At 34.8% G+C, this 461,373-nt stretch carries 406 protein-coding genes, 2 tRNA genes, 1 other RNA gene, 13 pseudogenes, 1 riboswitch and 3 other annotated features (2 of these 426 cut by a window edge); of the genes and pseudogenes, 89 read left to right on the top strand and 333 right to left on the bottom strand.

From position 1 onward, the window contains the following. A protein-coding gene (locus A5880_RS15730; protein ID WP_086329996.1) for a PD-(D/E)XK nuclease family protein crosses the window boundary here: on the bottom strand, positions 1–1,752 show its beginning. Its footprint begins 1,824 nt before the window's first position; the window shows 1,752 of its 3,576 coding nt (coding positions 1–1,752); the start codon lies at positions 1,750–1,752; its stop codon lies beyond the left edge, outside the window. 127 nt (positions 1,753–1,879) lie between these two features. Continuing rightward, positions 1,880–2,425, bottom strand: coding sequence for a signal peptidase I (lepB, locus tag A5880_RS15725; protein WP_086329995.1), 546 nt, complete (start codon positions 2,423–2,425; stop codon positions 1,880–1,882). Between the two features lie 311 nt (positions 2,426–2,736). Here lepB (A5880_RS15725) and A5880_RS15720 point away from each other — a divergent pair, with 311 nt between their 5' ends. Both A5880_RS15720 and A5880_RS15715 read left to right on the top strand, forming a co-directional pair. After that, the gene (locus A5880_RS15720) at positions 2,737–3,048 is read left to right on the top strand and encodes a hypothetical protein (protein ID WP_086329994.1); all 312 of its coding nucleotides are present in this window, start codon (positions 2,737–2,739) and stop codon (positions 3,046–3,048) included. Positions 3,049–3,325: 277 nt separating this feature from the next. Beyond that, a complete protein-coding gene (locus A5880_RS15715) occupies positions 3,326–4,795 on the top strand; it encodes a helix-turn-helix domain-containing protein (RefSeq protein WP_336577239.1) in 1,470 nt (489 codons plus the stop codon). A gap of 716 nt (positions 4,796–5,511) precedes the next feature. Here A5880_RS15715 and A5880_RS15710 read toward each other — a convergent pair. Together A5880_RS15710 and gdhA are read right to left on the bottom strand one after the other, a co-directional pair. Further along, the gene (locus tag A5880_RS15710) at positions 5,512–6,861 is read right to left on the bottom strand and encodes a glucose-6-phosphate isomerase (RefSeq protein WP_086332019.1); all 1,350 of its coding nucleotides are present in this window, start codon (positions 6,859–6,861) and stop codon (positions 5,512–5,514) included. A gap of 295 nt (positions 6,862–7,156) precedes the next feature. Continuing rightward, positions 7,157–8,503 carry an NADP-specific glutamate dehydrogenase gene (gene gdhA, locus A5880_RS15705; protein WP_086332018.1) on the bottom strand — a complete coding sequence of 449 codons (1,347 nt, stop codon included), beginning with the start codon at positions 8,501–8,503 and terminating at the stop codon, positions 7,157–7,159. A 138-nt stretch (positions 8,504–8,641) separates the two neighbouring features. Between gdhA and A5880_RS15700 the strand changes: the two genes are divergently transcribed. Beyond that, a complete protein-coding gene (locus A5880_RS15700; protein ID WP_086332017.1) occupies positions 8,642–9,937 on the top strand; it encodes a BaiN/RdsA family NAD(P)/FAD-dependent oxidoreductase in 1,296 nt (431 codons plus the stop codon). A gap of 151 nt (positions 9,938–10,088) precedes the next feature. Here the strand turns inward: A5880_RS15700 and A5880_RS15695 are convergent, their stop codons facing one another. The 9 genes from A5880_RS15695 to A5880_RS15655 all read right to left on the bottom strand — a co-directional run bounded on the left by A5880_RS15695 (position 10,089) and on the right by A5880_RS15655 (position 20,458). Then, entirely contained in the window at positions 10,089–10,763 is a 675-nt protein-coding gene (locus tag A5880_RS15695) for a winged helix-turn-helix transcriptional regulator (RefSeq protein WP_086332020.1), read from the bottom strand. A 144-nt stretch (positions 10,764–10,907) separates the two neighbouring features. Then, positions 10,908–11,963, bottom strand: coding sequence for a WxLIP family cell surface protein (locus tag A5880_RS15690; protein ID WP_336577238.1), 1,056 nt, complete (start codon positions 11,961–11,963; stop codon positions 10,908–10,910). A gap of 125 nt (positions 11,964–12,088) precedes the next feature. Further along, positions 12,089–12,844 (bottom strand): WxL domain-containing protein, encoded by a 756-nt coding sequence (locus A5880_RS15685; protein ID WP_086329991.1) that lies wholly within the window; start codon positions 12,842–12,844, stop codon positions 12,089–12,091. Between the two features lie 61 nt (positions 12,845–12,905). Beyond that, positions 12,906–13,679, bottom strand: coding sequence for a WxL domain-containing protein (locus A5880_RS15680; RefSeq protein WP_086329990.1), 774 nt, complete (start codon positions 13,677–13,679; stop codon positions 12,906–12,908). A gap of 23 nt (positions 13,680–13,702) precedes the next feature. After that, entirely contained in the window at positions 13,703–14,437 is a 735-nt protein-coding gene (locus tag A5880_RS15675; RefSeq protein WP_086329989.1) for a WxL domain-containing protein, read from the bottom strand. Positions 14,438–14,633: 196 nt separating this feature from the next. After that, positions 14,634–14,864 (bottom strand): hypothetical protein, encoded by a 231-nt coding sequence (locus A5880_RS15670; protein ID WP_336577237.1) that lies wholly within the window; start codon positions 14,862–14,864, stop codon positions 14,634–14,636. A 39-nt stretch (positions 14,865–14,903) separates the two neighbouring features. Further along, on the bottom strand, positions 14,904–15,236 hold the full coding sequence (locus tag A5880_RS15665; RefSeq protein WP_336577236.1) for an LPXTG cell wall anchor domain-containing protein: 333 nt from the start codon (positions 15,234–15,236) through the stop codon (positions 14,904–14,906). Positions 15,237–15,468: 232 nt separating this feature from the next. Continuing rightward, positions 15,469–17,832 (bottom strand): toxin Cry1Ac domain D-VI-related protein, encoded by a 2,364-nt coding sequence (locus tag A5880_RS15660; RefSeq protein ID WP_086329988.1) that lies wholly within the window; start codon positions 17,830–17,832, stop codon positions 15,469–15,471. A 295-nt stretch (positions 17,833–18,127) separates the two neighbouring features. Next, on the bottom strand, positions 18,128–20,458 hold the full coding sequence (locus A5880_RS15655; RefSeq protein WP_336577235.1) for a toxin Cry1Ac domain D-VI-related protein: 2,331 nt from the start codon (positions 20,456–20,458) through the stop codon (positions 18,128–18,130). Positions 20,459–20,833: 375 nt separating this feature from the next. Between A5880_RS15655 and A5880_RS15650 the strand changes: the two genes are divergently transcribed. After that, a complete protein-coding gene (locus A5880_RS15650; protein ID WP_336577234.1) occupies positions 20,834–22,306 on the top strand; it encodes a helix-turn-helix domain-containing protein in 1,473 nt (490 codons plus the stop codon). A gap of 91 nt (positions 22,307–22,397) precedes the next feature. Here the strand turns inward: A5880_RS15650 and A5880_RS15645 are convergent, their stop codons facing one another. After that, positions 22,398–23,792 (bottom strand): 6-phospho-beta-glucosidase, encoded by a 1,395-nt coding sequence (locus tag A5880_RS15645; protein WP_086329986.1) that lies wholly within the window; start codon positions 23,790–23,792, stop codon positions 22,398–22,400. Positions 23,793–23,972: 180 nt separating this feature from the next. Between A5880_RS15645 and A5880_RS15640 the strand changes: the two genes are divergently transcribed. Further along, complete coding sequence (locus A5880_RS15640; protein WP_086329985.1) at positions 23,973–24,953, top strand: LacI family DNA-binding transcriptional regulator; 981 nt, start codon at positions 23,973–23,975, stop codon at positions 24,951–24,953. A 129-nt stretch (positions 24,954–25,082) separates the two neighbouring features. Here the strand turns inward: A5880_RS15640 and A5880_RS15635 are convergent, their stop codons facing one another. The 22 genes from A5880_RS15635 to A5880_RS15530 all read right to left on the bottom strand — a co-directional run bounded on the left by A5880_RS15635 (position 25,083) and on the right by A5880_RS15530 (position 56,479). Continuing rightward, entirely contained in the window at positions 25,083–26,342 is a 1,260-nt protein-coding gene (locus A5880_RS15635; RefSeq protein WP_086329984.1) for an ABC transporter permease, read from the bottom strand. Further along, complete coding sequence (locus A5880_RS15630; protein WP_086329983.1) at positions 26,335–27,234, bottom strand: ABC transporter ATP-binding protein; 900 nt, start codon at positions 27,232–27,234, stop codon at positions 26,335–26,337. The genes A5880_RS15635 and A5880_RS15630 overlap by 8 nt, the downstream gene beginning before the upstream one ends. Before the next feature lie 348 nt (positions 27,235–27,582). After that, positions 27,583–29,385: an excinuclease ABC subunit UvrC gene (gene uvrC / locus A5880_RS15625; protein ID WP_086329982.1), complete on the bottom strand. Its 1,803-nt coding sequence runs from the start codon at positions 29,383–29,385 to the stop codon at positions 27,583–27,585. Between the two features lie 165 nt (positions 29,386–29,550). Beyond that, positions 29,551–29,865: a thioredoxin gene (gene trxA / locus A5880_RS15620; protein ID WP_086329981.1), complete on the bottom strand. Its 315-nt coding sequence runs from the start codon at positions 29,863–29,865 to the stop codon at positions 29,551–29,553. 89 nt (positions 29,866–29,954) lie between these two features. Beyond that, the gene (locus A5880_RS15615) at positions 29,955–32,321 is read right to left on the bottom strand and encodes an endonuclease MutS2 (RefSeq protein ID WP_086329980.1); all 2,367 of its coding nucleotides are present in this window, start codon (positions 32,319–32,321) and stop codon (positions 29,955–29,957) included. A gap of 53 nt (positions 32,322–32,374) precedes the next feature. Continuing rightward, positions 32,375–32,923, bottom strand: coding sequence for a CvpA family protein (locus A5880_RS15610; protein WP_086329979.1), 549 nt, complete (start codon positions 32,921–32,923; stop codon positions 32,375–32,377). Between the two features lie 17 nt (positions 32,924–32,940). Beyond that, positions 32,941–33,384 (bottom strand): cell division protein ZapA, encoded by a 444-nt coding sequence (zapA, locus tag A5880_RS15605; protein ID WP_086329978.1) that lies wholly within the window; start codon positions 33,382–33,384, stop codon positions 32,941–32,943. Between the two features lie 328 nt (positions 33,385–33,712). Further along, entirely contained in the window at positions 33,713–36,721 is a 3,009-nt protein-coding gene (locus tag A5880_RS15600) for a hypothetical protein (RefSeq protein ID WP_086329977.1), read from the bottom strand. 457 nt (positions 36,722–37,178) lie between these two features. Continuing rightward, complete coding sequence (locus tag A5880_RS15595) at positions 37,179–41,531, bottom strand: PolC-type DNA polymerase III (protein ID WP_086329976.1); 4,353 nt, start codon at positions 41,529–41,531, stop codon at positions 37,179–37,181. 338 nt (positions 41,532–41,869) lie between these two features. Next, positions 41,870–43,582 (bottom strand): proline--tRNA ligase, encoded by a 1,713-nt coding sequence (locus tag A5880_RS15590; protein ID WP_086329975.1) that lies wholly within the window; start codon positions 43,580–43,582, stop codon positions 41,870–41,872. A gap of 74 nt (positions 43,583–43,656) precedes the next feature. After that, on the bottom strand, positions 43,657–44,925 hold the full coding sequence (rseP, locus tag A5880_RS15585) for an RIP metalloprotease RseP (protein ID WP_086329974.1): 1,269 nt from the start codon (positions 44,923–44,925) through the stop codon (positions 43,657–43,659). Continuing rightward, the gene (locus A5880_RS15580) at positions 44,922–46,082 is read right to left on the bottom strand and encodes a 1-deoxy-D-xylulose-5-phosphate reductoisomerase (RefSeq protein ID WP_179190368.1); all 1,161 of its coding nucleotides are present in this window, start codon (positions 46,080–46,082) and stop codon (positions 44,922–44,924) included. Before A5880_RS15580 ends, rseP begins: the two co-directional genes overlap by 4 nt. A gap of 59 nt (positions 46,083–46,141) precedes the next feature. Continuing rightward, positions 46,142–46,942, bottom strand: a complete 801-nt coding sequence (locus tag A5880_RS15575; RefSeq protein WP_086329972.1) for a phosphatidate cytidylyltransferase — start codon at positions 46,940–46,942, stop codon at positions 46,142–46,144. Further along, the gene (locus A5880_RS15570; protein ID WP_086329971.1) at positions 46,939–47,742 is read right to left on the bottom strand and encodes an isoprenyl transferase; all 804 of its coding nucleotides are present in this window, start codon (positions 47,740–47,742) and stop codon (positions 46,939–46,941) included. The genes A5880_RS15575 and A5880_RS15570 overlap by 4 nt, the downstream gene beginning before the upstream one ends. Positions 47,743–48,026: 284 nt before the next feature. After that, a complete protein-coding gene (locus A5880_RS15565; RefSeq protein ID WP_086329970.1) occupies positions 48,027–49,619 on the bottom strand; it encodes a PASTA domain-containing protein in 1,593 nt (530 codons plus the stop codon). After that, positions 49,612–50,286 carry an ABC transporter ATP-binding protein gene (locus tag A5880_RS15560; RefSeq protein ID WP_086329969.1) on the bottom strand — a complete coding sequence of 225 codons (675 nt, stop codon included), beginning with the start codon at positions 50,284–50,286 and terminating at the stop codon, positions 49,612–49,614. The genes A5880_RS15565 and A5880_RS15560 overlap by 8 nt, the downstream gene beginning before the upstream one ends. A 12-nt stretch (positions 50,287–50,298) precedes the next feature. Next, the gene (locus tag A5880_RS15555) at positions 50,299–51,771 is read right to left on the bottom strand and encodes an ABC transporter permease (RefSeq protein WP_086329968.1); all 1,473 of its coding nucleotides are present in this window, start codon (positions 51,769–51,771) and stop codon (positions 50,299–50,301) included. 252 nt (positions 51,772–52,023) lie between these two features. Next, positions 52,024–52,581: a ribosome recycling factor gene (gene frr, locus A5880_RS15550; protein WP_086329967.1), complete on the bottom strand. Its 558-nt coding sequence runs from the start codon at positions 52,579–52,581 to the stop codon at positions 52,024–52,026. Between the two features lie 3 nt (positions 52,582–52,584). Further along, positions 52,585–53,307, bottom strand: coding sequence for a UMP kinase (gene pyrH, locus A5880_RS15545; protein WP_086329966.1), 723 nt, complete (start codon positions 53,305–53,307; stop codon positions 52,585–52,587). A gap of 137 nt (positions 53,308–53,444) precedes the next feature. Next, the gene (tsf, locus tag A5880_RS15540) at positions 53,445–54,326 is read right to left on the bottom strand and encodes a translation elongation factor Ts (protein ID WP_086329965.1); all 882 of its coding nucleotides are present in this window, start codon (positions 54,324–54,326) and stop codon (positions 53,445–53,447) included. 338 nt (positions 54,327–54,664) lie between these two features. After that, complete coding sequence (gene rpsB / locus A5880_RS15535; protein WP_010772651.1) at positions 54,665–55,453, bottom strand: 30S ribosomal protein S2; 789 nt, start codon at positions 55,451–55,453, stop codon at positions 54,665–54,667. Between the two features lie 258 nt (positions 55,454–55,711). Next, the gene (locus A5880_RS15530; protein WP_086329964.1) at positions 55,712–56,479 is read right to left on the bottom strand and encodes a TrmH family RNA methyltransferase; all 768 of its coding nucleotides are present in this window, start codon (positions 56,477–56,479) and stop codon (positions 55,712–55,714) included. Positions 56,480–56,598: 119 nt separating this feature from the next. On the opposite strand from A5880_RS15530, the gene A5880_RS15525 reads away from it, so the two are divergent. Next, the gene (locus A5880_RS15525; RefSeq protein ID WP_086329963.1) at positions 56,599–56,874 is read left to right on the top strand and encodes an acylphosphatase; all 276 of its coding nucleotides are present in this window, start codon (positions 56,599–56,601) and stop codon (positions 56,872–56,874) included. A 121-nt stretch (positions 56,875–56,995) separates the two neighbouring features. After that, complete coding sequence (gene yidC / locus A5880_RS15520; RefSeq protein WP_086329962.1) at positions 56,996–57,922, top strand: membrane protein insertase YidC; 927 nt, start codon at positions 56,996–56,998, stop codon at positions 57,920–57,922. 115 nt (positions 57,923–58,037) lie between these two features. Here yidC and A5880_RS15515 read toward each other — a convergent pair whose 3' ends face one another. From A5880_RS15515 to A5880_RS15435, 17 genes and pseudogenes are all read right to left on the bottom strand, one after another. Continuing rightward, entirely contained in the window at positions 58,038–58,610 is a 573-nt protein-coding gene (locus tag A5880_RS15515) for a TetR/AcrR family transcriptional regulator (RefSeq protein WP_086329961.1), read from the bottom strand. Between the two features lie 62 nt (positions 58,611–58,672). Next, a complete protein-coding gene (locus A5880_RS15510; RefSeq protein WP_086329960.1) occupies positions 58,673–59,479 on the bottom strand; it encodes a TspO/MBR family protein in 807 nt (268 codons plus the stop codon). 14 nt (positions 59,480–59,493) lie between these two features. Further along, the gene (locus A5880_RS15505; RefSeq protein ID WP_086329959.1) at positions 59,494–60,267 is read right to left on the bottom strand and encodes a DUF1295 domain-containing protein; all 774 of its coding nucleotides are present in this window, start codon (positions 60,265–60,267) and stop codon (positions 59,494–59,496) included. Positions 60,268–60,269: 2 nt separating this feature from the next. After that, positions 60,270–62,087 (bottom strand): DegV family protein, encoded by a 1,818-nt coding sequence (locus A5880_RS15500; protein WP_086329958.1) that lies wholly within the window; start codon positions 62,085–62,087, stop codon positions 60,270–60,272. Positions 62,088–62,094: 7 nt separating this feature from the next. Beyond that, positions 62,095–62,499 carry a DUF2177 family protein gene (locus A5880_RS15495; RefSeq protein WP_086329957.1) on the bottom strand — a complete coding sequence of 135 codons (405 nt, stop codon included), beginning with the start codon at positions 62,497–62,499 and terminating at the stop codon, positions 62,095–62,097. A 132-nt stretch (positions 62,500–62,631) separates the two neighbouring features. Beyond that, positions 62,632–64,713, bottom strand: a complete 2,082-nt coding sequence (gene glyS / locus A5880_RS15490; protein ID WP_086329956.1) for a glycine--tRNA ligase subunit beta — start codon at positions 64,711–64,713, stop codon at positions 62,632–62,634. A 1-nt stretch (position 64,714) separates the two neighbouring features. Further along, positions 64,715–65,623, bottom strand: coding sequence for a glycine--tRNA ligase subunit alpha (gene glyQ / locus A5880_RS15485; RefSeq protein WP_086329955.1), 909 nt, complete (start codon positions 65,621–65,623; stop codon positions 64,715–64,717). A gap of 53 nt (positions 65,624–65,676) precedes the next feature. Further along, complete coding sequence (locus A5880_RS15480) at positions 65,677–65,919, bottom strand: hypothetical protein (RefSeq protein ID WP_086329954.1); 243 nt, start codon at positions 65,917–65,919, stop codon at positions 65,677–65,679. 296 nt (positions 65,920–66,215) lie between these two features. Further along, positions 66,216–67,004, bottom strand: a complete 789-nt coding sequence (gene recO, locus A5880_RS15475; RefSeq protein WP_086329953.1) for a DNA repair protein RecO — start codon at positions 67,002–67,004, stop codon at positions 66,216–66,218. Between the two features lie 95 nt (positions 67,005–67,099). Next, entirely contained in the window at positions 67,100–68,002 is a 903-nt protein-coding gene (gene era / locus A5880_RS15470; RefSeq protein WP_086329952.1) for a GTPase Era, read from the bottom strand. A gap of 12 nt (positions 68,003–68,014) precedes the next feature. After that, positions 68,015–68,416, bottom strand: coding sequence for a diacylglycerol kinase family protein (locus A5880_RS15465; RefSeq protein WP_306298345.1), 402 nt, complete (start codon positions 68,414–68,416; stop codon positions 68,015–68,017). Continuing rightward, entirely contained in the window at positions 68,400–68,876 is a 477-nt protein-coding gene (gene ybeY / locus A5880_RS15460) for an rRNA maturation RNase YbeY (RefSeq protein WP_086329950.1), read from the bottom strand. Before ybeY ends, A5880_RS15465 begins: the two co-directional genes overlap by 17 nt. Beyond that, complete coding sequence (locus A5880_RS15455; RefSeq protein ID WP_086329949.1) at positions 68,876–71,074, bottom strand: HD family phosphohydrolase; 2,199 nt, start codon at positions 71,072–71,074, stop codon at positions 68,876–68,878. Before A5880_RS15455 ends, ybeY begins: the two co-directional genes overlap by 1 nt. A 27-nt stretch (positions 71,075–71,101) precedes the next feature. After that, on the bottom strand, positions 71,102–72,103 hold the full coding sequence (locus tag A5880_RS15450) for a PhoH family protein (RefSeq protein WP_419469617.1): 1,002 nt from the start codon (positions 72,101–72,103) through the stop codon (positions 71,102–71,104). A gap of 105 nt (positions 72,104–72,208) precedes the next feature. Continuing rightward, positions 72,209–72,658, bottom strand: a complete 450-nt coding sequence (locus tag A5880_RS15445; RefSeq protein WP_086329948.1) for a GatB/YqeY domain-containing protein — start codon at positions 72,656–72,658, stop codon at positions 72,209–72,211. 25 nt (positions 72,659–72,683) lie between these two features. After that, positions 72,684–72,860 carry a 30S ribosomal protein S21 gene (rpsU, locus tag A5880_RS15440; protein ID WP_002356740.1) on the bottom strand — a complete coding sequence of 59 codons (177 nt, stop codon included), beginning with the start codon at positions 72,858–72,860 and terminating at the stop codon, positions 72,684–72,686. A gap of 207 nt (positions 72,861–73,067) precedes the next feature. Then, positions 73,068–73,488, bottom strand: a pseudogene (locus A5880_RS15435) (Fur family transcriptional regulator). Between the two features lie 97 nt (positions 73,489–73,585). Between A5880_RS15435 and A5880_RS15430 the strand changes: the two are divergent. Continuing rightward, the gene (locus A5880_RS15430; RefSeq protein ID WP_086329946.1) at positions 73,586–74,443 is read left to right on the top strand and encodes a pyruvate, water dikinase regulatory protein; all 858 of its coding nucleotides are present in this window, start codon (positions 73,586–73,588) and stop codon (positions 74,441–74,443) included. 82 nt (positions 74,444–74,525) lie between these two features. On the opposite strand, the gene thrB is transcribed toward A5880_RS15430, so the two are convergent. From thrB to A5880_RS15390, 8 genes are all read right to left on the bottom strand, one after another. Then, positions 74,526–75,389, bottom strand: a complete 864-nt coding sequence (gene thrB, locus A5880_RS15425) for a homoserine kinase (RefSeq protein WP_086329945.1) — start codon at positions 75,387–75,389, stop codon at positions 74,526–74,528. Next, entirely contained in the window at positions 75,386–76,444 is a 1,059-nt protein-coding gene (thrC, locus tag A5880_RS15420; RefSeq protein ID WP_086329944.1) for a threonine synthase, read from the bottom strand. The genes thrB and thrC overlap by 4 nt, the downstream gene beginning before the upstream one ends. 3 nt (positions 76,445–76,447) lie before the next feature. Further along, positions 76,448–77,737, bottom strand: a complete 1,290-nt coding sequence (locus tag A5880_RS15415) for a homoserine dehydrogenase (RefSeq protein ID WP_086329943.1) — start codon at positions 77,735–77,737, stop codon at positions 76,448–76,450. 133 nt (positions 77,738–77,870) lie between these two features. After that, positions 77,871–78,158, bottom strand: a complete 288-nt coding sequence (locus A5880_RS15410; protein WP_086329942.1) for an ArsR/SmtB family transcription factor — start codon at positions 78,156–78,158, stop codon at positions 77,871–77,873. Positions 78,159–78,279: 121 nt separating this feature from the next. After that, positions 78,280–79,056, bottom strand: a complete 777-nt coding sequence (gene proC, locus A5880_RS15405; protein ID WP_086329941.1) for a pyrroline-5-carboxylate reductase — start codon at positions 79,054–79,056, stop codon at positions 78,280–78,282. Between the two features lie 76 nt (positions 79,057–79,132). Then, a complete protein-coding gene (locus A5880_RS15400; RefSeq protein ID WP_086329940.1) occupies positions 79,133–80,857 on the bottom strand; it encodes a phospho-sugar mutase in 1,725 nt (574 codons plus the stop codon). Positions 80,858–80,973: 116 nt separating this feature from the next. Then, complete coding sequence (locus A5880_RS15395) at positions 80,974–81,699, bottom strand: nitroreductase family protein (RefSeq protein WP_086329939.1); 726 nt, start codon at positions 81,697–81,699, stop codon at positions 80,974–80,976. 30 nt (positions 81,700–81,729) lie between these two features. Then, positions 81,730–83,172, bottom strand: a complete 1,443-nt coding sequence (locus A5880_RS15390) for an aminotransferase-like domain-containing protein (RefSeq protein ID WP_086329938.1) — start codon at positions 83,170–83,172, stop codon at positions 81,730–81,732. A 417-nt stretch (positions 83,173–83,589) separates the two neighbouring features. On the opposite strand from A5880_RS15390, the gene thiD reads away from it, so the two are divergent. Continuing rightward, on the top strand, positions 83,590–84,414 hold the full coding sequence (gene thiD, locus A5880_RS15385) for a bifunctional hydroxymethylpyrimidine kinase/phosphomethylpyrimidine kinase (RefSeq protein WP_086329937.1): 825 nt from the start codon (positions 83,590–83,592) through the stop codon (positions 84,412–84,414). A 15-nt stretch (positions 84,415–84,429) separates the two neighbouring features. After that, a complete protein-coding gene (locus A5880_RS15380; RefSeq protein ID WP_086330321.1) occupies positions 84,430–84,978 on the top strand; it encodes an ECF transporter S component in 549 nt (182 codons plus the stop codon). 199 nt (positions 84,979–85,177) lie between these two features. On the opposite strand, the gene A5880_RS15375 is transcribed toward A5880_RS15380, so the two are convergent. From A5880_RS15375 to guaD, 5 genes are all read right to left on the bottom strand, one after another. Continuing rightward, entirely contained in the window at positions 85,178–86,152 is a 975-nt protein-coding gene (locus A5880_RS15375) for a permease prefix domain 1-containing protein (RefSeq protein ID WP_086329936.1), read from the bottom strand. A 43-nt stretch (positions 86,153–86,195) separates the two neighbouring features. After that, entirely contained in the window at positions 86,196–86,516 is a 321-nt protein-coding gene (locus A5880_RS15370) for a PadR family transcriptional regulator (protein ID WP_086329935.1), read from the bottom strand. A gap of 195 nt (positions 86,517–86,711) precedes the next feature. After that, complete coding sequence (gene guaC / locus A5880_RS15365) at positions 86,712–87,689, bottom strand: GMP reductase (protein WP_086329934.1); 978 nt, start codon at positions 87,687–87,689, stop codon at positions 86,712–86,714. Positions 87,690–87,872: 183 nt separating this feature from the next. Then, entirely contained in the window at positions 87,873–89,249 is a 1,377-nt protein-coding gene (locus A5880_RS15360) for a uracil-xanthine permease family protein (RefSeq protein ID WP_086329933.1), read from the bottom strand. A 1-nt stretch (position 89,250) separates the two neighbouring features. Further along, positions 89,251–90,627, bottom strand: coding sequence for a guanine deaminase (gene guaD / locus A5880_RS15355; RefSeq protein WP_179190367.1), 1,377 nt, complete (start codon positions 90,625–90,627; stop codon positions 89,251–89,253). A gap of 302 nt (positions 90,628–90,929) precedes the next feature. Between guaD and A5880_RS15350 the strand changes: the two genes are divergently transcribed. Together A5880_RS15350 and A5880_RS15345 are read left to right on the top strand one after the other, a co-directional pair. Continuing rightward, positions 90,930–91,556: an MBL fold metallo-hydrolase gene (locus tag A5880_RS15350; protein ID WP_086329931.1), complete on the top strand. Its 627-nt coding sequence runs from the start codon at positions 90,930–90,932 to the stop codon at positions 91,554–91,556. A gap of 26 nt (positions 91,557–91,582) precedes the next feature. After that, positions 91,583–92,272 carry a histidine phosphatase family protein gene (locus A5880_RS15345; protein WP_086329930.1) on the top strand — a complete coding sequence of 230 codons (690 nt, stop codon included), beginning with the start codon at positions 91,583–91,585 and terminating at the stop codon, positions 92,270–92,272. 131 nt (positions 92,273–92,403) lie between these two features. Here the strand turns inward: A5880_RS15345 and A5880_RS15340 are convergent, their stop codons facing one another. Continuing rightward, on the bottom strand, positions 92,404–92,907 hold the full coding sequence (locus A5880_RS15340) for a PTS sugar transporter subunit IIA (protein WP_086329929.1): 504 nt from the start codon (positions 92,905–92,907) through the stop codon (positions 92,404–92,406). Between the two features lie 179 nt (positions 92,908–93,086). Between A5880_RS15340 and A5880_RS15335 the strand changes: the two genes are divergently transcribed. The 3 genes and pseudogenes from A5880_RS15335 to rpsT all read left to right on the top strand — a co-directional run bounded on the left by A5880_RS15335 (position 93,087) and on the right by rpsT (position 96,731). After that, positions 93,087–93,917 (top strand): undecaprenyl-diphosphate phosphatase, encoded by an 831-nt coding sequence (locus A5880_RS15335; RefSeq protein ID WP_086329928.1) that lies wholly within the window; start codon positions 93,087–93,089, stop codon positions 93,915–93,917. A gap of 283 nt (positions 93,918–94,200) precedes the next feature. After that, positions 94,201–96,117: pseudogene (locus tag A5880_RS15330) on the top strand (heavy metal translocating P-type ATPase). Between the two features lie 359 nt (positions 96,118–96,476). After that, positions 96,477–96,731 carry a 30S ribosomal protein S20 gene (gene rpsT, locus A5880_RS15325; protein ID WP_086312889.1) on the top strand — a complete coding sequence of 85 codons (255 nt, stop codon included), beginning with the start codon at positions 96,477–96,479 and terminating at the stop codon, positions 96,729–96,731. Positions 96,732–96,835: 104 nt separating this feature from the next. On the opposite strand, the gene A5880_RS15320 is transcribed toward rpsT, so the two are convergent. From A5880_RS15320 to A5880_RS15290, 7 genes are all read right to left on the bottom strand, one after another. Beyond that, positions 96,836–97,228 (bottom strand): ester cyclase, encoded by a 393-nt coding sequence (locus tag A5880_RS15320; protein WP_218776210.1) that lies wholly within the window; start codon positions 97,226–97,228, stop codon positions 96,836–96,838. Positions 97,229–97,268: 40 nt separating this feature from the next. Then, positions 97,269–98,303, bottom strand: a complete 1,035-nt coding sequence (gene holA / locus A5880_RS15315; RefSeq protein WP_086329927.1) for a DNA polymerase III subunit delta — start codon at positions 98,301–98,303, stop codon at positions 97,269–97,271. Between the two features lie 49 nt (positions 98,304–98,352). Then, positions 98,353–99,504 (bottom strand): DNA internalization-related competence protein ComEC/Rec2, encoded by a 1,152-nt coding sequence (locus A5880_RS15310; protein WP_336577217.1) that lies wholly within the window; start codon positions 99,502–99,504, stop codon positions 98,353–98,355. Beyond that, positions 99,501–99,971: a ComEC/Rec2 family competence protein gene (locus A5880_RS15305; RefSeq protein ID WP_336577247.1), complete on the bottom strand. Its 471-nt coding sequence runs from the start codon at positions 99,969–99,971 to the stop codon at positions 99,501–99,503. The genes A5880_RS15310 and A5880_RS15305 overlap by 4 nt, the downstream gene beginning before the upstream one ends. Before the next feature lie 342 nt (positions 99,972–100,313). Beyond that, positions 100,314–100,502 carry a hypothetical protein gene (locus tag A5880_RS15300; protein ID WP_256924789.1) on the bottom strand — a complete coding sequence of 63 codons (189 nt, stop codon included), beginning with the start codon at positions 100,500–100,502 and terminating at the stop codon, positions 100,314–100,316. Between the two features lie 154 nt (positions 100,503–100,656). Further along, positions 100,657–101,163 carry a ComE operon protein 2 gene (locus tag A5880_RS15295; protein WP_086329926.1) on the bottom strand — a complete coding sequence of 169 codons (507 nt, stop codon included), beginning with the start codon at positions 101,161–101,163 and terminating at the stop codon, positions 100,657–100,659. A gap of 167 nt (positions 101,164–101,330) precedes the next feature. Beyond that, positions 101,331–101,951, bottom strand: coding sequence for a helix-hairpin-helix domain-containing protein (locus A5880_RS15290; protein ID WP_086329925.1), 621 nt, complete (start codon positions 101,949–101,951; stop codon positions 101,331–101,333). 101 nt (positions 101,952–102,052) lie between these two features. Between A5880_RS15290 and A5880_RS15285 the strand changes: the two genes are divergently transcribed. Continuing rightward, positions 102,053–102,580, top strand: coding sequence for a sigma-70 family RNA polymerase sigma factor (locus A5880_RS15285; protein WP_086329924.1), 528 nt, complete (start codon positions 102,053–102,055; stop codon positions 102,578–102,580). 1 nt (position 102,581) lies between these two features. Continuing rightward, positions 102,582–103,346, top strand: coding sequence for a PH domain-containing protein (locus A5880_RS15280; protein WP_086329923.1), 765 nt, complete (start codon positions 102,582–102,584; stop codon positions 103,344–103,346). 96 nt (positions 103,347–103,442) lie between these two features. On the opposite strand, the gene A5880_RS15275 is transcribed toward A5880_RS15280, so the two are convergent. The 15 genes and pseudogenes from A5880_RS15275 to A5880_RS15205 all read right to left on the bottom strand — a co-directional run bounded on the left by A5880_RS15275 (position 103,443) and on the right by A5880_RS15205 (position 119,912). Beyond that, the gene (locus A5880_RS15275) at positions 103,443–104,501 is read right to left on the bottom strand and encodes a SepM family pheromone-processing serine protease (protein ID WP_086329922.1); all 1,059 of its coding nucleotides are present in this window, start codon (positions 104,499–104,501) and stop codon (positions 103,443–103,445) included. Continuing rightward, entirely contained in the window at positions 104,494–104,994 is a 501-nt protein-coding gene (coaD, locus tag A5880_RS15270; protein WP_086329921.1) for a pantetheine-phosphate adenylyltransferase, read from the bottom strand. The genes A5880_RS15275 and coaD overlap by 8 nt, the downstream gene beginning before the upstream one ends. 10 nt (positions 104,995–105,004) lie before the next feature. Next, positions 105,005–105,553: pseudogene (gene rsmD, locus A5880_RS15265) on the bottom strand (16S rRNA (guanine(966)-N(2))-methyltransferase RsmD); the annotation flags it as partial. A gap of 110 nt (positions 105,554–105,663) precedes the next feature. Further along, positions 105,664–106,014 (bottom strand): YlbG family protein, encoded by a 351-nt coding sequence (locus A5880_RS15260; protein WP_086329919.1) that lies wholly within the window; start codon positions 106,012–106,014, stop codon positions 105,664–105,666. After that, complete coding sequence (locus A5880_RS15255) at positions 106,004–106,435, bottom strand: YlbF/YmcA family competence regulator (RefSeq protein ID WP_086329918.1); 432 nt, start codon at positions 106,433–106,435, stop codon at positions 106,004–106,006. Before A5880_RS15255 ends, A5880_RS15260 begins: the two co-directional genes overlap by 11 nt. A 2-nt stretch (positions 106,436–106,437) precedes the next feature. Next, positions 106,438–107,562, bottom strand: a complete 1,125-nt coding sequence (locus A5880_RS15250; RefSeq protein WP_086329917.1) for a CAP-associated domain-containing protein — start codon at positions 107,560–107,562, stop codon at positions 106,438–106,440. A gap of 19 nt (positions 107,563–107,581) precedes the next feature. After that, a complete protein-coding gene (locus tag A5880_RS15245; RefSeq protein WP_086329916.1) occupies positions 107,582–111,010 on the bottom strand; it encodes a pyruvate carboxylase in 3,429 nt (1,142 codons plus the stop codon). Positions 111,011–111,139: 129 nt separating this feature from the next. Further along, positions 111,140–112,330, bottom strand: a complete 1,191-nt coding sequence (locus tag A5880_RS15240) for an FtsW/RodA/SpoVE family cell cycle protein (protein ID WP_086329915.1) — start codon at positions 112,328–112,330, stop codon at positions 111,140–111,142. A gap of 3 nt (positions 112,331–112,333) precedes the next feature. Beyond that, positions 112,334–112,636: an Fpa/YlaN family protein gene (locus A5880_RS15235; protein ID WP_086329914.1), complete on the bottom strand. Its 303-nt coding sequence runs from the start codon at positions 112,634–112,636 to the stop codon at positions 112,334–112,336. A 191-nt stretch (positions 112,637–112,827) separates the two neighbouring features. After that, positions 112,828–112,983, bottom strand: coding sequence for a hypothetical protein (locus A5880_RS15230; protein WP_179190366.1), 156 nt, complete (start codon positions 112,981–112,983; stop codon positions 112,828–112,830). A 396-nt stretch (positions 112,984–113,379) separates the two neighbouring features. Next, positions 113,380–115,155 carry a DNA helicase RecQ gene (gene recQ, locus A5880_RS15225; protein ID WP_086329913.1) on the bottom strand — a complete coding sequence of 592 codons (1,776 nt, stop codon included), beginning with the start codon at positions 115,153–115,155 and terminating at the stop codon, positions 113,380–113,382. 365 nt (positions 115,156–115,520) lie between these two features. Further along, positions 115,521–117,356 carry a translational GTPase TypA gene (gene typA / locus A5880_RS15220; RefSeq protein WP_086329912.1) on the bottom strand — a complete coding sequence of 612 codons (1,836 nt, stop codon included), beginning with the start codon at positions 117,354–117,356 and terminating at the stop codon, positions 115,521–115,523. A 180-nt stretch (positions 117,357–117,536) separates the two neighbouring features. Next, complete coding sequence (locus tag A5880_RS15215) at positions 117,537–118,310, bottom strand: inositol monophosphatase family protein (protein ID WP_086329911.1); 774 nt, start codon at positions 118,308–118,310, stop codon at positions 117,537–117,539. Between the two features lies 1 nt (position 118,311). After that, on the bottom strand, positions 118,312–118,590 hold the full coding sequence (locus A5880_RS15210; protein WP_086329910.1) for a UPF0223 family protein: 279 nt from the start codon (positions 118,588–118,590) through the stop codon (positions 118,312–118,314). A gap of 45 nt (positions 118,591–118,635) precedes the next feature. Next, a pseudogene (locus A5880_RS15205) lies at positions 118,636–119,912 on the bottom strand (voltage-gated chloride channel family protein). 264 nt (positions 119,913–120,176) lie between these two features. Here A5880_RS15205 and A5880_RS15200 point away from each other — a divergent pair. Continuing rightward, positions 120,177–121,520, top strand: coding sequence for an MATE family efflux transporter (locus tag A5880_RS15200; protein WP_086329908.1), 1,344 nt, complete (start codon positions 120,177–120,179; stop codon positions 121,518–121,520). 125 nt (positions 121,521–121,645) lie between these two features. Here A5880_RS15200 and A5880_RS15195 read toward each other — a convergent pair whose 3' ends face one another. The 7 genes and pseudogenes from A5880_RS15195 to pbp4 form a co-directional block, all read right to left on the bottom strand. Beyond that, a complete protein-coding gene (locus A5880_RS15195; RefSeq protein ID WP_086330319.1) occupies positions 121,646–122,149 on the bottom strand; it encodes an HD domain-containing protein in 504 nt (167 codons plus the stop codon). Positions 122,150–122,414: 265 nt separating this feature from the next. Continuing rightward, positions 122,415–124,106 (bottom strand): arginine--tRNA ligase, encoded by a 1,692-nt coding sequence (gene argS / locus A5880_RS15190; protein WP_086329907.1) that lies wholly within the window; start codon positions 124,104–124,106, stop codon positions 122,415–122,417. A gap of 90 nt (positions 124,107–124,196) precedes the next feature. Next, positions 124,197–124,396, bottom strand: a binding site (T-box leader). A gap of 54 nt (positions 124,397–124,450) precedes the next feature. Next, positions 124,451–125,485, bottom strand: coding sequence for a tRNA (adenosine(37)-N6)-threonylcarbamoyltransferase complex transferase subunit TsaD (gene tsaD / locus A5880_RS15185; protein WP_086329906.1), 1,035 nt, complete (start codon positions 125,483–125,485; stop codon positions 124,451–124,453). Next, positions 125,482–125,946 (bottom strand): ribosomal protein S18-alanine N-acetyltransferase, encoded by a 465-nt coding sequence (rimI, locus tag A5880_RS15180; RefSeq protein WP_086329905.1) that lies wholly within the window; start codon positions 125,944–125,946, stop codon positions 125,482–125,484. Before rimI (A5880_RS15180) ends, tsaD begins: the two co-directional genes overlap by 4 nt. Before the next feature lie 4 nt (positions 125,947–125,950). Continuing rightward, the gene (gene rimI, locus A5880_RS15175; protein WP_086329904.1) at positions 125,951–126,499 is read right to left on the bottom strand and encodes a ribosomal protein S18-alanine N-acetyltransferase; all 549 of its coding nucleotides are present in this window, start codon (positions 126,497–126,499) and stop codon (positions 125,951–125,953) included. Continuing rightward, positions 126,483–127,201, bottom strand: a pseudogene (gene tsaB, locus A5880_RS15170) (tRNA (adenosine(37)-N6)-threonylcarbamoyltransferase complex dimerization subunit type 1 TsaB). The gene rimI (A5880_RS15175) and the pseudogene tsaB overlap by 17 nt, the downstream one beginning before the upstream one ends. 97 nt (positions 127,202–127,298) lie before the next feature. Beyond that, on the bottom strand, positions 127,299–129,335 hold the full coding sequence (gene pbp4, locus A5880_RS15165; RefSeq protein WP_086329902.1) for a penicillin-binding protein PBP4(5): 2,037 nt from the start codon (positions 129,333–129,335) through the stop codon (positions 127,299–127,301). A gap of 223 nt (positions 129,336–129,558) precedes the next feature. On the opposite strand from pbp4, the gene A5880_RS15160 reads away from it, so the two are divergent. From A5880_RS15160 to A5880_RS15135, 6 genes and pseudogenes are all read left to right on the top strand, one after another. Continuing rightward, complete coding sequence (locus tag A5880_RS15160) at positions 129,559–130,791, top strand: SPFH domain-containing protein (protein ID WP_086329901.1); 1,233 nt, start codon at positions 129,559–129,561, stop codon at positions 130,789–130,791. Between the two features lie 229 nt (positions 130,792–131,020). Then, entirely contained in the window at positions 131,021–132,121 is a 1,101-nt protein-coding gene (locus A5880_RS15155) for a TFIIB-type zinc ribbon-containing protein (protein ID WP_086329900.1), read from the top strand. Continuing rightward, a complete protein-coding gene (locus A5880_RS15150; RefSeq protein ID WP_086329899.1) occupies positions 132,118–132,918 on the top strand; it encodes a TPM domain-containing protein in 801 nt (266 codons plus the stop codon). The genes A5880_RS15155 and A5880_RS15150 overlap by 4 nt, the downstream gene beginning before the upstream one ends. 202 nt (positions 132,919–133,120) lie before the next feature. Beyond that, the gene (locus tag A5880_RS15145) at positions 133,121–133,675 is read left to right on the top strand and encodes a DUF5067 domain-containing protein (RefSeq protein WP_086329898.1); all 555 of its coding nucleotides are present in this window, start codon (positions 133,121–133,123) and stop codon (positions 133,673–133,675) included. Between the two features lie 150 nt (positions 133,676–133,825). Then, complete coding sequence (locus A5880_RS15140) at positions 133,826–134,158, top strand: hypothetical protein (RefSeq protein ID WP_086329897.1); 333 nt, start codon at positions 133,826–133,828, stop codon at positions 134,156–134,158. A gap of 11 nt (positions 134,159–134,169) precedes the next feature. Continuing rightward, positions 134,170–134,304 (top strand): annotated as a pseudogene (locus A5880_RS15135) (DUF3788 family protein); the annotation flags it as partial. 179 nt (positions 134,305–134,483) lie between these two features. On the opposite strand, the gene ffs reads toward A5880_RS15135, so the two are convergent. Together ffs and tadA are read right to left on the bottom strand one after the other, a co-directional pair. Further along, positions 134,484–134,568, bottom strand: an RNA gene (ffs, locus tag A5880_RS15130) — signal recognition particle sRNA small type. A 40-nt stretch (positions 134,569–134,608) separates the two neighbouring features. Then, a complete protein-coding gene (tadA, locus tag A5880_RS15125; RefSeq protein ID WP_086329896.1) occupies positions 134,609–135,121 on the bottom strand; it encodes a tRNA adenosine(34) deaminase TadA in 513 nt (170 codons plus the stop codon). Between the two features lie 79 nt (positions 135,122–135,200). On the opposite strand from tadA, the gene A5880_RS15120 reads away from it, so the two are divergent. Then, positions 135,201–136,058, top strand: a complete 858-nt coding sequence (locus A5880_RS15120; protein WP_086329895.1) for a helix-turn-helix domain-containing protein — start codon at positions 135,201–135,203, stop codon at positions 136,056–136,058. Between the two features lie 101 nt (positions 136,059–136,159). Here A5880_RS15120 and A5880_RS15115 read toward each other — a convergent pair whose 3' ends face one another. Continuing rightward, positions 136,160–136,495: a hypothetical protein gene (locus tag A5880_RS15115; protein WP_086329894.1), complete on the bottom strand. Its 336-nt coding sequence runs from the start codon at positions 136,493–136,495 to the stop codon at positions 136,160–136,162. Positions 136,496–136,576: 81 nt separating this feature from the next. Further along, complete coding sequence (locus A5880_RS15110; protein ID WP_086329893.1) at positions 136,577–137,281, bottom strand: zinc metallopeptidase; 705 nt, start codon at positions 137,279–137,281, stop codon at positions 136,577–136,579. A gap of 182 nt (positions 137,282–137,463) precedes the next feature. Here A5880_RS15110 and A5880_RS15105 point away from each other — a divergent pair, with 182 nt between their 5' ends. Next, on the top strand, positions 137,464–137,820 hold the full coding sequence (locus A5880_RS15105) for a YxeA family protein (protein ID WP_086329892.1): 357 nt from the start codon (positions 137,464–137,466) through the stop codon (positions 137,818–137,820). A 61-nt stretch (positions 137,821–137,881) separates the two neighbouring features. On the opposite strand, the gene A5880_RS15100 is transcribed toward A5880_RS15105, so the two are convergent. Both A5880_RS15100 and treP read right to left on the bottom strand, forming a co-directional pair. Continuing rightward, a complete protein-coding gene (locus A5880_RS15100; RefSeq protein ID WP_086329891.1) occupies positions 137,882–138,886 on the bottom strand; it encodes a nucleoid-associated protein in 1,005 nt (334 codons plus the stop codon). A gap of 253 nt (positions 138,887–139,139) precedes the next feature. Next, positions 139,140–140,615 carry a PTS system trehalose-specific EIIBC component gene (treP, locus tag A5880_RS15095; protein WP_086329890.1) on the bottom strand — a complete coding sequence of 492 codons (1,476 nt, stop codon included), beginning with the start codon at positions 140,613–140,615 and terminating at the stop codon, positions 139,140–139,142. 261 nt (positions 140,616–140,876) lie between these two features. Between treP and A5880_RS15090 the strand changes: the two genes are divergently transcribed. Beyond that, the gene (locus A5880_RS15090; RefSeq protein WP_086330318.1) at positions 140,877–142,241 is read left to right on the top strand and encodes a TrkH family potassium uptake protein; all 1,365 of its coding nucleotides are present in this window, start codon (positions 140,877–140,879) and stop codon (positions 142,239–142,241) included. A gap of 649 nt (positions 142,242–142,890) precedes the next feature. Here A5880_RS15090 and A5880_RS15085 read toward each other — a convergent pair. The 10 genes from A5880_RS15085 to lepA all read right to left on the bottom strand — a co-directional run bounded on the left by A5880_RS15085 (position 142,891) and on the right by lepA (position 152,884). Further along, positions 142,891–143,091 (bottom strand): cold-shock protein, encoded by a 201-nt coding sequence (locus A5880_RS15085; protein ID WP_010761095.1) that lies wholly within the window; start codon positions 143,089–143,091, stop codon positions 142,891–142,893. 608 nt (positions 143,092–143,699) lie between these two features. Further along, positions 143,700–144,386 (bottom strand): alpha/beta hydrolase, encoded by a 687-nt coding sequence (locus A5880_RS15080; protein WP_336577215.1) that lies wholly within the window; start codon positions 144,384–144,386, stop codon positions 143,700–143,702. 228 nt (positions 144,387–144,614) lie between these two features. Further along, a complete protein-coding gene (locus tag A5880_RS15075) occupies positions 144,615–144,929 on the bottom strand; it encodes a carboxymuconolactone decarboxylase family protein (protein ID WP_086329889.1) in 315 nt (104 codons plus the stop codon). A 19-nt stretch (positions 144,930–144,948) separates the two neighbouring features. Beyond that, positions 144,949–145,365, bottom strand: coding sequence for a cupin domain-containing protein (locus tag A5880_RS15070; RefSeq protein WP_086329888.1), 417 nt, complete (start codon positions 145,363–145,365; stop codon positions 144,949–144,951). Between the two features lie 35 nt (positions 145,366–145,400). Continuing rightward, complete coding sequence (locus tag A5880_RS15065) at positions 145,401–146,384, bottom strand: aldo/keto reductase (RefSeq protein ID WP_086330317.1); 984 nt, start codon at positions 146,382–146,384, stop codon at positions 145,401–145,403. A 115-nt stretch (positions 146,385–146,499) separates the two neighbouring features. Further along, positions 146,500–146,913 (bottom strand): MerR family transcriptional regulator, encoded by a 414-nt coding sequence (locus A5880_RS15060; RefSeq protein WP_086329887.1) that lies wholly within the window; start codon positions 146,911–146,913, stop codon positions 146,500–146,502. Between the two features lie 309 nt (positions 146,914–147,222). Beyond that, entirely contained in the window at positions 147,223–148,434 is a 1,212-nt protein-coding gene (locus A5880_RS15055; protein ID WP_086329886.1) for an ABC transporter permease, read from the bottom strand. Then, the gene (locus A5880_RS15050) at positions 148,424–149,110 is read right to left on the bottom strand and encodes an ABC transporter ATP-binding protein (RefSeq protein ID WP_086329885.1); all 687 of its coding nucleotides are present in this window, start codon (positions 149,108–149,110) and stop codon (positions 148,424–148,426) included. The genes A5880_RS15055 and A5880_RS15050 overlap by 11 nt, the downstream gene beginning before the upstream one ends. Then, entirely contained in the window at positions 149,107–149,955 is an 849-nt protein-coding gene (locus A5880_RS15045) for an efflux RND transporter periplasmic adaptor subunit (protein ID WP_086329884.1), read from the bottom strand. The genes A5880_RS15050 and A5880_RS15045 overlap by 4 nt, the downstream gene beginning before the upstream one ends. 1,093 nt (positions 149,956–151,048) lie before the next feature. Next, on the bottom strand, positions 151,049–152,884 hold the full coding sequence (gene lepA, locus A5880_RS15040; RefSeq protein ID WP_086329881.1) for a translation elongation factor 4: 1,836 nt from the start codon (positions 152,882–152,884) through the stop codon (positions 151,049–151,051). A 284-nt stretch (positions 152,885–153,168) separates the two neighbouring features. On the opposite strand from lepA, the gene A5880_RS15035 reads away from it, so the two are divergent. Genes A5880_RS15035 through A5880_RS15025 form a run of 3 tightly spaced genes read left to right on the top strand, consistent with a single transcriptional unit; the run spans position 153,169 to position 155,645 of the window. Then, on the top strand, positions 153,169–154,389 hold the full coding sequence (locus A5880_RS15035) for a GNAT family N-acetyltransferase (RefSeq protein ID WP_086329880.1): 1,221 nt from the start codon (positions 153,169–153,171) through the stop codon (positions 154,387–154,389). Positions 154,390–154,441: 52 nt separating this feature from the next. Then, positions 154,442–154,921, top strand: a complete 480-nt coding sequence (locus A5880_RS15030) for a nucleoside 2-deoxyribosyltransferase (RefSeq protein WP_086329879.1) — start codon at positions 154,442–154,444, stop codon at positions 154,919–154,921. Between the two features lie 49 nt (positions 154,922–154,970). Continuing rightward, positions 154,971–155,645 carry a DUF2238 domain-containing protein gene (locus A5880_RS15025; protein ID WP_086329878.1) on the top strand — a complete coding sequence of 225 codons (675 nt, stop codon included), beginning with the start codon at positions 154,971–154,973 and terminating at the stop codon, positions 155,643–155,645. A 51-nt stretch (positions 155,646–155,696) separates the two neighbouring features. Here A5880_RS15025 and A5880_RS15020 read toward each other — a convergent pair whose 3' ends face one another. The 6 genes from A5880_RS15020 to A5880_RS14995 all read right to left on the bottom strand — a co-directional run bounded on the left by A5880_RS15020 (position 155,697) and on the right by A5880_RS14995 (position 160,861). Continuing rightward, positions 155,697–156,101 (bottom strand): organic hydroperoxide resistance protein, encoded by a 405-nt coding sequence (locus A5880_RS15020; RefSeq protein ID WP_086329877.1) that lies wholly within the window; start codon positions 156,099–156,101, stop codon positions 155,697–155,699. Between the two features lie 169 nt (positions 156,102–156,270). After that, positions 156,271–156,711, bottom strand: coding sequence for a MarR family winged helix-turn-helix transcriptional regulator (locus A5880_RS15015; RefSeq protein WP_086329876.1), 441 nt, complete (start codon positions 156,709–156,711; stop codon positions 156,271–156,273). Between the two features lie 120 nt (positions 156,712–156,831). Continuing rightward, on the bottom strand, positions 156,832–157,665 hold the full coding sequence (locus A5880_RS15010) for a TIGR03943 family putative permease subunit (protein WP_086329875.1): 834 nt from the start codon (positions 157,663–157,665) through the stop codon (positions 156,832–156,834). 14 nt (positions 157,666–157,679) lie between these two features. Beyond that, a complete protein-coding gene (locus A5880_RS15005; protein WP_086329874.1) occupies positions 157,680–158,585 on the bottom strand; it encodes a permease in 906 nt (301 codons plus the stop codon). A gap of 198 nt (positions 158,586–158,783) precedes the next feature. Then, a complete protein-coding gene (nagA, locus tag A5880_RS15000) occupies positions 158,784–159,932 on the bottom strand; it encodes an N-acetylglucosamine-6-phosphate deacetylase (protein WP_086329873.1) in 1,149 nt (382 codons plus the stop codon). Positions 159,933–160,033: 101 nt separating this feature from the next. Continuing rightward, the gene (locus A5880_RS14995; protein WP_086329872.1) at positions 160,034–160,861 is read right to left on the bottom strand and encodes a helix-turn-helix domain-containing protein; all 828 of its coding nucleotides are present in this window, start codon (positions 160,859–160,861) and stop codon (positions 160,034–160,036) included. 187 nt (positions 160,862–161,048) lie between these two features. Here A5880_RS14995 and A5880_RS14990 point away from each other — a divergent pair, with 187 nt between their 5' ends. After that, the gene (locus tag A5880_RS14990; protein ID WP_086329871.1) at positions 161,049–161,225 is read left to right on the top strand and encodes a hypothetical protein; all 177 of its coding nucleotides are present in this window, start codon (positions 161,049–161,051) and stop codon (positions 161,223–161,225) included. 136 nt (positions 161,226–161,361) lie between these two features. On the opposite strand, the gene A5880_RS14985 is transcribed toward A5880_RS14990, so the two are convergent. Then, the gene (locus A5880_RS14985) at positions 161,362–162,579 is read right to left on the bottom strand and encodes a pyridoxal phosphate-dependent aminotransferase (RefSeq protein WP_086329870.1); all 1,218 of its coding nucleotides are present in this window, start codon (positions 162,577–162,579) and stop codon (positions 161,362–161,364) included. A 181-nt stretch (positions 162,580–162,760) separates the two neighbouring features. Here A5880_RS14985 and A5880_RS14980 point away from each other — a divergent pair, with 181 nt between their 5' ends. After that, the gene (locus A5880_RS14980) at positions 162,761–163,282 is read left to right on the top strand and encodes an STM3941 family protein (RefSeq protein ID WP_086329869.1); all 522 of its coding nucleotides are present in this window, start codon (positions 162,761–162,763) and stop codon (positions 163,280–163,282) included. 51 nt (positions 163,283–163,333) lie between these two features. Here the strand turns inward: A5880_RS14980 and A5880_RS14975 are convergent, their stop codons facing one another. Beyond that, the gene (locus A5880_RS14975; RefSeq protein ID WP_086329868.1) at positions 163,334–164,986 is read right to left on the bottom strand and encodes a glycoside hydrolase family 13 protein; all 1,653 of its coding nucleotides are present in this window, start codon (positions 164,984–164,986) and stop codon (positions 163,334–163,336) included. A gap of 196 nt (positions 164,987–165,182) precedes the next feature. Between A5880_RS14975 and A5880_RS14970 the strand changes: the two genes are divergently transcribed. Beyond that, positions 165,183–165,584 (top strand): DUF2871 domain-containing protein, encoded by a 402-nt coding sequence (locus tag A5880_RS14970; RefSeq protein WP_086329867.1) that lies wholly within the window; start codon positions 165,183–165,185, stop codon positions 165,582–165,584. A gap of 215 nt (positions 165,585–165,799) precedes the next feature. Here the strand turns inward: A5880_RS14970 and A5880_RS14965 are convergent, their stop codons facing one another. The 6 genes from A5880_RS14965 to A5880_RS14940 all read right to left on the bottom strand — a co-directional run bounded on the left by A5880_RS14965 (position 165,800) and on the right by A5880_RS14940 (position 170,870). Next, complete coding sequence (locus A5880_RS14965; protein WP_086329866.1) at positions 165,800–166,141, bottom strand: hypothetical protein; 342 nt, start codon at positions 166,139–166,141, stop codon at positions 165,800–165,802. A gap of 229 nt (positions 166,142–166,370) precedes the next feature. Beyond that, positions 166,371–166,453, bottom strand: a tRNA-Leu gene (locus A5880_RS14960). A 114-nt stretch (positions 166,454–166,567) separates the two neighbouring features. Continuing rightward, positions 166,568–167,293, bottom strand: a complete 726-nt coding sequence (locus A5880_RS14955) for a YdcF family protein (protein WP_086329865.1) — start codon at positions 167,291–167,293, stop codon at positions 166,568–166,570. Positions 167,294–167,376: 83 nt separating this feature from the next. Continuing rightward, entirely contained in the window at positions 167,377–167,862 is a 486-nt protein-coding gene (locus A5880_RS14950; protein ID WP_086329864.1) for a SprT family protein, read from the bottom strand. Between the two features lie 2 nt (positions 167,863–167,864). Then, positions 167,865–170,057 (bottom strand): Tex family protein, encoded by a 2,193-nt coding sequence (locus tag A5880_RS14945; protein WP_086329863.1) that lies wholly within the window; start codon positions 170,055–170,057, stop codon positions 167,865–167,867. Between the two features lie 78 nt (positions 170,058–170,135). Next, on the bottom strand, positions 170,136–170,870 hold the full coding sequence (locus tag A5880_RS14940; protein WP_086330316.1) for a metallophosphoesterase: 735 nt from the start codon (positions 170,868–170,870) through the stop codon (positions 170,136–170,138). A 165-nt stretch (positions 170,871–171,035) separates the two neighbouring features. On the opposite strand from A5880_RS14940, the gene A5880_RS14935 reads away from it, so the two are divergent. The 3 genes from A5880_RS14935 to A5880_RS14925 are packed head-to-tail and all read left to right on the top strand — an operon-like array spanning position 171,036 to position 173,840. Next, entirely contained in the window at positions 171,036–171,896 is an 861-nt protein-coding gene (locus A5880_RS14935) for an efflux RND transporter periplasmic adaptor subunit (RefSeq protein ID WP_086329862.1), read from the top strand. Positions 171,897–171,908: 12 nt separating this feature from the next. Continuing rightward, complete coding sequence (locus A5880_RS14930) at positions 171,909–172,601, top strand: ABC transporter ATP-binding protein (protein WP_086329861.1); 693 nt, start codon at positions 171,909–171,911, stop codon at positions 172,599–172,601. Positions 172,602–172,616: 15 nt separating this feature from the next. After that, a complete protein-coding gene (locus A5880_RS14925; protein ID WP_086329860.1) occupies positions 172,617–173,840 on the top strand; it encodes an ABC transporter permease in 1,224 nt (407 codons plus the stop codon). Positions 173,841–174,040: 200 nt separating this feature from the next. On the opposite strand, the gene A5880_RS14920 is transcribed toward A5880_RS14925, so the two are convergent. From A5880_RS14920 to A5880_RS14895, 6 genes are all read right to left on the bottom strand, one after another. Then, entirely contained in the window at positions 174,041–174,448 is a 408-nt protein-coding gene (locus tag A5880_RS14920) for an EVE domain-containing protein (protein WP_086329859.1), read from the bottom strand. A gap of 25 nt (positions 174,449–174,473) precedes the next feature. After that, positions 174,474–174,893: a pyridoxamine 5'-phosphate oxidase family protein gene (locus A5880_RS14915; protein WP_086329858.1), complete on the bottom strand. Its 420-nt coding sequence runs from the start codon at positions 174,891–174,893 to the stop codon at positions 174,474–174,476. Positions 174,894–175,003: 110 nt separating this feature from the next. Then, on the bottom strand, positions 175,004–175,387 hold the full coding sequence (locus A5880_RS14910) for a DUF4430 domain-containing protein (RefSeq protein ID WP_086329857.1): 384 nt from the start codon (positions 175,385–175,387) through the stop codon (positions 175,004–175,006). Between the two features lie 22 nt (positions 175,388–175,409). After that, positions 175,410–176,099 carry an ECF transporter S component gene (locus tag A5880_RS14905; protein WP_086329856.1) on the bottom strand — a complete coding sequence of 230 codons (690 nt, stop codon included), beginning with the start codon at positions 176,097–176,099 and terminating at the stop codon, positions 175,410–175,412. Next, entirely contained in the window at positions 176,092–177,759 is a 1,668-nt protein-coding gene (locus A5880_RS14900) for an ABC transporter ATP-binding protein (protein ID WP_086329855.1), read from the bottom strand. The genes A5880_RS14905 and A5880_RS14900 overlap by 8 nt, the downstream gene beginning before the upstream one ends. Continuing rightward, positions 177,732–178,619 (bottom strand): energy-coupling factor transporter transmembrane component T, encoded by an 888-nt coding sequence (locus A5880_RS14895; protein ID WP_086329854.1) that lies wholly within the window; start codon positions 178,617–178,619, stop codon positions 177,732–177,734. Before A5880_RS14895 ends, A5880_RS14900 begins: the two co-directional genes overlap by 28 nt. 221 nt (positions 178,620–178,840) lie before the next feature. On the opposite strand from A5880_RS14895, the gene A5880_RS14890 reads away from it, so the two are divergent. Beyond that, complete coding sequence (locus A5880_RS14890; RefSeq protein WP_086329853.1) at positions 178,841–179,779, top strand: helix-turn-helix transcriptional regulator; 939 nt, start codon at positions 178,841–178,843, stop codon at positions 179,777–179,779. Between the two features lie 59 nt (positions 179,780–179,838). Here the strand turns inward: A5880_RS14890 and dnaJ are convergent, their stop codons facing one another. From dnaJ to A5880_RS14810, 16 genes are all read right to left on the bottom strand, one after another. After that, positions 179,839–181,005: a molecular chaperone DnaJ gene (gene dnaJ, locus A5880_RS14885; RefSeq protein ID WP_086329852.1), complete on the bottom strand. Its 1,167-nt coding sequence runs from the start codon at positions 181,003–181,005 to the stop codon at positions 179,839–179,841. A 197-nt stretch (positions 181,006–181,202) separates the two neighbouring features. Then, a complete protein-coding gene (dnaK, locus tag A5880_RS14880; protein WP_086329851.1) occupies positions 181,203–183,032 on the bottom strand; it encodes a molecular chaperone DnaK in 1,830 nt (609 codons plus the stop codon). Between the two features lie 73 nt (positions 183,033–183,105). Next, positions 183,106–183,648: a nucleotide exchange factor GrpE gene (grpE, locus tag A5880_RS14875; RefSeq protein ID WP_086329850.1), complete on the bottom strand. Its 543-nt coding sequence runs from the start codon at positions 183,646–183,648 to the stop codon at positions 183,106–183,108. Between the two features lie 60 nt (positions 183,649–183,708). Continuing rightward, positions 183,709–184,752, bottom strand: coding sequence for a heat-inducible transcriptional repressor HrcA (hrcA, locus tag A5880_RS14870; RefSeq protein ID WP_086329849.1), 1,044 nt, complete (start codon positions 184,750–184,752; stop codon positions 183,709–183,711). Between the two features lie 267 nt (positions 184,753–185,019). Continuing rightward, positions 185,020–186,159: a radical SAM family heme chaperone HemW gene (gene hemW / locus A5880_RS14865; RefSeq protein ID WP_086329848.1), complete on the bottom strand. Its 1,140-nt coding sequence runs from the start codon at positions 186,157–186,159 to the stop codon at positions 185,020–185,022. A gap of 1 nt (position 186,160) precedes the next feature. Further along, entirely contained in the window at positions 186,161–187,108 is a 948-nt protein-coding gene (ribF, locus tag A5880_RS14860) for a riboflavin biosynthesis protein RibF (RefSeq protein WP_086329847.1), read from the bottom strand. 17 nt (positions 187,109–187,125) lie between these two features. Then, on the bottom strand, positions 187,126–188,046 hold the full coding sequence (gene truB / locus A5880_RS14855) for a tRNA pseudouridine(55) synthase TruB (protein WP_086329846.1): 921 nt from the start codon (positions 188,044–188,046) through the stop codon (positions 187,126–187,128). Between the two features lie 222 nt (positions 188,047–188,268). Continuing rightward, the gene (locus A5880_RS14850; protein WP_336577213.1) at positions 188,269–190,080 is read right to left on the bottom strand and encodes a MucBP domain-containing protein; all 1,812 of its coding nucleotides are present in this window, start codon (positions 190,078–190,080) and stop codon (positions 188,269–188,271) included. Between the two features lie 439 nt (positions 190,081–190,519). Continuing rightward, complete coding sequence (locus A5880_RS14845) at positions 190,520–191,785, bottom strand: coiled-coil domain-containing protein (protein ID WP_086330315.1); 1,266 nt, start codon at positions 191,783–191,785, stop codon at positions 190,520–190,522. 365 nt (positions 191,786–192,150) lie between these two features. Next, positions 192,151–192,501, bottom strand: coding sequence for a 30S ribosome-binding factor RbfA (gene rbfA, locus A5880_RS14840; RefSeq protein ID WP_086329844.1), 351 nt, complete (start codon positions 192,499–192,501; stop codon positions 192,151–192,153). Between the two features lie 32 nt (positions 192,502–192,533). Continuing rightward, the gene (gene infB, locus A5880_RS14835; RefSeq protein WP_086329843.1) at positions 192,534–195,035 is read right to left on the bottom strand and encodes a translation initiation factor IF-2; all 2,502 of its coding nucleotides are present in this window, start codon (positions 195,033–195,035) and stop codon (positions 192,534–192,536) included. A gap of 12 nt (positions 195,036–195,047) precedes the next feature. Further along, positions 195,048–195,350 (bottom strand): YlxQ-related RNA-binding protein, encoded by a 303-nt coding sequence (locus A5880_RS14830; protein WP_086329842.1) that lies wholly within the window; start codon positions 195,348–195,350, stop codon positions 195,048–195,050. After that, on the bottom strand, positions 195,343–195,639 hold the full coding sequence (gene rnpM, locus A5880_RS14825) for an RNase P modulator RnpM (RefSeq protein ID WP_086329840.1): 297 nt from the start codon (positions 195,637–195,639) through the stop codon (positions 195,343–195,345). Before rnpM ends, A5880_RS14830 begins: the two co-directional genes overlap by 8 nt. 18 nt (positions 195,640–195,657) lie before the next feature. Next, positions 195,658–196,836: a transcription termination factor NusA gene (gene nusA, locus A5880_RS14820; protein ID WP_086329839.1), complete on the bottom strand. Its 1,179-nt coding sequence runs from the start codon at positions 196,834–196,836 to the stop codon at positions 195,658–195,660. Between the two features lie 77 nt (positions 196,837–196,913). After that, complete coding sequence (gene rimP / locus A5880_RS14815) at positions 196,914–197,387, bottom strand: ribosome maturation factor RimP (RefSeq protein ID WP_086329838.1); 474 nt, start codon at positions 197,385–197,387, stop codon at positions 196,914–196,916. Between the two features lie 523 nt (positions 197,388–197,910). Further along, on the bottom strand, positions 197,911–198,741 hold the full coding sequence (locus tag A5880_RS14810) for a CPBP family intramembrane glutamic endopeptidase (RefSeq protein ID WP_086329836.1): 831 nt from the start codon (positions 198,739–198,741) through the stop codon (positions 197,911–197,913). Positions 198,742–199,104: 363 nt separating this feature from the next. On the opposite strand from A5880_RS14810, the gene rnhC reads away from it, so the two are divergent. Next, positions 199,105–200,037: a ribonuclease HIII gene (gene rnhC / locus A5880_RS14805; protein WP_086329835.1), complete on the top strand. Its 933-nt coding sequence runs from the start codon at positions 199,105–199,107 to the stop codon at positions 200,035–200,037. Positions 200,038–200,271: 234 nt separating this feature from the next. On the opposite strand, the pseudogene A5880_RS14800 reads toward rnhC, so the two are convergent. The 5 genes and pseudogenes from A5880_RS14800 to A5880_RS14780 all read right to left on the bottom strand — a co-directional run bounded on the left by A5880_RS14800 (position 200,272) and on the right by A5880_RS14780 (position 203,677). Next, positions 200,272–200,499 (bottom strand): annotated as a pseudogene (locus A5880_RS14800) (acetolactate decarboxylase). Positions 200,500–201,110: 611 nt separating this feature from the next. Continuing rightward, positions 201,111–202,235 (bottom strand): lysozyme, encoded by a 1,125-nt coding sequence (locus A5880_RS14795; protein WP_086329833.1) that lies wholly within the window; start codon positions 202,233–202,235, stop codon positions 201,111–201,113. A gap of 402 nt (positions 202,236–202,637) precedes the next feature. Next, complete coding sequence (locus A5880_RS14790) at positions 202,638–202,940, bottom strand: DUF1292 domain-containing protein (RefSeq protein WP_086329832.1); 303 nt, start codon at positions 202,938–202,940, stop codon at positions 202,638–202,640. A 42-nt stretch (positions 202,941–202,982) separates the two neighbouring features. Continuing rightward, positions 202,983–203,411: a Holliday junction resolvase RuvX gene (gene ruvX / locus A5880_RS14785; RefSeq protein WP_086329831.1), complete on the bottom strand. Its 429-nt coding sequence runs from the start codon at positions 203,409–203,411 to the stop codon at positions 202,983–202,985. After that, a complete protein-coding gene (locus A5880_RS14780) occupies positions 203,408–203,677 on the bottom strand; it encodes an IreB family regulatory phosphoprotein (protein ID WP_086329829.1) in 270 nt (89 codons plus the stop codon). Before A5880_RS14780 ends, ruvX begins: the two co-directional genes overlap by 4 nt. A gap of 247 nt (positions 203,678–203,924) precedes the next feature. Between A5880_RS14780 and A5880_RS14775 the strand changes: the two genes are divergently transcribed. After that, complete coding sequence (locus tag A5880_RS14775; protein ID WP_086329827.1) at positions 203,925–204,548, top strand: class I SAM-dependent methyltransferase; 624 nt, start codon at positions 203,925–203,927, stop codon at positions 204,546–204,548. Positions 204,549–204,615: 67 nt separating this feature from the next. Here the strand turns inward: A5880_RS14775 and argF are convergent, their stop codons facing one another. From argF to A5880_RS14745, 6 genes and pseudogenes are all read right to left on the bottom strand, one after another. Continuing rightward, on the bottom strand, positions 204,616–205,548 hold the full coding sequence (argF, locus tag A5880_RS14770) for an ornithine carbamoyltransferase (RefSeq protein ID WP_086329826.1): 933 nt from the start codon (positions 205,546–205,548) through the stop codon (positions 204,616–204,618). After that, a complete protein-coding gene (locus tag A5880_RS14765; RefSeq protein ID WP_086329824.1) occupies positions 205,545–206,699 on the bottom strand; it encodes an acetylornithine transaminase in 1,155 nt (384 codons plus the stop codon). Before A5880_RS14765 ends, argF begins: the two co-directional genes overlap by 4 nt. After that, positions 206,696–207,448, bottom strand: coding sequence for an acetylglutamate kinase (gene argB / locus A5880_RS14760; protein WP_086329822.1), 753 nt, complete (start codon positions 207,446–207,448; stop codon positions 206,696–206,698). The genes A5880_RS14765 and argB overlap by 4 nt, the downstream gene beginning before the upstream one ends. A gap of 55 nt (positions 207,449–207,503) precedes the next feature. Continuing rightward, positions 207,504–208,534, bottom strand: a pseudogene (argC, locus tag A5880_RS14755) (N-acetyl-gamma-glutamyl-phosphate reductase). A 227-nt stretch (positions 208,535–208,761) separates the two neighbouring features. Next, positions 208,762–209,151, bottom strand: coding sequence for a GyrI-like domain-containing protein (locus tag A5880_RS14750; protein WP_086329818.1), 390 nt, complete (start codon positions 209,149–209,151; stop codon positions 208,762–208,764). A 92-nt stretch (positions 209,152–209,243) separates the two neighbouring features. Continuing rightward, complete coding sequence (locus tag A5880_RS14745) at positions 209,244–209,942, bottom strand: DUF554 domain-containing protein (protein WP_086329817.1); 699 nt, start codon at positions 209,940–209,942, stop codon at positions 209,244–209,246. 209 nt (positions 209,943–210,151) lie between these two features. Here A5880_RS14745 and A5880_RS14740 point away from each other — a divergent pair, with 209 nt between their 5' ends. The 3 genes from A5880_RS14740 (at position 210,152) to A5880_RS14730 (ending at position 212,006) form a co-directional block, all read left to right on the top strand. Further along, positions 210,152–210,904, top strand: coding sequence for a threonine/serine exporter family protein (locus A5880_RS14740; protein WP_086329815.1), 753 nt, complete (start codon positions 210,152–210,154; stop codon positions 210,902–210,904). Positions 210,905–211,017: 113 nt separating this feature from the next. Then, positions 211,018–211,494 carry a threonine/serine exporter family protein gene (locus A5880_RS14735; protein WP_086329813.1) on the top strand — a complete coding sequence of 159 codons (477 nt, stop codon included), beginning with the start codon at positions 211,018–211,020 and terminating at the stop codon, positions 211,492–211,494. A gap of 83 nt (positions 211,495–211,577) precedes the next feature. Then, positions 211,578–212,006: an N-acetyltransferase gene (locus tag A5880_RS14730; RefSeq protein WP_086329812.1), complete on the top strand. Its 429-nt coding sequence runs from the start codon at positions 211,578–211,580 to the stop codon at positions 212,004–212,006. 93 nt (positions 212,007–212,099) lie between these two features. On the opposite strand, the gene clpB is transcribed toward A5880_RS14730, so the two are convergent. The 11 genes from clpB to A5880_RS14675 form a co-directional block, all read right to left on the bottom strand. After that, on the bottom strand, positions 212,100–214,706 hold the full coding sequence (gene clpB, locus A5880_RS14725) for an ATP-dependent chaperone ClpB (RefSeq protein WP_086329811.1): 2,607 nt from the start codon (positions 214,704–214,706) through the stop codon (positions 212,100–212,102). Between the two features lie 385 nt (positions 214,707–215,091). Then, positions 215,092–215,562: a hypothetical protein gene (locus A5880_RS14720; protein ID WP_086329809.1), complete on the bottom strand. Its 471-nt coding sequence runs from the start codon at positions 215,560–215,562 to the stop codon at positions 215,092–215,094. A 267-nt stretch (positions 215,563–215,829) separates the two neighbouring features. Beyond that, the gene (gene dnaI, locus A5880_RS14715) at positions 215,830–216,759 is read right to left on the bottom strand and encodes a primosomal protein DnaI (RefSeq protein WP_179190363.1); all 930 of its coding nucleotides are present in this window, start codon (positions 216,757–216,759) and stop codon (positions 215,830–215,832) included. 2 nt (positions 216,760–216,761) lie between these two features. Next, complete coding sequence (locus A5880_RS14710; protein ID WP_086329805.1) at positions 216,762–218,165, bottom strand: replication initiation and membrane attachment family protein; 1,404 nt, start codon at positions 218,163–218,165, stop codon at positions 216,762–216,764. A gap of 14 nt (positions 218,166–218,179) precedes the next feature. Beyond that, positions 218,180–218,653, bottom strand: a complete 474-nt coding sequence (gene nrdR / locus A5880_RS14705) for a transcriptional regulator NrdR (protein ID WP_086329804.1) — start codon at positions 218,651–218,653, stop codon at positions 218,180–218,182. Positions 218,654–218,890: 237 nt separating this feature from the next. Beyond that, entirely contained in the window at positions 218,891–219,490 is a 600-nt protein-coding gene (gene coaE, locus A5880_RS14700; RefSeq protein WP_086329803.1) for a dephospho-CoA kinase, read from the bottom strand. A gap of 3 nt (positions 219,491–219,493) precedes the next feature. Beyond that, positions 219,494–220,330 (bottom strand): DNA-formamidopyrimidine glycosylase, encoded by an 837-nt coding sequence (gene mutM / locus A5880_RS14695; protein ID WP_086329801.1) that lies wholly within the window; start codon positions 220,328–220,330, stop codon positions 219,494–219,496. 91 nt (positions 220,331–220,421) lie between these two features. Next, positions 220,422–223,067 carry a DNA polymerase I gene (gene polA / locus A5880_RS14690; RefSeq protein ID WP_086329799.1) on the bottom strand — a complete coding sequence of 882 codons (2,646 nt, stop codon included), beginning with the start codon at positions 223,065–223,067 and terminating at the stop codon, positions 220,422–220,424. Positions 223,068–223,502: 435 nt separating this feature from the next. After that, on the bottom strand, positions 223,503–224,414 hold the full coding sequence (locus A5880_RS14685; RefSeq protein WP_086329798.1) for an aldo/keto reductase: 912 nt from the start codon (positions 224,412–224,414) through the stop codon (positions 223,503–223,505). Between the two features lie 58 nt (positions 224,415–224,472). Next, a complete protein-coding gene (locus A5880_RS14680) occupies positions 224,473–225,951 on the bottom strand; it encodes an AcpB/EbpR/MafR family transcriptional regulator (protein WP_086330314.1) in 1,479 nt (492 codons plus the stop codon). 529 nt (positions 225,952–226,480) lie between these two features. Continuing rightward, complete coding sequence (locus tag A5880_RS14675) at positions 226,481–227,044, bottom strand: hypothetical protein (protein ID WP_336577209.1); 564 nt, start codon at positions 227,042–227,044, stop codon at positions 226,481–226,483. Positions 227,045–227,320: 276 nt separating this feature from the next. Between A5880_RS14675 and A5880_RS14670 the strand changes: the two genes are divergently transcribed. The 3 genes from A5880_RS14670 (at position 227,321) to A5880_RS14660 (ending at position 230,327) form a co-directional block, all read left to right on the top strand. Then, complete coding sequence (locus A5880_RS14670) at positions 227,321–228,139, top strand: helix-turn-helix domain-containing protein (RefSeq protein WP_336577208.1); 819 nt, start codon at positions 227,321–227,323, stop codon at positions 228,137–228,139. Between the two features lie 236 nt (positions 228,140–228,375). After that, positions 228,376–229,671 carry a murein hydrolase activator EnvC family protein gene (locus tag A5880_RS14665; protein ID WP_086329796.1) on the top strand — a complete coding sequence of 432 codons (1,296 nt, stop codon included), beginning with the start codon at positions 228,376–228,378 and terminating at the stop codon, positions 229,669–229,671. Positions 229,672–229,892: 221 nt separating this feature from the next. Continuing rightward, on the top strand, positions 229,893–230,327 hold the full coding sequence (locus A5880_RS14660) for a universal stress protein (protein ID WP_086329794.1): 435 nt from the start codon (positions 229,893–229,895) through the stop codon (positions 230,325–230,327). Positions 230,328–230,434: 107 nt separating this feature from the next. Here the strand turns inward: A5880_RS14660 and A5880_RS14655 are convergent, their stop codons facing one another. The 24 genes and pseudogenes from A5880_RS14655 to A5880_RS14545 all read right to left on the bottom strand — a co-directional run bounded on the left by A5880_RS14655 (position 230,435) and on the right by A5880_RS14545 (position 254,448). Next, a complete protein-coding gene (locus tag A5880_RS14655) occupies positions 230,435–231,193 on the bottom strand; it encodes a class I SAM-dependent methyltransferase (protein WP_086329793.1) in 759 nt (252 codons plus the stop codon). Between the two features lie 310 nt (positions 231,194–231,503). Then, complete coding sequence (locus tag A5880_RS14650) at positions 231,504–232,616, bottom strand: tyrosine-type recombinase/integrase (RefSeq protein ID WP_336577207.1); 1,113 nt, start codon at positions 232,614–232,616, stop codon at positions 231,504–231,506. Positions 232,617–232,950: 334 nt separating this feature from the next. Further along, positions 232,951–233,301 (bottom strand): hypothetical protein, encoded by a 351-nt coding sequence (locus A5880_RS14645; protein WP_086329791.1) that lies wholly within the window; start codon positions 233,299–233,301, stop codon positions 232,951–232,953. 238 nt (positions 233,302–233,539) lie between these two features. After that, a complete protein-coding gene (lepB, locus tag A5880_RS14640) occupies positions 233,540–234,268 on the bottom strand; it encodes a signal peptidase I (protein ID WP_086329787.1) in 729 nt (242 codons plus the stop codon). Positions 234,269–234,293: 25 nt separating this feature from the next. Then, positions 234,294–234,956: a hypothetical protein gene (locus A5880_RS14635; protein ID WP_086329786.1), complete on the bottom strand. Its 663-nt coding sequence runs from the start codon at positions 234,954–234,956 to the stop codon at positions 234,294–234,296. Between the two features lie 23 nt (positions 234,957–234,979). Beyond that, entirely contained in the window at positions 234,980–236,026 is a 1,047-nt protein-coding gene (locus tag A5880_RS14630) for a WxLIP family cell surface protein (protein ID WP_256924788.1), read from the bottom strand. 130 nt (positions 236,027–236,156) lie between these two features. Next, the gene (locus tag A5880_RS14625) at positions 236,157–236,981 is read right to left on the bottom strand and encodes a WxL domain-containing protein (protein WP_086329784.1); all 825 of its coding nucleotides are present in this window, start codon (positions 236,979–236,981) and stop codon (positions 236,157–236,159) included. 31 nt (positions 236,982–237,012) lie between these two features. Further along, on the bottom strand, positions 237,013–237,804 hold the full coding sequence (locus tag A5880_RS14620; RefSeq protein WP_256924787.1) for a WxL domain-containing protein: 792 nt from the start codon (positions 237,802–237,804) through the stop codon (positions 237,013–237,015). Continuing rightward, positions 237,801–238,133 carry an LPXTG cell wall anchor domain-containing protein gene (locus A5880_RS14615; protein ID WP_086329780.1) on the bottom strand — a complete coding sequence of 111 codons (333 nt, stop codon included), beginning with the start codon at positions 238,131–238,133 and terminating at the stop codon, positions 237,801–237,803. Before A5880_RS14615 ends, A5880_RS14620 begins: the two co-directional genes overlap by 4 nt. Before the next feature lie 16 nt (positions 238,134–238,149). After that, a complete protein-coding gene (locus A5880_RS14610) occupies positions 238,150–240,567 on the bottom strand; it encodes a WxL domain-containing protein (RefSeq protein WP_086329779.1) in 2,418 nt (805 codons plus the stop codon). Positions 240,568–240,667: 100 nt separating this feature from the next. Continuing rightward, a complete protein-coding gene (locus tag A5880_RS14605; protein ID WP_086329777.1) occupies positions 240,668–241,387 on the bottom strand; it encodes a winged helix-turn-helix domain-containing protein in 720 nt (239 codons plus the stop codon). A gap of 361 nt (positions 241,388–241,748) precedes the next feature. Continuing rightward, positions 241,749–242,864 carry a tyrosine-type recombinase/integrase gene (locus A5880_RS14600; protein WP_086329775.1) on the bottom strand — a complete coding sequence of 372 codons (1,116 nt, stop codon included), beginning with the start codon at positions 242,862–242,864 and terminating at the stop codon, positions 241,749–241,751. 482 nt (positions 242,865–243,346) lie between these two features. After that, positions 243,347–243,607: pseudogene (locus A5880_RS16220) on the bottom strand (IS3 family transposase); the annotation flags it as partial. Beyond that, positions 243,598–243,966, bottom strand: coding sequence for a transposase (locus tag A5880_RS16215; protein ID WP_419469616.1), 369 nt, complete (start codon positions 243,964–243,966; stop codon positions 243,598–243,600). The pseudogene A5880_RS16220 and the gene A5880_RS16215, both read right to left, overlap by 10 nt. A 153-nt stretch (positions 243,967–244,119) precedes the next feature. Beyond that, a protein-coding gene (locus A5880_RS14590; RefSeq protein WP_143353623.1) for an IS3 family transposase occupies positions 244,120–245,483 on the bottom strand; the annotation gives its coding sequence in 2 pieces (ribosomal slippage) (positions 244,120–245,030 and positions 245,030–245,483; 1,365 coding nt in all). A gap of 119 nt (positions 245,484–245,602) precedes the next feature. Further along, on the bottom strand, positions 245,603–245,938 hold the full coding sequence (locus A5880_RS14585) for an antibiotic biosynthesis monooxygenase (RefSeq protein WP_086329774.1): 336 nt from the start codon (positions 245,936–245,938) through the stop codon (positions 245,603–245,605). Positions 245,939–245,950: 12 nt separating this feature from the next. Then, complete coding sequence (locus A5880_RS14580; protein WP_336577246.1) at positions 245,951–246,496, bottom strand: ATP-binding cassette domain-containing protein; 546 nt, start codon at positions 246,494–246,496, stop codon at positions 245,951–245,953. A gap of 44 nt (positions 246,497–246,540) precedes the next feature. Then, the gene (locus tag A5880_RS14575; protein ID WP_336577206.1) at positions 246,541–247,377 is read right to left on the bottom strand and encodes an ABC transporter ATP-binding protein; all 837 of its coding nucleotides are present in this window, start codon (positions 247,375–247,377) and stop codon (positions 246,541–246,543) included. Next, a complete protein-coding gene (locus A5880_RS14570) occupies positions 247,377–248,072 on the bottom strand; it encodes an energy-coupling factor transporter transmembrane component T (protein ID WP_086329771.1) in 696 nt (231 codons plus the stop codon). The genes A5880_RS14575 and A5880_RS14570 overlap by 1 nt, the downstream gene beginning before the upstream one ends. Next, positions 248,047–248,664, bottom strand: a complete 618-nt coding sequence (locus A5880_RS14565) for an MptD family putative ECF transporter S component (protein WP_086329770.1) — start codon at positions 248,662–248,664, stop codon at positions 248,047–248,049. Before A5880_RS14565 ends, A5880_RS14570 begins: the two co-directional genes overlap by 26 nt. Further along, the gene (locus A5880_RS14560) at positions 248,664–249,833 is read right to left on the bottom strand and encodes a hypothetical protein (protein ID WP_086329768.1); all 1,170 of its coding nucleotides are present in this window, start codon (positions 249,831–249,833) and stop codon (positions 248,664–248,666) included. The genes A5880_RS14565 and A5880_RS14560 overlap by 1 nt, the downstream gene beginning before the upstream one ends. A 154-nt stretch (positions 249,834–249,987) precedes the next feature. Further along, positions 249,988–250,629 (bottom strand): pyroglutamyl-peptidase I, encoded by a 642-nt coding sequence (gene pcp, locus A5880_RS14555; RefSeq protein ID WP_086329766.1) that lies wholly within the window; start codon positions 250,627–250,629, stop codon positions 249,988–249,990. Positions 250,630–250,656: 27 nt separating this feature from the next. Beyond that, positions 250,657–252,783, bottom strand: coding sequence for a hypothetical protein (locus tag A5880_RS14550; RefSeq protein ID WP_086329765.1), 2,127 nt, complete (start codon positions 252,781–252,783; stop codon positions 250,657–250,659). A 150-nt stretch (positions 252,784–252,933) separates the two neighbouring features. After that, entirely contained in the window at positions 252,934–254,448 is a 1,515-nt protein-coding gene (locus A5880_RS14545) for an Lsa family ABC-F type ribosomal protection protein (RefSeq protein ID WP_086329763.1), read from the bottom strand. A gap of 439 nt (positions 254,449–254,887) precedes the next feature. Here A5880_RS14545 and A5880_RS14540 point away from each other — a divergent pair, with 439 nt between their 5' ends. The 3 genes from A5880_RS14540 (at position 254,888) to A5880_RS14530 (ending at position 257,080) form a co-directional block, all read left to right on the top strand. Next, positions 254,888–255,271: a VOC family protein gene (locus tag A5880_RS14540; RefSeq protein ID WP_086329762.1), complete on the top strand. Its 384-nt coding sequence runs from the start codon at positions 254,888–254,890 to the stop codon at positions 255,269–255,271. Positions 255,272–255,295: 24 nt separating this feature from the next. Next, on the top strand, positions 255,296–256,135 hold the full coding sequence (locus tag A5880_RS14535; RefSeq protein ID WP_086329761.1) for a Cof-type HAD-IIB family hydrolase: 840 nt from the start codon (positions 255,296–255,298) through the stop codon (positions 256,133–256,135). A gap of 93 nt (positions 256,136–256,228) precedes the next feature. Further along, entirely contained in the window at positions 256,229–257,080 is an 852-nt protein-coding gene (locus tag A5880_RS14530; RefSeq protein WP_086329759.1) for a MurR/RpiR family transcriptional regulator, read from the top strand. A 202-nt stretch (positions 257,081–257,282) separates the two neighbouring features. On the opposite strand, the gene A5880_RS14525 is transcribed toward A5880_RS14530, so the two are convergent. Then, positions 257,283–258,476, bottom strand: coding sequence for a glycoside hydrolase family 3 protein (locus tag A5880_RS14525; RefSeq protein WP_086330313.1), 1,194 nt, complete (start codon positions 258,474–258,476; stop codon positions 257,283–257,285). Positions 258,477–258,668: 192 nt separating this feature from the next. On the opposite strand from A5880_RS14525, the gene A5880_RS14520 reads away from it, so the two are divergent. Next, positions 258,669–259,067 carry a VOC family protein gene (locus tag A5880_RS14520; RefSeq protein WP_086329758.1) on the top strand — a complete coding sequence of 133 codons (399 nt, stop codon included), beginning with the start codon at positions 258,669–258,671 and terminating at the stop codon, positions 259,065–259,067. A gap of 112 nt (positions 259,068–259,179) precedes the next feature. Here A5880_RS14520 and A5880_RS14515 read toward each other — a convergent pair whose 3' ends face one another. From A5880_RS14515 to A5880_RS14500, 4 genes are all read right to left on the bottom strand, one after another. Then, positions 259,180–259,998, bottom strand: coding sequence for a ZIP family metal transporter (locus A5880_RS14515; RefSeq protein WP_086330312.1), 819 nt, complete (start codon positions 259,996–259,998; stop codon positions 259,180–259,182). A gap of 163 nt (positions 259,999–260,161) precedes the next feature. After that, positions 260,162–260,416 carry a YtxH domain-containing protein gene (locus A5880_RS14510; RefSeq protein ID WP_086329756.1) on the bottom strand — a complete coding sequence of 85 codons (255 nt, stop codon included), beginning with the start codon at positions 260,414–260,416 and terminating at the stop codon, positions 260,162–260,164. 97 nt (positions 260,417–260,513) lie between these two features. Then, positions 260,514–261,113: an alpha/beta hydrolase gene (locus A5880_RS14505; RefSeq protein WP_086329755.1), complete on the bottom strand. Its 600-nt coding sequence runs from the start codon at positions 261,111–261,113 to the stop codon at positions 260,514–260,516. A 116-nt stretch (positions 261,114–261,229) separates the two neighbouring features. Then, positions 261,230–262,171: a helix-turn-helix transcriptional regulator gene (locus A5880_RS14500; RefSeq protein ID WP_086329753.1), complete on the bottom strand. Its 942-nt coding sequence runs from the start codon at positions 262,169–262,171 to the stop codon at positions 261,230–261,232. 86 nt (positions 262,172–262,257) lie between these two features. On the opposite strand from A5880_RS14500, the gene A5880_RS14495 reads away from it, so the two are divergent. Continuing rightward, complete coding sequence (locus A5880_RS14495; protein WP_218776209.1) at positions 262,258–262,698, top strand: VOC family protein; 441 nt, start codon at positions 262,258–262,260, stop codon at positions 262,696–262,698. 73 nt (positions 262,699–262,771) lie between these two features. On the opposite strand, the gene A5880_RS14490 is transcribed toward A5880_RS14495, so the two are convergent. The 22 genes from A5880_RS14490 to A5880_RS14385 all read right to left on the bottom strand — a co-directional run bounded on the left by A5880_RS14490 (position 262,772) and on the right by A5880_RS14385 (position 285,658). Next, a complete protein-coding gene (locus A5880_RS14490) occupies positions 262,772–263,821 on the bottom strand; it encodes an aldose epimerase family protein (RefSeq protein WP_179190361.1) in 1,050 nt (349 codons plus the stop codon). Positions 263,822–264,005: 184 nt separating this feature from the next. Then, positions 264,006–264,275 (bottom strand): type B 50S ribosomal protein L31, encoded by a 270-nt coding sequence (locus A5880_RS14485; RefSeq protein WP_086329750.1) that lies wholly within the window; start codon positions 264,273–264,275, stop codon positions 264,006–264,008. A gap of 98 nt (positions 264,276–264,373) precedes the next feature. Beyond that, positions 264,374–265,666 (bottom strand): transcription termination factor Rho, encoded by a 1,293-nt coding sequence (rho, locus tag A5880_RS14480; protein WP_086329749.1) that lies wholly within the window; start codon positions 265,664–265,666, stop codon positions 264,374–264,376. Continuing rightward, positions 265,663–266,943 carry a UDP-N-acetylglucosamine 1-carboxyvinyltransferase gene (locus A5880_RS14475; protein ID WP_086329747.1) on the bottom strand — a complete coding sequence of 427 codons (1,281 nt, stop codon included), beginning with the start codon at positions 266,941–266,943 and terminating at the stop codon, positions 265,663–265,665. The genes rho and A5880_RS14475 overlap by 4 nt, the downstream gene beginning before the upstream one ends. 281 nt (positions 266,944–267,224) lie before the next feature. Further along, a complete protein-coding gene (locus A5880_RS14470; RefSeq protein WP_086329746.1) occupies positions 267,225–267,725 on the bottom strand; it encodes a restriction endonuclease in 501 nt (166 codons plus the stop codon). A gap of 104 nt (positions 267,726–267,829) precedes the next feature. Then, positions 267,830–269,527, bottom strand: coding sequence for a metallophosphoesterase (locus A5880_RS14465; protein WP_086329745.1), 1,698 nt, complete (start codon positions 269,525–269,527; stop codon positions 267,830–267,832). Positions 269,528–269,752: 225 nt separating this feature from the next. Then, positions 269,753–270,964, bottom strand: coding sequence for a phosphopentomutase (locus A5880_RS14460; RefSeq protein ID WP_086329744.1), 1,212 nt, complete (start codon positions 270,962–270,964; stop codon positions 269,753–269,755). 3 nt (positions 270,965–270,967) lie between these two features. Further along, positions 270,968–272,119, bottom strand: a complete 1,152-nt coding sequence (locus A5880_RS14455) for a YhfX family PLP-dependent enzyme (protein WP_086329742.1) — start codon at positions 272,117–272,119, stop codon at positions 270,968–270,970. A gap of 13 nt (positions 272,120–272,132) precedes the next feature. Further along, entirely contained in the window at positions 272,133–272,486 is a 354-nt protein-coding gene (locus A5880_RS14450; protein ID WP_086329740.1) for a PRD domain-containing protein, read from the bottom strand. Between the two features lie 13 nt (positions 272,487–272,499). Beyond that, positions 272,500–273,423 carry a GntR family transcriptional regulator YhfZ gene (gene yhfZ / locus A5880_RS14445; RefSeq protein WP_086329738.1) on the bottom strand — a complete coding sequence of 308 codons (924 nt, stop codon included), beginning with the start codon at positions 273,421–273,423 and terminating at the stop codon, positions 272,500–272,502. 5 nt (positions 273,424–273,428) lie between these two features. Then, positions 273,429–274,523, bottom strand: a complete 1,095-nt coding sequence (locus tag A5880_RS14440) for an aminotransferase class V-fold PLP-dependent enzyme (protein WP_086329737.1) — start codon at positions 274,521–274,523, stop codon at positions 273,429–273,431. A gap of 2 nt (positions 274,524–274,525) precedes the next feature. Then, positions 274,526–275,413, bottom strand: coding sequence for a phosphotriesterase family protein (locus A5880_RS14435; protein WP_086329735.1), 888 nt, complete (start codon positions 275,411–275,413; stop codon positions 274,526–274,528). Positions 275,414–275,436: 23 nt separating this feature from the next. Beyond that, the gene (locus A5880_RS14430) at positions 275,437–276,744 is read right to left on the bottom strand and encodes a YhfT family protein (RefSeq protein ID WP_086329733.1); all 1,308 of its coding nucleotides are present in this window, start codon (positions 276,742–276,744) and stop codon (positions 275,437–275,439) included. Positions 276,745–276,748: 4 nt separating this feature from the next. Then, positions 276,749–277,117, bottom strand: a complete 369-nt coding sequence (locus A5880_RS14425) for a DUF2620 domain-containing protein (protein ID WP_086329731.1) — start codon at positions 277,115–277,117, stop codon at positions 276,749–276,751. Between the two features lie 170 nt (positions 277,118–277,287). Continuing rightward, positions 277,288–278,244 carry an alpha/beta fold hydrolase gene (locus A5880_RS14420; protein WP_086329729.1) on the bottom strand — a complete coding sequence of 319 codons (957 nt, stop codon included), beginning with the start codon at positions 278,242–278,244 and terminating at the stop codon, positions 277,288–277,290. After that, positions 278,222–278,890, bottom strand: coding sequence for a TetR/AcrR family transcriptional regulator (locus A5880_RS14415; RefSeq protein WP_086329728.1), 669 nt, complete (start codon positions 278,888–278,890; stop codon positions 278,222–278,224). The genes A5880_RS14420 and A5880_RS14415 overlap by 23 nt, the downstream gene beginning before the upstream one ends. 323 nt (positions 278,891–279,213) lie before the next feature. Then, on the bottom strand, positions 279,214–279,591 hold the full coding sequence (locus A5880_RS14410; protein WP_143353622.1) for a DUF6287 domain-containing protein: 378 nt from the start codon (positions 279,589–279,591) through the stop codon (positions 279,214–279,216). A 16-nt stretch (positions 279,592–279,607) separates the two neighbouring features. Then, complete coding sequence (locus A5880_RS14405) at positions 279,608–280,054, bottom strand: hypothetical protein (protein WP_086329725.1); 447 nt, start codon at positions 280,052–280,054, stop codon at positions 279,608–279,610. A gap of 77 nt (positions 280,055–280,131) precedes the next feature. Then, entirely contained in the window at positions 280,132–282,261 is a 2,130-nt protein-coding gene (locus A5880_RS14400) for a DEAD/DEAH box helicase (RefSeq protein ID WP_086329724.1), read from the bottom strand. A gap of 6 nt (positions 282,262–282,267) precedes the next feature. Continuing rightward, positions 282,268–283,578: an ATP-binding protein gene (locus tag A5880_RS14395; protein WP_086329722.1), complete on the bottom strand. Its 1,311-nt coding sequence runs from the start codon at positions 283,576–283,578 to the stop codon at positions 282,268–282,270. Continuing rightward, a complete protein-coding gene (locus A5880_RS14390) occupies positions 283,575–284,435 on the bottom strand; it encodes a tellurite resistance TerB C-terminal domain-containing protein (protein ID WP_086329721.1) in 861 nt (286 codons plus the stop codon). Before A5880_RS14390 ends, A5880_RS14395 begins: the two co-directional genes overlap by 4 nt. Before the next feature lie 74 nt (positions 284,436–284,509). Beyond that, the gene (locus A5880_RS14385) at positions 284,510–285,658 is read right to left on the bottom strand and encodes a TerB N-terminal domain-containing protein (RefSeq protein ID WP_336577205.1); all 1,149 of its coding nucleotides are present in this window, start codon (positions 285,656–285,658) and stop codon (positions 284,510–284,512) included. Between the two features lie 172 nt (positions 285,659–285,830). On the opposite strand from A5880_RS14385, the gene A5880_RS14380 reads away from it, so the two are divergent. Beyond that, complete coding sequence (locus A5880_RS14380) at positions 285,831–286,757, top strand: exonuclease domain-containing protein (protein ID WP_086329720.1); 927 nt, start codon at positions 285,831–285,833, stop codon at positions 286,755–286,757. Positions 286,758–287,031: 274 nt separating this feature from the next. Here A5880_RS14380 and A5880_RS14375 read toward each other — a convergent pair. The 7 genes and pseudogenes from A5880_RS14375 to A5880_RS14345 form a co-directional block, all read right to left on the bottom strand. Next, a pseudogene (locus A5880_RS14375) lies at positions 287,032–287,302 on the bottom strand (type II toxin-antitoxin system RelE/ParE family toxin). Further along, positions 287,295–287,561: a type II toxin-antitoxin system RelB/DinJ family antitoxin gene (locus tag A5880_RS14370; RefSeq protein WP_086329719.1), complete on the bottom strand. Its 267-nt coding sequence runs from the start codon at positions 287,559–287,561 to the stop codon at positions 287,295–287,297. Before A5880_RS14370 ends, A5880_RS14375 begins: the two are co-directional and overlap by 8 nt. Before the next feature lie 874 nt (positions 287,562–288,435). After that, complete coding sequence (locus tag A5880_RS14365; RefSeq protein ID WP_336577204.1) at positions 288,436–289,662, bottom strand: Wadjet anti-phage system protein JetD domain-containing protein; 1,227 nt, start codon at positions 289,660–289,662, stop codon at positions 288,436–288,438. Next, the gene (locus tag A5880_RS14360) at positions 289,652–292,978 is read right to left on the bottom strand and encodes an SbcC/MukB-like Walker B domain-containing protein (RefSeq protein ID WP_086329717.1); all 3,327 of its coding nucleotides are present in this window, start codon (positions 292,976–292,978) and stop codon (positions 289,652–289,654) included. The genes A5880_RS14365 and A5880_RS14360 overlap by 11 nt, the downstream gene beginning before the upstream one ends. A gap of 3 nt (positions 292,979–292,981) precedes the next feature. Beyond that, positions 292,982–293,578 (bottom strand): DUF4194 domain-containing protein, encoded by a 597-nt coding sequence (locus A5880_RS14355; RefSeq protein ID WP_086329715.1) that lies wholly within the window; start codon positions 293,576–293,578, stop codon positions 292,982–292,984. A 21-nt stretch (positions 293,579–293,599) separates the two neighbouring features. Then, positions 293,600–294,976 (bottom strand): Wadjet anti-phage system protein JetA family protein, encoded by a 1,377-nt coding sequence (locus A5880_RS14350; protein WP_336577202.1) that lies wholly within the window; start codon positions 294,974–294,976, stop codon positions 293,600–293,602. A 293-nt stretch (positions 294,977–295,269) separates the two neighbouring features. Beyond that, the gene (locus A5880_RS14345) at positions 295,270–295,425 is read right to left on the bottom strand and encodes a hypothetical protein (protein WP_218776208.1); all 156 of its coding nucleotides are present in this window, start codon (positions 295,423–295,425) and stop codon (positions 295,270–295,272) included. A 1,100-nt stretch (positions 295,426–296,525) separates the two neighbouring features. Here A5880_RS14345 and A5880_RS14340 point away from each other — a divergent pair. Then, positions 296,526–296,792: a hypothetical protein gene (locus A5880_RS14340; protein ID WP_086329712.1), complete on the top strand. Its 267-nt coding sequence runs from the start codon at positions 296,526–296,528 to the stop codon at positions 296,790–296,792. Between the two features lie 226 nt (positions 296,793–297,018). Here the strand turns inward: A5880_RS14340 and A5880_RS14335 are convergent, their stop codons facing one another. From A5880_RS14335 to A5880_RS16210, 13 genes are all read right to left on the bottom strand, one after another. Next, entirely contained in the window at positions 297,019–298,266 is a 1,248-nt protein-coding gene (locus A5880_RS14335) for an IS256 family transposase (protein ID WP_419469615.1), read from the bottom strand. A gap of 102 nt (positions 298,267–298,368) precedes the next feature. Next, a complete protein-coding gene (locus A5880_RS14330; RefSeq protein ID WP_086329708.1) occupies positions 298,369–299,280 on the bottom strand; it encodes a DUF5655 domain-containing protein in 912 nt (303 codons plus the stop codon). 29 nt (positions 299,281–299,309) lie between these two features. Next, positions 299,310–300,728 (bottom strand): restriction endonuclease subunit S, encoded by a 1,419-nt coding sequence (locus A5880_RS14325; RefSeq protein ID WP_336577200.1) that lies wholly within the window; start codon positions 300,726–300,728, stop codon positions 299,310–299,312. Continuing rightward, positions 300,725–302,170 carry a class I SAM-dependent DNA methyltransferase gene (locus A5880_RS14320; RefSeq protein ID WP_086329707.1) on the bottom strand — a complete coding sequence of 482 codons (1,446 nt, stop codon included), beginning with the start codon at positions 302,168–302,170 and terminating at the stop codon, positions 300,725–300,727. The genes A5880_RS14325 and A5880_RS14320 overlap by 4 nt, the downstream gene beginning before the upstream one ends. 57 nt (positions 302,171–302,227) lie before the next feature. Beyond that, positions 302,228–305,437, bottom strand: a complete 3,210-nt coding sequence (hsdR, locus tag A5880_RS14315; protein ID WP_086329706.1) for a type I restriction-modification system endonuclease — start codon at positions 305,435–305,437, stop codon at positions 302,228–302,230. Between the two features lie 67 nt (positions 305,438–305,504). After that, on the bottom strand, positions 305,505–306,077 hold the full coding sequence (locus A5880_RS14310) for a hypothetical protein (RefSeq protein WP_143353621.1): 573 nt from the start codon (positions 306,075–306,077) through the stop codon (positions 305,505–305,507). A 484-nt stretch (positions 306,078–306,561) separates the two neighbouring features. After that, positions 306,562–308,145: a P-loop NTPase fold protein gene (locus tag A5880_RS14305; protein ID WP_336577199.1), complete on the bottom strand. Its 1,584-nt coding sequence runs from the start codon at positions 308,143–308,145 to the stop codon at positions 306,562–306,564. A gap of 1,531 nt (positions 308,146–309,676) precedes the next feature. Continuing rightward, positions 309,677–312,097, bottom strand: a complete 2,421-nt coding sequence (locus tag A5880_RS14300; RefSeq protein ID WP_086329702.1) for an ABC transporter permease — start codon at positions 312,095–312,097, stop codon at positions 309,677–309,679. Beyond that, the gene (locus tag A5880_RS14295; RefSeq protein WP_086329700.1) at positions 312,091–312,795 is read right to left on the bottom strand and encodes an ABC transporter ATP-binding protein; all 705 of its coding nucleotides are present in this window, start codon (positions 312,793–312,795) and stop codon (positions 312,091–312,093) included. The genes A5880_RS14300 and A5880_RS14295 overlap by 7 nt, the downstream gene beginning before the upstream one ends. A 30-nt stretch (positions 312,796–312,825) precedes the next feature. After that, positions 312,826–315,993, bottom strand: coding sequence for a non-ribosomal peptide synthetase (locus A5880_RS14290; RefSeq protein ID WP_256924786.1), 3,168 nt, complete (start codon positions 315,991–315,993; stop codon positions 312,826–312,828). Next, positions 315,974–317,800, bottom strand: coding sequence for a condensation domain-containing protein (locus A5880_RS14285; RefSeq protein ID WP_086329697.1), 1,827 nt, complete (start codon positions 317,798–317,800; stop codon positions 315,974–315,976). Before A5880_RS14285 ends, A5880_RS14290 begins: the two co-directional genes overlap by 20 nt. Positions 317,801–317,827: 27 nt before the next feature. Continuing rightward, positions 317,828–320,944: an amino acid adenylation domain-containing protein gene (locus tag A5880_RS14280; protein WP_086329695.1), complete on the bottom strand. Its 3,117-nt coding sequence runs from the start codon at positions 320,942–320,944 to the stop codon at positions 317,828–317,830. A gap of 422 nt (positions 320,945–321,366) precedes the next feature. After that, entirely contained in the window at positions 321,367–321,480 is a 114-nt protein-coding gene (locus A5880_RS16210) for a hypothetical protein (protein ID WP_143353620.1), read from the bottom strand. 123 nt (positions 321,481–321,603) lie between these two features. On the opposite strand from A5880_RS16210, the pseudogene A5880_RS14275 reads away from it, so the two are divergent. Continuing rightward, positions 321,604–322,747: pseudogene (locus tag A5880_RS14275) on the top strand (IS256 family transposase). A gap of 556 nt (positions 322,748–323,303) precedes the next feature. Here A5880_RS14275 and A5880_RS14270 read toward each other — a convergent pair. Beyond that, positions 323,304–323,786: an Rrf2 family transcriptional regulator gene (locus A5880_RS14270; RefSeq protein WP_336577198.1), complete on the bottom strand. Its 483-nt coding sequence runs from the start codon at positions 323,784–323,786 to the stop codon at positions 323,304–323,306. Between the two features lie 542 nt (positions 323,787–324,328). Here A5880_RS14270 and A5880_RS14265 point away from each other — a divergent pair. Further along, positions 324,329–324,736: a hypothetical protein gene (locus A5880_RS14265; RefSeq protein ID WP_336577197.1), complete on the top strand. Its 408-nt coding sequence runs from the start codon at positions 324,329–324,331 to the stop codon at positions 324,734–324,736. 50 nt (positions 324,737–324,786) lie between these two features. Here A5880_RS14265 and A5880_RS14260 read toward each other — a convergent pair whose 3' ends face one another. The 12 genes from A5880_RS14260 to A5880_RS14205 form a co-directional block, all read right to left on the bottom strand. Continuing rightward, positions 324,787–325,482 carry a 4'-phosphopantetheinyl transferase family protein gene (locus tag A5880_RS14260; protein WP_086329693.1) on the bottom strand — a complete coding sequence of 232 codons (696 nt, stop codon included), beginning with the start codon at positions 325,480–325,482 and terminating at the stop codon, positions 324,787–324,789. 357 nt (positions 325,483–325,839) lie between these two features. Beyond that, positions 325,840–327,234: a Fe-S cluster assembly protein SufB gene (gene sufB / locus A5880_RS14255; protein ID WP_010772886.1), complete on the bottom strand. Its 1,395-nt coding sequence runs from the start codon at positions 327,232–327,234 to the stop codon at positions 325,840–325,842. Between the two features lie 387 nt (positions 327,235–327,621). Continuing rightward, on the bottom strand, positions 327,622–328,089 hold the full coding sequence (gene sufU, locus A5880_RS14250; protein ID WP_086329691.1) for a Fe-S cluster assembly sulfur transfer protein SufU: 468 nt from the start codon (positions 328,087–328,089) through the stop codon (positions 327,622–327,624). Next, the gene (locus A5880_RS14245) at positions 328,076–329,311 is read right to left on the bottom strand and encodes a cysteine desulfurase (protein WP_086329690.1); all 1,236 of its coding nucleotides are present in this window, start codon (positions 329,309–329,311) and stop codon (positions 328,076–328,078) included. The genes sufU and A5880_RS14245 overlap by 14 nt, the downstream gene beginning before the upstream one ends. Further along, positions 329,308–330,594 (bottom strand): Fe-S cluster assembly protein SufD, encoded by a 1,287-nt coding sequence (gene sufD / locus A5880_RS14240; protein ID WP_086329689.1) that lies wholly within the window; start codon positions 330,592–330,594, stop codon positions 329,308–329,310. Before sufD ends, A5880_RS14245 begins: the two co-directional genes overlap by 4 nt. A 14-nt stretch (positions 330,595–330,608) precedes the next feature. Continuing rightward, a complete protein-coding gene (gene sufC, locus A5880_RS14235; protein WP_086329687.1) occupies positions 330,609–331,379 on the bottom strand; it encodes a Fe-S cluster assembly ATPase SufC in 771 nt (256 codons plus the stop codon). Positions 331,380–331,920: 541 nt separating this feature from the next. Further along, positions 331,921–332,772 (bottom strand): MetQ/NlpA family ABC transporter substrate-binding protein, encoded by an 852-nt coding sequence (locus A5880_RS14230; RefSeq protein ID WP_086329686.1) that lies wholly within the window; start codon positions 332,770–332,772, stop codon positions 331,921–331,923. A gap of 35 nt (positions 332,773–332,807) precedes the next feature. Next, positions 332,808–333,437, bottom strand: a complete 630-nt coding sequence (locus tag A5880_RS14225) for a methionine ABC transporter permease (RefSeq protein ID WP_179190394.1) — start codon at positions 333,435–333,437, stop codon at positions 332,808–332,810. Positions 333,438–333,486: 49 nt separating this feature from the next. Beyond that, positions 333,487–334,524 (bottom strand): methionine ABC transporter ATP-binding protein, encoded by a 1,038-nt coding sequence (locus tag A5880_RS14220; protein WP_086329682.1) that lies wholly within the window; start codon positions 334,522–334,524, stop codon positions 333,487–333,489. Between the two features lie 246 nt (positions 334,525–334,770). Beyond that, positions 334,771–335,015: a binding site (T-box leader), on the bottom strand. Between the two features lie 53 nt (positions 335,016–335,068). Beyond that, positions 335,069–335,404: a glycine cleavage system H family protein gene (locus A5880_RS14215; protein ID WP_086329680.1), complete on the bottom strand. Its 336-nt coding sequence runs from the start codon at positions 335,402–335,404 to the stop codon at positions 335,069–335,071. Beyond that, entirely contained in the window at positions 335,404–335,760 is a 357-nt protein-coding gene (locus A5880_RS14210; RefSeq protein WP_086329679.1) for an arsenate reductase family protein, read from the bottom strand. Before A5880_RS14210 ends, A5880_RS14215 begins: the two co-directional genes overlap by 1 nt. 18 nt (positions 335,761–335,778) lie before the next feature. Continuing rightward, positions 335,779–336,963, bottom strand: a complete 1,185-nt coding sequence (locus tag A5880_RS14205; protein ID WP_086329677.1) for an FtsW/RodA/SpoVE family cell cycle protein — start codon at positions 336,961–336,963, stop codon at positions 335,779–335,781. A 1,259-nt stretch (positions 336,964–338,222) separates the two neighbouring features. On the opposite strand from A5880_RS14205, the gene A5880_RS14200 reads away from it, so the two are divergent. Together A5880_RS14200 and A5880_RS14195 are read left to right on the top strand one after the other, a co-directional pair. Then, the gene (locus A5880_RS14200; RefSeq protein ID WP_086329676.1) at positions 338,223–338,399 is read left to right on the top strand and encodes a hypothetical protein; all 177 of its coding nucleotides are present in this window, start codon (positions 338,223–338,225) and stop codon (positions 338,397–338,399) included. A 96-nt stretch (positions 338,400–338,495) separates the two neighbouring features. Next, complete coding sequence (locus A5880_RS14195) at positions 338,496–339,230, top strand: GDSL-type esterase/lipase family protein (RefSeq protein WP_086329674.1); 735 nt, start codon at positions 338,496–338,498, stop codon at positions 339,228–339,230. A 54-nt stretch (positions 339,231–339,284) separates the two neighbouring features. Here the strand turns inward: A5880_RS14195 and A5880_RS14190 are convergent, their stop codons facing one another. Further along, a complete protein-coding gene (locus A5880_RS14190) occupies positions 339,285–339,383 on the bottom strand; it encodes a hypothetical protein (protein ID WP_256924804.1) in 99 nt (32 codons plus the stop codon). Further along, a tRNA-Thr gene (locus A5880_RS14185) sits at positions 339,365–339,434 on the bottom strand. The genes A5880_RS14190 and A5880_RS14185 overlap by 19 nt, the downstream gene beginning before the upstream one ends. A 137-nt stretch (positions 339,435–339,571) precedes the next feature. Between A5880_RS14185 and A5880_RS14180 the strand changes: the two genes are divergently transcribed. Beyond that, positions 339,572–339,808, top strand: a complete 237-nt coding sequence (locus A5880_RS14180; RefSeq protein WP_086329672.1) for a hypothetical protein — start codon at positions 339,572–339,574, stop codon at positions 339,806–339,808. A 148-nt stretch (positions 339,809–339,956) separates the two neighbouring features. Here A5880_RS14180 and upp read toward each other — a convergent pair whose 3' ends face one another. The 11 genes from upp to A5880_RS14125 all read right to left on the bottom strand — a co-directional run bounded on the left by upp (position 339,957) and on the right by A5880_RS14125 (position 350,014). Next, on the bottom strand, positions 339,957–340,586 hold the full coding sequence (upp, locus tag A5880_RS14175) for a uracil phosphoribosyltransferase (RefSeq protein ID WP_069645130.1): 630 nt from the start codon (positions 340,584–340,586) through the stop codon (positions 339,957–339,959). A gap of 79 nt (positions 340,587–340,665) precedes the next feature. Further along, positions 340,666–341,904: a serine hydroxymethyltransferase gene (gene glyA / locus A5880_RS14170; protein ID WP_086329671.1), complete on the bottom strand. Its 1,239-nt coding sequence runs from the start codon at positions 341,902–341,904 to the stop codon at positions 340,666–340,668. A gap of 55 nt (positions 341,905–341,959) precedes the next feature. After that, the gene (locus tag A5880_RS14165) at positions 341,960–342,997 is read right to left on the bottom strand and encodes an L-threonylcarbamoyladenylate synthase (protein ID WP_086329670.1); all 1,038 of its coding nucleotides are present in this window, start codon (positions 342,995–342,997) and stop codon (positions 341,960–341,962) included. Positions 342,998–342,999: 2 nt separating this feature from the next. Next, positions 343,000–343,851 carry a peptide chain release factor N(5)-glutamine methyltransferase gene (prmC, locus tag A5880_RS14160; protein WP_086329668.1) on the bottom strand — a complete coding sequence of 284 codons (852 nt, stop codon included), beginning with the start codon at positions 343,849–343,851 and terminating at the stop codon, positions 343,000–343,002. After that, positions 343,844–344,917 (bottom strand): peptide chain release factor 1, encoded by a 1,074-nt coding sequence (gene prfA, locus A5880_RS14155; RefSeq protein ID WP_086329666.1) that lies wholly within the window; start codon positions 344,915–344,917, stop codon positions 343,844–343,846. The genes prmC and prfA overlap by 8 nt, the downstream gene beginning before the upstream one ends. Positions 344,918–344,952: 35 nt before the next feature. Further along, complete coding sequence (locus A5880_RS14150; protein WP_086329665.1) at positions 344,953–345,549, bottom strand: thymidine kinase; 597 nt, start codon at positions 345,547–345,549, stop codon at positions 344,953–344,955. Positions 345,550–345,794: 245 nt separating this feature from the next. After that, positions 345,795–346,061 carry a hypothetical protein gene (locus tag A5880_RS14145; RefSeq protein ID WP_086329663.1) on the bottom strand — a complete coding sequence of 89 codons (267 nt, stop codon included), beginning with the start codon at positions 346,059–346,061 and terminating at the stop codon, positions 345,795–345,797. Continuing rightward, entirely contained in the window at positions 346,062–346,427 is a 366-nt protein-coding gene (locus A5880_RS14140; protein WP_086329662.1) for a hypothetical protein, read from the bottom strand. It abuts the gene before it with no gap. Further along, positions 346,427–347,659 (bottom strand): hypothetical protein, encoded by a 1,233-nt coding sequence (locus A5880_RS14135; RefSeq protein WP_086329660.1) that lies wholly within the window; start codon positions 347,657–347,659, stop codon positions 346,427–346,429. The genes A5880_RS14140 and A5880_RS14135 overlap by 1 nt, the downstream gene beginning before the upstream one ends. Beyond that, positions 347,660–348,043, bottom strand: a complete 384-nt coding sequence (locus A5880_RS14130) for a DUF1310 family protein (protein WP_086329658.1) — start codon at positions 348,041–348,043, stop codon at positions 347,660–347,662. Positions 348,044–348,496: 453 nt separating this feature from the next. Continuing rightward, the gene (locus A5880_RS14125; RefSeq protein ID WP_086329656.1) at positions 348,497–350,014 is read right to left on the bottom strand and encodes a flavocytochrome c; all 1,518 of its coding nucleotides are present in this window, start codon (positions 350,012–350,014) and stop codon (positions 348,497–348,499) included. A gap of 276 nt (positions 350,015–350,290) precedes the next feature. On the opposite strand from A5880_RS14125, the gene A5880_RS14120 reads away from it, so the two are divergent. Continuing rightward, on the top strand, positions 350,291–351,691 hold the full coding sequence (locus A5880_RS14120; RefSeq protein ID WP_086329655.1) for a TrkH family potassium uptake protein: 1,401 nt from the start codon (positions 350,291–350,293) through the stop codon (positions 351,689–351,691). 120 nt (positions 351,692–351,811) lie between these two features. On the opposite strand, the gene A5880_RS14115 is transcribed toward A5880_RS14120, so the two are convergent. The 5 genes from A5880_RS14115 to A5880_RS14095 all read right to left on the bottom strand — a co-directional run bounded on the left by A5880_RS14115 (position 351,812) and on the right by A5880_RS14095 (position 356,824). Next, on the bottom strand, positions 351,812–353,086 hold the full coding sequence (locus A5880_RS14115) for an NCS2 family permease (RefSeq protein WP_086329653.1): 1,275 nt from the start codon (positions 353,084–353,086) through the stop codon (positions 351,812–351,814). Between the two features lie 235 nt (positions 353,087–353,321). After that, entirely contained in the window at positions 353,322–354,026 is a 705-nt protein-coding gene (locus A5880_RS14110) for an ABC transporter permease (protein WP_086329651.1), read from the bottom strand. Next, positions 354,023–354,943, bottom strand: a complete 921-nt coding sequence (locus A5880_RS14105; RefSeq protein ID WP_086329650.1) for an ABC transporter ATP-binding protein — start codon at positions 354,941–354,943, stop codon at positions 354,023–354,025. Before A5880_RS14105 ends, A5880_RS14110 begins: the two co-directional genes overlap by 4 nt. A gap of 235 nt (positions 354,944–355,178) precedes the next feature. Beyond that, a complete protein-coding gene (locus A5880_RS14100; RefSeq protein ID WP_086329649.1) occupies positions 355,179–356,114 on the bottom strand; it encodes a sensor histidine kinase in 936 nt (311 codons plus the stop codon). A 2-nt stretch (positions 356,115–356,116) separates the two neighbouring features. Beyond that, the gene (locus tag A5880_RS14095; RefSeq protein WP_086329648.1) at positions 356,117–356,824 is read right to left on the bottom strand and encodes a response regulator transcription factor; all 708 of its coding nucleotides are present in this window, start codon (positions 356,822–356,824) and stop codon (positions 356,117–356,119) included. Positions 356,825–357,093: 269 nt separating this feature from the next. Between A5880_RS14095 and A5880_RS14090 the strand changes: the two genes are divergently transcribed. Together A5880_RS14090 and A5880_RS14085 are read left to right on the top strand one after the other, a co-directional pair. Continuing rightward, positions 357,094–358,431, top strand: a complete 1,338-nt coding sequence (locus A5880_RS14090; protein ID WP_086329647.1) for a Mur ligase family protein — start codon at positions 357,094–357,096, stop codon at positions 358,429–358,431. A gap of 22 nt (positions 358,432–358,453) precedes the next feature. Further along, the gene (locus tag A5880_RS14085; RefSeq protein WP_086329646.1) at positions 358,454–359,152 is read left to right on the top strand and encodes a type 1 glutamine amidotransferase; all 699 of its coding nucleotides are present in this window, start codon (positions 358,454–358,456) and stop codon (positions 359,150–359,152) included. A gap of 68 nt (positions 359,153–359,220) precedes the next feature. Here A5880_RS14085 and manA read toward each other — a convergent pair whose 3' ends face one another. From manA to licT, 11 genes are all read right to left on the bottom strand, one after another. After that, positions 359,221–360,195, bottom strand: coding sequence for a mannose-6-phosphate isomerase, class I (manA, locus tag A5880_RS14080; RefSeq protein WP_086329645.1), 975 nt, complete (start codon positions 360,193–360,195; stop codon positions 359,221–359,223). Positions 360,196–360,240: 45 nt separating this feature from the next. Continuing rightward, on the bottom strand, positions 360,241–361,278 hold the full coding sequence (locus tag A5880_RS14075) for a serine hydrolase domain-containing protein (RefSeq protein WP_086329644.1): 1,038 nt from the start codon (positions 361,276–361,278) through the stop codon (positions 360,241–360,243). 40 nt (positions 361,279–361,318) lie between these two features. Next, entirely contained in the window at positions 361,319–361,438 is a 120-nt protein-coding gene (locus A5880_RS14070) for a CppA C-terminal domain-containing protein (RefSeq protein WP_336577194.1), read from the bottom strand. 14 nt (positions 361,439–361,452) lie between these two features. Beyond that, positions 361,453–362,145: a VOC family protein gene (locus A5880_RS14065; protein ID WP_336577193.1), complete on the bottom strand. Its 693-nt coding sequence runs from the start codon at positions 362,143–362,145 to the stop codon at positions 361,453–361,455. Between the two features lie 281 nt (positions 362,146–362,426). Beyond that, positions 362,427–363,662, bottom strand: coding sequence for an ABC transporter permease (locus A5880_RS14060; protein ID WP_086329642.1), 1,236 nt, complete (start codon positions 363,660–363,662; stop codon positions 362,427–362,429). After that, positions 363,659–364,369, bottom strand: coding sequence for an ABC transporter ATP-binding protein (locus A5880_RS14055; RefSeq protein ID WP_086329641.1), 711 nt, complete (start codon positions 364,367–364,369; stop codon positions 363,659–363,661). Before A5880_RS14055 ends, A5880_RS14060 begins: the two co-directional genes overlap by 4 nt. A 12-nt stretch (positions 364,370–364,381) precedes the next feature. Continuing rightward, positions 364,382–365,548 (bottom strand): efflux RND transporter periplasmic adaptor subunit, encoded by a 1,167-nt coding sequence (locus A5880_RS14050; RefSeq protein WP_086329640.1) that lies wholly within the window; start codon positions 365,546–365,548, stop codon positions 364,382–364,384. A gap of 333 nt (positions 365,549–365,881) precedes the next feature. Beyond that, the gene (locus A5880_RS14045) at positions 365,882–366,463 is read right to left on the bottom strand and encodes a guanylate kinase (RefSeq protein ID WP_086329639.1); all 582 of its coding nucleotides are present in this window, start codon (positions 366,461–366,463) and stop codon (positions 365,882–365,884) included. A gap of 159 nt (positions 366,464–366,622) precedes the next feature. Further along, on the bottom strand, positions 366,623–368,071 hold the full coding sequence (locus A5880_RS14040; protein WP_086329638.1) for a glycoside hydrolase family 1 protein: 1,449 nt from the start codon (positions 368,069–368,071) through the stop codon (positions 366,623–366,625). Between the two features lie 40 nt (positions 368,072–368,111). Further along, positions 368,112–369,989 carry a beta-glucoside-specific PTS transporter subunit IIABC gene (locus A5880_RS14035; RefSeq protein ID WP_086329637.1) on the bottom strand — a complete coding sequence of 626 codons (1,878 nt, stop codon included), beginning with the start codon at positions 369,987–369,989 and terminating at the stop codon, positions 368,112–368,114. 181 nt (positions 369,990–370,170) lie between these two features. Further along, positions 370,171–371,013: a BglG family transcription antiterminator LicT gene (licT, locus tag A5880_RS14030; RefSeq protein WP_086329636.1), complete on the bottom strand. Its 843-nt coding sequence runs from the start codon at positions 371,011–371,013 to the stop codon at positions 370,171–370,173. A gap of 342 nt (positions 371,014–371,355) precedes the next feature. Between licT and A5880_RS14025 the strand changes: the two genes are divergently transcribed. Further along, positions 371,356–371,976, top strand: coding sequence for an FMN-dependent NADH-azoreductase (locus A5880_RS14025; RefSeq protein WP_086329635.1), 621 nt, complete (start codon positions 371,356–371,358; stop codon positions 371,974–371,976). A gap of 98 nt (positions 371,977–372,074) precedes the next feature. On the opposite strand, the gene A5880_RS14020 is transcribed toward A5880_RS14025, so the two are convergent. Next, positions 372,075–374,051 (bottom strand): oxidoreductase, encoded by a 1,977-nt coding sequence (locus A5880_RS14020; protein ID WP_086329634.1) that lies wholly within the window; start codon positions 374,049–374,051, stop codon positions 372,075–372,077. Between the two features lie 159 nt (positions 374,052–374,210). Here A5880_RS14020 and A5880_RS14015 point away from each other — a divergent pair, with 159 nt between their 5' ends. Continuing rightward, complete coding sequence (locus A5880_RS14015; RefSeq protein ID WP_086329633.1) at positions 374,211–374,786, top strand: TetR/AcrR family transcriptional regulator; 576 nt, start codon at positions 374,211–374,213, stop codon at positions 374,784–374,786. Positions 374,787–375,535: 749 nt separating this feature from the next. Continuing rightward, positions 375,536–376,591 carry an AI-2E family transporter gene (locus tag A5880_RS14010; protein WP_086329632.1) on the top strand — a complete coding sequence of 352 codons (1,056 nt, stop codon included), beginning with the start codon at positions 375,536–375,538 and terminating at the stop codon, positions 376,589–376,591. Positions 376,592–376,658: 67 nt separating this feature from the next. On the opposite strand, the gene nhaC is transcribed toward A5880_RS14010, so the two are convergent. The 3 genes from nhaC to tyrP form a co-directional block, all read right to left on the bottom strand. Then, a complete protein-coding gene (gene nhaC, locus A5880_RS14005) occupies positions 376,659–378,023 on the bottom strand; it encodes a Na+/H+ antiporter NhaC (protein ID WP_086329631.1) in 1,365 nt (454 codons plus the stop codon). Between the two features lie 238 nt (positions 378,024–378,261). After that, positions 378,262–380,115, bottom strand: coding sequence for a tyrosine decarboxylase (tdc, locus tag A5880_RS14000; RefSeq protein WP_086329630.1), 1,854 nt, complete (start codon positions 380,113–380,115; stop codon positions 378,262–378,264). 57 nt (positions 380,116–380,172) lie between these two features. After that, positions 380,173–381,579 (bottom strand): tyrosine-tyramine antiporter, encoded by a 1,407-nt coding sequence (tyrP, locus tag A5880_RS13995; RefSeq protein WP_086329629.1) that lies wholly within the window; start codon positions 381,577–381,579, stop codon positions 380,173–380,175. Positions 381,580–381,962: 383 nt separating this feature from the next. Further along, positions 381,963–382,166, top strand: a binding site (T-box leader). 51 nt (positions 382,167–382,217) lie between these two features. Here tyrP and tyrS point away from each other — a divergent pair. The 3 genes from tyrS (at position 382,218) to A5880_RS13980 (ending at position 386,057) form a co-directional block, all read left to right on the top strand. Continuing rightward, a complete protein-coding gene (gene tyrS / locus A5880_RS13990; RefSeq protein WP_086329628.1) occupies positions 382,218–383,486 on the top strand; it encodes a tyrosine--tRNA ligase in 1,269 nt (422 codons plus the stop codon). Positions 383,487–384,018: 532 nt separating this feature from the next. Then, positions 384,019–384,333 carry a YerC/YecD family TrpR-related protein gene (locus A5880_RS13985; protein WP_086329627.1) on the top strand — a complete coding sequence of 105 codons (315 nt, stop codon included), beginning with the start codon at positions 384,019–384,021 and terminating at the stop codon, positions 384,331–384,333. A 173-nt stretch (positions 384,334–384,506) separates the two neighbouring features. Continuing rightward, entirely contained in the window at positions 384,507–386,057 is a 1,551-nt protein-coding gene (locus A5880_RS13980) for a glycosyltransferase family 39 protein (protein ID WP_086329626.1), read from the top strand. Positions 386,058–386,267: 210 nt separating this feature from the next. On the opposite strand, the gene A5880_RS13975 is transcribed toward A5880_RS13980, so the two are convergent. The 11 genes from A5880_RS13975 to A5880_RS13925 form a co-directional block, all read right to left on the bottom strand. Beyond that, positions 386,268–386,726, bottom strand: a complete 459-nt coding sequence (locus A5880_RS13975; RefSeq protein WP_086329625.1) for a hypothetical protein — start codon at positions 386,724–386,726, stop codon at positions 386,268–386,270. A gap of 36 nt (positions 386,727–386,762) precedes the next feature. After that, complete coding sequence (locus tag A5880_RS13970; protein WP_086329624.1) at positions 386,763–387,188, bottom strand: hypothetical protein; 426 nt, start codon at positions 387,186–387,188, stop codon at positions 386,763–386,765. An 82-nt stretch (positions 387,189–387,270) separates the two neighbouring features. Beyond that, positions 387,271–387,828 (bottom strand): TlpA family protein disulfide reductase, encoded by a 558-nt coding sequence (locus A5880_RS13965; protein WP_086329623.1) that lies wholly within the window; start codon positions 387,826–387,828, stop codon positions 387,271–387,273. A gap of 12 nt (positions 387,829–387,840) precedes the next feature. After that, a complete protein-coding gene (locus A5880_RS13960) occupies positions 387,841–388,515 on the bottom strand; it encodes a cytochrome c biogenesis CcdA family protein (RefSeq protein ID WP_086329622.1) in 675 nt (224 codons plus the stop codon). Positions 388,516–388,835: 320 nt separating this feature from the next. Continuing rightward, a complete protein-coding gene (gene lpdA, locus A5880_RS13955; RefSeq protein ID WP_086329621.1) occupies positions 388,836–390,242 on the bottom strand; it encodes a dihydrolipoyl dehydrogenase in 1,407 nt (468 codons plus the stop codon). A 7-nt stretch (positions 390,243–390,249) separates the two neighbouring features. Further along, positions 390,250–391,893 (bottom strand): dihydrolipoyllysine-residue acetyltransferase, encoded by a 1,644-nt coding sequence (locus A5880_RS13950; protein WP_086329620.1) that lies wholly within the window; start codon positions 391,891–391,893, stop codon positions 390,250–390,252. 138 nt (positions 391,894–392,031) lie between these two features. Next, on the bottom strand, positions 392,032–393,009 hold the full coding sequence (locus A5880_RS13945) for an alpha-ketoacid dehydrogenase subunit beta (RefSeq protein WP_086329619.1): 978 nt from the start codon (positions 393,007–393,009) through the stop codon (positions 392,032–392,034). 2 nt (positions 393,010–393,011) lie between these two features. Then, complete coding sequence (gene pdhA, locus A5880_RS13940; protein ID WP_086329618.1) at positions 393,012–394,127, bottom strand: pyruvate dehydrogenase (acetyl-transferring) E1 component subunit alpha; 1,116 nt, start codon at positions 394,125–394,127, stop codon at positions 393,012–393,014. A gap of 551 nt (positions 394,128–394,678) precedes the next feature. Beyond that, on the bottom strand, positions 394,679–397,291 hold the full coding sequence (gene mgtA / locus A5880_RS13935) for a magnesium-translocating P-type ATPase (RefSeq protein ID WP_086329617.1): 2,613 nt from the start codon (positions 397,289–397,291) through the stop codon (positions 394,679–394,681). A 220-nt stretch (positions 397,292–397,511) separates the two neighbouring features. Continuing rightward, positions 397,512–397,706, bottom strand: a complete 195-nt coding sequence (locus A5880_RS13930) for a hypothetical protein (protein ID WP_086329616.1) — start codon at positions 397,704–397,706, stop codon at positions 397,512–397,514. A gap of 46 nt (positions 397,707–397,752) precedes the next feature. Further along, positions 397,753–397,921: riboswitch (M-box (ykoK) riboswitch) on the bottom strand. Between the two features lie 206 nt (positions 397,922–398,127). After that, positions 398,128–398,769 (bottom strand): hypothetical protein, encoded by a 642-nt coding sequence (locus A5880_RS13925; protein ID WP_086329615.1) that lies wholly within the window; start codon positions 398,767–398,769, stop codon positions 398,128–398,130. Between the two features lie 176 nt (positions 398,770–398,945). On the opposite strand from A5880_RS13925, the gene A5880_RS13920 reads away from it, so the two are divergent. Beyond that, positions 398,946–399,695: a TraX family protein gene (locus tag A5880_RS13920; RefSeq protein ID WP_086329614.1), complete on the top strand. Its 750-nt coding sequence runs from the start codon at positions 398,946–398,948 to the stop codon at positions 399,693–399,695. Positions 399,696–399,919: 224 nt separating this feature from the next. Here A5880_RS13920 and A5880_RS13915 read toward each other — a convergent pair whose 3' ends face one another. Both A5880_RS13915 and A5880_RS13910 read right to left on the bottom strand, forming a co-directional pair. Then, complete coding sequence (locus A5880_RS13915) at positions 399,920–400,687, bottom strand: hypothetical protein (protein WP_086329613.1); 768 nt, start codon at positions 400,685–400,687, stop codon at positions 399,920–399,922. Further along, entirely contained in the window at positions 400,677–401,225 is a 549-nt protein-coding gene (locus A5880_RS13910; RefSeq protein WP_179190351.1) for a sigma-70 family RNA polymerase sigma factor, read from the bottom strand. Before A5880_RS13910 ends, A5880_RS13915 begins: the two co-directional genes overlap by 11 nt. Before the next feature lie 463 nt (positions 401,226–401,688). On the opposite strand from A5880_RS13910, the gene A5880_RS13905 reads away from it, so the two are divergent. The 3 genes from A5880_RS13905 (at position 401,689) to A5880_RS13895 (ending at position 403,468) form a co-directional block, all read left to right on the top strand. Continuing rightward, positions 401,689–402,285, top strand: coding sequence for an Ig domain-containing protein (locus A5880_RS13905; RefSeq protein ID WP_086329611.1), 597 nt, complete (start codon positions 401,689–401,691; stop codon positions 402,283–402,285). Positions 402,286–402,683: 398 nt separating this feature from the next. Then, complete coding sequence (locus A5880_RS13900) at positions 402,684–403,238, top strand: hypothetical protein (RefSeq protein ID WP_086329610.1); 555 nt, start codon at positions 402,684–402,686, stop codon at positions 403,236–403,238. A gap of 23 nt (positions 403,239–403,261) precedes the next feature. Next, positions 403,262–403,468, top strand: a complete 207-nt coding sequence (locus A5880_RS13895; protein ID WP_086329609.1) for a hypothetical protein — start codon at positions 403,262–403,264, stop codon at positions 403,466–403,468. Here the strand turns inward: A5880_RS13895 and A5880_RS13890 are convergent. The 3 genes and pseudogenes from A5880_RS13890 to groES form a co-directional block, all read right to left on the bottom strand. Then, positions 403,436–404,575 (bottom strand): annotated as a pseudogene (locus tag A5880_RS13890) (transposase). The gene A5880_RS13895 and the pseudogene A5880_RS13890 overlap by 33 nt on opposite strands. 188 nt (positions 404,576–404,763) lie before the next feature. Beyond that, the gene (groL, locus tag A5880_RS13885; protein ID WP_086329608.1) at positions 404,764–406,392 is read right to left on the bottom strand and encodes a chaperonin GroEL; all 1,629 of its coding nucleotides are present in this window, start codon (positions 406,390–406,392) and stop codon (positions 404,764–404,766) included. A 62-nt stretch (positions 406,393–406,454) separates the two neighbouring features. Then, the gene (gene groES / locus A5880_RS13880; protein WP_086329607.1) at positions 406,455–406,739 is read right to left on the bottom strand and encodes a co-chaperone GroES; all 285 of its coding nucleotides are present in this window, start codon (positions 406,737–406,739) and stop codon (positions 406,455–406,457) included. A gap of 244 nt (positions 406,740–406,983) precedes the next feature. Between groES and A5880_RS13875 the strand changes: the two genes are divergently transcribed. Then, positions 406,984–407,166 (top strand): hypothetical protein, encoded by a 183-nt coding sequence (locus tag A5880_RS13875; protein WP_086329606.1) that lies wholly within the window; start codon positions 406,984–406,986, stop codon positions 407,164–407,166. 108 nt (positions 407,167–407,274) lie between these two features. Further along, positions 407,275–407,943: a CPBP family intramembrane glutamic endopeptidase gene (locus A5880_RS13870; protein WP_218776216.1), complete on the top strand. Its 669-nt coding sequence runs from the start codon at positions 407,275–407,277 to the stop codon at positions 407,941–407,943. A 128-nt stretch (positions 407,944–408,071) separates the two neighbouring features. Here the strand turns inward: A5880_RS13870 and A5880_RS13865 are convergent, their stop codons facing one another. Then, positions 408,072–408,740 (bottom strand): redox-sensing transcriptional repressor Rex, encoded by a 669-nt coding sequence (locus tag A5880_RS13865; RefSeq protein ID WP_086329604.1) that lies wholly within the window; start codon positions 408,738–408,740, stop codon positions 408,072–408,074. Positions 408,741–408,955: 215 nt separating this feature from the next. Here A5880_RS13865 and A5880_RS13860 point away from each other — a divergent pair, with 215 nt between their 5' ends. The 4 genes from A5880_RS13860 (at position 408,956) to A5880_RS13845 (ending at position 414,956) form a co-directional block, all read left to right on the top strand. Further along, positions 408,956–410,902 (top strand): ABC-F family ATP-binding cassette domain-containing protein, encoded by a 1,947-nt coding sequence (locus tag A5880_RS13860; protein WP_086329603.1) that lies wholly within the window; start codon positions 408,956–408,958, stop codon positions 410,900–410,902. A 13-nt stretch (positions 410,903–410,915) separates the two neighbouring features. Next, a complete protein-coding gene (locus A5880_RS13855; protein WP_086329602.1) occupies positions 410,916–411,551 on the top strand; it encodes a GntR family transcriptional regulator in 636 nt (211 codons plus the stop codon). A gap of 506 nt (positions 411,552–412,057) precedes the next feature. After that, on the top strand, positions 412,058–413,248 hold the full coding sequence (locus A5880_RS13850) for a quaternary amine ABC transporter ATP-binding protein (RefSeq protein WP_218776207.1): 1,191 nt from the start codon (positions 412,058–412,060) through the stop codon (positions 413,246–413,248). Further along, on the top strand, positions 413,241–414,956 hold the full coding sequence (locus A5880_RS13845) for an ABC transporter permease/substrate binding protein (RefSeq protein WP_086329601.1): 1,716 nt from the start codon (positions 413,241–413,243) through the stop codon (positions 414,954–414,956). Before A5880_RS13850 ends, A5880_RS13845 begins: the two co-directional genes overlap by 8 nt. 353 nt (positions 414,957–415,309) lie before the next feature. Here the strand turns inward: A5880_RS13845 and A5880_RS13840 are convergent, their stop codons facing one another. From A5880_RS13840 to A5880_RS13810, 7 genes are all read right to left on the bottom strand, one after another. Continuing rightward, on the bottom strand, positions 415,310–416,623 hold the full coding sequence (locus A5880_RS13840; RefSeq protein ID WP_086329600.1) for a glucosaminidase domain-containing protein: 1,314 nt from the start codon (positions 416,621–416,623) through the stop codon (positions 415,310–415,312). A 339-nt stretch (positions 416,624–416,962) separates the two neighbouring features. After that, on the bottom strand, positions 416,963–418,036 hold the full coding sequence (locus A5880_RS13835; RefSeq protein WP_086329599.1) for an ABC transporter substrate-binding protein: 1,074 nt from the start codon (positions 418,034–418,036) through the stop codon (positions 416,963–416,965). Continuing rightward, the gene (locus A5880_RS13830; RefSeq protein ID WP_336577190.1) at positions 418,033–418,875 is read right to left on the bottom strand and encodes an ABC transporter permease; all 843 of its coding nucleotides are present in this window, start codon (positions 418,873–418,875) and stop codon (positions 418,033–418,035) included. Before A5880_RS13830 ends, A5880_RS13835 begins: the two co-directional genes overlap by 4 nt. Next, positions 418,865–419,674: an ABC transporter permease gene (locus A5880_RS13825; RefSeq protein ID WP_086329597.1), complete on the bottom strand. Its 810-nt coding sequence runs from the start codon at positions 419,672–419,674 to the stop codon at positions 418,865–418,867. Before A5880_RS13825 ends, A5880_RS13830 begins: the two co-directional genes overlap by 11 nt. A 10-nt stretch (positions 419,675–419,684) precedes the next feature. Beyond that, positions 419,685–420,770 carry an ABC transporter ATP-binding protein gene (locus A5880_RS13820; protein WP_086329596.1) on the bottom strand — a complete coding sequence of 362 codons (1,086 nt, stop codon included), beginning with the start codon at positions 420,768–420,770 and terminating at the stop codon, positions 419,685–419,687. A gap of 62 nt (positions 420,771–420,832) precedes the next feature. Then, positions 420,833–421,375, bottom strand: coding sequence for a helix-turn-helix domain-containing protein (locus tag A5880_RS13815; protein WP_086329595.1), 543 nt, complete (start codon positions 421,373–421,375; stop codon positions 420,833–420,835). A 194-nt stretch (positions 421,376–421,569) separates the two neighbouring features. Next, entirely contained in the window at positions 421,570–422,139 is a 570-nt protein-coding gene (locus A5880_RS13810; RefSeq protein WP_179190350.1) for an FUSC family protein, read from the bottom strand. A 233-nt stretch (positions 422,140–422,372) separates the two neighbouring features. Here A5880_RS13810 and A5880_RS13805 point away from each other — a divergent pair, with 233 nt between their 5' ends. From A5880_RS13805 to A5880_RS13790, 4 genes and pseudogenes are all read left to right on the top strand, one after another. Then, the gene (locus A5880_RS13805; protein WP_086329594.1) at positions 422,373–423,380 is read left to right on the top strand and encodes an oxidoreductase; all 1,008 of its coding nucleotides are present in this window, start codon (positions 422,373–422,375) and stop codon (positions 423,378–423,380) included. Further along, positions 423,381–424,153, top strand: a pseudogene (gene coaB, locus A5880_RS13800) (phosphopantothenate--cysteine ligase). It abuts the gene before it with no gap. After that, positions 424,150–424,692 carry a phosphopantothenoylcysteine decarboxylase gene (gene coaC, locus A5880_RS13795; RefSeq protein WP_086329592.1) on the top strand — a complete coding sequence of 181 codons (543 nt, stop codon included), beginning with the start codon at positions 424,150–424,152 and terminating at the stop codon, positions 424,690–424,692. The pseudogene coaB and the gene coaC overlap by 4 nt, the downstream one beginning before the upstream one ends. Positions 424,693–424,708: 16 nt before the next feature. Continuing rightward, positions 424,709–425,353, top strand: a complete 645-nt coding sequence (locus A5880_RS13790) for an ECF transporter S component (protein WP_086329591.1) — start codon at positions 424,709–424,711, stop codon at positions 425,351–425,353. A gap of 55 nt (positions 425,354–425,408) precedes the next feature. Here A5880_RS13790 and A5880_RS13785 read toward each other — a convergent pair whose 3' ends face one another. Beyond that, positions 425,409–426,614 (bottom strand): aminoacyltransferase, encoded by a 1,206-nt coding sequence (locus A5880_RS13785; protein WP_086329590.1) that lies wholly within the window; start codon positions 426,612–426,614, stop codon positions 425,409–425,411. Between the two features lie 166 nt (positions 426,615–426,780). Beyond that, positions 426,781–427,287 carry a QueT transporter family protein gene (locus A5880_RS13780; RefSeq protein ID WP_086329589.1) on the bottom strand — a complete coding sequence of 169 codons (507 nt, stop codon included), beginning with the start codon at positions 427,285–427,287 and terminating at the stop codon, positions 426,781–426,783. A 231-nt stretch (positions 427,288–427,518) separates the two neighbouring features. Between A5880_RS13780 and A5880_RS13775 the strand changes: the two genes are divergently transcribed. Then, complete coding sequence (locus tag A5880_RS13775; RefSeq protein ID WP_086329588.1) at positions 427,519–428,478, top strand: diacylglycerol/lipid kinase family protein; 960 nt, start codon at positions 427,519–427,521, stop codon at positions 428,476–428,478. A 114-nt stretch (positions 428,479–428,592) separates the two neighbouring features. Here the strand turns inward: A5880_RS13775 and A5880_RS13770 are convergent, their stop codons facing one another. The 3 genes from A5880_RS13770 to A5880_RS13760 form a co-directional block, all read right to left on the bottom strand. Continuing rightward, on the bottom strand, positions 428,593–429,708 hold the full coding sequence (locus A5880_RS13770; RefSeq protein ID WP_086329587.1) for a PLP-dependent transferase: 1,116 nt from the start codon (positions 429,706–429,708) through the stop codon (positions 428,593–428,595). Between the two features lie 167 nt (positions 429,709–429,875). Beyond that, complete coding sequence (recD2, locus tag A5880_RS13765) at positions 429,876–432,458, bottom strand: SF1B family DNA helicase RecD2 (protein ID WP_086329586.1); 2,583 nt, start codon at positions 432,456–432,458, stop codon at positions 429,876–429,878. A 32-nt stretch (positions 432,459–432,490) separates the two neighbouring features. Then, entirely contained in the window at positions 432,491–433,120 is a 630-nt protein-coding gene (locus A5880_RS13760; RefSeq protein WP_086329585.1) for a histidine phosphatase family protein, read from the bottom strand. A 192-nt stretch (positions 433,121–433,312) separates the two neighbouring features. Between A5880_RS13760 and gloA2 the strand changes: the two genes are divergently transcribed. After that, the gene (gloA2, locus tag A5880_RS13755; RefSeq protein WP_086329584.1) at positions 433,313–433,693 is read left to right on the top strand and encodes an SMU1112c/YaeR family gloxylase I-like metalloprotein; all 381 of its coding nucleotides are present in this window, start codon (positions 433,313–433,315) and stop codon (positions 433,691–433,693) included. A gap of 143 nt (positions 433,694–433,836) precedes the next feature. Here the strand turns inward: gloA2 and trmL are convergent, their stop codons facing one another. After that, on the bottom strand, positions 433,837–434,343 hold the full coding sequence (gene trmL, locus A5880_RS13750; RefSeq protein WP_086329583.1) for a tRNA (uridine(34)/cytosine(34)/5-carboxymethylaminomethyluridine(34)-2'-O)-methyltransferase TrmL: 507 nt from the start codon (positions 434,341–434,343) through the stop codon (positions 433,837–433,839). A 242-nt stretch (positions 434,344–434,585) separates the two neighbouring features. Continuing rightward, on the bottom strand, positions 434,586–435,431 hold the full coding sequence (locus A5880_RS13745) for a methyltransferase domain-containing protein (RefSeq protein ID WP_086329582.1): 846 nt from the start codon (positions 435,429–435,431) through the stop codon (positions 434,586–434,588). Positions 435,432–435,558: 127 nt separating this feature from the next. On the opposite strand from A5880_RS13745, the gene A5880_RS13740 reads away from it, so the two are divergent. Next, positions 435,559–436,191, top strand: coding sequence for a copper homeostasis protein CutC (locus A5880_RS13740; protein WP_086329581.1), 633 nt, complete (start codon positions 435,559–435,561; stop codon positions 436,189–436,191). 76 nt (positions 436,192–436,267) lie between these two features. Here A5880_RS13740 and A5880_RS13735 read toward each other — a convergent pair whose 3' ends face one another. The 6 genes from A5880_RS13735 to yjbM all read right to left on the bottom strand — a co-directional run bounded on the left by A5880_RS13735 (position 436,268) and on the right by yjbM (position 441,177). Next, complete coding sequence (locus A5880_RS13735) at positions 436,268–436,516, bottom strand: hypothetical protein (RefSeq protein ID WP_086329580.1); 249 nt, start codon at positions 436,514–436,516, stop codon at positions 436,268–436,270. A gap of 82 nt (positions 436,517–436,598) precedes the next feature. Next, positions 436,599–437,237: a TetR/AcrR family transcriptional regulator gene (locus A5880_RS13730; protein WP_179190349.1), complete on the bottom strand. Its 639-nt coding sequence runs from the start codon at positions 437,235–437,237 to the stop codon at positions 436,599–436,601. Positions 437,238–437,406: 169 nt separating this feature from the next. Continuing rightward, a complete protein-coding gene (gene mgtE, locus A5880_RS13725; RefSeq protein WP_086329578.1) occupies positions 437,407–438,768 on the bottom strand; it encodes a magnesium transporter in 1,362 nt (453 codons plus the stop codon). A 19-nt stretch (positions 438,769–438,787) separates the two neighbouring features. Further along, positions 438,788–439,681 carry an RluA family pseudouridine synthase gene (locus tag A5880_RS13720; protein ID WP_086329577.1) on the bottom strand — a complete coding sequence of 298 codons (894 nt, stop codon included), beginning with the start codon at positions 439,679–439,681 and terminating at the stop codon, positions 438,788–438,790. Positions 439,682–439,688: 7 nt separating this feature from the next. After that, positions 439,689–440,486 carry an NAD kinase gene (locus A5880_RS13715; protein WP_086329576.1) on the bottom strand — a complete coding sequence of 266 codons (798 nt, stop codon included), beginning with the start codon at positions 440,484–440,486 and terminating at the stop codon, positions 439,689–439,691. Between the two features lies 1 nt (position 440,487). Continuing rightward, on the bottom strand, positions 440,488–441,177 hold the full coding sequence (gene yjbM, locus A5880_RS13710) for a GTP diphosphokinase (RefSeq protein WP_086329575.1): 690 nt from the start codon (positions 441,175–441,177) through the stop codon (positions 440,488–440,490). A gap of 195 nt (positions 441,178–441,372) precedes the next feature. Here yjbM and A5880_RS13705 point away from each other — a divergent pair, with 195 nt between their 5' ends. Together A5880_RS13705 and A5880_RS13700 are read left to right on the top strand one after the other, a co-directional pair. Next, positions 441,373–441,957: a CYTH domain-containing protein gene (locus A5880_RS13705; RefSeq protein ID WP_086329574.1), complete on the top strand. Its 585-nt coding sequence runs from the start codon at positions 441,373–441,375 to the stop codon at positions 441,955–441,957. Between the two features lie 117 nt (positions 441,958–442,074). Beyond that, the gene (locus A5880_RS13700) at positions 442,075–442,725 is read left to right on the top strand and encodes a ClpXP adapter SpxH family protein (RefSeq protein ID WP_086329573.1); all 651 of its coding nucleotides are present in this window, start codon (positions 442,075–442,077) and stop codon (positions 442,723–442,725) included. A gap of 57 nt (positions 442,726–442,782) precedes the next feature. On the opposite strand, the gene pepF is transcribed toward A5880_RS13700, so the two are convergent. From pepF to spxA, 4 genes are all read right to left on the bottom strand, one after another. After that, on the bottom strand, positions 442,783–444,600 hold the full coding sequence (pepF, locus tag A5880_RS13695) for an oligoendopeptidase F (protein WP_086329572.1): 1,818 nt from the start codon (positions 444,598–444,600) through the stop codon (positions 442,783–442,785). A 36-nt stretch (positions 444,601–444,636) separates the two neighbouring features. Then, entirely contained in the window at positions 444,637–445,788 is a 1,152-nt protein-coding gene (locus A5880_RS13690; protein ID WP_473700992.1) for a competence protein CoiA, read from the bottom strand. Positions 445,789–445,933: 145 nt separating this feature from the next. After that, positions 445,934–446,584: an adaptor protein MecA gene (locus tag A5880_RS13685; protein ID WP_086329570.1), complete on the bottom strand. Its 651-nt coding sequence runs from the start codon at positions 446,582–446,584 to the stop codon at positions 445,934–445,936. A gap of 247 nt (positions 446,585–446,831) precedes the next feature. Next, positions 446,832–447,230, bottom strand: a complete 399-nt coding sequence (gene spxA / locus A5880_RS13680; protein ID WP_010760718.1) for a transcriptional regulator SpxA — start codon at positions 447,228–447,230, stop codon at positions 446,832–446,834. Between the two features lie 362 nt (positions 447,231–447,592). Between spxA and trpS the strand changes: the two genes are divergently transcribed. After that, on the top strand, positions 447,593–448,603 hold the full coding sequence (gene trpS / locus A5880_RS13675) for a tryptophan--tRNA ligase (RefSeq protein ID WP_086329569.1): 1,011 nt from the start codon (positions 447,593–447,595) through the stop codon (positions 448,601–448,603). A gap of 164 nt (positions 448,604–448,767) precedes the next feature. On the opposite strand, the gene A5880_RS13670 is transcribed toward trpS, so the two are convergent. Then, a complete protein-coding gene (locus A5880_RS13670) occupies positions 448,768–450,483 on the bottom strand; it encodes an ABC transporter ATP-binding protein (protein ID WP_086329568.1) in 1,716 nt (571 codons plus the stop codon). Between the two features lie 254 nt (positions 450,484–450,737). On the opposite strand from A5880_RS13670, the gene A5880_RS13665 reads away from it, so the two are divergent. From A5880_RS13665 to A5880_RS13655, 3 genes are all read left to right on the top strand, one after another. After that, a complete protein-coding gene (locus A5880_RS13665; RefSeq protein ID WP_086329567.1) occupies positions 450,738–451,100 on the top strand; it encodes a hypothetical protein in 363 nt (120 codons plus the stop codon). 469 nt (positions 451,101–451,569) lie between these two features. Next, positions 451,570–452,052 (top strand): hypothetical protein, encoded by a 483-nt coding sequence (locus tag A5880_RS13660; RefSeq protein WP_086329566.1) that lies wholly within the window; start codon positions 451,570–451,572, stop codon positions 452,050–452,052. Between the two features lie 316 nt (positions 452,053–452,368). Beyond that, positions 452,369–453,076: an HAD family hydrolase gene (locus A5880_RS13655; RefSeq protein WP_086329565.1), complete on the top strand. Its 708-nt coding sequence runs from the start codon at positions 452,369–452,371 to the stop codon at positions 453,074–453,076. Positions 453,077–453,304: 228 nt separating this feature from the next. Here the strand turns inward: A5880_RS13655 and A5880_RS13650 are convergent, their stop codons facing one another. From A5880_RS13650 to A5880_RS13635, 4 genes are all read right to left on the bottom strand, one after another. After that, complete coding sequence (locus tag A5880_RS13650) at positions 453,305–456,502, bottom strand: DEAD/DEAH box helicase (RefSeq protein WP_086329564.1); 3,198 nt, start codon at positions 456,500–456,502, stop codon at positions 453,305–453,307. 20 nt (positions 456,503–456,522) lie between these two features. Then, entirely contained in the window at positions 456,523–459,666 is a 3,144-nt protein-coding gene (locus A5880_RS13645; protein ID WP_086329563.1) for an AAA family ATPase, read from the bottom strand. A 1-nt stretch (position 459,667) separates the two neighbouring features. Then, entirely contained in the window at positions 459,668–460,807 is a 1,140-nt protein-coding gene (locus A5880_RS13640) for an exonuclease SbcCD subunit D (RefSeq protein WP_086329562.1), read from the bottom strand. A 176-nt stretch (positions 460,808–460,983) separates the two neighbouring features. Continuing rightward, on the bottom strand, positions 460,984–461,373 hold the 3' portion of the coding sequence (locus A5880_RS13635) for a lysophospholipid acyltransferase family protein (RefSeq protein WP_086329561.1). It continues 231 nt past the right edge of the window; 390 of the gene's 621 nt are visible here — the last part of the coding sequence; the start codon falls outside the window, past its right edge; it ends in the stop codon at positions 460,984–460,986.

Here is a 461,373-nt window from a genome sequence, read left to right as displayed (position 1 = left end):
AGAAAAGACCTCTTCAAATGTTGCTAAATCAAAGGAATCCTCTCCATAAATCGTTACGAATTCATCAAATAAAGTCATTAAGGCTTCCCACGTTTGTTCATGATTTCTCGCATCTTCCAGCTGACCACTTTCAATTGCTTGGTTTCGCCACATCATTAATTGCTTTTCTACACCGTTATTGACTAAAAAATGGTAAAAATACTCTGCTGCTTCTATGCCATTTTTAGCTTTTTCGATTTTTTTGAAAAATGTTGGAACTGTTTGCTGAATCATTTTACGTACATCGTTCGATTCTTTTTCAATCAATTCAGTATCATCTTGTTCCTCTGTTTCAAAGTCATAGCGGATAAAACGCCAATCCGCTTTTTTTTCCCAATGATAGCCTTCGTACCCATAAGCCAAAACAACATTTTCAGTCACATCAATTTTTTTGCGCCATTCATTTCGCTGGATACACCATTCTTCAACTGAAGTTGGATCGTCCATTGGGAAAAAGAGTTCTGTTCTCAAAAAGCGCAAGACATCACGATAGCGGTAGTGATAGGCATGGATCGAAAATAACGATTGGATAAACTCAACTAAAGGATGCTGCTCCATCGCCATATCTCGGTCCAAATAAACAGGAATTTCATGTAATGAAAACAAAGGGGCAATCAAAGTTTCATAACTATCCAGCTCTCTTGTTAACAACTGAATATCTTGATAACGATAGTGCTCTTCAACAACCAATCTTCTGATTTCTTTAGCGATTTGATTGATTTCTTCTTTCGGATTTTCTGCACACCAAAATTGAAGACCCTCATTTTCTAAAAGAGGCTGTTGTTTTGGTCGGTTTTCTTGTGCTTTTGCCCAGTATGTTTCAAGTGTTTGAAGAGCAGCATTTGTCGTTAAGTAGTTTGCCTTTTCTATATGATCCGGTAATATTGCAACAGCTGACTTTCTTGCCAGTTGATAAACCTGATAGTACGTGGCACCCGTTTCATAAAATAAATTCATCGTTGATGGTTGTTCATTCGGATACTTTTTATCCAAAACTAGCGAAATTTTTACTTCTCCGCCACGTCTCATCAAAACATCAAGCAATTTTAGCTCTCTAGCAGTGAATTGATGGTAGCCATTGATCACAAATAGCACATTACTTAAATCTTTGGTCTCTAAATATTCTGTTAAATACTGAATGATTTCAGCTGACTTAATACCATATTGACTCATTTTCTGTTCAAACTCTGAAAAAATTAATTGAATATCTTTAATTTTCAACTGTAAATCTTGCTCTTTACTTTCTGACTGCTCTTGTGATAAAAACGTGGCTAGCTCATTTATATCAATATTTCCAGCTTTCATTTCTTGATAAAGATCAAATAGTTGCTGAATAAACCCTGCCTTATTGATCTCGCCACGGAAAACGTTTAACGCTTCTTCTTTTTCTGATAAAATTTTTCTAAACACCATCGCAGCGCCAGCATCTGTCAATGCTTCTGAGCTATAATATTGAGTATGTTGCAAATAATACCAAGCTAGACGATAAAAACTGAACACCTGGATTCGCATTGTAGCAATCGATTCAGTATCATTTTTTTGCATCTCCTTAATCCGTTTAAGAACACTGACCTCTTGCTCAAACTTTATATGGTTAGGCACTAAATAAAACACTTCGTTCTTGTCATCTTTTTGAAGCCATTTCATAGATGCTTGTAAAAGTTCTACTTCTAAATCCATCTCTGCAGTACCGCGAATAAATTGTACACTCATTTCGTCACTTCCTTTAAACCATCTCGTGTCTTTAGTTTATCATAAATTGTATGTAAGGATCCCTTTGACTTACCTAACAAAAAAAGCCTCTTACTTAAAAGAGAGCTTTCTTGAATGTTTACTTCATTTAAATCGTTCCAAAACGATTTAGCGGCCATAAAACAAATTTAACATCACCTAAAATTTTCTCTTTAGGGATAAATCCAATCATTCGTCCATCTTTTGAATTCCGGCGATTATCTCCCATTACAAAGTATTCACCTTTGGGGACCTTTTTTTGTCCAGTCACTTCAGTCAATGTAAAATTATACGTCAATGGTTCATCATCCGTTAACGCCCCTTTAAACTCATCCAAGTAGGGTTCTTTGACTTCTTTACCATTAATATATAGATGATCTTCTTTATACTCAATAGTGTCTCCAGGTAACCCAATGACACGCTTGATGTAATTTTTCTTTGGTTCATCCGGTGCTGGGAATGTTACGATGTCAAAACGTTGGATCTCGGTATTTTTTAATGCAATTACTCGCTCACCATCAGCTAATGTTGGATCCATTGAATGACCTTTAACGATAACTGGTGTAAAAACAAATTGTCTCAATAAAAATAGTACTGTCGCTAAGCCGATGAAAAACAAAACTGTATGTAATAACTCTTTAGATTTCAAACTCATTCCTCCAAAAAACTTACTTCCCATATTTTACCACAAACAATGTAATTCATACAGGATTCTTTTCCTTTTATCCAAATTTTAATGTATATCTTAATAATAGTCTATTTAATCGTTTCATAAAACTATAAAAAATCTAAGCACCCACCATCTTTGTGATTTCATATAACTTAATAAAGCATTTCTCCTAAAATATCCTTTTCTAGATGGTACTATAGTCAATTAATTTCTAATGTAAAAGAAAAGTAGATGACTGTATAAGTAACATTTGATAAACTAAGGTATAATATGTTTGTAAGAGGAGGTTTCCTATCATGTTTATAACATTTGGCATGTTTATTGGTTTAATTATATTAACCCTAATTATGATCGCTTTAATTATCTATTTGACCTTTACGGGTACTGGCGGCAATCGCCAGAATAAAACACAGCAAGCAGAATTAGCAGCAAAAGAACGGTTAGCGCAACATCAGACTGATTCTACGAATACATTTGCTGATCAGGATGATTTTCAACAAAATTATGACCACGACCACACTAATCAGTCTACTTCAACTGACACATTCAACACCGAGGATGAAACATTCCATGTTCTTCCGTATCCTAAAGATGATCATTTTAAATAACAGTCTCTGCCATTTTAACTACAAAAAGATCAAACTTTTCAAGAACTTCATAAACCCACACAATGAATGAATCGTTATTGTGTGGGTTTTAATCTAGAGCACGCTTGTCCGTCCGCATTTAAAAACATTATTTTTGTATATAACCTTAGAAATTAATATTTTTTTTGTATTAAAAAAATAAATAATGATTGTTATATGTGATACTGTCCAAATAGTTTGACTTTAAATCATTCTGTTCCTATAATTTGAAAAAAGATAGAAAAAAAGGAACGATGAAATGGAAAAATTATTAAATGAAAAAAGCAAAAAGAAAATACAACTTTTTACCGAATTATTATATAGAGAAAACGAAGAAATTTCTTTCTCTTATTTACAAAATTTCCTGAACATTTCTTTGAGCACCTTGAAAAGATATCTAGAAGAGCTAGCAACTGACATTAAAAAAAATAACTATCTACAACATGTCATCTTAATAAAAAGAACTGGTGGCTGTTTGATCCAAAATCATTCGGATCATGATATGGACTATTTAATCATTCGTCTACGCCTTAGCTATTTCGAAGAATCACTCTTATTTAAAATTATTTTGGAACTTCTTTTGAATCACTATGATTCTGTTGAAGATTTGGCGGAAAAATTATATGTAAGTCCCCCACATTTATATAAAAATATTACTATTATAAATGAAGAATTAAAAATATTTCCTTTAAAAATAATTTTCCACCCAACTACTAATTTCCAAGGAAAAGAAAAATTCATACGAATGTTCAACTTTTACTTCTTTTGGAGTGTATACAGAGGAATTGCGTGGCCTTATAATTTTCAAAATATGAAACACTTTTCAGCGAGTGTTGATTTTGCAACATTAAAGAAAAATTATTCTGACTCTGTTATTAAACGTTTAGAATTTATGGTAGGCTTGTTTATGGTAAGACAATCAGCTCATCCAATCCGTTTGCCTAAAAAAATCAAAGAGCTATCAAAAAGCTTTGCAACAACGAATGATGTGTCTAAACTTGTTGAACCCTTTCTATCATCTGAAGATGAAATTCTGTTTTTTAATTTAATTGCTAGGTGCTATATTTCTGAAATTGATACTTTACAGGATAAAATCAGACTTTATGACTCATTTCCGAGAGATTTACCTCTAATCAAAGCCTGTGATCTCCTAACAAACGAGTATGAAAAGAAATTTTATCCCAATTCATCTATTGAAAAAAAACAAAAAGCAATCATCTTTTACTACCTATTGATTGGCTTGATTCAATCTACTTATTTTTCAATGAGTCCTGTTCAATTTTTTAGAGCATCTTTCAATAAAGAAAAATCAAACCAGCTTTCAATAAAAGAAAACCGTGAAATCAATGCATTTTATGAAACGTTTCGTAAAGAACATCCGGATTTTCCTGTTCCAATTTCAGCAGATTTTGGATTACGCGTTTTGTTAACTGTTTTAACGGAAACTTTCTCTCCCCCATCTTTATCCGTTTATATACAATACTCTAAAAATAACATCGGTACAGTATATATAGAAAACAAACTAATGACAATCTTTAATCCGAAAACGATTCGTTTTACTGAATGTCTAGAAGACGCTGACCTTGTCATAATAGACTGTTTCGAACCAAGGGAGGAACGGACAAAACAAAAAGTTTTTTACATTTCTGATGTCTATGATGAACAAACATGGTATGAATTATTTTCTTGTATCCAGATGATTTTATTTAAGTTAAAACAAGGAACCTAGAACCACTTCTATATAAATAAAAATGCCTTTGAGCGGTATCAAACTCGATATCTCCTTCAAAAGCATTTTTTTCTAGCTATTACTATCCTTAAAAAAATGGATACTCACGACTCTATGGTTCGATCTTAGCTTACGTAAGTATTCTCAACGTAGTCACTACATTTTTCTAAGAAAACTTTTGTCGATTTAGTTTTTTCATTAAGCCTTTCTTAGAAATTCTTGTTTTGCTCAATACGATTAGTCTAGTACAATTTATTGACTAAATAAGAAATATCTTTCCAATATCGTTTTCCTCAGAGAATGCTTTCTCTAAAGCTTCCTTATCTTTTTTGCTAGTCTTCTTGAAAAAAACAGCAATCCAATGAGAATAACTATTCCTATAGACCATTGATAAAAACTGTAGATCTGATCAAGATGACTTAATACTAATTTAGTTTCTTCTAATATATTATACAGTCCTTTTACTACGTTATATCTAAAGGATAAAAAATTATTTTCTCAATTCCTTGTTCCCTACTGAGTATACTATTAAATGTTTAGATTTTAGAAGTTAAAATAAACGCTTTTGGGAAAATGAATTATCTAGAAAGCAAAAAAGAAACGCTCTAGATAAAGAGAGTTCCTTTTTTTTGTACCATCAAAAGTACCACTATTCCGTTTTTAGTGCATACATGTTTGTACCACTAGAATACCTAATTTGCTATTAAAAACCTATATTACAGACGCGCATTCAATTCTTTTGCTAAGTCTTCAAAGCCTGGTTTACCAAGAAGAGCGAACATGTTTTTCTTATACGCTTCAACACCTTCTTGGTCAAATGGATTTACACCATTTAAATAACCAGAAATTCCAACTGCGATTTCAAAGAAGTACATTACATACCCTAATGAATAAGCATCCATCGCAGGAATTTTAACGATCATGTTTGGCACGCCGCCATCTGTATGAGCAAGTAAGGTTCCTTCAAATGCTTTTGTATTTACAAAATCAATTTCTTTCCCTTGTAAATAACCTAAACCATCTAAATCTTCTGCTAATTCAGGAATTGATACTACATGTCTTGGCGTTTCAACTTTTACTACTGTTTCAAATAAGTTACGCATACCATCTTGAACGTATTGTCCCATAGAATGTAAGTCAGTTGAGAAATCTGCCGCTGCTGGGAAGATTCCTTTTTGGTCTTTTCCTTCTGATTCACCGAAAAGTTGTTTCCACCATTCAGAAAAATAATGCATGCCTGGTTCATAGTTAATCAACATCTCAGTTGTTTTACCTTTACGATATAAGATATTTCTAAGCGCAGCATATTGATATGCTTGGTTTTTACTTAAGTCAGTTGTCGTTGCATATTCTTTGCGTGCATCGTTCGCACCAGTCATTAAGGCATCGATATCGCCTCCACTCACTGCGATTGGCAGTAAACCTACAGGTGTCAATACAGTGAAGCGTCCACCAACATCATCAGGAATCACAAATGTTTCCCAGCCTTCAGCGTCTGCTTCAACTTTAACCGCACCTTTCGCACGATCAGTTGTTGCGTAAATCCGTTTGTTCGCTTCTTCTTTACCATATTTTTTAATCAACAATTCTTTAAAAACTCTAAATGCGATTGCAGGTTCTGTTGTTGTACCTGATTTTGAAATCACATTGACAGAGAAGTCACGATCACCAATAACATTGATCAAATCAGCTAAGTATGTTGAACTAATACTATTTCCAGCAAAAAATACTTGTGGTGCTTTTCTTTCTTCAGCTGGTAATAAATTATTAAATGAATGATGCAAAAATTCAATTGCTGCTCTGGCACCTAGGTAAGAACCACCGATACCGATTACAACTAAAACTTCTGAATCAGATTGAATTTTTTTAGCCGCTTTTTTGATACGGTCAAATTCGTTTTTATCATAATTTTCCGGCAAATCAATCCAGCCAGTAAAATCACTTCCAGCTCCAGTTCCTTCTCTTAATGCTTTGTCCACTGCAGTCACTTGTGTCTGCATGTATTCCAATTCATGATCAGCAACAAATGATGTTAAATTGGAATAATCAAATTGAATGTGTGACATTCCTTCTCCTCCTTGAAATTAAAGTTAATACAGTATCTACTTTACGTTCTTTTTAAGCATTTTTCAAGCAAATTATGAGTGTCTGTACCAATTTTATTTTAATTCATTTAAAAAGACTGCTATTTCAGTGTAGGATAAATGAATTGTTTAGCTTTTAAGCTTAACTAGATTTGTCATTCGTGCTAGAAAAAATGAAGAACAATCATGACGATTTACATCATTTTTATTCTTCATTATTCTATATATAGATATTCAAAAACTAGGATCTAAACAACTATTTCCCTTTGGTTCTCAACTAGACCAAACCTTGACTTAGCATTGCTTGAGCCACTTTTTCAAACCCAGCAATATTTGCACCTAAAACAAAGTTATTTGGCGCATTATATTTATTGGCTGTATCACGACATGTTTGATAAATATTCTGCATAATATCATCCAGCATACTATCGACTTTTTCAAATGACCAAGACAAACGCTCAGAGTTTTGGCTCATTTCTAATGCAGAGACTGCTACACCTCCTGCATTAGCTGCTTTACCTGGACAATATAGCACCCCTGCTTTATCTAGCACGGCCACTGCATCTAATGTACATGGCATGTTTGCCCCTTCTGCTACCACTTTACCACCATTTTTGACTAAGAGGTCCGCTTGTTTCTCATTGATCTCATTTTGAGTCGCACAAGGCAAAGCAATGTCATACGCGATTTCAAAATCCCAAACTGATTGACCATCATAATACGTAGCCTCTTTGTGAGTAGTAACATACTTAGAAATACGTTCTCGATTTTTCTCTTTTAATTCTTTTACTAATTCAACATCAATGCCATTAGGATCATAAATAAACCCGTTAGAATCAGAACAGGTAAGAACTGTCCCACCTAATTCTTTTACTTTTTCCATTGCGTAAATCGCAACATTTCCACTACCTGAAACAACAACTTTTTTTCCTTTAAATGACTCATTTAAATCGTTTAATAGGTGTTTTACAAAATATACGCAGCCATAACCTGTAGCTTCTGTTCTCGCTTCACTGCCCCAATACCCTAATGGTTTCCCTGTAAGAACACCGGCATCATAATTTCTCAAACGTTTATACATTCCGAATAAATAGCCAATTTCTCTTGCCCCAACACCAATGTCACCAGCAGGTACATCTGTACTTGGCCCAATGTGCTTTTGTAGTTCAGTCATGAAACTTTGGCAAAAGCGCATCACTTCTCCGTCTGATTTCCCTTTAGGATCAAAATCGCTTCCGCCTTTACCGCCGCCAATCGGTAGGCCAGTCAAGCTATTTTTAAAAATTTGTTCGAAGGCTAAAAATTTCATTACACTTAAATTCACGCTAGGATGGAAACGTAAGCCGCCTTTATAAGGCCCAATCGCAGAATTATATTGCACTCGGTATCCACGGTTTACTTGCCAGTTGCCTTGATCATCTTGCCAAGGCACTCTAAATTGCAGCATTCTCTCTGGTTCAATCAAAATACCCAAAATATTCGCATCAATAAATGCTGGATTTTCTTTTAAAAAAACCTCGACCGTTGGTAAAAATTCATCGATTGCCTGCAAGTATTCCACTTGTCCTCGATCGTTTGCATGAATCTTTTTTTGAATCTCTTCCACGTACTGTTTTGCTTCCATTTAATCACCCTCTCATCGTTATAATCCTATTTTAACCTAAATTCTGAAAATTTCCACAATTTTTTACTCTGAATTGCAAAAAAAGTAGAAAAAGTTTTGAAAATTGTGTTAAACTACCATTGAATCGGAGGAGAATTTATGAAATTATTTGATGTCATTGTAGTTGGAGCTGGAACTAGCGGAATGATGGCTGCTATCGCTTCAGCAAAAGCTGGCAGTAAAACGTTACTAGTAGAAAAAAATAAACGTGTTGGAAAAAAACTTCTATTAACAGGTGGTGGTCGCTGCAACGTTACTAATAATCGTCCAGCAGATGAAATTATTGCCCATATACCAGGGAATGGAAAATTTTTATATAGTGCTTTTTCTCAGTTTAATAACTACGATATAATGGACTTTTTTGAATCGAATGGCACACATTTAAAAGAAGAGGATCACGGGCGGATGTTCCCTGTTACGGATCGTTCAAAAACAATTGTGGAAACACTATTCAATCAGCTAAATGAACTTGACGTAACCATATACACAGAAGCAAAAGTTGAAAAGGTGTTGCGTAAGGAAAATCAAATAATCGGCGTTGCGTTAGAACATGAAAAAATCTATGCTCCTTGCGTTATTTTAACGACGGGTGGTAGAACCTATCCTTCTACGGGATCGACGGGTGATGGCTATAAATTAGCCAAGAAATTAGGTCATACAATTAGTCCTTTATATGCAACTGAGTCTCCAATCATTTCAAATGATCTTTTTATAAAGAATAAAACGTTGCAAGGTCTTTCTTTACAAGATGTTTCGCTCTCAGTCTTAAATAGTAAAGGGAAAATAGTTGTCGAACATCAAATGGATCTCTTATTTACCCATTTTGGTATTTCTGGTCCTGCCGCGCTAAGGTGTTCTAGCTTCGTAAATCAGGAACTTCAAAAAAACAATGAGCAACCTGTTATATTATCGCTTGATATTTTCCCTGAAAAAGAAAAATCAACAATCCTCCTTGAAATAGAAGCTAAACTGAAAGAACATCCTGAAAAATCATTAAAAAATGCTTTAAAAAACTTTATACCAGAACGCTTCTTAGATTTTTTATTAGAACAGTCTCAATTGGCTCAAGTCTCAGCAAAACAAGCTACCCCTCAACAATTAGATCAATTTGTCCATTTAACAAAAAATTTCCTGATGACTGCTGACAAGACCTTACCTATAGAAAAATCTTTTGTCACTGGGGGAGGAATCTCTTTAAAAGAAGTAAACCCTAAAACAATGGAAAGCAAGTTAATTAATGGCTTATTTTTTGCAGGTGAACTATTGGATGTCAACGGCTACACAGGTGGGTATAATGTAACTGCTGCTTTCGTCACAGGACACGTAGCAGGCAGTCATGCCGCTGAAATTGCGGGATATACCTATTTACCAATAGATGAAATTTCAGCCAACTGATTTTCAAAATCAGACTGTGCGTTCTTAGTTAAATAGGTTGTTTTCACTAAGAAATGGATTCGTTTTTCATTACTAAAAATAAAAAATGGAGCAAAAGTAATCCTTTCGGAAAATAAGCTTTTGCTCCACTTTTTTTATTTAATCGTCTAGTTTAGACTTCTAAAATATAACCAATTGAACGGACTGTTTTCACACGAACAGGAGAATTCAATTGTTTTGATAATTTTTTTCGAACATGGGAAACCAGATTACAGACACGATTTTTTTCTACTTTTTCCGAATTATTGTTCCAAACGCAATTATATATATCTTCATAAGTAACTGTTTGGTTTTTATTTTTATACAGAATGCTAAGTGCCGTGAATTCTTGTCTCGTTAGATCGATTTCCTTTTGTTTATTAATCAAAGCGCAAGACTTTTCTGGAATCATTTCAAAAGAATTATTATCTTCAGTTGGTTCAACCATTTTATTCTTGATACGCTTCAAAATATTTTTCAAAATCAGATCAAATTCTTCTAGATCTTCTGTAAACACACCATCTGCACCAAGTTTTAAATAAACCATGCGTGATGTATATATTGTATGGTTTAGATCAGATAATATTAATAAATAAATATCTGAACTTTTTCTTACTTCTAATAGACATTCGCATATTTTGGTGAAATTTAGTTCTTCACTCTCCTCTAATATCAAAACGTCCATGCTATTTACCTGACTTAAATCAAGATCTTCTACTAATTTTAAAGAACACGATTGATCCGTTTCTAATTGTTTAAAGTACTCGTTTTGAGGTGTATTTAATGAAACATAGCCTATATTGTACATACTCATTTCTCCTATTAATCTAAATTTATGATCTATACCTCATCAACAATTATGAAACATTCTTCCATTCTACTTTTTTCATTTCTCTTTATCTCTTTCCACTTTTTTTCTTTCTTGAGCTATTTGGTCGTGTATTATTTGGAGCTACTTTTTTCTTTTATTATTTTTTTTCTTCTTTTTACGTTTTTTTTGTTTTCTTCTATTCATATATTGACCTAAGGCATACGTTATTATAAGTAATAGCAGAACACCTGCTACAGCTCCTAGGATATACCATTTTGTATAATCTTTTTTCAGCTCAACCGCTTGCTCGTTTAACTTCTTAGCTTCTTCTCCAGTTATTTCAAAATCTTTTGACCACTTCCATTTATGTGAAGCATTTGTAGCAGTCATGTGTAACGTGTATTTTCCTGCTTTAAACTCTTTGTTTTCCCAATAAATACTATAATCAAAATTTGAATTTGGAGCCATTCTCATTGAGTCTTTATTTGTTTCGAACAACGTTGCTTTTTTCCCTTTTTGGGTTACTCGAGCTTTTACATTTAGATCATGCATAATAACTGGTTCTGTATTTTGTAGATTGGCTTTTACTACGTTTCTATAATTTATTTGAGAGGCTGCGATCTTTCCTAATTTCATATCGGGATTCACATCTGTATCTGTCTCTTTTAAAAGCACACCGATAGCAAAAGCAAAGCGATTTTCAATCTGCACGCCCGCTTTCTTTTTATTTTCCTTGTTTTCATCTTCTTTTTCAGTAAAATGAAGCCCACCTAAAATAACACCATCAAACTTTTCTTTTGGCATAGTTACTTTAATTTTAACTTTTTTGCTGCTTTTTGGAGGAACGATTGTTTCTTTTTCCATCTCTGTAATTTCTGAAAATGGCGCTTTTAAGGTTGAATCTAATTTGGGCTTATTGATACTATAATCAACAATTCCATTATCGTTAGTGATTGCCGTATTGGCATAACCAACTACAGTAACTTCCTTATCAAATGGATTGTTTAACATCACTTCTAACTCTTGAACTTGTCCTGGTTTCATTAGTAGTTCAAAATACGATTTTGATTTATCTATTTGATTCTCTGGAAGAACAGCATTAACTGAAAAATTCATTGATCCATCATCGGCCAAAGCAGATAACGGCATACTTCCTAAAGTAATAATTGTGACTAATAGTGTTAATATACGTTTCATAATCTTCTCCTAATATGTTTTTGATATCTATGTGTTTTACGTTAAAAATCAGCTTATGTACGAATTAGATAGACGAGAAAGAATATACTCGCTCGCCTATCAAATAATTCATCGAATAATGGAAATTAGTTAACCGCTGGTGCAGCTGAGATTGTCCAAGTAATTGTTGAACTGTATGCTTTCGCATATTTTTTTGATTTAGCTGCTACTGCTAAAGTAACGTTTGGGTTTACATCGGTTGCTTCAGTTCCTGCTTCACTACCAAATGAAGTTACCCAAGAACCCATTCCTTTATCTTTTGCTGCTGTCATAACGTTAGATGGCGTATTAGAGATCTCTACAGATTGTGGGATTGCTGGAATTAAAGTTAAATCTGCATCTTTGTTTCCTTTAACTACGCCATTAGTAAGTGTTAAAGTAGCACCTAGAATTTCATCACCTTCATCAGGTGTTTTGAAATCTGTACGTGAAGCTGTTACGCTCCATCCTTCGTTTGTTCCTCTATTATCTGTTACTTGCACATAGTGAGGTACATATTTTTTATCCGTTGTTTGTACGCCATCAACTACTTTAAACGTTGAAACCATTAATGGGTGATATGATTTATCTCCACCAGATATTTTTTGTTCTCCGAAAGAAAAATTCGGAACAAAATCAAATCTTAATGGGCCTGTTGTTGAGCTTCCTTCTCCAGGTCCAGGTACAATACCGCCACCTTCAGGATCGGTCGGATCCGTACTACTACCGTCACCTAAATCGTCCGCTTTAAATGATACCGTCGCGTTTGTGTCTGTTGTTGGATCTGCAGCAAAAGCTTGAGTAGCTCCAAGTACCGCTGTACTTACTAATAATGCTGCTGTCGTTAACGTAATTTTTTTCATGTTTTTTCCCCTATTTCATAGTTTTCTATTGTGTATGTTTTTTTGTGTTTATTTTGTAAATTTATGCTGGGCTATCAACTAACGTCCAAGTTAATTGCGTTGAGTATGCTCCTGCTACTTTTGCTAAATCTCCAGGAACACTTAGAGAAATACTTGTTTTTCCTTCTTCAACGTTGCCACCTAATGTGTAGAACCATGTTCCCATTCCTTCGTTTTGGCTGGCTGTTACTACATCGTGGTTTACTGGTGTATCTGCATCACCATCAAATTTGACAGGTTTAATTGATGAAGGAATTTTAGTTGATAATGAAGCAGATTTCATTGTTGGATTCAAAAATGATAATGTTGCTCCAGTAAGTTTTGTAATTTTGCCGTCTTTTTCATCTTTGTGTTCAAATTGTTTGTCTTGTTTTACTTGTAATTTCCAACCAGCATTTGATCCGCGGTTATCTGTCACTTGGACAAAGTTTGCTTTCTCTACTGTTTGTTCTTTACCAACATATTTTACTGTATCTAGTTTTGCAAAATATGTTTCATTATTCCCTGAAAGCTTTTGGTTTTCAAATTTGATTTTTGAAATATAATCAATTGTTAATGGACCAACCATGCCAGTTCCGCCATCGATTTCTTCACCAGTACCTGGGTCTGTTGGTTTATTTGGATCCGTTTCATTTTGGAAAAATGAAATCTCTGCTTGTTGTTTTTGTGGGTCAGCAATTGTTGGCGGCGCTGTATTTTCTAATGGCTCCTCAGCAAATGTTGTTGTTGCTCCTAACATTAGACCTGCAAATGTTGTCAGACCTAAAGCAAACAGTCTTGTGTGTGTGTTGTTCATTTTGTTTCCCCCTATGATTTTGTTTATATTGGTGAATCCACTAACTCCCAAGTTAAAGAAGTTGTGTATTTCCCTCTCTTTTTGTCAGTATCCCCTGGTACTTTAATTTGAATACTTTTTTTGCTCTCCGACAGATTACTTCCAAACATGATAATCCATGTACCTTTCCCTGTTTTTTCATCCGACTTTGACACTTCTATCGGTTGACTTGCAACAGGATCAAGTAGAATATCTTTAGTATAAATTGGTTTTTTGTTGTCATTTGGAGAGATGAGCGTAACATTTTTTAACATCATTTCGGCACCTACTAATATATGGTCACCGTTTCTTAGTTGTCCATTTTGCTTAACTGTTAATTTCCAACCATTATCTTTTCCCCGATTATCGGTTATTTGAATATAGTTAGGAACTTCGTCTACAGTATCGTCACTTTTTTTTCTGACTTTTGTTAGCTGTGCATAGTAGACATCGTCTTCTTCTGAAGCTTCTTGCTCTCCAAAAACTACATTAGGAGCAAAATCAACACTTAAAGGTCCCTCTGTCCCTGGTTTAATAGGAAGATCTGAAATAACTTCCACATGTTCATTTGGATCTTTTGGGTTTAGAGGTGGTGTTGGATCTTTATTTTCAGTAAAAAAAACTTCTACCTCTGATGGAACCCCAGTATTTGCTTCTGCAATAGTCATTGTTTGAGTAATGATCAAGCTCCCTACTACTAAAATGATACTGTAAAAAAGCTTGTTTATAGTTTTAATCATGCTTTCTTCCCCCGTATTATGGTCCATTTTCAAGTGTCCATAGTATTTGAGCGGAATAAACTATATCTGATCGAACACTTCCTGGTATTACTTTAAGAACCAATTCTTTTTACGTTTCTTTTTAAGAAATCTAATTGTAGTAATCGATTACTACCTAATTTACTATCATGCCACTCGCTTTTTGCCCAGTCATTCTCTATAACGTTTCTAATCGTCTAGTCAAAGTCTGGATGCAATGCTTTAAAAACAGCTCCATCTTAACGAATAAACGAAATGGCCGTCCAGCTCTTAACGTTCCATTAGCTGGTGTCAAAGTAGGTATTCTATCACCAGCATCAGCTCGAATCTTGATTGTTTCAGTAAATACGTATGAACTGAATGAAGTTATCATTACTATTAAAACAGAATTAACTACTGGGTATTTCATTTTTCTTATGTCATTCACCTCCCGAAACCATAAAATAATCTATCTTTTTTTAGATATATGACGAAATCTAAAAATTAATAACGTTATACTAACTAGTGCTACAATCAAACCTATAATTACGAAGAGTGTATTAACCACAGATCCTGTTTTAGGAAAAAAACCGCTAGCTGTATTTGGATAACTCTTCTCTTCATTCTTTTTGTTTGTTTCATTTGTTTTACTAGTTGTGTTGCTGGTTTTACTTTTTCCTTTGACATCCTCTTTAAATTGTAAGGCTATTTCTGAATCATAATTCACAGCTTCAGTACGCTCGCCCCAAAAAAGAGCACCACACAAGATTACAAGTAGAATAGAAACAACTTTTTTTTTCATAGTACTCCTTTCTCCCGTCCCTTTATAATGAAAAATAAATAAAAAATAAATTTAATATCGAATGCTTCTTTTTTTAATCACTATTTAATAATAAAATATAAAACGAATAAAACAAAATCCAAAACTGACCACTTTTCAACTCTATTTTGGATAAAAATATAAAAATTATATTCGTTAGGCTCTATAATTTAGTTTTAGCAAATTAGATTAAAGATCCTTTACAGGTGCTCCATCACGGCCCATTTTCAATCGTCCATAGTATTTTAGTAGAGTACTCTACATTGGAGCGGACACTTCCTGGCTGAACTTTAAGAATTAATTCTTGCTGTTTCTCTTTTGAAAAATCTAACTGTACCAATCGATCTTGAGCATTTTTTGACTCATAAATAAGTGTTGAACCTAACTCATTTATGGACGTATCCTTACAATTATTGTTTATATCATATGACCTATAAGCTAATGTCATCCCCGATTCAATCCCTGTTTCTGTGGTAAATGGTTGATTCGTTCGAGCTAATAATCGCCATTTCTCCGTTTTAAAACGTTGATCATTAATTACCAATCTTATGACATCTTGAGCCTCAATTTCTTGTTTTTCAGCAATTATAGAGTGCTCCCCAAAATGAACAGCTTGAGGTGTTTCTTGAAATACAATACTCCCTTCTAGAAGAGTAAGATTAATTTTTTTGGAAAGATTACCAATTTTAGCCGTAATTTCATAATTCCCCGGCTGTTTAGTAAGTGTTCCATAGTCAATGATAATATCGTCATTCACTAATTTCCCATTCTTTAAGTCCCATGCATTGATTGGTGCATGCTCAAAAATGAACTCTCGCTGTTTTTCTTTCGTATCAGGAAGATCAATTGCCAATGCTGTTAAATCAGATGCCTGTAGTAAGTATGTGTCATCTATCAAGGTTTCTGGATTTTTTACAACGATAGGGACTTTTACAACCGTGAAATTCCTTGCTTTATCTGTTATAGTTACTTCTGCTTCTTTATATCCAACCTGTTTGATATCTGGTTCTTTTGTCAATTTAATTGTTAAATTATCCGAACCGCTTCCTGCATTATCATAAATATTCTTTACTAGCTGCTCTACTAGAGGGAAAGCAGCTCCTACATCTATTATCTGTTGAACTGGATCAGCTTTAGGCGGTGTGGTATCAGCTACTTCTTGGGACTCAGAAGATACACTAACATTCCCTGCTGTATCTGTTGCTGTGACAAAATATTTCTTATAAGGAATAAGGGGCTGCTTTAGTGAAGGAATGCTAATGTTAAACTGACCATTCCCGCTAACTGTTCCTTTTAGAAATTCACTGTTTGTTTCAGCATCATACATTTTAATGGTTGTACCCGCCTCCGCACTCCCTGTAATACTTTGATTGGTATCTTTAATAGCATTTAAAATCGGTTTATCTGGCGGTGTTGTATCTTTAACTATTTTATTTTGAGATGTGCTCTTTCCATTGAGCATGCCGTAAATATTAATTGTTGTTCCTTTTTTAAAGAATTCTCCTTTTGGCAATGAGTAACTAAAATTCCCTCTAGCATCTGCTCGAAGATGATATTTTTTTGAATCCCCGTCTATTCCTGTAGTTAATTGTCCATTCCCTATAGACGATGTTCCAGAAAAGCTAAGAAACGCTTTTGGATAAGTTTTCCCTGTAATTGTATGAGACTCAGTACCTGCCGGATTATCTCCTAATTCAGACACCGTTAAAGTCATTGCAATTTTATTTAACAAACTTTGTGCTTTATCAACTTCAGCCATTAACGTTTTTAAAGTATCACCAGTTGTAAACCCCTCGACAATTTTCTTCACATCAGTTATCTTTGCTTGTGTCACCGATGATTTTAATTCCGTATGTGTATAGTCAGTAAACAGGTCATCGACATAAGGTTTGATTTGATCCATCGTTACAACCCCTAAATCATACAATCTAAGGTTTTGAAATAAGGTCTCATACTTGTTGTAAAGATTCACAGTCTCTTCATATAGATTAAAATCAACATAGTTATACTTATTATCCTTATCCGCTTTAAAAATTGTGTCCACATGGGTGTATTCGGTCGTTGGCGGAAGGACGTCTGGTGTCCCAATCGGTACTCCAACCTTCTGAATACCCACTTGATGTTTTTTATTTGTATTAAGAAGCCCTCCTGGGTAAACATCTACCACCACTCTATAATAATGATCTTTTATTTGTTCAAAATAGCCCTTAACTTTCATCTTGCTAGGCTTTATCTTGCCAGGCTGATGAGAGTTGACTATTTGAAAATTTAGTTCACTTCTAGTTATATCATACCAGTTACTAGTAAGATTAAAGTCATTACCATATCTATAATCAAACTGCTGTACGCCATTAGCATTATCTTGGTACATAAAGAACGACCAAGATTTAAAAGGAATAGGAGTTCCTTCCAGAATGTTCAGATCAATAGATCGTCCATTTTTTTCACGCGCCTTATCCCCAACAACATCCGCTTGAATTTTATTTCCATCCAAAAAATGAAATAAAAACAAGAAACTAACTAAACCTGTTACCGTAATAATAATAATGAAATAAAATTTTATTTTTTTTATACTCATCCTGTCCCTCCAAAAACGAATTACTATTGGTTTTCAACAGTTCCAATAATATATTTTCACTATTACTTTTACTGTTATACAAGTTGTTTAGCAGTAAAGATCACTTATTCAACCAAATTCATTTCTTTTTTCTATCTTTTATTCATAATAAAGTATGAAATGAATAAAATAAAATCCAAATCTGACCACTTTTTAAATCTATTTTGGATAATAAGACAAATATTACATTCTTTCGGGATATATATTTTACTTTAAAAAATTTAATTACAAATAGTTTACGGAAAAAAACGCTTAATTATGGGCCATTTTCTATTGTCCATAGTACTTTAGCGGAGTACTCTATATTCGAGCGGACACTTCCTGGCTGAACCTTAAGAATTAATTCTTGCTGCCTCTCTTTTGTAAAATCTAGCTGAATCAATCGATCTTGATTATTTTTCGACTCATAAATAAGTGCGGTGTCCAACTCATTTATAGACGTATCCGTATAATGATTGTTTGTATCATACGTCCTATACGCTAATGTCATCCCTGATTCAATCCCTGTAGCTGTTGTAAATGGTTGATTCGTCCGAGCTAATAATCGCCATCTTTCTCTTTGAAAACGTTGATCATTGATTACCAATCTTATCGCATTTTTTGCTTCAATTTCTTGGTTTTTAGCTATTATAGATTGCTCCCCAAAATAAATATCTCTAGGGGACTCTTGGAAGAAAATACTCCCTTCCAGAAGAGTAAGATTGATTTTTTTTGAAAGATTACCGATTGTAACGGTAATTTCGTAACTTCCTGGCTGTTTTGTAAACGTTCCATAGTCAAAGATGATATCATCATTCACTAATTTTCCAGTTCTCAAGTCCCATGCATTGATTGGCGCACGCTCCAACATAAATTCTCGTTGTTTTTCTTTCGTATCAGGAAGATCAATTGCCAGTGCCGTTAAATCAGATGCCTGTAGTAAGTATCTATCATCTATCAAAGTTTCTGGATTTTTTACAACTATAGGGACTTTTACAACCGTGAAATTCCCAGCTTTATCCGTTAGAGTCACTTCTGCTTCTTTATATCCAACTTGTCTGGTATCAGGTTCTTTTGTCAATTTAATTGTTAAATTATCCGAACCACTTCCTGCATTATCATAAATATTCTTTATTAGTTGTTCCATTGGAGGCAATTTAGTTCCCACATCTATTATCTGTTGAACTGGATCAGCTTTAGGTGGTGTGGTATCAGCTACTTCTTGAGAGTCTGAAGACACACTAACATTTCCCGCTGCATCTGTTGTTGTGACAAAATATTTTTTATAAGGAACAAGGGGCTGCTTTGTTGAGGGAATGCTAATGTTAAACTGCCCTTGTGCCCCAACTGTTCCCGTGAGAAATTCATTGTTTGTTTCAACATCATACATTTTAATTGTTGTACCCGCTTCTGCACTACCTGTAATACTTTGACTGGTATCTTTAATAGCATTTAAAATCGGTTTTTCTGGCGGCGTTGTATCTTTAACTATTTTATTTTGAGAAATACTCTTTCCATTAAGCATACCGTAAATATTGATCGTTGCTCCTGCTTTAAAGAATTCTCCTTCTGGCAATGAATAGCTAAAATTCCCCGCTGCATCTGCTCGAAGATGGTATTGGATTGAATCCCCATCTATCCCAGTAGTTAATTGCCCATTTTCTATTGAAGGGGTTCCAGAAAAACGGAGAAACGCCTTTGGATAAGTTTTTCCTGTAATTGTATGAGAATTACTCTCCAAAGGATTATCCACTAAATCAGATACAGTTAAGGTCATCCGAATTTTATTTAATAAATTTTGTGCTTTAGTCACTTCGGCCTTTAAAGCAGTCGAAGTAGCTCCTGCAGTAAAGGACTCTACCATTCTTTTCGCTTCATCTATCTTTGCTTGCGTTACAGAAGTTTTTAGCTCTGTATGTGTAGAGTCAGTAAATAAGTCAGTAACGTAAGTGTTGACTTGATCACTCGTTACAGGTCCTAAATCATACAATTTAATATTTTTAATTAAGGTCTGATACTTATACGTCAAATTAATAGATGGTTCTGCTATATTGATTACAATAGGACCAGCAAAATTTTCGTATTCTCCTTTAAAAATAAAGTCGACATGTGCATATTCAGTTGTTAGCACCTCTGGCGAACCATTTCTTGCAATTTGGACTTTAGGTTTTATACTCGCACCATTAATCCCTCCTGGGTAAACATCCATCACCACTCTATAATAATTTGTACTTTTTTCATTGAATCGTGCAAAAGCAGAAATTGAGGTAGGGGTCGTGCTACCAGGGATATGGGAATGAATTATAGATATCTCTGAATCATTTTTTGTCGTCTCAAACCATGACGTCTTAGTATTAAACTTATCACCCCTACCTACGTAAAAGAGGTCTTGCCCAGTCTGTGTTATGTTATAAAAACTCCATGTGGTGAATGAAACAAGTGGTCCCTCTAAACTGATTCCCGATTTCTCAGATTTTACATTTTTTTGTTCAGCATTAGTGTCTACGATATCCGCTTGAATTTTATTTCCATTCCTCAAAAAGATAACAGCTATACTTACCATGATAATAATAATAAAATAATAGTATTTGACTTTTATTCTCCCCATATTCATTTCAACTCCATAAATTGTTCAAATCAATCTTTTATATTTCGAATATATTTTAAATATATATTTTTCCAACTCTAGTTTTTTCAATAAATAAAAATCACTTAATTTAACCAAATTTATTTCTTTTTTTCATCACTTACTCATGATAAATTACAAAATAAATAAATGGAAATCCAAAACTGACCATTTTTCTATTCTGTTTTAGATAAAATAACAAATATACATACGATAAAAACTTCTTTAGAAGATATTAATAGACACTATTAATAACAAAAAAAAATGAAATATTGCTATTTCAATCGCTCGTGTCGTTGACTTTGTGTCCTATATAATCTATAATTCCACGGAAATCGATTGCAAAGGACGACTAGAATGGAATTTTTTTTAACAGACAAAAATAAAAAGAAATTAGAACTTTTCAAAGAATTAGTTTTCAAGGAAGGAGAAGCGGTCTCCTTTACTTATTTACAAGATTTTTTAGACATTTCGTTAAGTACATTAAAACGTTATTTCAATGAATTAGAAGGAGATATTAAAAAAAATGAAGAATTAAAAAATATCTATTTTAAAAAAAACACTGGAAGTTATCAATTAGTTAATCATTCTAATTTTGATATAGATTATTTATTTATTCATTTACGAATTTACTACTTAAAAGATTCACTGCAATTTAAAATTATCTCTGAAATACTTGATAAAAATTACGCTACAGCAGACGAATTAGCTGACAAATTGTTCGTAAGTGTCCCTTATCTTTACAAACAAATAACAACTTTAAATGACCAATTAAGTCAATTTCACTTAAAAATAGTCTTCCACTCAAAAGAAAATTTATGTGGTGACGAAAAACACTTAAGAATGTTTTTCTTTTATTTTTATTGGAATACTTCAAGAGGTATCGCATTTCCTATCGAACTAAAATTATCTAATTTTTTATCAAATTCTATTATGACTCAAGAATTAGAAATGAAATACAGCCCCTCCACTATCAAACGTCTGAAGTTAATTTTGGGAATAGCGACTCTGAGGCAATTTAAATTTCCAATTCATTTATCTGATAAAGAAAAAGAAGTACTAAAGCCCTTCAAATTATCAGGTGGTTTATTTGGTATAGGAGAAAAGCATCTCCGTTCAGAGGATGAACAATTATTTTTTGAATTGATGGTTCGAAGTTTTATTTCGGATATTGACACTTCAGAGGAAAAATTGCTTCTATACAAGTCTTTTTCACGAACAAACTCAATCGTTCACTCATGTGATTTATTGGTTTTGGAATATGAGAAACATTTCTTTGCACGTAACCCTATTAACCAAAATGCAAGGGTAAATATTTTTTATCATTTACTTATTACCTTGCTTCATTGCTCGATGTTTTCAATAAATCCATTACTTTACCTTCATTCAGAATTGCCTTATGATCCAAATGAATTTGATTCAATGAAAGAGCACACACCCGACCTTTCAAATGTTAGTCATTTTTATAAAGATTTTAGTATACAAAATCCCGAATTCGATTTAGCTCCTTCTTTTAATTTAGGAATATGCATGCTACTAACTATTTTGACGGATATGTTTGTCGTTCCAACTATGACAATATACATCGAATATAGCGGGAACAATCTTGGTTCCAATTTTATAAAAAATAGACTTCTAATGTTGTTCAATCCTCAAACGATTCGATTTACAACGAATATAATGGATGCTCAGATTGTCATAACAGATTATTTTGAAGTTCATGGTTTTAGGGATAATCAAAAATTCTTTTTTATGGATAGCTTTTTAGATAAACGAACTTGGTATGACTTGACTTTATTTATTCATAGTACTCTTTTTTCGAATGATTAAATTGTTTCAGTTGATTGATCTAAACATAGAAAAATAGAAGACTGTTAGAATTAACTTTACATGTTAATTCTAACAGTCTTCTATTTTTGTTCTAGTTACTCTTCATTAGCTCTGTTACATACTCTACTGTTTCAGGCTGTTCCTTTTCAATTTTACTAATAGCTTGTGAAAAATTAGGCAAATGATCTTTGTGGGCAATCAATAATTCATCCAGTAATGTCTTGGTCATTGAACCTCCTGGAACTAATGGATTGATCGTAAATGCATGTAGCGCCGCTCCGTAATCTCCATCAATCGCTGCACGAATCACAGTTTCCTCCATGCCTTTCATCACTTGGATAATACCGCGTGCAGCAGGTGGAAATGCACCCCAGTTATACGGTTCGTGACCGTGAGCTGTAACAGGACCAGAAACTTCAACTACACAATCGTATGGTAAATCTGTAATCGTTCCATTATTTTCTGTAGAAACAACCATGTCTGTGCGTTTATCATTATAAATTGATGCAATCAATTCACAAGCCGCATCACTATAATGCGTTCCCCCACGTTGTTCTAGTTCTTTTGGCTTATAATCTAGATTAGGATCTTTGTATAATTCAAACAAACGAGCTTCCGTTTCTTTAACTACTTGCGCTCTTGTTTCTCCTTTTTCAAATTCCTCAATCGAATGTTTTAGCATTTCATCTTCGATATAATAATACCGATGATAGCCACATGGCAGCATACCTAAATCTTTGATTTGTTCATAGTGGAATGGTGCATTGTGAATGTTTTTCAAGTGGCTTTCAGAATCTTCTTGCGGTCCATAAATCAACTCAATAAGTTCTTGTGTCCGTTCATTTCCTTCTTTATCCCATACACGATGCCAATGGAAATGATTGATTCCTGCAAATTTGAAGAATAAATCCTCTTCTGGGATACCTAATTTTTCAGCCGCTTGTTTTCTGTGACCAATCGGTACATTACATAACCCAGCAGTTTTTTTCCAACCGCCATGTTTGATTGCAGCTTCTGTGACCATCCCAGCTGGATTCGTAAAGTTTACTAACCAAGCATTCGGACATAACTCTTTCATGTCTTCAATAATTCCCAGAATTACAGGAATCGTCCGGAAAGCTTTAAACATACCACCGGCTCCATTTGTTTCTTGTCCCAAGACTCCATGAGATAAAGGAATTCGTTCGTCTTTGATTCTAGCATCTAATAGCCCAACTCGAAACTGCGTAGATACAAAATCAGCGTCTTTTAATGCCGCACGACGATCTAGTGTTAAATGAACTTCCCAATCTAGACCTGCAGCTTTCACCATCCGTTTGGCCATAGCACCAACGGTTTCTAACTTTTCTTTTCCTTCTTCAATATCTACGAGCCAAATTTCTTTAATTGGCAACTCATCTTTTCTTTTAATGTATCCTTCAATCAGTTCTGGTGTGTAGCTTGATCCTCCACCAATTGTTGCAATTTTTAATGCTCCTCTTGTCATATGATTCCCTCCTGATTTTTTGTTCAGAGTACGTTCTGACATCGTTTACATTTTTATGATACTATGTGGGAATGTTCCCATGTCAAGCGCTTTTTTCAATTCTTTTATGCTATACTTAATAAGTAACAAACGTTGTTCAGCTTTTGAACAACAGAGATTATTAATAAGCGAGGCGTTCTTATGACAACAATCATCGATGTAGCAAAACAAGCTCAAGTGTCAAAATCCACTGTTTCTAGAGTCATTTCAGGAAATGGTTATGTTAGTCAAGAAAGTCGAAAAAAAGTACTCGATGCAATGGAAGCGCTGGCATATTCTCCAAATTTGATTGCACGTAATCTTCAAAGTGGAGAAACAAAGACAATTGGTTTTCTTGCACACGGATTTTTTGATCCGTTAGGTGTTTTTCTGCAAAGTTTCATTTCGATTGCTAAAACATACAACTATTATGTCACATTATATTTTACAGATGGTGATAAGAAAAAAGAGATTGATGCATTAAACCAGATGAAATATAAACAATTAGACGGTATTTTTATTCTAACTCGAGCGAATAAATGGGAAGTTATCGAACCTTATAGTATTTACGGACCTATTGCTACTTGGCATCGTATTGATTCCGATCGAATTTATTCTTCTTATGTTGATCATTATTCTGGTTACTTACGTTCATTGAATTATCTTTTCCAGCGTGGCTATCGGTCTATTGGTCACGTTCTAGGAAATTCTGAAAATCTAAATACGAAAGCCAGATTACGAGCAATCGATGATTTTCACAAGGATAAGCAGATTCCAATAAAGAAAGAATGGATCTTTCATGACAACAACAGAATTGACAATGGTCGAAATATTGCGCAAACATGGCACGAAATGGCAAACAAGACTGACGCAATGGCTTTTTACACAGATTCCGTTGCAGCTGGCTTTATTTCTGAGCTCCAAACCTTGGGCTACACCATCCCCGACGATGTCGCTGTAATTGGATTTGATAATAGTGAAATTAGTCGCTTGATGCATATCACAACTGTTGATTATTCCATTAAACATCAAGCGGAAAATTCTTTTATCTATATTCATAATCAATTAAATGATCAGACGATTTCAGAGCGTGAAATCAGCGTAAAACTTATCGAAAGAACGACGATTCCTTTAAAACAATAAACATAGGATTAGGTCTAGGACATAACGATTCGAGTTATCCCTTGACCTAATCCTATATATTTTGGCTGATTATTCGGGGGCAAAATATATGCAGCAGAGCAGATTAAATTGTTTCCCCGTCAACTTTTTTTATTTTTCCCGCTCATTTCTTAAAATCGAAATGGACTGCTTCAATGATTTCCAGACGCCGCCTTCACTATAAACCAATACGTTTGATTTATATAGTTTTGCTGAAAACATCGTTAACAACAAGCCGAAAACAACAAGAATTACTACAGAGGTAACCGCACCAGCAACCGTAACTGTCTCACTTGCCAAACGAATCGGCATAATAAACGATGAAATCAGTGGAATATAAGAGGTTACTTTAATCACGATATTTTGAGGATCAGTTATTCCCAATGAAATACCGATAAAATATCCAATCATCGCAAGATAAATAATTGGTTGAACTGCTTTAGCTGTATCTTCGGGTTTTGACACTAAAGATCCGCACAAAGCAGCAAGTACTGAGTAAACTAATATTCCTAACATAAAGAATATCAGTGTAAAAATTAAAAAGTTTCCAAATATATTCGCTGTTGTTAATCCTGATAGGATATTTTTGACCATATCTAAATTCTTTAATTGATTAATACCGACTCCTATTGTAACCGCATAAATAGCAATTTGAGTAAGGGCTACTAAAATAACACCCGTTAATTTTCCATAAAAATGAGTTTGGGCTTTGGTACTTGATAAAATGACTTCCATGATTCGAGTGCCTTTTTCAGAAGCAATCTCTTGAGCAATAATAGAGGCATATGTCACAATAAACATCCACAAAATAATAGTAATCACGAAGGATAATGCCGACTGAATAGCTGTATTGTCTTGACCCGTCTTCATTTTTCCATTTTCATCAAAGCTGACTTTGGTCTTCTCAAAACTGGCCGGTTGGCTTAAGCTTTCTACTTGTTTTTCCGTCAAATTCAATTTGCTTGCATTTAATGATGATTGCACGCCATCAATTAGTTGATTTATCATTAATTCTGTTTTTGTTCCTAATGAAGATTCTGCATATAGATTCCCTTGAATCTGTTCTGTTTTCGTATTTATGACAAGAAAGGCTTCAATGTCTTTATCTTTTAATTGTTTTTCCGCCTCTTTTTGATTTTTTATTACTTTAAACGTATAATCTTCCGTTTTTGATTTCTCAAGTTGTGTGGCTAATGCTTGATTATCAGACACAAGACCAACTTTAGTTTCTTCAGAAAATCCACCTGCTAATGAACCTGCTAGATAAATAACGCCTATAAGTAAAACAGGAACTAACATCATAATGATAAAAGAAATAGATTTGATATTCTTTTTATAGACATCACTTGCTATAATCCAAAATTTACTCATTTGGTTCACCTGCTTTCATCTTGAATATTTCTTCTAACGTTGGTGGTTGTTGATTAAACATCGGAATATAGCCAAATTGTGTGGCTTTAGTAAATATTTCTTCTCCAGCTTTTGGATCATCAAGTGTGATTTCAACAACGCCATCTGTACGCTTGATTGCTGATTTTACACCATCAATTGGTAAGACATCATTTGGAGTTAAGGACGATTCTAAAAAGACTTTAGTTCGTCCAAAGCTTTCACGTATTTCATGAACTTTGCCATTTAATACCATTTTACCACTTCGTAACATCACTAAATGATCACAAATTTTTTCAACATTATCCATATTGTGACTAGAGAAAATAACGCATGAGCCTTTTTCTTTTAAGGCAATAATTCCATCTTTTAAAAGTTCGGCATTCACAGGGTCTAAGCCGCTAAATGGTTCATCTAGAATGACCAATTTAGGCTCATGAATCAGTGTTGCTATTAATTGGACTTTCTGCTGATTTCCTTTAGAAAGTGACTTTACCTTGTCCGTCTTCTTGCCTTTGACTTTGAATTTTTCCATCCATTCATCAATTTTAGGCTCAATTTCTTTTTTCGTTTTGCCTCTTAATTCAGCAAAATAAATAAGCTGATCTTGAATTGATACTTTTGGATATAACCCTCGTTCTTCTGGTAAGTAGCCAATATCATTGTAATCTTTCCCACTTAACTGATGACCATTCCACAATACAGTTCCACTATCTTGTGTTAAAAAATCCAAAATTAACCGGAACGTTGTCGTTTTACCAGCTCCGTTTTGTCCAATCAATCCAAGAATTTTTCCATCTGGAATTTCAAAAGATATATTATCCACTGCTGTATAGTCCCCAAACGTTTTAACCAAATTCTTTACTTCTAACATTTCCCATCCTCCTAGTTAAAAATCTAAATTTCCGCTTTATTCTATCCTTTCTGTCAATTTAATCTTTACTTGTCCATCACTATTTTATCATATATTTGCAGCAAGTTTATTTTACTAAATATTCAGACAATTATCCTTATCTTACATTTCTATAGGATCAACTTAATGACCACTTAGTAGCTTACAACGAACGTTAGTTAAATTCAATAACGAACGTTCTTTTAAATTATAATACTAGAGTATCCTTACAGACTTTCTATGTCAAACATTTTTTTACTCTCCACTAGATAATAAAATGAAAATAAAAACTAAAATCAACGAAATAACTTTAGTTTTTATTTCCCAAAATCATTGTGAATCATTTCTCATATCAGATTCACTTTGATGTAAATGGTCATACACATTTTTAGCCACATTTTTTGGCAACCCAGATGCATTTAATTCTTCTATAGAAGCCGCTGTGATGTTTTTTAAGGATTTAAATTGTTTTAATAGTTCTTTTTTCCGTTTTGGACCTAAGCCTTCTATATCATCTAAGCGAGAGGCAAAACTATTTTTACTTCGTAATTGGCGGTGAAATGTAATGGCAAATCGATGAACTTCATCTTGAATCCGCTGCAGTAAAAAGAATTCTTGTGAATTTCTTTCTAAAGGAATAACCTCTAAATTAGGTCCAAAAAGAAGTTCGCTTGTTTTATGCTTATCATTTTTGGCTAATCCTGCAATTGGGATATCTAATCCTAGCTGATTATCCAACACTTCTTTGGCTGCATCGATTTGTCCTTTCCCCCCATCAATTACAATCAAGTCAGGAAATGGTAAATTTTCCTTTAATACGCGAGAATATCGACGGTAAATAACTTCTCTCATTGATGCATAATCATCTGGTCCTTTTACAGTCTTTATCTTATATTTTCGATATTCTTTCTTATCTGGTCGTCCATCAATAAAAACAACCATTGCTGAAACAGGATCTGTTCCCATAATATTGGAGTTATCAAATGCTTCAATTCTTATAGGAGCTGGAATATTCATCGCATTTCCTAATTTTTCAACTGCTCCAATTGTTCGTTCTTGTTTACGTACAATTAAATCAAATTTCTCTTGTAAAGCAACTGTTGCATTTTTACCAGCAAGCTTGACTAATTTCTTTTTCTCTCCTCTTTGGGGTTGTAAGACTTTCGTTTCCAACATCGCTTCTACACTTGCAATATCTATGTTATCCGGAATTAAGACCTCTTTTGGAATAAAATGCTCGTTTTCTTGATAAAATTGACCAATAAACGTTAGGAAATCTTCTTCTTCTTCATTGTAAATCGGAAAAATGGAGACATCTCGTTCAATCAGTTTCCCTTGGCGAACAAAGAATACTTGTACACACATCCAGCCTTTATCAACTGCATAACCAAAAACATCTCGATCGACTAAATCAGCATTTGTCATTTTCTGACGCGTCATGACTGTCTCAATCGCTTTAATCTGATCCCGGTATTCAGCCGCTTTCTCAAACTCCATATTTTCTGCAGCATCCGCCATTTTTTTCTCTAATTCTTCTTGAATAACTGGATGACCACCGTTGAGAAATCGTTTAATTTCTCCCACCATTTCTTTGTATGTTGCTTTAGGAATATCGAATACACAAGGAGCTAAACACTGACCCATGTGATAATACAAACAAACTTCTTTAGGCAATACTCGGCATTTTCTTAATGGAAAAAGTCGATCAAGTAAACGCTTTGTTTCGTTGGCTGCACCAACATCTGGATACGGTCCAAAATATAACGCTTTGTCTTTCACAACTTTACGAGTAATCAATAAGCGAGGATAATCTTCATTTGTAATTTTGATAAATGGGTAACTTTTATCATCTTTCAACATGATATTATATTTAGGATCATTTTTGTGAATCAAATTGATTTCTAAAAGGAGTGCCTCAATATTTGATTCTGTTACAATATATTCAAAATCCTCAATTTCACTAACAAGCCGTTCTGTTTTAGTATCATGACTGCCAGTAAAATAAGAGCGTACGCGGTTTTTTAGCACTTTGGCTTTCCCAACATAAATGATTGTTCCATTTTTGTCTTTCATCAAGTAACAGCCTGGTTGATCAGGAAGCAATGCTAATTTATTTTTGATTTTTTCGTTCATAATACTTCCTTTCTTTGCTTGATACGGTATATTATACCATTTTCTCTCCTTTTAAACATAAAAAATAGGATTGAGACATGACTCATAAAGTCATATCCCAATCACATAAATTTTAGATAAATCAACGTATCAATTAGTTTCTGCTACTTGAGTTTCATCCATTTTTTACAAATGTTTGTCGATCAATGCACGTAATTGCTCTTTTGAATGAACTCCGACGGCTTTTTCTACAACTTCTCCGTCTTTTTTCAACAATAACGTTGGAATACTCATAATACCAAATGAAGCTGGCGTTGCTGGATTTTCATCTACATCCATTTTTGCGATTTTTACTTCATTTTCATCATATTCTTCGCTCAATTGTTCTAGAATTGGTGCTTGCATGCGGCAAGGACCACACCATGTTGCCCAAAAATCGATCAAAACAAGCCCATTATCTGTTTCTTGTGCAAAGTCTTTATCTGTAATTACTTGTGTCATACCGTAAACCTCCTACTTATTTGAACCTAAAGTTATTATAGCACTCGTCTGTTCACACGACTAGTTATCTGCTTACTAAAGGTAAGCATCTATTTGAATTTTACAATTGTTGCGCCGTTCCCACCTTGATTTCCAGGGGCAAACTCATAACTGCTGACACTACGATGATTTTTTAAATAATCTGTAATCCCCGTTCTAAGTGCGCCAGTTCCTTTCCCATGGACAATCGTCACTTGAGGATACCCTGCCAAAATAGCAGCATCCAAATATTGATCTACTTCTGCCAATGCTTCTTCATAACGCTTTCCTCGTAAATCCAATTGGTTTGCCACATGACTACTCTCACTTGAACGAACGGATGTCACACGTTGTTTCGGCTCTTTTGCTGGAGCAACTGGTGTCATATCACTTTCATCTACAGTCATTTTTAAAATACCTAACTGAACTTGCCATTCATGTTCTCCAGATTTGCGTAGTAGGGTGCCTCTTTGTCCATAAGTATTGACGAGTACTTCATCGCCTACTTTTAGTTTCTTTTGCTCTTTTGCTTTTTTCAAGACTTTATTTTTTTCTAAACTGGCTTCTGCTTGATGAAGATTAGATAATTTTGATTTTGCATCAATTAGCTGATGTTCTTTCACTCCACCTTGAGCACCATTACTTAGCTGCATTTTACGGATATCCGAAATAATACTCCCAGCTTCTTCTTCGGCTTGAGCCACAAGTTCATTTGCTTTTTGACGGGCTTTAGCCATTTCTTTTTCCCGTTCATCGAAAAAGTAGCTATAAGCTTCCTTCAATTCATTATACAAACGTTCTGACTCATCTACATAATGTCGTACTTCTAAATATTCTGTTTCTGCCATTTTCCGGCGATTTTCCAAATCAGCAATCATTTCATTTAAGTCTTGGCTTTCTCCGTCCATGATTTGCTTTGCTTCATTGATAATCGTATTGTCTAACCCTAAACGTTTCGAAATTTCAAAGGCATTGCTTCGGCCAGGAACACCGATTAATAAACGATAGGTTGGGCTTAAAGTATCAACATCAAATTCCATACTCGCATTAATCGTACCTGAACGATTATACCCATAAACTTTTAATTCTGGATAATGGGTTGTAGCCATTACATAAGCACTTTTACTGCCTAACGCATCCAAAATGGAAATCGCTAAAGCAGCTCCTTCTTGCGGATCAGTTCCAGCACCTAGTTCGTCAAATAATACGAGACTATGACTATCAACTTTGTTTAAAACATCAACAATATTTGTCATATGAGAAGAAAATGTACTTAGACTTTGTTCAATTGACTGCTCATCACCAATATCAGCGAATATCTCATCAAAAATCCCCATCTGACTTTCTTCTCCAGCAGGGATAGGTAAACCTGATTGTCCCATCAATTGAAGTAATCCTAAAGTTTTTAAGGTAATTGTTTTTCCCCCAGTATTAGGACCTGTAATGACTATCGCTTGATAGTCTTTGCCAATGGTAATATCATTGGCAACAGCTTTCTCTTGATCTAACAATGGATGTCTTGCCTGTTTAAAGTATATGTGGTTTTCTTCGTTTAGTTCAGGTACAATTGCTTTTAATTCTTTTCCAAAACGAGCCTTGGCATTGACGAAATCTAACTTGCCAATAACATAAGCATTATGCAAAATATCATTTCTGTGAGGAACTAATTCAGCAGATAACTCAGATAGTATCCGTTCTATTTCATTGCGTTCTGAGATTTGATGTTGTCTTAGTCGATTGTTCAGTTCAACAATTTGTTTTGGTTCGACAAACAATGTTTGCCCTGAAGCACTTTGATCATGCACAACGCCACCGAAAACACTTTTGTATTCTTGTTTGACTGGAATTACGTATCGTTCATTTCGCATTGTGACGATCGCATCGCTTAAATATTTAGCATTTTTTCCTCGAACGATACCATCTAATTGCTCACGGATTGTTTGTTCACTTCTACGAATATTATTGCGAATGATTTTTAATTCTGGAGATGCTTCATCGGTCACTCGGCCATCTTCGTCGATCGATTCTTTTAGACGACGATTCAATTCAGGTAAAACGATCAATTGTTCAATCCAAGAAAAAAGTCGCAATAATTCTATTTCGCTATCTTTTAAATCATTAAAAAATCGAATGACTTCAGATGTTGTTGACAGAACTCGTCCCACTTGTGCCAATTCAACCCCATTTAAATCAGCTCCGATTTCGATACGTTTCATATGGGGACGGATGTTTTCTAATTTAGGAATTGGGATTCCGCCACGTAATCGTTGAATTTTCAATCCATCTTCTGTCTCTTTTAACCAAGATTGAATACTTGTTCTATCGTTTGTGGGTGCTAGTATTTCAACTTCTTCCAATCCTTGGGCTGTAACCACATACTGAGCGATTAGTTGTTTGACTGTATCAAATCCCAATGTAGTTAAAATTCTTGTATTCATTTTTTCACCTTCTGTTCTTGTGATACTGGAAACGAGCAACGCACGAATCGATTTTATTTAATCATTTGTTCAATCCATAAATGATAGATTTGTTTTGAAAAAATTGGTGTATCTTGGACAATAAAACGAGCAAAGCCGCTGTTTTTAAACTGATTTTGAATAGCGTCCACCGGCAACATGGACAGTGTACTTAATACTAAAAATATTCCAATATAAATAACCAAAAAACTAATGAATCCACCGGCTAGCCAATTTGCTTGCTTTAACACTGGCACAAAAACTAAGCCATGGGCAAAAATAGCTAATAAGCGCACAATTAACCAACCTGCTATTAAAATCAGTAAGAACGCTACTGCGCCATAAAAAGCCTGATCTAAATCTAGTGTCAGTTCTTGCTTGAAAAAAACTAATTTCGTTTCCGCAGTAGGTGAAGGATACGGAATATATAATTCTAGATGAGAGGCTAAACTTTTATAGTAGTTCTTGGCTACCAAATAAGAGCAAAGATAGCCAAATGTGTACAATGCTTGCAAAATCAATCCCCGTCTAGCGCCTGTATAAAAACCGATGGCTAATAATAGTAAAATCAGTAATGTTAGCATCTTGTCATCCTCTCGGGTTATTGTTCTTGCGTACTTTTATTTTGTATCTGTTGTTTGCGGTTTTCGTTTAAGATTTGTTGTGCTTCCATGTGATTATGAATTTCAACATCTTCTTGACCATTTTTTTTCAAAACACCTCGTGCTTCTTCTTCAATCGCTTCAATCCGTTTAATACGATTTTCCAGCTCCGCTAATCTAATTGTTTTTTTCTTAAATTCAGCGACTTCTTGTTCTAAATGAAGTAATTTTTCTTGTTTTTTTAATTGATCAGAAATGGCATTGATTGCTAATAAAACAGATGCCTGTTCATTATTTGTTTGTGGAGAAATATGTTTAATTTCTGCTAATTGTTCATTGACTAATTTTGTTACTAAATCCATATGTTGTTTGCTTTCTTGCCCAATAATCGTATACGTATGATCGGCAATCACAGCTTTATATCTTGTTTTTTCTTTAACCATGGTAGTGTTCCCTCCTGTAGTAATCCATTACATGCTATTGTACCATGAAACTCATCCTTGTGTGTTTTCAAATAACCATTTCCTATTATATGCTACTAAACAAAAAAATTAAAGGTCTAGTGTTATTATTACAGTCCTCATTACTATTTTTATAAACAATTCTTATTATTAGAGGTTTTCTACTATTTTCATTCGTTGAAAAATAAATTTATTTTTTACCTAAATGTTAGAAAATGCCAAAAAAATCGACTTACACCTATTCTCGTCACTTTGGTAGGACGAAATATTAGGCTTAGATCGATTTTTTCTATTTAATGGCATATTTAAACTACGGTCCAACACTTAATAAAAACTCTACATTCGTTTGGTAGGAAAGATCTTTTTGCATGACGCTTGGCGGTACACTTAAATAAAAGCCATCTAAATCCTTCCATTGAATGAGATTATTCATTTCAGGACGGTTGGTTATATAAATGTTTTGCATTGTTTGATTCAAAGGAATCTTTGTTCCTTTGTCTTTTAATTTTATAAAAGCGCCTTTAAGCTCTTTCGTGGTATCTCCAACCGTCGCTTGAAGCGGCTGGGTCACGCGTGCCTGGATTTCCCAAGAAGTTTTTGTTAGACGATTATCCAAGACCTTAAGTTGCCACTCTGGATTGGCTTGTTTTATTTCTTGTCGATAAGCTCTAATTCCTGGAGTACCAAAGTCTAGCGTTTGAGGCTTTTCAACATTGAAGTCTGGACCATATCCTGTAAAACTTAGTTCATAAGGATACTTCAAGTATTTATTACTCGCTTCACTTAACTGCTCTGCTACATACACCTGACCTTTGGCATCTTCGGTTACTGCTAAATACTGTTTTGGATAGGTTTTAAATCCATTTCCGACTATCTTCGCATAGTGATGGTTCGCCGATGGAATACTGAAATATTGATCTATTCCCGCTTGATCGTAATGGGCATTATAGCTTTCTGATGACTCGGTTTCTTTTGTTGTGATACTAACATTTTTACGCTCTAAATGATCTAAATACAACGGAACAAATCCTGTTTTAGTGATTCTATAAAAAATGCTCTTTTGATTAGGTAATCCTTTTAAAGGAACTGAAGGTCCTTGATTATTCATATACAACGCTTGTTGGTCTTGTGGAGTTACGTAGATACCGATCACATCGTCGTAATGAACAGACAATCGCCCATTCATACCAGGTGTTTTTTGCTTGAACTGCGCCAACATGTTAAATGGCGTTGATTGATTTGACGCACTTAGGAGTACATCGGTCGGCGCTTGTGGTTTATTAGAAACTTCAGTTGCCCCATTAATGCCAGATGCCTTCTTACTCATATCTAAATAGGTTACTTGGTAATAAGGTGTGTCGGATTGATTGTTTCCATCCAAGGGCGTAGTTCTATCAACTGAAATATTTCCGTAGCTTCCAGCTATATAGGGCATCTGATTCTCATCTTCATGGAGGCTTAAGGCTAATGTTGATTCACCTATCGTTGTCCCACTTCCACCTAATGCTATAGAATTCCCCCAAGTTACATCTACCGAAACATCAAAATGTGTCTCTAAATGTTTTCCATCTAAATCAGTCGTAAGTTTAATCGTCATAGCTGAAGTCACTGTATCATTCGTAAGAACAGAGGTATCTGCTGCTTTTACAACACCGAGTTCATAACTAGTCAATTCATTTGTCCCATATTTGGCAGAGTCAATTAAATTCTTTAATTGGGTTGGAGTAAATGTTGTTGTGTCCATGCCTAAAGGGGCAACTGCTCTTTTTGACTGTATCGTAAGTTTCCCATAAAGAAAAGATACCTCTTCTTGACTATACTTAATCACTTGGTCTCCAACATTGGTTGGTGATGCAGATAAGTATGCATATCCAGGAACAATTCCTCCTTCTTTTAGCGGATAGGGATGCGTAAGTAAACTAGTCATTTCTGTTTTTATCGTATCTGGTAAATTGGGAATCGGTTGATTTATTTTTTGATCTAAATAGTGATAAGTAACCGTCGCTAGAAAATTAATATTGGTCTTAAATGTTGTTTTTAAATCAGATTTATCATCGACATGCATCGTGACTGTTCCTTTAGTATCAAGGTATTTCCCACTCTCTCGCTCTTTCAGCAACGTTTCATCAATTGGTGTTTTCGAGAGACTAACTTTTCTTTTAAAATAGAAGTAATGACCATATAAAGCCACTTGGGATTTATCCTTAGGTTTGATCGTTGTTTTTCCATTGGTAGTCGTGATAGAAAACAGCGCCGTACTATTTGTTCCTTCTTCATTGGTTACTTCCCAATCCCCTACTACTAATGAATCAGCTATCGGAGCATCAATTTCCCAGCTTAGCTCTTGTGTTCTCGCTTTTTCAGATTGATACGGTAAATACTGACTAAACTCCTGATCAATTGCACTATCTTTTGAAATTGACTTTACAATTTTTTCTCTACCTGCTGGTGCTGGATATTCTACTTTGCGAACGACATCAATATCAGAAGTATAGCCCAAAATAATATAAGGGTTAGAGGATGTTTCAGCCACCGTGAAATCTATTTTACTTCTATTATTGTATGTTATTACAGCTTGGGATTGAACGGAATTTTTCTCACCAACTAAAGACGCTCTTCTTTCAGTACCACCCATCGTAATAGTTCCAGCATTTTCGTCAACTTTGATAACAACTGGTCGAAGGATATTTTTTTCTGTATATGATCGGCTAACACTATATATTTTTTCTACCCAACTTTTATTGATTGTATATTTATTACCACTATGGGCATCTTTAAATACCCAATGCCCAGAGACGTTGACTGGATGATCTTGATCATCAAAAAATTCGTATGTAAGTGCCGCTGACTCAACATTTATATGAGCGTAAACCGACCCAAAATTACTTTTTATACTCACTGTATTATTAAATTCACTGTCCATAGACGAGCCAAGACTATTCATAGATGGCTTAGCTGTTTTAATCGTTATTTTCATATTTATAGTAGAGTTATTGTAATAGCCTACATTAGATATCTTTATCCATTCTGCTTTTTTTGTTCCAAATGGAATATATCCACTGTATGGAAATAACTTCCCTTGCCCCTCTTTATTTACAAACATTCCATCTGAATAACCAATGATTTTGCTTTTATTTGTCCACATAGGAGTAAAAGTATTCTCTTTCGGTATTTCATTTTCAAGCGAATCTAACCAATAGGGCGACTCTGGTAACCAAACTTCCGCAGCTTCAACAAAGGTTGAAAGCGTTGTATTTATACACCATACGATACTTAAAAACATCACTATACGAATACAGAGCTTTCTTTTTTTTTTCATTAAACAATCTTCTCCTTGTTTCCTCTACTTGATTGTGCTATTTTCATCATAACAAATAGAATGGACATACCAAAATCCAAAACTGAATCAATTAGTGCTCAGGATAGGATAATATTTTCTCTATATCTACTTGGAACAGATTAGATAAACTCCCTTATCGAAATCTACACATTAAAGACTGGTATGAGTCCGGTTTAATACCGAATCCATACCAGCCAATTGCTAGGTTAATTACATGTAAGCGTTGGAATGTACTTCATTTGCCATAAACTAATTTTTTGTTTTATTTCAGTGTCGAGGACGAGAAAAAAGTGTTTAGCTTATTTCCGAAGCCTTCAACGCTTAGTACTTAGAAGTTGATGTGATCGTAATAGCTACTTTTTCTCGCCGTTTATTCAATTTTTTTGTGGCTGAAATATAACTTGAAGAGTTATGTGCCAGATCTTAACCTATTTTTTTATAACATATCAAACAATGATAATTGATTTTCATCTGGTAAATCTTTTAACACACCATTTTCATTCATATATTCGATCAATGTTTTTGAGACTTTTCCTCGACTAGCGAGGTCTTCTTTTGATAAAAACGGCTCACTTCTAGCTTCAACAATCGATTTCGCTACGTTAAGCCCTAAACTTGGAACAGCTCTAAATGGTGCAATCAGTGTATCACCATCAATCACAAAATTTTCAGCATCTGATTTGTATAAATCAATCATTCCAAATTTAAATCCACGCTCAATCATTTCATTTGCTAGTTCCAAGACAGTCAATAGATTTTTTTCTTTGGTAGAAGCTTCTAAACCTTTATCTTGGATTTCTTTCATTCGCGCTTTAACGGCTTCTTTACCTTGGGACATAGCCACTAAATCAAAATCGTCTGCTCGGACTGAGAAATAAGCGCAATAATACAGAATCGGAAAGTATACCTTAAAGTAAGCAACCCGTAATGCCATTAAAACATAGGCAGCCGCGTGAGCTTTGGGAAACATATACTTGATTTTTGAACAAGAATCAATATACCAATCAGGCACATTATTTTCTTTCATCGCCGCTAGATATTCATTTCTTAACTCATCAGGAATTTTGTTCCACAAACCTTTACGCACCGTTTCCATGATTTTAAAGGCCATCCCACTATCTAAGCCTGCATGAATCAAATACACCATAATATCGTCACGACAACCAATCACTTCTGCTAAGTTGGCTTCCCCGCGGCGAATCAATTCTTCAGCATTACCTAACCATACATCTGTCCCATGGGATAGTCCGGAAATTTGCAATAACTCAGCAAAGGTCGATGGATGTGTTTCTTCTAACATCCCACGAACAAAACGAGTACCAAACTCTGGAATCCCTAAAGTACCTGTTTTAGAATAGATTTGTTCTGGTGTTACCCCAAGAACTTCAGGACCCGCAAAAATCCGCATCATTTCAGCATCATCTGTAGGAATCGTTTTAGGATCAATCCCTGATAAATCTTGAAGCATTCGAATCACGGTAGGATCATCGTGTCCTAATATATCAAGCTTCAAAATATTATCATGAATGGAATGGAAATCAAAGTGTGTCGTTTTCCATTCAGAATTTTGATCGTCTGCCGGATATTGAATCGGCGTAAAATCATAAACATCCATATAATCTGGGATAACAATAATCCCCCCTGGATGCTGTCCTGTTGTTCGCTTAACACCCGTGGATCCTTTGGCTAGGCGATCAATTTCCGCCCCTCTAAAATGGAGATTGTGATCGCGTTCGTAGCCCTTTACAAAACCATAAGCAGTCTTATCTGCGACGGTACCAATCGTTCCCGCACGGTAAACATATTCTTCACCGAATAAAACTTTCGTGTAATTGTGTGCTTCTGCTTGATAGTCACCAGAAAAGTTCAAATCAATATCGGGTACTTTATCTCCATGGAACCCTAGGAATGTTTCAAATGGAATATCATGACCATCTTTAAACAAGCGCTCCCCACAGTTCGGGCAATTTTTCTCTGGCATATCGAATCCTGAACCATATGAACCATCTTCAAAAAATTCCGAATGCTGACAGTTCATACAATGATAATGAGGGGCTAAAGGGTTCACTTCCGTAATACCTGTCATTGTTGCGACAAAACTTGAACCAACAGAGCCACGAGAACCAACTAAATAGCCGTCCTCCATACTCTTATGCACTAATTTTTGTGAAATTAAATAGATCACTGAAAAGCCATTACCAATAATACTATCAAGCTCTTTTTTCAATCGTTTTTCAACAATATCTGGCAATGGGTCACCATATAATTCTTTTGCTCGTGTATAACTCAAATTTCTAATTTCATCTTCAGAACCAGGGATTTTCGGCGTATATAGATCATCTTTTACTGGTGTGATCTCCTCACACATGTCTGCAATTGCATTAGGATTTTCAACAACTAGTCGATGAGCAGTTTCTTCTCCTAAAAATTGAAAAGCGGTCAGCATCTCATCTGTTGTTCTGAAATGCACTGCTGGTAAACTATGACGGTTCAACGGATTGGCTCCACCCATTGAGCCAACCAGAATTTTACGATAAATACTATCTTCTTCATTAAGGTAATGAACATTTCCTGTCGCAACAACGGGTTTATCTAGTTCATCTCCAATTTTAACTAAATTTGCAATGATTTCTTCTAAATCCGCTTCACTTTTGACTAATTCTTGCTCAAGTAACGGCGCGTAGACTTCTTTTGGCATTACTTCAATATAATCGTAAAATTTTGCTCGGTTTTTAGCTTCCTCTACCCCTTTTTGCATCATGGCTTCAAAAATTTCACCACTAGAACAAGCTGACCCGATAATTAATCCTTCTCGTAGTTTATTTAATTGTGAACGAGGAATACGAGGGATTCGGAAAAAGTAGTTGACATTAGACATTGAAATTAGTTTGAAAAGATTTTTCAAACCTGCTTGGGTAGTCGCTAAAATAGTTGCATGAAAAGGTCTAGCACGTTTATATGAATCCCCTTCACCAATGTGGGTATTTAATTCATCATGATAATGCATGTTATGATTTTCTTTTGCATCTTTTAGAAAGATCCAACATAAATGCCCCGTTGATTCAGAATCATAGATTGCTCGGTGATGCTGTTCTAAGTTTACACCGAACTTTTTAGACAACGTGTTCAAGCGGTGACTTTTAAATGTCGGATGTAAAAAACGTGATAATTCCAATGTATCAATAACTGGATTTTCAGCTTCTGGAATATCATATTTACCATAGCTGGTATTTAAGAATCCCATATCAAAGGATGCATTGTGGGCAACTAAAATTGTGTCTTCTGAAAATTCTCTAAACAGACGTAAGACTTCCTCTTCTGATTTAGAACCACGCACCATTTCATCTGTAATCCCAGTTAAATTAATCGTTGTTTGTGACAATGGATGTCCTGGATCGATAAACTGCTCAAACGTATCAATAATGTTTCCTTTGTGCATTTTTACAGCAGCTAATTCAATAATCGTATCGTAAACAGCAGATAACCCTGTTGTTTCCACGTCAAATACGACATATGTGGCTTCGCTTAATTCAATATGAGCTTCATTATAAGCAATCGGTACACCATCATCTACAACATTCGCTTCAACGCCGTATAATATTTTAACCCCGGCTTTTTTCCCCGCACTATGGGCATCAGGAAACCCTTGTGCCCCACCATGATCAGTGATTGCAATTGCTTTATGTCCCCATTTTCCTGCTTGAGCAACATAGTCGGCTACATTATTTGTTGCATCCATTGTACTCATATTACTATGCAGGTGAAGTTCCACTCGCTTATCCCCTTCTGGTGCGTAATCTTTACGTGGGGCATGTTTGACTTCCATTAAATCCTGACAGTTCATTACTAAATCCCGCATAAACGTATCTTCTTGAATACTTCCACGTACGCGAACCCAACTATGCTTTTGAATCGCATCAAAAATTTGTTCGTCTTTTTCTCCATTAGAGAATTTTTTGACAATAAATGATGAGGTATAGTCAGTAATTTTTAAAATTAAAATTTTTCGTTTGGAACGTAATTCCCGCACTTCTACATCAAAAACAAATCCTTCAATAGTGACGCGGCGCTCTTCTTCTAAAATATTTCCCATTGGTACAATTGGTTCATCGTTAGGAATATTTCGACCTAATCGAATAGGTCCTTCAAGAGCTGGTCCTTGTTGTTGCTGCTGTTTTTTCTTTTGTTCATGCTTAATTAGTGATTCAGCTGCTTGTTGTTGAAAAGCGGCGTCTTGTTCTTGTTTGCGTTCCTCAAATAATGCCAACACCCGTTTGGCTTGTTGCTCATCCATTTTCGGTTCGATATGAAATTTTTGAAAACCATAATGATTATAGCGTTCTTCAATAATTGGTAAATATTGTTGCTTCAAATAGGGAATGACCGCTTCATTATCAACAGGTAAAATAATTTTTTTATCTTCTATAATCGGTGTTTGTGTTTTTATCACCCGTTGCACAAGTGGCGTGTCACACTGACTATTTAATAATGCTAACTGCCAATAATCAGTCAATTGCTCTGCTGTAAAGTCACTATTCTCCGTAGAAATATTAACCGAAACACTAGCAATTTGCTGAAAAGCCAGTTCTAATTGCTGCATAAATGACTGATACAACATCACTGGTAAAATCTCATTAAATCTTAGATGAAATTCCCATAAACGACTGTGTTGATGCACAGACACCTTGTCGATTTTGCCTTGTTGAATGAGAGGATGCTGTCTTTCTTCTTCACTTAATTGAATTTGATCAACTAATTTTGCGAATAATTCTTGCGCATTTTCTGCCACCAAACAAACCTCCTTCTGTTAAAACGAACTCAGATCACTAATTTTGGCACTATTTTCCTAAAATTAGTTTTTGATTATAAACCTTGATACGAAAGAGGCCCTTAGACATTTCTGCCAAGTGCCTCACCACGCTTAAGTATACTATTTTTCTTTATGAAATACAATCTATCTAGAAATGAATTGATGCATACAGTTGTAAATTTATAGAAAAAATGAACCTCGGACAAATCAAAACTAAAAATCAGTTTTATTTTGTCCGAAGCTCTAAATGGGAATAAACGTTGGTTCCTGAAGAAATCTTTTCAGAAACAATTGCTTCTTCTCTTGCGAACCGTTTTTTAGTCTTTATCGGTATTTAACAAAATAGACAAAGTGCTTTCAAGTTCTTCTTTACGAACTTCAACCATTTCGCCAGTTCGTTTAATTTTGACTTCTACAACGCCATCAACCGCTTTTTTGCCCACAGTAATGCGAATTGGACAACCGATTAAATCGGCATCTGCAAATTTGACACCCGCACGTTCATTCCGATCATCTACTAGAACTTCGTAGCCAGAAAGAGTCATCATTTCTTCTACTTCTTGGGCTAATTTCGTTTGGTATTCATCTTTTACATTCATTTGCACAACATGTAGATCGAATGGAGAAATGCCAGCAGGCCAGTTAATACCATTTTCGTCTATATTTTGTTCAACGATTGCAGACAACAAGCGACTTACGCCAATGCCGTAACAGCCCATGATTACATGTTTTTCTCTGCCATTTTCATCTAAAACTGTAGCACCCATAGACTCACTATAACGTGTTCCTAGTTTGAAGATATGACCGATTTCAATACCTTTGGTAAATTCTAACACACCACGACCATCTGGCGAAGGATCGCCTTCTTGTACGACGCGTAAGTCTTCATAACTGATCGGTGTAAAGTCTCTTCCAGGATTTACGTTTGTTAAATGGAAACCTGATTCATTCGCTCCAACAATTGCATTGGCTAAATCTTGAACGTGTAAATCAGCGTATAATTTTACTTCTTCTGCTACGTTGACAGGACCCACTGAGCCAAAGTCAGCACCTAAATATTTACGCGCATCTTCTTCTGTCGCTTCATCTAAGAAATCTACACCTAAAAAGTTTTTCAATTTAACATCATTTACTTCATGATCTCCGCGAACTAAAACCAATACAGGTTCTTCATCAGCCATAAATAATACGGATTTGATGATACGTTGCGCTTCTACCTTGAAAAATGCCGCTACTTGCTCAATTGAAGTTACTTCTGGAGTTGCTATTTTTTCAACATCCAATTGTGTTTCATGAGATTTTTTAGGTGTATAAAGGCTTGTTGCCATCTCTAAATTCGCTGCGTAATCACCTTCTGTTGAAAAACAAATGGTATCTTCGCCAATATCAGAAATCGCCATGAATTCTTTTGAGTCTTTTCCACCCATAGCACCGCCATCTCCAATGATTGCACGGAAATTTAATCCACAACGTTCAAAAATAGCTGAATAAGCTTTCTCATAATCACGATAGGATTGATCCAAACTTTCTTCATCGGCATGGAAAGAGTATCCGTCTTTCATGATAAATTCACGACCTCTTAGTAAACCAAAACGTGGACGTTTTTCATCACGATATTTTGTTTGAATTTGGTATAAATTTAACGGAAGACGCTTGTATGAATTGATTTCATCACGAATCAATTCCGTAAATGTTTCTTCGTGTGTTGGCCCAAGGATATAATCACGATCGTTGCGATCGTTTAAACGATACAGATTTGGACCATACGTTTCATAACGACCAGACTCTTTCCAAAGTTCTGCTGGAAGTAGTGCAGGCATAAGCATTTCGATTGCATCAATTTTATCAAATTCTTCACGCATGATTGTTTTAAGTTTCTCAAGTACTCGGTTAGCCAGTGGTAAATAAGAATAGATACCCGCTGAGACTTGGCGAATATAGCCTGCTCGTAACAACATTTGATGACTTAAAACCTCGGCATCATTTGGTACTTCACGTAAAGTAGGGATTAACATTTTTGACTGTTTCATTAGAACTCTCCTTTGGTTAAACGAATGCTTAAAAACTCCTCAAGTGATTCGTCATAAAGTCGTTTTGTAATTAATTAAAAGAAAAAACGTTGAATATCATTCCAAGTAACTAACACCATCAATACCATAATAAACCCAAAGCCGACAAGTGTTATCAGACCTTCTTTTTCTTGACTTAGTGGCTTGCCTCTAAGTCCTTCTAAGATATTCAATACGAGCTTTCCGCCATCTAGAGCCGGGATAGGTAATAAGTTAATGATCCCTAAATTGACCGATAACACAGCCATTAACAAGATTACTGTATTCACGCCCGCTTTTGATGCTTCTGCTGACATTTGGAACATCATTACTGGACCACCCAATTTATCTAAACTAAAGCCAGTGAATAATGATTTTAATGCTTTGAATATCTGCATTGAATTAGCAACAGTTTCTTGGGCTCCGCCAATTAGTTTATCTTTAAAACCAGTTTTCTTTGGCGGTAAAATCCCAATAATCCCGATTTCTTTATCACCCGATTTTTGTGCTTTTGGTGTAATATCGACTTCTCTAGTTTTTCCAGCAGATTCCACCATTAGATTTAATTCTTTATTTGGATTAGCTTGGATGATTTTTGTAAAATCATTCCAAGTAGAAACGGATTTGCCATCAATTGATAAAATTTTATCATCCGCTTTTAAATTAGCTGTTTCAGCTGGGCTGTCTGCTTGAACGCCTCCGATTAGGTTCGTATTCGTATAAGCGACCCCACCTTGCATAAAGACATAAATGGTGAATAAGATAAATGCTAAAATAAAATTATTCATCGGTCCAGCAAAATTTGTCAACATTCGTTGCCATAATTTTGCTGATTGGAATTGAACATCGATTGGGGCAATTCTTACTTCTGTTCCATCCTGTTCAATGATCGTTGCATCATGATTCACTTGATACGTGATTTCTTTTGACTCATCACCATTGACATATCCTTTTATGAATAACTCTTTTTCCAAATCTGCTTCCAACATCTCCATTGGAATACTGTTGGTTAACTGAACCTTTTTACTTGTATTGATTTTTATAATTTCTTCCTGCTCATTTAGCTCAACAGAAAGGGTCATACCAGGAGCAAGCTCTGTCTCGTCTTCTCCCATACCAGCCATTCTTACATAACCGCCAATAGGCAAAATACGTATTGTATAGGCTGTACCGTCTTTTCCTTGATGAGCAAAAATCTTTGGCCCCATGCCAATCGCAAATTCTCGTACTAAAATACCTGCACGTTTTGCGAAGAAGAAATGCCCAAATTCATGTACAAGGACCAAAATCCCAAAGACAATAATAAATGTAATGATTGTTTTCATAAACGACCTTCTTCCTTAATCCATCTTTCTACGATAGTTCTAGTTTGTTTATCGATTGCGATCACTTCTTCTAAAGTGACTTCGTTAGTTTCACTATAGTTCTGTACTGCTTTTTCTACAAAGTACTCAATTTGCAGATAGGAAATTTTCCCATCAATAAAGGCTGCTGCTGCAATTTCATTCGCCGCATTATAAACAGTAGGATATGCCCCACCTTTTTGACCTACATCAAATGCTAAGGCCAACATCGGAAAACGTTTAAAGTCCATCACGTCAAAATTCAATTGACTGATTTGTGTTAAATCAAACGGTTTTTCATTTTTAATTGGTCGTCTCTCAGGATAAGTCAATGCATATTGTATTGGCTCACGCATATCACTAGGTCCAAGCTGAGCCAAGTAAGCTCCATCTTTTAAGACAATCATTGAGTGTACAATACTTTCTTTATGTAAAACAACTTTTATTTTATCATAATCTACGCCAAATAACCAATGGGCTTCAATAACTTCTAACCCTTTATTCATCATTGTTGAAGAATCTATTGTAATTTTTTTTCCCATTGACCAATTTGGATGTTTCAATGCTTGTTCCAACGTAACTGATTTTAATTCTTCACGACTCAACTCTCGAAAACTTCCACCAGAGGCTGTTATGACTAATTCTTTTAAATTCCCTGATTTTTGCCCTTCTAAACATTGGAAAATAGCGGAGTGCTCACTGTCTACGGGTAAAATACTGACATTCTTTTTCTTTGCCGCTTCCATGACCCATTTTCCTGCCATAACCAATGTTTCCTTATTGGCTAAAGCAATATCCTTACCTGCTTCAATTGCTGCCATAGTTGGTTTCAGTCCTACACTTCCTGATACGGCTGTTAGTACAACATCGACACTTTCAAACGTTGCTGCCTCAACCAACCCTTCTTGTCCAACACCAAACATAACTTCTGGAAATCGTTGAGACAATTCTTCTTTGATTGCCTCTGAACCTACACCTACATATTTAGGTTTTAATTGTTCAATCAAGGCTGCTCCTTTTTCACTGTTCATATGAAAAGTAAGTGAAATGATTTGAAACAACTCTGGATAAGCTAAGGCAACATCGACTGTGTTAGTGCCAATCGAACCTGTAGCGCCTAATAATGCAATTTTTTTCATAGTAAAAAGAAAAACCCTGAACATTCAGAGTTTTTCCACCTTCCCTTCTTGTTTAGAAATTAAAATAATCCGAATAAATGCATGATTGGAAAAACAAAAAGTAAGCTGTCAAAACGATCTAAAATGCCGCCATGACCTGGCAATATATTTCCAGAATCTTTCACTTCATAATGACGTTTGATGGATGATTCAACTAAATCACCAAATTGTCCCACAATTGAAAATACTACAGTTATTAGTAACATGATTGGTAAATTATAAATGAATAATTCTTTATTTGGCGTAAGTAATAAAAATATTAATGACACTACAACCGCAGAAAGAATGCCGCCTAAAGATCCTTCAATCGTTTTGTTTGGTGACACTTCTGGCCAAAGTTTTCGTTTGCCAAAGCGTTTGCCAATAAAGTAAGCACCGATGTCTGTAGACCACACAACAAGCAAAGCATACAGTAAAACCACAAATCCAGTGTGCCTAGCACTTACAAAGTTTTGAAAGCCTACACCAACATATAAACTAGTAATCACTGGAAAGCCAGCTTGAGAGATCGTGTACATATTTTTTGAAGCAACTAAACCGCCTAACAAAATCATAACGGTTAGATAAAATAAAATAAAATTATCCGCTTTTTCTGGTAAAAAGAAAAACCACCGATCTTTTGGTAAAACTAAAAATACTGCTCCTAACGCAGAAAGAACGCCTTCAAAACTAGCAATTTCTAACCCTTTCATTCTAAATAGTTCATAAACGCCAACCACCGCAAGCAAAGCTGCCGCTAACTCAATTACAAAACCACCGTACCAAATAATCGGTATAAAAACAACTAATGCTACGGCCGCTGTAATAACGCGCTGTCTCATTTGTCTTCCTCCTCTGTTTCTTTCAAACCGCCAAAACGACGATTTCTATTTTGAAACGATGCCAGTGCACTTTCCAACAATTGATCGTTAAAATCAGGCCACAAAGCATCTGTGAAAAATAACTCACTATAAGCAATTTGCCAAAGTAAGAAATTGCTGATTCGCTCTTCCCCACTCGTACGAATCAATAATTCAGGATCTCTTAAATCCTCTGGTAAAAAACCAGTCATCAAATGATTAGCAATTGTTTCTTCTGTAATCTCTTCTGGTGTAAACTGTTTATCTATTGTTTTTTCGGCAATTTCTTTTACAGCTGTAATAATCTCTGCTCTTGATCCATAGTTTAAAGCAAAATTTAAAATCATTCCAGTATTGTTTTTTGTTTGTTCCATCGCACGTTCTACTGCATCTTGTGTGTGCGCTGGTAAAAATTCTTTATAGCCCATAACATGCACTTTTACGTTTTCTTTGATCAATTCCGGAACAAACGTATCAAAAAAATCAACGGGCAATTGCATTAAAAAGCTTACTTCATCAGAAGGTCGTTTCCAATTTTCAGTAGAAAATGCATACAATGTTAGAACTTTAATTCCTAGTTTATTTGCATGTTTCGTGACTTTTTTTACAGTATTCATTCCTTCTTTATGACCAGCTATTCTTGGTAAACGACGGTTTTGTGCCCATCGTCCATTGCCATCCATAATAACTGCAACATGTTTAGGAATTGCACCTTCAGAATCAAAAGTAAAGGCACTCTCTTGTTGTATATATTTATTCTTCTGTGGAAAAAAACGTAACATATTTTTCCCTCCAATCCAAAATCTGTCTAGACTATTATAGCAATATCTTCCTGAAATGCCTATGCAAATAGAACTATTTTCTAGATTATTTAATAATTTTGCTAAAAATCATAAACGTTTAGCTTGATTTCAACGCTTAGTCTACTTATAGAAAAACCAAATATAATAAGAAAAAGTGGGGCAAACTTAAAAAAGTAGTTTGCTCCACACTTTAAATTTGAGTATATAGTTGAACAATAGTCGTTTAATTCTTCAAAAGTAAAGACTCAGCTTTATTTATCTGGTTACTCTGCTTTTTCAGTATTTTTATTATCTTCTGGTTTTAAGTTCCCTTTGCTAATGCCAATTTGAACAACAGAATCAACTGGAACAAATTCATTGTATTTACTCATCTTAACAACGGTTCCTTTAGTGACTGTTGAATCAACATAGTACACTTGATAGGTAATGTTTGCTCCTTTAGATTGGTATTCATCATAAAAGATTTTTTGAAGGTCACCTTCTAGAGTATTGTCACGTAAGTCCTTAATATAAGGCTTGCCAGATGAATAAACAACCTGAATCACTGGTTTCTCATCTTTTTCTGTATATTTTTTCCCAACTTCAACAGATTGACTGATAAAATGTCCATAAGGAACTGTGTCATTGAATACTTGTTTCACCTGAAGTTGCAGACCATTTGCTTTTGATTCAGCTTCTTCTGAAGTAAATTGAGAAAAATCTGGCACCACAATTGCTTTTCCTGTTGAAACAGTAATACTCATAGAGTCTTTTTTAGCTACTTTTGTATCTTTGCCCACACTTTGAGAAATCACTTTGCCATTTTCAACTTTATCTGAATCAGACTCCTCTACTTTTAATGAAATTTCATTTTTCTTAGCCCATTCTGTGGCTTCTTCTTTTGATTTCCCTGCAAAGTCAGGCATAGATATATCTTTTTGGAAAACTTCTTTTCCTTTAGAAAAATAGACTTTTGCTTTGTCTTTGCGTTTGTAACTTTCAATTTTGACGTCTTTGTTTGTCATTTCAAATTTAATGAAATCACTTGCTGCTACGGTATCACTGTATTCTTCAATAATCGCTAAATTGTCAGCTTTGTGTTCCGTCACCCATTTTTTTGCATCGTTTAGTTTCATGCTTTTAAATTCTGGCAAAGCAACGATCTCTTGTGGATCAGGCCCCATGCTCGCATCAACAACTAATTCTTTTCCTTTTTTGATTTTTTGATTTTTTACTGATTGGTGAATAATCAAATTAGCCGTTCTCTTAAAGTCATATTTTTGGTCAACTTGTAGTTTCACACCATTTTCAGTTGTCCATTCACGCACTTCAGACAATTCTTTTCCTTCAAAATCAGGTACTTTTACATGAGTCATTTGAAAATAACCAAAATAAAGTAATAGCACTGATGCTAGAGTTCCTAAACCAATCAATACAAATTTCCTTCGTTGTTTCTTTTTATACGTTGGATCAGTCTCAATAAATTCATCGGGATTTTTTTGCTGTACATCCGTCGCTGTCTCATTTGGCTGGTTAAGTTTTGGCAGCTCTTGTTTTGGCTCATATTTTTTCTTTTTTGTTCGTTTCTTTGTGTAAATCAATTCTTCTGGATTGTCTGTTTCAATATCAGCAGGAACTTTTTCTGACGCGATCTTCTCATTTTCGCTAACAGATTTTGGATTGTTCTTTGGTCCAAATATCCCATTACTGATGTTTGTTTTTTGATTTTCCGTTGATTGTTTTTGTTCTACCGCATTTTTTTCTGATTTGTTTTTCAGATCTTTGGTTTTCTGGTTGGTTTGTTCTTTTAATTCATTCTTTTTCTGACGCGTTTTATTATAGTTATCTCCACTAAAATTTGATAAAAAATCACTCATATTTTTTTAACACACCTTTTTTCAGATAATATGTCTCATCGGACTGTTCGGCAATGTCATTCGAATGAGTTACCACAATTACACATTTATTATGAACTTTAGCAAGATTATGAAAAATATCAACAATTTCTTGCTCCATTCCTTCATCTAAGTTTCCTGTTGGCTCATCTGCTAAAATCACATCTACATTGGTTGCTAATGCTCGAGCTATTGCCACACGTTGTTGCTCACCACCAGAAAGTTGATTAACCAGACGATCCGCTTTTTCACTAGTAATACCAATATAATCTAGCAAATTATAAGCCACTTCTTTTTGATTCGGCGGCAATTCATTATCTGTGATTGACATTGCGACTAAAACATTTTCTAGTGCCGTTAAATAGGGAACTAAATTATAACTTTGAAAAATGATACTTATTTCATCACGGCGATATTTTTCATAACCAATTGTTTTAATGTCTTTTCCCTTCAAAAGCACTTGTCCCTCTTTAGGAGTATCCAAAGCACTGATCAAAGAAAGAAATGTTGTTTTTCCAGAACCTGATTGACCTAAAATAGTATAAAATTTTCCTTGCTCAAAAGAAACGCTGGTATCTTTCAGGATGAATCGACGTTTATCGCCATCTTGATAAAAATAGCTTAGATTTTTAGTCTCTAAAATTGACATTTCTCTTCCCTCCTACATCATGATTTTCTTTGGATTTAATCGAACAATATACACTAATGGTAAAATTGCTGCCAACATAACTGTACCTAGACCGACAACTAGATATGTCACAATATATCCTAGTGAGAATTTCACTTCATAAGCATTCATGATATCATCCGCTGTAATTTCTGTAGTACTTAAAGTATCCATTCCCATAAACATATCCGTTGAATTGTTTGCTGAATTGAGCATATCACTATTCAGTAGTGATTTTGAAACTACGTCCCCTAAAATATTCCCTGTTACTAACGAAATAATCAATGCAATACCGCTAATAATCAGCATTTCAATAATAATTTGCCCCATTACGTGTCCTCGTTTATCCCCAAGTGATAAATAGATTCCCAACTCATGTTTACGATCTCTCATAAAGAGTAAAACGACCAATGAAATGATTAGTAAAGTTGCTATTACAGCTATTAATACAACGTAGCCAGATATTTGAGACATTTTCTTCATACTTCCACCAATTTTTTCATATTGATCAGTAGAGGCTTTTACTGCATACAATTTAGGTAACAGCGGTTGAACTTCTTGTTTAAACGCTTCTACATCATCTGGACTTTTTAAAACATAAATCGGCGTATAATATTCATTTGTTTCATCTCCAGTGAATCCTTCTAAAGACGGATTATCGGGATCTTCTTTTTTCAGTCTTTCAAAATAATTTTTGTTCATTTCAAGAACCGCTTTATTTGGTAGATAAACGGTGTTGATCTCTTGCATGGACATCATTTGCTGATTTACTTTTTGCTGATCATTTTTTCCTTGATCCTTCTCTTTCATTTCAACTGTTGTTGGTTCAAAAATCCCAATAATCTGAATAGGAGTATCGATCTTAAAAACTTCTTTACTTTCTCCAGAATCCATAAATGTATTTCCGCGAACATCCATTATCATCTGATCTCCAACAGATAAACCATTTTCATCAGCAACTTTAGAAGAGATCAAACCAACATTTTTCCCATTGTCTATTTCATCTTGCGTGAAGACTTTTCCATCAACCAATTTGATTCTATTTTCTTCTGCATCTAAAATCTTTGCATAGTTAGAGCCTTTTAAGGTAAAACCTTCCATACCGCCAAACTCATCTGAATCAATAGAAGCACTTTTTAAATCCTTTGTTTGCACCCATCCGTTAGCATTATAATCATAATATTTCACATAAGGTGATTCACCTACTTTTTTGATTAAATCTACTTTGAGTGCTTCCAAGTCACTGCCAGCCTCCATAACCTCTTCTTGATTATTCTCATAATCAATTTCAATCGTTGCCGTCGCTCCCAGTTGTTTTTTGATGTTTTTTTCAACATTTTGTGTTGACTGTTGAATCGCAATTGATCCGGCGATAACATTTCCTAATACAAAAATAACTGCAAATAAAATAAATGACTTCCCTTTTTTTCTAGTGACACTACATAAAGCTCTTTTTATAAAATTCACTTTCTCATCTCCTTTTAAGAAAAAATATAGATAGTTCTATTATTCCATAACACTTCATCTTTAACAAGGTCTTTTTGACTCTCCTTAAAAATTGATCATCCTCGACTTAAAAACAAATTAAATCCATCATTTCATCTTTTAATTGGGCTTCTCATTCAATAAAATTAAATAACGATTTTTTTCAAAAACAAAAAACAACAAATTTCTACATATTATTTTAAGTAGAAATTTGTTGTTTTTTTTAATTTTAGATTAAACTTCTAAAAGTTCTTTTTCTTTTTCAGCAGTGATAGAATCAATATTTTTCACGCTATCATCTGTCAGTTTTTGAGCTTCTTTTTCTAAGTTACGTAACTCATCTTCAGTTATTTCATTATTTTTTTGTTGTTTTTTTAAATCATCAATCGCATCACGACGAATATTACGAACGGCGATTTTGGCATTTTCTGCTGCTTTTTTCACATCTTTTGCCAACTCTTTACGACGCTCTTCCGTTAGTTGTGGAATAACTAAACGAATAACTGTTCCGTCGTTTGTTGGACTAATCCCAATATCACTTGCTTGAATTGCTTTTTCGATGTCTTCAAGTGAATTTTTATCAAAAGGTGTAATCATTAATACACGAGCTTCTGGAATATTGATTCCCGCCAATTGATTCACTGGCGTCGGCGCTCCGTAATAATCTACTTGGATTCGGTCAAGTAAGCTTGCATTGGCACGTCCTGCACGAATTTGCCCAAGTTCTCGTTGTAAACTTTGTTCTGCTTTACTCATTTTTTCCTTTGCTGTTGCTAATACAGTTCCAGTCATTTTTTATTTCCCCCTTACGGTTGTTCCAATATTTTCACCTAGACAAGCGCGGCGAATATTTCCTGATTCATTTAAATTAAAGACAACTAAAGGTATGTCATTGTCCATGCTTAAAGAACTTGCTGTCGAATCCATTACTTGCAATCCTTTTGAAATAACGTCTAAATGCGTTAATTCTTCAAATTTAACTGCATTTTCATCTAATTTAGGATCTGCTGAGTAGACACCATCTACATTGTTTTTAGCCATTAAAATGACATCTGCATCTATTTCAGCAGCTCTTAATGCTGCTGTTGTGTCAGTTGAAAAATATGGATTTCCTGTTCCGCCAGCAAAAATAACGATACGTCCTTTTTCTAAATGACGTTCGGCACGACGACGGATGTATGGTTCTGCGATTTGACGCATCTCGATAGATGTTTGAACACGTGTTGGAACTCCTAGATTTTCTAACGTATCTTGCAAGGCTAAAGCGTTCATTACGGTTGCTAACATACCCATGTAATCTGCTTGAGCACGTTCCATACCCATCTGAGCACCGATTTGTCCACGCCAGATATTTCCACCGCCAACAACAATCGCCATTTCGATTCCTAATTCATGGACTTCTTTAATCTCTTCTACAATCTCTTTGATTGTTGGAGGTTTAATTCCAAACCCTTCTTCTCCGGCCAAAGCTTCGCCACTTAACTTTAATACAACACGTTGATATTTAGGTTTTACCATTTTTTTATTTCCCTCCACCGTTTGTCTAAGAACATTTTAACATACTCTAGGCATTCTGCCAGTCTATTTCTTTTGTTTTGCCTAAAAAAAGGGAGCGCATCTCAATGCGTTCCCAACTGTTACCATAAGTAACAGATTTATTTTTTAATTTGGCTCATTACTTCATCAGCAAAGTTATCTTCACGTTTTTGAATTCCTTCGCCCACTTCAAAGCGGATGAATGATTTAACAGTTGCCCCTTTAGACGCAACATATTTTTCAACTGTCATATCTGGATCTTTAACGAATGGCTGATCCACTAATGAGATTTCAGCTTTAAATTTGTTTAAGCGTCCAACAACCATTTTATCAACGATATTAGCTGGTTTGCCTTCGTTTAATGCTTGTTCAGAAAGAATCGCTTTTTCGTGCTCTAATTCTTCTTGAGGAATTTGAGATTCGTTAACATAACGAGGGTTGATAGCTGCTACATGCATAGCAACATCTTTAGCAACTTCTTCGTCAGTTGTTCCATCTAATACAGTTAATACTGCGATACGTCCGCCCATGTGTAAATAAGCACCAAATGCAGCATTGTCATCTTTTTCTACTAATTCAAAACGACGGAAGCTGATTTTTTCACCAATAACGGTTGTTGCTTCGATTAACTCAGTTTCTAAAGTTCCTTTATCTGTTTTAAGAGCTAAAGCTTCTTCCATGTTTGCTGGTTTATTCGTAGCAATCTCTGTAGCAATTTTTTTAACTAAGTCTTGGAACATTTCGTTTTTAGAAACGAAGTCAGTTTCAGAGTTTACTTCAACGATTGCCGCAAAATTACCATTTGACGCAACGTTTGCTAAACCTTCAGCTGCTACACGATCATTTTTCTTAGCCGCTTTAGCCATACCTTTTTCACGCAGGTAATCCACTGCAGCTTCGATATTACCTTCTACTTCTACTAACGCTCTTTTTGCATCCATCATACCGACACCAGTCATGTCGCGTAGTTCTTTAACTAATTTTGCTGAAATATCTGCCATTTTTTGTTCCTCCTAAGTTTTAAAAGCTGAATGAGCTCGATTAAACTCGACTGAAAAATAAGGAAATATGATTGCGATGCTTTTGGTCGCATACAGATTTCATCTTTTTTCTGAGAGTTTAGCTCATGAAGCTAGATAATTTTAAAAGCTGAATGAGCTCGATTAAACTCGACTGAAAAATAGGGAAATATGGTTGTGATGCTTTTAGTCACAGACAGATTTCATCTTTTTTCCGAGAGTCTAGCTCATGAAGCTGGATAATTAATTTTAAAAAAGCTATCTCAAAGGAGAATCAGGCTTTTTTCGCCTAGCCTTCGAGACAGCTCCGTCATTTTAAATTATTCTGCTGAATCGTTAGAACCTTCAACAACATCAACGATTTCTTCGATTGAAGTTGCAGCTTCTGGAGCTTCTTCAACAAAGATTTCTTCAACAGCTTGATCTTCACCTTGGTTTCCTTCGATGAAGGCATCAGCCATTTTAGCAGTGATCAATTTAACCGCACGAATCGCATCATCATTTGATGGGATTACTACATCGATTTCGTCTGGATCACAGTTTGTATCAACCATCGCTACGATTGGGATGTTCAATTTTTGAGCTTCTTGAACAGCAATACGTTCTTTACGAGGGTCAACAATGTACATTACATCTGGAATTCTAGGCATATCAGCGATACCGCCTAAGAATTTTTCAAGACGTTCACGTTGTTTGTTTAAACCAACAACTTCTTTTTTAGGAAGAACTTCGAATGTTCCGTCTTCTTCCATTTTATTGATATCTTTCAAACGTTTGATACGTTTTTGGATAGTATCCCAGTTAGTTAATGTTCCACCTAACCAACGGTGGTTAACAAAGTATTGACCTGAACGAATCGCTTCGTCTTTGATCGCTTCTTGTGCTTGTTTTTTAGTTCCTACGAATAATGCAACGCCGCCATCTTCAGCAACATTTTTCATGTAATCGTAAGCAGCATCTACTAATTTAACTGTTTTTTGTAAGTCAATGATGTAGATTCCGTTTCTTTCTGTGAAGATGTATTTCTTCATTTTTGGGTTCCAGCGACGAGTTTGGTGTCCAAAGTGTACGCCGGCTTCTAGTAATTGTTTCATAGAAATTACTGCCATGGGTTGTTTCCTCCAATTTGGTTTTTATTTGTTCCCTCTTCCCAGTTTTAAACTCTCTTAATGAACTGTAATTCTACAGCACCTCACAAGAAATATACTGAAAATGTGGATTTGATATTACATTCAGTATGTCTGAAAATAACACCTTTGTTAGTATACAACAGAATTCCAACAATTTCAACCAATTTTCGATCCTTTACTTATGCAAAATTAAATACCTTGCTACTTTAATTTATTTGACCGCTAATTTTACTGACTTCACTTTTGTAGATGATACATCAAAATTCCTGCTGCAATCGCTACATTTAATGACTCCGCATTGCCTTTGATTGGAATATAGATATTTTGGTCCGTCTTCTCCAAAATTTCAGATGACACTCCTTGTCCTTCATTTCCCATAATCAACGCATAGTCATTTACCTTGGTTATGTTCTCGTAGGATACAGCATCTGGATTTAACTCTGTCCCATATATAGGAATTTTCATTTCTTTGAAACGCTCTATACTATCAGTTAGTGATTTACGTAACACGGGTAAATGATAGTTACTTCCCTGCATCGCTCTTAATACTTTTGTACTATAAATATCTGAACTGCCTTCACCTAATACAACACCGGATAAACCAGCAGCATCCGCAGTTCGGATCATCGTTCCTACATTTCCTGGGTCTTGTACATTATCTAAAAGCAACCAACCACCAGACAAATCTATCTCGTGTTCATAACTAGGCATTTTAACAATTGCGATTATCCCCTGTGGTGTTGGTAGTTCTGAGAGTGATTCTAACACTTCATCTGAAACCCGAATCAAACAGTCTTGAGGTTGTTCAGCTAACCAACCACCCCACTCATTTCCCCCTCGTGAATTGCAAAGTATCCAATCGATCTGTACTTTTGCCTTGACCGCTTCTTCAATCAAATGAAAGCCTTCAATAATATATTGTTGTTTTTCTTCTCGATACTTCTTTTTATGTAATTTCTTAAATTCTTTGATCATTGTATTCTTCGTTGATAAAATTTCTTTCATTTTTACACCTCGCTAGGCTATTATACCATGATTTTTTCTAATCAAACAGCTACTACTTCACTTGCAAGATAAACAAAAAATCGCTATCATTGATTTAACTAAAAGCGAGGTGTAAAACGATGAGAAAAGTACGCATGAATGTCCAAGGACGAGTGCAAGGTGTAGGATTTCGTTATATGACCAAAATGGTGGCAGATGAATTAGGCATCAAAGGAACCGTTCGTAATGAAGAGGATGGCTCTGTTTCGATTGAATCTTTTGGCGAAGATGAAGCAATCAATCGTTTTATAAAAAAAGTGAAAGACTCTCCTAGTCCTGCTGGTCATGTTACTTACGTAGATATTCAAGATGATCCTATGATGGAAGAATATTCTAGCTTCAACGTAACTAATTGATTGATTTATAAGAAGAATCTCACTCAGACTTGAGGCGGATTCTTCTTATTTTTATTGAAAAAAAACGCTTTTTCAAGTATAGTTAATCTTGTGCAAATTTTTTAGAAAAGGAAAGAATAAAATGCGAAAATTAAATAAGTGGCTACTAGGTTCTGGTCTATTCACTTTGGCGCTTTTTTTGTCAGGCTGTGTAAAAACAGGATCAGATGGGCAACCAACTGGTGAAGGGATCATCTATAATGTTTTAGTCAAACCAATGAGTAATGCAATCACTTATCTTGTTGATAATTTCGATTGGAATTATGGCTGGGCAATCATTTTTATTACGGTCATTGTTCGAATCATCATTATGCCATTGGGGTTAAGTCAATCCAAGAAAAGTATGATCCAAACAGAAAAAATGCAAGCCATAAAACCTCAAATTGATGCAGCTCAAGCAAAATTAAAAGAAGCAACTTCTCGTGAAGAACAAATGCAAGCTCAAGCTGAATTGCAACAAGTCTATAAAGAAAATAATATGAGCATGATGGGCGGCATTGGTTGTCTGCCATTACTGATCCAAATGCCGATTTTTTCTGCTTTATTCTTTGCGGCTCGTTATACAAAAGGTATTGCTGATGCTAGCTTCTTAGGTGTTAACTTAGGAACACCAAGTATTATCTTCGTTGTTTTAGCTGGTATAGCTTATTTGATCCAAGGGTACATTTCCACTATCGGAATCCCCGAAGAACAAAAGAAAACAATGAAGTCAATGCTGATTGTCTCTCCATTGATGATTGTCTTTATGTCAATTAGCTCGCCTGCTGGTGTAACCCTATATTGGGTCGTTGGTGGTATCTTTACTTGTATCCAAACATTTATCACAAACATCTTATTAAAACCAAGAATCAAAGCTCAAGTGGCTGAAGAATTAAAACAAAATCCTCCGAAACAAGTTGTCACACCGCGTAAAGATGTCACACCGGCGGATGAAAAAACTACACAAGCTAACATACAAAAAAACACAACAAATTCAGGGCGTAATGCTGGAAAACAGAATAGAAAATAATTTAAAATGAAAAAAGCCTTACAATGCATTTGGGTATGCTTCCCACTGCAGAACACGTTTATATACTAGTGTCCTGTGGTAGGAAGCGCACCATTTTCTGCATTGTGTGGCTTTTTCATTGTTCTTCAGCTGATATACCATTGATAAATAAGTCTACAACTTGAGCAATGGTAAGGTACGTATAGTTTTGCTTTACTTTAATATATGGTGACAGTGTGTTTAAAAAATGAGTAGCTGCTATTTCAGGTGTCAACTTGTTGCGAATAGCAAAATCACTTTCTTCAAAAAGTTGCAATAATGGCGCTTTGTATGATTGATTCCAAAGCTGGAACAACTTAAATTGAGTTTCTTTCGTTAATTTCGTTTTAAAATCATGCATCATTAGGTCGAAATCAAATGGATGTTTCGTTTTAAGACAATCCGCAAATCTCGTTAATTTCCTCACTGTGTTCAATTTTTGGTCATCAACAATTTTTACTAATTCTTCATTCACATCACTTAATAGATTTTCAATCACTCCGACATAAACCGCTTCTTTATTTTTGAAGTGATGGTATAAATTCGGTTGGGTTACATCTGCTAATTCAGCAATTTGTCTCGTTGATGTGCTCTGATAACCGTTATCCATAAATAAACGTGTCGCCACTTGAATAATTGTATCCCTAGTATTTTTTATTTCTTTGCCCATTGCTTAGCCACCTATAGTTCATTTCTTTCCTATTTTAACAGATGCAGACAAATAAAAATACATTAAATAGCCTTCTTTTTATGTTTCAATTGAAAAACTAATTCATAGACACAAACCAGCGCAATAACGACTAAACAAATTAGCACCGTCATAATAATCGCTGGATACTGATTATTCCATCCGTCTACCGATTGGTGTTTCACTAAAATACCATAATAAGCCCATAAAGTAGCCAATCCATAGGCAATATTTCGATTACGAATAATTGTTGCACCGATAATCACTAGTCCAACAATCAGTATAGAAATTGTCCAAAATTCTTGGTTATTTTGAAGAAAAGCAATTTTTTTATCTACAAAAAATGCAGTAATATTAGCAATCGTAGCAATCGTGATCCAACCGAAATAGACGCTAAAAGGTAACCTTATAAAGATAAAATCTTTTTTAGTCAATATTTCTTTAGATAACAATTGATTGATATAAATCAACACGATCAGCAATCCTAGCATAATAACGACTGAAAGATCAATTTGAAGATACTGCCAAGCAAATAGCCATACACTATTTAAAACAGAAGAAACAATAAACACCCTTCTTATCTTGTTCCTTTCTTTCTGATTACTTAAAATAGATTGATTACTAGGCTGTATCCATTGGTAAACAACAAAGCCGCCTAATAGTAAATAAATGACTGACCAAATTGAAAATGTTAATCCCGCAGGTGCAAATAAATTAGGATATGAATCTGAAACTTCCTGCGTTGTCAGCCCATTCAGTGGCAATAAGACAGCTGCAGCATTTGTCCCAATCATGAGAAAATAGATTATTGTTACTACCCATTTTGACATTATTGATTGATTTTTATCCATTGTCCTTCTCCCTCCTATAAGCCTTTTTTACCAATAAACGGAACGAACTTTGATGTTTTCTTAGCATATGCGATAAAATCTGGACGATCTTTATATTTTTTCTCAAGCAAAGGTACACCTGAAACAAATAAAAGCAATAAGGTAATCGTAATCGGTCCAATAATGCCCCACATGTTTCTTGTTGTGTTCAAGCTGATAAGAAAAATTCCCCACCAACTTAACGCTTCACCAAAATAATTAGGATGCCTTGTTATTGACCATAAGCCAGTTGTTAACAGTTTCCCTTTATTTCTACTATCTTTTTTAAATTGTGTTAATTCATAATCCCCAATCGTTTCAAAAACAAAACCAAGTAACCAAATAATAATCCCTAATCCGTTCCACCAATAAAAATCATTCACTGAGCTTGTTACAACAAAAAGAATTGGCATCGAAACGATTAGAAGCAAAACACCTTGCAAAACAAAAACATTTAAATACGTTTTTAATTTCACCCAATGCGTGCCCCAACGCTTTCTCATGTTTACATAACGATAATCTTCTGGTTTTCCGATATTTCTTTTGGCCAAGTGTAAAAATAGACGAACACCCCAAATCGCCACTAAAATAACAATAATCGTACTGATGGTCGTTTTTTGCGGCATTGTTATATACCCTGTTAAAGCGACTATTACAAAGCCAAGTCCCCAAGCCAAATCTACAATTGAATTATTATGAAGTGCCTGGGCCCAAAAAAATAATCCTGTAAAATAGATAAAAATCACACAAAAAATGATCCACATTGTCATCTCTAATCCTTCCTTTCTTCCACTTCAATCGCCACAGCTACACTACCTTGTCCAGCACTCATCGCAACCACCGTTGAGATATCCATAACATAACTTGGCGTAAAGCCAAGTTGCTTTATTAACTCTCTTTCCCAGCTTCGGACTCGTTCAATTGTATTTGCATGAATCACTGCATAACGTGTAATCTTACTTTTCTTATTTATTTCCTTTAACTGATTCAGAATTTTCTTTTCATTTGCATCTAAGCTAAAGGTAAAATTACTTAGTTTTCCTTCTCCTTCATCGTTCAAACTGACAATTGGCTTTAAATTGATTTTTTTGGCCAACTTTCCAGCAAATTGCGGAATTCTTCCTGATGAAATCATTGGATTTAAGTCATCTACGCTGACTAAAATTTTAACTTGCCTTCTTTTATCTTTTGTTTTTTGTACCACTTCATCAAAAGAAAGTCCTGCTTGGATCCATTCGTTTGCACTCATTACTAATAATCCTTGTGCCGCTGAATTTTGTTTTGAATCAATCACTTCTATTTTTGTATTTTTAGAAGCCGCTCTGTCAGCTGCTTTTTTAACCGTTTGAAATGTCCCGCTTAACTTTTCAGCTACCGTAATCACTAAAATGGATTCATATTTCGTTTCCAAGAAAGAAAAAAGATTTTCTACTGTTTTTAATGTGGGCTGAGAACTGGTTGCACGTTCGTTTTGCTTTTTAGTTAATTCAAAAAATTGATTGCTTTGTATGGTTATCTTATCTAAATAGTTTGTATCACCAATTAAAATATTCATTGGCAATACGTGAATTTGATTGTTTAGTACATAATCTGCCGGTAAATCAGCGATCGAATCTGTTACTAAAGCAATCGAGGCCTTTTTGTGTTTATTCACTTGATATTGTAACAACATATCATCTGCCTTTTGTTGAATCGGCTGACCGATACTACTTAAATAACTTAATACCTGAGCCGGTTGATTGGAATGGATATGAATCCTTGCTTTCCCTCGATTCACAGCAATAATCAGTGAATCACCATAAGCACTTAATTTTTTCTGAATTTCATTTTTTGATTGAGTAACATTATCCAATAACACTTCTGTACAATATCGAAAGGTAGGTTCTGAAGCTTCCATATGGACAGATTCAGCGATCTCTAATTTTATAGAATCATCTGAATATTCATTTGAGCTTCTCGCTACTTTTTTATTTACAAAAGCCTGAGTGAACCCCTCTATAAATACATAAAATCCTTTTGCTCCTGCATCAACAACTTGATTTTTCTGCAAAATTTTTAATTGTTTTGTAGTGCCTTCTAATGCTTGTTTTGCTTGAAGCAGCGCATTTGGTAAAAGCTTTTCTAAACTCTGAATCTGATCATTATCATTAAGCGCTTCTGCCCATGATCGAATAACAGTAATAATTGTTCCTTCAACTGGATTTTCAATCGCTTGATATGCTTCACTGATTGCAGATTTTAAACTTTTTACAAAACTTGAAACGGAATTTTTTTCTTCCATCAACAATAAATTATTGTAAATCCCATTAAAATATTGAGCAACTATTATGCCAGAGTTCCCTCTTGCCCCTACTAAAGAAGCTTCTGCGACTTTTTCAAGAACTTCTATAACCGAAGCTGACTCGCCTTTTGTTTCTTCAAGTATCGTCTGCATCAAGGAAGCTAAATTGCTTCCTGTATCTCCATCAGGAACAGGGAAAACATTGATTTGATTCAACGTTTGTTTCTCATTAATTAATTGGATCGCTCCTTGTTGAAAAGCAAATAATAATTCTTCATAATCAATAGCCTGAGTGTCACTAGGTGTCATTGTTCGTTTACCTCCAATTGAAATGTTGCGCTATATAAAACGTAATTCCACTAGTCACAGCAGTAACGAACGCGCCCCAAATTAAATCAATGCTTGTAACTAGAATCGGCCAATCCTTAATTGTTGCAAGATTCGTCAGGTCATAGGTTGCATAGCATAATAAGCCTAAAAATGCTCCTGCAGATAACGCATAGATCAAACTATCTTTTTCAAGTGCAGGATAGACAACAAAAAAGAGGAGCCCTAGAAGATATAGTCCATAAAATAAAACAGCCGGTATTATTCTTGTCTGTCCTAATAAACTACCTAAGTATTCTTGATACATTTTTTTCGCCACTACAAGTAGCCAAACAAAATCCAATACCAGAAATGAAAGTGTTGCAACGCTAAACAATCTTATAAAATGATTCATTTTATCTCCTCCTAATAAAAACATGGTACGATCCCCTTATCAATCGATAAGGTAATCGTACCATGTTAGAATTATTTATGAAAAAATTTTGCTCGGAAATTCGATTTACAATTCCTTTTAAACGTAATTGTTTTATTTTACAATCAACAAATCCAAACTTGCTAACGATAAGGACATTTTAGCAATTCGATTCAATTCATTCAATCGATTTGCTTTCACTTTTTCATCTTCTACCATAACCATTGTTTGCTCAAAGTATCGTTCAATTAACGGACGTAAATTCACTAACGCTTGGTAGTTTTCAGACATTGTATTTTCTTTGAACGTTTTTTCAATCGCATCAACTGCCTGATGCAACGCTTTTTCAGCATCATTTTCAAATAAAGTTACATCAACCGATTTTTCTTTATTTAACAATTCACGCCCTTTTTTGGCTAAATTGATCACTCGCGTCAATGCTTCCATTGAAGGTTTGAACTCTTTATCTAATAAATGTTTTTTTAGAATGGTTGCTGACGAAAATAGTTTCGCTAAATCTTTTTGTTCCGCTGAAATAACCGCATCAATGACATCATGACGAACATCTTTTGTCGTCAGTAATTGACGTAAGCGAGCTTTCACAAAATCGATCACTTCTTCTTGTCCACTCGTTAATTGAATACCATATTTTTGACTATCAGCATTGACAGCTGCATCAATATCCATTTGTAATTGGACTAATGGGAATTGCCATCCTTTATTTTCGATAATTCGGATTACGCCATAGGTTTGACGACGTAAGGCATACGGATCATTCGAGCCACTTGGAACCATTCCAACAGCAAAGAATGAAAACACACTATCTAATTTATCTGCAATCGCCAAAACAGCACCGATTGAAGAAACAGGAAGTTCACCTTCACTTGATGTTGGTAAATAATGTTCGCGAATGGCTTGGGCTACCGTCGCTTTTTCACCTTGCATCAACGCATATTTTTCACCCATGATTCCTTGTAATTCTGGAAATTCTCCAACCATATTGGTGACTAGGTCAAATTTATAAATTTCAGAGGCACGTTTTAAATCAGTTAACTCCTCTTCTGACAAGCCAATCTCTTTACCAATAATTTGTCCAATAACACCAACACGTTGCATTTTTTCGTAGATTGTACCGATTTTTTCATGGAACGTGACTTGTTTCAACTTATTGACGCACTCTTCAATCGTTAATTTTTTATCTTCATTGTAGAAAAATTCCGCATCCTCTAAACGAGCAATCAAGACTTTTTCGTTCCCTTTTATGACATTTTCAAGATGAACATTATTGCCATTTCGAACTGAAATAAAATGTGGGAGTAATAACCCTTGATCATTTCGTACCTCAAAATAACGTTGATGCTCTTTCATTGAAGTAACCAATACTTCATCTGGAACTGAAAGATATTTTTCATCAAAAGCACCAATAAAAGCCGTTGGGTACTCGACCAAATTATTTACCTCTTCTAGCAAATCCTCGTCTAAGGATAACGTCCAATGATTTTTTTCGGCTAGTTGATTTGCTTGCTCAACAATCATCGTTTGTCTTATTTTAGGATCAACAATGACAAATTGCTCTGACATCTTTTCTTCGTATTCTCTTGAATGGGTAAACGTAACATCATCCCCTAAGAAACGATGTCCACGTGAACGATTACCTGTCGTAACATCTAAAACAGAAAATGGAATCACTTCATCATCTAACAAAGCAACAATCCAATGAATTGGACGAATATACTCAAAGTCATAATTTGCCCAATGCATTGTAACTGGGAACGTTAAGCTTGTGATTACTTCTTTTAAGCCCACTAAAACATCGATTGTTTTCTTTCCTTTGTTATGCTTGGTCACATAAACATATTCTACGCCATTTAGTTCTTTAAACGTAATGGCATCTGTGGTCAATCCTTGGCCTCTGACAAAACCTTCTGCGGCTTTACTCCAATTCCCTTGGTCATCTTGAGCAATTTTTTTTGCTGGCCCTTTCACTTCTTCTTGTGTATCTTCTTGTTGTTCTGGTAAATTCGTTACACGAATAGCTAAACGACGAGGGGTTGAAAAGCTCTGAACTGTTTCATAAGATAATTTATTTTCATCTAAAAACGACACTATTTTTTGCTCTAATTGTAAGCGACTTGGACTGACAATATGAGCAGGCATTTCTTCTAATCCGATTTCTAATAATAGATCTTTTGCCATGTTATTTTGCCTCCTTCGTTGCTTCATTTTCTTTATTTAAGAGTGGAAAACCTAATTTTTCACGTTCTGCCACGAAAATTTTTGCTACCGCACGCGCCATATTTCTAATACGAGCTAAATAACCTGCTCGTTCAGTCACAGATACAGCACCACGGGCATCTAATAAGTTGAATGTATGGCTGCATTTTAAAATATAATCATAAGCTGGATGAACTAAACTTTCATCAATACAGCGTTTCGCTTCTTGTTCAAATTTATCAAAATTCTCTAATAACATTTCTTGATTGCTAATTTCAAACGAATATTTTGAGTGCTCATATTCAGGTTGATTGAAGATTTCACCGTATTTCACACCTTGTGTCCATTCTAAATCATACACACTCTCTACTTCTTGGATGTAAGAAGCTAAGCGTTCGATACCGTAAGTAATCTCTGATGTCACAGGATGACAAGCTAGACCACCCACTTGCTGGAAATAGGTAAATTGAGTGATTTCCATTCCATCAAGCCAAACCTCCCAACCTAAACCAGCACATCCCATAGAAGGGTTTTCCCAGTTATCTTCTACAAAACGAATATCGTGGGCTAAGGGATCAATTCCAAGTAGTTCTAGACTTTCTAAATATAATTCTTGAATGTTTTCAGGTGAAGGCTTCATTACCACTTGAAATTGATGGTGTTGATACAAACGATTAGGATTCTCACCATAGCGACCATCCGCTGGGCGACGAGAGGGTTCAACATAGGCCGCATTCCATGGCTCAGGACCAATTGCTCGTAAGAAAGTATAAGGACTCATCGTCCCTGCTCCTTTTTCCGTATCATAAGACTGCATCAGCATACATCCGTTTGATGACCAAAATTTTTGTAAAGTTAATATCATTTCTTGCACAGTAAGTTTCTTTTCCATTGTGATCCTCCTCGTAAAGTTAAAAGATAAATAAGCTATTGACCAATAGATGTTTATAGTGCTGTTACAACTGGATAAAATTCAATTGTTTCATCTGGAACAAGCGTTACTTCTACTTTCATTGTTGGCGCTAACTCCGTTTTAATGGTATATATTTTTTCGCTAGGATCTGTTTGAAATTCTTCAATTTTTGTACCGTCAGTTTCTTTCACCTGAACAAGTAGCTTTACTAAAGATAAGACTTTCAACTTATTTTCTGTAAAATCAGTAGGCAAAAATGTTGTATTGAAATACATGCTGCACCTCCTTTTAGAAATTTTAAAAATAGCAAAAAGTCCCTATGCCTCAAGAGACATAGGGACGAATAATCGCGGTTCCACCCTACTTCCGATAATAACTATCGGCAGCTTCGTTCAGTCATACTCAAAAGCGCCCTTCAAAAGTTGTTTGTACCTGGCTCTCACTTTCCCAGACTCGCTATAACATCCATTCTTTTTACTCTTCTTTTTCAACGTATGTATTTCATTCTTCTTTATGATAATCTTTGACGCTTAAGATGTCAAATTTTTTTTAATCAAACAATCTTGTCAGTTTATTCCTCTTTTTTTTCACGTATTGGTCGTTTCAATGTATCTTCCCAGCTTTTCATTTGGTCAATAAATTTTTTACTCTTTAGATGAATCCCGACGTATTCATCATACAATTCATCAATCGTTTGTCTGATTGTGGTCTTTGTCTCTGGCTTTAGATTAATCTCTTGCACCTTGTCATAAGAAATAATAGAGAACAGACGGATAAAATGAATCGCTCTAGGATCAGCATGATATCGATGTTCATCTAAATGCCAATGCTGTTCACAAAGAACGCCGCTGTACTTTGAAGAATAATCAAATTTCCCTTGATTTTCTTCGCACACTGCACAATGCCGCCATTCAGGAGTAATACCAAAACGACTCAACAGTTGAATCTCAAAAATATTAGTGATAATTTCAGCATCTTTGTTTTCATTCAGTAAGCGCAATGCTTGCTGAACAAAAGAATACAAATTGGGATCATATGTCCGATCTTCGATTGCCACATCAACTAAATTTAAAATATAAGTCGCATAAGCATTCACAAATATATCCTCTTGAATCACTCGAAACGAAGAAATTTCTTTACTTCCATTTAGAAAAGACAGTCCATCTTCTCTAAAATCACCAATGTATGTAGCTTCAGTAAAAGGCAAAATTGCTGGACTAATCGGATTATTCTTGCGATGCGCTCCTTTTACAAAAAACATCAATTTACCAAATGATTCTGTAAAGATTTTGACTAACTTGTCTTTTTCTTTATAATCTTTTGTAAATAAAATAATTCCTTTGGTCTCACCTAACGTCATCTTTTTGCCTCCTTTTCCAGTTTGATTTATTTTAGCAGAGATAGAAGGAAAAGAACAATTCCACTGTAAGGCAGAACTGTTCCGTCATTTTAATATTAATAGTCATCTTTACGATAGCCAAAATCTTGTAAATGGACTTTTTTATCGCGCCAATCTTTTTGAACTTTTACCCATAACTCTAAATAAACTTTGTCATCCAATAAATATTCAATATCTTGTCTAGCTTTTGTCCCGATCTGTTTTAACATTTTGCCGCCTTTGCCAATGATGATTCCCTTTTGACTATCACGCTCAACGATAATTGTTGCTAGAATTCTCACTTTATCATTTTCATCACGCTTCATGGAATCCACCACAACCGCAACAGAATGAGGAATTTCATCACGCGTCAGTAATAGCACTTTTTCCCGAACCAATTCTGAAACAATAAAATACTCTGGATGATCAGTAATTTGATCGTCTGGGAAATATTGAGGACCTTCTGGTATTTGGTCAACTAATATATCCATCAATCGTTCTACATTGTTTCCTTCAGTCGCAGAAATTGGCACAACTTCTGCAAATTCCATCTGACTTGAGTAATCTTCAATAATTCCTAATAATTGATCAGGATGTACGGTATCTATTTTATTGATAACTAAATACACAGGGCTATTCATTGCCTTAAGACGTTCAATGATAAAATCATCACCTTTGCCTCTTTTTTGATCGGCACTGATCATAAATAACGTAGCATCTACTTCACGCAATGCACTGTAAGCAGTCTCCACCATAAAATCACCTAAACGATGCTTTGGCTTATGAATGCCTGGTGTGTCAATAAAAACGATTTGAGCTTCTGGAACAGTATAAATTCCTTGGATTTTATTTCTAGTTGTTTGCGCTTTATCACTCATAATCGCAATTTTTTGTCCGACAATTCGATTTAACAATGTAGACTTACCAACATTTGGTCTTCCCACAATTGCTACGAAACCGGATTTATGTGCATCTGTCATTATTTCTCTCCTCTATAAAAAATCTAATAGTAATTGCCAAACTTTTGGAACAAATAACAGCAATCCAACGATTACAGCAAAGCCTGTCGTTAAAAGTACCGCACCTGCAGCCATGTCTTTGATTTTTTTTCCGATTGGATGAAAATGAAAATCAGTAACCATGTCTACTACATTTTCAAACGCCGTATTAATGATCTCTACAACTAACACAAGAAAAATAGCTAAAAAAAGCCACAGCCACTCTGATATAGCTAGTTTAAAAATAAAACCAATTCCAATGGCTATCCCACCCATGATTACATGGGTGCGCATATTGCGTTCTTCTTTAAAAACTGTGCGAATTCCTTGAAGTGCAAACTCTAAGGAAGTGATAAAGTGCTTGTTTTTTTCGGTGCGCTTATCTTTTGAGTCCATAGGCATTTAAAATCTCTTTCTGTAATCCAAACATTTCCTTCTCATCTTCAGGTTCCATATGATCGTAACCATTTAAATGCAAAAAACCATGGACAGCCAAAAAGCCTAATTCACGTTCAAAAGAATGACCATAGTCTATCGCTTGCTCGTTGGCTCTTTCAATTGAAATCATAATATCGCCCAAATTTCTTGGGAAAAGTTCCGCTTCATCTTCAAAAATGATCGGTAACTCTTCTTCCCCTTCTTCTTCCAAGGCAAAACTGATAACGTCAGTCGGTTGGTCTTTTCCTCGATAATCTCTGTTTATCACCTGAATACCTTTGTTATCCATAAAGGTCACAGACATTTCTGTATCTTCCGATATTTCCAGAAAACCAGCTGCAAATTGCAGCAGGTTTTCTACTTCGTTTACATTTTCTTTTGATACTTTGTTGGTTTCATCAATGAACGTAATATCCATTAGTCATCTCTCTTTTCTTGTTCATCTTTCATTTTTTCAGCTTCTGATTTCATTTTTGGATATTTGATTCTTGAATGGAATGTACTACATAGTCCACTCACTAAAGATTTTTCAACCATTCGAATTTCCTTCATCGTCAAACCACATTCATCCAATTGGCCATCTGAAATTCGATCTTCGATCACGTTATGAACAAATGATTGAATCTTATCATTTGTTGGATGATCCATCGCACGAACAGCGGCTTCACATGTGTCAGCGATACTAACAATTCCAGCCTCTCTTGTTTGAGGTTTGGGTCCTGGATATCGAAAATCTTCTTCCAGGATTTCTGAATTACGCTCTTTCGCTTTGAAATAGAAAAATTTCATCAGTGTTGTCCCGTGGTGCTGGCGACAAATATCAATCACCATTTCTGGCATATGATGCTCTTCCAATATTTTCGCACCATCAGCGACATGACCAAAAATAATTTGTTTACTATCTTCTGGCAATAAGAAATTGTGTGGATTTTCAGCCCCTGCCGGTAAATTTTCTACAAAGAAATTAGCATGTTTGATTTTACCAATATCGTGATAGTAACATGCCACTCGTGTCAGTAATGAACGTCCACCAATTTCAGCTACGGCATTTGCACTTAAACTAGCCACCATCATACTATGATGGTATGTTCCCGGCGCTTCTTCCAATAATTGTTTTAACAACGGATGATTTGGATTACTCAATTCATTCAAAACAATCATGCTGTCGTCTGTTACCAGCAGTTCAACATATGGATGAAGTCCCATCGTTGCTAAGAATGATAAGACGGCACCTGCTAACGCACAAATCAACATAATCCAAGACTTACTGTCTAATAAACTCATCCCTTGATAGACCATTAAAATAAAGTCCATGCAAACAGGAAATATAATCACCCAAAATACAGCAACTACTCCTTGCTCGCTAATTCTTGTCCGTTTAACTACAGTTGCAAACAGACCTGAAAACAAATAGCTGACTAAAATAATCGTTAGTGAGTTCGTTCCAATAGAGTGATAGAACACAAACAGTGCAAAAACTACTTGAAAAACGGCAGCGAGCACACCTGCTCTACGGTTAACAAAATAATTCAAAACCAACGGCGTAAATGCTGCTGGAAAGAATAGCGAAATGTACATCATTTGTTCAGTTTGGAAGATTTGGAAAAACTTCATTAATAAAATACTTAGTGACATTGCCCCTACATAAAATAAAATGAAGTGGCGACGTTTTCCTTCTTCTGTAACTTGTTTAGTAAAGAATAAAAGAACAATTACTTGTAAAACAATCGCCAAGGTTAACGCAACCATTGGGAAGATAGAGGTGTTTTGATTGGTCATACCAAGTAGTTCTAGTTTTTCCATTGCTTTACTGTCAATCTGTGTCCCTTCACGAACAATGATCTCTCCTTGATAAATCATTGCTGGCGGAACTGCATCCATCGCATTTTGACGCAATTCTTTGGTTTTTTTGTCGTTTGGAAAATCATTTGCCACTATACCTTGATTTACAACATAGCGAATTTCCTGCTGCATTGTAGGCGAAACATCCAAAAATTGAATTTTTTCAATGGCGTCTTGCCGAATATTTCCTAATTCATTTTCTCTAACATGGTCTTTCATCTTTTCGTCAACAATTTTCAGACTTTCAGCTTTTACTTGTCCAATCTGATCTGGGTTTAAGGCAAAAATGTTTTGATAAAATGAATTTGGAAATTTTTGATAAAAGGTTACTTCCTCTTGATCCAACGATTCAAATTGTGCTTTTAAACTAGCAACTCTTTCTTCTACGGTTGGTTTGGGGATTGTTTCATCTTTTTTAGCTTTTGCCTGTTTGTCTTGATAATCTTTGTCAATTTTTTCATTCACAGCAGTAATCAGCTTAAACAATTTTTCGATTCGTTTATGTTGAATGTCTGCTGTCTCTTCTTGATAAGTGTATTCAGGCGTGATCGCTTCAGCAGCTAACTTTTTCTTGGCTGCAGTTTCATAAGTATTCTCAACATTTTTTGTCGCTCGAATAGTATTTTCAGCAAGTTGGCCTTCTTTTATTTCTACCTTTTTCTGATGGACACTGCCAAACATAATGATAAACAGGAAACATGAAAAAATAAGTAACAGTATAGGAATATAAGCCTTTCCCAATTTATCGCGTAATTTTAGTAAAGAGTATTTCAACGGAATTCTCACTCCTTTTCCGTAGATTTATGAATCTTTTTGATGTTCATTTTCATACGCTCTAATGATCTGAGCAACAACCGGATGTCTCACTACGTCTCCAGCATCAAAATGAACAAAGGCAATTTTATTAATTGATTGAAGTGTCTTTTCAGCATTAACCAAGCCACTTGTAACTCCTTTTGGTAGGTCAATTTGACTGGTATCTCCATTAACGATCATTTTAGAACTGAATCCCAATCTCGTCAAAAACATTTTCATTTGGGCAACGGTTGTATTTTGTGCTTCATCTAAAATCACGAAAGCATCATCCAATGTTCGTCCTCTCATGTAGGCTAGTGGTGCGATTTCAATCACCCCGCGTTCCATTAACCGGTTCGTATGTTCCATACCGAAAACTTGGTACAACGCATCATAAACAGGGCGAAGATAAGGATCAACTTTCTCTTTCAAATCACCAGGTAAAAAACCTAAACTTTCACCAGCTTCTACAGCAGGTCGGGTTAAAATGATTTTTTGTACTTCTCCTTTTTTTAAGGCGGAAATCGCCATGACTACAGCTAAAAATGTTTTCCCTGTTCCAGCAGGACCAATACCAAAAATGATATCATGCTTTTTAACCGCATCAATGTATTTTTTTTGTCCTACATTTTTGATCCGAATGGCTTTTCCTCTGTAATCTTTAAGGATCTCTTCTTCATACATTGTAACAAAGCGGTCTAGTTCTCCACTTCTAGCCATTTTAAGTGCTGAAACAACATCCGGCGTACTAATTTTTATGCCGCGCTGAATCAGAACTTGTAATGTACGTATAACCGAAGCAATCAATTGAACTTCTGTTTCTTCACCAATCAACTGAATCGTCTCGCCTCTGCTATTAATGGTCACAGATGCATTTTCTTCTAAAAATTTTATATGTTTATCATGGGTTCCCAAAAGCATACTCACATCATCAGAATCATTTACTTTCAATTCTAAAGATATTGACTTATTTTCTGTCAAAAAACGCCCATCTCCTTTATTTGTCATTCTCTACAATCATACCATATTATTTATTTATTAAAAAGAAGTCATTACTTTTCTATGTAAATTTGAACAAAAAAACCAACGGATTTCCGTTGGTTTTTTTATTGACTAATTCTCTTGTAGTAATTCTTTTACAATTGCATTGACCTGATTACCGTCTGCTTTACCTTTTACTGCTGGCATCACAGCGCCCATCACTTTACCAAATTCTTTTGGTGAAGTCGCTCCGGTCTGATCAATTGCCGTCTGAACAATCTGACGAATTTCTTCTTCTGAAAGTTGTTTTGGCATATATTTTTCAACAATTGCGATTTCGATTTTTACTTTGTCAGCAAGATCGTCACGTCCCGCTTTTTCAAACTCTGATAAAGAGTCTCTTCTTTGTTTCATCTCGCGAGATAAAACTGTCAACTCTTCTTCTCCGTCCAAATCACGGCTCGTTTTAATCTGCTCATTTTGAATGGCTGCCTTCAGCATTCGAAGTACAGATAAAGTATCTTTATCTTTAGACTTCATTGCTGTTTTGATATCGTCATTCAATGTTGTTAGTAATGACATACAACCAGCTCCAATTCATCGAAAACTAGAATTTTTTACGTTTTCTAGCTGCTTCAGATTTTTTCTTACGCTTTACACTTGGTTTTTCGTAGAATTCACGTTTACGAGATTCTTGTAAAGTACCCGCTTTTGAAACGGAACGTTTGAAGCGACGAAGAGCATCGTCAAGAGATTCGTTTTTACGAACGACAGTTTTTGACATGTTAATTCCCTCCCTCCGAGCTTAAAAAGTAACCGTTTTTTATATATATGAGTTATTCAACATAAATAAAATACCGTTCTTTCTACATTATATCGAATGGTTATTTTAACGTCAACCTCTGTAATGAAAAAATGCATAAAAAAGTACCAAAATGAGTAAAGTTTTACACTCTCATGCATTATTTAGGTTTATTTTTAGAAAAAAAGGTTATTTACATTCTTCACAACGACCAAAAATCTCAAATCGGTGCCCTTCTATGTCACATCCACTTAATTGTTCCTTGAAAAAATCCATTGGACACATATGGATTTCTTTTGTTTTTCCGCAAACTGTACAAATAAAATGATGATGATGACCAACTTCTTGACAACAATGGAAGCGAAACTTTTTCTCCCCATTTAAATCTGTGGTTTCAAGTAGTTCTAATGTTTCAAAATCATGCAAATTACGATAAATCGTATCATAACTTACTCCTTTAAACTCTTGGTTCATAAATTCATAGACTTCTCGTGCTGATATACCTATTTCTTCGAATAAGATATGTAATCATTGCTTCTCTTTTTTTCGTGTATTTTAATCCATGTTCTTTCATTACTGAAAGAGATTGTTCCACTTTTGATTGTGCCATCCTTTTGCCTCCACACTTAAATCAGAATCATTACGAATAAGATTTATGAAGGTATGGTATAATAAATTTATAAAAAAAGCAAGAGGGGAATCACATTATGACGAAAAATGAACAAAAAAAATGCGTAACGATCTTTGTTATCTCAGACTCGGCCGGTGAAACAGCATCAAAATTAGCTGCTGCTTCTATGGCGCAATACCCTACAGTTGATTTTTCATTATTTAGACGAACATTTGCAAAAGAAGAAGACAAACTAAGGCGTGCCTTAGAAGATGCTCGACGTGAAAATGCGATGGTTTTGCATACTATTGTGAATGAACGACTTGTCAAAATTGCCAATGATTTTTTCGAAGAACATGGATTATATCATTTTGATATTTTGACACCTCCGGTCGCTGAGATTGAACGACTAACTGGTATCGCTCCAACAAGAGAGCCAGGTGCTTTACATCACTTGAATGAAAATTATTTCAAACGAATTGAAGCAATGGAGTTCGCTGTAAAATATGATGATGGCAAAGATGCACGAGGTTTTTTAGAAGCTGACGTCCTTTTATTAGGTGTTTCCAGAACATCCAAAACGCCTTTGAGTTTATTTTTAGCTAATAAAAATCTGAAAGTAGCTAATTTGCCGTTGATTCCAGAAGCTCATTTACCAAAACAATTATGGGAAACCAATCCCAAAAAAATTGTTGGTTTAACGAATGACCCCGATATATTGAATGGCATTAGAAAAGAACGAATGAAAACTTATGGACTACCCGCTGATACTTCTTATTCAGATATTGAAAAAATTAGAAAAGAGCTGGCTTTTGCCAACGATTTATATGAAAAATTAGGATGCGTTGTTATTAATGTAGCCTCCCTATCTATTGAAGAAACAGCTTCGATGATTTTAAATGCATTGAATTTAGAAGATCATAGTTATTATTCAACTGAAAGTCCAGAGGCTTAAACCAAAAAATGAGGATACGACAAAACTAAAAAATGGTTTTGTCGTATCCTCTAAATTTAAACACGGGAAAAAATCTCACCCTTTAAAACACCTGAATTCCTTCTTGATCAATTGATAAAATATTGATATCAGCCGAAATAGGCAGTTTTTCTAATGCTTGTACCATCTTTTCTGTCTTATCTTCTGGCGATAAAACTAAAACAGTCGGACCAGCACCACTTAAAAATGCACCATACATTCCAAACTCATGCCCTAAATCTCGTATTTGATCTAAATGAGGGACTAATTGCTTCCGATACGACTCATGCCAACGATCTTTTTCCATCATTACACCAGCTAAAGGTAAATTACCATTTAAAATAGCTGCAATCATCACATTCGCAATGGCACTCGCTTGAACCGCTTCTTTATAAGCTATTGATTCCGGGAGAACACTGCGACTTTCAGATGTCAGTAATTGAACCTTAGGAATAAATGCAATCACATCACACATCGGAAAATGATGTTTCACATAATGAACTTCATCATCTACATAACTTGCTACGACAAAATCACCGCAAATAGCCGGTGCTACATTATCTGGATGTCCTTCAATCTCCGTAGCAATTTGTAATTTTTCTTTTTGTGTTAAGTTCAAATTACCCAACCGATTAGCAAGCTCAATTCCTCCAACAATTACGCTAGAGCTACTACCTAAGCCTCTAGCCAGAGGAATATCCGAATTCATTTTCAACACTTTAGGCGCTAAATTTGGCGCTACCTTCAACGCTGTTTGAATGAGCAAATTGGTTTTATCATCAGGTATATCTTCGCCTAAAGAATGAATAATTTTCCAATCATTCGCATTCTCTAGCACTTCGATATAGAGATAATGAGAAAGAGCGATGCCGCATGAGTCAAACCCTGGCCCCAGATTCGCACTGGTTGCGGGAATTCTTATTTTCATAGTTCCGACACTCCATTACGTAAGTGCATTCTCATCTCTTCTAAATCGCTCATTTTTGAAATTTTTACATCAGTAGCATTGATTGCAGTGTCTGGATCTTTCAGTCCATTCCCTGTAAAGACTGTAACAACCGTTTCACCTTGCTTGATTTTGCCATTTTTCACATGTTGGATAACACCTGCAAGAGAGGCAGCTGAACCTGGTTCAACAAATACACCATCTTGGGCAGCAACTTTACGATACGCTTCAAGAATTTCTTCGTCTGTTACGGAATCAATATAGCCATTTGATTCGTCACGTGCTGCTTCTGCTAATTTCCAGCTAGCAGGATTCCCAATACGAATAGCCGTTGCAATCGTTTCTGGCTGCTCAATCACTTCGCCTTTGACAATCGCTGCAGCTCCTTCTGCTTCAAATCCATGCATTCTAGGTAAAAGCGTACCTTCTTTGTCATGCCACTCTTTAAACCCTTTCCAGTAAGCTGAAATATTCCCTGCATTTCCTACGGGAATCGCTAATACATCTGGCGCTTTTCCAAGTTGTTCGCACACTTCAAAAGCTGCTGTTTTTTGTCCTTCCAAACGATACGGATTCACTGAATTCACTAAAGCTACTGCTTCTGTTTTTGCAATATCACGAACGGCTTTTAAGGCTTCATCAAAATTGCCTGGTATCGAAATGATATCTGCACCATAAATAATTGCTTGGGCCAATTTCCCCATCGCAATTTTACCATCTGGTATTACTACATACGCTTTAACACCCGCTCTTGTCGCATAAGCTGCCGCCGCTGCACTCGTGTTTCCTGTAGAAGCACAGACGATGGCTTTTGCTCCTTCTTCAACTGCTTTAGCTACAGCCATTACCATGCCGCGATCTTTAAATGAGCCTGTTGGGTTTAAGCCTTCATATTTTCCATATAAGTTAATTCCTAATTCCTTTGATAAACTATGCAAAGGAATTAGCGGTGTATTTCCTTCAGCTAGTGAAATCATTGGTGTTTTATCTGTAATCGGTAGATACTCTTTATATTGTTTTAATAATCCTTCGTACATCTTCTAGTCCCCCAATACTTTAAATGTATTTAATAGTTCAAATTCATCGACTAATTCGATTTTCTTTATGACTTGTTTCATTTGTTCTTTGGTAATTGTATGCGTGATTGCAACAATTCTAGCCCTTGTACCATCAGACTTTTGTTGAACCAGTTGATCGAAACTGACGTTTGCTTCCGTCATGATTTGCGTTAATTTTAGAATTTGTCCACGTTTATCTGGCACTTCAATAGAAAAATAGTATTTTCCTGAGATGTTAGAATCCGCTGTTATTTTTGTATCATGTTGATAGGCATTGAACATGTGTCCGGTTGTACCTAAACGAATATTTTTAGCAATCGTGATAATGTCGCTGACTACACTTGTTGCTGTGGGTTTAGCCCCAGCTCCAGGACCATAATACATGGATTCTCCTACACCTGAGCTTTCAATAAACACTGCATTAAATTCATTTCTAACCGATGCAATCGGATGAGCCTTTGCCACTAACATCGGTCCCACCTCAACAGCAATACTGCCTTTCGTATTTTCAGAAGAACCAATCAATTTGATTTCATAACCTAATTGAGCGGCCATCTCAACATCATCAAGTGATAATCCGCGAATTCCTCTAGTATCGACCTGATCCAAAGTAATGTTCATTCCAAACGCAAACTGGCTTAAAATTACCATTTTATAAGCGGCATCAATCCCATCAACATCATTGGTGGGATCTGATTCAGCAAATCCTAATTCTTGAGCCTCTTTTAGTGCTTGCTCATAGGATTTTTTTTCTGATACCATTTGAGTCAGCATATAATTAGTCGTACCGTTAACAATGCCTAGCACTTTTTGGATGTTGTCTGCTGCTAGACTATTGGCAATCGTCCGCAAAATAGGGATTCCTCCAGCAACACTTGCTTCATAATATAAATCACAATGATTCTTTTGAGCTAATGCAACAAGTTCACTTCCATGTTGAGCTAAAAGATCTTTATTAGCCGTTACGATATGCTTTCCATTTTCCAACGCTTGGGTAATGAAGGTTTTGGCAGGTTCTACTTTTCCAATCAATTCAACAACAATATTGATTTCATCATCTTTGATAATGTCATCAATGGTGGTTGTGAGTTGAATATCAAATTTCTCCGCTAGGCGTCTTTTTTCTTGTTCATCACGCACTAATGCCTTTGTAATAGTGATTTCCATGCCCGTCACTTGAGAAATTTTTTCCTGATGTTCTTGCAAAATCGTGGGTACACCAGATCCCACGGTTCCTAACCCCAGTAAACCGACCTTCAATTTTTCCTTCATTCTTATTCCTCCAACTTTAAGATTAGAAATATTTCATCTTCCTCTAATAAATATGATTCTAGTATACCCAACTGACGAAAAAAAAACTACCCTTTTCTTTGAATTTCCAAAGGTAATCATCGAAAAGGGTGTTTTATTGGTGTTTAATATGTTCAAATGTTTGGTTGAGAATATCAATTACATGATGGTCATCCAATGTATAATAAATTGTTTTTCCCTCACGTCTAGATTTTACTACATGACTATCTCTCAATAATTTTAGTTGATGTGAAACTGCAGATTGCTCCATTTCAAGTTTGGCGCTAATTGCGGTTACATTCAATTCTCCCTGTTTTAGTAATAATAAAATTCGTAGTCTTGTTGGATCACTTAACACTTTATAAAGTTGACTTACTTTTTGAATTTCTTCATTTTCTTTCATCCTTTTGTTTCCTTTCAACCATTCTTCCCTGTTACTATAGTAACTTTTTTAAGATGGAACGGAAATAGCCACTTTTATTTCAGAAAGGTCTATTTTCGTCCCATCATTCATTTGCATTCACTTAACTATTCGCTTGCTTAACAGCATCTATTACGGCATATCTGAAGCCATTTTTTTCTAATGCGGCGACACCTTTAATTGTACTTCCTCCAGGTGAAGTAACCCCATCTTTTAGTTCCCCAGGATGTTTATTTGTTTCAATGGCTAATTTTGCTGTACCAAGAACCATTTGAGCGATGACTTCATACGAAAGGGCACGTGGCATTCCTTCAAAAACTGCTCCATCAGCTAATGCTTCCATAAAAATATCCACAAAGGCAGGGCTACAACCTGCTACCGTTCCAAAAGTTCCTAATAAGTGTTCATCAACTTCCTTCACTTGCCCAAGGTCCGTTAAAACAGAGAATGCTTGCTCTTTTCTTTCAGAAGGCATATTATCAGCGAAAACTGCTCCGGTCATTCCTTCATTAACGCTTACAGGTGTATTGGGAATAGCATGAACGACATAAATACCCTCGCCAACTGCAGCTTGCGCTTGATCCACTGTATGTCCAGTTGCTACTGAAATCAAAATGGTATTTTTAGACATATATGGAGCTGCTTGTTTTAAAACATCTAATACGATTTTAGCACCTGTGGCAATAAAAATAACTTGGCATTTTTCAAATGCATCATATTCTTTAATTAGCTGAAACTTTAATTTTTGTTGCAAGGCTTCTGCTGTACCGCTAGAACCACCTTTTACATATAAATTTTCTGGTGTAACTGTTTTAGCTCTCAAAAGTCCTTCAATCATTGCACTGCCCATATGACCGGCTCCGATAAATCCGATGTTCATAGCTATCACTCCTTAAAAATTGTAAAACGAAAGGACTGAAACAAAGGTCTTATCTTGTTTATCAGTCCCACTCGTTTTATTCAGTTAATGCATTAACTGCTTGCTCAAAATCCTTGATTTTTTGATTCGCTTCAACTTGTGAAGAGGCTTTAGTCGCAAGATAAAACTTAATTTTAGGTTCCGTTCCAGATGGGCGAATCGCAATCCAGCTACCATCTTCCAAAAAGTATTTTAACACATCTGAAGGTGGAGTCGTTAATGCTTCGACTTGCCCTTTAGAAGATGTTCTAGTTAATTGCTGGAAGTCTTCTGTCTCTATTACTTTGATATCCGCAAATGAAGCAGGTGCTTCTTCACGGAATTTTTTCATTAGAGATTTGATTTTTTCGCTTCCTTCAATCCCACTTAAGGTTACAGAAATCGTTTTTTCTTCATAGTAACCATACTCTTCAAAAATATCTTGTAACCCGTCATATAAGGTTTTTCCTTGTTTTTTATAAAAAGCCGCAACTTCTGCTAGTAATACTAGCGCTTGGATTGCATCTTTATCACGAACAAAAGATTTTACCAAATAACCATAACTTTCTTCAAAACCAAACATGAATGTTTGAGAGTGGTCTTCTTCATATTGTTGAATTTTTTCTGCAATGAATTTAAATCCAGTTAAAACATTGACCATTTTCGTGTTGTATTTGCTAGCAACTGCCGTAGCTAATTCACTAGATACAATTGATTTAAGAACGACTGCGTTTTTAGGTAACGTTCCCGCTTGTTTATGGGCTTGTAAGATATATTGAATCATAATTGCACCTAATTGGTTACCTGTCAACACTTGATACGTGCCGTTTGGCAGACGAACTGCTGCACCCAATCGATCCGCATCAGGATCAGTTGCAATCAATAAATCAGCACCTTCTTTTTCACCTAGACGAATAGCATATTCAAACGCTGAGTGTTCTTCTGGGTTAGGTGATTTCACTGTAGTAAAATCTGGGTCTGCAATTGCTTGTTCTGGAACTAGCATAAATTTCTCAAAACCTGCCTGTTTTAATGCTCTTTCTCCTAGCATTTTCCCTGTTCCATGTAAAGGTGTATAAACAAGTTTTAGCTCTTTGCCAAGCTCATTAATCAATTCTTGATTGATCGTAACTGTTTTTACTTCTTCTAAATAGGCATTATCCACTTCTTCGCCAATGATTGTTATTAAATCACTGTCTTTGGTTTTATCATCTGATAAAACCTCAATTTTCAATGGATTTTCAACTTCGCGAACGTATTTTGTTAATGCATCTGCGTCTGCTGGCGGCATTTGTCCACCATCTTCACCATATACTTTATATCCATTATATGATGCTGGATTATGCGACGCCGTAATCATAATTCCAGAAAAAGCATTTAAGTAACGGACAGCGAATGATAATTCCGGTGTTGGTCGTAAACTTTCAAATACATACGCAGGAATCCCGTGATGTGCCAAAGTTTTAGCTGCTTCCATCGAAAACTCTGGTGACATATGACGAGAATCATAAGCGATTGCAACACCACGTCGTTTAGTTTCAGCGCCTTGTGCATTCATAAAACGAGCCAAGCCTTCCGTTGCTTGACGAATAGTAAATATATTCATTCGGTTAATACCAGCACCTAAAATACCACGCATACCGGCAGTTCCAAATTCTAAAGGTGCATAAAAAGCATCCTCGCATTTTTCTGGATCTTCTTTTAAATCCTTCAATTCTGATTTTAAATTTTCTGGTAGGTTTTCTTCATTTACCCACTGTTCATAGACTTGTTGCCAAGACATATTTCGCACCTCTTTTATCTTTTGTTTTCTTACCCACTCATAAGTATATCATTCTCCCTCGCTAGAAGAAAGTGAAGTAATGCAGAAATACGCAATGAGTGAAGTTATTTTTCCTTTTATTTCAATAATCCTTGGATTTTAAAAAATTGATCTGTGATGAGCGTCGGTTTTTCAGAAAAGTAATCGGCAAACTTTTTACTCCAACGTTTTGTTTCTCTGACTTCACCAAAAGCTTCCATTATTTCATTGTATTGTTCAATTAATTGATACGTATAAGGATGATAGGTATCATAATGAACCACTGCCGACTCAGGTAATCGTGGTTTTACGTTCATTTCCACAACTGGTTTACCTATACTTAAACCGAATAAAGGAAATGTATTCTCAGGCAAATTTACCAGCTCAGCTATTTCTTTTCCGTGTTTTCGGATACTTCCCACAACAACAGAACCAAGGCCTAAACTTTCTGCAGCAATAACAGCATTTTCTAATGCTAATGCGGCATCTGTTGTTGCTAATAAAACAGGTTCGATACTTTCATCAATAAGATAGGCACTTTTACTAACCTCACTAACCATCTTAGTTCTATAAAGATCCCCAACAAAGAGTAAAAAAACTGAACTATTCAATATATGTGGATTTCCCGGATTCCACTGAACTAATTGTTCGCGAATCTGCTGATCTTTAAGTACGATAATACTGTAAAACTGACCATTCATCCAACTAGGTGCTTGACGTGCAGCATCTAGTATCAATTGTAATTCTTCTTGCGGCAGCGTATACTCCTGATCAAAATCACGATAACTACGTCGATTCTTTAACAATTTAATTGTTTCATTCATAAAAATCCCCTCCATTTTATGCTTATTTTATCATAATGTTGATGAATCTAAGAGAATTTTTTGTGTAATTCTTTTCAACTTATCTGCAAATAACTGTATATTTTTTTCATCTACCCTTGAAAAATTAATCCGAATGCCATCTCGATATTCGCTAAAAAAGAAGCTTGGAGCAACAAGTAAGCCTTCTTGTAAAAAAATACTCCAGTCTTTTTGTTTAAGTGCTCCTCTCCTCCATTTTGCCCATAAATAAAAACCGCCCTTTGGCATTTGAACGTCCCATTCATCCATCTGATCCAGCACATTGAATACAGCTTTTCCTCTTTGTTCTACAGTATTTTTTAAACAGTCAATTTTTTTTGAAAAGTCTTGGTCTGTTAAAGCCAAATTAGCTAATAATTGCGGAAAAATACTCAATGAAAAGTCCATCATTTTTCTAGCCTCCGCAAGTTGCTGATTAACCGATGTCGGAGCACTCAACCAACCAATTTTTGTTGTTGAGCCTAAAATTTTTGAAAGTGAACCAATATATAGAACATTTTCTGGGTCTAGTTTTTTTAGAGGAGGAACCTGATCAGAAGAAACAAAGTTTAACTTAGCAAAAACATCGTCTTCTAAAATGGGAACTTGATGTTTTTGACATAAATCAACTAGTGCTTTTCTCCGTTTCAATGACATCGTTTTGCCAGTAGGATTTTGAAAAGAGGGGTTCACCATAATCATCTTGACACGATGGACTCGGATTACCTTCTCAAGAGACGTTAAATCAATCCCTTCTTTATCCATTTCCACTCCATATAATCGAATTCCAGCAGCTTGAAAAATTGGCAAGGTATAAAGAAATGATGGATCTTCAATTGCTACGCTATCACCTGGTTGTAACAGCACTTGAAGAATCAAAAATAGAGCTTGTTGCGCGCCTGATGTAATCAACAGGCTTTCAGGAGGCAGTAAAATGCCAGATTCTTTTTCGGTTTCACGGCTAATCGCCTGTCTTAATGGGTAGTACCCCAGATCATCTTGTTGCTCTTCTTCTAAAAAATGTTTCCATGTTAAGGGTGGAAAAGAAAAACTAGGAATCAAGTCCAGCGGCAGTTCCCCTGTGTAAACATCTAAGATATCTCTGTGTTGTTGCTTTAGCAATGCCTCAATTTGCTCTATAAAAGGATCCGTTTTAGCAAAAGCATTTTGTTCTAAATATCGTCGCCAATCTGTTCTTGGTGTTGTACTGATTCCCCATTTTCCTTCATTAACAATCGTTCCACTACCTTGTTTTCTGACAATCCATCCTAGAGCAACAAGTTCGTCTAATGCGTGCACCACTGTTGAACGGTTCACATGAAACAATTCAGCTAACTTTCGTTCAGCAGGCAGCCGTTCACCAGGTAAAAGATGGCCATTTTTTATATGTGCTAAAATCAATTCAACAATGCTTACGTACACTGGAACTCCTTTTTCTTTTTTTAATGTCCACATTTTTATCCCCCCTTTAAAGAATAAGCTGAAGACGTTCTCAGTTTATTCTTTATTAAAAAATCGCTCATTATTCTATTGATGTTGTTTCTATTTGCTTTTGTTCATGTTTACTTATTTATTTTTTCTGATACTGCTCATCATCAAATCACTTCGCTCTTCGTGATTCAAACTTCGGTCACAACGCTCCTTTTTGTCGCCTTGTACTGCTCATCATCGAATCGCCTCGCTCTTCGTGATTCAAACTTCGGTCACAACGCTCCTTTTTATCGCCTTGTACTGCTCATCATCGAATCGCTTTGCTCTTCGTGATTCGCAGCAATTGGATGACTTGAAAATAACCCAATTGGCTGTTTTTGTCAAATAAGGTTTCGTTTATACTACTTATATTAAAAATTTTATGAATAGGGGTTGTATAATATGATCAAAAAAGTATTAACAGTGGCTGGTTCAGATTCTAGTGGGGGCGCTGGGATTCAAGCTGACTTGAAAACTTTTGAAGAATATGGAACATTTGGCTTTTCAGCTTTGACAAGTATTGTAACGATGGATCCTGATGAAGGATGGAGCCACCTTGTTACACCTATTGAACCTCAGCTAGTAGAAAAACAATTAAAAACAATTTTTGCTGGTGGTGCTCTTGATGCGATGAAAACAGGGATGCTGGGCACTATCGAGGCAATTGAAATTACACGCAATTATATTGATTTATTTGATATGCAAAATATTGTTATTGATCCAGTAATGGCTTGTAAAGGGACCAGTGAACTTTTACAGCCGGAAAATGTCGCTGCAATGACTCGTTTATTGCTGCCTAAAGCAACTATAACAACCCCTAATTTAGTAGAAGCAGGAATTTTGTCTGAGATGGGTGAGTTGACTTCTATCAATCAAATGAAAGAAGCGGCTAAAAAGATCCTAACTCTGGGTCCTAAAAATGTTGTTATCAAAGGCGGACATCGGTTGAATTCAGACAAAGCGATTGATATTTTTTATGATGGTCATGACTTTACTATTTTTGAAGAAGACTTGATCGCTTCTGATTATAATCATGGTGCTGGATGTACCTTTGCTGCTGCTGTAACAGCTGGTTTAGCAAAAGGTTATTCTGTAGTTGATTCAGTATCACTAGCAAAAAAATTCGTTGCCGCAGCCATTAAAAATGGACAAAAAATTAATCCTTTTCTTGGTCATGTTTGGCATGGAGCATACAACCATGCTGAAGAACGAATGAAAAAGAATTAAGAGGTTATGCATATGATGACGAAAAAGAATTCAACAACCTCTATTGTTCTAATCGCTCTTTTTACCGCCTTGACTGTTTTAGGTACAATGATTAAAATTCCACTACCAACAGGCGCTTTCGTTCATTTGGGCAATGCAGTATTATTGCTAGCTGTTTTATTGATTGGTTACAAAAAAGGAGCTTTAGCTGGTGGTTTAGGATTTGCCATTTTTGATGTTATGAATGGATTTGCGGCAGAAGCACCCTATTTCATTATAGAAAGTTTTATTGTTGGCGGAGCGGCTGCTTTGATGATTCTCTTTTTCAAAAAGAAAATCGATGGCATTTGGAAAATTATCGTTATTGCAAGTGCAACTGGTATTGCCAAAATTATTATGACCCAAATAAAAAACACCGTGATCGGCGTACTTGCTGGAGCTGATATTCCAATAGCCTTCACTAGTGCATTATCTAAACTTCCTGCCACATTAGTAAATGTTACCACTACAATCATAATTGTAACCCTTGTCTACTTCCCATTGAAAAAAGCAATGGATACCATTTTTAACAGAAATTCATTTTAAACTATAAAAGAAGGGGTTCAAGATATAACTCTAAAAGTTATATCTTGAACCCCTAAAAACCGAATAAACGGCGGGAGCATAAGCAACCCTTTCGGAAATAAGAATACACTCACAAAAATTTGACGAACAATTTTCGTGAATGTATTCTTACTTCTCGAGGCTAAACGCATTCTGTCCCAGCCCCTTCTTTAGTTTAATTCTAGTCTTCTCCACTAAAAATACTTTCGATTATCCAAAACAAAATACCTGCCACAGGGAAAATCGTCCAATTCGTTCCCCAATTACCAAGTAAAAGACCTTGAATTAAAAATATCCCTACAACAATTGGCCAATAAATTTTTTCTACAATCTGAAACCAGACAGGCACTTTTTTAGCACGTTCAGCTTTTGCTCTTGGTCCTAATTCATCTTCATCAGAGATAAAATATGTGCGATCAATTATTTCAGAAAAACTGCCCATAATCATCCCCCCGAAAATGAAAAAGAAAACGCCTACTGAAGCCAAAAGGAGCAAACAAGCTATCCCAATATTTTCTTCACCATATACTTCTTCAAAAAATACAGCGGGAATAATCGATAGGATACAAAGCACAACCCCTGTTACAATACAGAAAAGAAATGAACGTTGAAATGCTTGCTTTCTTGTTTTCACTTCATTTTTTACTTGAATTGGAATAAAGCGGTCATCCAATTGTTTATTCGTATTAGAAATACTCATCCCTGCAATAATAAATAGCGGAACCCCTATTGCAGCGCCTAATAAAATAAATAAAAAACCAAATCCTTCTGCAATTCCTTCTCCAAATAAGGCCATACTACCAAAAAAAGTTGCAATTCCCAACATAATAATCATAACACCTGAACCGATCAGCGTTGCCCCACGACGACGGATTCGTAGAAACTCAACAGCTTCTGCAACAGTGATTCCATCCAATTCATAACCTCGTTCATCCATGAAATCTTGCTTTATATTCATCTCATTCAACAACTCATCAATTGACCCGAATTCTGCAATTACTCCTCCAATTGCTTCATTTTCAGATTTCCCTTGGCTTTTTAAATCTTCATATCGATCCTCAGCACTTGCTAACAAATCTCCCTTTAGTTGTTTTGTTTGTTCTGTTTCAACAACATTTAAAAATAAACTTTCGATATACTCCCTAATCGTTTTCACATATACTCCCCCTTAATGATCGTTTTCTTACCTTCTTAGTTTCCTAAGAAATAAAACATTCTACGACTTTTTTGATTAATACCCATTCCGCTTTTTTTTCTTCTAAGTACTCTTTCCCTGAATCAGTGATTCTATAATAGGTTCTTTTTTTCCCGTGAGTAATTTGTCCTGGAAATGAGTCAATAAATCCATTTTTTTCTAGTCGATTAAACGCTGAATACAACGTCGTTTCTTTGATTGAATAATTATTTTCAGATATTTCCGTTATCCTTTTAGAAATGGCATAACCATACGAATCACCTTCTGATAAAACGGATAATATAAATGTATCATTGTATCCTCTTATCGCATCACTGCCGATCATCGGAACACCTCCAATTACTCCACCTAACGTACTACGACTATCGTTGTAATTTAGTATATCATGATTACTACGACAGGTAAAGTAAATATAATAAAAAAAGTGACTAAGATAAAACTCTTCGAGTCCTATCCTAGTCATATAAATTTAAATAAGTAGTAAGATTTTTTTTTGAGAGGAATCTCTCTTATTAGCTACTTAAATTGTGTCCCCATTGAAAATAGAATTTTTAACGATTACATAATCTACTTTACGAATAGCTTCAAGATCGCGGCCACCAGCGTAAGAAATTGATGATTGTAAATCCTGTTGCATCTCCACTAAAGTTTCCGCTAGACTTCCTTTATGTTGCAGCCAAATTTTCTTTCCTTCAACATTTTTCTTTTCACCTTTTTGGAATTCAGAAGCACTACCAAAATATTCTTTATAGACCACACCGTCTTCTACTTTTGTTTCTCCAGGAGATTCTTCATGTCCGGCAAACAATGAACCAATCATAACCATTGTTGCACCAAAACGAACTGATTTTGCAACGTCTCCATGTGTACGGATACCGCCATCTGCAATAATTGGTTTACGAGCTGCTTTTGCACACCAACGCAATGCAGCTAATTGCCAGCCTCCAGTACCAAAACCTGTTTTAATTTTTGTAATACACACTTTCCCAGGTCCAATACCGACTTTTGTTGCATCTGCTCCAGCATTTTCAAGTTCACGAACCGCTTCTGGTGTCCCTACATTTCCAGCGATAACAAAGGTATCCGGCAAATGTTTTTTCAAATGCTGAATCATATTGATCACTGCATTTGAATGTCCATGGGCAATATCGATTGTTACATAATCAGGTACTAAATTACGCTCCGCCAATTCTTCCACAAAGCGATATTCCCCTTCTTTGACACCAACGCTAATTGATGTAATCAATCCTTTAGCATTCATTTTTTCCATAAATGGAATTCGAGCACTTTCATCAAAGCGATGCATAATATAAAAATAATCATTTTTCGCTAAAAACTCTGCAATTTCTTCATCAATGATCGTCTGCATGTTTGCAGGTACGACCGGCATTTTAAAGGTATGTTTCCCTAATTTTACTACTGTATCACATTCAGAACGGCTGTTCACGATACATTTATTGGGAATCAACTGGACATCTTCGTAATCAAAAACTTTCATACTCTATTGCCTCCTAGCAAGTTCTATTAAAAATACGCAAAAACACGAACATTAAACTTGAGATCGTTCGTATTTTCGAACGCCTATGCTAATCTACACCATTTTCAGAAGAAAGTCAAAGGTCAATAACGAAAAATAGTTAATTTCATCACTGATTGTTCGTCTTTTGGCAACTTAATCATCTTAAACTGCATTTAATTCTTTTTTCTCTACTTTTATTTTTTCATCTGCTTGTTTTTCAACAGGTAATATACGATTTAAAAGAATCGCTGCAATGGATGCAGTTGCAACTGATGAACCAAACAAATAGTTTAAAAAAGGAGGAAGCGCTTGAATAAACTCTTTTGGTATCAACGTTAAAGCTAATGTTACGATCATTGGAATCGCAATCACGTACATCTCTTTTTCGCCAATCTCAACTTCTTTGATTACTTTGATTCCACTAATCGAAATGATTCCGCAGACGATTACAAACACACCCCCAATGACGGGAGATGGAATCGAAGAAATCAATGTAGATAGTTTACCAGACAAACCAAAAACAATAAACCAAGCCCCAGCGGCCGCAAATACTTTTTTACTCGCAACACCAGTAATCGAAATAATTCCTGCATTCGTTGAGTATCCAGTCACAGGAGTTGAACCAAGTAATGATGCAATCAAGCAGCCGATTCCTTCGCCAATTACTCCTTTATTGATCTTTTCATCCGATAAGGGTTGCTCACAAACATTGCTGACTGCAAACCACGTCCCTGTCGTTTCAGCCATTAATACAATATAAATAATCACCATCGTCAATATAGAAGATAGATCAAATGAAAACCGAAAATCAACAAACGGTACTTGAGGAATACTGAACATCTGAGCTTTTGATACAGCAGATAAATCAAGGATTCCCATAAATTGAGCAGCAAAACAGCCAATAATTAAGGCTAAAATGACTGACGAGATTCGAAAGATTCTTCCTTTTCCAGGAAAACGCGAGCCAATCATTGCAAAAATGACTAGTGATCCAGCCGCAATAATAGCCAAAATAATATTTTGTCCTAAATCACCCGAAGCTGTAAAAACATTATCATTCAGCGCCACAGGCATTAAAGATAAGCCTACAATAAAAATAATTGTCCCGCCAACAATCGGAGGTACAAATGCTTGAATTAGACGATTAAAAATACCTGTTACCCCTAAAATAATCACTAAAATCGCACCAATCAAACTAGCACCCAAAACAGTTCCCCAACCGTTACCATTTTGGTTGTTAGCAAAATAAACTCCTGCAATCGCTCCAATTGGGATAAATGAAGGCCCTTGGGCAACTGGTAGCTTCATACAAAAATACGACTGAATAATTGTGGCGATCCCAGCCGCAATAAATGTGGATTGGATCAATGCCGAAGATTCTTTTGTTGTCAAACCAATAATCGATGCAATAATAAAAGGCACAACATAAACATCCATTGCTAAAACATGCTGAATCCCCAACAAGGCAGATTGACCAATTGACAAATCATCATTAGGTCCTACGGTTAATTTTGATTTTTTTGTTTGATTTTCTGACATATCAATCTTCCACCCCTTGTTTTCCCATAGTTTTATTGTAAACATTTCGTCCTTGGATCCATACTTCTTCGATATTTTCTGGACGCGCTAGATAGAGAATCTTTTGGAAAATATCCATCAAAGGTTCCTCTTTCTCAAAAATAGGCAACTCTTTTGTGTCAATAATTTGAATGTCCCACGCATAATCAGGGGCTAATTTACCGATAGGCAAACTAAGGGACTCACCTCCACCTGCTGTTGCTAGAAAAAAAGCTTCATTCAATGTAATACTTGAATTAGGAACGCCTCTTTTTTGGCTGCAACAGTCTTTGTCCACCCCATCTTCCAACATTCTAGAAGAAATCACTGCTTGCCTAATATTATCAAACAAGCTTGGCGAAAAACCACCGGAAATATCACTCCCTAAGCCAACCTCTACCCTGTACTCATGCAGCAATTTTGCAACAGGAGTAACCGCATTGCCAAAATACGCGTTAGAAATCGGACAATGAGCAACTGCTGTTCCCTTTTCAGCGAATAAGGTCATATCTTCATCCGAAAGAAAACCACAATGAGCCATCACTGCCTTTTCAGTTAACAAACCAAAATCATTTAAGGCAAAGGCATCACTTTTACCAAAACGTTCCTTTACAAAGGAATGGGCCCAGTCACTTTCACTACAATGAGATTGAATGTGTACATCATATTTAGCAGCTAATTCACCTAATCCTCGCAAAGATTCATCCGAACAGCTTGGAATAAATCTAGGCGTTACAACTGGATAAACTCCCTGAGGCGTTGTTTCATTTAATACCAATACATCTTTAATAAATAATTCTGTCTCTTGAATAGCACTCTCAGATGATAAGTCACGATAATAAGCAGGATTTTGTTCTTGATCATCCATCACGACTTTTCCAACTAATCCTCTTTGCCCTTTTTTACTACAAATTTCCGCTAATCGAACACTTGCTTTTCGATGAACTGTGGCAAAATACAAAGCAGTTGTTGTGCCATTTTTTATTAATTGATCCACTAAACTACCATAAACTTTTTCCGCAAATTGTTCATCAGAAAATTTTGCCTCAAGTGGAAAGGTATACGCATTCAGCCACTCGTATAAAGGTAAATCCAACGCAGTTCCTGCTTGTGCCCATTGTGGCGCATGAATGTGGAGGTCAATAAATCCAGGTAAAATATATTGCCCGTGTGTCAAGACTTTCAATTTATTTTTATGCGAATACTCATGAATTATCTCTGAATACTCCTTTTCATCTGAAGAAACAATTTTTGCAATAATACCTGAATCTGAGATACAAAACAAAGAATTTTCGAACACTTTTACATTTTTTTGATCAACGCTTGAAAATGCAGTTCCTTTAATGACATATTTAAACAAAATATATGCTCCTCTCATAACAATACAAAAATATTATATACAATCTTTCGTCTTTATTCCATATTTTTCTTTAAAAACTTAAGGAACCACCCATGAAAACATCTAAAAAGCGAACGTTAGTAAAAGATAGTCTACTTTTTAACTGAAAGATTCAAATAGCAAAAACGAAATTTCTTTAAAAGACTACTTTTTCTTAAACTCGTTTAACATTTTATCTCAGAAGAAATGCGAATGCCTTTTGAATCTTTCACCAATTGAGTTATACTTATAACAGAGTCATATTTACTAGGAGGTCAATCGTTATGCTAAAAATTGAACGAATCCAAACAGGAGAAATCCAAGAGAATTGTTACTTAATTTATAATGAAAACAATCTTTTGATTATTGATCCTGGAGCTGAAGCAGGGAAAATAATCGCTTTAATTGAAAAAACTGAAAAAAAGCCACTTGCTATTCTTTTAACACATACGCATTATGATCATATTGGTGCCGTAGAAGATATTCGCCATCATTACAATATTCCTGTGTACGTCAGCCCATTAGAGCAAGAATGGCTGTCAAACCCTATCTTTAATCTATCTGGTTTAGGTCGCCATGATGATATCGCCGACATTATCGTTCAGCCCGCAGAGAAAGAATTTGAACTAACTGATTATGATTTAGGCGGAATTAAATTTTCTGTTGTTCCCACCCCTGGACATTCGATTGGCAGCTTAAGTTTTATTTTTGAGGATTTTGTTGTGACAGGTGACGCTCTTTTTAAAGGCAGCATTGGTCGAACTGATTTGCATACTGGTGATATGCAGCAGTTGCTACACAGCATCCAAACCTATCTTTTCACGCTACCTGGTGAATTTCCAGCTTACCCTGGACATGGTGATGCTACAACAATAGAACACGAAAAGAAAACCAATCCTTTTTTCAACTAATTTAAATCACTTTGGGAGGTAAGACGATGAACGAACCGACTGTACTCTATATTATTCGACACGGTAAGACGATGTTTAACACAATTGGACGAACACAAGGTTGGTCAGATACACCTTTAACTAAAGAAGGCGAAGAAGTTATCCGATATCTAGGCATCGGTTTAAAAGATATTGTGTTTAAGGAAGCTTTTTCAAGTGATAGCGGACGTGCTATGCAGACAGCTCGGATAATTTTACAAGAGCATTGCATGGGTGCTGAGATTCCGTATACAACAGATAGTCGTATTCGTGAATGGTGTTTTGGTTCTTTAGATGGAGGATACGATGGAGAACTTTGGGGTGTCGTGCCTCGCATATTAGCATTTAAAAATTATGAAGATATGATGACCAATCGAATTAGCTATAAAGACTTAGCTGACGCGATTATCGCAGCAGATACTGCAAATTGGGCGGAACCATATGAGAAAATCAAGGAACGGGTCTGGAGTGGTTTTGAAGATATTGCCTATCAACGTGAAAAAAATGGCGGTGGCAATGTAATGATTGTTTCCCATGGTTTAACGATTTCATTCCTACTATCATTGATTGATCCTACACTACCAATGCAGATTGGTTTAGAAAATGGCAGCGTTACTAAACTGATTTATGAAAATGGTCAATTTATAATTGATAGTGTTAATGATACACATTATATTGATGCTGGTAGAAAAAGTTGATTCTTTAAAATTTTGCACTAAAAAGGAACTGGTTAGCCGATCGATCACTTCGTCAGGCTAACCAGTTCTTTCTAGTTCTTATTTATACTTTAAGGGGGCATTAAATTCAAAAAACATACAAGTCTCTTACATTATAGTGTCATTTGCGCTTGGGCAACTCCTATTTCATCCCCAGCAATAACACTGCCTGTTTTGACAAGATCAAACTGTTTCAATGCATCCATATTCGTTATAACGACAACCATATCCACTGGTTTTCCCGCCATAGCGATTTGTTCTATATCAACATTTGCAATTAATGTATGTTTTGTTACTTTCATCCCTTCGCTTACCTTTATATCAAACGGAGTCCCGTTAAGCTCTACAGTATCAATACCCATATGAAGTAATATTTCTAAGCCATTGTCCATCTTCAATCCAACAGCATGTTTTGTTTGAAAAACACTAAGGATTTTCCCTTCAATTGGTGAATAGATTTCTTTTTTTGAAGGAATGATTGCAAATCCATCGCCCATCATTTTTTTTGAAAAAACAGGGTCATTGACTTCGCTGATTGGCACTAAATTTCCTGTAGCCACAGCATACAACGTTTCATTTAATCGCCCCGTTTTGTTTTTTTTCAAAAATCCAAACATTTCTTTTCCCTCCATTTACAACGAATAGTAACAGTATAGAAAATTCTCAGAATAATTACAAGAATGTACATGCAGCTTTCTAACTTTTTCTAATCTAAAACAAAAGATTGTTGGTTTTTTTGACATGAAAAGGTATACTGTTATTGATTTAATATTATAAGCTAGAAAGGATTGAACCTATGCTTTTATCAAATTTATGGAAAGCAATTTTTCTTGGCATTATTGAAGGAGTAACTGAATGGCTTCCGATTAGTAGTACCGGTCATTTAATCTTAGTTGATGAATTCATTAAGATGAACCTGAGTAAAGACTTTATGGAAATGTTTAATGTGGTTATTCAACTGGGCGCAATCATGGCCGTTGTTGTACTTTATTTTCATAAGTTAAACCCTTTCTCACCGCAAAAAAATGAGGTTGAGAAAAAAGATACTTGGATACTCTGGTCAAAAGTTGTGGTTGCAGTTGCACCCGCTGCGATTATTGGTATTCCCCTAGACGACTGGTTAGAAGCAAAGTTCCATAACTTCTTTACCGTTTCATTAATGTTAATTGTTTATGGGATTGCATTTGTTGTCATTGAAAAAAGAAATCGAACTCGTGAACCTAAATGTACTGATTTAAATAATTTCACTTATAAGGCTGCCGCTATTGTTGGTTTCTTCCAAGTGCTGTCATTAATTCCTGGTACATCTCGTTCAGGGGCAACGATTCTAGGTGCTATTATCATTGGTGCTTCACGTTTTGTCGCAACAGAATTTTCATTTTTCCTTGGAATACCTGTGATGTTCGGCGCAAGTTTTTTAAAAATTGTAAAGTTCATCATGAAAGGAAATTCATTTGGCTTTAGTGAAACTTTTATTCTATTGACTGGTTCACTTGTGGCCTTTGTCGTTTCTATTATCGTCATCAAATTCTTGTTGAATTATTTAAAACGAAACGATTTCACTGCGTTTGGTTGGTATCGTATCATACTTGGCGTCTTACTTATTAGTTACTGGTTATTCTCGTAATTGTTGGTGGGCCAAGATTGAACTTTCCTTTATTTTATATTTTTATTTAAAAGGTCTGAAACAGTATGTTTCAGGCCTTTTTTAATAACGATGATACTGTTTTTTTCAATCCATTTATTGATAATGATTATCAATATTAATTAGAATTAATCTATTTAAAAAAATAGATAAACACTTATAATACAATCATCTATCAATTGATAACTACTATCATTCTCATTTAGAATATTCTATTATCAATTAGAATCAATTTGTGTTATGCTCTTTATGAGGAGTGATATGTATGAAATTTTCAGATGAAAAAAAAGCTATTCTATCTACTATTTTCTGTTTGTTATTTATGATTATCGGTTTTATTTTAGAAAAATCAGGCATAAGATTTTATCCCATCAGCTTCACATTGGCCATTTTCTTTGGAGGATTTAAGCAAACCAAAGATGGACTGCTTGAGACCTTAAAAAATCGACATCTCAATGTTGATTTATTGATGGCTTTAGCCGCAATCGGCGCTTGTATGATTGGTCATTGGTTTGAAGGTGCTATGTTAACTTTTATTTTTTGCCTTAGCGGTGCATTGGAAGAATATACAACAAATAAAAGTAAAAAAGAGATCGCCAGCCTAATGAATATGCAACCAGAAACAGCTCTTTTACTTAATTCAAATGGTAAAACTACTGAAGTGCCTGTCAATCAATTACAGATTGGAGATTCACTACTTGTTCCTAAAGGGGCTAGTATCCCTATTGATGGCAAACTTATGCTTGGCTCTTCTACGATTGACGAAGCTGCCATCACTGGTGAATCTGTCCCAGTTGAGAAACAAGAAGATGATACTTTATTTGGCTGAACAATTAATTTAGGCGAAGCAATTACAATGACTGTGACTAAGGCTAGCAATGATACTTTATTTGCTAAAATCATTCGCTTAGTTGAAGAAGCACAAAGTACACCGTCAAAAACCGCAAGCTTTATCGAAACATTAGAAAATATCTACGTAAAAATTATACTAATTGCTATTCCATTGATGATTTTGATCCCTTATCTATTTTTAGGTTGGTCTTTTACTGAAAGCTTTTATAGAGGAATGGTTTTATTAGTTGTTGCATCCCCCTGTGCACTCGTAGCTTCAGCTACACCAGCAACATTAGCAGCTATTTCTAATGGCGCTAGAAATGGTGTATTATTCAAAGGAGGCGTCTATTTAGAAAATTTAGCATCGTTAAAAGCAATTGCCTTTGATAAAACGGGGACCTTAACTCGTGGTGTTCCAGTTGTTACTGATGCTGAATTTTTAACAGATAAACAAGAAGCGCTAAACATTCTTGTAGCGATGGAAAGACACTCTACTCATCCCTTAGCTCAAGCGATCGTTTCCCGTTTTGACGATGAAAGCACTGAAAAATATAGTCAGATTAACATAAAAAACATCGTTGGCTTTGGAATGGAAACATTAGTGAACTCAACCACTTGGCGAGTGGGAAAAAAAACATTCAACGATCAAGTAATAATCTCTACAGAGTTACAAAATAAAGTAGAACAACTTCAAGAAAATGGAAAAACTGTTATTTACTTATTTAGAAATCAAGATGTCGTAGCTTATTTTGGACTACTAGATACTCCTAAACCAGAGGCAAAAAAAGCCATCTACTATTTTAAAAAAGCCGGTATCCATACTACAATGATTACTGGAGATCATGAAAAAACAGCCAATGCCGTTGCTTCTTCTCTCGAAATTGATGATGTTTATGCAAATTGTTTACCTGAAGATAAAACAAACTTGATTAAAGAACAAAAAGAAACATACGGTATAAATGCAATGGTTGGTGATGGAATTAACGATGCGCCTGCTTTAGCAAATGCAGCTATTGGCGTCGCAATGGGTAAAGGTACGGACATCGCAATGGATATTGCTGATATGGTATTGATGCAAAATGATTTAGAGAAATTACAAATGAGTCATTTATTGTCTAAAAAATTAAAAAGAATCGTTACACAAAATATCGTTTTTTCATCAGTTGTGATTTTCGTACTGATTTTATCTAATTTTTTCCAGATCATTAACCTTCCATTAGGGGTAATTGGACATGAAGGCAGTACGATTTTAGTGATCTTAAACGGATTAAGAATGCTTCGAACAATTCCTATACAAGAAACATCATCTATAAAAAAAGTCCATTCACAAATGGCAAAATCAGCCTGATTACTGGGGTTGGGAGAACAGCCTACTAAAGATTAGAGAGTAAAGTCATCGATGGATGAATTTACTCTCTATTTTCTTTTTTTTAAATTTATACTAGCCTATTTTTTGCCTCTAATTGCTGATTATAAATCTTTTCCCTCCAAATCAATGAATAATATTCCTTTATGACGACAACTCATATTACCAATATAGTACTATTTCTCTTCCATTAATTGAAGTAAGAATCAATAATTTTACTGTTAAGGAAAAAAACTTGTCATCTTTTATTGCAATGCCTGTGTGGATTAGGTATAATGATTAGTGTTGAATTACATATGGAATTTCCTGTGTAAGACCTTAATTTATCGGAGGTGAAAGAAATGCCGAATATTGAATCTGCAATTAAACGTGTACGTACTAACGCTAATAAGAATGCTCAAAATTCATCTCAAAAAAATGCTATGCGTACAGCTATCAAGAAATTTGAAGATGCTGTAGCTGCTGGTGCTGACAATGTGGATGCGTTATATAAAGAAGCTGCTAAAGCTGTTGATATGGCTGAAACAAAAGGACTAATCCATAAAAACAAAGCAAGCCGCGACAAATCTCGCCTAAGCAAAAAATTAGCAAAATAATGATTTAATGGAAGTTAACATTTTTGTTAGCTTCTTTTTTTATAAAAAAATACGAATAAAAAACGTACTAGTTTTTTATCCGCATTATAATTCCACCAACAGTATTATTCCAAACTACTTTGTATTTCAAGCCCTTTTCGATCGATTTGAATCCAATATTCAGAAATTTTTTGCTCTTTTACTAGATAAACAGCGCTGGCAAGTTGGATGATCTTTTTGTCATCCTTTGTCCGTCCTGTTTGTTTCCAACGGACATATACTTTATTACACTCTGCAATCATCTCTTGTATATTTAATTCAAACTGACCGTAATGCTCTTTCATTTCTTTAACATGCTCAATATAATCTTGCGGGGATCGCATTATTGTATATTCGTTTTCAGATTGAACTTGGTGAGCAATTACTTCTTCATGCATATAATCATATGCTGCAGGAAGATTCTTTCCTGAACGAACTTCTTTAAAAAACGATTCTATAATCATTTTTGACTCATTCAAAAATAGACACTCCTTCCCTAGGAATCGTTCCTTTAACGAATTATCCTGCTGCTGCTTGTCTTGAAAGTTTCAAAATAAATAATTCAAAAAGTAATTCTTTATCCATTTTACCTGTTTTCATGCCAAAATCATTTTCGACTAATTCGTCATAAATTGTCTCTAAACGATCCAACTCAAATCGTCGTACTTGTTGCAAAGCTAACTTCACACGATAAGGATGAATTTTTAAGGTCTCAGCAATATTTGCTTGCTGATAACCTAGTTTTGCTAAAATTTTTGTTTGGAGAAATAAACGAATCTGATTGAGTAAAATTGCGTTTAACTTGATTGTCTCTTCTCCTTGCAGCAATAAGTCTTCGTACAATTGGATTGCTTTTTCGGCATTCCCAGACAATACATCATTGGTCAAATCAAATACATTATGCTCTAAAGATTTTGGGACTAATTCTTTAACACTATTTAATGTAATGACTTTATTTTCTGAAGCAAATAAAAATAATTTTTGTAGCTCCCCCATCACTTTAGATAAATTTAAATCTGTTAACTGCAATAATAAATCAAAGGCTTCTGGTCGAATCTCATAACCTTCACTTTGGATTGTTTGCTCTACATATTGACGTACTTCACGTTCCCCCATTGGGTTGACATCGACAATATTTGCTTTCTTTTTCAACGCTTTAGTCACTTTTTTACGCTCATCCAATTTTTCAACATTTGCAATAAAGACTAAAATTGTTGTAGGTGATGGTTGCTCCAAATAAGCTAGTAGACTATCTATATCATGCTCAATCCCATTCGTTTTTCGCTCGGCTGTCAAAAAATACGGGTGCTCAATAAACACTAAACGGTAATCACCAAAGAAAGGAATCGTTTCAGCTTCTTCCATTGCTACAGACAATGGAACTTCTTCCATATCAAACGTAGAATAATTGAATTGATCATCTTCTGTTTTAATTAACTGACTCATGAGTTCTGTTTTAAAAAGTTCACTTAAATAACCTTCTGTTCCTTGTATTAAATAGACAGAAGAAAATTGCTGTTGCCTTACCTGTTTTAATGCTTCTTGTAAGTTCATAATTCCCCTCTTTTCTCTTTTCAATCCTATCATGACCACCACAAAAATGCTAGTTTTCTTGGATGATTTTTTTAGCGGATAATCTATTGGAAAACGGTGTCCATTCATAGTAAATCATCCCATTTTGATCTGTTCTATAGATCTTCACGTTCTCCTTTTTCAATGTATGAAGTGTTTCTTCATGTGGGTGTTTGAATCGATTATTCCTACCACAAGAAATGATTGCCTCTACGGGGTTAATTTTTTTTATAAATGAAGCATCTGTAGATGTTTTACTTCCATGATGCCCCACTTTTAAAACATCAATGTTTAGAGCTGAAAACTGCTTCATTAATTGTTGCTCTCCCTCTTTTTCTAAATCTCCTGTAAATAAAAAGCGTCGTCCTCCAATTTTTGTATAAAGTACCATAGAATCCTTATTTTCACCCGTTCCAGTATTTTGGGGCGCAAGAATTTGTAAAGGAATCGAAGAATCAAGATTCGTATTCGCCAAAACACCGACACATTTTGTTCCTGTTTGTTTCAACTTTTTGAGCATTTTACGAAATATCGGTTTCTTTTCTGTCCCCTTCGGAAAATAAAGATATCGAATCGGTATTTTCTCATTGATCGTCAGTAAATCTCCACAATGATCTACGTCCCCATGGCTAATCAAGACTTTATCCAAGTATTTAACTCCTTTACTCTTTAAAAAGGGAATCACAGAGAATTCTGCATTGCTTTTTTGGTTTGCCTTTACTGTCCAATGTTCTTTTTCAAAGCCAACTTTACCACCTGTATCAATCAAAATATTTTCTTGATGAAAAGGCGTTTGAATAAAGATACTATCTCCTTGTCCGACATCAATAAAAGCCAACATCCCCGTTGGTAAAAAGTATTTATTTTGTATCATTAAAAAAAAGATAACACTAATTATATAGTTCTTTTTCGACTTAATATAAATCAAGTGTAATAATAACAATAGACACAGACTTATTATCAGAAAAAATATTGGAGAAAAAGCTCCAGTCACCAAGGTAAATGTACTGTATTGGCTAAGCCATTGAAATAACCCTTGCTGCATAAGAAAATAAGCTTCTAGGCCATGAATTAATATATTTGATTTGAATACAAAAGAAATGAGTAGACTAGTACTTAAAAGAGGTAAAATGAGCTGCTCAAAGACGGGTAATAATAAAAATGTAAATAAACTACTAGTCACTTGCCATTCAAAAAAGTAAGACCGACCAACGGGATTATTGAGATATTTAGAAGAAACGAAAAATAATACATTTGTAAATAACGATTTTTGACTCTATTTGCTATAGGATAAACATAGAGAATGAAAAAAGACAGACCATAACTTAATTGTCCACCTACTGAAAATAACAAGTACGGTTTTATCACCAGAGCTATCAGTAAAGTAAGACTCCAACAATCCAGAGCTGACAATCGCCACTTAAATTGTTTATTACTTAAAGAAATCATACTTTGTATTAATGCCCGAACGACACTGACTGAAAATCCTGTTAATCCTGCATAAATAATTGAAAACAAGAACTGTAATCCAAATAATCGCTCAACACTTACTCCACTTCTCAAAATAAAGTACCTAAAACACCCCACAAAAAACGTAACATGCATTCCTGAAAGACTAAATAAATGCAATATACCTAAGTCGGCTAACATTGCTTCCTTTTGCGAAAATTCGCTTGACCTAAAACCAAAAAGGAGTGTTTTAAGATGCAATGATGTTTCTTTGAGAAAATTTTCTGTACAATAATCAACTGCTTTTTTGCGGAAAAAACTTAGCCAAGAGGATAGTTCATAGATTTTAGGTGTCCTAATTTTGACTTTGCTTATTCGACTTATTTTAAGCGTTTGATAGATATTTTTATGTTTTAAAAATTTTTGATAGTCAAAACCATTAAGATTTGTTTGAGTAAGAGGTGTTTCAACATTACCTAAAAGCTGGATATTAATTATGTTATTTTCTCCTTGCCATTGTCGTTTCTCCTGTTCCGATGAAAATTAGTAAAAAGCCATGACTTTCCGCGTCTTATTTTCTGCGTATAAAAAATGGCCTTCCATTTGTAAACGGTCACCGTCAATCTCAATCTTATCAGGTAACACAGTTAACTCGCCAGCAATGTCAACGAGTTCTGGAAGTTTCGATTGCTTTTCTTTATTTAATGTTACACAACATGAACTTGCTACCATACTTAAACCTATTAAACTACTAAGAATAACAGGATTATTCCTTGTGCAAAGAACCCTAACCAGAAAACAAAAACACACGATGCCCGTTAGCCAGCTAGGTTCTAAAATCAAAAAAACTGTTCCTATTGATAACAATACTGGAAAGATCCAGTAATTACTGATCTGCTTGAGATACTTCTTCACTCGAAGCAGGCTCTTCTCCTAATTGTAATTCAGCAAAATATTTCTTTGATAACGTTACTTGATCTACGGTCGCACCGACCTCTTTGATCAACGCAAGTGCATATTCATTATTTCGGTAATCCTTTAAATAATGAATTTTTTTAATGCCAGCTTGCAAAATCATTTTTGTGCACTGTAAACATGGAAAATGGGTCACGTATATCTCGGCTCCTTCTGTAGGAATGCCAAATTTTGCACACTGTAAAATCGCATTCATTTCTGCATGAATCGTCCTCACACAATGCCCATCAACCATATAACAGCCATCATCGATACAATGAACGTCACCACTAACTGATCCATTATATCCACCGGCAATGATCCGCTTATCTCTTACAACGGTTGCCCCTACTTCTAATCTCGTACACGTACTTCTTAAAGATAATAAAACACTTTGAGCCATAAAATATTGGTCCCACGGGATTCGTTCTAATGTCATTTGTTTACTCCTTCTTTATAAGTGCTTATTTATTTTTATTTTTGCTGATGATTAAATTAATACTAGGTATACAAATAGTAAATTATAGGAAAAGTCTCGTCAAGAACTTACACAAGAATTTATTGAAAATAGCGAGTTTATCGATCCTATAGCAACATTCAACTCTTTTATGAGGAGATCACGTCTTTTAATTTTTCAAATGTTTTATCCCCAAATCCTGAAATATTTTTTATCTCTTCAATGCCTTTAAAACCGCCATTTTCTTCACGATAGCGAATAATTTCTTGCGCCTTTTTTTGGCCAACACCGGGTAACGCTTGTAATTCTGATTCGTTTGCCTGATTGATATTAATTTTTTCCGTGTCTTTGCTTGATTTATCCTGACTATCTGCTGGTTTCTGATCATCTGAAATGACTTCTCCAATCAAAGGAACATAAATAACCATCTGATCAGATATTCTTTTAGAAAAATTCACTTGTTTTGTGTCCGCATCTTCACGCACTCCACCTGCAAGCATGATGGCATCCCAAACACGCATATTCCCTGTTCCTTCATACATACCGGGCTTTTTTACAGCTCCTTTGATATCCACATAAATTTCATTAGGCTGGCTCTCACTTTGACTTGTATAAGAAGCTGTCGTCGAAGATATCGCAAAATCTTCATCCGTCGAATGATCAGGCTTAAAGAACATGAAACTAACCACTGCACAAATAAAGAGTATTACAATTGCACATCCTAGCAAAATAAAGTATCGATACTTTTGTATAAACGCTTGATAATCCATTTCTTTCCCTCCTTCATAATAAAGATACGCAATCTATTTTCTTTTCAATGATAGAAAAAAAGAAAGTTCATCGTATAATATAGTAAGAAGGTGATCATAAGGTGGAAAAGGAAATTATTGACTTATTAATCAAAAAAGATTTTTTGGGGTTGGAAAAATTGATTGATCTTTTAGGGACAGATATTGTCAAATGTATTCGAGCTGTTTTAAATCATTCAAATGAAAAAGCCTATCACAAAGAGGTTGAAAATGAGGTGTTTTATCGGATTTGGCAAAAAATTGATTCGTTCGATGAAAATAAAAGTAGTTTAAAAACATGGAGTTTAACTATCACGCGTAATAGTTGTCTTGATAAAAAAAGGAGGATTATTCGTGAACAAAGAATGATACCAATGGAACAGTTGCCAGAAAGTACTTTCGACAGCAAGTATTTTGAAAAAGAAAACTTTTTGGATTTATTGATTTTTTTATCTAAAGAAGATCAATTAATCTTTTTAAAATATTATTACTATCAAGACACGCCAAATGAAATCGCAAAAGAATTGAAAATGGACGTTTCTCAAGTCTATAATCATCTTTCTCGAGGTAGAAAAAAGCTGAAGCAACTATTAGAAAAAGGAGGATTTTAAGATGTCCAATCCATTTAAAGTGATCATTCATCAAATCAATAAAGAAATCACTGGTACCTCAAAAAAAGAATTAAATATCCACCAAAAAAAAGCCTTGTTTAATCAAACGAAAATGTATATTTTTCTACAAGACTTTATTCAAAAACTAGAACCTTATTTAGAAATGGATGAACAAATTAAAGCCTATCTACCACTAACAACTGATGGTCAAAATGTCTCTGCTGTCGGTTTGGGTCTACTTGGAATGTATCATCCTGAATCTGAAGAAGCAAAAGCATATGTAAAAAATTTTAACGATCTTAGAGGAAACCGACTCTTGATTTTTACAAATCAACGAATGATTTTTACAACAATCATTGAATTTTTAGATAAAAAAACATTTTTCAGTTATCCGTATAGAACAATCAAAGCAATCACTTTAAAGCAAAATAAAATGACCTATTTTGATTGGGATGATTCGTTCCCTCCAAAACGTGTGCCTATTTATACGTATACCTTTGATTTTGAATCAGAAAATCATATTTTTTCTGAATTGCTTGGTCAGCGAGATGTTGATATTTTGAAAAGACAACTAGATGAAATTCCTGCACTAAAAAAAATTATTGTCATACAAGAAATATATCGCCAAAAACGGTTTGATCGGATTGTAAATAACCCTATATTTGCTTATAGATTTAGTTATTATGTCTTTAATCTTTTAGCAATCATTGTATTGCTACTCTTTGCTTTAGGCATTTTTTTCCATATAGGACCTTTTAAAGTCTAGTTTAATTTTTCTCTCTTTATAACTTTAAGTTGTCTTTTAAACTAATATGAGGCTGTGACAGAAGTAACTTTTCTGCCACAGCCTCATCAATGATTGTTATTTTTCTTTCAATGTCTCAAGGTAATCCAGTGCTTCTTGAACATTTTTCACTGGTATGATTTTCATTTTTGTTCCAATTTTTTCAGCGGCAGATTTTGCCTCTTCATAATTGGTTTTGATGCCTGGTTCAGCTTTTTTCATGTCTTTTGTAATCTCATCATCTGGTGCAAAAAATAGTTCAACATTATTTTTACTAGCTGTTACCACTTTTTTATCAATGCCCCCAATGCGACCGACAATTCCTTCACTGTTGATCGTTCCTGTACCAGCTATTTTATGCCCTTTACGTATCTCTTTTTGTGTTAATTGTTCATAAGTTTCTAAGGTAAACATTAAGCCTGCTGAAGGACCTCCTATATCTCCTGCGTCGATTTCAACTGGAATTGATGCATCGATCTCAGTATGATCGGTCAGACCGATTCCTATTCCTGCTTTTTTATCAGTTGGTAATTCAATTAAGTTCCCTGTTGCTTTTTTAGCTTTACCATCTTGTATATAGCTAACTGTTACTTCTTGTCCAACTTTTTGATTTTTAACGTAATCAACAAATTCTTCGCTACTTTTAAATGTTTTTCCATCAATACCTGTAACAGTATCTCCTACTGAAATTTTCCCTTTAAAGCTTGAGTTATCTTCAATGGCCAAAACGTAAACACCTTTAAAGCTCATTTTATAGGGAACCTCTGCAAGTTTTAATGCTTGCTCAATTGCAGCGTTTTTTGAAGAATCCATATAATACTGTTGAATTCGTTCATATTCACTATTAGTGCTTGTTCCCATCAGTTCCTTTTTACTAATCAACTCTTCAAAAGACGATAATTTAGCCTTTAATGCTGATCCCAGCGTGGCTTTGCGTACCCCGACTGTCGTCAGATAAAAGGCTCCGGGTGCTGAGTCTTTTTTGTTATTAACAGTAACAAATTCCTTTAGGTTTTCTGTAGTCCCAGGTCCTTCTATGTAATAAGGAATTGGGAAAAGCAGAATAATAATCAAACTAATCACCAGTATAAAAGGCAACATTGATTTTATTGATAACTTTTCTTCTTCATTATTCATTGGCTCTCATCTCACGATTCTTTTGATTTAATGATTCTTTGACAACATCAGGTAAATAAGTAGAGACATCTCCGCCAAATTTTAGCACTTCTTTTAATAAACTTGAACTGATATGCGCATACTTTTCATCTGCTAACAAAAAAACCGTTTCTAATTCAGAAGCTAGATGATGATTCATTGCTGCTATGTCTTTTTCATATTCATAATCTTTTACATTTCTAATGCCGCGTATCAAAAACTCCGCGCCTAACTCTTGGGCACTTTCCACAGTGAGTTTATTTGGTTGAGCAATAACTTCAACATTCTCAAACTTTTTTGTTGCTTCTTTTATCATTATTATTTTTTCTTCTAATGTAAAAAGAGACAATTTGCTCGTATTAATAAAAACACCAATAATCACCTTATCGAACAATTTTGCGCTCCGTGCAATAAGATTCAAATGACCGTTTGTTAAAGGATCGAAGCTTCCTGGAAAAAGAGCAATTCTACCCATTTTTCTCCTCCTATTTATATATAGAAATTTGTGTAATGCCATAAATTGTTTCTCGATACTTTGTCAAATTGCGAATCTCTTCAGGTAGATCAACAGATTTGTCCGTCTCGCACACAATCATTGCATCTTCATTTAACAAGTTTAAATCAAGCATTTGATTGATTTGTTTTTCTATTTCTTGCTTCGCATAAGGTGGATCTAATAAGACTAAATCAATTTTTGTCCCTGCATCTTTTAAATACTCAATGGCTTTAGTAGCATCCATTTTTCTGACAAGAAATTTTTCTGGTTCTTTTGTAATCGAAATATTTTCATTAATGACTTTAATCGCTGCAAAATTTTTTTCAATACATATACCTAAATCCATCCCTCTAGAAACCGCCTCAATCGCTAGTCCACCACTTCCAGCATATAAATCTAACGCGGTTCCTCCATCAAAGTAAGGACCAATCATATTAAATATTGATTCTTTAACTTTATCAGTTGTTGGACGGGTGTTATCTCCGTCTAGAGCTTTTAGCCGTCTGCCGCCATATTCTCCAGATATCACTCTCATCTTGTTTCTCTCCTTTTGCTTCTAGTCTTTCATAGCTACCTACATAGTATATCAAATATACAGAAAAAAGATGAAAAATGTTTGAACTTCTTACACATTTTCCATCTCATTGATTACACATTTTCAGCTAGTCGAATTTGAGTATTTAATTCTTCTACTTCGAATCCTTCTTCTTTTTCATATTGATACGCAGCTTTTGTTCCAATTTTTTCTGCAAAATTCATTTCAACATCTGGACGATAAGAACGTTCAACTTTGCGGACAAAATGCAATCCATTGATTTTTGCTTCCGAAGCTTCAATATCTTCTTCGTTCATATAAATAACAACATATTTCATACGCCGAGACACATAGTGAATCAGTCCGTACCTCTTTAGCGTTTTTAATTGTTTTAAACTATAAACCCAAACGACTAAACAGCGCCGTTTTTGAATAGTTAAACCTTTACCTTCATTAACTTGCATGACAACTACCTCCACACCCCGAATGTTTACCTTTTTCAAAGAAAGGATTTCCAGCATCTACTTTAATATCTTCTGAAATTGTTTGCGCCACAGCCATACCAATTAAATCCAGGATTGTTTGTACCGCCGTTTCAGAAAAACGAAATTCAGCTACTTCTTCACTCATATCTAATGCTCGTTTTGCTTGACGCACAGCTCTTTGTTTCGTACGAAAATCCGGTGCATGATTGCCATACGCTTCAATTCGTTCAAAAGAATCTTTTGCATCTAAAAACGCTTTTTGTTTTTCTCTAACATCACCCGAATGATACATCGCTTGGCGATTTGTTTTATACGACTCAATCGTTTCACTCATCAGAATAGCTTGGACAAGTTTTTCGGTTTGATCTTCTATTTCAAAAAGTTTTTCCGTCACAATCATTTTTATTCACTATCCTCTGTTTGAGATATTTCTTTTTCCGTTTCTTGTAATAAGACTAACATACTTTCTTTAGAGAAAGCAACGCCAATGTGTTCATTTGCTTGATGGGCAAAACGAGAATGGTACAATGAGTCAGAAAACCAAGACAAAACGGTGAAAGAAGCATCGTAAACAGGTTCTGTATACATCCCTGTTGCTTTTTTTGTATCTACTTGCCCAATTTTAAGGAGTTTTTGGTATTCATTATTGGACAAAGTAAAAATTGATGAAGCGGTCATTTGTTCTTTACTAAATTGCCAGATTTCAGCCCGTTCTGGTGTAAGAATATTCTTTTGATTCTTACCAAGTGATTCAAAAAGCTTTTGAGCATTTTTTTGGCTTTCGGTGTTCACATGATAAGTTGGCAATCCTTCTTTAACTCTCAACAAGTTAATCATTCGGATCATTTGATTACTCTTAACAGGATCAAATCCTGTTAATTGATTCATGACAGGAAGCGGTAAAGCCTCTCCTTCTGTTAGCTGATACGGCATCAATGTCAATAGTGCTTCTTTATTTAAATAGACCACAGCAGATAATTTACCATTTCCTTGGTTAAAAAACAAAATAGCAAATGTTTTATTATCAAACGCAACCAACGGACGATAGTTCATATCCTCTTCCATTAACTCAACGTTATACTTGTTATCTTTATATGTAAAAGCAAAATCTGAGTAGATCGTCATTAACTCTGAAACGTCTGATAAATTCATACCGATCGAAAAAGGGGCAATATTATCAGAATCATTGAAGGCTTTTATGGACAAAATTTTATTTTCTTGTATATTTAATTCTAAATAACCAGCATCTTTCTCACCATAAATCCATAGCTCATAATCCATTCCAGTTTTTTGCTTTTCAATTGGTTCCCCAAAATCTATGACAAAATCGTCTGTTTTCTTTCCTATGTATGTAGCATAACCATTTGTTTTCATTTCTTCATAAGGTAAAGCAGTATGAGAAGAGATGTTTGACTTGCTCTCCTCAACTGCCAATTGATTTTTTTCAGCGGGAAAAAAGACAGGCTGCAAGTAGCCGATCGTCAGTACTATAAGGAAAATTCCTAAGAAAGCTAAAAATCGTTTCATCTTTTCCCCCACTTTTCGTTTATTTTTCTTGTACTTCTATTAAAAGATCTCCAGAGCTGATAGCTTCACCTTCAACAACATAAATATGATCTACAACACCATCATAACGAGCTTCAATCGTTGTTTCCATCTTCATCGCTTCCGTTACCATAAGGGCATCACCTTTTTTCACTTGATCTCCCTTATTCACTAAAACTTGGAGAACAGAACCTGACATAGTTGCTCCGATTTGTTCTTTGTTGGTTGGTTCTGCTTTACGTTTCGCTTGTACAGCTGATTTAATAGATGAATCTTTAATCACCACTTCACGACGTTGCCCATTTAAGTTAAAGAATAATACTCTATTTCCTTCAATATCTGGATCACCGATTTCGTCTAATCGAATGATCAATGTTTTACCTTTTTCAATTTGAACTTCTACAGATTCACCTTGACGAATACCTTGGAAAAATGTCGGCGTATCTAATAACGTAACATCACCAAAATTTTGGTATGAAGTACGGTAACTTAAAAATACTTCAGGATACATTAAATAACTTAAGATTTCTTCTAACTTTGGTTCATAGCCAATTTTTTCAGCAAGTTCTGCTTTTACTTTGTCGAATTTTACTGGTGCCGCTAAACTTCCAGGTCTTTCAGTAAATGCAGGACGTCCTTTCAAAATAATTCTTTGTAAGTCTTTAGGGAACCCACCTACAGGTTGACCAAGATCACCTTGGAAGAAAGTAACAACAGATTCAGGGAAACTTAATTCTTCTCCGTTGGCATAGATCTCTTCTTCCGTCAAATTATTTTGAACCATAAATAATGCCATGTCTCCAACAACTTTAGAAGATGGTGTTACTTTAACAATGTCACCAAACATTATATTAACTATATGATACATTTTTTTGATATCGTCCCATTTATGACCTAACCCAACTGCTTTTGCTTGTTGTTGTAAGTTTGAATACTGACCCCCAGGCATTTCATGCATATAAACTTCTGTTTGCGGTGCATTCAGACCATTTTCAAATGGTTGATAATACATACGCACATCTTCCCAATAATGGTTAAGTTTTTGGGTATTATCAATATTTATATCAGGTGTACGATCCCCATTAACTAATGCATAGTATAAACTGCTCATACTTGGTTGACTTGTTGCCCCACTCATAGCACTTGTTGCTACATCAACAATATCCACGCCAGCTTTAGTCGCTGCTGAGTATGTGATAATACCATTTCCACTTGTATCATGCGTATGCAAATGTATTGGCAAATCGGTTGTATCTTTTAGTTCACTTATTAAGCGATAAGCTGCTTGAGGTTTTAGTAAGCCGGCCATATCTTTGATTGCAATGATGTGAGCACCCATTTTCTCAAGTTCTTTAGCCATATTTTTATAATAATCAACATTATATTTCGCTCTTGATGGATCATTGATATCTCCAGTATAACAAATAGCTGCTTCTGCAATTTTTCCTGTATCTCTGACGACTTGAATACTTTTTTCCATTTGCGGTAACCAGTTTAAACTGTCAAAAATACGGAAAACGTCTATTCCTTGTCTTGCCGATTCTTTGATAAATTCTTCAATAACATTATCTGAATAATTTTGATATCCAACAGCATTTGATCCTCTAAATAACATTTGTAGCAATGTGTTTGGCATCAACTTACGGATTTTACGTAGTCTTTCCCATGGATCTTCATTTAAGAAACGATAAGCAACGTCAAAAGTTGCTCCCCCCCACATTTCACTAGAAAATAGTTCTGGTAACCCTTCGCCTGTTAATCGGGCAATTTCTTTAAAATCTTGTGTTCTTACTCGTGTGGCTAATAAACTTTGGTGGGCATCACGGAAGGTTGTGTCAGTAAGTAAAACATTTTCCTGTTTCTTAATCCAATCAATCACGCCTTGTGCGCCATTTTTTTCTAAAATATTCTTCGCTGTTACATAATCCTCACGTAATTCTAAATCTTGAGGAACACGTGGCGCATCATAATATTTTTTCGTTGTTTTTTCAATCCCAGGAAAACCATTAACCGTTACTTCCCCGATGTATTTCATCGTTTTGTTCCCTCGGTCTCTTAACTTAGGAAATTCAAATAATTGAGGTGTATTGTCAATAAATGTTGTTTTAGCTTCACCTGATTGAAACTCAGGATGGCCAATTACTTTGTGTAAAAATGGAATATTCGTCTTCACACCACGAATTCTAAATTCTCTTAAACAACGTTCCATTTTTTGAATCGCTTTTTCAAACGTGAAACCATGGGTACAAACTTTTACTAATAACGAATCAAAATAAGGCGTAACAACTGCACCTGAATAGGCATTACCAACATCAAGTCTCACTCCAAAACCGCCTGGAGAGCGATACGTATCTATTTTCCCTGTATCAGGCATAAAACCATTCAAAGGATCTTCTGTCGTAATACGACATTGAATTGCAGCACCATTCAATTTGATTTCTTCTTGTTGAGGAATCTTCATGTCTTTATGCAAATCAAGACCTTGAGCAATTTGTAACTGAGATACAACAATATCAATATCTGTAATCATCTCAGTGATTGTATGTTCTACTTGTACACGAGGATTTACTTCAATAAAGTAAAAATGATCACCTTCTACAAGAAACTCAACTGTTCCGGCATTAACGTAGTTAACATGTTTCATCAACTGAACGGCAGCGTCACAAATTTCTTTACGCTGTGTTTCATTCATTGACACACATGGGGCTACTTCTACTACTTTTTGATGACGACGCTGAACAGAACAGTCACGTTCAAATAAATGAATCACATTTCCATGAGCATCACCTAGAATTTGAACTTCTATATGTTTAGGATTCGAGATATATTTTTCAACATATACTTCATCTGAACCAAAAGCTGCTTTCGCTTCACTTTTTGCTCGCTCATATCCTTCTCTAGCCTCTTTTTCATCGTGCGCTACACGCATCCCACGACCGCCGCCGCCAAGCGCTGCTTTAATCATAATTGGGAAACCATGTGTCTGCCCAAACTCTAATACGCCTTCAACAGTATCAACTGGACCATCTGAGCCTGGAATTGAAGCAATCCCTGCTGCAACAGCTGCTTCTTTTGCCTTGATTTTATCTCCAAAAATATCTAGATGATGTAATGAAGGTCCTACAAAAATAAGCCCTTCTTCTTTACAGCGACGAGCAAATTCTAGGTTCTCAGAAAGAAATCCGTAACCAGGGTGAATTGCGTCTGCTCCAGATTTTTTAGCGATTCGGATGATATCTTCCATATCCAAATAAGCTTCAATCGGTTTTTTCCCTTTACCAACTAAATAAGCTTCATCTGCTTTAAAGCGATGAACTGAATATTCGTCCTCTGCTGCATAGATTGCTACAGTCCCGATGTGCATCTCTGTACAGGCTCTAAAAATTCGAATTGCAATTTCTCCACGATTTGCTACTAAAACTTTTTTCATTTTTTCACTCCTACCTGTTTATTGAGGTGAAAACAAAAAAGAAGATCTCTAAGAAATACAAAAGGGTCAAAAACTCCCCTTCTTCTTACAAGAATTTCTTACGTTTCACCATGTATTTTCCTTCATTTATTAATTACCAAGTATTTGGTATTCTTGGTCCATTTTTTGTTTTTTCTCATCCGCGCTAATATTTAATACGAAGGCCACAGCAATAGAGATAATCAAAACACTATTTCCTCCATGGCTGAGAAATGGGAAGGTAATACCCGTTAAAGGAATTATCCCTGTAATACCGCCTAAGTTGATAAAAACTTGTAATAACAGCATTGAACCGATACCAATACACATCAATGAATTGAACGGTTTTTTCGATCTTACACCGACTAAAATAATACGAGTAATCATAAACATTAAAATGGCTAAGATGATCAACGAAACAACTAAGCCTAATTCTTCAATTGTGATAGCAAAAATAAAATCTGAATGCGCTTCTGGCAAAAAACCTTTTTTCTGAATGCTATTGCCTAAGCCTTTACCAAACCAACCACCATTATTAATAGCATAATACGAATTCGCTAATTGGTGTCCATAATTCCGTTCATCCTTAAAAGGATTTAGATAAATGGCAAAACGTTGATACACGTATTGATATCTTGCAGGAATGAAACTCCCTTTACTTAAGATTAATGCTTGAATAACGGCAATACTACCTAGAATCCCAGCGCCACCAACAAGGTATGTATACATGTAATTTACCCCACTGGCAAGTAACATGATAATCACCAAAAGTGTCAAAATAGCTGCATTTCCTAAATCGGGTTGAATTGCAACCAGAAAAATTAAAAATCCAACTAAAAGCATTGGTCGAAATACCGCTTTTTTAAACTCTTTATCAATGTACTTCTGTCTTCTTCCTAAAATATAAGCAAGATACCAAATCACCATGATTTTTAAATATTCAGCTGGCTGCATGGAAAATGAACCAATCTTTATCCAACCAGAAGCACCATTTATATTTTTTCCTAATGGTGTAAATTTAACTGCTAAAAGCAGAAATGAAATCACTGAAATCGCAAACATGATGAATCCTTTGTTCTGAAAAACAGCTGTTTTCATTTTGTAAATAAAAAACATTCCTACTAAACTCAAAATCCAAAATTGTAACTGAGAGATAACCATTCCTGTTGGCGGCTCTCCTTTTGATACTAATAAAGAAGAAGTTGAGCTGTAAACCATAATCAAACCAATCGCACTGAGAAGTAAATAGGGGATCAAAATACTATAATCCAACAGATGTCTCTTTTTTATCTTTTTCGGCAAAGTTTAAACCTCCTTGCCAATCTCTTTTTTTTCTAAGGTTTCTTCATAAACGTCGCTATATAATTGATTGAGTTCTTTTTCTAAATCGCTCAATAATTGGTGCCCTTGCTTTGTACTTAAAATCCCCAAACGGATAGCATATGTCACTTGACGAGAGAAGCCATACATTTGTGTATCTACGACCTCTTCAAATGCTTTACATTGGGAAATACAGAGACTATTTTTTTGATTGCGAATCAGCATCAGGATTCTTTGTGCATCTTCGTTTAACAGTTGAACAGCAAAATCTTTTGAAATGGATTCCATCTGTACTCAACCTCCCATCTTAATTATGTAATTATAGCATAATTTGCTCTATTTTTAACAGAAATTTTCTGAAAACACGCTATTAAAAAAATTAATTTTTCGTAATGATGGATAAATAAAAGTAGCAAATTTTAGTTTTCCCAACTAATTTGAACAAGCACACGACATTTTATTATCAATACTTACATTTTTTAATTGAGTCCATAGACAATAGCATAATAAATAACGTAAAACCAACTTAAACAACCATGAAAAACAGCCCACAATATACTATGCCAATTCACATAAGAAATAACCATAGCTAGAGCACATCCGAAAGAAATCCCAGCTTTTGCTCCATCTTTCATCTACGTTCCTCCTCACTCGTTTTCCATCGAAAACAGACTACTAACTATTTGGAATTTGATAGTCAGACTATTACTATAGTAACAGAATCTATTTTAAGATGCTATCAAAGTACTAGCTAGAACATTGAATGTTTAGGCAAAATTAGATATTAAAATCAAAGAAAACGAAATAATAGTGCTCAGCTTATTTCCGAAGCCTTGAACGCCTAGCACTTTGGCACTAAGATTGTACAGGAAGCACAGCCTAGTAGCTGGTTTTTTCTAGCCGTTTATTTGGATTTAAAGAGCGAGACAAACAAAACTGATTTTTCGTTTGTCCCGCTCTTTTCTGAATTTAAGTACCCTTTAAGTAAAAAGACTGTTTGGTTATTTTTCAATGATTGATATTTTTGTCTTTTATTCTTTATCCATCGTCTGTTCAAACTTGTCAATCGCTTCTAAAAATTGTTGTCCGTATTTGTCTAGTTTGTTCTGACCCACACCTTTTACTTGCAGCAAGTGTATGGAACTTTTAGGCAATTTTTCACACATTTCCTTTAATGTACTATCAGAAAAAATCAAGTACGGAGGTACTCCCGCTTCTTGAGCCAAATCCATACGTAATGCTCTCAAATGTTCAAAAAGACCATCATTTACAACAACTTTACGCACACGTTGGTCTTCTTTTCGAAATACTGATTGTTTCCCTAAGAGAACTTGAACACCTGTTTGAGAAACTGAAAGCAACGGATATTGTCCGTCTGAAGGATGTAAGTATCGTTCTGCAGTGAGATAATCAATCAATTGGTTGACTTCTTTTTGGGTCCGATCTTTTAATAAGCCATACGTGGGTAAACGGTCGAAATGCCATTGGTCAATTTTTTGATCCTTTGACCCAGTCAACACTTTTCCTACTAAGCCTTTACCGAATTTTTCTCCCATTCGTTTTACACAAGATAGCACTTTTTGAACATCTACTGTAATATCCACTAATTCCCGTTCATCTAAGCAATTTGAACAGCGCCCGCAATCTGAACCTTTTTCACCAAAGTATCTTAAAATAAACTTTTGCAGACACATCTGTGCATTCGCATACTGAGACATTTCTCTTAACTTCATATACTCTTTTTGTTTATAGTCAATGATCATCTCTGATTGATCAATAAAGAATTGTTGGATTTGTAAATCCTGAGGCGCATATAGTAAAATAGCATCACTTGGCAAACCATCTCTGCCTGCTCGACCTGCTTCTTGATAATAAGATTCAATGTTCCCAGGGATTTGAGCGTGAATCACAAAACGAACATTACTTTTATTAATCCCCATTCCAAATGCATTCGTAGCAACCATTACTTGCAATTGATCGAATAAAAATTGTTCTTGATTGTCATTACGACTCTTTTCACTCATCCCTCCATGATACATGCCCACTGATATTTTTTTACTTTTTAGTAAATGATAAATTCGTTCAACTTCTTTTCTGGTACTTGCATAAACAATGCCAGATTGATCTTTATTCAATTTTAAATATTCTAATAGAAATACATCTCGATTTTGATCTTTGATCACTTGAAATGCCAAGTTTTCACGAGCAAACCCTGTTTGAACTTGATTGCTTGTCGGAATATGTAATTGTTGAATAATGTCCTCTGCTACTTGAGGTGTTGCCGTTGCTGTCAGTGCAATTACAGCAGGTTGCTGCTGGAATTGTTCGATAATCTCAGCTAATCGTAAATAACTTGGTCGAAAATCGTGCCCCCACTGTGAAATACAATGCGCCTCATCTACTGCTAATAAATCAATTGGCACATGTAACAACAGCTGTTGAAAATCAAATGATTCTAAGCGTTCAGGTGCTACATATAAAAGTTTTACTTCACGATTAACAGCCATTTGCACGCGCTTATTCATTTCTTGTTGTGAAATTGTACTATTAATAAATGTTGCAGGAATTCCCATCATATTCAACGCATCAACTTGATCTTTCATTAACGAAATCAACGGAGAAATAACCAAGGTCAAATTTTCCAATATCAGTGCTGGCAATTGATAACAGATCGATTTTCCCCCGCCAGTCGGCATAATTCCCAAAACGTTCTCTTTGTTTAACACATGATTGATAATCTCTTCTTGCCCATGGCGAAATTCATCGTATCCAAATTTTTCTTTTAATAAATTCTTTATGTCAATCATGAAGTCCGCTCCATTCTTTGTGTCTGGTTGCTATTTTAGCATGCACTATAAGCCAATTCAAGAGGGGGCAAGGTTTAGCGTGAAACAATTCACTTCGTGTGAAACTTTTTCTTTTTCCCATTCAGAACCAAAATCCTTTTAAATTAAGCCTTCTAATAATAAACTACGCATTTTTATCCATAATTCATCAGTAGTTATCCACAAAAAGAGTGAAACAAAACTAAAAATCAGTTTTGTTTCACTCTCTCAAGTCGAATAAACGATGAGAAAAAAGTAACTTCTTCGAAAATCAGCACTTTTTCTCAACCTCTCTTCAACCATTTTCATCAACAAAATAAAATCGCTTGAACGTTTAAATGGTTTGTTTATTCAGCTACTTTTTTCTTTTTACTTGCTTTTTCACGTTCGTTTTTGTTAAGAATTTGTTTTCTTAAACGAATGCTTTCTGGTGTTACTTCACAATATTCATCTTCATTCAAGAATTCTAATGATTCTTCTAATGTAAGGATTTTTGCTTTTTTGATTACAGATGTTTGGTCTTTATTAGCAGAACGAACGTTAGTCATTTGTTTTGCTCTTGTAATGTTTACAGTCAAGTCATTATCACGGTTGTTTTCACCGATAATCATTCCTTCGTAAACATCTGTTGTAGGCTCTACAAAGACGGTGCCACGTTCTTCAATACTCATAATACTGTAAGTAGTTGCTTTACCAGTATCGATTGAAACCAACGCGCCTTGATGACGTCCGCCAATTGTTCCTTGAATCATTGGTAAATATTGGTCGAATGTGTGGTGCATGATTCCGTATCCACGAGTCATTGATAAAAACTCAGTCGTATAACCAATCAAACCACGAGCTGGTGCTAAGAAAATCAAGCGAATTTGACCATTTCCAGTATGAATCATATCTTGCATTTCACCTTTACGTTGGCTTAATGACTCAATTACACTACCCATATACTCTTCTGGCGTGTCAATTTGAACACGTTCAAACGGTTCGCATTTTACACCTTCAATTTCACGTTCAATAACTTCTGGACGTGATACTTGCAACTCATATCCTTCACGACGCATATTCTCAATTAAGATAGATAAATGAAGTTCTCCACGACCGGATACTGTCCAACAATCTGGCCCAATTGGTTCTACAAGTAATGATACGTCTGTTTGTAATTCTGCCATTAAACGTTCTTCAATTTTACGAGCTGTCACGAATTTACCTTCACGACCAGCAAATGGAGAGTTATTCACTAAAAATGTCATTTGTAATGTTGGTTCATCAATATGCAAGATTGGCAAAGCTTCTTGGTGTGCTACGTCAGCAACTGTCTCACCAACAAAGATGTCTTCCATACCAGAAACGGCAATTAAATCACCAGCTTTTGCTTCATTGATTTCAACACGTTGCAACCCAAAGAAACCAAAGATTTTTGTAACACGGAAATTTTTCACGCTGCCATCTAATTTCATTAAAGCAACTTGATCGCCAACTTTCATTGTTCCGCGGAAAACACGACCAATACCAATACGTCCTACGTAATCATTGTAGTCTAACAATGATACTTGGAATTGTAAGGGTTCGTCTGAATTATCAATTGGTGCTGGCACGTGTTTAATAATTTGATCAAAGATTGGTGCCATTGTTGGTTCTTGATCTTCTGGATTATCCGAATCACTTGACGTACCATTTAAAGCTGATGCATAAACAACAGGGAAATCCAATTGATCATCATCTGCACCTAATTCGATGAATAATTCTAAGACCTCATCAACCACGTGCTCAGGACGTGCTGATGGTTTGTCAATTTTGTTTACCACAACGATTGGTGTTACTTTTTGTTCCAATGCTTTTTTCAATACAAAACGTGTTTGAGGCATTGTTCCTTCATAGGCATCAACAACTAAAACTACGCCGTCTACCATTTTCATGATACGTTCTACTTCACCACCGAAGTCCGCGTGTCCAGGTGTATCTAAAATATTAATACGAGTGCCGTTGTAATCAACCGCTGTATTTTTGGCCAAGATCGTGATTCCGCGTTCGCTTTCAATAGCGTTTGAATCCATCGCACGTTCTTGTAATTGTGTGTGTCCGTCTAAAGTATCTGATTGTTTTAAAAGTTCATCCACTAATGTTGTTTTCCCATGGTCAACGTGGGCGATAATTGCTACGTTTCTAATATCTTCTCTGTATTTCAATGTAATTGCTCCTTATCCTTTTGCCTTACGTCACTTGTTCATATAAAATCCGACTGTTTATTATAACAAACTTTTTTCATGAAATATAGTCTAAAGCTTGCAAAAATCATGAAAATTTCATATTTTTTTGCTATTTTTTGAAAATCTAACATACTTAAACTGATAAAGCAACTTTTTTATCTATTTTAAAATAAATCTTTCTTGAATCTCTTTATACGCATGAGGAGTTGCTGCTAAAAAATATTCTCTTCCAGAAAATGAAAGCGGACTTCCTTCTATAGTAGAATACTTAAAATTGCATTCATCTAGTAAAACCAAGCCAGCCGCATAATCCCATGGACTCAAATTAGAAACATAACCAATATGATTTCCTTTTAGCATGGCAATCAATTCAATACCTGCACACCCGCTAATCCTAACACCCATGCTTGCGTGTCCGATCTCTTTTGCTGAGTAAATATTTTCACCATACATATAGGCATTCATTCCAATAAGACCCTCGGATAAACGTGCATCTTTAGGGGGATCTACCTTTTCGTCATTGCACATTACACCTAGATGCTTACCACCCCAATACAACTCGTCCTGCATCACATCATAAATAAAGCCTAATTGCCCCTGTCCTTCTTCAAACACAGCAATCATAATACAAAAATTCTCTTGTTCCATGACAAAATTCATTGTCCCATCAATGGGATCAATAATCCAGACACGTCCTGCTAGAGAATCAATCTTGTTAAACCCTTTCTCTTCTGCCAAAATCCGATCATTCGGATAGTGCTCTTTAATTTTCTTGATAAAAAAAGCTTGGGTCTCTTCATCGATATTTGTTACTAAATCTGTTCGTCCAGATTTTTGTGAAATACTTAATTCATTTGTCAAGCTTACCTTTATATAACCTGCTGCTTCTTTTAGCCATTCTTTGATTTCAATGATCATTTTTTCCGTTGTCATTTTAATCAGCTCCCAGTTTTAATCTACCCGACTCTTGCTTTTTCGCTTGTTGAACCGTTCGATACAGTGAGTAACCTGATGCTTTTTGAAATTCATTTCCTAAACGTTTTTCTTCACCGATACTTTTCACTACAGTTTTAAATTGTTTGTATTTAGCCAAAAAAACAGTTGTATCGATACCAGTCTCATTGGCTTCTTCCACCGCTGACCACATGTTTGTAACAATCACCATTTCGTCAGTTGTCCAGTCTAAATCTAAAGGATATTGATAATCTTTCATGCCTTCACCTCATTTACTAGTCTACCACAGCCTAAGAAGATAATTCTATAGCTTAGGTTCTCTATTTTTATTTTTCCAATTCATCCAAATCGGCAAGAATAAATCCCCTTTTTCTACTTCTATTTTTTGTGCAGAATAAATGCCTGCGTTTCCCGAACACATATAACTAATCAAACAAATCATAAATAAATATAAAGCCGCTTCACTACCAAATAACTCAATTCCCATAATAAAACAAGCAATCGGGGTATTCGTTGCTCCTGAAAAAACACCAATAAAACCTAAACCAGCTAAAAATGGAATCGAAAGATGGAGAAGCACTGCTAAACTACTCCCTAACGTCGCGCCTATTTCAAATAAAGGAGTGACTTCTCCTCCTTGAAACCCTGCGCCTAAAGACAACACTGTAAAAAAGAGCTTACCAAGAAAATCAAACCAAAAAGCCTCTCCACTAAAAGCATCTTTTAATAATGGTAAACTTAAGCCTAAATAACGCTGTGTTTGCAAAATAAAAACAGCGGCCACCACAATCACTCCACCTACAAAATTACGCAAAACAACATTGTCAATCCACTGTGCGTAAATCTTTTTTAAATAGACAATTGAGCGACTAAATAACCAACCTGCAAGCCCAAAACAAATACCAGCAATGATAAGTTTAACAAATAAAATCAAAGACCAGCTTGGAATCCCCCCCATATTATAATGTGTATGGGTCACACCAAAAGATTCGGTCACCATATTTGCAAAAAATGCAGCAAAAAAACTCGGAAAAAGAGCATCCGATCTCAATCGACCAATCACCAACACCTCTAAACCAAAAATAGTTCCGGCTAAAGGTGTTCCAAATACAGAACTAAAACCAGCACTTATTCCACTAATAATCACGATTTCTCTTTCTAGCTTACTCAACCGAAACAGTCTACCTACTGCATCTGCCACGGTTCCTCCCATCTGTACAGCTGTTCCTTCTCGTCCAACAGAACCGCCAAATAGATGGGTTGTAATTGTGCCAAATAAAGTCAACGGAATCATCCTTAACGGAATATGTTCTTGCTCTCCATTGGCTTGGTCTATGACAAGGTTATTTCCTTTTATAGCATTTTTACCGAATGTTTGATATAAGAATGCAAAAATAGCTCCACTTATCGGTAGTAAAAATAATAGCCAAGGATTATCTAAACGTATTTGCGTTACGCTATCTAAACTTTTCAAAAAAATGCTGACAAGCTTCCCATTAATACGCCAATCACTGATGCGATTATTAGCCATTTAATCATATATAGGCCTATTTTGATTGGTTTAAATCGCTCACTTTTCATTCTCTCAACTCCTCTTAAAATCAATCAATGATTCTATCATACCACTTCTTAAATCTATGATGATCAATTATAACAATTTTTATGAAAAGAAACGAGAAAGAACTGACTCACACGATAATTTTTTTCTTCTTTTCCTCTCCCTCTAATCTTTCTAATAAAGCACTTGCAAATCATCAAAATTGTGCTACTATGAATAGGAAATTTTTATACTATTATTTAACATTTACTGGTCGATTCTTGTTTTTTTATGAAAGGATGTTTTCCTTGAAAGATTTAACACATGGCAATCCTGCAAAGCTTATTTTTCTTTTCACCATCCCTTTATTGATTGGCAATATCTTTCAACAATTTTATAATATGGCTGATATGATTATTGTAGGACAAACATTAGGAAAAGATGCATTAGCAGCTGTTGGTTCTACTGGAAGTATTACTTTTTTAATTATTGGATTTGCGCAAGGTTTAACGGCTGGGCTTTCAATTTTAACCTCCCAACGTTTTGGTGCGCAAGATTATCGAGGCGTGAAAAAAAGTTTTGCAACAGGAATTATCATCAGCGGTATTGTAACCGTCTTTTTAACTATCCTTAGTTTGCTTTTTGTTCATCCAATGCTGGAACTAATGCAAACGCCAAAAGAAATTATTGACGATGCACAAGTATTTATATCGATTATTTTCCTAGGGATTTTTGCTGCAATGGCGTTTAATTTACTTTCCAACGTGATTCGAGCTTTAGGAGATAGTCGAACACCTCTTCTTTTTCTAATCATTGCAAGCATCATCAATGTTGTTTTAGATCTAATTTTGATCATCAATTTCCATATGGGCGTGGCTGGTGCTGGTATTGCAACCGTAACCGCTCAAGTTATTTCAAGTATTTTATGTGTCATTTATATTCGATGGAAAATTCCTAATCTTCAGTTGCGTAAAAAAGATTTTTCTATCGATCGACACGAATTTAAATCACATTTAAACATTTCATTACCGATGGCCTTCCAATCGTCTATTATCGCTATCGGGGCAATTATTTTGCAAGCAGCATTGAATAGTCTCGGCACAGATGTTGTTGCGGCACAAGCAGCCTCTGGAAAAATTGAACAATTTGCAACACAGCCAATGATGTCTTTTGGCATTGCCATGGCAACCTTTACCGCTCAAAACTATGGGGCAAAAAAATACAAACGTATCTTACAAGGTGTTAATCAGTGTTTGATTATGAGTATTGGGTTTAGTTTATTAGCTGGTGGAATTGTTGTGTTATTTGGACAAAATTTAGTCACTCTTTTTGTTAGTGCAAAAGAAACACAAGTACTAAACCTCTCTCAAATTTATTTTAATGTCAATGGCAGTATGTACTGGCTATTAGCAATTTTATTTATTATACGGTACACACTTCAAGGTCTTGGTCAAAGTGCGATTCCTACATTAGCTGGCTTAATGGAGCTAGTAATGCGTTCGTTTGCCGCAGTTACATTGACTGCCTCACTTGGTTTTCTCGGAGCTGCTTTAGCCTCTCCACTTGCTTGGGCAGGTTCAGTTATCGTTTTACTTGCTTCTTATTTCAAAGCGGTTAAGCGACTGAAACAGTTAGAAACTACCACTTCCTAAATAATAAAAAAGGGAACTGAGAAATAACTCTAAAAAGTTATCTCTCAGTTCCCTAAAAATTTATGGGAGTAAAAGCGACTCCTAGTTATTTCTTAGAGTTACTTTTACATTAGTCTTTGCATTTTTTATATAGATTGTTTTTTGCCAAAGTATTGGCGCCATTTTGTTTTTAATGATGTAGTCATTGGTTCAGATGCTTCTTTTACTGCACAATATTTGTCTACCATCGTAACAATATAACTTTCTTTGTATTTCGGCGGTGCAATAGTTGCTCCCCACATATGCTTAATGATAATATCTCGTTCTAAATCAGAAAGCTCAGTTAATTTCTCCGCGTTTTTGACTGCGATTCTTGGATGCATATATGCATGCGTACCTTCATCAAACTTAGTTGTGCGCCAATCATAGTAAAATAAATCATGTAAAAGCCCTGCACGAGCAGTAGCTCTAGCGTCACCATTCCATTTTTTAGCTAGTTTATAACTGTAATAAGAAACGCTAATTGAATGATCTAAACGAGTCGAATGAACATGCTGTGTATAGTTACCTAAACGTTGTACTTCCTCAGTTGCCAATAAATCTTCCACATACGACATATATTCTTGATCTTCACGCCATTTTTCAGTCATTAATTCTGGTTCCACCTTTTTCATATAGCTAAACAGATCCGTCAATATTTCTTCCTTTGACTCAAAGAGCTATGTAATTTTGTCTATGTATATTTCCTTTTTAAACGTCTTTTTGACTTGATGAAAGTATAGCACTCAGTCTTTCTAAATACTAGGATTTTTGAATTCCGTAAACAAACTTTAATATTTGCTTTAAAAATATATTACTTTATTTTTTATAAAAAATAAGCCCAGAACGATTCGTTCCAGACTTATTTCTCTTTTTTTACATTTCTTCTGGTGCGTGTAAACCTAACAAACGTAAATCTTCTTTGATAATTGTAGCCATTGAATAAACAAGAGCTAGACGTGATTCTTTTTGTTCGTCATCCGCTAAGATTTTTACATGGGCGTAATATTTGTTAAATGCTTGAGCAACTTGGATTGCATGTTTCGCAATGACTGATGGCTCATATTTTTCTGCCGCTTGTAATACGATTTCAGGGAATTTTTGTAGAAGTTTAACCACTTCCCAACTCTCTTTATCGTTTAACTCATAATTTTTTGTTTCATCAATTGTAAATTCTGCTTTTCTAAGAATACTCATCGCACGAGCATGCGTATATTGAACGTAAGGTCCTGTCTCTCCTTCGAAACGAACAACTTCTTCTAACACAAAATCAAAATTATTCAAACGATCATTTTTCAGGTCATGGAAAATAACAGAGCCGATTCCTACTTGTCTTGCTACTTCTTCACGGTTTGGCAAATCAGGATTTTTTTCCATGATTTGTTTATTTGCCAATTCAACGGCTTCATTCAGCACTTCTTCTAACAGAACAATTTTACCTTTACGAGTAGATAATTTTTTGCCGCCTTGTGTAATCAAACCAAAAGGAATATGGTGCATATCTTCTGACCAATCAAAACCAAGTTCTTTCAATACTGCTTTCAATTGTTTGAAATGATTACTTTGTTCGTTTCCTACAACATAAAGTGATTTTGCAAAGTCATATGTGCGTTTACGGTACAACGCTGCTGCTAAATCACGTGTGATATAAAGCGTTGCCCCATCTGATTTTTTGATTAAAGCTGGATTTAAGTCATATGCAGATAAATCAACGATTTCTGCCCCTTCGTTTTCTTGCAACAAATGTTTTTCTTCAAGCATTGTCACAATTTCATCCATTTTATCATTATAAAAGGCTTCACCATTATAAGAATCAAACGAAACTTCAAGCATTGAATAAATTTTGTCAAACTCTTTTAATGATTCTGTACGGAACCACTGCCATAATTCTGTCGCTTCTTGATCGCCTTCTTCTAGCTTTTTAAACCACGCGCGTGCTTCATCTTCTAACTCAGGCTGAGTTTCGGCTTCTTCATGAAAATGGACATATAAACGCAGCAATTCATTGATTGGCGCATTTTTAACCGATTCTTCAGAGCCCCATTTTTTATAAGCAACAATCAGTTTCCCAAATTGCGTTCCCCAATCCCCCAAATGATTGATACGAACTGGCGCATAGCCAATTTTTTCTAAAATAAATGCAATGGAATTTCCAATAACTGTAGAACGAAGGTGCCCCATTGAAATTGGTTTGGCGATATTCGGTGAAGACATATCAATTGGTACCTTTCCATTACCTCCAATTGTGCTATCTCCGTAATGCCCTTTTTGTTTAGCAATTTGACCAATCACTGCTTGGCTAATCATTTTTTTATTCATAAAGAAATTTAAATATGGACCGACAACTTCAATCTTTTCAAAATTTTGTCCATCCATTTTCTCAGCTAACTCTGCTGCAATTTGCTGTGGTGCTTTACGGTAAACTTTAGCTAGTGAAAAAGCTGGAAAAGCCACATCCCCATGTTCAACTGATTTTGGATTCTCTAACAGTTGTGTCACTTGCTCCAATGATAAATCCTCTGCTACTGCATCATGAATCGCTTTTGCGACGATTTCTTTATTGTTCATAGTGTATCCTCCTATAAAATAATAGTTTGTTCGTTCATTATAATTAACCTATTTTTACGAAAAAACAAAAAATCCCTAGTGTTAAAAAACACCAGAGACGAGATTTTCCCGCGGTACCACTCTACTTGTCCATAAAAATATGAACCCACTTAATCTGATAACGGTAGATTGCCGTCTGCATCTGCAGATTCTCCAAAGTGCGCTTCCTTCATTTCATTATTTTCGGCTCTCACCCTCCCGAAATCGCTTTGTTAATTAAAATGAAGTACTCTCTTTTTCACTGAATCCTTCTTAAACTCGATTTATTATAGCAAATTTTTTTCTATCTGCATAGTCTCATCTGCTTAAATTGCAGAGAAAGCAAGACTGGGCTCAGCATTTAAAGAATAATCAGCAAAATGCCCTTTTTCTGCTTCTACAAAAGCGGCTGCACCAATCATCGCTGCGTTATCCCCGCACAATCTAAGCGGCGGAACGATAAAAGTCACATCGGGGAGTTCTTTTTTCACCTCAGCACTTAATCTCGTACGCAATCCTTGATTTGCAGCGACACCGCCTGCCATGACTAATTGTTTAATTGGGTATTCCTTGCATGCTCGGATTGTTTTATCTACTAAAACATCAATCACGCTTGCTTGAAAGCTTGCAGCTAAATCTTCCGTCGATAGCTCTAGACCTCTCTGTTCAGCATTATGAACGGTATTAATAAACGAACTTTTCAACCCGCTAAAGCTAAAGTCATAATTGTCTTCTTTAATCATCGCTCTAGGAAAATGATAGCTATCTACCCCTTTATGAGCCAACTCATCAATTTCTTTTCCACTAGGGTAAGCTAACCCTAAAACTCTACCTACTTTATCATAGGCTTCGCCAGCCGCATCATCTCTTGTTTCACCAATGATTTCAAACGATCCGGTTTCTTTCATATACACTAATTCTGTATGTCCACCACTCACCAGCAATGCCATTAAAGGGAATTGTAGTGGTTCTTCAAAGTGAGCAGCATAAATATGTCCAGCCATGTGATTGACAGGAATCAACGGTAAATCATGCGCCCAAGCAAATGCCTTCCCAGCAGATAACCCGATTAATAATGCCCCGACTAATCCTGGTCCATACGTTACAGCTACGCCGCTTAATTCCTCAGGCTCCACGTTTGCTTCAGCCAACGCATCATCAATGCATAATGTAATTTCTTCTACATGATGACGACTAGCAACTTCTGGAACAACCCCGCCAAATCTTTGGTGACTTTTTACTTGCGAGGCCACAATATTCGCTAAAATTTTATCGCCATCTTCAATAACCGCAACGCTTGTTTCGTCACAACTACTTTCGATTGCTAGTATCAATTTTCTTTCTTTACTAAAAAAAGTCATAGACTCACTTCCTTAACATTTAAACACATAACGAACCCATCTTCTTTAGGATGGCTATAATAATTTTTACGACGACGGATCATTTTAAATCCTATTTTTTCGTACAGCCTTTGCGCAGGTACATTAGAGCTGCGAACTTCTAAAAAAATTTGAAGAATGTCTTTTTTTACAAACTCCTGAACAGCTTTTCTTAGAAGTTCAGAGCCGTAACCTTGCTTTTGATACGTTTGGTGAATCGCTACATGCGTGATTTCAACTTCATCTAAAATCAGCTGATAACTAACAAATCCAATCCAGCATTCTTTGTCCACTAAAACGAGATATTCACTTGTTTCATTAGCTAAATCCAGCTTAAACTGTTCTTTTGACCATGGAGATCCGTGATCATAAGAGGCTTCACTTAAATGCCAAATCTTATCTGCACCTTGTTCAGTTGCTACTTCTTTTTTTGTATAATACATTCGTTCACACTTCTTTTAAAAATAAAATCATCTCCAACGCATCTTCTTTATCTTGTTCATAATAATCTGGTTTGATTGTATTGGAAATGAAACCAAGTTGCCGATACACACGTTGAGCATTTTTATTACTTAATCTGACTTCTAAAGAAATTTTATCGCAATGATTCATCGTCGCAAATTGCTGGATTTCTCGAATTAAAAAACTACCAATCCCTTTGCCTTGATACCTTGTCATTACAGCGACATTTGTGATGTGCGCCTCTTTTCCAAAGATGCGACAACCAATAAATCCAATCGTTTGCTCGTCTTTTTGAATAAGTAAGTATAAATGAGGATCAGAGGATTGTAACTCCATTAAGAAAGCCGTTTTTGTCCAAGGAAGTTCTCCTGCATAGACTTCTCGTTCAATAGATAGTAAATCTTTAATATCCTCTAATACAATACCACGAACAAAATAGGTTTCATTAGAAATTTCGACTTCTTTTTCGTCATAAGGTCTGTTTTTGAAAAAAAATCCTAAAATATTATGAATGAGATTAAATTTTTTCGACATAATTTTCTACCTCTGGCGTATGTTCTTTTAACCAATTTTCTTCTGCTTCCACTCGTTTTAAATAGTCTGGTAAAAACTGATGAATATTTTTTTCAGGCGTAGCTAGTCTGCCTAATTCTGAAAGCGTCGCTCCATTTGGAATTTGCCAATTGGGAATATCACAAATTTCAGCAGTAGGTAATGCTTCTTCAATTTGATTGCGAAAGTTTTCAACATCGCTACCGACAAAGTAAACATTAGGAAATTCAGCTAATTTTTCCAACCATGAATCCAAAGAAATATGTCGATCATAGAGCACAGTCTCTAGCGTACCATTTATATACTCATAGCCTCCTGTATAAACATTGTTTCTTCTTGCATCAAATATAGGGACTATCATCCCTTCAATACCAACACAATTTGCGGCAACTGTTTTTAAACTAGAAATTCCAACTAATTCTTTTTTTAGCGTATACGCCAGTGTTTTTGCAGTGGTCACTCCGATTCGTAACCCTGTATATGAACCTGGACCTTGAGCGACAACGATTCGATCAAGATCTTTGGGTGTTAAACCAACTTCTTTTACTACTTGTGTAATTGCCGGCATTAATGTTAGGCTATGATTTTTTTTACAGTAATAGTATGTTGTCCTAATAATTTTCGCTCTTCACAAACGGCAATCGTTAATGTTTGATTAGAGGTATCTATTGCTAAAATCCGCACATAAATCCCTTTCTTTCCTTATTATAGTTGTTTTATTGTAGCATATTTTTATTTCTCCGTAAAAAAATGAATGTACGACACCAAAACATTATTTTTCTTATTTATAATTTGCTTCTAAATAATCAATCAGAGGTTTACTAATATTTGTGGCTGTATCATTTTTTCTGGAGTCCTCAACCATAATCATTGCTGAAAACTTGTTGCTGCTTCTATCCATCGCTAACAGAAAACTATTTTCTTTACCAACAGTATCTTGTTTATCTTTGATTTCAGCCGTGCCTGTTTTAGCAGCTAGTGAAAAATCAGGATTATACATATTATGGACATAGCCTGTTTCATCTTCCACACTTCCAAGCAAATCAGTTGCAATCGTGTTCGCTGCATTCGAGCTTATTAAGTTTTCTTTCACCTTTGTTTCTTTATTTAGCTCAATTTTAGGGTAAACTAATTTCCCTTCATTTTGAAATACAGTATACATTGCTGATTGTTGAATTGGCGAAACTAATAATTGACCTTGTCCATAGCCTGTATCAGCGAGTAAAATCTCTGATTTAAATGTGTCCTCATTAGAAATCTGAGCTGGGTTCATTGGAATCGCTAAGTCTAGCTTCTCACCAAAAATAAATTTATCAAGCCCTTTTCTAAACGTATCTTCCCCCATACGTAATGTTTGTTCTGCAAAATAAATGTTATCAGAATTAACTAGAGCTGTTCGTAAATTAACTGGACTCGCTTCTTTAACACGTGTGACAAAATAATCTCCCCAAGAGGCATCTTTTTGCCATTTTAATCCATTAATAGCTATTTCTTCTTCTGGCTTCAACGTTCCAGCATCCAACCCAATGGCACCGGTAATCGTTTTAAAGGTTGAACCTGGTGCATAGCCTGTCGCAAAACGTGCGGTAAATGGCAAGTTTTCATTATTAGCGTATGCATCATACTCTGCTTGAGAAATACCATTTGCCATCTTATTTGGATCAAAGGATGGTGAGCTGACAGTCGCTAATAAATCGCCTTGTTGAGGATTCATGACTACTGCACTACCTGGTCGGTTCACAAAAATATCATAAGCTTGAGATTGTACATTTTTATCAATCGTCAGCTTAATAGTCAGACCATCTTTTTTACCAACCTTTTGGACACTCTCTTTCACTGCTCCATGTTCATCAGTGATATCGATACTTCCACCATCTTGCCCTCTAAGTTCTTTATCATATGCTTGTTCTAAACCGACTTTACCAATCACACCTGAACTGCTCAACTTCGGATTTTTTTCAATATCTTCAGCAGTAATGTTTCCCACATAACCAACCAATTGAGCTGCGGCTTCTTTTAATGGATAATACCGAACGATTTTATCTTGAGATGCCGCACCTTTAGTAAGAGTGGTAATCGGATCAAAAGACATTTTCAGTGGAACAAACGAATCAGGTTTCACCCAATTTTGTTTTAATTTTTGTTCGATATCTTCCACAGAAATACTAAATTGCTCACTAAAATCCTTGATATTCTTTGCTCTTTCTTCCCCTTCACCAAGCTTACCGGGAACAAGCCCCACTTGATCGAACGCTGCATTCACAGCAAGACCTTCACCATTTCGATCAACGATTTCCCCTCTGGCTGCCTGTTCCACATTTATTGATACTTTGTCTTGACCAGACATTTTTGGAAAAATCAAATTAGGAGCCCAAACGATTTTATACTCTTCCCCCGACTTTTTGAGCGTCGCTTTATAAGATAAATTCTCTAATTTCCCTAAAGGGGTTGTCATCTCTAATTTGTAGGTAAACGTATATTGATCATTTTTTCCACGAACTACTTTTACATCTTTACTTTTGATTCCTTGCGCTTGGATTCCTGAAAAAATTGTTTGATATTTTTCAACAAGCTGGGTATTGGTATATCCACTATCTTTCACAGATGCTTCATTCACTACGTCTGAAATTTTGTCAAATTTTTGTTTAGAGAGAGAGGCTAAAAAAACATTTGCTGATTTCTCTGCTTGTTTTAACTCTTTTTCATTTTGCCAAGTACTATAAGCAAAATAGCCCCCAACTGCTAGTATAATGATTCCCACACCGCTAACAATTAAAACGACTGGCTTTTTCGACTGTTTTCTATTACTTCTTTGCACGTTCTGATCCCCCAAACCTTTTATCTAAATACTTTTATCTATTATACCTTACTAAATCAATAGTATGTACAAAAACAATTTTTTTAGGAAAAATATTAACAAAATAGATTCAGTCATTTTCCTCAACAATTTATTTTGCTGCCCCTATCAGGCTTTAGAGGTATTTACGTTTATTTTGCCTATGGTATAATATTTTTACTTACTACTTTTAGGAGGAATTTTAATGGGAATTATTAAGGCGGCAACAAGCGCAATTAGCGGAGGCTTAGCGGATCAATGGGTTGAAGTAATCGAACCTGCTACTATGAGTGATACTACAGTAATGACAAAAGGTGTCTTCGTTCGAAAAAACGACCGACGTGGGGCAAACCGTAAAGGAACTGAAGATGTTATTACCGATGGATCAGTAGTTCATGTTTATCCAAATATGATGATGATTTTAGTTGATGGCGGAAAAATCATCGACTACACAGCAGAAGAAGGCTACTATACAGTCAAAAACGATTCTGCTCCTTCTGCCTTTAACGGCTCTTTGAAAGAAGCTGTTTCTGAAACATTTGATCGTTTAAAATTTGGTGGTGTGACACCGCAAAAACAACAAGTATTTTATATTAATTTACAAGAAATCAAAGGAATCAAATTTGGCACATCTTCGCCAATCAATTATTTCGATAATTTCTATAATGCAGAACTTTTTTTACGTGCACATGGTAATTATTCAATCAAAATTACAGATCCTTTATTATTCTTTACCAATGCTATTCCTAGAAATAAAAGCCAAGTGGAAATCGATGATATTAACGAGCAATATTTAGCTGAGTTTCTAACCGCTCTTCAATCAGCGATCAATAAAATGTCTGCTGATGGGGAACGAATTTCTTATGTTCCTTCTAAGAGCTTGGAACTAAGCAACTATATGAGCCAGGTGCTAGATGATCAATGGCGTGAATTGCGTGGAATGGAAATTGTTTCAGTTGCCGTAGCTAGCATTTCTTATACAGATGATTCTACGAAATTAATCAATATGCGTAATCAAGGAGCTATGCTTGGTGATCCTAGCGTTCGCGAAGGCTATGTTCAAGGAGCAATGGCACGCGGGATGGAGGCTGCTGGAAGTAATGAAGGTGGTGCAATGAACGGCTTTATGGGCGTTGGAATGGGCATGAACACAAGCGGTAATTATTTTGCTCAAGCGTCTCAATCCAATCAACAACAAATGCAAGAAAAACAAAATCAACAACAAGTTCAAGGAGCATCAGAAACATGGGCATGCCCACAATGCGGTACTGAAAATACTGGCAAATTTTGTTCAAATTGCGGCACACCTAAACCAACCGATGATAAACCAAAATTGGAAATGAAATGCAATGATTGCGGAGGCGTTGTCGACTTATCAAATGGCATTCCCAAATTTTGTCCACATTGCGGCAAGCCATTCCAAGGTGTTCCATTATAACAACAAATACTAAAGGAACAAAAGCTTATTTCCTAAGGAGTTGCTTTTGGCTCCCATCGTTTATTTGATTTTCAAGTGGCTGGGGTATGACTCATAGAGTTATGTCCCAGCCACTCTCTAAATCCAATAATCAGCATCTAATGAATAACGTTGGCAAAATCGAACAATTTCTCTGTTCAATTAACCAGTGTTTTTAAGTTTATATATTACTAATAAGAAAGGAATTATCATGACAGACACCTTTACACATAAATGCCCAAATTGCGGTGGTCCTTTGTTATTCGATCCCAAAGACCAAAAATTCCATTGTGAATACTGTTTAAGTGCATTTACAGAAACTGAGGTTACAGCTTACGAAGAAGCCCAACAAGAAGCGCATTTAGAAAATAATGTCGACTCTATTCAAGAAGAATCCTCTTCCTCTAAAACAACCGACGATATAAATGAAGAGGCAATGGAGTTATTTAACTGTCCAAGTTGTGGTGCCCAAATCGTTACCGAAGCAACCACAGCTGCAACTTATTGTTATTACTGTCACAATCCGGTTGTTTTATCCGGCCGTTTAAGCGGACAATTTCTTCCAGAAAAAGTCTTACCCTTTGCCATCGAAAAAGATGAAGCGGTAGAAAAGTTTTTAACTTGGACGAAGAAAAAGTGGTTTATCCCAAAAGACTTTTTCAATAAAGAACAAATTGACAAAATGACCGGTGTCTACTTCCCTTACTGGGTTGTCGATGCTGAGGTTAATGGGCAAATGAATGCCATGGGAACGACTATTCGAATTTGGCGAGTTGGAGACATTGAATACACCGAGACAAAACAATTTGATATTGAACGCCAAGGGAACATTTCATTTAAAGAATTAATTAAAAATGCCCTTTCCAAAAATGTACAGCAAAAAATGGTCGAAGCTGTTCAACCGTTTTTACTTGATAAAGCTGTTTCTTTTAAGAGCCAATACCTTGCTGGATTCCAAGCAGAAAAACGTGATATTGAATATGAAGGAATTAAGCAAGCTGTAGAGGAAGAATTAAAAGAGTACTCTGAGTCTTTACTAAGAGACACAGCATCTGGTTACACTACATTAAATAAATTACGAACAGATATTTCATTAAACAACCAAGAAAACCACTATATGCTTTTACCAATCTGGGTTGTAACCTACCGAAGTAATGATAAATCAGATAAAGTATATTATTACGCTATGAATGGGCAAACCGGGAAAGTCAGTGGTATTCTCCCTATCAGCTATAAACGCTTAGGTGTATTCACTTTTGGTATTTTTGCTACATTATTAGCTGTCTTCTTGATTGGAGGTTGGTTTATATGAAAAAACTTATTTTTACACTCCTATCGTTAGTATGCTTACTCTTCAGCTTCTCTATGTCCGTTCAAGCAGCAAGTGACTCAATCGATGATCAAGCGTCACTTTTTACACCAGAAGAAACGATAGAATTAAAACAAATGATTACTCCTTTCGAAACAAAATCAAAAGCACGTGTTTTTATTGTTACTAATACTGATAATGATATGGATCCAAAACGATTTGCGGATTACTATCTGTTAGATCGAATTGGTAAAGATCAAAACGGTATCACGTTTTATATTGATATGAACAAAAGAAAATTTATCATCTCTACTTCCGGCAATATGATCGACTATATGGATGACAAAAGAATTAATCAAACATTGGATGAACTCTCTGCAAGTATGGAAAGTGGTCATTATTTTCAAGCAGCAAAAAGTTTTTTGAAAAATACAGCCCACTATTTTGAGCAAGGTGTTCCTGGTGGTCATTATCGAATAGATAGTGAAACAGGAAAAATCACACGCTATAAATCACTGACAAAAACTGAAATTATGATTGCCTTGATCGTCGCAATCCTGTTAAGCGGACTCTTTTTTGTAGCAAGCATCTCTAAATACCAATTAAAATTTGGAACATACAAATACCCATTTAGAGAAAAGTCTCACCTTAATTTGACGAAACGAAGCGATACATTGATGCATTCATTTATTACTACTCGTCGCATCCCCAAAAATAATTCTGGCGGCGGTTCTGGTGGTGGAAGCAGCACTCATTCAACTGGGGGTGGAACATTTGGTGGCGGTGGTCGTAGTTTTTAACCGTTAAAATAACAGCATTAAAAAAACGGAGAGAAAAAATTAGATTCCGTTAGGAACATGAGGATAGGCATTTTATTTCTAGCGGAGTTCTTTTATCACTCTCTTCTAAACCTTTAGTCATCACTGAATGTTTTGCGACATTAAAAGTACGTTTATTATATAATAGGTTATACCCCTATTCGACTAAAAGAGAGGACAAATAATGAACAAATTACTAAGCTTAGTGATCTTTTCTATCTTTAGTTTATCGTTAACTGCTTGCAGTGCCGATAACAAAATCAATACTGAAAAAAAAGACTCTCACACAACTGTTACTCCTCCAAATTCAAAAAAACAAAGGACTGTTTATTTTAAAAATGATACCTTAAAAATCAATACCGCTACACTAAAACTATTGTCAATTGAAGTTTTACCTGCTAATAAAAGCTTACTAAGAGAAAAACCCCAACTAGCTATTATTTATGAAGTAAAAAATCATAGTAAAAAGAAACTTTCTGCTCAGACAGTTTGGATGTCTAGTATCGAACTAACCCAAGAAAGTGAAAATAAACGCACTAAATTACTTGTTGGATTAATTCCACAAGATGACAAATTCGCCCCATTTACTAGTCAAAAAGCAGACAATATAAAAACAAATAGCACGGCAAAAGCTGTTATCACCTATGATTTGGATGATACTACTACACCAATCAAACTCACAGCAACACAAGGTATGACAGGAAAAAAACTAGGCGAGAAAATAATTAACTTAAAGTAATTGAAAAAAATACGGACAAATAAGGATAGATCACCATACCAACAAGACCCGTTCAGACGCATCCTGTAATTATCACGTCGTAGAAAACTCATGCACATAATGTTATAATCATAGTGTTACAATTAACGTATTTAGGAATGGGGAGTTATTTTGAAAGAGTTAAAAACTATTTTAGTTGCATTGCTTTTAGTTGTTGTATTGGTAGGTTGCGGTTCAAAAAAAGAAGCTGAACCAGACTACACTGAAGCTCAAGCAGAAAAAGCTTTGAATGCTGGCGATGATTTAGAAGGTAAAACGGTGAAAATTAAAGTATTGGAGTATGTTCCAAACGGTCCATTAGGCTATACTATCCAAGCTGGAGAACACCTTAATTTCATTTCTTCTGATAATCCTAAAGTAAAAAAGGGAGATGAATTAGTGGTGAAAATCAAAAAAGTTGAAAGTGCACTTGGCTCGTTCATTATCTCTTATGATAAAGCGTAATCTATTAAACAAAAAGATCGGAACAGAAGCGTTTAGCCCCGAGAGATAAGAAGGAATTCACGAAAATGGTTCTTCAAATTTTTGTGAATTTCAGCTTATTTCCGAAAGGGTTCCTTCTGCCCTTTGTTTGCTTTTTAGGAATCTGAGCTATAACTTTTAGAATTATGTCCCGCACTCTTATATTATAACTAAAAAACTTACTAATCGAGCGTCAGAATTCAGAATAATGTATGTGGATAAGATGAATACTATTATCCTTTAAAGGATATAGTACTTACACTTTTTTAAGCAAAAAAAACAGACCTAAAAGTCCGTTGTTAAGCTATTTTATTCAGACACATGGCGGCACTCACTTAGTGCTGCTTCCTTCCGGATCTGACACGCTTCGCAAGCCCACCATTGTCCTAGCCTTTCGGCAAGATTTAGTATACCGCATTTTTGAGCGCTTGGCTAGTCCTTATTTTGATTTTTTAAAAGTTTCTTTTTTTCACGTAATAATCTAAAAAAATTAGACAATAATTCTCCACATTCCTTTTCTAAAATGCCAGACTCTACGTATGCTACATGGTTAAATCGGTTATCATCAAGTAAATTCATCAACGTTCCCGCTGTGCCTCCTTTAGGATCTTTAGCGCCATAATAAACTTCGTCCACCCTTGATAACAACATCGCCCCACTACACATCGGACAAGGTTCTAACGTTACAAATAATTGTGCTCTCTCTAAACGCCAATTATGCAACGATTGACACGCTTGTTTGATTGCGAACATTTCTGCATGTGCAGTTGCATCTTGACTGTCTTCTCTAAGATTATGTCCTCTCCCAATAATTTTTCCATCTAACACAACAACGGCACCAATTGGAACCTCTTGAATCCCTTCTGCTTTTTTTGCTTCTTTGATTGCTTCTTGCATGAACGTTTCTTTTTCTTCTATCGTTAAGTTGGACGTTTTTTCACTCAAATTATTACCGCCTTTCAATTTAGTAATCAGTAAACTTTTTTATCCTATTCATGGTACAATAAATCCGTGAGGTGTGTCTATGACTATTGAAGAATTAGTTGAATTATATCCTAGTGGCAAAATCAAAAAACACAAACCAACTACTACTAATGATCTTTCACTATTAGTTGGCGATCAATACTTTATTATTCCAAAAGAATTACTTAAAGCATCAGAAATTCGTTTATTAAAAAAATTATTCCCTTCCAAACTACGTACGGTCGACTCAGCCAAACATCCTTGGTATGGGTATCTTTTTGAGCAAATCATCGTTGAGCGAAAAGGAACATTCCGTATTTTACAATTTAAACTAAAAAAAACAAAAGACTTTCTACAAGTCGAATGGGAAAATAGTATTAAAGATATCTTTGAACACCAAGTCGATTTCTTTTTCACGACAGACAACCAGGGAATCATTGTCGAAAAATATGCACCTGGTTATTATACGAATGACGAATTGCAAAGTATTTTTTTAACGCTTGACGCTGATTTCGATACCTCAACAACTGTGTTTATCGGTAATTTTTATACAAATCATCCTTCTTTTTTTGAAGTCTTTCAAGAAGAACAACAAATTTTTGCTGAAGAATCAGCTATATTGAAAGGAAAAAACACCTTTTCATTAACTGATGTTGCCCTTCATTATTTTACAAAAAAAGCCATGGAGCAAAGTCAAATCGTTCAAAGCTTCCGTAATCAACTGACTTTAACAAGTGAACTGCAGCAGATTATTTTTTCTTTATGGCGTAATCAAGGGAATATTAGTTCCGCAGCGAAAGATTTATACATGCACAGAAATACACTCCACTACCGTGTTGAAAAATTCTATGAACAGACAGGGCTTTCGTTAAAAAAAATGGATGACCTCGTTTTTTGTTACTTACTGATTACAAAATAAAAAAATCGGGATTCACAAAAATTTTTGAAGCAATTTTCGTGGATTCCGACTTTTCTCTAAGCGTTAAATGTTTTTTCGTCCTCTTAAACTTCAATTTGTAATTAAATCATTTCTTCGACAAAACGGACAAGACGATCTTTTATATTTTCTGTATTATCTTTTAGCGACTCGCCATAAGCAGAAATTTTATTTCTACCTTCTTTGACCTTGCCCAATACATTCATCATAGAATCTAATTCATCGTCAGATAAATCATCTACAATTCCTAAAAGTTTTTCATTGCCGCCAAATGTATCGTTCACAAATTTCTTCGCTTTAAAACGATTTGATACATGATAAACTTTTTTCACAATTTTCTCTGATGCAATCACTGCTACAGAAACACTAGCAATTGCAGCAACACTTAAACCCAGACCAATTTTTGTTGAAGTTTTCATTTTATCAGCTCCCTCACATTATCTATTATAATGATAACACACTCTTAAAAATAGGGGTAATAAAACAAAAGCATCCTTTGTTTAATCTCTACGATTATTCCCACCAAACAATATAATTAGACGCAGTAATTGTAAAAAGGTAGCCAACGCAGCTGCCACATAGGTCAATGCCGCAGCAAACAAAACTTTCCTAGCCATTGGCACTTCTTCTTCAGTTAAAATACTGCCTTCTGACAAAATTTTCAACGCTCTACGCGAAGCATTAAACTCAACGGGTAACGTCACTAATTGGAAAAGTAATGCTAAAGAAAAAGCAATAATACCAATATTAATCAATGTCTGATTCCAGCTAAGCAAAACTCCTACTAAAATAAGCGGAAATGAGATTGTTGAACCAATATTCGCTACTGGCACAATCGCAGCTCGAATTTTTAAGGGGCTATAACCTGTATGATCTTGTACAGCATGCCCACATTCGTGTGCAGCCACACCTATAGCCGCAACTGAAGTCGATTGAGCTGTTGCCTCTGACAAACTCAATATTTTATTACCGGAATTATAGTTATCTGTCAAATCCCCTGAAATTTGTTGAACACCGACATTATTAATATGTTCTTTTTCTAAAATGTACTGTGCAGCTTTTGTGCCAGTCACATTATTTCTACTTTGTACTTTATCATATTTTTTAAAGGTACTATTTACGTAAGCAGAAGCTGCCATCGAAATAAGCAGTCCAATAATCACCAAAAAATATGTTGGATCAAAAATACCATAAAACGGCATCATGTTTCATCCCTTCCTTTCATTTTCTTTATTGTATCATGAGATTCTAAAAAAAGTATAACTATATCTTGACTAAATAATGAAACAATTTGATGATCTGCTAACAAAATTGTCACATTAATTTAAGCCAATTCAATGGCACTTTCAACAAAAAAAAGTCATACTGTAACCAAGAGGTGAAAAACTTGAAAAAACTATTATTTTTTTTCCTACCATTTGTACTTTTAGTTGGGATCTCTTGGTTTGGCTATGATTATTATTTTGGCGGAAGAGCGTATTATACTCAGATCGAAACACCTGGAGAAGTTAAAAGCGGAAAATTTTCAAATGGGGAAAAATATACCGAATACAATTACACACAAAAGGCCTTTAATGGTAGCGGGGAAAAAACCGTTCAAAAATTGAGAGAAATCAGAGATCAACCTTTACGCATTAACGCCTATTTAAAATTAAAAGTAAATCCTCGTAAAGGGGTCATTAGTTGGGAAGAAGTATCAGAAAAAGACGTCCCCAAAAAAGCACTCGAACAACTGGAAAATTAATCAAGCACTGCCCCCTTCGCTTTTCTTTATTAGACAACGAGGAGGTAGTGCTTATACATTTTTATAACTGATTACTGATTTTTTCGATATTTTTTAAAACGATAGACACTGTTCCATCTGGATTATTAACAAATTCAATCAAGTCACCGTTCCTATACACATCTATTGGTACAATTAATTCGATTCCATTACTCATTTTTAACTTTTGTTTTCCAAACTTTTTTTCTGAGATTTCTCTAGCTTCTCTCACAGGTGGCGTTTTGTCAACAAATTTTGATTCATTCACTTCATCTTGATAGGCCATTCTTGCAGAGATGTTTTCCTTAAATACAAGCTCAGCTACTTGTTCATTATCAATAGTACCGGTTTCTTCGATACTTTCATAAACAGCTTCTTTTACAGATGCGATTAACTCAAATTCATCTTCATTAAATTTTTTACCAATTCGCTTTACGGCTTTTTTGATTTCTTTCATATTTTCTTCAATAGAAGGTGCAGGCTGAGATTCAATCACTTTTTCTGAAAAATACCAAACTTTCTCACCTGAAAATTCATATCGTTTTTCTAATAATTCATAGGCTAACGAATCAAGATTAACCGTCATTCCCTCATCTGGTTTTTGCGATTTTGATGGCAATATTGCTCTGTTAATAATCAGCTTGTTGTAAACCGCTTCATCTTCATAATCCACATAATGCGTGTAGCTCTCTTTATAGTTCAATTTAATCATTGCTAAATGCATCACTGTATCTAATTCATATAAAATAAAAAGTACATCTGCACTTGGAGCATCCTCACTACCTGAATAAACATCATACCAATGTTGAGCAAGTTGCTGACTTTTTTGAATAAAATCATTGGGAATCCCCCGCATCTTATCAACAAACGCACTTTCTTCCGCTAAAATTCCTGTTTTGGTTTGCGCTGTTGAAAGCTTCGTTATCTTACTCGTTAGATAAACGCGAATATATTCTGTCGTTAAATCTAATTCTTTTGCTGAAAACACCGGAGTTCCAGTCTCACGATCAATAATGTGTAAAATTGCACTTTTTAAATAAATATCCATCTGTCATTCTCCCTTTTTTTTAGCCTTATTTAGTCTACCTGAAAGAACAAAAAAAGCCAACTATTTTAATAAAAAATAGTGGCTGATTTTTCTACATAAAAAGAAATTGTGAAAGAAGGAATTGCTTTTACTTCCAGCCTGTACTCGATTTTCAGGTGGCTGAGATATGAATTGTAGAGTTATGTCTCTCTCATCCTTTTAGGACAAATGAATATTGAGAATAAAGTATTAAAAAAATCGCACTAATTCCTCTCTATAATCCTTGATTTTCTTCTGTAAATAATTTCCCTGTCACTTCATCAACAGGATCAAGTTTATTAAAAATACCTTTCATTCTAAAAATATACGTTAAAATAAACGGCACAACAACAGCGATTAACATTGCTCCGAAAAAGGCTAGGTAATACTTAGGAACAATTGATAAAATTCCAGGTAAACCACCTACGCCAATACTAATGGCTTTAACATCAAATAATGTAGAAAAGAGTCCAGCACATGCAGAGCCAATCATACCAGCTACAAAAGGATATACATATTTTAAATTAATCCCAAACATTGCTGGTTCTGTTACACCTAGATAACATGAAATCATTGCAGGAATAGATACTTGTTCCTCTTCTTTATTCCCTCTATGCATAAATACCACTGCCAATACCGCTGAACCTTGAGCAATATTTGATAAAGCAATCATCGGCCACAAGTTCGTTGACTGAAAATCTGCGATTAGCTGTAAATCAATGGCATTCGTCATATGATGCAAACCAGTAATGACTAAAGGAGCGTACATAAAACCAAAAACAGCGCCGAACAACCAATTCACAGAGGATGTTAGTCCAGCATTAACAATATCAGAAATCCAGCTACCTACAGCCCAACCAATTGGACCTAAAATAACGTGTGCAGCTAAAACTGTCGGAACTAATGCAAATAAAGGAACAAAAATCATCGAAACCGCTTGCGGTATAATTTTTCTGAAAAATATTTCTAGGTATGCAAGTAAAAATCCTGCTAACATCGCTGGAATTACTTGTGCCTGATAACCAATCATATTAACCTGTGCGAATCCAAAATCCCAAAACTGAATATCAGCGGCAGCAGTACTTGCTACAGAATAAGCATTTAATAATTGCGGAGATACTAATGTAATTCCCAAGACAATACCAAGAATTTGTGTGGTTCCCATTTTTTTAGTGATACTCCAAGTAATTCCCACTGGTAAAAACTGGAAAATCGCTTCCCCTATCAACCATAAAAATGAATTCACGCCACTCCAAAATTGTGAAACTTCAACTATTTTTTGTCCATCTAAAAAGCCAAAAGGAATTCCCTCTAATACATTACGAAATCCTAAAATAAGTCCGCCAATAACCAATGCTGGAATCAACGGTGTGAAAATTTCTGCTAAAACCGATATCGCTCGTTGAACAGGATTTAAATTTTGTTTTGCAACAGCTTTCCCTTGATCTTTAGAAACACCTTCAACTCCTGAAATAGCAGAAAAATCATTGTAAAACTGCGCAACCTCATTACCAATAATCACTTGAAACTGTCCTGCGTTAGTGAACGTTCCTTTAACCGAAGGAAACTTCTCGATCGCTGCTGTATCGGCCTTATTCGGATCATTTAACACAAAACGCATCCGAGTTGCACAATGTGAAACAGCAGCAATATTCTCTTTGCCTCCAACCTCCTCTAACAATTTTTTTGCTTCTTCTTGAAACTTGCCCATGTTCTTGCTCCTCTCTTCTAACTTGTACATACAAGTTGTTTGTATTTGTATAATACTCTATTATTTATTTTTTTACAAGCGTTTTCTTTTTATAAATAAAACTTTTTTCCCTTTCTAATTTATTCAACGGCTAAATAACAACGTGCTATTCACTTAACCACGTTCTCAAATTACTGGAATTTATTCCATAAAATGGTACACTTAGTTTTATCAAATGAAATCGAACCATTGTCTAAAAATAATCGTTCAGTCGAGGTGAAAATGAAAAAGAAGACATTTACTCAAAAAATAAAAAAGCGGCTGTCCGCCGTTCAAATTATCGCTTTAGGTTTTATTCTCTTAATTTTTCTCGGAGGAACACTTTTGACATTACCTGTGTTTTCCCGTAGCGGACAAGCAACTCCCTTTATTGATGCTTTATTCACAGCTGTATCTGCTGTCTGTGTAACAGGCTTAACCACGCTTAACACCGCATTACACTGGAATGCATATGGACAGATAGTGATTATGATTTTAATTGAAATAGGCGGCTTAGGTTTTATGACAATGCCTGTGATGCTCTATTTCATTTTGAGGAAAAAAATCACATTGAGCACTCGAATATTACTCCGTGAGGCTCTTAATCTAGATGATATGTCAGGCGCCTTTCGCCTGATGATGTATGTTGTTAAATTAGCAACAATTATCCAGTTAATCGGTGCCATCTTACTATCAATTCAGTTCGTTCCAGAATTTGGATGGAAAAAGGGATTATTTTTTGGACTATTCCACTCCATTTCAAGTTTTTGTAATGCTGGTTTTGATTTGCTTGGTGACAGTTTGACCCCTTATCAATCCAACCCTTTTGTTTTACTTGTTGTAGCAGCATTGATTATTTCAGGTGGGCTTGGTTTTATTGTCTGGCAAGATTTATTGCATTACAAAGAAAGACGAAAATTCTCTTTGCATACTAAAATCGCTTTGATGACCACCGTTTCTTTATTGGTTGGCGGCTTCATTATTTTTTATTTAACAGAACATAATGCAGCCAATTTAACAACTGGAACCAACTTTATTGACCGTGTGGCAAACACTTTTTTTATGTCTGTAACGCCAAGAACTGCTGGTTACTACTCGATTGATTATATGCAAATGACGAATGCAGGACTTATTACAACAATCTTTTTAATGTATATTGGAGGAACTTCCGGTTCCACAGCTGGCGGACTGAAAACCACAACTTTCGCCGTATTAGTAATTCAAATCGTTTCAATTTTTAAAGGGCGTACACGAGCTGAATTCCAAGGACGCACGATTCGAAATAGTACCGTATTTCGTGCCCTGACATTATTTTTTATCACTTTGACGCTTTGCGTCCTTTCAATTATGCTTTTAACCGTTACTGAAAATATTCCAGAATCTTCCGGAATTGAATATGTTGCTTTTGAAGTTTTTTCAGCTTTTGGCACGGTAGGCTTAACAATGGGATTAACTCCTGAACTTACTTCTATAGGAAAAGTGATCATTATGTTGATGATGTATATTGGTAGAGTAGGCATTTATACTGTGGGCTTTTCACTTTTGACTAAAGGACAAAAGCAGCAAGCAAAATACAAGTATCCAGATGAGAGTGTTATGATTGGATAATGATTATATTGAAAAGGGAACATAAAACCTAATCCGTTTTATGCTCCCTTTTATTTATTCTATTGAAATATAAATATTAATTACATATTTTCACTTTTTTAAAAACTAAAACATAAAAATCCCATCTTCTATTGAAGATGGGAAAAGGAGTTTTACTCTAAAGAGTAAAATGAAAAAATAAAAAGGGTTGTTGTTGGTATGAATTTATAATACTATTTTTCAAAATAAATATCAACTAATAAGCCTTGACTATTTTTTTATTAAAATGTAAATAAACTAAATATTAACAAGTATTCATTTAACTTTTAGTTCGTGTAACATTCTAAATTTATCAATAATAAAAAATCCCATCTTCTATTGAAGATGGGAAAAGGAGTTTTACTCTAAAAGAGTAAAATGAAAAAATAAAAAGGGTTGTTGTTGGTATGAATTTATAATACTATTTTTTAAAATAAATATCAACTAATAAGCCTCTGAAATTTACATTTTTTTAAAAAAATATAAAAAGAATTTCATTACTTAAAAATACAAAATTTTCTATTCCAAATAATAATTTAAAAAGATATTCTCTTACATAATTAATTGGTGCTTTCCATCACTCTGTAAAATAAAAAACGACCCCGAAATGGGATCGTTATAAACATTCAAATTAGTTTTTTACGATATTTACTGCTTGTGGTCCACGTTGACCTTCTTCAATATCAAATGATACGCTTTGACCTTCGTCTAAAGATTTAAATCCATCACCTTGAATTGCTGAAAAATGAGCAAATAAATCAGTTCCGTTATCTTGAGTAATAAAGCCAAAACCTTTGTCTGCGTTAAACCATTTCACTGTACCTGTATTCATAAATGTGTTCCTCCTAGTGCTTTTGCACGATTAATTTGCAATACCTTTGTGATAAAAAAAAGAGGAATTAAACCACCCTTACGAATGAAATGACCTATTAATTTAATATTACAATTATACTACATTTATGATTATACGTCTCAACTATGTAGAAGTAAACACTTTTATCCTTTTATGAGAAAATACTAATATTCATACATTTCCCTAATTAAGTTCTCTCTAAAAAACAATATAAAAGCCCACTTCAATAGAAGTGGGACAAGGATAGTTATTTGTAAAGGTATTGATTTTTCAGACCTACTCATCTTACTATATAAATGCCATCCATGCAATACTTTTTATTATATGTTTGAGAAAAATAAGAAGCAAACCCGCAAGTTATACCTGCACATGCTTAATTTTTTGCTGTCACAACACCTAAAATCTGGTTACATTTAGTTCCTTTTCTGCAAATTCGCAGAAATGCAATGAATTCTCTTCGTCTAGTTGATTAGGAAAAACATTATTTTTTTACCATTACTTAATATCTCGCTTCCATCGTTATAGCAAGATACATAAATTCCATCTAAAAACGATTTAAATGAACCTGAAAGTTTCGTACCTCGTGTTTATTTAAAAATGAATTTTTTGATATCTTCCACAGCCATATTTTTATTTTCACCCAAAAATAACTGATGTCTTCCATTCTCATACATTTTTAAAGTTACATTTGTACTACCAGCTTTCGCTAAATAGTATGCACTTTTAAAATGAGTCGTTTCATCTTTTCTATTTTGTAAAATCAATATTTTTTTGTCACTCAAGAATTGTGTATTGTTTTTCAATTTTTTCTTTGTTTTTTGAAGTAACGACAAAAATTGAAAGCAAGAACGAATAGACGTTGTTTGAGCTGAACGAAAATAGTAAGCCAATTGCTCTTGTTTTTTGTATAACACGCCTTCTATAATATCTTGTATAATTACTTTAGCGTTATACAAATAGATTGGTGTACTGCATAAAATTAGTTGATCTACTGATTTTCTTTGGGAGAGTTGAATGGCCAATAATCCCCCCATTGAAAAACCAATACATGTAATCGCTGTATACGTTTTTTCAAGTTCATTTAATTTACTTGTAACATCCGCTATCCATTGATCAGCAGTCGCTTTTGAAAAATTTTGTTTATTTCCATCATGCCCAGTTAATCGTATCCAAAAAGATGCGAGGTTGTTTTTCTTTAAGTATTCATGTAAATATAAAATTTCTTTCTCATTTCCCCCGAACCCATGAATAATCAAGATCGCTCGTTTTCTCATAATAACCTACTTTCTTAGTAATAAAATAAACTTAACATACATAGAATTGTCTATTAAGCCACATGATTTTGTCCTGCTTACTATTTTACCCTGCTTCCCCCTGACTATTCTTCACTTTAGAATAAAATTTAACAAAAAAGAAAAGATCTAAACGTAGTCTATTCTGAAAATACAAAAAAGAACTGGCGAAATAACATTTCAACCACTTCTTTTTTGAATAGCTATTTTCTAGTCACTATAAATCTCTTCTGCAAAAGCAAATGCTGACCATGCTTTTGGCCATCCTGCATAAAAAGCTAAATGAGTAATCACCTCTACTATTTCTTCTTTCGTCACACCATTTTGCTTTGCTATTTTTATATGGGCTTCTAATTGCGCTGCCCCTTGTGTTAGTAAACTAGCACAAGTGATCAAACTACGATCCCTTGCTGAAAGTTGCCCTTCTCTGGACCAGATTTCACCAAATAAGACATCATCATTCATTTCCGCAAACTTAGGCGCAAATGCTCCTAAACAATCTCTACCAGCAGTTTGTTTTTTCATTAAGTAGGACTCCCATCTTTTATTCATTTTTTAACACATCATACACTTCATCTGAAACAGGCTCTAACCATTCGGGTGTTCCAGCAGTAATGGCTATATGCTCAAACCAACTATCTTTTGTCGCACCATGCCAATGTTTTACACCATCATACGTAACAATAACATCTCCAGCGGTTAAAAATTGGGCAGTTTCCCCCTCTTCTTGATACCAGCCTTCGCCTCCCGTTACTAATAAAAGTTGAAATCCGTCATGATGGATATGCCAATTATTACGACAACCTGGTTCAAAGGTCACATTGCCTACACCAACATTGATCTTAGGATCTGTAACCAAGTTTTTTAAGTAGCTTTGACCAATAAAATAGCGTGCATAGGTTTCATTTTTTTCTCCCGCAGGAAAAATCACACCGTTTTTTACTGCTTCGAATTTTGCCATCGTTTCTTCCTCCACCCATGATAAAATATATACGTTTATTTATGTCCAACAATTACATGTGGTACATAAGGTTCTTCTAGAAATGCCACTTCTTCTTCAGTTAACATTAAATCCAAAGCTGGAATAGCATTCGTTAAATGACTTTCTTTTGTTGCGCCAATAATCGGTGCGACTACTGGTTCTTTTTGAAGTAACCAAGCAAGAGCTACTTGCACCCGTTCAACACCGCGTTTTTCCGCAATTTCAGCAACTCGTTCCACAATGATGCGATCTTGATCTGCTGTTGTATCATATTTTGACTGCGCCATTTTATCTGTTTCAAAACGCTTTGTTTGTGCACTCCAATCACGAGTCAAACGTCCAGATGCTAATGGGCTATATGGTGTAACTGCAATTTTTTGATCCTGACATAAAGGCAGCATTTCTCTTTCTTCTTCTCGATACAAAAGATTTAAGTGGTTTTGCATGGAAACAAATTTAGTCCAACCATTTTTTTCTGCGACCGCCTGAGCCTTGGCAAACTGCCATGCAAACATGGCAGAAGCACCAATGTAGCGGACCTTGCCAGATTTCACGACATCATGTAAAGCTTCCATCGTTTCTTCAATGGGTGTGTTGTAATCCCAACGATGAATAATATATAAATCAACATAGTCCATCCCCAAACGCTCTAAGCTAGCATCGATTTGATGGAAGATTTCTTTTCGAGAAAGTCCGCCGCTGTTTGGTACATTTTTCTTCATTGTAGTAAACAGCTTTGTAGCAACCACTATTTCATCTCGATTGGCATATTCGTTTAGTGCTTTACCAAGAATTCGTTCACTTGCACCATATGAGTATACATTCGCTGTATCAAAGAAATTAATTCCTAACTCCAGAGCTTTTTTGATTACTTTTTTACTCTCTTCTTCCTCCAAGACCCACTCATGAAATCCGCTATTTGGATCGCCAAAGCCCATTGCACCTAGACAAATTCTTGACACTTCCATACCTGTATTTCCAAATTTTACATAGTTCATAGCATTTCCTCCTTGTGGTGATTCTTTTTTACCACTAATCATAGTCTAACTCTTTAAGTGAACTCTAAGTCAAGAGGTTTATCCGAAAAATAAAAAAACTTCTAAACCAAATCGGTTAGAAGCTGTTTATCTTTTGTTGTCTATTTTGATTAAAGTCTCTTAAGGTATTTTCAACTGGAATCATGTGCTCATCATAATTAACCAATTTAAATTCCAATCGTTCAATCGCTGTGTTTAATTCTAATGCCTTCTCCTTTAATTCCTTGATTTGATCAGCAATGATTTCTTTCCGTGCAGGAACTGTTTCACTTCCTGCTTGAAATAACGTCAAATAATCCACCAAAGATTCAATAGATAATCCGGCTTTTCTCATTTGACGACTAAATACAATCCAACGCAAATCCTCTTCGTCAAAATCACGAATCCCATTAGCACTACGTTTTACAGGTGGAATCAATCCAATTCGTTCATAGTATCGGATAGTATCTGCAGTAACACCACTTAATTCACTTGCTTTTTTTATGTTCATGTCTGCTACCTCCTTTACACTATTTTTAAAACATCTCGTCTATTTTATTATAAAACAATTGTCTCTTACTTGACAAACTTTCTTAATGACTTGGAGTTTACTCCAATAGATCAGTATCTCTACGATTCTTACTTCTATCTTTAGAAAAGAATATGTTTGTCTGCTTAATGAAAAAAGTCAGAACCGTCTTTTTCAGCACGTTTCTGACTTCTTTTTTGCAGGTCATGTGACCATTAATAATATTCCGCACCTTTACGCGATGTATTTAAAAGAAATTCGCTCCTCTTAATTTCAACTGCATTTTCCTCTTTAACGAATCAATGAAACGATATCTTTTTTAGAAGCGCTTTTTGCTGGAAGCCAGCTAAAGAGTAAACCAATTCCTACTGATAAAGCTAATGCGAGCATAGCTGTAAAAAGATCCGGAACAATAGTAAATGGTGTGACTGCTCCAACTAAATAACCAATCAACAGACCAACTACATATCCAATTATTCCACCTATCAAAGTTAATGTGATTCCTTCTAAAAGGAATTGCATCATAATATTATTTTTAGTTCCGCCCATGGCACGGCGTACGCCAATTTCCTTCGTTCGTTCAGAGACTGAAATATAAATCATGTTCATTACCCCGATCCCAGAAATAAATAACGAAATACCACCAATAACTGAAACCAAAACAGTAATGCCAGTCAAAATTGTTCTAAGTTGCTTTACTTGTCCTGCTAAATCTTGGCTTTTATAAGCCCCCATACTTCTAACAGAGCCATATTTATCCAGTATTTTCTCAATATCTTTTGTTACTGATTTTGGGTCTGCGTTCGTAGCCAATCGAATTAAAATCGAATCTTTAGGATTATCAAAATACTCTTCATAACTTGCCTGAGGAACTTCTACCACAACGTAATTATCTTGTGTTGTGATAAAACCTGAGTTATCTCTATCTTCCATAATACCGACAACTTCAAATAATTGACCTTGAATCGTTAAACTTTTTCCAACAAGTGATTCTGGATTATCTTTTTTTATTGCTTTGGCAATACTTTCATTAATAACCATCACTTTATTTTGATTCACATTATCTGTTTCATTTATATTTCGTCCATAAATTACTTCCGTTCCTTTAGATGTTAGTAATTTAAACGAACCTTCTGAAGAAGCGCTGCTAGCTTCATCAATTTTTTGTGCATAATACTTGGCACCTTTTTCTTCATTGTCATAGTATTCCACACCTTTGACTCCATCAACACTTTCAATTCGCTCAAGGTCATTTTCAGAAAAGGAAGGTAAATTCGTATCATAAAAAGATTGATCAGTTGGAGAAAAGTTGAAATATATACTTGAATCATAATTATCCAATCCTATAAAATCAGCCGCATATCGCTCAAACCCACGACCAATAGAAAAAATAGTAATCACAGAGGATACACCGATAATTAAACCAATCATAGTCAAAAAACTACGCCTTTTATTTTTTAAGATTGATTTTAAAGAGGTTTTCCAAATTTCACTAAAACGCATAGCCAACCCCTCCTTCAATAATCTCACCATCTCTTACAGTAATCACACGTTTACAATATTGTGCTGCCTCACTATCATGAGTGACCATCAAGATCGTTACCTTTTCTTCTTCGTTCAATCGTTGAAACAACTCCATAATATCAGCAGATGTATGTGTGTCTAAAGCGCCTGTTGGTTCATCAGCTACAATAAAACTCGGATTACTGACAAGAGCTCGAGCAATCGCAACCCTTTGTTGTTGTCCACCAGATAATTGTTTAGGTAATTTGTTATATTTATCTGCAATGCCGACTTTTTCTAAGGCGTTTAACACTAATTCTTTCGTATTTCCAGATTTCATTCCGCCATATAATAAGGGTAAAGCGACATTTTCAAAAACAGTATTGTTTTCAATCAGCTGAAAAGATTGAAAAACAAAGCCAACAGATTTATTCCTAATCTGAGAAAGTTTATTGTCATTATAATGATAGGCATTTTCACCATTAAATAGATAACTGCCTTCAAAATTACCATCTAAAAAACTAATCGTATTCATTAATGTAGACTTTCCTGAACCTGATGGTCCCATAATAGCAACAAATTCATGTTCTTGAATGGTTAAATTAATATCTTTTAGAACATGAATTTTTTCTTGGTCTAATGAATAATATTTATTAACATGCTCCATTTTGATCATTGAACTGCCACTTCCGTTCCATCCTTGATTCCCTTCACATTTTTAATGATTTTACTACCTTCATCTATCCCTTTTTCTAACACGTAATAACCATCTTCTTCTTTAAGTGTCACTTCTTTTGGTTCTGCTTTTTTATCCTTCACTGTATAAACATAGAATTTTCCATCTTTTTCTTGCACACTTTTTGTAGGTAAATGAATCTCATTACGTGGAATTAAGATTTCCACGCTATATCCTAAAGGAATGTTCTCATTTGGTTGAGCAGTAAAATCATAATTGACAATAGTCACCGAACCATTACTTGCCCCACCAGTTGCAGAATTCGTATCTGACGTAGTATTTACTTCTGAGATTGTCGTAATTTTTCCTGAGACTGATTTATTTTGATTAACATAGTCAATGGTAACCGCCATATCCTTACTTAACTTCTCTTTATCATACTCAGTAACAGTTCCTTTAATTTCGGTTTCTGCACTTTTTAAGACCATTAAAGGTTTGCTTGTATCATTTTTTGCATCTGGATTCAATGACGCAACAATACTCTCTCTTTCTGCTTTGATTTTTTCTCCCCATTCGTAAGTGACTAAAACTGCATCTTTTGCAACACGATCACCTAAATTATAATGAATTGTTTTGACTGGTCCTTTTTCTGCATTTAATAGTACAGATTGCGTTAATTTTGCTTGTACTTGTCCTTTAAGGTGCAAAGGCGTTTGTTTTTCTACTTCATACAGGTTCACACTTTTAGCTGTTTCTGCCTCTGTTTGTTGCGTATTTTGGTACATAAAAAAAACGGCTCCCGCAACGACTACTACACCTAACCCGATCAACAGTTTCTTTTTCATTTTTACTCTCCTCTACTTTCTTCAATTAGTTTACTCATTCATTATAAATAACATTCGTTGTCATTTCTTCCGACTATAGTCGGATTTCACTTTGGACTTTAGAACCAGAACCCTGTAGTATAATGGTTACCGTTAGAAAAATGATTTAGTTACTATTTTTGAACAAAAAAAGCCACGAGCATAAGGTTCGTGGCAACATTACCTTCTTTATTACCTACTTGCTAGCGCTTTTTAACGTCATCAAAAGTTATGTCAATCATTGGTTTTCCATGATTAAAGATAGTTAGTTGTCTGCCGCTAAACATTGCAGGATTTCTTAAAATAAAGTTGTACATATTTATTATATGTTTATAGTGTCTTATCACTGTTGGTTGTGACCCTTTTCTGGTGACGTGCCATTCAACTTTACTCATCTACTCCACCTCTTCTATGTTATAATCACACCATGAAGGAGTTGATGTATTTGTTAACTAAATTTCTAAATATTTCATTATTAACTATTAATCTTATGTTCTGCGTAGTCTCTTTGTATTCAGGAATTTACCTCTTTACTTTTGGATTGGTAATGGGAGCATTAATTTGGCTACTAAGTCTCTATACTTTGTTAAAATATAATCAATTTTTCTTTCTTGCTATTTTATTTATATTTTTAATTATTTTATCGGTACCTCTATTTTTATTGTTCCTTATGATGTATGTTTTCAACGGTATCCCAGATTCTTCTCGTCTATTCCAAACTGCGCTTATATCAGTCATAGGTATGAGTTATTGCTTTTTAAATCCTTTATTCTCCCTGATTATTATTAGCCGTAGTCATGCAGATAAGCTTTTAAAGCAAGCTGAGTAACTATATTCACTCCACTAGATATTATAGAAATGAATTTATAAATAAAGGAAAGACTTGTGATGTTAAAATACATCTACGGACACATATGCTCATGTTACCAAAAAAATGAAAACTGAAACTGTTGATATTTTTGAACAAATGCTAAAAGATACAGCCTTTTAAAAAAAATCCCACGAGTTTATGCGCTCGTGGGATAAATGTGGGAAAATCCTATTCATAATTTAAAATAAAACGCTCAAACCCTTGCTATTTCTTCGGTTCATCTTCATCCATTTTCAAAACTGCCATGAAGGCTTCTTGCGGCACTTCCACAGATCCAACTTGTTTCATCCGTTTCTTACCATCTTTTTGTTTCTCTAACAATTTACGTTTACGAGAAATATCTCCACCGTAACACTTGGCCAAAACATTTTTACGTAAGGCTTTGATCGTAGAACGGGCCGTAATTTTTTGACCGATAGCAGCTTGAACTGGCACTTCAAATTGTTGTCTAGGGATTAATTTTTTCAGTTTCTCAACAATTACTTTTCCTCGTTCAAAAGCAAAATCTTTATGCACAATAAAACTCAAAGCATCGACTTTTTCTGAGTTTAACAGAATGTCCATCTTAGATAAATTACTCTTACGATAGCCAATCATTTCATAATCCAATGAAGCATACCCTTTTGTTCCTGATTTTAGACGGTCAAAGAAATCATAAACGATCTCTGATAATGGCATATCGTAAATAACATTTACTCGGTACTCATCCAAGTAATCCATTGTGACAAATTCTCCACGTTTCCGTTGTGAAATCTCCATCACTGCACCAACGTATTCATTTGGCACCATAATTGTTGCTTTAACATAAGGTTCTTCAACAAAATCAACTGTACTTTGATCTGGAAATTCTGCAGGATTGTCAACAACGATTTTCGTACCATCTGTCTTTGTTACATGATAAATTACTGATGGAGCCGTTGTAATCAAATCTAGATTAAATTCACGCTCTAAACGCTCTTGAATAACATCCATATGCAGTAGACCTAAAAATCCGCAACGATACCCAAAGCCTAACGCTTGGGAAGATTCTGCTTCAAACTGTAAGGCAGCATCATTTAATTGTAGTTTTTCTAATGCTTCACGTAACTCAACATAGCGAGAATTATCAATTGGATACAACCCACAATAAACCATTGGATTCATCTTGCGATAGCCTTCTAAGGCCTCTGTTGCAGGATTATCCGCCAATGTTACCGTGTCCCCTACTTGAGTATCACGGACGGTCTTAATTGCTGCCGTAATATACCCTACATCACCAACCATTAAGAAGTCACGGCTGATCGGTTTTGGTGAGAAAATACCTACATCTGTTACTTCAAAGGTTTTATTATTATTCATCATCATGATTTTATCGCCAGGTTTTACAACACCGTCCATAATTCGGACATTTAAAATAACGCCACGATAACTATCATACACGGAATCAAAAATCAATGCTTTTAATGGTGCTTCAAGATCGCCTGATGGCGCAGGAACTAGTTCAACAATTTGTTCCAAAATCTCTTCAATCCCAATTCCTGCTTTGGCACTGGCTAAAACAGCTTCACTGGCATCAATCCCAATCACATCTTCGATTTCTGTGCGTACACGCTCTGGATCAGCTGCTGGCAAATCGATTTTATTAATAACAGGAATAATTTCTAAATCATTATCTATGGCTAGGTACACATTGGCTAACGTTTGCGCTTCGATTCCTTGCGCTGCATCAACAACTAAAATCGCTCCTTCACACGCTGCTAAACTTCTTGATACTTCATAAGTGAAATCCACATGTCCCGGAGTATCGATTAAATGAAAAATATATTCTTCCCCATCTTTTGCCGTATAAGATAACTCAACAGCATTCAATTTGATAGTAATCCCACGTTCACGCTCTAAATCCATTGCATCCAGTAACTGATCTTGCATTTCACGATCAGATACTGTTTCCGTTTTTTGTAAAATACGGTCTGCTAGCGTAGATTTTCCATGGTCGATATGAGCAATAATGGAAAAGTTACGGATTTTTTCTTGTCGTTTCTTCATTTCATTTATATTCATTAATAGTCCTCATTTCTTTTATGAAAAGCTGAATGAGCTTGTATTTGCACGAATTACTATCGCCAACTCATCGCTCAGATCATTTTCAATCAGCACTTCCCATTATAACAAGATTTCCAGTAGAATTAAAGAACTTTCCTATGTTTCCTCACTTATACTCCTATACTAACTAGGATATATTTTAATATGTTAGCCTTATTTGCTTTTCTTAGCAATCAAATACTCTATCTTATTCACACTTTTTTGATATACTAGTAGATAGAAAAACAATTGGAGATGGAAAAATGGACCAAAAAGAGTTCAAAGAAAGTTTAGAATTAAAAGTAGTTGATGAAAAATATGTCGATCAGTTTAATGAATTGTTAAGCTATGTTTTTCAATTTACAGAAGCTGATTTAGATGAAAGTGGCTACGAAAGTAAAAAAGAATTAATCAAATCCAAACAACCGATTTTAGAACAATCTAAAGTATTCGGTTGGTTTCACGGAAATCAATTGATCTCACAAATTGCCATTTATCCATGTGAGGTAAATATCCATGGGACACTCTTTAAAATGGGTGGAGTCACTGGCGTTGGAACGTATCCTGAATACGCCAATCATGGATTAATGCAAGATCTCATTCACCTAGCACTTAAAAATATGCGTGAAGATAAACAATGGATTTCCTACCTTTATCCTTATAGTATTCCTTATTACCGCAGAAAAGGCTGGGAAATTATGTCGGATAAATTATCCTTTAACATTCGTGATACCCAATTGCCAAAGACGGTTGATGTTCCTGGAATGGTTGAGCGTGTGAGTGTTAATCATGAAGATGTGTTTACCGTATATGCTAAATTTGCTCGCCAAAATCATGGTGCTTTGATACGCAGTGAATTCAATTGGGAAGAATATTGGCGTTTTGAAAATGAGGATGAGCGAACGGCTGCTGTATACTACGGAGCCAATCAAGAACCTTTAGGCGTGCTTTTTTATTGGGTTGCTGAAGAAGTATTTCATATAAAAGAAATGTTCTATATTAATCAAGAAGCCCGAAATGGTCTTTGGAACTTTATTTCTGCACATTTCTCCATGGTTTATTGGGTTAAAGGGGATATTTATAAAAATGAACCATTAGCTTTTTTACTTGATGATAGTCAAATTAAAGAAACTATCGAACCTTATTTTATGGCTAGAATCGTCGATGTAAAAGAAATGCTGGCTGCCTATCCCTATGCAAGTACGGCAAAACCATTCCATTTTGTAGTAAGTGATCCAGTCGCAGAGTGGAATAATGGCATATTTAGTTTATTATGGGATGAAGATGATCAAGTTACTGTGACAGATGAACCATTAGGACAACCTGTTCAAATAGATATTCAGACGTTAACTTGTTTATTGATGAATTATCGTCGTCCGACTTATTTACATCAAATTGAACGATTAGATACGGATAAAGAAACTCTGAAATCATTGGAAAGAATATTCCCTGATCAAGAAGCCTACTTTAGCGATTACTTTTGATTAGAGCCTATTTTTTAGTATATGACAGAATCATCAAATTGGAGGAATTACATTGAAAATATATTTTGCCGGACCTATGTTTGCAAGCGCCGACTTGCGTTATAACGAACACTTAGTTAAAAACATTCGTGCACTGGACGAATCAATCGAAGTGTATCTACCACAAGAAAACGGTGCGATTAATGACAAAACAGCTTACGCCGACAGCAAAATGATTGCACTAGCTGATACTGAAAAAGTACTTGAAAGTGATCTGTTAGTTGCTGTTTTAGATGGCATTACAATAGATGCTGGCGTCGCTTCTGAGATTGGTGTGGCCTACGCTAAACAAATTCCAATCATCGGTTTATATACCGACACTCGTCAACAAGGTGCCGACAATCAAAAAAAATTATCCGCTTTGGCTGATACTGCAGAAAATCAATTTCATTATTTAAATTTATATACTGTAGGATTAGTCAAATTAAACGGCACTATTGTTAATACAGAAGAAGCATTTCTAGACTTGATTGAAAAACAGGCAAAAAAATAGTTGATTATAGAAAGTATTTTCTTTAACAACAAGTATGGGAGGTTTTTTTATGAAGTTAGACTTTGAGGATAAGCAAGAAAAAAAGCTGTTTAATCTTTTACTTGTGTTTGGTTTTATAACATTGGTTGTTAACATTGTTAAGATATTTGTAACAAAACCAACGGAACAATATGTACTATTGACTGTAGAAATGATCGCAGGAATCGCTGTTATTTTTGTTCCGTTTATTTTCACAAAATTTACTGGATTAGTTTTTCCTAAAATGGTTCGCCTCTATTATTGGTTTTTCATTTGGATTTCAGTATTTTTAGGAACAGGGTTACGTTTGATAATTGTTGTGCCTTTTTGGGACAAAATTCTTCATGCCGTCAGTCCAATTTTATTAGTGGCTGTAGGTTATGCGATTATTGGGTATTGTTTACGCGAGTCTGATTTTTCTAAAATCAGCCCTTGGTTGTTCATTATTATGGGCTTTGCTTTTGCTGGATTATGCGGCGTATTCTGGGAGTTCTGGGAATTCATTTGTGATTCGCTTGGGAATATGAATTTACAACGTTATATGACAGAAGCCGGACAACCTTATATTGGTCGTTCAGCTTTAATGGATACAATGGGTGATTTATTTACGAATACGATTGGCGCATTGATTTTGACAGTTTACAGCTTTACTCAACGACATAAGCCTGAATATTTTAAAGCTTATGCATTTAGAAAACTCAAATAAAAAAAGGAGCAATTTTGACTGTTTACCGTTCAAAATTGCTCTTTTTATTGTTTACTCTACTTCTAATTCAACAGAAATATTCCCTCTTGTTGCTTTTGAATATGGACAAACTTCATGAGCGGCTTTGACCAGTTCCTCTGCCTTATCCTGATCTACATCATCAATTTTAACGGATAAAACTACACCAACTTGAAAGCCAGACTGCTCATCACTAAATAGTGAAACGGTTGCTTTTACAGTGCTTTTTGAAGTGATTTTTTGTTTTGCCATCACCAGTTCCAAAGCACTGTTAAAACAAGAGCTGTATGCCGCGGCAAATAGCTGTTCTGGATTTGTTTTGTTTTCTTGATGAGGACCAGGGGATGTTACTTGATAGCTAAAGGATTTATCTGGTGAAAAAACTTCCCCTTCTCTTCCGCCTGTATTAATAATAGTTGTTGAATAAATCTTTTTCATGTTTCATTCCTCCAATTCTTCTCGTTTTAAACATATCGTGCAATTAAATTGTACACAATATTTATAAAAAAGTATATTCCTTTGCTTCGTAAAAATGTATTAAGTATTATGATGAGCCCAAAACAAAACTATTTTTTCGTTTTGTTTTGGGCTCATCAAAGCCATTATCTTAATGGTCAATCTCATCAATTTCCTTACTTAATGAATTAAGATTCTTAATCAGCGAAAAATAGTCCTTTTCCTTAAATGTCAGCTGCACCAAACAGCCCTCTACTTGATTATATATCTCCTCTTCCAACTGAATAGCTTTTTCTGAAAGTGAGATGATTACGATTCGTTCATCTTCTGGTAATCTATTTCGATGGATATAACCGTTTGTTTCCATTCTTTTTAGCATAGGCGTAAGCGTTCCAGTATCCAACTCCAATTTATCGCCAATATCAGATACTCGTTGATCAGAAAATTCCCACAAAACCAGTAAAACCAAATATTGTGGATACGTTAAATGAAATGGTTTCAAGGCTTTAGCATACATTCTATTAAAATGTTTTGATACTGTTTGTAATGAAAAACATAATTGTTCTTCTAATCGTCTATTCTTTTTTTCCACTATCTTCCTCTTCTGACATGTTATTATTTTATTAGATTTTACATAATATGCCTTTTAAAATCAAAGGTTTACACTTGTCAGTAAGCCTTTGATCATGCAATTAAAATCCTCTGTATTTGTTTAAAAGGACCGATAAACATATTGATTTTTCGGTTCATCTACTTGTTTTACTTTTACCACGTCTACTACGGGAATCTCCCGTTTAAAAGGAGCATAATATTGAGAATGAATCGTCCCTGTAAGCTCTACCCAATCATTGTTTTCAAAAGTTTGATCATCTGGCATATGGGTTAGTAATCCAAAAACACCTGAATCAGCTACACAATGAATAATTCCAAATCGAAAGACAAAAAGATCTGTCCTTTCTTTTTCTGGTGATTTAAAAGCAAAGCCTTTATAAGAGATGGTCTTACCAATAAACTCACTTGGGTAATTATAAATAAGCTCCATCACTTCTAAATAATTCTCATCAGTTACTTTTACTTGATTATTTTTTATATATCTACTTAATGCTTGTTTCATCTGCTTATCGTAATCCGTTTTATCAAAATAAATGCTAGTATCTGGTTTTAAATACTGCGTCTCAACATCAGGATCACCCACAGACTCCTTGCTTAAAGGAAAATTAAAACCTTTTGCTTCAACAATGGATGTATCTAAGCTAACTGTAGGAAACAAAAATCCTACCATCAGTGGCAACACTAACAATAGATAGGCCATTCCTCGTTGATAAGGTTTGTCCAAGCCATGATCATGATCGTGATGATTATGGTCACTTTTATCCTCTTCTTTATTCCATAAAATAAGTTGAACAATCGCTAAAACAAATGAAAGTACCATAGATAAAATAGCTAAATAGCGATAATGAACATTTATATATTGATTCAATCGACCGGAGACTTGCAAATACATCATCAACGTAGTATAACCAACTAAAATCAAAAATCGTATCATTTATTTTCCCCTCTCTAGATCGCTAATGCGTACAGACTGACTACCACTGTCACGATACCCACAAATTTCAACATAAATGATGTTTTAAAATAACGTTTCATCATCAATAAATTCTTAATATCTACCATTGGGCCAAAAACAAGGAATCCTACAATTGGGCCACTACCAAACAGACTTAACAAAGAAGAACCAATAAAAGCATCTGCTTCAGAACATAATGATAACGTTGCAGCTAAAATGAGCATGACTAAAATAGCCAAAATTTTTGTATGTCCTAATTGTAAAATGGCTCCTGTTGGTAAATAAGTCTGCATAGCTGCTGCTAATATCGAACCAACAATCAAATAGCGACCCGTATCAAAAAATTCATCAATACCATGAGTCATAACAGACCAACATTTATTCCAAAAACCTGAAACTTCATGTGTATGCTCTTCTTGTTCGATTCCACATGAAGCATCACATGCCGCTTGTTTTAAAATCGACTCTTTATTTATATATGCCAACCAAATCCCAACGACTAACGCTACAATCATACTTCCTAATACACGCCAGATAACGAATTTCATTGAATTACCAAACGCTATGTACGTTGAAAATAGAACAATGGGATTAATAATTGGCGCTGTAATCATAAATGCAAACGCCGTATATGTTGGCACATCTTTTTTGACAAACTGATGAACAATAGGCACAATACCGCATTCACAAGAAGGAAAAAAGAACCCTAGTAAACTTCCCACAATAATGGATAAAAATTTATTTTTAGGTAACAGTTTCTTGACCCGTTCGGGCGTCAAAAAAACATGCAATGCACCTGAAATCACACAACCAAGCATCACAAAGGGCAACGCCTCAATAACAATGGACAAAAAAATCGTCCCCATTTGTAAAACTGAGTGAGGTAAAAATTGAAACATCAAATTCCTCCTATTGTTAAAAATATAGTTAACTATACTTCACCGACAAAAAAAATACAAGATGTAATTTGTTAAGGTATCTCTAAATTTTTAGGCGAACCTAAACAAAAAAAGATGTAAGAGCTTGAATCCTCATCATTAAAAAATAGAGCTAAACTTATCTGCCGACAAGTTTAGCCCCATTCCTAGAACATTTTATTATGCACGATAACGTTCAACACCATCTAAATAAGTAGCATCCAATTCCATAGTTGGATTTAAAACGATAAAGTCAGCATCTCGACCTTTAGCAATCATGCCGCATTTATCATCAATTTTACAACTAATTGCTGGAACCAATGTTGCCATCATAATGGCTTGCTCTGGCGTAGCAATTTCCCAGTCAACAACATTTTTAATTGCTTCTTTTAATTTTAAAATACTGCCAGCTAAATTTCCAGACTCTAAACGAGCTGTTCCGTCTTTAACAACTACAGGAAATTCACCCAAGTTGTAATTTCCATCTGGCATGCCGCCAGCCATCATACAGTCAGTGATTAATGCTACATGATCATGTCCAGCTTTTTCCATCAAAATATCAGCTGCATTCGGATGAACGTGGTGTCCATCACAAATCAATTCAGAGAAAACATGTTTTAATGACATCAATGCACCAACCATTCCTGGCTCACGATGATTCAAACCACGCATACCATTATATGCATGTACAAAGACACTTGCTCCTGATTCAACAGCATCTGTTGCTTGCTCCAATGTGGCATCACTATGCCCTAATGCCACAACTACTCCTTCATCAGTTACAGCTTTTACAAACTCTTTCACGCCTTTTCGTTCTGGAGCTAAAGCAATTTTTTTAATCAACCCACCTGACGCTTCTTGCCATTCATTAAATATATCTAAGTCAGGATCACCAAAATAGCTTGGGTTTTGCGCTCCTTTATGCTCTTCCGTAAAGAAAGGTCCTTCAAAGTAAATTCCTTGGACTTTTGCACCAGGAACTTCTTGGTATACATCCCCAATTGTTTTAGCCACATCTTTTAAGCGTTCTTTACTTGATGTTAGTGTCGTTGGTAAAAATGACGTAACTCCACATGACAATAGACCTTCAGACATGACTTTCAAACCGTCTGCGTCATTATCCATCACGTCGTGGTTCATATAGCCATGGATATGAGTGTCCACTAAACCAGGTGCAATCCATTTTCCTTCTTCTTTAATTACTTTTGCATCACTTTCTGGTACTTCTTTGTAAAACTCTCCAAAAATGCCGTCTGTGATTTCTAAATATCCAGGTCCTTTTACATCACTTTTTAAAAAGAACTTTTCAGCAAAGATAAACGTTCTCATCTTCATCCTTCTTTCTTTGGTTTTCTACTTTAAAATTACTCTTAAAATCATTAGAAGTCAAGAATGGTGTAGACCTTTTAGCAAATTTGAATTAACTTTCACTAGATTTTAATGGTTTCTATACGACGGATTTGTTCAGATAACGCTTCATATTCCTTGGCTTTTTCCGGACAATCTTTTTCGTACATTAATTGACTTTTTAATTGAAATAACTCGCTTAAGTAGTAGTAACTATTACGATGCCGTGACCAAACAATTCCTTGATCAATATATATTTGCGCTTCTTCTAACCGATTTTGGTCTGTTAAGAACTTTGAATAGTTATAAAATATTTTGGTTAATTCAGCTGTCACTCGCTCATTTGGTAATTTGTGAAAATAGTGGATGCTTAATTTTAGATACTTCTCAGCTTCAGTAATTTTTCCAATACTGCCATACGTACTGCCAATACAACTGATCACTTGAATTTCAAAATCCGATAGATTTACTTTATTCGCTTGATAAGTATAGGAAAGCCCTTTTTTCAAATCAAGTATCGCCTGCTCATAATTATCACATAGATAAAATTTGCAACTACCCAAATAATAATAGTAGCGTTGCCAATCCGTATCTAAGTGCAGCCGCTCTTCAATCTGAGTATCTTTCATATAGTTCATTATTTTGGCGTACTCTTTATGTCGAAAGTAATCAGCAATTTTTTCAAATATTTGAGTGATCAGACGAACTTCATCTGATTTAAATTGCATAATCTGATCCATAGTTACTCCTAAACGTTGACAAATCTGCTGCATCACGACAACATTAGGTAATTCTTCATTATTTTCAATTCTACTCAATACACTTTGTGAACAAATATCTTCTGATAACATTTTTTGTGTTAATTTTCTATTTTTACGAATTTCTTTAATAACTGCGCCAAAAGAATCCATGCTTTCACTCCTAAGCCAATGTTGATTCTCTACAATCAACAAGCTATATTCTACCTAACAATCAAAATATGCGAATTCGCATTATGCATTTATTGTACTTTATTGCATAATATACTGCAAGAACATTACCTAACACTAGACCACAACGATTTTAAAAATTTTACTTTGCAAATAAGGGGTGTTACTCATGACTCAAGAAAGACGAATTAGCTTCATCTGGGAAAAATCAAATTATATGGGCTATATCGAAAAAGAATATGAAAATGCTTATTTGGTTGTTGTTTCGGATCCAAGTCCGGATATGGAAGAAAAGTATACAAATCGTATGGTAATTAGTAAAAAAGATTGTAAAACTACAGACTAGCATTGTTTTTATCAATATAGTTGGTACTGATAGTATACAGTCAAAAACGAAAGAAGCTGAGAACTAACTCGTAGAGTTATGCCTCAGCTTTTTTATTTTCTTGGAACCATTTACTCTATTTGTTTTTTAGCAAACATTACTTTTGCTGATACGTACTTAAGAATTCACGCATTTTCTCTGTGGTAAACTTCAAGTCTTCCATCTTGGGAAGATAAACGATTCTAAAATGATCAGGTTGGGTCCAATTGAAACCACCACCGTGAACCAATAGAATATGATGCTCATGAAGAAAATCTAATACAAATTTTTCATCATCATAAATATTGAAACGAGCTGTATCAATTTTAGGGAAAATGTAAAACGCTGCTTTAGGTTTAACTGCTGAAAGTCCTGGAATGTCATTAATTGCATTGTATATGTATTCCCGTTGCTCGTAAACTCTTCCACCTGGCAACAATAAATCATCTACACTTTGGTAGCCACCCAAAGCTGTTTGAATAATTTGTTGAGACAATACATTTGAACACAAGCGCATAGAAGCCAGCATATTCAAGCCTTCAATATACCCTTTTACGTGTTTCTTATTCCCACTTAAAACCATCCAGCCACAACGGAAACCTGCCACTCTGTGTGATTTAGATAAACCATTTAATGTCACAACAAATAAATCCGGTGCTAAAGTCGCAATTGGAATATGGGTTAAGCCATCCATTACTAAACGATCATAGATTTCGTCAGAGAATATGATCAAATCGTTTTGTCTAGCGATTTCAACGATCTGCTCTAAAATCTCTTTAGGGTACAATGCACCTGTCGGATTATTTGGGTTAATCAACACAATTGCTTTTGTATTTGCAGTAACTTTTGCTTTAATATCATCAATATCTGGATTCCACTCTGCTTGTTCGTCGCAAATATAATGAACAGGATTTCCACCAGCCAATGAGACTGAAGCTGTCCATAATGGATAATCAGGCATTGGGACCAACACTTCATCCCCATTGTTTAATAATCCTTGCATACACATTGTAATCAGCTCACTAACACCATTGCCCGTATAAATGTCGTTGATTGTCACATTAGGAAAACCTTTTACTTGGCAATATTGTTCAATTGCTTTGCGAGCAGAAAAAATACCTTTTGAATCAGAATAACCTTCTGAGTTACGTACATTCATAATCATATCACGCACCACTTCATTTGGTGCATCAAAACCAAACGGGGCGGGATTTCCAGTATTAAGTTTTAAAATACGAATGCCTTCTTCTTGCATTCTGTCAGCTTCTTCTAAAACCGGACCACGTACATCATAACTTACACCATCAAGTTTGCTGGATTTCTCAAAATTTCTCATACTGTATCCCTCATTTTCAAAATTTATATCTTTAAAGTTACGCCACTCAGAAAAAAAAAGCAATCAAAAATTGGCAATTTTCTAAAAAACTTTCTACTCTATTTCGATTTTTCTTTTTTTAAAGTCAATTATCAGAAAATTATGCTAAACTATTGTAGAGGTTAATGAAGGAGAGAGGGTTATGAACAAAGATTTTATTGTGTATCAAAGTAAAGGTAAGCAGCTTTTATTGATTTTTTTATCTATTATTATGACTGGAGGATCGGCTTTTTTACTTTTTCACAGAACTGTTGACTTGCGGACCTCCCCATACATTTTTAAAATTGTAGGAATAGTAGGATTTTTATTTTTTGGCTTTTGTTTATATTATTTTATAAAACAATTCTTTATTGGAAAAAAGGTGGTAGTTTTAACAGCGGATGGTTTTTACGATTATTCTAGTGCGATTGCTACTAAAGATCTACTGATTCCTTGGAAAGATGTTGTAGATATAGCACTTTTCAATATCGTTGGGCAAGAATTTATTTCGGTTAAACTAAAAAATAGAGAAGAGTTCTTAGCTTCTTTAAGCCCACTCATCCGTAAAAGTGTTCAAGCAAACTTGAAGCTAGGCTCAAATGAAATAAATATCAACCTCCAAAATGCAAAAGACGTTTCGTTAGAAGAATTGCTTGAACGAATGCTGCTATTTATTGACGCTTAGTTTATATAAAAGAACAGCTTCAAAATAAAAGCTGTTCTTTTATACTATTAGTTATTTCTTATATTTATACACTCTTGCTTCATATGGAGCAAAAATCGTATGTTGATGGATGGTGTGATTGCTTAAATTACATAATTGCAATTCCCAGTCTTCAATATACACATTTTCTGGCAGATCAGACGAAGCAAACTCTTTTGACAAATTGATGATAATAACAAAACGTTCTTCTTCTAACCTACGCCCATACACAAACAATTGCGGATGTTCTGGCAAATACAACTTATAACTTCCATAAATCAGTGCTTCATTTTGTGCTCTTAGTCGAATCACTTTTTTATAAAAATTCAACACAGAATCTGAGTCCGCTAATTCATCTAATACATTAATTTCGTACTTGTTTGGATTTATAACCATCCAAGGTTTTCTCTTTGAAAATCCTGCATACTCTTCTGCTGTCCACTGCATTGGCGTTCTAGAATTATCTCTGGCAGTTCTACGAACGACATCCATCGCCTTTTCTGGATTGATACCAGTATGAATCATTTCATAATAAAAATTTTTAGTATCCACAGCATCTATATCTTCAATTGAGCGAAAAGGCATATTCGTCATCCCGATTTCTTGTCCTTGATAAATAAAAGGAGTGCCTTGTAATAAAAGAAAGGTTAGCGCTAATGCTTTAGCTGAAGCTTTCCAAAAGACTGTTTCTTCGCTACCAAAGTTAGAGACCGAACGAGGAATATCATGATTTTCCATATATAGAGCATTCCAGCCTTTTCCATCAGCTAGAGCCTTTTGCCAAGAGGTGATGGCCTGTTTAAAATGAACAACATCCAACGTTTCTTGCTCTTCTTTATTCCAAAGTGAAATATGATCAAACTCAAATAACATATTAAAATAGCCCTCTTCTTCACCTACCCACTGATGGGCTTCTTGTGCACTTACACCATTTGCTTCACCAACTGTTAAAATATCACGCGCTTTAAGAACATCCCGTAATTCCTCTAAATGCGTTTCGATTCCTTGAACATTTTTAAACACAGCAAATGGATCATCAGCTACTGGTGTTTCAAATGTTGCTTTTTTTATATGGGAAATGGCATCCACTCGAAAACCATCAATTCCCTTATCCAACCACCAATTGATCATTGAAAAAAGCTCTCTTTTGACTCGTGGATTTTCCCAATTTAAATCTGGTTGTTCTTTGGCAAAAACATGAAGGTAGTATTGTTTGGTTGTTTCATCATATTCCCAAGCAGAACCACCAAAAATTGAAACCCAGTCATTGGGCGGCCCATCAATTTTACCATCTGCCCAAATATAATAATCTCTGTAATCATCTTTTACAGAAGACCTTGACTCTAAAAACCATGGGTGCTGATTAGAAGTATGGTTGATAACTAAATCCATAATAACCTTAATTCCTAACACATGAGCTTCTTCCACCAACAAATCAAACTCTTCCATCGTTCCAAATGTCTTTAAAATGTTTTGATAATCACTAATGTCATAACCATTGTCCACATTGGGCGACTCATAAATAGGAGTAATCCAAATGAACCCGATTCCTAGGTCTTTAAGATAATCTAGTTTGGAGCGAATACCGTTTAAATCACCAATACCATCACCATTTGAATCCATAAAACTACTTGGATAAATCTGATAACCAACTGCTTCTTTCCACCATGTTCGTCTGATTGCCATTCGAATCACTCCAATTTATCTTCGTCTTTCGTTTCATTATATAAGATACGGAGAAAAAACGTACTTGAAATGCCTATTTTCTTCTTACTTTTTATTATTCTCTGCTTTTATTTAATCTGAAATCAGATTTGTAGAAATTAGTCTCTTGTTTTGCTATAGTTAAAGAGATTAAATACAATTAATTTAGAGGTGTAAAATGAAAAAATTAGTCAGAGTTAGTATGTTTTATATGATTTTTGGATTAATCTCCGGTGTGTTTTATCGTGAGTTTACAAAATTAAATTCATTTGATGGTGAAACACAACTTAGTGTTTTGCATACACATACATTGATTTTAGGTATGTTCTTTTTCTTAATCGTTCTACTTTTAGAAAAAAACTTCCAATTAACGAAGGAGAAAAACTATAAAAAATTCTATATTCTATATAATAGTGGGTTAGGAATAACATTATTAATGATGATTATTCGAGGAATCTTACAGGTGCTAGCATATCCTGAATCTGCAGCCATTTCAGGCATCGCTGGGTTGGGTCATATTATCATTACCATAGGCTTAGCTTATTTCTTCCAAGTATTGTTTAAAGCTGTAAAAGAATAGCTCAAGTCATTATGATACTTTCTAAAACAAAAAACGAGGTTGAGACAAAAGTTGATTAGGCTCGAGCAATTGGAGTGAAAATCGAACAATACGCTTCTTGTATTGCTCGCTTTTTGCGAAATTGCCGAAGAACCTGGCTTTTGTCCACCGTTTATTAGGATTTAGAGTGTGAAACAAAACTGATTTTTAGTTTTGTCCCACACTCGTTTTTTTATTTACATTAAGTGAGACAACGCTTTTGAATACCTTTCAATCGTGTCTATTTCTATAGTATCCGGGTTTTGTTTATTAATAGAGTTCAAACATCTTATGAACCAAATTGAAGCGTTATCAAAATCATAAACAGATAACTTATATTTTAACGAGTTGACCAATAAAAAAGCCTGTTCATATTGTTCAGATTCTATATAATCCAAAATTGCTTTTTTTCTTGAAACTGTTTCACCGTTCTCATTTTCAAATTCACCAAACTCGAATGAATTATTTTGTTTTTTTAAGATATGTCCTATCCCTTCACCAACTAATTTAACTTGCCTCATTAACCAATCATCTTCCATTTTGTATTCACCTACTCCTAAATATTTGTCTTCTTTAAGTTTATGTTACCTAACCGCTATAATAAATACGGCTTTGGTCTGAGTTAGGTATTTTCTTTATATCTTTAACGTTCTAGGCATTTGATAATTTCCATTTGAATGGAATGCACGTTTAAGTTCATGGATTGTTTTTGTATTAAAAAAAAAGAACCCTAAACCTGATTTCACATCAAAGTTTAGAGTTCACTCATGCGGCCAAGAAGACTCGAACTTCCACGGGGTTGCCCCCACCAGCCCCTCAAGCTGGCGCGTCTGCCATTCCGCCATGACCGCAATATAAAATTAAAGCATTCTGTACTGCCTCAACCTATGATAAAATACTGTTTTATTTTTGTCAATGTTTCATTTAAAGCCCACTAAAATCTAGTTATAGAGATGTCCTCTCAACTATCGCTCCAATCGAAAATCATACTTCTTACAAAGTTCTTCATAAGCACGCTCCACAGATTTTGGAATTTCTACAGCTCCAATATAATTGCATCCATTAGGTCCGTATCCGTTTTTATCATTTCTTAATCGGGGAATCTCACCTAAAACCAGGGAAAGAAAATAAGCTTTATTCCATAGTCCATTCAATCGTTGATCTTCAAAATGAACAGTTTCATCAATCGATTTTACAACAGGAACGATGGGTACATCATTTATAAATTGAGCATTGATTTCTTGCCATTCTTTTTCAAATGTTGCTTTGGTTCTTCTTTGCAAAATTGGATCTTGTAATAATAAAACATTTTTAGGCTTTATTCCTGCTTTTTTTATGATATTTAATGAAAAAAGAGCATTTTCACCAGAGTTAGTAGACTCTTTTTCTATTAAAAATAGGTCTGAATCTAAATGATACTTCTGTTTAAAATAATCTAAGTACATATCGGTTTCACTACCATCGCTAACATTGATTCCCATATTCTGAAAATTTTTCTTTAAAAAAGGAGTGGCATGACCTTTGCCTCCCACTAGTAAAAAGGTTGCAGCTTTATTTTGTTTATACAACTGGATAAATTCATCTGCCAGATAAGGAAGGCTATTTCCTGCTAAAATAACTAAATCGTAGGTTTTTGTACGCTCATCTTTTGCTGCTAAATATTCTAGAACTTCATTCCATTGTTCAATCATTTCGACTCTGCCTACTTTCTACATAATCAATCTTACAAAGATACCGCCATTTCGATTATAGGAAACGACGGTATCTTTGTATTTTATCGTTCCACAAGCTTGCCACGGCACTTACCGCAAACAAACTTGTGAGTATTGATTCTTCGTTTTCTTAAAATCAAGGTCTGGCATTTTTCACATTGATATTGATGATATGATTGCGGTTTTTGTTCTACTAAAGGTCGAACATATCGCGTGCCGCCTGTTTGTTTTAACAACAGCTTAAAATCTGAATCTTTGTGTCGATAGCCTTTGCCTTCAAGGTGTAGATGGTAATGGCATAATTCATGTTTGATTACCTTAACAAGTTCTTCTTTGCCATACCGTTCAATAACTTTCGGATTGAAATCAATATCATGAGAACTTAAATGATAACGCCCACCTGTAGTTTTCAATCGTCGATTAAAAAAAGCTTTATGTTTAAACGTTTTTTGAAAAGAAGTCAACGAAATTTCTTCGACCAATTGTTGTAATTGGTCGTCTGTCCATTCTATCTTTGCTGGTTTTCCTTCATTAGAAAAACTGCTCAAAATCAATCTTTCCTTTCAACTTGCGGCAACATCGTCAAACTGATGCGCCCTTTCTTCGTATCTACCTCTTCTACCCAAACAGTTACAACATCACCGACTGCAACAATATCGGTTGGATGTTTTACAAATTTTGTACTTAATTTTGAAATATGCACTAAGCCGTCTTGTTTCACACCAATATCAACGAATGCGCCAAAATCAATCACGTTACGGACTGTACCTTGCAATTCCATCCCTGGTTTTAGATCTTCCATTGACAACACATCTTTTCTTAAAAGAGGTGCTGGCATTTCATCACGCATATCTCGACCTGGTTGAACTAATGCTTGGATAATATCTTTTAATGTCTCACTTCCAACTGCTAAATCTGCTTCTAACTGGGATAAAGATAGGCTTTTAATTTTTTGAGCCGCTTCTGCTGTACCAAGTTCAGCTAATTCAACAGCTGCTTTTGCTAAAATGGCTTTAGCAACATCGTAGCTTTCCGGATGAATCCCTGTATTATCTAATATATTTTTTCCATTTGGAATACGTAAAAATCCAATTGCTTGTTCGTAGGCTTTTGGTCCCAAACGAGGTACTTTTTTCACTTGATTACGAGCAGTAAATGCGCCATTTTCATCTCGATAAGCCATTAAGTTTTGTGCGGTTGTTTTGTTTAAGCCTGAAATATGTTGTAAAAGCTGCGGACTAGCTGTATTCACATTAACGCCTACTTGGTTAACAGCCGTTTCAACAACAAAATCTAATTGCTCTGCTAAACGTTTTTGTGAAACATCATGTTGATATTGTCCCACTCCGACTGCTTTTGGATCGATTTTTACAAGCTCGGCTAAAGGATCTTGTAAACGTCGTGCAATACTGACCGCACTTCTTTCTTCTACTTGTAGGTCTGGAAATTCCGCTCGTGCAACATCACTTGCAGAATAAACAGATGCACCAGCTTCATTAACAATCACGTAAAACACATCACGTTTGATTTGTTTTAGTTGTTCAGCAACAAATAATTCTGATTCACGACTTGCAGTTCCATTACCGATTGCAACCATTTCAACTTGATATTCTTCAATCAATTTCGTAAATGCTGGACCAGCTGCTGCACGTTTTTCTCCAGACGCTGGTTTGTGGGGATAGATTACTTGGATTGCTAAGACTTTCCCTGTCGCATCCACAATCGCTAGTTTACATCCAGTACGATACGCTGGGTCAAATCCTAATACAACTTTTCCTTTCAATGGTGGCTGTAACAGCAAATTACGTAAGTTTTCACCAAAAATATTGATTGCTTGTTCGTCCGCTTTTTCTGTTAATTCATTGCGAATCTCCCGTTCGATGGCAGGTCCGATAAAACGTTTGTAACTGTCTAAATAGGCTGTTTCAACATAAGTAGCCGTTGGCGATTGCTTGTTATTTCCAATCAATTGACGGTCTAAATAAGCCGCTATTTTTTCTTCTTCAACTAAAAGAGACACTTTTAGAATATCTTCTTTTTCTCCACGATTTGTAGCCAAGACTCTGTGTGAAACAATCTTACTAGCAGGTTCTGAAAAATCGTAATACATTTCATAAACAGACTTTTCATCCTTTTCTTTATCTTTAACGGTACTGATATATTGTCCATGTTTAAAAGTAAAATCACGAATCCATGTACGAAATTTAGGTTCATCACTAACACGTTCAGCAATGATTTCGTGTGCTCCTTGTAACGCAGCTTCCACAGAATCCACTTCTTTTTCTGCATCCATGTAGTTTTTAGCTTCTGCCTTTACATCTGCTTGAGCAGGGAAGCTTAGCAACCACTCTGCGAGAGGCTCCAGTCCTTTTTCTTTGGCAATCGTTGCTTTAGTACGGCGTTTTTGCTTATATGGACGGTATAAATCTTCTACTTGCTGCATTTTTGTGGCTTTTTGAATGGATTTAGCTAGCTCGTCTGTTAGCTTTCCTTGTTCTTCGATTAAGCGTAAAACTTCTTCTTTTCGTTTTTCTAAGTTTCCTAAATAAGTATATCGTTCTTCAATCTCACGAATTTGAACTTCATCTAAACTTCCAGTCATTTCCTTACGATAACGAGCAATAAAAGGAACAGTGTTGCCTTCATTTAATAAAGTCAGCACTGTCGTTATCTGATTTGGACGATATTCAGTCAATTCTTTTTGAAGTAAAACAACTACTTCTTGGTTATAAGCTTCTGCCATATTTACATACCTCTTTTCATTAACATACTGTCTTATTTTAGCATATTTCCCTCTTGAAATATAGGAAGAGAATGAAGCTTAAAAATCAGGTCGCCATGGTCCGTTCAAATTTTGATATTCAATATCTTGTACAATGCCGGTAGCATCGAAAATCACCCCATGAACAGAACCACCAAAAACAGCACCTCCATCAATCCCAATCTTGTTGTCAGAACGCCATAAATCCGTTGTTTCCATATCACCATGAAGCATCGGAGTAATTGTATGACCAAAAACAATCGTTTTTCCCGTATTGTTTTTCCCTGTGTGAAAAGCTTCTCTGATCCAGATAAAATCATGTGAACTCGTTTCATGCCAATCTTTTTTCGTTAAGTCCACTCCTGCGTGGACAAATATGTAGTTCTTCCATTCAAAATACAATGGACGTTCCTTTAGAAATTCGATCAACTCTTTGTATCGGCTACGAATCATCATTGCGATTTCAGTAGGAGAATATTCTTCGGTGGCCCCTTTATGAAGCAAGCTTTCCATCGTTTCTTTCCCGCCATTCCGAACATAACTAGTAAACCAATCTTCCGGTTTATTTAAAAATTGTAAAAAATATTCTTCATGATTCCCTCTAAGATAAATTGCCTTGTATTTTTCAACCAATTCTTTTCCGAGTAAAAAACTTTCTTTCGTTTTTGGTCCGCGGTCATTTAAATCACCAATTAAAACTAGTTGATGCATCGTTGGATCAAAATATTGGATTAACTCATTAAACAATTCATACTCTCCATGAATATCACTGATTGCATAAATAAATTCCTTCATTTCTTCAACTCCTTTTTTCAATTTCTTTATCCTCATTATAACGCAGAAATCTATAGTTAGTATTACTTTAATCACTAAAACTAATCTTAGACTTTTCATGAAAAAAAGAGTAAACTTGCATAAATGACAGCATGTCATAAAAATAGTAGAAAAGAGTTGAAATCCATGAAAAAGAAAATAATGTTTGCCATTTTTGCAGTGCTAGCAGTTGTACTTGTGATTTTCTTGTTCGTTCAAACAAATTCAGGTAAATCCAATACAATAACCGTAAGAACAGGAGAAGTAAAAAAGGAAACGATTGTTGAGAAACTTTCTACCACAGGAACCTTGATTCCAAACCAAAGCCAGTCTCTTTCAGGCACTGGAAATGTAGTCGAAGTAAATGTTAACATTGGCGACAAAGTGGAAAAGGATAAAGTTCTAGCAACTTATGACAACGGATTACAATTAGTTGCAGGGTTTGATGGAACCATTACGCAAGTAAATATCAAAGCAAAACAACCGGATACAAATACCCAACAAGCTAAATCCTCTATTCAATTAGATGACCTTTCTACCTTGAAAGTCAAACTAGAGCTATCAAACTCTGAAGCATCGTCTGTTTCAGTCGATCAGAAAGTAGAAATTTCAAACGGCGATCAAACATTTTCAGGAAAAATTTCTGAAAAAGACCCTGTTGCTCAAAATACTCAATCTGCCACTGGTACTACCGCAAGTTTAGCCGCAATCGTAACATTTGATAAAGCTCCTGAAAATCTATTCGCAGGGTTTGATACGGATGTCGATATTACTACAAATACCGTAGAAAATGTACTGGCCTTGCCTGTTGAAGCTTTAACGTATAATGACAAAAATGAACCAATTGTTTATAGTGTCAAAAACGGTCAAGCAAAAGAAACAACCATAAAAATAGGTATTCAATCTGATAAATTGATCGAAGTAAAAAGTGGACTAAAAGAAGGCGAAACCGTTATTCTTTCGCCAAGCTCTGATATTAAAAATAATACTGACGTAACCAAAGAATAGAAGGTGAACGAATTGATTGATTTAAAAGATGTCGTAAAAATCTATCGCACAGGCGGCGAAGAATTACAAGCCTTAAAACACGTTTCCCTCCGTATCGCTGAAGGTGAGTTTACTTCTATTATGGGACCCAGCGGATCTGGAAAGTCTACAATGATGAATATTCTTGGATTATTGGACCATTTTGATGAAGGAACGTACCATTTAAATGGTCAAGACGTAACGAATTTAACAAGCAATGAAAGTGCCCATGTTCGGAATAAAGAAATCGGCTTTGTCTTTCAATCCTTTAATTTAATGCCACGTATGTCTTTATTAGATAATGTCGCTTTGCCTATGGTTTATTCTGGTATCTCAGCTAAAGAACGAAAAGAACGTGCGTTAGAAGCCTTGAGAAAAGTTGGGTTAGCTGATCGTGTTTCTCATAGACCAAACGCAATTTCAGGTGGTCAAAAACAACGTGTCGCAATTGCCAGAGCAATTGTAAATGATCCAGCAGTTTTAATGGCTGATGAACCAACTGGAAATCTAGACTCAAAAACAACCTTAGAAATCATGAAGATTTTTCAAGATTTAAACGATGCGGGAACTACCGTTGTCATGGTGACACATGAACCGGACGTCGCACAATACACTAAAAGAATCGTTTCTTTTAAAGATGGCGAAATCATTGATGATCAACCTGTCATCGAGCGAAAAAAATTATAGAAAGGAGCCGCTTTTATGGGAATTATTGAAAGTTTTAAAATGGCGATCGATAGTATTTTAGCGAATAAAATGCGTTCATTTTTGACTATGTTAGGGATCATCATTGGAATCGCTGCGGTTATCGCTATTTTAGCTGTCGGTAATGGCGCAACAACTCAAATAACTGGTACTTTTAGCGATTTAGGTGCATCTACAATTTCTGTTTCTACTAGCCGAGACGCCACCGAGAGTCAAAAAATTACGAGTAAAGATATCAAAGCATTGAAAGACAGCATTCCCCAAATCGATCATCTTTCTCCTGCTGTATCGATCCAAGCCGTTGGTGCTACAAATGAAAAATCAAAAGCAACCTTGATTATGGCTGGAACACCTGATTTGCAGTATACAAATCAAACAATGGACAAAGCTATTGTTTACGGTCGCTATTTTAATTCCACCGAGTATTCAGAAGGCAGTAAAGTCGCTGTAATCAGTGCAGATACCGCTCGCTATTTTTTCAACGGTCGAGAAAATGTGGTTGGAGAGAAAATCAACTTGCGTGGACAAAAAGGACAAATCAGCCTCCGCATCATTGGTGTTACTAAAAGTACTGTAGAAAAAATGGTAGGCTCTTTCGATGAAGAAGAAATGATGGGGTATGTTTCAGTTCCACTACCTACAGCCAACGCCTTAAACCCTGATGCGACAAAAGTTACTAGTTTGACTGTAATTGTTAAATCAAAAGATGATATCGATGCTGTGTCAAAACAAATCGTAAATATTTTGTCCGTTCGTCATAATACAATCGGTGATAAAGTCTATACTGCAACCAACTTCTTACAAGCACTAGATCAAGTGAACAATGTCTTAGGCTTGTTTATCAACTTTATCGCAGCAGTTGCGGCTATCGCCTTACTGGTTGGAGGAATTGGCGTAATGAATATTATGTTAGTTTCCGTAACAGAACGAACAAGAGAAATCGGAACAAGAAAGGCCTTGGGCGCAACGGATAGTAATATCTTATTTCAATTTTTAACAGAGTCAGTAATCTTATGTTTGATTGGCGGCTTGATTGGTCTGACTTTAGGGGCACTTTTAGCAGTGACCGTTGCGAATGTTTTAGACATCACTCCACAATTTACATTAGGTTCGATTATTGCTGTCTTAGCCTTTTCAAGTGCAATTGGTATTTTCTTTGGCGTTTATCCGGCAAGAAAAGCAGCAAAACTTGACCCAATCGAAGCATTGCGTTATGAATAATTGGGCAAAATAGTAGAAAAAAGCGAGGATGGGACAGAAGTGTTTAATCCCTAGAACCTAGTAGGTACTGTGCAACGTCAACTCTTAGTGCTTTAGCACTTAGAAGTTGATGTGATAGTGATTGCTTCTGCTCTCACCGTTTATTCGGATTTCAAGTGGGTGGGATATGACTCGAAGAGTTATGTCCCACCCACGTTTTTTTATTCCACCTTCATATTCGAAGCAACGAAGTCAAATAACTCCTTGGGAATTTGAAAATGTCCAAACCTTAAACGGGAGCGATATTTCTGCCATAAAGGAAAAGTTGAAACTGTTTTTAATGGTACAGATTGAATATTCTTTAAAAATGCAATATTTTTACGATAAGGAGTGAAACCTGGCGACATTTCATACAAATAAGCATCACCTGATAAGACCTGACCTAGAGCAATGAACTCTTGGCACGGTTCTTTTGTTTTCAAACTTCGTTTCGGTGCATAATAAATCAGCCAATCTCCTGCTTTCATTTTATTTAGCGGTGCTGATTTCCCATGACATAATTGGCAAAAACCGCCTGAAACGCCAATTTCTACATGATCTTTTGAAGCAACTCCTATCCAATAATTCATCTTATTTTCTATCTCCTTTCTGATTTTACAGATGTAGTGTTTCCTTACTATCCATTCCTAATACCACATCAGCTTCAGTAAAATGGATTTCGTACAAAATTAACATCTGGCCTGCGTGTTTGATGTTTTCTTCGTAACTTGGTATTTTTTGAATCCATTGTTCTGCAACATCATATACAGTTAACTCACTCTTTCTTACTTGTGCGTAATGGACACGAACATGATTCGTCGTTTTCGTTGGGATTGTCGTAAATGCCACGTTAGAGTTCTCGTCAAATTCTGTGATTTTTTCGTTCATTTTAAATGTGGCGAAAAATAAACATTTTTTTGTTTCATCATAGAAAAAGCTGACGATTCGGACATTTGGAACCTCCTTAACACTAGTTGCTAAAGCAATTTCTGTTTGTTCATTCATGATTTTGTTAAAAGCTTCTGCTGTTTTCATTTATTATCTACTCCTTTATTTATGGTTGTCATACTGACAGATTCATTCTAACAAACAAACCCTGACAACTGTTTGTCAGGGTTTGTTCACTAGTTTAAAATGTGTGTATTTTATAGTTTATTCAATGTCCAAGTAACAACGTCACCATTTTTTAGAAAATACTCGACAGCTCCTACATCAGGTTGTTTTCCATTCACATCATACATCCAATATTTACTAGCTTTCTCATCTTGTAGATGACCATCTATTCCACTAATAAAATCTTTTGACATCTCTATTTTATAATTTTTCTCCAGAACCGTTTGAAGAGACTCTTTTTTATTTACTTTCAACTCTTTTTTATCAAACTGTTTATCGTCTTCTTTCAGAATAATCGTGACATTTAGCAACTCATCACTCGATTTTGTTTCAGCTTTTTTATCCACTGGATTACTGCACGCACCTAATAAAAAAAGCACGGTCACAATCATGACTGTTTTAAAAAATTTTTTCATTGTTCATTCCACCTTAATTAAATTATTTTATATCATATTTGATCAAAATTCGTTGTAGCTTCGTTTGAATTGATCGGAACAGTACACAAGAAAAGAACGCATTTGAAAAACAATAGGAAATGGTATACGGAACCGCACTCAATAATAATGCTAAATATCTTTGCCATGAAAAAAAACGATCAATAGAAAATACCGTCCAGAGATCCATAAAAAAAGAAAAGAAAAAACCAGCAATAATACCATAACACGCTAAAAACCAATAACTTTTTTGAAATAATTGCTGCAACCACGGCAATCCAGCTACACAGCCGATGATGCCCCAAGAAAACATTTGAAAGGGCGTCCACGGACCTTGGCCAAATAACATATTAGAAGTGATTGCTGACAAGGAACCGACTAAAAATCCAACCTCTGAACCTAAACAAATCCCCGAAATGATAATAATCGCTGTCATTGGTGTAATTGCTGGAATCATGTAAAATAAAAACCGACCTAACACCGCAATCGACGTCAGTACAGCAATCAAAACTAGTTCTTTAATGTTCATTTGCTTTTTTTCATAGCGATAATACATAGGAAAACAAGCACCTAATACTAACAACATCGATACAATCTGATACTCACTCGCTTGAAACAAAAGAACACCGATTGTAAATAACAACAGGAGTAGCATTGTTCTAACTACTATTCGTTTGATGTCCGATTTATTCATGAATGGCTCCTTTTTTACTATTGCATGCTGTTATTACCTGATCGGTGGTCACTAAATCATGAAAACTAACTCTTGATATACGACTGGCAGCCGTTGTATAAAAGGCATGCTGACTAAAAAATTGCTTGGGTGCAGCCACAGACAATACGTTGTTTTGGAAAAATAAACCACAGCGATCCGATAACTCCGCAGCAAAATCTAAGTCGTGTGTTACCAGTAAGATCGTTTTCCCTTGCTTGGATAGCTTCTTCAATAAATAAATCAACTGCTTTTTAGCGTAATTATCGATACCTTTCGTTGGCTCATCCAATAATAAGACTTTTGCATCTGCTAAAAGTACTTTTCCAAGTGCCGCCCGCTGAATTTCCCCACCACTTAAATCAAGTGGATGCTTTGTTAGCACGTCATTTAGGTCAAGTAAGTTTGTGATATCATTGATCCGCTTTGTTTGTTCTGTTTTATTTACGTTTATACGCTCTAAATGATCAGTATACTCTTCTATTATCGAATCTTTGATAAACAACATTTCAGGCTCTTGTGGCAAATACCCCACAGTATCTTGAGCTTTTTTGATTGGTTGATTTAAGATAGACACTTTCCCACGATAACATTTTTTGATACCGGCAATCACTTTTAATAAGGTTGTTTTTCCAGTTCCATTTCCACCGACGAGCGTAAAAATTTCTCCTTCGTATACCTGAAAATCTACACCCGCTACTATATCCGGCCCTTGCTTTTCATAACGAAACCAGCAGTTTTTCAGCTCAATTCCTATCTGTCTACTGATTGAGGCTGTTTTTTCTTCTCGAAAATCGGCAACAATAGGAAAATGACGTGCCAAAAATCGTTTACCTTCAACAACCGTAAGAGGGCAATCATCCATAATGCCACTGCCTAAATAAATTTGCACCGCACTAGGCAAACTGACGCTAAAGCGGCTAAGCTCCTGTCTATTTGTATTTATTAGCTTAGAAATCATTTTAGGTTTCCCCGCAAAAAGAAGCTCACCTTTTTCTAAAATCAATACTTTATCCGCAGATGCAAAGACCGATTCCAAATGATGCTCAGCTAACAAAATCGTTACTCCCATCTCTCGATTTAATCTTACCAATAAATCGATAAACTTTTGTGAGGCAATAGGATCAAGTTGTGTTGTTGGTTCATCTAAAAGCAAGATCTCTGGTTTCATCACCAAAACAGAAGCTAAATTTAGCAACTGCTTTTGTCCCCCAGATAATTCACTAGTTTTATAATCAAGCAATTCTTGAATACCGAGAAAATGAACCATTTCAGCAATTCGGCTCTTAATTTCAGAAGTAGATACACCTAAATTTTCTAACCCAAAAGCTAATTCATGCCAAACATTCTCAGTCACCATCTGATTTTCAGGCTTTTGCATGACATAGCCAATATTACTAGATGAAAAAGGTTCTGGTAGCGCCATAATTGTTTCATTTTCCAGATAAATATCGCCTGTTTGCTGACCTGAAGGTGTCAATTGAGGCTTTAACAATTTCAATAAGGTCGATTTCCCACTACCGGAAGCACCACAAAGCAAAATAAATGCACCTTGTTCAACAGAAAAAGATACGTTATTCAAAACTGGTTTATCCGTTCCAGCATATTGAAAACTCAAATTTTTAATTTCAAGATAGCCCACATTATCACCTCCCATAGTCGCCACAGCACTGGTAAAAAAGCAAAAAGTACAAGATACAGATAATTTTCGCCTTGCTCTTGAATCAGTATATACAGATTATCTTGATAGGGATAATAATTAAACTGATAGTCCCCCGCCATCATTCTGAAGATAAAAAAACTTCCCACACAAATGATTGTAACTAAAAACAGCTTATCTCGTTTTCTAAATACATAATTCAATCGACTGCTTCGAGCTTGAACACCATATCCACGTGCTTTCATTGAATCCGCAGTATCCATTGCACTTTCTAACGACCAAGAAAATAAGTTTCCAAATAAATCCAATCCATAATTCGCTCTTTCTTTAACCCCTTGTCTTTGCGAACGATGTAGTGTTTTTTGCACTTGATTTAACTCTTGATAATAGTATTGAATCGACGGTATAAATCGGAAAACCAACGTCAATATCAATGTGGATTTTGGAAATCGTTCTCCAAACAGATAAAAAAATTGTTCCGAATTAACAGCTTTTTGCAAATTTTGAAATAAATAGATAACCGTAACGATCATTAAACCCATAAAAAAACCATAAACAAAAGCTTCCATGGTAATCGGCTTATTAAAAAGAAAGAATAAAATCGTTGCGCCTCTATGAACAAATAAAGGATTTGTCATCGTAATAATCGCTAAAAAGACCAATGGATACAGGACAGACTTTTTCGACTTGCCATTTAAATAAAGGAACCTCTCAACTAAGCTTGCAACAAAACATGAACTTATAATAACGGGATTAGTCGTACTCATCACGACTAATAGCATCACTAGATAATAACAAATAATAACTAGCGGGTGGGGTTGCCTAAATAGAGAATGATTCATATCAGACTTCCTTTCTCAGCTAGTAATAAAAAATACTACTTTTCTTTTTGAACAACAGTAACATTATATAAATCGGACCTGTTAAAGTCAATCGTTCACCAATGTCCTATTCTTCTTAAACTACTTCACAATAAAAGTTTTGCCTAAATTTACATAAGCATACATTTTTTCGCTATAATAAAATGTACACTCTTATGACAAAAACCAAAGAAGGTGCCAAAATGAAAACAGAGCGACTACTTGCGATTACAATGATCCTATTAAAAAAGAAACAAATCAGTGCTTCTCAGTTAGCTGAAATGTTTGAAGTATCTGTTCGAACGATTTACCGTGATATTACTTCTCTTAGTGAGGCAGGCATCCCTGTAACCTCATCACCTGGGGTAAATGGCGGCATCCAGATTATGGATACTTATAAAATAGATAAGCATTTTTTCACTTCAACAGATATCACCTCTCTGCTGATTGCCTTAGAAAGCTTGTCTAGCAATGTATCTCCAATTCAAATAGGCCAAACATTTGAAAAAATAAAAACCCTCGTTCCAGAACAATTCCGTGATGAAATCGAGTTTAAAACCAACCAAATTGTTATTGACTTAACGCCTTGGACTAGTAACCATACCTTACAACCCTACTTAGAAATTGTTAAATCAGGTATGGAACAAGGTCGTTTGCTCCGTTTTGATTACGAAGATAACAAAGGGAATAAAACAAAACGAATGGTTGAGCCCTACAGACTTGTTCTAAAAGAAATTAGTTGGTATTTACAAGCCTTTTGTATAGAAAAAGATGATTTTCGTACATTTAAAATTTCAAGAATTACCCATTTAGAACAATTGACTGAAACATTCCAAGCTAGAGAATTTCAAGCGAAACCGCTAGGAAAAGAACCTTTTTATGGAAATACATTTACAATCACTACCTTGAAAGTAACACGCAGAGTCAAAGAACAATTAGTTGATAAATTTGGGCAATTAACTTTTTATCCTTCTGACACTCCAGAAAAATTAATTGTAGAATTTCCCTTTATGGAAGATGAATTTGGTTATAACTTACTTTTAGGTTTTGGCAATCAATGTGAATGCTTAGAGCCGCCTCATGTTAGAGCAGAATTAAAAAAACGAATTGAACATTTACTGACACTTTACCAAGATTTCTAACAAAAAAGTTCCTAAACCCGTACTGAAAAGTCACAGGTTTAGGAACTTACTTGTTTAATTTATTTCTTTTTCTTACCACCAAAAGCATCTTTCATCTTGTCAAAGAAGCCTTCTTCTTGTTGCTCACTGACCGTTTGACCGCCAGCTTTAGCAAATGTTCGTAATGCTTCTCTTTGTTCTTCGTTTAAGTTTTTAGGTGTAATGATCTTCACTTTTACATGTTGATCACCATTTGCGCCACCACGTAAACGAGGTGCTCCTTTTCCTCTTAAACGGAAATTTGTTTCAGTTTGAGTCCCTGCTGGAATCTTCAATTTAACATCTCCGTGAACAGTAGGTACTTTCACTTCATCACCAAGTGCTGCTTGAACAAAGCTCAATGGCAACTCATAATAAATTTCAGAGCCATCACGGTCAAAGATATTGCTGTCTTCTACATTAAACACAACATATAAATCACCATAAGGTCCACCATTCATTCCGGCCTCCCCTTGATTAGCTAGACGCATTTGTTGGCCGTCTTCTACTCCTGCTGGAACATTAACTTTTACTTTATGAGCTTTTTTCTCATGCCCTGTTCCATGACATGTTGGACAAGGATCTTTAATTTCTTTCCCTGTTCCACGACACACATCACAGGTTTGACGACTCATGACACGACCAAGCGGGGTTTGACGCTCAACATTGATTGAACCTGCACCATGACATTTGTGACACGTTTCAGGTTGAGTGCCTGGTTTAGCACCATTTCCTCCACACGTACTACAATTATCTTCACGATTATATTTGATTTCTTTTTCAACACCAAAAATTGCTTCTTCAAACTTAAGATTCACAGTATATTGTAAATCGGATCCTTGTCTAGGAGCACTCGGATCAACACTACGAGAACCGCCGCCAAAGAAAGAATCGAAAATATCTTCAAACCCGCCAAAGCCACTGCTTGAGAAGCCTCCGCCGCCAAAGCCACCAAAACCGCCAGCACCACCACCATAATTTGGATCAGTGCCTGCATGACCATATTGATCATAAGCAGCTTTCTTTTGAGGATCGCTTAAAATTTCATACGCTTCAGAAACTTCTTTAAATTTTTCTTCAGCATCCGCTGCTTTATTAATATCTGGGTGATATTGTTTAGAAAGCTTACGGTAAGCTTTTTTTATTTCATCATCCGAAGCACCTTTAGCAAGGCCAAGCACTTCATAGTAATCTCTTTTCGTAGCCATTAGTTCCCCTCCAACTATTTATTCATTTATTCTAAAAGGATTGACGCTAGCTTACTTGTATAAAAACACCGTTGTAATCATACCACAAATTGAGCAAAAGAAAAATAGCTTCCCTTCATTTGCCCTTTACTCCCTTTAGAAATAAAGATAGGCAAAGACCAAAGCGATGACTTTGGTCTTTGCCAGCTTGTTAACGATTATTTATCGTCGCCTTCTACTTCTTCAAAGTCAGCATCTACAACATCATCTGCTCCACCTTGTGCAGCTTCAGGATTTTCTTGCGCTTGTTGTTGCGCTGCTTGTTCATAAAGTTTTACTGTTAAGTTTTGAACGATTTCGTTTAATGCATCACGTTTTTCTTTCATTTGTTCGATATCGTTCGCTTCAACAGCAGCTTTTAACTCATCACGAGCGTCTTCTGCTTTTTTCACTTCATCAGCGTCCACTTTGCCTTCTAATTCTTTCAATGTTTTATCAACAGTGAATAACAACGCATCTACATCGTTACGTAAGTCAACTTCTTCTTTACGTGCTTTATCTGCTTCAGCATTAGATTCAGCATCTTTTACCATACGTTCAATTTCTTCATCTGATAAACCTGAAGAAGATTTGATTGTAATTGTTTGTTCTTTTTGTGTACCTAAATCTTTTGCACGTACGTTTACGATACCATTTTTATCGATATCAAAGCTTACTTCAATTTGTGGCACACCACGAGGAGCAGCTGGAATATCTGTTAATTGGAAACGACCTAATGTTTTGTTATCTGCTGACATTGGGCGTTCACCTTGTAATACATGGATATCTACGGCTGGTTGATTGTCTGCTGCAGTTGAGAAGACTTGTGATTTACTTGTTGGGATCGTTGTATTACGATCGATCAATTTAGTAAACACGCCGCCCATTGTTTCGATACCTAATGATAATGGTGTTACGTCTAATAATACAACGTCTTTTACATCACCTGTGATAACGCCACCTTGGATTGCAGCACCCATCGCTACTACTTCATCAGGGTTTACTGATTTATTTGGCTCTTTGTTTGTTTCTTTACGTACAGCTTCAACTACGGCTGGAATACGAGTAGATCCACCGACTAAGATTACTTCATCGATTTCAGATGGGTTCAAACCAGCATCTTTCAAAGCTTGACGTACAGGTGTTTTTGTACGTTCTACTAAGTCACTTGTTAATTCATCAAATTTCGCGCGAGTTAAGTTCATTTCTAAGTGCAATGGACCAGCGTCTCCTGCTGTGATAAACGGTAAGCTGATTTGTGTTGAAGTAACACCTGATAAATCTTTTTTCGCTTTTTCAGCCGCATCTTTCAAACGTTGAACAGCCATTTTATCTTGTGATAAATCTACGCCGTTTTCTTTTTTGAATTCAGCAACCATGTAGTCGATGATTTTGTTATCAAAGTCATCCCCACCAAGGTCATTATCCCCAGCAGTTGATAATACGTCAAATACGCCATCACCTAATTCAAGGATAGATACGTCAAATGTACCACCACCAAGGTCAAATACTAATACTTTTTCGTCTTTATCTGTTTTATCTAAACCATAAGCTAATGCTGCAGCTGTTGGCTCGTTAACAATACGTTCTACTTCTAAACCAGCGATTTTACCAGCGTCTTTTGTTGCTTGACGTTGGGCATCGTTGAAGTATGCTGGAACTGTGATAACAGCTTTGTCTACTTTTTCACCTAGATATTCTTCTGCGAAACCTTTTAGATATTGTAAGATCATTGCAGAAATTTCTTGTGGTGTGTAAGATTTTCCATCTGCTTCTACTTTGTATCCCGCTTCGCCCATATGACGTTTAATTGATGCAATTGTATGTGGATTTGTCACTGCTTGACGTTTTGCCACTTCTCCAACTTGGATTTCTCCATTTTTGAATGACACAACTGAAGGTGTTGTACGGTTACCTTCTGGATTTGCAATGATTTTTGCTTCTCCGCCTTCTAATACTGCAACTGCTGAGTTTGTTGTTCCTAAGTCAATACCAATAATTTTACTCATAATTAATGATCTCCTGTCTTCATTTTGATTTTTTAAATTTAATTTATATCATACAAGCATTATTTCATGCTACTTATTGGGCAACGATAACCATGCTTGCTCGTAAAACGCGATCGTGTAGTTTATATCCTTTTTGTAGCACTTCAACGATTGTATCCGCAGGTGTTTCTTCACTTGCTGGAATCGTTTGAACTGCTTGATGTAAATTAGGGTCGAATGTTTCACCCATTGTCGGAATTTCTTCGATGCCTTCTTCTTTCAATGCAGCTTGTACACTTTCAAGAACCATTGAGATTCCTTTTTTCAAGCTTGCACCTTGTTCATCATCTACTTCAATTGCCATTGCACGCTCTAAGTTATCAATTGAAGGTAATAACTTTTTACCCAAATCTTGCGAACGATAACGAACTAGAAGTTCACGTTCATTTTTAAAACGATTGCTCATATTAGCAATTTCAGCACGTGCTCTTAGAAATTTGTCTTCCATTTCTGATAGTTCAGCTTGGGTTTTCTCAAGTTCTGTTAATTCAACTTCTGTTTCAGAAGCCGTTGATTCATCAACTGATTCAACTTGTTCTTCTTGTAACTCTTCGTTTGTTTCCTCTTTTTTACTCACTATGCAACTTCCCTTCTCATTTCCGTAGAATTATTAGAATTCTATCTTTCAACTTTTTACTTACTCATCAAGATAGCGATAATAAGCACCAAGTTTTGAAGCTAATTCATGGCGAAAAACATCCACTAGACCAAACATTTTGGAATAAGGCATACTTGTAGGACCTAATAAAGCAATTGTCCCCTTACCATGACCTGCGACTTCATATGTCGCTGTAATCATACTCATGTTATCAAGTAAATCATTTCCTATTTCTGAACCGATCCGAATGGCTATTTGTGTATCTGTTCTTTCATCTGTCGTTAGTAGATGCGTAATCGCATCCGTGTTTTGCATAAAAGAATAAACAGATTTTAGTTGCTCAATGTCCTTTTGTGCGCTGAAATTTAAAAGGTTCATCCGACCACTGACGAATACTTTTTCTTCAAATGCATGCCCTAACATTGCATCAAATAAATTCATCATACCATCAGGCGTTTGAAAATACCGATGCAAAATCATTGGGATCTCTGTTCGCAATCGATGATAGACCGTCAAGAGTGGTTGTCCAACTAATTTATCATTAATGATTTGAGTCATTTTCTCTAAATCTTGACTTGAAATAGATGCTGGTATCGCAAATACCTGACTTTCAACATTGCCTTTGTCAGTAACGATGATTGCTATGATTTGCCGTTCATTTAGTGGCACGATTCTAAAACCAGTCAATCTTCTTTCCTTTACTTCTGGACCTAAAGAAAAAGCTGTGTAACTTGTTAAGTCAGAAAGAATTTCAGCAGATTGTTCAATGATATCATTGATTTCGTGGAATTCTTTGCCTAACGAATGACGAATTGTTTCCAACTCATCACGCTCAATTTCAGCTGGACTTAATAAATGATCCACATAATAACGATAACCATCCATAGAAGGAATTCTACCAGAAGACGAATGTGTCTTTAGTAAAAGTCCGTGCTCTTCCAAGGATTTCATGTCATTACGAATTGTAGCAGAACTTGATTGGATTCCTTCATCCATCAATTTCTTTGACCCTACAGGCATCCCTGTATTCGTGTATTCTTGGATGATAAGCCGCAAAATATTCTTTTGTCTTTCAGTTATCATAGTTACCACCCTTCATTAGCACTCATGTTATTCAAGTGCTAATACAATTATTAATATAGCAAGTTCTTTTAGAATTGTCAAGAGAAAAACATACTTTTTTAGCACTCTTTGATACAGAGTGCTAAAACATAAAAAAGGTATGAAACAAAAGTAAAAACCACTTTTGTTTCATACCCTAAATACAAATCGACAACGGGATTAGACGTGCCCCTTTTGTCCTTAGAGGTTAAATCCTTTCTGTCCCGACTTCTATTAAAATTCAACTATTTATTCCTTATCTATCAAAAAGGCTTCAAATACATCATTCCCAACAAATAAACCTTGTTCGCTAAGTTGGAGGTAATCGGCTGTTTCGACTAATAGCTCTTTTTGAACCAATTCAGGAATTATTTTTTCGTAAACTTGATTTATAGATAGACCAAATTTGTCTTTAAATCGTTGTTTCGACACACCATCTTTTTTACGCAATCCTAAAAATAATTCTTCTTCCATTTGATTGTTCAACGTAAGAATTTCTGTTTCGACTGTTGGCAATTTATTCTCTCGTAACGGCTTCAGATAATGCTGAATTGGTCCATGATTTTTGTAGCGGGTATGTCCTAAATAACCGCTAGCTCCTGCTCCAAACCCATAATAATGTTCATTATTCCAATAAACCAAATTATGTTTGCTTTCCTGGCCTTTTAATGCGAAATTACTCACTTCATATTGATATCGACCAGCTTTTTCCATGGCTACGATTGTTTCTTCGAACATCTGCGCTTCAATATCTTGATCTGGCAACTGTAAACGTCCTTGACGAACCCAATTCATAAACATTGTTTTATTTTCTAAAATTAAAGAATAGAGAGAGTAATGCGGTAAATTCAGTTCAATCGCTCGATTTAATGTATCACGAAAGCCTTCTAATGTCTGTCCTGGTAATGCATAAATCAAATCAATACTAACATTTAAGAAATCTTCTTTTTCTAAAAGTTTCATTGTTTCATAAACATCTTCTGCGGTGTGTTTGCGTCCGATCTTTTTCAACAATTGATTATCAAATGTCTGTACCCCCATTGATAGACGGTTAACACCGTACGCTTTCATCACATGCAACTTTTCCTGCGTTAAATCTCCTGGATTTGCCTCTATTGTAAACTCGTTTTTATTATCAAAAGGCAACAACTCTTGCACACCTTCCAGTAATACAGCTAATTGTTTGGCAGATAATGAGGTTGGTGTCCCACCACCAATGTAAATGGTTTCGATAGTATCGCTTGGATATTGCTCTTTGGTTAAACGAATTTCTGTCAGTAGACTTTGAATATACTCATCAACTGGTTGTCCTTCTAAAAAGACTTTGTTAAAATCGCAGTAGAAACAAATATGTTCACAAAACGGGATATGGATATATGCTGAGGTCATATTAATCCTCACTTTCCCAAAAATAGGCCGCTGTGTCAACTTCATCTTGTTTCAATTGAATAATCAAATTATCCGCTCCATCAAATTTGACTTGGTCACGTAAATAATGATTCCAACGAACCGTCACTTGTTCACCATAGATATCTTGATGGAAATTCAAAATGTAAACTTCCACTGTCAATTCACGACCATCACCAAAAGTATCATTATGGCCTATTGACCCCATACCAACATACCAAGTATTACCAACCTGAATTTTTACCGCATACACTCCGATTCTAGGTAAACGCACAGTGCTTTTCACCTTGATATTAGCTGTCGGAAACCCCAATAATCGTCCTCTAGCATCACCATGAACCACAGTACCCTCAGTTTCATACACGTAACCTAACAGTTCAGTAACTTCTCCCATTCGCCCATGTTCCATCAATTCTCGGATCCGGGTTGAACTAATTTTTTCACCGTCTAATTCTTCCTTATTCACCGTAATAACTTCAAATCGATTATTTGCATATCCAGGCAAATGAGCAACATCTGCTACTTCCTTCGGTCCATAGGTATAATCAAATCCTGAAACAGCAGCTACTGCATTCAATCCAACAATATATTGGTCAACAAATTCTTGCGGAGCTAGATGGGCAAAAGCAGAAGTAAATTCAATTACATATAAAATATCTACTCCTTGTTTTTCCATTAGCTGTTCTTTTTGCTCTAAGCTGTTTAAGTATTTCATATGCTCTGGCAATACTTTTTGAAAAACAATTGAAGGGTGCTGATTAAAGGTCATTACAGCCAATTTCACACCTTTTTTTTCAGCAATTTTTTTGCCAGTTTCAATTACTTTTTGATGACCTTTGTGCACACCATCAAAAAATCCTAGTACCATAACAACTTCATCAGTTGGAATTTGCTCTGCACTATAGGGGTGACGTATTGGAATAACTTGCATATTAAAACTTCTTTCTATTAATTATTTCTTAGTACTTTGCTTGGTTTTAACATATTGGTTTTTGTTGGGTGCGCCATATATAAACTAACAACTTGATCTTGATAAAATAAGGCGATTAAGTCTTTGGGCATCTCTTTTAGTCCCAATTCAACACGGCTTAAGCGCATGCCATTTTTTACTTTTTGGTAAAGCTCAACTGATAAATCAATGCGTGGAAATTGTCCAATGGCTGTTTCGATTGGTAATAACGTTTCATCAATGTTGTTTTTCGCCATTCTTTCTGCGACTTGCTCTAGCGTCAAACATTGTTCAGCAGTTAACCCTCCGCTTGCTGTACGCGTTAAATCAGACATGTGGGCAGGAACACCTAAAGCTACACCCGTGTCTACCGACAAAGTTCTTACGTAGGTTCCTTTGCCACATTCTACTTTAAAACGCCAGCTTTGGGTTCCTCTTTCTGTATTAAATACAGGATCACTCGTCCGCTGAAATGAATAAATCATCGCTTTTCTTACAGGTCGTTCGACTTCTTCTCCATTCCTAGCATATTCATAGAGGCGTTTTCCATTGACTTTGACCGCTGAAAACATTGGTGGAATTTGGGTAATCATGCCTGTCATTTTCTCCATTGCAGCATCAATTTCTTCATTCGAGAATGCTTTTGAAAGAGTCACATTCTCCACTATTTCTCCACTAGCATCTTCTGTTGTTGTGGAAAAACCAAGCGTAATTTCTCCTTCATAAGTCTTTCCAGAATCAACCATGTATTCAATTACTTTCGTTCCTTTACCGACACAAATAGGCAAAACACCTGACACATCGGGATCAAGTGTACCGCCGTGACCAATTTTTTTTGTATGTAAAATTTTCCTAAGTTTAAAGACACAGTCATGACTTGTCATGCCAGCTTCTTTCCATAAGGGTAAAATACCGTCCATTATTTTCCTCCATTTAGGTTACTAACTTATTTATTATAGCATAGAAGGGTAGAAAAATTCAGTTAAAAAACTAGCCACTTCTCTAAATAAAAATAAACGAAATGAAGCAATCTAAAAAAACTTTTGATATTCTAGTGAATAAAAAAACTAGGGAAAATAATAGTAGACAGCAAATGTATTCCATCTATAATAAATTCCCTAATTATTTCTATATTACTTTATTTATTTTTTTTCAACAACATTGAATGTCACATCAAATGTTTTATAATGTTTAGAATTTAGAGGTCTCGCTCCACTTTCCCAGTCCGAATCCTCTATACCATCTACTCTATCCCATCCATACTGTGTTACATACTGATCCCAGACACGGATTTGAACTGTTTGTTGGCCAAGCTTGGAAAGGTCTGGTATGTTAACAAATTTCGACCTGGTTCCTCCAGCACTGGATAATTCTTTATAAAATACTTCTGGTTTAATATTAAATGAAGAATCTTTTTGGATATCCATTTCATTTTTAATTATCTGTAAATCTAAGTTTGGAGCAATCTCATAATAACCAGAAAAATCTAGGATACCGTTACCGAAAGAGGGACCTGTAAAGGCGCTACTACTCTTGATCCATTGCTCTTTTTGAGCATCCCATTGTTCGACAAAGTATTTATAAGAAGTACTTATTGCGAAAGCCAATCTATCAGAACTATCTTCATTATAAGTCTTTTTTATGGTAATTTCATTAAATGAATTAGAAAGGTTTGCTTTGAAATATGCAAATTCAGTACTTCCATAAACTCTGGTCTCATCATTTATTTGAACGCTAGAACTCTCTGGAATCGTTCTCGTCCATTTTGTAGATACACCCTCTAGCTTCAATTCATCTCCAATTAAGTAGCCTAATTTTTTTTGTTGTTTTGCTAGTGCTTTTTCAATGTCTTTTCCGATCAATTGATTAGACATTCTATCTGCTTCTTTCTCTGCAAAATTTCTTACATCATAAGCGACTCTAGTATAAGCATAAGTGACCGTTTGGGGTTCAGTAGTAAACACGCCAGATGTGTTTTGTGTCTTTTTATCTACTCGGTATCCTTGAATAAATTTAGGTTTTGTTTCATAGGTCTCACCAATATTTCCAGTTATTGTGTCAGATGTAGCTAATTCAGTACCATTTGGAAAATTCCACCATTCATGCTCAACATACTTTATCGTTATAGGAGCAGCTTGTTTTGGCGGCTCAACCGTTTTAGAAATATTAATAGAACCAATATAACCAGCGCTAAAATTCTCAACAACAATCAAGGGATTTGTTTCATTTTCTCCTACTTTAAAGGTTTTTGTCACTCTATAATATCCTTTTTCTGCCAATTGCTCTTTAGATGCAAATGTATTAAGCAACTCTCGGCTATCCTTGCCTGCTGGATCCTCTTTTAAAGAAACTTTAACTCGATTGCTTTCTGGTTTACCATTTACGGGTTTAACATAGATCGTCACACGATATTCTGTTCCTTTTTTTAACCCATCATTCTCAGTAAAGTGTTTATATATACTTGAATGACTATCAGAATAGAATGTATAATCACCAATTAAGGCCTCTTTAGGATTATGTTGAAGTTGAACATCATGACCAGAAAACATTTTCCAACCAGATGCTTGACCATTTGGCCATGTATTATTAATTCTCACACTTACTTTAATTGTCTTTTCTGCCACTTCATTTCGACTATTTTTCACTCGATAGGTCACTTTATAATTACCAGGTACTGAACTATTCACATCATTATGGATAACCTCAATTTTATTCGTTAAATCTCCAGCCATTTTGTCAGTCGCCTCTAAACCTATTCTTTTGTCAAATGGATCAAATTTTTCATCCTGATCAATTTCTAAATCATGCGCTTTTAATCCAACTGCATAAAAATTAAACTCTGCTTTATCCTGATTAACACGTTGCTCATTCGCAAAAACCTCTTGATTGACGCTAGTAAGTATACTAAAAGAAAATACTACAGTTAACACTGATGGTAGAATTCGCTTTTTCATAAAAAATCCCCTCCAAATTAATTTCTATGTTTTTTTCAAAGAAACGAAAATACCGAACTCTTTGTAAATTTATTTTATCAAATTATTTTTGAGTAAATATATCAAAAAAGTTCATAATGAAGAAAAAAAAGGGCAATTTACTATTTAAAATAAAAAATAATTTTAATATTCCATATTAAAACGAGCATACATTACAGTTAGCACTTTATTTATAACCATCTTCAAGAGCGTATAAAAAAACAAAAAGATTTCCTTTCGCTCATTTTTGTTCACTTATTAGTACTTTATGATCCAACATCCTAAAAAAACCCGCAATGCATGAAGACATTACGGGGGCTTTTAAAAGAAGCTACTAAAGAATCTGACTTCTTAAAATCGTTTATTCAACTATTTAGTAACATTATAAATGAGCAAAATGGATTAGGAATGGCCTCTGTTATTATGCAGAATGTCCTACAATCACGTCACCCACGTAACCGAATCCGACACGTGTCATACCAGGATTTAATTCCCAATCACGATGTCCTGTTCCTGATGGAGATACCATATTTGTTTCGTTATACCAAGCCATGATCACAGAATTTCCTGGAGCAAACATGAACGCAATCACTTCGTCCCCTCTGTTCCAATGATCTGATGGTATTTGGAAATCTTGCATAAGTGACGCTCTACTTGTAGCAGAAGCTGCAAGACCAGCATCCCAACTTACAGGACTCAACCCATGGGCTGCTCGTAAAGCATTTAACGCTTGGAATGTTGCATCACCAGAGGTAGCTGGCGGTGTCACTGGAACATCAGGCGTTTCTGACGGTTTGGTCGTTCCTGGGTTATTTGTATTATTATCAGTAATATTTTCTTCTGGCTTACTTGAACTTGGCTCTTCAGTATTGTTAGAAGTAGAAGGCGCCGTGGTTGTCTCACTAGACTCTTCTTTTTGAACAGATTGTTTCTCTGTTGCTTTAGATGAATCGCTAGAAGCAGCAACTTTTTTCTCTTCTTTATTTTTCGCTTCCGTTGCAACCTGAGCTTTTAATGCTTCTTGTTGTTGCTTCAATAGTGAATTTTTTGCATTTTCAGCACCAGATGTTTCCGACTCAGCCTTTGCTTTTAGTACATTCAAGTCTGCCTGTTTCGCAATTAAATTTTCTTTCTTTTTTTCAAGTTTAGTACTTGCCTCTTCTATAGAGGTTAGATTGTTTTCAATCGTCGTTTTTTTATCTTCTATAAGCAATTTATCTTGTTTTTGTTGCTCAACCAATTCATTATTAGCTGTCAAAATGGAAGATATTGCTTGAGCTCTTCCGACCGCGTCAGAAATTGATTTTGAATTTAAAAGAATATCAAGAATTTGAGTGCCTTGTCCATTTACTTGAACATTTCTGCCTTGTTTACGTATCGCTTCAGTTCGTTTATTGATTCGCACGTCCAAAGCAACAATATCTTTTTTGAGTTGCTCAGATTCTTGTGCTAAATTTGTTTTTTGTTTATTTAAAGCGATTCCTTCATCAAAAATCGAAGCTATCTCTTCTTCTAGCTCAGTGATTTGTGAAGTTATCCCATTTTGTTTCTCTTTTAACGCTGAAATTTCTTGATCTTGTTGTTTTATTTTTTTATCAACTGTCTCAGCTAACGAACTTATCGGCATCATCGTACCTGCAACTGTAATCATGCACACTGCTACTAATGACCATCTTTTTTTCTTCACCATGAAACCTCCAATTTCTTTATTAGCGACTTTAATTAGATTTGTAATATATCATATCATAAATTTTTTTTATTTAATCGAAAAAAACATTACATTTTCTTTCAATACAGTTACAAAAATCAACTATATTACAAGTGTAAATAATCACTATTAAAATGAGTAACAAATTGGAAACTCCAAATAAAAAAAGTCTGGAACATAACTCTACGAGTCACATCCCAAACTTAAGGAATTCGAATAAACGGTGGGAGAAAAAGCAAATTCTTCGGAAATAAGCTGAAATTCACAAAAATTTGAAGATTAATTTTCGTGAATCCCTTCTTATTTCTCGGAGTTAAACACTTCTGTTCCAAGCTCCATTATTTCTATTCTCCTTGATTCAACTTACGAATCAAGTCATCAATATGATTCCCATATTGAACAGATTCATCTTTTTCAAAAATCAATTCTGGCGTTTTATATAATGTTAAACGCTGACCTAATTCTTTACGGATCAATCCTTTTGCTTTATCTAATCCTTGTTGCGCTTTTTGTTGATCAGAAGCTAAATCAGATAACAAACTGTAATAAATCGTCGCTTGTTGTAGATCACCAGTCACCCGAACATCGGTAATCGTAATCTCTTGCACACGCGGGTCTCTAACACGTTTTCTCAAGATATCATTGATTTCCCGCATGATTTCTTGACCCACTCGGCGGTCACGATAATTTGCCATACTGTTTCCCCTTCTTTCTTACTTTTATATTATTAATTTTTGATTTCTTCCATCACAAAACCTTCGATGACATCATCAACTTTAAGGTCATTGAAGTTTTCAACCATGGCACCACATTCAAAGCCAAGTTTAACTTCTTTAGCGTCGTCTTTGAAGCGTTTCAAACTAGATAATTTGCCTTCAAAAATAACAATTCCGTCACGGATTACACGAACACCACTATCACGGCGGATAGATCCTTCAGTAACATAACATCCAGCAATCGTTCCGACTTTCGAAACTTTATACAATTCACGAACCGTCATTTGACCTGTGATTTTTTCTTCGAATTCAGGATCAAGCATTCCTTTCATCGCTGTTTCGATTTCTTCGATTGCTTTATAGATAATCCGGTGTAAACGAATATCTACTTCTTCTTGTTCCGCTTGTTGTTTTGCTTGCGGTGTTGGACGCACATTAAATCCGATAATGATTGCATTACTTGCCGCAGCAAGAGTAACATCACTTTCGTTGATCGCACCTACAGCAGAGTGAACGATTTTCACACGAACGCCTTCAACATCGATTTTTTGCAAACTTGCAGCTAATGCTTCTGCTGTCCCTTGTACATCTGCTTTAATAATAACATTAACATCTTTTAATTCGCCTTCTTTAAGACTTTCAAATAGATTGTCTAACGTCACACGGCTGCTAGCTGAACGTTGTTCAAGTACAGCACGTTTACCACGTTCTTCACCAGCTTGACGAGCGGTTTTCTCATCTTCAAAGACCACAAAACGATCTCCTGCTTGAGGTACATCATTCAATCCAGTAATTTCAACTGGAGTAGCAGGTCCTACAGCTTTGTCACGGCGACCAATATCATTCGTCATCACACGAACTCGACCAAATGTGTTTCCGACAACGATTGGATCTCCAACTTTCAATGAACCTTGTTGAACAAGTAATGTTGCAACTGGTCCTTTTCCTTTATCAAGACGTGCCTCAATTACAGTACCGATAGCACGTTGTGTTGGATCTGCCTTCAAGTCTTCTACTTCTGCAATTAAAAGAATATTTTCTAATAATTCGTCGATGTTTTGGTTGAATTTAGCTGAGATATTGACGAAAATCGTATCTCCGCCCCACTCTTCTGGAATCAATCCGTGTTCACTTAATTCTTGTTTTACGTGATCTGGATTAGCACCTGGTTTATCTACTTTATTAACCGCTACGATAATTGGCACTTCAGCCGCTTTCGCATGATTGATTGCTTCGATTGTTTGCGGCATTACACCATCATCTGCAGCAACGACTAAGATTGTAATATCAGTAATACCTGCTCCGCGTGCACGCATACTTGTGAAAGCCGCATGTCCTGGTGTGTCCAAGAAAGTGATTGGTTTACCATCAATATCGATTTGGTATGCACCGATATGTTGTGTAATACCGCCTGCTTCACCTGAAGTTACTCGTGAATTACGTAAAGTATCAAGTAACGTTGTTTTACCATGGTCAACGTGACCCATAATCGTTACAACTGGTGGACGTGTCACAAGATTTTCTTCAACTAAAGCTTCCGGTTCAAAGAATTTATCGATATCAGCAACATCTACTTGAACTTTTTCTTGCGGTTCCATACCATAATCAACAGCCAACAGTTCAATCGTTTCTTTATCTAGCGATTGGTTTTGGTTGACCATTACGCCCATCATAAAGAGTTTTTTGATAATTTCAGCTGGTTCACGGTGAATCTTCTTCGCGATATCTGCTACGTTCATGCCTTCTGTATATTCTAATACATCTGGCAATTCACGGAACTTACGCGCTGGTACTGCTGGTTTGGTTGATTCTTGGTACTTGCCTTTTTTCCCTTTTTTGTTGAATCTGTTGCGGTTTTGGTTGTTATAGCCACCATTACGGTTACGATTTTGACCTCCGCCTCCGCCAAAACTACTGTTGCGGTTTCCAGTATTACTATTAGTCCGGTTTTGATTGCCTTGGTTGTTATTGCTTTGTCCTTGTTGTGGACGGTTTTGCGTCGTATTTTGTGTATTACGATTTTGGTTGTTGTTATTTTGATTGTTACGGTTTTGGTTATTTGCTTGTCCTGATTGTGCTGGACGATTTTGGTTGTTTTGTTGTGTTCGGTTTTGAGTCATATTTTGGCTGCTTCCTTGCATGTTTCGATTTTGGTTGTTACGATTTTGGTTATTTTGTTGTCCTGATTGTGCTGGACGGTTCTGGTTATTTTGTTGTGGACGGTTTTGTTGTCCGTTTTGTTGTTGGTTTGGTCTATTTCCATTTTGGTTAGCTGGTTTTGGATTTGCTGGTTTTGTTTGTGGTTGTCCACCATGTACTTTAGCTACAGGTTTTTGTTGTCCTTGTGCAGGCTTATTTCCTCCGAATGCTTGACGAAGTTTTGATTCATCATCAGAAGAGAGCGCGCCCATGTGATTTTTAACATCCATCCCTAAAGCATGTGCTTTCTCCACAACATCTTTACTTGATTGATTGATTTCTTTTGCTAATTCATAAACTCTTTTTTTCCCCATGCAATCACCTTCCTAACCTTTGATTAGTTCCTTGAACTTGGTTGCAAAGCCTTGATCATTAATACCGATCACCATGCGTGTTCTGCCTATCGCTTGACTCAACTCAGAGTGAGCAAACAATTCATTGCAAGGAACGTTGTAATAAGAACATTTGTCCTTAATTTTTTTTCTTGTGTTGTCACTGGCATCAGATGCAACAAAAACAAATTTTGCTTTGTTGCTACGAATATCACCGATTGTTAATTCTTCTCCAGTGACTAATTTCCCAGCTCTCATAGCCAAACCTAATAAATTTAATATTTTTTCTTTATCCATTGCCAAACAACTCTTTACGGGCTTTTTGGTGTTCAACATACTCTAACAATTCTTGATAAAAACTATCTGTCAATTTTGTTTCTAGTACTCGATCTAAGATATGTTTATCCCACGCTTCTTGGACTTCTTTTGGTTCAAGCGCAACGTAGGCTCCACGACCAGCCATCTTTCCAGTCGGGTCAATCGCAACTTCGCCTTCTTTAGAACGCGTGATTCGAACTAATTCTTTTTTCGGTTTCATTTCGCCTGAAACAACAGATTTACGTAGCGGGATTTTTCTTTTTTTCATTTTATTCCCTCCAAATCCTTAGACTTGTTCTTCGTTTTCTGCAACTTGTTCTTCAAATTCTACATTCTCATAATCATCAGCAGTCATATCAGATGTAACGATTGCTTCGTCATGTTCTTCTTCTGCTGGTGTTTCTTGTTGTGCTTGTTGGGCATAGTACTCTTCCATTTCAGATTCAGGCTTGATATCGATTTTAAAGCCAGTCAATTTTGCTGCTAAGCGAGCATTTTGACCTCTTTTACCAATTGCAAGAGATAACTGATAGTCAGGAACAACAACGGTACAAGCTTTGCTATTATTCGGATCAAAAATAACATCAACTACTTGTGCTGGATTCAGTGCATTACTGATGAAAATCGCAGGATCTTCATTCCATTCGACGATATCCATATTCTCCCCTTTTAATTCGTTAACGATTGCTTGTACACGTTGACCTTTTGGCCCTACACAAGTCCCTACAGGATCAATGTTTGAATCAGTTGAACGTACGGAAACTTTTGAACGGTCTCCTGCTTCACGAGCAATGCTGACAATCTCTACAATGCCATCATACACTTCTGGGATTTCTTGTTCAAATAATCGCTTCAGTAAATCTGGATGACTACGGCTAACAAAAACTTGTGGGCCTTTTGATGTATTCTCAACACGCGAAACGTATACTTTAATGCGGTCATGCGGTTGATAAAATTCATTTGGCATTTGATCTTGTTTTGATAAAACTGCTTCGATTTTACCTAAATTCACATAGATATAGCGACGATCTTGTCTTTCAACGATTCCTTGCATGATATCATTTTCATACGCGCTAAATTCATTATAAATAATATTTCTTTCAGCTTCACGAACACGTTGTAAAATCACTTGTTTAGCCGTTTGAGCCGCAATACGACCAAAATCTTTTGGTGTAACTTCAAAACGGATTTTATCTCCTAGTTCGTAGGCTTTATTTACTTCCATTGCTTCTTTTAATGATACTTCAAGTTGTGAATCCATCACTTCTTCTGTGACTTCTTTCACGGCATAAACATGGATATTTCCTTTTTTATTATCGAAATCTACTTCTACATTTTGGGCTTGCCCGTAATGTCTTTTGTATGCAGAAACTAAAGCTGCCTCCAACGCCTCAATCACAATCTCTTTAGAAATACCTTTTTCAGCTTCTAATGCATCTAATGCATTTAACATTTCTTTGCTCATTTTTTTATCATTTCCTCCTACTATTTAAATGAAAGGTGTACGGTGCAGGTTCCCCCTACCGTGATTGTTTTTATTATTTAAAACTGAATTGCTAAACGAGCTTTTGCGATATTTTTTCGTTCAAATGTATAGTCTTTGACTCTTGTTTTAATTTTGACTGTCAAGGTCAATTGATCTTTTTCCAATGTTTTTAAGGTACCTTCAAATTGTTTTTCACCATCAACTGCTTGATATAGTGACACATGAATATATTGTCCTACTGCTTGTTCATAGTCGTTTTCTTTCTTCAACGGACGTTCAGCTCCCGGAGAGGACACTTCCAGAAAGTACGCTTGCGGAATCGGATCAGGATTCATAGCATCAAGTTTTTCACTTAGTTGTTCACTGACAAAGGCGCACTCCTCAATATCGATGCCATTTTCTTTATCAATAAAAACACGGAGAAACCAATTTTTTCCTTCCTTGACAAACTCTACTTCTACAAGTTCAAAATTTTGTTTTTCTAAGATTGGCGTGACTAACTCGGTAACAGTTTCCACAACACTACTCAAAATTTTCGCCTCCTTCGAGATTTATGTAACGTACTAGTTTAATTAGAAAAGCGGAGTGGACCGTTCAGCACTGACAGAAAAATAGGAATTATTGTTTTCGGTGCTTTTTGCCGACAGCAATAATTATCTTTTTTCCGAAGTGCTGGTTCAAGCAGCTAGATCATAGAAAAGCGAAGTGAACCGTCTTGACTTGAGTAATTATAAAGAAAAACAGTGTGATGCTTTTTATCACAATTTTTTTCTGTTAATTACCGAAAGTCAGGTTCAAGTAGCTAGATCATTGAAAAGCGGAGCAACTCAGCTTCTCGTCAGGCTTTTTCTATGTTACTCCATTAAAAAGAGTGAGCAGAAATCCGCTCACTCAAACTAGTATCATTACTTATACCACATTTTAACACAGTTCTTCTAAAAACTCAAACTTAGGCTAATCAGCTGACAGATGCCAAGCTTATTCATCACCGTATTTCTCTGAAAAACTAACTACCATTCTTCTAGCAATTTTAATAATTCTCTACTTGCATAGCTAAACAATGCGTATATGTTTTTTTCTAAAATAAAGACCGATTATCACAGCAAGACTAATGCTAATTGAACACATTGCTAAAAGTTGATCTGCAGATAATCCGAATAACTGCTGATTGTAGCTTGTTTTTAAGATTCCATCATCCATTTCAATTCCAAGAATCATAACCGTAATATTATTCGCTGCATGAAATGCACTTACAAAAACCAAACTTTTTGTCTGCTTAAGAATAGTCATAAAAAGAATCCCCACAACAAATAAATCAATCATTCTCAATATATCTGGATTACTCCATAAATCCATGTGCATAGCAACAAATAAACCAGCTGGAATTATAAGTGCTGCCTTGTTTCCAAACGTAGAAAATGCTTCTGGCAGCAATCCTCTAAAAATACATTCTTCAACTACAGCCATGCCAATGAACGTTAAAATACCTGATATGGTAGAAAACCACTTAATATCGAAGCCTTTATATTCTACACTAGCACCTAACAAACATACTATTCCAAACAAAACAATCATCATCAAAACACCCAGGAAAAAGCCAAATCCTATTTTTCTTATACTACCTCTTTCAAAAAAATCAAACGTCTCGAGTGACGTTGAGTAGTGTTTTTGATAATAGCGCTTTGTCAATAATATCATCAGTGGTGTTCCTATAATTCCCGTCAACATATTGGTCACATCTACCACTGTCTCATTCATACCACTGCGCCCAAAGATCACGAGCCCAATCCCCAATGGAATACCTAATGAAATAGCCGCCGACAGCAAACCATAAAGCATTGTTAGAATAATTCTCCAACCTCTTTTTACTTCTTCTTTTTTCATTTTCCCTCTCCTTTTAACATCCTATATAAAAACAGTAAATTAAACACTGTTCATATACCATAAATTAACAATAACACTGCTCTCTTATGCTAATTTTATTAAAAAAAAAGCTTAGTAAATCTACTATCTGATATAAGTAAAATAACAAACGTTCTCACAACCCTAATTCGAGTATATCATTCTCATCTAACAAAACCTATATTTTTATGAATGAAACCGAAGGATCGTTTCAATTAAACCACCTCAATCTTATCCACTATTAGAGCACCAATCTCCTGAAATTTCTCTTCAAACATGAACCGCCCTTTCCTTTTCCTCTCTTTTGTTTTACTATAGATTAGAAGATTTGAAAGGAGTACCATTATGTCACAAACCCAAGTAATCAAAGTCACAAAAGATATCATGCAAAAAATGCATACTTTTTACGAAAAAAATCGTTTAAATAAGAAGGTTCCCTATACCGAATTTATTGCAAAAGTTGGAAATACGACTATTACAGCCTATTCTTCTGGAAAAGTCATGTTCCAAGGACCAGATGCGGAAATTGCTGCTGCTAAATGGGGAAACTCCATTCAATCTAAAGGAAATAACACTACTTCCACCAAAAAAACAAGCCCACTGCCAGCTAATTTCAGTCAACTTTCCGTTTTAGGTAGCGACGAAGTTGGGAACGGTAGTTATTTTGGTCCAGTCACGGTTTGTGCTGCTTATGTAGACAAAGCTATGGTAGCCAAACTTAAAGCACTTGGTGTTAAGGATTCCAAAGAACTAACTGATCCTCAGATCATCCAACTCTCAAGCGTTATTAAAGAACTGATTCCTCATAAACTATTGATTGTAGAACCAGAAAAATACAATGCGATTCAACCAAAATACAATGCCGTTCATATGAAAGTTGCTCTGCATAATCAAGCGATCCATCTATTATTGAATGAAATTGCGCCAACAAAACCTGAAGCAATTTTAATTGATCAATTTACACCAGAAGGCAATTATAGAAAATATGTAAGAAGTGAAAAAAATCAAGTAAATGAAAAACTCTATTTCATTACCAAAGGCGAACAGTATCACGTAGCCGTTGCTGCCGCATCTATTGTCAGTCGCGCTGCATTTCTAGAAGAACTTGATAAAGAATCGCTCGAATTGGGAATGAAAGTCCCTTCTGGCGCAGGAACAACTTCTGATAAAGTTGCCGCTAAAGTTTTAGCGAAAGGCGGAATGGAACTGTTGAGCAAATATGTAAAACTTCATTTTGCCAATACTGAAAAAGCTAAAAAAATCGCTGCTAAATTATAAAAAAACACCTAAGTCAGTTTTCTCGTTGACTTAGGTATTTTTTACTCAGCTTCCTGTATTTCTTTGTCTAATTCTGCATAATCAATCGCTGTATGAATAAACCTTTCATCATTTTATGGGACATGATACAACGATGAATCCATAGGTTCGATAGCTAAAACACCTGATTCCATGACAAAATCCAGCAAATGTCCACCAAATGAATGTTAATCGTCAATAAAATGTAAGTGAAAATCAGTAGCTCTCCTCTTGAAATAACTTGGGAGTGAAAAAGCCGATGATTGTTCCAGATAGATCATTTTTAATAAACTCAGGCTGCTCTCTTGATACCTCAACTAATCGTTTATATGTTTTTTACTGTGTAGGCATTGCTCGAATATGAACTTCTTTAAAATGGCCATGATTTTTGATTGCACGAAAAAGATTTTCGCTTTTTAAATTTCCACGTATCCGCTCTTTCATTTCCAGTTTATTTTTAGCAACACTTCTATTTTAATTGAAATCGCTGTTTCAAAAGTTGGGACTTCAATATAAGGCGTCTGTTCGTCTTCTTCAAGTTTAACTACTTCGGCTTCTTCTCTGCCTTGATAAGGATTGCTTATCTAAAATAATTTTAATTGTTTCTGTTCCATATCATTATTATTTTTTCTAAACTTTATTTTCAAATTTTTTCTTAACCAAATTACTATACACTGTTCCCATCATTGAGCCACTCCTCTTTATTCAATCATACCAAGAGTAAGAATAAATCAATATAGTATTTACTATAAAACATAAATTTTCATCACTTCTCTATCAGACAGGTAACATTTCAAAATGACTAGAAATAATCTAAACACCTTAGACCACATCCAATAGGATAATTAAATCAAAAAGAAGGAGGGAAACTCCCAATTACTCAAGATTTACTCTTTATCTATGCCCCACACTTTGTTATTGAACAAATCGATACCTCCAGCAAAACTAATCTATACCTAGATTTCATATATTATCAAATACAATCCGTACATCTAACCAAAATTGTCATCCAACTATAAAAGATAACAACTTATCCCTGAAATAAGTAAAACCAATTATTTTGAATTCCTATAGGATGGAAAAACATTAATAAGCTTTTCATATTCCGTACTATTAATATCTTCATAAATTGGTTTAATCTTCCCTATTGATTCCATCAATTTTAATTTGTTGTAAATGATATTATAATCACCTGTATTTCCACCGACAATAAATCGTCCATTGTAAAGAAAACCTTTAGTTCCCTTATAGATACCGTCTATAACTGTTAATTTTATCATTTCTTCTTCCTCCTCTGTATTTAGCTTATTATCCTCGTCACCACTTACTGGTGTGTTAAATAGATTAATTTCCTCTTGACGACGTCTTCTTAAGCCCTCTTCAAATTGTGTTCCCTTATTAATATAATTAGCTATTGATTCCGTAATATAACTATCGGAAGCATTCTTATCCCAATTATCTCTTGCAAAGACTCCAGTACCGCAATTATAGGTAAAACTTGCCATTGCATCGAACTGATTTTGGTTAAAAGAACGAATAAAATAGTTATTCACTGCATTTACGTAGGCTACCATATCTTTTTTGAACTGTTCGTCTGCTTTAGCTTGAGACCATGTCGTTACCCCTGGAACTAAACTTGTTTGCCCTTTTGGTTCCGCATGTCCCCATCCGATGGTAATCATTCCATCACCAAGGTCATAAGCTGTAAGTCTACATCCTTCAAATTTTTTGATTAATGCTTCACCTTTAGTGCCTAAAGTAGTTGCTTTCCCTCCAGGACTTGGTGTATTACTGGTTGAAATCCATTGGTCTAGATTTAAAATATCTGTAATAGAGACTTCCCCAACATTCTTCTTAACAGCAAAGCCATTCCAGTTTGCTTGCCAGCTATCAGAACCAATTTTTACCCATACGTGCCCATAGCCGCCACCACCATTTCTGCTAACAGCTATGTTGAGGGTGCCAGCGCCAACTTTTGCAATTCCTTGAGAAACATACGTGTTTGGAATATCTTTTGCATTTCCTCGTGCAGCATATGGATTTGGTGCGCCAACAAATTCAAGTAAATTCTTAATTAAACTCACGCACTGTCCATTTAGCCCAGAATCAGATTTATCAACAGTTACTTTACCAACGAGGCTGTCAAGAAAGCTCCTTACTTCTCCAATTGTTTTTGCCATTTGTTATTACCTCCTAACATTTGTTTTTGTAAGATCTTACAACGTTAGTATAAAGTACATAAGACTATAAAAACTTTCATTATCCAGTCATAAATCTCCCAATATAAAAAACACTGCATAAGCGTGACTTCACAGGTTCAGGACATCCAAATATCAATTAAATATCTACAAGCTGTAGACTAGTTATTCATCCGTGTGTATTCGTAAACCGTCTATAGCACTTTAGCTAAATAAATTTGATATTCCTTTTCTAGGTGTTTATGTTGCAATAATCAAAAAAAAACAGTTGAGAAACTAGTAAAACACTTAAATTTTTAACGAATGGCATTCAAAATAGCATTCACTGAATTAACAGAAAAAGCTAAGTCCTTATGTATCAAGGGCTTAGCTCACTTTTTAGCTCTATTCTTCTTCTTCCGCCATGAATGTATTGAAAACTTCTTCAATCATATCCCATTCAGCATCTGTTTCAATTTGTTGTAATTCGCCTTCTGTACCTTCATCATTTTCGATGTAAGCATAGGCTTGTAATTCCACATCTTCTTCTTCTGGAACACCAGCTGGATAAAGAAGAACGTAGTTTTTACCGAATTCTTCTTGTCCATCCACTGTTAATAAAATTTCGTATAACGTTTCATTTCCTTGTTCGTCAACTAAAGTGATATGTTCATGTCCTTCATGATCATGATTGTGCTCTTCTGCCATTGTCTTGCTCTCCTTTTATTGTCACTTGTTTTTACAAGTCGCTTAAATTTTATTGCCAGCGCCGTCTAAATAATTTTGCAAAATCATGACAGCAGCTACTTTATCAATTACTTTCTTTCTTTTGGCTCTTGATGCGTTTGCTTGTTCTACAAGCATCCGTTCTGCTTGAACTGTAGTCAAACGTTCATCTTGATACGTGACCGGAATATTGAACAGCTCTTCTATTTTTTTTCCGTAAACCATGGAAGCTTCTGCTCTTGGACCAATTGAATTATTCATATTCTTTGGTAGGCCGACAACAAAACGTGTGACTTCGTATTCTTTAACTAACTCCGCCAAGCGTTCATAACCAAACTCTTCTTGCTCTTCATTGATCCGAATAATTTCCACACCTTGTGCTGTCCAGCCAAACGGATCACTCACAGCAATTCCGACTGTCTTTGAGCCAACGTCAAGTCCCATTACTCTCATCGAATAGTAATTCCGTGATTCGATAAGTAAAATTTAACAAGCTCTTCCATGATTTCATCCCGTTCGTGACGACGAATCAAATTTCGAGCGTCTTGATAACGAGGAATGTAGGCCGGGTCCCCAGAAAGCAAATAGCCCACAATCTGATTAATCGGATTATATCCTTTCTCCTCTAAAGCCTTGTATACAGTAGCCAGAGTCTCACTTACTTCCTTCTTGCGACTGTCATCAAAATCAAAACGTACAGTTTCATCTGTAAAACCCATTTATCTACACCTCACTTTTAATCTATTCATACAGTTTCATTCTACTAAAAACCAAGCAAAACTACAAACAAAACTTAACAATTTCCTCTATAATTTAATAATTCATTTTAAATTAAGCAAATTTGAACGTTTTTAGTAAGAATAAACATAGATTAAATTTGTTTAATTGTTGAAAAAATCCTCAAGGTCTGTTTTTTTATTGTATACTAATTTTAAGAATAAAATATTATTTTTAAAGGAGTTTTCTATGTTTCTCGTTATTACTGCTCTTGTTATTGTATTATTAGTCTTTTTATTTAAAGTGCTAATGAAACAATCGAAAAATCCATCAGGGTTTATTGGATATTTGATGATGTACTTATGGAATAGCGTTTATCTTCCTTTAGTAAGATGGTCTTTGAATAGTATTCATTTAGCTGAGAGGCAAGATATTTTAGATATAGGCGTTGGAAACGGGGCGTCGAGCGTATATCTTTTACAACAAACCCACGCATTATCGGTAACAGGAATTGATCACTCAAAAGATGCTATAACTCAAGCAAAAAAGCGATGGATCAACGAACCTGTTCAGTTTGAAACAATTGATGTTCACGAACTTCCTTACCCATCGGAAACATTCGACCTTATCACAGCTTTTCAAACACATTTTCATTGGGACGATTTTGATCAAGCAATAAATGAAATCTACAACGTCTTAAAACAACAAGGTATTGTGCTATTTGCCTGTGAAACATCAAAAATCGATTATTTTTTACCCGAATTCAAGCATCCGGAACATTTTAAAGCGTATATGTCAACCCAAGGCTTCATACCAATCACTCAAAATTCCTCGAAACAATGGATAATGTATGCATTTAAAAAGAACAAGTAAAATAAGACGAAAGTTGGGTTACTCAGATTTTTTTCTGAATAAAACACTTTCATCTTTTTTTCTATTATTACTCTGTCAATAGTTTAATCAGCAATGCTTTTTGAGCATGCAGACGATTAGCTGCTTCTTGATAAATAGCTGAATGTGCTCCGTCGATAATATCTTCAGTGACTTCTTCTCCTCTATGAGCAGGTAAACAATGTAAAAATAGATAGTCTTTTTTTGCTTGAACAGCTAGTTGATTATTAACCTGAAAAGAGGAAAAGACTTTTTCTCGTTCCTGTTGTTCAGCTTCATCTCCCATACTCGCCCAAACATCCGTAACCAAAACATCTGCTTCTTTTACAGCTTCAGCAGGATCATTTAAAATATCTATTTTACTTCCACTCTTCTTTGCATTTTCTTTGGCAATCTCGATAAATTCAGGTTTAGGTTCATATACTTTTGGAGATGCAACTGCAATATCCATCCCAAGCAAGCTTCCACCAATCAAAAAAGAGTGCGCCATATTATTTCCATCTCCAACGTAAGCAAGTTTCACCCCGTCTAATTGACCTTTTACTTCATAGATAGTTTGAAAATCAGCAAGAATCTGACAAGGATGATGGTCATCTGTTAAACCATTTATAACAGGAACCGATGCTTCTTTAGCTAATTCAGCCACCATCTGATCTGAATAAGTTCGAATCATAATACCATCCACATAACTAGACATCACTTTTGCTGTATCTTTAATAGGTTCTCCACGTCCCATTTGAGTATTTTGGGCATCCAATACAATCGCTTGCCCGCCAAGTTGAATCATCCCTGCTTCAAAAGACATGCGGGTTCGTGTACTACTTTTTTCAAAAATCATGGCTAATATCTTTCCTGATAATATCCCTTTATAATCTTCTGGTTTTGCTTTAACGGCGATTGCTAGTTCGATTATAGTTAAAAGCTCTTCTTTTGTTAGTTCTGTTAAGTTCAAAATACTTTTACCATACATTGAATTAATCATGGCTTTCCTCCTTGGTTGAAGACTTGTTCAAAAATGATTAACGCTTGATTGAGTTCTTCCTTTGAGAGTGTTAAAGGCGGCAATAATCGTAAAACCGTTTGACCTGCCTTTAAAGCAAGCAAACCATTAGCCTCTAATAATTCCATTACCCACTCCAAGCTCTCTTGATTGACAACTTCTATTCCGATCATCAATCCTTTTCCTCGAATCTCTCGAATAAGTGAACTTTTTTTAGTTATTTTTTTCAAACCTGAAACAAGTTGCTCACTTAGCTGTTGAACATTGTTTAAAAACTCTGGCTGATTGATTCGAGTAACCACCTGATCTGCAACCCGCATAGCTAATTTATTTCCACCAAATGTTGAACCATGACTTCCGGCACTAAAAGCACTTGCAAATTCCTTTTTCCCCAACATAGCACCGACTGGAATGCCATTGCCCAATCCTTTAGCTAAAGTAAATATATCCGGCTGAATTTGGTACTGTTCGTATGCGTAAAATGTTCCAGTTCGTCCAATTCCCGTTTGAATTTCATCGACAATCAATAAAGCGCCAACTTCCTGACAAAGTGCTGCTACTGATTGAATCCAAGATGAGTCTGCTGGAATCACGCCTCCTTCACCTTGGATTAATTCTAACATAACTGCAGCAGTATCAGTATCTATTGCTTGTCTGAGTGGCTGAATTTGATTAAAAGGCACATGCACAAAATCTGGAACTAATGGCTGAAACCCTTCATGAATGCTCGTTTGCCCCGTGGCGCTCATCGCTCCATAGGTTCGACCATGAAAAGAATTCGTAAAGGTGATCATTTTGCTTCTTCCAGTCACCTTGCGTGCAAGTTTTATTGCAGCTTCATTGGCTTCTGCACCACTATTGCAGAAATAACTAACATAGTCATTCCCATTCGCTAATTTTTGGGCAACTTTTTCTTGTAAGTGATTTTCATATAAGTTTGGTGTATGCCATAAAAGATTCGCCTGTTCTGCTAAAATGTGATTGAGCTCAGCATCATTATAGCCTAAATTCATCACACCGATTCCACTTGTAAAATCAAGATAGGTCTGCCCATTTTCATCAACTAATCTATTTTTTGTTCCGGATATCAATTCTATATTTTTACGCTTGTAATTTGGAAACAAGTAACTCATACCAGAACCCCCTTTGATGTAATCATCGTACCTGTATGCTGGATTTTGTTTGTGATGTGGACTTCTTTGACGCCAGCTTTGATTGCTGATACGGCACTTTCCACTTTTGGTAGCATGCCACCTGATATGATTTTTGCTTGTTTTAATTTTGAAATCTCAAATGTAGAAAGTTGTGTTAGCCATTGATTGTCCTTCTTCACCCCTGGAACATCTGTCAGTAAATAGAGTTTTTCAGCATGTAGTGCTTCTGCAACTTTACAAGCAACATGATCTGCATTGATATTCAGCCATTCTCCAGATTCAGTCAAACCTAATGGGGCAATAATCGGAATGTATTTAGCTTGCAGTAATTGCTCCAACAATTCAGCATCAATTTGTTTCACCTCTCCAACAGCCCCTAATCCTTTTTCATTTAGGAATTCACCTGTGATAATCTGGCTGCAAGATGCATTTAATCCCACAACTGAAAGTCTTTCTTGTTGAAAACGAGTAGTGATCATTGGTTGAACTTGTCCAATCAAAACCATTTTTGCAATGTTCAATGTTTCTTCTGTTGTTACGCGTAATCCGTCTTGGATCAGTACTGGTACATCCAAACGCATCATCATCTTAGAGATATAGTGTCCGCCTCCATGGATAATAACAACTTTTTTTCCCTGTTTTTGCCATTCATGGATTTGTTTAAAAAATGATTTTGTTAAATTATCACTGGCTATGCCGCCCATTTTTATCACAATTACATTCTTCATCTATGCCGCTCCCTCTGCTATTGATTCAATAGCGAATGTTTTTCATCAATCATTTTTACGGATAAATTGGTAGATGATCTAATCCGGTTCGTTCGTCAAATCCACCAAAAATATTTAAATTTTGGATAGCCTGTCCTGCTGCACCTTTACCCAAATTATCAATCACTGTCACAATTGTACTTATGTTCGTTTCTGGGTTGTAGGCAAGCCCAATATCACAGTAATTCGACCCGACTACTTGCTTAAGTGCGGGATACTGACCAACTTCTTGAATCCGAATAAAGGGACTCGTCTCATAGTGTATTTTGTACATTTGAACCAATTCCTCGTCAGAAATAGGCTGTTGCATTTTAACATATGATGTAATAAAAATGCCTCTAGTAACAGGAATCAAAGAGGTTGAAAATTGAATAGCTTTTATCTTTGGTTCCCATGTTCTTAATTGTTGCATAATTTCTGGTATATGTTGGTGTTGATTCATTTTATATAGCATCATATTGTCGTGGGCTTCAGAAAAGTGAGTACTTCGGGACAATCCCTTACCCGCTCCAGAAACACCTGATTTCGCGTCAACAATTACAGAATCTACAATGATTTTCTTTTGCTTTAATAGTGGCGCCAAAGATAATTCTGTTGCAGTCGCATAACACCCTGGATTAGCGATCCACTTTGCCTTAGGATTTTGACGATCTTCGGCTAATCCGTAATCAAATTTTTCTAAAATGTCAGCAGGTGGGGCAGTATCCCCGTACCATTTTGCATACTCAGCTCGTTGTTTCAAACGAAAATCCCCAGATAAATCAATAATCGGAAAATTTTCCTCAATAAATGGCTCGGCTAATTCTTTAGATATACCAGAAGGTGTTGCTAAAAAAACAAGATCACTTTTTCCATAATTTTCTTTGGATCTATTTCTTCCAAAGACAACGAAATCAACTGCTGTACATGTATCGCAACTTCTTTTAGTGATTTTTTATTCACAGAGTGACTATGGATAGAAACCACTTCTACCTTGGGGTGATGTCTAAGATATCGTAATAGCTCTAGCCCGCTATAGCCTGTAACACCAATAATAGAAACTTTCATCCCGTTCACCTCTTGCCTTTTTCTTTATTCTTGTTCGTAGTTATTGTTCACATTATATGTGTTCCACTTAGATAAGTCAATGGTTTTTTATTAATTTATACTCATATAACTAAATAATTATTCATTCCAAAGTTTTTTAGCAACAAAAAAAGAGCGAGACAAAATGAAAACTCAATTTTGCTCTATCTCTTATCGTAATAATCTGAAGATTTTTCAACTCGATCTTTCTAAACAGACAAATAAATAACAATCTTTCCATCTTTTCGATAATGTTCAAAATCACTTTGATAGGTTCTTTTTTCTTCAAGCTCTTTATTCATCCAGATTTCTTGCCATGCTTCACCGACACCTTCTGGCGTTGCTTTTTCCACTGGAATTTGTATATAATTCCCTGCGTTAATTACAGAATAACTATTGTCATTTGCCTCTTCATTGCCAATTAATAAATCATAATCTCCTAAGAAGTTACTTTCATAGTTTGAATAAACCGCATAAATATCTCCATTAAGCTCCATCTGCGGAACCAAATGCCACAGATGAATGATTTCTTCTATTTTTTGATTATTTGTGCGTATTTTCTTTCCTTGGATCGTCATTTTTGTCAGATGTTTTATCACTTTAACCACTCCTTATCATTTATATGAAAAGCATAGCACAAAAAAGATGACAACTATCTGTCATCTTTTTTACGCTAACTAAACTATTTTCGTTAAAAATAAAATTGCCAAACAATAAGTCCTATCAACACAATAAGTCCTGGAAGATAATTAGACACTCTTATTTTAGTTATCCCTATGATATTTAACCCGATAGCTAAAATCATCAACCCTCCGATTGCACTGATTTCATTCATTAATGAATCGAGTAACGCTTTAGGTATGTAATGCATCATCATACTTGCGAGTATAGCAATTATGCCTTGATACAAAAAGACTGGAACAGCAGAAAACAACACGCCAACGCCAAGCGTTGCACTCAGCATAATAGACATAAATCCATCCATCACAGCTTTTGTAAATAATGTTTGGTGATTAAGTGCGGCACCACTTTCCATCGCACCAATAATACCCATTGAGCCGATTAAAAAAATCAACGAGGCTGTAACAAACCCTTCCGCAAAATTGCTATTTTGCTTCGCGTATTTCTTTTCTAGCATTAACCCAAAAAGATTCATCCTCTCTTCAATTCCAATAGTCTCACCCAGCATCGCACCAATACATAAACTAATCAAAACAACAATAAAAGAGGACGTTTTTAATGACATCTGAATCCCTAATACAATCACTCCTAAACCAATGCCTTTAGTTACTGTATCTTTCATCTGCTCTGAAATATTTCGTAAAACAGCCCCTAATAGACTACCTAACAAAATTGCAAGCCCATTTACCAAAGAACCAAGTAATATCACTCTATTTCCCCCTACCTTACTTCATAGTACGATCGTTCTTTCATTATACGTTAAGATGTAAAAAAAGAGGACTATTTCAAAAAATTTAAGGGTGTTATTTATTCAATAAGAACAATAAGAAAGTTTCTTTTTAGCATTCCGTACTGTTTTTTCTTTCGCCTTTCAACTATACTAAGTTTTATAGATAGAATAAAAAGTGAGGAAAATAAATGACAACGATAGATATCGAAAAAGTTTTAGAAACTTGTTTATTAGCAGGAAAAATCATGCTGGAAAGTGATGCGGAAATGTACAGAGTAGAAGATACGATGAGCCGTATTGCTTTAGCATCTGGTGATTATCGCTTGGTCAGTTATGTTACCCAAACAGGGCTTTTCGTTGGCTTAGATGGAACATCAACAATCCGCATGGTACAAATATTGAATCGGTCAATTAATTTAGAAAAAGTTTCAAAAATCAATCAACTATCCAGAGAGTACGTTACAGGGCAGTTCACCTTAGAGGAGCTTTTACAACAATTGAAAGACTTGGAACAAGAACGCAAATTTTTCCCTTTGTGGTTACGTTTTGTCAGCGCCGCAATTGTCAGTGGGACAATCATGATTTTATTTGGCGGAGTCTGGTCAGACTTTCTTTTAACTTGTCTAATCGGTGGTTCAGGTTATAGTCTTTATTATTTTAGTCTTAAAATTTTACGAATAAAATTTTTGTCTGAATTTTTGGCCGCATTATTCATCGGTTGCGCCGCTCTTTTAAGTACTAAAATCGGTTTAGGTACAAATCAAGACATGATTATTATTGGTTGTGTTATGCCTTTGGTACCTGGTGTTCAAATTACTAACGCTTTAAGAGATTTATTAGCTGGGCATTATCTTTCAGGGGTCTCTAGAGGAACAGAAGCAATGATGACATCTAGTATGATTGGATTTGGCATTGCCTTTGTTTTTCAATTGTTTTATTGAAGAGATGGGCTTCATTCAATAAAAGTGGCATCATAAACACGTTAACATATTTATCATCCTTTTCACTTTGTATTTTCCTTATTCCATTTTCAGATCAAGGAGGTCTGTTATACATGCTAAATATTTTGGTACAATTTTCATTTAGTTTTCTCGCATCCGCTGCGTATGCGATCTTAACAAATGTCCCAAAACGTTCGCTCATCGCCTGTGGTTTATCTGGCGCTTCAGGGTGGATGATTTATTGGTTAAGTATTCAATTTGGCGGTAATGCTGCTTTGGGTTCTTTATTAGGCGCCTTAAGTGTGGCTGCTGTGAGTTTTATTTTTTCGAGAAGCTTAAAACTGCCAGTGACTATTTTTAATATTCCGGGTATGGTTCCCTTAGTTCCAGGTGGACTAGCTTATCAAGCAGTTAGAAATTTAGTTATCGGACAGTATGAAACGGCGATTTATTCGTCCGTTCAAGCAATTATGATTGCCGGAGCTATTGCATTAGGATTAGTTATATCTGAAGTGTTCAACCACAACATCCGTAGTTTTAGAGAAAAACGCGAGATTGTTAGCTTAATTAGAAAAAAAGAAAAAAAATAGTACTGGCTTTTATTTACTTAGGAGGTGACTTGATGAGTGTATTAATCGTTCTTTCAGCACTTATTTAGGAAAGGATAATTAACATGATCAAAAAAATAACACACTTAACCAGTGAAGAGCTAGATAGACTCTTAAACATTTGGCTAGAAGCAACAATTGAGGCGCATCCATTCATTGAAAAAAACTATTGGTTGGATAATCAGTCATTACTTAAAGAACAACTGCCTCAAGCAGAGCTTTATGTTTATATGAAAGATGGAAAAATCGTTGCCTTTCTTGGCATGATCGAAACATATATTGCTGGTCTTTTTGTACACACAGACTATCAAAACCAAGGCATTGGTCAACAACTTTTAGCCGAAGTTAAAAAAGATCATAAACAACTAAGTTTATCTGTTTATGTAAAAAATCAACGAGCTTTACACTTTTATCAGAAGCAAGGCTTTCGTTTCGTTAAAGAAAATGTGGATGAAACAGGTGAACTTGAACACCAACTTGTTTGGGATAGATAGACTTCAATGATTCCTTGATATAAAATTACAGAAAAAAGCAGCTATCTCTCAAAAAATGAGACATAACTGCTTTTTTATTAACCTCTTTGTTTTTTACTCTTCTTCAATAGATTCATTTTCAAAGACTAATTGGTTATTCAACAAACTGATGGTTACTTTTGTTTTCGGCAATACTCTTCCTGACACAATTTCTTTTGCTAGAGGTGTTTCCACTTCTTTAGTAATAAAACGTTTCAATGGACGAGCACCATAAGCCGGATCATAGCCGCTTTCAGCAATCCATGTTTTCGCTTCATCAGAAATCACTAACTCTATTTCTTGATGCTCTAGACGTTTAGATAATTGAGCTGTCATTTTGCCAATAATGCCTTTAACATTTTCTAAGCTTAATGGCGTGAACAAAATAGTGTCATCAATTCTATTTAAAAATTCCGGTTTAAAATGACCACGTAAAACCGTCATCACTTGTTCTTCAACCTCTTCTGGTATCACGCCTTCAGAAGTAACCCCTTCAAGCAATAATTGAGAACCGATATTACTTGTCATAATCAAAACTGTATTTTTAAAATCAACGACTCTTCCTTTAGAGTCAGTCAAGCGACCATCATCTAGCACTTGTAATAAAATATTGAATACATCTGGATGGGCTTTTTCGATTTCATCCAACAAAACAATTGTATAAGGATTACGACGAACTGCTTCAGTCAATTGACCGCCTTCTTCATAACCAACATAACCTGGAGGTGCTCCAACTAGACGTGATACACTGTGTTTTTCCATATACTCACTCATGTCGATTCGCACCATATGATCCTCTGAATCAAACAAATCTTCCGCTAATGCTTTGGCTAATTCTGTTTTACCAACACCAGTTGGTCCTAAAAACAAGAAGGAACCAAGTGGGCGATTTGGATCTTGCAGGCCTGCACGGGAACGAATCACCGCATCACTAACAGCATCGACTGCTTCATCTTGACCAATCACTCGTTTATGGAGTGTTTCGTTTAATTTCATTAATTTTTCACGTTCACCTTCAACCAGTTTGGTCACAGGAATACCTGTTAAACGTCCAACCACTTGAGCAATTTCATTTTCAGTAACTGCTTCTTGCACCATTTTCACATTATCTTTAGCATTTTTGGCTTCAAGCTCTTTTAATTCTTCTTCTAATTTAGGAATTGTCCCATGACGCAACACGGCTGCTCGTTCTAAATCATAATTATTTTCTGCATCTTCTAATTCATGTTTAGCCTTATCAATTTCTCCACGTTTAGTACTGACAGCATTGACTTCTTCTTTTTCTGTTTCCCATTGCATTTTCATCGCATTGGCTTCTTCTCGAAGATCTGCCAATTCTTCTTGGAGTGTAGTCAAACGTTTTTTACTTGCATCATCTGATTCTTTTTTCAATGCCGCTTCTTCGATTTCCAACTGCATCAAACGACGTGTAACTTGATCTAATTCTGTCGGCATTGAGTTCATTTCAACACGAATCGTTGCACTTGCTTCATCCACTAAATCAATCGCTTTGTCAGGTAAAAAACGATCCGTGATGTAACGATCAGATAAAGTTGCAGCAGCAACTAACGCATTATCATGGATATTCACGCTATGATGGATTTCAAACCGTTCTTTCAACCCACGTAAAATACTGATGGTATCTTCTACAGTTGGCTCTTTCACTAAGACTTTTTGGAAACGACGTTCTAATGCTTTGTCTTTTTCCATATATTGGCGATATTCATCTAATGTTGTTGCACCAATTAAGTGTAATTCACCACGAGCTAACATTGGTTTTAACAAGTTTCCAGCATCCATACTGCCTTCTGTTTTTCCTGCGCCAACAATATTATGGATTTCATCAATAAATAAGATGATACGACCTTCACTTTTTTTCACTTCTTTTAAAACCGCTTTTAGACGTTCTTCAAATTCACCACGGAATTTCGCTCCAGCAATCAATGCTCCCATGTCTAATGAGAAAATTGTTTTATCTTTTAAGTTTTCAGGCACATCTTTACGGACAATCCGTTGCGCTAACCCTTCGACAATCGCTGTTTTACCAACACCTGGTTCACCAATCAAAACGGGATTGTTTTTTGTTTTACGCGAAAGAATTCGAATTACATCACGAATTTCTTCATCACGACCGATAATCGGATCTTGCTTACCGCTTTTAACTTGTTGCACCAAATCTACGCCGTATTTTTCTAATGCTTTGTATTGTTCTTCTTGATTTTGAGAAGTCACACGATCTCCCCCTCTAATATCTTCAATATTTTTACGTAGCTCTTTTTCTGTGATTCCCTGATTTGTTAAATACTTTGTTAAACGATAATTTTTCAACTTCATCAATGCTAAAATCACAATTTCCGTTGATAAAAACTCATCTTGGAACGTTACTCTTAATTTGTCCGCTTCACCCAATAAATTAAATAGATTTTGACTCATGCTTTGTCCATATTGAACATTTCCACCTTGTACACTGGGGTATTCATCAATTGCTTTATCAATTTCATGTTCAAAGGATTCGACATCTACCCCTGCATCTGTATAAAAATTACGCCCAAAGTGATTGGGTTGTAAAAAAATCTTCCATAAATGAGCAATATCGATTTCCTGATGATGACGAGTAACAGCGATTTGTTGCGCCTGAGCAATTGCTTCTTGTAATGTTGTTGTCATTTTCTCGATATTCATAGAATTACCTCCTAAATTTAAACGTATAACGAGCTTGCTTAGCCTTCGCAGAAAAATAGGAGAGCGGTGTCTTCTGCCACAATCTATTTTATCTTTTTTCTAAAAGGCTAGCTCATAAAGCTAGTTAAGCTAATTCAATAGTACTGTTTATCTTTAAAAAAAAATTCCGTCTTTTGTACTATTTTACTAAGGACTAAAGTCTGATTAATTTTGACCTTATAAATCAATTATAGTCAATTGGTCAATAAAGGTCAAATGAAAACTGCTCATTTTGGCGAATATTCTCTGCTTATTTTTATGATACAACTTATTTATTTTTTAGCAAAGATTAGTGTCCGTTCACCCACTAAAACAGGGAAAACACGTTTTAAGACGAGCTTAGGTTTTAAATTTTTTCAACTTTAATTACTGAATTTCCAGCAATTTGTGGAGGTATTGATCTGGTCATTGCGGGTAATCCAACTAATGTACATCGGATATTGTCTCCTTTTTTTAAGTTTTCATAGTTGATTCCATCAGCTAATTGTTCGTTGACTACATTTAAAATGACACCATCATTTTCCATCATAGCAATTATTTTTTCTGGATCTTCAATCGCTTTTACTTCCTTCAAAACCAAGCGGATTGATTGATCTTTTGTATCATTTTCTTTAGCGTCTTCTGTTAAAATCGCCGTAAATATTGATTGAGCGTTCTCTTTTTTCTTGCTAGTAAATGTGTCATCCGTTGCTTGATCGTTTTGGCTACTCATTGACGTTTCTTCACTTCCTTTTGATGATTCTTTTTGATTTTCTGTGCACGCTCCTAAAGAAATCAATAGAAGGAATGTTAACATAGGCGTTGCTATTTTTTTCATAAAATCGCCTCCAACATTATTTTGATGATGTGTTTCATCATTTATCATTATCTATTATTATTTACTATTCCTAAAAGTGGCTGGAACATCACTCTATGAGTCATACCCCAGCCACCTGAAAACCAAATGAACACTGAAACAAAAGCAACTCCTTTTATTTCTCAGAGTTAATCGCTTTTGTTCCAATCTTTTTTAATCCAACTGAAAAGAAACACAATGAAGAAACGAGCTGTGTTTCTTGTTACCTACTACACTTCATTACATCCTCTAACCATTTCTTCTATCATTTCCAGACATAGTAATCTCTTTTGCAAGGTAGCGAATACGCTCCATAATTCGACGAGCTTTTAGCGGTTCTTGTTCACCACGTTGCGTTACGGATAGATGTTTTTCCAGCTCTTTTAAATCAAGATTAGATGAAAAGAACGTCACTAACTGTTCTTGCATTCGGTATTGTAAAATAACACTGAGTACATCATCACGAATCCATGATGTCATTGATTCGGCACCTAAATCATCTATCATCAATATAGGCGACTTCTTGACTGCATCCAATTTTTCACCAACTAAATCTTTCGCAATCGCCTGTTTCATTTCAACCGTAAATGTTGGAAAATGAATGATAGTCGTCACAAAGCCACGTTCTGCTAAATTATTAGCAATAGCACCTAATAGAAAAGATTTCCCTACTCCAAAAGTCCCTTTTAAGTAAAGACCTTTATGAAATTCTTTTGGTTTTTGGGAATATTCTTTAATAAATTTCATTCCACTTGCGAAAGCTTCTTCACGACCATCGGAACTTAAATCGAAATTATTCAACCGTGCTTCGCGTACGTCTTTTGGCATATCCATAGCTTTCACTCGCTTGCGTATCTCATCTTCCCGTTGCTTGGCGATCAATGCTTCAGTGGGAATATACGTGACATCAATATAGTGAAAGTTTAAAGCTAACTTAGGTTCATAACCAGGTGCAATCATTGTTGGATCATTCAATTGATATTTTCTTTTTTCTTGAACAAATTCATATAACTTGGAATAGCTTTTTCGGATATCATCATCTGTTAATCGGTCACGATGTTCTTTAATGAATGCTTGTACATCAGCATCTTTCATGACCACTTCCACTAACTCATTATATCTTTCGTTCATATCTCTTTTTTGAATGATTTTTGACATTTCTTTTCCCACATCTTCCATGATTAATCACCTTCTTCATTTAATAATTCTCGAAGTTCTCTTTCCAGTTCAGCTTGTCTTTCTGGCGAGAGTTTCTTTTCTTCAATCGGATTGTCTACCCAATCCGGTAGCGTCTCTTGACGTATTACTCGATTATTTTGACCATAACGTTGCCGTGTTTGTTTTTGCTCTTTGCCTTTTTTGGCTATTTCTCGGACATGTTCAATTGCTTTTTCCGGTGATAATATTTCACTTTGAGCCCATTCATTAGCAATTCGGTTAACATAGTCAGCTTTTAGGGTAGGCTGTTTTTGTATATTATACACATAATTAATCAAAATATTGATCACACTATTTGGTAAGCCGGATTTACTCACTAAATATTTGACTAAAGAACGCTCTTGAGGGGTCGTATACCCACCACGTCCATTTTTCAACGCTTCTAAGTAATTTAATGGGAAATTATTTTCACTATCCATAATCATCTGAATATCTTGCGTTGAAAATCCATTCATTTTTAATGAGTTATAGCGATAGGTTTGCTGATCTTCCGAAGATAAATCCACCGATTCATTTTTTTGAAACTCGCTTCGTTTTTGTTTTTTATCTGGGTCATAGGTTCGATAAATCGTTCTTTCAAACTCTTTTACATCAATCTTACTCGTGTAATAATCAAATGATTTTGAACAGAAATCAACCATGTCTAATTCTGTTATTCCAAATAAATTATGAAAAATGAACACTTCTTCTTTAAATCCAGCAGCATTATCTGGCAGTTGAATGCCAATTTTTTCGATTCCTTGAATAAAATATGCCCAATCAAAACCTTCACTGACTGCACTTAACTTTTGAACTGGTCGTGTTTCCTTGAAAGATTCCTCTATTCTACTTAACTGTTCACTTTGAGAAATAATTTGCTCTTCTTTGAATACATATGCATCTTTAAATCCAGCAGAAACTTCTTCAAAACCTGTTAAATTAATGAATTTGGGCTTCAATCGGTCAAACAATTTATCTAACTTTCTTTGTCCTACACTGTTCAAAAGCGTTAATGTCAGTACTTCATCTTTGAAAAAACGTTCAACAGATTCAGGATGATTTAACCGGTATAAAAATCGGGTCCCAAGCTCAGAATCCTTTTGAACAAAGGTTGATAGTAAGCCAATCCCTTCAAGTTTAATTCTGGCCGCTTCAATCTGTTTGATACTCTTATCCATCATGGTTATCAAGTCCGCATGAAACAAGGAATCGCTAAGACCTTTCTCGTCAACTTCTGATAGTAAAGTCAAATATAAGCTAAACGCTTCTGAGCCAATAATCGGTTGGTATAAAAGTGTCAATATTTCTTGTTCTTTATCTGACAAAGGTGACGAAATAGCTACTTGAAAAAGACTTTTAGGATGGACGTCTTTCCAATTGTTTTCCAAGGAAAAAGACCTCCTTATTCATTAGTTGATGATTTCGCTTTGTCTACGATACCTTGCAATTCTTTTAAAAACACACTCATATCTTTAAACTGACGGTAGACACTAGCAAATCGAATATAAGCAATTTCATCCAAATTAACTAAATCTTCCATTACATATTCACCAACTAAAGTTGTTGAAACTTCATTTTCGCCTAAACTGCGTACGCGGTTTTCAACATTATCAACGATTTGTTCCATTTGTTCCATCGCAACTGGACGTTTTTCAGCAGAGCGAATAAGCCCACGTAATATTTTTTCTCTATTAAATTCTTCTCTGTCTCCATTTTTCTTTATTACCAATAACGGTGCTGCTTCAATTCGTTCAAATGTTGTAAAGCGATAATTGCAATTTTCGCATTCTCTACGACGACGAATTGCGCGACTATCATCGGCTTGGCGACTGTCAATGACTCGTGAATTATTATGATGACATCTTGGACAACGCATAGTGTTCACCTCGTTTTATTATTTTTATTTTAATCAACTATCCATATTATAACATGAAATGATTAAGAAACCAGACATTAGATATTACTTGTTAATGAAATGAATCATAACTTTTAATTGCTATAACTCCTTTGACTGAATCATCACCATTAAAAGGAATATATCTATAAAAAAACAAGGGACTGGGCCATAACTCTGTGAGTCATATCCCAGTCACATGGAAGTAGAATAGTCTGTTTATTTTATAAACTTTTTTTGCTTCAACCAGTCAATTACTTGCTGGCGTAAGTTCTCTTGACTCCCTTGATTATCAAAGATAATATCAGCTTTTTTTTTCTTCTCTTCAATTGATAATTGGCTATTGATTCTTTTTTTAGCTTCATTTTCTGACAATCCATCTCGTTTCATCAATCGCGGCAATTGAATTACCTCAGGCGTATAAACTACGGCCACTTGATCAACCATTAGATCATACCCGCCTTCATATAACAAAGGAATATCTACAATCACCAACGCTGCTTGTTTCTTTTTCACCTCAACTTGTCGAGTGATTTCTTCTCTTAAAAAAGGAGAAAGTATTTCATTTAACTTTTTTCTTTTCAGCTCATCAGAAAATACTAGACTCCCTAGCTTTTTACGATCTAAATAACCATCGGATTGAATCATCGTTGAACCAAAATTTTCAATAATCGCTTCCAGTCCTTTTGAATTTGGTTCAACTATTTCCCTAGCGATAATATCAGCATCTACAATTGGAAAACCAAACTCTTTAAAAATAGCTATAACTGTACTTTTCCCAGTAGCAATACCTCCAGTTAATCCAAGGATCATTCCCATAAATCAGTTCCTCACTTTCAAGGTTTGACATTTAGGACAAAAATGTGTACCACGTTGAGCAACTTTAATTTTTTTAATAGGTGTGGCACATCGTGGACATGGCTTGTCTTTTTGCCCATAGACATTTAAAGAAATTTGGAAGGTTCCTGCTTCTCCTAATGCATTTAGATAACTACGAATAGTCGTACCTCCCGCTTCTACAGCGCGTCCTAATACATCAATAATGGCATAATATAACCGTTCTACTTCCTTAGGTTTTAATGTATCTGCCGGTTGTTCTGGATGGATTTTCGCTTCCCATAAAGCTTCATCTACATAAATATTTCCTAACCCCGTTACTAAACGTTGGTCTAACAACAAGGGCTTAATTGCTTTATGATGCTTTTTTAATCCTTTCCGAAATTCAGGTAATTTGAATTCTGAAGGGATTGGTTCTGGACCTAATGCTAAGATTCCTTTATATGCATTTCCTTGATTTTTCTCTACCAAAACCATTCGACCAAATTTCCGAACGTCAAGATACCTCAGCTCAGTCTCATCGGTAAAAGTAAAAATAACATGAGTATGTTTGGCACGCTCATCTTCTACATCATGGGTTTCATATTTTCCTTCCATTCTTAAATGAGAAATCAGATCGTAGTTTGTCAATTTAAAAATTAAAAATTTTCCCCGACGCTCCATTTTTTCAATGGTTTGACCAATTAAATGTTGGGCAAACATTTCCGATTCTGGTGCTTCAATAATTCTCGGCCATAAAACCGTGACTTCTTTAATTGTCTTTCCAACAACTAATTGTTCTAGCCCTTTTCTGACTGTTTCAACTTCTGGTAATTCAGGCAATTTTTCATCTCTCCTTAGAAGAAAAAGACTGAAGCGAAAAGTATTTAAAACTCTTTCCTTCAGCCAGTCTTTTTCAAATTATTTTAACGAACTATTTCGCTTCGTACCATGTTTTGCCCCAGCTGCTATCAGTAATCAACGGCACATGTAAGGCAACCGCATTTTCCATGACATCTTTGACTAATGCATTTAATTTGTCTAATTCTGATTCTGGTGCTTCAAAAACAAGTTCATCGTGCACTTGAAGCAACATTGTCGCCTGCATATTTTCTTCTTTCAAGCGTTGAGCCATATTAATCATTGCAATTTTCAAAATATCTGCGGCGCTCCCTTGGATTGGCGTATTGATTGCTGTTCGTTCCGCAAAAGAACGCAGATTAAAGTTGCGGGAATTAATATCTGGCAAATAGCGGCGACGATTATACAGCGTTTCTACAAACCCCTTATCTTTGGCATCACGAACGATATCTTCCATATATTTTTTTACACCTGGATATTTTTCAAAATAGGTATCAATGTATTCTTGTGCTTGTTTTCTAGTAATTCCTAGATTTTGTGATAAGCCGTAATCACTGATTCCATATACGATTCCAAAGTTTACTGCTTTGGCTTGACGACGCATATTTGGCGTCACATCTTCTGCTTTTTCGATACCAAATACTCGCATTGCCGTACTGGAATGAATATCTTGCCCTTCAATAAACGCTTCTTTTAAATGCTGATCATCAGAAATATGAGCAAGAACACGTAACTCGATTTGAGAATAGTCAGATGAAAAAATCATCCAATCTTTTTCTCGAGGTACAAACGCTTGACGAATTTTCCGACCTTCATCTAAGCGAATTGGAATATTTTGTAAATTGGGATCAACAGAACTTAAACGACCTGTTTGTGTCAAGGTTTGAACGTACCGTGTGTGAATCTTGTCATCTGGTTGAATCACTTTTAACAACCCTTCAACATAGGTTGACTGGATTTTGGCAATTTGACGATAAACTAGAATATCTTCAACGATCGGTGCTTGTTCTTTTAATTGTTCTAATACATCCACTGCCGTTGAATAACCAGTCTTTGTCTTTTTAATCACAGGTAAACCCATTTTCTCAAACAAAATCACACCCAATTGTTTTGGTGAATTTAAATTGAATTCTTCTCCTGCTTCAGCGTAAATTTTTTGTTCGATTTCTTGAAGACGATCTGAAAATTCAATACGCATTTCTTTCAATCGGTTGGCATCTACCCGAATTCCAGTAATTTCCATATCTCCTAATATTTTTGAAAGTGGCAATTCCATTTTATAGAATAAATCAGCTTGATTTTTTTCCACAAGTTCCGCATCAAGTTTTTCTGAAAGAAAATGAATCGCTTTGACTTTTCGCGCAAGATGGTTGAAAAATGCTTCATCATCTTCTGGCAAGCCTTTTTTGGCGCCTTTTCCATAGACGGTTTCATCCGAATGAATATCTGTGTAGCCGTAATGTTGGGCCACACCTTCAATATCTGCACTATTATCATTTGTATCTAATAAATAAGCAGCTAATAAAACGTCGAATGTGATCCCTTCAGGCTTACCAACATAGCGATTAAGCGAGACATATGTGCGTTTTGCATCATACACTTTTTTCTTATAGTTATCTGACTTCACCCAGTCTACAAAGGGTTGACTTTCAAATAATTCCAAACTATTCGTTGTATAGATTTTTTTCTTTGTTCCCCATGCAACACCAACGATTGGAGAGGTATGATAATTATCTTCTAGCATTTCAACATATAACGCCATATCATCAGAAAACATCTCTTCTGTAAATGTATCGACTACATCAAAATGAACATCTTCTAATTCAACAGATTCTTCTTCAACGTTTAGTTTACTCAAGAATTGCTTAAAATCCATTTCTTTATAAAATGGAATCAATTTTTCTAAATCTTTCCCTTCGTATTTCAGATCTTCAATATTAACTTTCACTGGAGAATCTACATTGATTGTTGCTAAACGTTTCGACATAAAGGCTTGTTCTTTATCATTGATTAGATTTTCCTTCATTTTGCTTTGCTTCATGTTATCGATGTTTTCGTAGACACCCTCGACCGAGCCATATTCTTTCAATAATTTGATCGCAGTCTTTTCACCGATTTTCGTTACACCGGGAATATTATCGGACGTATCTCCAGCTAAACCTTTCATATCAATGATTTGATTAGGCGTTAGTCCATCATATTTTTCAGCCACAAACGCTGGTGTATAAGATTCTATGTCACTAACACCTTTGATGGTAATATCCACTTTAACCGAATCAGTTGCCAATTGAGTCAAATCGCGATCCCCAGACAATACAACCACATCGAACTCATCTTTAGGAACTTTAGTAGCCAATGTTCCAATAATATCATCCGCTTCATAATTATCTAATTCATAGTATTTCACACCTAAACCAGTTAATAATTCACGAATATAAGGCATTTGTTCTTTAAATTCACCAGGCGTTTTTGAGCGGCCCGCTTTGTACTCTGGGTAAAACTCTGTTCTAAAAGTTGTTTTACCTGCATCAAAGGCTACCAAAACATGCGTCGGATTTTCTTTTGTCATAACATTTTCAAACATATTGTTAAAGGCATAGATTGCATTGGTATGCAGCCCATTTTTATTTTTAAAACGCTCCAAGGAATTATGTAAAGCAAAAAAGGCTCTAAACGCCACACTATTCCCATCAACTAATAATAACTTGTTTTTTGTCATTCTTTTTCTCCTTATCTTCACCAAACTGGTTTCCTCTTCATTTTAACAAAAAACTGTCAACTTTGCAGTAGGAAGGAACTAAAGTTCGTAAAGTTAATTACAAACAAAGAAAAACCCACTCTGCACACTCAGAGTGGGTTAATTAGGAGTTCACACAAAATGAAATAATTAACTGTTATTATTCTATGTATTTATAATACAAGGAATATGTGAAAAAAATATGAACGAACGTTTCCTAAAATGTAAATTTTTAATGCAAAAAAATTCCTTCTCAAAAACTTAGGTTCAATCATTTAAACACATAAAGAGACTTTTCCACACACTAAGAAGAGTCTCTTTTCTATTAGGAATTCACACACAAATGAATTTTTCTATAGGTTTATATTACAAATCCTTTATGAATAATATGTGAAAAAAACGATTCATTTTTGTAAATTAAGGTAGAATATTTCCAGCTGCTCGATAAATCTCATACCAATCCTCTCGACTTAATACAATATCAGAGGCAGCAGATATCTCTTTAATCCGTTCTTGATTCATTGTTCCTGCAATTACTTGCATGTTGGCAGGATGTCTTAAAATCCAAGCTGTCGCTAATCCTGTTGCAGTACTATTATGTTTTTCAGCAATTCTATCTAAAACAGCATTTAAATCAGAAAATTGCTTATTTCCAATAAAAACACCTTCAAAAAAACCATATTGATAAGGTGACCACGCTTGAATGGTCATTTGATTTAAACGCGAATACTCTAAAATACTACCATCTCGATCATTACTAACTTCATCAGTCATATTTACGTGAATCCCTTGATCGATCATTCCAGTATGTTTAATGCCAAATTGTAATTGGTTTGCTACTAAAGGCTGTTCGACTGACTTTTTCAGCAACTCAATTTGCATTGGTTTTTGATTGCTAACTCCGAAATACTTCACCTTGCCTTGTGTTTCCAACTGATCAAAAGCTGTGGCTACTTCTTCTGGTTCAACTAATGTATCTGGTCGATGAAGCAATAGCGTGTCTACATAATCTACACCTAATCGCTTTAAACTCTCTTCAACAGAAGCAATAATATGTTCTTTAGAAAAATCAAACATCCCTTTGCGAATACCACATTTCGTTTGAATGATAATTTGTTCTCTTTTGATAGACGTTTCTTTTAATGCCTTTCCAAAAATGGTTTCACATTCTCCTCCGCCATAAATATCTGCATGGTCAAAAAAATCAATGCCGTTTTCATATGCAGTTTCAATGACTTTTGTAGGATTTTCGGCGCTATTTATTCTCATACACCCTAAAATGACTGATGCCACTTGTAATTCGCTTGTTCCCAATTGAATCTGTTTCATTAGAAGACCTCCTAAAATTGTAATTCTTATTTATTTTACCACACTTTCATGAAAGGGCTCACAAACCTGCACTTTTTATGTTATTTTCAATTTGAAAAAAAATGTCGTCAGAAAAGTAAGGCTCTATGAGAATAACAATTTGGGCACTTTTTTGACTTAGCATTTGATAAAAAACGGTTGTCAGAATAATATCTGCATATGAAATTGATGCGGTCGTTCGGGCATAAACAACTGCTATATTTCTTTTATTTTGAAAAAAACTAATAATTCTTTGCCCAAGTTCTTTTTCCTTTTCAATAGTAAAGTCCGTCATTACACAAATAAATATCTTTTTTTCGTTATATACAGGGGAAATCAATGAACTCATAATTGTAAAAAAGCGGTAGAATACTATTTCCTTAGGTATTAGTTGGTGCGTCAAATTTTTTTCCACTAATTCATTCACCCCAACTTCAAATTTTGCTGTGAATCTAGGGTATTTCTTCTTCAAAAATTCAATGGATTGAATCCTTTCAAAATAGGAACCTGAAAATAATTCATAATATAGGTGAAACCCTAAAAAAGCGACTATCGTTTCTTTAGAGTAATCAAATTCTTTTTCCCAAAACACCTGTTTGAATTTATTAGTAACTATTAATGTGTTTTTATAACACGTTGTTTTCTTTAAGTAGTGCTCTTGAATGAGATAAATTTGCAGGTTTAAACTAAAATAGGGTAAAAATTTTGCCTGTATAAGTAAATATAAATAGGATAACTCGTCCAAACTCAACACTTCAAGGACTTCAGTATCTTTCATTGTTTCAACAAATTGAGAATATAAAGAACTATTTTTTAAGTATTGATGCCAATCTTCTTTTAACTTTATGGTATTCCTTTTTTTATACCGCCAAACAGCTATTTCAATGAACAAAGAAAACGACTCCTTTTGAAGATCATTGATTTGAATTTGGAAAAAATGGATTAAGCGAGCAACTATTCTATTTATTTTCTTTTTTTGTTGGCATAAAAAGGATGTGGCTGTTCCTTGATAGACAAACCAGTAAAAATCGTAAACAAACGCTCGAACTTGCATTTCTTCACCAACCAGTTCATGTGATCCTCTTTTTACTTGAAGCCCTATATCATTCAGCCATGAACTAACCTTTTTCACTCGTCTTCGCAAGCTAGAATCGCTAATCTGAATCTCCTTTATAAACGCATGGGTTTCAAATTCCGTACCTTCAATAATCGATTTTAAAAATATAATTTCAGGTAAGCTATTTAAATAGTATGTGCGAAAATTCTCTATACATAAATCGTTCTCTCTTTCTAAATAAATTTTACTTCCCATTCTAGTGCGAATAGTCAATTGGTTATTTAAATAATAGCGCTTAAATAACCTTTGAAGTTTTTTTAAGTATCTCAAAATCGTTTTTGGATGAACTGCAAGCTCTTTTGAAAGCTTTTCTAATGAGCATTCCTTATTCGTAGATTTTAACAATGTAAAAAGTTCAAGTAATTTTTTTGATTCAAAGTCAAGAATTTTTGTATACTCCATCACGTAACCCCCATTTTTAATAAATATCATCATTCCAAGCAAACTTCCCACAAACTTAATCCCTCTATCTGATTATCGAAAGTTCAACAAAAAAAACAATGAACATAAAGAATATACGCAAAATTCATTGTTTTTCATTATTATTTATTTTTTTAGGGGTAAAATGGACATTTGAATCATTAAAATTCCTGTACTTAATGTTATGCTGTCTCACAAAAAGAAGACACAAATGAACGGCGAAACGAAAGTAGCTTCTTTGAAAATAAGATGAAATTACTATGAAACACAGCCGATATTGCACAACAACTGCATGGTTTCCATAGATAAGCACCTTCCCTTCATCACTTCCGATGCAAAGACTCTCAGCACAATTTACATAGTAAATCCAAAAATCCCCTATGTTTATCTTTGATTAAAGAATGAAAAAAGGCTTCTTTACAAAAAATGATATTACATGCTCAAACACATTAGTCCTGTTTTATAAATGAAAAATATAGCATTATGCGTATCTTACTTATGAGAGGATAAGTTAACGCCATGTATAGCTCTTTATCAACCAACGTGCATATTCCCTCTTCTCTTTTATTTTTTGAATCTTTCTTGCATAGGTATCTCTAATGTATCGATATACGTTTTTCTCAGATTCCAATTTTATTTCGACATACATTTGACTTATTGCATTCCGATTTGCTTTATATTTTTTTCTATTTCCACCAGTAAATCCATAAAAAATGTCCATCCCTTTAGATTCTTTTGCTATTGGAGAATATAGAAGTAGCTCTTTTTTCGCTTTTTTCAACCTTTTTAGTATATCTTCTGTTCGTTGTTTATCAAAATTTTGTTTTATGATTAGTTTAGATAATCGGGCATATTCAATGTTAGCGATATGTGTATACAACTGACTCGCGTAATCTAGTCCTTTGTATAAAATATTTGCACTGAAAGACATATTTACCAATAACTTATATTGCTGAACACAGCACTCTTCTATCTTTTGCTTGCTCTCTTGACATGGAATTTCTTTATTTAACTTTTCTAAAAATTGATATAGCAGATGATTTTTTTGTTCCTCTATTTTACTAATTTTTCTCATTTTTTTGTTCCTCCTTTAAAAGAATGAATAAATTATGGTATACTTAATTTAAAAAATAAGATAGAAAAATTAACCTCTTTCATTGTTTTTAAAATTGTATACATTAACTTTTATAGTACGATTTACAATTAACCAAACCAGAGAAATTGAATATATTTCGGTATAAAAACTATAACATTACACAGAAGTAAAAACAAGAACAAAATGAAAAAAAAACGGTACACCTATTATTAATAAAATGATATAGTAGAAGAAAGAGTTTTAGGAGGTATAAATTTGGATATTGATTTAATCGCAGCTGGCAAACGAATCAAAGAAATTAGAAAACTGCACAACTATTCGATGGCACGTTTTTCAAAAATAGTGGGTAATTCGAGTGCTAGCACTGTAAACAATTGGGAAAAAGGAAACAACTTACCTAACCAAGACCGTCTAGAAAAACTAGCCATTCTCGGTAATACAACCGTTGAATGGATTCGTTATGGTGATTTTAAGGACTACGTTGAACATCTTTTAGCTGGAGCGAATCTAAAAAAGACTTTAGAAAAAGAACAACTTAATCAGCTAGTCACCACCTTGAAAAAGAAAAAAATTACCTATTCACAAGATTTAAAAATTTTGACTGTCGCAATGGAACTATTTCCAGAGCTATTTGAAACAAGCTATCAATCAGAAATTGATGAGCACCAAACTTCAATTATTGCTGAAGAGTCAACAACATATAGTATTGAAAAAAACAACCGATACAGAGCAGATTTTTTACCCAGAATTGAAAAATTATTAAAAAATTCAAACAACAAAGAACTAAATGCAGAGATTTTATTGCTGACATTTGATTTATTAACATGTGTAGAAACGCTTGAGAATTTCCCAGCAATATCTCAATTATTTACTCTTTTATCTGACATACTGACCGATAATATCTCCTACAAAACCAAAGCGGCATCAAACGTGGTTAATTACAATGAACTAACTAAAAAACAGCCACATGGCAAACAATTGTCAGAACAAACAATAAAGAAAAAATACACATATGCAAAAAAGGAATTACTTTGCTTACTAGATCAAATTCATGATGAATACCGCTTATACTAAAACCGTTGTGGATAGTTCTTATACACATAAACCTTATTAAAAGTAAGTATCATATATTACAGTTAGATGATAGATTTATTTCTAGATTTTAAAATTTAGACTTTTATATTAATCTGTATGGTTAAATCGGTCTATTCATTAAAGACTATGGTATACTTTACCTTGTCTAATTGAAGATTACTTACCCAAAAATTGTATAACTTAACTTTTACCACATAAAAAGCGAGGGTCATCACTTGAAGAAAAAATTAATAGCAACACTTTCATTTATTTTATTAGTATATGCAACACCTATGAACGTGGTCGCAGAAAATATTGATCAGAAAATAGATAATCAAACGAAAAAAATAGAAGCAATCATTAAGACTGAAAAAGATGCAAAAGAATACTTAGCAACACTCGAAGAAGAAATTGCAACAATCGAAAAGGAATATCAAACCGTTCTTTCTGAAAAACAGAAACAAGAAAAAGAAATGAATCGACTAAATACTGAAATTAGTAATCTAGAAACAAAAATAGAAAAAAGAAGTGAACAACTTAAAGCTCAAGCAAGAGTCACTCAAACAAATCACGAACAAGAATCTGTTCTGACTGTTTTACTTAGCGCAGAATCACTTTCTGATGCTGTTTCAAAAGTTTTAGCCGTTAATACCTTAGTGACAGCAAACAACGAAATTCTCACTGCTCAAAAAGATGACAAAAAAGAACTTGTAACGTTAAAAAGTTCTTTAACAAAAACGCTAACTGCTTTAGAAAAAAAGACAGCAGAACTTGAGGAAAAAGAAACAACGCTTGCAGAGTCAAAACTCGAACAAAGCGTTAAAATCAATGAAATTGCTGCTCATTTAGCAACTGAAACTGCTGAAAAAGATAAGTTCATAAAACAAAAAGAAGAAGCTGCCAAACAAAAAGAAGCCCAACTAAAAGCTATGGCTGAAGAAAAGAAAAAAGAAGCCCAAGCAAAGGCTCAAGCTGAAAAACAAGCGAAAGAACAACAAGTAAAAGAAGCTGAATTAGCTGCTTCTCAAACAACCACTAAAGAACAATCTCAAACTGTTCCAAACACCAATAATGATTCAGCACAATCTGAAAACTCTGACAATAACTCACAAGCGCCGACACCTCCTGTATCATCTGGCGGATGGTTATCACCAGTAGCAAGTATGCTAGTCACGAGTGGCTTTGGCGGCAGAGAAGATCCAACAGGGATTTCAGGATCATTCCATGATGGTATCGATTTTGGCGGCTCAAGCGGAACACCAATTATGGCATCTAGAGCTGGAGAAGTTGTCAGTGCGAATTATAGCGGAATGGCTGGAAATCACGTAGTTATCAAACATGATAATGGATATTATTCTTATTATCTTCATATGAGTAGCTTAAGTGTCTCTGCGGGACAAAGCGTTAGTGCTGGCCAAAATCTAGGTGGTATGGGAACTACTGGTAATTCAACAGGTGTTCATTTACACTTTAGTATCTCTACTGGTTTATGGTCTGGTTTCGTTAATCCTGCTCCACTTCTTGGTCTATAAAACTTAATATTTGGATTTTATCGGACTCATTTCACATAAAATGAGACCTCTGATGTCTTCTTGCTTAGGATGCAAAAAGACATCAGAGGTCATTTTTATTCCCATTTAAAATAGCCGTTTTCATTACAATATTTGGATAATTTAACTATTCCATCACTTCGTTTAACCTTATCTTTTGAACATGGTATAATGAAAATAGATAAAGAAAGGTGCTGATTGAAATGAGCAATAACTATTCAAATATTCTAGTTGCAGTTGATGGTTCAAAAAATGCCGAATTAGCTTTACAACATGGCGTTGAAATTGCTAAAGAAAAAAATGCTACTTTATATCTACTATCTGTTGTAGACGAAAACGCCATCAGCCATAGCTCTTATGCATATTCCAAAGTACTTGGGGAAGAAAAGGAAGCCATTGAAAAAGAGCTGCTTAAAAGTATTTATTACGCTACAGAACAAGGGCTAGATGATGTAAAACCAATTGTTGAGATTGGAAACCCTAAAGAAATGATCTCTACTATTATTCCTAGTAACCAATCAATTGACTTGATTATTATTGGCGCTACAGGTAAAGGCATGATTCAAGCAAATCAACTTGGTACAACAACAAGCTATGTTGTGCAATATGCTCCATGTAATGTTTTAGTTGTAAAATAAACATTCTAAGCTTTTCTGGAGAAGTTGCTTTTGCACCACCCATCATTTATTTGGTTTACATGTGACTGAGATATGACTAACAGAGTTATGTCCCAGTCACTCCTTTTTTATTTACTCACCTTACAAACGATCATAAATCTATGCTGATTATTGTGAATATATCCTTTTTGTAATAGTTCATTTTGCCTATCTATCAATTGTTCAAAATGAGTATGTACCTGAAAATCAGGATACTCCCATGGAATTCTTTTCACATAATAAATTAGACCTTCCATATCAAAAAAATGCTGATAGGGAAAATACTCCTTGGCAAAAAGAATATCAAATGATTCCTCTATCAAGGCTTGCTGAGCATTTTTTAGTGACCACTCAGTATATTTGGATCGTACATTAGGAATTAACTGCTCTGCAAGAATACGACCATTTTGATCACCAACTTGTTGAGTAATAAATACTCCTTGATTTTTCAAGACTCTACGTACTTCTTTTGGATCATAGGAGGCATGACTATTTATAGCAATATCAAAAGACTCACTTGAAAGACTTAATTGATCACTCTCATTAACAAAAGTTACATTAACACCTTTTGGTTCAAGTCTTTCTTTCAATAATTTAAAATTGGGTAACCAACCTTCTGTCACAGTCGTTCGCTCATAAGGATGTTCAAATGTTTGTAATAATTCTCCCCCACCTGTACCCATATCTAATAAATTCATTTCTCTTGATAGGTAGTCACGAACAATTTTTGAATACTCCCACGGTAAAGGCTCTATATCCCACCTATCTTTCATGTAGGAAAAGTCCCACCCTATAAATCTTTTTTGCTCAATTGTCTGCCAATATCTTCTTAATAACTCTTTGTCCATAACTACTTCTCCCTTACATTTTAGTCAAGCTTTCTTGCAAGTACGATACAGTTATGTTAAATGTTGATAGGAAAGTGTTTACTCAATACAGCCTCTATCATTTTATAACTGTATCAAGTAGTTACTTCGAGCAATCACTTTTTTTATCATGTGGCTTATCCCTTTCTTTTAGCTGGCAACATTCAATGTCTTTAAGTAATCTTCTATTTACCTACATAATTTATTCAAACGGCCAAGCGATAAAATGTTTGACTTCTTTTTTAGTTGTCTCTTAATTTGTATACTATCATACCCAACTTTTGATTCGTTATTATTTCGTCATCAATTGATCAATTTTGGAGATCGCTTTTTGTCGACTTTCTAACATTGAATCAGTATATGTGTCTAACGTCATCTTCGTGGAAGTGTGTCCTAATAACTTACTAATACTGGATATATCCACTCCCTTTTCCAAACACCTAGTGGCAAAGGTGTGACGTAACGAGTGAAAACTGATATTTCTTATTCCTGATAGTTGCACGACTTTTTTAAAACGATATCTGATTACTCTAGGTTCAGCTAATTTATTTTTACACGAAACGACATAACCCGATGTTGAAACACTTTTTGTCCTTAATAGATATTGTTTTAAATTTTGAGCGATGGGTACAACCCGATAAGATTGATCTGTTTTAGGTGCACCAATAAAGACTTCTGTTTTATGCTCGCTACTTTTTTGACTGTATATTCTGTAAATAGTCCTGTTTACAGAAATCGTCTCTTTCTCAAAGTCAATATCTGACCATTTAAGTCCGCTTATTTCTCCAATACGAAGACCTGAATACAACGCTAATATTATTGCCGAACATCCATTTTCTTGAAAAGCAAACTGTTCTAATTGTTTTTGCTCATTCATCGTCAAAGTTAATTTGCGTGTTTGGTGTTTCCGATTGATTCGTTGAATATAATTGCAAGGATTAGAAGTGATAATGTTCTGCGTTACTGCCTCTTCTAATATTTTTTTCAAGATAACAACGATATTGCTGATCGTGCCATATGATAAGCCCGTTTCTTCTAATGAATCAGCGTATGTTCTTATATACTCAACAGTAAGATGAGTGATATTTTTTTCCCCCATATAAGGCAAAATATACTTGTTTATTAACCATCTATAATTAAAAAACGTAGAGGGTTTGACTGTATTTTTTTTATAGTTATACAGCCAATGAAGAGTCCATTCTTTAAAATTGCCATTAAATGCGCTGGTTGGTCTGGATTCAACATACTTTGCTTTCAAAAATGTCAGTTTCGATTTTACCTCTAAATACCGTTTTCCATAAATATAACCATAAATGATTTTTCCTTCATTATCTCTATTTTTGATATACCTACCTTCCCATCGACCATCTTTACGTTTGTAAATATTCTCACCTTTTTTTACCATGGTCTACTCCTTTCTGTGCATCCCTAATAAATGATTCACTTATTTAGGGGTTAAGTCATTAAATTCCAAACATATCGCTTTTCGTTTTTTAATAAAAGAATGAAATAAATAGTACACTTTTAATATACCTGATTATCCTTTCAATAAAAATACTTTTTTACGCTAATCTAACAACTAACCTAAACGGATGTTTATTATTTTTAATAAAAAAAGAAACTAAATCCATCTATTTTTTAAACAAAAAAACCATCAAAACACATGTATTTAGCATGTTTTGATAGTTTATATATAATAATAGTTTTTAAAGAGGTTCTCCGTTTAATTAATTAGTTAGTTAGTTCTTTTTACATCCGCAGAATTTATAAACATGTAAATAATTTCCAGTTGCTACACCTTTTGCATCATACTCTGGTTCTGATGAAATTAATTTTGAACAACCATCATAATATCTTAGACCGTTGTGCTGTACATAAATTTTTGCATATTTTGTAGTAGTTGGGCTTGACGTAGTAACTGTCACTTCACCTTTTAGTAATACTTTATTCGCTTTTTTTACTGATGTTACTTCAGTTTGGTCTTCAAAATACTTCGCTTTAGTTGTAGCTTCTGCACTTTGACCTCCAAAACCTAATACGATGAATAGTCCCAAGGCTAATGACAAGGCAACTAAAATTTTCTTTTTCATTTAACAACATCTCCTTATAATGTGAATTACTTTTAGAGAAACCCTCTAAAAAAACTAGAATTACCCAAATTATTATAGATTGTTCAAGCTATTCTTTTTTGAATGCTCTTTTTTTTATATGCAGAATGGTCATTTTTATTTTTTTCAAAATAAAAATGTCTCAACATATGTATCTGATTCTCTTTCTATACATACTATGTCTTTTTATTAAATCGAACATTGACTCGAGCATAGATGATCAATTGAATTTTTCCATTAAATGTAAAGGTAATACTCTCATTTCGACTACTCCAATAATTTCTGTTTTTTTCACCAATCCATAATAGCGGCTATCAGTAGAATATGGCCTATTGTCTCCCAATACTAAGTAGGAATCTTTTGGTATGATTGTTTCACCATTGTTTAATTTTGCTATACTAAAATTTTCCGTAAAAAAAGAATCTGTTTGTTGGGCTTTCCTTATTTCTTCTTTGTCAATAAACTTTTCGTCTTTCTCGCTATTATTGATGTATAGCTTATCTTCTTTATATTCTACTGACTCTCCTGGCAAACCAATCACACGGCGAATCATTTTCCCTGGTTGATCGGGTGTATGGAAATAAACTAATTTAAAACGAGTAATTTTTGCCCGCTTGTTAATGTAGACGAGTTCATTTTCAGAAAGCGACGGCAACATGCTATATCCTTCAACTTTAGAAAAAGTAAAACAAAATACAGATAACAACCAGATGAAAAGACACGTAACAGATAACGCAACCGCAATCTCAATACTAATACGTTTTAATTTTAATCTGCGTCTTTTCTTTATTTTCCGATAGATCACTTTCCTTTTTTTATTTCTTGCTTTTGAAGGAATTCGTGATTTTTGCACTTTTTGCTTATTTTTTTTTAATGCATTGCGAGAGTCATTCTTTCTTATAGGTCGTTTTACTTTTTTATTATCTGAGCGATGATTTCTCTTAGACATAACCACTCCATTAATCGTTTTACTATTATTTTTTTGCGGCTAATGATTTTTCATTAATCTTGAATTGATCAAAAACTGCTTTTTCATTTTTTTTCACTTTTTCAATATCTGCTCTAAACTCTTCTAACAATAAAGGATCTTTATAAAATCCATTTCCTTGAGATGAGAGATTAAGACCAAGTTCTTTCATTGATGAGTAGTAACGGTTAATACGCAGTTGACCATCCTCATTGATGCGATAATCCGCTTTATTTAAAGCTGAACCAGCTAAACGCAATGACAAATTTGCCAGATTTTGTTCTACAGTTTCGCCTTTACCGGATTCCGCTAACGTCAATTGATCCTCTATATCTCTAATATTATAATAGCCAGAAACAATCGCCTTTTTATCTTCTTCACCTAAATTTGTTGATTGATAATAAATGGCGTACATAGAACTAGCTCCACCTAAAATTATCATTATTACGCCAAAAGAACAGCCCCATATTCCTCGATTTACTTTTTTTTGTAGAATTCGTTTTTTCTTAGCAAGCATTTTCCTCTTACGTTTATTTTTACTTCGGATTCTACTTATTTTTTTCTGTTCTTTTTTGACTCTAATAATGCTTATAAAAAAGAGAAAAACAAAAAGGAAAAAGAGAATTGCCAGAGCTAAACCGATAACTGCAATCCAATCCAATATTGTCATTTTATTCTTCCCAACTTTCTATACTACCTTTTTTTTCGTTTTACATTTTTTCTCTTCGTTTTCTTCCTTCGACTTATAATGAATCGAATTAGGAAGAAGGCTCCTAAAAAGAAGGCAAAAACACTACCAACAATCTTAGCAACTAGTTTCCAATCGAATCCCCGATTTTGATCTAATCCAATATCTTCTCTGTTAAATTTATCTGCCTCTTCTTTGGTTATTTTGAAGGATTCCATCCATTCCCATTTTTTTTCACCAACACTAGCAACCACATGCGCCCTGTACGTTCCTGGAATCATCGACTGACCTTCCATACTTAATGAATAGTTCAATACAGAATTTGGTGCCATTTTCATCTTTGTTTTTTTGGATTCAAAAAGAACTTCATCTTTTTTCTCAGCCATTATCTGAACTTCCACAGTGAGTTCTTTTAATATATCAGGCATTTGATTACCCAAATCCACCATGATCGAGTTACGTCCATTAATTTGTGTTGCATAGGCTTTAAGATAATCTAATTCTGGAGAGGTTGGCGTATCTGTTTCTCTTAATAACATCGCAATCGTATACGCATACTCATTAACAATGGTTGTACCATTTTGTTCTTTTTTTTGCGTTTTATCTTCGACCTTTTGTAACTGAATTCCCCCTAAAATAATGCCATCATAACTTGTTTCCGGCATTGTAATGTCTAATTCTAACTCCTTATCTGATTCAGGTGGAATCACAACTGTTTTAGGTCCTTTCACAATATCAGCAAAATCAAATTTCATTGATTTATCTTTATCTAACTTTGTTTCACCATATTCAAGAACTCCATTTGAATTTGTTCTAGCCCCGTTTAATCTAACTTCAACGGTTACTTCCTTTTTTCCTAGATTTGTAAGTGTGATAGAAACTTTTTGTTTTTGCCCAGGAGTCATTTTAAGGTTGAAGTATCCAGCTTCATCCATTTGATTTTCAGGTAGATTGGTTTTATATAAGAAACCGACTGCCCCAGATGGATCTGAATCTGCATAAGAAATAGTTGGATTAACACAAAAAATTAAACTAGTTAAAAATAAACCCATTAACACCATTCGAATATTTTTTATCATAGAATTGAAACAAATCCTTTCATTTAAAACAAGTTCACTAATTATTCACTTAATAATTAGTGAGCTTGTCTTACTAAACAGTACTAGTTAATTCATCCTATTTTTAAGGTATAACAACAATTTCCCATAAAACTTTTGCTTCATATGCTTCATTCGTTTTTACAGTTTTACCTGGAACAAATAAAGTGATAGAACCATCTTTAATTTCATTGGCTTTATCTCCTGTTCCTGCTGGTGTACCTGTTGAATCAACAGATGTTCCTTTACCCGTTCTTGTGTGGTATTCTACAGTGTTACCAAAACCTACTGTGTATGTTCCAACACCATTTTTGGCATCTGTCGTTTTCAGAACTTCTGCGGTATTACCACTTTCTTCTAGAGTGAAGTTCGCATAATCTTTTCCTGGTTCAGCGTGTGGGCTTACTGCTGGATCCGTTGCAGTTTCCATAATTGGATTTGTAAAATTAATGGTTGAATTAGCTAACTTATTTCCGCTTGCTGCTTCAAATTGTTGGCTCATTTTTGCGCGTAATTCCCATTTTGAACGATTATCAATTCTTCTGTCTGTAAATTGTAAATAAACTCCACGTTTTTCCTTTGCACCATTTTTAGTAATTTCAACTTGTTCTGCAAAATAATTTTGATCTGTTAATACAGCTTTTTGTTGTTTGAAGTTCATGTCTGAAACACCATCAATCATCAAAGATCCTTTATCTGTATTTGGTATATATGGAGGATCAACTTTATCATCTGGATTTTCCGAATCTCGATCCTCATTTCCTCCATCAGTATCTTCTACATACTCAATTGAACCTTTTCCTGATAATTTTTTTGCATCTCCACCTTCAGCGTTTGCAGCAGCAGGTAGCGCAATGCTTGCTCCTAATACTGCTAGTAATGCCATAGAGCATAATGTTCTTTTTTTCATTTGTGTTTCCTCCTAGTTAATCTAATAATATTTATGGTAACTCAGATAAAATCCAAGTCAGCACCGTTTGGTATTTTCCAGGTTCTCTATTTGAAGCTCCTGGAACAAAGAATGTTACTGCACTATTTTCATAAGCTTGCTTGTTCCCAAAGTTTGGATCCAGTATTGGCTGATTGTTTTCATCAACCAATGGTGTCAGGGTGTTATCTAAACTTTTTTCATTTTCTTCAGATGCACCAAATTCAACACTCCAAATACCTTGTCCTTTTCCTTTGTCAGCTTTAGCTAATTCATAAGTTGTTTTAATTTTGTCAATTTTAATCACATCATTCACCAGTGTTGGTGCATATTTCTCATCCAGTGTTGAGTTTGTCCAAGATTTATCTAACGATATATATGACCCGATTAATTTTGAATCTTCTTTATCAGGAATCATAAAATCCGTCTCTTGCCGTACTTGCAAGGTCCATCCTGCTCCAGTTGCACGGCTATCTGTGACTTGAACGAAATTTCCTCTTGCTCCTGTATCGTCGTGAAACAATTGTGCCCTTGCTTTATAAGATTGGTCTTTTTTCATTAATTGATTTCGACCGAAATCTAGTCTAGGTACAAAATCAATTCGTAGAAAACCTTCTGTTGAAGGGCTTGGACCAGGATCGGATGGTTTCCCTGGTTTTTCGGGATCAACCACTTGAGGTGGAATCAATGACGCATCAAACCCAATTGTGCCGTTCTGCCCATCTGATTTTGCCTGAGCATCTGCATGAGGAGTGCTTAAAAGAAATAACGATGCAAAAAAAACAATAGCTACTTTCTTTTTCACGATTTCTTCTCTCCTTTATTTTGTTTATTTTTATAAACAAATGCAGCGAGTAAAGCGAGAACTGCACCGCTTAATGCTAAGGATTTTTTCACTATCTCTCCTGTTTGAGGGTACCGTCCGACTGGTTTACTCGTTACAGGCTTCTCCTTGACAGGGCCATCAGAAGTACTATTACTAGTAGTCGGCTCTTCTTCACCATAAAACTCTATCACGGCTTCTTGGCCTACTTGACCACCATCAGCAGCAAAATGACCCACAGGATTCCAGAACAGCGAAAGACTTACAACAGAAATCGTCATAATGCTATATAGCAATTTTCTTTTTTTCATTCTTTTCTCCTCTCTGCTATGGTGGCCCATCAAATAGTTCCCATTCGATGATCCCTGTGTAACTACCTGATTCTTTGACTGCGCCAACTTGGGTTTTCAATTTAAACCCGTCTCCTTTGGCCGACCATTTATCACTCACTTTGTTAGGTGATCCATCTGTATTCTTCCCTACAGCAACATCTTGCATACCAGAATTTAGAATGACTTCATTACCGTTATACATGTAACGAACGGCATTAGTTACTACCTCATTGTTCGCGTTTGTTAACTCTTGTTTCATTCTAGCTTGTAATCTCCAAGTTTGTTTCGTTGCTCGACTATCTTGAATGACTAATGCACCGTCAATTCTGACTGGTTCTTCAATCACACTTTCTTGTGCTTTTACGATTTGAGTACCAAAATCAATTTCTTTCGGCGCAGAAAGCAACACAATTCTTCCTTTAAAGTGGTAAGTTTCAGTTCGACCATTTTCAAGAACTTCGATTGAATCTTCAGGTGTCGGCTTGCTAGAAATCACGTATTGCTTTTGTAACTGTTCATTCACAGCTTTCACTACGTCAGGTTCTTTCGTCAAATTCACAAAACTGCCGACTTTTTTGTTTAAAACAACATCTGGATGAATTGTATTATTGGCTTCATCTACAAATTTTATTGTCAGTTTAGCTTCATTTGGTTTAATTGTTAAACGTAAGATTTTTTCCTCTGACGTATGTCCTTCACTGTCTACAGCATAAACTTTGATTGTTCTTTCCCCTACCGTTAAAACAGAACTAGGCAGTGTAAATTTCCAGTTAAATTTCTTTCCCGGATTAGCTAAATCATTTGCAAGTTTATCACCAAATTTCACAGGTGTTCCATCATCAACCGTATAGTACAAGTCAACAAAGGGGCTTTCTGAATCACTCCACTGACCGGTTACATCAAAGGCGTTTCCATGTAACAACTCTTGATCAGCTTGATCAATGAAAACTTCTGGCGGATTCCCTGAAAGTCCGATTGTCACGTCATAGGTCATTTTTGTACCTTGATTTACCTCAAGTGATGCGGGCTGATTTTTCATGTAGATAGCCGTATCCATCTTTGTGATATTAGAAGTTACATAAACTAATTGGTCAGCTGGATAATTTTCCGTTTCATACCCTGTTGAGCTTAACGCTGAAAATCCAGAATCATCAAAATTGAAGAATTGGTCTAAAAAGTGATCTCTTGGATTTGCCTGTGACCCCTGAATCCAGTGTTTACCGGTCCAATTGGCGACGTGATTCGTACCTGTAAATAAATACTGAAGTTTGTACCCATCATCAGAATCTTTAATGTACACACCTTTGTTATCCCCAATCGCATAGATTGGAACCTGGTCATTTTTGTTTAATTCTGTATCAATCATTGAACCAATAACGAAATCTGTCTCTTTGGCTGTCCCTATATTTGTAACAGTATACTCAACACTAACTGTTCCAGTTGTTTTACCAGTCATTGTTATTTCAACATGGATTTTTTTTGAATCAAAGGCGGATTCATACGTTAACTTGTAAATAGTCATTCCATTTGGTAAAACTCGTTTATAGTACTTATACCCATCACTTGTTATATGGCTACCTGTATTGAAGACAGTTGGCTTTGTACTGTTACCATACGCATAAATCAACCCATAACTTGTCCATAAGGATTGACCAAAATCTTCTGGATGAGTAGTTATTGCAGTTGGCGTATGATAGATATGCTGGATTCGCTGATCATTATCCATAAACGTTACATTCGGAATAGCAAACTGTCTTTCCCTGTTTCCAGAAATAGACGTTGTTCCCAATGCATCTGTAGGACCAAAACCATAGCGTAACTCTTTATTAGCACCTGCAGGTATGATTGCTTCTTCTGAGGTGAAAATTTCTGTCCATCCTTCTTCTACAGGTACAGGAAGAGTAAATACTGATGAATCAACCGTTCGTTCTTGTTTCTTTTGATCAGCAGGAGCTTTCAAGTCTTCTCTTTTTATTTTCAATTGATTTGAGCGATTTTTTTCTGTAAAAGCTTGAATCGTTTGAACATTTTTAGTGAGAACTGTTCCTTCAAAATCAAGTGTGATTTCTTGTGTTTCTCGATCAAATACCACTTCGATTTGAGATTTTTCCTGATTTATTTTGATCAAGGAGCCTTTTTCTTTGTTCGTATCAATCAATTTATTTTTATCAAATGTTATGCCATCTGAATAATCCAAAATGATTTTTTGATCTTTTTTTGCAGATTTTACATTCAATGAAAAGTAAACCTTATTTTCAGAATTTTTCTCTTCTTGATTTGTCCTCTCTTCTAAATGAATAGAGGTATCCATATTTGGTGTCGCTTTTATTGGAGTACCTTTTATCAATAGCATGCTACAAATGAACAACAATCCAACTATTACAAAAGCATATATTTTTTTTCCGATTTTCATTTTTTCAACTCCTTTCTAACCCATATTTCTTGCTTATGGTGCTCAACATAAGCAAGAATAACAATCAACATTGTACTTTTTTTACTGTAAACAGCTATACTCATAAGCTAAGACGGTAGCCTATTGAACGAACTGTTTTAATAAATCTGGGGTTATCTTTGTCTATTTCAACTTTTTTTCTCAAGTGAAAAATCAGATTTGCTACGCGGTATTGTTTATTACCAATTTCGTCATTCCAAACTGTTTCATATATTTTTTTATATGATACTGCTTGGTTTCTGTGGTTATATAAGGTTTCTAATGTTCTATATTCAAGACGGGTTAAATCTACTTCTTTTTTTCCATCAACAATTACACTTAAGTTGCTTGGAAAAAGTTCTAATAATTGAAGATTACTCGCTCCTTCTATAGAAGATATCGCACCATTTTTTTGATCTGGATGCTTTCTTTTCCACACATTTTTTTGACGATACAAAGCATTTTCTACTATCAATGAAAACTCTTCAGGAGAATCATTGGTAGATAAAACACCATCCACTCCTAACTTTAAAAAAACCAAATTTTTTATACTACTCGTTTCTTTTGTTAATACCCACACTAATTTATTTGTTATGGCTTTGATTTCTATGATTGCCTTTAGGGTGACCCCCATTGTATTGTCATCATCGCTGTCATCTGGAATAACAATACAGTCGACTTCTTGAATTTCAAGTTGTATATTTTCTTGATTAATAAAGTGAATTTTTCCTATTTCTTTAACTTTTTTCAAGTAATCTTTAGAAAGTGTTCCTAAAAATGAAGCGACCCCTATGTTATACATTCATATTCCTTCCTTTTCTATAATTTAATTGATACTTAAATAATAATCATAATATTTTTTAAAAATTTCCTATTATGCTATAATCAACGACAGATTGGTACTATTACAATAAAAAGTTTCCTCATTGTTGTACAAAGAAGAAAAGTAGATAAAATAAGTACCATTATTACTTTTTAAATTGCTTTTGACGGCGGATTGACGGCGGAAAAAATCAAATAAATAAAAAAGGTCTGGGAAATAACTCTAGAAGTTATCTCTTAGACCTTTAAAACTCGAATAAATGGCGAGAAAAAAGCAGTTACTACGCTCTTTATTTCTCGGAGCTAGACACTTTTATCTTTTCCTATTATTATAGTTACCTTTAAGAATGATCAATCATTAACTGATCGAGTTGTGCAACAATATTTTTGCGACTATCTAGCATAGAATCTGTATAAATATCAAGCGTCATTTTAACTGATGTATGACCTAACAAATGGCTCAAACTAGTAATATCAGTGCCCATCTCAATACACCTAGTTGCGAATGTATGCCTAAGAACATGAAAGTGGATATTTGGAATTCCAGCTTTTTTTACCGTACTTTTAAAGCGATAACGAATAACTCTAGGTTCTGCTAATCCATTTTTACAAGCAATTACATACTCACTTTGGCTCTGCTTTTTCTTCTCTAACAAATAATAAACCATTTTTTGTGACAGCGGAACGACTCTGTAGGACTGTTCCGTTTTTGGTGAACTTATAATGATATTTGTTTTATTCTCGGTCTTAAATGACGTTTTTACTCTAGATACAGTTCGTCGAATGTAGACAACTTCATTTTTAAAATCAATATCTGTCCATTTCAGTCCGCTGATCTCTCCAATCCTAAGACCTAAATAAAGTGACAACATAACAGCAGAACATCCTTTTTGTCTTAGAACAACTTCTTCTAATTTTCTTTGATCCGTTCTTGATAATGCTGAAATAATTTTCTTTTTTTTATGAGGTAATCGAATTTTTTTATACGGACTCTCTCGTAATAGGTGGTTATTTTGTGCAGAAATTAGAATTTTTTTCAATAATGTAAAAATATTTCTGATCGTTCCAGGTGCTAAATTCTGCCTTTCTAGAGAAATGATAAACTGCTGTATATCATTTCTCTTTATATTATGTAAGTAGCAATTCTCAAAAAATGGGTATATATAGGTAAAACATACCCATTGATATTGAGCAAAGGTAGAGCTTTTGACTGCAGGTTTCACTTCACTTTCAAACCAAATGTTGCACCAGTCTTTTAATAATTTTTCTTCCGATTCTTGCCCCCCTTTCTCAATAATACCAGCTTTCACAACAATCAATTTGTCCTTCACTTCATTATACTTTTTAGCATAAACATAGCCGTATTTTATAGCTCCTGCTTTATTTCGTCCCTTTATATAGCGACCTTCCCATCTTCCATCTTTTCTTTTATAAATGTTTTCACCTTTTTTAGGCATTCTTGCTCAATCCTTTACTTATTATTTGACCATTTTTTTGACGGCTCATAAAAAGTATCTCAAAAAAAGAAAAACCTGTGAAATCAGTTAGAATTCTTTTAAAAATCATCTCTTCTGGAATAAATTCTCATTTTTTTTGTTTTTTTCAAAAAAAAATGAGGAAAATTAAAATAAAATCATGTTGACTTCTTATAATTTTCCAATTAAACTGAAATACAGTTAGGAAATATGCCTAATCTTCTTCTTTGTACAACAATGAAGAAAAATATTGCAGTAATTTCTACATCGTTTATCTGTCTTATAGGATGGTAAATCATCGCATTTTATTCTGTTAATCTGTTCTTTATTTAATGAATACATACATAAAAAACATACTAAGAAATAAGATTAGAGGGTAAACTCATCGGTCGATAAGTGTAGTGACCCCAAAAGGTTAGACTTTTTTCGGAGTAGAGAAATCTACTCCGTTTTTTAATTAATTATTAGGCTGTTTTTCGAAACTGTACAGGACTTTTCCAGTTCAGTTTCTTTTTCATTCGTTCATTGTTGTAATAATAGATATAGTTATCGATTGCTGTTTTTAGTTCTTCAAAGCTAGAATAGGTTTTTCCATGATAAATTTCTTGCTTTAAAAGACTAAAGAAGTTCTCCATGATTGAATTATCTAGACAATTGCCCTTTCGAGACATACTTTGAAAAATGTCCTGCTTCTTCAGTTTATGGCTATATGCTTTCATTTGATACGGCTCTGTTCTTCTACCGTTTCTTTCATTAAATGCTTCTTTATCTTTTCTTCTTTTTTTGGCACGGTAGATAGACGTCCTTTCTCTTTTGAGAGCCCATCGATTCCTTCTTCTCGGAATTTTTGCATCCAATTGGCAATAAGAGTTGGATTATTCATTTCAAGAATGTTGGCAACTTCACGATAGGAGAGCTCACTTGTTTGATATAACTCTATCGCATTTAGCTTGAATTGAACAGAATATTTCTGATATTGTCGTTTTCTCAAAAGTCCATCTACCCCAAATTCTTTGTATTTATTGATCCAATAGGGTATCTGACTCTTTGACTTGATCCCATATTTATTGGAAAGATAATCCATCCCACCTTCTCCGTCAAGATATTCTTGAACAATCTGTAATTTTAATTCAAAACTGTACTTTACTATACAAAAAAACCTCCAAAAGTTAGATTTTTGTAGTGCACCCATAAAACTGGACCATTGAGAGCTAAGCAAGATTGCTTAGCTTTTTTGTCATTGTATCATCTTTAAACGATATTCTTCTGGAGAAAGCCAATTCAATTTCTTTTTTATTCGTTTTTGGTTGTAGTAAATAATCCAGTCGTTAATGTTTGTTTTTAACTTTTCGTAAGTTGTAAAAGTATTTCCGTAATACATTTCTTGTTTAAGCAAACCAAAAAAGTTCTCCATTACAGAATTATCATAACAGTTTCCTTTACGACTCATAGATTGAAAAATGTGATGTTTTTTGAGTGTATCTGTATACTGATGCATTTGATAAGCCCATCCTTGATCAGAATGAATGGTGCGACGATAGAGACAATCTGAACTTTTACTAATTGCTTCCTCCAATGCATCAATAATCGCTCGTGCATTTGGTTTTTTAGTAAGACTGTAAGAGATAACTTCCCGATTGAACAAATCAAGAAAAGGATTCAGATACGCTTTTTTTACTACACCCTCTTCATAGTATTTAAATTCTGTTGTGTCTGTTACCATTTTTTGATGTAAAACAGAGGTCTCAAATCTTCTTTTCACAAGATTTTGAGCTATTTTTCCTACAGTTCCTTTATATGAATTATATTTGCGTGATTTGTGATGATAGTTCGTCACAAGCAGTTGAAGCTTTCTCATCACTCTAAGTACCCGTTTTTCATTAATAATTACCCCTTCTTTTCTCAACATAGCAGTCATCCGACGATAGCCATAATTAGGATGACTCTGACGAATTATTATTAGTTGATTTTCTAACTCTTCATCTTTGGTTTCAGAAGTGTGAAGAGTGTAGAAATAGCTTGATTTAGAGAGGTGCAGAGCTTTTAGTAGTTCTGTTAATGGGTATTGATCTCGGAGACTACGAATTATTTCAGCTTTTTCTTGATTTGTTTTTTCTTTCGTAGTCTCCGAAGTTCTTTTAAACAATCAATTTCAATTTGGGCTTGTCGGAGTTGTATTTCTAATTCTCGTACACGTTTATTGTCTTCCTGTTTTGATCGCTCTTTCTTCATAAAAATGTCATCCTCTTGAGACTTTCTATTGTTTTTAAAGGCCTTTGTCCCTTCCATAGTATATTTGCGTACCCATGTTGCGAGCAGAGAAGGATTATCCATTCCGAGTTGATTCGCAACCTCACGATAAGACAGTTGTCCTGCTACGTAATATTGTACCGCTTTTTCCTTGAATTTAGTTGTATAAGAACGTTTTTTTCTTTTGATTTCTAGCCCTTCAAAACCGTAATGCTCATAGACATTCAACCAATTTAAAATAATTCCTTTACTCGCTAAATTGTATTTCTTCGCGAGTTTTTTATACCCACCAAGACCTTCTAGATAATCTTGAACAACTTGTTTCTTTAATTCGTATGAATATTTGGTCATAATAAAACACCCCTTAACTTGGATATTAGTCCAGGTTATGGGGTGCACTACATTTTAGGTCTAACTTTTGGGGGTCGGTACAAAGTTTCCCCTCTAATCTTATTATGTTTTGGTTTATTTTATGTGATTACTTCATACTCAGCAATTGTACTTGAAATAATTCCAGGTCTCTTCGTCTTTTCATTACTTTCTTCTTTATTTTCTTTTCTTTGGTGCATCTGTTTGAATGATTGGCTGTTGACCCAATTTTTTTGATGCTCCTTTGAAGTCCAACGACTCAGAACAACTAATTCCGTTATTTCAGGATTATCGGGTACTATTCGTTGCATCAATTGAAAGTTTAAAAAGCCTTCAACAGCTTCCATACTTTCTTTTGTGTGTCCAGCGGTAAACTGTTGGATGATTCGCTGTGAATGAGCGGTCTGCGTTTGAATCGTATTCGTTACAATATACATCGTTTCCCTCCGTTATTTTGTTATTGTGGGTTCAATAAAATAATCTTCTATGATTTGTCCTTGATCAAAATGAAGAACTCTTTGACAAGTGCAACTTAGAAATTCCTTGTCATGAGTGATAACTAAAACGAAAATATTTCCTTGATGTAACCAGCGAATCGTATTACTGACCTCCACCATGTGCAATAGGTCTAATCCGCTTGTAGGTTCATCAAAAATAATGATTCTTTTTCCCGATAATAATGCGCTAGCAATCGCAACACGTTGCTTTTCTCCTCCTGATAAGGTTTGAGGATGTCGCCATAAAAGTGGTTCTAAATGGAGCATCTCCACAATTCGATCAAAGTCTTGTATATTTTTTGCATATAAGCTAATCTCTTTTTCTACTGTTTCAAAAAACAATTGTAAATTAACATCTTGCATAACAACAAAACTTTCTTTAATCAATTGTTTTGTGCTCATTCGTTGTTGGTTTAGTTTAATAGTTCCATTCTTCGGTTTAATTAGTCCAGATAAAAGTTTTGAAAAAGTGGATTTTCCCGCACCGTTATGACCAATGATTCCTGTAATAAAGCTACTATTTAAGCTTAGAGAAGGAATTGTTACAATTGTTGGTTGTTTCCGATAATTGAACGTAATCGCTTCAATAGATAAAACAAGTTCTTCTGAATAGCTTTTGGGCTTTTCTTTTTGATAAGAGTTGTTTGGTGCAACGCTCTTAACCCCATATTTTGAATAGCTTCCGCTGTTTTTTCTTTCATTTCCTGGCTCGTATAATTTCCAATAAACTTTCCTTTATCCATCAATAGATAGCGATCAGCTAAATCCGTCAAATAATACAAGCGGTGCTCTGAAACAATGATTGTCATTCCTTGATCTTTTAGTACTTGCAAGTAACTTTTTAGCTGAGTAATGGTTGCTTCGTCTAAATTACTTGAGGGTTCATCTAATAAAAATAAACGGTGCTTTAACATGCTGGCTGAAGCAAAAGCAATCAGTTGTTTTTGTCCACCCGACAAATGGAACATACTTCGTTCCAAAAATTCTTCTAAAGAGAATAAGGTCGTAATTTCCTTAATCCGCCTGATCATTTCATCTCTTGGGACTCCATAATTTTCCATAGCAAAGGCTAGTTCTGAATAGACATCGCTAGTGAAAAATTGTGTTTTAGGATTTTGGAATACAACGCCTATATCCCGAACATATTCATTAAATTCTTTTGTTAACAACCCTTGATCTAAAATAAAACCCTTTCCAGCCAAATCCCCAGTATATAATTCAGGAATTAATCCATTTAAAATTCTAAGCAATGTGGATTTTCCGCAACCACTTTTTCCGCATAAAACAATAAATTCGCCTTCTTTAACCTCTAGATCCACCTTTTGAATGATTTTCTCTTGGTCTTCATAAGCAAAAGACACATCATGTATATCAATCACTACATAAACCTCCCAACAACACCGCAAAGAATAAGGGTACTAACTAATAGATAGTCTTGCACTTTCAAGCGTATCTCATAAATACTTGTGTGCGCTTTTGGATTTGCCAAGCCACGAACCAATGCTGCTGAAGACAAATCTAATGACGTATTTTCCGCTGACATCAACATAGGGACGATAATATATTCCATTGTTTGAAAAGGATGAAGAAACAAATCTACAGTGGAAACCGCAATCCCTCTATACTTCATCGCATTTCGGATACTTTTGAAATCTTGAAAAAGTGTAGGAAAGAAGCGAAACAGCACTGTCAGCGGAATAATTAATCGAAAAGGGACGTAACACTTCTTCAAAGCAGCAATCCACTCACTAATTTTTGTTCGATTCATTGCAAAAGCGGCCGCCATAATTGTTGGCACCATCCGCCGATTTCCTACAAATAAAAAATCAAAAAAAGCAGCGAATGAATGATCAACATAGGGAAAAAGAATAAAATCACCCAAAATCAATAACCAAAAAATACCGTAAAAGAGTGTCCCTTTTTTCGCACTGCCACTTAAAATAAATAATAGATAAAGTAAAGTGACAAATAAAATCTCTGCTCGAAAGGGCAAAGGAAACATCAACAAAAAGCTAGCAAACAAAATCGTACATAATTTACTTCTGGGATCAAACGTTACGTATACTTTTTCCATAATTTTTTCCTTTTGCTTTATCAAAGTGTTTCTCATAAACCTTTTGTCCAATCAAAATCCCCAAAATGCTACATAGAATCACAGCAGCAACACAAATATAAAATGTTGTTGTAGTGATTGGCGCAAATACTTTATTGATATACACAGCATCTTTCCCACGAGCAATCAATGAATCAATGTACGCATTTTTCATAAACCACAATGGCAAAACAGGTCCCATCAATCCAAAACTAAATACCGTATAACTAAGCATCGTTCGAACCTTCTCTGTTAATCTGGTATGGTACTGAATCCAGTCAGCAGCTATCGCACATAAAATATTCGGTAAAAAAGACAATGGAAAATGACCCGAAATAAGAAAAAACACCCCCATTACACTTCCCATAATGGTAATTGCTCCAAAACGAGGAATACGGTGAATAACTAATAAATAAACAATGCCTGCAAATAATGCTGTCCCACTTGGAATAAGAATCGAATTAAACGCTGGAACGGTGAAGCGTAATAAAACCATTGCAATGGTCACAACTAAAAAATAAATCGCTGTATAAATGCCTATTGAAATAAAATCTTGAATTTTTAATTTTTTCATTATTGTACTGACCCTTCTTGTTTTATCGTGAATAAAAATAATAATTGACCATAATTATCACTAGTGATTTTTAGCTGATAACGCCCTAATTGTTCGAATTGCTCACTGGCAATGATCAATTGATCTTTTGAAAACGTATAATTTAATGAGTAGCCACTAACTGTCTTTTTTGAAGGAATCAATTCAACAGTTGCTGTCTGTTGTTCTACTTCTTTCACTATCTCCGAATCAATCGATAAGCAAATACGCTCACCTTGATTATAAACGGATTTAGATAATCGAGGTGGTAATGACATTTGTTGTTTTAAGCAAGTTTCAAATCGAACATCTTCAAAACCATCTGCCAAAACTTCGATTGTAACCTGTTCACCTGCTTTCCACTGTTTAAATGATTGATAACGAATTTGATTCGTATTGGCTAAAAGCCCAAACTCTATATGGTTTTCTGGTCGATGATATAAATAGTCCGGCCACAAAAGCGGAATATTTTCTCCATTCTTTGTGATTGTCAGACTATATACATATTTTCCATACGCTTCATGAAACTGATCGTATGTCTCAATTCCACATTCTGGTAAAAACTGAATCATCCCAGCATAGCTATAATGAGCAAAAGAATACAGCTCATTCACATATTCTAACTTATTTTGAATCATTTGAACATTTTTTTCGTAACCTGACCCAAGCCATTCTCTAGATCCGTATGTACCATCTAAAAACAAGCGTTTTCTTTTATGATCTCCCAGTACTGAGACTTGCTCATTAATTACAGGTGTCAATGATGACTCTATAGCCTTTACTTTTTTGTAAGTCTCAGGATATAGTTCTAGCTGACTAAAAGCTAAAATATAATCTTTAGCCGTAAGGTAAATCGGTACACCTTTGATGCAATAACTTGTTTTGTCAGTTAAAACAATTTTCTGATGATTTGTATGAGGAAATCTGCCGATGATTTGTTGAAAACGTTCTGTTAATAGATAATCACTTTCTTTTAAGTTGGGACAGTCTGCTTGATAAAATTCAAAAAAAGTCAATGTTGCAGTGCCGATCAAATAACTAGGCAAAGGTTTATTCTCAATATATAAATAATCATTGACTTTAACCGAACATTCCTTTGTTTCCATATTATCGTATTTGATTGAAAATGTACCTATTGTGAGTTCTTTCATTAAATCGCTCCTTTCCTTATTTGGTAAGTATATCACAACCAATTGACAATGAGAATCATTATCAATAAAAAACTTTGATTAAAGTATTTAAAAAAACAGAACGATTAAAATAGAACTATTTCGTTCAACTCGTTCTGTTTCGTATATTCCGTTTCTAATGAGTGGTACCTGTATTTATTTTACTGTCTATTTCTGTTGTCACAGCAGCTTCTATCGCATAGAGCAATGAGTTAGCAATTGTGAGAATAGGCATTGATGATATTGTTGGACGCTCAATTACTTGACTTGGTTCAAAAGGAACGTGAATGAATCCTCCTTTGATGTTTAAATCCTCTTTATCAATCATATAAAGTAAACGGTACATAATCTCATTGCATACAAATGTTCCTGCTGTATATGAAATGGTTGCGGGCAATCCATGATCTTGAACATTTTTCATCATCGCTTTGATTGGCAATGTTGTAAAGTAAGCTGTATCTCCATCTTCTTCAAGTCTTTCTCCACTTGGTTGATTCCCTTGATTATCTGGAATTCTAGCTTCAGCTAAATTAATCGCTACTTGTTCGAGTGAAATAGCACTGCGACCACCAGCTTGTCCTACACAAATGACGATATCTGGCTTATGCAATTTAAGTGCAGCTTTCAGCCTGCTACTGCTCTCTTTAAAAACAGTTGGCACTTCTAACTTAATTACTTTGGCTCCTGCTATTTCATCAGGTAACCTTTTTACCGCTTCATATGCTGGATTGACCGTTGCTCCGTCAAATGGATCAAAACCTGTCACTAATACGTTCATCTTATAGAACCTCCTTAGTATGACCAACTAATAAACACCAATTTTTTCTTCCGCTTTTTCATAAATGATTTTTTGTTTGTTTGCGTCTAATTTTTCCCATTTTTCTCCGTAAATATGCTCTAAACGACCATATTCATCGTAAGAAAGAATCAAGCGATGCTCGTCACTGTCATCGTTGATGATTGTATAAAGTTTATCCTCAGCATCTTGACTAATCTGCCAGGTACCCGCTTGGAATTCTTCTGCTTTTGGTAGTAAACGATTCTTTTCTAGCATTTTTTTAACATTTTCAGTGACGTATTCGGGGTTGTCTTTTAAATTTTCTTCACGATCATCAGACAATAAATAATAGACAACAAAGAATTTTTGTGACATCATCGGACGAACTTGAATGTCTTTCCACAAAGCCTCAAATTTCTCTTGGGACAATTCTTCCCATCCTTCACCAAAAATACGAGAAATCTTTTCCTCGTCATCTTCTTGAAGAATAACAAAAGGATTATCCTCCTCTACGAGCGTTAGTGCTGTTACAGGTCCATACTCCGCAACGTTGTCAGGTGATGCATAAAAATCATATCTAGAATCAATTAGTATCTCCGGTAATTCAGAAATATTGACTGTTTTAGCCATTTCTTTAGCATGACCAACTAAGTTTTCTTCTATAAATTTTTCTCGATCCTCATCTTTGCGATCAATGTAAAAGTAATAAATGAATTGATCGTACCTATTTTCACTCTCTTTTAATTCGGTTAGATCCTCTGTATAAGAATCACCTACTGCTCCTTGTTCTTCGCTAGAAATAGATTCACTCTCTGTTGTAAAATCATAATAAGACTCCTCTCTATGATCTGAGCACGCTCTGCCTACTTTAAGAATGAAAAGAAGGAGTAAAAAGCCAAGCCAGAGGTAATGCCCTACCCCTTTTTTCTTTTTTTCAGTAACTGTTGTATCCCTAGCTGAACGCAACATAGCCAATTCATCTCGATGAAACAGAGAAGGATTTTTTTGGGCTAAAACTGTCCAACATTCTTTCACACGAGAGTGACGACGCAAGTGAAAGTATACATTTCCCATCAATAAATCAATAGCTGTCTTAGGAATTGCCGCATTACTTTTATCATAAATCAAAACGGCATTTGCAGAACCTTCATTTTTGAGCCATTCATAGTATGCAATAAAGAAATCTGTGGTTTCATTGTTTTCTATTGCTTTTGCCTCATCACATAAATGTTTAAAGCCGTTTATAGTTTGCTCGTTTTCTACTCTAAAATCACTCATCAATTGATATGCAATTTGAAGATTTATTACTTCTATGTCTTTGTCTGTTAGCGATCGACAGGAATGGAGTCGCTCTTCCCAAAGTGACTGATCTGGAAGACCATTTTTGAAAAGCTGAAAAAGTTCATAACGATTCATAAAATAGTTCAATCGGTTTTCTTTTGAAATATTTTGATAAATATCAAACGAAAAAAGCGGCACTTGTTTGATTGTTAGCCATGTGTAAGAAAAAGACTCTCCAGTTTCGGTATGCTTGACGAATGTATCAAACTCAAATAGTGTTCCTAAATAATCAATGACCGTTTTTGAGAGCACACGATAATTCAACTTTAAAAACTGTTGCATTACTTCTGAAATTTCAGAATACTCTTCTTTTGACCAATCGGACTTAGTTAAAAACAAGGCAGCCCATTGATCTACATTTGCAAAAAAAGTCATGCTTTCAAATAAGCTCGTTAATTCTTTTTTAAATACGTTAACATAATCAGACTTTTGAATTTGTAATGGCTGATTTTCTTGCAACGCTTCCTCATTTTTTAGTGAATGTTCTATTGATTCTATCTTAAGTTCTTCATCATTTGTTTCCCTTATCTCTGCTTCAATTTGCTCGCTTTTAAGTACCGATTCATGTTGAGATGAACGCTCTTTCGTTTCGTCAGCTTTTTTTATGGATGACAGACTTGACGGCGGTGTCGGTCGACTACTATCAATAATTGCTCCTGATAAAAAAATAGCAGACTCAAATGCTTCTTTTAGGTTATGAGCAGCTACGGGGTCACTCTCTTCATTTACATTCGCTCGTTTTAGCTCATATGCTTCTTTTATTTTTTCTTTATTTGATGTCGGTTCTAACGACAATATTTCCCAACAATTCATAACCCAACCTACTTTCTATTTTTTCACTTTAACTCCTATGATTATTATGACAAAAATAAGTAAGAATAACAATGTAAGAATTAACTCAGCCACTAAATATAAAGGAACGAGTTTTCGCTAAAACGATTTCGGTTTGAAAATAAGAGTGTATTAGTTTCCCTGATTGTCGTTCTTTTTTAAAGAAATAATTTTTGTTGCTACTTTTTCTAAAAATGCTTGATCGTGTTCGACAAGCAACATCGTTGGTTTTACAGATTGGATTACTTTTTCTAATTGTTCTTGATTAAAGACATCTAAATAATTCAATGGTTCATCCCATATATATAATTCTGCAGGTTGTGCTAAGGATTTAGCGAGTTCAACTTTTTTTCTTTGCCCCATGCTCATTTGCTCAATTCGATTGTGAAAGACGTCTCTTTCCATCCCTAGTTTGTGTAAATTATTGAGAAATACTTGATGATCCAAACCATGTTCTTTTGAAAATGCCAATAATGTACCGTGATTCTCTTCATAATTTTGTCGGACATAACTTATTTTTAGCGTATCAACACGCATCATATTTCCTTTTGTTTCACCATCAAACAAGCCAAGTAAGTAGCGAATAATAGATGATTTGCCTGATCCATTTGCACCGATTAAAGCAATTCGTTCGCCTTGAATTAATTCAAAGGAAATCGGTTTAAATAGATCATGATTTTGATAACCTAATACTAACTTTTCAAGTGTTAATAAGCGTTTATGGTAGCCTTGTTGATAATTCATGGTCAAAGGATCTATATATTCGATATCCTTTAACAACACTTCTTTTTCTTTTAATTGTGCATCCATTCGGCGAACGATCGTTTTGGAGCGTTTCATTGTGCGAGCGGCTCTTGCACCAATAAACCCGGTATCGTAAATTGCACCACTGCCCTTTTCAGATGCTTTGCCGTACTTATCTTGCTCTTTTGAACGTGACCATTCGGCTTTTTCGGCCGCTGTTTTCTTTAATCGGGTCACTTCTTTTTTTAGTTTTTCATTTTGCATCAATTCAAATTCGTCACGTAGCTTTTTTTGTTCCTCATACACAGTAAAATTTCCTTGGTACAGTTCCAGTTGGCTTTTTTCGATTGACAACACATGGTCTACAACTTCATCCACAAACAAGCGATCGTGACTAACGACTATAAATCCGTGACGTTTCTTTTTTAAATATTCTGCTACTTGCTTACGTCCAAGAATGTCTAAATGATTTGTTGGCTCATCAATTAATGGAAAATAGTGGTCATTGATAAATAGCAATGCTAGTAATACTTTGGTTTGCTCGCCACCTGAGAGAGTCTCAAACTCTCGCCATAAAATAGCTGGATCAACATGCATCAGGTTCAGTTCTCGTTCAATTTCCCATTGTTCAAACTCACTGATCTCTTGTAACACATAGTAGGTTAGTTGTTTTTTATCTTTGATCAGTTGTGGAAAATAAAGAAACTCTAACTGATGTAGAATCTGTCCGCTATAAGGAAATTGATTTTGTAATATGTTTAAAAGCGTTGTTTTCCCACGACCGTTTCTTCCAATCAAGCCCAATTTCCATTGACTATCAATGTTTAAGTTTGCTTGATCAAATAATAGTGTTCCTTGTGTATCATATCCAAATGATAACTGTTTGATTTCTATTTTAGACATCGTCTCACCTCGTTAAAAAAGCAGAAGGAAGGATTCCTTCAGTTCTTTTCAGAACTGGCATTCATTTACGAGTACACAAAAAGACCCGTTCATTGAAAAAATATAGCCAATCCTGAAAATCTGCACACTGCTCCCTCGATGATTTTTCAAGGTACAGTCTGAATGCAGCTTCAACAAATTGACTTAATTTTTCAATGCACGGATCCCTCACTTCGATTTTTATTGCATTCACTATATCACGAGGATTTACTCATTGTCAAGAGGCCTCGTTTTTGAAAAGATATTTTCATTTCACTTGTGGTCCCAAACTTATTTTTGATAAGATTCTGTCAAAATCAGCCTTTCTTCTCATTCAAAAGCTTTTTTGATTTATACTGTAATTACTTTCTTATTCTATCAAAAAAAATTCACTAGGATATATAACAAAGGAGAGAGAATCATGAAAATTGAACATATCGGCTTATGGGTTCAGGATTTAGAAAAAATGCGTACGTTTTATGAAACATATTTTAACGCAACACCTTCTGAGCTTTATCATAATCAAAAGACAGGTTTTCACTCATATTTTTTGACTTTTACTGATGGTGCCAGACTTGAAATCATGCAACGACCTGATGTCTTATCGCAAGGAAAGGGTAAGGAAGTTCTTGGATTTGCTCATTTAGCTATTTCTTTAGGAAGCAAGCAGTCGGTTGATCATCTTACGAATATCTTGATTTTAGAAGGTTACGAATTGCTCAGCCCGATTCGCACAACAGGTGATGGTTATTATGAATCGGTTATTGCGGATCCAGAAGGTAATCGATTAGAACTAACCATTTAAAAATAAGAACATGGAGGAAAGAAAATGGATATAAAAGCAATTGTTTTAGATATTGATGGGACACTTTTAAATGATGAAAAACAACTGACAGCTAAAACCAAAGAAGCCTTAATCAATGCACAGGAAAGTGGGATAAAAGTTATTTTAGCATCTGGCAGACCAACTTCGGGAATAGTCCACTATGCAGAAGAATTGAAGATGAATCAACATAACGGATTAATCGTTTCTTATAACGGCGCGCATGTTCTTGATGTTTGTACAAAAAAGGAACTATTCAGTCAACCACTTTCCGTTGAAAATAGCAAGAAAATTTTAGCGCATCTCAAACAATTCGATGTGATTCCAATGGTCGCTATAGATGAGTATATGTATGTTAATAATGTCTTTGAAGGAATGCTGGATTTAAATATTTCAGATGAACCTTTCAATATTATTGAATATGAAGCGCGCGGTGGGAATTTCCATTTATGTGAGAAAGCAGATTTAGCTTCTTTTGTGAACGTTCCATTGCATAAAATTTTAGTTGCCGCACAACCTGAGTATTTACAAAGTCACTGGGAAAAACTCCTTGCTCCTTTTAAAGAAACTGTCAGCGGCATGTTTTCTGCACCTATGTATTTTGAATTTACAGATCAAGGAATTGATAAAGCTAACGCTTTAGAACAAACCTTAAAACCATTAGGCATTCACAAAGAACATATCGTTTCTTTTGGTGACGGACATAATGATTTGTCCTTAATCACATATGCAGGAATGGGAATTGCCATGGGAAATGCTGTAGATGAACTTAAAAGCATTGCAGATAGAACGACTTCTTCTAACAATGATGACGGAATTGCTAAGGCTTTAGCTGAGTTACTATAATAATTTGACTATTCTGTTGGTAAATTTCCCACACGAGAAAGCAATAATCAGTTATAATTCAGTTATATGAAATGACTGGACGGTGTTTTCTAAATGAATCTACTACTCAAATTAAAAAACTTAGATACGCTTACTACAAGTGAAAAAGCGCTTGTTACTTATATTCTTGATTTCCCTGAAAAGGTAATCCATTTTTCTCCAAAAGAATTGGCTGAACATTCGTATGTATCCATTTCAACCATTTATCGTTTAATTAATAAATTAAATTTTGACGGGTTGAATGATCTTAAATTAGCGCTTGTCAACCACTTAAATGAGCATACCGCTGAACCAATCATTGATATTGACTATCCAATTTCAGCAGAAGATACTCATTATGCAATGACGAAAAAACTAAAAACAGTGTATGACCAAACAATCCAAGCCACTCTTGATACAAATCGATTTGATACAATGGCTTCTAATGCTGAATTACTTAAGAACGCACAATTTATCGATATCTACGCAACTTCAGCAAATATCTATTTTGCTCAAAATTTTCAATTTCAAATGCAAGAAATCGGTAAGCAAATCAATGTGCCTATCGATGACTATATGCAAAATTTATCTGCCGCAAATAGCACCCCCAATCACTTAGCCATTGTTGTCTCTTACGGAGGCCGCAGTTCTAGTGTAAAGAGGATTCTCACTATTTTAAAGGAAAATAAAAGTAAAGTGCTATTAATTACCTCAAAAAATAGTCCTTTGCTTGATGAAACGTTTGACGGTGTTTTTCTTTTTTCTTCTTTGGAAAATCATTATAATAAACTGTCATCATTCTCTACAAGAATGTCATTGATGTATATCTTTGATTGTTTATACTTGAGTTTCTTCAACCAAGAGTATGAAAAGAATTTAGATTATAAATTAGCTAATTATCAAAAGATGAACCCTAAATTAATTTAATTCTCTAGATATAAAAAGAGGTTGAGCTAAAAGTCGATTAGGTTCGAGCAATTGGAGTAAAAATCGAACAATATGCTTCTTGTATTGCTCGATTTTTGCGAAATTGCCGAAGAACCTGACTTTTGTCCACCGTTTATTAGGAATTAGAGTGTGAAACAAAACTGATTTTTAGTTTTGTCACGCACTCTTTTTAGTACTCCCGTTACTTTAATAATCCTAAATCACTTTTCATTTTTAAGACGCGATAAACTGACTGGTTCAAGTTTTCTTCTGAGTAGGCTCCTTGCTCAATGCCTTGGATAACATATGGAATCTGCTCTTCAAATGAAGAAGATAAAATCAAATCATTTCCAGCTTTTAAAGCTTCCAATCCCGCCTCTTCTTGGGAAATGAAGTCAGCTAACCCAGCCATATCCATATCATCAGTCATAATTACACCTTTAAACCCTAATTCATTTCTCAATACATCATGAACAGGTTGTGAAATCGATGCTGGAACCGTAGAATCGATACTTGTTACAATATTGTGGGAAACCATAATGCTATCTGCACCTGCCGCAATCCCTGCCTTAAACGGCAAAAAATCAATTTGCTGCAATGTCTCTAAGCTCCTCGTGTCATATACGATTTCTACATGAGAATCTCGATTGTCACCATAACCTGGAAAATGCTTCAATGTTGAAGCAATCCGTTGTTTTCTTAACTCTTCTACACTTGTTTTAACATACTCGCTTGTCTTTTCAGCATCTAAACCAAGTGTTCGATCATAAATAAACGCTTCTGGATCAATCGCAACATCAGCTACAGGAAATAAACCAACCTGAATGCCGTAAGAACGTAATACTTTTGATTTTTTTTGACTATCAGAACGAATGCCTGCCAATCCTGCTTCTTGATATATTTCCATTGGAGACTTAAATTGTTCCGGTACCAAATTGTTTCCACTGCTTAAACGTGAAACAGTTCCACCTTCTTCATCTGAGGCTATAAACAATGGAATGCTGCTTACTTCTTGATAAGAAGCAATTTTTTTCTTTAAAGTAGCTGGTGTCTCAGATTCCATATCTCGTCCAAACAAAAGATAACCACCCAAATAATACTGTCGAATCTTGTCTTGTTGCGATTCGATTGGCACTCTTCCTAGAAATAGCTGTCCAACTTTTTCTTCCAAGGTCATTGACGAAATTAACTCATGAATTTTCTTTTCTTGATTATTCAACGAAAAGTCCTGATCCTTTTCTTTCTCTTGACGTTCTTTTACTCTATCTGTATTGGATATATTCACCTTTTGAGATTCCTTGTTTTGAGTAAGCTCATTATTTTTGTTCACCCACCCTATCACGCCAAAACTAATATCGAAAATCAGCAGTAAAATTGCCGCTGCGCTGGTTATCATCGTTTTATTATTGATTGTGCTTCCTCCTTGCTTCACTTCACTGATCGTTGTCAGTGTGATTACATTATAAGTAACTTTTATTGAAGCAGTCAATTTTTTCACCCAATTGCGCCTTATATTTTTGACAAAAAATTAGGCGTATGAGATGCTTACTCGTAGTACACAACATAAAAGAAAGAAGGTTGGATTCTTATGGCAACAATGGTTTTTGTAAATTTTCCAGTCACTGATGTAAAACGATCTACTGAGTTTTATGAAAAATTAGGTTTTAAAAAAAATCAAGAGTTCTCTACAGAAGAAGCTAGTTCTATGGTTTGGGATGATCATTTTTGGATTATGTTGTTGAATCATGAGTTTTACAGCAAATTTATCAAAGATAAAAAAATTGCAGACACTAAAGCTACAAGTAGTGTTTTAGTTTCATTTAGTATGGAAAGTGCTGATGCTGTGAGAAAATTTGCTGAAACAGCTAAAGCAAATGGCGGCGACTTTTATCAAGTGGATATGGGAATGCCAGAAGATCAAATGTTTGGCCTTGAAGTGCAAGATCCTGATGGAAATTCTTTAGAACCTACTTGGATGAATATGTAATTCTGTAAAGATATGAACGTCAAAAACTAGAGATGAGGGAGAAGCGTTTGCTCACAAAAAATACGCTGCTCCCCCACTTCTAGTTTTTTTTAAGTATGTTTTATAGATAAACTTATCCTAAAGCAACGTCTAAAATCATCATAATAATAAATCCTAACATCACACCAAACACTGCAAAATGACGTTTGCTTGTAACTGTCTGCTGCGCTTCAGGAATCAATTCTTCTACAACCACATAAATCATCGCTCCTGCTGCAAATGCTAAAGCATAAGGCAACAACAACGTAACTTTAGTCACTAAAATTGCCCCGATAATCCCAGCTATCGGCTCTACTATCCCCGATGCTTGACCATATAAAAAAGCTTTTTTCCGGCTTAAATTTTCCTGCCTTAATGGAATAGAAACTGCTGCACCTTCTGGAAAGTTTTGAATCCCAATTCCTAAAGCGACAGATATTGCTGCTAGTACTGCTTTTTGGGGATCATCAGCTGAATTTGCCGCACCAAACGCCACACCAACTGCCAACCCTTCTGGAATATTATGTAACGTAATTGAAAAAACCAATAAAATCGTCCGTTTCAAATGACTAGGTAGTCCTTCTTTTTCATGATTTGGTCCAAAATGCATATGAGGTAATGTTTTATCCGCAATATAAAGAAATAATCCGCCAAGTCCAAAACCAAAACTAACCACTAACCAAGCAATGCTTCCATTTTCTTCTGCTTGTTTAATTGCAGGGTCTAACAGAGACCAAAAACTAGCCGCAATCATCACTCCAGAAGCAAACCCAAGCATCATATTCAGAATATCCTTCTTAATTTCCTTGAAGAAAAAAACTAATCCTGCGCCTAATGCCGTCATAAAATAAGTGAATCCTGTCCCAACTAATGCTTGTTGCCAAGCGTCTAAAGATAACAACCACTCAATGATTACAAACACCCCAACTTTCCAACATATTTTTCTTATTTAACTTTATCATATCTATCATTTTCTGACCATTTATACTACAAAAAAGAACAAGAGGAAATTCAATAGAATCTCTTCTTGTTCTTGTGTCATTAAATCAATTATTTTTTCTATTCGTTAGTTCTTATTACTTATCATCATGTTTATGGAATTTTTCTTTGATATCTTCAAAACCTTCTTTGATCTTCTCACCTAATTTTTCAGCGCCTTCTTTGATATCATCACCGGCATCGCGTGCTTTGTCTTTTACATCGCCAAAAGCTGATTGCGCTTTGCCTTCAAGTTCTTTTCCTTTATCATCTGTTACTTTTCCTTGAATCTCTTTAGCTGTACCTTCAACTTTGTCTTTTGCATCGTTTAAACGTCCATTTAGATCTGCCATGTGAAAATCCCTCCTAATTAATTTGTAATACATAATTAGCATAGCATCAATTTAAACTTGCTACAAACAATTCGCTTTCAAAATATACCAGACTACATTACAGTTGATTCAGCCATTTTTTTGCCTGATTGAGCTCTTCCATGGTTACTTGGTGCCCAGCATTTGTTGTTGTTATTGTAACATTTGCTAAACGTCTTTTTAGTTGTTGGACGAGCTGATTTGAAGCGTCTTTAGAAATGATAGGATCATTCTCGCCAATAGATAACCAGATTTTCTTGTCAGCTAGGTTAAAGTCTTGCGTATCTACACCTAAAGACATTGGATGAAACAAAATAGCTTTATCTATACCGATCTTACGCTCTAACATAATATGTGCAGCTATATTAGCCCCATTTGAATAGCCAACAACGATCCAATCTTCTATTGGAATTTCTTTTGCTTCACTAACGGAAATAATTTCTTTTACCAGTCGGTCACTTTCTTCTTCTAAGCTATCTATGTCAAATTGATTGAGTCCATTACGTTTAAAAAAACGATTCATGCCAGATTCTTGAATCGTTCCTCGAAAAGAAAGTACTGTGGCTGAGTCATCTAAATATCCTGCAATTTCCAGTAATGAGGTTTCATCACCACCCGTACCATGAAGCAGTAAAAATTTTTCCCCATGTTCAGAACCTTTTTCAAATAAGTAATGCATGTTATCTTCTCCATTCTTAGCATTATATAGCGACAAAATAGTATCACCAACCACTTACTTTTAGTAAGTGGTTTAATTTTAACATCTTTTCTTTTGGTTGTCACTTTTAGATGCTTTCACAACTGTTTAAAACACTCCATAACAGCTTCAGCTTTTTTTAAAACAGCCTTTTTTAGTTGTCCTGGTTCTAATGTCAGGATTGATTTCCCGAATAGTAGCAGGTAATTCGTTATAAATTCTTTTTCACCTTTGTGATAATAACCCTTGATCACATAAAAATCCTTTTGCTTTTCAATTTTCATCGATGGATAACTTTCTTTTGTAAAAATGTCTTTGCCTCTTTCATCAACGGTGACTGTAAATGGAATTAATTTTTCCTTTTGATAAAATTCTTCTGCTCGTTTTAATAATTCTTTAAGCGCTAATGATGGATACGCCTTTTCTTCAACAAGAAAATCAATTTTATCACAACGAATGACTCTCATTTCTTGCACTTCTAAGTTCCAAATTTTTGCATACCATTGTCCAAACTTGGAAGAAATTTCTATAAACTGAGCAATTATTGAAACTTTTTCCTGATTTTTAAGGTAAGTAAGCTTATACACCTTTTCTTGAATGGTTCCTTGAACAATTTCTTTTAAATAATGACTGACATTACTATGATTCGTTTGTTCCAGTGTAATAATTTTGTTCATTAATAAAAGGTCATTTTTCACTTTCTCAGGTAACGCTTTGCTAAATTTTAATTCCAGCGTGCTAGTTTCCATATTAAAGGGACTTGATTGATACACATTAAGTGTCAATAACGCAAAATAAAGAGCATATATCTCGCCTTCTGTAAATAGATTAGACACCGCTATACTAGTATCTAGTATTTTATATTTACCATATCTTCCAAGCTCTGAATAAAGGGGTAACCCTATTTCTTCAAGCGATATCACATCCCTTAACGCTGTACTTTTTGATATGGCATATCTTTTCATTAACTCTTTTAAATTAAAACTCTTTTTATCTGCTAAATAAAGAATCATATCGTTTATACGTTCAGCTTTTTTCATTAAACCTCTCCAAAAGTGTCATATTTTGATACCTTTAAGCAGTATACTAAATATGAAAATAAAAGAAAAGAAATGAGGAAATAAGTATGACTTTAGAAATTGCTATATTTTTATCAATGAATGGACGTGCAGGAGAAGCTTTGACCTTTTATAAAAAGCATTTAGATGCCGAAGAGCTTTTGGTCGTTACTTATGAAGAAATGGCTCAAAGAGATGCAAATTTAATTTTGACAGAAGAAAACAAACACTTTATTTCTCATTCTGTATTACAAATAGGAAAAACGAAGCTGATGATAGCAGAAGAGACTATGACTGACGAAAAATTTAATATAGGCAATAATTTTTCATTATGCATCCAAAGTGCCGACCAAGCTGAAATTGAAACGTTTTATTCTAACTTAACATCAGATGATCGAGTAAAAATTATTCTTCCATTAAATAACAATGTTTTTAGTGCTGCTTATGGTATCGTTGAAGATCCATTCGGTATTCAGATTCAATTGATGTACGATAATCGATTAAAATAGGTTAAGTACTGGGACAATAAAAAACAATCAGGATTTTTCCTTCCCTGATTGTTTTTTTAGGTTAATGACTTTTTTACTGAACCTCTTTTATCTTATATATTGTTCGGCTTTGATAAGGTGTTTTTGGATATAACACTATATCCCCAAAACCTTCAAATTCCACCGCACCGGGACTGACTTGAGTCTCTAAAGTAATCCCACCATGATTGACTAACTTATTGCCTCTAAGTTCTGGTCCTTCTTCGCCAAACTGTGCTGTAAAAATCACAACCGCTGGACGGTCAGTATACATCTCAACAGAAAGATCTTTTTCTGGCGCTGTAATAATCGCTTGAGGTTTTTCAAATCCAACATGATTTAACATAAATGGGTGATCCAATCCATTAACTAATTGGTTTTGCTCATAGGTCGTTTGAAATACTTGGTTCATCTTCCCTGAGTTTCTAAAATCAAAGGGTGTGTCTATAACTGAGCGCAATTCACCAGTAACAGTTGTATCACTATCCACGACAGCAATTCGATCCGCATCAACAAACAACTCATGCTGGTCAACAGATTGAGTCACATCACCAGACAAATTAAAATAAACATGATTTGTCGGATTATACAAGGTTGGTTTATCTGTATCGGCATAGTAATCAATAATCCACTCATTATCATTGGTTAGAGTATAAGTAACCGTTGCCTTGACTTCACCCGGAAAACCATTTTCTCCATCAGGACTGGTATAAGTGAATATAACCGAAAGACTGTTATCTGTTTCCTTTGTTTCAGAAGCCCACATTTTCGCTTCAAAACTATCTAAACCACCATGCAATGTATGCCCATTTTTAGGATCAACGGGTAATTGGTAATTTTGAGTGTCAATTGCAAATGAACCATTCTTGATTCTACCAGCAACACGGCCAATCGTTGCACCAAAATACATATCTTTATCAAGATACTCTTTTGCGGAATCAAATCCCAATACGATGTTACGACTTTTACCATCCACTGGCACGATTAAATCAACAATCCTGGCTCCTAAATCAGTCACCGTCATCGTAACGTCTGCATCGTTCGTAAGCGAATACAAAACTGCTGTCTCTCCGAAATTTTTTTTGCTAAGTTTCAATCGTTTCATCCCTTTCCAATTTCTGCATTACACTTATTTTATCATTGTTTGACTTATTTTTTGGCTTCCATTTTATTTTAACTCATTTTTGTTCCATAATACAAAAATCCTGTCAGTGTGCACTTTAGTATACTTTCACAAAATAAGACCCAACTCATCAATGAGCTGGGTCTTATAAACATTTCTGTTTGAATTAGTCTTCTGGATTTGCGTTTGCATCTTTGAGACCGTATTTTTTGTTGAAACGGTCCACACGTCCGTCCGCTTGTGTGAATTTTTGACGTCCAGTGTAAAATGGATGTGAGTCAGATGTAACTTCGACACGGATTACAGGATAAGTGTTTCCGTCTTCCCATTCAACTGTTTCGTCAGAGTGTTTAGTAGAACCTGACAAGAATTTAAAACCAGTTGTTGAGTCCATAAATACGACTGGGTGATATTCTGGATGGATATCTTGTTTCATAGTCTTTTCGCTCCTTTGCCCTGATCCATTTGCTGCATCAGAGTTATTTTGTCGGTATACAACACTACTATAATAGCATGATTCTTTTATCGATGCAATTATCTTTTTATATTTCTTTTCGCTTGTCTGCCAAATGAGACGTCATGGAAATCTTCAAAGAATTTTTGGTTGTTTTTTGTTTTACGTAAAAATTTAACAAATTGCTCTGTATATTCTAGAGAATCTCCGGTCATGTGATTACGTAATTTCCAGATTTCTTCTAGTTGTTCTGGTGACATCAGTAAATCTTCTTTACGCGTTCCAGATTTTTTGATATCAATTGCAGGGAAAATACGACGTTCAGCCAAATCGCGAGATAAGTGAAGTTCCATATTTCCTGTTCCCTTAAATTCTTCATAGATAACGTCATCCATTCGGCTTCCAGTATCTACTAATGCAGTAGCTAGAATCGTTAGGCTACCACCTTCTTCAATATTTCTAGCTGCTCCAAAGAAGCGTTTAGGTCGGTAAAAAGATGAAGGATCAATCCCTCCGCTTAATGTCCGTCCACTTGGTGGGACAACTAAATTATAAGCTCTGGCTAAACGCGTGATACTATCCATCAAAATAACCACATCGCGTTTGTCTTCAACAAGACGCATCGCACGCTCTAAAACGAGTTCAGACACACGCGTATGATTTTGCGGTTGTTGGTCAAAGGTTGAAGAAACAACATCTCCTTTAACACTACGTTCTAGATCGGTCACTTCTTCTGGTCGCTCATCAATCAAAAGTAAAATCAATTCTACCTCTGGATGATTTTCAGTGATTCCGTTGGCTATTTCTTTTAGTACACTTGTTTTACCTGCTTTTGGTGGGGCAACAATCAAGCCACGTTGTCCAAAACCAACAGGAGAAAAGATATCAATCATACGAGTAGATAATCGGCCTGAAGTGGTTTCTAGTTTAATTTGTTTTTCGGGGTAAAGAGGTGTTAACGCAGGGAAGTGCGGACGCTCTTTTGCTTCTTCTGGATCTTTTCCATTAACACTTTCAACATGCATTAGCCCATAATAACGTTCTGACTCTTTCGGTGGACGAGCCTTTCCTGCAACCTTATCTCCATTTCGTAAACCAAATCGGCGAATTTGTGAAGAGGAAATATAAATATCTTCTGCACTTGGTCCATAATTTATTGGTCGTAAAAAACCATAGCCATCTTGAGAGACAATATCCAAAATCCCTTCCATGAAGAAGAATCCTTGTTTCTCTGCTTGTGCTCTGATAACAGCTAAAGAAAGTTCTTTTTTATTCATCTGACTATAGTAAGGGATCTTGAATTCTTTTGCGTACGCATAGATATCTTTTAATGTACTATTTTCAAGCTCCGCCATCGTTAAATAGTCGCTCATTTAGCCACCTCGATTTCTTCTTCTGTTTCAATCATTTTAATATCTGCACCTAGTGCTGTTAATTTTTCAATGATGTGGTCATAGCCACGTAAGATGTACTCAACATTATAAATCGTTGTTGTTCCTTTTGCCATCAATCCAGCAGTCACTAAACAAGCACCCGCTCGAAGATCTGAAGCAACAACTTCTGCACCATGTAATTCTGTTGGACCATTGATTATGATCATATTTCCTTCAATTGAAGCATCTGCTCCCATTCGAACAAGTTCTGGAATATGTTTTGTACGTTGGGTATAGATACTATCGATTACCTCACCTGTTCCTTTTGCTTTCAGCATTAAAGGAGTAAGAGGTTGTTGAAGATCCGTGGCAAAGCCTGGATAAGGATACGTTTTGATCGTTGTCATTTTTAAATCATGAGATGGATGTACTTCGATCGTGTCTTCTTCGATCGTCATCTTCACACCCATTTCCTGTAGTTTTGCAATGAAACTTTCTAGATGCTCATAAATCACATTACGAACTTTTACGCCTTCACCCACAGCGGCTGCCAAGGCTAAATACGTACCCGCTTCAATTCGGTCTGGAATAATCGAATGACGACAACCATGTAGTTTCTCAACGCCTTCAATTCGAATAATATCTGTTCCAGCACCACGGATATTTGCCCCCATATTATTCAATAAGGTCGCTACATCAATAATTTCTGGTTCACGAGCAGCATTTTCAATAATTGTTTTGCCTTTTGCTTTGACAGCTGCCAGCATCACATTGATTGTCGCTCCGATAGAAACCATATCCATAAAAATTCTTGTGCCGTGAAGTCCATCAGTTGTTCTTAGGTACATTGCGCCATGTTCGTTTGTTACTTTTGCACCAAGCGCTTCAAACCCTTTGATGTGTAGATCGATTGGACGAGGTCCTAAGTAACAACCACCTGGCAAACCAACAACGCCTTCTCCAAATTTTCCTAATAACGAGCCCATAAAATAATAAGAGGCACGTAGACTGTTAATTTTCCCTTTTGGCATAGGAACCGAAACGATTTCCGTTGGATCAATAACTAATGTATTATTTTCAAATGTTGTTTTAGCACCCATAATTTCTAAAATTTCTATTAGTGAATGAACATCTTGAATATCAGGTACACCATCTAATGTTACTGGTGAATCAGCTAAAATTGCTGCTGGAATTAACGCTACTGCACTATTTTTTGCGCCACTGATAACTACTTCTCCTGATAATGGACGATTACCATTGATTACGATTTTTTTCATTTATTATTCTCACCTATCTATGTAAAACAAATAGTTTTATTTTTTTGTGATATACCAAACTATTTTAACACATTCATGTACAATAAAAAAGCTAACTGCTAATTCATTTGAGAAGTTTTTTATGGGTTAGTTGATTTTTTGTTGGTAAGTTGAGGTAAATTTGTTTACTTAGAATAGTAATACTTAATCCCCACATGTTTTCATCATAGTGGTTAAGTAAGATTAATCTGCTCCTTTATTAAGAAGATGTACTACTTAAACTATTGCCTTATCCAGATCAATTAATTTGGCACATCCTTTTTTATCATTTTATAAAGTCCATCTCGGTCAATTAAATAAACACCGGTTTTATGGGCTAATTCTTTTGCAGACTTGGTGAAATAGCTGTTGGTAACCACGTAAACCTCCGCTAAGTCATAATAGCTTTTTCCAGCATGTGCTTCTTGAACAGCTTTATTCCCAACATTTTTCTTATATCTTTTACACTGATAGCCTATCTTTTGATTTTCTTTTTGCGCCAAAACATCAATTCCTTGATCTCCTTGATATTGCGTCACTTTTACTTTTTTATAATCTGATTTTCTTAATAAATTAGCAAAGTAATGTTCAAATTTTTCACCTGTCATTAAATCAATATCTTTTAATTCATAATTTTTGTTTCTTTCGATGAAAAATGAAATGATTTTGTGTAGATAGCTTAAAGCTATAATACCAAATGCTAACCAAATTATTTTATTTTCCAATAAAGGTTTCAATGTTACTAACCAATCACTTGTGTTCATATAATCTCCTATAAGATCTATAGTATTTTAGTGTATCTATTTTCATAATTTTGTAAAAAACTAGTTAAATGATTAAATACCTAATTAAAATTTTTGTCTTATTACTACTTCTTACTATTTAGTAAACCGATTAGTTCAAATCCTGTATTCATTTTAGAGTATATCGAGCAAACAACAAAAAGCTCTTTCCCTGAAAATGTTACCATTTTGTATCGTCCTGAAGATGCTGGTATATGATGATGACCATGAATAGCACCGATTATTTTATATTCCTTAAATAATGCTTCGATTTTCGGTTCTGAGCAATTATATCCTTTACTATAAGCCGTACTTTCTGATGAAAGCATACTCAGTTCGTTAAATAAAGGAGCATGTGAAACAATCACAGTAGGTATATCATACTCTTGGTTCAACAATCGTTTTAATACTTTAAAAATAAATTTTTGTTGTGCTTTTTTCCGTTTCACTAATACAACAGGGATTGTCAGTCCAATATAACGGATGCCGTTATGAATCACGCTATTATTATTTAACACATTCATTTTTGGAAAACGTTTTTCGAGTTCGGCTTTTACACATTCATAGTAGATATGATCTCCTATAGGTAACTTGTACCAAGTATCATCTGGGTTTCTCATAAGCTCTTTAAACCACTCATTTTTGAAAAACTGTCTCCATGGATCCCACTGTGGATCATCTTTAATTGGATTATTCGGCAATATATCTACTAATTCATGATTTCCTATCACATAAAGTCCGTTGATTTCTTTGTTCACTACATGAGAATCCGAAATGTCTCCAACTAAGATATTGAAGTTTTTATTCATAAATGGAAGTGTTCCATTTTTCGTATGAATATCTGAAATAACATTTACTAAATTGGCATTCTCTGCTGGAAGGACATTTTCAAAATACTGTTCCAGTTCCCTTGGATCAACACTATGAGCAACGTAGTTTTGCCTAACCTCAGACAGTTCTTTTCCAAATTCTGATCGTAAAAGTAATTTATTGTTTGCAGGTATAGTTTGGCTCCCTATAATGATTGAATTTTCTATTGTTTCTTTGACTTCTTGAGGGAGCAAACTTAACGCCGAAGTAATATCAGATTCGAAGGTTAAATGATTAGCCGAAATCGCACTATTTGGCATGACTGATTCTAATAATCTGATATTTTTTCCATCTGTCATTAGAGGTAAGGCTTGCGTCAACTGAACAACAAACTTAAGGTATTCTGAAATATAGCCGGATATTCCTGTTTTTACATTTTCACTGAATAAAAACTTCCCTGCAAGATTAGCTGAAAGTGCTCCAGTTTCATCGTGTTGTAATAAACGTCCTAGAATTTGAATCTCAAATAGTGGATCTTTAAATATTGCATCATACGCTTGGATCACTTTAGAAGAATTCTTATTGACTCGTTTGTTTGTTACTTGAAAAATACTTAGTTTAAGATAGGTTTCTAAATTCGTTTTGTGCGACTCGATGTATTGATGAGTAGCTTCTGGATGAAGTAAATATTGAATCGCTGCACGTTGGATATAGTTCCTAGCTGTATCATAAGGGATTGCAGAGTAGACCAGATCGCCTCTGGAGGATATATTTAGCGAGTTTTCTTTCATATTGTAGATTAATTGGAAATAGTCATTTTTGACTATTGTTTTATTAACGGGTCTCCGTTTATTTTCTGGATAAAGAGCAATACGCGTAGCAATTTCCTGAGGCAAGCTACTCCCAGTTATTGCAGGCGAAAAGGACTTTCGCTCCTCGATAAATAAAGAATCTTTATCTTTGTTTGATTTCATGATTGGATCACCTACTTCCAATTTTTTTCTGACTTTCGTTAGTTGTTAGCCCTTTAGGCATTTGAATAGGATAATCAATCCATTCGTCACATTAATTGTATTAGACTCTTTGAAACAAAGCAATTCGTTTTTTTTGATTCTCTATTTTTCTCCTCAGCTTGCCGGAAATGATATTAAAAAGCTGAGTGAGTCCTGATTCAGAACATCACTCAGCAATATAAAAAATTAACGGATTAAGTTATGAAGAAATGATTGGCCGTTTTGCGGATTCTTTACTTCAAAAAATTCCGCTGCCGTAGCTGCTACATCTGCCATCGTTTCTCTTTCACCGATCACTTTTCCTTCAATACCAGGACTATAAACCAACAAGGGCACAAGTTCTCGTGTATGTTGGCTATGACCAATTGTTGGGTCATTCCCATGGTCAGCCATTACGATTAGCAGGTCTCCTTGATTTAAAAGAGGAAGTAATTCTGCTAGTTTCTTATCACTGATTTCTAAGCGATCCGCATACCTTTCAACATCTTCTGCATGTCCAGCCAAATCTGTTTCTTGGATATTAATGAAGAATAACCCATTGTCATTTGCTTTCACTTCTGAAATCAGTTTATCGTATAGTTCTTCTGTATCTACACCAGGAAACAGCTTTTCACTGGAAGTTTGAATAATATCCGCCGCTTTGCCAAATAAGGCTACTGGAATTCCTGCTTGATCTAATATCGTAGGAATTTGGACGTTAGGATCAATCCCATATCCGAGGTGAATGACATGATAATCATTATTATAAACACCTGATTTTGGTGCATCCACTCCAGCAAATTTTCCAATCACGGTTCTAGCAGCTAATAAATCAGCCAAATGGATGCCATGTCCGCCAAATGTAATCACTCTAGATACTTTGACCACTTCTCGGACAGCTTTTCCTAAAACTGTCACATCTTCAAATGAACTATCATCCAGAGCTGCTGAAACATTAAAAACTTGACCTAAATCCGTTTCTAAGTTATCACCAATTGTAGCCACTTCATTTACAACCAGAATCTTAGGCTCATCTATTTCTCCTACATAGCGAACCTGATACCCTTTGGCTTTCAAATGCTCGAAAACTTCATCGATCACTTCATTGAACGCCTGATTTAATGGTTCTTTTGGTGTCGTTCCAGAAATCTCCTGATGGCCTAAAAATGAATCAGCACCATGATGAGTTAAATTCGCTTTTCCGTAATTTGCTTTTGGTGAGAATTTGAGTTCTTCTGTTTCAAATTCTAGAATATTCATCAATCCAAGGGTTTCCAATGTAGGGATCGCAATTGTCGGAACGTTTTCTATAATATGCTTCGCTGTGTTTGAACCATTATCTGCTGGTCTGACAAGCGGCACATCCCTCATTGCTCCTACGCCAAAACTGTCTAAAACATTAATAATAAATCGACTCATTTTTTAAATCCTTCTTCCTTGACTATCAAAAATCCCGACTATCTCTGGTTTGCCTTCACTAATTCCTTTTACAATAGCCACATTGCTTCTCGTAACAAATATTTGGGTACGAAAAGCAGCAATCACGCTTGCCCCAACATGATGTTCCGCTGAGGTAGAAAGATAATAATCAATACTTTCATCTGAAAATGATTCAACCTGATCCTCTGTGCGAGTGTTTGCTTCATCGATTAGTACTGAATTCAAATGACCTCTTCGATAGTAGCCACCACCATAAAAATAGGCTTTTCCTTTAAAATTATGGGATATTTCACTTACATAAACCAAAGCTGGTTTTTCTGGCTGTGCTTTATAAGCATGCAATGGCGTCGTTCCAGTCAGCGCATGCCCTGGTTCCGCTTGTGTTCCGCCAATTTCTTTAATAAATGGAAATGTTTCGCTACATGATGCAGAAGGAACATTCAGCTCAGGTACTGCAAAACCTGCCTGACGCATAATAGCTCGAGCTTTTTCGATTGTTTCTACATTTTTTGTTTGTGATAATGTGGTGTATGTCTCGTCGAATAAAAAACAAGGAAAAGAAGTAATACCACTAAATTCAATAGCACCGAATTCATGAAAAACCTTACTTGTTTCAGCAAGATCTTTTAATAAAAATCCGCCAAACTGCCCTTCGTATAGTTGATCATCATCTGCAACAACTTTTAGCAAAACCTTTTGCTTGATGCCTAATTTTTGAGCTACTGCATTGATCTGCTCTAATTTTTCAAGGGAAAAAACAGTGATATATTCCGCACCGTAAACCATAATGTTTTCTACGAGCTGATCTGGTATTTGCACTAAGTGCCCAACATTACATAATGGAATTTGATTTTCCATCATGGTCAACGCTTCTTTAAAGTCGACTACCACAGCACCACGATAGCCCATAGCCATTAATTCTTTTGCAATCAACGGATTTCGACCAATTTGTTTTAGCATAAAAAACAGTTCGATGCCGATTTTCTTTGCACTCTCTAGCATCACTGCACTATTCATACGAATTGTATCTAAGTCTAAAATGTAAGTATCGGGAAGAATTTGTCCAGTTTGGTGTAAATAAATTCCTGCGTCTATCAAGGCAGGATTTTCTTGTTTCATCATCGGTAGAAACAAATGAATCCCCCCCTTACTGCTCTTTCTTCAATAGATTAATAATGTGCATATAAATAAACCACAGTTCCTCTTGGCTAAAGGTTGTCGCACAATAGCGAGATAGTTCTTGCCATAATGCTTTCGATTCTGCTAATTTCTCATCATTCTGAATCTCAGATAAAATCAGCTCATCCATTCCGATTACAGGCTCATTCTTTTTCTGCCTTGCATCTGCCATAGCGATATGTGTTAAAAACATATCAAGATGCTCTTCGTTATTGATGACTTTTTGTTCAAGTAAATAGTTATTCACTGCCAAAACGAACTGTTCTGTTTCTTCATCTATCACGTTTGACTCTTTTAAGATTTCTAGTTTTTTTCCAATCATTTAAATCGTCCTTTTAGTAATGAGGGATCATTTTACCTTCTATGACTTGCTTTTGAACAGATAAAATTTTTGTTTCATCGATCACACTCATTAAGATTTTTTTTAATAGCAGATTGTCTTTATGGACTACACAAACTGCTGTACTGGATAAATCATCTTCGACACTACCTTCAAGAAACTGATAGTTTAAATGATCTAATTTTCGATCTTTGATTTCATCGTAATTCCAAATTCCTACATCGATCAGTCCTTGTTCCAGTGAATAAATCAATTGATGACTTGGCACTTCGATAAATTCAACTTTTTTACCAGCAGTCGCATTCTCCGTTAAAATCTGTTGATCGTAAGAATTATGATCAATTCCTACGCGCATATGATTTTCAATTTTTGAACTTTTTGGATTTGAAAAGATCATTACATGATTAGACAAATAACTGCGAGGTCCAAAGTCTTTAAAAATTTCTAACTTGTTCTCTTCCGCTATTGCTTGTAGCGCAGCTAGTTTTGATACAATTGAAAAATGCATGGTTTTTTCACTCGTCAAATCCATTCGATCTTTAGACCCTCTTACATAAGCCATGCTTAAAGGAATTTCTGCACGTTGAAATACTTCATATAAACCGGTCGCAAAGCCTTCATAAGTCTTAGAATATGGCAAAGGCATCGTTCCACGAATCGGTCCTTCGATCACAATTTTTTGTAATCGTTGGTAGTCGATCGTGGTCAAAATCGTCCCTTGACGTCCTTGACTTACTGTATGGATTATTTTTTCATCTTTCAAGTAATTCAAAGCATTCTGAACCGTTCCACGTGACATCCCATATTTTTCTTGAAACTCTGAAATCACAGGCATACGGCTACCTTCAGCTAGTAAAATCAACTCACCTGATAGTTGTTGAATTGCTTTTCCCGTTTTATTTAGAAATTCCTCTTGCATTGGCTTTAATTCCCTTCTATTGACTCTTTTATAATTCTAATGATCGTATCTGCACCTGCTCTCATCGGATTGATCCGAATCATCGTTTTAGTACTTTCTGGAGATGCTGCTCTAAAGGTTCCTGAAAGTCGATAAAACATCGGGACAAATTCATATTTTGATTCAGCACCTACTGGATTAGGAGCTGCTCCTCGTTTTTCTGCTTGTTTCAGTATTTCCGTTGCTATCGGTTGGTCAAACTCTACAATGATCACTTTAGACTGAGCATTAGCGATAAAGGCTTGCTTTACGCCTTTAATTTCACCAGAATTTAAGCGCGTTTCTACTTCCTCAGAAACTTGAGATGAAATCGCTAAAGCTACCGGTGCATATATCAACCCTTGCAATACTGCTATTGCTTCAAACCCTTGTACCTGCAATCCTCCAGAATAGTTCTCTTTGCGTAACGCTTTGATCAATTGGGCATCTCCTACAATACAGCCGACACCTTCTGGTCCTAATAATTTAAACGTCGAAAAACAAGAGAGATCTGCACCGCATTCTACGCCGATTTTTGGTACTTTCAAGGTAGAATAATTATCATCTGTGATGATCACAATATCTTTATTTTGTTTTTTTATTTGTTGAATAACAGCTTCTGGTTGGTAAGCATCATCAGGCTTTTGTCTTGTAAATTGAACGATTGCCAATTGGATATCATTTTCAGCAAGCGCAGTTTTAATTGCTTCTGGTTGGTTAAAATCAGCCGCAACTGTATTCAACCCAAGCATCTCAATCGATGTTTGCGTCGTGGGATAGACAGGTGCATCGTGAACGAGTACTGTTTTTCCATATTTTTTACTTGCCGCATGTAATGACAGACGAATCGCCATTGTACCCGCACCACGCACTAACATTGCTGCCTCTGCCGTAAATAACTCTTTCAACACACTCTCTACTTTATTCGTAGTGATGGGTTGATTATAACCTGGCACGACGCCTAAATCGCCACGTGTTAAGATTTCTGAACCTTCAAAATTTCTCGTAATACAATCGACAATTTGAAATTGTTTCTTCATTGCTTCTTCTAGATTCATCGTTTCTAAAGGAAACGTTTTCATGTTCATTTCACTCCTTGTTCAAAGAAATTCAAAGGATTATGAATCAGCATTTTTTCAACTGTGTTACTCGAAATTCCAGCTTCTTTCATCATTGGTACAAACGTATCCAGTAAATACGAATAACCAATGCCATTTTTAAATTTCATAGTTGATTTTCGGGTAATGTCCATTGATAAAAAGACCTGATCTGCCAAGCCTCTTTTTTCAATTTCTTTTAACATCGATACACGGAGGGCATCTGGTTGATAGTTCTCTTTTCCTATTGTATCAAATTCTACATAGACACCTTGGTCTAACATGTTTAAAATGTACTCAAGATTACCACTTAAATCAACATGTCCAATCACAACAGATGCTAAATCAACATTATTTTCTTTAAAAAACTGAACTTGTTCATGACCGTTTGTGCCAAGGGTTGTGTGGGTGGTAATTGGCACACCCGTTTCCTTATGGGCAATCACAGATGCATCGAAAACTTTTTTCTCATTTACCGTCCAACCATCTTTACTTGAACCAATTTCACCAATGATCTCAGCTTTAATAGTTGTATCTGCGATACCACTTTGGATTTCCTTGATCATTAATTTCCCTAAGTCTGCAACTGACCATTCCGTAACAATAGTAGGTAAAAATTTTTCAGTGTAAAAGCCCGTTGCTTGCACAATATTGATACCTGATGCTTCTGCCACTTTTTGGACATATAATGGATTTCTCTTCATATCTAAATTTGTAACGTCCACAATATTACGAACGCCTTTATCATAAAGTTCTTTAAATTCTATGATTGTTTCCTCAAAACAGTTTAGGTTTGTATCGTCGATATTTTTTATACGAGACAAATCAATTGTCGTATGTTCATGCATATAAGTGATTCCATCTACTAAGCTCATTTCGTTGTCGTCTCCTAAATTTTTTAAAGTCCTGGTGGTGTCATTAAATTAAGTAATACTAAAATATTTGAAATCACACCGACCAATAAGGCACCTACTGGTCCAATTGCAAGATCGACCATTTTCTTTTTGAATGTGCCGTTTAATACGTAAAGGCCAACAACGAATAAACCACCCCAAGCAGGAGCAATGGCTGTTGCTGCGATCACACCACCAACGAGCAAAGCGATTTCCAAGACTTTTGTGATCGCTGTTCGAATATTATCACCAGCATCACGCATTCCTGGGAATCGATCTAGCAACACTGAGAATTTCGTTAAGAGTAACACTTCGATCGACATCCAAATTCCGCCTGCCACAAAGGCTAAAAGCGGTTGTCCCATCGCCGCACCGATTGAGCCAATCACAAAAACCATCTTGATGCCAGCTGGTGAATAAGTTCCTGTAGCAATTCCAGTCGTTACAACTAATGGAATAAATCCAACAACTCGTGCTAATTCGGTCAAAGCAGCTGAATTAAATTGACCTTCTTGGTATAATGGAGCTGAGAGTGCAGATTCCGTTACAATTGACATCGAAGCCGCCAAAGCAATCAATGCGCCAGATAAGGCAAATAAGTACCAATACTTCTTAATTTGTTTTACTCGTTCCGCAAAGATATTTGCCAATTGTGCCTGAGAATCTGTTCTTTCTCTTTTATCATTCATCGCATAACTGATCATAAAAATCATCCCAACAAGCAACGCAATCGCATTTGCATTAATAACGATCGTATTACCATTGGCTAAATTAAACGAACCAAATTGTGTCGTTACCACTTGAGCCAATACTGTTGCTGAAAAAGTGATCATTCCTTTTTTCCAACCATATTGAAGGGCTACAACTAAGGCTGGGAAAACAGCAAATGCTACTAAAACAACGGATGAGACTTGACCGAGACTATCTAAGAAATTATAAGGAAGAATTTCAAACACTTTTTGAATTGTTCCTAGACCCGCCCCCATTACAACGCCATAAACTCCGCCAGCTGCTCCAGCTATCCAGATAGAATATTTTTTATTATCTGGCAAATAGCTACCAATAATATCTGTTCCTAATAAAACAACATGAATGATAATTACGCTGGACGCAATAGACTGTGGAATAAACCCAACTATATACCCGATTCCAAAAGCCAGTGCCGTAGTTCCTAATGCTGATTTTGTGACCCGCTTTTCACGGTACTCTAAAACGATCGGTCTTAGAGCATCGTTAAAAACAGCAATTTTCGTATTCGCCATAATCGTTGTAACCGCACATAATGCTGCCATGATTACTATGTTTAAAGCCATTTCGTTACTCCCCCTTATTCTCAAGCGCTTTCATCACATTTGAAATGATAAACTCCATATCTTGCGAAGTGAACCCAAAAGCAATTTTCCCTGCCGCAACACTTTGGCTGATTTCTTCTTCAGAAGCAGTTTTACCCGGCATCCCTAATGTTGCCGTTTTATCTCCGCCTAATAATGCAATCGCCATTGCTAATGCGCCACCGCCTCCTGTATTGCAGGCACCAAAGTAATAATCAGCCGTACCATTTTTTAAGGCCATTGCCGCATCGATATCGGTTTTTACAGTGATTTCGTAGTTCCCCTTTCCATACTTTTGTAGCAGTTCTTCGATTGTTGATTTTTCGATTTGCCCACCTATAACGATTTTTTTCATGATAAATCTCCTTTCGTACAAAATTTTGTATATTTAGCTTGAAAATAAAAATACAAAAAAATGTATTTTTGTTTTCACGGTTATTATAGCATCTTTATTTTTGGATGTAAACCCTTTCTATTGGAGTGGAATTGTTTTTACTATTTTTTCATAGTCATTCCTCAACTTTATCATTTTCCCAAAAAATCAATTGTTTCTTTTACGATTGTTTCCATTTGGGTATGGTGTAAATAATGGGCGCCTGGCAGTTGAAGTAATTTTCCTTTATCTAAACCTTTCACCTGATCTTGATGCATCTCAAGCCATTTTTTTTGATTCATATCATTATCTGCAACAAATAATAAAACCAGCATATTTTTTGGATAGGTTAAGCCACGAGAATCGGGGAAGCTATTGTTTAATTCTTGAAGTTCATCTTTCATCGCAGGACTACTCATGTTCTTCATCGTCAATAACTTAATCTGTTCAAAGTCTGGACTATCTTGACTCGCCCCTAACCCTGTTTCTGGATTAATGTTGATTATCGCTCGAAAAACACCTGCTGTTTTTAAGAAGTCAAAGACTGTCATATCAATACCAGGCCAAGGTTGTTCCGGTGTGCTGGAGTCAATTCCCACAAAACCTTCCATTTCATTTGGGTAAACTTGGGCATAATTCACCGCATAAAGCCCTGCAATCGAGTGGCCCATCAATGTGTATTTAGAAATGTTCAGTTCTTGAGCTACTTGATGGATTTCTTCTACAATGTTTTCAACGCTGCGACGTCGATTCGTTTGGCTGCTTAAGCCATAGCCAAATGGTTCAATCGTAACCACACGATACTCTTTCTTCAACTCTTCGATCATCGGTTTAAAATCTAAATAAGGACTAGCTGTTCCTTGCCCTGGTAAAAGTAAAATCGTTTTCTGTCCTTCACCTTCATCGACAACGTTCATTTCTCCATCAAACACTTTTAATTTCTCACCATAGGACTCAATTCGTTTTGCTTCACTTTTCAAACTTATCTGGTGAATCGTAAAGGTAATCACTAAGGATACAATTAGGATAGTGATTATACCTAAGATTACTTTGCCCAGTCCTTTTAATAGTCTGACGCTTAATGATTTAGTTTTCAGTTGTTTGGTCATTTAGTTCTGCCGCCTTTATCATAATTTGTTGGTCAAGTTGCTCTAAAAATACATCACTGATAATTGGCATTCCACTATTTTCAAGCATTGTTTTAGCAGCCATTAATTTTTCAAAAAAGGTCTCAACTGTATTTGGAAACAAGGCTTGAATAAACCACGTACTTAAAATCAAGATCGCTAATTCAGCCATTTGTTTTGGTTGAGCAACTGTGACTGATTCATCACTATTTCCTTCGTTTAAGCAGGTTTCTACTAATGGTGCCATGATTTCATTCATCGTTCGAATATACATTGAGAAGAATTTAGGGTTATCTAATAATGTAAAGCTGAGAATTCGAAATTGACTGGCCTCACTGTTGAACATTCCTTCAAATAACAGAGCCTGAATTTTCTCTAACCCATTTAATTTATCTTTTTCCATAATTGCTGTTAAAGCAGTTTCATTGGGAACAAATCGTCTGACAACGGCATCTATGATTTCATCTTTAGATGCATAGTGGTGATAAACGGCGCCTTTAGTTAAACCGTCTAAACCTTTGACGATATCGGAAATAGATGTTTTTTCGTAACCTTTTTCTATGAATAGTTGTGTTGAAACATCTAGAATTAATGATTTAGCTTCCTCAGCTGTATATTTTTTAGTCATCTGATCGCTCCTTTCTTGAAAAACATTCAATCGGTATGTTTTTATCATACGCTTCTTTTGTGGAATGTCAAATTATATTGATTTCATGTTCTATTTTGGCTTCTAACATTAGAATTTCGACTAATTATCGTCTGATAGTATTTAATTGAGATGGAAGTATTACTAAAAAGACTCACCACATCATCTAATCTACAGAAATTTTCATTGTTTTAGTTAATAAGAAAAAAGCTGAGTAAGTCCTGATTCAGAACATTACTCAACTACTGATTGATTCTTCTTCTAAAATAAGATGAAAATTATTTTGCTGAAATGACGTAACGTGCTTATTGTCTATAATAATAACTTTCTGCAGGATATGCTCCTCCTTGTTGCGCTAAAATAAGTCTTGGTTTTGTAGTATCTGAATTGTCTCCATCAGGATTTTCAAAACCGATCTTAAAAAATCCTATAGGAGTTGATCCTCCCATTTCTCCAGTTGATAAACTAGCATATGGGATTTTACTGGTTTTGTCAGAATCTTTTATTGTATGAATTGCTTGATTTTTATTCGTTGTTCCATCAGCATTTATTGCTAGAATATCTCCAGTTCCGTTTTGCCAAGTTCCAACTAAGCTAGCAATGTCACCATTATTGATTGCTTCTATATCTAAATCTTCCTGAATAGAAGTTGATGACGTTGGCGTATTTTTAAGTTGATTCAAATAATCCTCATTAGCTTCAAAAAAAAATAATAGCATCATCGATCCGTACATTTGCTAAAACACTCTTTACTTCACTACTACACCAGAAATACATATAGGTTTGTGTGCCGTATGCATCATTTATGTTTGGAAGCAGTGTTGAATTTTTTAAAATGAACGATTGATTTGGATTTTTCGTGTCTGTTTTTAACACTTCGGAATAACCGTTATCTTTAAGATACTCATTGCCTTTTATATTTGTGACAATCAAATGCGTGTATACGTTGTTTGGCGCTTTTAATCCATATGGATTTTGCTCTGTAGAACTTCTGCTTTGAGTAGATTCATTAGATTGGGAAGTTGTAGAATTATTTATAATTGGCTTTGCTGTTGAAGTAGATTGTGTAGAGAGCTCTTTGTTGCTCTTACAAGATACTAATATTAGTAATACAACTAAAATCCATCCAGAAATCTTCCATTTCATTTTCTCAACACTCCTATATTCATATGTTGTCTATCTCTTTTACTCTTACATTATTTTTTTATACTTATCATAGTCATTCACTGTACAACTATCCAATCGATTTTTTTTACAAAATTTATTGTTTCTTCTAGATCAAAAAACCTTTTAGCATAGATCTCATCTAATAACTCCTTAGGTAAATAATCAGAGTACTTTGTTTTAAAAGGCTCTATTTCTACCATTAGCTTTAAAAGCTCTCTCTCTGTTAAAGAAAAATCTTCTATTTGTTTTAATAACCCATGAATATTCTTGTCATAAGTAAACTTAATCCGACCATAATAATCTCTTCCTTTAACCGTTACTCCTAAATATTTCATCACCCAATAAATTGTCGTTGCAACTTCTGTTGAAGCAAAAGTTTCCATTATATATTCATTTCGATCATTAAATATCGCTCGATTTTTTCTAGTCAGACCTTTAAAATGATAAACTTTACGGCTATCATTTAAGAGTAAAGATGCCTCTTCATCGATATACTCAAACTCTACATCATTACAGAGTAGCTCAATAATTTTCTCACCGATTTTCTCATGAAAACGACCTCCATCTCCCAAATAACTAGTTGCTCTTCCTTGCTTACCTGAGACTACATAACATTTATTCAACTTATCATCCAGTGAAATTATTTTCCAAATTTGACCTGCTAATATAATCTGATCATTTTCTCCCACAAATGGCGTCTTATGTATCTGACCAATTGCTTTAGAACCATGGAAAACCTGATATTCTTCTGGCGACATAAAAATTGCATAGAAATCTTTACCTCTAAGTAATTTCTCTCCTTCGATTCCAACAACTACCTCACTAGTTTTATCAAATAATTCTAAAATATCTATTTTAATCAAATGCTTAACTAGCAAGACCACTTTTTCTTCTTCTAAAGTATGAAAAGCTGGATTAGCCACAATTCTTCTATAAAGTTCATTTCCGTTAATTCCATTACCTTGCGCACATATTGAGATTATCTGTTGAATAGCAATATCGTACGGTAAAATAAAATCTGTGGCAGGTTCTATCCATTTATCTAAAACTAACTCCATAATTGCTAATGACTGAAGTAAATTATCTTTGTCTGTCGCATACAACTGTAAAGTTTGTTCAGATCCTGACTGTCTTCCTGAACGGCCTAGCCGCTGCTTCAAAGAAGAGACTGAAAAAGTACTATCAAGTTGAATAATCAAATCAACAGATCCGATATCAATTCCTAACTCTAATGTACTAGTTGAAACAATCGATTTAGGTACTTTTGCTTCTTGCATCATTTTCTCTACATACTCACGCTCTTTTTTATCAATAGATGAATGATGCGCATAATAAGTTTCTCCGACACCTTCCCTTTTGGCTAATCGATTCAAAAAGACTGTAACTTCTTCCACTTTACTTCGGCTATTGCAAAAAATGATTGCTTTGGAATCTCGAGTGAGTTCACGAATATCTTCAAGTAAGTCAACTCTTAGCATCTTCGTCTCTTCGTCCTTAAATGCCATTAAAGAATAAAGCAGCTTCTTATCTGAACCTTTTTCTTCAATAATTGTGACATTGTCTGGATCATAGTAATCTACCCATTTTTTGACAACTTCATAATCATCAATTGTTGCGGACAATCCAATCACCCTATAATTCGTTTCATTCAATTCTTTTACTCTTGAAAGCAAAGATTGTAGATGAACACCTCTATCTGATCCTATAAATGAATGGATCTCATCAATCACTACATATTCCACATGCTTGAATATTTTCCCGACATCGTTAGGATAATTAATAAATAAACTTTCAATTGATTCAGGTGTTATTTGTAAGATTTCCGTAGGGTTACTTCGAAATTTCTTCTTTATTGTTGCTGAGACGTCCCCATGCCACTTTGTAATACCAATCCCTAAAGAATCGGAAAGCCCTGTTACACGTTCAAATTGATTGTTAATCAGCGCCTTCAAAGGAGAAATATAAATAACTCGTAATCCTTCTGTCTTATTTCTTTCAATATCAGATAAAATTGGAAGTAATGCAGCTTCTGTCTTACCAGATGCAGTGGCAGATGAAAGGATAATATTTTTTTTAGTCGTTAATATTGCAGGTATGGCTTTTTCCTGAATAGGAGTAAATCGCTTCCACTTCATCTCCCAAATTTTTTTCTGCATATTTTTTGATAATAGTTCAAATATACTCATACTCAGCTATCCTTCACTAACTGAGAAACGTGACTTGTTTTTTTTAACTTTTTCTTCCTCAATTTGTTGTCCAAAAATCGTTTCACGATCAAAAGTTGGATTTTGTTGTAGTATGTTTAAAGCCCCTAGGAATCGACGAATGATATCTCCAACTGTTAGAAAGTCTTCTGCACCAGGTAAATTATACATTTCGATCATATAATTTTTTATCTCATTTTCAGTAATTGTTGTTCCATATGAATAATGAGCGGCATGGATATCGCGCAACCGTTGTAATAAAATAAACACTTCATCATTTTTTAAAGGCGTCAAGCGAATAACAGGCTGTTCAAAATCTCGATATTCATCTGTTTCATATTGGTTTATTTCTAACCTTCTTTTTAACGCACCGTAGCTATACAGTCCTCGACGTTCATCCTCTAAAAACTCATTTGTTCCTGAAAAAGTGATGTAAAGTCCTTCAACATTTCCTTGAAGAATATCGTTATACATTTTCAAAATAGTTTCGTAATTTTTTTCTCTTGTCTGTACATGAGTGATCTTATATAAATTGATTGCTTCATCAAAATTCACGACTAGCCCACTATAGCCAATCAATTTGATAAATTGAGATAAAACTTTTAAATAGTTATACCAATTATCATCAGCAATAATTTCTCTTAATCCCAAATCAGTTTTGGCTTCTGTTTTCGTTCCATATTCACCCCGAAGCCATTTTAATGCGCATCTTTGAAGCTCAACATTTTCCTGTAAAAATCCTGTAAAATACTGAATCAATATTCTAGAAAACTCGAATCCACCGGTAAACTCATCAAGTTGATTTACAACATCCTTGATCTTTTCTTCAACTGCTTTTACAACTTCCAATGTTTCAATAGCATCAAAATCGAGTCCCATCTCATTTAATACTTCTTTTTGACATTCATTTATCCAACGATCAATAATTTTAGGCAATGCATTTCCTTCTGGCTGGGTTGCAGTTGATAAATTCTTGATCAACTCGCTATAAATGGATACGGCTTTTCCTTCGTTTCCGTATAACCTTCTTTCAGGTGAAAAGTCTGCTGATGCTACAACAAATTTCTCATTGAATGCCAATTGTTTAATGAATCCTTGAATAAAACTTTTCCCACTACCAAAAGAGCCCACAAAAAAGCGAACAACTGATAATCCGCTTTTGATATTATCTAAATCTGTCATAATCTGTTTTGCTTCTTCTGTTCTTCCGACCATGATATGTTGAATACCTCTTGTAGGTACAACGCCCCCATTAAGAGAATTTAAAATCACTAAGGAATCTCTTTTTCTAATATTCATACTTTTTCTATCTCCTTCATCTTAGCTATAATACTTTGGAACTCTTCATATAATTCAATTACACTATCTTTCTCCTCTATTAGATTATCATCTAAACTATCTAAACTTTTTTCATTTATATCTGTTATCAAAATACTAAGCATCTGACCATGTTTCTTGGCAAAGTGTTCGGCGTCCTTAATTTCAATTGTTAGATTTTTAAACAAACTGAGAAATGAATGTTCGATTGGATTAAGAGTTTCTGCAAACTCTTCAATTATTTCTTCATCGATTTCAACAGATTGAGCAAAAAAATCATTACTGTTAATGCTTGTTGTTTCAACTTGAATTTTAGAGATTCTTTCCATATCACCTTGGCTATCATGGTCTTCAATCCGTTTGTTTACCTCGCTTACTAAAGCATCTGTTTCTTTTTGAAGTTGCTTGATTCTTTCATCATCAAACACAATTACAACTTGCTGCTTTTTCTCAACTTGTAAAGGTTGTGGAATTAAGCTTCCAAATGCAGAAGTTTCTGGTTCCATTACTTTTTTAAATCTTTTTTTGTTTTTTAAAGTATTCATATATTCCAACATCTCATCATGAAGAGTAGTATGAAACGGATTATTTTTTATTTCTAATTGACGTTTTTCTCCTTGAATTACTCGAGTGACATTTTCAGCTAACTTAAAGAACGCCGAAATATCTTCGTATGCTCTGTCCGTTGCATATATGTGTCGTTCTGAATATGTTTTTACAGAAGTCTCTCTTAAAATAAACATTCCAGAGAATAAATAGGCTTGTCGGCTTTCTGTTTTTTCTTCAAAATAAACATCTATGATTTTAAGAGACTCTTTTTCATAAAAGTCATTTAACAAAAACGTACACGTTTTAAATGTTTTGTAAATCTGAGAACGATTTGCCTTAAAGAACTTTGTTTCACGATAGTATTTTAAGTATGTTTTCCAAACGGTCTAGAGATAGTAGAAATCTCTTTTTCTTCTTTTAAATTTGAGTATAGAGCAGGATTATAGCGTTCATTTATCCATTTTTTAGTTAGATCAGTTTGATTTAGTTCAAGCAACATTTCGAAGATGACTTCTTTTAAACGATCAACCCTATATTTTTCTTTATATGCTTCATATAGGTGTACTAACATACTGACATTAAAAGCTGTATTTTCATTAAAAGAATAATTTAGCAATTCATAAGTAAATAAGTATATATATGACAAGTCCACATCTAAAAAGTTTAAATTCAAAGCGTTCGTTCTCCAATAAAAATACCAAGCTTTTTGTTCATTGTTCAAATCAGAAAAAGTAGTGTAATAACTCGTTAATTCAACTGGTTCACAATAACTACCTGAACTATTTTTATATTTCAATGAATCCCTAATGAATTCTTTTGCACCGAGTGTGCTATATGAATAACTATTCCGATTTGGATCAGCTATCGCTTGTAACAATTCTTCAGGTGTTGTTAGATGGCGATATTCAGCTAAAATGATGTCTGATTCATTGTAGAATAATTCTTTTTTACTAGAATAACGTTTTGTATTGTATTGTTCTTCTTTCACAAAAATTTTGTCATCTATTTTATTTTGTACACCTTTCTCTTCTAGTCTTATTTTTTCTTCTTTTAACGATTTTACTATTTCAGCCACTACTTGATTCTTAACATTTCTCTTCTGATTTTTTATAGTTTCAGATGGACTTATTTTTTTCTTACTAATGATTTTTTGGGGCTTTACTTTCCTTTTTTTATTTTTATCTTCCGAATGATGCTGAAAAGATTTAAAGAGAGTGAGTAGCTTTTTCTTGACATCCAAAACTAGCGGACTCATTTGGCCCAACCAGCTAAAAATTGACTGCTTAATCTGGTCAATTTTGTCATAATCTAAATGAACTTTATTGGTTATATCTTCCCACAAAGTGGTTTTAGATTGTTTAATCTTATTTCCTAAAGAAAAAATGCCTAAACCTAGCAAAACCACTATGGTACCGGAAGTGAAATCATTGCTTGAAATAATTCCACCTACTATACCAAAAAAAAGCCAAAAACCACCAAATAAATTAAGTATTATTCCTACTAATTTTTTCATTTTCAATCTCCTCAAAATCAATCAAATCAAAAAATTTCACACATTTATTAATATCATTGTAACAAATTTTATAATAAAATCCACAATAATTAGATAGCATTTAATTTCCCAAAGTTTTATAATAGTGGTAATTCAATAGTTATCCAATTCATTTAGAAAGAAGGAATATTTTGTGAAAGATACTTTTATTGCTTTAGATGTAGAAACAGCCAATGACAACAGACACAGTATATGCTCAATTGGACTTGTTAAATTCGAAAATGGTCTAATAACTAATGAGTTTTATAGTCTGATTAATCCTGAAGAAGAATTTGATTCTTTTAATACTAATATTCATGGCATCGATTATGATCTGGTAAAAGAATCACCTTCATATGAAATATTACGACCTAACCTAATTGAATTTATTGGGGATTCACCAATTGTTTGTCACTTTGCTCAATTTGATACTGGTGCTATTCGAGACGCAAATGCTAAATATGATTTAGAAAATTTTGAATTTAATTATCTTTGCACTTATCAACTTTCTCGTGCTCTATTAACAAGGCTATCTTATAAACTAAAAAATTTAGCAAAAGAATTTAATATTTCTTTTCAGCATCATGATGCATTAGAAGACGCACGAGCTTGTGGACTACTATTGCTTGAACTTGCTAAACTTAACTCCAGTATGACAATAGAAGAGCTTTTAGAGCATGCTAATTATAAGCACTTAGGTAAAGTTACCCATTCTGATTTTAGCGGATTTAGAAAAAAAGCTAATTCATCTTCTAAAAATTTGACTCTTTCTCTTACGGAAGCTGATTCTAGTACTTTTAATCAAGATCATGAATTTTATCAAAAAAATATTGTTTTCACTGGAACTCTTATTTCAATGAATAGACGTGACGCTATGCAGCTTGTAAAAAACATTGGCGGTACACCACAGAATGGCGTGAATCAACAAACTAATTTTTTAGTTATGGGTGAACAAGACTTATCGAAAGTTGATAGTTCCGGCAAAAGCTCTAAGATAAAGAAGGCTGAGGGTATGTTAGCTAAAGGGTTAGATGTTCAATTATTAGGAGAAAATGATTTTCTGAAACTAATGAATGAATAATTTATTATTAGGTTTTTTAATAGAAAAAGTGAGTGGGACACAACTCTTCGAGTCATATCCCACTCACTTGGAATCCGGATAAACGGTGGGAGCAGAAGCAATCACTACGCTTCACTTCGATCACATCAACTTCTAAGTGCTAAAGCACTAAGAGTTGAAGGCTTCGGAAATAAGCTGAAATTCACAAAAATTTTGAAGAACAATTTTCGTGAATTCCTTCTTATTTCTCGGGATTAAACACTTCTGTCCCATCCTCTTTTAACTTTATATTGATCTAAAATAACTCACTATGCGATCCAGTTCTTGTCAATACTAATACAAGTTGATCATGATCTATTTGATAAATTAACAACCAATCTGGCGTAATATGACATTCTCGAAATCTACATAATTTCCAGTCAAATTATGATCTTTATACTTTCAGGAAGTGTTTTTTGATTTTGAAGTAATGTAACAACTTTTTCAAATTCAGAAATCATTTTCCTTTGTTTCACAATTTTCTTATAATCTTTTTTAAATCTTGATGTATAAAAAATCTCAAGCATTCAAATCCTCCATTAAGTCCTCAACAGAAGTAAATCCTCCGTGTAACTTCTTTCTTTTCACATCGTTTAAGGCTTCTATGGTATCTTTGTTCGCTTTTCTAATTTCAAAAGGAATGGCTTGTTCTGTCACTGCTTGTTTTAAAAATACATTGATAGCACTTGTCATATTCAAGCCTAATTCATAAAAAAGTTGTTCTGCTTGTTCTTTCAAATCTTCATCAACTGAAATATGAATTGGTTTTTTTTTAACTGTCGGCATTCTTTATCCCTCTTTTCGACTCTTTTTCTACATTATACTACTTAACAACATTTTAGCAACATATTGACAACAAAAAACTAGAAACGCATATCAAAGCATCTCTAGTTTTTGTTAAAATATTTGTAGTAATCAATCTTAGTCATTTTAATCACTCTACTTTTTATCATATAATATTAGGATCAAAAGTATTATGTTCCCGCCAAGCCTTCAGCTTCTTCGACGAGTCCTTGTATTTCTTCACTTAATTTTATCCTAAGTTCCAATAAATATTGAAATTGTTCTTTAAATAATATATTAAATTCACGTTCTAACCAAAAATGTTCGTCATTGTCATTTTTTGCTTGCTATTCTTTTAGTGGAGTCATACGCTATTTTCAATAGTATCAACCTCAATAAATTCCAACGCTCTAATCCGTTCAGCTTTCATTTTTATGTTATATAAGTTTTCTTCTAAATCTCTTGCCATATTACTACTCCTTTCAAATTAATTATCCGGGAAACTTTCAAGTAAAAAATCCAATTTTTTTCCTTTCCTACTGTTATATAACCAAAATAATATATTTTACCAATAATAGTCTCGCAACTATCTAAAAATAAGTTTTTTAGTTTCTTGATTACAAATGCTACATCTTGTTGATTGTTTGTCACTAGAGCGTACACAATTAATATCGGTAAAACACCTGCTAAACCATGTGCTCTATCTAAATCAATATACCCCTTTTAGCAGCTTTTAAATGTTATCAAATCAACATCCGTTCTTCTAGTTATATCCATCAAATTTTGATAATTTTTCGGTATTGGTGATAGTTTGGAGATTAGTTTTGATAAAATACCTATATGCAAGTCTACACCCTTATTGAAGATCTAAACTGTTTTAAAAATATAATTCTGCCTCTTGCTCTAGAATATGCTTTGTCTCCACAATTTTTACCAAGACCTCCCTAAAAGGGGTAAATTCGTTCTTTTCAAGTGCTACTCTAACTTTTTGGACATATTCATTACTAATCTTTTTTCTAGCTCTTGCATATTTTTCAAAAGTCGCTACATCCATTTTTAATGGTTGTATTTCGGACCAAATCGCTTGAATCTGAAGAAATATTCGGAAACCACCCAAATCAATATCACCCCAGTGAAATAGTTCAGACAGGTTTTCTGTTTTAAGCATTTTAAAAAATACAGATTGATGTCTGGTTAAAAATCCTCCTGTATAAATGACTAAAGTCCCATGCTCTCTTTCGTTTTGTACATACCAATAGTAATTGGCTAAATTTTCAATGGTAATAATCTTGGTGTACAAGCAATTGATTATTTTAATATCTGATAACATATCAGCACCTAAATAACTCCCTTTTGGAATGAATTCACAATTTATTTTCTCATCATTTTTCAAAACTAATTCAATTGGACCAGTAAAATACAAGAGCTCTGGAGCAAAACCAATGCCCATTTGTTGAAGCTTTTCTCGTTCAGTCAAAGCACTATTCCAATCAAATAAGTAGCGTGTTGTCAATTGCAATAATTTATTCTGAATATTTAACTCAAAATATTTACTATTCGAAAATAAATTCACACTTAAAATGCGCTTATCTATATTACTTCCTTGGTAACTATCCAACATCTCTAAAACCTTACAAACATCCTTTGTCTGATTTGGTGATAACATAAATTTCCAGTTTTTCCCCATCGCTTCAGATTCTTCCAAAATTGTTGCAAAAAGCTCCAGCATCCACGGTGTCTTGATAGATAAGCGTTTCTCTTGAATTAATTCAATATTTTGAGTAGCAACCTTATCTTTAGAAACGCGCTGACAAAGCGCGTAGGCTTTTGCTAAAGAATCAGCTTCTATAATTAGCCAGATTTCACTAATTAAATTATTTTCTTCAAACTTCTCCCATTTGAAATCGATTAATCTTTCTTCTTTTAGTCTATTTATAATTTTAAATAACGCCTCTTTTTCAATTGGATCGGCAATGTTCCTACTCAATTCTTGGTCTTTTTCCGCTTTATACAGTACACGCCTTTGGTAGTCTTCCTTTAAAAATCCTTTAGACGCTTCATATTTATCTAAAAGTCTATTAAGAAGATACGTATCATACTTCATAAGGCTCACCAATCAATTCGTCTAATGATGAAAATTCTCTTAACGTTGCTTGATTTTGCTGTCTAAATACAACAAGAGCTTTATCTGCTTCTTCCATAATTTCAGCAATTTTTTCTGGTGGTGTTGAAAAAATTGCTTGGAGTCCAAAGCTTCGAATCATTTGGATACATTGTTTGATTTTTTCTCCATCAATTTTGTTGAAAGCTTCATCCATCATAATCAGTCGCATGGTATTGTTTCTTAGAGTATTGTTAACTCTATAAACCTGTGAAAATGCTGCTAGTAATGAAATGTATAAAGGAATTTGCGTCTCGCCACCAGATTTTTGCGTATACGTTTTAGATAATCGTTGCGTGCTGTCTCCTTTTTTAACTAGCATATCAAAAGCTAAATATGTTTTATAATCAGAAAAGGTCTGAATTCTATTTTCTTTGCTTTTTCCTTCATCCAAGTCATTTCCAGACAAAATAGTGAATAACAGTTCAATTTGTTGAGCGTACTTGCTTTCAAAAGCCGCACTCAATAAATTCCATTCTCCCTGATCCATTAGCATCTCATCCATAATCATATCATGGTATTCCTTGTACCCACTAGCCGCTGTAATTTTAAATCGATAGGTATCCTCTCCAAATTTACGATTTTTTAAAGCGTCATTAATTTCATCTACCTGTCGATATAAATTTTCAATGTTACTTTTCAATTTACCTAAAAACTCATACCTAAATTCATAAATTGCTTTTTCTTTTGCATCTTTAATATCCAATTCAAATTTTGGAAGATCACTCTTCATAAATTTTTCATATTCTTCTAGATACATATTAGACTGTCTAATATTAATTGGCAGATTTTCAGTAAAGGTTTGATTATAGTCATTCATCAACTCTCTTATTGTTTCTTCTAATTCACTAATACTAGCTTGTGTTTGTTTCTGATTATTTTCGTAATTTATGATAAAACTTTGATAGACAAGATTATCTAATTTGTTAATTGCTACTCTATAAGCTTCTTCAAATCCTGATAGTTGCTGACACATTTCAAATTTAGTTTGAAAGATGTCTTCTTGTTTTATTATTTGTTCAAAACATTGAGGAATTAATTCTTGGTTTACTTGCTCTATCTTTGTTTGACGCTCATTTGATTTTTCCGTCATTGTTTTAATTACAACGCTCAAATCATTTATTTCTTTGTCTAAATATTTAATTTTACCATCTATTTCTACAAGCTCTGAATCATCCAAATTGCTTAACTGATTTTTCAAATGATCTAATTCATTCGCTTTCTGGTTAAATTTCTGATTATCAGCGTATTCAGCCACAATTTCACATGAATACATATCTTTTTTTTGATAATCCGTCAATTCCCCTAGAATAGCGATTTTCTTTTGTAGAACACATAATTCTTCTTGACGTTCATTGAATTTTTCTTGAGCATCCAACAATTGCTTTTCAATAGCGGCACTACCGACTGACATCGTTAAATTTTTAAATTGTAACTTACGAGTAACAAAGCCTTTATATAAAAAACCTTCCGTAGTAATCGAAGTTTGGTATTTCGTTAAACTCATAATATCATCACAAGCTATCACACGGCCCAACAAAAAATTAATATATGCTTTAACCAGATGATCTCTTACCATTAATTTATGTGCTAAAGAATTTTGTTCTGCACTAAAATGCTTTTTTTGTAGTTTTACTAGATTAATTAGACCAATACCGTGTACTTCTCTTTTCTTTTGAACAGACTGATAGTATTGCAACGCCTTGTTATAAAATTTAGGATCAATCACAAGATAATATCTTTGCCAACCAAGATAAGCTTCAACTGCTTTCTGCCAATTCTCTTCACCTTTTTTAAAATCAATTACATCGGATAAATACTCAACTTTAGCATTCTTATCATAGTTTCTTAAATATATTTGCAATTCTTCCTTAAACACACGAAATTGTTCAGGGACCATTTTAATTCCTTGTTTCAGCTTTTCTTTTTCAATTGAAAGAGAGGAAAGAGTAGATTTGACAAAAATTTCTTGTTCACTTATAGAATCTTTATACTTATCCAATTTCTTTACTATCTGACCCATTAAATCGTTCACTTCAGTAAACTTACTAATAAGTGTTTGTTCTTTTTCATATTTTTCAACTGTTTGAATTAAACCCATGATAGATGAAATCTCAATAGGTAGCTTATTGAGCTCATTAATGAAGCGCTTCATTAAATGAATAGTGTCTTGTCCTCTCTTTGTTTGATCTTGAATAGTTTGAAACTGTTCTTTCACACTCTTTATCTGACTATTTAAGTAAACTTTATCTTTTAAAACAACGAGCGAATCCCGTTTATCCCTCAAGTCCTCTTTTTTTGTAGTTAATATAGCTATTCTTTTTGAAGCGTCTGATATGTTATGTGTATTTTCTGTAATCTCTTTTTTATGGTTTTCAACCTCAATATGATAGTTTCTTTCTTGCTCTTGAAATAACTCAAGCTTAGCTTTTTCAATAAAATAATCTTGACGTAACTCAATGATTTTTCGTCTTTCTAAAACTTGTATCTCATTTTTAATAATTTCTAATTTAGCAACCTTTTTATTGATTCGATCACTTTCTTGTTCCAGATCATTATAACGACGAATACTTTTTTGCATTTCTTCAACATTCACTGGACTTTCCGTTTCACTTACAAAATCGGTTAAAAACATTTCTATATCTTTCACAGGTGTAAAGCTAACTGATTGCTTTAATAACCTTCTGTAATCATCTCGAATTTGCCCAAATAACCCAGCAATTTTTTTCCGGTAATCTTTATCAGTTACAATTAGTGTAATCTTTTCACTTTCAGTCTTTAAATTGTTTTGATAGCTTAATTCGCTGATCGAATAGGGAATCCCTTCTTCTTGATTGAGAAAATAATCAGCTGGCAATCTAGATTTCATTGTCAACCATTGGAGATTAGGAGGACTATGATCTGAATTACAATCTGCCACAAAACCACAGCAAAAATATTCCGAAGTTTCTTCATTTTCAAATTCTGCTACTAAGTAACTGGTAAAATTTTCCTCACGCAAATAGAAAAAACCATCACCACCATCATCCCCTAGCTTTCCATACAAATAGCTTTCCAACGTTCGATTAGAATTTTCATTAGCTGCTTTATTGAAAATATGTTTCTGCTTTTCTCCCAGTAAAACAATATTTAACGCATCAATAATAGTCGATTTCCCTACTCCAGTTTGTCCAGTAATTAAGGTAATATCTTCAAATTCAACAAGCTGAAAATCATATGCTTGCCAATGAATCAAGAGTAGTCTTTTTAATTTAATCATAAACTATTGACCTCCCTTAATTAGTTTAAGCTTTTCATCCAGTCTCTCACTTGGTAGTAGTAATTTAATTGCAGGATAAATCATGAACAGTGTATCAGTATCTTCCCATTTTCCACCTTTTTTTCCCAAAATCCCAATTGTCGATAAATAGCGTAAGATTCTACTCAAAATCTGTAGATTCGGTTTCTTATCCCTAATTCCGTATTCTAGTAACTTGTCAATAAATTCAGCTACTCTAACAACAATTGTTGAAGAACCATTAAATTCTTTCACTTTTTCATCAAAAAATAACCTCAACGCCAAAACATAAAGTGTTGTCTCTTTATCTAGTTTCTTTCTAGCAGATGAAAACTGACTTTGTACTGAAATAACACTAATATCTCTGTTAAAAATAACTTCGTATCCTCCAAACTTGAAATAGTCCTGAAAAAGCTTGAAATTCTCTTCTATAAATAAATAATCATCATCCCAATTTAACCCATCATTTTTTATGCGATTAATATACGTACAATTAAATAATCTGGTAACAGCCTTTTGAAACTTTAGAACAGCTTCAGCAGATAAATTATCATATTCTTCAGTAAAATTTAAGTCAAACATGTCTATTCCCCTTTTTAAAAATCATTTTGGTATTTTATAATAGCCATTACGAACATATTTATTTTCAATAATCACAATGTAGCCACTTTCATTTTCTTCGTAGCCACGAATTGCCCCCATAATAGTCAAGATAAACACTTCATAAGTAGTAATCTTATACTCTAGTGTTGAAATTTCTTCCTTCCCTTTTAACAATTCTAAAATAAACTGATCAATATTTTTCGAGGAGTACTTAGGGTTGGCTAACTTTTTAAAGAGCTGGTATTGCTCCTGTCCAAAAGTATCTTCATCTGTCCTTGACAACTCTATTTTCTTTCGAGCTTTTTTACTAATGTCTTCTTTCTTCTTCCTAGGCTCATATAAAGATTCTTGATCAACAATTTGAAATTCCGTAATATTTGCTAAATCATAAGTTTGATTTTCATTGTCTTCTTTAATTTGATGAATCAACTGATCAATTTTATCCTTTAATTGAAAATCCGAACGCAATCGATATTGAATTTTTCCAATTGATTTTTCAGTATATTCGTTTTTCTTATTGTCAATCTTATCAATCAGGAAACTAACATCTCTATAGAAATCAGCAAGTCCATTCAAATACATGAGAACCTGTCTCTCAGCTTCCAATTCAAATCCAGAAATCAATTGATTTTGATTTTTCAAATTTTGAGTAATCAATAGTTCAATTACTTCATCACTGTTATATTTAGTAAGTAGATTAAGAATTGTATTTTTAAACCGTGGCAGGGAATCTCTTGTTTTTAGGGGAAATAGCACTTGATCAATAATTTCTTGTTTATAAATATCAAAATGTTGAGATAACATTTCACTTGTAGTCAAATCATCAACAATTTTGGCATACATCTCTGATAAATCAAAATAGGTATTTTGAATCGCACGGTGTAAACCTTTTGTGGAAGTCCAGGCAGATTCTAGACCTTCAAGTAGGTTACTCGGATCTTCCAAACCAGTTTTCAAAGCGGAATAAGTAGAGAATACATAACTCGAATAAGACGCAGATTGATCTGAATCAATTTCTCTTAACACTTGGATAAAACTGTTTACGTAACTAGGAAAAGAAACTTGTTGTGTAAAGCCTTCTTCTAAATTAACTCTCAGCCACCCTTTTTTCTCAAGCTGTCTTAAAACACTTTGAACAAGTGTCCTCACTGACTTTATTTCTTCTTCATATTCATCATCATACTCTAGTTCCTTAAATGTAATACCTAATGAAGAAAAATGATTTTGCAGGCTATCAACAACCTTATCACGAGAAAAATAAATATTTCCTTGCAATAGATCATCAATATGAAAAAGAGATTCTAAAAAGAGTTCCTTATTTTTAGAGGTTAAAATTTTAAAAAAATCATTTGGAATTTTATTAAATATATTCGTCATTGAATCACATCATTTCAATTTTTTATTATCTCAATGCTATGTTCCTTTTTTACGCATCACAATTAAAGTCATAAATGATTTAAGATATATACCTTAATTTTAACATATTAACACATTTTTTCACCCTTAAAATTGCATTTTCCATCAAAGAAATATAAATTAATCCCATAACACAAACAAAAAATATTATGTTAAAGTAAAAAAACTTGGAATTCCTTTCTAAGATTACTTAACTCTCTCTAAATAGCACTATATAGACCAAAAGTCTCCAAGTCCCCACCTATTATCTTTACCTAAAAATCACTTTGTGTTTCAAAATTTTTTTGAACAAAAACCAATTTTTTAAAGGTAAAAGACTCTCCATGATCTAATGTAACTTCTCTAATATCAGGTGTTGCTCTAGGTGTGATACCAACAAATTGCTGCTGTTCCAACTCTTCTGCTTCCATTTGTCGAGATATTCCAACAACTCCGATCAACCCAACATGAAAATAAATAGTTTTAATTTCTTCATTCTTTCATCTCCTTTAATTTTTTTACCCAGAATTAAATAATCTTGATAATCAAATTATAACAATACATATGCTTATTATCGGGATCAACATAGTAATAAGTATCATATACAGGAAATTTATCCATGAAATTGCTCTTTATTTTTTCTGACAATATATTGTTTTATCTCTTCTACATCGTGCTTTTCAGGTTTCTAGTCTTCAATCATATTTGTACTCAAATATAATAGATTTCGAGCGAATTTTCTGGAAATGAATCTTATTATTCGATGCTAACATAGTTTTTTACTCTTTAGGATTATTTAAAAATTAATGGCATCATACAACAAATCCGAATTTTTGTTCGCTTTTTTTCTCTGTTCGCCTTGATTCTCTCTGTCGATTTATTTATACTTAGTGTATAGAATGGAAATAAAAAAGCTGAGTAAGTCCTGATTCAGAACATCACTCAACTTTATGACAATTTAATCCTTGGCACCTTTTTGTTTGGCTGGAACCGAACGGAAATGGTCTTGAAATCTTCAAAAACTGTCCACATCAGTTTGCCAATAGTAAACGAATCACTAGCTTTTTTGTTGTGTCTCTTTTAGAGCTACCACTAGAAAGGATCGCTAGGTTTCTTTAAGGTACTATTGACTTATTCAGGTATTGGACTTTGCGCCAATGCCTTTTTTGTTTCTATTCTAAGTCTGATTTTTATCGATGGTGGTGATAATAAAACATAAGGATGTACAAGTTAAAAAATAGAAAAATAAAAAACGGCACCTTACAACCTGACTGGAATCATGTTGCAAGGCCCCGAATAAACAGCCACAAACTGCTTATCCGAGTTGCCGATAGCGCGTACCGAAGTACTCGCATGTTTTATTGTACTTAATTTTGATTGATTTTACTAGTCTCTTTGCTGGATTCTTTCATTTTTTTGGCGATTTCATGTGTTCTTTGGCGAACTATTGCACACGATGAGGCACAGATAGGTCTGATCGTTTTTTATTTTCCTGTTGGTTTTTACAAAAAATAGGAATGGATGTGTAGTGATGAGCAAAGAACAGAATTTGAAGGCAGTACCTTATCAAGATATTTTGGATGTGCGGAGTAAGTTGATCAAGCTTCGGTCTTGGCAGAAGTCTTTGGTTTATTTGGATGAGTTTTTTGATGGGAAGGTTACGAGGAATAAGAAGGATATGCGGATGCGGTATTATTCTTGTCAGCAGTTGTATCAGGTTTTTGCTGGAGATTTTGAGGAGGTTTTGAAGGAGGGTGAGGAGATTGTAGCTAGGATGATGCAGAGAGGGAAAATTTAAATTAGATAAAAGCTGAAAACGAAATTGTTTTCAGCTTTTTTGTTTATTTTCATGTTTATGGTAACGCCAAGATTGTTTGGGTTTGTCAACTAAAGTGTGTAACTGACAAATCTAAGAACGAAAAAGAACATTAAACCATTCCTAAATAACCTTCGGTTAAAAGGGTATAAGAAAGAAACCTTACCAAAAAAGGAAAATTTGATGTTCTTTTTTGATGCGTTAGTGACTAAGAAATATATAAGCTATAAGTGTTGATGCGCTCAGAAAACTGTTCATTCGCCATTAATTGATTTAAGACCATCGGCCAATTGGGAATAAATCCAGCTGTCCATTTCTTTTCCAATTCTGTTGCTCGTAGATAAAGAAGTTTTAAAAGAGCGGTTTCATTTGGAAATGCGCCTTTTTTAGTTACTTTTCTAAAGCTGGAATGAATACTTTCAACGGCATTTGTTGTGTACATAATTTTACGCACTGCGCTACCATAATCATAAAGTTGTTCCACATGAGAAAAATTCCGTTTCCAAACCTCTACTGCACCAGAGTAGTGAGACCAACGTTTTTGAAAAACATCAAAAGCACTTTGACAAGCTTTTAATGAAGGAGCACCATAAAACTTTTTCATTTCCCGAGAAAATTCCTTGTAGTCTTTATAAGGAACATACCGAAGCGCATTACGCACTAAATGGACGATACAGCGTTGAACGATCACCTTTGGAAAAATAGATTTTGCGCCATCTTCAAGCCCAGAAACACCATCCATAGACATAAAGAAAATGTCCTGTACACCGCGAGATTTCAATTCATCAAAAATCTGCATCCAGCGGTTTTTACTCTCGGTTTCATTCAACCACAACCCTAAAATATCTTTTTTTCCTTTTAAATCATAGCCAAGAATTGTATACACAGCGTATTCTTTGACTTCATAATTTTCTCTTAACGTCACATACATACAATCCACAAAAACAAAGGCATAACACTTCGCCAAAGGGCGATTTTGCCATTCCTCCAGTTCTGGAAGAACAGAATCGGTGATTGTAGAAATCATTTCGTGAGAAATGGAGAACCCATAAATATCATCAATGGTATGAGCGATATCTCTTTGAGACATGCCTCTGGCATACATGGACAAAACCTTTGATTCGATAGCTGAAACATCCCGTTCACGTTTCTTAATAAGTTCTGGTTCAAACGTGGCTTCTCTGTCTCTAGGTACATCAATAGGGACTTCTCCAAAGCTTGTTTTTACTTTCTTAGAGCCAAATCCATTTCTTCGATTGTTCGTTTCTTTCTCCTGTTTTGAATGAATATCGTAGCCTAAATGATGGGTCATTTCGCCTTGAAGCATTTGTTCAAATAAGGGACCAAAAATATCTTTTAGAGCGTCTTGCATGTCATCGACATTTTCAGGATTGTAGCTTTCTAGAATGGTTTTCGCTAATTCAACAGTTTTAGGATCTCTTTTCTGTCTCGCCATATTCTCGCATCCTTTCATTTTTATTTTATCTGAATTTCCTTTGCATGAAAAGAAAAACTGTATAAGTAGCTTATCTAGAATGAGCTACTTACACAGTTTATTTTACACTCTCGATTGTTTGATAAGACTAGCAATATATTCAATATTTTGATTGTCTTTCATAAGAATTTCATAATCCCCATTGCCCCAATGTCCCGTTTCACTTACATTTCGAGCTGTATGTTCTGGATCATGGAGTTCACCATATTTTAAATTAATCCAAAGTTTTAACGCTTTTTTTTGAATATGAATATCAACAATATTTCGTTTTAGTTTGAAAGAATTATATAGTTTTACTGGTTTAATTTGAATTGCACTATCCCAACTTAAAATAAGCTCCTTTAGCTCTTCATAAAGTTCTTGAATCTCTTCAGAGCCTTTAGCAACGTGTTCCTCTTCTGTGTATACTTTAATTTCCTTAGATAGACCTTTTCTATTTATATCTTCTTTTTTGTGATTGGCCGTTATATTTTGCTTAACTATAGTTTTAGCCAACATCTCTACATTCATTAGCCCATTCTTGTATTTCTTCACCTTAACTAAATCTATTGGTAAATCTGGATTATTTATTGCACCAAACTGATAACTAGTATAGTCATTCGCGACAAAAATGATACGTGTTTGTGACCACTCAATATCATTGATACGTTTTAGCTGATCAGGATATTGTTCATTGTAACTTAGTACAAATTCACCTTTATGAGCTACCAATGTATTTAAATATGCATAACCTTGATCGATCACGCTAAAACGTTTTCCTTTTTTGTATTCGATAATCACGAAACTTTTTGTTTCTTCATCATACGCAACTGTATCAAGACGAAATTTATCTACAGAAAATTCTGTAGAAACAAATTTCAAGTTAAATAAAATTTCCAAATTAGACTCGATTAATGTTTGTAATTCTTTTTCGTTAGTAAAAACTTCTTCTTGAATTTCTATCATTTCTTGTTTGTTTACGTGATAGAGAACCAAAACAACACCTCCTTTTCAACAAATAAAAATTATTTATTTCTGAGTTTTTCAGTTAAGGATTGTAACAATTCTATTCTTGTAACAATACGATTTTGTTCATTTAGAGGCGGTAAAGGAATCACTTTAGCTTGTAAAGTCGGAACTGTAAGTTGTGGAATACTTGAACCCTCTCCAGCAAGAATAGCAAAATCAAAATAATATTTGAAAAACAATTCATTACTTTCTAATAAAATAATTGTCAGCAAACGGACGATTGGTACAAACGGTTCAGTTCTGACTACTGAAAAACCTATAGTTCCTCTAGCCGAAATTGTAATTGCTTTTTCAAATATTTTTGCTTCTTTTGCATATCCAAATAACCCTTGCTTATTTTTTCCATTTGAAAATATAGGAACATTATAATTTTCATCTTTAGTTAAACTAAAGATTTTAGGCTTATCACCTCCAGCTGAAATTTGATATGCAATCTCATTCATTCTCACCCATTGCCAATTTTCTGGAACAGTATATGGAATTTCTTCTTTCGCAATCTTTAATAATTTTTTTTCATTCTTTATTTTCTTTTCTTGAACAAGTATACCTTTCTTTTCTTTAATTTTTTCAATTAACTCACTTGCAGGTTCATCAGTTGATTCTTGCTTTACTAATTTTCCTTGCATCGCTACTTCTAGAACTTTTCTATCTACTAAGTTCGCGAAATAATTAACTTCTTCAAGAGAGCGTTCTAACAAATCAATTTTACTAAATACTTCTTCAATTTTTTGGACTATAAGGTTTTGTTCCTTTAAAGAAGGAAAAGGTAACAAGAATTTTTTCAGACTATCAGCCGATAAATTGGGTTGAGCTGTACCATTCTCCTCCATTTTTATTTGATTCTCTCCTAATTTAGAAATCAATATATAATAAATATATTTAATATTCATTTCAGCAAATGGTCTTATAATCACCAAAGAAGAGGCAATTGCCCCCCTATCCAATGTGTTTATTGAGCTTTTTCCCAAAGAACCTCGAATACAATATAAGATGTCATTTTTTTTAACAAATCCAGCTTTCAACATCGAAAATTTTTCTTCTGAAATATAGTTTAATTTTTCATTATTTATTTCAATTTTACCTAAAGCTCCTGCATTAATGATTGGTATTCCGGTTCTCTGAAAATACTTTTGAGATGGATAGTTCTTTCCTCTATCACCATTGAGCAAAGATAACACTTCCCCTAACCTTACCCATTGCCAATTTCTCGGTAATATATAAGGAATCTCTTTTGGTTCAATCTTTGGGCGTGCTTTTTCTTTTTTAAGTTTTCCTTCATTAATAAGTTTTTCTTTTTCTTCTTTTATTTTTTGTAATAATTGTTCTACAGGTTCATCAATTGGATCCTGTTCAACCAATTTACCACGCATCGCTAAATCTAATATTTTTTCTTTTAACGCTTTTGTATCAATCATTGGTCAATCTCTCCCAACAAGCTCTCCAACTCAGAAACAGTGGTCGAAATGATTTGAGATTTTTCCTTAATTAATTGCATCATTTCATCTAGTGTATAATCTGGCGTTGTACTTTCATCTTCCAACCAAGAAATATCTAACGTTGCATTATCACGAGCTGTAATTTCTTCTATCGTATATTTTCGCCAACGTCCATTAAAATTTTCAGGTGTATATATTTCTTTTCGTTCTTGAATATTTTCTTGGTGATAACAAGCAATAAATTCTTCAAAATCTTGTATCGTCAAAGGATTCCGTTTACCAAAAGAACGCATGTTATTTCTCATATCATAAATCCAAACTTCTTTTGTATTATTTTTTTCAGAAGTACCTCTCTCAAAAAACAATACATTGGTTTGTACTCCTTGAGCATAAAAAATACCTTTCGGTAGACGTAAAATAGTGTGAAGATTACATTTATTCATCAAGTCACGTCGAATTTGTTCTCCGATGCCATCAGCAAATAAAACATTATCTGGAATAACAACCGCCGCACGAGATTTACCGTTTGGTTTTAACGAATTATAAATTGTTTGTAAAAAATTTAATTGTTTATTAGAGGTCTCAAATGTCAAATCATCACGAGTTGCCCGCTCTCCACCTTTTTTTGTACCAAAAGGTGGATTGGTTAACACCACATCAAAGTCTTTCATCCATTTCCCATTCGTAGATAATGAATCCCCCAACTCTAAACGACCTTCAATATCGTGGAGTAAAGCATTCATCAATGCTAAGCGATGTGTTCCAGGTACCAATTCCATTCCTGAAAAAGCTTCCTTTTTTTGAAATTCAGCTAAGTCAGGTGCAATATCAAAATAATGATCAAATTTATTTTTTAAGTAATGGTCTGCCGCTATCATAAATCCAAATGTTCCAGCTGCTGGATCATTTAAGCGCTCACCTAGTTTAGGATCTAACAATTCAACCATGACATCAATTAATACTCTTGGTGTAAAGTATTGACCAGCACCAGATTTCGTTTCGCTTGCATTCTTTTCCAGTAATCCTTCGTATAAATCACCAAGACCTTCTTCTTTGGCATTATACCAGTCTAAATCATCAATTGCCTTGATAATTTTTTCTAAATTCTTTGGTTCATCAATCGTTGTTGAAGCATTGTGATAAATCATTTGCAAACGTGAGTCTTTAGCGATTTTAGGATTTGATAAATCCGTTAATAGTTTTTGATAAAACGTTTTTAACTCTAATCCTTCTTTAGAAACTAAATCATCCCAACGATATCCTTCTGGAATTTTGCTCTCAGAGCGATCTCCTTGTTCCTTCATCATTTTTAAGAATAAAATAAATGTTAATTCTGTCACATAGTTTTGATAGCTAACACCATCATCTCTTAAGACATCCGCTAACTTCCATAATTTCTGAACAATTTCGTTATTTGTCATTGTTTCTCCTCTTCCTCCACAATAGATTCGGACCCTTTTTCAAGAGTCCGAATCTTATTATGCATATAAATTATCATTTATAACTTCTACAATGGTATCGACATCATCTTTAAAAATCTGTTTCATTCGATTATACCCACCACTATCTTCAAAAAGTTGATTTTCCTCAAAAAACTCTTTCGCAGTTGGAGCAAGCACTGTTGTTTGAAGAAGTTGCTTTTCAATACGATTTAACCAACTTTCCTGTATATTCGTCCAGTCTGATATTTGATAAACTTTTTCCATTGCATTTTTAATTCGTTGCTCATGAGGTACCAATGGACTTCCTAACGCAGCTTGACGAATAAAACTGATAATATCAGCAGCAATTGTTTCTTTTTTTTCTTTTTTCCAAGCAGACTGTAAGTCTTTTTCATCAAAGTGCTTTTCTTTTAACGTCAATCGAATACTTCTCAAGTCGACAATTGTCAATTCTTTTGGCCGTTTTACAACAATTTGTAATGCAGGAATCAAGTTCATATTTTCTCTAATAAATCGATTAAAACTATCTAAATAATCTCCGGGTCTTTCGTTCCCTTCTCCATACCCGCGTGTTTCATCAATAAACGTATCTTTATGATTTGAGATGTACATAGAATAGCGAACATTTTTTGAATAAGCCATTCGTTCAATTTGTTTCACTTGAGATTGTAGTTCTACTTTACTCATTTCTTTTAAATTTTGCAACCATTTATCAATAGAATCTACATTATTTAGCTCCTTAAGTTCTTCTTCTTGCTTTTCAGTTAAGGATTGCTTTTTTCGCTGTAATTTTGCGATCAATTCTTTCTTATAAAAATTAAACTCTTCCTCTGATTTTGATTGAAGACTTTCATCTAACAAGTAAGTAATTGAATGGTTTGGATTCTTAACGACTGGTTTCATATCAGAAATTTTCTGTAAACCATCATATAAATGTACAGCATCATAGATTTTAAATGATTCTTTTCCAATACGCTTACACAACCTTGTTGCTCTCCCTAACATTTGGTCGTAAAGAATTCTTGAACGAACTCTTCTTAAGAAAACTAAATTACAGATCTCAGGAACATCAATTCCCGTTGTTAATAAGTCTACTGTCACTGCAATACTTGGATACTTTTCATTTTTAAATCGCTTAATCATTTGTCCTGAATCATAGATAGCACCTGTAATCTTTTCAATTGCATGTTCTTCAACAATAACACCTTTGTCAGAATAAATTTCTTTTAATAGTTTTACAATTTTATCTGCATGCTGATCATTCGCTGCAAATATTAATGTCTTTTCTTCATCATTTGGATATATATCTTCGGTTAATCGATCTAGAATTACTCGATTAAATTCTTCTGTCATCACTTTCCTATTAAACTTATCGACTTCGAATGACAGATTATCTTTAAGCTTTGTTTTATCAATTGACTGACTTTCATTATTCCATACATCAATTTCTTCATCTTTGACAAAAGAAATACCATTCTTAGAAAGTTCAGTTTCAAATTTGTAAGGTGGTTCATGATCTACAAGATAACCATCCACCACTGCATCGGTATAAGAATACGTATAGATTGGTTCCCCAAAAATTTCTGTTGTATGCAAAGCTGGCGTTGCTGTTAAACCTAAGACAGTAGCGTCAAAAAAGTCAATCACTCTACGATATTGACTCACATAATCATTCTGATTCATGTATAATAAAGCTTCATCTGACATTTCTCTATCTTCTGTATATCCTCTATGCGCTTCATCCACAATAATAAAATCATATTGTCCTACAGAGGGCCTTGCTTCCTCATTTCCGCTATAAAAAAGGCGATGTACCATTCCTTGAACCGTTGCGATTTGAATCCTAGTTGTATCTTCAGGCATAGCCTCCGTAACTTCTTTGACATCATAGATGTCCGAAAAAGCTAATTTTTCAATTTTCGTATCTTTTAATGCATCTGCTGCCTGTGTGCCTAACGCAGTTCTGTCTACCAAAAATAGAACTCTACGAACTCTATCCGTTTTAATTAATCGATACATCAGAGCCAGAGCAGTTCTAGTCTTCCCAGTTCCCGTTGCCATTGCAAGCAACATTCTTTCTTTATTATCTTTTAAACCAGCTTCTACAGCTTTAATTGCTTCAATTTGGTAGTTTCTTTCGGCAAACTCTGGATAGGGCTCATTTTGAAGTTCTTGATCTGCAACTTGCTCATCACTTTTTAATTTTTGCTCTAAATCCTTCGGGCTATGCCATGCCTCCAATGCTCTTTCAGCTTTTTGAGGTGTACGGCTATCCCAAAAGTAAATACCTGATTTTTCTTCAATTTGTTTCAAATAGGGACGCCCATTCGTTGCATAGATAAAAGGAACTTTATAATCTCTATCAGAATAAAACAACCCAGTTCCTTCAATTGATTGAACGTTCTTAGCATATTCCTTTGCTTGTCCAATATCTCCTGGTATGTCTTTCTCATATTTCTTTGCTTCAACAATACCAATTAACTTAGTTCCATTAAACAAGGCATAGTCTGCCCACTTATCTCCACATCTCCATTCTGCAATTGCCATTTTTCTATTTTTTTTAGGCATCGTTTTATTTATTTTGAAATTCAGCTCTTTTGTATCACATTCCCAACCTGCATCTCTCAATTGCTGATCAATTAATACTCTTGTATCTTTTTCGTCTAATGGGTATTGAGAAGTAAACTTCTTTGATGCCTCTCTTCTTTCCTTTTTTGTCTCTGATGTTTGGGAGATTCCTTTTAGTAAATCTAATATTTTCTCAAATTCTTTTTGTTGTTTTAACAGATGATTTTCTAATGTTGCAATTTTACTTTCTCGTATAGAATCCTCGTCCACTAAGGTTTGGAATTCAGGTGCTTTAAAGGTATGAATATCGTAAACTTTCATAAACCAGCAACCCAAATAAAAAATAAATTTGACTGATTCTTTTGCTTCATCTGTAATACCATAATTTCCGTTATGAGCTGCTTTATTCCCTATCATTCTAATTCTATGGAAAATCTCTGTAATTGACTTCGATAAAACACCTTTATTACTTAGATAATTAATTTTATCGCATTGATTAAAACCTTTAGGAATATTCATATTCTCTAATCTAAAAATTGCTTCAACCATTGCTTCGCTATATTGCCTTGTTTTAATCAATGAAGCATTTGGGTCTTGAAAAGCATTTCTTTGTGCGGCCTCTCCCAAATTTGCTAAATATACCCATTTTTTAGAAAAAAAACTAAAATTACTTTCCATTACTTCTCCTCTTCTCTTTTCAAATCAGACAATAGATTAATTTATCGAAAAATTTCACCACATAATATCAAACTTTTTTATAAAGAATGTATTCGATTTTCTTGAGTATGTTATTCCTTAAAGTATGCTCCTCAGCATTCATCGCTTTTTTAAATACATTTTTATATTTCTCCTCGATGGAACTGAATATTAGCGAAGGATTATACAAAAAATATTGCTCTCCTTCTATGTAATTCGGCAAAATCTCATTAGAAATCTCAAAAGATATGGCAACCCTTCTATTAGTTTGAGCCTGATGAATTAGCGAACACCTGATATCATAATAAAATTGTTCTCTATCTTCAGCACTCGTATTACTGATTAAGTCTGGAATTGTTTCACGATAAGCATCACATACTGAGTTACCACAATCATCAGAGTAAACAAAACCATTAACGATTTGAAAATAAAGTTCTATTAAAATACAGTTAACACTCATCAAAATAAATCCCCATTGTTCCTTATTAGGGTCTTTTTTGTCATTCCATTGCTTCATAATTGAAAAATATCGAACATTGATTCTTTTTTCCATAGCTTTAATTAATATATTTAAACGTTGTTCTTTTTTACCTTCAATCTCTTCTTTATGATATTCGTTCAATTTATCTTTTAGTTTATTTACAGTATCAACATTATTGAATAATAATTCACTATTTTTGAACAGTGTTCTCACTTCAAAATAATTGTATCATATTTTTTCCATAAATGTATAAATATATAGGTATAACTAGCAATTATGTATGAAAAAAGTTAGAATCGTTAAGTTAATAACAATTCTAACTTTTAATTTTCCCCACCAAATCTTTCTATATATAATTTTGATTAGTAAAAGAAACTAATTACTATTAACTACATCCGTTATCTTAAGTGTTCGATTAATAGTTCTAGAGATTCAGTTAATTGTTTAATCTTAAAACAATCTACTCTACCTAAATCCGTTTCATCCTTCTTATCTAATATCTCTTTTAAAAACATTTCTACATCTTCAACTTCATTTGCATGAAAGTCCCTAGAATTAATAAACTGCCAAAGTAAATCAGCTTTGTTATTATCTGTAACGATATAGCGACTAATTGAATCCTCTATCAACATAGCTTTAAAATATTACTATTTAGCAAGAACCCACTTTGCTTCATACTACGTAATACTTCATAATTTTGGGTGAATAAACTATCTAAAAAATCTTTCATTTTATCTTCAGTTATTTTATTATCAATTTGCTTAAATGCTTCATACAATTTAGGTTTCTCCCTTTCTATATTATCAAATCCAGACATAAAAAAGTTATCAATTAAATCTATTTCCTCATCTTTTCCATTCAAATAATATAGTTCCTTCAATTTACTCTCAATAATCTCTGAGTAATTACTATCAAGAAACATTAAATCCATCTTTTCAAATTGATTTAGTCGTCCATAAACTATAATCAGTTCCTTAAAATCAAACTTATCATTTTCAACATCCCTTAATATATTCTCTTGAATTACTTTTAGTTCATCATCAGTACAACGTCTGAACGCCTTAAGTTGATCTAAATTATCAATCTCCCTAGATTTAGGTAAAAAAGCATCTTTCCAAGTTTTAACATAATTATTTTGGTCTATATAACCGAATAATATAAAAGAATTAATATTTGTTGAATAGAATATATGGTCATCAAATTCTTTACATTGGTTATGATATTGATCAATAACTCTTTCTTTAATAGTCTTTGTTTCACCTTTATCTAAATAATAAGAAAAATACCTGGTATTTGTTAAACCACTTAGTAATTTGAAACTATTTTCATCAAGATTCCCCAACTTATATTCACTTGTAATGACAAAAACGTTTAGAAAAATACTTTTTTTTATCTTTATTTTTAATTCATCTGATTCTAAACTATCAATATTCTCAAGTAATTTTGATTCAACAAAGTCAAAATTTTCAATTGTAGAAAAGAGGGTTCTCATATTTAATCCATTTTTCTTGTTCATAGCTTGTTGACTTTCCAATACTCCCCTTATCCATGAACTAAACTTCCTAATAAATGCATTTCTACTTGTCTTTAATATCATATCTTCAATAGTTGGCATATCATATTTGAATTTTACTGTTCTAGATATCACTTTTTCTTTGATTTTTTTGAAATCTGGGTCTGGAATTTCTGAATTATTGGATAAAATAATTACTTTACATTTCATTTTTTCTAAAAGATCATTTAGGATAAATCCCAGTAAGTCTTTTAAATCAATTTCTTTACTTAAGCGCTCTAAATCATCTATAAAAATAACTATTTCATGATTGGATACAGAAGCATCTAGTTTAGCATTATTATATGACTCTAAAATCCAATCACCAATTAGACCTATTGATTTCAATTTACTAGCATCTAAAACATTGTAAAATTTTTTGAATTTTTTATTTAGTTTATTAATTGACGCTAGAATATTTTTGTTTGATCCCAACACTGAAATTATTTGATAAAATAACTCTCTCTTTAAATTATCTAGATTTGTATACCCATACACAGAAAAATAAACTGGATAATTACCTTCTTTTTTCAATTTTCCTATAACATTATTTTTAACATAGTATGTTTTCCCAACACCCCATTTGCCATCAATCTGAAGCGCATATGCTTCTTCACTTTGAAGATAAGTATCTAAAACTTGAGTTAAATTATTCATTTTTATCTCTCCACTCACAAATAAATATTTTATTTCATTGTATCAAAGAAGTAAAAACTATTACATGGAAGCAACATTTAAAGGAGCAAAATTAAATAATTACTTATTTGTAATAGATTACTGAAAACAGGATTGAGAAATTTACAGTGCTAATCATACAGTATAAATATATTAAAATTTTTAACAAGAACTTACAGCAGAACTATATATAGACGAACATAAGAATATCATTTTTTAAACACCCAAATTCAATACCTCAAACAGTAAAGTAACAATAGACATCTATACACATATTACTAATAATACATATCAGAAAACAGATTGGGACTTTTCTGATATGATAGCTAGCCAGAAAAAAAGCTGCTCATTTATAATATCCTGGTAAAAAAAGCTAGAATCCTTATATATCAAGGGTTCTAGCTCCTATAACAGGTTTATCCAACACTGCCTTCCATTTGGTTCAAGTCTTACTTAAGTATTCGATTATCTACTAATATCAAGGGTTTTAGGCATTTTTAGTTAATTTAAATCCGCATGAATCTGTTCCTAATCGAAACGAATCAAGGTCAAAAGCAAGGTCACTAAAATTTAAAGCTAGGCATTGCGATTTTATATGAGCTCTAATTAAAATTTTCTTATATTGTCATTCTAACATCGACTTAGCTAGTTCTGTTGTGCAAAAATTCTGTCAGAAAAATGGATATCAACCAAATCTAATATAGTAACAGTCATCACTACTTCTATCAATTAATATATTACGTAAAAAAACTGTATAAGTAGCTTGTCTAAAATAGACTGCTTACAGAGTCTATTTTACACTTTCTCATTTACCAATAGCCAATGAAGATATCAATCCCATATCAAATCGCATAGTTTTTTTATAATTTGAACCAATGTATAATATCACAACCCCATTATTGATTGTTATCGAGTGTCCAAAACTAAATACCTTAGTTCATCTTAATCCAAAGCTTATCCGTTCGTCTTAGAACTAATGCGGAAATTGAAGCTAAGCCAACAACTAAAAATAATTTGGAATTCATTATCATTCTCCTTTTTTCTTTAAGATTTCAAATTTCTAGACTATTATTTTACAAAAGTGAAATCAACACTGGTTCTTTTCAGCTAAAAAACGAACTTATAACTTTCTTCAATATATTCCATCCTATTGCTGATGAAATATTTTCAAAGCCATTGTCTAACTAATCATAAATTAATGCTAAACAAATATCATTTAAGCCATTAAATTTCCATCCTCTATAATAAAACTTAACTGTTTTTAAATGTTCTTCAAGTATCTTCAAATTTACTATAATATTAATTTTATCTATTTCAGGATTTAAACTTTCTGTAACTTTTTAAATAGCAAAAAGAAATATGATTAAATCATAGTACTCATCTTTCTTCCCATTATTCAGGATCAGTGATATATGTTCCATTTTTATCTTGGTAGAAATATTCATTTATCTCAACCGTAATCTTCATATTCTTTATCCTCTTTAAAAATATCCTCAGGTATTCTAAAATTTGATTACTCAACAGACTTAAGCGAATCTAACATATTAATTGAACGAACTTTAAGCTTCATAAAAATATTAATAATATATGCGAAAACAAAAGTCAAGACTGTCGCATACACAAAAGCATTCACCTTTATGGAACTATTGAACATATAAAAATCAGTCCCAATAGCTTTTATCACACTGGTAAAGGCAAAATAGCCTAATACTAGACCCACTAAGCAGCCAAAAAGTGTCAGCAATAAAGTCTCTCTAAATATATATGACTCCGCTTCTTTATCATAAAACCCCAAAACTTTTAGTGTTGAAATTTCCCGAGTTCTCTCTTCAACATTAATGTTATTAATGTTATACAGAACAAGGAAAGCGAGCAACCCAGCAGCAATAATCAGCATATATACAATCATATTCATCCCTTGCAAACCATCATTAATTTGATCAACTAGAGCTTGCTTTTTATCAATATATGTAACTGATTCATTATTTCTTAATTCATTGTATACGTTCTTAGTAGATTTTTTACCATTTAAGTTCAAGTAATAATTAGAGAACTTGGGTTCTTCACTATACAAAGATTTATACACTTTTGGACTAATATAAAGATAGTTTTCCTGATAATTTTCTGTAATCCCTGTTATGGTAACCGATTTAGGCTTCGAGTCACCATAAAGTTTGAACTTTACTTTATCATTAACGCCAACATTCAATCTATTCGCAACATTTTCAGATAATATAATACTTTTTTCATCAAATATAATTTTTTTATCTGTAACAGGATTTACAAGTGTGACAAATTCTTTAATTTTATCATTTGTTTTTTCAGGAACAGATAGATTGATTGTATACAGATTATCATCATCACCTATTTCAATCGCCATTTCTTGAAACTTCATGCTTTCTTTAATAGTAGAACTACTCTTTATGAAATCGTCCAATTTAGAAGCGTCAGCCCCATTTTTGTAGCCAATTGTGACATCATACTTAAATATCTGTTCATACTGGTAATCTGTAAAACCTTGAACACTACCTCTTAGGCCAAACGCTGTAACTAAAATAGTTGTACATCCCATTACACCGATTATAGTCATTAACATTCTTTTTTTATCCATAAAAACATTTCTCAGAGTAACTTTATACAAGAAAGAAAGTCTTTTCCATAAAGGGGTAAAATATTCCAATAGAACCCTCTTTCCTACTGGTAGATCTTTTGCTGTTAAAAGTTGAGCTGCATTTTGTCGAACAGTATTTTTTACAGACCATAGGGTAGCTAATACGGTGACTAATGTTAATCCTATCATTGAAATCATAGAAATAAATATGTGAGGCGTTGCAAGCAACGACGGTAATGAGTATTTCATCGAATAAGTTTCCCAGAGCATATTTGGCAGTACATTAAAACCAACTAGCGTACCAAGAAAACTACCTATTATACTTCCAGTACTTGCATAAATTAGATATTTTGATAAAATTTTGCTATTAGAATACCCTAATGACTTCAATGTACCTATGATAAGTCGCTCTTCATCAACCAATCTTGACATTGTTGTTAATGCCACAAATGCGGCTACTACAATAAAAATTAATGGAAATATCTGAGCTACTCCTGCGATACTTTCAATATCATTCTTTAATCCAACATATGCAACATTCGTGTCCCTATCAGATGTTATCCAACTTGATTCGTCTGAATTTAAGTTGTCAATTTCTTCTTTCGTTTCTTTTAACAGCTTTTCGTATCCTCCACCTTCAAGAGAAGATTCATTCAGATGGTCGTCGTCCAAAGTAAGATACACCTCGTTATAGGCTGGTAATAATATATTTGAAGCTTGTCCATAAATCACATAATTTATTTCACCTGTACCAACCATCGAAGAGATCGCACCATTTGAAAAGTATTCTGGGGAGCTAACTATTCCTACAATTTTCAATTTTTTCTTTTCAACAAACTGCACGCTGTCTTCGTCTTCTAAGGTTAAAACATCCCCTATCTTGATACTCCCCATGCCTTCAACTGGTTCAACGACAACAATTTCATCATTTTCCTTTGGATATTTTCCGTTGACAAGTTTCAACCGATTTACTTTTGTGTTCTTGATATCCTTTAGTCCTATCAGACGAATAGTATAGTTTTCCGATTTAAGTTTTCCTTGAAAATCAATCGTTTTCACTCTTTCAACATCTTCTACATTCCCTAATTTTTCCATTTCACCTATTTTGTTGTCAGAAAAACCATTGAGTGAGCTTACTTTCAGATCAAACAAATGGTTCTCATTGAAATAGTTTTTTGATGAATAAATCATATCTGGTGCAGCAGCCAACAACCCAGAAAACATCACTGATCCTAAAAAAGTTATACCAAGAATTGACAAATATCTCCCAAGAGACTGTTTAATCGTTCTAAATGTATTCTTGCTAAAAGCTTTCATCACCATTCAATCCCCTCAATATCTTTAGGTTCGGAGTTAACAATATTTTCTGTTATCTTCCCACTATTAACTCTGATAATTCTATCTCCTATATCTTCGATTAAAGAATTGTGTGTGATAATAATTACAGTTTTTCCATTTATCCTACATGTATCTTGTAAGAGTTTTAAGATGCTCTTTCCTGTTTTATAATCCAAAGCACCCGTCGGTTCATCACATAATAGTAGATCAGGATTTTTTGCAAGTGCTCTTGCAATGGCAACCCTCTGCTGTTCCCCACCCGATAATTGAGAAGGAAAATTACTCATTCTATCTTTTAAACCTACTTCGGTCAATACTTTTTTTTCTGAAAGAGGTTGTTTAGTTATTTGTGAGGCTAGCTCAACATTTTCTAATGCAGTTAAATTAGGAACCAAATTATAGAATTGGAAAACAAATCCAATTGAATTTCTCCTAAATTCGGTCAGTTGTTTCTGTGAAAACTTACTTACTTCACTTTCATTGACTACAATTTTCCCTTCTGTTACTTGATCCATACCTCCTAGTAAATTAAGAATTGTTGTTTTCCCAGCACCACTGGCACCAACTATGATTACCAACTCCCCCTTTTTTACTTCAAAACTAACATCATCAACTGCATTAATCGTGACTTCTCCACTTTTATATCTTTTACTTACATTTTCAAACCTAACTAAATTCTTCAAATTTAGATACCTCCAGAATCTTCGATTTTATCAATTTATTTGTAGTAGTTTTGACATATCTTCAGCACTCAACAAACCGAATTTGTTAATATTATCTTTTTCATTTATTTCATCTAGCAATATGACAGCATTGCATAAATCTCGTACTGTTGGATACAGGTATAAGTCTTCAATACTAATGGCTATTCTTTGACTTGCCAAATTAGAAACAATTTTTATACACTTCATTGAGTCTAAACCATAACTAAAAAAGTCATCATCTAATCCAATTTTTTCTAATTTAAGCACTTCTTTAACAACTAAGGCTAGTTTGATTTCTAATTCGCCAGTAGGTTCAACGAAACTCGTTTCCAAATTCTGAGACAAGGCGATCTTTTTAAGAGCCTTAGTGTTAACTTTTCCATTATGATTTAGCGGAAGTTGGTCTATTTGTTCAAAATATGATGGAATCCATTTTTTTGGAAGCTTTTGTAATAGTTTTTTTCGAATAATTTTTTTATTTATGTCTAATGATGTTGTATAAAAAGCAACTAAGACTCTTTTACCAGACACGACTTTGTCAATTACATTGGCGCCCTTAATCCCTTCGATATCCTTCATCTTAGATTCAATTTCTGATGTTTCGATGCGAACTCCATTAATTTTAACTTGATTATCTTCTCTACCAAGATATTCGATCTCCCCACTAGAACTCCATGTTGCTATATCTCCTGTTTTATAGTATGTCAAATTCCATTCTTTTGAAAATGTCCCAAATTTTTCATTACTAAGTGATTGATTTCCATAGTACCCTTTTGCTACTTGAATACCACATATAATAATCTCACCCGCTACCCCCACAGGAACTATATTCATCTTCGAGTCAACAATTTTTATTTGTGTATTATAGACTGGCTTACCTATAGAAACCTTCTTATCAAAAACATTATCTAAACAGTCATAGTAAGTAACGTCTATTGCTGCTTCCGTTGGGCCATATAAATTGGTAATATGAGTATTTGGGTTTAGTCTTTTAGCATTTTTAACAGTTTCAACAGACAGTTCCTCTCCACTACAAATAATTCGAGCTAAATTAGTATTGACTTCGACTTCTAAAAAGTCATCAAGAATACTAGGAACAAAGTGTGCTGTTGTTATCTTCTCTTTAATAATCAACTCTCTAATATAGTCGTTGTCTTTAGAACCACCTAAATCTGCTAGAACTTGAATAGCTCCAGTAACAAATGGCCAAATTAGCTCCCAAACTGATACATCAAAACTAATTGAAGTTTTTTGTATCACTATATCTTCTATTGTTAATTTAAAATGATCTTGCATCCATAAAATTCTATTCTTTATCCCACCATGAGTGTTTTCTGCTCCTTTGGGATTTCCTGTTGTTCCAGATGTATATAGAATATAGGCAGAATCTTCAGGAGTTACAGAAACATTCAGGTTTTCTTTTGAATATTCGCTAAGTTCCGCATCAATTTTCTCACCACTGATAAAAATTACATCAGGATTTTGTTTTTTTATATCTGAGTTGTCACTTATAACAAACTCTGCTTTTGAATCGTTTAAGATATAAGCAACTCTGTCCATTGGATATTCATTATCTACTGGAATATACACACTCCCAGTTTTAATGATTCCCCAAAATGCAATCATGAAATTCGTATCATTATTCATATTTACACAGATATGAGAGCCTTTTTTTGCTCCTAAACCGATTAGTAGATTGGCAAATTGATTTGACTTTTCATTCAACTCTCTATAGGTTAATGCTCTTTTTGAATCCTTGGTAGCGATACGGGAGCTAAACTCTTGAGCCTTCCCTTGAAATAACTCATGAATCGTTTCCTCTCCAAAATCAACTTTTCTGCCACTAGAAAATGTATGAATCAAATTCTTTTCATTTAATGGAACAATATCTACAGATCTAACCTCTAATTCTGTGTCATCATTGATTATTTGAGAAATTACATACAGAATTCTCTCATGAAAAATTAGTACATCGAGTTCTGTGAGATTATTTATCTGGTAATCATAATTAACTTCAATTGCGTCGTTATCTCGCTCATTTACTAACATAACTATAGGAACTTCAGATGTCCCGTTAGAATAATAGCGTGTCCTCGCATCAAAACAAGACTCAGAACTTCGCTTTCCATTTTGATAATTGAACATAACATCAAAAATATTGCCCTCAAAATCATGTTCTTCGAATAAATATTCTTTTATATCATTTAATTTATACATTTGATACTTAAATAGATTCTTATGAGCTTCCTTATTCTTTACTATTACATCTTCCACGGTATCTTCGAGTGAAATAGGAATAGTCATAGGTAGCATTCCAATAAACATTCCAAGTATTTTTCGCTCTTTGCCTTTTCTGTTTAGAGTCGGTAGACCAATTGTAGTTTGATCGCTTTGATTAATTTTTCTAAGGTAGATAAGAAGGGCCGTTTCAAACAATACCGCTAAAGAAATTTTCTTTTCGGCACAATACTGATTTATACTTTCATTCAATTTGGTCTCTAATTTTAAAAACAATCGATCTCCAATAATATCTTCTTTATTAATGACTGAACTGGTCACTTCGGTTGGTAGGAACTGGTTACTATAAAGTGATTCAAAATATTGTTTACCTTGCTCTTGTTTCTTTTTTAGCTTGTAATAATCTATTGATTCTAAGAATTCAGCAAATGAAAATTTGTCATCTGCTACAATGGATTCTCCTTTCAGACTCTTATTGTATTTCTCTTCAATATAATCGACAATTATTGGATAGGACCAAGCATCGAAAATGAGATGACTTACTACAGCAAACACACCAATGCGATTATTTGCATACTTGAAAATTTTAAAATTATAGTTCTTATCATTCTTAGTCGTTTGAATAATTTCACAATTCTGTTTCAAAGTTTCATGAATTTTCTCTTCTGATAGACCGGTCAGGTCATATTGCTCAAATAATTCATACTCTGGTTTTTCAAAGTATTGAAATGGTTCCCCATTTTTTTCATCGAATCTCAAATAGAAGGTATCATTTTCAAGTAGAATTTGATTAATAACTTCAACCATCTTGTCATATTCATAGGGAGCGTCAAAAAATACTACTCCTCCTAAGTTTGCCACAGCTAAATTCGAGTGATAGGCTTGTATATTCCACATATTCAATTGAGAACTTGTTAGTCTAAATTGTTTTTCTTTCAAAGCTTCCATTCCTTTCCAGACTTCTTGTCAACTCACCTAATGTTTGACTCTCATATATAATTTTTGGGGGAATTTGAATCAGTAGATCTTTCTTTACTCTCTCAATGAATCGAATGACTTGAATAGAGTCCATTCCAAAACAAAATAAATTAGTACTTGAAGATATATTCTCGTCTCCAATAATATCCAAATAAATTTTCTTTAGGTTAATGAAAAGTGTGCTTTCAGCTTCAAACCTAATACTATCTGAATTTTTTCTGTTACTTGTCAACTCATGTATCACTGAATTTTGTTTTTCATTCGTTCCAAATTTCTTCTTATAAATATCTTTCCATGAATACTCCCAGTATTCTTTATTTGATACTACTTCTTTAGCATTATGTTTAAAATTACTTATTATTTCCTCTAAGACCCCTTCAGCAAAATAATTTTGATATCTTGCAAATTTACATATCAGTTCACCTTGTTCACCTAACGCCATCGTCGGAATGAATGGCAGCTGTGTCGTATAAATATTTAGTTCTTCTAGATTTACAGTAGGAATTTTTTTGTTCAGTAGCTTTTTCAAAAATGGCGTTTTCTTTTCTTTTTTAGAAAAAAAATCTGAAGCTGATGGATGAGGAATATTTATAGTGCAATTAAACCCGACAGGAAAAGTAATTTCTGACTCTAACTGACGTGTTTTCCTCAATTGCCGAATTTCTTCAAACCCACTAAAACGACCATTATCATAGTTGAATGCAAATTGATTCGAAATGTTCTTCACTCTTTCAAAAAAAGTTCCAGATTTTGAATTTACTTCAATAAAATCAATAGTGTTAAAATTTCCTAGTAATGACTTTGGTGACTTCATTTCAGGTAGATGATAGGTATTAATCATTCCCACATAGTATTCGTCTTCAATAGTCCACCTAGTTACTGCATCTGTGAATAATGTAAGTAAAACAGCTGGTGCTGTAACTGACTTTCCTATTACTTCAGACTTGAAATTCTCCCATTCTTTAGTTGAAAGTAACTCAAGTTCTTGTACAATAAATTCTTGACAATTTTTCTCTTTTTTCATCGGCAGTCTAGGACTTTGTGGTAATATTTCTAATCTAGATAATTTATTTTTTTTGCAACGTGCATATTCAGTCCCTTTTTTTTGCTTTTCCGAGAAAATAACATAGTCGCGATAGCTTAACTCATTACTATCGTACCTCTCTTTCATATTCATTATCTTTTGAATTAACTGACTTAAAAATAATGAAACACCATTTCCATCCATTAACAAAGGACTAATTCCAAACTGAATATCAATCTCATTTTTCCAATTTATCACAACTACTCTTAGCAATGGCCATTCACTATAACTAATTTCAGTTTCAATGAGTCCCTTTTTTTGTTTTTCAATAACTGAATTCTTACGTTTAAAAAAACCATAGTTTTTATATTCAACTTTAAATGATGGAGTATTGTCTAGAGTTTTTTGCATAAAGTCCTCTAGGATAATCGTCCTTAAAATATCATGTTCATTAACTAAAGATTCAATAGCTTGTTGAATTCTTTGTTTAATCAACATAGAAAGAAACATACTCCCTTTGTTTAGAACAATACTTGCATAAATATTGCTCAACCTACCACCTAATTCTAAGGTTCCTTTATTACCAGCCCAGTACGTTTTTTGAACATCAGATAAACCATATTCCTTATATCTGTTATCAATATCCTTTGATATGCTAGATCCTTTTTTGGTACTATTTTTTTTCATAAGATCTTGTAACAACTGTTCTCTTTCTTGGGGCGATAGTTCTTCTATGTTTTCCATTGGAAGATATCTCCTTTCATTTAACTGCTAAATACTCTGTAATAATAGTAATTTTAGTATCTCTAAACTAATCTTTTCAACAGTGGGGTTGTCAAAAATATTTTGAATAGACATTTCAATATTGTATTTTGCATTTATTTTTTTCTGAATTTCTAATATCATCAGTGAGTTACAGCCAAGTTCAAAAATGTTATCATAAATACTTACTTGTTCTTTTGATAATGCAGAACATATTAGATCATGTACAAAAATTTCAGAGTCGTTTCTTGGTAGTGTCTCTACCTCAACTTTTTTCTCTAATTTTTTTGAAGCATTGTCTAATTGACTTGAATCTATCTTCCCGTTCGAATTTTGCGGTATTTTATCAAGTTCCTTAAACTCGCTTGGAATCATATAAAGCGGAAGGTATTGCTTCAAATAATTTTCTAACCTCTCGACAACATTTGAGCCATTTTTGTCATTAAGAACAAGATAGGCTACTATTTTATCGTTGTTTTCAATTCTTTTCACCCTCACAATCGCATACTCAACACTGCAAAAAGTTTCCAATTTATTTTCGATTTCAGAAATTTCCATTCTGATTCCATTTACTTTAACTTGACTATCATCTCTTCCCACAAAAAACAAGTTTCTATTATGATCAACTTTCCCCCTATCCCCACTAAGATAAAACTTCTTATCTGATTGATTAGCTAACTGAAAAATATTGGATCGAAAAGATTTTGAAGTTTCGATTTCACTAGTATATCCAAGAGCTAGGTTTCTTCCGGAAATACATATTTCGCCAACTACTCCTTCAGGTAAAGGCTGTAGGTTTGAATCAACGATGTTTATCTCAACATTTGATATTGATTTTCCGATCGGTAAATCAATTAGAGAACTATCATTCAACGGATCATACGTATATTCTGTCGCACAGATAGTCCCCTCTGATGGCCCGTACAAATTTCTAAACACATATCTTTCTCCCCACATTTTTGCTAAAGTTAATGAACATTTTTCACCAGCAACGGAAATCATTCTCAAGCTATCAAATTCCTGATACTCAATACTTGATAAAACTGTAGGAGTTAATGTTAAAATAGAAATTTCATACGAATTTATATTATCAATGAGAATCTCTCCAACCAGATTTTCAGCAGTCGGTACACAAAGTGCTGCACCACTAGCCAAAGAAATTAGAATATCAAACAAGCAGCCATCAAAAGCTATATTAAATGTCATCAAAACTTTATCATCGGTTGTGTATCTATAATGATTTACTAGATTCGCAATGCTCTCATGGGCAACACAAACTCCTTTAGGATTTCCAGTAGTTCCAGAAGTATAAATGACATATGCTAAAGAATTTCGATTCAGACTTAGTATTCTATCTTCACTTTTTGGATAGATGACTCCATCTTCAGTGAATAGAATATTCAACTGTTGATCAAAAACATTATTTTCACATTGTTTTCCCGATACTATTGTTTTAATATTTAGATCCTGAATAATATATTCAATTCTTTTATTCGGAAACTTACGATCAAGCGGAACATAACACGCACCTATTTTCCAGATTGCAAGAATATTAGTTACTAGATCAATACTTCGATCTAGATAGACACCAACTGAATCACCCGGATTTACTCCTCTGCTAACTAAATAAGACGCCATTCGGTCGGAATTATCATTTAATTCACGATAGGAAATACTTTTATTTTTATCATAGACTGCTATCTGTTCATTTAATCTAATTGAACAATCTAAAAATTTATCTATGAATAAAGGTAAACTTACCTGTTCCTTGCTACTATTTTCATGATTTGTGTCTAACAAACTGTCAATCTCATTTTCTGTGGAATTTAATATACTGATATTATTAAAAATTCTTTCTCCATCCGACATAGACCTTATCGTATTAATAAATAATTCCAAAACTCTGCTTATAAACTTTTCTTCAAAAATATCTTGATCATAAATTAGACTTAAGGTTAGTTCTTTAGAAATTGGATTATTAGAAAATTGAACCGAAAACGGAAAGTTTGTTTTTTCTGATACATCAACTCTATTCAGTTTAAATGAATTATTCTGTAAAGTTTCTTCCTGATAAACATGAAAATCAATATAATTAAACACTACATTAAATAACTCATTACCTCGGGAAAAATTCTTCATCATTTCTACCATAGGATATCTCCTGTATGGCATTATTTTTTTCTCTTTTTCAAACGTTGCATATATGAATTCATCCCAGCTGAGATCTTCTAGATTCATTGTAAAAGGTAGTGTGTTCAAAAAAAGTCCGAGGATATTATCCCCTTCAAGTTCGACTCTCCCATTCGAAACGATTCCAGTGGTAACTTGAGCTTCATTTGTCAACAAGGATAACACTTTAAAATGAGCAGACAAACACAGATACTTTAGTGGTACTTTATTTTTTTTACTTATTTCATTCATCTTCTCAATAAGGACTGTATTTATAGTTGTTCCTTTGCTTGTAATATTCCCCCCCGAATGATAATTTCGAACTGCTGTTAAAGATACTGCATTACTATGCTTAATTTCACTTTTCCAAAACTCGCAACTCTCTTTGTCTTCAATTGCTTCTTTTTCTAATTTAATATATTCATCATATCCGGCTTTGGAGAAAAACTTATTATTAATTTTTTTTCCTTCAATCAATGACAGATAATAGTCTGAAAAAGCTTGCATCATCGACGCTATACTCCAACCATCAAGAATAGAATGATGGAAATCTAAACATATTACAAAATCAGAAGAATTTTTCTTAAAAACAGCTACTTTCCAAAGCGGCGCTTTATTCCAATCAAATTTAGCTGCCTTCCGTTTTAAAATATAATCATTTAACTCTTTTTCTAAACTGGAAAATTCTTCAAGACTATAAAATTCTGAGACCTCAATTAAAATCTCTTTATTAACCACTTGAATAGGTTCTGAAAATTTATCTAGTTCAAATGATGTTCTCAAAACTGGATTTTGCTCAGCGATTAACTGAAAACATTCTTTTATTTTCGCGTAATCATAATATCCTTCAAACCAATATGTAAAAATATCATGGTACACATCACTATTTTCTCTTTCACTATGGTAAATCATTCCTTCTTGCAATTTACTAAGTGGATACGCATTTTCAAAAATCATAAACTACTACCTCCCGATATAAAGTTGTTACTTTATATAATAATTAAACTATATCTTTTGAATGTTTAGTTGTCAATATTTTTTTAATATTCTAAAAACGAGTAGAATCATATTATTCGACAGTCCTTATTCAAGGTAAACTCGAAAAAGTGGTAACTAGAGGAAAAAAAACTATTTCTAAATCAGCATCACTAGTAAGAAAAGCTGGGTTGCTCTGTAAATAGGCCCTCTCTGTCCAGTAAGGAAAGATACCTACCTCTTTAAATAACCTCAAGTCCAATTGTTTATCAACTATTAACTGGTTTCTTATATAGTCCTCAATCCTTTTTTATTTCTTCTTAGCCCTGTCCACATAGTATCTCTTACACCAAAATTTAAAACTCCATACTTATACTTTTGATTTGAATATTGTTCGACTATCATCAAACTACTTTTCCTTTAAAAATCTCCATGAATGATGAAACACTTAAATTTTGTTTAATACCTATTGACAAATGAAATTGATCCTTACACGCATTTACTTCATGTATTTCCATTCCATCTCATACACATAGATAGCGTAAAATATTTTGTGTAAATGAAAATTTAGTATAAAAAAGAAAGTCCATTCTATAAAATTAAAGTTACGACAACAGAAATTTTTATAGGAGGACTTTCTTATGACTCATTTTACAACAGAAATTATGGAAACACTAATCACCAAGGGTGATTTGGATGATTTATTTCGTCGTCATTTAGAATCAACTATTAATTTATTATTACAAGCTGAATTAACAACGTTTCTTGACTATGAAAAGTATGATAGAGCAGGATTCAATTCAGGTAATTCCCATAATGGAAATTATTCACCTACGTTTAGAACAGAGTATGGAGAATTGAACCTAGTAATTCCGAGAGACAGGAAAGGTGACTTTACACAACAAACAGTACCTGCTTACAAAAGAACGAATGATTCTTTGGAAACGACAATTATCCAATTATTTCAAAAAGGTATTACGATGTCTGAAATCTCTGAACTGATTGAAAAAATGTACGGTCATTATTATACGCCACAAACGATTTCAAATATGAGTAAGCTTGTTTCTGAAGATGTTCTAGCTTTTAAAGAACGACCATTAGAAGCTAGATACTCAGTGATTTTTATAGATGCCACTCACATTCCTTTAAAAAGAAAAAACGGTATCGAAAGAAGCCGTTTATATCGTGATTGGTATCCGTCTAGATGGCACCAAGGAGGTGCTAGGGTTTACTATCGCTCCAACTGAATCTACATATGTTTGGAAAGAGGTACTTCAAGACCTAAAACATCGTGGTTTAGAGGAAGTTTTATTAGTAGTAATGGATGGTTTAAGTGGTATTGCCGATAGTATTCATTGTATCTACCCAAATGCTCAATTTTAACAATGCTATGTTCATGTTTCTAGAAATATTGCTCATAAAGTTCGAGTTACTGATAGAAAAGAAATCTGTGATGATTTTAAAATGGTTTATCAAGCTATTTCAAAAGAAGAAGCAATTGACCAAATAGCTTTTATGACAGACAAATGGGAAAAGCAGTATTCACGAGTAGTTGAATCACTCATGAATCCTGCTCTATTAACTTTTTATAACTTTCCCCCATCAATTAGAAGAACCATTTACTCAACTAATTTAATTGAAGGATTTAACAAACAATTGAAAAAATACACAAAGAGAAAAGAACAATTTCCTAATGTAGAATCTCTGGAGAGATTCCGAGTTTCTCAATTCAATCAATATAATCAAAAGTTTTTAATTAGAATCAATGTTTTAATTCGTGAATAATGGAATGGATTTTCCATTTACACATAATTCTTGACGCAACCTACACATAGCACTTAGATAGCTTTTCCAATACTTTCTTTATATTTTCCATATATAATTTATATACGGTATTTTTCTACGAATGCTAAGTTGTATTTCTATCTCCTTATACTATTTGTCATTCACGACACTGCGTCGTGAGCGGCTGTGAACCTCTTTCAACTTAGTTTTTTAGACGGATTTCCCCCTACATCACTGTAAACTATCCACCATCCAGCTTAGCTGAAGTACAATACAAAAAAGACTAGAAAAACGGTTTCAAAAAAAACGTTCTCTAGTCTTTTTTATTTACATTTTCTACATCCAATCAAAAAAATATGATATATTTTAGTCCTTGATAAGACAAATAGTCATCGTCTATTTTCATTGTACAATCTCTGTGTAAACTAATGAACATGCAACATAATTCAAAATAACAGTACTAAATACTAGTGTAATCTCCCACTTAACTCTAGCCTTTCCAAAACTAAATTTTTCATATTTCAACCATCATTTTTCTTTAATAACAAGATTCTTTCTAAAGTTGAAATTTCTCTTCTCCTTCCAGGGTGACATTTTCATTACAAAAAATGTCTTCATCATAATCTTTTAGTAAGTCTTTTAATGTCTTACTTTTTAAGGAGTCCTTCATGATTAGCTCAGTTTTACTTAACTCATTCTTTATACTTGTATTTATTCTATCAACTACTTCACCTTTAATTTTCATACTATTTTGAGTTTTAAACAATGAATTTCCAGCTTCAATTGCATTAAGTACATCTAGCATAGTTATTTCTGATAGCATTTTTTCTAACGCCATACCACCATGACTTCCTTCTTTTGCAGTGATAAGATTAGCAGATTTCAATTTAGCTAAAATTTTTGCTGCTGAGGCTTGAGGCAAACCTAAACTTGCAGCAATAAGTTTTGTTGAAAGAAATCCTCCTTCATGTTTTTTTGACGTAATATCCATTAAAATAAGCACTTCTAAAGCCTGAAAATAAGCATTGGAATATGCCATCAATAATCCTCCTTCTTAATCGGTTAAATTCTTAATTGTTTTCTTGATTCAAAATAAAACAAAACTTCTAAAAAAAAAGAGTAACCTTATATCTATATAGAACATGTCTTTAACAAAAAATATCCAACAATAGAACACTAAAAACCAGTAATGTATGGCTTAGAATCTAGAAATAATAGCTTTTCATTTTTTGACAAAAATTAGCTCTAGCTTTGCACTTATTTTTGCAATTTAATCTACGCATTTATACTAATTCCTTTCCTTTTTTACTGTTTTATTGATATTAAGACCGTTTTATGAATGAGAGCAAGTAAGACTTTCTGTTTTGTAAAACAATAAAATACTAAAAACAGAATTGTATTATCTTTGACACCTTCTATATAATGATTAAAAGATTGCATTATTTAAACAAGTATTTTACTCGATACTTTCAAATCTTTTAATTCTAGACAAACTTTAAATTTAAAAGTATAATTCAAGAAACAACTTAATATACAGTATACTTAGTAAGTTGAGTAATGTCAAAAATCTTGGAGGTTATTATGCAAAAAATTGCATCAATTATTTGTTCATTAACTTTTTTTCTTAACGCTCTACTTCATCTTTTTTTAACAGCTGGATTCCCTTTGGGAAAGTTTGTTTTTGGCGGAGAATACGATATTTTCCCACCTAAACTTAGATTTATGAGCGCTTTTTTGTGTCTTCTGTGGTCCCTTTATAGTGCAACATATCTTATTTATGGAAAAATTATTCAAGTAAAAACTAACAAAAGAATTCTAAACTTCAAGTTAAATGTAATGACCATTTTTTTATTCCTAGCTAGTATATTTAATATTTTTATCACAACTAGTTTTTTTGAAAAGTATTTTACTGGAACCTTATCATCTATTACATTTGTACTTAGTGCCTTTCTTTTGTTATATAAACATAAAGACGGACATGAATGTTAAATCAGAAAAATATTTTCTATCTTATTTATGTGTACTTTATTGGCTACTTCTTAAAACATATACTCTCTTAACAATTGCAAACCGGAATATTTTATTGGGGAGAATACTGCTTTTTTTTCTGAGCACACAGAAACATAGTATTGTTCATCTATTAAAAACTGATAGAATATTTCTGGTAGTTTTTGTTTATCTTCATCCTCCACTGTAATACGATTTTCATTAAAGACAATGTTAAAAGATTTTAAACTTATCGATAAGCCTAATCCAATTTTTTTTATATAGCTTTCCTTAAGAGTCCACAATCTATAAAATTTTTGATGCTTTTCTTCACCATCACTTTCTTTAAATATGTACTCCTCCTCTTGCTGAGTAAAAACATTCCTAAATACGGAAAGATCTTGTTCTAAAGATACTTTTTCTATATCAATTCCTACGGGATCATCGCTAATAATGCAGCACACATAATCACTTGAGTGCGATATGTTAAAGTAAATGCTTTCTTGATTCAAGATTTCTGGCTTACCATAATTTGTTCTTCCAATTTTAATATCTTTCCAATGCAAGTCATATTGTTTCCACAACATGACTCTAAATAAAATTTCACCAAATAAACATCTTTTTTTGTCTTCCTCAAAATGAAATTTCTCTATCTGCTTCTTTTTCTCAGGAGACATGCTCATTATTAGCTTGTCTACATTTTGTTTTGATAACTCTAAAGAAATATTTACAATTCCAACTCTAATCATATCCACCTCGTAATTTAAATACACTCATTTTTACAATTTAGTCATCATATAGCTTGATTCATTTCCAAAGCATTACTGGATTCCTTCAAAAACAGTTCCTCTTGTTTCATATTATCTAGAATCTCATGTTCTTTCTCCTTATTTATGAACATCTCTATTCCTCACTTTTTCTAAAGTATATTCTATAAAATAATAACATAAAATCAACTTAATTTTACCCTAATATAATTTAATTACATACACTAAACAGGGGTTCGTCACTTTCTTCAAGGTCAAAATCAAGGTCACTAATTTTCATGAAAAACGAAAAACAACTATAAACGCTGGTATATCAACGTTTATAGTTATCATGTTTTTTTAGCCCACTGACCCTTCCATCTCATAACTAATCAATCGATTCAACTCAACCGCATACTCCATCGGCAATTCCTTCGTAAACGGCTCTACAAATCCCATAACGATCATCTCAGTCGCTTCAACCTCAGTCAAGCCACGACTCATCAAGTAATAAAGCTGTTCTTCCGAAATTTTCGAAACCTTCGCTTCATGCTCCAACGCTACTTGACTGTTATGAATCTCATTAAACGGAATCGTATCCGATTTCGATTTATCATCCATAATAATCGTATCACACTCAATATGTGAAATCGAACCAGCACTATCTTTCCCAAACGTTACTTGACCACGGTAATTCACTTCACCGCCGTCTTTGGCAATTGATTTAGAAACGATCGAACTTGATGTGTTTGGTGCGTTATGAATCATTTTCGCACCTGTATCTTGAATTTGGTTTTCCCCAGCAAATGCAATTGAAAGCATTGTACCACGAGCGCCTTTTCCATCTAGATAAACACTTGGGTATTTCATCGTTGTTTTGGCACCTAAGTTACCATCGATCCACTCAACTGTGGCACCTTCGTAAGCTTTGGCACGTTTTGTTACCAAGTTATAAACGTTATCAGACCAGTTTTGGATGGTTGTATAACGTGTATAAGCATCTTTGTGGGTAAAGATCTCAACGATTGCTGCGTGTAAGCTATTGCTTGTATACGTAGGTGCTGTACAGCCTTCTACGTAGTGAACACTTGCGCCTTCATCAACAATAATCAGCGTACGTTCAAATTGTCCTGTGTTTTCCGCATTGATTCGGAAGTATGTTTGCAATGGTACATCCACACGAACCCCTTTTGGTACATAGATAAAGGTTCCACCAGACCAAACCGCTGAGTTTAGTGCTGCTAATTTGTTATCTGTTGGTGGAACTAATTTTGCGAAGTATTTTTTGAATATATCTGGATATTCTTTCAACGCTGAATCAGTATCTGTAAAGATGATTCCTAATTTTTGGAATTCTTCTTTCATATTGTGGTAAACCACTTCTGATTCATATTGCGCTGAAGCTCCAGCTAGATAGGCACGTTCGGCTTCTGGAATCCCGATTCTTTCAAAGGTTTCTTTGATTTTATCTGGTACATCGTCCCAATCACGAGCGGGTTTATCGCTAGCTCTTTGGAAATATTTGATTTTTTCAAAATCAATATCAGATAAATCTGGTCCCCATTCTTGCATAGCCATTTTGTTGAATTGTTCTAATGATTTCAAACGAAATTCCAGCATCCATTCTGGTTCTTCTTTCTTACGTGAAATTTCTCTAACAACTTCCTCTGTTAGTCCATTTCCCGTACTGAAAATTGGTTTCACATCATCATGAAAACCAAATTGATATTCTTCTAACTCAGGTACAGTACTCAAATTATCTCACGTTCCTTTCTTAGGTTGAGAATCAGGTGTTTTGATTTGAGCAACTGGACCTAGTAGCTTTAAATCCGCTTTTTGGATTAAAAGATGATAGGGAAGTTGCAGAAAATCAGCCTGATTTCTCACTGATTACTTAGGTTGAGAATCAAACGTTTAGGTTGGAGCTGTTAGACTAAAATAAACACAATCCGCTTTTTGGATTTTGATTATTTTGGGAAACAGCCGAGAACCTGCTTGACTTCTCACTGATTAATTTAGGTTGAGAATCAGGTGTTTTGATTTGAGCAACTGGACCTAACAGCTTTAAATCCGCTTTTTGGATTAAAGATGATAGGGAAGTTGCAGAAAATCAGCCTGACTTCTCACCGACTCAATTTATTCTTATTCTTCGCAGTGTAATTGTCCTGCGGTTCCTTGTCCGTCATTTTCAACTGCTTGTTCTAATGCTTTCCAAGCAAGTGTTGCGCATTTGATCCGAGCGGGGAATTTTGCCACGCCGCTAAGCATCGCTGCATCACCTAGTTTTTCTTCTTCTGGTACGTCATTTCCTTGCACCAATTGAGAAAAATCTTCTGCTAATTGTTCTGCTTCAACTAACGTCTTCCCAATCACCGCATCTGTCATCATGCTGGCACTCGCTGTACTAATCGAACAACCACTTCCGCTAAAGGCAATATCTTTAATAACATTGTCTTGAATAGCCACTTGCAATTCGATCACATCGCCACAAGTTGGGTTATTCATTTCGATTTTCTTGCTTGATTCTGCCAACGTTCCATGATGATGAGGATGGCTGGAATGATCTAAAATCACTTGACGGTATAAATTATCTAATCTAGATAGAGCCATATTGGAAAAACTCCTTTGTCGCTAAAATTGCTTCGATCAATCGATCCGCATCTGCTTTGGTATTGTATAGGTAGAAACTTGCACGAGCCGTTGCTGGAACATTTAAATACTTCAATAATGGCTGCGCACAATGATGTCCTGCACGAACTGCCACGCCTTCCATATCTAATGCCGTCGCTGTATCATGCGGGTGTAAGCCATCTAAATTAAACGCCAAGACACCTGTATGATGGGCTGGGTCTTGCGGTCCGTAAATCGTCAAACCTTCGATTGTCAATAGTTTTGGCAACACATAAGCTACTAATTCTGCTTCATGTTGATGAATTTCTTCTAAGCCAATCTCCGTTAGAAAATCGATTGCCGCACCTAAAGCGATTGCTCCAGCAATATTTGGTGTTCCTGCCTCGAATTTCCAAGGCAGCTCTTTCCACGTACTATCATACAAATTCACGAAATCGATCATTTCCCCACCAAATTCTACGGGTTCCATTTGATCTAGTAATTCACGTTTTCCATATAATACACCAATTCCAGTTGGACCACACATTTTATGCCCACTGAATGCATAAAAATCAGCATTGATTTCTTGAACATCTACCGGCATATGGGGTACCGCTTGAGCACCATCGACAACTAAGACAGCACCATGACTATGAGCTAACTCTGCCAGCTCTGCTACTGGATTGATCACACCTAAAACATTGGATACATGCGCAATAGAAACAATCTTGGTTTTATCCGTGATTTGTTTTTTCGCGCTTTCCATATCTAAAAAGCCATCTGCTGTGATCTCGATATATTTTAAGGTTGCGCCTTTGCGTTCTGCTAATTGTTGCCAAGGAATAATATTAGAGTGATGTTCCATATAGGAAATCACGATTTCATCCCCAGCTTCAACCGCTAAATCACCGTAGCTTTTGGCAACCCAGTTTAAACTTGTCGTTGTGCCTCGGGTAAAAAGCGTTTCGGCTGTTTCTTTGGCATTGATAAAGGCTCTAACTTTTTCACGAGCTTCTTCATAATCTTTCGTGGCACGTTCTGCCAACGTATGCACACCACGGTGGACATTGGCGTTATCGTGTTCGTAATAATAAGTCAGTCTATCTAAAACTGCTTTAGGCTTTTGAGTTGTTGCTGCATTATCCAGATAAACAAGCGGCTCGTCATTTACTTCTTGAAACAAGATGGGAAACTGCTGCCGAATCTTATCTGCGTTTATCATGCATTCAACTTCCCTTCAATTACGTCTACAAATTCTTTTTGAACATCTTTAACAGGAATCGCTGTGATCACTGAACCTAAGAAGCCACGGATAACCAAACGTTCCGCATCATCTTTACGTAGACCACGGCTCATTAAATAGTACATTTCTTCTGGATCGACACGACCAACACTGGCTGCATGTCCTGCGGTTACTTCATTTTCATCGATCAATAGAATTGGGTTGGCATCGCCACGAGCTTTATCAGAAAGCATTAAGACACGACTTTCTTGTTGCGCATCTGCCCCTTTAGCACCTTTTAAGATGTGACCAATTCCGTTAAATGTTAAAGTACCACGTTCACGAATAACTCCGTGTTGTAAAATGTGTCCCACAGAATGAGAGGCTTTATTGGTTACACGAGTGTCAATTCCTTGTGTTTGTTTGCCAGCACTGATTGCCACAACTTTCACTTCTGAATGAGCGCCTTCGCCTACTAAATCAGAATCAAAATCAGCTACCACGTCACCATCATTCATCACGCCAAGCGCCCAATCAATAGAAGCATCACGCATGATATGACCACGACGATTCATATAGGTTGAAACATTTTCGCCTAATTGGTCTACAGCAGAATATTTCACTTTTGCACCAGCTTTGGCAATCACTTCAACCACGATATTCGCTGACACTTTGACTTTTTGATCGCCAATTGTTTGGAATCGTTCTAAATAGCTAAACTCACTATGTTCGTCTGCTACGATCAAGACATGTTTGAAGAACGATTCTTCACTCGCTGAATCTTGAATAAAGATTGCTTCGATCGGTTCTTCGATGACAACATTTTTCGGTACATATAAGAATACACCGCTATTCATAAAGGTTGTATGGAAAGCTGTTAATTTATCTTCATCCATTTCAACCGCTTTGTTCATATAATATTCTTTAACTAAATCACCATGTTCTTGCAATGCAGTGAACATATCCGTGAAAATTACGCCTTGATTGGCTAATTTTGCTGAAAGTTGTTCAAATGCTGTGATCGACCCTTGTTGCACGATCACTGGATTGTCTTTCATTGCATCAAAGCTTGGGATGTTCATTCTTTCAGGTGCATACTCTTCAGTATTCACATTAAACAAAGGCCAACGGTGAAATTTCACCCGTTCGATCTTTGGTAATTCTAAGTTTTCAGCTTTTTCTAAAGCCGCTACACGTAAGTCCGTCATCCAAGTAGGTTCTTCGTTACGTGCTGAAAAAGCTTTAACGTCGTCAAGATAATTCGCTGTTGTTATTTCCTTCATTTATCTTGTCCTCCTTATGCTTCTTCTTTGTATTCGATACCTAATTCTTGGCTGATTCCAGCATAGCCTTCTGCTTCTAAACGTTTTGCAAGTTCCGCACCGCCAGTTTTCACCACACGGCCTTCCATCATGATATGCACCACATCTGGTGTGATGTAGTTCAATAAACGTTGATAGTGAGTGATGATCAACGCGCCAAAATTTTCACCGCGCATTTCGTTTACACCTTTTGATACAACTTTTAAGGCATCAATATCTAAACCAGAATCGATTTCATCTAAAATCGCAAATGTTGGTTCTAACATCAATAATTGTAAGATTTCGTTCCGTTTCTTTTCCCCACCAGAGAAGCCTTCATTTAAGTAACGTTCAGCCATTTCTTCCGGCATATTTAAAAGTTCCATTTTTTTGTCTAATTTTTTGATGAATTGCATCACTGAAATTTTGTCATCTTCATCACGTTTGGCATTGATCGCCGCACGCATGAATTCAGCATTTGTAATTCCTGGAATTTCGCTTGGGTATTGCATCGCTAAGAATAAACCTAAACGAGCACGCTCGTCTACTTCAAGGTCTAATACATTTACGCCATCAAAAAGAATTTCGCCTTCTGTGACTTCGTAATTAGGATTTCCCATGATCGCCGCAGATAAGGTTGATTTACCTGTTCCGTTTGGCCCCATGATTGCGTGGATTTCACCTGTTTTCATCGTCAGGTTAACCCCTTTTAAAATCTTTTTATCTTCGATTGATACGTGTAAATTTTTAATTTCTAAAACGGACATGTACAATTCCCTCCAACTTAAAATAATTATTTTATCGTTCTCATTCATTTTATCCTAATTGAGAATGATAAGCAATCTCTTTACTAGAATAATTCTTAATTAATCTAGGTTTTCTTTGTGAAAAAACGGACTTGTTTAGAATCTTTCTAAATTAACTATTATTCTTGTAACTTGTTATTGATGGAAATAAGGGGCATTTATATCCGTTTATCCCCTCTTCTATTTTTCCTTAATATGCTTTTAATGACTTTTGATTTTCATTTTTTATTGTGAGATAATTTACAACGATTTCAGAATTGTTTTTACAACTGAATAGTTAGCTTCTCTATAAATCAAACATTAAAAGAGTTACCAAAAGAAAACACAAAAGGCTTTTATTACCTCTACTAGTTTCAGTTCCCCAGAAACCGCGGAAGAAATTACAGCTACCTTACGAAAAGATGATCCAATTTTTGTTGATATTTTAGAGCTACTTAATTAGAAAGCATAGACAATAAAATAAGGAAGAAAAATCATTTCAGATTTTCTCTTCCTTATTTTTCTATTTGTCTACAGGTTTGACTGAGCCATCCCATTTTTCAAGAATCCAGTCTTGTACTTCTTTACTGTGTAGTGCATCTACTAATTTTTTGATTTTTTCGTTATCTTTATCTTCTGAACGAACAGCTACGATGTTTACATATGGAGAGTTATCTTTTTCCAATAAAACGGAGTCTTTTAATGGATTCAAACCAGCAGCAAATGCAAAGTTTGCATTGATTGCTACAAGATCTGCTTCATCATTTTTATACGTTGTTGTTAAAACTTCTGGATTGATATTGTGGATAAATTTTAAGTTTTTAGGGTTTTTATCAATGTCTTCAAATGTCGCTGTTTCTAAATCCACACCGTATTTGACTGTGATTAAATCAGCATCTTTTAAAATCGTGATAATTCGTCCCCAATCAGATTCAGAATTAGAAGCGATAATTGTTGCACCATCTTTTAAATCTTTAATATCTTTAATTCGTTTTGAATAAAGCCCCATTGGCTCAATATGAATACCACCAGCGTTAGCAAAATCATAATTGTTTTCTTTCACTTGTAAATTGAAATACGGAATATGTTGGAAGTAATTCGCATCGATATCGCCTTCTGCCAAGTTTTTATTTGGTAAAATGTAATCATCAAATTGAACGATTTCTAAATCAACGCCTTCTTTTTTCAAAATCGGTTTCACTTGTTCTAAAATTTCCGCGTGTGGTGATGCAGATGCACCAACTTTTAATACAGTGCTTTCTTTTTCAGAGCCAGCTGATTTACTATCATCTGTTTTGTCTTTTGAGCCACCACAGGCAACTAATCCAAAAGTAACCACTGCTAATGCTGCTAAACCGAATAATTTCTTTTTCATATTTCTTTCCTCCAATTTGTTTTCTTTTTGATTATTTAACGTTTATCGGAACGTTTTACTAATTGATCACCGGCAAATTGAATAATAAATACAATGATTAGGATCAAAACTGTCGCTACCAATGTAACGGTATTATTGTTTCGACTAAATCCTTCTTGATAGGCCAAGCCACCAAGACCGCCGCCCCCGATAATCCCTGCCATCGCAGTAAAACCAATCATGGTAATGGTTGTTAACGTGACACCTGATAATAATGCTGGCGTACTTTCTGGAATCAGTACTTTAAAGATTTTTTGGATTTTAGAAGCGCCCATTGCGTCAGCTGCTTCTAAGACACCAGTATCGACTTCACGAAAGGCAATTTCTACTAAGCGAGCATAAAATGGTGCTGCTGACACAATCAATGAAGGAATTGCTGCTTTTGCGCCAATCCCTGTACCAACTAATTTTCTTGAAAAATCCATCAGCAAGATAATCAATACAATATAAGGAATAGAGCGAAAAACATTACTGACTACTGATAAAATCCCATAACAAATCTTAGCGTAAGGTGATTTATTACGACTCAAACTATACAGCAACAAGCCTAGTAAAAAACCAATAATAATAACAAAAATCATTGCAATCACCGTCATAAATAGTGTATCAATTGCCGCTTGTTTCATTGATTCTGGGTTCACTCGGCTAAAATTCAAATACTTTTCTACAAATGTCTCATTCGCCACGATGAATCACCTCCAAACCAACTTCTTTTTCTTTGAAGAAAGCCAACGCCTTTTCTACCTCACTTGCTTGTCCAGTAATCATAACTGTCAAGGTTCCAAAAGCACCTTCTTTGGCTTGTTGAACTTGCCCTTGCACAACATTGATATCGACATCAAACTGACGAATCACTTGTGAAATAACTGGTTCATTCGCATTATCACCACTAAATTGAAGTGTAGCTACCAGCCCGTTCGGATTTTCTTTTATCAACTCTCGTAATAACTCTTCCGTATCTTCTTTTGGTTCTAACTCTTGTTGCACAAAACGTTTTGTTACTACCTGTTTTGGATTTCTAAAAACTTCCAGAACATCGCCTTCTTCAACGATTTGTCCAAGTTCCATTACAGCTACTTTGTTACAGATTTTACGGATGACATGCATTTCATGGGTAATCAATACAATCGTCAAATTCAACGTTTTATTGATTTCTAAAAGCAAGTCCAATACTTCATCTGTCGTCTGCGGATCTAACGCACTAGTTGCTTCATCACATAAAAGTATTTCAGGATTATTAGCTAACGCTCTTGCAATCCCCACGCGTTGTTTTTGACCGCCGGATAATTGACTTGGGTACGCATCCCCTCGTCCTTGTAAACCAACTAAATTTAGCAGTTGTTGCGCACGTTCTTTTCTTTCTTGTTTTGGGACATTGGCTAATTCTAAGGGCAACATGATATTTTCTAAAATCGTTCTTGACCAAAGCAAGTTGAAATGCTGAAAAATCATACCGATTTTTTTACGAAACTGGCGTAATTCTTTGTTCGCCATTTTAGCAATATTTTGCTCTTGAATAATGACTTCGCCTTCCGTTGGTAATTCTAAGCCGTTTAGTAAACGTACCATTGTGCTTTTTCCAGCGCCTGAATAGCCTACAATCCCGTAAATATCTCCTTGATTCACCGTCAATGAAACATCATTCACTGCATGTACTGGTCCGTTTTTGCCTAAAAATTGTTTTTTTACGTGTTCTAATTCGATTAGAGGCATCTTTTCCCCTCCGCTTTCTTTGGTTTTGCTTCTTTTTATTATACTACAAGCTTTACGCTGTGTTGTGAAATAATCCGCAGATTATGCTTTTGTTCAGAAGATGGCTCTATTAATTCGTAGCTTGGAATAAGATTCACTAGTAAGCAGACTTCGCTCACTTCGTGTGCCAAGTACTGTTCAACATCAGTTTACTTTGTAAACTGTGTTAAACATGTAAAAAGCTTCCGTCCTCAGTCATCTATCTGACAAAAGGACGAAAGCTTGTCTTTCGTGTTACCACCTTGATTTACTATCATTTCACAATAATAGCCTTATACAGTACTTGAATTCGCATACTGCTGTGCTATAACGGGCACTCCCGTAATAAGTTCACTACTGCTCACTTATTCCGCTCAAAGACCATCTTCCATCTCAATTATGTTACCCATTTGCAGCGAACAGGGCTCTCTTTAAACACTTTTGATATGTACTCTTCTTTTCAAAGCTTTTACTTTATTTTATATTGATGAAATTATAGCAACATCTAAATGGCTTGTCAATCATTTTATAGTTGGTTCAATTCTTCTTCGTCAATATCTGTCAAAACAGCAATCCAGGCGTTTGTTTGTTCTGGATCATCAAGCGTACTTGGGTTTTGTTCTGCTGCTTCATTCACTTGTAAAACTGTTCCACTAAATGGTGCGCTAAATTCACTAACCGCTTTTTCAGCTTCAACTTCGATTAAAGAATCACCTTTTTTTAATGTTTGGCCAACTTTTGGCATTGTTGCAAAAGTAATATTTCCAAGGTCATCTTGTGCTTCATTGGTTAAACCAATTTTATACCCTTCATTGGTTTTTAAAATCCACAAATCATCAATTATTTTCAATTCTTCAGCCATTAGTTAATAGCTCCTTCATAATCAGACTCTTTAAATCCGTTTGCTAAAAATTGCTCTCCTTTAACAAAAATCGGACGTTTGATCAACATGCCATCTGTAGCCAATAATTCACTGGCTTCTTTGATTGAAAAATCGTTGACTTTATCTTTTAAGCCTTGTTCTCTATAACGAATACCGCTTGTATTAAAGAAACGGCGCACTGGCAAGTCACTTTGTTCCATCCAAGCGGCTAATTGTTTTGCTGTTGGCGGATTTTCGATCATATCAATCGTTTCGTATTTTACCTGATGCTCATCTAACCAAGCTTTTGCTTTCTTACAAGTCGAACATTTTGGATACCAGAAAAATGTGTACATGTTAACGCCTTCTTTCGTCTAATATTCTTCGATTGTTGCTTCTTTTTGATATTTCATGGACATAATCAAGCCCACACCTAACATATTTCCCAAAATAGAGGAACCACCTTGACTGATAAACGGTAAAGGAATCCCCGTTAATGGTAAAAGCCCAATATTTGCCCCAATATTTTCAAATACGTGGAACAAAATCATCATAATAATACCTGTCGCAATATAGGCATAAAATTCATTATTTGTTTCAAAACAAACACGAATCATACGGTAAATCAAGATAAAGTATAGCAAAATAATAAAACAACCGCCAATGAAACCAAAGTTCTCACCAACAACGGTAAAAATCATATCCGATTCTCTAACGGGAACATAGACATCACTAACGTTAAAGCCTTTACCGAAGAGTCCACCAGAACCGATTGCTGTCAACGCCAAGGCTGGTTGTTGAGAGCGATCTGGATCATGATGAAATGGCTTCATCCACAAATCGATCCGATCAAACTGATACGGCTTAAATCCGACAGAATAAAGAAAATCTCGACCAGAAGTAGTCGTAACAAGATAAATCGTTCCTGCTCCAATCAAAATAGCCGCTAAAAATGTTGGCAGAATAATCTTCCAAGAAATTCCTGACATCAAAAAGACACCGCCAAAGATTGCTAAGAAAACTAACATCGTTCCAAAATCATCTTGAAGTAAAATCAGCAAAATCACCGGCAGTGTTACCATCATAAGCTTACCAATCAACCAAAAATCCGTCTTTATGGTTCGATTGACATTCTTGACATTATGCATCGTCACTACATAAGCCAGCATTAAAATAAAAGCAACTTTCATTAATTCAGAAGGCTGAAAAGTCGTACCGCCAATACTGATCCAGTTTTTAGAACCTGTTTGAGCTTCTAGATAGGGATCATAAAATTTCAAGAGTAATCCCATCATGATTAATCCAATCACATAAAACACTGGAGTCAACCGCCAGAGAAGCTTGGAGCTAAAATTCATAACAATAATGATACTAACACCGCCGACTAAATACCATAACCCTTGTTTCATAAGCATATTGCCTATTTCTGGTCGGTTTGGATCATTACTTAAAGCGACATAAAGTGACAGTATACCGATGATCGAAAGAAGAAACACAGGTAAGATCACACCGTAATCAATTCTATTATCTAAGTTACGCATTAATTTATTTTTATTCATTCGTCATCCCTTTTCCTTAAATCATACGCTTTTTATTATAACTTTCTATAGGAAGAAAAGAAAGTATAGACTTGATGATTTTGGAAAAACTTTAATTTAAGTGTTACTTTCTTTTTTGAAAAAACTTCCCCTTCTATCTATACTTTAGAACTTATTTAACCGTTTAAACAGGTTACTTTGTTAATTAATAAGAGTATATATTAACATTTTGTAGGGATAAGTAAATGAGAAAAATATATTTGTTAAAAATTATCTTTTGTCTACTTTTTCTTAGTAGGTGCAAAAATCAGACAGAAATAGATAAACTTTCAGGAGTTACTGATTTTATTAATCGACAAAAATTTTTTCTTTATTTTCTTTATGATGATGCTAATTACTAAAAAATCCTTAGAATACGAATTCTAAATCCAATTGACTTGCCTAATTATTTTTTAGGCGCTCCAACAATTGTGTCATTTTGATTTCCGTCTACAGACTAATGCTCAGCCGCTAGTTATTTTTTTTAATCTCTAGATAAACTTTTGTGCTGTTCCATATAGATATAGGTACATTTTGGGTGTAAAAAAATAGCCCGACACACCAACGAATGAAAACATTGATCTATCAGGCTTTTAACTATGCCAGCTGTAGGAATCGAACCTACGACCTACGCGTTACGAGTTCGCTTTGTTTGTTATTTATAAATAAAGAAACGAGTAATACAGACCAATAGCAATCTTATGAAACTTACTTAAACGGATATTTTTTCACACACTGCCCACGATCGTGCCCATGGAACAATAAATAATACGTTATTTAATAACTGTAGTTTTAGGAGTTTCCCTACTTTTAATAGTAGGGATTTTTCTTGATTAAATTGAAAATAATTTAGGTAAAGTATTGACTTGTTATACTACATGTAGTATACTTATATTTGTAAGGGAGATATCCTTTAACACTAAACGGAAGGAGTAAGATATGAAATGGAAGCATAGAAAAAAGAGAACTAAGAAAATAGAAGTTGGCTTCGAAATCAATCTTCTAATATTCAAGTTCTCATTCAAGATTAGCTGGGGAGATTAACTCCCCTAGCTTTTATACTTCTATTATATCATATCAAGTGCATAAAATGAAGATAGGCGAAAAAAAACAGTGGGAAAAAGGTAAAGGCACATTTACCCTTGAACGAATTAGTTTTGATTGGAAGGCGTTTATAATCTGGCTTGTGTTCATTGTCGTTGTAGCTTGGTTTATCTGGTTTAGATAAGGAGTTGAGTACATTGAAAGAAAAAACACCTCAAGCAGAAGCTAACAAACGTTGGGAGAAAAAGAACAAAGAACATTCAAATTACCTTAAAAGTAGAAGCGCTGCAAGGTCATTCATCCGCAGTAAATCAAAACTAGAAGACCTAGATGAGCTTGAACAGCTAATCGCTGAACGCAGAAATGAGTTGTGACAATATACTTTTCTTTCTAGACTGATATAAAAGGTGGTTTCATTTTTCTTAACAATTTGTTACAATCCAATTAATATAAAAATTAGGAGTGTACTTATGCGAAAAAGAGAGAAATCACCGTTTTATAAAGTTGTTTGGTTCTGGTTGTGTTTGATTTTAATACTAACAAATATTTTCTTTTTACTTAAAGGAGATTATATAAAAAGAATTGAAAATAAATTATCTAATAATAAAATTGATGTAGTAGCCAACCCAGAATATAAAAGAAAAGTATCATTATTTAAGGAAATGCCTAAAACAGATTCTAAGATTGTGTTTCTTGGAGATTCCATTATAGCTGGTAATAATTGGGAAGAATACTTAGGAAGTACAAAATACATCAATAGAGGTGTCTCCGGCGCCAGAATTAAAGATTTAATTGGAGAATTAGATAATTTGAACCTGTATAAGCCTGAGCAAATCATCCTGATGATTGGAATAAATGATGTCGCTTCAGGAAATAAAATATCTGATTCTATTGAAGAATATCTTTCTTTAATAAAATTGCTAAAAAAGAAATATCCTAAATCAATTATTAAATCGACAGCTTTATTCCATATAAATGAAAAAAAATACGAGTATCTTAATACGAATGTAAAACTCAATAATCAATTAATTGACCAATTTAACGATTCTTTGGAATCTAGTTTACCTGATGATATAACTATACTTGATATTAATTCAGAAATATCAGATAAAAATAATAACCTCAACGAGAATCTAACTTATGATGGTTTACACGTTACAGAACAAGTTTATGATATTTGGATGAAAAAGTTATCGCTGAAATGAAAATTGAACTAAATAATTGAGTTGAAGCCCTCCTTTTTTACGGAGGGCTATTTTTTAATTAAAGAACCCTCTGCCCCAAGTCGTATTCACTTGACCATCGTCAGGACCAACAGCAACATAGCGACGTTTGCCACTGCCAGCAACGTAACTGATCCATGCGTACCCATTACGAGTGCGTTGCTCTACCAACTGAGCTAAGCTGGCAATACACCAAAATTATAAGACTAAACCTACCTTTTGTAAAGTCAGAAAGTGTTCGTTTTTTAAAATAAAATTAGTTTTCTGAAATTTTTCTTCATTTATGGTATAATAGAAGTAGTTAAGAAAGGGAGTTTTTTTGAATGTCTAATTTCGGTAACTTTAATCGTCCTGTTGAGCCTTCTGTGGAAGGAGATTTATTCACTGTTGATACTCAGGTCACTTTCTTGATGCATGGTCAGACACAAACAGGGATTATTACGAAGCAATTGAATAATTCTGCTGTTGTGGAAATTGATGAAAATTCTGAAAACACTGATTTAATGGTTAAAAGTAATGGTGTGATTGTCATCAATTACAAAAAACTGAAAAAAGTATAGATTTTTCCATCCATGATTATTGGATGGATTTTTTATTTATAAAAAAAGGATTCAGACAGACGTGTTTAACTCGTTCCCGCGTTTATTTGGATAGCAAGAGCCTGAAACATAACTTTTGAGTTATGTTTCAGGCTCTTTTATATTTTACCTATTTAGTTCCGAATAAACGGTCGCCAGCGTCACCAAGACCTGGAACGATATAGCCATCTTTATCTAGATACTCATCTAATGCTGCAGTGTAAATATCAATATCTGGATGTGCTTCTTGTAAAGCTTTCACACCTTCTGGCGCTGCAACTAAACAAACAAATTTAATATTGCTGCCGCCACGTGCTTTCAATGCATCAATTGCCATGATTGCTGAGCCACCTGTAGCTAACATTGGATCGACAACAAATAATTGACGTGCATCAATATCTTCTGGCATTTTTACGAAATATTCAACTGGTTCTAATGTATCATGATCACGATACAAACCGATATGTCCTACTTTCGCTGCTGGAATCAATTCCAAAATACCATCTACCATCCCAATACCTGCTCGTAAAATCGGTACAATAGCTACCTTTTTACCAGATAATGTTTTTTGTGTTGTTTCACAGATCGGTGTCTCGATAACAACATCTTCTAAAGGCATATCTCTTGAAACTTCATATGCCATAAGCATTGCGATCTCATTGACGACTTCACGAAAAACCTTTGTTCCACAATCTTTGTCTCTAATGATTGTTAATTTGTGTTGGATCAGTGGATGATCAATAACTTGGAATTTTCCCATGCTCATTCTCCTTCAATAATTTATTCCTTCCTATTGTAAAACAAAAACGAGCGATTGACTAGTCAATCACTCGAAACTTTTACTTATAAAGTGGATATTTTTTTGTTAATTCACTAACAGAGGCACGAACTTCAGAAAGAGTGGCTTCATTTTCGTGATCTTTTAACACTTTAACGATTAATTTAGCTACTTCCACACAATCATCTTCTTTGAATCCTCTAGTAGTGATTGCAGGAGTTCCAATACGAATGCCACTTGTTTTGAACGGACTAAGCTGTTCAAATGGAATCGAATTTTTATTCGCAGTGATATTTACGCTATCCAAAATTGCTTCTGCTTCTTTACCATTTAAACCAAAGCCACTTACATCGATCAATAATAAATGGTTATCTGTTGAACCACTTACTAAACGTGCTTCTGGTGTTTGATTAAAGACTTTTGTCATTGCTTTTGCATTTTCAATAACTTGTTCACTGTATTCTTTGAATGTAATATCTAATGCTTCTTTAAAAGCTACTGCTTTACCAGCGATTACATGTTCTAAAGGTCCGCCCTGAATGCCAGGGAATATATTGCTATTGATTTTTTTAGCTAATTCTTCATCATTAGTTAAAATAAGTCCACCACGTGGTCCACGTAGTGTTTTGTGTGTTGTAGAAGTTGTAATATCAGCGTATGGCACTGGATTTGGATGTAAGCCTGCAGCTACAAGTCCTGCAATATGAGCCATATCTACCATTAATTTTGCGCCAACTTCGTCTGCGATTTCGCGGAATTTTTCAAAATCAATTGTACGAGAATAAGCGCTTGCTCCTGCTACGATCAATTTTGGCTGGTGTTCACGAGCTAAAATGCGTACAACATTATAATCGATCACTTCTGTTGTTGGATCCACACCGTAGCTGACAAAGTTATAGGTTTTCCCACTAAAATTCACTGGTGAACCATGGGTTAAATGTCCTCCCGCAGACAAATCCATCCCTAGAACAGTATCACCTGGTTCAATTAATGAAAGATATGCGGCTGTATTTGCTTGTGAACCTGAATGTGGCTGAACATTTGCAAATTTTGCCCCAAATAATTCTTTCGCACGATCAATTGCTAAATCTTCAACGATATCGATAAACTCGCAACCGCCATAATAGCGTTTGCCTGGATATCCTTCTGCATATTTATTCGTCAAAATACTTCCTTGCGCCGCCATAACCCCTTTTGAAACAACATTCTCTGAGGCAATCAGCTCCAAGTTGTTTTCTTGACGATCGTTTTCTTTTGCAATTGCATCCCATAACTCCGGATCAAATGTTTTATACTCCATTAAACAAGCCTCCATTTCATTTGTTTGTACCGATTGTATCATACTTAAAAGCTCTCTACTCAAAAATCGAATCAATTTTTAGAATTTTTTGATTTGCTGCTTTTTTCAGGCGATTCATGTAAGCGATCCCTAATCCTGTTTCTGGGAAGTTTTGGGCAAAAATCACATCAATATTTCTTTCATCTAATGAGCGGAGTCCAGCAAATAAAAATTTAGTTGCTTGTTCTACGTTACTTTCACCAAATGAAAAAATTTCCTCTACTTTTTCAGAAAACTTCTCACTCAAAATATCATCTACATATAAACCAATTCGTTTATTTTCACTTTTCGCCCATTCAATGGCTTTTTCAACTACTTGACTATCTCCATCGATAATCCATACAGGCACATCTGGTGAGTAGTGTTTATACTTCATTCCTGGCGCTTTTGGTGTTTCCTTCTCACTAATTAGATGTTGATCGACTTTTACCGTCCCAACCACTTCTTCTAATTGTTCTTTGGTGATTGCTCCAGGTCTTAAAATTACTGGTATGCCATCTGCCGCAGTCAAATCCACAACCGTTGACTCCACACCAATTTGTGTTGGCCCATCATCCAAAATCCCTGCAATTTTGCCCTGTAAATCATGGTAAACATGCTGAGCTGTTGTCGGACTAGGTTTTCCAGAGGTATTTGCACTTGGACCAACAATCGGAACGCCTGCTTGATTAATCAAGTCTAGTGTCTGAGCATTATTTGGCATCCGAAACGCGACTGTTTTTAGTCCCCCCGTTACGGTTTTAGAGAATGTATCTGGTTTGACCGTAAAAATCAAGGTTAACGGTCCAGGCCAAAAAGAATCAACTAATTGTTTCGTGTGAACAGGAAAATCGGTAACATATTGTTTGACCATCTCGAAATGACTGACATGAACAATCAGCGGATTATCACTCGGACGACCTTTTACAGCATAGACTTGTTTTACTGCCTGTTCATTAAGTGCGTTTGCTCCAAGTCCATATACTGTTTCGGTAGGAAAAGCAACTAGTGCTCCTTGACGAATCAATGCGGCGGCTGGCTTGATTTCTTTGGCGGTAAATAGTTTTGTCTCCAAGGTTACTTCTCTCCTTCTTTTGATGAAACAATCACCATTCGATCATTTCCTGATAGGTCTTTGGCAATTTCTATTTGTTTTTCTGGAAAGGCTTCTTGAAAAATTTGTTTCACAGCGTTTCCCTGCTGGAACCCAATTTCTAAGTAAATTTTCCCATTAGGATTCAGTAAGTCTTTTGCTTCATGCGCTAATTGCTGATAAATGGCTAGACCATCATTTTCCGCAAATAAAGCTGTTTTTGGCTCAAATGTCCGGACACTTTCATCCATTAACGCCCATTCACTTTTACTAATGTAGGGTGGATTTGAAATTAAGATGTCGATTTTGGCTTCCTTCAATGGTTTTAGACCATCTCCATGAATAAAATGTACCTCTGTTTCTAGAAGTTGCGCATTTTTCCGAGCAATCTGTAATGCTTCTTCAGAAATATCGACTGCTGTTACTTGCCAATTGCTTCGTACTGATTTCAAGCTGATTGCTATTGCTCCTGTTCCTGTCCCCACGTCGACAACAGTGAATGAGTCATTAGGATTTTCTTTTAAACAGCGATCCACTAACTCTTCTGTTTCCGGTCTAGGTATCAAGGTATGCTCGTTGACTAAAAAGCGATGTTCATAAAAATCACTATAGCCTAATAAATACTGCGGCGGATAATTTTCAGCAAGCTTCTTTAAATCCTCGTTGATTTGCTGCTCGTCTTCTGCTGATATCTTCTCTTTTAAATGAAGAAGCCAATCTGTTTTCGTCCAGCCTTTTCTTTCTAAAAAAACAAATAGAATACTGTGGCCTTCTATGCCTTGTTTTTCTAAAAAAGAAGAAGCCCGTTCAAGGACTTCAAAATAACGGTTACCCATTTTGCATCTCTTCTAATTTTGATGTTTGATCGTATAAAACTAAAGCATCAACGATTTCATCTAATTTCCCAGCTAAAATTTGATCTAGTTTTTGGATTGTTAACCCAATACGGTGATCCGTCACACGATTTTGCGGGAAGTTATACGTACGAATTCGTTCTGAACGGTCTCCAGTCCCTACAGCAGATTTACGATTTGCATCATATTCGCTTTGTGCTTCTTGCTGTATTTGGTCGTATACTCGAGCGCGTAAAATTTTCATCGCTTTTTCACGGTTCTTGATTTGTGAGCGTTCATCTTGCATCGCTACGGCAATCCCTGTTGGAATATGCGTTAAACGAACAGCAGAAGCTGTTTTATTGACGTGCTGACCTCCCGCACCACTGGCATGATATATATCGGTACGAATATCTTTATCAGCAAGATCCAATTCTACTTCTTCCGCTTCAGGTAATACGACAACAGTGGCTGTTGAAGTATGGATACGTCCTTGTGATTCCGTAGATGGAACACGTTGTACACGGTGCGCACCACTTTCATATTTTAGTTTAGAGAAAACATTTTCTCCAGAAATCATCATGATCACTTCTTTATAGCCGCCGATACCAGTGATGCTGGCTTCCATGACATCGATTTTCCAGCCTTGAGATTCCGCATATTTTTGGTACATTCCAAATAAATCCCCAGCAAATAACGCTGCTTCGTCCCCACCTGCTGCACCACGGATTTCCATGATAATGTTTTTATCATCATTTGGGTCTTTCGGCAACAGTAAAATTTTAATGCGTTCTTCTAAAACTTCTTTTTCCTTCTTCAACTCTGAAAGTTCTTCTTTGGCCATTTCAGCCATTTCTGCATCTAGTTTTTCACCAAGTAATTCTTCTGTATCTGCGATTCCATCAACAACTTGTTTGTAGCGACGGTATACTTCTACTGTTTCTCTTGTGCTTGCTTCTTCTTTTGATAATTGCATAAATCGTTTCGTATCGCCAATAACTTCTGGATCACTTAATAGCTCACCTAATTCTTCATAGCGATCTTCAATTGATTGTAACTGATCGTACATAGTTGGTTGCTCCTTTTTCTTTAGATAAGTATGGTTTATTTTTCGTTTTTTTCTTGTTCACCATCAATGGGTGGGTGAAAATAGTGATTACGGCATACTGGATAGTAGGCTTCATTGCCTCCAATTTGAACTTGGGTTCCTTCGTAAACCGGTTGACCATCGATATAATGAAGGTTCATTGTCGCTTTTTTATGACAGAACCAGCAAATCGTTTTTAGTTCTTCCAATTTATCCGCATATAATAGTAAATATTTTGATCCTTCGAATAATTCATTACGAAAATCATTTTTTAAACCAAATGCCATTACTGGAATATTTAATTCATCTACTACTTTTGCAAATTCGATCACATGTTTTTTTTCTAGAAATTGTGATTCATCGACCAAAATGCAATAAGGCTGATAGTCCAGTTCTTGAATTAATTCATAGACATTGGTTTCTTTAAAAATAGGGATAGCTTCTCTTCTAAGGCCGATACGGCTTGAAACGATACCAACGCCATCTCTAGTATCAAGTCCGCTTGTCATAATAACAACAGGTTTATCCTGTTCTTCATAATTGTGCGCCACTTTTAGTATTTCAATTGTTTTCCCACTATTCATTGCGCCATATTTAAAAAATAATTGTGCCATTCGTCCGTCGTCACCTTTCGTTTTGCTCCTCTCGTATTTTACTATAAAATTGATGCTTTTTACAGTAGTAAATTTAAAGGTGGTGTATAAAGGGATTTCACCTACCAGAGATTTTCAATTTGAATGAATCGTTTACTTCATTATTAACTCGTCTTAGATAGGCTCCTATAATTTTTTATATTAAGAAAACAAAAAAAGAGAGAACAATCGTAAAAATTATCTCTCTTAGCTAATGGGATATGATTTTATAAGTCAGCGAATTGCTCGGTAGTTTGTTTGAATGTTTGTTCAGCTTGTTTTACCCATTGCCCTTTTGCTGATGTTTTAAAACTGGATAGATAACTGGAACTTGTGCTTTTTAACCCGTTCATCTTTTCTTTTTCCATTTGATCCATCATTTTTTTACGATTTTCAGATGTTGCATGGCTTTGACTAGCTACAAATGTCTGAATCAACTTTTTTTCTAATTCTTTTCGGATATCAGCTAAATTTTCTTTTAGTGCATCTAACATTTATGAATTCCTTTCCTTCCTTGCTTGTAAAATATCCTCTTCATAGGACATTCTTTGTTTTTGATACAAAATTCTTTGTTCTTCTTGCTTATCATCTAATTTATTTAATGTTTTCTTAACAATCATTTGACCTTCTTCTTGTGTTTCTTGAATGAATCTATAGGCTTGTTGCAGGGCTTCTGGCTCAGTAGCTTCTTCTCTTTTGGCCATGTATCTCACAAAATCAGCTAAACTTTCGATTTCTCTACGAAATATTCGATTCTCATTATGTACATCATTAACTGTTTCTTCGATTTGTTGTTTTTCTTTTCTATAGTCTGTTTCTAACGCATCCATTTTTTTAGATAGCTCTTCTTCTTTTTCCATTACATGCTCCTTATCTGATTCGCTAACTCTTGGTCTGTTTCTAATTGTTTCGTAATTGACTCCCCTATTTTCTGTAATAATTTATCATAATTTCGGCTTATCTTTGTAGCTTTCGCTAATTTCTGCTCATATTCACGTACGGGTTCTCTTACGATGCTACTTTCTGTTGCATTTCCTCTAGCTAATGCATCGATACACTCTCCATAAGATAAATGGGAACCTGTATTTTCAGCATTTGATTTGGTTGTTCTCCACAAATCTCCTGCATTTTTGATAGCGTCTGTATACATTTGTTTGAGCTCTGTAATTTCACCACTAATTGTTTGTTTCATCCCTTGGGTGATTGCCATTGCTTCTGATGCATCAAGAAAAATCTCTTCTGATTTAGAAAGACCACCACCGCTTTTCATAAAACTCTTTCTCATCATATCTATTGCAGATAACTGTTGAGTTACCATGTATTTTGCTAGTTGGAGACTGCCTTCTTTTGTAGCCTTAATACTTCCATCTTTATTAAAATCATATCCACCCCACATATGTTGGTCAATGAGTCCTACTTTTTTGGCGTTTACTCTAATAATATTTCCTACTGATAGTTTACCCGAACCATAACCGATTGGAACAAGGTCTTTTGAATCCACATAGTTAAATAATTTGTTTAATTTTGTTAGGGCATCTGCTGTTGCTTGTTGTTTAGGGGATAGAACACCATAAATATTGGGCCCTTCATAAAAAAATCCACCTGCAATACGTAAACTATCTTTATCCGATAAATCTGAAACTGCGTATTGCGCATTCATGGAACCTAATGAGTGTCCATAAACAAATACTTGTGCATTTGGATATAATTCCATGGCATTTTTTAAGGTTTCTGCCGAAGACTGCAATTGTGGCGTTGCTACTGCTCCACCACCATTAGCCACTTGTATTCCTGTTGGAATATCATTTAGCAACCAGTCTTTTGCAGCATCTGATGATAACTCAAAAGAAGAACCACGATAAATTACCGTAACTTCTTTTACTTGATTTCTTTCAGATAAAGGCGAAGTTGGTGATACATAGTTATCTGTAATAACAAATGATTGTTCTCCAGTGGATTTATCATTTACTTGAGATACATAACCTATCTTATTTTTCTCTTTTCCTATTTTTACTGGGTCTGATTCTTTATATGAATTATATTCTTGTTCAGCTATTTCCATTCTTTGTTTATCAGTGTAGTTATTACTCATCTACTTATCCTCCAATAATCTTTCTAAATCAGAAGAATTTCCACCACCTTCATCAGTTAAATTCCCATTTTCATCTTTGTTGAGTGTGAAGAAAATATATAGATTAGATTTTTTATTAGCAAAAAGTGTTACATTTATCCCACCCATAGGATTATGTTTGATACTTTCTTCATCAATTTCATACGATTTGATAATTCCTTCTTCTGTCAGTGCTTTCGGGTCAAGTACTTTTAAACCATTTTCAAATACTTCTTTTGCTTCTTGACTATTCACAATCTTAATCATTTTATCCTCTTGTTTCTTATTGTCTAACATAACTTTCCCTCCAATCCCAATTATAATTATTACAATGATACCTATAACTACTAATAGTTTCTTTTTCATTTTCCACCTACTTTTTTCGTTTACTAAAAGAGTACTTAGTATAATTAAACTTTAATTCTAATTACTATTTATTTTACCAAAAGTACAATAAAATAGATAGGATCGTAATGATGATTGCATTATTTTTGGTGGTATTGCTCTATCTATTCTTATCATTCATCAGAAAAAAAACTTACTATAAAATCGACGCTTTTTACAGTGTTAAAATTAAAGCTGATGTATAAATGGGTTTGTTTGGAAAAATTTTTCTGTATATGTTCTTTTTTATGCAATTTATCATTGTAAACAAATTATATAGATGTATTGTTTACGATCTTTAACAATTTTTCTAGTTATCTTATAGCGTTTGTGACCTAATACCTCAAATGCTTATGTACTTGATAATATATTTTTATTTAATTAAAAAACTAATAGATAGACGCAAGCGTTTATCTATTAGTTCCTTATGTTTATTTATTTTTGTGTAGAAGCAAATGCGGCTGCTTCTGTTCCTGATTGACGACCAAAAATGATGATATCAGCGACAGCATTTCCGCCAATACGGTTTGCTCCATGCAGGCCACCAGTGAGTTCACCAGCTGCATATAAGCCTTTGATCGGTGAACCGTCTTGTTTCAATACTTCTGTTTTCGTATTGATTTTCACACCACCCATTGTATGATGGATTCCAGGTGCAATTTTAATTGCGTAATATGGACCTTTTGATAAGTCGTGATCCATTCCTGTTTTACGTCCGTATTGTGCATCTGATTTTGCTTGAACATCTTTATTCCATTGTTCAAGTGTTTCTTTCAATTTTGCTTCTGGCATATCGATTTTTTTAGCCAATTCTTCAATGTTGCTTCCTTCTACGACAAATCCTTGTTCGTCATAAAAATCGATTGCTTTGGCACGATCGCGAACACCTTGGTCAAAGACTAGGTAAGCTGATTTTTCTGGTAATGCAGTAATTGCAGCAGAGACTTTATCACGTGTATCCATTTCATTAACAAAACGAGTTCCTTCTTTAGAAGCTAAAATCCCACCTTCACCACGGACAACTTCGCCAATTAAGAATGATTTATCTTGTTGAACGGTTGGATGAATTTGAATTTCTTTCATATCTACCGTTGCTCCACCAAGTTTTTCAATCATTTTAATGCCATCGCCTGTTGTTCCTTCTTGATTGGTTGTGACATAGTCTTTTAATTTAGGATCATATTCTTCCAACATTTCTTTATTTGCACCAAAACCGCCTGTTGTAACGATAACAGCATTTGTTTTGATTTCTTTTGTTTCTTCGTCATTTAGTTTGACTTTAACGCCATTTACTTGACCGTCTTTTTCCATTAATTCTGTTACATTTGCGTTAACAAATAGCGGAATCTTCTCTTCTTTGACATTTCTAACAAGTCCATCAACTAAATAACCGCCGATTGCCGAGCCATCTGCTGGACGATGTGTCCGTTTTTCGCTCATCCCTCCAGTAATCGTAAGGTTGCTTAAAACGATTCCTTTGCTGTCTAACCAATCAATCGCATCTGCCGAATGATCGACGAAAAAGCGGAGTAATTCTTTGTCATTTGTTCCTTTTCCACCTTTTAAGGTTTCTTCAAAAAACGTATCGTTGCTATCAGTAATTCCATCTTCTTTTTGAAATTTCGTTTGTGAAGCATTCATTCCTGACGAAGACTTGATTGTATTGCCGCCAGCTACTGGCATTTTTTCTAAAATTACGGGATTCATTCCAGCTTCTTTTGCCTGAAGCGCTGCTGTCATACCCGCACCACCTGCACCAACGATCACAATATCGTATTTATCTTCTAATTCGCTTAAATCAGAATAACCGTTCGCAGAAGCACCTGACGTTGCTTCTGTACTTTCTTTTGATGCTTTAGTGCTTTTGGCTGATTTTTCTTGGTCACTTGTACATCCTACAGCGATTCCTGCAAATAAACTTAATGATAGTAAACTTATGATTACTTTTTTCATTTTTTCCCCACCTCTTGAAAAGTTTAACCAAAACAAACAGTTATTTTCCCTTTATCCACATCATGTGAATTCAATCACATTTATAAATAATATAAAAACATCTAATCAGCACTATAGATGTTACACCTTTGTGATTAAAATAACATGTTCTGTGGGGTTTGTGGTGAATTCTTATTTTTTTTAATCAATTTCTTATTTCTTTTAACGCATCATTCTTTATTTGCCCATCTTTTATTTTCTGCTATACTTGTTTTAATGATATTCAGGAGGTCCATTATGAATCGAATGCGGCTTATTTGGCTGGCTCAACGTAAGGGAAGACGTTTTGTTTCCAATAATTTTTCATCTATTCAAATCATTGTTTCATACTATATTATTATGACGGTAGTTTCTTATTTACTCTTCTGTCTACCTTTTTTTAGAGAACCAGGCTCTCATGTTGGCTTTATTGATATGATGTTTATGGCGATCAGCACAGTCAGTGTGACAGGATTATCTACCTTTGATATCAATTCCGTGTTTAATGATCGCGGGATTATTTTAATGGAGATTCTTTTTCAAATTGGCGGATTAGGAATTATGATGATTTCTACCGCTTTTATTATTCTATCCAAGCGTAGAATTTCTTTAAAGCAGCGTCAATTGATTATGACGGACATGAATCAACCGAAATTAAGCGGAATTGTCCGTTTAATCCGAACGACATTTACAATTATTTTATGGTTTCAGATGATTTTTGGTGCCTTCTTTTCTACTTATTTTTATTTTTCTGGCTATTATAATAGTTGGTCTAAAGCAATTTTCTTTGGTTTTTACCAATCGATTTCTGCTGTTACAAACTCGGGATTTGATGTGACTGGTGACTCAATTATTCCTTTTGCTCATGATTATGTTTTTTTAATTGTAATCATGTTTCTAATTTTTATCGGCGGGATTGGTTTTCCTGTATTGATGGAAGTTCGTGAATGGTTATTTTTTAAGAAGAAAAAAAGAGGATTGCCTTTTCGTTTTTCTTTGTTTAGTAAAATTGCGTTATTAGCCTTTATGATTTTGTTTGTGGGTGGAACACTTTTAATCTATTTATTAGAGAAAGATCATCTATTCTTAGGGATGGATGAGATTCAACGATGGATTACATCCATGTTCTACTCTATGACTACCAGAAATGCGGGATTGCAAATCAATGATTTAGGTGATTTTCAAGTCACTACCTTGATTGTGTTCTCTTTGTTGATGTTTATTGGCTGTAGTCCTAGCTCAGTTGGGGGAGGGATTCGGACAACAACCGTCGCGATTATCGGTTTATACTTATATGCTTTTTTGAAAAGCGAAGATAAGATCAATGTCTTTGGACGACGGATTGATGATGATGATGTGAAAAAATCGATTGTTGTGTTTATGCTTTCATTAATTATGTGTTTCTTTGCCGTATTATTTTTGACAGCTACCGAAGATCATCCATTGATTGCTATCATTGTTGAAGTGGCCTCAGCATTTGGTACAACTGGCTTATCTTTAGGCATTACCTCTGATTTGACTACTGTAGGAAAAGTGATGATTGCTTTATTAATGTTTATCGGTCGAATTGGTATGCTTTATACCTTGATGTTATTTGTTCCAAAAGAAACACGAGATATCGGGTATGAATATCCATCTGAAAAAATTATTATTGGCTAAAAGAGGCGGGACAGAAGCATTCAGCTTATTTCCAAAAGAGTTGCTTCTGTTCCTGCCATTTGTTTTTTTATAGGACTCTTAGCTATAACTTTTAGAGTTATCTCCCACACTCTTTTCATTTTATATCAGTATATTGACAATTAAATAAATCAGAAATAATCCTGAAATCAGCCACATAGGAAATGGAAGTTCTGCTTTTTTTCCTGCAACCCATTTCGTTAATGGATAGGCGACAAAACCAAACGCCATTCCATCAGAAATGTTCATCGTAAATGGAATCAATACAATCATCAGCATAGCAGGAAAATAATCACTGAAATCATCAAAATGCAGTGTTTTGATTTGTTGGATCATTAAAAATCCCGTTATAATAATTGCTGGTGCTAATGCTGAATCCGGAATGTAAGACAAAAAAGGAAGGGCTACTAAAGCAAAAAAGAAGCCAATACCACTCGTAATCGCAGTGAGTCCTGTTTTTCCTCCTTCTTCAATTCCTGTGGCACTTTCAGCCGCTGCTACAGTTGGACTTGTTCCCAGTATACTGGAAAGTAATGTAATAAAACCTGTTATACGATATGCTCGTAAATATTTATTTTCGTCCGCTTCTGGCATCAATCCTTTAAGTAAGCCCATTGATTCAAAAATCAAAATCATGGATAACGCAAATACTCCTAGTAAAAAACTTTTAGAGAAAAATGAACTAAAATCTAATCGCAAAAAAATTTGAGAATAATTTCCTAACCCACTTAAAGAAAAATGTTCTGTGGGCGTAACCATACCAAAGATATTTGCAATCAGAGTCACCGCGACAATCCCTATGAAAAAGCTACCTTGAATCCCTTTGATAAATAAAGTGACCGTCAAAATAAGAGAAAACAACGTCAACAACGTTAAAGTATTATCTAACGGCGCTAACTGTAAAAAAGTATGCTCTCCTCGTAAAATCAAATGCCCTTTTTCCAAACCAATCAACACAAGGAAAAAGCCGATCCCTACAGTAATTCCAGTTTTTAAGGTTTCTGGCACCACTTCTGCAAACAATTTACTTAGCTTTGTAAAAGCAACCAGTAAATAAACAACTCCTGAACAAAAACTAACCGCCAACGCTTGCTGCCAGGTCAATCCTAATGAAAGAACTAAGGTATAGGTAAAAAATGAATTAACACCCATCCCTGTTGTTAAAACGATTGGAGCATCAGCAACTAACCCAATCAAAATCGAGCCAATAATTGAAATAAATATCGTCCCGAAAATGGTTAATTCTTTTGGCATCCCAGCCTCAGCCAAAATGACCGTATTCACCATGATAATGTAAGAAATGGCAAAAAATGAAGTTGTTCCTGCTAGAATTTCCCTTTTTCTGTCTTCTTTTTTAAGCTTTTTCCATTGAAACATGAAAATCCTCCTTGGTAACGGAAAAATAAATCCTTGTTTTTCTATTGATTCTTCCATACCTAATATAATTTTATCTAAGTGACATGCTAGTGTTATGTTATCAGAAAACGCTAACATTCACAACTAACAAGAGATAAGGCTCAAATGATTAAAAGAAACTAGATATAAAAAGCCTTAAACAATCACCATTTTTTAGATAGTTGTTGTTTAAGACTTTTTTTATGTTATTTTCTGTTTAGAGAATATCTTTTCTATCAATTCTGAAAAAGGCAAGATACGCCATCGTAATACCGATAATACATAAAGTAATTGGGACTAGTGAAAACGAAAATGCATTTGAGCTGATGCCATCTCCGCCAACATTACCATTTAATACAAGACTAACAACAACAGCCGAACTAATTGTAACAATTACTGATTTTTTTATCATACCAAAATACAAGGGAACTAATCCGATACAAGCAGTTGTTATTCCACTAAATAAAGCTGTATGAATCAAATAGCTTTTGATCATAGAAAAGTCAATCATTTCTTTAGTAATTTGAAAGGAATTATTTAACAATGTGATCGAGCTAATAAATAATAATTCAGAGAATAAAGTTAGAAACATCGTCATGCCAAAAACAACTAACAACTTTGCCAACATGATTTTTTTTCTGGAGATTGGATATGTAAACAAGATTTTAATTGTGTCTCTTTCAAATTCTTTAATGACCACCTGAGCTAATAAAACCCCCGCTAAAATAGTGAATGATACTCGAATCAGCAGATCTCCTGCCAATAGTAATTCTTTAACCCCATTAAATACTATTTCTCCATTTTCTGCAAAAATCCCCATAGAAGCCGTCATTAAAATAATAACCACGCTGATAATCACCGCACTTAGTGTATACTTTGTAAACTTCATTTTCGCTCTTTCTAGTCTTATCAATTTAATCATCTTTTTTCTCCCTCACTCATTAATTCCATAAAATATTCTTCTAATGTATTTGATTGCTGATCAACGGCTAAAATATCTACGCCATGTAACACTAATTCTCGATTGATCTCTTTTGAATCAACTTCTTGTTCATATATTCTAATTTTAGATGTTGAAATCACTTTAAAATTTTTCAACATCAAGGTTTCATCCAATACTTGAACTGCTTTTTTTACATCACTAACTGTCACTTCAATATATTGAAGATTTTCTTGTGCTAGCATACTTCTTTCGACTTCTCTTACCATCCGACCATTCTTTATAAAGCCAATCGTATCTGAGATCGATTCTATTTCTGATATGATGTGACTAGAGATTAAAATAGTCGTACCTAATTCTTGGTTGATTCGAACTAATAACTCTCTGACTTCACGAATCCCAAAAGGATCTAAGCCATTTATCGGCTCATCTAATAGCAGGATTTCTGGCTGTGTTATCAAAGTACGAGCAATTCCTAACCGTTGTTTCATCCCTAGAGAAAATTCTTTGACTTTCTTTTTTTTAATGTCTTTCAAACCAACAATATCTAGCACTTTATGAATTTGTTCTTTATTATAATATCCACTATACTCACAATGTAAATTTAAGTTTTCCCAAGCGGATAGATGATCGTAAAACACTGGATATTCAATAATACTACCAATTGTCTGTAAGTACTTATATGAGGTTGGCTCAACCACGTGGTTAAACACTTTTACAATACCAGAATCTGCTTTAAGTAAATTTAAAATTATTTTCATCACTGTTGTTTTTCCTGAACCATTAGGGCCTAAAAAACCATAAATACTCCCTTTTTTTATCGTCATTGACACATTGTGCAAAATGTCTTGATCACCTATTTTTTTACTAATTTCCCTTAACTCGATTGCTTTTTCCATTTTTAAACCCCTTTTCTTTAAGCTATACCCTTATTCTACTCAACTTTGCTGATTGTTTATGACTTTTTTCTTACTTTTATCGAAAGAAAAACTTACATTAACATGATTAACTGATTCTACAAAAAAATGAGTAAAACAAAAACGTTCCAGATTTTGTTTTACTCATACATAATCATATAGAAATAGCCTTGTATTTTTCATTGAATGACATTTTTCTTAGTTTGCCTTCATACATCTATTCAATTGGAAAACTGACAGTAAAAATCGTTTTATGATATGGCTTACTGTAGAGTTTAATTGTACCCGACATTGCTTCCACTAACTGTTTGGTAATCGTTAATCCTAGCCCACTCCCTTGATAATTTTTATTTCGAGAGTCATTTAATGTAAATAATCGTTCAAAAATTTTTTCGTGATTTTCTTCTAAAATCCCTCGTCCTTTATCCGTGACTTCTATAAATGCTTTTTGTTTGTCAGCCCAAACGCTTAATTTTAAATAGTGTCCTTCATTTCCATATCGTATGGCATTACTTAACAAATTTGAAAGAATTCTTTTCATCGCTTCTGTATCACCTACTATATACATTGGTGTTTCGCTAATATCGACTACGACCTCTGTTCGATCGTTTTCTAATGCTTCAAAGTAGGTGAGGATTTCATTGCGACAGAGTTCTGTTAAATCTATTTTTTCTTGCTTTAATAGAAATTCGTCCGATTCTAATTTTGCTAGGTCAAAGAAGACATTGATTGTATGCAACACATTTTCAGCTTGTTTTTTGATTCGTTCAATGCGCTCTTTTACTAAAGTCTTTGTTGTTAGTTCTTCATCGAACAAAAGCATTTCTGAATACCCCAAAATAACCGTCAATGGTGTTTTTAAATCATGAGAGATATTGGATAGCATCTTTTTACTGCCATTACTTTGGCGTAATTGGCTGATGGCTAATGCTTGATGATTATCGAGCAATTGATTGATTTGAACTAATAATTTTTGGATGGCCAACTCGTCTGAGAATAGTTGAATTTTCTTTTTCTTATCCTGTGCTACTTGATTTGACAATTCATTTGTAATTTGGTTCAATTGTTGATTTAGCGCTCTATTTTTAAGAAATAGTAGGCAACTTATTAAACCAAATAAAAGAATGAAACTTAAGAATAGTGTAACCTGCATAGTTAGGATTCAACTCCTAATTTATATCCTATTCCCCAAACTGTTTTTATATAGATTGGATTTGAAGGATCATTTTCGATTTTTTTTCTTAATCTACGTATATGAACATTCATAACATTTTCATCATGAATAAACTCTTCATCCCATATTTCTTTATACAATTGAACTTTTGTATAGACTTTTTTAGGATTAGAAACAAAGAGGTTTAATATTTGAAATTCTTTGGCCGTCAAATTTACAGTTGTATCATTCTTTTTTACTGAAAAATTATCTGGCTGTATAACTAATTCACCAATGGTAATTTTTCTTTCTCTCTCTTCTGATTTGCCTTGCACTTGATATTCATTGTTTCTGCGCAACAGTGCCTTCACTCTCGCTTGTAATTCCAATAATGAAAATGGTTTTGTCAAATAATCATCCGCCCCAAATTCTAGCCCTAAAATCTTTTCATATTCACCATCTTTTGCTGATAGAATCAAGACTGGAATACTACTTACACTTCTGATTTTTTTTAACACTGTTAAGCCATCGACTTTTGGCAACATCAAATCAAGGACAACTAAATCAATGTTTGTAAGTTCATCGATCAAATCACTAGCTTCTTTACCATCATCGGCAGTTACAACAGTATATCCTTGTTGTTCCATCGTTTCTTTAATCAATTTTTGGATGTCTTGTTCATCTTCAACAACAACTATTTTTTTATTCATTTTCTTTCCTTTCCCCTTAACCCCAATAATAAAAACCTTCTTTTAAAAAGCTTAGCAGTTTTCAACCAATCCTTCAATGGTATTTGCCGCAAAAAAAATGGAACTCATCAAAACGTTCTGAACTCATATTATTTTACCTCTTAGGAATTTATTTAATTATAGGTAAGAAAAGGTAAAAGGAATTAATTTTTTTTTCAATTGTGGTATTATAGATTGAGTTTATTGTTGATGCTATCAATAATAATTGATGGAAATTGGAGGGCACTTTTATGGGAATCAGAAGTCACGTGGCAATTGCTGCTGGAAAAACTTCTCAATGGATATTACAAACATTTTTTAAAGGCGGCAGTAGCTACCCTGGAAAATTAGCATTAAAGATCGATCCAAAGATTTTAGATACTTTAGCAAAAGATTACGAAATCGTTGTTGTTACTGGAACCAATGGTAAAACATTGACTACTGCTTTAACAGTCAATATTTTGAGACAAGAATTCGATCATGTCTTGACAAATCCAACTGGGGCTAATATGGAACAAGGAATTGTTTCAACATTTTTATCTGCTAAAAATAAAGGTGCAAAGAAAAAATTTGCAGTTTTGGAGATTGATGAAGCCAGTTTAAGTCGAGTAACAAAATACATCAAACCAAAATTATTTTTATTTACCAACATTTTTCGTGATCAAATGGATCGTTATGGTGAAATTTACACAACCTATAAATTGATTGTTGATGGCGCAGCAGCGGCTCCAGAAGCGCCCATCCTGTGCAACGGTGACTCACCTATTTTTAACTCTATTGAAACCGTGAATCAAAGAAAATATTATGGCTTTGATCATCAGCCAGATAAGGAGCAAATGGCTCACTATAATACAGATGGTTTGCTTTGTCCAAAATGTCATCACATTTTACAATACAAAATGATTACTTATGCAAATTTGGGTAAATACTATTGCCCAAACTGTGGATTTCACCGTCCAGAACTTGATATTAAACTAACTGACATGGTTCGTATGGACAATACTTCTGCTGATTTTATTATCGATGGATCTGAGTATGGAATTGCTGTAGGTGGAATGTACAATGTCTACAATGCCTTAGCCGCAACAGCGGTTGCTGAATATTATGGTGTAACACCAGAGAAGATCCGAGCTGGATTGAGCTATGATGAAAAAGTCTTTGGACGTCAAGAAACAATCAAAATCGGTGATAAATTATGTACATTAATATTAGTAAAAAATCCTGTTGGTTTAAATCAAGTAATTGATATGATGGCACTTGCGCCCTATTCTTTTTCACTTGTGTCTTTATTAAACGCAAATTATGCTGATGGGATTGATATTAGCTGGATTTGGGATGGTGACCACGAAACCTTCGCTCAAATGGATATTCCAGAGGTGATTGCTGGTGGAGATCGTCACAAGGAAATGGCTTTACGCCTGAAAGTGGCCGGTATTCCGGAAGATAAATTAAAAGAGATCCCTAATTTAGACGAAGTAATCCAAGCGATTAAAGAAGTTCCTACTGAACATGTCTATATTTTGGCTACGTATACTGCCGTATTACAATTACGAAAATCACTGGCAACACAAGGTTATATCACTAACTAACATTCAAAACAAGGAGGAATGAATCGTGCTTAAAGAATTAGTTGTGTGTCATTTATACGGAAATTTACTAAATACTTATGGCGATAATGGTAATTTATTGATGCTAAAATACCTTTCTGAACAAATGAACGTCTCTTTCCGCTCGGAAATCATCAGTATCTATGAGCCTTTTGACCCTAAAAAGTATGATTTAGTCTTTATCGGAGGTGGGCAAGATTTTGAACAACTGATCATCTCAGAAGATATTCAAACAAAAAAAGAAGTTTTAACCGAATATATTGAAAATGATGGTGTTATGTTAGCGATTTGCGGCGGATTTCAATTATTAGGACATTATTATATGGGCGCTAAAGGTGAAAAAATCCATGGTATTGGGGCATTAGACCACTATACATTAAGTCAGGATAATAACCGATATATTGGTGATATTGTGATCCATAATGATGAATTTAATGAAACATACTATGGCTTTGAAAACCACAATGGTCGAACATTTCTAGGAAAAGGGGAACGTCCTTTAGGGAATGTGATCCAAGGCAAAGGCAATAATAATGAAGATGGTTCTGAAGGTGTAATCTATAAAAATGTTTTTGGTTCTTACTTTCACGGTCCAATCCTTGCTCGAAATGAAAACTTGGGTATTCGCTTGATTAAAACAGCTTTAGAAAAAAAATACCAAGAACCTTTCATTGTTCCTGAAAAAATGCAGACTGTTCAATAAAGAATTAGACGAAAACAGCTCCTCTTTCCAGAAAGAACTGTTTTCGTCTGATTTTTTAGTTTCTCTTTTTATGCCTCTACGCCAGGTTCTGAAGCGATAATGGTTAACTCTCCTTCAACACGCCATTTAGTGATATCGGTTGGTAAAATAAAGCTAGTTCCTTTACCCAATTCATAGCGCTCTGTCTTCATCGTGTTTTCTTCTTCAACAATCAAGTTTCCCACGCCTTCAGTTACAGTTGCTAATGTATATGGAGCATTTTTCTTTAACTTCAATACACCTTTCACTTGCCATTCGTAAACATTGAAAAAAGGTGTTTTCAAATAAGTAATAATACTTGAGTCTCCTTGATTTTGCTGTTGGATCGATAATTCAGTATTCTTTGCTGGAACGGTCGTCACATCAACCGATTGTTGAATATGAAGTTCTCTTGCCTGACCCTGATCATCTTTTCTATCATAATCATACACACGATAAGTAGTATCACTGCTTTGTTGGGTTTCTAAAATCATAATTCCTTTGCCGATAGCGTGGATTGTGCCACTTGGTACGTAGAAAAAATCACCTTTTTTAACAGGAACTTTTCTCAATAAATCATCCCAACGTTCTTCTTTAATCATCGCTTCCAATTCTTCTCGTGTTTTAGCATTATGTCCGTAAATGATGGTGGAACCTGGTTCAGCATCAATAATATACCAGCACTCTGTCTTTCCAAGTTCTCCCTCGTGAGTCAAACCGTATGCATCGTCTGGATGTACTTGCACAGATAAATCATCTTCTGCATCCAAAATTTTTGTTAATAAAGGAAAAACATCCCCTTTAGCCTCTCCAAATAACTCACGATGGTTCGTCCAAAGTTCATCTAGTTTTTGACCAGAATATTCCCCATTTTCTACAGTGCTTACTCCATGAGGATGTGCACTAATCGCCCAATCTTCGCCAATTTTATTACTAGGTAGATTAAAACCGAATACAGTATGCAGTCGATCTCCACCCCAAATTTTTTCTTGGAAAACAGGTGTTAAAAATAGTGGTTGTTGCATCGTTAAAGACTCCTTTCCGAATGATACTCGTTGATAATTATACCACTAAAAAGAAAGCGATTCACCTTTGTTAGTTATTTTTTCATTTAAATAAGTTTGAATAAGCTCATCTCTTTTTTCGATATATTCCTCTTTATTGTCAACAGGGTGTACTCGGTTAGATAAAAACACAAAAGCTTCATTTCCCAAAACGTCTATTAATAAGAACGTACCCGTATAACCTGTGTGAAACAACATCAACTCTCCAGTTTTATCTTCTTTCAAATCCCATCCTAAAGAACGGTGCCCTTTTTTGGTAGGTGTTTGATCGGATAACAGCGATAGGATTGTCTCTTTTTTTAGTAATCGATGATTTTGATATACGCCCTCATTTAAATACATCGTTGTAAATTTTTTTAGATCCCTTAAATTGGTAAAAAGTCCTGCATTCCCCCCATGTTCAGCCAGAACAAACGCTTTTGGATCATGGGTTTGACCGCGAAGCAATCCACGAACTGGATGATTTTCAGTAGGAACTGTTTTCGATACGTCTGAAGGTAAAAAAATGCTTTCCGACATTCCTAAGGGATCTAGCACACACTCTTTAAAAATATCAATAACATCTTTTTCCAATAATTTTTCTAACATGAATCCCAAGAGAATTGTCCCAGTGTCTGTGTAAGCAACTTTCTTGCCCAGTTGAGCACCAGATTTAACTGATTGATAGGCAAGACGTAGTTCCTCTTTAGTCAGTTTGTCACGATTTTCAATGTAACTTTCAATATCAGAAGTATGGGTCAATAGGTGACGAATCGTTATCGCACCATCTTCAAACGCAGGATAATAGCGGATAAACGGCGCATCAAGTTCAATTGCTCCCTTTTCTATTAACTGCAAGACAACGGTTGTTGTACAAACAACTTTCGTCAAAGAGGCCACATCAAAAAGCATCGAAGCTGTTAACGGTTCGATTGTTGGTAGTACTTGTGCATTTCCCCAAACATAATCTTCGCTTGTTCTTCCTTTGATAAAGGAAAAACTAACACTTGGAAAAATCCCTTCATCTAAATAATCGTTAATTTTTTTTCTGGTTTCATTATACATTCTTTATTCCTCATGACTCTTTCGTTCATTTATTATGACCTTAGTCTCGGACAAACCACCACTCAATACCACTCGGATCATAAATTGTCAAAATCGTTAATTTTTTATCAACAAAAAAATCTTGCTTTTTTGCTTCTAAATGCTCTTTTAATTTTCTCATTTCTTCTTCACACTCTAGGGTGAGAACAAAAAATCGACTCCTTGTAACTCTCTTTTTTGCACTTGTTCCGTACTCTTTTCAGGAAACTCTTCTAAATAAACTGAAAATAAACCATTATTCATCATTAATTCATCGTTTGTTCCTTCAGTTATCCCTATTATTTTTTGATAAAAATAGTGATGTCCTTTTTTGTCTGTCACCCGTAACAACATTCGATCAAAACGAACATCCTTCGACAGGTTTGAGTATAACACGTTGCTTTGTTTGATCAGTGTTTGTATATCAAATGAACCGTCGTGTTGTTCACATCTGCCTTTATATTGGTAACTAATCTCTAACTCATTCCCTTCAGGATCTTCTAAAAAAACACTCCTACGCCTTCCTTTTTGCTCAGAGTTACTGATAGGGTAATGATGTGTTGTTATCCTTCTTAAAAGGCTACTAAATTCTTCTTCTGTTGGAATGAACAAAGAAAAACGAATAAGCTGATTCTGGGCTTCCATTTGTACATCATTCGTTTCTGACTCTTCAAGTATCAATAAACGACTATTTTTTTCCTGTGAGCCAAAAATCGACAAATTATTTTCTTCTAGTTTTAAAACAAAACCCAACACATTCTTGTAAAAGTTGACCATTTTTTCTACATCTTTCACACGAATCGCAATCGTTTTTATATATACATTTTCTGATAATTTAAACTCTTCCATTCGTCTTCCCCTTCCGAATGACTTCCTCTATTTATTCTAAACACCTCTTACAAATTCAGCAAGTAAATGCTCTTTCAAAACAGAATGCTTCGTAAAAATTGCTAAGAAATACACCTTTTTTTACATATACCAATTTTAAATCTTTTATTGTACCATTCCTATTATTTACGCGTGTTCCATAAACAAAATTAGAACAAAAGCTTAGCTGACAATTATCAGGCTGAAAGCAAAAAAGATGCTGAATTATTGGCCCAAACATCTTTTTTACTCATTTTATTGAACTAATTATAAATCGCTTTAATCGGATCCATTCTGGAGGCACTAATTGCCGGAATAATCCCAAAGACAACACCTGTCATAATGGATACAGAAGTCGAGATAACAAAAATCGATGGTGTCATAACTGGTACAATATCTACAAAGCCTCCGAGCGCTCTAGATAACAGATAACCCAAGCCGACACCCACTATGCCTCCTAACAATGTAATAAATGCAGCTTCCAATAAAAATTGCATCAAAATCATTCTAGGTTTGGCACCAATTGCTCTGCGAATACCAATTTCTCGTTTACGCTCGGTTACCGAAACATACATGATATTCATAACACCGATTCCACCTACTAAAAGGGAAATTGCTGTGACAGCCATCAAAAACATTGTGATACCACCAATTGCATCTTCCATTTGTTTTTGATTTTTTTGATCTTGATCATTTTCTTTGAAAATCCCTTTAAGTCCTTGATGATTTTCATTCATAATACCAATTGCTTGTCCTAGCACTTTTTGCTTGTCAGCATCTTCTTTTAATTTGAAATTGATGCCGCTAATTGCTTTTGATACAGCTAATTTATTATATGAATTTCTAGATACAAAACTACTATAGACCGTGTTCCAGTCTAAGGACATTGCTTCAGAATTCCCCATTTCTTCGTAATTGAAAGGTTCTCTGATCCCAATAACTTTGTACATGTAGCCGTTGATCGAAACTGCTTTTCCAATCAATTCTCCTGGATCATCCATTTTTAAACTAGTTTCAAAAACATCATGATTTAAAATGATCACATCTTTATTCCGATCTCGCTCATCAAAATCACGACCGTATTTGACTTTATTCTTTCCTTTATTTGAGGTTACCATTAAATCTGCTTTGGCTCCGAAATAATCCAGTGAGATATTCAAGTTGTCTCCCATCGAACTATCCCCATACTGCGGATAAATCTCTGCAACACCTTCAATATCTCTGACTTTTTTCATATCAATTTTTGAAAAAGCAAAGTCTGGCTCTTCAAACGTCATATTTCCTGATGCATTTTCGCCTTGCATCGTATAATGTAGTTTTAAAACATTGGCATTCATAGCACTTGAAGCAGATGTTACCTGTTTTTTCATTCCTTCACCTAACGTTGAGATCGTAACAACTGACGTAATTCCGATAATAATCCCAATCATCGTTAAAAATACTCTGAGTTTATGTGCACGTAAGCTTAAAAGAGTGCTGATCAATAAATTTGTGATCATCGAATCACCTCTTCTTCAAGGAAACGCCCATCTTTCATATGGATGACACGCGTTGCATATTTTTTCATATCTGCATCATGAGTAACCATGACAATTGTTTTTCCTTGGCGGTTTAACTCCGATAACAATTCCATAATTTCAACGCCAGTTTCACTATCTAGTGCGCCTGTCGGTTCATCAGCCATAATCAAAAGAGGATCATTCACTAATGAACGTGCAATTGCCACACGCTGTTGTTGTCCACCGGATAATTCATTAACCTTTGATTTTGTTTTTGTCCCTAATCCCACTAGTTCTAAATACTTTTCTGCGATCTTCCTTTTTTCTTCGTTGCTTTTTTTCCCCTCGTAAACACAAGGCAATTGGACATTTTGACTAACATTCAATGAGTTGATCAAAAAGAATTGTTGGAAAATAAATCCCAAATATTCATTACGAAATTCAGACTTCTTATTCTCTGACAGTTTCGAAACATCTTCCCCTTTAAACAGATAGTTGCCATCAGATACTCGATCTAAAAATCCAATAATATTCATCAATGTTGTTTTGCCACTACCTGATTTTCCCATGATCATAATAAATTCGCCTTCATTGATGGTTAAATCCAGTGATTTTAGGACTTGTAATTTTTCTTTTCCCACTGGAAAATACTTATTGATTGCCTGCATTTGAATAAGAGGTCGCTGATTTTGTTCAGATTGCATCATACTTGCCCCCTCCTATTTTTGTGCTTGTGGTTCTGCTTCTTCTACTTGGTTATTTTCTTCAATAAGATCGCCTTCTTTTACTGCCTTTTTAGAAGATACAACAATCCGATCAGCAGATTCTAACCCTGAATTCACAATGATATTTTCACCGTTTTCTTCTCCGACTTGAACATCTCGACGAATAATTGATCCAAAGTCATTAACAAGAACATACTTTTTCCCATCTTGATCATGTAATGCTTTTTTAGGGATTTCAATTGGTTTACTTTCGCCCAAATTAATCGTTGCTTGCATGTGATAGCCATTTTTGATTCCTTCTAAGCTGTCTAGAGATAATTTAACATTATAGTTGGACATCGCTCCTGCACCTGATGAGGCATTTTCTCCTTGTGTTTGATTATTATTTTGCGTTTCTGGTGGATTATCATCGATGTATGCTATTTTCCCTGTCACTGTTGTACCGCTAGAAACAACAGACAGGTTCGCTTTTTGATCAACAGCTATTTTCATTAAATCTTTTTCATTGACTTTCCCTGCGACATACAAGCCATCAGACGTCAAACGAAGAATTGGCGCATTTTCATCTTTTACTTCCGGTATAGAAACTCGCCCTTTAAATTTTGCTTTGGTTGAAATAAACTGCTTTGTCATTAAATCAGCAATTGTTTCATTAGAAAATAAAATCTCTTCTTCTACAGTATCAATCTCTGCTTGATGCTGTTCATCGATTGAAGCGCCTGAGGTATTTCGTTCTTCTTCTTTTGTTTTATTATAGTTATCAATTGCTCTATTCCATTTTTTATAGATATTTTGTTTTTTTGTCGCTAATTTGCTTAGGGTATTGTTTTGTGCTTCAATTTCTTTAGTCACTTCTTTATCTTCGTACGTAAATAATTCTGTTTCTGGTTCAACCACATCTCCATTTTTAACTTTGATCTCTGGTTTACTTGCCATTTTTGTATCTTTTGAAAAGGCTTCTGCTTGTTCTGGTTGTACGATTCCATTAATGTAAACCTGTTCAATATCCGGCACTTCAAAATACTCAATACCTAAATCTTCAGCACTTGTCTTGTCTTGCGGCATTGCCTTTTTGTCTCCCCCCAAAAAGCCTGGAAGAATAAAAATTCCGATAAGTGCTACCACAACAACACTTATAATAACAATTGTTTTTTTCTTCATAATACGTCCCCTCATCTCCTTTTGGTTCAATTAGTCAATAATAATTTTTATGACTGATTGTTATCTTACTCTTTTATTTAACCACTATTCGCACGTTCACACAACTTACATTTTCATAATTGAATGAAAATTCAGATTTTTAGTCGTAAAAATAACTTTAGGCACGTGATTTAATACATAAAAACCCTTTATTTAAACTGTAAAAAATAGATTAATTATTTTCTTAATTTTTTTATAAAAATTATCACAAAAAAACAGGTTGCTTAGCAAAAACGCAACCTGATCAAATATGGCGAAGACAGAGGTGTCTATTGGAAGATATTCCGTCTTTTTTTATTCTTTTTTTGCAACTTTTGCTACGACTTGTTCGACCTCTTTAACAACTAATTCAAAAGCTTGATTGGCATCAATTGTGAAGTAACATTGATATTTCTTCATTTTTTCTAAATTTCTAGCTTCTTGTTCATATAATGCTAATCGTTCCTTTATTGTCTCAGGCTCGTCTTCTCGAGTCTTCAATCGCGACAAAACATTTTCCTTATTGACTTCTAAAAAAATAGGAATAACCAGATGACCAAATAATTGTTCAATCGCTTGAAATCCTTTAAATGTCAGTACATCGTAAGCATAATGATCCATCGTCTTTTGATATAGTTCACTAATCCCTACACCGTAATAATGACCATGATATAGATCATATTCCGCTAATGAATGACTAGTTATAAGCTGTCCAAACAATTGTTTTGTTTCAAAATAATAATCTTTCCCTTCCTGTTCATCCTTTCTGATTGGCCGAGTTGTATGAGAGATTACTTTATATGCTGGCGGAAACACAGCTTCCGCAACTTTTGTTTTACCAGCCCCGCTAGGACCTATGATAACAAAGAAAGGGTGTTTCAATGGTTTGAGTGTCATGCTAATTTCCCCCTTACAAAAATAACTATACTGCATAAAAAGAAAGGGTTCAAAGAAAAAGAAAAATGTGACTAAGACATAACTCTGTAAGTCATATCTCAGTCACATGAAAATCAAATAAATGATAGACTTTTACTACCTAAATCGATAGTTATTCCTTTAGTTTAAATTTGCTCCATTTGTTTCAATTACTTGTTTGTACCAGTTAAACGATTTTTTCTCGTAGCGATTCATTGTTCCTTCACCATTATCATCTAAGTCAACGTAAATAAAGCCATAACGTTTACTCATCTCACCTGTGGAAGCACTCACTAAATCAATACAACCCCAAGGTGTGTAGCCCATAAGATCAACACCATCTTTAATAGCATCTGACATAGCTTCGATGTGACGGCGTAAATAGTCGATGCGATAATCATCTTCCACATAAAAGTTATCGTCAACCTTATCAATCGCACCTAAGCCATTTTCCACGATAAACAATGGTTTTTGATAACGATCGTATAATTCATTCAAAGCAATTCTCAAACCTTCTGGATCGATCTGCCAGCCCCATTCACTTGCTTCTAAGAATGGATTACGTACACCACCTAATAAATTACCAACAACAGTATCCTCTTCCTGAGCTGTTTCATTAACCGCCGAAGACATGTAATAACTAAATCCGATATAGTCAACAGCATATTTTTTCATTAGTTCTAAGTCATCAGAACCCATTTCTAATTCAGAAACACCATACTTAGCAAACATGCGTTGTTGGTAAGCTGGATATTCTCCACGAACTTGGGCATCTGTACAATAAAAATTAAATTCTTGGTTTTGAGCAAGTGTCGCCATTTGATTTACTGGGTTCGCATCAATACTATAGGTTGTGGCATAAATAATCATACAACCGATTTGCATATCTGGATTGATTTCATGTCCAATTTTTACTGCTTTAGCACTTGCTACAAATTGATTATGCCATGCTTGAAACACATTTTGATACTCTCCTGCACCAGTTGCCTTGACCATACCTTGACTTAACGCAGGAAAATGAAAGGCCGAATTAATTTCATTAAACGTCATCCAGTATTTTACTTTTTTGCCATATCTAGTTAAAACAACTGTTGCATACTTTTCAAAGAAATCAATCATTTTACGATTTTTCCAACCGCCGTATTCTTTGGCTAAGTGTAAAGGCATCTCATAATGAGAAATTGTAATAACAGGTTCAATGTCATTTTTTAGACATTCATCAATGACTTGATCATAAAATTTTAAGCCCGCTTCATTCGGTGTTGTTTCATCACCATTAGGAAAAATTCTTGTCCAAGCAATGGAAAAACGATAACATTTAAAGCCCATTTTTGCAAAAAGCCCAATGTCTTCTTTAAAGCGATTATAATGATCGATTCCACGATGATTCGGGTAAATATACTTATCTTCATCAATTTCCCAATTAAACGTATCACTTCCTAAAATTTGAAAACGCTGTTTACCTCCAGGCATCGCATCTGCTACTGATAATCCTTTACCATCTGAACGATACGCTCCTTCTAGTTGATTGGCTGCAGTTGCACCGCCCCATAAAAATCCTTCTGGAAATGCTGTTGTTTTGTTTGACATTAATTTTTCCTCCTTAAAAAAGTATCATAAACTGAGTTGATTATCGAACAATCGCTAAGAAATCTTCACCATGTAAAATATCTGTTTGATCCATATCTAATACATCCATATAATCTCCACTGTTTGTCACAACGATAGGTGTTACAACAGGATGACCAGCAGCTTTTATTTTTTCAATATCAAATGTAACGAGTAAATCACCTTGTTTCACTTTATCGCCTTGTTTCACTGCTAACTCAAAACCGTCACCATCCATCTCGACCGTATCCATTCCAATATGCATCAATACTTGTGCACCATCTTCTGTTGTGATTCCAACTGCATGACCTGTAGGAAACAATGTAGTGATTTCTCCATTAGCTGGAGCGTAAAGTTCACCAATAGTAGGTTCAATCGCAATGCCTTTACCTAATGCACCTGATGAAAACACTTGATCTTCCACTTTATCCAAAGGTACAATTGTCCCTGTTATTGGACTTGTTAAGACAATTTTATCCCCTTTGCTGCTGTTTTCAACCTTATTATTCTTTGCCGTTCCTTCACTTCCTGATTCTGGTTTATCTTCAAATTTCAATACAAACGTTAACACAAACGCAATCACAAATGCAATTACAGTTCCAATAATCGCCGCAATCATCCCAGAAGTATCTTTTGTATCTTGAGGAATAAAACCTGGCAAACTTAACAAGCTGATTAATCCAAATACATAGTTTTGAACATGACTAAATCCGATAAAAGCACCACCCACAGCTCCACCAATACAAGCGGAGATAAATGGTTTTTTAAGCGGTAAATTCACACCATAAACGGTTGGTTCTGTAATACCAAAAACTGAAGTCATTGCTGACGAAAGTGCTAAACCTTTTAGTTTCACATTTTTTGTTATAAAGAAGACAGCCAACGCTGCACCACCTTGAGCTAGTACAGCAGGTAATAACATTGGCGCCATTGTATCTACTCCGCCACCTGCTTGAGATAAGTTAAGCATCATGATCGGCACAAAGCCCCAGTGCATTCCAAACATTACAAATACTTGCCATAAACCACCCATCACAGCTCCTGCAATGATTGGACTAAAACCATAAATTCCGTTGTACCCTTTACCTAATAAATCACCTAAAATCGTACCGATCGGACCAATCGCAATAAATGTCACTGGCGCCATCACTAAAAATACTGCTAATGGAACACAAATGATTTGTAAAAATGTAGGAATCACTTTTTTAAAGAAACGTTCAACATAACTTTGAACAAACACAGCTAAAATAATTGGAATAACTGATGATGTATAAGCGCTCGCACCGATGATCACTGGAATTCCTGCAAAAGTTAACGGTTCTCCTGCCAATGCTGTAATGCTTGGGTGAACAAGCGCCATTGCTAAGCAGACAGCTAAAAATTGATTTGTTTTAAATTTCTTCGCTGCTGTAAATGCAAGTATAATCGGTAAAAATGTAAAGATTCCATCTGCTATTGCAAATAATACAACATAAACACCTGATTTATCTGTTAACCAATTCAATGTTAATGCTAATGTTAAGAAACCTTTTAAAACCCCAGCTCCAGCCATTGCCCCTAGGAAAGGAGTAAAGATAGAAGAAATGATATCAATCAATTGATTAAAAATATTCCCTTTAGGTCCTTCATCTTTTTCCGAATCATCGTCTCCTAAACTGCTATGAGCCATTAACTCTTTATAAACATCATTAACGTGGCTGCCGATGACCACTTGATATTGACCGCCACTTCGAACTACCTGAATCACATCAGGATCTTGATTTAATTGTTCCGTATTCGCTTTTTCCTCATCTTTTAGTTTAAAACGCAAACGTGTTGCACAATGGACTACACTATTTACATTCTCTTCTCCGCCGACAAGTGTTAGCACACGTTCAGCTATTTCTTGATTTTTACTCATTTTATTTCCCTCTTTCTTTTCAATTTTTATATAAAAAAAACCTAAACTGAAAAAACAATAATCTACTATATTTACACAACATAAATATAAATAAATCATTTGTTTTTTCAATCTAGGTTTTGCCTGCTAATCAGTAACAATCCGCTTCGATTGAAAGTAAATTTTAAAAATACGATAAGAACTATTCTTTTTTCTCACCAGTCACTCGCTGGATATGAATCGTTAAATAAATTTGTTCTGCTTTGTCGATTGGTTTTTGATATTTTTTTACAAGATAATCATCAATTCGCTTAACAGATTGGAATGCTTTTGGGTACTTACTTTGAATTAGTTCGTATAAAAACTCATCTTCATCATCGTGTGCCTCATTTTGCAAATAACGTTGAGCAAAATATTGTAAGTGAGTCACGATTCGTTGATAATTTAAAGAATCTTCGTCAAATGGCTTGCCGAAATATCGGCTAATAATTGTTAGAATATCTCGTACCATTTCTGTTGCTGACATGGTTACTTCCATATTTCCATTTGCCTGTTCACTGTTCACAATGTGAAACGCGATAAAGCCCGCTTCACTTTCTGAAAAATCAACATCTAGTTTTTCTTTAATCAATGCTACACCTTTTTTAGCGATAGCAAATTCTTTGGGATAAAACTTCTTTGTTTCAAACATCAGTGGATTAGGCATTTCTAGACCTTCTCTGGCTCTGATAATTGCATAATGAACGTGATCCGTCAAGGTTAAATAGATGTTAGAAGAAAGCTCAATTCCTAATTCTTCCTCTGCTATATCAACAATTCTTTTGACTACTTCGACTTCTTCTAAAGGTATATCCGCGAACAATTGCTGAAACTGACCAGAAGTAATAGAGTCTTTAAGAACAAACTCTTTTTCAACAAATGTCAGATCAATAGCATCCCCAATTTTTTTCTGAAATGCTAGCCCTCGTCCCATACAGACAATCTCTTCACCTGATTCATTTTTTGTCATGACGACATTATTGTTTAATATTTTTTCGATCTTCATGATGACCCTCACTTTTACAAATACAAATGAAAAAAACCTAGAATCAGCCCAGTACAAATACGATGGAAGATTCTGGTTTTGCCTGCCGAACAGTAACAATCCTTATTACTCTTTTAGCATACCATTATTCTAATCTATTTGCAACCCTTTTCAAAAACAAACATGTTACTTCCTTTTCTCATGGTTTATTTGACAAACAATCTTATCCTTTCTCGTGAATGAACCAAAGTTTTCCTATTTTTTTACATTTCTTATGAATAAAAAGATTGCTTTTCTTACTTTTTATTAGTAAAATAAGTTTTGTTTATTAAAGAATATACTTATATAAAAGGAGATTTTCATATGTCAAAATTACTTGTCGTTAAAGCACATCCTCTTACTAAAGAAGAATCTCGTTCTGTTCGAGCTCTTGAAACTTTTTTAGAAAGTTATAAAGAACAAAACCCAACAGATGAAATTGACTTTTTAGATGTTTATACTGATTTTGTGCCTGAGATCGATGAAGAACTACTTTCTGGCTGGGGTGCTTTACGTACTGGTACAGAATTTACTGCATTAAACGAAAGCCAACAAACTAAAGTAGCTCGCTTCAACGAATTAACAGATCAATTTTTAGAGGCTGATAAAGTGGTTATCGCTAATGCTTTATGGAACTTAAATGTGCCTACTCGCTTGAAAGCTTGGGTTGATACAATCAACGTAGCTGGTAAAACATTCAAATACACAGAAGAAGGTCCTAAACCTTTAACTAATGGAAAAAAAGCATTACACATTCAATCAAATGGCGGTTTTTATGAAGGACAAGATTTTGCTTCTCAATATGTAAAAGGAATCCTAAATTTTGTTGGTGTGTCTGAAGTCGATCAATTATTCATTGAAGGGATCGATCACCATCCTGAAAAAGCAGAAGAATTACTAGGCGCTGCAATGAACCAAGCAACAACTCTTGGTAAAACATTCTAACTAAGTGAATAAGACTTTCGATTATTTCCATATCTAAATGTTAAGAGACTGAAAGATAACTCCAAAAGTTATCTCTCAGCCTCTTTTCTTTTTTCTATCTATATTTCTACGCCCACTTCATGTCCTTGCTTGATACTAGTTGCAAAACAATCTGGTGTATTACTATCACCAATATTGTATAATTCCGGCACTTTTCCGACAAGGCTATCATACAGCGACGTATTTGGTCTTTCTCCTACTGATAATAAGACCGTATCTGCCACAACTTCTTTTGCTTCACCTGTACCATCAATCACTTCAACTGATTGTTGATTGATCTTCACACATTTCGTTTCACACATAAAGGTCGTACCTAAAAGTTTTAAATGATCTAACAAAATGGTTCGATTGGTCATGACCATTTTTGCAGCTAAGGTATCAGAAGCTTCAATTATCGTTACTTTTTTCCCTTGCTCCACTAAATACTCGGCTGTTTCTCCACCAACAACGCCACCACCTATAATAACCACATTCTCACCAGTATCTTTTCCTGCCAATGCCTCTTTTGCATCAAATACGTGAGGTAAATCAATACCTGGAATCGTTAAACGAACCGGTGTTGGACCAACGGCGCAAATTACTACATCTGCATTTAACACTAATATATCTTCAGTATTCATAAACGAATTTAATTTAATCGTAATGTCTAACTCTTTTGTGATCGCCTCAAAATAATCAAGCATTGGATGAATATTCTCTTTGTGAGGAGGTGCAGCAGCTAGTTTAACTTGTCCGCCAATAAAGTCATTTTTCTCATATATAGTGACTTTATGACCGCGTAATGCCATTACTCGAGCAGCTTCTACTGCTGCGATTCCACCTCCGATAATGGCAATGTTTTTTTGTTTTTTAGCAGGTTCTAATTCGTAGCGATTGTTGCGGTTCCCTAAAACAGCGTTGCTAGAACATCTTGAAGGCTTATCATATTGTAATTGCTGATCAATACAAGTATTACAGCCGATACAAGGTCGAATTAAGGCTTCTTTATTTTGAAGAACTAGATTTGGCAAATTCGGTTCAGCTAACAACCCTTTTCCCATAAAGACAAATTCGCATTTGTTATTTTCTAATGCTTCTTCCGCAATTATTGCATACCCAGAACGTCCCCCACTAATAATAGGAATCGTTGGTTTCGCACCTGTAATTTGTTCGATCCCTGCTTTCACACCAGCAGACACATCGAAGATTTGTCCTTTAGAAGCTCCTGTATCCGCAATATCTTCCAAAGTAGCTTCTTTTTTCCAAGCGCCTACCATGACTTCAAGAGCATCCACACCAGCTTCTTGAAGACGATAAGCATAATAAATCCCTTCTTCAAACGTAATACCTGCATCTTCACCCAGTTCTAAAACAGCCAACTTTACTGTAACTGCAAAATCTTCTCCACATAATTCTCTAATTTTGCGAACAATATTTAAATGGAAAGTAATTCTTTTTTCTTTGCTACCACCGTATTCGTCTGTCCGAGTATTTGATTTTGAATTAAGAAATTGTTCCCCCATATAATAACCGATACTATGAAGTTGAATCCCATCAAATCCAGCTTTTTTTGCTCTTAAAGCCGCCTGCGCATACTTATCTTCAATTGCTTGAATTTCCTCAACCGTCAGCATTTTAGGTGTTTCGTTTGAAAGTCCCATCATGAATGTATAAGGCATTGCAACTGATGATGGGCCAACTGGTTGTTTTCCAGTGATTTTACGACGAGCCCCACGACCTGTATGACTAATTTGTAAAAGACATTTTGCTTCATACTTATGGATTGAAGCTGCTAGCCTACCCATCCCTTCAATATATTTGTCATCATCAATGACTAGCATATTGGATGTATTTAATCCTTGGGGTGCATCTACACAAGTTACTTCTACAATCACTAAACCAACGCCTCCTTTGGCTCGCTCCGTATAGTGATTAATAATTGCTTCATTGACATAACCTTGATTAGACATATTGATGCCCATTGCTGGTAAAACAATCCGATTTTTGATAGTCATTTTGCCAATTTTTCCTTCTGAAAATAGTTTGGGATACTTCATTTTATTACGCCTCCTGATAAAATAATTATTGATTAATTTTAGTGAAACAACCTAAAATTAAGTCTACGTAAAAACATATGTGTATAGAATTGTATCGTCGAATAAGCTATAATTTAATCTGTTATCACCACAACTATTTTACTGAAAACGAGGAGAACAATGGTTAAACAGCAGAAAAAATCCGAATTAACAAAAAACAAGATAAAAGAAGCTGCTAGTTTATTATTTGTTGAAAAAAACTTTGACGAAACTAGTATTTCAGATATTACTAAATCCGCAGGTTATGCTGTAGGATCTTTTTACAAGCATTGGAAACGAAAAGAAGATCTTCTTTTAGAACTTTGGTATGATGCAACCACTAACTTTATGCTAGAGTCCGCCCGTACGTTACCAAGGATTCAAACACCATATGAATTTAGTGTCCACATGGTCGAACGAGTATCGATTTATGGAAATGATCCATTTATTCAAAAATATTTTTCTGCCCATTATTCTTTGGACGTTCATGACGAACGAGCAATGTCAGAAGCTTTTGATTTATATGTAAAAACTATTTATCAGCAGCTATTAACATTGCATGACCAAAAAGAAAATCTGCATTTATGGACTATTTCAATTGCAGTGGCGGATTTATTAAATGGACATGTCTTGAATAATAATAATTTTGGTAAAAACAGTTGCTCTGTCTTGAATAAAGAACAACTAATCTCAATTATTGAGCAGTTGATCACATAGTGAATTTGATCACATAATTAGCTAAAAAAACAAAAGTGAACACAATTCACTTTTAAAACTATCATTTATTTAAAAGATTGTCAATGATATTTAGACTTTTTGTTATTTGATCAATAAAACACAAAAGTTCTTTGTTTTTTCAACTACTTCAGAATACCAAATGCCCCCTTCGGATATCATCCACCTATTTCTTTATCTGACCCCATTTACTTTAAAGTCCTATCCACATTTTAATGTTTAACGATAAAATTAATGTGATAAATATTTTTTAGTCTATAAGATAAAGTTGAAATGATTTTGCCACTCTACCAACTTCAACTTGCTCTACCTCCGATTCCCAAAACGGTAAAATATACTCACTAAAATCATTCATTGTTCCCTTTCCCTTTTATTAGCACTACAAGAAGATAAATATAACATTGCAGAACATAATAAAAAAACAGTTTTTTCCTTATCACCACTAAAACCTCCTCGTTTTACAATAAAAATTCTAACTATAAGAGACGTAAACATCAAAATAAAATAAAAAAATAAATAAACTGAAACCAAAGAAAGACACGACCTAATTTATGCCTTCTTAAATTAATTTTTTTACAGATTAAGGTGAGTTGACTACCTAAAAAAAGAAAAAAGGCTTATAGTTATCTTACAAGTTTTTTTCACCAAAATTCTTAATGCTATATTTATTTATAGCGCATAGGAAATCTCACCAAAAAAATTTAGATTATTAGCTGTTAGGAGTGTTGTAAGTGACTATCTATGAAAAATTTCTCCAAAATGAGCGTCTAAGACGATTTTTTGTTTTAGCTTCGATCATTCTCGTTTTATATCTAGCTAGAAGCATGATAACAATGATTCTATTAACATTTATTTTTACCTTTTTAGCTCTGCATTTCGTAAAATTTATTCAGCGATTTGCTAAGATTCCATCGTTCATACTTGTTGTGGTTACCTATTCCTTGATTGTTTTCTTGATTTATCTAGCCATTACGAAATATGTCCCTGTGTTGATACATCAATCGGTACAAATGTATACATCTGTCGTTCGTTTTTACCAAAATCCAACCGATGATCATAATCAATTACTAACAATCATTAATAGTTATATAGAAAAATCAAATTTAATGGCACAAATTCAAAATGGGGCAAGTTTAATTTTGCGTTATATTCAAGATATTGGTTCTCTAGGACTTTCCTTTGTTCTTTCTTTTATTTTGAGTTTCTTTTTCATGATTGAGAAAAAGCAAATGGCCGAATTTTCTAAGTTATTTTTAAAAAGCGACTTTGATTGGTTCTTCCAAGATATTTATTTTTTTGCGGATAAATTTGTCAATACGTTTGGTGTCGTAATGGAAGCTCAATTTTTTATTGCAGTCGTTAATACGGGGATTACCACGCTTTGTTTGGCACTAATTGGTTTTTCCCAATTGCCTAGTTTGGCAATCATGATTTTTATTTTAAGTTTGATTCCTGTCGCAGGAGTAATTATTTCCTGTATTCCTTTAAGTTTCATTGCCTATTCTCAAGGAGGAATCAATGACGTAATCTATATTTTGCTGGTAATTATTGTCGTTCATTTGTTCGAGTCTTATGTATTAAATCCGAAATTTATGTCAAGTAAAACGGATCTGCCCATCTTTTATACCTTTGTTATTTTATTGATCAGTGAACGCTTATTTGGGGTTTGGGGATTGATCGTTGGTATTCCAATTTTCACCTTCTTTTTAGATATCTTAAAAGTAAAACCGATCCAACCACTCAAAAAAATACCTGCAATTAAAATGAAAAAAGAACGTCTGGATTAACATCCAAGCGTTCTTTTTCTATTTTACTTTTTAAGAAGCAACTACACAGTCTATTTGGCCTATTGCTTTATTTCTCCTTTTTACTAAAAACCGTAAGTAAAAAGGAGAATAGTGGTAAGATGTAACAAAATACTGCATAAGGTAGGTAACTGACAGTGGCAATCCCTAAAGTCCCTGAAATAAAGACCCCACTCACCCCCCAAGGAATCAAAGGATTTACAACAGAGCCAGCATCATTCAATCCTCTCGATAACAAGGTTAGTGGTACCTGTTTTTCTTTAAACTTAGTAATAAACGATTTTCCAGGTAAAATAATTGAAAGATACTGCTCACCAATCAACAAATTAATTCCAATCGAACTCATCATCGTTATAAAAATCAGCTTTTGCCGAGAATTGATCGCTGTTTCAAAGCGGTATAGCACGCAATCGATAATTTCCATTTTTACTAATAATCCACCTAATGCTAAAGCAAGAATGATCAATGATATCGACCACATCATGCTTTGAATTCCACCTCTAGAAAGCAATTCATCCACTTGTGTATTCCCTGTATGAGAAACAAATCCATTTTGAATCATATCAGCCGTTTTAACAAATGAGAAATGGGCACTTGTAAAGACCATCAAAACAAGTGATGTGCAAATACTCAATAATAATGTCGGGATAGCAGGAATTTTCTTCCACGCACATACAAACAAGATCGCTAAAGGAATTAGCTCAACAAAAGAAATCGTAAAATTGTTATTTAATGTATTTACGATATCATGAATACTTGTACTATTCAAAGCGCCGTCATAATGAAATCCCATGACTAAAAAATAGCCAAACGAAAGGATAGCTGCTGGAAGGGCTGTTTTATATGTATGTTTCAAATGATCAAATAAATCGACTTCTGAAATTGCGGCAGCTAAATTAACGGTATCTGAAAGAGGCGAAATCGAATTGCCTAAAAATGCCCCAGAAACAATTGCTCCTGTTGTTAATGCAGGATCAACGCCAATCAAACTTCCCATTCCTAAAAATGCAATTCCGATTGTTGAAATCGTGGTAAATGAACTGCCTACAGCACCACCTACGATACCGCAAACAATAAAAACAGTCGGTACAAAAAACTTTACTGATAGGAATGAAAACCCCAAAACCATAATTGTCGGGATTGTTCCACCAGCGATCCACACACTAATCAACGCACCAATCAAAATAAAAATCACTATCGGAATAATGCCCGAAGAAATCCCTTCAACAAGCCCATCATGAATAAAATCCCAAGAAAACTTTTTATATACCGCAAACAAAAGTAAATAACCAACGGCAATCAATAGAGCAACATGAGCTGGAATACTAAAACCGATAATACTGGTACCAATCATCAACAGTAATGTTATTAATAAAAAAACTGCTTCGTTAAAACTCACTTGATATGTTTTCATACATTGTTCCTCACATTTTTATAGAGAATTTGAAGTAGAAGCAACATGTGTCATCCATCCGTTCATTTCTCTTATTTATTTTTATAGAAAATCTGCAGCTGTGGCAAAGCTCGGTGATTGCTTTACCACACCCGCAGTGATCAACTCGTGCATAGAAAGAAGTACTTTATCAAGACCTTTTTCTCCTTAATCATTCGCCCATCTTTACATGTGCACTTGTTTTAACCATACGTTTCTATTACTCAGCGTAAATTGCTTCTAGTTTTTCTTGGATCGCTTGTTTGATTTTTTCTGCATATTCATCAAACACTTCTTTATCGTTCATATACGGTGACATCCCTGCAGCACGTAAGATGGTTACTTTATCTGCACGTTCCCACTCAGCGCGAGAAAATCCTAAGCTATTTACAAATTCAAATGGACTGTGACCATATTCTTCAATAGCAAAATCTGTATGTGATGTGATGAATTCGTTGGTATATAATCCACCTTTTGCATAAGACGCATAGTCATAAAAATCATGGTTTAATTTGTTCATTTTCACAAGATCTGTATTGCCTTTTTCATTAAACACGTAATCTACCATATTAAAATCAGGTTTTGTTAAAGCATGCATTTCGATTGTTTTATCGCCAACTTTAAATTCTAAGCCATCGATAAAGTGATAGAAATGATACGCTCCTTCAATACTTGCACCCATTAATTTACCGTAACCTGTTACGTTTAATGGCAATACTTTATGTGCAGTCCAAACAGCTGCAGCTGTTGCTCCGGCTTTAGATCCTTCCAGAATATAAGCACCTAATAAGGCTGGAATATCCGCACCTTTTTCAAATACATAAGTTGCAAAGTAAGAAATTACGTCACGCATACGAATATCTTTGATTACAACACCACCAGCAGAATAAGGGATATAACCCATTTTATGGGGATCAATGGTTACTGATTCAGCTTGTTCAATTGCTTTGAAAGAATCGTACACTTCTCTTGTTAACCAATCATTTTTTTCTTGGAAGATGTTATGTTTGGCATAGGTTTCTTCAATTTTATCCCATTCGATAAATTGATCGTTTTCGTCTAAGAAAATTGAACGTCCGTAACCGCCGTAAGCTGCATCCACATGTACGTAGAAATAAATCCCTTCTTTGGCTAATTTATCACGTAAAGCAATGATTTGATCGATACGGTCAACTTGTCCTTCTTCTGTTGAACCAACGACACCCACAACACCTAATGTTGGAACACCTTGTGCAGCTAATTCACGAATTTGTGTTTCTAATTTATCAATATCCATACGGTATTCACTGTTTACTTCACCAGCGATAACTTGATCTAAACCAATACCAATGATATCCGCCGCTTTTAACCATGAATAGTGCTTTGTTTGAGGAACAATCCATTTTCCTAATTTGTCTAAGTTTTTGCCGCTACGAGCTGAATGTGCTTTGATCTCATCCATTTTATCTTGTACTTGGTCTAAGATGTCCAAGACTTCTGTTGTAGACATATTTAATAATTCCCACTCTGATTTACCTGCAACCATTTCTGGCACAACTGCTTGAATAGCAAACGGCAATGATTTCATGTTACGGGCATACCATAGACCTTCTAAGTTAGCGATCGATCCATCCGCTGCGATGTGTCCCCAACCATCTTCATAACCCATCAATGTCGCAAATTCCATCCCAACTTCTTCTTCCATTTGTGAAGTTGCTGGTGATGACTCATAAGCCACGTTATTACCGTTCCAAAGCATTGCAGTTGTATAGGCAATAATTGACGGCATTAATGTTTCGGCGTTCATATGCCCCCAGAAACGGCCTGCTGAGTGCCATGGAAGTGATTCAGTGCGTAAACGTGAAGATAAAACATTGAAAACACTTCTCATATTGTCTGCTGTTTCTTGGAAACTTTTAGAACTTCTATCTTGCGGTGAAATCACTGGTAAATCTTGTGGCATGTAATTTTGTCTCCAACCAACATGTTCATCGATCATTTTGTTTAATAGTTCTTTGAATAAATCAACGTTTTCACCTTTATCTCCTATAAATAATGCTTTTAAATTAGTATCGTCTGTATTGAAATTTTTCATGATATTTTCCTCCAATGTTTTCATTATTAATCATAGTAAATAGAGCTCATCTATTTTTTACTTCTCTACTTTTTTCCATTCTGGTTTCTTTCTCTTATAAATAATCAGTGCAATACCGATCATAATAACTGTTGCTGCAACTTGATAAATAATGTATGCAAGGTGTCCGCTTGCTGGAACAGAAGTTGGCGGAATCAAACTAACCAAAATCGTTACAATCACACTAATGATGGCAAGTCCTGATACGATCCACATCAAGCCATTTCCTTTGCTACCTAATCTAAATGGACGCTCTTTATCAGGCATAGTGTAACGTAATTTGATTGCTGAAAGTGAAATCAATAAGTACACCACACAATAAAGAATCGTTGTTGTAATTGTGATGATCAAAAATGCTGCGCTAATATCAGGAACCACTACGTATAAGAATGAAACAAGTGAAATAACGATTGCTTGAATCATAACGAAAACAATTGGAATACCTTTTGAATTACGCTTTTGGAAGAATGGTGGTAAGTTCCCTTCTTCTGCCACTTTAATCATTGATTTACTTGGACCTAAAACCCAAGCGCTCAATTGAACTAGGACACCTACTAAAATCATCAATGAAACAATATTATTGAAAATCGCTGGAATCCCAAGGTCTTGTGTCATAATAACAAATGGTTGGGTGATATTGGCAAGTTCCATTTGTCCAGCAGGTACACTATCAGCTACACTCAAACCAGCTACTAAATTGAACACAACTAATAATAAAACTGATGCAATTACCGCAATTGGATAATTCCGTTTTGGATTATCAATATTGTTGGCATGAACAGAAGAAATTTCTACACCAGCAAAAATGAAGATAATCCCTGTTAATGTTGGCAAGCTACCTAAATCACTAAAATCAGGTAATAACTTGCTCGCTTCAAAATGACCTAAGTAACTATCTTGGTTGATGCCATGTTTTGCCATGTACATCATTCCTAAAACGACTAAAGCAACAAATGGAATATAAACACCAATCACCGCACCCCAGTCACCTGCAATTTTTACCATATCAAATTTCAAATTCAGCAATGTAATGCCCCAATAAGAAATCAATATCATAATAAAGATAAATAAGTTATTGTGTCCTAAATCCGGACGATCAATCACGTAGCCCAATAACACTCCTACAGTAGAAGCAACCATAACCATTCCGAAAAACATTTGTACCCATAATAACCATGACGTAACAAAACCCCATTTTTCACCAAACGCATTACGAACCCAAACTTGCGGTCCACCTTCTTCTGGCCAACCAGTTGAAAGCTCAGCTGAAATTAAAGCAATTGGTAATGCAAAGCAGCAAGCTGCGATCAACATATAAAAAATTTGCGCCCATCCGGTTGATGCTAATGTTGGAACACTACGAACCGTTCCAAAAAAGGCCATGGTAATTCCAATTAATCCAAATAATGACAACTTCTTATTCATGTTTCTATTTGACCTCCTGATTAAATTTATTTTTTGTTTCCCACATGTGAAATCACTCCCAAAGTATAGGTACCTTTATGCCTCAAGTCAAAAAGAGGAGAATTAAAAAAAAAGCCCGTTATTTAACATTTTTCTACTCTATACAGCGCGTCAACGCTCTACTACGCTAAAGCGTTTATATGAAAAAAATAGCCTATAAAAGCTTTTTGTAACGAGCTCATTGATAATTGTCAGAAATCATATGTCCCTCCTTCACTGTTCAAAAAACCTAGATTAAAGAAAGAAGCACTTATCTGAGAAATACCTCATTTAAAAATAATAAAGGGAAAAAGGAAGAATTTGACAAGTCGACGTATTTGTCGTAGAATTGCTACAAAATCACATATCAAACTTTAATAAAGCGAAGTAGCAAAAATGTCCCTATTTCAGAGAGTCAGCATTTAGTGAGAGTTGGCATATACATTTTTTGTGAATTACACTTTTAGTTTCCTACCGTAAGTAGGCGTCTATCTACGATACAGATTTGAGAGGTATATGCTTTTGTCATATACAATTTGGGTGGTAACACGGCGGAGTTCGTCCCATAGGCTAATAGCCTATGGGGCGTTTTTTATTTATATAGGAAAGGATGAATCAACATGACAAACATTATTGATGAATTAGAATGGCGTGGTGCCATCAACCAACAAACAGATAGCGAAGGGTTACGTGAATACGTTGAAACCAATAGCATTTCACTATACTGCGGTGTGGATCCTACAGGAGATAGTATGCATATCGGGCATTTAATCCCTTTTATGATGCTAAAAAGATTCCAAGCATTTGGACACCACCCGTTTATTTTAATCGGTGGCGCAACAGGAACAATCGGTGATCCAAGCGGACGTACAACAGAGCGTCAACTACAAACAATGGAAACAGTCCAACATAACGTAGATTCTTTAACAAGACAAATGGAAAAACTATTTGCGGTTGATACAGACAACACATTAACACTTGTCAACAACTACGATTGGACGCACAACCTTACTCTTTTAGATTTCTTAAGAGATTTCGGTAAATTTTTCAATATTAATACAATGCTGGCTAAAGATATTGTAGCAAGTCGTTTAGAAACAGGAATTTCATTTACAGAATTCACGTACCAAATCCTACAATCAATGGACTTTTTACACCTATTCCAAAATAACAACGTCCGCATGCAAATCGGTGGTGCTGATCAATGGGGGAATATCACAGCAGGTTTAGACTTGATCCGTAAAAAAGAAGGGGCAGATGCAAAGGCTTTTGGTTTAACCATTCCATTGATGCTAAAAGCAGATGGCACAAAATTTGGTAAAACAGCTGGTGGTGCCGTTTGGCTTGATCCAGAAAAAACAACGCCTTACGAGTTCTACCAATTCTGGGTAAACCAAGATGACCGTGATGTCATCAAATACTTGAAATTCTTTACTTTCTTAACAAAAGAAGAAATCGATGCGCTAGAAGTTAAAGTCCAAACAGAACCTCATTTGCGGGAAGCACAACGAGTATTAGCGGCTGAGATGACAACATTTGTTCACAGTGAAGAAGATTTAAACGATGCACTCGCAATTTCAGAAGCTTTATTTTCAGGCAATGTAAAAAATCTAACATCAAAACAAATTGAAGAAGGATTTAAAAATATGCCTACTATCGAAACTGATGTACTAGATCAAAATCTTGTAGATTGGCTGATCGAATTGGGGATTGAGCCTTCTAAACGACAAGCTAGAGAAGACATTTCAAATGGCGCGATTTCAATTAATGGAGATCGAATTAAAGAAGTAGACTTTGTAGTTACTGCTGAGAATACATTTGATGGAAAATTCATTATTGTGAGAAAAGGAAAAAAACAATACACTTTAGTGAGATTACTTTCTAAGTAAAAAAATTGATATAGTAGAAAACGTTCTGCCTTGATTATTCAATGATTGGCGGAACGTTTTCTTTTATTTCTAATTTTATTTACTAAGCTCTTTACTCTAGCTACCGTAGCATTCAATTTGAATACGTACGAACATAGCCTTTAGCCTTGTACCTGAATAAGATCAATGTCAAGATACGCTTTTTTTAGATAAACATTATAAGTAACAAAACTTTAGCTGATTTATTTTTAATGCCCTGAAAGTATACTTATCACTCTAGTAGTAACCTATATTACGATTTATTCTATTGAATCACTTATTCAATTTACTGGACAAAATAGGAAATAGTTTTATAATGGAAAATGCTTGTACTTACTCTAACTATTAGATAAAATAGTCAATCTGCACTTTATAAGCTCTACTATCAGACAAAATAAACTTTGCTATTAGAGTGGAACAAGCCTCCTCTATTGCTCTTGATTAAATGAGCTACTGTGGAAAAGTAACGTTTTATTTTGCTAAACGTTGTTACCTATATAATAAGGAGGAACTTATGAAAATTGAAAAAATACAAGATGGTCACGGTGATGAGTTTTTCCGTTCTCTATTAGCCTTAGAAACATTGGAAGATTGTTACAATTACTTTGATGATTTAATGACTCTAAAGGAGCTAGAATCGTTGATTCAACGATTTGAAGTAGCAAAGTTGCTGCTGTTAAATAAAACTTATAGTGACATTTCAGAAGCCACTGGCAGTAGCACGACAACGATTTCTAGAGTCAAAAGGATCATTGATGAAGGAAATGGTGGACTGCTTGAGATGGTTCATAGAATTGATGAACAAGATGATGAACTATTACATCATTAGAATAAAAAATAGGTAACTAAAAACGCCTAAAAGCTAAGGTTTCACTTTAACTTTTAGGCGTTTTTGTCTTTAGATATTTCTTAATCCAATAGATTGTTCTATAATAAGTGAGTACCAATTTGAATTTATTAATAATAATCACAGCATTAGAATACATTTCAGGAGATTTTTATATGAAAAAAACAATGTTTTCCCTTTTAAACTATGCATTTCTTCTATCCATTCTTCTTACATTTTATGGTTCGCTTAGAAGTAGCCTATTAGACATCTCAAATATTAATAACAAGATTTGGGGTGGATTACTCATTTTTCTTTGTATTATCAGTGTCATACTTTTTTCAAAAAGCATACGATTGTACGTGAAAAATATATGTTATAAGCTTTTTGATTTTTCGAAAAAACATCTCTCAATAATCACAAGAATAAGTTTTGTCTTCATCTTCATGTTACAAATAATTATACTTTACTTTATTCATGTACCGATCGGCTGGGATGTAGATGCCATTCACTCTAGCGTAACAGAGTTAATAAAGCATTCACCAAACTCTATTGCTAGTATTTATTTATCAAAAAATCCAAATAATAGCTTGTTTTTCTTTTTAATGTATTTTATAAGTCAATTAGGTAATTTTATTCATCATTCTCTAGGCTATTCTTGGTTATTTTGGCAACTAGTAAATACAATTTTTATGGATATTGGCTTTATTTTTATCTTTCTAGCAGCAAAAAATCTATTTAACACAAAAATAGCTTATATTTCATTTTATCTAGCACTTATTTCGTTAGCGTTATCGCCTTGGATATTGGTAGTTTATACAGATACCATCATTTTACCTATAATTAGTGTTATTTTTTGGGTATATTCACTAGTTAAAAACAAATCTAATAAAATTTTTAGTATTATTCTAGGTATTTTAATTGCTATTTCTTATTTATTAAAACCCTCCTCTATTGTTTTCTTAGTTGCATATGCAATAGTAGAATCCATTATTTTGATAACAACTCATAAAAAAAAGCATTTAAAGAAGGCAATAGTAGTATCTTTGCTTTTCTTCCTTTCTTTCACTGGAACAGTTACACTTTTTCATACATTCGAAGAACACCAATCTCTTATTGTTCTTGATAAAGATAAAGCTAAACCTTGGCAACATTTTATAATGATGGGCTTAAATGGTAACGGTGGTTTCAGCGAAACTGATACGGCTGCAATAATCTCTCTCCCTACACAAAAAGAAAAAATCGACTATGCCAATTCAAAAATTAAAGAACGTTTAAAAAGATATGGCTTCACAGGTTATACAAAGTTTTTGTTTAAAAAGCATATTTATAATACTGATCGTGGCGATTTTGGTTGGGGTATTGATGGAACTGCTCAAGTTTCTGAAGACTCAAAAAATCCCATAAAAAATCTTTTAAGGGATACGTATTATCAACAAGGCGAAAGAGTTAAAACAATAAGATTTTTCATGCACATATTGTGGCTAATCACTTTAATAGGCTTGCTTTTCGTCACTCAAAAAAACTTTCAAGATGATGATCAAGATATCACCTTAGCTGTTTTTAAATTAAGCATTTTAGGTGCCTTTTTATATCTTCTTCTGTTTGAAGGAGGTAGATCTAGGTATCTGATTCAGTATTTACCAATCATTTATATGTTGTCTGCTAATGGTTTTTACTTCAGATTTTTTACAACTGATACAAATACTTTATCTAATCACAAGTAATCGCAATAAACTAAAAACATATTCTTTCTAATGTTGGTGAGAAATCATCAGTATTTTTTGTATAAAATAAAAAAGAGTCATCAGATTTCTTTAAGATTAAATCATCTGACATCCCTCAAGAATATCATTGCTATTTTAAACCTAAATATCATTTTTAATGAAAAATACTAAAAAAACTCTATTAAGATTAAGCCTTCTCTACTACCCCGATCATTCAGCAATCGGCTGAATTTTCTCCATAACCCATTTGCCATCTTTCTCTTTATACTCCGCTTCCACTTTTTGTGGAAATTTCGTGCCTTCAGGGGTTTTAATTGTAAATGTAGTTGTTACTTTTCTTTGCCTATCAGAAATACTCTTGATTGCTTTTGTCTTCATATCTATCAGTTCATTTACAGGTTGCGTAACTGGTTTACTTATTTGTGGAATTGGCGGGCACATTGAGTCTACTAATTTGGTGTCCATTCTTTTTTTCAAGCTTAATCGCTTTTCTTCATTAGGAATGTCAGGAGAGTAATAAAAAATATCATACACCAGTGTTTCATTATATTTTTTGAATTCCTCTACGACGGCTTTCTTTTTGTTTGCTGTATAAGAAGTATATTGCCAAAAACTAACACCCAGCATTATTAAAATTATACTCCCTATAAGTAAATATTTTTTCTTCATTTATTCCATCTTCCTATTCGTTTAAACCAATGATTTTTAAATATAATTATAGTGACTCATCAGCCATTTGTCTTTATTTTTGGTATATACTGCCTTAAGTTCAATTAACCGCTTGGGGCTTTTAGCCACACTCCTATTAAACGAAACAGCAATTTCAATTTTATTTTTTTGAAAATTTGAATACGTTGTTTTCATATTATCAATCGTTATTTTCGGTACTTCTCCACTAACTTGAACAATCGGACATACCTGATCTAAAACAGTTTTGGTCATTTTTGTTGCTAGATATGATTCTTTTTCTTTGTATTCATCATATGTTTGAAAAGAAACCATTTCTTTAATCAGTTGCTCGTTGTTTTTCAAAAAACTTTGTTCTCTCTTTATGGTAACAAAGTAAACACAAGCGCCAACTGCCCAAACAAGAACGTTTAATAAGATAAGATTTCGAGTAACTTTTTTCATAAAATTATACCTCTCTTGATTCTTCTTCGCTCTATTATTGAGACACAAAATTAAAAATTAGCCCCTACCCACTTAATAAACTTTAATTAATTTTGTCTAAATACGTTTTGAAACTAGACTCATTTAAAGCCCCTAAAGACTTTCCTTTAATCACTCCATCTGCATCAATAAAAACAGTCATTGGTAATGCATTAAGTCCATATTTTATCATACTATCCCCTGTTTCATCATAATAAAGTGGCATCGTAAGTTTTTCATTCGTCATAAATTCTTGAGCCTTTTGTTTTGTTTCTCGATAGCCATCTGTTTGATTGATTAGCAGATACTGTACATCAGAATCTAACTCATAAGCTTTTTGAAACATTGGCATTTCTTGTCTACAAGGCGGACACCAGCTTGCCCAAAAATTAAGAACAATTGGTTTACCTTTAAATTCAGAAAGTTTCCGTTCTTTTCCTTCATTGTCTTGAAATGATATATTGAACGCATCTTCGGTAATTTTATTATCAGGAATATCTTTAGCATCTGGTTCAATACTTATATTAATGTCCTCACTTGACTTTAATTTTGTATACATGAAAAAACTAGCACTTAATAACACAATCAAACTAAGAAGCAAAAAAATAGGTTTCTTTTTCACACTGATTTCCTCCTATCTTGGTACAAACAATTGTAAATAGTTAATCCAGCCTGTCATCATAAAAATCCCAACAACAATCAATAATAGACCCGAAATAAGATTTATTAATTTATAATTTTTCTTGATCGTTGCAAAAATGCCTTTAAACGAATCGATGAAAAGCGTGCAAAGAATAAACGGAAGGGCTAATCCCATAGAGTAAATAAATAAAAGCCATCCCCCCATAACAGCCGTTCCGTGCTGCGAAGCAATTAGTAACGCTGTGCCTAAAAAAGTTCCTAAACAAGGCGACCAGCCAATCGCAAAAATAATCCCAAATAAGAACAAGGAAAAATATGAAGTAAATTTTCCAGAATATTGAATGTTAGGAAAAAGACGGGGAAATTTTGGCAAACGAATTAGTTCTGCCATCTTAAGCCCTGCAAGGATAACTAAAATCCCAGTAACCAGCTGTATTTGCGTTCGGTATAAAATCAAGTATTGGTTAATGTAACTAGCAAGCATTCCCATTATTATAAAAATAAACGAAAAACCACCAATAAATGAAAAAATTCTCAGTAAGGAATCCATTTTACTCTTCTCATTATTTGTACCTAAAAAATAGGTAAGATATACAGGAAGCAAGGGCAAGATGCAAGGTGAAATAAATGTAAGTACTCCTTCTAAAAAAAGAATAAATGAAAACATAAGTTGGCATACGTTCCTCTCCAGAAAATTTTAAACTATCTAAAATTTAGAATACAAAAATCTTACCATATTCGTGTGTCATTTAAATAGATATAACATTACAATAGTTTATCAATTTCAACTATGCACAAAAGACTTCTTTTATTCTCTTTTCTTTTCAAAAAAACCAATAATCTCTTTATTTTTTCATTATATATTCTAAAAAAACAGACATGCTATGTAAAAATAGTGTTTATTTCTAACCAAATAAAATAACAATATATATAGACAAAAGACCGAGCTTGGCCAGCTCGGTCTTTCTTTGTGTGACAAATATGCTATTAAATATGAATTGGCAAACCTAAAGCCAATTCAGAAGCATCCATAGTAATTTCCCCTAAAGATGGGTGTGGATGGATTGTTAATGCGATATCTTCAGCATTCATGCCAGATTCAACCGCTAATGATAATTCAGAAATCATATCACTTGCGCCAACTCCGCCGATTTGTGCTCCGATAATCACATTGTCTTCGTTTGTTGTTACCAAACGTACGAATCCTTCAGTTTTACCTAAAGAAATAGCACGGCCGTTACCAGCGAATGGGAATTTGTATGCTGTTGCTTCTAATCCCGCTTCTTTCGCTTCAGCAATTGTCATACCAACGCTTGCTAATTCTGGATCAGTAAAGGCTACAGCAGGCATTGCTTTGTAGTCTACTTCTACTTTTTTACCAGAAATTGCTTCTGCTGCAATTTTGGCTTCATAGCTTGCTTTATGAGCAAGAGCAGCGCCTGGTACGATATCACCAATGGCGAAGATGTTTGATACGCTTGTTCTACCTTGTTTGTCAACTTTAACTAAACCACGTTCGCCAACTTCAACACCGGCTTGTTCTAAACCAAGATCATCCGTGTTTGGACGACGTCCAACTGTTACCATTACATAGTCAGCAGTGACTGATTCTTCTTTGCCGTCTACTTCATATTTAACCGTTACGCTGTCGCCATTGTCGATTGCTTCTTTAGCCATTGCTTTGGTTACAACTGTTACATTTTTCTTCTTGAAGTCATCTGTAACTAGTTTAACCATATCTTTTTCATACGTTGGTAAAATTGAAGGGCTACCTTCTAAAATCGTTACTTCAGAACCAAGGTTCGCATATGCTCCACCTAATTCTGCACCGATAACGCCGCCACCGATGATAACAAATTTCTTAGGTACTTCTTTCAAGTTCAAACCACCTGTAGAATCTAAGACACGTCCGCCAAATTTAAATCCTGGGATTTCGATTGGACGAGAACCTGTTGCTACGATTGCATTATTGAATGAGTACGTTTGAGCTGAATCTGGGTGGATCACACGTAACGTGTTTTCATCAACAAAGAACGCTTCACCTTCAATAATTTCGATTTTATGTTTTTTAAGAAGGAAACCAACACCGCTTGTTAATGTGTTAACTACTTTAGTGTCTTTCCATTCTTGTGTTTTTGTAAAGTCTAATTCAACGTCTTTAGCTGTTACACCAAACATTGTTGAGTCTAGTGATTCTTGATAGTGATGTCCAGCTGCAATCAATGCTTTAGAAGGAATACATCCAACGTTCAAACATACACCGCCGATAAACTCACGTTCAATGATCGCAACTTTTTGACCCATTTCAGCAGCACGAATCGCTGCAACGTATCCTCCAGGGCCTGAACCAATTACGACTGTATCTAATTCAATGGCGAAATCTCCTACTACCATGTGATAATCATCCTTCCATTAATAATAATTCTGGATCAGCTAATAAACGCTTGATGTTGTTCATTGCTTTTTGAGCAGTTGCGCCATCAACGATACGGTGATCAAAACTCATTGAAAGTTTCATGACACGTCCAACAACGATCTCACCGTCTGCATTTACAACTGGTTGAGTAGCAATCGTACCAACACCTAAAATAGCAACTTCAGGGTAGTTGATAACTGGTGTGAACCAGCCGCCACCAACTGAACCAATATTACTGATTGTGATAGAACCATCACGCATATCCGCACCAGTTAATTTGCCTTCAATTGCAAGAGCTGCTTTTTCGTTGATTTCATCAGCGATTGCAAACATACTCTTAGTGTTCGCATTTTTAACGTTTGGTACATATAAACCATGATCAGTATCTGTTGCGATACCAATGTTATAGTAGTTTTTATAAACGATTTCTTGAGCGGCATCATCAATTGATGCATTCAAGATTGGGAATTTTTGAACTGTTGCTGTCAATGCTTTCACAACGTATGGTAAGAATGTTAATTTTGTGCCGTTTGCAGCAGCAACATCTTTAAATTTCTTACGATGATCCCATAATTTAGATACTTCAACTTCGTCATGCAATGTAACGTGTGGTGCAGTATGTTTACTGTTAACCATCGCTTTAGCAATTGCTTTACGTGTTGGAGTCATTTTCTCACGAGTTTCAGCTTCGCCTAAATCAGAAACAAATGGTTTAGCAGGCGCTTTTGGTGCTGCTGATTCAGTTGTAGCTGTTGCTTGTGGTGTTGCTGCAGTTTGTTCAGCTTGTGCTGGCGCTGCTGCTTGTCCGCCGCCTGAGATAAAGCTTTCGATATCTGCTTTTGTCACACGTCCGCCTTTACCAGTTGGCGCAACTTGTGTGATATCAACATCTTTTTCACGAGCAAATTGGCGTACTGATGGCATAGCCAAGACACGTTTGTTTGGATCAGCCGCTGCTACTACGCCTGTTGACGCTGCAGGTGCTGGTGCTGCTTGTTCTGTTTGAGCAGGAGCACTTGGTGCTGGAGCTGAACTTGGTGCAGAGTTATGTCCTGGTGCATCGATTTCGATCAATACATCTCCGACATTTGCTACTGTACCTTCTGGAACAACGATGTTTTTAACTGTACCTGTAACTGGTGAAGGAATTTCTTCAACAGATTTGTCGTTTTGAACTTCCAATAAAGTATCATCTTCGTTAATTGTATCGCCTGCTTTAACGAACCATTTTACGATTTCGCCTTCTGCAATACCTTCACCGATATCTGGTAATTTAAATTGGAAAACACCGCCGCCATTGTCAGCTACTGGTGCTTCTGGAGTAGCTGCTGGTTGAGCAGGCGTTTGTTCTTGAGCAGGAGCAGCTGGTGCTGCATCATTTTCAGGATGCCCTGGTGCATCGATTTCGATCAATACATCTCCAACGTTTGCTACTGTGCCTTCTGGTACTACGATTGCTTTAACTGTTCCTGTAACAGGAGATGGAATCTCTTCTACAGATTTATCGTTTTGAACTTCTAATAATGTATCATCTTCATTGATGGTATCTCCTGCTTTAACGAACCATTTTACGATTTCGCCTTCTGCAATACCTTCACCAATATCTGGTAATTTAAATTGATAAGCCATTTTTTAAGCCTTCCCTTCCTTTATCATATCTGTCTAACTGGAAAACTGCGGAAAACAACAGCGCTAAATTTCCACGTGACGAAATAATCACGTGAAAATCTAGGTATGCTGTTTAAGCAACTTCATTCTAGTTTTTAATTAAAATTCTGCGATTTCTCTAGCTTTCGCTTCGATATCTTTAGCATTTGGCAACCAAATGTTTTCTGCTTGTCCAAATGGGAAGATTGTATCTGGAGCAGATACACGGCCAATTGGCGCTTCTAATGATAATACTGCGCGTTCAGAAATTTCAGAAACAACCATAGCGCCAACGCCAGCTTGTTTTTGTGCTTCTTGAACAACGACTACGCGACCAGTTTTTTCTACTGATTTGATGATTGTTTCAACATCTAAAGGAGCGACAGTACGTAAGTCAATGATTTCAGCAGAAATATTGTCTTTCGCTAAGTTGTCAGCAGCTTTGATTGCTTCACGAACCATTGCACCGTAAGTGATGATAGAAATATCTGTACCTTCACGAGTTACAGCAGCTTTATCTAAAGGCACTTCGTACGCTTCATCTGGCACTTCCTCACGGAAAGAACGGTAAAGTTTCATGTGCTCTAGGTAAACAACAGGGTCATTGCTTCTGATTGCAGAAATCAATAGTCCTTTTGCATCATATGGGTTTGATGGGATAACCACACGGATACCAGGAGATTGAGCAATTAGCCCTTCCAAGTTATCTGAGTGAAGTTCTGGTGTATGCACACCACCACCAAATGGCGCACGAACAGTAATTGGCATGTTACGTGTTCCGCCCATACGGTAACGAGTACGAGCCATTTGACCAACGATTTCGTCAAAGACTTCAAATACGAATCCAAAGAATTGGATTTCAGGAACTGGACGGTACCCTTCTAACGCTAAACCGAAAGCTAAACCACCGATTCCAGATTCTGCTAAAGGAGTATCGAAGACACGGTCTTCGCCAAATTTTTCTTGTAAGCCTTCAGTTGCACGGAAAACTCCGCCGTTTTTACCAACGTCTTCACCGAAGATCAGTACGTTTTCGTCTTTCTCTAATTCAAGAGCTAAGGCATCTGTAATTGCTTGGATCATTGTTTTTTGTGCCATGATTATTTCGACTCCTTCGCTTCGTAGAATGCAATTTGTTCTTTAATGTTTTGAGGTTGAACTTCAAACATGTTTTTCAAGAAATCAGAAACTTTTTGTTTTGGAACTTTATCAGCTTCTGCAATTGCTACTTTGATTTCTTCTTTTGTTTTTTCGATTACTTCATTTTCTTTTTCTTCAGACCATAAGCCTTTGCCTTCAAGATATTTACGGAAACGGATCAATGGATCTTTTTGTACCCATTCGTCATCCATGTCTTTTGAACGGTAACGAGTTGGATCGTCACCTGATAATGTATGTGGACCATAACGGTAAGTTAATGTTTCAATTAAAACAGGGCCATTTCCTGCTACAGACCATTCGCGCGCTTCTTTTGCAATTGCATACACTGCTAATGGATCCATTCCGTCAACAACGATTCCTGGAATTCCCGCTGCTACTGCTTTTTGTGCTAATGTTTTAGCCGCTGTTTGTTTTTCACGAGGTGTTGAAATCGCAAAACCATTGTTTTGGATGATGAACACACCATTTGCATGATATGCTCCTGCAAAGTTGATTGCTTCATAGAAATCACCTTGTGAAGAACCGCCATCACCTGTATAAGTGAAGACAACGTTTTTCTTGCCGCGTTTTTTCATTCCTAAAGCAACTCCTGCTGCTTGGATGTATTGCGCACCAATGATGATTTGTGGTGGTAGAGCATTTAATTCTGGTGCATAGTGGTTACCTGCTACATGTCCACGAGACCAAAGAAAAGCTTCTGTTAATGGTAAGCCGTGTTGAACTAATTGAGGTACATCACGGTAACCTGGTAATAAGTAATCTTCTTTTTCCATAGCAAATTGACTTGCTAATTGGCTTGCTTCTTGTCCAGCAGTTGGTGCGAAGAAGCCTAGACGACCTTGACGGTTCAAAGCAGTTGAACGTTGGTCTAATACACGTGACCAAACCATACGAGTCATTAATTCTACTAGTTCGTCATCTGATAAATCCGGTACAGCGTCTTTGTTTACGATTTTCCCGTCTTTATCTAAGATTTGAAATGTTGGGAAATCAGCGTCGACTTTTTCCATAAGTGCATTAAAGTCAATAGGTTTTTGTTTCTTTGCCTTTGCCATTTTGTCACACAATCCTCTCTGTTACGTTTCTTTATTTCGTAAAAAATAAAACAGCATTAAAAACTGTATTACTTTTTATCGACTACACTTACAAATTATCACTAAACAGATAAAAGAGCAAGTAAAAAGTTGGCAATTCTTTAAAATTCATTAAAATACTCGAATCCTTTCGTACCAAAGGTTAGTGATAAAAATCACAAACAAGAAACCGTTTTACAAAAAGGATGCATGAACATATCTGTTGACAATCGTCTGTTATAGTACCTTTGAACATTGTTATGTTACAGAAACGATTCAAGTTAGAAATTATTTTCTAAAAAAATGCATAGACTTTTTCAAAAAAATAAAAAAGAACAAAGGCAAATTTTTGTAATATTTGCCTTTGTTCTTAAAAAAATGAAATGAAACTATTTTAGTCAATCTTTTTTTGTTCATTACGAACAAACATATTTTCAGAGAAACAAATCTTTCGTTATTTAGAATGATAAAACTACACTCATCTTTCATAAAAATGAGCAGTTCAGCCAAACCCTAAAAACTCTTTTTCAAAATCAAATCCACTCTTTGGTGATGTGAATATACAGTCTTTTAGCAACTTCTACTGTAATTAAATATAGTACAATGATCAAAATGAACCAGCCCCAATAATTAGCTGGAAGTTTCACAAAGTCGAAAACCTCCCGAATTGGTGTCAAAACAATTAATAATCCTAAACCAATTGCTCCTAAACTGGAAAGAATAACAGCAGGGGATGCAATACTTTGAAGAAATGGTAACTTTCTAGTTCGAACCATTTGAACAACCAGCGTTTGGCTAACCAAACCAACCACAAACCAACCAGTTTGGAATAAATGTTGGCTGCCGATCGTATTCGCACTGAATACAAACCACATTACGGCATAAGTCATAATATCGAAAATACTACTTACGGGCCCAATGCACAATGTGAATTTCATCAATCCATTCGTTTCCCAACGGACCGGTTTTAATAAATCTTCTTCGTCCACCTTATCCCAAGGAATAGCTAATTGTGCGATATCATAGATCAAATTTTGAATCAGTAACTGAATAGATAGCATTGGTAAAAATGGCAGAAAAGCACTTGCCATCAAAATCGAGAACACGTTCCCAAAATTAGAACTGATTGTAATTTTAATGTATTTCATCATATTACTAAAAACTTTTCGCCCTTCGATTACGCCATCTTCTAGAACATTCAAACTTTTTTCTAGTAAAATGATCGAACTAGCATCTTTGGTAATATCGGCTGCTGTATCAACAGAAATTCCAACATCGGCTTTACGAAGTGCCGGTGCATCATTGATTCCATCCCCCATAAAACCGACCGTATGACCATTTCCTTGCAAAGTTTCAATGATTCGAGATTTTTGCATCGGATTCAATTTAGCAAATAAATTGGTTTTTTCGACTTCTTTTTTCATTTGTTCGTCGGACATACTGTCGATCTCTGATCCAAGCACGACATGAGATACTTCAATTCCAACATCGCTACACACTTTTTTAGCAACAATATCATTGTCTCCAGTTAAAACTTTTACATTTACACCATGTTCATGCAAAGACTTGATTGCAGTGATTGCTGATTTTTTTGCTGGATCTAAAAAGCCCATAAAACCGATTAACGTCATTCCTTGTTCATCATCCACGCTATAAACAGCTTCACTATGCACGTCTTTTTTCACCGCTACAGCAAGTGCCCGCATTCCTTGTTTATTCATGCGAATATTTACTTCCCGCATCCTTTTTTGCAATTCCGGTGTTAATGGAACGATTTCTCCATTGATTTCAGCATGCGTACAAACAGCTTCCATTTCTTCAACAGCACCTTTTGTGATCATAAATTGATGACCATCGGCATGGACAACGACTGTTAAACGACGGCGGGAAAAGTCAAAAGGAATTTCATCTAATTTTGTTACTGAGTGATAGGGACTTTGATTGTGATTTTCTTCATAAAAATTAATCACAGCAATATCCATCAAGTTTTTCCAACCTGTTTGATAATAAGAATTTAAAAAGGCCATATCTAATACTTGATTATTGATTTCCCCTATTGGATCTAAGTGCTGTACTAAAACAACTCTATCCTCAGTAATTGTTCCAGTTTTATCTGTACAAAGAATATCCATACTGCCTAAATTTTGAATAGAAGGTAATTCTTTCACTATCACTTTATGCTTAGAAAGACTTAGCGCCCCTTTTGCCAAATTACTTGTTACAATCATTGGCAACATTTCTGGAGTCAACCCAACTGCTACAGCAATCGCAAAGAAAAACGCTTCGCCCCATTCGCCTTTGGTAAGACCATTGATTAAAAATACGATTGGAAATAAAATCATGACCATCCGCAGTAAAAATTTACTAACTTTAGACAACCCAATGTCAAACGACGTTTTTCCACGTTGTGTTGTAGCATTTTTAGCTATATCACCGAAAAAGGTATTTTGACCTGTTTTCAAAATGATTGCTTTTCCCTGCCCGCTCAATACATCCGTTCCCATAAAGACCAAGTCCTGCATATCCAAAGCTGAAACAGATTCTGAATTTTTATCAATACCTGCATCCACAAATTTTTCAACTGGCATTGATTCTCCAGTTAAAGAAGATTGATTGATGAATAAATCTTTTGTCCAAATCAACACAGCATCTGCTGGAATCATATCTCCTGTTGCCAGTGTTACGATGTCCCCTGGCACCACTTCATCCATCGGAATCTCTTTGGTTTGCCCAGCTCGCGTCACTGCTGCTGTATTTTCGATGAGTTCTTTTAGATTCAAACTTGCTTTTTGAGAACGGTACTCTTGAATAAAAGCAATAATAACACTAGCTAAAATCATAGTTCCCATAACAATTGCTGCTTCAAAATCTTTTGTAGCAGCTGAAACAACCATCAATAGAGCCAGCACATAGACAAATGGATCTTTAAACGCTTCTAAAAACATAATAACCGCTGGCGTCGGTTTTTGTGCAGATACTTCATTTGAGCCAAATTCTTCTAAACGTTGTTTCGCATCTTCTTCAGATAAACCTTTTTCCGAAGTACGCAGTTCCATCATTAATTCTCGTTCTGACAGTATCGCTAATTTTCTTAATTCTTGATCTTTTGTTGTTTTTTTCATATCAGTTATTTTTTTGTTCATCATTTTCTTTTCCTCCTTGAACGTGCTCCATCTTGTCAAAGGAAGGAAAAAAGTAAGTTACTCCGATTCCATCGCTTTCAAGATGAAGACTACATTTATTTTGTTTTTTAAATGACTGGGGTCTTCCATGTGTCTCTTCCTCTCTTTTTTTATTTTTAAACGATGGATTATTGATAATGTTAGGTAGAAAGTGTTTTGAAGAAATAATGCTCTACTGAAACTTCTAGTGCTGTTTATCAGCTCTGGCACTGCCAATCGCATTCCTTCTATTCTTAGCATTGGCAGCTTTTGGGATTTTTGATTTTGTTTTCATTCTGACTGTTTGCTTTTTTTTGCGGAACTTCGCTCCCTTTGGTCGCCAAGTACTGTTCATCATCAGCTCTGGCTGAGCCAGTCGCTGTGATTCACAGCAAAGCAAAACGCACACTCAACAATAGAGTGTGCGTAAAATAGCAACTTAAATAAAAGGTTCTCTATCGTTGAGCTTTAGCACTATAGGGCGTAGATAATTTCTTATCAGCTACGTTATGAATAACCTTCACGATCATTCCTGTTCAACCAACTAAGAGTCTCTCGATTCTTTCGCGGCAGCAGCATATGTCCAAATAGGAGCCTCACCTAACAATTATTCAGTTCTTAATCCTTACCCATCATAGTTCATATTTTTACAATTGTCAAAAGAAAAAAATAGTTTTTTTTTAGATTCTGAAAATAATCTATTTTCAGCTTGGTTTATTTTTACTGTCAACATCCGTCCTGAAAGTTAACTTGGAACCAGAAGGAAATAAAGGGCAAGCTGATTTATCTTATTCATATTCGCTTTTTTGTAAGTAGGAAGCTTATTGAAAAAAAGAGGTTCCATAAACATATAAAATGATACTAACAAACACAATACCAATTAGCATCACTATCATGTTTTTCAGTCTTCTATTTCTTCTTTTAATCAGAAAATTCGTACTTTTCAATAGTTCTTTTTTGTAGCTTTCTGAATGTGTAATGTTGGTAATGTCATAATAATAGAAATGAAGTGGTTGTTCAAAATCCATTTCAAAATTGAAACCAACTAGTAATGTAAATTGTCTCATCGTTGAAGGGAAATTTCGAATATTTCTTTTGTTTAGCTTGATTAACTCACTCTGGCTATCCAAAAAATAATACGCTTGATTATCTTCTTGAGGCTTTCCTTCTATCATTGCTGGGAATGTTTCCGCTAGTTTAGGATAAATTGTTTGAAAATATTCTTCAAAAGTCTCTTCTTTTAAAAAACGTAATAAATAAATAAGTCCTGCGATTTCTATAATAAACAGTACTATCAATAATATACGTAAAAAAGAAGCAACACCGCCAATCCCTAATGCTGTCAAAAGCATAATAGCTATTAATCCCATCATATAGAGTTGATAACTTCTTACATATAATTGCTTGATTCCTGATTTATAATAATCTAAATCATGCTTGATTTTTTCATTCGCCTCTTCCAATACTGAACCTCCTAGCAGTTCAAACGTGCCATCTGACGTAAGCTTTTGACTATTATTTTACAAGACTATCAGACAAATAACAATCGTTAAAATCCACCTAAACAATCCACATTTATCATCAGACTATTATATGATAAAATAATATATCACAAAAAACTTATGAAAGGGGCATTGTTTTGAACACAAGAAATTACGTTTCCGGTAGCCAGTTAAAATGGCTAGCTATTGTTGCTATGCTTTTAGATCATTCAGCAAAAATCATCTATTTTCAAACACCTGCAACGTCAGCTGTTCCTTATGTGACAGAACCGAATGAAATACTTCTTTTCATTCAATCCATTTTTCCTTTATTTATAACAATTGGTCGATTAGCTTTCCCAATTTTTTGTTTTTTACTTGTAGAAGGTTTTTTACATACATCAAACACTATAAAATACGGATTTCGTTTAGCTATTTTCGCTCTGATCTCTGAAATTCCCTATGATTTAGCTTTTTCTCAGAAACTTTTTGATTTTGAGCAACAAAATGTTTTTTTCACTTTATTTATCGGTTTATTAGTCATTATGGGTTTAGAAAAACTAACCATTTTTTCGGTAAAGAATCTTCTTTTAGCCATTATGATGATTAGTTTTGGTATTTTATTCGCTGAATCCTTACATACCGATTATGGTGGTTGGGTTGGTGTATTGCTAATCGTTGCTCTGTATCTGTTAAGGCATTTTCCTATTTCAAAATGTCTAGTTGGAGCATTGATTGTTTTACAAAATAGCTTTTTTGGTCCAGTTGCCTTTGTACCTATCTATTTTTATAACGGAAAACGTGGCAGACAGTGGAAATATTTTTTTTATTGCTTTTATCCTCTACATTTATTGATTTTGGTCGCTATACAAAATTATCTTGTTGTACCGTATTTAAATTTAGCATAATCATGACAAATTATTCTTGAGCAATAAAAAATGTCTAGAGAAGAACTCAAAAGTTCTTCTACAGACATTTTTTTATTAAACTTTTCCATCAGACTCTAAAATATTTGATAAGTTAAACGAATAAACAGCGAAAAAAAAGCAGCTACTTCACTTCAATCCCCTCAAATTCTAAGCGTTAAAACACCGAGTTTTGATTTTTTACAGGACCTCGTTTGTTCTCGGAGTCATTTTAGCTTTATTTCTACAGGTTGTAAGATGAGTTGTCGTTCTTTCTTATGAGAATAATCATCATGTGGAAACATCACTAATAAACCATCAACTATGCTTAACTCCATATAAGTTGGATCTGATTTTTTTTTCGATGAAAACAGAACCTGCTGTTCCAATATCTTGTCTTGTAGCTTATAAGTAAATATATCCAAATCTTTATATTTTTCAATTGGTTGGTTCTTATCATTATAATAGATAGTATCCGCTTCAGAAGTCTCTTGACCTGTTCTAACATCTACAAAGGATAGTAATAATTCAGTAGCATTAAACCGATGAACCACAACCTTTGAGTCAACAACGTCCACTATAAGTTCACCTGAGCTTGAATAGGTTAAAGGAATCCAAGCGTATTTCATTAATAACTCTTGTGAAATATCAACATCATCTACCAGTTTAATAGGCTTAAGTGTATCGATATTTTCAAATCCATTATTCGTTTGGTTAATCGTTTTAGGCGCAAATTCTTTGGTTTCTCCAGGCGCTACGTTCATCAACTTTGCACCAAAAATATCTGTTAGAGCATTTGCGATTGGCGAATTAATTATAATAATCATTCCTATAGCGGCTGTCGTAGCTAATGCTATAAAAGAGTATACCCTTCTTTTTCTGCTTCTTTTTTTTCCTAAACGTATCCCCTCTTCTATCGCACGATAGGTTTTGTCCTTTGGAACTTTGATCGTTGAATTTATTTCAGTTATTACCTTTTTAGAATCATCTTTCAAAATAGTCGCCTCCTAAAACTGATTTCAATTGTTGTCTTCCTCTAAATAAATTCGTTTTTACAGTACCTATTGGCATTTTTAAAATTTGACTTATTTCTTGAATTGATAAGTCTTGGTAATAAAATAGCTGTAAGACTTCAGTATATTTTTTATCGATTTGTTTAAAAGAAGTCATTAAATCTAATCCTTGCTCAATATCATTTATATTCTCTACAGTAATGACTTGTTCTAAATAGTCATCAATATTTACTTGCTTTATGTGTGTTGATTTTTTAGTTATTCTACCTGCAACACGTATCAATATTCGAATATACCAAGTATAAAAATAATGTTCTTCTTTTAATTTAGATACTCCTTTATACGCTTCCATTGTCGTTTCTTGAATAATATCTGTAATATCTTGTTCAGAATGTGCATAGTGATATGCGGTTCGATAAATATACTCATATTGTTCTTTCAAAAGCTTCTCAAATGCCGAATCATCTCCTTTCTTGGCTTTTTTTACTAAACGTATTGTTTCATTTGTCATTTCTACCATTAAATATGCTCCCTTCACCATATTAGTGTATAAAGCCTATTAGAAAGTTTCAGTTTCTTAATTTTTTTCGTTTATGTGCATAGAAAATTTCTGAAAATAGAAGGACAGAAAACCTCTTTAAGCACCAACTCTTAATGATCATCGTCAATATTTTCATTGCTATTCACGCGACTAATTTTCTTTGTGTACCCCTCAAAGCGAACTAGCAAAGAATATACTTTCATTTATATATGAAAAGAGTTACCTATTCAGATTCTATCCCAACTTATTCAATATGCCCTCAGATTAGTAGAAAAATAAGCCGTATTTGATCAACAATTAAACTCTTCAGTAGAGTTGTTAGAATTAAATATGGATATTGAAAGAAAGATTGCCATGTTGTGTAACAAGAGTAAATAAAATTCATTTGACACAAAAAGAGAGTTATATTAAACTTAACACATAGAAAGAAAGGGGTTTCTTAATGAGAAAAATTAAAGTGTTTTTAACAGTATTATTTGTCGGATTAGTTTGTGTAGTCCTTTCACCAAAAGTAAGCAAGGCTGAAGAGTTTCTAAATCAAAATGTCAGTAGAACAGCTCAAGAGCAACAGGAGTTGTTAGATGCTATTCCAAAAGGGTACAAACTTGTGGAATCATCAGGATTAGAAAGAGGAATTCATGGCAACTTATATGGGAAATGCCATGTACAAAATTACGGATGGTCAAACTCTTTAAATGTTGAGCGTTATTATTTAGGCACTACAGGTCAAGCTCTTAGGTTAGAAGCATTAGCGCTAGCTTTTTCTAACAATAATGCTTCTATCAAGTACAGACTACACATTCAAAATCTAGGCTGGCAAGGTTGGTCTAGCAACGGATCAGTGAATGGGACTACTGGCAGAGGTTTACGCGCAGAGGCGGTCCAAATATCTGCTTCTGGATTGTATAGAGTTATGTACAGAACACATATACAAAAAAAAGGATGGACAGGTTGGTCGCAAAATGGTCAAATTTCTGGAACTACTGGTCAAGCTTTGAGAATGGAAGCGATTGACATTGCTCTAATCGCCTTGATTTAGTTTATTATTTAAAGTCTTCACAATAGTGATGGCTTTTTCTTTACAAAAAAAACGACCAATTGGGGGTGACGAGAAAAACTCTATTCTACTCTATGCTTCGGAACCCCATTTACTTTTTGATAAACTTCTATAAACGCAACCATAACAACTAATGTTTTTTTAATTTTCCTCATTTAAAAACCTTCGAAATAATTTTTTTATCATAAATAAAAATACCTACAGGTATATACCTATTCATATTACAATATTTCTCTATTGAACTCAATCATCCTTAGAATTAACATACAATGAGTTTTTTGAAAAAATAACTAAAAATATATTCACAACTTTTAGGTGATAATGTATTATATAGAGTATCTCAATCGCGATGAGTAAAAATAAAAGTTGGTATAAAATCTATGAAAAAACTGACACTTTTTATTACATCGTTCGCTCTAACATTTTCTTTAAACTTTAGTTTAGAGGCAAAGGCTGAATCTACAACAAATGAAATTACAACAGATCAAAAAAATGAAGTTGATTTCAGTGATTTGCCAGAAAATGTGAAAGAACATTTTTACTCTGATGGTTTCAGCGAAAACGACGACTTTTATCAAACAACAATTATACAACCAGCTGATGCGAATTCGGTTGCAAAAAATCAGCGACTTGTAAATGTATTGGTTCTCCACGCCGCAACTAGAAAAATCATTAATACGCTGGCTTATACAAGTTATACTTTAGTCTCATCAAATTCTGCAATGTATAAAGCAAATTTTAGCGTAACATATCGAGGAAAGAGGTTTAATTCAAATGTTAATATTCCAAACAGATATGATTACAACGGAGGAGTTTATATCACCTATTCCGGATCTAAAGGTTACGGAAGTGTTAGGGTTACCGCTCAAGTATACAACGGATTTGGTTCTGGTACGGTTACTTCCTCTGCTGGTGGAGTAACTTTAGGTAAATAAAAATAAGAAATGAGGTAATCTGAATGGAAGTTCCTTTATCAAAAATAGGATTGATTTTAGAACGATATCAAAAATTAGGCTATTTCGAATCTGATAACTTACATGATGCCATCAACAAAATGATAAAGGATGAAGATACAACTATGGGGATTAGCATTCAAACGGATGGGAATTCCAAGAATAGCTCATTTGAAGATTTATGGATATCCATCTGGGAAAATATTAAATAATTCTATAAAAATGAAAGTGGGACAGTGGTCCTCTCTCAAAACAAAAACGAGTCCAACTTTGATGTGTATTATCAAAATTGGACTCGTTTTTGTTAGTATGCACACTTTTCTCTCCATATATTTCCCCAATTTTCTCAAATTTAGTGCCATGAGCGCCAAACCAATGTCAATCTTCCCTCCTTGTTTCCCTCGCAAGTGGAAACGATGGAACGCTAATTGAGCTTTTAGATGACCAAACACTGGTTCGACATCGTTTTTACGTTTTTTGTAAATCGAACCGGTTCGGTTTGTTCCTCTAAAAGCTTCTTCTTACACTCTGCTTTGAAATAGCACCATGAATTGTTCACTAAAAGTTGTCGCTTTCGATCACTTTTCGCGTTCGTACATTGGCTGCGAAATGGACATGCTCGGCAGTTCTCACATTCATACACTTTGAACTCTAGCAAAAATCCACTTTTATCTTTTCTTCGGCCGTATCTTTTGAAGATTACAGGGCGTTTGGCTGGGCAAATATATTCATCTTGTTCTTTCTGCTTGTAAATAATAAGCGACTTTTTCTAACTGGTCGCTCGTCAATCCCTCGGATTGACTTTCTTCTTTTAAACAAGGTAAGATTTCTTCTTGATAAAGGGTTTAATAAAATGTTTCGGATTTTTCATCTAAAGAGCGTTCGTACCGAGTAGTTACTTTCCGCCAAACAAAGCTGAATTTATTAGCGTCAGCTTCAATTTTTGTACCATCAATGAAAATGGCTTCATTATCGATGACTTGATTCGTAATCAGCTGACGACGAAATAAGACAAAGGCTTCAGCTAAAAGCTGAGCGGTTGTCTCGCTGCTTCTAAACCGATTAATGGTGCGATAGCTGAGTTGTTCGTGGTTGGCTAACCAACGCATGCGGTAGCTATCCTCTAGAAGAAATTCAATCTTTCTGCCAGAAAATACGCGTTGCGTGTAGGCATAAAGAATGATTTTTAACATTATTTTAGGGTGATAAGTAGGACGTCCAAGTTGGTTTTCCAATTGATTGAATAGCTTTTGAGGAATGGCTTCTGCTAAAGAATTGACCACAAAGGTAATATCGGGGATGGTATAATTTTTAAACATAAGGCACTCGAGGCACTCGCTTCCTTTCTGATTGGGTTTTGTCACTTTAATCTTACAGGGCTGAGTGCTTTTTGTGTACCTTAAATTCAAAAAAAATGGGACAATAATCAGATTTTTTTCTGACTATTTATCCCACACTCTTCTATTTTCTTTGCCTTGAGACTTATGTCCCAAGCGCTCATTTCTCTTTACATCATGCCGCCCATGCCCATTGATGGATCCATTGGAGGCATCGCAGGTCCAGCTGGTTCTGGTTTATCTGCAACAACAGCTTCTGTTGTTAATAGTAAAGCGGCTACAGATGCAGCGTTTTGTAACGCTGAACGTGTAACTTTTGTTGGATCAACGATTCCTGCTTCAACCATGTTTACCCATTCGCCATTAGCCGCATTGAACCCAACGCCTAAATCGATATTTTTTAATTTATCAACGATTACTGAACCTTCGTAGCCAGCATTTTCAGCAATTTGGCGGATTGGTTCTTCTAACGCACGAACAACAATTTTCACACCCGTTGCAACATCACCTTCTGCATCTAAAGAAGCTACTTTGCCGATCACGTTTACTAATGCTGTACCGCCACCAGAAACCATACCTTCTTCAACAGCCGCACGAGTTGCATTCAACGCATCTTCAATACGTAGTTTTAATTCTTTTAATTCTGTTTCAGTTGCAGCACCAACTTTTACAACAGCAACTCCGCCAGCTAATTTCGCTAAACGTTCCTGTAGTTTTTCGCGGTCAAAGTCAGAAGTTGTTTCTGCAATTTGGTTTTTAATTAATTGAACACGGGCATCGATACCTGCTTTTTCACCAGCACCTTCAACAATTGTTGTGTTATCTTTATCAACAACTACTTTGCTTGCATTACCAAGATTGTCAATTGTTGTATCTTTTAATTCTAAGCCTAAGTCTTCAGTGATTACTGTTGCTCCTGTTAAGATAGCGATATCTTCAAGCATTGCTTTACGACGATCACCAAATCCTGGCGCTTTCACAGCAACTACGTTAAATGTTCCACGGATTTTATTTAATACTAATGTTGGTAATGCTTCTCCATCAACATCATCAGCAATGATCAATAATGGACGGCTTTGTTGTAAAATTTGCTCTAACAATGGCAAGATATCTTGAATATTAGAGATTTTTTTATCAGTGATTAAGATATATGGATTTTCTAAAACAGCTTCCATTTTATCATTGTCAGTTACCATATATTGAGATAAGTAACCGCGGTCAAATTGCATTCCTTCAACTACATCTAATTCAGTTTCGATCCCTTTTGATTCTTCAATCGTAATAACACCATCATTACCAACTTTTTCCATTGCGTCAGCAATCAATTGACCTACACGATCTGAACCAGAAGAAACTGCAGCAACTTGTGCAATTGCCTCTTTAGAATCTACGACCGTTGAAATGTTGTGTAGCTCTTCAACAGCTGTTTTAGTTGCTAACTCGATTCCACGACGAATACCTAGTGGATTAGCACCAGCAGTGACATTTTTCAATCCTTCACGTACGATTGCTTGTGTCAATACAGTCGCAGTTGTTGTACCATCTCCTGCGATATCATTTGTTTTTGAAGCCACTTCAGAAACCAGTTTCGCTCCCATATTTTCAAAATGATCTTCTAACTCAATTTCTTTAGCGATTGTTACACCATCATTTGTGATCAATGGAGAACCGAAAGATTTTTCTAAAACAACGTTACGGCCTTTAGGACCTAATGTTACTTTTACTGTGTCTGCTAAAATATCTACTCCACGAAGCATTGCTGCACGTGCGTCTTCTGCAAATTTGATTTCTTTTGCCATAATTCCTTCACCTCAAAAGTTTATTTTTTCTATTTTAAATGGGTTGTTTATCTTAAAACAATTTATTCAACGATTGCAATGATGTCTTTGCTAGAAACGATCAAGTAGTCATTTCCTTCATATTTTACTTCAGTACCAGAATATTTTTCAAACATCACTGTGTCGCCTTCTTTAACATCGGCAGGAACTTTTGTACCGTTCTCTAAAACACGGCCTTCACCTACTGCGATGACTTTTCCTGTTTGAGGCTTTTCTTGAGCTGCTGATGCTAAGACAATACCTCCCACTGTTTTTTCTTCTTCTTTCGCGACTTCAATAACGACGCGATCGCTTAATGGTTTTAACACAATAAATCCCTCCATAAATGTTTTTTCTTTTTTAGCACTCTTAGTTATAGAGTGCTAACTCACACTATTTATAATACTCATTTCCCTTTCATTTTGCAAGCCTTTTGACTAATTTTTCTAAAATAATTGTTACTTGATTTGCTAAATAACGATTAAAAAATATCGTTTTCCCAAGCAAATGAGACGATTTCCTTTTTCTTACTCATTTCGTGTTAAAATAAGAACAGAAAGAGAGGCGATTGAAATGAAACAACGGGTCACTAATGCGTTGATCATCACAGGTCTTTATTTAGTTATTGCTAATGTTGGTAACTTCTTTTTTGGTGTAACTAAACGTTTTGATTGGACAACAACTTTATGGGAAGCTGCATTTTTTTTCGTATTTATTTTTCTATTACTAGGTTATCGTCATAATCATAAGAAGTAATTATTTTTTCCTTGTTCATCTATTCGATTATAATAAAGATATACTGTGTTATACTTTATAAAACTACACTATTGTTGAAAGGGGTTTTCTGGTTTCATGCCTACAAATCTGTCTATCAAAAAACTAAGCTTTATTACAATCATTCTATACGGACTCATCTTTTTATCACCCTTTCTGTTTAAGCCCTTTTCACCGACTATTGTGATTTCTGGGGCGACTTTCACCTACATTTTTGGAGCTATTTTGATGATATGGCTCTATTTAAAAAATAAAAAAACTGCTGTAGTCGCAGTCGAACAAAACCCTACTTTAACTTCACCAGTCTTTATATTTTTATTAGGTGTGAGTGGCATTTTTTTAGCTATGATCATACAAGCAGTCATTTTTAGTATTGAAATGGCTATTACAGGAGTTAAACCTAATTCAGAAAATACTCAAAATATTATCGCTGTAATTTTAGCTAATCCTTTATTTATATTAGCTACTACGATCGGCGGACCGATTATGGAGGAATTTGTTTTCCGTCGTTCTCTAATTGGATTATTGGAATCTTATACAGGGTTTTGGTTTGCAGCAATTATCAGCTCTTCTTTATTTTCTGTCATTCACCAAGATGGTCATTTTTTTGTCTATTTCTCTTTGGGACTCTTTTTTGTCCTTCTTTATAAAATGACTGGAAAGATTTGGACATCAATCATTGCCCATTGTGGTATGAACACAATTGTAGTTATCGCACAACTTGTCCTTCATTATGCCAATATCGATCTACCTAACTAATCCATGAATACAAAAAAAGCGGCTGGGACATAACTCTACAAGTCATATCCCAGCCACCTAAAAACCGAGCAAACGGTGAAAGCAGAAGCAACTTCTTCGTAAATAAACTTCTGTCCCAATCTCACTTTTTATTCTGGTTTTGCTTCTTCTATATCTGAATCAATCAATTCACTGTCGTGATGTAAGAAGTAAATCAACGTTTGTAGTTCATTTGTTAAATCTACATTTTGAATCAATACATCTTTTGGTGCTACCAAACGAGCTGCTGTAAAGTTCAAAATCCCCTTCACTCCAGCATCAGCCAATTGGCTCACAACTTCCTGGGCTTTTCTCGCAGGTAAAGTCAAAATCGCTACTTCAATTTGTTGCACCCGAATCTGCTCCATCATGTCACTCATTGGATACACTGGAATACCGTCGACAATTCTACCAACAATGTCGTCGTTTACATCAAATGCGCAACTCACCCGAATACTATTACTTTGATGAAATTTATATTTCAACAAGGCACTTCCTAAATTACCTACACCAATTAAGGCGACATTCGTTAGCTCGTCATCATTCAGTGTTTTAGCAAAGAAATTCATCAAATTCTCAACATCGTAACCATAACCACGTTTACCTAATTCGCCAAAATAAGAAAAATCTCGTCGAATCGTTGCACTATCTACTTGAACTGCATCGCTTAGCTCAGTAGATGAGACTTTATTCTTGCCTGCATCATGCAGAATTCTCAAATAACGATAATATAGGGGAAGGCGTCTTGCCGTTGCTTTTGGAATAATTTGGTCTTTCACAATCGTACCTCCAATACTCTAAATATAGACAAATATCCAACTCCCATAATATCAGTTGTTCTAGACAAAAAGCAATCTTACAGCTCAGGAAAAAAACGATTTTTCAAACTTTTTTAAACAGTCTATGCAAATTTTGATTCAAGCTACGGTAGAGGTGCTATTTTTTGTTAATTTATGCTACACTAAAAGCATTGAAATAGAAATGAGGATGCCCCATGATTTTACTCCAAGCAAATCAAATTGCCCGTTATTTCGGTGCAGATACTTTGTTTGAAAACATACAAATGGAAATTAGTACAAATAGTCGAGTCGCTTTGGTTGGCCGCAATGGCGCTGGTAAATCGACTCTTTTAAAAATAATCGCTGGCATCGACGCACCTGATGCTGGAACCATTGCTAAAAATAAAACGGCCAGTTTAGGTTACCTAGCTCAAGATACTGGACTTACTTCTGACAAAACAGTTTGGAATGAAATGCTTGAAGCGTTTGACGAGGTCATAACGATGGAAAATCGGATGCGTGAGCTAGAAATCATCATCAGTGAACTTTTACCTGATGCTTCAAATTACGAATCTGTTATGAAAGAATATGACCGACTACAACATGACTTTTCAGAAAAAAATGGTTATGGCTATGAAAATGAAATTCGTTCTGTCCTACATGGCTTTGGTTTTAAAGAAGAATTTTATTCAAAAAATATCAGTACATTATCTGGTGGTCAAAAAACACGTTTAGCTTTAGCAAGAATGCTGTTGCAAAAACCAGATATTTTGATTCTCGATGAGCCAACGAACCATTTAGATATTGACACCCTTTCTTGGCTAGAGAATTACTTACCTGGATACTCAGGTGCCCTTTTGATCGTCTCACATGACCGTTACTTTCTGGATAAAGTCGTTAATGAAGTTTATGAAATCAGCCGTCATAAAATGCGCTATTACAAAGGAAACTACTCTAAATATTTAGAATTAAAAGCCGAGCAGTTAACAAGTGAATGGAAAGCATATGAAAAACAACAAACGGAAATCAATAAATTAGAAGAATTTGTTGCCAGAAACTTAGTCAGAGCGTCCACGACAAAACGAGCACAAAGCCGCCGGAAAACATTAGAAAAAATGGAACGATTGGACAGACCTCAAGGAGACGAAAAATCAGCGAATTTCCTATTTTCCATTGAAAAAACTTCAGGAAATGTTGTCCTACAAGTGGAAGATGCTGCAATTGGGTATGATTTTCGTGTCTTATCTGAACCAGTCTCTTTAGATATCCGTAGACAAGAAGCCATTGCTTTAGTCGGACCCAATGGTATTGGAAAGTCAACCTTGCTAAAATCGATTATTGGGACTATTCCCTTCATTAAAGGAGCAGCAACTCTTGGAACCAATGTCCAGATTGGCTATTACGATCAAGAACAAGCCGATCTTCATGGTACTAAAACGGTATTAGCAGAACTTTGGGATGAACACCCTACAACACCTGAAAAAGATATCCGCAATGTTTTAGGCAGCTTTTTGTTTAGTGGAAATGATGTGGAAAAAACGATTCCCCTTTTGAGTGGCGGTGAAAAAGCTCGTGTTGCTTTGGCAAAACTATCAATGGATAAAGAAAATTTTTTGATATTGGATGAACCAACGAACCATTTGGATATAGATAATAAAGAAGTTTTAGAAAATGCCTTGATTGATTACGAAGGAACTCTTTTATTTGTTTCTCATGACCGTTATTTCATTAATCGGATCGCAACAAAGGTCGTCGAACTTTCTGAATCTGGTAGTAAGCTTTACTTAGGTGATTATGACTACTACCTAGAAAAGAAAAAAGAAGAAGAAGAGTTAGCTATTTTACTTGCTGAAAAAACCCAAACAACACAAACGGAAGTGACAAAACCCAAAAATGATTTTTATCAAAATAAAGAGCAACAAAAGCTTTTACGAAATCTTCAACGAAAGATCACTCAAATCGAAGAAAATTTAGCAACACTGGATGTAACGATTGATCAATTGGAACAATCAATGAGTGATCCTAGTTTAGTTGATGATCATGTAAAACTGATGTCTTTAAATGATGAGTTAGAAACTCAGCGAAAACAACAAGAAGAATTACTGACAGAATGGGAAAACTTTAGTTTAGAATTAGAGGAATTAAACGAAAAAAATGAATGAAAGGTGGGCAATCATGACCTCAAAACGTATGAATGTGACAAAACCAAAATATCAGCAAATTGCGGTTGATGTGGCAGCAAAAATCGCTGATCAAACATTTATGGTTGGTGATAAAATTCATGCACGCTCCACTCTTGCTAACAAATATAGTGTTTCTCCTGAAACAGCGCGCAAAGCCATTAGTGTTTTGGTGGATTTAGACATTGTTCAAGCAAAACACGGCAGCGGATTTTATGTTCACTCCATCGAAAAAGCCAAACTTTTTGTCGAGCAATATCAAGATGTTCAATCCATTCATGATTTGAAGGAAGATTTGATTGGCAGTGTAAAAAAACAAAAAGAAGAATTAAGTCACTTTTCAGAAATATTAGATAAACTTGTTGATCAAACAAAACGATTTGATTCGTTTAATCCGTTGAATCCTGTTACCTTTACGTTAACGAATGAAGCTTCTCATTTGGAAAGGACAATCAGTGACTTAAATTTATGGCAAAGCACCTCTGCTACATTGATTGCCATTAAACACGGAGATGAATTACTTGTCTCCCCTGGGCCTTATGCTAAACTTACAGCTGGCGATACGATCTATTTTGTAGGGCACGAATCAACTTTGCAACGCGTACAAAATTTTTTCTATCCAAATTCATAATAAAAAACAAAGAAGAGGAATCATTCAGTCGTTTGATTGTTCTTCTTTGTTTTTTGTGTTGATTTATAGGTTAGTCATTTGACAAAGTGACTACACGGTGTTAACCTAGAATGGTCACTTTTTTTACAGAAAAGAATTTGATTTTCTTTACATGTAAATCAAGTCTTCGTGATATAGCAAAAACTATGTCGCTTTTATTTTGAAACATAGTGAATGTTTCAACGTACATGCTCAAGCAAAATCAAGCACCATTATCAACTATGGCCTAGCTTCATTGAAAAAGAGAACTCTGAATGCGGCGTAGAACGCCCTTCTGGGTTTCCTATTTTTCAGTCGTAGTTGAACGAGCTGGCTTTGCTTTTATGGTTATCTAGCTTCGCGAGCTTGTCTCTCGGGAAAAAGATAAAATCTGATTGTGGCTTAAAAGCGCCACTCTCCGACTTTCCTATTTTCCTGTCGAGATTAAACGAGCTCGCTCAGCTTTTAAAATAAGGAGGAATTTTGTTTTGCCCAAAGTAAAAGTATCGCATTTAACAAAAATATTCGGTAAAAAATCTAAGCAAGCACTGGATATGATCAAAGAAAACAAAGATAAAACTGAAATCTTGAAAAAAACTGGTGCTACTGTTGGAGTTTACGATGTAAACTTTGAAGTAGAAGAAGGTGAAATTTTTGTTATTATGGGTCTTTCTGGTAGTGGGAAATCAACATTGATTCGTTTATTGAATCGTTTGATTGAGCCAACGTCTGGAAATATTTTTATTGATAATCAAGAGATTGCCAAATTAGATAAAGAAGGATTAAGGGAAGTTCGCCGAAATAAAATGAGTATGGTCTTCCAAAATTTTGGGCTTTTTCCTCATCGGACTATCTTAGAAAATACAGAGTATGGATTAGAAGTTCGAGGGATTCCGAAAGAGGAACGAACTGCTAAAGCAGAAAAAGCACTAGAAAATTCAAGTTTACTTGCTTTTAAAGATCAGTTTCCTAATCAATTATCTGGTGGTATGCAACAACGTGTCGGTTTGGCTAGAGCTTTAGCGAATGATCCTGAAATTTTATTGATGGACGAAGCCTTTTCTGCGCTAGATCCATTAATCCGACGTGAAATGCAAGATGAATTAGTCGATTTACAAGAAAATGTGAAAAAAACAATCATTTTCATTACCCACGATTTAAATGAAGCCTTACGTATTGGTGATCGAATCGCCTTGATGAAAGATGGTCAAATCATGCAAATCGGTACTGGAGAAGAAATTTTAACCAACCCAGCTAATGATTATGTACGTACATTCGTTGAAGATGTGGATCGTTCCAAAGTATTGACAGCTCAAAATATTATGGTTCCTGCTCTAACTACTAACATTGAAATTGATGGCCCTACTGTTGCCTTAACACGAATGCGTCAAGAAGAGGTTAGTATGCTCTTAGCTGTCGATAAAAAACGTCAATTAAAAGGTGTTGTTCGAGCAGAACGTGCTTTAGAAGCACGTAAAACTGGTAAGCCATTAACTGATTATGTGGACACTGATATCACCTCAATTGATAAAGATATGCTGGTAAATGATATCTTCCCAATCATTTATGATTCGCCAACACCAATTGCTGTAACGGACAACAATAAATTGTTAGGTGTCGTTATTCGAGGAAGTGTGCTTGAAGCGTTAGCAGAAACAGAGGTGAACATCAATGAATAATTATCAATTACCTGTAGCAAGTTGGGTTGAAACAATTACTGAATGGATGACTAACACGTTTGCTGGATTATTTAGTTTCTTCCAGTCAACAGGTCAACATTTAATGGATGGTATAACGTCTCTATTAGTAGCTATTCCGCCCCTTTTATTTATCGTCATAATGACGGCTGTTGCCTTTTTCATTTCAAATAAAAAGATTGGCTTGAGTTTATTTACTTTTATTGGTTTACTCTTCATTTATAACCAACATTTATGGTCTGATCTAATGAGTACCGTAACATTAGTGTTACTATCTAGTGTAGTTTCTATTGTTATTGGTGTGCCACTAGGAATTTTGATGGCTAAAAGTAATAAAGCGCAAAGTATTATTACACCGATTTTAGACTTTATGCAAACTATGCCTGGATTTGTTTATTTAATTCCTGCTGTAGCATTCTTTGGTATCGGTATGGTTCCTGGAGTATTTGCCTCAGTAATCTTTGCTTTACCGCCAACTGTTCGTTTTACAAACCTTGGGATTCGCCAAGTGCCAAAAGAGTTGGTTGAAGCTTCTGATTCATTCGGAAGTACTGGTTGGCAAAAATTATTCAAGCTAGAATTACCCTTAGCTAAAAGTACGATTATGGCTGGTGTCAATCAAACAACCATGTTAGCTTTATCTATGGTTGTTATCGCATCAATGATTGGTGCTCCAGGACTTGGTCGTGGCGTTCTTTCAGCTTTACAACGTGCACAAGTCGGAAATGGTTTTGTTAATGGGGTTGCTTTAGTTATTCTAGCCATCATCATCGATCGTTTTACACAACATTTAAATAAGAAAAAAACAGCACCATCAACATCAAAATTTTCAGCTAAACAAAAACTAATCGCTATTATTATTGCTATTGTTGTTGTTATCGCATCTGTTATTGCTCCATCATTTTTCTCTTCTGGTAAAGATGAAGAAAAAAACATTTCTCTTTCATATGTAGAATGGGATACTGAAGTTGCTTCAACACACGTGGTTGGAGAAGTGCTAAAAGACGTTGGATACAATGTTTCGTTAACTCCATTAGATAATGCAATCATGTGGGAGTCCATCTCAAAAGGTGAAACTGATGCGATGGTTGCAGCTTGGCTACCAGGCACACATGGTGAGCAGTATAAACAATATAAAGATAAAGTCGATGATTTAGGTGAGAACCTAAAAGGGGCTAAATTAGGTATTGTAGTGCCCAAATATATGGATGTTAATTCTATTGAAGACTTAAAAGAACAAGCAGGTAAAAAAATTACTGGCATTGAGCCCGGTGCAGGAGTTGTCGCTGCCGCTGAGAAAACACAAAAAGCATACAGTAATTTAGCTGATTGGTCAGTTGAAACTTCTTCTTCTGGTGCAATGACTGTTGCACTCGGACAAGCAATCAAAAATAAAGAAGATATCGTAATCACAGGCTGGTCACCCCATTGGATGTTTGCCAAATATGATCTGAAATATTTAGAAGATCCTAAAGGTACTATGGGTAGCGAAGAGGCTATCCATACGATGGCAAGAAAAGGATTAGAACAAGATAATCCTGAAGCTTATGCTATTTTGAAAAACTTCCACTGGACGAAAGAAGATATGGAATCTGTTATGTTAGAAATCAACAATGGAACTGAACCAACAAAAGCTGCTAGAAATTGGATTGACAAGCATCCAAACGAAGTTGCTGAATGGAAAAAATAAAGTATTAAGTTGATTTTGTAAACTCTCTTATTCAACTAAAAATGTCTGTGATATGGCTCAATGAGTGATATCACAGACATTTTTTTGCTACGTAACATTTTTACAAAAAATACCGCTCGGCTGGGTGACCGAGCGGAAAAGGAGTTCTTTTTACTTGAGGAGTAAAAATGAAAAAGTGTTTTGTTTGGGTTTGTTATTGGGTATGTATTTATAATAGCCAAAAGTTTTGAAGAATCTATGCCTAAATCATTTAGGTTTTCTATAGAAGCATTAAGAAAAAGTAAAAGTATCTGAAACATAGCAAAACAAAAGCGGGTAGCTTTTTAGGAAATTGCTACCCACTTTCATTCAGTCTATTTTGGTGTTACATATGTTAGTGTATTTGCTGTATTTTGGTCAATCACTCTAAATGACACTACGCCTAAACCTGCAGCATTCATTTCAGAAATCAAGATAGAACCATCCTCATAGACATGTTCCACAAACGCCACGTGACCATACGTTCCATCTGCTCCAGCAACAGTTGGTTGGAAACTTACTGCCGTTCCTGCTTTTGGTGTATGCGTTACTTCATAGCCATTTGCTTTTCCTGTATTGCCCCAATCCATTCCATTTCCCATAGTGGTTTCAATATACCCACCGATTTGAACAATACGATTGTATACATACTGAGTACAATTACCTGCAGCGTATAATTCTGACCCTGCATACGTCTCACCAGTATAATCTGGGAAATCACTATCCGCATGTGTATCTGCGATAATCAATTCTGACGAAGTTTTAGATGGTTCTGCTTTATCGTATTCCGTTAAATTATATTCTTCAATAAAGGCATTCAACTTTTGATCATAACTTGTGTCAGTGGCATAAACACCTGTCAAAGCTTTTGTTGCCTCTTGATAACTTGTTGCATTAGACTTCCATGTTCCAGCATAAATCTCAGGGTTGGAATTAATGCCTTCTTTCATCAACTTAGCATAATCCTCAAATGATTCTTTAACGCTTGGGTATTGTTTAAAGGCTGCATCGATTGTAAACCAGTTACCTGATCCATCATCTTCTTGCGTTGAAAAAATCACACTTTGTCCTTCATATTCACCTTTGATTCCAAATAAATTGTGGTATGGTTGTTGACTAAGTTGACTGCCGCCAGATCCTGTTTCTAAAATGGCTTGAGCTATCATAATAGAAGCATAAAGATCATTTTTTTGCCCTACAGCACGAGCTTTCTCACCGATTCGACGAATAAACATTTCAGTAGGTTCATTCTTTACAATCGAAATCTCTTGGTCTGGTCGAACAGTTGCATGGCTGTTATCAACGACTTGCTGTGGTTGTTCAACAATTGGCGCTCCAGTGTTATTTTCAGGAGCTGTTGGTTGCGGTTGTTGCGGCTCAACAGGCTTTTGAGGAGCGACAGGTTCAGTTGGTGTGACCGGCTTTTCTGTACTTGATTCTGTTGTACCAGTTTCTGTATTGGAAGATGACGTAGACGAATCTGTCGTCGTTTCTTCTGTAGAAGAACTATCGTTAGTCCCCTGTTCTACTGTCCCTTCTTCAGAAGTTGTTGATTCTGTGTTCAATTCATCCGCATAACCCAAAATTGGACTTAGATTAAGGCTTAACAATACGCAAGCCATTTGAAATGATAGTAATTTTCTTTTCATTTAATTTTTAGTTCCTCTCATAAAGTAGTTAAGACATCTACAAAGACTAGAAAAATAACTTTTCTATATAATAGTTATTTTGTTCTAGAAAGGTGTAATTTCTGTTTAATATGTATCTGTCCTTTTTCATCAACAATCACGTGTGACCTTCTATAAGTTGAATTTATTTTACCATAAGTATACAGTAAAATCTTGCACTTGACTCTTAAATAACGAAATTTTCTAATAAAATTCATAATTAGATCAAAAAAAAATTGATTTTAAACCTATTTGCTTCCACTACGTAAAAAAATTCTCTTGCTAGAACGTATTCTGGCAAGAGAATTTTTTACGGGTTACTTATTTCCGATACATCTTAAACTCCAAAAACAAATCATTATAAATACCTAGATACTTCGCTCCAATGTCTTCATACACTTCTAAGTGTTTAATTGTTTCGTCATTTGGATAAAATTGTTCATCGCTTGAAATTTCTTTTGGTAATAATTTCTTTGCGAGTTTATTCGGTGTGGAATAACCAATATATTCCGCATTTTGAGCAGCATTTTCAGGCCTTAACATAAAATTGATAAATGCATAGGAACCTTTGATATTTTTCGCTGTTTTAGGGATAACGATATTATCAAACCAAAGATTAGATCCTTCTGAAGGAATGACATAATGGAGATGCTCATTCCCAGCTAACATTTCAGCTGCTTCTCCAGAAAACGTCACAGCCGCTGCACTTTCTTCATTAATCATATACATTTTGATTTCATCGGCAACAATGGCTTTGACATTGGTTGTCAGTGTATTTAACTTGTTAGTCGCCTCACGTAACTCATGATTATTTTTACTATTTAATGAATAACCTAAACTGTTCAACGATAATCCGAGAACTTCACGAGCACCATCGATCAACATCACATTATCTTTTAGTTTTGGTTTCCACAAATCGTCCCAATGTTTAATGTCTTCTTCACTCGCAAACTTATCGTTGTATATGATTCCTAATGTTCCCCAAAAATAAGGGATCGAATATCGATTTTGCGGATCGAAATCTAGATTTAAGAATCGTTCATCGATTGCTTCTAACCCTTTTAATTTCGTATGATCAATTGGTAATAGCATTTTTTCCTTCATCATTTTTTGAATCATATACTCTGAAGGGATTGTAATATCGTAAGCTGTTCCTCCTTGTTGAATCTTTGTAAACATGGCTTCATTTGAATCGAAGGTTTCGTAGTTTACTTTATAGCCAGACTCTTTTTCAAATTTACGTAGCAAATCAGGGTCAATATAATCGCCCCAGTTATAAATCGTTAACGTGTCCGCACCAGACATGCCACTAGCTTTTTCTAACTGGCGCACCCCTAAAAAGAGGATCAAAATAATCGCTAAAATCCCAATAAGCAAAGATTGGAGTTTTTTCATTTTAGTTTTGCCACCTCGCTTTGCTCTTGGCGCATCTTTTTCAACCGTTTAGGCGTATTGTCTTGACTGATAAAATAATAGCCAATAACTAAAACCATTGAAAAAAGGAAGACTAATGTACTTAAAGCATTGATTTCTAAGCTAATTCCTTGTCTAGCTCTGGAATAGATTTCAACTGATAACGTTGAAAAGCCATTTCCTGTAACGAAGAAAGTCACCGCAAAGTCATCCAGTGAATAAGTAAACGCCATAAAATAACCAGCAATAATGCCTGGAGCTAAAAACGGCAAAATAATATTTTTAATTACTTGTACATTATTAGCACCAAGATCACGCGCTGCATCCACCATTGAATCATTCATTTCTTGCAATTTTGGTAAAACCATCAACACAACAATTGGAATGCTAAAGGCAATATGAGAAAGTAATACACTGGAAAAACCAAGGCTTATAAAGCCAACAGACGTGAAAAAAATCAAAAAACTAGCGCCGATAATCACATCTGGCGATACAAGTAAAATATTATTAAAACTCATCAATGCGGTTCTCGTTTTTCTTCGTCTCGTATAATAGATACCCATTGCCCCAAATGTACCAATAATCGTTGCTAATAGAGCCGATAAGAAAGCCAATAAAAAAGTATTTAACACAATGACTAACAACCGCGTATCGTCAAAAACAGCCATATAATTCGCTAAAGTAAAACCAGTAAATTTATTCATTGTGTCCGTATCATTAAACGAATAAAAAATCAGGTAAAAAATTGGCGCATACAATAACGCAAAAACAACGATCAAATATAGATACGACCACTTAAATTTTTCTTCGTCATTTTCCACGCTCCTTTTTCTTCTTCTCACCTGTCAATAACATCACGAAAAACATTGCTACAATCAAAATCACACCAATTGTGGAACCCATTCCCCAATTTTGAGTCACCATAAAATGTTCTTCAATGGCTGTTCCCAATGTAATCACTCGATTTCCACCAATCAAACGTGTCAACATGAACAATGAAAGGGATGGTATAAACACGGCTTGAACGCCACTTTTTACACCATTCAATGATAAAGGAAAAATCACTCGTCTAAAGGTCACGACATTATTTGCACCTAAATCACGACTGGCACTAATCAATGAAGGATTCATTTCTTCCAACGCATTGAAAATCGGCAATATCATAAATGGAATTTCAATATACGTTGCTACAAAAAGAAAACTAAAATCCGTAAATAATATCTGATGTGAACCAAGTCCAATAAAACTTAAAAACTGATTAACATTTCCATGAATACTAAAGATTCCAATAAACGCATAAGCTTTCAGCAACAAATTAACCCAAGTCGGCAGAATCACCAACATCAGCCAAAGTTGTTTGTGTTTTAATTTCGTTAAAAAATACGCTGTCGGATAACTAATTAACAAAGTGAATAACGTAATCAAAAAAGCATACCAAACAGAATTTAACGTCATACTTAAATACGTCCCTGAGGTAAAATAGGTTTGATAATTAGCTAAAGTAAACTGCCCATTCATATCAAAAAATGACTGATAGATAATCATCAAAACAGGAGCAATCACAAACAATAATAACCACAGCGTGTAAGGAATCGAATAAATCCGACGCATTGTTTTCATTATACTCCTCCTATTCTTCGTAGCTTTCTAAACGAGCATCGAAGTCTTCTTCTGACTCATTAAAGCGCATTACATGAATATCCTCCGGCTCAAAAAAGAGCCCCACTTTCCCACCTACTGTGGCTTTTCTTGTGGAATGAACCATCCATTCATTATGATCTTCATCATGACAAATAATTTCATAATGCACACCCCGAAATAATTGTGTATCAACCGTAACCACTAATTTTCCTTTATCAGCTGTCGTAATGGTTAAGTCTTCTGGTCGCAAAACAATTTCGATTGGTTCATTTGGACGCATACCACCATCCACACATTCAAATCTCTTACCCACAAACTCAACAAGATTGTCTTCGATCATTGTTCCATTAACAATGTTACTTTCACCAACAAAGTCCGCTACAAAATGATTGATTGGTTCATCATAAATATCGACAGGCGTTCCACTTTGCACGATATGCCCTTTATTCATAACAAATATTTCATCACTCATCGCTAATGCTTCCTCTTGATCATGAGTAACAAAAATAAAGGTAATCCCTAAACGTTGCTGCAACTCACGTAATTCATATTGCATATCCGTCCGTAACTTTAAATCCAATGCTGATAATGGTTCATCCAGCAATAAGACTTTTGGTTCATTAACGATGGCTCGAGCGATTGCCACACGTTGTCTTTGTCCACCAGACATTTCACTGATTTCTCGTGTTTCATAGCCTGGCAGCTGCACCATTCGCAAAGCTTCTTTTACTTTTTTTGCAATCTCATTTTTTGGAAGCTTTTTGATTTTCAACCCAAAAGCGACATTATCAAAGACATTCATATGAGGAAATAAAGCGTAATCTTGAAAAACAGTATTCACTTGTCGTTTATTAGCTGGAATATCATTGATTCGTTGACCATCAAAATAAATATCACCTTCCGTCGCATCTGCAAAACCTGCCAAAATTCGTAAAATCGTTGTTTTCCCACAACCAGAAGGACCTAATAGCGTATAAAACTTTCCCTGCTCAATTTCAAAACTGACCTTTTTCAAGACTTTTTCATCGTCATATTGTTTAACCACATTTTCAAACGAAATAATATTTTTTTTCACGCATTTATGCCCCCTATAAAAAATGTAATGGCTCATTTAGCTTTTTTCTCCAAAAATAGATATTATAAATATGATTCTGTCGCCACGATCACAACTCGGCTTTTCCCTTTAGAATGATTGACCAGCTGATGAGGCTCTGTGGCTTGATAATACATTGCTTCTCCTTTTTTAGCCGTGTAAGTTGTTTCACCAAGTAATAATGAAACCGATCCTTCGATAACATAAATAAACGTTTCTGATAACGAAGGTTCAAAGGTTTTATACTCCCCATTTTTATCAAAGGTCAAAACAACTGGTTCCATCTCTTTTTCATTTGATTCTGGAATTAGCCATTTTAGTTCATAACCATTTTCTTCATCGTAATACAGTGTGCTATCTTCTTCTTTATAGACAATTTTTTGCGCTAATGTTCGTTCGCTAAAAAACTGTTCTGGTGTGATGCCTAATACTTCTAAAATAGAGAAAAATGTTTCCATTGAAGGAGAGCTTAGATCCCGCTCTAATTGAGAAATATATCCCTTTGTCAAATCTGTACGTTCCCCTAGTTCCTCTTGGGTTAAGTTTTTTTGTACCCGTAAATTGCGTAGTTTCTCCCCGATTTCCATACAACCACCTCTTTTCAATTTATCAAAAAGTATATAAAAGTTTTCTAATACTAAACTACAAGTTTAATTTTACCTTTTCTAGTATACGAAGTTTTCAAAAAATAGCAACAAATTTTTTGAAAAAATAATTATTTTTTTCACTCCATTTATCCTAACACTGAACTAGAAATTTTAACAAAATAAAAAAGCGCCTGTTATTCAGACACTTCTTTATTCGCTACTGATTGCGGGTTTCTTTTTGTACCAATTTTTAACGGAATAAAATAATTCACTAACAAAGCAATTCCCATACCAATAAAACTATCTACCACTCGATCAAACGCATAGTCATACGAGCGATCCGCAGGAATCATAAAAACAATCGTCAACAAGGTTGCACACGCCCCCACAGTCCCTTCTTGATAGCCAAAGCTAGCTAACAAAGCAATCATTATCATGATGATCACTGGAATAAAAATCAGTTGCACAATCTCCGTTCGCCCAAATAAATTGAACACAGCAATTACTGCAACAGACATCAACGCACCTAGTACATTTCCAATAATTCGATGTTTTCCATATTTAAGTGTATTTTCCATATCTTCTCTTAAGGTAAAAACCGTTGTAATTGCCGCAACTACATAGGTTTCTCGCTTCAATAAAATACTGACCAAGATACAAAAAAAGACACTTAATCCCGTTTTAAACGTTCGCATTCCAATTTTAAATTTCAACAAACTAATTCCTTTCACCTGATAAAATTGATTATCTATTGCTTCTTCCATACAATGAACGATGTCCTCTCTATTCTAACTCATTTTTCTTTTATTAAGAAGGGTTCTTCAAGAAGAATTTGCTTAAGATAAAAAGAGAATATGTTATGATAGTAACGTTGGAACTAAACAATGTTATCTGCTTATACGATATAAAAGAAAATAACGTCTATAAAATAATCATATCTATTTTCACCCAATAATTGCGACCAAAAATATTGATTTTATTACCTAGGAGGAGTATTATGAACAATTTTTCTGGATTTACTGTAAAAAAGACAAACGAAGCTGTAACCACACACATCGAAACCTTAACTCTTAACGATCTTTCTGAAGGAAACGTCATAATTAAAGTTGCCTATTCCTCAGTAAACTATAAGGATTCATTAGCCGCAAAAAATAACGGCGGCGTTATTCGAGAGTATCCAATGATTCCTGGTATTGATTTAAGCGGAACCGTTCTGACTTCTGATGATCCTCGTTTTGAAGTTGGACAAAAAGTTCTAGTGACAGGGTATGGACTAGGTGTCAGCCATACAGGAGGTTTTGCTGAAATTGCTCGCGTTCCTGGAGACTGGATTGTTCCTTTACCAGAAGGATTAAGTTTAAGAGAAGCAATGGTTTTTGGAACTGCCGGCTTTACTGCTGCTTTATCAGTTCAAGCTCTTGAAAATCATGGATTAAGGGAAAATAAAGAAACCTCTATTGTGATTACTGGAGCATCAGGTGGTGTTGGAAGTTTAGCGATCGCCATGTTAAGACACTTAGGTTACAGCAATATTATTGCATTAAGTCGAAAAAAATCGGCGATCGAAACACTCAAAAAAATTGGAGCAACTGACGTATATTTATTGGATGAATTTATGCCAGAAAAAATCAAACCACTAGCCAAACAAACCATTGATTTTGCTATTGATACGGTTGGCGGTAATGTCCTGTGTGCCTTATTGCCCCAACTTCATTATAGCGGAAGTGTTGCGGTTTGTGGAAATGCGGCTGGAATTTCTTTGAACACGACTGTTTTACCTTTTATTTTAAGAGGTGTTAATCTTTTAGGTATTGATTCAGTCAATGTTCCAATGAAGCCTCGTTTAGCAATATGGCAACGCTTAGCCACTGATTTGAATGTTAGTAGTCATGAACTTACGAATGAAATAGCCTTACAAGAACTAACAGCAACCTTAAATCAGCTACAGACAGGCACTCATATTGGTCGTACGATTGTTAGCATAGAAGAAAGGGACAATGAATAAATGAATATTTTGATTACAGCAGGTGGAACCTCTGAAAAAATTGATACCGTTCGTTCGATTACGAATCATTCTACAGGTCGATTAGGAAAAATAATTGCAGAAACCTTTTTAGCACGCGGACATCGTGTGACTTATGTGACTACGCCTCAAGCAGTTCAACCTGCTACTGACCAGAATTTAACACTTATAAAAATTGAAACAACGAAAGAATTAGAAACAGCTTTACTTGACCAATTTAAGCACCAACAATTCGATAGTATTATTCATAGTATGGCCGTTAGTGACTTTACCACGGAAACAACCCTATCAGAAGATCGATTTATTGAAAAACTTGCAACAAATCTATTGAACCACGGAGATTTATCTGATTTAAACACCTTAACAGAAGCTCTTCACTTAAGTCTAGATGAAATTGGACAAACTATCCAACAAGAAAAAAAATCCCATCTGGAACCGATCGTCTCTTGCTTTTTTTGAAGAAAAACCCTAAAATAATTGCAATGCTCCGAGAGAAACAACCTCAAGCTGTTCTTGTTGGATTTAAATTACTTGTAGGAGTTTCTACGGAAGAATTGATCCTTGTGGGTCAAACGATTCTAACTAAAAATGCTTGTGATTTTATCTTAGCAAATGATCTTGAGGAAATTCACGGCAATCAGCACAAAGGTATTTTAATTGATGAAAACGGGCGTACTCAACAAGCCCAAACGAAAGCTGAAATTGCTCAACTAATCGTAAAAAATGTTGAAGAAAAATGGAGGAGTCGATCATGAAAACTATTTTATTAGGTGTTTCTGGCAGTATTTCCGCTTATAAAGCAGCTGATCTAACCAGTCAATTCACCAAATTGGGTTACAATGTTGAAGTCATTATGACAACCAATAGCACAAAGTTTATCACACCATTAACCTTACAATCTCTGTCAAAAAATCCAGTGCATACAGATGTCATGGAAGAAATTACACCTGATAAAATCAATCATATTGAGTTAGCTAAAAAAGCCGATTTGTTTCTAGTTGCCCCAGCTTCTGCTAATATCTTGGCTAAATTGGCTAACGGCATTGCAGATGATATGTTATCGACGGTTGCATTGGCTTTAAAAGAAGATGTTCCAAAATTCGTTGCTCCTGCAATGAATACCTACATGTATCAAAATCCGATAACACAACGAAATATAAACATACTAAAAGACGTTGGGTATCAGGAAATCATCCCACGAGAAGCATTGTTAGCTTGTGGTGATTTTGGTCGCGGTGCTCTTGCCACAGTAGAAGATATCGTTGAGAGTATTAATGCTGTTTTAGCAAAATAATTTTGAGGAGTCATTTATGAAAAACACAAAAACCTTCACATTAACTGCTATGTTTTTAGCAATCTTAATTTTATTATCTGCTGTTCCATTTTTGGGTTTTATTCCAATTGGTCCAATTAATGCAACAACGATGCATATTCCAGTAATTATTGCTTCAATACTTTTAGGCCCAAGAATCGGTGCTTTTTTAGGTGGCGTCTTTGGCATAATCAGTATGATTCGCAGCACCATCGTTGTGTCTCCGTTATCATTTATCTTTTCACCATTTATTCCAGTGATTGGTACAGATCATGGAAGTTTTAAGGCACTCATTGTTGCTATCGTGCCTAGAATTTTAATTGGGATTGTTCCTTACTTTGTTTTTATGGGGATCAAAAAGCTGACAAAAAATAAACCAACTTCTCAAAGTATTAGCCTATTTATTGCCGGATTTCTAGGTTCTGCCACAAATACAATTCTTGTGATGAACTTGATTTATTTTCTATTTAAGGATTCTTATGCCCAAAGCATTGGTGCAAGTGGTACAGCGATTTATACAGGAATTCTGACCGTTATTTTTACAAGCGGGCTTATTGAAGCCTTAGTAGCTGCTGTTGCTACTGTAGGTGTAGCTTCTGTATTATTACGTTTAGTCAAAAATAATGCAACACAGAAATTATAAAAAAATAGAACTTAGACAAAAATAATGTTGTCTAGGTTCTATTTTTTTAGCTTGCCTATTTCTTCTGTTTTTTCAATTTGTAGGCATACTCACTTGCCTTAAACAACAAGCCATTCACAGGTAAATCAAATTCACCAATAAATTCATTTACGGTTGGATTAAAGTTAGACTTAAATTTAATAAGTCCATCATTTAAGCTTCCTTCTAAGCCACCCATATTACAAGAAGTGCATCCACGTTCAAAACATTCATTGATTGCTTCGTACCATGTTAAATATGCTGGCATATATCGTTTATAACGGTCATCCATTCCAGCATAAAGGATTTCACTTGTTGAGCCGAATGTGATTGCCAAAGCTCCAGCAATAACTGCGATATCCCCTGAATGGGCAATATTTTCTTCAAGCTCTGTCATTTCACGTGTTAAAGAAAAATCTAATTCCTCTAAATTATGACGCTTTTTGACTTGATTTTCTTTTAGGTTTGCTAAGTCTTCTTTATTTTTATCAAAGCGCTGTTTGGTTTCTTCAAAGCGTTCTTTTAAGTTTACTTCTGCTAGCATGATAAAAGAATTTTCAGGGTAAATGGCTAATAATTTTTCAAAATATTCACTATTTCTTAGTGAGATATTCTGACGTTCTGTTGTTAATTCGATGACTTTGGCAAAATCACTTACTAACTCAGTATGTCCCATTTTAACTGTGACACCTTTTTTTTGCGCTTGCTTCATCATTTTCTTGGTACTTTTTGATAGTTGCTCTTCGCTAAAGTTTTCTTTATAGATATTTGCCTGAAAACGAGGCTGAATCGTTGCGTCCATCTCCATTGTTAGCCCTTGATGTTTAGCACCACTTGCGATAATAGTGTCAATAATCGGTTGAGCCATTGGATCAACCGTTTGTTCTTCCCCAAGATGGAAATCTTTATAGTGAACTGTTGGATCCATCTTTACAAACAATGCTCGATGTTTTTTACCAAATTTCTTTAACTCTTTAAAAAAGAAGCCTACAAGTTCTTTGTTGTTATAATCCATAATTGGGCCGCGCGGTGTATATAGCATTGATAATTTCAATGGTAATGGTCTAATCAAAACTAAACTAGATGCAATTAATCGTCCATCCTCATAGACACCGACAATTTCAGAACCCCAATTGTCTTTGACTTTCGCCCATGAAGATGATTGTAATAAATTGCATAACGGATGGTTTTCTACAAATTTATCATGCTCTGTCGCATCAATACCGATTTTAAATTCAAACATTATAAAAAAACTCCTCTACATTTTTGCTTCTTTCTTACCTTATCATAATTTACTTACGAGGAACAGTAAAGTTTTTCATGAAAATGGTGAGAAAACTTTAAGAGGCTGAATCAAAACAATACTTCGTCTTGATTTAGCCTCTATCTAGTACATTCCTATCTATCAATCACAGTCGCTTTTCAAAATGAACGGATTTATTAATCCAGTACATGACTGGTGCAGCTACTGCCATCGTTACAAATTCACTAAGCGCTAATGTCGCATAATTCCCCCAAAAAGCAGCTCCGCCATTTGGTGCCAACATATAAGCAATAATACACATGGTTGCAGTGAAAAACAACGTATTCAGTGTCAAGCGAGCAATAACATTAGGTACTCTTTTTTGTAGCATAGCTGTTAATCCAAGCGCAAGCAATGATTGAAACCCGCCATATAATGCATCCATAGCTCCAAAGCCAAAGAAAAAATTATAAACGACTACTCCACCTAAAACGCCCCACATCAATTTTCGATTGAAGACCACTAAATGATTCAAACTTTCTGAAATTCTAACTTGAATCGGTCCTGATGAAACGGGTGCTACTAAAATCGTTAGTCCTAAATATAACGCCATCACAATTCCATTCATAGCAATTGTTTTTACCTTACTGTTGGATGTAACAGTATTTTGCATAGTTTCCCCTTCTTTCTCCGAGTTTTTTTACAAGGGATGGTTGATGAACCTTGTCGAGAATTTCCTTCTCAAAAAATGATACGTAGGCATTATAGCTCAATTTTGATGATTCTACAATGCTAAACTATATAAATAAACTGGAACAAGCTTTTTCTCATTCTTTTCAAGCATCTAGCATTCTTAAATTTTCTCTGGTCTGTTATAATAAGAACTTGTACAAGGAGGAAAGAAATGAAGAAACATTTTTATCTCGTGATCAATGGGAATGCTGGCGGCGGAACTGGCCGCAAAACAGCGGTGAAAATCATTAAACAATTGCAAACAGCCAATATTGATTATACAACTTTTTACACCGATCATGCAGGACATGAAATTGAAATTGCCCAAAATCTAGCTGAAAATACATTGATTCCTTGGTCTGAGGAATTGGACACTGATTTATTTCCGCTTTTAGTTGTACTAGGAGGAGACGGCACGTTACATAGTATACTCAATGCTTTACAAGCATTTGATCCGAAAATTCCTATTGGGTACATTCCTTGCGGTTCAGGGAATGATTTTGCTCGCGGGGTAGGAATTGCCAGACAAGCTGAAAATGCTTTTCTGCAACTACTTAAAGCTGACGCTCCGCAAGAAATCCAAGTGATTACTTATGATGAATCAATTCAAGATGAGTCTGGTCTGGCTGTCAACAATATCGGTATTGGTTTAGATGGGGCAATCGTACAAGCAGCGAACACTTCTACATCAAAACATGCATTAAACAAATTCAACATGGGGTCTTTGTCTTATATTTTTTCTATTTTAAAGGTATTATTCACTCAGAAAGGCTTTCCTATTCTCGTAGAAATGAACGGAAAAAACCTTGAATTTGATCGCGCTTTTTTATGTACTATAACCAATCATCCATATTTTGGTGGTGGTGTTTCAATTGCTCCAATTGCCAATCCGCGTAAACCAGTGATGGATTTTGTTTTAGTGGAACGTATCAATATATTTAAGATTCTTTGGTTAATTATTTTATTGATTCAAAAAAAACAAATGGATTCAAAATACTTTCATCATTATCAATCTAGCAAATTTCGAATCGTTTCTACACTACCTCAATACGTGCATGCAGACGGTGAAATATTGGGAAAAAGAAGTACAGATATCTCTTTTGGTACTGAGGTTAGATTATTTTGGTTCTAAGTATGAACAGAAAAATATGTCGCCAAAATAAAGGTGGGGTGAAGCTGAACGCTTCTGCTCCCACCTTTTTATTCATAGCTTTATAGCTTTAAGCTATTCCTTAAACACTTGTTTTTAATTCAACTGTTCAAATGCTTGTTTCAAATCCGCAATTAAATCCTCACTCGCTTCTATCCCAACTGAAATTCTTAATAAATCTGGTGTCAATCCATATGACTCTCTCAGACCTTCGGGTATATCGGCATGTGTTTGTGTTGTTGGATAGGTAATCAAGCTCTCCACTCCACCTAAACTTTCCGCAAAGGTAAAAATCGATAAATTCCGTAAAAAATCCTTAATCTGCTCTTGCTTATTTATTTTAAAACTTAACATACCGCCGCGACCTGGATACAGAACTTCTTTGACTTTTGCATTCGTTTGTAAATATTTGGCGACAGCTTGCGCATTTTTTTCATGCCTTTCCATCCGCAACGCCAACGTTTTTAGCCCTCTAATCAAAAGCCAGCTATCAAATGGTGACAAAACAGCACCAGTCGTATTCAACTGATAAGCTAATTGCGCCCCTACTTCTTTTGACCTTGCTACCACAGCGCCTGCCAATAAATCATTATGACCACCTAAATACTTCGTTGCACTATGTAACACAATGTCTGCACCTAAATCTAAGGGACGCTGAATTAAAGGGGTATAAAAAGTATTATCAACAATTAATTGCGCTTGATGTTTTTTCGAAATTGCTGCAATTCGTTCAATTGATACTTCACTCATTAATGGATTTGTCGGTGTTTCAATAAAGACAGCCGTTGTCTTATCTGTAATTTTGGTTTCAAAACCAGCTTCATCATCAACATAGATAAATTGATACACGCCTTGTTTTTCTAACTCTTGAAAATAGCGGTAACTCCCGCCATATAAATCCCTAGAAGCAACAATTTCACTACCTACTGGAAATTGACTGAAAACTAATTGAACAGCACTCATTCCTGAGCTAGTCGCTAATCCAACTGTACCATTTTCCAAAACAGCTAGCGCTGACTCCAATACTTCTCTCGTTGGATTTTTAGTTCTCGTGTAATCATAGCCCGTCGACTCACCTAGCGTTGGATGCTCATACGTTGTTGAAAAATAAAGAGGCGTATTGATCGATCCAGTCACTGGATTTTGATGATTTCCGATTTGTGCCAAGAATGTGTCCGTGTCAATTTTTCCCGATTGTGTTTTCTTTTCCATTCTCTTCCCTCATTTCTACAATGATAACTAGCTAAAACACCTTTTACGTGTTGTTTGTTATTATATACATCAATTGAATCTTAAAGCAAGAAATAGTTCTATAAAATAAAAAATAGTGAGTAAGATACAACTCTTTGAGTCCTATCCACTCACATGGGATCTATCAATCAGTTCATAAAATCATACGGTGTTGTTTGCTCCATTCCAATCATTGGATCGATTGTCTTGGCTATAACTAAATCAGGCGTCAATAAGCGCGCCATTTCAGCTTCAACTTGTTCCTTTATTTCTTCAGCAGGCTCACTGAATAAAGATATTTTTTCTATGTTAGGTTTCGTTGCAACTGGTTCTGCCTCTTCTTCAACTAAAGGAGTCTTTTCCTTTTTAACCTCTTCATATACAACAGAATTTTTTTCTTGTGCGTCTGAGAACGGTGACTCTTTACTTATCCCTTCTTCATACGCTTCTAGCTGTAATCTTGTCGTTAAAGTCATATCGTCTGCACTAGTGATCCGCTCTTTTAACATGGTTAAACGACTAGCTGATTCATGTGCAACACAGGTATTAAAAGCTTGTACCTCACCAAGTAAAATGAGAATATCCTTACTTCTAGTCACCGCCGTATAAAGTAAATTACGTTGCAACATACGATGATATTGATAAACCATCGGTAAAATAACCATCTTAAACTCGCTGCCTTGCGCTTTATGAATCGAACAACAATAGGAAAGTGTGATTTTATTCCATTCATTTCGCTTATAACTTACTTCATTATTATCAAATTGAATCACTAACTCATCAACTTTATCCTCAGAATCCTTTGCCAAAATAATCCCGACAATTTCCCCCATATCTCCATTGAAGACATTCAGCTCTGGTGTATTGACTAAATGAAGGACTTTATCCCCAATTCGATAAACCGATTCATTCCATTTTACTTCTTTTTTACTTCCATCATTAGGATTAAAAATTTCCTGCATCATTTTATTCAATGCATCGATGCCGGCAGCCCCTCGATACATCGGTGCTAATAGTTGAATATCTTGCGGCGAAAATCCTTTTGCTTTGGCTTTGGTCACGATTTGACGGACGTAGGTTTCAATATGATAGACATCACTTGGGAAAAAAGAGCGATCCTTTTGATTAACTGTAAAATCTTTGGGCAACTTCCCTTGTTTAATATCATGAGCTAAAGGAATAATACTTGAACCATCCCCTTGCCGATAAATTTCAGTCAATTCTTTTTTCGGAATTTCATTGATTTGCAGTAGATCGTGCAATACTTGCCCTGGTCCTACTGAAGGTAATTGATCCTTATCACCAACAAAAATGACTTGCATATTCGTTGGAATCGCTTTGAACAATGTATTAGCCAGCCAAGTATCCACCATTGACATCTCATCGACAATTAATAGTCCACCTTCTAGCTCTTTAGCTGTCATACTCGGATTTTTCTCTCGCCCGGTTAAACCAAGTAAGCGATGAATTGTACTTGCTGGTAAGCCAGTTGTTTCGTTCATACGTTTTGCTGCACGTCCTGTGGGAGCCGCTAGTAAAATAGGAAACATATCTTGCGTGTACTCTTTTATGTCTAATGAAAGACCATTTAATTCCGCAAATAACGAGACAATTCCATTAATTACAGTCGTTTTCCCTGTCCCTGGGCCGCCTGTTAAAATAAATAAGGGGGATTTGATCGCTTCTTCAATTGCTGCTTGCTGAGAATCACCATAAAGAATTCCTAAGCGTTTTTCGATTGCTCGAATATTTTTTTCAATCTCTTTTTTATCGTATTTAATTTCTTTTTTACGGGAAAGAAGTCTTTGAATGGATGTTCCAATTCCCCACTCTGAAAAATACAAACTATTTTCAAAAAGCTTGGTGCCTTCTTGCTGAATTTTACCTTCTTCTACCAGATGGATAATTTGTTCAGCCACTTGATCCAAAGAAATCTCAACAGGACGACTGGCTTCAAGAGTATTGATCGTTTCATTTAGCAACATCTCCGCCTCTACGTAGGTGTTTCCTGATCGAACGGAATGTTGAAAAATTTCATGAGTGATTGCGGCTCTCACACGTTTATCTGAATCAGCTTCGATTCCTAATTGTTCTGCAATATTATCTGCTCGTTTAAAACCGATTCCTTCAATGTCTTCAACCAATTGATATGGATTCTCATGAATAACATCCAAAGTCTCTTCTTTATATGTTTGATAAATCGTAAACGAAAGCTGACTGCCGAATCCATACCGATTTAAACCAACAATCACCTGTTCCATTCCATGATTCAAACGGATCGTTTCAATAATTGTTTGACGTTTTTTTTCATTTAATTGTGGAACTTCCTCTAGCACATCAGGTGTTTCTATGATTCGATCAATAGCATCTTCACCTAAAATTTCCACTATTTTTTCTGCAGTTCGTTTGCCAATACCTGGAAACTTTTCACTCGAAAGATAGTTTACAACACCATTGGCAGATGTTGGACGCTCTTGTTGATAATTATCTACTTGAAATTGTTTTCCATAGCGAGGATGGTCAACAAAATGCCCAAAAAATCGATAGATCTCTTCTTCCTGAATTTGACCAAAACTGCCTGTTGCCACAATTTCTTTTTCTAAATAATCTGTATTCGTATCCGTTATTTTAATCAATAAAACTTTATAAAAATTACTTGGATTTTGAAAAAAAATGGCTTGAACTTGTCCGACCACATATTCTTTTTCATCTTCTCCAACTAATGGATCCATCGATATCACCTCGCTTTTTTCTTCAACTACCTCTATAATAAAAAGGAATCATCATTCCACAAATTTAACGTATAGGATCGATTTTGCTTGTTTTTGGTGGTCTCCAAGATGGATAAACTATTGTTTTTCAACCCACCCATACTGCGTAATTCAGCTAATTCTTTTCCAGCAAGAGATTGTATTGCCGCCGTTAAAGCTGCCCCATGTCCGACAAAAAGAAACGGCCCTTTCCCTGTATCGATTGCTTGTTCCACAACAGAGGAAATACGAGAAATCGCTTGTTCAATCGGTTCTCCTTGGAATGCTTCTGGATTATATCGATCTAGTCTGTAACGCATATGATCCAACTCTTGACTATAAATTTTTCTCATTTCCAAAATAGATTGTCCTTCTAAATCACCAAGGCCAAGTTCTTTTAACTGATCTGTATAAATAATCTCTACAGGCTTCTCTAATTCTTTATTAATCCCTTGAGCTGTTTTCTTCGCACGAGGAGAAGTACTTGAGAAAATTTTTTCAAACGGAACATGCTTGATGGTTTGACCTAGTAATTTTATTTCATCATAGCTTGTTGGAAGCAATGGAGAATCACCGCTCATCCCTTGAAAACGCAACGCTTGATTCCATTCTGTTTTTCCATGACGAGTAAAATATAATTTCATGTTCTTGCTCCCTTAAGCCTGTTTGTTTTTTTTCGTTCTTCATCTTATCTAGTGTATCATTTTCATTATAAAAATTCCATTTAACAAAAGGACTCTGTCTAATTATGATTCAAAAAAGAAGTAAGTTATAATAAATATAATTATCCAGTTGCTAAGAAGACTTGGCAACATTTAAATTAGGAGGATTTAATTTTGTTCTTTAAACAGATTCATCACATTGCTATTAATTGTTCTGATTATCAAAAAACAAAGGAATTTTATGTAGAAAAACTGGGTTTTGAGGTTATAAGAGAGCATCGACGAGAAGATAAAAATGATGTCAAACTTGATTTAAAACTCGGTGTTCATGAATTGGAACTTTTTATTTCTTCTGCTTTTCCTAAAAGGCCTTCTTATCCAGAAGCTTTAGGTCTAAGGCATTTAGCTTTTAAGATTGACAATATAGAAGAAGTGATCGCCTTTTTAGCTACCAAGGGAATCGAATGTGAACCCTTAAGAACAGATACATTCACAGGCGAAAAAATGACTTTCTTTTTCGATCCTGACGGCTTGCCTTTGGAATTACATGAATAACTTTTTATAGATAGACTAGCCAAAAAAATAGCGGGTTCAAGATATAATTCTAACAGTTATATCTTGAACCCCTAAAAACCGAATAAAGGGTGAGTTAAATGATCTAGATATACTCACTTTTAGTCTAAATTCTCTATTATTTTTTAGTCTAATTTGTCATTTTCATAATGATGTTTTAATTCTAATGCAGGAAATTCTTGTTGGCGTAAAGCTTCATAAACCACTAACGCAACTGTGTTAGATAAATTCAACGAGCGAACATGCTCATCATTCATAGGAATACGTAAACATTTTTCTTCATTTTCCCGCATAAATTCTTCTGGTAAACCTGTTGTTTCTTTTCCAAACATAAAGTAATGATCCTGCGTATCAGTATAATTGATTTCACTGTATGTTTGGTTTGCGAACTTCGTAATCAAATGAAGCGGCTGATCTCCAATATGTGTTAAAAATGCAGCCAAATCTTTATGATACGTGATATTTACATCATTCCAGTAATCCAAACCAGCTCGTTTCAAATGCTTGTCGTCCGTTGAAAAACCTAACGGCTCGATGAGATGTAAGGGTGAATTTGTTGCAGCACATGTCCGAGCAATGTTGCCTGTATTTGCTGGAATTTGAGGTTCAAATAATACGATATGATTTGTCATGATTACAATTTCCTTTCATTTATATGACACATTATTTATTTTTTATTCGTAAAAATTCACATAAAAAAAACGTATCGCCTCGGTGTCAATCACTGCGAGTCGCTACGTTAGTGAAGCTCTTTTCACTAACTTTTATCAGAACAGGAACCTGATAAAAACCAATGAAAAAACAACTTGTATGTAATATAACACCATTATCGGAGCTTTGCAATACCTTTTAGCAAATTAACCAAATGTAAGCGCTATCTTACCTTTCCTTTTAACATGCGAACGTCAATTGTAATTTCTGTTAATGGATTATCTTGAACTCTTTTTTTAACTTCCTCAGCCACGCCCCATTCCAATGGTGACATTTCCAATAAATCTAATCGATTTTCTTCTGGGATCTCAAAAGTGTAGGTCACTCGTTCATCCACCAAACAATCCATTTCAGTTGAAAATTTTGCTAATACTTTTTCATTAGAATAGGCTTGCTTACGTTCATCTTCTGGATAAAATGCTGCTCTTAATTCCTTTAAATATCCAGACTCAGGAATCACTTTAATCAAAGTCCCTTCTTTTTTCAATACACGATTAAATTCTTGGTAATGAGAAGGTGAAAAAATATTCAACACTGTATCCATCGACTGATCCGCAAACGGCAAGTTCGTTAAATCTGCTACACACCAAAAAGCTTCCGTTGGTTGATTACTAGCTAAATAAATACCGTCTTTTGAAATGTCAAATCCAAATTTAGCCCCTAGTAATCCTCTATCTGCAAGCTCTTTTAAAAAGCTGCCTTCACCACAACCAACATCTAATGTACTTCCTGTTATATCCATTCTATCAATCATCTTATCTAACAATGGTTGATACATCCCACTTTGAATCATCTTGCCTCGATGAACCAACATTTTTTTATTGTAGTCAGTCTGAATACTATGAGAAATAAAATAAATGGTTCCTTTTTTAGATAAATCAAACTGATGGTTTTCTCTACAAATCAAGCTATATCCTTTCAGTTGAACAGCTTGTTTACAAACTGGACAAAGAAATTGATCATAATGAGCTTCTAAAAAATTACGAGCTGAATCAATTTTTTTCAACATATGGTTACATCCTATTCCCTAAATTATCTTAAAACTACCATTGTTTATCTTACAACGAGAAGAAGACTTTGGCAACAGACAGAATTGTGGTACAATGCCTGTGAAGAAAAAACAAGGAGTGGAATCAATGATCAAAGAATTTTGCGCCGAAAACTTTACAAATATTCCTACAGCCATTAGAAAGGGTGCTGGTCGAATTGAACTGTGTGACAATCTAGCCGTTGGCGGGACAACACCAAGTACAGGAGTTATTGAAGAAGTCGTTACCTATGCGGGAGAAAAATCAATTCCTGTAATGACTATTATTCGACCTAGAGGCGGCGATTTCGTATACAATGACATCGAACTAAAAATTATGCATACAGATTTGATTGAAGCAAAAAAAATAGGAACTGATGGTGTCGTATTCGGCTGTTTAACAGCAGATAACTGGTTAGATGAAGAAGCCTTAGAATTATTGATTGAAACGGCAGAAGGCTTGCAAATCACTTTCCACATGGCTTTTGATCAACTAAGCAAAGAAAATCAATTCAAAGCAATCGATTGGTTAGTCGAACACAATGTTGATCGAATCTTAACCCATGGCGGACCTGCTGACACTGCAATTGAAGAGAACTTTGATCATTTAAAAGACTTAATTGATTACGCTGCTAACCGAATCATTCTATTACCAGGTGGCGGTATTTCGGATCAAAATCTTGATACTGTAGTGAAAGCATTATCCGTTAATGAAGTTCACGGAACTAAAATTGTAGGTTAATACTCATCGTTTAAAACCAAAAAAGCAAGCAAGAGAACATTCAACCCTTATAGTTGATCTTCTCTTGCTCATTTTATTATTTTGATTGCTTCTGAATCTTTCTCGATTCGATTCCTAACACTGCACTCCCAAATAAACCAAGCCCGCCTAAAAAGAATAAATCATTTCTATCCAAATATGCCCCCGTACCAATTAATACAGTCCCTAAAACTAAATTGATTACGGCGCTTCTTTTCATTTGTCGATTACTAAGTTCAGAAAGTTCCACCTTTACGCCTAATTTCTTATTCAGCCTATTTACTTTTCGATTCATTTCATTAATCATTTTTTCCACCTCTTTTTATTTTTTAACCAATACATACCGTTAGTATGTATTGGTTAAAAAATAAAAATGCACCTACGCATTTTTACTCCTTTATCGCTTTATACATCGTTAATACATCCCTAATATAAGCATCATCAATAAGTGGAAAATTTATCCCGTCATATAACTTTTTGAAAAACATCAATTTATCCAAAAGTTCCTGCTCACTCATCTCATACAATAATGGAGCCAGCCAAATATTTGTAGATAAAACCAATAACTCTGATACTTCTTGAGGATAATCCGTGTTGATCGATCCATCATCAATCCCTTCTTCCACTAAGGTTTTGATAAATGGAATAACCGTTGTAAAAGCTTCTGTATAAAGCTCTCCAATAATCCTAGGATTCGTAATCAATGATTTTGCAGAAAAAGCTAATTTTTGGTGTTCCAATGATTGCAATGTCATCGATTGGATTTTTCTAATCTTCTCAAATCCACTAACGCCCTCCATAGAATCGATTCTATCTGTAATATGAATAGCATATCGCTGCTTTAAAACGGTATTAAAAATCTCTTCTTTTGATTTAAAATGATGATAAATCACGCCTTTTGTTAAACCACCCAAATGATCGATAATATCTTGAATAGTCGTATGATCATACCCTTGTTCTAAAAATAATTTTTCTGAAACATCCAATATTTTTTTCACTGTTTCTTCGGGATATTTGTTTCTTGCCATAAGAACCTCCATACATACCGTCAGTATGTATAATACTAAAACATATTTATCCTGTCAATTATTTGTTGTATATATCCGAACTTGTTCTTGAATCGGCAGTTAAATTCAATAAAAAAAGAATGCAGCTTTAGACTAATTTTCTGTCTATCCACACTCTTTCATTTTCTTCTCATACAAAATACTGCATAAATAAACTCGCAATATTAAAATAAATCAACACACTGGTCAAATCACTTAACGTCGTGATAAACGGTCCGCTAGCCACAGCCGGATCAAAACCTAATTTATCCATCAACATCGGTATCAGACTTCCTGCTAAATTAGCAACCGTAATTGCACAAAGCATCGCCATTCCAATTACAAACCCCAAAGGAAAATTATGTTGCCAAATGCCGACTACAATAAAAATTGCCACTCCCGTCACGGCTCCTGTTACTAAACCTGTCAATACCTCACTGATGATCAAACGACCAAAGCTATTGTCTTTTTCATCTGATACTGCCAGCCTTCTTACGGCAACCGCCAAAGACTGTGTACCTGCATTCCCTGCAGTCCCCGTAATCAATGAAATGAATACAGCCAATATACTTGCTTCACTTACTAATTCTTCATAATGGCTAATTAACGTTGCTGTAGACATTCCTAAAAATAATAATGTGATTAGCCAGGGTAGACGTTTTGATGCAGCTTTGATTGGATTTTCACTGACCTCTTCAACATTGACCCCCGCTAAACCTGAGTAGTCACTAGCCGCTTCATCATCGATAACGTCAATAATATCATCAACAGTAACAATCCCTAATAAATGATCGTCATAATCTGTAACTGGTAGCGCTAGAAAGTCATAATCACGAATCGTTTGTGCAACATCTTGTTGATCATCACCAACATGAACTGAAATCACCCGTTCACTTAAGACATCAGCAATCATTGTATCGTCATCATTGACAATCAAATCTCTTAATGAAATAACACCGACTAAATGATTTTCCTGATCCACTACATAAACATAATAAATCGTTTCAGCCACATCTGCTTGATTTTTTAAAACGTACATCGCAGAACGAACCGTTTGATTTGCAACGATCGACACAAATTCTGTTGTCATAATTGATCCTGCAGTATCATCTTCATAATGAAGTAATTCTTTGATTTCCCCAGCATCTTCAGTACTCATCAAACTCAAATACTTAGCTTTTTGACTTTTGTCCAGCATATTTAACAAGTCAACCGCATTATCGGTATACATTTCCGACAACATCTCCGCCGCATAGCTTGGACGCATCTCAGCGATATAATCTTTCATGTTTTCATTATCTTCTTCAATAACGTCAAACATATCTGCTAATTCTTTTGGAGACAGATAACTATAAATTTGCTTTCTGGCAATTTCATCAATAGATTGGTAAAATTGTCCCTGCTCATAAATATGAAGTGCTAAAAATAACTCTCTAAACTCAGTCATCTGCTGTGCTTCAAGTGTTTCTAACAACAAAGAGAAATGATCTTCCATTTCTTGCCCTTCATTCACGATTATCTCTCCTTTCAATCTATAATTGATCTACAATTTTTTTCATATCTTCTGCCAAAGGAGAAGTTAATTCTAAACGTTGCTTCGTAAAGGGATGGATAAAACTCAATTGACAGCAATGTAAGGCTTGACGAACAATTCCTGTATCCATTTGCCCTCCATACATGTCATCACCTAACAGCGGGCATCCTACGGCTTCAAAATGCACTCTGATTTGATGAGTTCTGCCTGTATGCAATTGAATGTTAACAAGGGCTTGATCGCCTTTACGTTTTAATAACCAATACTCCGTTTCAGCAAATTGACCACTTTCGATTATTGTCCGTTTCAATATAGAGGACAGATCTCTACCAATTGGTAAATCAATTGTTCCATGAGACTCTAACGCGCTAACATTACCGCCAACCAACGCTTGATACATTTTAACGACTTCTTTTTTGCGTAATTCTTGATCTAACATCGCATGAGCAAATCCGTGCTTGGCAAACAACATTAACCCTGTCGTATCTCGATCTAAACGAGTCACAACATGAATGACCTGGTTTTTATACTGTTGCGCTTTGTAATAAGCTTTCACACGATTAGCCATTGTTCCATTTGGGTGATATTGCGCAGGAATAGAAGCAACGCCTGCTGGTTTATTGACCACTAAATAATGCTCATCTTCAAAAACAATTTCGATTGGTACATTATCCACAAGTAATGTTTCATGTTCTTTTTCATCAGGAATCGTCACTCTTATCTGGTCCCCTACTGATACCTTAAATAATACATTTTCAACCGACTGATTGACTTCAATTTTCCCACCTTGAAACTTGATTTTCGCCAACAGACCTTTGGAAATCCCTTGATCTTTTAAAAAATATTTTAATTGCTGCGGTCCTTCTTTTTCAACTGTCCAATTAAATTCCATTGATTCATTAATCCTCACTAATAAAGGCATCTTTCACCCGATGCCAAAAATGCATGTGTCTATAAGAAGCGAAATGAATCCGCTCATCTGCAATTCGATAATATATTGCTTCGATATCATCTTGATAAATATCCAATTGATCCACCGTAATCAAATAATCATTGCTTTCTTGTAATTTTATTTCTACCCATTCAGTATGTGCAATCACAATGGGGGAGCCCAGCGTCCTAAATACACGATTATTCAATGAAGCAATTTCGGCTAATTGAAAGGCATTGATACTTGGATGAAGCACTGCGCCTCCAATACTTTTATTGTAAGCCGTTGAACCTGTTGGCGTTGAAACGGATAAGCCATCTCCTCTAAAACGTTCAAATAATTCATCTTTGATAAAAACATCGGCTACCATCGTACGGTTTGCTCGTTTGATGGTTGATTCATTCAATGCTAAAAAGTGTTTATCCGGTTTATCCGTTTGAAAACTGATTTTCACATCTAATAAGGGATAGCTAATACTTTTTTCCTGATGAATCAAAAGACTTTGAACCAATTCTTCCAATTCATAATCTCGCCAGTCTGTGTAAAATCCTAAATGTCCTGTATGAACCCCTAAAAAACTCACTTGATCTAATAGATGACTAAAACGATGGAAAGCAGATAGTAACGTCCCATCACCACCAACTGATATTACAAGATCTGGGTGGTGCTCATCTATCTCAATACTATTTTTTTTCAAAAGTAAAAGCAAGTGTCGGGTAACTTCTCTTGATTTTTGTTCATGGTTATGAACAATTGCTACTTTCATCTCACTTCTCCTGTTCTCTTTTTTGTTCTTGTTGCTTATCTGTTAGCCGCTGATAATAATTGTTTTTTGATTTTCCTCTGCCATGAGAGAACCAATGCTGCGCTTCTTGAATTTCTTCACGGATTGTAGACATCTCTTCATCTAATTGATAGGCAGCTTCGGCAGCCCTTTGCAACCGTTCTTTCATTTCTTCTGGAAATACACCTTGATATTTATAATTTAAAGAGTGCTCGATCGTTGCCCAAAAATTCATTGCTAATGTACGGATTTGAATTTCAGCTAAAATCTTTTTTTCTCCAGTAATCAATTGAACTGGATATTCAATTACTAAATGATAAGAACGATAACCACTTTCTTTTTTGTTCGTAATATAATCTCGTTCTTGAATAATATGTAGATCTTTTCTGTTACGTATGATATCAACTACTTGACGAATGTCCTCTACAAATTGGCACATAATCCTAAGTCCTGCAATATCTTGCATCTCTTCTTCTAAGCGTTCAACAGGAATATGACGTAATGCAGCTTTAGTCAATATACTATCAACAGGTTTTACACGTCCTGTTACAAACTCAATAGGTGTATGTTTATTTTGTTCTCGAAACTGCTTACGGATACCGCGCAGCTTAACTTTCATTTCTCCAACAGCCTGTTCATACGGTGCCAGAAAAAGCTCCCACTCTTTCTCCATCCTTATCCCTCTATTTCTTTGAATTTGATTCACAGCTTATTTTACCATAGAGACGGAGAAAAAAGGATAATTTGAGAAATTGTATGAATTTTTCCAACAATTGTTTATTTTTTAACTTCTAGTTCACTTTTCTTGACGTAAATAGGTAAAGTGTGTAAAAATTGAATTAAATTGAAGAGAGTGGGTTAAAAAACAGTGAGTGAAAATTTAGAAATCGAATTTAAAACATTACTATCTAAAAAAGAATTTTCACATACTGTGGACTACTTTCAACTAAATGAAAATCATTTCTTCACACAAGTTAATCACTATTTTGATTCAGATGATTTTCAATTAAAGAAAAGAAAAATCGGTTTAAGAGTTCGCATTTTACCAAACAATGCAGAAATCACCTTAAAGATACCTGAAAAAGTTGGATTACTTGAAATTAATGATGCTTTATCTTTTGAAGAAGCACAAACAATTGTTCAGTCGGCTACATTTCCGGATCACGGAAATGTTTACAAAAAGTTACTGACTTTAGGAATCAATAAAGATGATTTACGTTTAATCGGCAGCTTAACAACGAAACGTGCAGAAAAAAAACTTCCCCAAGGTTTACTCGCGCTAGATGAAAGTTGGTACAACGAGCAACATGATTTCGAACTAGAATTAGAAGTGGATGACGCAGCTGTAGGCAGAAAAAATTTTCTTTCTCTGCTAAATACTTTGAATCTCAAAGAATGCCCGTCACCAAATAAAATCCAACGAATGATGTTAAGCTCAAAAAAGAAAAATTAAGAAGTTATAATGGTAAATCATATCATTTCATTTTTCCTAGATTTTCTGATAAATTAGGAACACTTAGTTGAGAAATGGTATCTAGTCGCAAAAAGGGTCAAATTGGAGGAAGTATGAATGATTGAAATCTATCTGTTCGTTAATCCTTTAGGGGGCATTTGTCTCAACGTAGAAAAGGATATTTTAAAATTAGTAGAAACTGAAAATAAAAAAATTCAATTTCGCTTTATTCCATTGGTTAACATGAAAACAATTAACCACTTAATAAAATTATTTAATATACCGTCTCATGATATTGAGCAACGTAACCAATTATTTGAAGACGTATATTCAGCTGCATTAGATTATAAAGCAGCTCAGTTACAAGGAAAGAAAAAAGGGAGACACTTATTACTCGGTTTACAACAAGCCGTAGCTATAGATAACATCCCTTACTCTTTAGAACTATCTGAAAAATTAGTGGTTGAAGCTGGCGGCGATTTAGATATGTTCAAAGCTGATCGCCAATCAGAATTCGTGAAAGAATCATTCCAAACAGATCAACAAATAGCTCGTGAAATGGGGATTGTGAAACACCCTTCAGCGGTAGTATACAACTATACTTGTGATCGTGATTTTGGTGTCTTAGTTGAAGACTGCGAATCAATGGATGAAATCAAGAAACTATGTGAAACATCTGAAGAAAATATGCACTACTTTCATGAGAATTTTGAGTTGAATCATTATAATGACCCTCATGTTCCACGCGGTCATTTACATCTACTTTAATTTCAAAAAAACGATAAATCCCGCTTTCAAACTGAGAAAAGCGGGATTTGTCGTTTTTTATTGTTCCAAAGTTTCTACTAGTTTCTCTAATTCTTTTAATCTTGTTTCAAAAACAGTCATGGCATCTTTGATATACTGAGGTTTTGTCATGTCCACTCCTGCTTTGTTCATCACCTCTATAGGGTAATCACTACTTCCTGATTTCAAGTAAGTCAAATAATTATCCAATGCATTTGGCTCATTCGCTAAAATTTTACCTGCTAAAGCAGATGCAGCAGAGAAACCAGTCGCATATTGATAGACATAATAATTATAATAAAAATGAGGGATTCGCGACCACTCTAATGAAATTTCAGGATCCTTCGTAACCTCTGAACCATAATATTTCTGATTCAAATCCCCATAATAATTGCTCAAATATTCGCTTGTTAAAGGCGTACCTTTGGCATCTTCCGTATGGATAAAATGCTCAAACTCAGCAAATTGTGTTTGTCTAAAGATGGTTCCTTTGAAACCATCTAAATAATGATTCAACACATATGCACGAATTCTAGGATCTGTTTCAGTCTCCAACAGATATTCAGTCAAAAGATTTTCATTGGTCGTTGAAGCAATCTCCGCTAGAAAAATTGAATAATCGCCATAAACATAAGGTTGATTCGTGCGAGTAAAGTAACTGTGAACACTGTGACCCATTTCATGAACCAATGTATAGAGTTGGTCTAAACTGTCATGCCAGTTCATTAAAATGTATGGAGCTGTATCATATGCTCCTGATGAATAGGCACCACTGCGTTTACCTTGGTTCTCGATTACATCTATCCAACGATCACTAAAAGCAGTTTTGACGATGTTTAAATAATCAGTCCCCAACGGTTTCAAAGCATCCATTGCTTTTTCTTTTGCTTCCTCATAAGAATACTTAATTGAAGCCTCCCCTAGAATCGGTGTATACATATCATACATATGCAATTCGTCCAAATTCAATAAACGTTTACGCAACGATACATAACGATGAAGTAAAGGTAAGTTTTGATTCACTACGTCTATTAACGTATCATAAACACTTTCTGGTATATGATTGCCGCTTAAAGCCGCTTCTCTTGCAGAAGAATACTTCCGAACTTTAGCTTTATAATTATGGGCCTTAACATGTGAACTCAATGTTTGAGCAAAGGTATTTTTAAATTGCTCATAAACACTATATAGAGCTTTAAACGCTTCTTCACGAACTTTTCTATCCGTATTTTCCATTAATTGTCCATAAACACCATGTGTAAGCTGGATACTTTCTCCATTTTCATTTTCAATAACTGGGAATTTAAGATCTGCGTTATTTAAAATAGAAAATGTATTGCTAGATGCTTCAAAAATCTCTCCTGCTCCGGCCAGTAATGCTTCTTGATCAGCAGATAAAATATGCGGACGATCACTCAATATATTTTCTATAAAATGACGATAGATCTCTAATTCAGAATTATCAGCAAAATATCCCCAGATTAAGTCATCATTTAAAGATAATACTTCTGGTTCAAACCATGAAACAGCTTCACTCGCTTGAGCTAATAGAGAGCTAGCTCTAGCATATAATGCCTGATAGGTTGTATTGGTGGTATCTTGATCGTTTTTTAAATGAGCGTAAACGTAAATCACTTCAATTTGACGGTAGACATCCAATAACAGTTCAATACTGCTTAAAAATGCTTCGCTACCGTTTTTTAATGTCCCTTGGTATTGCTCAACTTCGTTTAACTTCTCTTCCAAAGCTTTATATGCATCATCAAATGCTTGGTCATCTCTAAAAATCTTCGTCAAGTCCCATGTCTTCTCTACTGGTAGTGTTGATCGTTCTGGTAATTGTTTTGTTTGACTCATTGCGCCTGCTCCTTTTAAATTATTCTTACTATAAATTCATCTTATCACATTTTTTATCGGAGTAGCACTGATTAAACACTTATTTTCCATTCTTTTGAGCCATTGATAAAGTTCAGATGGGTTTTGAGTGTCTCTTTTTGCCTCTATTTTCCATCCGTCTGAATTTTTTACCAAATGGCCACAGGCAATCAAATGATTGAGTAGCTGATTGACACAGTACTTTTTAATCTCCCTTTTAGAAACGTTAGGCATTTCATATAATAGTTCCTCTGATTGTTCGATCTCCCTTTTCAGCATATCACTCAGCTTTTTCTTCTCAATAACATTCTGATCTAAACAGGCTACCAATCTCCAAATTTTGATTTTCAATAAAATATCTGATCCTCTACAACAAAACAGATGCACCCCTGGAAAATAAAACCAGCTTGGCAACGTAAGAAGATGAAAATGATTGTTATATAATACTGATTGAACAACCCGAATTTTCTCATCTTTTTTATTCAATTTTTTATTTAATTCAGCATAATAGCCGTGTAGCAATTCTCCAATATTAAATATTCTTTGATGATGAATTGTTGATTGGTTTGGGAAACATAATATCTGTAAAAAAGAACTTGTATAAAAGCGCCAGCTTTTTCTGGAAAAATATACTCTCTTTTTCCAATCTTCTTCGATATGAAAATACACTATTATTTCTTCTGTTTCCCAATCTGCTGCCCAAAGATAAAATCCTATATTATCGGAATAATTGCATAAATTTTTTGTTACTTCTCCTAAATATTGATGATTAGAGAACAATTTTTTCCCACAAATCCAAATAGGAATATAGCCATATCTTTGATAAGAATGCGTTCTTTCTACCAATCGTTGAACACTTAACGGACTACATTGAATTTCTATGGCCAGATTTCCTATCAATAAATCTGGTCTCTGATTCACTTCAGGCAAATATTTTTCTAGTTCACAGGTAATGGATTCTTTTTCACACCAATCGGCAAGTGCTTTTTTCAATGTCAAATGTTCGATCGTCTCTCCTTCATTACTGATACAGCAGTTACTATTATTATAATGAGAAAAATGAGGAAGATTTACTTTACCATTTTTTATGCGAACAGGTTCTTTACATGCCGGACAAAAAAATTCTTCTTTTTTTAGTTGTTCGATTTTATCTCTAGAAAAATTTAACAACGTTACAACTTGGTTTTCTTTTGAATAAGCATTCAACATTCGTTTCACCTCATTATTAAGGTACGCAGTTTAAACTTCTATTCATCAAAAAAGCAGAAATAAAACGATCATCGTTTCATCTCTGCTTTTCAGATATGCTTATATCTTATTCAAAATAGTATCTTGTTAGTTCCAACGCATTTCTTTCCATAATGCATGTGCCGTATTCATTCAGCAATTCAGGAGTAACAGCAGATAAATTAGCAAATTCTAACAATTGGGCTAATTCATTTTCAATGCCATTTTTGCCAAGTTCATCTAATAAGAATACAACCTGTAAATAATAGGTTCCTTTAAATATATACAAATTTGCTATAACAGATTGTAAAAACACTTGATTTGCCAATTGGACCATTGTGTCAAAGTCGTTAAGTTCAAAAACTAGATTTTTTACTGTATTATCAGAGAATTCCTGCGTTTCATCAGCAAAGTCTTCTTCTATTTGTTTACGAATTATATTAGAAACTTCTTCTGAATTTAAATCATTAAACCCTTCAAAATTAGATACTTCATCAATTGATGCATTCTTACTAATAAACAGTTCTAATCCATCACTTTTCGGCAGAACTTGAAAGGTAACAGCTTCACTACCTTGAAATTCATCTTCCACATCAACTTCTTCTAAAATACTGTAGAAAAAATTTTCTACTTCTTTGTGATTACCAAGTAAATCTAAAAAAGTAATTCCTCTATCCGCTAGATCTTCATTGCCAATCAACACACGTATGGTATTTTCATTGATATGTTCCATTTCCATGTCGCTACACCTCACTTTTGCTAATCAGGAAACTTATTCTTACGTACATTGTAGCGGAATCACGCCAAATGTAAAGGAAAAAGTAAGATTATTTATAAATAACCTGCTCTCTTAGTATTTTCCTTAAAAATTATATCTCCTAATATGTACTTGATTTCAAAATAAACCGAAATCAAAAAAATTTATATGTCAAAATCAACAGAAAAAGAAAACCTTTGCCACAGGGACAAAGGTTCTACTTTACATTTTATAAACCTGCCATCAATTGCGCTTGACGTAATTCTAACTGCCTAACTCCTCTTGGCAAGAAACGTCGAATTTCATCTTCATTAAAACCAACCTGTAATCTTTTTTCATCAATCATTATTGGTCGACGCAACAATCCAGGATTCTCTTTAACTAACTCTAGCAAGTCTTGCAACGGAAGCTCATCCAAATCCATATTCAGTTTTTGGAAAACTTTAGAACGCGTTGAGATAATCTCTTCTGTTCCATCTTCTGTCATTCGCAAAATTGCTTTCAATTCTGAAATATTCAATGGTTCTGAAAAAATATTTCTTTCTTTGAATGGAATCTCGTGTTCTTGTAACCACGCACGAGCCTTACGGCAAGACGTACAACTTGGGGAAGTATAAAGTGTCAACATGTGCATCACTCCTTTTTGTGACTCTCATCACATTTTTGAAACAGGAAAGCTTATTGTTTTCCTATTTAATGTAAGTATACCCAATTTCTAATTAAAATACTAGCTCTTTTTTCAAAAAAAAACATAGTTTTTCGTTATTTTACAAGTTTTTTTTTAATATCCAAATATAATTAGACATTTTTCTGCATAAAGCATCGACGTTCTTAAAACACTACAATTAGTACAGTTTCTTAAAAAAAGCGAACTGTACTAGTCCAAAAAAAATGACATTTTAGTTTTTTTTCTCGTAATCCTGTTTTTTTTCTTTTTTAGCTGTATAATGGTATCAATGACTTTTATTAATTGATTAAGGTGGTTACTTTATGGAAACTATTTTTTCTGGTATACAGCCAAGCGGAATACCAACTATTGGTAATTATATTGGTGCAATGAAACAATTTATCGAGCTTCAAAATCACTACAATTGTTATTTTTGCATCGTGGACGAACATGCAATCACTGTCCCACAAGATCCAGCAAAACTTAGGAAACAGACGCGCGGTTTAGCTGCGCTGTATCTAGCTGTCGGTCTTGATCCTAAAAAAGCGACAATTTTCATTCAATCTGAAGTCTCTGCTCATGCTGAAGCTGCTTGGATTATCCAATGTAATACAACGATTGGTGAATTAGAGCGAATGACTCAATTCAAAGATAAATCACAAAAAAATGGACGCACAGGTGTTAGTGCTGGTCTTTTGACTTATCCGCCATTGATGGTCGGAGACATTATCTTATATAATGCGAATCTTGTTCCTGTTGGCGATGATCAAAAACAACATTTAGAATTGACACGTGACTTTGTTGAGCGCTTTAATAAACGTTATGCACAAAAAAATCAAGAAATTCTAGTCCTGCCTGAAGTTAAAATCGCTGAACAAGGCGGACGTGTGATGAGTTTGCAAGATCCAACAAGCAAAATGAGCAAATCAGATTCTAACGCTAAAGGGTTTATCTCTATGTTAGACGAACCAAATGTGATTCGCAAAAAAATTAAATCAGCTGTCACTGACTCAACAGGAATTATTGAATACGATCCAGTGAATAAACCTGGTATTTCTAATTTACTAAGTATCTTTTCAGCCTCTACAGGTCGTTCAATTGACGATCTAGTCGCTGCATACGATGGTAAAGGGTATGGTGATTTTAAATCTGATTTAGCCGAAGCTGTCGTAGATTTACTGACTCCTATTCAAGAACGTTACTATGAATTACTAGAATCTAGTGAATTAGATGATATTCTTGATACAGGTGCTGAACAAGCACGCTTAGTCGCTAATAAAACCTTACAACGTATGAAAAATGCGATTGGATTAGGAAGAAAACCTCGTAGATAGCAGGAATAGAATAAAAATAGAGAGAAGACACATCCGCGGATACGTTTTCTCTCTATTTTTAGGTTTATTGTTTTAAAGTGTGATTGGTACAAAACTTTTTGCATTGTAATAACTTCACCGAAAATCTGAATAAACGTTGTGGTGTGAAAAAGTCAATGTCTATCTTATTGTCTAAACTGTGCGTCATGCAATCGGCGATAATGTCCACCTCTTGCAAGCAATTCTTCATGCGTTCCTTCTTCCAAAATTCCTTTATCACTGACAACAATGATCCGAGTTGCATGCTTGATTGTTGCCAAGCGATGAGCAATAATCAAAGTCGTTCTCCCTTTCGATAAAGAATTTAAAGATTCTTGAATCACTTGTTCTGTTTCTGTATCCAAGGCAGATGTCGCTTCGTCTAAAATCAAAATCGGCGGATTTTTTAGAAACATTCGAGCAATAGCCACTCTTTGTTTTTGACCACCAGAAAGTTTCACGCCTCGTTCTCCAATAAGTGTATCTAAGCCATCAGACATTTGGTCAACAACTTTTTCTAAATGAGCTAGTTGAACCGCTTTTTGAATTTCTTCTTCTGTTGCCTCTAATTTTCCATAAGCAATGTTTTCACGAATTGTCCCTGGAAATAAAAATACATCTTGCTGAACGATACCAATCTGATTTCTCAAAGAAGCCAGTGTCATATCTTGAATATTGATACCATCAATCGTAATCTTTCCTTCTGTCACTTCATAAAATCGCGGCAATAAATTACACAATGTTGTTTTTCCTGAACCACTTTGCCCGACAAAAGCCACAGTCTCACCTGGAACGATTTTTAAATCAATATGGTTTAAGACTTTTGTTGAATCAGCATAAGAAAATGACACGTCATTGTATACAATATCACCATGTAAATAATCGACAGCTACAGCATTCGCTCTATCTTGTATCGTTGGTTTTTTGTCAATTTCCTCGGTAAATCTCTTAAATCCAGCAATTCCTTTCGGATAACTTTCAATCATATTGTTCACTTTTTCGATAGGGCGGACAAAAACATTCGACAATAAAATAAAACCAACAAATTGACCATCTGTGATTTCACCTTTAATCGTATAATACGCACCAAAAATCAATGTAAACAAGCTAATTAAGCGAATCAAAAAATAATTATAGGATGCGCTGATTCCCATTACTTTATAAAAAGTAATTTTTGATTGGCGATACGCTTGATTCAAGCCTTCAAAACGTTGCCGTTCAAACGGTTCATTGGCAAATGATTGTGTCACACGAATCCCACTTACAGAAGCTTCAACTCCTGCATTAAAATCGCCAAGATTATCATAAATTTTAGTATTCACTTTTGTCATCTTTTTATTGAAAAAAACTAAGGCTACAGTAATAAATGGTAAAAGTATAAATGTTGCCAATGCTAGTTGAACATGAATTCTAAGCATCAAATAAAATGAGCCGACTAACGTCATTATAGTAATGAAAACATCTTCTGGTCCATGATGAGCCACTTCTGATATCTCAAATAAATCGGTTGTCAAACGACTCATCAATTTCCCTGTTTTTTGGTTATCATAATATTCAAACGGCTGTGTTTGTAAATGCCCATACAGTTCACGTCGCATATCTGTTTCAATATTTACACCTAATTTATGACCGAAAAATACAACGATATATTGCAAAAAAGTATTAAGTATATAAAATAAAAGCAGACCAATACAAGCTAAGGCTATCAGGCGAAAATTGCCTTTTGGCATAATTTTATCGATTACTTGATTAACGACTACGGGAAATGATAATTCTAGTAAACCTGCTATAACTGCACAGCCAAAATCTAAAATAAATAAACGCTTATATGGATGATAATAACTAAAAAAACGTTTTAACATAACCTACCTCCTTCTTTTTGGCATTACTACTATTATACGCAAAGAAAGAGTGAGATGCAAAGGTTGAAAATTTATGCTTAGCTGAACTCAAAAAAACATTATATTTCCATTTTTTATTAATAATAGGGCTTTCAATGACATTAAAATAACAAATAATTGATTTTCATATTGAAAAATTGTTGTTTTGACTATATTATAAATAAGGTCATCAATTTAAGGTCTAGTTAGAATTTAGGTCCATAAGGAGTGTTTAAGTGAAAGTCACAAAAATAGTTATTGGTATCCTCAGTATTATCTTATCATTATTCATACTATTTCAATCTTGTGTAGCAGGAATATCAGATAACAATCAAAACAACAGTGAAGGCTTCGGTAGCACAGGTATACTTTTAGCTATTTGTATACTGACGGCAGGAATTATTGCGATTGCAACTAGAGATTCTTCTGATAATGGTGGGTTTGTTGCCGCAGGATTTTATGTTGCAGGGGGAATCATAGGGTTTTTACTTGCTGGCATCAATGAAAATATATATGTCTGGTCAATGTTATCAATCATATTTGGCACAATTTGCGCCATTGGAGATACAAAAAAAGACAATATTACGGACTTATTTTGATCGAATCTCTAAATAATTAAAATTAGTTTTATTGTTTTTCAGACATTTTGAACGCTCTAATTACTGGTATATCAATAACTTGAAAAATTTGAAACGATTTGATAAATTATAACTATACATGTACATCACAAAAAACACCGATAAACAGCTTATGTCTTGGGGAAGATAGGCTTGATCGGTGTTTCTGTTTTTATTATACTAAACGTAGAATTTTTTTCCACTTCAAAAATTTACTATCGTTAGTACTTTTTTGAAGGTAAATTCAAAAAGCATTATTTTTTACTAAATCAACAGAATAAATTGACCTTAGTAAAAATTCAAAATTTCTATGTATAAAGACTTATTTCAATAGATATATCAACAATCGCAACAACTTTGTGTAAAAAATAATAATCCTTATGGACAAAATATGAATTGAATGATATTATAAATATGTTACAAATTATAATTCAAGGAGGATTATTTTATTATGAAAAAGAAATTTGGTTTACTTATGGCTTTGTCGTTTGGTTTTTTGGCACTATCAGGAGTAAGTGCATCTGCTGAAGAGAGTAATTTAGCTAATCCAGCTCCATCATTTCAACCATATTTTACCGGCTCGTCTATTTACAAAGATATTAAACCTTTCGAAACAGTAGAATTTGCCATTCCAAAATTACCAGTGATTTCAGGTTACCACGTGAATGTCAAATTTTATGCAAAACCAACATCCAATAGCTCAGAAAACTTTTTAGTTGAACAAATATCTCCAGATGGTAAATGTGTTATTGCAAACGAAGTTGTCTCTGGCTATAACAGTAATTTGTTTTACAAATCAACTGCAGGCGCTGGTTTCTTTGGTACAAACTTCCGAATTGCTCGAATCACTAATTTATCACTTGAACCACTAAATTATTCTATTCATTACAATTATAAATTGTCCACCGATCCCAACGATTTTTCTGGTCTTTAGAACATTAACTGTTTTTAATTGACTATCATAAAAGAATAAAGAGGCCAATACAAAAGTCTTTAGCTCCAGCTTATTTCCGAAGGAGCTGCTTTTTTATCGCCGTTTATTCAGATTAGAGAGCGAAGCAAAACTGATTTTTAGTTTTGTCCCGCTCTCTAAATTTTTACCCCTTCAGTTTTTTTCATCCAACAATCATCCCATAAAAGTGCGCCTTCCTTTCTAATCATTTTCTTTCTGTTATTTTGTGAAAAAGTTCGCTACAATAGAAAAGAACTTTGAAATTTTCTGAAAATAATTAAGGGGTGCAATTTTTTAAATGAAAACCATTGTTTTTGATGTGGATGATACTATTTATGATCAGCAACAGCCTTTTAGAAATGCCATTAATACCGTCTTTCCTTGTGTGAAAGCTGAAGATATGCATGCATTGTATATTCGATTTCGTCATCATAGTGATGAGACCTTTCCAAAAGTAATGTCTAACGAATGGACGCTAGAATATATGCGTTTTTATCGGATTGATGAGTCGTTAAAAAATTTAAGTTATCCAACTGTTTCACAAGAAGATGGCTTATTATTCCAAAAAATATATGAAGATGAATTGGATAATATTGTCATGCACGAAGAAGTAAAAAAAGTCTTTGATTTCTTAAAAGAAAAGAAGATTCCAATGGGGATTATTACAAATGGTCCTACCGATCATCAATATAAAAAAGTGAAGCAACTCCGTTTAGAAGATTGGGTCCCTAGTGATAATATCATTATTTCTCAAAGTACAGGTTTCCAAAAACCAGAACGAGAAATTTTTGATCTTGCTGCAAAAGAATTTGGAATGGAAGCTGAACATACTTTGTATGTCGGTGATAGTTTTGAAAATGACATTATTGGTGCAAAAAATGGTGGCTGGAAATCATTGTGGTTCAATCATCGTTTAAGAACAATGCCAGCAAACGAGCAACCTACTCATATTCAAGAAGTAACTTCATTTGATGACTTACTTTCAACCATTAAAGCGATATTTTAATAGTTGATCAATTCATTGCTTTTGCTGCCACTATTTATTCGTATTTAAAGAGGTTGAGATAAAAGTCGATTAGGTTCGAGCAATTGGAGTAAAAATCGAACAATACGCTTCTTGTATTGCTCGATTTTTGCGAAATTGCCGAAGAACCTGACTTTTGTCCACCGTTTATTAGGAATTAGAGTGTGAAACAAAACTGATTTTTAGTTTTGTCACGCACTCTTTTTTCTACTATTCACCAATACTTAATATCGTACGGATATCTTCTTCTGTCATTTTTGCTAACTGTTCTTCATTGCCTTGAATCACTTTTTGGAAAAGTTCACGTTTTTCTTGTTGCAAAGAGTTCATTTTCTCCTCGACGGTTCCTTCGGCAATCATTCGCCAAACTTCAACGACATTTTTTTGTCCAATTCTATGAGCTCGTCCAGCTGCCTGTTCTTCCACTGCTGGATTCCACCAAAGATCGTAAAGAATCACGGTATCGGCACCTGTTAAGTTCAACCCTGTTCCACCAGCCTTTAACGAGATCAAGAAAACATCTTTCTCGCCTGCATTAAACGCCTCTGCCATTTCCATCCGCTCTTTTGGTTTCGTACTCCCTCTTAAATAAAACGTGGTTACACCTAAAGCATGTAATTCTTCTTCAATGATCGACAACATACTTGTAAACTGAGAAAACAATAAGACACGTCGATTATTTTCTTTCGCTGCAACTAATAAGTCTTTGACTTGCTCCAATTTTCCTGAACCACCAGTGTAGTCATCAATAAACAGACTAGGATCACAGCAAATCTGACGCAGACGAGTCAATCCAGCTAAAATACTTAGTCGATTTTTCTTAAACGAATCTTGATCCATTTGGCTGACGTTTTCTTGCATTTGTTTCAAATAGGCCAAGTAAACGGTTTTTTGTTCTTCTGTCAGCACACTATACAGGTTACTTTCAATTTTTTCAGGCAAATCTTTCAAAACAGTCTTTTTATCACGTCGTAAAATAAACGGTTGAATTATTTTTGCCACCTCTTCAGGTTTCATTGCTCTAAATAATGTTCTTGTCGGGAATAATCCAGGTAAAATCATTTGAAAAATCGACCATAATTCATCTAAATTATTCTCAATCGGAGTTCCACTTAGAGCAAAACGCTGCGGAATCGTTAAACTTTTTAGCGCTTGTGCTGTTTTGGTTCCACTGTTTTTAACCATTTGTGCTTCATCTAAAATTAAGTAACCAATATTCAACGCTTGATACATCTCAATATCTTGTCTAAGACTAGCATAAGATGTAATCAGAACATCCAAGCCTTGCTGACTAGCTAATTGTTCCCGTTCTGCTTTGTTACCTGCAACAACTTCTGCTTGTAAATCTGGCGCAAATTTTTTAATTTCCGCAGCCCAGTTATAAATTAGACTAGCTGGAGCTACAATCAACGCACATCCTTTTTGCTGCCCCTCTTCTTTTTCCGACAACAAGTAAGTAATCGTCTGCAACGTTTTTCCTAGACCCATTTCATCTGCTAAAATACCACCAAATTGATAATAACTGAGCATTTTCAACCATTTATAACCTTCAATTTGATAGCTTCTGAGTGTTGCTTGAATCGTTTTAGGTACAGATGCTTCAAATTTTTCTGGATGAGTCAAATTCGTAACCATCTTCTTAAAAGAATCTGAAAAATGAGCTCTGCTATTATGTTCTAGCATATTTTCAATCATTAACCCTTGATTTCTCGGTACTTTGATTGTTCCTTGAACATTTTTCATATTTTTTCTAAGCATCGTCAAAACTTCACTTGTTTGTTGAAATTCTTCTGAATCCAGTGATAAAACTTCACCTGATTCTAAAGTATAAAACTGGTCTTTTCTCAATAAACTTGCTAAAACAGCATCAATTTCTTGTTCCGCAATTCCAGTAATATCAAAACGAACATCCAACCAAGAATCAGAATCTGAAACTTCAATTAATGGTTGATGGTGTTGGGCATCTAAAAATAGTTCCCGTAATTTTTTCCCCATCCGAACATCACCTAGTCGACGAAATGTTGGAATTTCCGCTTTAAAAAAATAATACAATCGCTCACCAGCAGGTAAGCTTTTTTCAAACCCAGAAACCTCTTGTTTGTAACCAAATTTAGCTAATTGATCCAAAATTTCTTGTTCTTTTTTACCATCTCGAACAACTTCTTGATCAGCACCAGACTCGATTGTATACTTTTTATCTGTCGAAAATACAACATCCCCATAAGTAAAGTCGATACGAAGTTTAATCATTCCTTTAATTTTTCGGAAAATAAAAATAGGTTCTAATGGACGATAAATGATCTCACTTTCTACCTCTTCGCTAACATTTACTACTCCGATTTTTTTCAACAACGGAATCACTGAACCAAATAAATCAGATAACTCGTGTTTTTCATAAATAATTTCAGGTTGTTCTATTCGTTTTAATAATTGCAGTAATGTGGTGTAAATCGCTTCTTGTTCTTGCGTAAAAATAAATACTTGATCCTGACTAAACCCCCATTGATAGTGAGACAAAAAAGTGGTTATTTGGTCATTTATCACTAATTTGTAACTGCCATCTATCTGCTTGCTAAAATCAAATATAATCGGCATTGAACCTTTGATAAATTTCAAATGACGGTATTTTTTCCCTTCATCATTTAGCTGAAAATGAAGTGTTTTACTCATTTTTTCAAGTAATTGTTGTCCTTGATCAATCGGTAATACAAGGTAGCGTTTATCTATCTTTCCTTTTACTTGAACACCACTTACACCAAGGATTTGACTAGTTTGATAGATTGCCATTAATTGCTCTAGCAATTCTTGGGTTTCAATTGTAAAATTTTCTTTGATCAAATCAAAATAATGTTGTTTGTTAACTAGAAATGTTCCTTCTTTTTGAAATGTTTGAAAAAATTCACCAATATTTTTGATGATATAGGTTTTAGGCTTAACTCCTTGGTAACCCAATCGCAAAGATACTCCTAGAACCGCCAATTCAGGATAGTAGTTATTGGTTTCAATAACATCTACCACATATTCTACCGTAAGCGGAGTAAGCTTATCTTTTTTCTCTAAGTGGTTGAGCTTAGAAAATCCCTTGGTAAACATTTCTGAGACTGATAACGAACGTTTTTCAAAAATTATCGGGGCATCTTCTTTAATGATTCGTGACGTCCCTTTTTGACGTAAAGACAATTCAACGGCCACTGTATGCTTACAAAATCCATGATCCATCCAGTATGGACACTCACAGATATCATTCTCCTTGGGTGTACCGTCTAATTGAACACGATAAAGTTCTTTCCCCAACACTTCGGCATGCCAGACTTTTCTCTCAGCATCTTGAACAATTGATAAAACACGGCCTTCTTTCATATAGTCTCTGCCTCGTTCAACTATTCGTTCTGGAATACTCCACTTCATTCTCTCACCTCCTAGGCCTTTTAAGCCGTTTGATAGGTCACTGTACTTTGACCATTTCCATTTGTCTGTATTTGCAATTGTTGTGGGATTCTTGCTTTTAGTTCACTCACATGGCTGATAATCCCAATCATTCTGCCTTCATTTTCGATTGTTTCTAAAGCCTCCATTGCCATCTCTAACGCTTCTTCGTCCAAAGAACCAAACCCTTCATCTATAAATAATGCTTCGATTAATACGCCTCCTGCTTGTTCTTGAATCACTTCAGCTAGAGATAATGCTAAGGCCAAGGCTGCAATAAAACTCTCACCACCAGACAAAGTATGCGCACTACGACTCGATCCAGCATTGTCATCATAGACATTGATTTCAAGTCCGGTTTGATTTTTATAACTGCCAGAATCTTGATTCAGTTCAAATTGATAACGATGATTGGTTAATAATCCTAGACGCTGATTTGCCACCGTTAGAACTTCTTCTAAATAGGTTTGTAATACATAGCGCTCTAAACTGGTTTTCCTTGGATTATCTCCATTTACTGTCGCTGATAACTGATGTAAAGCAGTCACTTCTTCCCATTTTTCTTCAATTGAAGTGATTAATGCTGTCACTTGTTGGTGAATATTTTCGTTAGCTATTATTTTTTCTCGTACCTGATAATACGTTTCTTCTCTTTGTTGAATTAATGTACTTAATTCTTCAATTTCTGCCAAGATTTGAGTCATCTCAGGTTGTTCTTTATCGGCCAATTTTTGCTCCAGTTCATCTAATTGAAACAGCAACTGATCTTTTTCTTTGTCAAACTGGGATAATTCTGCATGAATTGCCTCTAGTTTTGACACATCTTTAAGCAGGTTTTGTAACGATACCTGATTTAGGTCAAACCCAGATTGGCTTAAAGCGATTGATAATTCTTCATCAAATGTTGCTTTTTCAGCTAAAATATTGGTTTTATCTTTTAAAAGGTGTTCCTCTGTGTTCTTCAATAGCAGTTGGTTTTCTTTCAATTTTATCACGTGCTCTTCTACTTCTTTTTGACTGTTCTCCCATTGAAGGAATTGTTCTTCAAACCGCTGCTTTTTTTCGATGATTATGTTCAATGAAAGACTAGCATCCGTTAGTTGTTCTGACATGGTTTTTATTTGAGTTTGAAGTTCTAATTGGTGTTGCTGTTTTTCAGCCACTATTGTTTCTTGTTCCTCTGTATTCTCTTGCTGTTCTTTGACTTGTTGTGTTAAGATTTCAACGTTCTTTTGAGCAATATTAATTTGTGCAAGACGTTTTTCTAGTTCAATTGCTTCAATATGAAATCCTTCTGTCACTTGTTTGATACCTTCTTCTGTAAGAGGATCTGTTAGAGTAACTAGCTGTTTCTCCTGTAGCTGTTTGGATAATTCATTGACTTTTTTTGTTTGAAGCTGGAATTCTTTTGACAGCTCTTTTATCTCATATTCTGTTTGAGCTACCTGAGTTTGAAGTCTCGCTGTTTGTGCTTCTTGTTTTTGCGCTGCTTCTTCAACTTCATTCAATTTTGTTTCTACCAATTGAATTTCTTCTAATGAAAATTCTTGATGTTCTTTTTGATTTGGATGTTCTAATGCCCCGCACACTGGACAAGGCTCGCCTTCTATTAAGAATAGACTCAAACGACTGATCTGCATCTTTGCCCAAGAACTTTTTTGTGCTTTGACTTGCTGATATATTGTTTCTTTCTCTATTATTGCCTGAGTTAATTCTTTTTTTTGATCGACAAGTTGTTGTTTACGATCTATTTCTTTTTCCGCACATTGTTGTAGTTGCTTCCAGTTTTCTAAAAAAAGGGTCCATTGCTCTTGGCGACGTTCTAGTGCCAAACATTCCTTTTCAATTTTCGGTTGTTGCTCAAGAATAATCATTTCTTTTTGATAGTTTAGTTCCGTCTTCCTTTGTTGTTCCTTTAGTTCTGTTAATTTTTTTAACGCCTCTTCTAACGCTACTTGCTCCACTTGCATTGTATGAGTTATTTTTTCTTTTTCTTCATACAATGGTAACTGAAATTGCAATTGTAAGATGTTTTCTTTAATTTGATTCATTTCAGCCCTTTGCCCAGTATGTTCTTTTTGCTTGCTAACCCACTGTTGTAATAAATGCTGTTGATCAGTTTGTTCTTTTTGATTTATGATTAATTGCTGTTCATATGTTGCTATAGCTTCTGTTTTTTCGAGGGTTTTCTCAATCAACACTTGATGGTTTCTTACCCACTGAAGTTGTTTTTCTTCTGATCGAAGATTTCCAATCATTTCAGCCCTTTGTTCCAAGGCGTCTTTTTGTTTAAACAACAGGCGCTGCTTAGCAAAATCATTGATAACATCTTCCATAGTAAATTTTTCTTGTTCTTTTTCTTGCTTTTGCTTTTTCAGCAATGTCAACTCCAGTTGTTCTGTCTCTTGTTGCTCTTCTAATGATTTTTGCTGGGATTTTACTAGCAATAACTGCTCTTCCACCGAAATTTCTTCAACAAGCGGCGTCTTCCAATATAATTGATCTAATTTTGCTTTGATCAGTCGTTGGGTTTCTTCAATTCCTTGATTGACTATCTTCAATTGTTGCTTTAACTGTTCATTCAACTTTTGATACAACTGTGTCCCAAAAAGATTCCGCAAAACTTTTTCTTTATCATTACTATTGGCAATCAAAAAAGTTCGAAACTCGCCTTGAGGTAAAAGAACGATTTGAGCAAATTGCGTGGCATCTAAATGCAACAATTCTTGTACAAAACTGTCCACTTCCCGACGTTTTGTATATTCTCTTAGTTCTTTCCCTTCATGATCTTTGACGATCAACGAAATTTTTGCCCCTTGGGTTCTCGTTCCATCTCCACGTTTTTTATAAAGTTCTTGTTCTGGTTTTCGTGTAATTTCATAAAGATACTCACCGTGAGAAAATGACAATTGAACTTCTGTGGGTTCAGATGGATCAGCAAAAGTTGAGCGCATCTCTTTACCTTGACGTAACTTCCCTGAACTCTCACCAAAAAGCGCATAGCTCATTCCATCAAAAATTGTCGTCTTTCCCGATCCTGTTTTTCCACTAATCAAAAATAGCGAAGAATCTTCAAAGTTACGAAAATCAATTGTTTCATCAATATAAGGGCCAAAGTTTTTTAATGTTAAGGTTAATGGTTTCAACTTACTTCCCTCTTTCTTCTTGATGAATCGTCTCAAAATTTTCAGCAAGCCAAATTTGCTGTTTTTTGGTTAGTGTTTCTCCAGTCACATCTGAAAAGAAGCGTCCGACTAATTCTGTTGGAACCAATGTTTTGATTTCTTTTTTTGGTTCATGTTTTTGTTTCTGCTGCTCTCTTCCATATAAACGCTCTACGCCAATCACCCTTGGATATACTTGTCTTAGTTGGTTCATCATATTAGGAATCACCGCACGATCCGTCAACTGAATGTGTAAATAAGCCTCTCGATCGATTGATTCGTAGAAGTCAGGTGCAATTAATTCTTTAAATGATCCTTCAATTTGCACAACATCTCTTAAAGGTGTAATTTCTCTAAACTCAAAAGTCGTTTCCTGATGACTCGTCTCCACAATCCAAACGCCTTTTTGCTGATTCATCTCTGACAAAGAAAATTTCAATGGCGAACCGCTGTATCGGGCATTTGGAGCTTGCAATGCATTTTTCCCATGCAAATGACCTAGCGCAACATAATCAAACTCTTCTAATAAAGACAATGGAACAGTATCCAAACCTCCTACCATCAATGTCGTTTCCGAGTCTGTTTTTTCACTGCCGGCTACAAAAAAATGACTAATAAGAACATGAGCCATGTCTGGTTTAAACCTGTTTTTCATTTCTTCGATGACCAATTTCATTCCTTGTTCGATTGTTCGAATCTCTTCATTTGCAAAATACAAACGAGCAGAAATAGGTTCAAAATAAGGTAATAGGAAAAATTGTGTGTCGTTCATTTCAACTGGTTCAAAAGCTTGATCTAAACGAGTATTCAAATGAAAATTTGATTGCACAAACCAGGGTCCCCCAGTCTCTAATCGAGTGCTACTATCGTGATTTCCTGAAATAGCTAATACGGGAAATTTTTCCTGTAAATTCATTTCCACAATCATCCGATTAAAAACTTCGATAGCTTCAACAGAAGGGACAGAGCGATCATAGAGATCTCCTGCCACAACAATTGCATCTACCTTTTCGGTTTTAGCAATCCCTATTATCTGCTGAAAAGCATCTGCTTGTTCTTCTAATAAATCATAGCCATGTAATTTTTTTCCAATATGCCAATCTGCTGTATGTAAAAAACGCATTCTTTCACCGCCTAAAAAAGTCCTTCTTACTATTATACCAAATTTACGGAGAAAGATATTGTATTTTATTTAAGGAAGTATAAATTCATTTATTTCGAAACGTAACAGTTTAACCTCAAAAAAATAAAGCGCCTAAGAAATCACTCATTGAGTCATTTCCTAGACACTTACACTAATTATTCTTTGATTTCATATTTAAAATTCGGATCGATCTCTTTATCCAATGAATCAAAAGAAGCTTGCATTCTACGCTCAATTTCTGCGATACCTTCTTTATTCATCTTCGGAATATCACTGACATCAATTGGTTCACCAAAGCGAACAGTCACTCGGCGACGCTTAAATAAATCTTTAAGTGTTAACGGCCCTTGATAAACTGCTGGAACAATTTTAACTTTCGCCATTTTCGCAATTAACGAAACCCCACCTTTTAATTCAGAGGAATGACGCGTTCCACTTGGAAACATAATTAGACTTAAATCAGTACTTTTCAATGATTTGACTGGTGTTTTGATTGCGCTTGGCCCTGGATTTTCACGATCTACAGGAAAAGCGTTCGCATGTTT

The sequence above is a fragment of the Enterococcus sp. 4G2_DIV0659 genome (assembly GCF_002140715.2).
Taxonomy (GTDB): Bacteria; Bacillota; Bacilli; order Lactobacillales; family Enterococcaceae; genus Enterococcus_L; species Enterococcus_L mansonii.
Note: the sequence above shows the minus strand (reverse complement) of the source record. Positions and strands in the feature narration are given on the sequence as shown.

Coding starts and splice junctions, on each gene's coding strand:
- lepB (WP_086329995.1), bottom strand. CDS start 2,425: ATGAGTTTGAAATCTAAAGAGTTATTACATACAGTTTTGTTTTTCATC.
- A5880_RS15720 (WP_086329994.1), top strand. CDS start 2,737: ATGTTTATAACATTTGGCATGTTTATTGGTTTAATTATATTAACCCTA.
- A5880_RS15715 (WP_336577239.1), top strand. CDS start 3,326: ATGGAAAAATTATTAAATGAAAAAAGCAAAAAGAAAATACAACTTTTT.
- A5880_RS15710 (WP_086332019.1), bottom strand. CDS start 6,861: ATGTCACACATTCAATTTGATTATTCCAATTTAACATCATTTGTTGCT.
- gdhA (WP_086332018.1), bottom strand. CDS start 8,503: ATGGAAGCAAAACAGTACGTGGAAGAGATTCAAAAAAAGATTCATGCA.
- A5880_RS15700 (WP_086332017.1), top strand. CDS start 8,642: ATGAAATTATTTGATGTCATTGTAGTTGGAGCTGGAACTAGCGGAATG.
- A5880_RS15695 (WP_086332020.1), bottom strand. CDS start 10,763: ATGTACAATATAGGCTATGTTTCATTAAATACACCTCAAAACGAGTAC.
- A5880_RS15690 (WP_336577238.1), bottom strand. CDS start 11,963: ATGAAACGTATATTAACACTATTAGTCACAATTATTACTTTAGGAAGT.
- A5880_RS15685 (WP_086329991.1), bottom strand. CDS start 12,844: ATGAAAAAAATTACGTTAACGACAGCAGCATTATTAGTAAGTACAGCG.
- A5880_RS15680 (WP_086329990.1), bottom strand. CDS start 13,679: ATGAACAACACACACACAAGACTGTTTGCTTTAGGTCTGACAACATTT.
- A5880_RS15675 (WP_086329989.1), bottom strand. CDS start 14,437: ATGATTAAAACTATAAACAAGCTTTTTTACAGTATCATTTTAGTAGTA.
- A5880_RS15670 (WP_336577237.1), bottom strand. CDS start 14,864: ATGAAATACCCAGTAGTTAATTCTGTTTTAATAGTAATGATAACTTCA.
- A5880_RS15665 (WP_336577236.1), bottom strand. CDS start 15,236: ATGAAAAAAAAAGTTGTTTCTATTCTACTTGTAATCTTGTGTGGTGCT.
- A5880_RS15660 (WP_086329988.1), bottom strand. CDS start 17,832: ATGAGTATAAAAAAAATAAAATTTTATTTCATTATTATTATTACGGTA.
- A5880_RS15655 (WP_336577235.1), bottom strand. CDS start 20,458: ATGGGGAGAATAAAAGTCAAATACTATTATTTTATTATTATTATCATG.
- A5880_RS15650 (WP_336577234.1), top strand. CDS start 20,834: ATGGAATTTTTTTTAACAGACAAAAATAAAAAGAAATTAGAACTTTTC.
- A5880_RS15645 (WP_086329986.1), bottom strand. CDS start 23,792: ATGACAAGAGGAGCATTAAAAATTGCAACAATTGGTGGAGGATCAAGC.
- A5880_RS15640 (WP_086329985.1), top strand. CDS start 23,973: ATGACAACAATCATCGATGTAGCAAAACAAGCTCAAGTGTCAAAATCC.
- A5880_RS15635 (WP_086329984.1), bottom strand. CDS start 26,342: ATGAGTAAATTTTGGATTATAGCAAGTGATGTCTATAAAAAGAATATC.
- A5880_RS15630 (WP_086329983.1), bottom strand. CDS start 27,234: ATGTTAGAAGTAAAGAATTTGGTTAAAACGTTTGGGGACTATACAGCA.
- uvrC (WP_086329982.1), bottom strand. CDS start 29,385: ATGAACGAAAAAATCAAAAATAAATTAGCATTGCTTCCTGATCAACCA.
- trxA (WP_086329981.1), bottom strand. CDS start 29,865: ATGACACAAGTAATTACAGATAAAGACTTTGCACAAGAAACAGATAAT.
- A5880_RS15615 (WP_086329980.1), bottom strand. CDS start 32,321: ATGAATACAAGAATTTTAACTACATTGGGATTTGATACAGTCAAACAA.
- A5880_RS15610 (WP_086329979.1), bottom strand. CDS start 32,923: ATGCTAACATTACTGATTTTACTATTATTAGCCATCGGTTTTTATACA.
- zapA (WP_086329978.1), bottom strand. CDS start 33,384: ATGGTTAAAGAAAAAACAAGATATAAAGCTGTGATTGCCGATCATACG.
- A5880_RS15600 (WP_086329977.1), bottom strand. CDS start 36,721: ATGAAAAAAAAAAGAAAGCTCTGTATTCGTATAGTGATGTTTTTAAGT.
- A5880_RS15590 (WP_086329975.1), bottom strand. CDS start 43,582: ATGAAACAGTCAAAAATGTTAATCCCTACTTTACGTGAAGTACCAAAT.
- rseP (WP_086329974.1), bottom strand. CDS start 44,925: ATGAAAACAATCATTACATTTATTATTGTCTTTGGGATTTTGGTCCTT.
- A5880_RS15580 (WP_179190368.1), bottom strand. CDS start 46,082: ATGAAAAAAATTGCATTATTAGGCGCTACAGGTTCGATTGGCACTAAC.
- A5880_RS15575 (WP_086329972.1), bottom strand. CDS start 46,942: ATGAGACAGCGCGTTATTACAGCGGCCGTAGCATTAGTTGTTTTTATA.
- A5880_RS15570 (WP_086329971.1), bottom strand. CDS start 47,742: ATGTTACGTTTTTTTCCACAGAAGAATAAATATATACAACAAGAGAGT.
- A5880_RS15565 (WP_086329970.1), bottom strand. CDS start 49,619: ATGAGTGATTTTTTATCAAATTTTAGTGGAGATAACTATAATAAAACG.
- A5880_RS15560 (WP_086329969.1), bottom strand. CDS start 50,286: ATGTCAATTTTAGAGACTAAAAATCTAAGCTATTTTTATCAAGATGGC.
- frr (WP_086329967.1), bottom strand. CDS start 52,581: ATGACTGGAACTGTATTAGCAACAGCAAAGGAAAAAATGAGTAAAGCA.
- pyrH (WP_086329966.1), bottom strand. CDS start 53,307: ATGGTAAAACCTAAATATCAACGTGTTGTATTAAAGTTAAGTGGCGAA.
- tsf (WP_086329965.1), bottom strand. CDS start 54,326: ATGGCAGATATTTCAGCAAAATTAGTTAAAGAACTACGCGACATGACT.
- rpsB (WP_010772651.1), bottom strand. CDS start 55,453: ATGGCAGTAATTTCTATGAAACAATTACTAGAAGCCGGCGTACACTTT.
- A5880_RS15530 (WP_086329964.1), bottom strand. CDS start 56,479: ATGAAAGAAATTTTATCAACGAAGAATACAATGATCAAAGAATTTAAG.
- A5880_RS15525 (WP_086329963.1), top strand. CDS start 56,599: ATGAGAAAAGTACGCATGAATGTCCAAGGACGAGTGCAAGGTGTAGGA.
- yidC (WP_086329962.1), top strand. CDS start 56,996: ATGCGAAAATTAAATAAGTGGCTACTAGGTTCTGGTCTATTCACTTTG.
- A5880_RS15515 (WP_086329961.1), bottom strand. CDS start 58,610: ATGGGCAAAGAAATAAAAAATACTAGGGATACAATTATTCAAGTGGCG.
- A5880_RS15510 (WP_086329960.1), bottom strand. CDS start 59,479: ATGGATAAAAATCAATCAATAATGTCAAAATGGGTAGTAACAATAATC.
- A5880_RS15505 (WP_086329959.1), bottom strand. CDS start 60,267: ATGACAATGTGGATCATTTTTTGTGTGATTTTTATCTATTTTACAGGA.
- A5880_RS15500 (WP_086329958.1), bottom strand. CDS start 62,087: ATGACACCTAGTGACACTCAGGCTATTGATTATGAAGAATTATTATTT.
- A5880_RS15495 (WP_086329957.1), bottom strand. CDS start 62,499: ATGAATCATTTTATAAGATTGTTTAGCGTTGCAACACTTTCATTTCTG.
- glyS (WP_086329956.1), bottom strand. CDS start 64,713: ATGGCAAAAGATCTATTATTAGAAATCGGATTAGAAGAAATGCCTGCT.
- glyQ (WP_086329955.1), bottom strand. CDS start 65,623: ATGGAAAAGAAACTTACTGTGCAAGAAATGATATTAACTTTACAAAAA.
- A5880_RS15480 (WP_086329954.1), bottom strand. CDS start 65,919: ATGTATTTCAATACAACATTTTTGCCTACTGATTTTACAGAAAATAAG.
- recO (WP_086329953.1), bottom strand. CDS start 67,004: ATGACGTTAGGTGAGACCAAAGGAATTATTTTATTTACAAAAGATTAT.
- era (WP_086329952.1), bottom strand. CDS start 68,002: ATGACAGATGCACATAAATCCGGTTTCGTAGCAATTGTGGGAAGACCA.
- A5880_RS15465 (WP_306298345.1), bottom strand. CDS start 68,416: ATGGACTCAAAAGATAAGCGCACCGAAAAAAACAAGCACTTTATCACT.
- ybeY (WP_086329950.1), bottom strand. CDS start 68,876: ATGGATATTACGTTCATTGATGAAACCAACAAAGTATCAAAAGAAAAT.
- A5880_RS15450 (WP_419469617.1), bottom strand. CDS start 72,103: ATGACAAATAAAGGAGATGGGCGTTTTTTGACAGAAAATAAGTCAATA.
- A5880_RS15445 (WP_086329948.1), bottom strand. CDS start 72,658: ATGTCATTACTAACAACATTGAATGACGATATCAAAACAGCAATGAAG.
- rpsU (WP_002356740.1), bottom strand. CDS start 72,860: ATGTCAAAAACTGTCGTTCGTAAAAACGAATCTCTTGACGATGCTCTT.
- A5880_RS15430 (WP_086329946.1), top strand. CDS start 73,586: ATGACGAAAAATGAACAAAAAAAATGCGTAACGATCTTTGTTATCTCA.
- thrB (WP_086329945.1), bottom strand. CDS start 75,389: ATGAAAATAAGAATTCCCGCAACCAGTGCGAATCTGGGGCCAGGGTTT.
- thrC (WP_086329944.1), bottom strand. CDS start 76,444: ATGTACGAAGGATTATTAAAACAATATAAAGAGTATCTACCGATTACA.
- A5880_RS15415 (WP_086329943.1), bottom strand. CDS start 77,737: ATGAAGGAAAAATTGAAGGTCGGTTTACTGGGGTTAGGAACCGTGGGA.
- A5880_RS15410 (WP_086329942.1), bottom strand. CDS start 78,158: ATGAAAGAAAATGAAGAAATTCAAAAAGTAAGTCAACTTTATAAAGTG.
- proC (WP_086329941.1), bottom strand. CDS start 79,056: ATGAACATCGGATTTATCGGAGCCGGTCATATGGGCAGTGCAATGATT.
- A5880_RS15400 (WP_086329940.1), bottom strand. CDS start 80,857: ATGTCTTGGCAACAAGTCTATGAACAGTGGGTAAATGAAGAAAACCTA.
- A5880_RS15395 (WP_086329939.1), bottom strand. CDS start 81,699: ATGAATGAAACAATTAAATTGTTAAAGAATCGACGTAGTTATCGTGAT.
- A5880_RS15390 (WP_086329938.1), bottom strand. CDS start 83,172: ATGTGGACATTAAAAAAAGAAAAAGGAGTTCCAGTGTACGTAAGCATT.
- thiD (WP_086329937.1), top strand. CDS start 83,590: ATGATCAAAAAAGTATTAACAGTGGCTGGTTCAGATTCTAGTGGGGGC.
- A5880_RS15380 (WP_086330321.1), top strand. CDS start 84,430: ATGACGAAAAAGAATTCAACAACCTCTATTGTTCTAATCGCTCTTTTT.
- A5880_RS15370 (WP_086329935.1), bottom strand. CDS start 86,516: ATGATCGGCAGTGATGCGATAAGAGGATACAATGATACATTTATATTA.
- guaC (WP_086329934.1), bottom strand. CDS start 87,689: ATGAAAGTTTTTGATTACGAAGATGTCCAGTTGATTCCCAATAAATGT.
- A5880_RS15360 (WP_086329933.1), bottom strand. CDS start 89,249: ATGTCAGAAAATCAAACAAAAAAATCAAAATTAACCGTAGGACCTAAT.
- A5880_RS15350 (WP_086329931.1), top strand. CDS start 90,930: ATGCTAAAAATTGAACGAATCCAAACAGGAGAAATCCAAGAGAATTGT.
- A5880_RS15345 (WP_086329930.1), top strand. CDS start 91,583: ATGAACGAACCGACTGTACTCTATATTATTCGACACGGTAAGACGATG.
- A5880_RS15340 (WP_086329929.1), bottom strand. CDS start 92,907: ATGTTTGGATTTTTGAAAAAAAACAAAACGGGGCGATTAAATGAAACG.
- A5880_RS15335 (WP_086329928.1), top strand. CDS start 93,087: ATGCTTTTATCAAATTTATGGAAAGCAATTTTTCTTGGCATTATTGAA.
- rpsT (WP_086312889.1), top strand. CDS start 96,477: ATGCCGAATATTGAATCTGCAATTAAACGTGTACGTACTAACGCTAAT.
- holA (WP_086329927.1), bottom strand. CDS start 98,303: ATGAACTTACAAGAAGCATTAAAACAGGTAAGGCAACAGCAATTTTCT.
- A5880_RS15305 (WP_336577247.1), bottom strand. CDS start 99,971: ATGTTAGCCGACTTAGGTATATTGCATTTATTTAGTCTTTCAGGAATG.
- A5880_RS15300 (WP_256924789.1), bottom strand. CDS start 100,502: ATGGTAGCAAGTTCATGTTGTGTAACATTAAATAAAGAAAAGCAATCG.
- A5880_RS15295 (WP_086329926.1), bottom strand. CDS start 101,163: ATGACATTAGAACGAATCCCGTGGGACCAATATTTTATGGCTCAAAGT.
- A5880_RS15290 (WP_086329925.1), bottom strand. CDS start 101,951: ATGGATTATCAAGCGTTTATACAAAAGTATCGATACTTTATTTTGCTA.
- A5880_RS15280 (WP_086329923.1), top strand. CDS start 102,582: ATGTCCAATCCATTTAAAGTGATCATTCATCAAATCAATAAAGAAATC.
- A5880_RS15275 (WP_086329922.1), bottom strand. CDS start 104,501: ATGAATAATGAAGAAGAAAAGTTATCAATAAAATCAATGTTGCCTTTT.
- coaD (WP_086329921.1), bottom strand. CDS start 104,994: ATGGGTAGAATTGCTCTTTTTCCAGGAAGCTTCGATCCTTTAACAAAC.
- A5880_RS15260 (WP_086329919.1), bottom strand. CDS start 106,014: ATGCAAGTTAATGAAGGTAAAGGTTTAACTATTCAAAAACGGCGCTGT.
- A5880_RS15255 (WP_086329918.1), bottom strand. CDS start 106,435: ATGATTGTGACGGAAAAACTTTTTGAAATAGAAGATCAAACCGAAAAA.
- A5880_RS15250 (WP_086329917.1), bottom strand. CDS start 107,562: ATGAAACGATTTTTAGCTTTCTTAGGAATTTTCCTTATAGTACTGACG.
- A5880_RS15245 (WP_086329916.1), bottom strand. CDS start 111,010: ATGAAAAAAGTTTTAGTAGCAAATCGTGGAGAAATTGCAATTCGAATT.
- A5880_RS15235 (WP_086329914.1), bottom strand. CDS start 112,636: ATGGAATCCATTTCAAAAGATTTTGCTGTTCAACTGTTAAACGAAGAT.
- A5880_RS15230 (WP_179190366.1), bottom strand. CDS start 112,983: ATGAAAGATGGAGCAAAAGCTGGGATTTCTTTCGGATGTGCTCTAGCT.
- recQ (WP_086329913.1), bottom strand. CDS start 115,155: ATGATTGACATAAAGAATTTATTAAAAGAAAAATTTGGATACGATGAA.
- A5880_RS15215 (WP_086329911.1), bottom strand. CDS start 118,310: ATGACAACGGAAAAAATGATCATTGAAATCAAAGAATGGCTAAAAGAA.
- A5880_RS15210 (WP_086329910.1), bottom strand. CDS start 118,590: ATGAAAGATTATCAATATCCTTTAGATTTAGACTGGACAACTGACGAA.
- A5880_RS15195 (WP_086330319.1), bottom strand. CDS start 122,149: ATGACTGAAAAATGGCGTGAAGATCAAGAATATATGTCGTATGTGGAA.
- argS (WP_086329907.1), bottom strand. CDS start 124,106: ATGAACAATAAAGAAATCGTCGCAAAAGCGATTCATGATGCAGTAGCA.
- tsaD (WP_086329906.1), bottom strand. CDS start 125,485: ATGACTTTTTTTAGTAAAGAAAGAAAATTGATACTAGCAATCGAAAGT.
- rimI (WP_086329905.1), bottom strand. CDS start 125,946: ATGTATTATACAAAAAAAGAAGTAGCAACTGAACAAGGTGCAGATAAG.
- rimI (WP_086329904.1), bottom strand. CDS start 126,499: ATGTCGAAAAAATTTAATCTCATTCATAATATTTTAGGATTTTTTTTC.
- A5880_RS15160 (WP_086329901.1), top strand. CDS start 129,559: ATGGGAATTATTAAGGCGGCAACAAGCGCAATTAGCGGAGGCTTAGCG.
- A5880_RS15155 (WP_086329900.1), top strand. CDS start 131,021: ATGACAGACACCTTTACACATAAATGCCCAAATTGCGGTGGTCCTTTG.
- A5880_RS15150 (WP_086329899.1), top strand. CDS start 132,118: ATGAAAAAACTTATTTTTACACTCCTATCGTTAGTATGCTTACTCTTC.
- A5880_RS15145 (WP_086329898.1), top strand. CDS start 133,121: ATGAACAAATTACTAAGCTTAGTGATCTTTTCTATCTTTAGTTTATCG.
- A5880_RS15120 (WP_086329895.1), top strand. CDS start 135,201: ATGACTATTGAAGAATTAGTTGAATTATATCCTAGTGGCAAAATCAAA.
- A5880_RS15115 (WP_086329894.1), bottom strand. CDS start 136,495: ATGAAAACTTCAACAAAAATTGGTCTGGGTTTAAGTGTTGCTGCAATT.
- A5880_RS15110 (WP_086329893.1), bottom strand. CDS start 137,281: ATGATGCCGTTTTATGGTATTTTTGATCCAACATATTTTTTGGTGATT.
- A5880_RS15100 (WP_086329891.1), bottom strand. CDS start 138,886: ATGGATATTTATTTAAAAAGTGCAATTTTACACATTATTGATCGTGAG.
- treP (WP_086329890.1), bottom strand. CDS start 140,615: ATGGGCAAGTTTCAAGAAGAAGCAAAAAAATTGTTAGAGGAGGTTGGA.
- A5880_RS15090 (WP_086330318.1), top strand. CDS start 140,877: ATGAAAAAGAAGACATTTACTCAAAAAATAAAAAAGCGGCTGTCCGCC.
- A5880_RS15085 (WP_010761095.1), bottom strand. CDS start 143,091: ATGAATACAGGTACAGTGAAATGGTTTAACGCAGACAAAGGTTTTGGC.
- A5880_RS15080 (WP_336577215.1), bottom strand. CDS start 144,386: ATGAGAAAACGAGCGATCTTGATTATTCATGGGTTCGGGGGAAATGAG.
- A5880_RS15075 (WP_086329889.1), bottom strand. CDS start 144,929: ATGAAAAAACAAACTGCTGGTAGAGATTGTTTAGGAGCATTTGCGCCT.
- A5880_RS15070 (WP_086329888.1), bottom strand. CDS start 145,365: ATGGCAAAATTCGAAGCAGTAAAAAACGGTGTGATTTTTCCTGCGGGA.
- A5880_RS15065 (WP_086330317.1), bottom strand. CDS start 146,384: ATGAACTATGTAAAATTTGGAAATACAGGTATGGAAGTGTCAAGAATT.
- A5880_RS15060 (WP_086329887.1), bottom strand. CDS start 146,913: ATGAACATAAAAAAAGCAAGTGAATTAAGTGGTGTTACTGCAGATACT.
- A5880_RS15055 (WP_086329886.1), bottom strand. CDS start 148,434: ATGCGTTTTAGTGAAATTTGGAAAACCTCTTTAAAATCAATCTTAAAA.
- A5880_RS15050 (WP_086329885.1), bottom strand. CDS start 149,110: ATGATCAAAATGGAGCATGTTAATAAATATTATTCATTAGACCAAGAA.
- A5880_RS15045 (WP_086329884.1), bottom strand. CDS start 149,955: ATGAAAAAGAAACTGTTGATCGGGTTAGGTGTAGTAGTCGTTGCGGGA.
- lepA (WP_086329881.1), bottom strand. CDS start 152,884: ATGAATATAAATGAAATGAAGAAACGACAAGAAAAAATCCGTAACTTT.
- A5880_RS15035 (WP_086329880.1), top strand. CDS start 153,169: ATGGACCAAAAAGAGTTCAAAGAAAGTTTAGAATTAAAAGTAGTTGAT.
- A5880_RS15025 (WP_086329878.1), top strand. CDS start 154,971: ATGAAGTTAGACTTTGAGGATAAGCAAGAAAAAAAGCTGTTTAATCTT.
- A5880_RS15020 (WP_086329877.1), bottom strand. CDS start 156,101: ATGAAAAAGATTTATTCAACAACTATTATTAATACAGGCGGAAGAGAA.
- A5880_RS15010 (WP_086329875.1), bottom strand. CDS start 157,665: ATGATACGATTTTTGATTTTAGTTGGTTATACTACGTTGATGATGTAT.
- A5880_RS15005 (WP_086329874.1), bottom strand. CDS start 158,585: ATGTTTCAATTTTTACCTCACTCAGTTTTACAAATGGGGACGATTTTT.
- nagA (WP_086329873.1), bottom strand. CDS start 159,932: ATGAGAACGTTTATCTTTGCTGAAAAGTTCTTTTTAAAAAGTGATGTA.
- A5880_RS14995 (WP_086329872.1), bottom strand. CDS start 160,861: ATGGATTCTTTTGGCGCAGTTATTAAAGAAATTCGTAAAAATAGAAAA.
- A5880_RS14990 (WP_086329871.1), top strand. CDS start 161,049: ATGACTCAAGAAAGACGAATTAGCTTCATCTGGGAAAAATCAAATTAT.
- A5880_RS14985 (WP_086329870.1), bottom strand. CDS start 162,579: ATGAGAAATTTTGAGAAATCCAGCAAACTTGATGGTGTAAGTTATGAT.
- A5880_RS14980 (WP_086329869.1), top strand. CDS start 162,761: ATGAACAAAGATTTTATTGTGTATCAAAGTAAAGGTAAGCAGCTTTTA.
- A5880_RS14975 (WP_086329868.1), bottom strand. CDS start 164,986: ATGGCAATCAGACGAACATGGTGGAAAGAAGCAGTTGGTTATCAGATT.
- A5880_RS14970 (WP_086329867.1), top strand. CDS start 165,183: ATGAAAAAATTAGTCAGAGTTAGTATGTTTTATATGATTTTTGGATTA.
- A5880_RS14965 (WP_086329866.1), bottom strand. CDS start 166,141: ATGGAAGATGATTGGTTAATGAGGCAAGTTAAATTAGTTGGTGAAGGG.
- A5880_RS14955 (WP_086329865.1), bottom strand. CDS start 167,293: ATGATTGAACAATGGAATGAAGTTCTAGAATATTTAGCAGCAAAAGAT.
- A5880_RS14945 (WP_086329863.1), bottom strand. CDS start 170,057: ATGGCAGAAGCTTATAACCAAGAAGTAGTTGTTTTACTTCAAAAAGAA.
- A5880_RS14940 (WP_086330316.1), bottom strand. CDS start 170,870: ATGAAGGAATTTATTTATGCAATCAGTGATATTCATGGAGAGTATGAA.
- A5880_RS14935 (WP_086329862.1), top strand. CDS start 171,036: ATGAAAAAGAAAATAATGTTTGCCATTTTTGCAGTGCTAGCAGTTGTA.
- A5880_RS14925 (WP_086329860.1), top strand. CDS start 172,617: ATGGGAATTATTGAAAGTTTTAAAATGGCGATCGATAGTATTTTAGCG.
- A5880_RS14920 (WP_086329859.1), bottom strand. CDS start 174,448: ATGAATTATTGGATAGGAGTTGCTTCAAAAGATCATGTAGAAATTGGC.
- A5880_RS14915 (WP_086329858.1), bottom strand. CDS start 174,893: ATGAAAACAGCAGAAGCTTTTAACAAAATCATGAATGAACAAACAGAA.
- A5880_RS14910 (WP_086329857.1), bottom strand. CDS start 175,387: ATGAAAAAATTTTTTAAAACAGTCATGATTGTGACCGTGCTTTTTTTA.
- A5880_RS14905 (WP_086329856.1), bottom strand. CDS start 176,099: ATGAATAAATCGGACATCAAACGAATAGTAGTTAGAACAATGCTACTC.
- A5880_RS14895 (WP_086329854.1), bottom strand. CDS start 178,619: ATGAATCATTCTCTATTTAGGCAACCCCACCCGCTAGTTATTATTTGT.
- A5880_RS14890 (WP_086329853.1), top strand. CDS start 178,841: ATGAAAACAGAGCGACTACTTGCGATTACAATGATCCTATTAAAAAAG.
- dnaJ (WP_086329852.1), bottom strand. CDS start 181,005: ATGGCTACGAAAAGAGATTACTATGAAGTGCTTGGCCTTGCTAAAGGT.
- dnaK (WP_086329851.1), bottom strand. CDS start 183,032: ATGAGTAAAATTATTGGTATTGACTTAGGAACAACAAACTCAGCAGTT.
- hrcA (WP_086329849.1), bottom strand. CDS start 184,752: ATGATAACTGAAAGACAAAAGAATATTTTGCGGCTTATCATCCAAGAA.
- hemW (WP_086329848.1), bottom strand. CDS start 186,159: ATGACCTCAGCATATATCCATATCCCGTTTTGTGAACATATTTGTTTC.
- ribF (WP_086329847.1), bottom strand. CDS start 187,108: ATGCAAGTTATTCCAATACGTCACCCCTATAGTGCAGAGCAAATTCCA.
- truB (WP_086329846.1), bottom strand. CDS start 188,046: ATGGACGGTATTTTACCCTTATGGAAAGAAGCTGGCATGACAAGTCAT.
- A5880_RS14850 (WP_336577213.1), bottom strand. CDS start 190,080: ATGAAAAAGCGAATTCTACCATCAGTGTTAACTGTAGTATTTTCTTTT.
- rbfA (WP_086329844.1), bottom strand. CDS start 192,501: ATGGCAAATTATCGTGACCGCCGAGTGGGTCAAGAAATCATGCGGGAA.
- infB (WP_086329843.1), bottom strand. CDS start 195,035: ATGGGGAAAAAAAGAGTTTATGAATTAGCAAAAGAAATCAATCAATCA.
- A5880_RS14830 (WP_086329842.1), bottom strand. CDS start 195,350: ATGGATAAAGAAAAAATATTAAATTTATTAGGTTTGGCTATGAGAGCT.
- rnpM (WP_086329840.1), bottom strand. CDS start 195,639: ATGAAAAAAAGAAAAATCCCGCTACGTAAATCTGTTGTTTCAGGCGAA.
- nusA (WP_086329839.1), bottom strand. CDS start 196,836: ATGAGCAAAGAAATGTTAAATGCATTAGATGCATTAGAAGCTGAAAAA.
- A5880_RS14810 (WP_086329836.1), bottom strand. CDS start 198,741: ATGAAAAAAGAAGAAGTAAAAAGAGGTTGGAGAATTATTCTAACAATG.
- rnhC (WP_086329835.1), top strand. CDS start 199,105: ATGTCACAAACCCAAGTAATCAAAGTCACAAAAGATATCATGCAAAAA.
- A5880_RS14795 (WP_086329833.1), bottom strand. CDS start 202,235: ATGGCAAAAACAATTGGAGAAGTAAGGAGCTTTCTTGACAGCCTCGTT.
- A5880_RS14790 (WP_086329832.1), bottom strand. CDS start 202,940: ATGGCAGAAGAGCACAATCATGATCATGAAGGACATGAACATATCACT.
- ruvX (WP_086329831.1), bottom strand. CDS start 203,411: ATGAGAGTAATGGGACTTGACGTTGGCTCAAAGACAGTCGGAATTGCT.
- A5880_RS14780 (WP_086329829.1), bottom strand. CDS start 203,677: ATGGGTTTTACAGATGAAACTGTACGTTTTGATTTTGATGACAGTCGC.
- A5880_RS14775 (WP_086329827.1), top strand. CDS start 203,925: ATGTTTCTCGTTATTACTGCTCTTGTTATTGTATTATTAGTCTTTTTA.
- argF (WP_086329826.1), bottom strand. CDS start 205,548: ATGATTAATTCAATGTATGGTAAAAGTATTTTGAACTTAACAGAACTA.
- A5880_RS14765 (WP_086329824.1), bottom strand. CDS start 206,699: ATGAGTTACTTGTTTCCAAATTACAAGCGTAAAAATATAGAATTGATA.
- argB (WP_086329822.1), bottom strand. CDS start 207,448: ATGAAGAATGTAATTGTGATAAAAATGGGCGGCATAGCCAGTGATAAT.
- A5880_RS14740 (WP_086329815.1), top strand. CDS start 210,152: ATGACAACGATAGATATCGAAAAAGTTTTAGAAACTTGTTTATTAGCA.
- A5880_RS14735 (WP_086329813.1), top strand. CDS start 211,018: ATGCTAAATATTTTGGTACAATTTTCATTTAGTTTTCTCGCATCCGCT.
- A5880_RS14730 (WP_086329812.1), top strand. CDS start 211,578: ATGATCAAAAAAATAACACACTTAACCAGTGAAGAGCTAGATAGACTC.
- clpB (WP_086329811.1), bottom strand. CDS start 214,706: ATGAATATCGAGAAAATGACAACAACATTACAAGAAGCAATTGCTCAG.
- A5880_RS14720 (WP_086329809.1), bottom strand. CDS start 215,562: ATGAAAAAAATAGCAACGCCTATGTTAACATTCCTTCTATTGATTTCT.
- dnaI (WP_179190363.1), bottom strand. CDS start 216,759: ATGGAAGATGTGGGAAAAGAAATGTCAAAAATCATTCAAAAAAGAGAT.
- nrdR (WP_086329804.1), bottom strand. CDS start 218,653: ATGCGTTGTCCAAGATGTCATCATAATAATTCACGAGTCATTGACAGT.
- coaE (WP_086329803.1), bottom strand. CDS start 219,490: ATGGGAATGATCCTTGGATTAACTGGAGGTATTGCTACTGGGAAAAGT.
- polA (WP_086329799.1), bottom strand. CDS start 223,067: ATGACAAAAAACAAGTTATTATTAGTTGATGGGAATAGTGTGGCGTTT.
- A5880_RS14685 (WP_086329798.1), bottom strand. CDS start 224,414: ATGAAACAGATTCAATTGGGAACAAGCGAATTACAAGTGGCATCAGTC.
- A5880_RS14680 (WP_086330314.1), bottom strand. CDS start 225,951: ATGGAGTATACAAAAATTCTTGACTTTGAATCAAAAAAATTACTTGAA.
- A5880_RS14675 (WP_336577209.1), bottom strand. CDS start 227,044: ATGAGAAAAATTAGTAAAATAGAGGAACAAAAAAATCATCTGCTATAT.
- A5880_RS14660 (WP_086329794.1), top strand. CDS start 229,893: ATGAGCAATAACTATTCAAATATTCTAGTTGCAGTTGATGGTTCAAAA.
- A5880_RS14655 (WP_086329793.1), bottom strand. CDS start 231,193: ATGGACAAAGAGTTATTAAGAAGATATTGGCAGACAATTGAGCAAAAA.
- A5880_RS14650 (WP_336577207.1), bottom strand. CDS start 232,616: ATGGTAAAAAAAGGTGAGAATATTTACAAACGTAAAGATGGTCGATGG.
- A5880_RS14645 (WP_086329791.1), bottom strand. CDS start 233,301: ATGAAAAAGAAAATTTTAGTTGCCTTGTCATTAGCCTTGGGACTATTC.
- lepB (WP_086329787.1), bottom strand. CDS start 234,268: ATGTCTAAGAGAAATCATCGCTCAGATAATAAAAAAGTAAAACGACCT.
- A5880_RS14635 (WP_086329786.1), bottom strand. CDS start 234,956: ATGACAATATTGGATTGGATTGCAGTTATCGGTTTAGCTCTGGCAATT.
- A5880_RS14630 (WP_256924788.1), bottom strand. CDS start 236,026: ATGGGTTTATTTTTAACTAGTTTAATTTTTTGTGTTAATCCAACTATT.
- A5880_RS14625 (WP_086329784.1), bottom strand. CDS start 236,981: ATGAAAAAAAGAACATTATGCTCTATGGCATTACTAGCAGTATTAGGA.
- A5880_RS14615 (WP_086329780.1), bottom strand. CDS start 238,133: ATGAAAAAAAGAAAATTGCTATATAGCATTATGACGATTTCTGTTGTA.
- A5880_RS14610 (WP_086329779.1), bottom strand. CDS start 240,567: ATGAAAATCGGAAAAAAAATATATGCTTTTGTAATAGTTGGATTGTTG.
- A5880_RS14605 (WP_086329777.1), bottom strand. CDS start 241,387: ATGTATAACATAGGGGTCGCTTCATTTTTAGGAACACTTTCTAAAGAT.
- A5880_RS14600 (WP_086329775.1), bottom strand. CDS start 242,864: ATGCCTAAAAAAGGTGAAAACATTTATAAAAGAAAAGATGGAAGATGG.
- A5880_RS16215 (WP_419469616.1), bottom strand. CDS start 243,966: ATGGATTATCTTTCCAATAAATATGGGATCAAGTCAAAGAGTCAGATA.
- A5880_RS14585 (WP_086329774.1), bottom strand. CDS start 245,938: ATGTATATTGTAACGAATACGATTCAAACGCAGACCGCTCATTCACAG.
- A5880_RS14570 (WP_086329771.1), bottom strand. CDS start 248,072: ATGGAAAAAGTATACGTAACGTTTGATCCCAGAAGTAAATTATGTACG.
- A5880_RS14565 (WP_086329770.1), bottom strand. CDS start 248,664: ATGAAAAAATTAAAAATTCAAGATTTTATTTCAATAGGCATTTATACA.
- A5880_RS14560 (WP_086329768.1), bottom strand. CDS start 249,833: ATGAAAGAACTCACAATAGGTACATTTTCAATCAAATACGATAATATG.
- pcp (WP_086329766.1), bottom strand. CDS start 250,629: ATGAACGTATTAGTGACAGGTTTTGATCCATTTGACGGAGCAACGGTC.
- A5880_RS14550 (WP_086329765.1), bottom strand. CDS start 252,783: ATGAATTGTTGGGAAATATTGTCGTTAGAACCGACATCAAATAAAGAA.
- A5880_RS14545 (WP_086329763.1), bottom strand. CDS start 254,448: ATGTCTAAAATAGAAATCAAACAGTTATCATTTGGATATGATACACAA.
- A5880_RS14540 (WP_086329762.1), top strand. CDS start 254,888: ATGAAAATTGAACATATCGGCTTATGGGTTCAGGATTTAGAAAAAATG.
- A5880_RS14535 (WP_086329761.1), top strand. CDS start 255,296: ATGGATATAAAAGCAATTGTTTTAGATATTGATGGGACACTTTTAAAT.
- A5880_RS14530 (WP_086329759.1), top strand. CDS start 256,229: ATGAATCTACTACTCAAATTAAAAAACTTAGATACGCTTACTACAAGT.
- A5880_RS14525 (WP_086330313.1), bottom strand. CDS start 258,476: ATGATAACCAGCGCAGCGGCAATTTTACTGCTGATTTTCGATATTAGT.
- A5880_RS14520 (WP_086329758.1), top strand. CDS start 258,669: ATGGCAACAATGGTTTTTGTAAATTTTCCAGTCACTGATGTAAAACGA.
- A5880_RS14510 (WP_086329756.1), bottom strand. CDS start 260,416: ATGGCAGATCTAAATGGACGTTTAAACGATGCAAAAGACAAAGTTGAA.
- A5880_RS14505 (WP_086329755.1), bottom strand. CDS start 261,113: ATGCATTACTTATTTGAAAAAGGTTCTGAACATGGGGAAAAATTTTTA.
- A5880_RS14500 (WP_086329753.1), bottom strand. CDS start 262,171: ATGAAAAAAGCTGAACGTATAAACGATATGATTCTTTATTTAGCAGAT.
- A5880_RS14495 (WP_218776209.1), top strand. CDS start 262,258: ATGACTTTAGAAATTGCTATATTTTTATCAATGAATGGACGTGCAGGA.
- A5880_RS14490 (WP_179190361.1), bottom strand. CDS start 263,821: ATGAAACGATTGAAACTTAGCAAAAAAAATTTCGGAGAGACAGCAGTT.
- A5880_RS14485 (WP_086329750.1), bottom strand. CDS start 264,275: ATGAAACAAGATATCCATCCAGAATATCACCCAGTCGTATTTATGGAC.
- rho (WP_086329749.1), bottom strand. CDS start 265,666: ATGAGCGACTATTTAACGATGGCGGAGCTTGAAAATAGTACATTAAAA.
- A5880_RS14475 (WP_086329747.1), bottom strand. CDS start 266,943: ATGAAAAAAATCGTAATCAATGGTAATCGTCCATTATCAGGAGAAGTA.
- A5880_RS14470 (WP_086329746.1), bottom strand. CDS start 267,725: ATGAACACAAGTGATTGGTTAGTAACATTGAAACCTTTATTGGAAAAT.
- A5880_RS14465 (WP_086329745.1), bottom strand. CDS start 269,527: ATGAAATCAAACAAAGATAAAGATTCTTTATTTATCGAGGAGCGAAAG.
- A5880_RS14460 (WP_086329744.1), bottom strand. CDS start 270,964: ATGAGTCGATTTATTATTAATGTTTTAGACAGTTTTGGCGTAGGAGCA.
- A5880_RS14450 (WP_086329740.1), bottom strand. CDS start 272,486: ATGATTGGAAAAAAACTAGAAATCTTAAAAGAGTCAAACGTGATAGAT.
- yhfZ (WP_086329738.1), bottom strand. CDS start 273,423: ATGCAAGAGGAATTTCTAAATAAAACGGGAAAAGCAATTCAACAACTA.
- A5880_RS14440 (WP_086329737.1), bottom strand. CDS start 274,523: ATGAAAACGTTTCCTTTAGAAACGATGAATCTAGAAGAAGCAATGAAG.
- A5880_RS14435 (WP_086329735.1), bottom strand. CDS start 275,413: ATGAGCTTAGTAGATGGAATCACTTATATGCATGAACATACGACAATT.
- A5880_RS14430 (WP_086329733.1), bottom strand. CDS start 276,744: ATGGCTTTAAACATAGTAATCATGGCAGCATTATGTGCGGTTACAACG.
- A5880_RS14425 (WP_086329731.1), bottom strand. CDS start 277,117: ATGAAAAAAATCGTTATAGGTGGGCAAATCGAAAAATCAACAATCGAA.
- A5880_RS14420 (WP_086329729.1), bottom strand. CDS start 278,244: ATGACCAAACAACTGAAAACTAAATCATTAAGCGTCAGACTATTAAAA.
- A5880_RS14415 (WP_086329728.1), bottom strand. CDS start 278,890: ATGACTAAAAAATATACAGCTGAGGAAGCTAAATCATTAATTCTAGAT.
- A5880_RS14405 (WP_086329725.1), bottom strand. CDS start 280,054: ATGAAATGGAAGATTTCTGGATGGATTTTAGTTGTATTACTAATATTA.
- A5880_RS14400 (WP_086329724.1), bottom strand. CDS start 282,261: ATGAGTATATTTGAACTATTATCAAAAAATATGCAGAAAAAAATTTGG.
- A5880_RS14395 (WP_086329722.1), bottom strand. CDS start 283,578: ATGAATATTAGAAAAAGAGATTCCTTAGTGATTTTAAATTCTCTTAAT.
- A5880_RS14385 (WP_336577205.1), bottom strand. CDS start 285,658: ATGAAAAAATTAGTAGGAATAATACTTAATTTATTTGGTGGTTTTTGG.
- A5880_RS14370 (WP_086329719.1), bottom strand. CDS start 287,561: ATGCCGACAGTTAAAAAAAAACCAATTCATATTTCAGTTGATGAAGAT.
- A5880_RS14365 (WP_336577204.1), bottom strand. CDS start 289,662: ATGAAGTATGATACGTATCTTCTTAATAGACTTTTAGATAAATATGAA.
- A5880_RS14360 (WP_086329717.1), bottom strand. CDS start 292,978: ATGATTAAATTAAAAAGACTACTCTTGATTCATTGGCAAGCATATGAT.
- A5880_RS14355 (WP_086329715.1), bottom strand. CDS start 293,578: ATGTTTGACTTAAATTTTACTGAAGAATATGATAATTTATCTGCTGAA.
- A5880_RS14350 (WP_336577202.1), bottom strand. CDS start 294,976: ATGACGAATATATTTAATAAAATTCCAAATGATTTTTTTAAAATTTTA.
- A5880_RS14345 (WP_218776208.1), bottom strand. CDS start 295,425: ATGGAAGCAGAAGAGTTGGAACAGCAGCAATTTGTTGGTATCACACCT.
- A5880_RS14340 (WP_086329712.1), top strand. CDS start 296,526: ATGAGCAAAGAACAGAATTTGAAGGCAGTACCTTATCAAGATATTTTG.
- A5880_RS14335 (WP_419469615.1), bottom strand. CDS start 298,266: ATGGCGAGACAGAAAAGAGATCCTAAAACTGTTGAATTAGCGAAAACC.
- A5880_RS14325 (WP_336577200.1), bottom strand. CDS start 300,728: ATGATTGATACAAAAGCGTTAAAAGAAAAAATATTAGATTTAGCGATG.
- A5880_RS14320 (WP_086329707.1), bottom strand. CDS start 302,170: ATGACAAATAACGAAATTGTTCAGAAATTATGGAAGTTAGCGGATGTC.
- hsdR (WP_086329706.1), bottom strand. CDS start 305,437: ATGGAAAGTAATTTTAGTTTTTTTTCTAAAAAATGGGTATATTTAGCA.
- A5880_RS14305 (WP_336577199.1), bottom strand. CDS start 308,145: ATGAATAATTTAACTCAAGTTTTAGATACTTATCTTCAAAGTGAAGAA.
- A5880_RS14300 (WP_086329702.1), bottom strand. CDS start 312,097: ATGGTGATGAAAGCTTTTAGCAAGAATACATTTAGAACGATTAAACAG.
- A5880_RS14285 (WP_086329697.1), bottom strand. CDS start 317,800: ATGGAAAACATAGAAGAACTATCGCCCCAAGAAAGAGAACAGTTGTTA.
- A5880_RS14280 (WP_086329695.1), bottom strand. CDS start 320,944: ATGATTTTTGAAAATGCGTATCCACTTAGTAAATTGCAAGAAGGAATG.
- A5880_RS16210 (WP_143353620.1), bottom strand. CDS start 321,480: ATGGAAATACATGAAGTAAATGCGTGTAAGGATCAATTTCATTTGTCA.
- A5880_RS14270 (WP_336577198.1), bottom strand. CDS start 323,786: ATGGCATATTCCAATGCTTATTTTCAGGCTTTAGAAGTGCTTATTTTA.
- A5880_RS14265 (WP_336577197.1), top strand. CDS start 324,329: ATGCAAAAAATTGCATCAATTATTTGTTCATTAACTTTTTTTCTTAAC.
- A5880_RS14260 (WP_086329693.1), bottom strand. CDS start 325,482: ATGATTAGAGTTGGAATTGTAAATATTTCTTTAGAGTTATCAAAACAA.
- sufU (WP_086329691.1), bottom strand. CDS start 328,089: ATGGCTCTATCTAGATTAGATAATTTATACCGTCAAGTGATTTTAGAT.
- A5880_RS14245 (WP_086329690.1), bottom strand. CDS start 329,311: ATGATAAACGCAGATAAGATTCGGCAGCAGTTTCCCATCTTGTTTCAA.
- sufD (WP_086329689.1), bottom strand. CDS start 330,594: ATGAAGGAAATAACAACAGCGAATTATCTTGACGACGTTAAAGCTTTT.
- sufC (WP_086329687.1), bottom strand. CDS start 331,379: ATGTCCGTTTTAGAAATTAAAAATTTACACGTATCAATCGAAGATAAA.
- A5880_RS14230 (WP_086329686.1), bottom strand. CDS start 332,772: ATGAAAAAGAAATTATTCGGTTTAGCAGCATTAGCAGTGGTTACTTTT.
- A5880_RS14225 (WP_179190394.1), bottom strand. CDS start 333,437: ATGAAACAAGCGGCAATTGATACACTATTTATGACGGTGATTGCAATG.
- A5880_RS14220 (WP_086329682.1), bottom strand. CDS start 334,524: ATGCCTCTAATCGAATTAGAACACGTAAAAAAACAATTTTTAGGCAAA.
- A5880_RS14215 (WP_086329680.1), bottom strand. CDS start 335,404: ATGGCTGAAGAATTGAAAATAATTGATGATTTGTGGATTTTAAAAACC.
- A5880_RS14210 (WP_086329679.1), bottom strand. CDS start 335,760: ATGTACACATTTTTCTGGTATCCAAAATGTTCGACTTGTAAGAAAGCA.
- A5880_RS14205 (WP_086329677.1), bottom strand. CDS start 336,963: ATGAATAAAAATAAATTAATGCGTAACTTAGATAATAGAATTGATTAC.
- A5880_RS14195 (WP_086329674.1), top strand. CDS start 338,496: ATGCGAAAAAGAGAGAAATCACCGTTTTATAAAGTTGTTTGGTTCTGG.
- A5880_RS14180 (WP_086329672.1), top strand. CDS start 339,572: ATGTCTAATTTCGGTAACTTTAATCGTCCTGTTGAGCCTTCTGTGGAA.
- upp (WP_069645130.1), bottom strand. CDS start 340,586: ATGGGAAAATTCCAAGTTATTGATCATCCACTGATCCAACACAAATTA.
- glyA (WP_086329671.1), bottom strand. CDS start 341,904: ATGGAGTATAAAACATTTGATCCGGAGTTATGGGATGCAATTGCAAAA.
- prmC (WP_086329668.1), bottom strand. CDS start 343,851: ATGGGTAACCGTTATTTTGAAGTCCTTGAACGGGCTTCTTCTTTTTTA.
- prfA (WP_086329666.1), bottom strand. CDS start 344,917: ATGTACGATCAGTTACAATCAATTGAAGATCGCTATGAAGAATTAGGT.
- A5880_RS14150 (WP_086329665.1), bottom strand. CDS start 345,549: ATGGCACAATTATTTTTTAAATATGGCGCAATGAATAGTGGGAAAACA.
- A5880_RS14145 (WP_086329663.1), bottom strand. CDS start 346,061: ATGTTAGATGCACTAAAAGAAAATTTAGCTGATATCCGAAAAGAATTA.
- A5880_RS14140 (WP_086329662.1), bottom strand. CDS start 346,427: ATGGAAAAAGAAGAAGAGCTATCTAAAAAAATGGATGCGTTAGAAACA.
- A5880_RS14135 (WP_086329660.1), bottom strand. CDS start 347,659: ATGAGTAATAACTACACTGATAAACAAAGAATGGAAATAGCTGAACAA.
- A5880_RS14130 (WP_086329658.1), bottom strand. CDS start 348,043: ATGAAAAAGAAACTATTAGTAGTTATAGGTATCATTGTAATAATTATA.
- A5880_RS14125 (WP_086329656.1), bottom strand. CDS start 350,014: ATGAAAAAAGTAATCATAAGTTTACTATCATTAAGTTTATTTGCAGGA.
- A5880_RS14120 (WP_086329655.1), top strand. CDS start 350,291: ATGAATCGAATGCGGCTTATTTGGCTGGCTCAACGTAAGGGAAGACGT.
- A5880_RS14115 (WP_086329653.1), bottom strand. CDS start 353,086: ATGTTTCAATGGAAAAAGCTTAAAAAAGAAGACAGAAAAAGGGAAATT.
- A5880_RS14110 (WP_086329651.1), bottom strand. CDS start 354,026: ATGATTAAATTGATAAGACTAGAAAGAGCGAAAATGAAGTTTACAAAG.
- A5880_RS14105 (WP_086329650.1), bottom strand. CDS start 354,943: ATGGAAAAAGCAATCGAGTTAAGGGAAATTAGTAAAAAAATAGGTGAT.
- A5880_RS14100 (WP_086329649.1), bottom strand. CDS start 356,114: ATGCAGGTTACACTATTCTTAAGTTTCATTCTTTTATTTGGTTTAATA.
- A5880_RS14095 (WP_086329648.1), bottom strand. CDS start 356,824: ATGAATAAAAAAATAGTTGTTGTTGAAGATGAACAAGACATCCAAAAA.
- A5880_RS14090 (WP_086329647.1), top strand. CDS start 357,094: ATGGGAATCAGAAGTCACGTGGCAATTGCTGCTGGAAAAACTTCTCAA.
- manA (WP_086329645.1), bottom strand. CDS start 360,195: ATGCAACAACCACTATTTTTAACACCTGTTTTCCAAGAAAAAATTTGG.
- A5880_RS14075 (WP_086329644.1), bottom strand. CDS start 361,278: ATGTATAATGAAACCAGAAAAAAAATTAACGATTATTTAGATGAAGGG.
- A5880_RS14070 (WP_336577194.1), bottom strand. CDS start 361,438: ATGAGAAAATTAAAAGAGCATTTAGAAGCAAAAAAGCAAGATTTTTTT.
- A5880_RS14065 (WP_336577193.1), bottom strand. CDS start 362,145: ATGGAAGAGTTTAAATTATCAGAAAATGTATATATAAAAACGATTGCG.
- A5880_RS14060 (WP_086329642.1), bottom strand. CDS start 363,662: ATGATCACAAATTTATTGATCAGCACTCTTTTAAGCTTACGTGCACAT.
- A5880_RS14055 (WP_086329641.1), bottom strand. CDS start 364,369: ATGATGCAATCTGAACAAAATCAGCGACCTCTTATTCAAATGCAGGCA.
- A5880_RS14050 (WP_086329640.1), bottom strand. CDS start 365,548: ATGAAGAAAAAAACAATTGTTATTATAAGTGTTGTTGTGGTAGCACTT.
- A5880_RS14045 (WP_086329639.1), bottom strand. CDS start 366,463: ATGACACTCAAACCATTGAAACACCCTTTCTTTGTTATCATAGGTCCT.
- A5880_RS14040 (WP_086329638.1), bottom strand. CDS start 368,071: ATGTCAAACAAAACAACAGCATTTCCAGAAGGATTTTTATGGGGCGGT.
- A5880_RS14035 (WP_086329637.1), bottom strand. CDS start 369,989: ATGAGTAAAAATCAAGAAATAGCTGAACGTGTGCTAACACTTGTCGGC.
- licT (WP_086329636.1), bottom strand. CDS start 371,013: ATGAAGATCGAAAAAATATTAAACAATAATGTCGTCATGACAAAAAAT.
- A5880_RS14025 (WP_086329635.1), top strand. CDS start 371,356: ATGTCAAAATTACTTGTCGTTAAAGCACATCCTCTTACTAAAGAAGAA.
- A5880_RS14020 (WP_086329634.1), bottom strand. CDS start 374,051: ATGAAGTATCCCAAACTATTTTCAGAAGGAAAAATTGGCAAAATGACT.
- A5880_RS14015 (WP_086329633.1), top strand. CDS start 374,211: ATGGTTAAACAGCAGAAAAAATCCGAATTAACAAAAAACAAGATAAAA.
- nhaC (WP_086329631.1), bottom strand. CDS start 378,023: ATGAAAACATATCAAGTGAGTTTTAACGAAGCAGTTTTTTTATTAATA.
- tdc (WP_086329630.1), bottom strand. CDS start 380,115: ATGAAAAATTTCAATACAGACGATACTAATTTAAAAGCATTATTTATA.
- tyrP (WP_086329629.1), bottom strand. CDS start 381,579: ATGAATAAGAAGTTGTCATTATTTGGATTAATTGGAATTACCATGGCC.
- tyrS (WP_086329628.1), top strand. CDS start 382,218: ATGACAAACATTATTGATGAATTAGAATGGCGTGGTGCCATCAACCAA.
- A5880_RS13985 (WP_086329627.1), top strand. CDS start 384,019: ATGAAAATTGAAAAAATACAAGATGGTCACGGTGATGAGTTTTTCCGT.
- A5880_RS13980 (WP_086329626.1), top strand. CDS start 384,507: ATGAAAAAAACAATGTTTTCCCTTTTAAACTATGCATTTCTTCTATCC.
- A5880_RS13975 (WP_086329625.1), bottom strand. CDS start 386,726: ATGAAGAAAAAATATTTACTTATAGGGAGTATAATTTTAATAATGCTG.
- A5880_RS13970 (WP_086329624.1), bottom strand. CDS start 387,188: ATGAAAAAAGTTACTCGAAATCTTATCTTATTAAACGTTCTTGTTTGG.
- A5880_RS13960 (WP_086329622.1), bottom strand. CDS start 388,515: ATGTTTTCATTTATTCTTTTTTTAGAAGGAGTACTTACATTTATTTCA.
- lpdA (WP_086329621.1), bottom strand. CDS start 390,242: ATGGTAGTAGGAGATTTCGCCATTGAATTAGATACAGTCGTAATTGGT.
- A5880_RS13950 (WP_086329620.1), bottom strand. CDS start 391,893: ATGGCTTATCAATTTAAATTACCAGATATTGGTGAAGGTATTGCAGAA.
- A5880_RS13945 (WP_086329619.1), bottom strand. CDS start 393,009: ATGGCACAAAAAACAATGATCCAAGCAATTACAGATGCCTTAGCTCTT.
- pdhA (WP_086329618.1), bottom strand. CDS start 394,127: ATGGCAAAGGCAAAGAAACAAAAACCTATTGACTTTAATGCACTTATG.
- mgtA (WP_086329617.1), bottom strand. CDS start 397,291: ATGATGAACAAAAAAATAACTGATATGAAAAAAACAACAAAAGATCAA.
- A5880_RS13910 (WP_179190351.1), bottom strand. CDS start 401,225: ATGGTAGAAATGACAAATGAAACAATACGTTTAGTAAAAAAAGCCAAG.
- A5880_RS13905 (WP_086329611.1), top strand. CDS start 401,689: ATGAGAAAAATTAAAGTGTTTTTAACAGTATTATTTGTCGGATTAGTT.
- A5880_RS13900 (WP_086329610.1), top strand. CDS start 402,684: ATGAAAAAACTGACACTTTTTATTACATCGTTCGCTCTAACATTTTCT.
- A5880_RS13895 (WP_086329609.1), top strand. CDS start 403,262: ATGGAAGTTCCTTTATCAAAAATAGGATTGATTTTAGAACGATATCAA.
- groL (WP_086329608.1), bottom strand. CDS start 406,392: ATGGCAAAAGAAATCAAATTTGCAGAAGACGCACGTGCAGCAATGCTT.
- A5880_RS13875 (WP_086329606.1), top strand. CDS start 406,984: ATGAAACAACGGGTCACTAATGCGTTGATCATCACAGGTCTTTATTTA.
- A5880_RS13860 (WP_086329603.1), top strand. CDS start 408,956: ATGATTTTACTCCAAGCAAATCAAATTGCCCGTTATTTCGGTGCAGAT.
- A5880_RS13855 (WP_086329602.1), top strand. CDS start 410,916: ATGACCTCAAAACGTATGAATGTGACAAAACCAAAATATCAGCAAATT.
- A5880_RS13845 (WP_086329601.1), top strand. CDS start 413,241: ATGAATAATTATCAATTACCTGTAGCAAGTTGGGTTGAAACAATTACT.
- A5880_RS13840 (WP_086329600.1), bottom strand. CDS start 416,623: ATGAAAAGAAAATTACTATCATTTCAAATGGCTTGCGTATTGTTAAGC.
- A5880_RS13835 (WP_086329599.1), bottom strand. CDS start 418,036: ATGAAAAAACTCCAATCTTTGCTTATTGGGATTTTAGCGATTATTTTG.
- A5880_RS13825 (WP_086329597.1), bottom strand. CDS start 419,674: ATGAAAACAATGCGTCGGATTTATTCGATTCCTTACACGCTGTGGTTA.
- A5880_RS13815 (WP_086329595.1), bottom strand. CDS start 421,375: ATGGAAATCGGGGAGAAACTACGCAATTTACGGGTACAAAAAAACTTA.
- A5880_RS13810 (WP_179190350.1), bottom strand. CDS start 422,139: ATGGAAGAAGCAATAGATAATCAATTTTATCAGGTGAAAGGAATTAGT.
- A5880_RS13805 (WP_086329594.1), top strand. CDS start 422,373: ATGAACAATTTTTCTGGATTTACTGTAAAAAAGACAAACGAAGCTGTA.
- coaC (WP_086329592.1), top strand. CDS start 424,150: ATGAAAACTATTTTATTAGGTGTTTCTGGCAGTATTTCCGCTTATAAA.
- A5880_RS13790 (WP_086329591.1), top strand. CDS start 424,709: ATGAAAAACACAAAAACCTTCACATTAACTGCTATGTTTTTAGCAATC.
- A5880_RS13785 (WP_086329590.1), bottom strand. CDS start 426,614: ATGTTTGAATTTAAAATCGGTATTGATGCGACAGAGCATGATAAATTT.
- A5880_RS13780 (WP_086329589.1), bottom strand. CDS start 427,287: ATGCAAAATACTGTTACATCCAACAGTAAGGTAAAAACAATTGCTATG.
- A5880_RS13775 (WP_086329588.1), top strand. CDS start 427,519: ATGAAGAAACATTTTTATCTCGTGATCAATGGGAATGCTGGCGGCGGA.
- A5880_RS13770 (WP_086329587.1), bottom strand. CDS start 429,708: ATGGAAAAGAAAACACAATCGGGAAAAATTGACACGGACACATTCTTG.
- recD2 (WP_086329586.1), bottom strand. CDS start 432,458: ATGGATCCATTAGTTGGAGAAGATGAAAAAGAATATGTGGTCGGACAA.
- A5880_RS13760 (WP_086329585.1), bottom strand. CDS start 433,120: ATGAAATTATATTTTACTCGTCATGGAAAAACAGAATGGAATCAAGCG.
- trmL (WP_086329583.1), bottom strand. CDS start 434,343: ATGACAAATCATATCGTATTATTTGAACCTCAAATTCCAGCAAATACA.
- A5880_RS13745 (WP_086329582.1), bottom strand. CDS start 435,431: ATGTTGAAAAAAATTGATTCAGCTCGTAATTTTTTAGAAGCTCATTAT.
- A5880_RS13740 (WP_086329581.1), top strand. CDS start 435,559: ATGATCAAAGAATTTTGCGCCGAAAACTTTACAAATATTCCTACAGCC.
- A5880_RS13735 (WP_086329580.1), bottom strand. CDS start 436,516: ATGATTAATGAAATGAATCGAAAAGTAAATAGGCTGAATAAGAAATTA.
- A5880_RS13730 (WP_179190349.1), bottom strand. CDS start 437,237: ATGGCAAGAAACAAATATCCCGAAGAAACAGTGAAAAAAATATTGGAT.
- A5880_RS13720 (WP_086329577.1), bottom strand. CDS start 439,681: ATGGAATTTAATTGGACAGTTGAAAAAGAAGGACCGCAGCAATTAAAA.
- A5880_RS13715 (WP_086329576.1), bottom strand. CDS start 440,486: ATGAAAGTAGCAATTGTTCATAACCATGAACAAAAATCAAGAGAAGTT.
- yjbM (WP_086329575.1), bottom strand. CDS start 441,177: ATGGAGAAAGAGTGGGAGCTTTTTCTGGCACCGTATGAACAGGCTGTT.
- A5880_RS13700 (WP_086329573.1), top strand. CDS start 442,075: ATGATTGAAATCTATCTGTTCGTTAATCCTTTAGGGGGCATTTGTCTC.
- pepF (WP_086329572.1), bottom strand. CDS start 444,600: ATGAGTCAAACAAAACAATTACCAGAACGATCAACACTACCAGTAGAG.
- A5880_RS13685 (WP_086329570.1), bottom strand. CDS start 446,584: ATGGAAATGGAACATATCAATGAAAATACCATACGTGTGTTGATTGGC.
- spxA (WP_010760718.1), bottom strand. CDS start 447,230: ATGTTGACACTTTATACTTCCCCAAGTTGTACGTCTTGCCGTAAGGCT.
- trpS (WP_086329569.1), top strand. CDS start 447,593: ATGGAAACTATTTTTTCTGGTATACAGCCAAGCGGAATACCAACTATT.
- A5880_RS13670 (WP_086329568.1), bottom strand. CDS start 450,483: ATGTTAAAACGTTTTTTTAGTTATTATCATCCATATAAGCGTTTATTT.
- A5880_RS13660 (WP_086329566.1), top strand. CDS start 451,570: ATGAAAAAGAAATTTGGTTTACTTATGGCTTTGTCGTTTGGTTTTTTG.
- A5880_RS13655 (WP_086329565.1), top strand. CDS start 452,369: ATGAAAACCATTGTTTTTGATGTGGATGATACTATTTATGATCAGCAA.
- A5880_RS13650 (WP_086329564.1), bottom strand. CDS start 456,502: ATGAAGTGGAGTATTCCAGAACGAATAGTTGAACGAGGCAGAGACTAT.
- A5880_RS13640 (WP_086329562.1), bottom strand. CDS start 460,807: ATGCGTTTTTTACATACAGCAGATTGGCATATTGGAAAAAAATTACAT.